Here is a 457729-nt window from a genome sequence, read left to right as displayed (position 1 = left end):
GATCTCTGCGCCCGCTACGATATTCCGACCGGCGCCTATGGCCGCTTCACCGATGCCGAGACCGCAAAGGCCTATGTGCGCGAACAGGGTGCGCCGATCGTCATCAAGGCCGACGGCCTGGCTGCCGGCAAGGGCGTGACCGTCGCGATGACGCTGGACGAGGCTCTCGCCGCCGTCGACGATTGTTTTGCCGGCGCCTTCGGCGCGGCCGGCGCCGAAGTGGTGGTGGAAGCCTATCTCGATGGCGAGGAAGCGAGCTTCTTCTGCCTCTGCGACGGCAAGACCGCGCTGGCGCTTGCCTCCGCCCAGGACCACAAGCGCGTCGGCGACGGCGATACCGGACCGAACACCGGCGGCATGGGCGCCTACTCGCCCGCCCCGGTCATGACCGCGGAAATGATCGAACGGACGATGAAGGAAATCATCGAGCCGACGATGCGCGGCATGGCGGAAAGCGGCCATCCCTTCTCCGGCGTCTTCTTTGCCGGGCTGATGATCACCGCCAAGGGACCGGAGCTCATCGAATACAACGTGCGTTTCGGTGACCCGGAATGCCAGGTATTGATGATGCGGATGAAGAGCGATCTGCTGCCGCTGCTCTATGCCGCGGCAACCGGCACGCTCGCCGGCATGAGCGCGGAATGGCGCGACGAGACGGCGCTGACCGTCGTCATGGCCTCCAAGGGCTATCCCGGAAGCTACGCCAAGAACACGCCGATCGACGCCCTTCCTGCGGCTTCCGACACCACCAAGGTGTTCCATGCCGGCACAGCCATGAAGGACGGCGCCCTGGTCGCAACCGGCGGGCGCGTGCTCAACATCACCGCAACGGGTGAAAATGCCGGTATGGCCAAGGATAGAGCCTATGCAGCGGTTGCGGCCGTTTCCTGGGAGAACGGCTTCTACCGTCGCGATATCGGCTGGCGCGCGGTTGCACGCGAGAAAGCGTGAACTGGGGCGGAACTACTGCATGTTTCCTTTAATCGTAGCCGATTAAAGGATAAAAACATGCAGCACTTCAAAGTGCTACAGCGACTTAGCGCGTCCGATGGGACGCGCGGCGCTGTAGTTTCCAGATCATTCTATTTTTACCAATTCTCCTGACGGGAAAGTAAGGGAGAGCGCATATTCTCGCCGCTAACAATTGCGGGAGAAGCCTATGCGCCTGTTGCTGATCACCACCGTTCTCGGGCTTGCCGCCGGCAACGCGGCGGCGTCGTCGATCGAGTCGGTCGCTTCCGGCACGACCGACAACGCCAGTGTCGCCACGGTCTCTTGCGCCGCGTGCCCGCCGCTGCAATCGAAGAAGAAGATGACCTATGTCGTGCCGACGATTGCGGCGGGCGATGAGACGGTCGAACTCAAGAAAATCAACGGCGAGATGAAGATGGTGCGCACCGAGGCCTGGCTCGGTGGCTCGCCGGTCGTCTTCGTCAGCAAGCCTTCGCAGGAGTTCATCAAGGCGGCTGCCGTCGAAGGCGATGCCTCCCCGACGGTCATCGTCTCGACGAACGCGAACGACCAGAATCCGGTGGCGGATGACGCGAAGATGATCGCGATCGACCAGACCGCGAAGACCGCCGCGGTCACGCCTGTCGGAGCCTCCATGGGCGGCACGGCTACAAAGGCGGCGGCAGACGGCTCACAGGAATTTGATCCGTCCACCCTCGAACTTCGGCTAGACTGATCTCCTATCGGGAAAGTTCCCTGCCCCGCTCAGCTGTCCCCTGCATGCAAGGCTGACGGGCGTTTCGCTGCAAAAGCGAGAGATTGCGCCCCTGAGAGAAGCAGGGGCGCAATCTTTTATTCTGGGCTTTCCAGTGCCTTGATGCGCGCGACCAGCGCCTCGATCTGCCTGTCCGAATAGACTTCGATGCCATTGCCGGTGAGCAAGGCTGCCGTGACACCCTCCCCGGCGTGGCGCATGCCGGTAAAGCTTCCGTCATAGACGAAGCCGGAGCCACAGGACGGACTGCCATCGATCAGCAGCGCGAAGCGACAGCCCGTTTCCCGCGCCAGCGACAGCGCATTTTCGGCGGCTCGCACGAAACCTTCGGTGACGTCGCGGCCGTTGATCTCCAGCACTTTTGCATGGCCGATCAGCACGTCCTTGCCGACGGCGCCGGCGGCGATCTCGGCCGGCGGACGCGGCACCGGCATGCCGGCAGACATTTCCGGACAGATGGTCACGAGACGGCCCTCGGCCCGCCAGCGATCGATCGCCGGATGAATGAGCGGCTTCGACTGGCCGTCGTAGCGGACGGCATGGCCCATGAGGCAGGCGCTGACCAGGATCTTTTCGGGCATGTCTTCCTCTACTCCGACGCCATGCCGATCAGCAAGCGCCTTCATGCCGTGCCGATCCCAAGCATCAGATCCAGCGGTCGTTTTCCGCCGTGCGTTCGCCGCCCTCGTGGCCGGTGTTGAGGGTGCCGCGCGGCTCGATCAGCAGCATCTTCACCTCGCGCTCCGCAAAGGGCTTGTGCTCCACGCCCTTCGGCACGACGTACATCTCTCCGGGGCCGAGCGTCACCGACCCGTCGCGGAAATAGATGCGCAGCATGCCTTCGAGCACGATGAAGGCTTCATCGGTATCCTTGTGATCGTGCCAGATGAAGTCGCCCTCGATGCGCACGATCTTGAACTGGTAGTCATTGAGTTCGGCAATGACGCGGGGCTGCCACTGATCGCTGAACAGCGAGAGCTTTTCGGCGAAATTGATCGGCTTGTGGGTCTTCGTCGCGTTTTCCATCGGCTGTCTCCATCGGTTTTGATGGAGACAGGATATAGGTCGCCCGGCGGCAGCCGGCTTGAACGTTTGTGCGAAGGCAATGGCTACTGCATGTCTCCTTCAATCGACCTCGATTTAAGGACAAAGACATGCAGTAAATCAAAGTGCTACAGCGACCTTTGCGCGTCTCATAAGACGCGCGGCGCTGTAGTGCCGCCGGGGAACCGGCGGCCGACCGTCTCGTCTTAGCCTGCGATCTTTGAGAAATCCGCAACGGTGCCGGTTGCCGAGCGGATCAGGCCGAGCAGCGCCAGGCGGTTGGCACGGATCGCGGCATCGTCGTCATTGACCAGCACGTCGTTGAAGAACTGGTCGACCGGCTCTCGCAGCCTTGCCAGCGCTTCCATCGCCGAGCGGAAGTCTTCCTTGGCGATCGCATCGCGCGCTTCGCCCGAACCAACTTCGACCGCCTGGTGCAACGCCTTTTCGGCATCGAGACGGAAGAGGTCGGCATCGACGGCATCGGCGACGGTCGTTCCCTTCTTCTCTTCTGCCGCCAGGATCTGCGTCGCACGCTTGGTGCCGGCCAAGAGGTTCCGGCCTTCCTCGTCGGTGATGAAGGCCGTCAGCGCCTCGACGCGGCGGGCGATCATCAGCAGGTCGTCCGCATCCGGCGTCAGCACGGCGTCGATCAGATCATGGCGGGCGCCGAGATCGCGCAGGTAGACCTTGAGGCGGTCATGGAAGAAGGAAAGCAGATCGGTGGAAACGTCATCCGCGAGTGCCGGCTTTTGTGCCCGGAGAGCGACGAGCGCGGCTTCGAAGGCCGGCAGCAGTGCCAGGCGCGCCTTGCCTTCCAGGATCAGACGGATGACGCCGAGCGCCGCGCGGCGAAGCGCATAGGGATCCTTGGAGCCGGTCGGCTTTTCGTCGATCGCCCAGAAACCGACGAGCGTGTCGAGCTTGTCGGCAAGCGCCACCGTCACCGCCACCGGATCGGTCGGCACGCGGTCGGACGGGCCTTGCGGCTTGTAATGATCCTCGAGCGCATCGGCGACCGACCGCTCTTCGCCCTGCAGCAGCGCGTATTTGTGGCCCATGATGCCCTGAAGTTCGGGGAACTCACCGACCGCTTCTGTGCGCAGGTCCGCCTTGGCGAGCACCGCGGCACGGTCGACGAGTTTTGGGTCCGCGCCGGTCACCTTGGCGAGTTCGCCGGCCAGTGCCCGGATGCGGGCAACGCGTTCGCCCTGCGTGCCGAGCTTGGCATGGAAGGTGACGTTCAGCGCATCGAGCTTGGCCATGCGCTGGTCGAGCGGCTTATCGAGATCGAGAGCGAATTTCTTCGCGGAGGCCTCGAGCGTTTCGAGATCCGGCAGGTTGCCCTGGTCGCGGTGCCAGAAATGGGCCGCGTCCGAAAGGCGGGCGCGCACGACCTTGCCGTTGCCGTGCTCGATCTCCTTGCCGCCATCCTTGGCCTCGATGTTCGAAACGAGGATGAACTTGTTGGAGAGCGTCTCGGCGCCGGGAGCGCGGGTGACGAAGCACTTCTGGTTGGTCTTGATGGTCAGGCGGATGATTTCCGAGGGGATTTCGAGATAGGCGTCCTCGAAGCTCCCCATCAGCACCTGCGGCCATTCGACGAGGCCCGAAACCTCTTCCAACAGACCTTCGTCCTCGACCAGCTCAAGACCGTTGGCGAAGGCGATGTTGCGCGCGTCGGCGACGATCATCTCCTTGCGGCGCTCGCCATCGAGAACGACCTTCGCCTTTTCGAGCTTTTCGGCATAGTCGGCGAAGCGGCGAACCGTGATCGCCTCCGGCGCGTGGAACCGGTGGCCATAGGTGACGTTCGAGGCGACGATGCCGTCGACTTCAAACGGGATCACGTGTGTTTCCTCGGTCTCCGAGCCGAAGGTGCAGACGATCGACTGCAGTGGGCGGACCCAGCGAAGCGCGCCGGGCTTTGCCGATGCCACGCCGGACCGCATCGGCTTCGGCCAGGGGAAATTGCGGATGATACCCGGCATCGCCTCGGAGATGATCTCTTCGGCGGGACGGCCCGGCTTGACGATATGGGCGACATAGAAATCGCCCTTCTTCGGATCGCTATGGACATGCGCCTCGCTGATCGAGGAGAGGCCGGCGCCGCGCAGGAAGCCTTCGATCGCCTTTTCGTTGGCGTCGGTGCGCGGGCCCTTGCGCTCTTCGCGGATATCGGCGGAGCGGGCGTTGAGGCCACGGATGTCGAGCGTCAGCCGGCGCGGCGTCCAGTATTCGCGCGCACCCTCATAGGTCAGGCCCGCCTCGACCAGTGCATCGGTCAGCAGCTTCTTGAGGTCGCCGGCCGCCTTGCGCTGCAGGCGGGCAGGAATTTCCTCGGAGCGGAGTTCGATAAGAAGATCGGGCATGGGAGTAACTTTTTCTGTTCCTGACGGTTGCGGCGGACTTAGCAATCTCTGGCAAGAATGTCACCAAGCCCGTCGATGAATTTGGGTGCCATGCGCGGGCCCGCGGGCGGCTTCACCAGCCGCCGCCGCCACCTCCACCGCCACCGCCGCCGGAAAAGCCGCCGCCGGACGAAAAGCCTGATGATGACGATTTGGGCGGAGGCGGCAAGGATGACGTCATCGTCTCCGCCATCGAGCCGGCAAAGCCGCCAATGCGGTCGCCGAAGGTGCTGGAGCCGAAACTGTCGCCCTGATACCAGCTCGGCTGATAGGCCACTGCCGCAGCCGCTCCTGCCGCGGCTGCGAGCAACCAGCGATCGAAGGTCTCGGTCCAGGGCTTTTCGACGCCGAGCGCCACCGCATAGGGGAGCAGGGTTTCGAAATGCCGGGGCGACATTTCGGGCGCGCCCTGCATGTTCATCCTGTCCCTCTCCGCGAGCGTCATGTACTGCCTGAGCCCGTCGATGCCATCCATCATTCGCGTACCGAGCGGCGTCGGCGCGCCCATCAGGAAGAAGAACAGCACATTGACGAGAACGATCGCGCCGATGACGAACAGCAGGGGCAATTCGTCCGTCTCGGCCGCGGAATAGAAGGCGGCGGCGAGGATCGCCGAGAAGATCGTGAAGGCGACGAAGCCGATGAAGGCGATGACCACGATCGACATGATCCGGCTCATCAGGCTCTTCTCGCGGCGTAGCGACTTGCCGAAGGAGACGGCGAGGATCGAGACGAAGAAGGCGATGAAAACAGGAACGATCACCAGCGGCAGGCTGTCCTCGCTGAGGTCGCCGAAGAAGAACACGGCCGCGACGGCCAGCACCGACAGGATGACGCCGGCAACCACGTAGCCGGTGTTTTCCAGATAATATTTGCCGCGGTGCTCGCGCTCCATGGCACTGCGGAAGTCGGCTCCGGTCGCCTGTACCCGCGTGCCATGGGCGCGATCGATGGTGAGGTTGCCACCTGCGCCGTTGATCGCCTTCATCACAGCCGCTTCGCCGGTCGGCAGTTTTTCGTCGCTCTTCTTGCCGGTCGCGGTAATGACGATGGCATTCTTCAGGTCCTCGAGGACCACATGACCCTTGACCGCAAGGTTGAGCGCGGCCGCCGACAGCGCCGTCCAGCCCTCGCCCGAGAAACCCTTGTTGTCGATATAGTTGACCAGCGCCGGCGAGATGCCGTCCGGCGGATCCCAGCGCGGCACCATGACGCCGCGATCCGGGTCGCGCCCGACCCTCAGCCAGGTCTGGCCGTAATAAAGCAGCACGACGACGAGCCCGGCACCGGCGATGACCAGAGCGAGGTGATCGCGCAGCCACCAGGCGTTCTCCTGGCTCGAGGAAGGCCTGTCGATGCTGCCCTTCGGCATCTTGATCGCGATCGTCAGCCCTTCCCGCGGATCGAGACGGCGGGTGGTGGCGAAGAAGATCTCGCTGCCATCCCGCGATGCGCGGGCATTCTTTTCGGTCGCGCCATAACCACCGGTGAAAAAATCCAGCGCCTCGGCCCTGACGCCCTCCGGCAGGGTCACGGTCGCGCTTGCCTCGTCGATCGGGAAGTCCCACTCCGTACCGGTCACGTTCCAATAGAGTTCGTCATGATCGTCGAAGAAGCGGATCTGCCGGCCGGTCTCATAGGTGAACTGAAAGGTGTGCTCGCCCGGATCCAGAAACACCTCGGCCGAGCCGGTGTAGATACGGATGCCGCCGCTGATCGCTTCCGTGCGGTAGGGCTCGTCCTCGCCGTCGCGCTCGACCGAGAGCAGCTTGAAGTCCACCTTGCTGCGCTTGCCCTTCGCATCGGTGAAGGTCAAAGGCAGGTCGCGATAGATGCCGCGGCGGATCTTGTTGCCCTCGACGGTCGCCGTGATCGTCTCGGTGACGGTCATCGTGCCATCCTTGGCGACATCGATGACGGACCGATAGGCGGAGAAAACCTCCTCCGCCCGACCGATGCCCGCCGTTGCCAGCAAAAACACCAGAAAGGCAAAGGCGGCAGCAAGACGGGCCATGCGGATCAAGCTTTCTTCCGGTTGAGGTTCAAGGCGCGCGGTCGATCTGATTGGTTAGCGCGGGATGCGGGCGGAAAACCGCATACACTTTTCCTCATCCCGCTCATGGCCGATCGCCGGTGAATTCGACGCCGAGGGAGGCAAGCGCATCCCAATAGGCCGGATAGGTCTTGGCAACGCAGCCTGGATCCTGGATGGTGATGCCGTGGATCTTCAGGCCGGCAAGCGCGAAGCTCATGGCGATGCGGTGATCGGCGAAGGTGTCGATCGAGGCCGGCAAGGTCTGGCCGGCAAGCGCTGGGTCGGAAGAGACGATCAGATCGTCGCCTTCCTCGTGAGCCAGGCCCGGCCGGATAGCGGTGAGCCCCAGCGAAAGCGCTCGCACCCGATCGCACTCCTTGACGCGCAGGTTTGCGAGACCGACGAAGCGCACCGGCGTGTTGTTGAAGGCGGCGAGCACGGCGATCGTCGGGATCGCGTCCTGCATCTGCGAGCCATCGATGACAGCAGGCAAGTTCGGGAAACTTGCGATCACCGCATGGGCGCGGGCATCAGGCTGCGAGAAGGCGGTGGCCGGCACGCCGAGATCGATGGCACCACCAGTCAGGACTTCCGCCGCCCAGAGATAGGTGGCAGCCGAAGCGTCCGGCTCGATGACGTAGTCGGCGGCCCGGTAGCCTGTCGGCGCCACCTTCCAGACGGACGGACTCGCCTGCTCGACTTCGGCACCGAAGGCCCGCATGGCAGCAACGGTCAGGTCGATATAGCCGCGCGCGCCGATCTCGTCGCCGGCAAGCTCGATGCTGACCGGGCCCTTGGCGCCCGGCGCTGCCATCAGCAAGGCCGAGACATATTGGCTGGAAAGACCGGCATCGATGACGACGCGGCCGGCGGGGAATCCTCCCGTTCCCTTGACGATAACCGGCGGGCAGCCGGTATCGGAGGTGACCTCGACGCCGAGGGTGCCAAGCGCCTCGACCAGCGGCTTGATCGGCCGCTTGCGCATGTGCTGGTCGCCGTCGACGACGACGGTGCCGTCGACGAGCGCCGCGGCCGCCGTCAGGAAGCGGGTCGCCGTTCCCGCATTGCCGAGGAACAGCGGGGCGGTCGGCGGAAGTAGCTTTCCGGTACTGGTCACAACGAAGGTGGTTCCATCCGGCTCGTCGACCTCGACACCCATCGCCCTCAGCGCATCCGCCATGTAGCGGGTGTCGTCGCTCTTCAAGACACCCGTCAACCGGCTCGTGCCTTTCGCAAGGCCTGCGAGCAGCAGCGCACGATTGGTGATCGACTTCGAGCCCGGGGGGCGCACATGGCCGCGGAGCGGATGGTCGGTCGGCAGGATGGTCAGCTTCTTCATGGTATCGGTGGTCATCGAATGAGGTCTCTTGATGCAGATTGAGCCGCGGCGGGAGCCCGCGGCCGGAGTGTTCGTGACGATCGAAACCGCGCCTGGGAAATGGTCAGAACTTGACCTGCGGCACGGCGCGATCGGCCTCGTTGGTGATCTCGAAATAGCCCGCCTTGACGAAGCGGAAGGCATTGGCGATGAGGTTCGACGGGAAGCTCTCGACCTTGACGTTGAGATCGCGGGCCGCACCGTTGTAATAGCGGCGCGACATCTGGATCTCGCCTTCGATCGTCTCCAGCGAGCGCTGCAGCTCGGCGAAATTCTCGTTGGCCTTCAGGTCCGGATAGGCTTCCGCGAGCGCAAACAGCTTGCCGAGCGCCTGGGACAACGCGCCTTCGGCCTGGGCCCGCCCTTCGATGTCACCGGCCGGCACCGCCTGCGCCCGGTTGCGCATGGCGATCACCTCTTCGAGCGTCGATTTCTCGTGCGCTGCGTAACCCTTCACCGTTTCGATCAGGTTGGGAATGAGATCGGCACGACGCTTCAACTGCACATCGATACCGGACCAGGCCTCTTCGGCGATCTGCCGCGCCTTGACGAGACCGTTATAGACGAAAACCAGATACAGGATCACGACGACGGCGATTGCCAGACCGATCATAGGGCACCCTCCAAAGAATTCGCGCAGAGATTAGCATCCGCGTCTCAGCTTCATAGCGCTTTCTGCAGCATTCGGGGCGAGAAACACACTCCTCCCCAATTGCCATCCGCAGCGTGAACGCACTGTTCACCGCAGCAACGCGCCCCCACGCCAAAACACCTCGATTCCTGTTCCAACGGTAACGGCGACCGGGCGGGCGATCGGCGATAGTCGCCCCATCGAACAACCCGAAACCGAAGTGAAGACCATGAAAACGCTCGCAACCTTCATCAACGTGATCGCCTTTACGGCGCTCTTCGTTGCCTATGCGAGCGTTGGTTCCGCCGAACGGCCGACCGGTGTTCGCCGCGCCCTGCAGACCTATTCCGGCCAGGTCTACACTGGCGCCTACCCCACACTGAAGCCGTTCTGCAAGAACGACATCAGCGCCACGCAGATCATCTGACCGCCGATGGATCAGCGATCTGCGCCGCGCGCAAACAGTGCTTCGGCCGGATTGATCAGCGTATGGTTGTCGGCGACCTGCGCACCCAGCCTTTCGGCCAAATGGCGCGCAATCGTCAGTTTGCCGGTTTCGGCCAGCTGTTGATGTGAACGACGAGCCCAGACGTTTGCGCGGTCAAGCGGCGTCCCGATTGAAGTTCGCGCCGCCGGCGTCGGTCAAGAGGAAGGCTTCGCCGCAGGCCTTGGCCAGCGTGCGGACGCGCAGGATGTAGCTCTGGCGCTCCGTGACCGAGATGACGCCACGAGCATCGAGCAGATTGAACACGTGGCTCGCCTTGATGCACTGGTCATAGGCGGGGAAGACGCACTTGTGCAGGTGATTGTTGCTGTGATCGCCCGGTGCGCCGGCGGCCAGCAACGCCTGGCATTCCGCTTCGGCATCGATGAAGTGCTGATGCAGCATCGCGGTATTGGCGTATTCGAAATTGTAGCGCGAATATTCCTGCTCCGCCTGCAGGAAGACGTCGCCATAGCTGATCTTCTCTGCGCCTTCGCGGCCGTTGAAGTTCAGGTCGTAGACGTTGTCGACGCCCTGAACATACATGGCGAGACGCTCAAGACCGTAGGTCAGTTCGCCGGAAACCGGCGAGCATTCAATGCCGCAGACCTGCTGGAAATAGGTGAACTGCGACACTTCCATGCCGTCGCACCAGCACTCCCAGCCAAGGCCCCAAGCGCCGAGCGTCGGGCTTTCCCAATCGTCCTCGACGAAGCGGATATCGTGGAGCAGCGGGTCGAGGCCGATGGCCTCCAGCGAGCCGAGATAAAGTTCCTGCAGGTTGGACGGGTTCGGCTTCAGAAGCACCTGATACTGGTAGTAGTGCTGCAAGCGGTTGGGGTTTTCGCCGTAGCGACCATCGGTCGGGCGGCGCGATGGCTGCACATAGGCGGCACGCCACGGACGAGGCCCGAGCGCACGCAAGGTCGTTGCCGGATGGAAGGTACCGGCGCCCACTTCCATGTCGTAGGGCTGCAGGACGGCGCAACCCTTGTCGGCCCAATAATTGTGCAAAGTCAGGATCAGGGCCTGAAACGAGCGCTTCGGGTTCATATGATCGGGCAGAGTGGTCATGGATCGCGTCCGGATTTCTTCTAAAAAATGAGCCGGACTGGTGCCACGCCTGATGACAGGGGTCAAGCAACTACAGCGCCGGCCCGCCAATTAGACGCGCGCCCTGCCATCTCATCTATTCGTCGTCGCGTTTCAGCCTGTACTCACCGGTCTCGGGATCCTGGACCAGCGTGCCTTGCGCCCCGGTCCGCTCCTCGCGTCGGGTCTGTTCACGATGGCGCGTCAATTTCTGTGCATCGGCCACGAACTTGCGATAGCCGAGCCAGAAGATGAAACCTGCGATCAAGAGCAGGATGAGTTGCGGCATTTTTCCTCCAAGGGCAACGCGCGCGGGCTAAAGCCCGAACCGCGCCCACAATGCCCTTTCCTCGATTGCTTCGGCAAGACCCGCTGCTGCCGACGCCGCCAGGGGCTCGACAATGGCGCCGGCAACGGCCGCGCCGGTCTGCCGGCGGCCGAAAAAGCTGCGCACCGGCTGGATAAGCTCGAGCCGCGCCTTTTCGCCGTAGCGCTTCTTCACCTCGCCGCGCAGGTCACCGAGACCATCGATGAGCCCCAGTTCCAGCCCGCGTCGGCCGGTCCAGAAGAGCCCGGAAAAGATATCCGGATCATCGGCGAGCATCTGCCCGCGACGGGCCTTGACCATCTGGATGAAGGTATCATGGATATCGAGCTGGAGGTGCTTCAGAAACGCGATGTCGTGTTCCTTTTCCGGCTGGAACGGATCAAGCATCACCTTGTTTTCGCCGGCGGTATAGACGCGCCGCTCGACACCGATCTTCTTCAGCAGTTCCGGAAAACCGAAGCCACCGGAGACGACACCGATCGAGCCGACGATCGAGGTCGGATCGGCAATGATCTCGTCACCGGCGAGCGCGATCATGTATCCGCCCGAGGCGGCAACGTCCTCGACAAAGATCAGGACGCGCTTCTTCTTTTCCTGGGCGAGGTCCCGGATGCGCTGGTAGATCAGGCGTGACTGCACCGGGGAGCCGCCGGGCGAATTGACGGAGATCGCGACGGCCGGGGCGTCCTTCACCGCGAAGGCCTTTTCCAGGAGCGGTGCCGCCGTTGCCAGGTTGAGCACAGGCCGGAATTGCCCGCCGCCGGCCATGATTGCTCCGTGAAGCCGCACAACGGGGACCGTCACGCCTTCGCTGCGAAACCGCCTCGGCAACAACCGTCTCAGGAACGCCTTCATTTCAACTCCTGCCTGCTAGATCGCGATGATTTGGCCCGGATCGAGCCCAAAATCATAACCGTGACCGCTTCCCATAAGTTAGAGCGGGATGCGCGCGGAAACCGCAAACACTTTTCCTCATCGCACTCCGCCAGCCAAGTATTCTGGCCTGTCCATGTCATGTATGCGCTGGCGCGGCAAACGCAATCCGCATACGGTAAATCAGCGGCGGCGATAGGCCGCGCGGCCATTGTTGAGATCGTCGACATGATCGGCGAAGCGGTGCCCTTCTTCATGCATGACGAGTGGCGCGCGCAGCACCAGCCGCTTGCGGCTCTGCTTGATCGCCGTCACCAGGATCCGCACGGCGTTTTTGCCGACGCGCGGATGAAGCGCCGTGATCTCGATGCCGCCGAAACGGCGGCCGCAGGCGGCGATGATCTCCGCGATCGATTCCGGCCGGGCGATCAGCGACAACTGTCCGCCGGGCTTCATGATCGCACCGGCGGTCTTCACCCAGACCTCGAAGAGCCCGTCGCTCATCGCATGGGCCTCCGCCTTGAGACTATCCGGCGTCTTGCGGTCGGAAGCATCATTGAAGGGCGGGTTCATGATCACGTGATCGAAGCTGTCATCGGCGAGGCCCGCGGCGACACGCGCCCTGCCGGCAAGCGAGACATCGGCCTCCAGCACAGAGACCCGCGACGCAAAGCGGGCGTTTTCGGTGAGCTTCAGGCTGCGGCGGGCATAGTCGGCCATGATCGGCGAGCGCTCCACCAGGACCACCTCAGCGCCTTCGATCCGTGAGGCGACGGCCATGCCGGCAGCACCTGCACCGGCGCCGAGATCGGCGACGCGGCAGGGGCGGTCCGCGGAAACGAGCGACGCCAGCAGCATAGCATCCATGCCGGACCGATGCCCCTGGCCCAGCGGCTGGACGACATGGAACTTGCCGCGATGAAAGGCATCGACGGTTTCAGTCGCATCAGACGTCATTATTCTTGCACCTGCAGCATGGCCAGTTTGCATGGCATCCTCACGGCCGCAACTCCGCCTCGAGCCCGGCGTCGATCAGGATCCGCCGCGCGGCTTGCGCGTCTTCATCTGCAACCAGGAAACGGCGGGGCAGCAGGCCGAGCGAGCCTTCCAGAATACTCATCCCCTGATCGGCAATGAGGCTTGCGATGCCGGCATCCTTCATCAGGCTCTCGGCAAAGGAGAGCACGACGGCATCGTTGGTACGGATCAATTCCTTCATCCGGCGGTTTTTCCTGTCCTATTTCAGCAAGCGGGACAATTCGCCTCTTGCCGCACGTGGCACCCCTTCCTATTGTCGAAAGCGACAATGAAAACAGGAGTCCCGGTGTGGGCGTAGTGATACCGCTGGAAGACAGCAAAAACAAACAGGCGTCCGTTAAGCCGCTCGTCGACCTGACTGCGCCGGACATGGAACGCGTCAACCAGCTCATCCTGTCGAAGGCCGGCTCCGACGTTCAAATGATTCCCGAGGTCGCCAACCACCTGATTTCTTCCGGCGGCAAGCGGCTGCGCCCGATGCTGACGCTCGCCTCCGCCTCGATGTTCGGCTACGAGGGTGACGCCCACGTGAAGCTCGCCACCAGCGTCGAGTTCATGCACACGGCGACGCTGTTGCACGACGACGTCGTCGATGAAAGCGACCTTCGCCGCGGCAAGTCCACCGCACGCACGATCTGGGGCAACCAGGCAAGCGTTCTCGTCGGCGACTTCCTGCTCGGCCAGGCGTTCCGCATGATGGTCGATGTCGGCTCGCTCGACGCGCTCGACGTGTTGTCGACTGCAGCCTCCGTCATCGCCGAAGGCGAAGTCCTCCAGCTTTCCGTTGCCAAGAACATGGAAACGACCGAGGATGACTATCTGCAGGTCATCCGCGCAAAGACCGCGGCACTCTTTGCCGCTGCCGCCGAAGTCGGGCCGATCGTCGCCCAGACCAGCAAATCCGATCGTAACGCGCTCAAGTCCTACGGCATGAACCTCGGCCTCGCCTTCCAGCTCATCGATGACGTGCTCGACTACGGCGGCTCGTCGAGCGACCTCGGCAAGAATGTCGGTGACGATTTCCGCGAAGGAAAGATCACACTTCCGGTGATCCTGTCCTACCGTCGCGGGACGGCGGAAGACCGTGCGTTCTGGCGCGAGGCGATCGAAGCCGGCGACAGCAGCGATGCCAATCTCGACAAGGCGCTCGGCCTGATCAAGCGCTACGGGGGCTTGAGCGATACGATCGCGCGCGCCCAGCACTATGGCACTATCGCCCGCGATGCTTTGGCACCGCTGCCGGCTTCCCCGTGGAAATCGGCTCTCACGGAAGTGATCGACTTCTGCATCGATCGGGTAAGCTGACAGGGCCTCGACCGTAGCGGGACGAACGACAGGAATTTCTTGCCGCATTGCGCCAAAAAAGCCATTCTGTTCCTCAAGAGTTGTGCTGGGCTATATGTGGCTGACTCCGATAACAACCCTTAGTGGTGCGCAAGCCGAGCAATCGGCACGAAAGGTTTGACATGCGGCAAATGACGATCCTCCGCCTCCTCAGCGGCGCAGCACTGCTGGCTCTCGCCGCAGTCAGCGGCAGCCACCAGGCCTTCGCGGAAGACAAGGCCGTCGCCGTCGAGGAAAGCGAACCCTTTGACATCAAGTCGGTGAACACCTTCGCGGGCGCCTTCCTCGCTGCCCGTACGGCCGACACCGACCGCGACTTCGCGTCCGCCACCGAGCTCTACAAGATCGCGCTGCAGTTTGAACCCAATAACAACGACGTCAAGCAGCGTCTGATGATCACCCTGCTGATGGCTGGCCAGTTCGACGAAGGCGCGAAAATTGCCGATCAGCTCAAGTCCGACCCGGCCGTCGAGCGTATCACCACCGTGATCCGCGCGATCGAAGCGATCCGCAAGCGCGAGTATCGCAATGCGCAGAAGCTCCTGAACTACCAAGGCCCCAACGATCTCGACCGGCTGATGAACGGCCTGCTTTCCGCCTGGGCGAAATTCGGCCAGGGCAAGCCGAAGGAAGCGCTGGCACAGATCAACGGCCTCGAAGGTCCCGACTGGTTCCGCGTGTTCAAGAACTACCACGCGGGGGCGATCGCGGTTGCCGCGGGCGACAAGCAGACAGCCCGGACCAGGCTCAACGATGCCATTCTGGATCGCGAAGGCGGGAGCGCGGCACCTGACACCTTCATGCGGGCGGTCGAAGCGCTCGCCCGTTTCGAGGCGCGCGAAGGCAACAAGCAGAAGGCGCTCGACACCGTCGCCGTCGGCGAAAACATGGTCAACAACTACACGCCGCTGCAGGCGCTGAGGGCCGATATCGAGAACGGTGTTCCGCAGGAACAGCAGGTCAAGAACGCCAGCCAGGGTACGGCAGCGGTGCTCTTCTCCATCGGTGCTGCGCTCAACCGCGACGGCGCCGAGGACATCGTTTCGCTCTACCTGCAGACCGCCCGCCGGCTCGACCCCGACAGTGCCGACATTCTGGTGATGCTCGGCGGCATTGCCGAGAACCTGAAGAAGCCGAACGAGGCGATCGAGCTCTATAAGGCGATACCGGAAACTTCCCCGATGCGGCGGGTCTCGGAACTGCAGCTCGGCTTGAGCCTCGCCAGCATCGGCAAGGTCGACGAGGCGAAGAAGCACCTGAAAGCGTTGATCGACGTCGATCCGAAGAACATCCGCAACTACCTCGCCTATGGCAGCGTGCTCTCCGATGCCAAGGACTATAAGGAGATGGGCGAGCTCTACGACAAGGCCGTCGAACAGATCGGGCCCGTGCCGAAGCGCAGCGACTGGACCGTGTTCTTCCAACGCGGCATCGCCTACGAGCGCCAGAAGCTCTGGGACAAGGCCGAGCCGAACTTCCGCAAGGCGCTGGAACTCAACCCGGACCAGCCGCAGGTGCTGAACTATCTCGGCTATTCCTGGGTCGACATGAACATCAACCTCGACGAAGGCCTCGAGATGATCCGCAAGGCGGTCGAACTGAAGCCCGACGACGGCTACATCGTCGATTCGCTCGGCTGGGCCTATTTCCGCATGAACCGCTTCGACGACGCGGTGGTGGAACTGGAAAAGGCGGCTGAACTGATGGCCGGCGACCCGACGATCAACGACCACCTTGGTGATGCCTACTGGCGTGTCGGCCGCAAGCTCGAAGCGGTGTTCCAATGGACGCAGACGCTGGAATTGAAGCCCGAGGAAGCCGAAATCCCGAAGATCAAGGCGAAGATCGAAAACGGTCTGCCGCCGCTGAAGGAAGAGGTTCCGGCCTCGGCCGATGCCAAGGAAACCGCGCCGAAGAAGGCGATCCCGGAAGCGCCGGCGCCGGACAAGAAGTCCTGATCGATCCATGACCGAGGACCGCATTGCGGGCTTCACGCTGACGCGCGCGGCGCCCGCAAAGATCAATCTGGCGCTTCACGTCGTCGGCCAGCGGGCCGATGGCCACCATCTTCTCGAAAGTCTCGTCACCTTTGCCGATCGTGGCGACCGGATCGGGTTTGCATCGGCAGACGCCGATCTTTTTACCGTGTCGGGGCCCTTCGCGGCAGAACTGCCGATGGATGCCAGCGCTGAGGGCGGAAATCTGGTTCTAAAGGCGCGAGACCTCCTGCGAGAAGAGCTGCGATCCCGCAATCCCGGCGCTGCCGGCCCTGTCCATCTGCATCTCGAAAAGAACCTCCCCCTCGCTTCCGGCATCGGCGGCGGCTCCGCCGACGCGGCGGCAACGCTTCTTGGGCTGCTCGAACTTTGGGGCGCGACGATCGAACCCTCCCGCCTCGATGCAATGGCATTGACGCTCGGCGCCGACGTACCGATGTGCCTCGCCGGCAAACCTCTCGTGGCGAAGGGCATCGGCGAGGACATCACGCCGCTTGCCGACCTTCCATCGCTGCCCATCGTTCTGGTCAATCCGCTCGTCGGCGTTTCGACGCCCGTCGTCTTCCGGACGCTCGCGAACAAGACCAATCCGCCGCTCGTGCTGCCTCAGGACATGAAGACGATGGACGACTGGCTGTCGGCCATGGCAACAATGCGCAACGACCTGCAGCCACCGGCGCAGCAATTGCAGCCCGTGATCAGCGACGTCTGCCGAGCGCTCACGGAAGCCGGAGCGATCCTCGTGCGGATGTCAGGCTCGGGCGCCACCTGCTTTGGCATTTTCGACAACGATGAACACGCGGCTGCGACAGCGCGCACTCTTTTGGCGTCGCAGCCCGGCTGGTACGTTCTCGCCTGCAACACGACAGGGAGAGACAGGTAGAATGGCCGGCATCGACGAAAAACGCCCCTTCATTCCCGTCGGAATAGCCATCCTTACGGTGTCCGACACGCGCACGCTCGCCGACGACAAATCAGGCGATACGCTGGAATCGCGCGTGCGTGACGCAGGCCATCGCCTGGAAGCACGCGCGATCGTGCCAGACGATCAGGCGAGGATCTACGAGCAGGTGAAGGCCTGGACGCTGGAGCCAGCGATCGACGTGGTGATCACGACGGGCGGCACGGGATTTACCGGCCGGGACGTGACGCCGGAGGCGCTGGAGCCACTCTTCGAAAAACGCATGGACGGCTTCTCCGAGGTTTTTCATCGGATCTCCTACGAGAAGATCGGCACCTCGACCATCCAGTCGCGCGCGACCGGCGGCGTCGCCAACGCCACCTTCGTCTTCGTTCTACCGGGATCACCGGGCGCCTGCCGCGACGCGTGGGACGGCATCTTGAAGCAACAGCTCGACTACCGGCACATGCCCTGCAACTTCGTCGAGATCATGCCGCGGCTCGACGAACACCTGAAACGCGGCTGAGCCGGAGCCGCCGCGCTTCCTCGCTCTTCGAGCCCAGCTGTTACCTTTGTAACAGACAGCCATTTTTCCCGTCATTAGCGTCCGATGTCAGCCAGCGAGATCGGCCGCCGCACCTTTCTTCGGGCTGCAAAGACGCCTCCCCGCCGCTATTCCCGGGCGGGGAGAACAAGGGGATACGACGTGCAGCCAGAATGCTGCCCGGCAAGAAATTTACCAGACACGGTCATTTGAGAGCCACCTTGAGGTGCCGTCCCCCGGGGACTGGCACCTTTCTTATGCGGCCATCAGCGAGGCCCCTACGCCTGCCTGCTTTCGACGGCAACCCAGGCCGGAACGAGCTCCGTCGAGAGTTTGCGAACGGTCCGGACATTCGTCATGTCGCCAAGGCATCGGTTGCCCTCAGCCGCCGCCAGCGCATCGTGTTTGCTCATCAGGAAACCCGCTTCCAGCGGTTTCTTCCGCCGGACTAATCGTCTGAGGAACGGCTTGCGGTGCATTCTGGAATCGGAGAAGCGCGCGGGTGCCCTGTTGAGCGCGACATATTCGGCAAGCTCGTCGACCCACCGGCCGATCGGACGGGCACCGGGTTCCAGCAGCATCAGCCATTCGCCGCGTGCCGAACGCACGATTTCTCGGAGATTCCAGTCGACGCAAAAGCGGCAGCCGGCCGCTTCCGCGACGCGCGATGAGCCGTCCGTGGAGCCGTGATCGAGGATGATCACATCACTGACCAGGCCCTCCACGGCGCCGGCGACGAGCACCGACAGCGTCTGAACCAGTTCGGCTTCGTTGTCTCGCGTTTCCATGATGATCGTCAGCATAGTTCGTCCTACCGCATCACCATCACAATTGCTACATGCCCGACCGGCGTTGGTCGCAGACCGGGAAGCGTGGATCTCCGACCATGCCGCCCGCATTTTTTGTTCTTGAATTGTTCTCGTATTCGCGATAGGAAAATAATCAGAACAAAACGGGATCAAAGATCTGATTCCGGGGAGATTCCAATGAACGAGCTGTCTCAGATCAGGCAGGGTGCGCTTGCGCCCGCCAATACGGCGGATGTCGCCGAAGCGATGATGAGCGCAACGGGCTTGCGGATCGATATCGACCGCCGCCGCGGACGCGGCGCCGGGCTCAACATGTCCGGCCGCTTCGAGCCGCAGGCGCGGGAAAGCTTCGACGATGGCTGGGAAAGTCTGGAGGATCTGCCGCCCTTCAAGACCGAAGTCCAGGTCGAGAAGCCACGGACGGTGATCACCCGAAACGAATCCCCCGATATCTCGTTCGATCGTTCAATCAATCCCTATCGCGGCTGCGAGCACGGCTGCATCTATTGCTTCGCCCGGCCGACGCACGCCTTCATGGGCCTGTCGGCCGGCCTGGATTTCGAGGCGAAGCTCTTTGCCAAGCCGGATGCGGCGCGGCTGCTGGAGCGCGAATTGGCGCGACCGGACTACAAAGTCAGGCCAATCGCCATCGGCACCAACACGGACCCCTATCAGCCGATCGAAAAGGAATGGCGCATCATGCGCCAGATCCTCGAAGTGCTGAGGGACGCCAGCCACCCGGTCATGATCGTCACCAAGTCGGCGATGGTTACCCGCGACATCGACATTCTCGCGCCGATGGCCGAGAAGGGGCTGGTGCGGGTTGGTATTTCAGTCACGACGCTCGACCGCAAGCTGGCGCGAACGATGGAGCCGCGCGCCGCGACGCCGACCAAGCGGCTGGAGGCGATTCGCGCCATGGCCGAGGCCGGCATTCCCGCCGGCGTTCTCGTCTCGCCGATCATCCCGGCACTCAACGACCATGAGATCGAAAGGATTCTCGAAGCGGCGAGGACGGCGGGGGCGACGGAGGCGAGCTATGTACTCCTGCGGCTGCCGCTGGAGGTAAGCCCACTGTTTCGCGACTGGTTGCTGCGCAACTATCCGGATCGCTACCGGCACGTCATGTCGCTCGTCCGCTCCATGCGTGGCGGCAAGGACTATGACGCCGAATTCGGCAAGCGCATGAAAGGCGCCGGTCCCTATGCCTGGCAGATCGGCCGCCGCTTCGATCTCGCCACCAAGCGCCTCGGCTTCAACCCGACGCGCCGACAGCTTCGCGACGATCTGTTCGTGCCGCCGCTCGGAACGGGGGTGCAGCTCTCGCTTCTTTGAAAGTTTTCCGGAATGGACACGCGACGGCTGTTCCGGATTTGTGACCGACGATTCGCGCCGAGGATGCCCGGGAAACGGGCGAGATTTCGGTACCGCGTCCGCCTCCAGCAAGGAGGGGCGAACGTTGGAAGGTCACAAAGCGGTTCCGGTGCCCTGCCCCCGCCTGGGGCATCGGTTATCCCCCCGTCCGCCGCCGCACTCGGACCTGGGGGCTTGAAGAGAATCGGTCGATCATGCGAATTAGACTCATGTCTCGCAGGTCGTCCGATTCTCCCCTTTTTCCCGATATCATCGAAGCGCCCGATTTCAGTTTTGAACTCTCGGCAAAGGGCGACGGTTTCTGGCCGGTCGCCGGCGCCGATGAGGCCGGCCGCGGCCCGCTCGCAGGGCCGGTCGTGGCAGCCGCAGTCATCCTGAATCCGGACGCCATTCCCGAAGGCCTCGATGACAGCAAGAAGCTCAGCGCGCAGGCGCGCGAGAAGCTATTCGAGGAGATCCTCGCGACATCGCATGTATCGATCGCCTCAGCCTCTGCCGGCACGATCGACGCCACGGATATCCGCAAGGCAAGCCTGGAGGCGATGCGACGGGCCGTGGCCGGCCTTCCCTCCGCCGCGCGCTTCGTGCTCGTCGACGGCCGCGACGTGCCGCCTGGGCTCTCTTGTCACGCCAAGGCTGTCGTGAAGGGCGACGCGCGGTCACTGTCGATCGCCGCAGCTTCGATCGTCGCCAAGGTTACGCGTGATCGCATGATGGCCCGCGCCGATCTGGCCCACCCAGGCTATGGCTTCGCACTCCATGCCGGCTATGCGACCGTGACTCACCGTCGCGCCATAGAGACCCATGGCCCCTGCGCCCTGCACCGCATGAGCTTCCGTCCGCTGCGGCAGGACTGAAAGCCGCGGAGCGGCTCTCGATAGTGCAAGCCCGCCAGCGCCGACGGGCCAGAGCCCGCAGCCGATCCCGGCGCATGGCCCAAACAGAAAGCCCCGCACGGGGCGGGGCTCTCTTCAATCGGGAATGTGCTGAGACTTAGTTCAGGCGTGCCTTGACTTCGCCGAGCGCCTTCTTGAACAGGTCGTTCTGTGCGCCGGCGTCGGCCTTGGCGGCAACGACCTTCTCGGCAGCGGCGATTGCCAGATCGACGGCAGCGGAGCGAACGGCGTTGATCGCGTCGCTTTCGGCCTGCTTGATCTTCTGCTCCGAGAGAGCCGTACGGCGGGCAACGTATTCCTCGGTTTTCTGCTTGGCTTCCGCCGTCAGCATTTCGGCTTCGCGCTGAGCGGCAGCGACGATACCGGCAGCTTCCGCCTCGGCATCCTTACGCTTGCGCTGGTACTCGGCGACAAGGCTCTGTGCTTCTTCGCGCAGACGCTTCGCCTCGGTCAGCTCGTTGCCGATCTTTTCAGCGCGGGCGTCGAGCGCCTTGCCGACCATGCCCGGAACCTTGAGATAGGCGATCAGGGCGAAGAACAGGATCAGGCCAACGAAGGCATAGAAAGTTGCATCAAGATGCATAGCTCAGTGCTCCTCAGTTGCCAGCCGATGCCTTGACGGCAGCGGTGATCTCGGCCTTGGTGACGGTTCCACCGATCAGCTGCTTGACGACAGCGGTCGCGGTTTCCTCGGCGATGGCACCGACGTCAGCCAGGGCCTTTGCCTTGATGTCGGCGATGCGGTCTTCTGCAGCCGAGATCTTCTTGGCGAGATCGGCTTCGACGGCCGTGCGGTCTGCCGTGGCCTTGGCCTTTGCGGATTCGCGGGCGTCGTCAGCGATCTTGTGACCCTTGGACTTGGCCGCTGCCAAGTCCTGCTCGTAGGAGGCGATGGCCGCGTCGGCTTCGCCCTTGAGGCGGGACGCTTCATCGAGATCCTGAGCGATCCGATCGTGACGGGTTTCGAGAATTCCGCCGATGCGCGGGATGATGACCTTCGACATCAGAAGATAGAAGAGGCCGAACGTGATCGCGAGCCAGAGCAGCTGCGATGCGAAATGGGTCGAATCGAAGGGCGGGAACACGCCGGAGCCAGCCTCGCCTTCGTGGGCCACACCCGTTTCGGTGTGCACCTCACCGGCCGCAGCGGCATCGTGTGCTTCGGCGCCTTCAGTGGTGGTTGACTGCTGGGCATAGGCCGCGGTCACAAACATGCTCACCTCCAGGTGCACTCAAGAATATGCGCGGCCGCGGCCTTTTGACGGGCCGCGGCCGAAACTCCAGCCGGTATTAGACGGCGAAGAGGAGGAGCAGGGCTACGAGCAGCGAGAAGATGCCCAGAGCTTCCGTAACGGCGAAGCCGAATACGAGGCGGCCGAACTGGCCGTCAGCAGCCGACGGGTTACGCAGCGCGCCGGACAGGTAGCTGCCGAAGATGTTGCCGAGGCCGAGAGCCGTGCCGGCCATGCCAAGGCAAGCGAGACCTGCGCCGATGTACTTTGCTGCTTCCGCTTCCATGTTTGAACTCCTTCGAATGGTGTTGCGGCTTAGGATTGCGCTTCCGGCGGAGAACCGGCCGGAAGCAAGCGACTGTTATTCCTTAGTGGCTTCCGGGATGGACAGCGTCGTTGAGGTACATGCAGGTCAGTACCGCGAAGACATAGGCCTGGAGGAAGCAGACGAGGAATTCAAGACCGGTAATGGCGACGGTCATGATGAGCGGCAGGACGGCGCCACCGATGCCGAGCGCGCCAAGGGCGCTCAGCGAGGTGACGAAGCCTGCAAAGACCTTCAGCGTGATGTGGCCGGCCAGCATGTTTGCGAAGAGACGGACCGAGAGGCTGATGGGGCGGGAAAGGAACGAGATGATTTCGATCGCGACGACGAGCGGCAAGAGAACGCCGGGAACGCCATGCGGCACGAAGAGCTTCAAGAAGCCGAGACCGTGCTTGTAGAAACCATAGAGAATGACGGTGCCGATAACGAAGACGGCGAGTGCGAAGGTGACGATGATCTGGCTGGTGACCGTGAAGAAGTAGGGCATCATGCCGAGCAGGTTCGCCGTCAGGATGAACATGAACAGCGAGAACACCATCGGGAAGAACTTCATGCCGCCGCTGCCGGCGCCTTCGCGCAGCATCGAGGCGATGAATTCGTAGGACATTTCGGAGACCGACTGCATGCGGGTCGGGATCAGACCGCGCTGCGACGTCGTCAGATAAAGGAAGCCTGCGGCAGCACCCACGGTCGCGACCATGAACAGCGACGCATTGGTGAAGGAAAAGTCAATTCCGCCAATCTCGATCGGGACAATCTTGTTGACCAGGAACTGGTGGGTCGGATCGTTTGACACCGCGCTTCTCTTTCGTTCTGCCCGCCCAAGAGCGGAAACCGTTTTCTTCGGGACAACGCCTCAGTTGGCGTCTCCGTCCTTCTTGTCATTCCCAGAGCCATCTCTTCCGGCTTCCGGTGTCGCCACCATACCGGCCGAGCGCAGCACATTCAGCACGCCAGCGCAGAAGCCAAGAAGCAGGAAGACGATCATGCCCCACGGCCCTGTACCCGCAAAGTGGTCCAAAAGATAGCCCAGAAACGCCCCAACAACGATGCCGGCGATGAATTCGCTCGAGAGCTTCATCGCCGCCGCATAGCCTTTGCGGCTGTCGGCGGCACGGGCCTCCACTGCATCAGGCGCATGAGGCTTCTTGGCCTCAATCTTCTCGCCGAGCTGCTTCAGCCGCGCTTCCAGACTTTCTTCAGGTTTCTCCGCCACGTGGCCACTCCCTTGCCGTCCTAATCGGGTCTCAGACCGCGATTTCGGTCATACAATAGGCCATCGCTCAAGCCACGTTTCGGCCCCATTTGAAGTCGCGCGCAACATAGTTTTAGGCACCCGCATAGTCAAGGCATGCAGGCCGCTTGGGCGTGGACAATATTATCATGATAATTCAAATAGTTATAGGCAAAAAGCATGATCCGCGACAAGGTTGTCGCAGGATTCCTGCGCTCTGCCGGCCGGATTCTCCGCTGTACGGCCAGACAGAAAAAGACGGCGGAATCGCGTCCGACGCCGGTCAGCTCCAGCCGCCGCCATAGGTCCGGTAGAAGACGTGCATGCCGATCTTGCCGACCCGCTTCATCGTCCTTGCCCACGGCGGATTGACGTAGGTCGCATGGTAATGAGTAGCAGATCCCACTTCCGGGAGCCAGATCTTGCCGGCCGTGACCGCCATCGCGACTTCCTTGGCCATCTTCCAGTGCGAGCGGGAATAGATCAGGTCGCGGATCATGTCGCAGGCGAAGGAAAACTGGCAACGATTGCGCCAGGTCTTGTTCTGATAGACGACGCCGCAGATGGTCTTCGGATAGGTCGGATTGCGGACGCGGTTGAGAATCACCTGAGCGACGGCCGCCTGGCCCTTGAGCGACTCGCTGCGCGCTTCGAAATAGATGCCCTCGGCAAGGCAGGTCTGCTCTTCCTTGCTGAAAACCGTCGGCGGCAGCACGGTTGCTGCCCAGGCATGATCGTCGGGTGAGATTTCGGGAATGAAGCGACCCGCGTTCCTGTCTTCACGCAGGATCGAGTCGAAGGGCGATTCACGCGCATAGTCCGGCTCGGGCCGGACATAGGCAGTCGCAAGAATGTCGGGCTTGTCGTTGGTCACGAGCTTGGCCAGCATGGGCGAAACGCCGGGATCCGCCTTTGGTGGCTTCTTTCTGTAGAAGGCCGTGGCGATCTCGATCTCCTTGCCCTTGATGCGTGACTTGGCGAAGACCATTTTCTCGCCCTCCTCGAAGCGCGGCTCCGTCAGGGAACTCGTGCGCTGCAGGATGGAGCCGGCGGTGAAATCCTTCGGCGGCGTCACCGGCGTGACCGCGACGATGCGTCCCTTCTTGTCGCGGCGATTGACCCGTTCCTCGTCGGGCGTGCCGGAGTGCTTGGTCTCGGAAGTGAGTGCGACGCGGCTGCCATCGGGCATGTTGATGCCGGCGCCGCCATCGAGCGCGCCCGTCGTGATCGGATCGGCAAAGACCATCTCGACTTCGTGGATCGAGCCCGCCGGCGACGGCGTCATGTACATGCGCCAGCGTTCGCCGCCACGATTGATGCCGGACAGGAAGGTCGCGAGGTCCGCATAGGCGGCGACCGAGGGGAAGCCGAGAAAGAGCGCGAGGCCGATGATTGCAGGCGCCATCCACGTGGACACGTTCAGGCGAGACTTTTGACGCAGGTTCCGACTCTTACGCACCAACCGACTCCACGCAACGCTTGACTGACGGCACGGCTCCGCCCGCGCCGGCGCCGCTTCGTTCGAGCCTTGAAAATGAAGCATTAACCTTGCTACTTGTGCGCTTTGTACGCTTTAGCGCGGGGTTAACCCCTCAATCTCTAGGCTTATGACATTAACCATAAGAGCCTCATGGTTAATGCGCGTTTAATGGAAGATGCTGAAATGAAGTTTCCAGAAGGCACGATTGCCTACTCTTACATACGTATCAGTTCCAGCAAGCAGGCGTTGGGCGATGGCCCAGGTCGTCAGATCGCGTTGTCTGAAGCGTATGCTGCGCGCCACTCACTCATATTAGATGAGGCACTGGAGGATATCGGTCGATCCGGTTGGAGCGGTGCGAACATATATAAAGGTGCGCTCGGTCGATTCCTCGACATGATATCGGCTGGTCAGGTCGCACGCGGTTCGGTGCTGCTGGTCGAATCACTCGACCGTCTATCTCGTCAGCATCCAATCGATGCACAGGTTATATTGACGTCGATCCTGACGAGCGGGGTCAACGTCGTCACGCTCGACGATAATAATGTGTACTCGGCTGAAAGCCTGCGCGAGGACTGGACCGAACTGATTCGGATCATCTCGATTCAGGCTCGTGCTCACGGCGAGAGCCAACGTAAATCAAACCTGTCGAAATCAGCCATTCAAAAGCGCCGTGCCCTCGCCCTCGAAGGCAAAGCAAAGTTCACGACGAACATTCCTGCGTGGATCAGCCAATATAAAGACAAGGATGGCGTCACTCAGTACGAGTTGAACGACCACGCCGCCACGATCCGAAAAGTCTTCGATATGGCGAAAGACGGCTGCGGTCAGATGACCATCGCCAAGGAACTCAATCGCCTCAAGACGCCTACATATAGAATAAAGAGTACCGGCTGGCATCAAACAGCGATTGGTCGCATTCTCGATAACCACGCGGCCTACGGCACTTTTATACCGTTGCTGAAAGTTGGCGATGGCATGGAGCAGATTGCTGACCCTATCCCGAACTACTATCCGGCTGTCGTGACGGAAGAAGACTTCCACATCGCACAGCGCCATCGCGCTCGTCGGATCGTCAAAGGCCGCAAAGGCAACCGCTTTACGAACCTGTTCAACGGCATGTGCACCTGTATGCATTGCGGTGGAAACATGAGCATCAACTACGGCGGTGTTCCCGGTAAGCAGAAGCCGCATTTGCGCTGCTATAACAGTTGGCGAGGCAATGGCTGCCCTGTCGATGCGAAATACTTCGATTACGAGGGGCTTGAACGTGTCGTGCTGGATACAGTGCGAGAGTTCGGCATTTCCGACTTCGTAGGCCAGAAAAGCAAGAACTCGGAACTGAAGGCCGTAGAAGACACGATACGGACCTCCCAGACGGCGCTTGGGGAGATCGAGCGCAAAGAAGCGAACCTAGTTGAGCAGATGGTGATGGTATCCGCTGCAAGTGCAAGCGTTCTCCATAAGGCACTCGACAAGTTGCAGGTCGAAAAGGTCGACAACGAAAAGTCATTGAAAGAGGCAAAGCAGCAACGAGACGTGATGCTGGGTTCAATGTCGGATTTCAATGATATCGACCGGATCATTCAGGAGAACCGCAAGCAATGGCCGTCAATGGACGATGCAGAGGTTTTCCGTAGTCGTAGCCAAGTCAACGCCGCTCTGCGCTACCTGTTCTCGCATTTCCTGTTCGATGCCGAAAAGCATGTCGCATCACTCGTTTTCGAAAACGGCCTGTTCGCGTATCACTTCAAAGACGGAAAACTCGACAGCACGACAGACTTGATCGCGAGCGGCGTTGTCGGGCCAAAGCCGGGATCGATGACGCTCGATCACTTCACCACGCAAATTCCTGATCCGAAGGACGAGGCCGGTGAGCGCGAACTGGAAACCGCGCAGGACCGCATTAGAAAGTACGTGGTCGCCCGCAACAAGCGCATTGAGGGCAATAACCGCAAGATCGTGGCAAAGGCTATCAAACGATAGCCTGTGCTGCTTTCCAAATGGCGTCGATCTCTTCTGGCGTCTTGTTCGCGTATGTTGCGACCAACTGCACGAGTGGATCTAGGCGCTTGAACGACTGGGCGTCTTCCCAATCGATCTGGTAATCTTCCTGCACGTCCGCATCTTCGACCGTCGCGATCGCCGCTTCGATGACTGTTGTTGTCATTCCAGCGTCTTTGAACGCTTTGCGGAAGTCCACACGAGAAATCGCTGGCATGCTTCCACGAACCTGTTCGACGGTTGGAGCAACATATGGCGCAATCTCATATTGCCCTTCGTTGTCAACGAGCCACTTACGGATTGTAGGCGCAAGACCGAATTTGTCGTCCGGTGCACTTGCGTAATCGCAGCGATAACGCTCGCCTTCCATGTCGGTTAGATCAACGTCCAGAATGTACACGTCTGGCGTTTGCGTTGCAGTTACGGAATAGACTTTGTGCAAATCTGCTTTTGAATTTTGAATAGTCATTATGCTGTCCTTTGAAGCAAGCAAACGTGGTTGCTATCGATAAGAATTCGTCCACGTGCACGCCACGTGCCACCAAGCGTTGCTCCGACGCCCGACACATATGTCGAGTGAACGTACGCATACGTGTCGGCGGTATATAGCGTTGGCGTGATTGCAACGTTTCGAGACGGAACCAAACCGGTCGTGTAGCACATGATCAAATGACCAAGCGGGAAACTCGTTGTTGCATCGCTGGTCGTTGTCGAGACTTCCGCAGCCGTGAAGCCGAGCGCGTGGGTGTGACTGGTTGCCGATACGCTGTTAGTGGTGCTGTTCGTGATATCGCCGGGAGTACCCAACGTAACCGTGCGATCTGCTGTGAAGTTACCCCCACCTGTAAGACCGTTACCCGCAATCACCTGACGTGCGGCATTCGTAGCCGTATATCCGAGGAATCCATTGATATCCGCAGCAGTGAGGCTGATTTCGTGCGTGTGGCTAGTCGTACTTACGCTGTTAGTCGTCGCGTTCGTAATCGTACCTGGGGTGCCGAGTGTGATCGTGCGGGATGCAGCAATCGAACCACCGCCAGACAAGCCGTTACCGGCTGTGATCGTGTTCGCGCCGTTCGGTGGCGTGTAGCCATACAGGCCATTGATGTCAGCGGCGACGAGGTTTCCGCTATGCCACACTGTGGCAGTGGTAGCGCCGTAATTGAACCCGAGACCATCTGCGCCACCTGTGTTTCTCAGCGTGAGACGCGTAGCACCGCCAGTTGCAATGTCGTTTTGTAAAGCGAAACCGGCAGACGATGCTGTACCGTCGCTGTGCTGAAAGTAACCCTGTCTTGTCGTTGTCTTGTAGAACGACAAGTGAGGGTCGCTGGTCGTATCGGGTGACGCGATACGAATTGCTTCGCCGGTAGTCGTGACCGTGTGCAAGCCTGTCTGACCGAGTGTCGTAATGCCATCATAGGCGCCGCTGATACGAGCATTCGGCAATGTGCCGGTCGAATTGGCGAGGTCGCGGTAATATGTTCCGTGCTGGCCGTCGAGAAGGTCTGAGTCGTCACCTTTGCCTGAGCCGGTGTTAGCCGCCGTGTAAACTGAATTGTTGTTCCAGCGCAGTACGCTGGAGTAAATGTCGATATTGCCCGTACCATTCGAGGCAGAACCACCAGTCGCAAGGATTCGGCTGTCGTAATCGATGGCGTTGCCTGATGAGTGGAAGTCGATAACGCTCGATGTAGCGGCATCCGTACGACCCATCTCAATCTGCGAGTTGGTCGAGGGATTTGCGATAGTGACCGTGTTTGTAAACGTCTTGCTACCCATCGACGTTGGCAAGCGCGCGTCCGCAATTGTGCCTGCAATCAGGTTCGATGCGTTCTGGTAGAACGATCCGTGCTGACCATCGAGTAAGTCGGAATCGTCGCCCTTGCCTGCACCAGTGTTACCAGAGTGCCAAATCGTCTGTAGACCGCCATTCGCTTGAACCTTGAACACTGCAAGGTCTGTGCTGTTGTAGCCGCTAAAGATCAGGTCGCCCGAGCCGGATGCACCAGCACCGGGAGCACCTGCTTGAATGTACAGGTCGCCGCCAGACAGAACCATTCGTCCCTGTGTCGTCGTGTCTGTCTCTGCGAGGATGAGGCTCGGGCTCGTATCCGAAAGCGAAATGCTGCCGTTAAACGACGGGTTCGTTGTGATGTTCTGTAAGCGGAATGACGTGCCGTCGTAATAGACGATGACAACCGTACCGGCTGTGATCTGGCCGAGGGCCAATGTCGATCCGTTGTTGCCGATGATCGGCTTTGCACCCAACGCATTGATATTGAGTGTTGCTGCACCCGTGTTTGAGTGGTTCGCAAAGAACGCGTATTGGATGCCCTTATCGTATTTCGCTGGGGCACCTGCGTAGGTCAGCGTATAGGCGTTCGCAGAACCGCCGCTTGTATAAATGGCGTTGCTTTGCACGTAGAAACGCTTCAACGCGCCTCGTGTGCTTCTAAGGATCGGTGCGACTGTGCTTGGTGCGTAACCGCCCTGTACGCCGTCCGGTGCTGCGCCTGTATTAGACGCGTCCAGTTCGGTCCATTTTGAATCAATGATATCTACCATTGGTGATCACCACTTTCTTATTGTTTTTATTGGGTGGTCACGCGCTTTATGCGTCGTGTTATTCCATATTTACCGTTGGGTGCTGTTTTCCTCGTCATATCCAGCATCGCGCAGATAGCGATCAATCGCCGCTGCTGTCTGCGCTGGAACTGTTCGCTGGATTTGTCGGAGACCGATGATGTGCGAACGCAAACCATCTTTCTGAATCTGCGCTTGCGGAACCTTCACAAGCCAACGAACGAACTCTTTGTTCGTCAGCAGGCGATCCATGTAAGCGTCTGCAACGGCCTTCTTAACTGGACGAGCAACCGCACCTGCAATTGCTCCCATGAATCCGCCACCGGCAACGTCTGTCGCTGCACCTGCTACTGCACCACCTGTCGATAGTGCTGTGTCGATGAGCGCATTGCCGAGATTGCTTGTGGACTTCTTGCCGTTCAATCCTGCGCGATTAGCAGCGAGACGAGACAGTTGCTCTAGGTCGAGACGATAACCTTCAAGATCTGTGCCCTTGAACATAACATCTTTGACTTCATCTGGCATATTCGCGAAGTCGCTTACGTACTTACGCGGATTGAAGACCTCAACCCCGTCACCGTCGATCTTACGGCCCATGTTGTCGAGCATTGTGCCGACTGTCTGACGCCATTCCGGCTTACCACCAGCATTTTCGAGTTCACGACGCACACGAGCAAGACCGTGAGCATTGCCCTCTTTGATGCGCTTCGTGACTTCGCCGTAGACCTTGATCGGATCGGCTTCCTTCGCCAACGGCTTAATTGCACTGCGCGAGCCTGTTGGGGAACGGAAATCCTTGTACGCGCCTTCTGCGCTTTTCCATGTCTGCGTTGCGTCCGTGCCTGCCGAACCTGCTGCTTCCTCCATGTCCTTCGTGACAGCATCACGGATTTGACCGAACAGGCGCTTCTCGAAGGGGTCGCCGGTCTTGTCGAAGGCAATCTTATCGATGGCTGTACGCGTCTCTTTCAGGTCATCGAAGGAAATGCCTTTCTTCGCGTCCTCTGCTAGTGCCTTGGCCTGCTTGATAGCACGATCGATCGTCGGGCCTTTGTTCAACTTCGCGGACTGGCCGTACAGTTTCTTCTCCGCGTTGAACTTCACAAGAAGGTCTTGGACGTTCGTACCTGGGGAACGCACCGCGCCTACTAGATCCGTTGTCTTGTCGTAGAGTTCGCCGTAATTCGCGCGCATCTGGTCTTCCGCTGCTCGCGCCGCGCGCTGCAAGGATTCGCCAGCACCTTCGCGTGTAGTGACACCCAATGGGCCAGCAACGTCCGTCACCAACTGATTATAACGAGCGTCCAAGGCGTCATCGACGGCACCATAAGTGCGGCCTACGCGGCTCGTCGGGTTTGCAGCAAGAGCGGCTTCTCGATCCAGCGCCTTCTTTGTTTGCGTGACCATGCCAACGGTCGGTTCAAGTCCAGCAGCATCGAAATCACGAAAGCGACTTGCAGCCTGGGCCACGTCATCCACACCACCGACAAAACGAGATCGAGCAGCATTGGCGATTGCTTTACCGCCGTGGACAACTCCGCGGCCGATCCCCTCACCCGCTGCGCTCAATGCAAAGTCTGTGGCCTTATCGCGTGCATATTCGCCGGTCGTGCGCGTGTCCTCGTTGCCGAACAGCCAGTTCAGGCCGCGCTCTGTCAGGTCTTTGCCTGTTGCGCCACCTGCACCCGCACCAGCGATACCGCCTGTGACTGCGCCTGCGCCCGTACCCAATACCGGCACAGCAGAACCAACAAAACCACCGCCGACCGCGCCACCAGCAGCACCTACACCAGCGCCGACCATTTCACCGGCTTCCGGCAACAGGCTCATCCAGTCGCCCCAATCGAGACCTTCTGGGTTGTAGAGTCCTGTGTTGCCCGTTTCAGGGCTCGTATAGATGAAGTTATCTTCGCCGTATGGCTGCGCATCGGGATACGTCTTGCGAATTGCTGCTAGACGATCTTCCGGCTTATTGAGCGCGCCGACTTCTGCACGGAGCAACGACGGAACACGTAGGCTGCGATCTAGGTTCTCCTCAAGGGGTGCATCGTCATTGACGGGAATAGCATCTGCCATCCAATCATCGGACTGATCCTCAACAACGGGAATTGCATCGGCCATCCAGTCAGGTACTGCCCCTTCTGTCTTTTTCTTCTTCTGTGTACCGGGACCCATTACGCTCTCCATCCACCGAGGCCGCCGAGACCTCCGATTTGTTTCTGCTTCTTCAAAAGTTCCAAAAGTTCCTGAGGCGGCATCTGCGCGAGTGAACTAATTCCACCGGGGACGTTCTGCTGCGCGTTCGCGTTCGAACTCATCATCGCGAGTTCTACGGGCTGCGCCGAGCCGCGACGTGCTGCACCTGCTTGTGCTGCTGCCTGTATCTGCTTGTTTGCGGAGTTATCGGCCTCTGCAAAGGCTCCACTAAGTGCACCAAGCATATTGATGCCCTTCTTCGTGTTCACGCCCATGAACTCATCAGGGAGAACCTTAGGCAATACCGATGCTTTCGCCTGCTCTGGCGTTTCCGTTCCAAGGACACGATCAAACAGTTTCTCACCGAAGCCGCGCTTATCTGGTTCGGCCTTTGCTTCTGCTTGTGCGAGTAGAGTTGGCGTGCTTTCCGGCGATGCTGTTGCGATGACTTCTGCAACCGGATCGATTTTTTCGCTGCTTGCGCCATTATATGCGGACTTCAACCAAGCGGGGGCCGTGTCGCCTTTTCCGCCTGCGCCCCAAACACCGGGATTGCCGCCGCCGATGTGCATGGAGCCTGCCTGCATGTAGCCATCACCAGCACCGAAGCCGGTAATACCGGCCTGCTTTCCACGACTGACGATCTCCTGAAAGAGCGGCAAATCTTCCTTGTTTGCCCAATCAAGTTTGCGACCGTCCTTGTAGAAGAAAGCATCGGCTGCGCCGCCGTGGTCGTGGCGAACACTACCAACACGAGCGCCGCCCTCGTCCTTCCCGGGTTGACCACCGGAAAAGACTTCCATTGTAATTCCCATGTCCTGCAAGTATGCGAGACGCTTGATTAGATCGTCATCTAGAGGGCGATTACGTGTCGCCTTTTGGTTGCTATAGGTGATATAACCTGCCACTGCATTCCTCGTCCCTTTTCGGGCTTCTTATTGTGGTGAAAGCCGTAGTTACGGCTTTCTGTATTTCTGACCATTGCGATAGAAGACTGCGCCACTCGGCAATGCATTGTATTCCTCGCTGCTATTTACCGTAGGCAGTGCTTCCGGCTGCATCTTATCGGGTGTTGCTCCCAGCAGCGAAGGGCCTTCCGACTTTTCGACGGAACCTGTTGTTTCAGATGCTTGGTAATCTGGAACTGCTACCTTGAACAAAGCACGTTCACGCTCGAAGCCCTTGCCATCTGGATAGATCGTTTCGACTTTCGAATTGAAGCCGTTGACGATCTCAGTGTTCGCGCGTTCCATGATGTCGAGCAGTCGCGTGATGGACTTTTCATCCAACAGGATCGAACCACCTGCTGCCTTCTCCGCAAATTCACGGTCGCTATTCGAAATGTTCGCAGTACCAACCGTCATTTTTAGCATTGCTGAAACCTGCGGAGCAATCGCGCTGCGGAATGTTTCCGTGTTCGTGATCGCTTGGCTATCGGTTACGCCAAGCAACGCTCCGACCTTCTGCAAGCCCAAACGCATGTCAGCACCAGCACCAAGGATCGCGCCGCCGTCGATGGCCTTACGTGCTTCACGCATAGAGGTGAGACCGTTCGCGGCCTGCTTCGCGATCTTCGCTTCCTCGGCCATTGTGTCGAAGAACTGCTTATCGGAACCACCTCCATTGTTGATGGTCGTTGCGCTGGCCTTCTTGTCCTCAAGTTGCTGCTTTCGGAATTCAGGATCGATAAGACCGAACTCGTAATTCTTACGATCAGTCGTGTACTCGCCCGCATCTTCGGCGCGCTTTAATTCAGTAGCAGTATCAGCAACACCGCCAGCAAGTTCGTAACTGCCATCTGTACCCTGAATTGCACCTTTCTTGCGCTGCTCGTCATCCAAACGCTGGATGCGCTCCATAAGGGAGTTTGCAGCGGAGAACTCGCCGTTGTCCAAGTAGACCTTATACAACTGCTTCAACTGCGAAATTGACATCGGCGCTTCACCATTCGGATCGAAGCCGATCTGTGCGATAGCATCCTTATTCGCTTGCGCTTGCTGCAATTTGATCTGCGCATTGCGTACGGATGCTCCGTTCGTAGCAATGTCGGACGCATCCTTGCGAGCCTGCGCGTATCCCTGTGCACCAGCACCGACGCCCTGCCCCAAAACGCTGAGGAAGTTCGTCGGCGTCGCCGAAGGACCGCCAGCGGCCATCATCCCGGCGCCTGCATTCAGGAGTGCCATAGTGACAGCATCCTTCTTGTCGGGATCTTCCGGCAGGAAGTGCGCCAGCGGATTAAAACCCGACTTTTGCGCCGGCTCCTGCTGTGGCTGTTCCTCGGCCTGTGCTGTTCCGATAACGCCTGCGGGCGGCGTTTGACCGCCCTGCAAACGCTTGAGCAATTCCAATAGGTCCAACATTATGCGGCCTCCATGAATGTGTCAGTGATGATGTGTTTGATGCCGTTAATCTCGATGACCGCATCCGGCATGACCGCTTCGACTTCTTGCGCGAGCGGACCAATAAACACCTCGTCGGGGTTGTCCTTGTACGCAAAGCGGTACATCGGAATGCCGTTCGGGAATTTGCCAACGCATTCGAAAACGATCTTGGTGCGCTCGTCGCACATAGACAGCAGACCGAGCAGACCTGTAAGCGCGCCACCAATCTGGCCCGCCGTGTTCGAATACACAGGGGTTGTCGTGTTCGAGTAGTTGCCGCCGTTTGCCAGATTGATCATGTTGGCGATGTTCGCGAGCGGCTGGTTTTGCTCGAAATCGTGACGCTGAATCTTCGCGTTCAACTCGTCCTGAGAACGCTGATCCTTCTGCGCGCCGACCTGGCTCAAATACTGCGATGGCAGGTAGCCTAGACCGTACATGTCACCGGCCATGCCTGCGCCCTGCAACTGAGTGTTTGCCTGTGCGTTCTGGTTCGCGAACTGCGAGTTAGCAGCATTCAAACGCTGATCGTTGTTCTTGAACTGGTTTCCGATGCCCTGCTGATAGATATCGTTCTGCAAGCCCAATCCCTGCATTTGCAGGTTGCGGTCGAACTGGTACTGGCTGTTAGCGGAGTTAGCCGCATCGAGGCGTTGACCGTTCTGCGCAAGTGACTGGTTGCTCCACTGATTGTTCGCGCCGAGCATCAAGTTCGTCTGATCGTTGCGCAAACCCTGCTGCTGTGCGGACTGGTTGCCCAACTGATTAGCAGCGTTCAATCGCATGTTTGTCAGGTCGTTATTCATTCCCTGCTGTGCAAGCGACTGATTGCCCAATTGCGCAGCGCCGTTCAGACGCATGTTAATGGCGTCGTTACGCAGGTTCTCCTGAGCGTTGTTCAGGTCTCCATAGAGTTGCGTGCCCTGCATACGGTTCTGCTGCTGCGAATTGCTCGTGTTTGCGAGGTTCGCATTGACCTGCATCTGGTTCTGCTGATCGGTGTTGTAGAAGTTGCCGTACTGTCCAGCAGCCGACATCTGACGATCTTTGTCAGTGTTGTACTGGTTGCCGTACATGTCGGTAGCAACCTGCGACATTGCGGTTGCAGCCGTCGTATCCGCGTTGTTACGGGCGCTTGCGTACGAAGCCGATCCCATACGGCCAAGCGAAGCCGCCTGCGAATCAATGCCGGGATTAGTGACATTGCGCAGTTGGTCAGCAATCTTGTTCTGCTGATTGGCAACCATCTGATCGAGATACGGATTCTTGCCGATCTCGTTGCCGGAAGCAGTCGAGCGCAGGTAGTCCATCGCGGGATTGTTGCCGGAAGCAAGCGCGTTAGCCTGCTGCGTCTGCAAGCCGGATGCCGCATTCGTAAAGTTGCCGTAGTTCGCAGCCTGTGCCGTTGCCGGGTTTGTGTAATTGGTGTTGATGCTGTTCAGCGCGCCCTGCGTGGCTGCAACGCCGGGGTTCGTGTACGACGAGGCAATTCCCTTCGCTGCGTCCTGTGTCGCTGCAACACCCGGATTGCTGTAGTTGTTGGTGAGCGAGCCAGCGAGGCCAGCCGTGGCCTTCATTGCAGGATCAGTGTAGTTCATGCTCTGATTGAGCGTGTTCTGTCCCGGTGCTTTGCCGCTCTGCGATCCGTTCGCGATGCTGTTAGCCGTCGATTGCGCGGGGTTGTTTCCGAGCGCGATACCATTCTGCAACTGAGAAAGTGTCTGGTTCGGCTGTGCAGAGAAGTTCTTGCCCTGCGTGATCGCGTCAACGGTACCCTGTGCATTCTTAATGCCACCAAAGCCACCACGAGCAATTGCTTCCTGCTGCTTTAGCGCATCTGTCGTCGCCGATGACTGCCCTGCGATAGTATCGCCCTTGTAATATTCGGGCTTGCCTTCTGAATACAGTTTATCCGCTTGAGCCAGATACTTTGTGATGTATGGCTTCGCACCATCCCACGGTTCTGTTTTTGTTGTTGTTTCCTTTGGTGTGCTGGCCATTTCAAATTCCTTTGTAGAAAATGGTTCCTTCTGTTTGGAAGCCAAACGGCTTCAACACTTTTGCCCATTGCTCTCGACCAATCCCGAGAAGACCGACACGCGCATGATCGCGTGCATAATCTTCAACGACTGGCCGACCCTCCACGAGGATTTCCCTCATTGCTTTGCCTCTCGATCCTCCCACGAGAAACAGCACGCAAACGGGCTTCTCTTGCCACTCTGTAAGTGACGTGACGCACGCTGCGTTCTCTGAGGTCCAAAGCAAGTAATCTCGCTCAATTAGCCCGTTGAGCAGATCGCGTTCGCTTATGTTGTTTGTGGAGTATTTCAGGGCTTCCAATAGCCACTCACGGCAACGAGGATATTCGATATCGAACTGTTCAGCCGTATCGATCCTTTGAATTGCCATCACACTCCAAAAATCACGTAATCAAATGTTCTTGTTGTCGTTGCGCTTAGGTGCGTGATCGTAAATTGACCATTTGCCTTTGCGCTGACGTATGCCTGTGCCGCAAATGCTGCTGGTGACGTTTCTTGCAATATGACGACGCTGGAAGGAAGAACCTTAGGATTGCTAACAACTGTCGATGTCGTTGAGTTCGTCAACGACACCGAACCTGTATTGTCAAACTGACGAACGAGGTCATTGATGACCTGCGCCATCTGCCTAGTGTCACTGTGGTTGTAGATGCTTTGCATGGCTTCCTTTCCCTTATTGGATATTTACCGGAAGCCAGCAGAATTAGCGTCGATTTGAAGCGAGTAAGCCTTGTTCCAATCACCATTCAATTGCAGTCGGAAGCGATGAAAACGATCCTGCAAACGGAAGTAGGCAAAGCCGGTATCTGCGTGTGTCGTCTTGACCGGAGACCAAATAACGTTGCCGTTGCTCTGGCTTCTCGATCCCACTGACACCGCTGCTGTTGCGTTCTGCCCTTCAAAGAATGGACGCACGCCCATGACGTTAGTGCGATCGCCCATCGCGTTCGGATCGACTGCGCGCACCGCGTTAATCAAGTGCTGCTCTTGCGTCTCGATGAGTGCCGGAAGTGTTGTGCCGGTAAATGCGTAAACGGCTCCTGCGAGGCTCATCGCCCAAAGCATCGAGTTTCCACCTGCCCAAATCGGATCATCGAAACTCGCCGGTACGTTGTCGATGCTGCCGAACTCGTCGAGTTGATCGATGGTCCACGGCAGGCTTCGTGATGGGAAGATGAAAGCCGCTGTGGCTTCTGCTTCCGACCATTCCCCGGTTGTGTAGTTGTAGATGATGGTGCGGTCTGGCGTGCCGTCTTCTGCGTCTACGCTCACGTAATTCCAATAGATGAGCGTTTCGCGAGGATCAGCGACCGTCGTCATGTACTGGTACTGCGACGTGTCCGCGTTGCTCAGGAAATGCTTGTTGACCTTGCCAACGCCAATCGGTGTCAGATTACCCGACTGCAACATGTAGAAGCCATCTTCGGACAGGAAGAAGGTCTTGCCTTCGACGGTCACGACGCTCTCAGGGACGTTGCAGCCTTTGCCTTCAACACGAGTATCGACGCGGAAGACGTAAGGAGCGCCGATGTAGGTCATCTGCACGATAGCGCGCTGCATGAGCACCCAAACGCTATCATCGCAGACAATGCCCTGAATCGAGCCGTAACCGTGAATGTCTTGGAAGTCGGCCTGTGTCTGTGCGGAGTATGCCCAATCGCCGGGAAGTTCCTGACCACTCCAACGAATGCGGTTCGGCTTTGCCCCGTCGAGTGCATCCCATGTGTTGCCAAGGATCACGAAACCCTTGTGTGTGCCGATGTACTTGCCCTTCACCAACGATGTCAGGTTGGCGAACTGCAAATCGATGTTCATGTCCACATATTGGGGCTCGTCGGAGTAGTTCGTGAAAATCTCATACGAGCCGAACTCGACTGCGTTCCAGCGGTTAGAACCGGCTGTGACGTATCCACCGGCACGCGAGATATCAGTCCACTGGCGAGTTGCAGGCAGCAACTTGTAGAGTTTCGTCGCGCAGCCACCGTACACCTTAGCGTTTCCGAACTGGTCTTGACCGACTGCGGTTCCGATTGGACGACTTGCCATCGAGGTATTCGAGTAAAGCGCGGCGCGACGCAACGGGCCATATGTGACACTGCCCTGCAACGCGCCGATACCTGGAGTAACGTTGCGAGCGACAGTGACACCCGGATTGTTGAGGTCGGGAAGATCAGGGCGCCAAGGGCCGAATACACTATCGATGATCAAAACAGCGGCCCTCCGAAATCGATTTCGAACTGGTTGCCGCTGTTAACTGCGCGGTTGTGGTCTGCTGCCAGCGTTGCAAGCGCCTCTTCCAGGCTCTGCTTCTCCATCGCCTCCGCGTCTTTGTCCTTCATCCAGCGATAAGCGCGGACGAGCGAGGCATGGAACAGAACTGCCGGGAATGTCGTGAGAAGCCAGTTTGTCGGCGCAGCGTCAGACAAAGCAGCAACACGACCGTAATAGGTGATTTCTACCTCACGCGGCTCGTCCTGCTCCGGTAGGAACACATAGGAATTACCGCGCTGGTAATAGCCGATGTCATCCAAACGACGAGTTGTGTCGTAGATGCTTGTCAGGCGTGGAATGAGACCATCAACGACAATGCGACGAGCATCTTTGAAGTCTGCGGGCAGCGTCACGGCATTGCTTGTCGTCGTCAGTTCAACCGTCTGTTCCAGCATGTAATGCTTGATACGAGGTGCAACGTCGTTCTCAGCCAAAGCGATGAACGATGTAATCGGCGCATCACTGCGCATGATGTAATCGGCAATGGCTGTTTGCAGTTCGGAGTAATTTGAAAGTGCCATCGTTACACCTTCAAACTGTTTGTACGGAACTTGCTGAAATCCGAGTCGTTCAGACGACGCGCAAGGGCCTTGTCGTCATCCATAATGCCTTCGCTTGCCCACTCGTGGTAAACACCGAGCGGGATACTGGCGACACGTTCCATGTCACCGAGTTTCTGATTTTTGCTGAATTCTGCGGCAGCGCGAACATTTGCTTCTAGCACTGCTGAAAGGTTCTTCCACTCCGTTGTGACGTACATAAGATCGCCATCACGAGTGACGTAAACTGTCTTGTCGGCATCATCGACTAGTACGAATGTGCCATGCGTGACCAAGTCACCTGCGGTGAGTTCTGAATGAAACACTGTCGCCTCTTATTGTTTTTGTTATTCGGGCGCTTTTGCAAAATGGGGAGCATTTCGCTCCCCATCTCGTTAGTCTATTAGGACGCGGTTACGTCGCGGATTGCACCGTTACCGGCTTCGTTGAGGCATTCCAGCGTGAACTCTTCGATGAGTTCCATCTTCTCGCTGTCGCCGCCCTTGCCGATTTCGTACTTTGTTACGCCACGCAGAACAGCCTTGTTCCAAAGCGACTTATCGAGTAAGTACACGTTGGTTGTCGGCATATAGCGGTGTGGGACGATCTTGTGCGTACCGAAGTTGGAAACGTAGATATCTGCGTTTGCGTAGATTGTTTCCTTGTCAGTTGCGAGGAACTTGGTCGCGCCGCCGGTAAAGGTCGAAATGAGAGCCTTTAGATCGCCCGGAGCGAATACGAGAGTCGGATCGCCGCCCTCGCTCCAAACCTTCTGTGCCATGGCCTTGAACATGTCTTCTGTCAGGACACGGTTTGTGCCGTCAGTTGGAGCAGCAACGATACCGTTGTTGAAACCACCGACTGCACCAGTTGCGCCGAAATCAACGTTGGTTTCGAGCCATGCGCCGATACCGCCAAGTTTACGAACACCGGAAGCAACCGAAGCGTTGTCAGAGGTGATTGCAGCCTCTTCGTCGCGCTTCATTTCCAGACCAGCCTTAGCAATCTGGCGAGCCTTTTCGCTCTTCACGCCAGCCTTGTTAACGGCTTCAAGCGTACCGGCGACCGATACCTGCTTCGAGAAGATTTGTGTCCAGTTACCAACGCGGTCAGGACCGACGTTGTTTGCTTCTGGAGCGTCCGCACCTTCTGCACGAGCGTTGTCCTTGTTAGCAGCGGCCAGTTCGTCCTTGAGGGTTTCGTGATATGTGTTCTTCGCTGTGGTCTTGCCGATAGACGAGAGAACAGGTGTTTCCTTTGGCGAGATATCGCTGATGAAATCGCCGAGGTCTTCGCGAACGTTCTTGACGTCCGTAGTCTTCAATGTGGCCATTATTGGCTTCTCCTTATAGTAGTCTGCTGATTAGACTTGCAGCATCATCGAGACTGCCAGTCCGCTTTAGTCGTTGCCTATCCTGCTTGTACGCGGCATCCGCTGTTGTTGTTCGTGCGGTTGTTGTGCCGGGCATTGTCAGTGCAGGCTTAGCCTCAATCTTGCGGATCGCTGCCGGAACCTTCTTTGCTGCTTCCATTCCCATCATCGCGTAATACGCCATCGTAATGGTGCGTGCGTCGGTTACGTTCTTGATCTCTTGTTCGCCGTAGCCCTGTTCACTGAGGAACTTGGCAACTGCGATAAGATTGACATTGGCTTTTTGCGCATCGCCAAAAACATCAGGCAAATTGCGAGCAAGCGTTTCACGACTTTCAATGATTTCGTGTTCTCGCTTGTTGTTCGCGTACACCTCGTTCTGACGAGCAATTTCAATCTGAGAATCGTAAATCGCCTTTACGGCGGCTTCACGAGAGGCTTGCTTCTGCTGCCATGCTGCTTTGTCTTTGTCCCACTGGAAACGCTTCTTCTGCGCCTCAAATGGATTAACGTCCCATTCGGCTTCCCAGTCGGGCTCTGCGCCGAAATCGTCCATCTGGAAGACCTGTGCAACGTGAGCGGCAAGGTTGTTCAATACCTGCTCAGATTGAGCACGAACCTGATGAAACTCGACTTCCTGAACCATCCACTTTTTGCGGTGTTCTGCGAGTTCTTGCATCTTCTTCGTGTAGTTGGACTGACGCAAATAACCGCGTTCTGCTTCCTGTCGTGAAACTCCTTGGCCTTCGACTTCGAATAGAATTTCGTTAGGGTCGCGAACGGTAGGTTCTTCTACTTCGTCCGTTTCGCTTTCAGTTGCATCTCTATCAACATCATCGGAATCCGTTTCGGGTTGTTCCATGTCGATTTCGATTTCATCTTCCGGCGTGTTTGAAGTCTCAACGACTTCGCTATCAGCATCTACTGTTTCGGTTGTTCCGAAATCGGAGTCCAAAAGATTTTCGATGTGTGTGGCCGCTTCATCGACCGAGTAACCAGTTCCCTCAATGGGAGTATTGGCCGTTTCCATACATTACCTCAGTAATTGTTAGTGATACTGTATTTACTGAGGAACTAGAAAATTCTTGAGTTATGCGTCTGGTTGCTGTTTCGACAGCGCAATCTCTGATTCTGCCGTCTCCACGTACTTCTCCAAACGCGCAACGAACAAATCACACGCGTACATGACCTTGTGTAGGTCTTCGCGTTGATCCACGTCGCTAACATTGGTTTTGCGAAACTGGTCGAAGAGTTCCTTTCGAACCTCTTCGATTGTCGCTTTGAATTCTGCCATTTCGAGCACGCGCTTTGCGTTCTGCCCTAGTGCAATAATCTCCTGATTCATCGGTACTCCTTACTGCTGTTGAGGCATCATAGGAGCCTGCGGAGGCATCGCTGGCTGCTGTTGTGCTGTCTGCGCTTGCGCTGCTTGTTCCTGTGCTGCCTGCTGTGCCTGTGCCTCTGCTTGAGCGCGCTCCTTGTCGGCTTGCGCAAATGCCGCTTCCTGATCTCTCGCGGCCTGCTGCTGTGCGGCGACTTCTGCCTCGATGCGGGCAACATCGACCTGGGCCTGATACTTGAGTTCCAGTTCCCTCGCCTTGAGGCGGAAATCCTGCTCGTCACGCTCGCGCGCTCGACGGTCCTCAATTTCCGCCAGAGCAATCTTCAACTGGCGGTCTTTCTCGTTCTCCGCTGCCGCCGCTGCTGCTTTGACCTCTTCCGCTTCCACCAATGGATTAGGAGGCGGAGGTTGATCCGCTGGTGGCGGTGGCAACGTCGATGGGTCAACAAAGAACGCGCTGGCATTCTTGAAACCGGCGTTCTCTGCGATCTTTGTCGCGGTCGTGTAGATGGTCTGCGGGTTCGCCAATCCCATCTCTTGGAACTGCGTCTGTAGGCCGAGAACCGATTGCAGGTTCGCTGCATTGCCGATCTTATCGGTAACACCGAAGGCAACGTTCGCGGTCACGTCCATATCTGCGTCCCACTCGTCGATGCGGATCGGAGCGTAATTGCCGGTCAGACGACGGATGAAGATTTCCGCCTCTTCGGGGTTGTTCACGAACAGGTCAACGATGATGCGGAACAGGTAGCGGTAACCTGTGTCTGCGAACTCGCGGCAGATTTGCTCGACAAGCATTTGCTGACTGGAAGCACGCTGCGCATTCGCTGTCGCTGTCGTGTTCTGCAAGTCCGAAGCGTTGACCGAGGCGAGAGCGCCACCAACACCAGTTGTGTAATCGAGTTCCGTACGCAGGCTGTCGATGGCCGGTTGCAAGGCCATTGTCGTCAACGGCTGCTGGACGAAGTTGAGACCGCCGGTCGGGTCTTCACTGCGAATGACCTTGCCTGCGTGCAGGTTCAACAGGTCGTCAGGACGCGCCGTGTCCGGATTAACGACAACAATCGGATTGACGTGCTTATTCAGGTTGTTGTGCTGCTCGCGAATGTACTGAGTGACAATGCGCTGTGTCGGGCCGACGCGATCCACCATGCCCTGACCAAACAACGTGTTCGGGATCGGGAACGGAGCAAAGGCTGCATACGGGTAGAACTTGCTGACTTCCTCGCGGTGCAGCAGCACAGGCTTGCTCTCAAGATCGCCGGCAAGCACGAGGCGATAGTGACGGCGCTTGCTGTCCTCGATGGCGAGACGCGTGTAAATCTCGTACACGATTACGTCGTCTTCAACCTCGCCAACACCATCATCGAAATCGGTCTCTTTGGAACGCTGCAAAGCCATTCCTTCGGTTTCTTCGTCTGCCGATGGGATTGCAGCGACCTTCTTTGCGTCAAAGCCCATTTCGATCAATTCGGAGCGGGCAATAACGCGCTTGTGTCCCTGCAAACGAGCGCGAATGCCGCCTGTCTGCTGATCAAACTGCGCATCCTTCGAGACGATGAAATCTTCCGGTGGAAGGTTCAGGATATTCAGTTGGATGTTATCGCGAACACGACGAATCTTGATATCGCGCACCTTCGGCTGCATCTGCTGCGCCATTGCGGCCAGTTCGTCGGGAAGACCCGGAATTGGAGGTACTTGCGGAGCGTCGTAAGGCTCGCCACGTTCCTCAATGACGATCTTTCCGGCTTCTTCCTGTGCGACCAGATCAACCAACTGCTGATCGGCTACGCCTTTCAGGAGTTCCGGCTTCAGTTCCTCACGTTCCTTGCGGAACTCGACCATTGTAACGCCGAGACCGGTGAGGAAGCCGTTTTTGACCCACGGCGACAACATCGCAACGTGCGAGTTCTTCGAGCGCACCACGAAGTTGCAAACGTCCGTCATCTGATCGGCAACCGGCTGATCATTAGACTCGTTCGGGCAGAAACTAACGACTTGCTGCTGATTGTCGAACACGCGGATCAATTGCGCTGTTGCCCAATCCGTGCGCTCCTGCACGTCCGCACTAACGAACTTCGACTTGCCGTCGCCCTTCTTATCAGTCGGGAATAGTTCCCTCATGTAGAGTTTAAGGGCTTCTTCCTGCTTGTTTGCGATGTGAGTTACCGAGACGCCAACGGCTTCGCGCACTGCTTTGGCAATGGTACTGACTAGCGCGTCCTCATCAACTTTCTTTGTTTTGGTGATTTTCGCCATTGGGCCTTTCGCGGCGGTTTTATCCGCCGTTCTCATTCTTATTGTTCTTGTTGTATTTACTGCGAGAACGCGTTCCGAACGCGGTTACTCGTACTGGCTAAGGTCGGGACTACCCTTGCTATTGGGGTTCCAATCGTACCTGCTTGCGTATCTCGTCGGGCTAATCGCAAACGTCAGACACAACGCGTCCGCGTGGTCCGGTGATGCACCTTTGAGGCGCTTTCTAATCTCTGCTTTCTTCTCGACCTTGATCTTACCGCTTTCGCTCTCATACGAGGGCATGAGCAGTTCGCGAATGAGGTCTTCGTGGTTCGGGATGCAGACGTTCTCTGACAAGAACCAATCCCTGCACTCCCACCACAATTGATCGCGCAAGCGACTGTAGAAGTCGGGACGACGTGTCGGGCTGGCCGATACGATCACCTTCTTTGCAGGCAAGCCCATGTAGGCGAGGTTCGTATAGACGCCGTTGCCGATACCGATAGCGTCAACGCAGACCGCCATCGGACGCGCTGCCTTTGGTGTCGCCTGATAGAGATCGCGCACCTTTACGGCCAACTGCATCGTGTCCAGGCCGCGCCAAGTATGAATGCCGATGATCTTGTTATCGTGTCGGATCACCAACACCGATCGGTCGCCGCCCTCTGCGGGATCGAGGCCCCAGATGTACGGTAGCGCAGTGGACGGCTTTGCTTCTGCGTTCTCGATGGCTTGCTCTACGAGGTTCCGCGGAATGAGCCCGTCAACGTCGCTTAGTGGGAACTCGCCAAGCACGAGGATGCGATATTCACGAGAGAACTTCCCGCCGTACTCGATTTCAGCCGCTCGTAGATCTTCCTCGGTGACGTGCGGCGCGTCGGTCATGCGTCCGTGAACCTTCGTCCACATCTCCGCAATCTTGCCGTTCCATGTCTCCCAGAAATAACCGCTCGTGGTCGATGGGTTGCTGATCAGGCAGAGTTTGCCGTTGGGGTCTCGAAGAACGTTTACGAGGGCTTCTGTGTAAATCTCATCGGGAACACCAGTTGCTTCGTCCACGAATACGAAGTTGTTGATCTGGTGAATACCGCGTGCTGCCGATACGTTGTCTTTGTTGGCTAGACGGAACTCCGCAAAGCAATCTGCACCGTTTCTAACGCGGCTAATGCGGGTTGCTGTTACGTCCCATAGGTCTTTCCATAGCGGACGCATCTTTCCATGAAGGATTTGCAGTTCCTTCCAGATTCCCGACTTAATCTGACCTTCGTTGGGTCCGAAGATCGTCACTTGCACCTGATTGTGAGTGAATAGCGCCCACCAGACGAGCACTGCGAGTGCTCTAGTCTTTCCGAAGCCGACACCACCCTTGAACGTGATGCGCTTATTGTTTTGGAAGGCGGTGCAGAACTCTAACTGCTTAGGTCGGAGCGCGTTTTCGACCCCGAACATGGTGATTGCGAAGAATTTTATGTCTGCGTGAAATTGATTGAGGAGGCTTTCAAATTGAGCCTGTTCCTCCTTATTGAGATTCATGAAGTATCTACCGGCTGTTTACGACCGGATATTTACTTTTGAACCTCCATTCTGACGCTCAAACGCAAAATGGCCCGCAAAATGCGAGCCATTTCTTAGAAACGATGAGAACAGTTAGAAACTGTTACTTGCGACGACCGCCGGAAGCAGCCTCAGCCTTGCCCTTGGCGAGTTTCTCCTTGAGATCGTCAGAAGCGGCAGTGATCTTGCCTTGGAAAGCCTTATCGCTCTCAGCAAGTTCGATACCCAAGTCGAGAATCTCGTTCACACCCTCAAGCGAATCCGCGAGGAAGTGCGTGGTGCCGTTCGGAGTGGAAACACGGAACTTGCCGAAGTGGACGCGATAACCGCCACGAACCTTCTTGAACCAATCGCTGCGCGGATTGAACTCGCCGGGTACTTTACCGTCCTTGAGAGCCTTGATCGCTGCATCAATGGTCTTCTTCTGGTCCTGCGCAGCCTTGATGAAGTTCTCAACCGGATCGCCAGCGCCGCCCTTAGACGGTGCATCCGTCTTCAGTGCTTCGAGTTTCGCGTAGATGTCCTTCGTGCTTGCCATTGGTCCAGTCCCTTCGTTGGCGTCTGTATGAAGCGGGTTCTAGGCGGTTACGCTTAAATAGATGGTAAACAAGAGGATGGGCCAAGAGAGTAGGTTAATCAAATGCAAATTCTATATGAAATCGCAGAAGGCCATAAGCGCGGCGAGAACGGCCTTAACGAGTACATCAAGAGCAATCCCGGTATCGCTCGGGAAATAGCAATACAACAGTGGGTGCAAATGCGTTTCGGCTCATGGATCACCGACAATATCAGCAAGGACTACTATTTCGTTTCGACTAGCGACAAACAGTTCGTCATCGACTTCACATATGGCGACGACGGCAACCTGTTCATCAAGAAACTCGGTGGTCACGAACTGGAGGCATAATGGCGAAAAAAGAAAAAGACGAACTCAAAGTCGATGCCGATACGCACGAGCGTTTGAAGAAGCAGGGCTTTCAGAAAGGCAAAAGCGGCAATCCGAAAGGCCGTCCAGCAATCCCGCAAGAGGTAAAAGACGCACTAGCGGAGTATTCGCTAGAAGCAGTAGCGATTAAGCGAGACCTAATGCGCAATAGCCCGAATGAAATGGTACGCTTGAAAGCCGCCGACAGTTTCATTGACCCCTTCGTTAGCAAGGCCGCGCAGAAGGTCGATGTTGATGTGCAGGTTACTACACATATGGCGGACATTCTGGCGGACGCGGCACGAGCGCGCGTTGCCCTGCGGGGGCCGGTCATCGAAGCGAAGGCGATTGAAGTCCAGCCGGAACAACTAGAACGCAAGTAAACGCCTCTTTAGTGTTTTCCCTTTTAGGTCTCGGTCATCTGGCCGGGGCCTTTTTCTTTTGGCCTGGCACTCCCCAGCGCATGACGCGCGATCCCCCTGCATTGAGGTAAACGATGTTCGATAAACCGCGTGATTATTCCGCTGTGGTCGCGGATTTCCGTGAGATTTTGCGTGGTGACGCGCAGTCTTTCAAAATCCGGTATTGGGACGGAACTATCGACGTTATTACGACGGGTAAAGACTCCCCTAATCCGGTTAGCGCGCTCGGCGTGCGAATGATCCTCGACCAGTTGCCTAAGCGGCATCCCCATTTCTTCATCTATGACGCTCCGCCAGTCCCTAAGGACCGGCTGGACGCGGGTGTGATGAACGACCTGTACTTTGATCTTCAATACGAGGATTGGGGTCGGATCGAGTACCGAGACCAAGACGACGAAAATCACCGCTTGTTCTGGATTGCCATGAATGACGAAACCGCTGCCGAGTTCACGGCAACGTATCACGGCAAGAACAAAAAGCCTGAGAAACGCTAAGAGGACCGACGAACATGGATTTTACTGCACTTGCAAACCCCTTAATCGGCCTTATTGCAATCGGTAGCACGTTATGTGCTGCGACGTTCGGAAGTGAAATTCTCGATCACCAGAAGCGGATGCAAGACGTTACGGCTGTATACGGCAGGGTTATCGAATCCGAACTCATAAACGATTATATGGATAAGAAGTTGAACGCTCTTATCGTAGACGTTGAGAAAGCACCTGACGTTAGAACGGCTGGTGGCCTCCTTCGCGCTCATAAAAAGGCGTACCGTGACGAACTAGTCGAAAAATACAGCGTTGCATCGGTTAAGAGCAGTCTCGATAAAGCGGTTACTGGCGCTTACCAGCCCCATTATCTCGTCCGCATTGGTGAAGGTGTAGGCTTGCTAATGGTCGCTGTTGGCTTTGGATTGTGGCTCAGGGAACGATATACGGCCCCTCCTGTTAGCCCTTGATACCGACTAGAAAGACGGCACGGAATGTTTAAAGTACCAGTAGCAGAAGCCGATTTCACTAAGTGGCTCGATGAATTCGAAGCGGATGCGATTAAAAGCAAACGGCTGATATCTCGGCTTGAACATTGGGATAATGGAAACAATTATCGGCGCGACGATAATACGAACCTTAGCGGCAAAGCCAAAGATATAGGACCAATCGAGTTCTATGCGTTCATTGCGATCCGCAAATTTGTGGAACGCTATGACCACCGGCTGTTTTATCGAATAACCGACAAACGCACGGAAGATAGCCTTAAAAGTCTTCTCATGTACTATCCGGAGACAAAAGCCACATATTCAGCAATTCAATATCGACTAGAATTGCCGAGAGATTCACAGCAAATGTGTGTGTTTGGTTTCGAAACCAAACAGCAGATGTCGGCGTTCACGCTGCATGTGCATGGGAAGACGCTTGAAGAAGCAATCAAACACGTACTCGCCTACCACGCCGAGAACCATGCAGGGAAATGACCATGGCACTAGCCAATTATAAGCAGTACGTGGATAACATCGCAGCGTTCGCGCTCAAGGCGATTGATAATCCGAGCGGCTTTTACAACATTGAGATGAGTGTGAAGTTCCGTATCAATGATGTGATAACCTCATGTAAGTTGGAATGGAATCCCGACAAGGCCATCTATGGCTTCGAGGAAACTCGTAATGCGGGAACATTGATGATCTTCGCGGAGGACTTCAAGCCTGCATTCGAGCAGTTCGTGAAGGATCACGACTGGTTCATTGCCTTGAATATCAAGGATTTGCTGGACGCCCCCAAAACGAACGGCCTATCGGCGGATTTCCTGTACGTGGACGTTTGGTATCGGATCCATAAAGGCTCTCCCAAGGTCAGCCAGACAATGCATTTCATCCCGAAGCGCACGAAAGCAGATGCTTTTGCGTGGGCACTGACGGTGAATGCCGAGCAAACTGACTTTCTTGCAGTTGAAGGTAAAAAGGTCGATGGCTACTTGAGAGAGTGGTAAGGAACATACCTGGGCTGAGGGGCGAGATGTCGAAATCGTGGGTGGACAATTGGATCAAGCCAGTCGTTGCACTGGCTTGGGTCGGGTGCATGGGCCTTTTCGTCTACTTCCTGTTCAACGATGGAAGCAGCGAAAACAAATGGATGACCTTCATGGGGTCGTTCCTGTTGCTGATCTGCACGCGCCTCGCCGATCTGCTCAAGGTCAACTTGGGCAAAGATGGTTTCACGGCGGAAATGCAAGCCGCAATCGATGAGGCCAAGGCAACAGTCACACAATTGCACGCGCTGGCGGAACTGTTCGCTAAGGTCAGCGTGGAGCAGGTCGTAAGTGGCGGTCGCTGGGGCGGCACTAGTCGTCGTGAGAAGCGATTGATGATCGAGAGCATCACTGACGGGCTGAAATCGATTGGCTTGACCGAGGCTAAAATCGCAGAGGTTCGTGCTGTACAGGAGCCATGGGACAGCCTCGACTACTTTTCGTATGTGTCACAGCAGATCAACACGAACAATGATCCGGGCGTGAGCCAACTTTGGAATACGTTCTACCTCCCTTACAGCGGCACGATGAACAGGCCCTCGTTGGAAGACTTGGAGCGTTGGATCAACGCCAACCATTTGATGACTGACGAACTCCGAGAGCGGCTTACCGACTGGCGCCACTATCGGCAGCACAAGACGCATCGTCGTCGTGATGTCTGGGAAGGCGGCCACCAATGGTGATGAAGCGGTTCTACGGACGTATCAAAATTGGTTGGTAGGCAATACAGTTTTGCGCAGGCTCATAGGGGGTGGTGGACCTGTGGTTCCCTGATATCCGAACCAGAACCACGTAATGCAGTCGTAGAGTCCTTAGGAGGCTCGTCCGCTGCGATCTAACAGCGTAAGCAAGCACAGCAGCAGTTTTCCGTCCTGCGCGTCCTTGAGCCTCTGTGGTGTTTTCCCGGCGTTTTGCGATATACTTTAGCACATGCTTGCGCAAAACAGCCATAGAGGCTCACACAGCGCGATTCGCTGTCTCCTAGTGCTCGATGCATAAAAACGCACGAACGCGCTGTACGGGCTTCTGTGCGTCTTTGTGCACACATCCTGCTGCAGAGTGTGCTTGTTGCGCAAAACTAATACCCTGCGCTTTGCGTAACCCAAATTGATTACGCAACTAACCCATCGAAACCATTGCGGTCGGTTAACGTTTTTGAAACCATGCTCGCGTGGCTGCACACCATGGTTGTGGTGTATTGCGTGCCGTCACCAAATTAAAACTGTCTATTGCGCTTAATGGTTTGACGACCTTCCAGTTGGAGCCCCGTTGTCCCCGGCGGGGCTCCATTTCGTTGTGCCAGGCCAAAGGCTAAAAAGCCCTAGCCGTTTCCGACTAGGGCCTCGATTGCTTGCGCAAACAATCGATTCAGCGATTACTTCTTCTTCGACTTTGCGCGTCCAGCCTTAAGCCGTTCGCTGCGCTCTGCGCTGTGCTTGGCAATCGTCTCCTGCAGTTTCTGGTCCTGCCCGATCGCTGCCTTTGCAGCCGTCAGCAGTTCGACCACCCCGTCCAGATCAGCAGCGCGGAACAACTTGCTGCCAGCAACCTCGAACGCATTGCGACCGATCCGCACAACATAGCCAGCACCGTCCTTGCGGAACCACAGTGACCGGCTGTTCAGTGCTTTGCCGTCCTTGACCTGCTTTGCGTACTCGATCTGTGTATCGAGTTTCATGTAGAAGATTTCCAGCGGATTACGGCCACCAACAAAGCCGGTCGTTGCAGCGGACTTGAGCAGTTCAATTGCATTCGTCATTTTCGATCTACCTTTGCACCAACAGCACCATTGCTGCTGTGCTTTTCTATCAATAGCCATCGATTATTCAGGGCAACCTAAGACTTCCTATTCGTGTAAATCTTTTTCCTGAATACGACGGAGCAAACGCACTACCTGTCCGGGTCCCCATTCCGCACCACGTGGCGTTCGTATGCTGGCTTCGTTCAAAGCACGCGCAATTGCTGCTGGACTATTTGTACCGCTGTCTATGAGCGTCTGTATGTGGCGTTGAATGCTATCTGCAAATGCTCCTGCCTCCTCTACACGTGCTTCATTAGTTCCCCAATCGGAACCACGTGCACGCTTTGCAGCAATTGCTACCTTCGTGCGATGGCTAATCATCTCACGTTCCTTTTCCGCTACTGCTGCCATTATGTGGAATTGGAAGTTATCTGCGTGCGGCATATCACATGCCTTGATCGGCACGTTGCGCTTCAACAATCCCGATATGAAATGCACATCGCGTGACAAGCGGTCGAGTTTGGCGATGACCAGCACTGCATTGTGCTGCTTTGCTAGATCCAGTGCCTTCTCTAGTTCGGGCCTGTCATCGCGCTTGCCAGATTCTACCTCTGTAAACTCGGCGATGATCTCCTGTCCGTGTGTGAATTGGAGAACTGCTGCGCGCTGCGCTTCAAGACCTAAGCCCGACTTCCCCTGCATCTGTGTGGAAACACGATAGTAAGCAACGTATTGCATTGGCGACCTCTGACATTGAACGTGCGTTCTTTGTCTGTTGCCAAAAAGAATGAAGGGCGAGCGCAAAGATAGGTTGCCCTTTGATGCAAAAGGCACAAAATACGCCGCCCTACGGATTTCCTGAGAGTTTTACGGCGCTTGCTGTAGTCGCGTAATGGTTATGTGAAGTCTACAAACGTTGTTATCGTGAAGTCTGCAATGGTCCGTACGGATACGTTGATAACTCGTTGATCCCCTAATCATCCCCTCGCTCGTACAACATTACCCTTTGCGCTCGTTTCTCCGCGTGATTTTCAACAAAGTAACTCCGCGAGAATGACGACAGGTTCATGCTGTGAGTTCTAAACAATTCGCTACACGATTGCCCGAACTCTATCTTAACGGTCTGTTTGATGCCCTCATGAGCCGCCTCATCGGGCCAAAGCAAATGCAATATCCGCCGCTTCAACGTTGTTTCTACCTGCTTCGCTATTCCATATCCGCTTGAATAGATCGGCCTTGACTCCAATTGGCCATGTTCTGATTGCTCACTTGGGATGCGCAGCAAATCAAGGTTCTGGTTATTGAAACCGAAACCAAGAAACACGAGCACATTGTTATGCGCGATAGCCGAGTGAATATCCTCGATCATTTTAGGTTCGTGCTGTCGTTCCGTATACGTCTTAATATGCTTTGCGATCTTCTCTAACCGGAACGTGTGATCGTTTGATGCCCCGAATACAAGGACATCATCACCATGCTCGTTTCGAATCAAAGGTAAGCCGCCAAGTGTTCCGTACGGATGAATTATTTTGATACGTCGAACGATCTCGTCGGCTTCCGCGACATCAATGTGATAAGCCGCTGCAATCTGACTACGCAGATACAATTCGATGCAACGGTCGTAATTGAAGCAGATAATCGTGATGTTGTTGCCAATCTTCTGAGGGTCATCAACGCCGTCACACAGGATACGGAAGAACTGGCCGAGCCACGTATCGTCGGGATTAACGAGTTTCTTATCGTAGGCATTGGTTGCTGAATATCTGCTATCAGCCATGAACTGGGGCCAATACCTCAGCGACAGGCTACTTTGAGCCTCTGCCTTCGAAATCTCCAAAGCGATCAACATTTTGCCGATCAGGTCAACGAGAGGATATTTGCGACCTAACCTGTCTATGAATGCGTCGATGCTGACGGCCGTATGGACGCCCTCATTGATCATTAAAGCGGCCTTTAAAGCGGCTTCGTGATCTGGATGATCGTTGGGCCATAGTCGTCGGAAAGCATAATAGAAAGCGTCGTCGCCAACCGATGGCGTCTTTGAGCCGGGGTGCTTTATCAATGCGCTCTTTCGGATCAATTGTGCGAGTTCGGTGCCAACTGGCATTCCAAACTCCGCACTTGCCCCAGCCCCGATTACGAACGTCGTCCCGTACCTGAACATGCCTGCTCCGCTAACACTTCTGCGAGTTGGAAACCTTGTAGAATCCTACAATTTCGAACTCGCCGTGCCGCAACTATAACTAGCGCATTGATTCAGGAAAGGGTTCTCGAAATGGAAATCACACTATGGGCATATCAGGTCTCGCCGGGGTCGGACCATAACCTGTACTTTACAGAACATGAGGCCGATTGCCGCCGTGCTGCGCTTGAGCAACGCGCCGAACTCAAAGAGGAGGAACCCTATGATCAAGAGGAGTTGGGCGCGATGGCCCTGTACCTGTTTGTGTTCCGCTCGATCACGCCCACGGAACTCGTCGCGGTCCTGAATGGCGAGGCCTCGCTTATCGAGACATGCGCTGTGGACCGGAAACTTGTGGGGCTGATCGCGGACTAAGCCGCGCATTTGATTTTGAATCGCTAAAGCACGTTGACATGACCATTTGGGCCGATTTACCGATAGCCGATACCACTTAGAATTGGGGGATATGTTGTCTGCACTTCGGTACACCTTCGCACTTGCAATCATCGTTGCGACCAACACACAAGTGGTCAGTGTGACGGAAGTTCACGCACAAACCGCGACAGCGGTAGAGGCCACAGACGTCAATACATATTCGGAAAGCCTTCGCGTCGAAGTACGAAGCATCCTTGGGGGCAACTTCAAGGCATTGACCTCCGAACAGGTAAAGAAACTGACGCGATTGTGGTTCGTAGCAACACAGAAGTCCGAAGCAATACCGGCCTACAAGACAAACGACGATCTCCAATACGTTATCAATCAGATCGGCAATCTAATTTCCTCCGATAAGGCACTCCAGCGCAGCGCACTCGGCGAAGCCGAATTCGTGGAGTTTTCTCGCGACAAAAGCAATGATGGCCTCCCCCCTGAGGCAATAGCCCTTAAGCAAGCCCTTGAGCAGCGAATGTCGGGGCCGCTAATGGAACAGTTCACATATGCGACCGCGCTAATTGCTTATGCCAACTACTGCAACAGTTACGATAATTCGTTCGCAGATATCGACCTCTCCAGTGTTGCTGAGCGCCGCGAAGTCGCATGGCAAGCGATGGAAATCCCTGCAGAGGTCGGGGAACAGGTTCGCAATAAGATCGAGTCGAACGTGAAGGCGACATTATCCAACACGCGGCCCAAAGAGTGCCCCAAAAACCGGCAAACAGCAGAGACTATGCTGCAGATTATATTTGCGGACTAGGCCGCCGTCTGCAATTTGAACAGCATGGCCTCTTTCGCGTCTTCGAACATGTAGAAATGATGGTCCGTGCATGGGAGCGTCCACGCCTTCACAGCGCCCTTAGCGTTGGCGTCGATCCAGTCGATTGCCTCGTATGCGGCCAATCTCGGATAGACCACGTATGTGTGGAACCCGATCCCGCCCGCCAATGATAGCGTTGAGTTTGCGCTTGCTTGTGCTCGGTGCTCGGGGTGTCTGCGGGCTAGTTCGTAGTCGGCGGCGCTATCATCGCGCACGAAAGTCCACGTAAAACCATTCCCGATGAAGGGTGCCAGGTATTCCGGCTCGATGACTTTGCCGATGGTCGCGAACAGTTCGGCTTCGCTATCCGCGAGGATAGTATGCGAGTTGATCTGGCAATTATAGATCGACCCCGCTTGGTGCAACGGGACATGGCCTTTGACAGTTACGCTGCTCATTGGGCACCGCCATTCGCCAACTTGAACAGCATGGCTTTGTCCTTGTCGGCTTCATCGAAGAACACCGTAAGAAGCATGCCGCCTCTAGTCTGGACTGGACCTACACCGCTCAACATTTCCGTGAACAGAAAACGCTCTACCGCACCGACTAAACGGGCTTGATGGTAGATTTCGAGCGAGTCTGACAAATTACGGATTGGGATTTGAATCTCGATTGGATTGCTCATTGCTACATTCCTTTGGTTTGCTGTCCTCTTCCTTAGTTATCAATTCGATCAAATCCTTTGGCGATGTGTTCTTTGGGAGTTTCGGGTTTGCTGCCCACTTCTGCGCCAACTTAACCGCGCCTTCTGCAATCGACATACCGATTAGACCAATACCGAATGCAAGACCGTTCGTCGCTGCGATCCCGAAATACATCACGACAACAGGCGTCAGGTACGTTGCACAGAGCGCCCCAACCAACACATAGGAGATCAAATCCCATGTGAGTTTCTTGCCCTGAATTACGGCGCGGACGATAGCACCGGCAATGCCTGCGATGAGGTGCGCCGGATTGATACCAATGCTTGTTAGGAATGCTGCGAGTGCCTTAAAGAAAGCGATGACTGATTCAATCATGATGGGTTCTGCCTGTGTTTGGAACCCATCGGTATGAGAGTTCTGCTATCCGTATTTAAGCGGATAACGTCATAACGGCGCTCGTTGTCCGCCATCTCGTGTCTGTGTGCGCCTACTATGGCTTCTTGTAGAGAGCCATTTCAGCAGCACGGCGATTGACTAGACCTTGCAGCCGTTTGCCACCTGCGTTTACCCACTGCATCCAACTTTGCGCGATCAGGGCCCTAGAGGCTCCGGTATTGATACGCTTGAGCAGCGTGGACTTTGCAAGGTTCCCTTCCCCCAGGTTGAACGCGAAGGAGACGAGCGCCGCGTACTGGTTATCGGTGAGTCGGATCGTGACGAGTTTTTCGACCGCCTTCTCAAAGCGCACGAGGTCCGCACGCAAGAGGGTTTCGGCTTCTGCTGCTGTGATCGTCTTCCGGCCTACATCTGCGCGGGTGAGCCCCTGTGTGCTGCCGTAGCCGATTGTCGGGACGTTTGCGGGACAGAGGTAAGCGGTGGTTCGAAGGCCCTCGTATTGCTTGATGAGGTCGAGGCCGGATTTGTTGATAGTGCGTGTCGTCATCCGGTATTTACCAGATGGCGGCTTGACTCCGTTAGGAGTATGTTCCTATTTCGTTCTCATTCCGCGAATGGAGAGTGAAATGAAACATAAGCGCGGCATCGACCTGACAGCGCCGTTCCGACCAGCCCATTACGTCGAGCATAATCCGAGCCAGTACCACACGATCAGGGGAATGAATCAGTGGGAGGTCTTGGGTGCGAAGTGCGCGGCTTGCGGTCATATCGCATGGCTCGACAAGGACGCGATCCTGCGCCAATGGGGCGATATGTACCTGATGAACCTGCGTAACCGGCTGCGCTGCGAATGCGGGAGTAAAGCCGGTAATAGCGTGCTGATCGGCAACCTGCCGAGATAGCAAGAAAGTTTGAGTCTTCTAGATGCCGGTCCTGAGTGTTGAGGCTATGTAAGGGTACGTCCTAGATCTGGGATAAGGGACAACAGTAGGAAGCCTGTACCCCTTCATTAGAGGACAACAGCCGTCGCGCTCGCGTCCGTTATCCGACAAATCGAAACACTTGAAAGGAGACTCCCATGGAGACTGCTATGGTCGCCGTATGCCTTTGGCTTTTGAAGAAGATTGCAGAGGACATCTACAACTGGCTGAAACCGCTCGTGCTTGCGAAGTTCAAGCGCCCGAAGCGGTATCAGATAATGTTCATCTAGGACTGCAAATGAAAAACCCCGCATTGTGCGGGGTTTCTCGAACGGAGTGAGTGGAGCGAACGGAGCTTCACTCCACTCAGACTTGCAACTTCATCATCATGGCAAGGTGCTTCAATTCCTTGTCGATCACTGCGGGAGTAGCCGTGATCTTGCTTTCATCGGTCAGGCCGAAATGATCCGGCTTGAACTTCGCTTGCATGGTGCGCGGTGTGCGCCCGACGAACTTGCCGCGTCGAGCGGTGCAGACGATGGTTCCAACGTTGATATGTGAGAGTTCGATGCGTGATTCCGGCGGGTTGCCCTCGTACCACTTCGACCCCTTCGTGTACTTGATCTTGATCTTCCAGCCCTCGAAGCGTCCATAGGCCAAGTGCAGGCTTGCCGACGTACTTTTGTCGAAAGCAGTTCTAGGAAACCAAATGCCGATATTCATTGGCTCTCCATACCGCTCCACATAATCAGGGTAGTTACTCTCAGGTATAGCCTTCAAAGCCATTGCCTTAATCCAGACCATTACACTGTCTTCTATAGCCGCCTTTTCTGATTTGTTCATTTCTACTCCAATGCGATAAACTTCTACTGCCATACAGCCGTTGATTGCCCGGTTCAATCTAAGATTTGGCCTGTAAGCGAACCTACAGGCCAAAGGGTTAATTCATGTCAAAGCGTGTTCCCGGCATCGATGTCGTAGAACTCAATGGCTCCACAACCTGACAAGCGACGGCCCTTGCTAAGTGCTGCGATGAGGTTCGGCAGGTGCTTCAACTGGCCTTCCGAAAAGTCAGTGCGACCAACAACCTTGTCGTCGTAGAGTTCAACGACGAACTCTTCCCATGTCTGCGTTCTGCCAGTTCCACGCTTTGCAGTGGACGCGCTGAGCATGATGCTCGCATCCGCCTGGAATACCTTGTGGATGGTGGTCAACTCGCGAAGCAGCAGATCGAGCCAGTTGCGGTCGCGCTTGGTGAATTCCATGAATGCGCTTGTGCTGTTGCGCTTTACCTTGCGCTTGTAGCCGATGCGTACCAATTGCTTTGCCAGTAGATCGGCAAGCGGATCGAGACTGCGAACGCTTGGTGCTACTTTTGCCTGCTCGAATAGGTTTTCAAAAATGCTTTCGTTTACGATGTCCATTTGTATTACTCCCTGATAGTCTTTTTATTGTTTGTCGAATTGGCTGTTGTATCGGCTACCGAAACGTTTTCTCGTGCAGTAATCACATGAGCAGCAAAGCATATTCGCTTGCGCTTCTGCCTGTGGGTTTTCCGGGAATGCTGATATATGCTGAGGATTACCCTCACGTTCGGCTGCGATACGGCGTAGCGTATTCATGGCCTTTGCTAATGCGTTCTCTGCGTCTTTAATGGCTTCGATTAGTTTGGTGTTGTTGCTCATTTGCTGAGTTCTCCTTTTCTTGTATGTATTCTATTTATGCCTTTGGCCCAGACCCGCGCACCCTGTTCTCGTGGTATCTGCGTAATCCGGCTGAAATCTTTTTCCCATCCTCTGGATTACGCTTTTTCCCCATCTTGCCTGCGCTAATTGCGGCTTTGGCTTCTTCTGTGCGTGGTACTCCACGCTTTGCTGCTGCAATCTTCTCTCGGACTTCTGGTGGCTTCGTTGTCCCGATTAGTCCGTGTGGTTTCTTTGGTTTTTCCATTGTGATCTCCTTGCTTTGGTATTTATCCAGAGCAACAAAAAGCCCGCTCGATGGCGGGCTTTTTTCTGCGATCGTTTGGGAAGTCACTGCATTTGCAGTTTCAGAAGCATCGCAACATCGGGATCATCGACCATCAAATATGAATGCGTAATCATCGTCTTTTCGGCATTCCATTGCTTGTCGATGCGATATGAGAACAGGTCTAGGGTATCCTCGTCGTCAATTTTCTCGCCATCTACGATTACGAAGCCTTTAGTCTTGAGAGTCGCGAGAATGGCTGCGTCGATCATCTCAAGGTATTTGTCGAGCAAGTGCATTTCTGTGTCGTAGTCGTGAATGCTCGTAAAATCGTAATGGTCCTCGTCCATCGGGATATCGAGATCACAGGCAAACTCGATCAGTTTATCAACCTTCTGTTCGGAAATCTGATTAACTGCTGCTGCGTCGTAGTCAATGCGCAGTTTGTATACCTTATTACGCATTTGCGGCCTCCTTTGCTGCACGACGCGCAGCATGGTAGGCTTTCATCTTCTCACGCTGCTTTGCTTTCGTTTCCTCGGAATGCTTCGTGCCTGTACGAGCCTCTGCAATTGCCTTCTTAGTGGCCTTTGTACGGATTTGGCCTTTGTTACCCTTGCTGATCTTTTCCTTTGTGGCGTCGTCGTGCGTCTTACCAGTCCGCTTTTCACTCATCATCTTTTTGGAATAATCCGAATGAGTGTCGCCCTTATGGAAACGATGATTGCGCAGGCTGCGATTGCGGTTGACGAACTCGACGCTATCAACGTCGTAGACCTTCGCGAGGTAGTGAGCGCGGGTCTTCGTCGTGAGGACATAGCCGTTATTGCTGTTCATGAAATCGCGGAGCGTACCCGCTTTTAGTTCGTCTTCCATGCGACGCATACGACGTTCTGTGATGAGACTAAGATATTCATCAAACGAAAGGTTCCATGTTGTTCCCTTGGCCTCTTGAAGACGCTTTGAAGAATCGAACATGAGTTTGAGGATCGTCATCAAACGCTTCGACGGCTTTTTATTTTTGTTCTCGCCGTATGGATCTACACTTGCACGGAACGCTTCGATAACTTGATTGGGTGTTGGCTTATCCATTATTACTCCTTACTGACGGCTTCCTCTGCCGTTCTTTTATTTATCTAACTATGCTTGAATTGGCGCTTCTTACGTCAATTTGTTTGTCAAACGACGGCGTTCTGGTAAGTTCAGGGAAGTCTCGAAACCGGGAATCGGAAAATTTCGGGAACGGGCGGGTAGTTAGAACTTTACCCCTATAATATTAAACAGGCATTACACTAAAGTAGTTAGAATATTAACTCCATTTGTCCCTTCGGGACAAATAGGACTTCATACCCCAATTACCTCAGTGCAAAGCACTGGCGACGGCGTCTCGCTTCGCGTTCTTTCGTTGGCACTCAAGACCCGCTCACTCGAATTGTCGCGGTCGCTTTCGCTCCTTCCCGTTTGGGAACTCCCAAATCGGGATAGATGGCATAGCCATTGGGTTCAGAGGTCTCCGACAGGCTTGGTCGCTCCGCTCCTGATTCCTTGGGTCTGCCGACGGGTGGAGTCGTACTCCTTGATTTCCCGTTTTGGGTTCTTGGGGAATCGTGGTTGGGCCATTGGGGGATCGAGAAAGAAGGGCGCGACGACGAACGCAGCAAGCAAGGCAAACAGAACGCACGGAAACACGTCATAGAGCGTCTTCCGCTGCGATGGAGCGTTTCCGCGCAGTAATGTGCGTTTTGGCCTGACTGCGCTGTATGAGCGTCTGTGGGCTTGTATGACGCAAGCACAAAAGCGCGCTTACCCGAAAAGCAGCAGCGCAAGCCCGATTACCTATCAACGTCACCAGAACGCGTCAGAAACAGCCAGAGAGCGTCACTGGCTGCGATACTCGGTTTCCGTGTTGCAGCGTGCGCAAAACAGTCCTGGCGCTCTATGAGCCTCGTAGGGCTTTCCTTTGAGCGCAAGCGCGCCAAATATCAGTGATGGCTAAACGAGTAGATCAGATCCACAAAGGCGATACCGTCGTCATCCGGGCGAACGTCGCAAAGGTATGGGACAACGGCCTAGTGACGTTGCATCTTCCGCACTACGAGCATCCAGTGACGATCCCCGCCGATTACCTCGATGAGGTCATACACAATCGGGTGCGAGAGGAGCCGATGTTGAAGCCACGACGCAAGCCGGTCTTCGATAATCCCAATCGTGGCGATTAGGAAACTCTTGAGCGAGAGCCACTTGTAGTAGTAAAACCTGCGCAGTAACGGAAGAAGGTTGCAGGCATGTATTCTGGCGAAATCAATTACGCTCCCACCAGCCATTATTTCGAGGTCACATTTACGAACCGAACCGACGTTCAGAACGGACCCAAGCGATATTTCGAGCATGTTCAGGCTGCGATGAACTATGCGGCCTTTCTGGTGAGAGAGGGCAAGCACGTCTGTATCTTCGAGCGCGAGAAGCATGACGGCCACGGAGACAAGTGGAAGGCGTTCTGGTGGTCCTCTGCGCTACAGGAAGAGTACGAAGTCAAACCGAAAGGCAGAGGCTGGGGTCTCCTTCCCTACGGCGAAGGCCACGATGACGACAACACGCTTTACCCTTACCGACCGCTCGATCCCAAGTACGAGCGAGATCAGTCAGCGGCGTAAATAGAGATGGACACAACGGAGCGTGTCTGACTGCTCAGCCCGGAGGACAATTTGGTCCTCCGGGCTTTTCTTTATCGACGGACTGACATCGGCGGCTGCACAATCCGACTATGGAAAAAGAAATCACCGACAAGATCAAAAAGAAGTTCCTCGAATACCGGAACTACCGCCGCAACCGTCTCGCAGAGCCGTGGGAACTGTCACAAGACGATTGGGTTGAATTCTTCACAGTCTCCGATGAACGCGCTGTAATTGTCATAAAGCCGCGAGGTGTTAGCCGCCTGTATCGTCTTGATGAGGCTTTGCCGTGGTCACTCGACAACTTGGGAATTGCCGAAAAGGAAATTCGTAAAGACTCGAAACACCAGTTTGGTATCGTTCGTGAAGCAGACGGAACCCTCACAAAGGCATTTGATCGCTTCGACGTGTCCGATGTGAAGACAGACGCACGAACGCTAACGCGCAAGCAGTGGATAGCAGAACTGCTCGAAACCGCGTCAGACAAGTAAATAGAAATGTGAGAGCAATCCTTCCTCCAACTAGCCGCTCTCACCCGCATCCATTGGACGTTACTCCCTCCAGTGGTTGGTTCACAGGCCCGCTTGGTTCGCTCATTGCCAAGCGGGCTTTTCCGTCAATAGCGTTAAGCAACGTGAGCACAAGCAAATTGCCCTTAGCAGCGCACGGCACTACACGTTAGCGTTGCATAGTGCAAAAGGAGGTATTGCAATGTCGATACTTGAAATAATCGCTGCTGTAGCCGTCGCAATGATCTTTGTGCGACCATTAGCGGAACCAATCGGACACGCAATTGGTGCGTTCCTGTACTGGATCACCGATTGGGGATATTGAAATGTTTGGAGTGATTGCGCCTGAGACGGCGCTGCTGATACTCGTAACGCTCGTTGCTGTGCTGATAATGGTTATGTCGGACGTATTAGGCCGTCTCAATGCTCAAGCAGGTGCTATCAAGGCGATGGCGGAGCGGATCGATACGCTACACGGCGAAGTTAGCAGCCTCAAAGACATCGAACACCATTGATACAGAAAGCCCCGGACGAACCGGGGCTTTACCATGAGCAATCGGATTAGAGCGTGTCTACGATGCGTCCAGCCGCTCTTGCAGCAGCGTTGTAAACGGACAGGGGCGCAGTTGCAGTCCAGTGCAGATCGCGTTCCACGGCTAATCCCAAGCGACTACGAACGCTTTGAATCTCTTCAAGACTTGCGTAGCCGAGTTCAGGTTCACCCAATCCCAGGTCACACAGGCCGAATAGACGATCATCGTCTTCGAGTTCCGTGAACAGCCACGTCGCGCCTGTACCCGGCAGGAAGAACTTGACCACAGGGAAGTGATCAAATCCGCGATTGGTGCCCGTATTGTTGAGAACCAACTGTTTGCGCAGTTCGGGAGTAAGCAGTTCCATATCAGTTCACCGACTTCATGCCATAAACTTCGATGTCGTATCGAGTTTCATTAAGACGACGCCATGCACGCCATGCTGCAACACTTGGAAACTCGCGATCAAAACGCTCACCAGCGAACACGCCCCATACACGAAACGGGGTGTTTTGGTCGTTTGCTTGCATCTGGATAACTCCTGTAAGTTGTTGTCTACAACTCAGAGTTATTGCCAGTTGGATCAAAGGGCGAGCGTTATATTCAAAACACCTGAAATATCCAAAAGCACGCTAAGCATTTGCAACACTTGCGTTTTTTCAGTGCAAAGGGTGTGAAAATAGGTTGCGTACATAACGCACATCATGCTTGATGTTTGGTTAATGCGGCCTCGCCGAAGGACATGGGCTCAGACAGCGAGCGGAGCCGCCCCGGCCGGGAACGGCTCCGCTTCGTCTCGCTGTGTACGCCCTACCCCCCTGCCCGGCACGCCAGGTCAGGGGCAAAGGATCAGATGATGACGTGTGAACCGAGTTCGACGACGCGGTTGGTCGGCAGGCGGAAATAATCGGACGGGTCGATCGCCGCGTTGGCAAGCGCGATGAACAGCCGGTCCTGCCAATGCGGCATGCCGGATTCGGCATCGGGCACGAGCTTGCGGCGACCGAGATAGAAGGAGGTCGACATGATGTCGAACTTCAGCCCCGATTTGCGGAAAAGACCAAGCGCCTGCGAGACGTTCTGCGTTTCCATGAAGCCGAAGCGCATCTCGAGCAGCGTGAAGCGATCCGAAAGCGGCTGCATGCTCACCCGCTCGGATTTCGGCACTTTCGGCGTGTTGGCGGTGCGGATCGTCAGAATGAAGTTCTGATTGTGCAGCACATGATTGTGCTTGATGTTGTGGAGCAGCGCGGCCGGGGTCGATTCCGGATCGCTCGTCAGGAACACGGCCGTGCCGGGGACGGCCACCGGCGCATGCTCGCTCTTGCGCTCGATCGATTTGATGAAGCTCGCCAATGGAATATCGATGTGGCGCGTCTTGGCGTGCAGGATCTCGGTACCGCGCCGCCAGGTCCACATGATGATGATGAAGGTGGCCGCGATCGTGATCGGCACGTAGCCGCCATCGTGGACCTTCAGCATGTTGGCGCCGAGGAAGATGAACTCCAGCGCAAACAGCGGCAGCAGCACGGCAGCCGCCCAGACCGCCGACCAGTTCCAGCGCGTGCGCAGGAACTCGAAGGAAAGCACCGTCGTCACCACCATCGCGCCGGTGACTGAGATGCCGTAGGCGGTGGCAAGCGATTCCGACGAACCGAAGACAAAGACGAGCGCCATGACGCCGAACATCAGCAGCGTGTTGACGTTCGGCAAATAAATCTGGCCGGTATGCGTCTCCGACGTGTGGAAGATCGCCATGCGCGGCAGGAAGCCGAGGTGGATCGCCTGACGCGTCAGCGAAAAGGCGCCGGTTATCACCGCCTGACTGGCGATGATGGTGGCGGCGGTCGCAAGGATCACCGCCGGCAGCAGCGCCCATTTCGGGAACATCAGGAAGAACGGGTCGGACATGCCTTCGGGGTTCTTGAGTACGAAGGCGCCCTGGCCAAGGTAGTTGAGCGTCAGCGCGGGGAAGACGATGACGAACCACGCCCACTGGATCGGGCGGCGACCGAAATGCCCGAGGTCGGCGTAGAGCGCCTCGGCTCCTGTCACCGTCAGGAAGACGGCGCCGAGCACGATGATGCCGACATAGCCCTCGGCGAGCATGAAGCTCACGGCATAGTAGGGATTGAACGCCTTGAAGATCGACATGTCATCGGCGATGTGGAGCAGTCCGACAGCCCCCATGACCAGGAACCAGACGAGGGTAATCGGCCCGAAGAAGTTGGAGACCGCCGCGGTCCCTTTGGACTGCACCGCGAAGAGCAGCAGCAGGATGACCACCGCGATCGGAACCACGTATTCCGATAGTGCCGGCGTCACCAGCTTCAGACCTTCGACGGCCGAAAGAACCGACAGGGCCGGCGTGATCATCGCATCGCCGATGAAGAGCGCTGCACCGGCAATCCCCATGAAGAAGAGGATCGACGCGTGGCCGTTGGCAGACTTCATCAGAAGGGCGAGCAGCGACAGCGTGCCGCCCTCGCCCTGGTTGTCGGCGCGCAGCAGGAACAGCACGTATTTGATCGTGACGATGATCGTCAGCGTCCAGATCATCAGCGAGATCAGGCCGATGATCTCCACGTCGGTCACGCCGTCGTGGGAAACCGGGCGCAGCGCTTCGCGAAAGGCATAGAGCGGGCTGGTGCCGATATCGCCATAGACGACACCGATCGAGCCAAGCCCGAGGATCAGCAACCGGCGCAGATCCTTCGGCTCGTGGGAGGGGGCATGCGGTTGGGTCATGCAAACCTACTGGCCATCAAAGCCAGCCTTTCCAGCGGAAAAAGAAGAAGGGGATCACAGCCGATATTACCATCGCTGCAAGCGCCCAGGGATAGCCGAGCTGCCACTCCAGTTCGGGCATGACACGGAAGTTCATGCCGTAGACCGAGGCGACAAGGGTCGGCGGCAGGAGGACGACCGACGCGATCGAGAAAATCTTGATGATGGCGTTCTGCTCGACGTTGATCAGGCCCAGCGACGCGTCGAGCAGGAAGGTGATATTGCCGGAAATGAAACTTGCGTGTTCGGAAAGCGACTGGATATCGCGTGATATCGAACGGCAGAGTTCGCGCGTGTCCTTGTCTTCCTGAACGACCGGAACGGTGTAGACGAAGGTCAGCAAGCGCGAGAGCGAGGCAAGGCTGTCGCGAGTCTTGGCGACAAGGCGATGATGGCCGGCGACATCACGCAAGCGCGCTTCGAGATACTGCGGCGGCCGGCGCTTGCCTGCCGCCTTGTCGCTGAAGACGTCGATCGACAGATCGTCGATCTTTGTGACCGCTTGCTCGAGAATCTCGGCGGTCCGGTCGGCGATCGTTTCCAGAAGCCGGGTCAAGACGACCGCACCGTCGCGGTAACCGCCCGGGAAGCGATGCATCGACGTCTTGAACAAGGTGAAGGACCGGGGCTCGGCGTAGCGGATGGTCACAAGCCGGCCACCGGACAGGATAAAGCCGACATCCGTCAGGCCAGGCACGTCCGTATCCGAACGGAACACCAGCGACGCCGTCATGAACACGGCATTGTCTTCGACATAGAGGCGGCTCGAAGGTTCGATATCCTTCAAATCGTCGCGCGTCGGAATGGAAATGCCGAGCAGCTTCTCCATCATCAGGTCTTCTGCCTTGCTGGGCTCGAACAGATCCAGCCAGATGATATCGGGACGCAATTTCTCGGGTGGTTCGGCCGACGTCAGAACGACGGCAGTCCCATCGGCGCAATAGCCGGTGATCATGCAACCATCCTCGTCATGCGAACCTGACAGCGCTGCCCGTCTGCCAACATGCTCAAACGTGGCCGTAGCACAGTGGGCGGCTGCATAATTTCATCCTTAAATCCATTCCGATTCGAGGATTCATGCAGTGTGCCGATCCGCGAAGGCGAAAGGTCGTGCGCCACAAAATACCCACAATAGAGATCCATCGGATGGAGCGTTCCGCCAGTCAGGACAAAGTCTTCAACTCAGTCATCGCGCGAGGCCAAAATCTGCGGCGAGAGGGCGTCAAGTTGGGCACCTTCGCAAGTGCGGCAAGGCATATGGCGCAACGCAAACGCAAAATCAATGCCCCCTTGCAATCCGGCACACGGGCGTGTGCCGCCATGTCGGCTCCACCCTACCGCATGTTTGCTTAAATCAAAATCGAATCAAGGGCAAAACGATTCGGCGCCCGGCGTGGCGTCATGGCTGACATGCAAAGTCGCGGTAGCACCTTGAATTGGCGCCGGGCCCGAGAGTGCCGCGGCGCGGAAAGGCCAGCCGACCTCCTCGTAATCCGTCACTCGAAGACGATGGTCGGCGCTGCGCGGCTCTTGTCCTGCTGCGTGGCGGATATCTGGTCCCAGACCTTGGTCGCGATATCGCGGTAGACGCGAGCGACTTCGCCGGTCGGGTCGGACGCGACGAGCGGTGTTCCGGCATCCGATGTTTCGCGAATTCCCATGGTCAGCGGTACTTCGCCGAGGAACGGGACGCCGATGCGCTCGGCTTCCTTGCGGGCACCGCCATGGCCGAAGATATCGTAGCGTTTGCCGGTGTCGGGCGCGATGAAATAGCTCATGTTCTCGACGATGCCGAGAACCGGAACCTCCACCTTGCGGAACATGGTTAGGCCCTTGCGGGCATCGACCAGCGCCAGGTCCTGCGGCGTCGAGACGATGACGGCGCCGGCGAGCGGCACCTGCTGCGCCATCGTCAGCTGGGCGTCACCCGTGCCGGGCGGCATGTCGACGACCAGCACATCGAGATCGCCCCAGGCGACTTCGCGCAGCATCTGCAGAAGGGCCGACTGTATCATCGGCCCGCGCCAGATCATCGCCACTTCCTCGTCGACGAGGAAGCCCATCGACATGACCTTGAGGCCATAGTTCTCCATCGGGCGGATGAGGCGTCCTTCGATCTGTTGCGGCCTTCCGGAAATCTTCAGGAGTCGCGGCATCGAGGGGCCGTAGATGTCGGCGTCGAGCAGACCGACCTTGAGGCCGTTCGCCTTCAGCGCCAGCGCCAGATTGACCGAGGTGGTCGACTTGCCGACGCCGCCCTTGCCGGAAGCAACCGCGATGATGGCGCCGACACCCGGGATGCCGGCCTTGGCAGGCGGGCCACCGGCGGGACGCGGCGCATGGGAATGGCCGGCATGAGGCGCTGCCGAGGGCTGCGGACGTTGCACCGGTGCACCGGCGGGCGCCGCCTTGCGGTCGGCGGTCAACGCCACCATTGCCGCCGTGATCCCGGGGATGTCGCGCACGACACGCTCGGCTGCGGCCCGCATCGGCTCCAATTCCTTGGCGCGGTCGGCCGGCACGGTGATCGAGAAATAGGCCTTGCCATCGGAGATGAAGACATCAGACACGAGCCCGAGATCGACGATGTTGCCTTCCATGTCCGGGCCACGCACCGTGCGCAGCTTCTCAAGGACCACTTCTTTCGTGACTTCCGGCATCGCGCCCTCTCATTCTTTTGTTATCCCTTAGATAGTCGAGGCCGGGCGCTTCGCCAATGCGACATAACGGAAAAAGGAAGGGCCACCACCCGCCCCGGTGTCCGTACATCCGGGATCACCTTGAGGCGGGCAGTGGCCCTTTCGGTCGCGACCTTCGTGGGCGCTGTCTTCTTTTTAGTCCCCTCTGGACACGCCAATAATAAAGCAGGATGCGTGCCAGATTCACAACAGACGAAAACAGCTATAAATTTCAAATAGATGAGCGAATTTCCGACGAAAGACGCAGCCAGGGCATCTGCCCAGAATCTGAGCAACCGTCTGCCGATCGTCCAAGGATGAAGCATGTCGGCCGGCGATCGCAGAAAGGTTACGGCGCATCACGCTCTTTCCGATTCGCTCCCTGCGCTTCAAGCTTTTGATTTTTTTCGTGCCGTTATCGCAAATCGGCTGCGCACTTCTACGCGACAGGCTGCAGAACTCCGGCGCCTACGATGCTCGATCCCCTTCGTGGACGCAGGACAGCGAGCCGCCCGAGAAAAGGCAGCGGCCTTCGGCACCGTGAGGGTTAGCTGATATAGCCCTTCTTCATCGCCTTCACGACCGCCTGCGTGCGGTTCACGGCATCGAGCTTCTTCGTCACATGATTGAGATAGTGATTGACCGTGTGTTCGGAGAGCCCAAGGATTCCGGCGATCTCAGCGCTGGTCTTTCCGGCGGCCGTCCAACTCAGGCACTGGATCTCGCGCTCCGACAGTGTCGCGCCACTGCTCTTCCACACAGAGCCGATCTCGGCCAGGCGATTGTAGACATGGATCGCAATCATCTGCAGTTCCATGGTCACGGTCATCGGCAAATCGACCAGCGGTCCCATCAAGATGACCGCGCCGCGGCCGCCCTCGGCGTCATGAACTGGGAAATAGCTTGCCTGGAAGATGCCGTTCTCGCGCAGCATCGTGATGTATTCGGACGCGGTTTCCGGTTTTCCGCCCTCGCCTTCCCAGGCTTCGAGCGTCACCTGGAACGGAGTCGTCGTCTCGCGCAGGCGACGCACGCCGGTGCTGAAGCGCAGCATCGACAGGCTGTCATATTTGTTCAGCAGTTCCGCCGGCATGTTGGAGATGACGGTGCTCGCGGCCAGACGCTCCACGTCGATCGAGGGGATCGAGCAGATCAGAAAGGTCTTGAAGCCGAAGACCTGCGTAATCCGCCGCATATAGCGGATGATATCGAACTGGGTCTCAAGCGTTGCGATCTCGGACGCGAAATCGCCGCCCCGGGGCAGATCTGCGTCAGTCATCCCGGCCGTCATCGTATCCTGCATTCGCGCGTTCCATGGCATTCATCAATTATCAAATAGACCGAGCGGCCTGCCAATGCCAACAGATGATCGAGAATCCCTGCCTCCCCGGCCGAAAAGTCTGTGTATTTCCTTCGCGAAGCGCAGAGGGGCCGTCCGCTTCAGGTGCGGCCGGCACCGATCGTCAATTGATGAGACCGGCGCGCACGGCCTTCGCGACGGTCTGGACGCGGTTGACCGAGTCCAGCTTGCGCGTCGCGCGGTTGAGGTAGTGGTTGACCGTATACTCGGACAGCGCCAGGATTTTCGCCATCTCGCTGGTGGTCTTGCCGGCAGCCGCCCAACGCAGGCATTCCACCTCGCGGCGCGATAGGCTGCCCGCCCCGCGCCGACCGCGCTCACGAACCTCCATGTACTTGCTGTAGAGCACGCCCGCCCACAGGTTGAGCTCCTGCAACTCGTCGTTGGAGACGACGGGGCGATCGCCGCCGAAGGCGATGGCCGCGCGATGCCCGTTCGCGTCATGCACCGGCAGATAGAGGCCGCGCGGCATGTTCGCCTGCTCGAAAACGCAAATGGCCGCATCTCCCTTGCCGTCGGAGCGGCGACGCGCCAGTTGATGCGCGTCATAGGTGAAGGGAATGGTGCTGCGGCGCAGGCGCTGGATCACCGGACTGCCATTGATCAGGCCGGCGCTGTCATAGCCTTGCAGAAACGCAGTCGGATAATTGGTCATAAGTGCGTTGGCCGACAGGCTGCTGGAGCCCGTGTCGGGGACGGCAAGCACCAGAAAGCCGCGGAAACCATAGGCATCCGCGACCTGGGCGATCACTCGCCGAAAGTCTTCTTCACAACATATCGGCCCCCTGATGCTCCGCCCATCAGGAAGCGTCAACGACGACAAATTCGCGCTGAAATCGATCATCTTCCGCCCTTCTCCACATCCGGCGCCAAAAGGGGCCGGCCGCTGACGCCGCTTGAAGATCACGTCAAAAATTCTACAAATACCAAAACCAAACCAGACTAAGACCATCCACGAACCCGAGTCTGATATATTAAAGTTATCGAGCTTGACGCGCCGCGTCCAGTCGATGTTTCTAATTTACCGTAAAGTGAATTCAAGGTCCACCACGCCCGGGTCCGAGCCGGATTGCCGCCTCCTCGGCGATCGCCCGAGCCGCCTCGCGCACCGGGGTTGCCCAGGCCACCAGTTGCTCCATGCTGACCCGGTAGGCCGGCCCCGTCACCGAAATTCCGGCGGCAAGCTCGCTACCGGGAATAGCGATCGGGGCAGCCACGCAACGGATCTCCGCCTCATGCTCTTCGCGATCGAAGGCATGGCCGTCGCGCCGGATTTCCTCGACTTCCGCGAGCAGTGTCGCCGCCGAACGATGCGTATGCGAGGTGAACGGGTGAAACTCGGTCCTCGCCAGCACATGCTCAAGCTCCGGCTGTTTCAGCAAGGACAACGCCGCCTTGCCGATGCCGGTACAATAGGCCGGTGAGGCCTTGCCGATCTGCGAGTTCATGCGCACCGTCTGCCGGCTCTCGACCTTGTCGACATAGACGATCTCCGTTTCGCGCAGGATGCCGAGATGTACGGTCTCGCCGGTCAATTCGTGCAGACGCTGCAGATGCGGTTCGGCGACGTCGCGAAAGCGGTTGGCAGACCAGGAACGATAGGCAAGCGTCAGCAGCCGAAGGCCGGGCTCGTAGGACAGATCGCGGCGCTGAACCAGCAGCCCTTCTTCGACGAGGTGGCTGAGCAGCCGATGCAACGTGCCACGCGGCTGGCCGGACCGGGCAAGAATATCGGTAAAGCGCTGCGGGCCCTCTGCAGTGACCACGGCTTCCAGCACCGCGATCGCCTTACCGAGCGTGCCCGTGCCGGCCTCCCCGCGCGCCTCAGGCGCTGCCATCATCTCGTTTGTCATCGTCATCCGCTTGTCTCAACTGGCTGTCGCCGTCGCGCGCCTGATCTTGACAAGATAGACGCTTCGGCACGATAATTCCACATACTAAAATCAAGTTCCGAATAATGGAACCAGCTGAAATCTTAAGCGGCCTTCACGGGGGAATGCGGGACATGCCGGCGCCCAATGTACAGTTTCACGACTTGCGTGACCGCTGCGTGCTGGTAACCGGTGGCGGCTCGGGTATCGGCGCCGCCCTGGTCGAGGGCTTCGTGCGCCAGGGCGCGCGGGTCGCCTTCGTCGATATCGACGAGCGGGCAGGCGCCGATCTCTGCGAACGTCTCGACGACCAAACCGGCTACAAGCCGCATTTCATTCCCGGTGACCTGCGCGATATCGAAGCGGTGCGTCACACGGCGGAAGCGGCTGCAGAATCGCTCGGTGCAATCCATGTGCTCGTCAACAATGCGGCGCGCGATGATCGCCAGGCATTGGAAGCCGTGACCGAAGAGAGCTGGGACGAAAGCCAGGCGGTCAATCTCCGGCACCTCTTCTTCATGAGCCAGGCGGTCGCGCCGCACATGCGGCAAGCCGGCGGCGGCTCGATCATCAATTTCTCGTCGATCGCCTTTCTGCTCAACATGGGCGAAATTCCAGCCTATGCGACGGCGAAAGCCGGCATCGTCGGCCTCACCAAATCGCTCGCCGGCAGGCTCGGGCCGGACAATATCCGCGTCAACGCAATCCTGCCCGGCATGATCGTCACCGAGCGACAGAAGCGGCTGTGGCTCAGCGACGTGGCAATCGCCAAGATGCAGGAAAGGCAGTGCCTGAAACGCAGCCTGACCGCCGACGATCTCGTCGGGCCCTGCCTTTACCTCGCGTCGGACTGCTCCGCGGGCATGACCGCACAAACAATGATCATCGATGGAGGCGCACTTTGATGACGGCAGCCTATTATGCCGCAGTCGACTGGGGAACCACGAGTTTCCGGCTGTGGATCATCGGCGAGGATGGCTCGGTGCTTGCCGAACGCCGCAGCGGCGAAGGCATGACGACCGCCAGCAAGAGCGGCTTCCATGCGATCCTGGAAAGGCACCTGGCGTCCGTCGACGCGCCGGGTCATCTGCCCGCGATCATCTGCGGCATGGCCGGCGCCAAACAGGGCTGGGTCGAGGCCGGCTATCTCGATACCCCGGCGGCCCTTACCGACATCGCCGCCCATGCGGTGGCGGTACCGGATCTCGATCGGGACATCCGCATCCTGCCGGGTCTCGCGCAACGCGACAGGCGACACCCGGACGTCATGCGCGGCGAGGAAACGCAATTGCTCGGCGCCGCCAGCGAACTCGGCCGCGGCCGGCACCTCGTCTGCATGCCGGGAACGCACAGCAAATGGGTTCGCCTCGAAGACGGCGCAGTCAGCGGCTTTTCCACCTTCATGACCGGCGAATTGTTCGACGTGATCTCGAAACATTCGATCCTCAGCCACTCGATCGCGGACGCGCATGCCTTTTCCGGCGACCATCCCGCTTTTGCGGCGGCAGTCGCGGAGGCCAGTACCAATCCGACGCTTGCGACCAGCCTGATCTTCGGCGCGCGTGCCGGGCAATTGCTGCACGGCACCAGTGCGACCGACGCCAAGGCGTTGCTGTCGGGCACCTTGATCGGCCTCGAGATCGCCGGCGCGCTGGCCTCAGCCGAGACGATCGACGGCATCTGCCTCGTCGCCTCCGGTTCACTCGGTACACTTTATCAAGCCGCGCTCGAAAGCCTCGACCGCCCGCTCAGGGTCGTCGATGCCGACACGGCGGTCCGCGCCGGCCTCTCGACCGCCGCCCAGGCGATCTGGCCCCTCTGAACGAAAGACAAGCTCATGAACCGCATTCCCTTTCCGCCGATGAAATATCCGCTGATCGCAATCTTGCGTGGCCTCAAGCCCGAGGAGACCGAAGGCGTCGTCGGCGCGCTGATCGAAACCGGCTTCACCGCCATCGAGATCCCGCTGAACTCCCCCGATCCGTTCCGCTCGATCGAAACCGCGGTGAAAATGGCGCCGCAGAATTGCCTGATCGGCGCCGGCACGGTGCTGACGACGGCGCAGGTGGAGCAGCTTGCCGATGTCGGCGGGCGGCTGATGGTGAGCCCGAACGTCGAGCCTGCGGTCATTTCCCTTGCGGGACAAAAGGGCATGGTGACCATGCCCGGCGTGCTCACCCCGACCGAAGCGCTTTCGGCCGCGGCAGCCGGCGCGACCGGCCTCAAGTTCTTCCCGGCAAGCGTGCTCGGGCCATCGGGCATCACCGCGATCCGCGCGATCCTGCCGCCCGACCTCGAGATTGCCGCCGTCGGCGGCGTTTCCGACGCGAATTTCGGCGATTACGCCAAGGCCGGCATCCGCAGCTTCGGCCTCGGCTCCAGCCTTTACAAGCCGGGCATGAGCGCCAACGAAGTCCGCGAGCGCGCCGTCGCAACGATCAAGGCCTATGACGCCGTCTACGGAGCACGCTAATGAGCGATACCATTCCTTTTTCCGGCAGCATCCTTTGCGAGGCGACCTCGATCCTTGGCGAAGGCCCGACCTACGACCCGGCCACCGGTACCGCCTGGTGGTTCAACATCAAGGGCCAGGAACTGCACGAACTGCATCTTGAGACCGGCCGCAAGGCCGTGCACAACCTGCCATTCCTCGGCAGCGTGCTCGCCGTCATCGATCCGTCGCGGCAACTGATCGCCTCCGACCAGGGGCTGTTCCTCAGGGACACGCAGACGGGTGCCTTCAGCCTCGTGACCGCGCTCGAAGACAAGCCCGGCAATCGCTCGAACGACGGCCGCGTCCATGCCTCCGGTTCGCTGTGGATCGGCACCATGGGCCGCAGCGCCGAGAAGGGCGCCGGCGCGATCTATCACGTGGCCGGTACGACGGTGACGAAGCTCTACGACCGGATCACCATTCCGAACAGCATCTGCTTTTCGCCAGACGGAACCGTCGCCTATTTCGTCGACACCGACGTCAACCACCTGATGCGCGTCGATATCGACGCGGAGACCGGACTACCGAAGGGGGAACCCAGCCTGCTTGTCGACAGCAGTGGCGAAGCCGGTGGCATTGACGGCTCCGTATGCGATGCCGACGGCCTGATATGGAACGCCCGCTGGGGCAGCGGCACGGTCGACGTCTACCGGCCCGACGGTGCGCGGATCGCGCGTTATGCAGTGCCGACGGCGCAGCCGAGCTGCACGGCCTTCATCGGGCCGAAGGCCGACCGCATGCTGGTGACGTCCGCCTGGCAGGACATGGACGGCGCCACGCGCGCCACCGACCCCCATGCCGGCAAGACCTTCGATCTCGGCATTAGCGTCAACGGCCGGTTTGAACCGTCCTTCCGGTTCTGAACGGAACCTCTTGGCGAAGCGCCAATAAAAAGTCATACAATTCAGCCACGCGTTTCATCGCATGGTGAGGAGGAGCTCGCATGAGCGACAAGAAGAAAGAACTGCGCAGCCGCCACTGGTACGGCGGCACCCACAAGGATGGCTTCATCCATCGTTCCTGGATGAAGAACCAGGGATTTCCGGACCATGTTTTCGACGGTCGGCCGATCATCGGCATCTGCAATACCTGGTCGGAACTGACGCCCTGCAACAGCCACCTGCGGATTCTGGCAGAAGGTGTGAAACGCGGCGTCTGGGAGGCCGGCGGTTTTCCGGTCGAGTTCCCGGTGTCCTCGCTCGGCGAGACGCAGATGCGGCCGACGGCGATGCTCTTCCGCAACCTGCTCGCCATGGACGTCGAAGAAGCGATCCGCGCCTACGGCATCGACGGCGTAGTGCTGCTCGGCGGCTGCGACAAGACCACGCCCGGCCAGTTGATGGGGGCTGCCTCGGTCGACCTGCCGACGATCGTCGTCTCCTCCGGCCCGATGCTGAACGGCAAGTGGAAGGGCAAGGACATCGGCTCCGGCACCGATGTCTGGAAATTCTCCGAAGCCGTGCGCGCCGGTGAAATGAGCATGCAGGAATTCATGGCGGCCGAAAGCGGCATGTCGCGCTCGCCGGGCGTCTGCATGACCATGGGCACGGCCACCACCATGGCCTCGGTCGTAGAGGCGATGGGCCTGTCGTTGCCGACCAATGCGGCCCTGCCCGCCGTCGACGCCCGCCGGATGGCGCTGTCGCACATGACGGGAAAACGCATCGTCGAGATGGTGCATGAGGATTTGCGCCTGTCGAAGGTGCTGACCAAGAAGAATTTCGAGAACGGCATCATCGCCAACGCCGCTGTCGGCGGATCGACCAATGCCGTCGTTCACATGCTGGCGATTGCCGGCCGTGCCGGCGTCGATCTCTGTCTCGAGGACTTCGACCGTGTCGGAAGCCAGGTGCCGTGCATCGTTAATTGCATGCCGTCGGGCAAGTATCTGATCGAGGATCTCGCCTATGCCGGTGGCCTGCCGGCGGTCATGAACCGCATCCAGCATCTGCTGCATGCCGATGCGCCGACGGTCTTCGGCGTGCCGATCAGCAAGTATTGGGAAGATGCCGAGGTCTACAACGACGACGTCATCCGCCCGCTCGACAATCCGCTCAGGGCTGCCGCCGGCATCCGCGTGCTCAAGGGTAACCTCGCGCCGAACGGCGCCGTCATCAAGCCGTCGGCTGCGAGCGAGCATCTGCTCGTACACGAGGGCCCGGCCTATGTCTTCGAGACCATTGAGGACCTGAAGGCAAAGATCGACGATCCGGATCTGCCGGTGACCGAGGACACAATCCTCGTGCTCAAGGGCTGCGGACCGAAAGGCTACCCGGGCATGGCCGAGGTCGGCAACATGCCAATCCCGCGGCGACTGGTGGAAAAGGGTGTGCGCGACATGGTGCGCGTTTCGGACGCCCGGATGTCCGGTACCGCCTTCGGCACCGTCGTCCTGCACGTCAGCCCGGAATCGAACGCCGGCGGCCCGCTCGCCATCGTCAAGACCGGCGACCGCATTCGCCTCGACGCGATGAAGGGCGAGCTCAACCTGATGATCAGCGACGAGGAGTTTGCGACGCGCATGGCCGTCTGGCAGGCGCCGCCGCAGAAATGGACGCGCGGCTACTACAAGCTTTACCAGGACACGGTGCTGCAGGCCGACAAGGGTGCGGATCTCGACTTCCTCGTCGGCGGCAGCGGCAGCGAGGTCCTGCGCGAAAGCCACTGATCGCAATGTGTCAAAAGAACAATCGTTCAGGTACCCCGCCGGACCGGCGGGGTATTTTTATCCGGCAACCGGTCGGGAGTTGAAGAAGCGCCCTGCAGAAGATGCCGTCACCGGCGAACGAAGACGCGCCCAGGTCTGAAAGCCGTAAATCGCAAGACCAAGGGCAATGAAGAATTCCTTGTATTCCGTCGGGCCCCAGAGCCGCACGAGCTGCGAAGCCTGCAGGACAAACAGCTCCTGAAGGGCAACGATCAGAATGGAGACCGAAAGAAAGCGCCGCGGCAGTAACATGGTGAGTGTCGTCCAGGATCCCAGGACGAAGCAGCCACGCTCCCTATCCTGTCTTTCCCGAAGTATCCGCAAGAACAATCAAGAATCAATGAACGAATAGAAGATCATTATGAACTTCTAAAATACATATTTGCTGAGTATAAGATCACCCTTCCTGCAAAAATATCCGGTTTTCTCCCGTCAAATTTCAAGGGATGTGGAAGATTGATCGCAATTTTGGCCTTACCCATTGGGACTTGGACTGTCTTCCGGAACCGTTTGGGCGCTTAAGCGTTGACGTCGTATCACCGGTGCGGTGGAACTGGCGGCAGCGGCCAGGCCCGTGCCTTGATCGGAAACGTCAAGGAAAGGCAGTTTGACATGACTAAGAAACTCGTAACAACCGTCGCGGCTGGCGCGCTCTTCGCGGGTCTTGCTGTCGCCCCGGTAGCTTACACCCAGGATACGACACAGCCTCAGCCCGACCAGACGCAGACCATGAAGCCTAAACAGCCGGCACCGACCACGGAAGCTCCGGCTAACGAGGCTCAGACGACGACGCCTCCGGCAGCAGGTGAAAAACCTGCCGACGTCGCGAAGTCCGATACCACCTACCTGACAGAGCAGGCGAGCGACCAGATCGCAGCCAGCACCTATATCGGTCAGAGCGTTTACAACGCCGCTGACGAAAGCATCGGCGAGATCAACGACCTGATCATCAAGAAGGATGGTGGCGTTGAGGCAGCCGTCATCGGTGTCGGCGGCTTCCTGGGCCTCGGTGAGAAGGACGTAGCGGTTCCCTTCGATCGCATTGCGATTGCGGAACAGCCGAATACGGACGCCCTGAAGCTGACGACAACGGAAACCGCAGATACGTTGAAGGCGGCCCCGGAGTTCAAGAGCAAGGCGCAGAAGATCGCCGAGCAGAACGCCAACCAGCCGGTTGACACCTCGACGACCTCTTCGACGGGCACGACACCGGCTCAGCCGCAGCAGTAAAGAGTATCAGGCTGTTCGATGCGCCTATAATAGGGGGCGGCGGTTAGCGCCGCCGCTCTTTCTGCAGTCAGACGAGCACCCCATAGCGAAGGGCGTCATAGATGCCCGCGTGAATGTTGCGACTGGAAACGGCGTCGCCGATCCGGAACACGTCGAAGCCGGCTCGCGGATTTCGCAGCGGGATCCGGTGCTCGCCGCGAAGCAATGCCTTGCAGTCAACCGCGCCCAGATTGCGCAAGAGCGGCTTCAGGTCGCGATCCATCGGCACCGTGCCGTGCTCGGCCACGACTTGGGCTTCGCTCCTTTCGACGGCGGTTCTTCCCGAGAAAACAGCGGGTCTTCGACGATTCCTGCTCGTTGAAGGGTGTCAGAACATGCCGGATTCATCAATACCAGGCATCGGCCATGCTCTCCTTGCGGCGCGTCACATAATCGATCAGCGCCTCGTCGAGCGCCACATCCAGCGGCGGCGCTTGGTATTCGGCGAGCGTCTTCTTCCAGGCGCGGTTGGCGCGCGTGGCCATATCGGTCTCGCCTTGCTCGACCCATTTCTCGAACGGCTCGTTGTCGGAGAGGGCCGAATCCCAGAAGGCGGTCTGGTAGTTGCGCATGGTGTGGTCGCAGCCGAGGAAGTGGCTGCCGGGACCGACCTGCAGGAAAGCGTCCATCGCCAGCGTGTTATCGTCGACGACCACGCCGGCGAGATAGGAATGCAGTGCGCCGCAGAAGTCCGTGTCCATGACGAACTTCTCGTAGGACATCGCCAGCAAGCCATCGACGAAGCCAGCCGAATGCAGGATGAAGTTCGCGCCGCAATGCACCGCCGACAGCATCGACATCGCGCCTTCCTGCATCGCCTGGGCATCGGGCAGCTTCGAATTGGAGAAGTTGCCGGCGCAGCGCAGCGGCAGGCCGAGCCGGCGTGCGAGTTGACCAACGACCATGCTGCCGATCGCCGGCTCCGGCGTGCCGAAAGTCGGTGACCCCGAGCGCAGCGACATCGACGACAGGAAATTGCCGAAGATGACCGGCGCGCCCTTGCGTTCGAGCTGGGTCAGCGCGCAGCCGGCGAGCGTCTCGGCATAGGACTGGGCAATGGCGCCGGCATTGGTGACCGGTCCCATGGCGCCGCCGAGAATGAAGGGCACGATGACCGCAGCCTGGTTTGCCCGCGCATAGGCCCGCAGCGACTTCGTCATCGTCCCGTCCCAGACCAGCGGCGAGTTGACGTTGACGTTGCCGAGGATGACGCAGTTCCGGTCGACGAAATCACGGCCGAAGAGAATGCGCGCCATTTCGATCGAATCCCCGGCCCGCTCTTCCGCGGTGATCGAACCCATGAAGGCGCGGTCGGAATATTTGATGTGGCTGTAGACCATGTCGAGATGGCGCTTGTTGACGGGCACGTCGACCGGCTCGCAGATCGTGCCGCCGGAATGGTGCAGCCAGGGGCTCGACTGCGCCAGCTTGATCAGGTTGCGGAAGTCCTCGATCGTGCCATAGCGCCGGCCCTTGTCGAGATCCATGACGAAAGGCGACCCATAGGCCGGCGAGAAGACGACGTTGTTGCCGCCGATCTCGACGTTGCGGGCGGGATTGCGGGCATGCTGGGTGAACTGCCTCGGTGCGGAGGCGACGATCTCCTTGAGCATGCCCGGCTCGAAGGTGACCCGCACGCCGTCAACAGTCGCACCAGCCCGCTTCCAATGGACGAGTGCTTCGGGATCGTCGCGGAACTCGATGCCGACCTCGGCGAGGATACGATCGGCGATCGCCTCGATCCTGACGAGACTCTCTTCACCAAGGATATCGTAGGTCGGAATGTTCCGGACGATATAGGGAACGCCGAGGCTCTGGCCTGCGCCTTCGCGTCGTTGCGGCCTTGATCCCCGCGTCCGTCTTGGTGCCGCCTCGCCTGCTGCCGGTGCCGTATCCATTTTGCATCCTCCCATCACTTGAGATGATGCTATTGGCGAAAAATTCCATTGTAACGCTGGAAAAATTCGAGCCATGCGATAAGCATGATTTATGGAAAACCTGCGCCGCCTGCTACCTTCCGCCGCCAGCCTCATCGTTTTCGAGGCGGCCGGCCGCCATCAGAACTTCACCCGTGCCGCAAACGAACTCGGCATGACCCAGGCCGCGGTGTCCTATGCCATTCGCGGCCTCGAGGAGCAGTTGGGCGTGCCGCTCTTCCATCGCGTGCATCGGGCCGTAGAACTGACCGAAGCCGGCGAGAAGTTTCACGCCGATGTGTCCGTCGGCCTGTCGCGCATCCAGAAATCGGCCGAGGACATCCGCGCCAAGGGCCGCGAAACCAACGTGACGCTTGCGGCATCTACCGCCTTTGCCTCGATGTGGATGCTGCCGCGCCTCAACCGCCTGCGCGAGGACCTGCCGGAGATCGACCTCAGGATCCAGACCAGCGTGCGCGATCTCGATCTCGAGGAAGAGCCGATCCCGCTCGGTATCCGCGGCGGCGACCCCAGTCACTGGCCGCGCTATCATGTCGCCCAGCTTGCCGAAGAGGTGGTCAACGCTGTCGCAACGCCCGCCTATATCGAAGAGCACGGGCTGCCGAAGACCGCAGCCGACCTGCAGCGGCATAACCTCATTCATCTCGAGGAGCCGGTGCGGCGCGCCTGCGACTGGACCGAATGGTTCGCGAGCGCCGGCCTCACCTATCCCAAGCAGGCACGCCGCCTGACAATCAACGACTATGTCCTGGTCATTCAGGCAGTGCTCGCCGGCGAAGGCGTGGCGCTCGGCTGGGAACACCTGATCAACCCGCAGATCCGCTCCGGCGCGCTGATGCCGGTCGCCGGACACGTGCTCAAGACCGGCCTCGCCTTCTATGTCGTCTGGCCACGGTCGCGCGAGCTCAACGCCCAGGCGAAACGGGTCCGCGACTGGCTATTGGAAGAAGGGCGGCGGGACCGCGTGGCGTTATCGGGAGCCGGTGAATGAATAGACCGGTTCAGGCCTGGGCCGAGACGTCGCGATAACGATCGGAAAGGTACCGCATCGTCGCCACAGCATCGGCCGGTTTTCCGTAGAAGTAGCCCTGCCCGAGCCCACAACCGAGCGCCTTCAGCTTCAGTGCCTCGGAAAAGTCCTCGATGCCTTCGGCGACGACTTCCAGTTCCAGGCCCTCACACATCGCGACGATCGCCTTGATGATGTGCTCCGAGGCGCGGTCGGCGGAAATGCGCGAGACGAAGGCGCGATCGATCTTGACCTTGTCGAAGGAAAAATCGCGCAAGCGGCCCAGGCTCGATTGCCCGGTGCCGAAGTCGTCGAGCGAGACGCGCACGCCGGTGGCACGCAGTTCCGCAACGATCTTCTGGGCGATGTCGGCATCGGCCATGACAGCCGTCTCCGTGATCTCCAATTCAAGCCGCCGCGGGTCGAGGCCGATCTGATGGATGATCGAAAGCAATCGGTGACTGGTCGCCGGGTCCATGAGTTGCGCCGAGGAGAGATTGAAGGAGAGGAAGAGCTCCTTTGGCCAGGAGAGGGCCGCATGCGCCGCCTTGCGCAACAGCACTTCCGCCAGAGATTCGATAAAGCCGCGCTCCTCGGCCAACGGCACGAACACCGCCGGAGAAACATAGCCAAGGTCGGCATCGCACCAGCGCGCCAGCGCTTCGAACCCAACGACCGCGTCGTTGCGCAGATCGACGATCGGCTGGAAATGCACGTCGACCTCATTGGCGATGATGGCATTGCGCAGCGCCTGCTCGAGCTGCGTCGCGCGTTTCATCTCCTGGGCGATTTCCTGCGAATAGACGGTGATCTGGCCGCGGCCGCGACGCTTCGAACGATAGAGCGCGGTATCGGCGCTCTTCAACAGATCCTCGAACACTTCCCCGGCAAAGGGGTAGACCGCAAAGCCGAAGGACGCGGAAAGACGCACGTGGCGGTCGCCGAGATCGAAAGGCGCCGACAGCACCTCCTTCAACATCTGCCCGACCTTCTCCGCCCCCTTGCGCTCGAAGACGAGCGGCAGGACAAAGGCGAATTCGTCGCTTTCCGAACGGGTGATCGTCGCCCCCTCGGGCGCGCAGGCTTTCAGCCGATAGGCCACCTGGCAGAGGATCTCGTCACCGGCCGCCGGTCCGAACAGATCGTTGATCGGCTTGAAGCCATCAATGTTGGCAAGACCAATGGTGAAGGGCGCGGGGTCGCTGGCGCGCTCTCTGGCGAGATCAAGTACGGTCTGGCGCAGGCACCGGGCATTGCCGAGCCCCGTCAACAGATCGACGGTGCCCGTCGCGGCAGCCATCTCGATACCGATGCGGTGATAGGGTGTCTCGACGGCCGTCATGACCGCGTCTCCGCAGCTCGATCAGCGGACTGCAACCGACGCTTCGCGACCGGCGAAAACCCACGCCACAGCGCGAACCGGCAATGTCGTTCCGATACGGTCCGGACATGAGCAACGGGATGGGCGCAATGCATTCGGGCGAGGCTCTACACTTTAACGGCAATTCGGCGCAGACGATCGCAATCGGCGGTTAACAATCCGATATCGCCCTGTTCCTAGATCTGCCATTAGCCTCCCCAATTCTAGCGAATTGACACATCTTTCTTTCAACCTGCCGTTCGCATTGCCTTTGCCGGCATGAATTTTCTAAGCACCGCCTCGATCATGTCCGGGCTCACGGGCTTCATGATGTGGTCGTCCATGCCCGATGCCTTGCATTGTTGCAGGTCGATATCGAGCGCCTGCGCAGTGACCCCGATGATCGGCGTTTTCTGCCCCCTGGCACTCTCGGCCGACCTTATCGCGACCGTGGCGTCGAAGCCGTTCATGACCGGCATCGAGACATCCATCAGCACCAAAGCGGGCTGCAGTTCGTGCCAAAGTTCGACGGCTTCGCGGCCGTTGGCGGCGATCCGATGCGAGACACCGAGCCCCTCCAGGATCTGCGTGAACACGAACTGGTTGATCTGGTTGTCTTCGGCAACAAGCACGTCGACTTGCGGTGCCGGCGGAGGCGCGGCGATCCCCTCACCTTCAAACGACAGCGACCAATCCGGCTGCGGCGTCGGAGAAACCGCCGTCCGCTCGGAGCAGACGCGGAAGACTTCCACCAGCACCGCGGCGCCGTCCTGCTCAGCCGAAAGCGGGAGGATCGGGCAGTGACGCCAGGCCGAAGCGATTTGCGGTTTCTCGGAAAATGCCAGGTCGAGCAGCAGGACATCGAGCTTGATGCCGGCGTCCTCGGCCGCACGGGCGAAGGCGCGAAGCTCTTCGGCATCGCGAACGGCGCAGGCGTCGAGCCCCGAGCCGCGCAGGCGCGCGACGAGCCGGTCTTCCATTGCCCGATCGGCCGTGGCGACCAGAACACGAAGGCCGCGGGCGGGCAAGGTCTCGATCATCGACCCTGCTTCCACAAGCTGCTGGACGTTCAGCGCCCGGAAGGGATCATAGAAATTCTGTGCCGCGGCGAAGATGCTGTAGTCGCGGATCTGCAGGCCGACCTCGGCCCGGGGCTCATCGCTGCTCTGATGCAGGACGGCGATATCGGTCACGTCGTTCATGCAGGTGACGACGAAGTGGCGGCCGGGCATGCCGACACGGTACTTGCGCGTCAACACCCAGAGATCACTGCCATCGGCGCGCACGACGTGCTCGGCCTGCGAGTAAGGCTTGCCGGTTTCGAGCACCATGCGGTCCGACTGTTCGAAACGTTCGGCAAGCTCGCTTTCGACCAGATCCCAGGCGGAACGGCCGAGGATGGCATCCTGCTGCAGATCATGGATCAGGCAGAAGGCCCTGTTGACGGCTATATAGTTGAGATTGCGGTCCTTGACGCAGATCGGATTGGGCTGGGCGTCGAGAATCTGCTCGGTCAACTCGACGCGCTCCAAATCCGTCTGAAGCTGTTCGTCGCGCTTCTTCTGGTCGGAGATATCGCTGATCGACAGGATGCCCATGCCGCTCGACAGCCGGCGCTTGCGCATCGAAACCCAGCGGGTGCGACCGGCGCGCTCGACGCTCTCGTAGCGCTCGCGCCAGTGCAGGGCCATATGCTCGGCGATCCAGTCCTCGCGATTGGTGCGCCGGCGGCTGCTTTCCGGAACGGTTCCGGGTCGGACACCGGTATCGTAGACGGCGCCAAGAAAATCTCGAAGGCGCGTGCCGGGCATCAGGATTTCCGCCGGCACCGGGAAATACTGCAGCATCGTGCGGCTGGCAAAGAGAATGGTGTCGTCCCGGCTGCAGACAAGCACGGCGATGCCGAGCGCGTCGCAACTCGACTCCAGAATGACCCTGTTGATGTCCGCGCCGTTCGACGCCCCATCGCTCATTGCACTGTCCTCACTCGCCCACTGCACGCTTCAATCGCCTTCGGTCTGAGGAAGCTGCAGCCATTCACAATGCTACAGCGACCTCGGCGCGCCCAAGGGGACGCGTGGCGCTGCGGCGGCGGTTTCATTTCGGGACATGCTGGGAGGCCTTGGCAGGCGTCTCTTCGCGCGGCGGGAGTACGGCGTCCAGCTACGCCGCAATGCTCGAAAGACAAAACCCGTGATCATTCAGGTTGTTGTGGAAAATCGCAGCAGAGTGTTAAGGGGCGATTAAACCCTCGCTCATTTTTCCGGAGCGACGACTGCGTGTGTTCGAGGCCGGGGACGAGGTGCCATTCCCCCTTCCGTTTCCCAAGCGAATCCGGGAAAATGGGACATGGCCATCAAGCAGCTTTCAGAAACTCTCATCAACCAGATCGCAGCCGGCGAAGTGATCGAACGCCCCGCCAGCGCCGCCAAGGAGCTGATCGAGAACGCGCTCGACGCGGGCGCCACGCGTATCGAAATCGCGACCGCCGGCGGCGGCAAGACGCTGCTGCGCGTGACCGACAATGGCTCGGGCATGACGCCGAACGACCTCGAACTTGCGGTCCGCCGGCACTGCACGTCGAAGCTCGACGACAGCCTGTTCGACATCCGCACGCTCGGCTTCCGCGGCGAGGCGCTGCCTTCGATCGGCTCGGTTGCCCGTCTGTCGATCACGACACGCACGGCCGGCGCCAGCGAAGGCGCGGTCATCGCCGTCACCGGCGGCAAGACCGAGCCGGTTCGCCCTTCGCCCGCCAACACCGGCACGGTCGTGGAGGTCCGCGATCTCTTCTTCGCGACGCCGGCGCGGCTGAAGTTCATGAAATCCGAGAAGGCGGAAGCGGCCGCGATCTCCGAGATCGTACGCCGCATGGCAATCGCCTTCCCGGCGGTCCGCTTCGTGCTCTCGGGCAGCGACCGCTCGACGCTGGAATTCCCGGCGACCGGCGACGATCGGCTGGCGCGCATGGCCCAGGTGCTCGGCAAGGATTTCCGCGACAACGCGATCGAAATCGATGCCGAGCGCGAAGACGTGGGGCTCACCGGTTTTGCCGGCGTGCCGACCTACAATCGCGGCAACTCGCTGCAGCAATATGTCTTCGTCAATGGCCGCCCGGTGCAGGACAAGCTGTTGCTGTCGGCGATCCGCGCCGCCTATTCCGAGACGATCCCGAGCGGCCGCTACCCGGTCGCGGTGCTGTCCATCACGCTCGATCCCGCCCTGGTCGACGTCAACGTGCATCCGGCGAAATCCGATGTGCGCTTCCGCGACCCCGGTCTCATCCGCGGGCTGATCATCGGCGCGATCCGCGAGGCACTGACACGCGAAGGCGACCGGGCGGCAACCACCGGGACACGCGGCATGATGCAGGCCTTCCGCGCCGGGGCCTATCGCCCGCAACCCTGGACCCCGGAGACGTCTCCGTCCCGACCGGCCCAATTCGATGCGATGCTGCGTGGCCTCGGCGAAGCACCGCAGGCGAGCTTCGCCGCCTTTGCGGCACCCTCGGCACGAACGGCCGCCCCGATCGAGCGCGAGGCACCGACATCGCAACCAGAGGCACCGGCACCGCAATCCTTCCCGCTCGGCGCGGTACGGGCGCAGCTCCACGAAAATTACATCGTCGCCCAGACGAATGACGGCCTCGTGATCGTCGACCAGCATGCTGCCCATGAGCGGCTGGTGTTCGAGGCGATGCGCACGGCGCTGCATTCGCGACCCGTCGCGGCGCAGGCGCTGCTGATCCCGGAAATCGTCGATCTCGCCGAAGACGATTGCGACCGGCTGATGGCGCATGCGGCGGAGTTCGCCCGCCTTGGCCTTGCCATCGAGCGCTTCGGCCCGGGTGCGATCGCCGTGCGCGAGACGCCGGCGATGCTCGGCGAAATGGACGCCGTCGGCCTGGTACGCCAGCTTGCCGACGAGCTTGCCGAATGGGACACCGCCAACGGCCTCACAAGCCGGCTTGAATATCTTGCGGCCACGATGGCCTGCCACGGATCGGTCCGCTCCGGCCGACGCATGCGCACCGAGGAAATGAACGCTTTGCTGCGGCAGATGGAGGCGACGCCTGGCTCCGGTCAATGCAACCACGGGCGGCCGACCTATATCGAGCTCAAGCTTTCCGATATTGAACGGCTGTTCGGCCGAAGCTGATCGTGCGCGGTCGCGAAATGCGGCTGGCATTTTGCCTGATGGCGAGCTAGACCAGAGAACAGACCACAAGGACGTTACAGGCAACGAACATGATGAACCGGTTTGAAGGCAGCACGTCGCGCGAGGCGAAGATCCGTTATCTCGACGGCGACTTTCAGATCGTCCTCGCCGGCTCGCATGTGATCTGCGCGATGACCGGCAGAACGATTCCCGTCGATGAGTTGCGCTACTGGAGCGTCGCCCGGCAGGAAGCCTATGTCGATGCGGAAGCCTCGGTCGAGGCTGAAAAACGCGCCGGCGCATTGCCGAACCAGCGCCGCTAAGGCGCCGTCCTCAGGTCCTCTCCACGGACGAAACGCCGTTACTTGCCTGCGCCTTCGCGCAGCTTGCGCGCGCGCGCGGCGGCAAGCGCCGTCTCGATGATTTTTGACGGCGCCATGGGATCGTCGAAACGCACGTCGATCTCGATCACCCGGCTCACCGCGGCCAGCTCGGCGGCGCGGCCGTGGCCGGGCTCGAGCCGAACCATGTCCTTGGCGGTGGTGACCAGCGTGCAGCCCAAAGCCGCCGCCCGATCGAGCAGATCGGCGATCTCGTCGTCGGAAAAATGATGGTGATCCGGAAAGCTGCGGGTTTCCTCGATGACGGCCCCGGTCTCACGCACCGTGCGATAGAATTTCTCCGGATCGGCGATACCGGCCCAGGCGAGGACCTTGACGCCCTTCAGCGACCCGTCGTCGAGCCTCACCACGTCGGCCTCGTAGATCTGCTTGCCGGCGCGGGCTGCACGGCGAATCAGGGCATCGGCCTCCGTGCCGTCGCCGATCTTCAGGAGTGCTGTCGCATGGCGTAACTGGGTGGGAAGCGGCGCCCGTACAGGGCCGGCCGGCACCAGATAGCCGTTGCCAATGCCGCGGCGCGAGTCGATCACCAGAAGTGCAAAGTCGAAGGCGAGGCGCGCGCTCTGAAAACCGTCGTCCATGATGATGATATCGGCACCTTCCTTCACCAGGCGGCGGGCGCCATCGACACGGCGGCGGCAGACGACGGTCAACGCCTCGCGCGCCAGAAGCAAAGGCTCGTCGCCGACGTCGCGGGCGCGGTGGTGCTCAATGTCGACGATCGTGGTCACGTCGAGAGAGCCACCGTAGCCGCGGCTCAAGAAGCCCGGCTTCAGCCCTTTCTGACGGATGACGCGGGCAAGAGCGATCGCCGTCGGCGTCTTGCCGGCGCCGCCGACGGTGAAGTTGCCGATGCAGATGATCGGCACGGGAACCGATGCACGGTGGGCGCGGTCCATGCGCATGCCGGCAATCCGCCCGTAAAGCCATGAAAACGGCCACAAGGCGCGGGCACGCCAATCCGCCTTGGTCCACCAGAATGGCGGCGCTTCCGATACCATCGTCCTTCCGTGGCCCCCAGCCGGTGTCGTCCATCCGCTTTGGGAGGACGCAGGTCTTCTTGCCGTCGCAAGCCGACGGATTGCCCAAAAAACGTCAGAATGTGAAAAAACGCAAGCTATGGATAGGATGCAGCCGGGTTCAACCGGCCCGCCTCATGCGCATTTCGGCTAGAGAACGGCCTCGAGCTCGGTGATGTCGGCGAGGCAATGGTCCGAGGCTGCAGCGAGCGATTGGCGTGAACCGGTTCCGGTCAGCACCGCGACCGTCATGCCGGCGCCGGCACTGCGACCCATATGCATGTCGTGATTGTTGTCGCCGACGACAACGACCTGATGCGGCTCGAGGCCCGTTGCGGCGCAAAAGCCGAGCACCATGCCGGGCTCCGGCTTGACGCCGTAGCCGCTGTCATAACCAGCCACATAATGCAGGTAACCATCAAAGCCGAAGCGCCTCGCGGTCTCGCGGATCGATTTTTCGTTGTCGCTGGAGGCGACGCCAAGACGATAGCCCTTGGCATGCAGGCCGGCGAAGAAGGTGCCAAGATCGGTGACCGGGACGGCATATTCCGCCGAGCGCGCGAACAGGCTGTCAAACAGGGTGGTGAGATCCTCCACCGTGAAGGGCGCGCCCGCGCCCACGAAACCGGTCGCGATCTCGACCGTGTTGCCGGCCGCGAGCAGGCTGTCGGGCAGCACATGGCCGGTATCGGCATCCATGCCGCCCGCTTTCAGCAAGGTGCGGGCCAGCGCCTCGTCACCCTTGGCCGCAATCCGCGCCAGCTCATAGTTCACCGGCACCCAGCTCTTGGCGTAGTCGAGCAGCGTTCCATCCTTGTCGAACAGGATACCGGCGATGGCTTTGGATGCGGTCATGATGAGAGGTCGCCTCCTGCTTGTGTCAGCTTTCGGTCGGGGGATTGAGCCGCGCCTTGACGATGAGCGGGTTGATGTAGGGCTCTAGCCCCTTCATCGTCGCCGACAGGGCACCACGCATCTCTTGCACGGTTTCGAGGCCGGCGTCGATCATCGAGCGACGCATGTCGTCGTTGGCGAGCAGATAGTTGACGCCCTTCGCCAGCATCTCGACGTCGCGCACGATCTTGGCGCTGCCGTTCTTCGCCAGCGTCTGATAGGTCTCGCGAAAATTCTGGACATTGCCGCCGGATAGGATCGCACAGCCGAGCATCGCCGGCTCCAACGGGTTCTGGCCGCCTTCGGCAAAGAGCGAACGGCCGACAAAGGCGACTTCGGTCAGGCGGAGATAGAGGCCCATTTCGCCGATGGTGTCACCGAGGAAGATATCGACATCCGGCGTCAGCGGATCGCGCCGCGTGCGGCGCGCGACCTTCAGGCCCTTGGCCGTCAGCGCCGCCTCGATCGCATCGCTACGCTCGGGATGGCGCGGCACGACGATCGTCAGCAGGCCGGTCCGTTCCTTCAGCGCGCGATGCACGACGCCGGCAGCGTTCTCCTCGCCGTCGAAGGTCGAGATCGCGGCCCAGGTCTTGCGCGTGCCGATCTGCTGCTCGTATTCCCGGAGCGCCTGCGGATCATGCGGCGGCGCGTCGGTATCGACCTTCAGGTTGCCGGAGACCATGACCGGCAGGGCGCCGAGCGTGCGGAAGCGCTCCGCATCGACATCGGACTGGGCGATGACCAGCGCCAGGTTTTCAAACAGCGCGTCGGCCAGCCCCGGCCGTCGCTTCCAGCGGGCGAAGGTGCGATCGGACAGGCGGCCGTTCACCAGAACCTGCGGAATATGGCGCCGGCCGAGCTCCAGGATGGTCATCGGCCAGATTTCGGACTCGGCGATGATTGCGAGATCCGGCTCCCAATAGTTCAGGAAACGGCTGACCGCCGGCTTGAAATCGAGCGGCACATACTGGTGGATGACGCTCGTTCCCAGGCGCTGGGCGACGACCCGTGCCGAGGTCATCGTTCCCGTCGTCAGCACGACGTTGATGCCGCGCCGACGGATTTCCTTGATCAGCGGGATGACCGCATTGGTCTCGCCGACACTGGCGGCGTGAAACCAGACCAGCGGGCCCTGCGGTCGTGGCGCGCTGGCATGGCCGTAGCGCTCGCGACGGCGCGCCGGGTCCTCCTTGCCCTTCGCGGCGCGAATGGCAAGGTAGGACCACACGAGGGGGTAGATGGCCGAGCCGATCCAGCGGTAGCTGGAGAGCGCCAGGCGCGCGCGAAAGCTGCTCATGACGAGACACCTTCCCCAGCCGACTCGGCCGGGAGAAACTCAGGGGCGACTGGCATGCGGGTTTGCGCCGCGCATCCCCACCTCATCGGCATCAGCCGTTTTCCGGGTCGAGCAGACGATGCATGTGGACGATGAAATAACGCATGTGAGCGTTGTCGACGGTCATCTGCGCCTTGGATTTCCAGGCGGCAAGCGCGCTTTCATAGTCCGGATAGATGCCGACGATATCGAGCTTGTCCAGGTCGCGGAAGTGGACGTCCGTCAGCGTGGTGAGTTCACCGCCAAAGACGAGGTGCAGACGTTGTTTCTTCTCGGATTCGTGAGCCATCGGAATTCCATTTTTTCTTTTTGGGTGTGGGCGTTGATTTGAGGCATTCGGCCTCAAAGGTCAATGGGGCTCCATCGACCGCGATGCGGCGATCAAGCCCGGCAAGAGCGGCTTTGCCGCCGCGCAAAGCACCCCGTGAACGACGGTGGAACGATTGTAGGACAAGGGCCGATCGTCGAGATCGACGAGCGCGCCACCGGCCCGGGCAAGGATGAGGTCGGCCGCAGCCAGATCCCAATCATGGGAATTCTTCTTCACCAGCGTACCGTCGATCCGCCCGTCGGCAACCATGGCCAGCCGATAGGCAAGCGACGGCACGTGCGGCACGCGCGCGACGGTGCTGCGATAGAGGGGCGGAAGCTTGCCGACCGTGTCTTCGGCTGCCGCCAGATGCAGCGTTTCCCCGGGCTTTGCCTCACGCACCGAGATCGCAATGCCGTTCTTCAGCGCGCTGCCGCCGGCGACAGCCTCGAAGAGTTCGTCAAGCGCCGGGGCATAGAGGACGCCGGCGACGGGCAGTCCCCGATGGACGACGGCGACACTGACGCACCAAAGCTCCTTGCCGGCGATGAAGGCACGGGTGCCATCGATCGGGTCGATGACGAAAACCGTTTCGCGGGTCAGGCGGCTGGAATCATCGTCGGTCTCTTCCGACAGCCAGCCATAGCCGGGCCTCGCCGCAAGCAGCCGCGTCTTCAGTACGTCGTTGGCCGCGAGATCCGCTTCGCTGACGGGCGAACGGCCCTCGTTCTTCCAGCGGACATCGGGAGCTTTGCGAAAATAACCAAGCGCCGTTTCGCCGGCGACGACCGCGGCGGCGCGGATCAACTCGAGATCCGGCTTCCAATCCGCGCTCGATGGTGCTGTGTCAGACATTCAATACCCCGTCAGCCCGCCTCTCCATACCATGAGGCGGGATCGGTGCGGAGCACCCGCACCGTTTTTCCTCGGCTTCCAGATCAGTTCAGTGAGTCAATGTGCTGATCCAGCCATTTGAAATGACGCAACCGCACGGCGCTCTAGAGACCCGCGAGCGTCATGCCCTCGATGGCAAGCGTCGGCGCCGCAACACCGAATTTGCGATCGATGTCGTCTGCGGGCGTTAACGCCATGAACATGTCCTTGAGATTGGACGCGATCGTGACCTCGGAGACGGCATACGAGAGTTCACCGTTCTCGATCCAGAAGCCGGACGCGCCACGGCTGTATTCGCCGGTGACCATGTTCACGCCCTGGCCGATCAGTTCGGTGACGTAGAAGCCGGTGCCGACATCGCGGATCAGATCCTCACGCGAGATCGAACCCGGCTCAAGCGCCAGGTTGGTCGAGGCCGGATTGACCGTCGGGCCGCCGCGCACACCGCGGCCGTTGGTCCTGAGCCCGAGTTCGGCGGCGGCCGATGTCGACAGGAACCAGTGCTTCAGCACGCCATCCTCGACCATCGCAAGCTTCGCACCGCTGACGCCCTCTCCATCGAAGGGGCGGGAGGAGGCGCCGCGCACGATCAGCGGATCGTCGGTGACGGAAAGCCCCGCCTTCATGATCTGCTTGTTCATCCGGTCACGCAGGAAGCTCGTCTTGCGGGCGACCGACGCGCCGTTGATGGCACCTGCCAGATGGCCGACGAAGCCGCGCGCCATGCGCGGATCGAATACGACGGTGACATTCTTGGCCGTCGGCACCTGGCGCGGATTGAGGCGTGCCACAGCGCGCTCGCCGGCAAGGCGGCCGATCTCCTCGGCCGGCCGCAGATCGCCGACATAGAGGCGGCTGTCGAAATCGTAGTCGCGCTCCATCTTCGTGCCTTCGCCGGCAATCGCGCTGACCGAGCAACCGAAACGCGTCGCCATGTAGGAACCGGAGAAACCATGCGAGGTGACGAGCACGAGACCGCCCATGCCGGCCGAAGCGCCGGCGCCGCTTGAATTGGTGACGCCGGAGACCGCAAGTGCCGCCTCTTCGGCGGTCAATGCCGCCTCCGTCAATGATTCCGTGGAAACAGCGGTCGGGTCGAAGAGATCGAGGTCCGGATAGGACTTTGCCAGTTGGTCCGCATCGGCGAGCGAGGCAAAGGGATCCTCCGGCGAGGCCTTGGCCATGGCGACGGCGCGCTCGGCGAGCAGCTTCAGATCGAAGCCCGGATTGGCCGAGACGCTGGCGACGCGCCGCCCGACGAAAACGCGAAGAGAGAAATCATCGCTTTCGGAGGCTTCCGTCGCTTCGACCTTGCCGAGGCGTACGGAGACGGAGCGGGAGCGCCCGCGCACCACCACCGCATCCGCCGCATCCGCGCCGGCCTTGCGGGCGAGGTCCACGAGTTCCGAGGCGCGTTTTTCGAGGTCGGCAGAATCGATCGTGTCTGACATGATGTAGCCTTTCATTCCTGCCCCATTTATTGTGCAGTGACGCAGGCATCAAGGGCATCGGCCTGATTCCCGCCCATACACCGCAAATGACCGCTCTCGAAAGCTCCCTCATCGGGGGCCGGGTGCCCCAATAGTGAAAGCCGCAGGCATGGCAACGACACCGATCATCTATTCTCAAGCGCTGATGCTACTTGGCGGCGCAGTGGTGGCCGCACCAATCTTCAAGCGGCTCGGCCTCGGCACCATCCTCGGCTATCTCTGCGCCGGCGTGCTCATCGGTCCGGTCGCCCAGAGCATCACCGAGGGCGAGCAGATCCTGCATGTCTCGGAACTCGGCGTCGTGTTCCTCCTGTTCATCATCGGCCTCGAACTGAAACCGTCGCGTCTCTGGCAGATGCGGCGCGATATCTTCGGCCTCGGCACAGCGCAGGTGGTGCTGACCGGCATCGTGCTCTCGTCCATCATCTATGCCTTCGGGCTCCTCGGCCAGGGCGGCAGCATCATTGCCGGCTTCGGCCTGGCCCTGTCGTCGACCGCGTTTGCCATGCAGATCCTCGACGAAGGCAACGACCGCAACACGCGCTACGGGCAGCGATCGTTCTCCATCCTTCTTTTGCAGGATCTGGCGATCGTGCCGCTGCTGGCGCTGATCCCGCTTCTGGCGGCGCAGGCGCCCGAGGATACGACGCCGCCGCTCGAGGATTTCGCGATCGCCACCACCGCGATCGTCGTTCTCTTCGCTGCCGGCCGCTACCTCGTAAATCCCCTGTTCCAGATCATCGGCCGCACGGGCGCCCGCGACGTCATGATCGCGGCCGCCCTGCTCGTCGTCATGGGCGCGGCGACCATGATGCAGCTCGCCGGACTTTCAATGGCGATGGGTGCCTTCCTCGCGGGCGTGCTCTTGGCGGAGTCCTCCTATCGCCATGAACTCGAAGCGGATATCGAACCGTTTCGCGGTATCCTGCAGGCGCTCTTCTTCATGGCCGTCGGCCTGTCGCTGGAGCTCGGCGTCATCGTCGAGCGCTACCAGTTGATCATTGTTGCCGTGCCGCTGTTGATGGCGTTGAAGAGCCTGGTGCTCTACTGGCTCTGCCGGCTCACCGGGACGCACCACAACGATGCGGTGCGCATCAGCCTGCTCCTGCCGCAGGGTGGCGAATTCGGCTTCGTGCTGTTCACGGCAGCAGCCAGCGCCGGTGTCTTCTCGGATGGCGACGCCTCGCTGCTCGTCGCGATCGTCACGCTGTCGATGGCGCTGACGCCGCTCGCTTCGATGCTGGCGCCGAAGCTGATGCGCGAGCAGGACGAGCTGGACGAGGAGATCGACGAAGACTTCGAGGGCGCGGGCGCCGACGTGCTGATGATCGGCTTCTCCCGCTTCGGCCAGATCGCCGCGCAGATCCTGCTCGCCGGCGGCCGCGACGTGACGATCATCGACCATTCCGGCGCCCGCGTGCGCCAGGCCGCGACCTTCGGCTTCCGCATTTACTTCGGCGACGGCAACCGGCTCGACGTGCTGCGCGCCGCCGGCATCGAGCGGGCAAAGATCGTCGCCGTCTGCACGCAGAAGAAGGAAACGACCGACCACATCATCGACCTCGTGCAATCGGAATATCCGAACGCCCGCATTTTCGCCCGCTCGTACGACCGTCTGCATACGCTGGAGCTGCGCGCCAAGGGCGTCGACTACGAACTGCGCGAGACCTTCGAGTCCGGCCTGCTGTTCGGCCGCAAGTCGCTGGAGGCGCTTGGGGTTGGTGACGATGAGGCGATCGCGATCATGGACGATATCCGCAAGCGCGACGAGGCACGTCTCGTGCTGCAGGAGGCCGAAGGCATCACCGCCGGTCGCGACATGCTGCATTCGCGTCCGGTCAGGCCGGAACCGCTGGTCAAGCCGAAGCGCGAGGTCGATCACTCCCAAGAGACGGGCGAACGGATCCTGCCTGGGCTTCCTGCGGACGAGCGCGAGAGCGCGTAGCCTCGCCTGCAGCGACCGTGCGGGCCGTCAATCGTCGGCGCTCACTCGAGCTTCGGCGCCCGCATCCGTTCGTCGAGCGCTCGTTTCAACTGGTCCTTGATCGCGACGGTTCCGTTCAGCACGTCCCTAGCCCGCAGGAAATCCATCACCCGGTAGCGGCCGACATCGGGGCGCAGCAGGATATCCGGTGCGCCTTCCTTGAGCTTCATCGCGATGATCGACTGCATCATCAGTTGGCTCGCGCCGAACAGGCTGTCGATGCGGCTCGGGATCGTCTTGCCATCGCCATCCGGACCACCGACGACATCGACGGCGATGACGATATCGGCCAGGCCGCGCAGATGATCGAAGGGGATAGGGTTGTAGATACCACCGTCGATCATCACGCGCCCGCCGATCTTCACCGGGATGAAGATCGCAGGCAGGGCAGCGGAGGCAGCCAGCGCCTGCCACAGATCACCCTTTTCGCAGATATGCTCGGTCTGGCCGTAATAGTCGGTGGCGACCACCTTGAGCGGGATGCCGAGATCCGAGAACTTCGGCGGAATGGCCTCCGGCAGAAAGGCCCTGAGAACGCGCTCGACATTGAATTGCCCGAAGCGAAATCCGTTCGCCATCGCCTCGGAAAGGCTCGACGGCCGCATCTGCCAGAGCCGATTGACGACCTCGCGGCGATGCCCGACCGTCGCAAGCGTGTGTTCCCTGATCTCTTCACCGCGCATGCCAGCGGCCATGCCGGCGCCCATGATCGCACCGATGGAGGAGCCGGCGATCGCTACTGGGCGAATGCCCAGCTCATCCAGCGTTTCGATGACGTGAATATGCGCGAGCCCCCGTGCGCCACCGCCACCCAGCGCCAGCGCGACGGTCGGTTGGCTGGACGCCTGCGCCGCCTCCTTCGTCATCGAAAGATCCTGCTTCATCGGCATGTCCTCCGCTTCTGCATCTTTCCCTAAGTCGAAATCGATTTGAGGGCAAAATTATGCAGCAGACCGAAACGTTACAGCCACCATGGGCGTCTCAGAAGATGCGCGGCGCTATAAGCGGGATAAGGAAACTCGCATGGTCGGCGACAGCCTATCTTCGCAAGGAAATCGAAAATATGACGGTCAGGCGCCGCGGAAGCGGTAGAAATGCATGCGGGTATCGCCGAAGACTCTGACGTCGAGGCGCTCGAAGACGGCCGCTGGCGCCGGCTGGACGTCCGCCCGCTCTTCGAGGATCACCAGGGCATCGGGGACGAGCCAGTTGCCGGCGGCGGCCGATCCCAGCGCCTTCTCGCCGAGGCCCTTCGCATAGGGCGGATCGGCGAAGACGAGATGGAAAGGCTCCATCGTGCCGACGGCGCCGAGGTTCGTCGCGTCACGCCGGAACACCTTTGCCCGTCCTTGCAGGCCGAGCGTCTCGATGTTCGTCTGCAACAATCCCCTGCCCTCGACGCCCTGCTCGACGAAGAGTGCCTGACGGCACCCCCGTGAGAGGGCCTCGAAGCCAACGGCACCGGTGCCCGCGAAAAGGTCGAGCACACGGGTGCCGTCGAGCGCCTCCGGATAGGAATGGCTCAGGATGTTGAACAGGCTTTCGCGCGTCCGGTCCGTGGTCGGGCGGATATCGTTGGACTTGGGCGTGGCCAGGCTGCGGCCACGAAACTCTCCACCGACGATACGCACGACCCGTTAGTTCCCCTTGCCGCGCGGCTTGCCCCCGCCCGGACGGGCGCCACCAGGTCGACCGCCGGGCTTGCCCCCAGGCTTGCCGCCGCGGGGTGCGCCAGGCCGTGCGCCGAAGGACTTGCCACCAGCCGGCTTGCCACCGGAGGGTTTTCCACCAAACGGCTTTCCACGCGGCTTGTCGCCGAAGGGACGATCGCCCTCGGCGCGCGGTGCGCGCGGCCGGTCGGAACGAACGCGTTCACCGCCTTCTGCCCGAGCCGGACGGTCGCCACGCGGCCGGTCTGCGCCTTCACGACGCGGCCGATCACCCTCGGCGCGCGGGGAACGCGGCTTGTCGAAGCGGCTGCGCTCACCACCTTCGGCTCTGGCCGGACGGTCGCCGCGCGGCCGATCACCACCCTCGCGGCGCGGCGGACGATCGCCGTGATCGCGGGAATTGCGTTCGCCACCTTCGAAAGCCCGGCGGCGACCGAAGCCGCCATCCCTGCCTTCGTCGCGACGGCGCACCGGCTCGGCGGCGCTGATCCACTCGCCGTCCTCGTCGCGGCTCTTGACGAACGGGCGAGCCGGCTTGTCGGCGCGTGCAAAATCCCTGGCGCCGCCCTTGCGGTCGGGATCGAATTTGCTCGTCGTCTTCGTTGCCAGTCCGTCCTTGTTGCGGCCATAGCGCTTGGTCTTCGGCGCGCCTTCCGGACGCTCGCGACGGACGGGCTTCTCGGTGGCGTCGCCGTCAACTGATTTCGGCTTCTTCTCGGCCAGCGGACGGGCGCCAGGCGCCATCCAGACATTGGCCGTGCGGGTACGCGTAGCCGGCGCACGCTTCGGCCGATCTTCGAACTTGCTGTCACGCTCGTCACGATCACGGCCGCCGCGCTTGCCGTCACGGCGATCGTCGCGGCGCGTGTCGAGCCGCGCCAGAGCACGCTCGCGCTTGTCCTCGGGCTTTTCCCAGCGGCTGCTCTTGCGCTGCTCGGGTTCGTCCTCTTCGTGCTGGTCCCGCGCGGTCGTGGCCGACTGGTCGTTGTAGAGCGGCGCGTCGAAATTCGCCTTGGCATCCTCGATCAGGCGCGGTCCAAGCTGGTCACGCAACGTGCGGCCACGGATTTCCTGGACATGTCCCTCCGGCAATTCGCCGAGCTGGAAAGGTCCATAGGAAATGCGGATGAGACGGTTGACGTCGAGACCGAGTGCGCCAAGCACGTTCTTGATTTCGCGGTTCTTGCCTTCGCGCAGACCCATGGTGATCCAGACGTTCGAACCCTGGACCCGGTCCAGCGTCGCCTCGATCGCACCATAGAGCACACCGTCGACGGCGATGCCGTCCTTCAGCCGGTCAAGCGCTTCCTGGTCGATCTCGCCGTGGGCGCGTACGCGATAGCGGCGCAGCCATCCCGTCGAGGGTAGCTCGAGCACGCGGGCAAGACCACCGTCGTTGGTCAGCAGCAACAGGCCCTCGGTGTTGATGTCGAGGCGGCCGATCGACAGGACGCGCGGCAACTCGTCGGGCAGGTTGTCGAATACGGTCGGGCGTCCTTCCGGATCGGCATTGGTGGTCACCAGGCCAGCCGGCTTGTGATAGAGCCAGAGGCGGGTGCGCTCGATGCCGCGGATCGGCTGGCCATCGACTTCGATCGCATCGGCAAGCGTCGCGTTGACGACCGGCGTGTCGAGAATGACGCCGTTGAGCTTGATGCGACCTTCCATGATCATGCGCTCGACATCGCGGCGCGAGGCGACACCGGCGCGTGCCAGGATCTTGGAGATGCGCTGCGGTTCGTCGACACCCGGAGCAGCCGCGTTCGGGCGCTCCCTGGCCGGACGCGAGGCGCCAGACTTGGGGCCGGAAGCCTTGGGTCCGGAGGGCTTGGCGCCAAAACTCTTCGAGCCGGCAACCTTTTTCGGTGCTCCAGCCTTCTTGTCGGCGAAATGCGGTTTCTTGTCCCGGCCGGCGGACTTGCCGCCAGGCCGCGTGGGCTTATCTTTGGATGTCATTTGTGTTGCCTGCCTTTTGCGGCTGTCCTATCAGGTCGCGGCCCGTGGGTTAAGAGAAATTATTGTTTGAGCGATGACTGATACGACACGCTTCATGGATGCGGCCCTTGAGGAGGCCAGGAAGGCGGCAGAGCGCGGCGAAGTACCGATCGGCGCCGTGGTCGTTTTCGATGGTCAGATCATCTCCCGCGCCGGCAATCGCACCCGCGAACTCAACGACGTGACCGCACATGCCGAGATCGTCGCCATCCGTGAGGCTGCAGCCGTCCTCAAGGACGAACGGCTGACGGGCGCCGATCTCTACGTCACGCTCGAACCCTGCGCCATGTGCGCCGCGGCGATTTCGTTCGCCCGCATCCGCCGTCTCTACTACGGCGCGGACGACCCGAAGGGCGGTGCCGTCGACAGCGGCGTGCGCTTCTTCGGTTCGCCCACCTGCCATCATGTGCCAGACGTCTATTCGGGCCTCGCCGAGCGCGAGGCCGCCGAGATCCTCAGGGACTTCTTCGCCGGGAAGCGGTGAAGCCAGTCCGGGCTCTCACGAGATCCCGCTTCAGTTCTTGTTGAAATCGCCTCAGTCGGCCGCGAAGTTTTCGAGGGCCGCGCCGGCCAGCCGGTAGCGCGTCCATTCGGACATCGGCTCGGCGCCAACCGATTCGTAGACCCGGATCGCCGGCTCGTTCCAGTCAAGCACGCTCCATTCGAAGCGGCCGCAGCCTTCCTCGACGGCAATTTTCGCGAGGTGCTTCAGCAGCATCTTGCCGGCACCCGAGCCGCGGCAATCCGGCGTGACGTAGAGGTCCTCAAGGTAGAGGCCCTTGCGCGCCTGCCAGGTCGAGTAGTTGTAGAACCACATGGCGAAGCCTGCGGGCTTGCCGTCCTTCTCACAGATCACGGCACGGGTAATGGCACCCGGGCCGAAGAGCGAGGCCTGCAGCATCTCGGCTGTCGCCTCGACTGCGTCGGGCGCCTTCTCATAGATGGCAAGTTCGGTGATGAAGCCCAGAATGGTTTCCGCATCTTCCGGGCGTGCGTCGCGAATGCTGATGGTCATGACTCAGGCGCTGCTCAAAGCAATTCCAGGAAAGCGAGAAACTATTTTCCGTCCGGAATTGGGTAAATTCAAGGAGTTAGATCATTTCGCCGTTTCAATGAAACATTGAAATGATCTTAGAAGGGCCAATACCACTTGGTGCCGGTGTTCTTGATCTGCGCCTCCTTCTTGCGGCGGCGCTCCTTGTCCTTCTCCGGCTCGCCGAGATCGGTCTCGGTGCCCTCCGGCAGGCGGCGATATTCGAGCGGCGGATCGCTCAGGAAGCGGCGCTTGTCGGAATAGGCGCCCATCTCGATCTTGCGCGCTTCACGATAGGCTTCCTGCTGCTCCTTGGCCGAGAGCCGGCGGCCGTTGGCGCTGGCCTTGGCGAGGGGGGAAACGTAGTTCGGGTTGTTCTTGTTCGCGTCGGCCTCTTCGCGCAGACGATTGCGAACCTCCTCCGGAGACTCGACCCATTCCGGGTTCGCCTCACGGCTGGCGAGCGACTTCTGCGGCTCGACAAGCGAGGCCTGCTGCGCCGACGGCGGCAGAACGAGACCTGGGCGCGGCTGATACTTGACCGGATCACGCTTCGGCGGGCCGAAGCTGGCGACGCTGCCGAGGTCGTCCATGAGTTGTTCGCCGGCGGTCTTGTCGGTGCCATAAGTCGGGCCGCCGATGCAGCCCGAAAGCACAAGGCCGCTCGTCAAAATGGCGGCCACGCTGGCAAACACTCGCAACTCTCGCGTCATTTCCATGAGATTCCTTCCAGCCGGCCACCGGTCAGCGCGGCCACTCAAGCGCCCATGGCGGAGAAATCCGCCAAATTTCGGGCAGGTTTTACCGGATGAACGCAACGAGTGCAATTCATCCGGTAACAATGCGTTAAGCCTTGAAACCAAGTTCACGCAGGGCCGCGGCATCACGGGCCGACACGTCCGGGTAGAGCGGGTCGGAACCGACATCGGTCGTGATCCGCCAGGAACGGGCGCATTTCTGACCTTCGGCGAGCTTCGGCACGACGCTCACCTTGGCGACATCCGCCAGGCGGAATGCATCCGCAGGGCCTTCGGTGGCTTCGATCACGATGGCCGAGGTGATGCAGATCTCGGCGAAGTCCTGCCCTTCCAGCGCCTTCAAAAGCTCCGGATCGGCGACGTGGACGACCGGTGCTGCTTCCAGCGACGAACCGATGCGCTTGTCCTTGCGCTCGATCTCGAGCGCGCCGGTGACGACGGTGCGGACCGCACGGATCTTGTCCCACTTGGCTTCGAGCGCATCGTTCTTCCATTCCGACGGGATTGCCGGGAACTGTTCGAGATGCACCGAAACCGCATCGGGCTTGCGCGACAGCCAGGCTTCTTCCGTGGTGAAGGGCAGCATCGGCGCCAGCCACAGAACCAGGCAATCGAAGAGCTTGCGGATGACCGCGAGTGCCGACCGACGGCGCAGGCTCGACGGCGCGTCGCAATAGAGCGCGTCCTTGCGGACGTCGAAGTAGAAGGCCGAGAGTTCGACGTTCGAGAAATCGATCAGCGCACGGGCGATCTTCTTGAAGTCGAAGGCATCGTAGCCTTCGCGCACGAGTTGATCGAGCTCCGCCAGACGATGCAGCATCAACTTTTCGAGTTCCGGCATGTCGGCATAGGCGATCTCCTCGCCCTTGTCGTGGGCGAGCGTGCCGAGCATCCAGCGGATCGTGTTGCGCAGCTTGCGATAGGCATCGATGTTGGTCTGGATGATCGTCTTGCCGAGACGCTGATCTTCCCAATAGTCCGTCGTCATCACCCACAGGCGCAGAATGTCGGCGCCGGCATCCTTCATCACCTCCTGCGGCGTGACGGTGTTGCCCTTGGACTTCGACATCTTCTCGCCCTTCTCATCCATGGTGAAACCATGGGTGACAACGGCGTTGTAGGGCGCGCGGCCGCGCGTCGCACAGGCCTCGAGCAGCGAGGAATGGAACCAGCCGCGATGCTGGTCCGACCCTTCGAGATAGACATCGGCCGGCCACTTCAGGTCCGGGCGGTCTTCGAGCGTGAAGGTGTGGGTCGAACCGGAATCGAACCACACGTCGAGGATATCCATGACTTGGTGCCACTTGGCGTGGTCGTGATCCTTGCCGAGGAAACGGTCCTTGGCGCCTTCGGCAAACCAGGCATCGGCGCCTTCCTTTTCGAAGGCTTCGAGGATGCGGGCGTTGACGGCCTCGTCGATCAGGATCTCGCCCTGGTCGTCTGCGAAGATCGCGATCGGCACGCCCCAGGCGCGCTGGCGCGAGAGAACCCAGTCCGGGCGTCCCTCGATCATCGCGCGCAGGCGGTTCTGGCCGGCGCCGGGAACGAAACGGGTATCGTCGATCGCCGAGAGCGCGCGCGAGCGCAGCGTCGTGCCATCGCCGAACGCCTTGTCCATATAGACGAACCATTGCGGCGTGTTGCGGAAGATAACCGGCTTCTTCGAACGCCAGGAGTGCGGATAGGAGTGCTTCAGACGACCGCGCGCAAAGAGCGCGTGACGGGCGATCAGCGCCTTGATGACGCGATCGTTGGCGTCGCCCTTCTTGCCCTTGTCGTCGATGACGCGGCCGGCGCCGCCTTCGGCATCTGGGCCGAAGCCATGGGCGTCCGCGGTGAAGTAGCCGGCGTCGTCGACCGTGAACGGGATCGCCGAGGAGATCCCGCGGGCTTCGAGCGCACGGGCGCTGTCCATCCAGGCGTCAAAGTCCTCGCGGCCGTGGCCCGGGGCCGTGTGCACGAAACCGGTGCCGGCATCGTCGGTGACGTGGTCGCCGTCGAGCAGCGGCACCTTGAAGGCATAGCCGCCGCCGAGACCATGCAGCGGATGGGCGCAGGTCACGGACGACAGTTCGTCGGCTTCGAGGTCGCGAACGAAATTGAAGGTGAGCTTGGCCTTGGCCGCGGATTCGTCCGCAAGGCGCTTGGCGAAGATTAGCTTCTCGCCCGGCTGCGGGCCGAAGTCGTTCTCCGCGGTCGCGACTTCATAGAGGCCGTAGGCGTAGCGCGAGGAATAGGCGATGGCGCGGTTGCCCGGGATGGTCCAAGGCGTGGTCGTCCAGATCACGACGAAGGCGCCGGAAAGTGCGTCCGGACCTTCGGTAACCGGGAACTTCACCCAGATCATGTCGCTTTCGACATCGGCATATTCGACTTCGGCTTCGGCAAGCGCGGTGCGCTCGACGACCGACCACATGACCGGCTTCGAGCCGCGATAGAGCTGGCCGAGCTTGGCAATCTTCATCAGTTCGCCGGCAATGCGCGCTTCGGCGTGGAAGTTCATCGTCGTGTAGGGATTGTCGAAGTCGCCCTCGATGCCGAGGCGCTTGAACTCCTCGGCCTGGACCTGGATCCAGCCGGAGGCGAAGTCACGGCATTCCTTGCGGAATTCGTTGACCGGGACCTCGTCCTTGTTCTGGCCCTTCTCGCGGTACTTCTCTTCGATCTTCCACTCGATCGGCAGACCGTGGCAGTCCCAGCCGGGCACGTAGTTGGCGTCGAAGCCGCGCATCTGGAACGAGCGGTTGATGACGTCCTTGAGGATCTTGTTCAGCGCGTGGCCGATATGGATGTTGCCGTTGGCATAGGGAGGGCCGTCATGCAGCACGAACTTGTCGCGGCCGGCGGCCGAGGCGCGCAGCTTCTTGTAGAGGCCCATCTTCTGCCAGCGGGCCACCGTTTCCGGCTCCTTCTGCGGCAGGCCAGCGCGCATCGGGAATTCCGTCTGCGGCAGGTAGAGGGTCGATGAGTAGTCGATCTTTTCAGCGGTGTCGGTCATGGTCTTTGCAATCGCTTCTTCGCGCGAAGGGTCGCGCATACGCAATGGGCTCGGTATCGAGAGATGACTGGGGCGTCGGAAACGCCGAAATCCCGGACCTTCCGGCTGACTAAAGCGCGCGGAAGGCCGGGCCAATAATTCGCTGATCGATGATCAATCGACGGTGCCGGGTCATAGTGGCCGGTTGTTTAAGGCGTTTTCGGCCTTTTGAAAAGGTCCGCCACCACACCTATGCCGAAATCTTTTATCGGGCGAAGTTGAGCTTACGGTCGATGTCGCCGAGCGGCTGCACACCGGAGAGCAGCGCGCGCGCCTCGGCTTCGTCCTGACGGATCTGCGCCACCAGCGGATCGAGCCCGTCGAACTTCAGCTCGTCGCGCAGGTGACCGAAGAAGGTGACCGTACAGATCTCGCCGTAGAGATCGCCCGAAAAGTCGAAGACGAAGGTTTCGAGCAAGGGCTCGCCGTCGCTGTCGACCGTCGGGCGGCGCCCGAAGCTTGCGACACCGTCATAGAGCGAACCGTCGGCCCGGCGGAAACGCACGGCGTAGATGCCCGGCCTCAGCTCCACCTCAGGCGCAAGCCGCATATTGGCGGTGGGAAAGCCGAGCTCGCGGCCGAGCTTCTTGCCGCCGATCACCTTCGCCTCGACGAGGTAGCGATAGCCGAGCATGCCGGCAGCTTGCGAGACATCGCCTTCGCCGAGCAGCGAGCGGATATAGCTCGACGAGATGACCGATGCGTTTTCGTCGCGGAAGGCATCGACCAGCGTCACGCCAAAACCGTTGTCGCCGCCGGCGGCCATCAGGAAGGCGGGGCCACCCTCGCGGCCCTTGCCGAAGTGGAAATCGAAGCCGGTGACGACATGCGAGGCGTGCAGCCATTCGAGCAGGATGCGATGGATGAAATCCGATGCGGAAAGCTGCGAGAAGGTGCGGTCGAACGGATATTCAATGACGGCGCCGAAACCCATGCCTTCGAGGATACGGGCCTTCAATGGCGCCGGCGTCAGCCGGAAGACCGGGGTTTCCGGACGGAACACGGTTCTCGGATGCGGCTCGAAGGTCAGGACCAGCGCCGGCACACCGCGCGCTTTCGCCTCTTCCAGCGCCCGATTGAGTACCGACTGGTGACCGCGGTGCACGCCGTCGAAGTTACCGATCGCGACGACGCCGCCGCGCAGATGCTCCGGAAGCGGATCACGGGTCTCGTTGCGATGAAAAACCGTCATCTCCGTCTTCCCGTCAGGCGAGCCGCGGCATCCAATACTTCGGCGAGGCGCCCTCCTTCTTCAGGAAGGCGGCGAGCTTCGCCTCGTCGGTCCGACTTTCATTCATGTACTCCTGGGCGTGGATGCCGGCGCTGATGTAGAGCAGATCGAAGCCAGCATCCTGGGCACCCTTGACGTCCGTCGGCATGCCATCGCCAACGGCGATCACGCGCGACAGGTCAAGCGCGCCGCGCACGGCCTTCGCCTCGGTCAGCGCCGCGCGGTAGATGGCGATATAGGGCTTGCCGGCGATCCGTGCCTCGCCGCCCAACTCCTCATAGAGCTTGGCGATCGCGCCGGCGCAAGGGATCAGCCTGTGGCCGCGCTCGACAACGAGATCGGGATTGGCACAGATGAACGGGAGCTTGCGCTTGGCGAGGCCCGTCAGCGTCGCGCGGTAATGCTCCGGCGTTTCGGTCTCGTCGTCATAGAAGCCGGCGCAGACGACCGTCTCAGCGTCTTCCGACGACACGATCTGCGTTCCGAGACCTTCGAGCAGCGGCAGGTCCCGCTCGGCGCCGATGAAGAAAATCTTCTTGTCGGCGGCAGCGATCAGCGCCCGCGTCACGTCACCCGAGGTCACGATCCGGTCATAGGCTTCGTCGGGAACGCCGAGACCGCGGATCTGGATCTTCACACCCGGATGCGGACGGGGCGAATTGGTGATCAGCACCACCGTCAGGCCGGCGGCGCGCGCCTCGGCCAACGCCTCGCAGGCGGAAGCAAAGGCCTGCACGCCATTGTGAAGAACACCCCAGACATCGCACAGTACGACGTCGTAGCGTCCGGCGATTTCCCGAAAACTGTTGATCCTTGCGGCCATCCTGGCTTCCTGCAAACACGGTTTCCGGCTTGCATGGCAAGGAAGGCACAAGAATACAAGTGTCGCCGTTGGAAAAAGGGAACCCTTCCCGGGCAAAAAATCTAAGGGCCAATCCTTGACTCGTTCCGGAGCGAGCCTTATCTCGGCGTCGCTGGCACTCGACAAAAGAGAGTGCTAACACCCATCCGTCGGATCGGTCAGCGATCCGTAATGTCATTTGATCGAGGGATTAGACTAATGGCAAGCACCAATTTCCGCCCGCTGCACGACCGCGTCGTCGTTCGTCGCGTCGAGTCTGAAGAGAAGACCAAGGGCGGCATCATCATTCCGGACACCGCCAAGGAAAAGCCCCAGGAAGGCGAAATCGTGGCAGTCGGCTCGGGTGCTCGTGACGAAAGCGGCAAGGTTGTTCCGCTCGACGTCAAGGCTGGCGACCGTGTCCTGTTCGGCAAGTGGTCGGGCACCGAAGTCAAGATCAACGGCGAAGACCTTCTGATCATGAAGGAAGCCGACATCATGGGCATCATCGGCTGATCGGCCGGTAACCCCCTTCCCAATTCTTCCCCCGTTTGAAACCGGGCCTCGCCCGGAATTTCGACAACAGGAGCTTTCAAAATGGCAGCTAAAGAAGTCAAGTTCGGCCGCACCGCGCGTGAAAAGATGCTGCGCGGCGTCGACATCCTCGCCGACGCAGTGAAGGTAACGCTCGGCCCGAAGGGTCGTAACGTCGTTATCGACAAGTCCTTCGGCGCACCGCGCATCACCAAGGACGGCGTTTCGGTCGCCAAGGAAATCGAACTCGAAGACAAGTTCGAGAACATGGGCGCCCAGATGGTGCGCGAAGTCGCTTCGAAGACCAACGACATCGCAGGCGACGGCACCACCACCGCTACCGTTCTCGCCCAGGCAATCGTTCGTGAAGGCGCCAAGGCTGTTGCCGCCGGCATGAACCCGATGGACCTGAAGCGCGGCATCGACCTCGCCGTTGCAGAAGTCGTCAAGGACCTGCTCGCCAAGGCCAAGAAGATCAACACCTCGGAAGAAGTTGCCCAGGTCGGCACGATCTCCGCAAACGGTGAAAAGCAGATCGGTCTCGACATTGCCGAAGCAATGCAGAAGGTCGGCAACGAAGGCGTCATCACGGTTGAAGAAGCCAAGACCGCCGAAACCGAACTCGAAGTCGTCGAAGGCATGCAGTTCGACCGCGGCTACCTGTCGCCCTACTTCGTCACCAACCCGGAAAAGATGGTCGCCGACCTCGAAGACGCCTTCATTCTCCTCCACGAGAAGAAGCTCTCGAACCTCCAGGCCATGCTCCCGGTTCTCGAAGCCGTCGTTCAGACCGGCAAGCCGCTCCTCATCATCGCTGAAGACGTCGAAGGCGAAGCTCTTGCAACGCTCGTCGTCAACAAGCTGCGCGGCGGCCTGAAGATCGCTGCTGTCAAGGCTCCGGGCTTCGGCGATCGCCGCAAGGCCATGCTCGAAGACATCGCCATCCTGACGGGCGGCACGGTCATCTCCGAAGACCTCGGCATCAAGCTCGAAAACGTCACGCTCGACATGCTCGGCCGTGCGAAGAAGGTTTCGATCTCCAAGGAAAACACGACGATCGTCGACGGCGCCGGCCAGAAGGCCGACATCGAAGGCCGCGTCGCCCAGATCAAGGCCCAGATCGAAGAAACCTCCTCTGACTACGACCGCGAAAAGCTGCAGGAACGCCTTGCCAAGCTCGCTGGCGGCGTTGCCGTCATCCGCGTCGGCGGTGCAACGGAAATCGAAGTCAAGGAAAAGAAGGACCGCATCGACGACGCCCTCAACGCGACGCGCGCTGCCGTTCAGGAAGGCATCGTACCGGGCGGCGGCACCGCGCTGCTGCGTTCGGCTGCAAAGCTGACCGTCAAGGGCGAAAACGACGACCAGGAAGCTGGTGTCAACATCGTTCGCCGCGCTCTGCAGGCTCCGGCCCGCCAGATCGCTGAAAACGCTGGTGACGAAGCTTCGATCGTTGTCGGCAAGATCCTGGAAAAGAACGAAGACAACTTCGGCTACAACGCTCAGACCGGCGTCTTCGGCGACATGATCACCATGGGCATCATCGACCCGGTCAAGGTCGTTCGCACGGCTCTGCAGGACGCAGCTTCGGTTGCTTCGCTGCTGATCACCACCGAAGCCATGATCGCTGAACTGCCGAAGAAGGATGCCCCTGCTGGCATGCCGGGCGGCATGGGCGGCATGGGCGGCATGGACATGATGTGATAAGGCGTAAGCCTTTCACAGCATCGTCCATAAAGCTTCGCCCATGCGCTTAAAGCGGTTCAGCGCGTCAAGCGCGCTGAACGGCGGCATGGACATGATGTGATAAAGGCGTAAGCCTTTCACAGCATCGATCCATCTGGATCGGAAAGGCGGCCCTCGGGTCGCCTTTCTTGTTTTTTATCAATACCATTGTTCGGCAGAGCACCCTGCAGCCTAGCCGCGGGCGCAAAAATTCCACCGGTTGTAGTCGGGCTTCAAAAAACCGTTGAAGTCGAAAAAAAACGAACTATAACAGCGCCCCAAGTGAACGGAGATTCACAGGAGACTGGATAGCGGATCAAGGCGGGCGGCCAATCGCTTAAGCTTTTTCGTATTAACCGTGTATCCGGAATCTCTTCGAGAAAATCACGATAAGCATATAAGTATTTAATCGCAAATTTAGCCGCCCTCTCCAGCGAAATCACTTCGTCAGAGAGCTTCAATACTATCTCGCGACCTTTCGAGTGGTGAAACGCCCACGGTCAGTGGCGTGCGCTTCCATATTGGTCGATGGTAGGCGTGATTTGCACAATGGGACGTGTTTTCTTGAGGCGCCGATGAGGACGCCCAGGAATGCTGCTGGGGTAGACCGTGTTCAAGATCACGAGAGCAAATTCCGTTCCCCTCGGCTTTCCGGGCCAGCCGCATCTCGATCTGCCGCACCATGAGTTCCTGCAACAGTTCTGCGCGTCGGAGGGATGGTCGGGCGACTTGTCCACCGGACTGTTCCGGCTTGGTGAAAAGGCTGCCGCCATCCACGGCCTTCGCGACGGCGAATGCGGCCTGCTCAACTTCGTGCGCTGCTACGACCCGGCCGATCGCAACCATGTGCTCGAACTTTTCGAGCAGGCGGCGACAAGCTGCTCGTCCTTCTGCTTTTCGACGACGATCGCGCTCGAAGAACACGGCCAGAAACAGCCGCTGTTCTGCATCGGCGAATCCTCGGGCCTCGAACAGCGCTATTCCGGCACGATCACAGGCGTCTTCTTCTTCCCGCGCTTCCTGGTGGAAGGTGCCGGTCGGACATTGCTGCGGCAATAGCGCAAGCCTTGACCCTGCCGACGGTTGGCGTCGACAAGGCGTGAAATCCCCGCAAGAAATGGTGCGCGATCGGTGAACGCAGCAGACGCGACCCTTGACGATGCGCCGCCCGATCAGGCGGCCGCCGCCTCGTCGTCGCCGCTGAACAGAAGCGTTATCGGGGCCGGGCGTCCGAGCAGGTAGCCCTGTGCCTCGTCGCAGCCTTCCGCCTGCAGGATATCGAGCTGCTTCTGCGTCTCGACGCCCTCGGCAAGAACCGGCACGGACAGGCTCTGACCGAGCGCCAGGATGGCGCGAACGATCGCCTTGGCCTGCGGACTGCCCTCCACCTCCCACATGAAGCTCTTGTCGAGCTTGATCTTGTCGAAGGGGAACGACCGCAACGTTTCGAGCGAGGAGTATCCCGTGCCGAAATCGTCGATCGCGATCGTCACGCCGAGCTCCTTGATCTGTCGCAGCGTCAGCAGCGCGCGCTCCTTGTCGTCGATGATCGTCGATTCCGTGATCTCGAGCTCCAGCCGGTTCGGGTCGAGCCCGGTTTCGGCAAGCACGCCCTGCACCAGGCTGACGATATCGCCGTTGGCGAGTTGGACCGGCGACAGGTTGACGGCAATCTTGTGGTTGCTCGCCCAGCCTGCGGCCTCGCGGCAGGCTTCGCGCAGCACCCATTCGCCGATCGGCAGGATTGCCCCGCACTCCTCTGCGAGCGGGATGAACTCGTTCGGCGGTACCATTCCGCGTTCGGGATGATGCCAGCGCAGCAGCACCTCGTAGCCGATGACGGTGCCGGTCATCACCGACTTCTGCACCTGGTAGTGCAAGGCAAGCTGCCTCTTGTCGACGGCATCCCAGAGATCGTTTGCGAGCGCACGGCGCTGGCGCGCCGCTTCGTCCATCGAGACCTCGTAGAAGCAGACCGTCTGGTTGAGCGCGGCCTTCGCCCGGTACATCGCAAGGTCGGCATTGTTGATCAGCGTATCGGCCGTCTCCGCATCCTGAGGATAGATGGCGACGCCCATGCTGCCGCCGGACTTCAGCTCGAAATCGCCGAAACGCATTTCCTCGTGCAGGCTCTTTTCGATACGGCGCAGGAAGTCGTTGAGCTCGGCCAGTTCCTCGAAACGCTTCACCGCAGCGAACTCGTCACCGCCGAGGCGCGCTACGAATTCGCCCTCCTGCAGCAGCCCCTTCACACGCTGGGCAATCGTCACCAGAACGAAATCGCCGGCGGCATGGCCATGCAGGTCGTTGACTTCCTTGAACTTGTTGAGGTCGATGCCGATGACGGCAACCTTGCGGTTGAACCAGGCTGCCGCATCCAGTTCCTCTTCGAGGTAGCTGTTGAACTGGAGCCGGTTCGGCAAGCCGGTCAGGCTGTCGTGACGGGCGAGGAAGGTAATCTGCTCCTCGGTGTCCAGCCGCTCGGTGATGTCTTCATAGGTGCTGACCCAGCCGCCGTCGGGAAGCGTGCGATGCTTGGTCAGGATCGAACGGCCATTCGCCAGCTTTTCGACGATGTCGCCCCCGCCCTTGCCGACCATTTCGATCCGGTGTTTCTGGTAGAGTTCCTCGGCCTTGGCCCGCGCAATTTCGGGCTCGGCGTAAATGCGGGAGAAGACGATATCGAGAATCTCGCGGAAGGTGAGCCCTTTGCCGGCGAGCGTCTCGGAAAAGCCGAAGATCTCGCGGCAGCGCCGGTTCGACAGCAGCAGCCGGTCATCGCTGTCGAACAGGCAGATACCCTGCGACATGTTCTCGAGCGCGACATCGAGGTTGTTGCTGACCTCGGCGATGCGATCGGCATCGGCCTTCGCCTTGGTGACGTCCTTGACGATCTTGATGAAGCCGGCGTGCTTGCCGTCCTCGTCAAGGAACGGATCGATCACCACATGCGCCCAGAAACGCGAGCCGTCGCTTCGATAGCGCCAACCCTCGCTCTCAAACTTGCCCTCGGCCACGGCAGCCTCGAGTGCGCGGCGCGGCAGGCCGTTGCGCTGATCGTCTTCGGAATAGAAGCAGGCGAAGTTCTTGCCGATGATGTCCTCGGCCGCATAGCCCTTGTTGGCCTCGGCACCGGCATTCCAGCTCGCCACGCGGCCATCGACGTCGAGCATATAGATGGCGTAGTCCTTCACGCTGCGGACGAAGCGCGTGAATTCGCGTTCGGCGGCGGCGGCGGAGAGCTCAGCATGATGGGCAAAGCCGGCCGCAACCAGCACCAGGGACAGAAGGAAGAAGGCGGTTCCGGCAATGACGAAGGCGAGGAGATGCGGCTGGATCATGCCTTCAAGGGGCGGAGTGACAAGACCGACTTCGATCGTCACGGCGCCCATGGCGGTGAAATGCAGCGCGACGATCCCGAGCGTCATCAGGAGCGTCGCGATGATCTTCGCCTGCTGCGGCTTGCGGACACACGCAATCGTCCGCAGCGCACCGATGTCGAACAGCGAGCCGAGCACGATCGACGCGACAACGAGCGTGGCGTCCCAGCGCAGGTTGCCGGGCACGTCGAGGGCGGCCATGCCGAGGAAATGCATGCAGGCAACGCCGGCGCCGAGCACCAGGCCGCCGACAATCCAGGCCAGCCGATCCTGCAGACGGGTCGCGATGAGCAGCGCTGTCGTCGTCAGCACGATCGCAATGGCCAACGATAGGGCGGTCAGGTCCATCTGGTAGCCGAGGACGACACCAGGATCGTAGGCAAGCATGGCGATGAAATGCGTGGCCCAGATACCGAAGCCGCTGGCAATGCCTGCCGCTACCGCCCAGATCGTCCGCGCCTTACCGGACGATCCACGGGCGCGCTGCAACAGCGTCACCGCGCCGTAGCTGGACAGGAAGCAAATGAGCGCCGCCAACGCGACCAGCTTCGGATTATGCTCCACAACGAGGCATGTAAGGACCTTGAACATCGCAATCGCCTAAATCAAAAACCGCTGGGGAAACGAGACCTCCCGCCTCCCGTTAAGCGACCTCTGTTGGCGCCTGGTGACTTAAGGAAATGATAAATCGCAGTTCGGCCCGGCAGATTGCGAGGGAAAACAGTCGTTTCGTCGTTAACGAAAATTGAATCGGACCGCCCCCAGGTTGCACTGGATACGCAGCGCCGCCAGGCGTGGCCCTATGCCTGAGACAGCAGCGCCTTGAGGTCCGTTTGCGGGTCGGCGATGACGGCCCGATCAGGATTGATGCCGGTTTCAAGCAGCTTCTTGCCGGTCACATAGGCCTTGGCGTCATTGATCGCGTCGACCGCGATCAAGCGTCCCTGCTTGAAATACCAGACGGACACGCTGCCCTCGCGCTGACCGGGTCTGACGATCGTTTCGTCATGGCCGAGACCGAGACCGGCGATCTGCAGCTTGACGTCGTACTGATCGGACCAGAACCACGGCTTGGGCTCATAGGGGTGTATGCTGCCAGCAAGGATCGCGGCGACGGCCTCGGCCTGATCGACGGCGTTCTGCACCGATTCCAAACGGATGCGCATGCCTTCCCAGGGAAGCACGGCACAATCGCCCATTGCGAAAATGGCGGGGTCGGCGGTTCGCCCGAAGGCATCAACGACGATGCCGCCGACGGTTTCGAGGCCGGCATCGTGCGCCAGGCGGTCGTTGGCGGTCACGCCGATCCCGACGATGACGACGTCGACGGGCAAGGTCGAGCCGTCCGACAGCTCCGCTGCGGTCACCCGGCCGTTTGCGCCGACGAGACGATTGAGGCCGGTACCCTCGCGGATATCGACGCCGCGGGCCCGGTGGATGTCCCGCACGAGGCCGGATGTCGCCGACGAGGCGACGCGCTGCAGGATGCGGTCGGCCATTTCGATGACCGTGACTTCGAGCCCGCAGGTCCGGGCGACGGCCGCCGCTTCAAGACCGATGTAACCGCCGCCGACGACGAGGGCGCGCCGGCCGGGCTTCATCTCCTCGGCAAGGCGATCCGCATCCCTGAAGTCGCGCACGACGAACACGCCCTCGAGGTCGCCGCCGACGGAAGCCGGCAGCCGGCGCGGCGTCGCGCCAGTGGCAAAGGCCAGCACCTCGTATTCGAGCAAGGACCCGTCGCTGAGCGTCACGCGCTTGGCTGCGCGGTCGAGGCCGGTCACAGTCGTCTCGAGGCGGATGTCGACATTGTGCTCGCCGTACCAGACTTCAGGCCTGTAGAGCAGCCGGTCGAGGCTCAATTCGCGCAGCAGATATTTCTTGGAAAGCGGCGGACGTTGATAGGGCAGGCTCGCTTCGGCGGCGACGATGGTGATCGGCCGCTCATCCTTCAGGGCACGGAGCTTCGCAACCAGGGCAAAGGCGGCCTGACCGCCACCGACAACAACAAGCCTTCCCGACACGCTTTTCACCTGCTTCTTATTCAAATGTACGGCAAGGCGTAGCCTTGCGCCCGAGCTTCGTCAACTCGGGCACATGGCCACGATTGTTGCTATTCCTTGCGCGGCACTTCCATGCCCTTTAGAGCCGCAGGGCGCGACAGGCCGCGCTCGACCCAGGCCATCACGTTCGGAAAGTTCTAGTAATCGAGCACCTCGGCACCGCCATAGAACCTGCGTGCGCCTTCGACCCAGGGGAAGGTGGCGATGTCGGCGATGGTGTAATCGTCACCCATCAGCCATTGCCGTCCCTCAAGGCGCGCTTCGAGCACGCCGAGGAGACGCTTCGATTCGTCGCGGTAGCGCTCGACGGGATAGGAGTTGTTGGCGACCTTGTCGGCGGCAAACTTGAAGAAATGGCCGAACTGGCCGAGCATCGGGCCGATGCCACCCATCTGGAACATCACCCAGCAGATGGTCTCGTAGCGGCCGGCCGCATCAGCCGGCAACAGTTTGCCGGTCTTTTCCGCCAGATAGATAAGGATCGCGCCGGACTCGAAGAGGCCGATCGGCTTTCCGTCCGGACCGTTGGGATCGATGATCGCAGGGATGCGTCCATTCGGGTTGAGCGAGAGGAACTCCGGCGATTTCTGCTCGTTGGCATCGAAGGCGATCCGGTGGGGCTCATAGGTGAGACCCAGCTCTTCGAGCGCGATCGAGACCTTCACGCCATTCGGCGTCGGCAGCGAATAAAGTTGGATGATATCTGGGTTTTTCGCCGGCCAGCGCTTGGTGATCGGGAAGGCGGAAAGATCGGCCATGAAGGTCTCCTGGAACGGAATGGCGGGGAACGGCAGAGATGCCGTCGGCGCGACTTACATAGGACCGGAGGGCGCGCTTTTTGAGGGCCCTACTTTAATTATTGCAGGTCCTCGCGGCCACCGGGATTGCCGTAGGTCCCGCCCTGTCCCGTTCGCAGCTTCAAAGCACGCCGCGAACCGCCGCGATAATTCGCGCCACGACCGGGTTTCCGTCATGGCCCACCTTGCGCGCCCGCACCAGGCAAGCCTCGGAACGCAGGATCACGCCATCCGTCAGGATCTTCAGATGGTTCGCCTTCAGCGTCGAGCCCGTCGAGGTGATATCGACGATGATGTCGGCCGAGCCTGACGCCGGCGCGCCTTCGGTGGCACCGAGGCTTTCGACGATGCGATAGAGCTGGATGCCGTGGCTTCCCGAGAAATGGTTCTGCGTCAGCCGCCAGTATTTGGTGGCGATCGCCAGGCGGCGGCCATGGCGGGCACGAAAATCCGCAGCAACGTCGCCGAGGTCGGCCATGGTGTCGACGTCATACCAGATCTCCGGCACTGCGACGACGACATCGGCATGACCGAAGCCGAGGCGGGCACAGAACTCGACGCGGGCGTCGGCATTGGCGAGCCCCTCGCGTACAAGGTCCTCGCCGGTGACGCCGAAATCGATCGAGCCGCTACCGAGTTCGCGGGAAATCTCCGAGGCCGAGAGGAACGCGATCTCCACATCGTCCACGCCTTCGACCCGGCCGCGATAGGAGCGATCATTGCCGACGGCGACGATCTTCATGCCGGCCCGTTCGAAGATTGCCGAGGCGTCATCCTTCATCCGCCCCTTGGACGGCAGGGCGATGGTGATGGTCATTGAGCGCCTCCTTCAGAGGCAATCGCCTTTTCGATGCGGTCGAGCCAGAGCGAGAAACCGACGGCCGGAATGTGTTCACGGGCGCCGAGCAGTGTCAGCAGCCGGTCGAAGCGGCCTCCGCCGGCCAGCACCGCCTGGATACCATCGACTTCCACCTCGAAGACGAGACCGGTGTAATAGTCGAGCGGGCGACCGAAGGCGGCGCGATAGCGGATCGCGCCGATGTCGGCACCGATCTTGGAAAGCGCGGCGACACGGGCATCGAAGCGGACGAGCGCGTCATCGAGCTTGAGGCCGGATTTCTTGGCGAAGGCGAAGAGCGCGGCCGGAGCATCGGCGAGCGGGACGTCGAGCGCCAGGAACGCGCCAACCTGATCCAGCGTCTTGCGATCGAGCCGCGTATTCGCCAGTTCCATCTTCTCCTTCAGCCGCCGGGCGATGTCCTCAGGCGAGCGGCTGGCATTGGTGGAGTAGCCGGTCGCCTCCATCGTCTCGCCGATATGGGCGACGAGGCGGGCTTCATCTTCAAGCAGTCCGTCCATCGACAGACGTACCACTTCAGGACCAAAGACACCGACGGTGCGCGGATGGGCGAGCTCCGTGAGCAGCTTCTGCAGATGCTTCTGGTCGCCGAAGGCATGGATCAGCCGCTTCTGCCAGCCGGCCGGCAGGCCGCAGGCGCCGACGACGGCTTCGAACACCGCCTGGTCGCCCAGCGTCACGTTGAGGCGCCGTCCCGGCAAGCGGTTGGTAACGACACGCATCGCATCACCGACAGCGCGCGCATCGGCGGCAGCGGTATCGGTGTCGCCGAGATCCTCGATGCCGGCCTGGTAGAATTCGTTGCCGCCCTCGCGGCGCTGGCGGAAGACCTCACCGAGATAGGCGTAGCGCTTCGGCGTGCCGGTCACCGCCTCGATGTGGCGCAGGCAGACGGGAATGGTGAATTCCGGGCGCAGGCAGAGGCTTTCGCCTGTCTCGCTCTCGGTCATGAAGATGCGGCGGCGCAGATCCTCGCCAGCCATGGCGAGGAAGGGTTCGGCTGGCTGGATCACCGGTGTGTCGACGCGCAGCGTGCCGAGGCTCTCGAACTCGGCAAGCAGCTCGTCGGCGAAGGCGGGCAGATTGATCAGGGCCATGACCGTCAGCCCCTTGCCCGATCCTCGGCCTGCGCCGCCAGCATCTCGCGCACCTTTCCGACCAGTTCGGCGGTCGGAACGGAAACCTGGGCCACACGCGCTTCGCGCCAGGCCGCATTGTCCTCGATCTCACCCGACAGGCGCTTGCCTTCGATCAGATCCTTGATCTGGACCAGACCGGCGGCGCGCTCGTCGCCCCCCTGGATGATCGCCAGCGGCGAGCCGCGGCGATCGGCATATTTCAGCTGATCGCCAAAATTCTTCTTGTTGCCCTGGTACATTTCAGCGCGGATGCCGGCATGGCGAAGCTGCTGCACGAAGCGCTGGTAGTGGCCCATGCTCTCGATGTCGCGGTCCATGACGCAGACAACGACCGGGGCGATCACTTCGGAGGCGCCGAGCTTGCCAAGGTTCTTGAGCGCCGTCATCAGCCGGGAAACGCCGATCGAGAAGCCAGTTGCCGGAACGGGCTGGCCCATGAAGCGCGAGACGAGACCATCATAGCGACCACCGCCGCCAACCGAACCGAAGACGACCTTCTCGCCCTTCTCGTTGGTGACTGCAAACTGCAGCTCGGCCTCGAAGACCGGGCCGGTGTAATATTCGAGACCGCGCACGACCGAGGGATCGATCTTGATGCGGTCGGCCTCGTAGCCGGCGCTTAGGACCAGGCTGCGGATCGTGTTCAGCTCCTCGACGCCTTCGCCGCCCTTTGACGTACCCGCAACAAGAGCGGCGAGTTCGGCAGCGCTTTCGGCATAGTCCTTGATGCCGACGAAGAAGAGCACCTTGTCGATCTGTGCGGCATTGAGGCCGGCGCCCTTGGTGAAGTCGCCGCTTTCGTCCTTGCGGCCTTCGCCGAGCAGGAGTCGCACGCCTTCCGTCCCGAACTTGTCGAGCTTGTCGATGGCGCGCAGCACCGTCAGGCGGGCATTGGCCTTGTCGTCGCCGCCAAGACCAATCGCCTCCATGACGCCATCGAGCACCTTGCGATTGTTGACGCGGATCACGTAGTCGCCGCGCGCGATGCCGAGCGCTTCCATGGTGTCGGCCATCATCATGCACATTTCGGCATCCGCCTGGACGCCGGCGGCACCGACCGTATCGGCATCGAACTGCATGAACTGACGGAAGCGGCCCGGGCCCGGCTTCTCGTTGCGGAAGACGTAGCCGGCACGGTAGGTGCGGAACGGCAGCTGGATCTCGTTGAAATTTTCGGCAACGTGGCGGGCGAGCGGCGCCGTCAGGTCGTAGCGCAGCGACATCCATTGGTCGTCGTCGTCCGTCAGCGAGAAGACGCCTTCGTTCGGACGGTCGCTGTCGGGCAGGAACTTGCCGAGCGCGTCGGTGTATTCGAACAGCGGCGTTTCGACCGGATCGAAACCATAATGCTCGTAGACCGCACGGATCTTGCCGATCATTTCGTCGGTCGCGCGGATATCGGCGGCGGAGCGATCGACGAAGCCGCGCGGCAGGCGCGCCTTGAGCTTCTGCGGTTTCTTCTGTTTCTCGGTCATGGGAGCATTCCGGACTGTCAGTGTGTTGGCTGCTTTCCCTATCGGATCAAGGCAGGGGCGGCAAGGGTTTGGACCGCGCAAAGCGCGCGCCGTTCCGGTCGCAGCAGGCTATGCGGAGCACATGGTGCGAGGCGAAGCTGGAGTCGGTGATCCTGGCCTCTATCGGTCGGAACAGGCTTTCCTCAACCATAAGGCGCATTATTCCGGCAACAATCACTAAAAGTTTATCGCCAGATCGATCGCCGACGTTTCGATCATGGAGGTGATCGGTTATCCTCCGGATCCCGGAGCGTTTACCGGCGAATGACGCCGGATGCAATGAGAGCATCGCACCCAAGCACTCCAACCGCAAATGGAACGGCGAACCATTTCACTGGGAATGGCGATTTCTGCGGAGACGTGGCGCGGGCGGAGCGAAGAGAGGAAATGGGTATCATGTTGAGATTCATGACACCTGGTTGCGGGGCTATCCGGCCCGGACATCTGGGCGCACATGACAATTGGATACGGCACCTCGACGAGGGGAGCTACCTCAAGGAAGCATGGCGCTGCGATCTCGCGACCAGCATTTTCCAGCTTGGGCAACACACCGCCGCCTTACTCGGCACCTCCGCTCCTTCCTGCGGCGTCATCGATCTGGTGCGCGCCTATGACCAAAAGGATCGCCTAACCGTGCTCAACATCCTCGAACAGGCGACCGCCTCGTCATCCTCGTTCTGCTTTACCGCCATGGTGCGTGCGCCGACGTCGCAAGCGGCGCAACTCTTCTGTGTGGGCCGGTCCGTGCTCGACACGCCAGGGGGCGAGGATCTGCTGCAGGGCGTCTTCGCCTTTCCGCGCGAGCGCGTGATGCTCTGCGCTTGAGCGCAGAGCCTGAAAGCGCTGACACCCCTTCCCTACGGCGCCGCGCGTCCTATCAGACGCAAAGGTCGCTGTAGGACTTTGATTTGCTGCACGTCTTCGTCCTCAAATCGAGGTCGACCTAAGGAGACATGCAGTAGGTTGAAACGGCTCCATGGATTACGCCTCGGCGGCGCTCCTAAAGGGCCGAACGATTGCAGAAGAAAGGAAACACCGTGTCGCTGAAACCGTTGACGACGGCACTCGCGCTCACCGCCTGCCTCGCCTTTCCGGCGGCGGCTGAAGACACGAGCCATGGCAGCATGCATCACGGCTCGGCGGAGGCTCAGAGCCCGGCGGCCGATGTCTCGCCTTCGAGCAAGGCCTTTGCCGAAGCCAATGCCCGCATGCACAAGGACATGGACATCGCCTATACCGGCAAGACGGATATCGACTTCGTGCGCGGCATGATCGCCCACCACCAGGGCGCGATCGACATGGCCAAGGTCGAGCGCGAATACGGCAAGGATGAAACGATCCGCAAACTGGCGGAAGAGATCATCAAGGCGCAGGAAGGCGAGATCAAGTTGATGAAGGAATGGCTTGCGAAGAACGACGGCTGAACGACAACGCCCATCAGCCGGGTTTGAACACCAGTCAGCCGGGTTCGGGTCGCCCCCCCTGTCAGGCCACCCGGCCCAGAGGCCTGACAAGCTTGGCTCGCATCTCCTCCACGACCGCGCGGCAATGGCAGCCCTCGATGTGATCGTTGACGAGGCCCATGGCCTGCATGAAGGCGTAGATCGTCGTCGGGCCGACGAAGGTCCAGCCGCGCTTCTTCAGGTCCTTCGAGATCCGGATAGAGGTCGGCGTCGTCGGATTGGCGACGATCGCCTCATAGGTGACCTTTGCCGGGCGCTCGGCTGCCGGTGGTTCATGTGACCAGAAATAGCCTGCGAGCGAACCGAATTCCTGCCTGAGCTCCTGGGCGCGACGGGCATTGTTGATGGTCGAAACGATCTTGCCGCGATGGCGCACGATACCGGTATCGGCGAGGCAGCGTTCGATATCCGTCTCATCGAATGTCGCGACCTTGTCGAAATCGAAGCCGGCAAAGGCCGCGCGGAATGCCGCGCGCTTGCGCAGGATCGTCAGCCATGACAAGCCGGACTGGAAGCCTTCGAGGCAGACCTTCTCGAACAGGCGACGGTCATCGGTCACCGGGCGTCCCCATTCGTCGTCGTGGTAGCGACGATAGTCGTCGAGATTGCCCTGCCAGGCGCAGCGCTGAAGTCCGTCCTCACCGATCACTATGCCCTTGGCCGTCATGCTCGCTCCATCCTGTTCATTTTTCTGCCTTTTACCATTTGCAAACCAGATTCCTAAAGTGACGGATAACCCTACCCAAAGCTTTATCGGCACCTTCGCCTTTTAATGAAGCGCCGTTTACCATTCGGTGGCTCCCCGGTGACACGATCGCGCCATTGCCAAGGCGCATACCCCGCTCGAGCGTCCGGTTCTTCGGCTGTCTGCGCCCTTTGATGAATTTCGGCGAAAGGTAGCGAGTCCGTCCGATGTTGAAAAAGCCCCTTCTTATAGCCGCCTCCGTTCTGAGCCTTTTTGCCGGCTCGGCCGTAGCCCAGGACCGGTACCAGAACCGGCCTCCGGTCGTCGTCAGCCCCGATCTCACCGCCCCCTGGGTGATGCAGCTCGGCGGGCAACAGGCCCGCACGCGGCAGGTCATCTACCGGCAGCAGATTCCGGCGGCCACCCGAAAACAGTATTATCAGGGGCAGGTCGCGCAGCCGCAGGCCAAGCGCCGCGTCGTCAACCCGCTGATCCAGCCGGCCAATGCCATGCGCGCGCAGCGCCCGGTGAAGTCGAAATTCGACCCGCAATTCCTGCCGCAGACGGTCTCCTATGAGACCAAGGAAAAGCCGGGCACGATCGTCATCGATACCAACAATCGTTTTCTCTATCTGGTGACCGGCAACGGCGAGGCTCGACGCTATGGCGTCGGCGTCGGCAAGCCGGGCTTCGAATGGGCAGGCGCTCACAAGGTCACCCGCAAGGCGGAATGGCCGAGCTGGACGCCGCCGCAGGAGATGATCACCCGTGAAGCAGCCAAGGGCCACTACCTGCCGGCGCGCATGGACGGCGGCCCGGAAAACCCGCTTGGCGCGCGCGCCATGTATCTCGGCTCGACGCTCTACCGGATCCACGGCACCAATGCGCCCTGGACGATCGGCTATGCCGTTTCCTCCGGCTGCATCCGCATGCGCAACGAAGACGTCGTCGACCTTTACGAGCGCGTGAAGGTGGGCACGAAGGTTATCGTCATATAATTGGAGCATAGCATAGAATATTTCCCGACCCTCGCACGTGTTGCCTGCTGCCTGCTGCATGTTTCCTTAAATCGTCTCCGATTTGAGGACAAAAACATGCAGCAACTTAAAGTGCTGCAGCGACCTTTGCGCGTCTAATACGACGCGCGGCGCTGCACGCGTGATTTTCAGGCAACAGCAGCATGAACAGATATAAGTCCGGCGGTCCGCCGGCTGTATCGCAGGCTTGAACTTCGCCGCATTTTGCATAGCCTGCCTGCAACGAGGGTTCAGAGGGAATCGTATATGAAGCGTCTTGCCAGCAAAGCGGTCGCGATCGCCATCGCGACCAGCACTATTCTTGCCGCCACCAGCGCCTCGGCTTTCACGCCGACGGCAGCCACAGGTCCCAAGGTCAAGTCATCCGACGTTGTACTCGTGGCCATGCCGAAAAGGCCGGCAAAGCAATACTGGCGCACCAAGGTTCGCTTCCGCACCGACGAAGCCCCCGGCACGATCATCGTCGATACCAACAACAAGTACCTTTACTACATCGACGGCCCGAACCGCGCGACGCGCTATGGCATCGGCGTCGGCCGCGACGGCTTCGGCTGGTCGGGTGTCGTGAAGGTCGGCCGCAAGGCCGAATGGCCGACCTGGACGCCGCCGGCCGAAATGCGTCGTCGCGAAGCCGCCAAGGGTCGTATCCTGCCGATCACCCAGGAAGGCGGCATCGACAACCCGCTCGGCGCCCGCGCCATGTATCTCTACAAGGGCGGCCGCGACACGATCTTCCGCATCCACGGCACCAACCAGCCCTGGACGATCGGCCAGAACATGTCGTCGGGCTGCATCCGCATGATGAACGAGGACGTGGAGCACCTCTACGACCGTGCCGATATCGGCACCAAGGTCATCGTCATCGGTCCCGGTAGCAAGCCGGGCGACACCTATTTCGACGATCGCGGCGTCGATATCTTCCGCCAGATCTTCGGCGGCTGATAGCCATCCGGGCACCCATCAAAAGGCCGGTTCCTCGCGGAGCCGGCTTTTTCTTTTGCCTCAGAGCCCTTGTGGCTTCGCCCCGCCATAGGCCCAGTCGAGCAATTCGACCGTGTGCAGGATGGGGATCGCGGTCCCGCTGGCGATCTGGGTGATGCAGCCGATATTGCCGGTGGCAATCGCATCCGGCTTCGTCGCCTCGATGTTCTTGACCTTGCGGGCCTTCAGCTTCGCCGAGATTTCCGGCTGCAGGATGTTGTAGGTGCCGGCCGAACCGCAGCAGAGATGCCCTTCGGCCGGATCGCGGACGACGAAGCCGGCGCGCTTCAGAAGCTGCTTCGGCGCAAAAGTGATCTTCTGGCCGTGCTGCATCGAGCAGGCGGAATGATAGGCAAGCGTCATGCCCCGCGCATCCAGTTCCGGCAGGTCGAGGGTAGACAGATACTCGGTGATGTCCTTGGCCAGCGCCGAGACCCGGGCCGCCTTTTCCGCATAATCAGGATCGAGCCGCAGCATGTGGCCGTAGTCCTTGATCGTCGTTCCGCAGCCCGAAGCGGTAATGACGATGGCATCGAGCCCGCCCTCGTCGGCGACCTTCAGCCAGGCGTCGACGTTGCGGCGCGCCGCCGCGAGCGCCCGGTTCTCGCGGCCCATGTGGTGCACCAGAGCGCCACAACAGCCTTCGCCCGCCGAGACAACCACTTCGACTCCAAAGCGCGTCAGCAGCCTGATCGTCGCCTCGTTGATCTCCGGCTTCAGCACCGGCTGGGCGCAGCCGGACAACAGCGCGACTCGACCGATACGCTTGCCCTTCGGCGCGTGGGTGCCGGGCACGGCCGAAGCGGAAGGCTCAGGCACGGCCCCCGGCGCCAGATCCAACATGACGCCAAAGGTTTTCAGCAAGGGCATGCGCTTCATGAAAGCCGCGAAGGGCCGGGCAAGGCCGGCCGCCTTCAGCGACAGGCGGAAGCGCTGGGGGTAAGGCAGGACCGTCGCGAGCACGGAACGCGCCAGCCTATCCCTGAACGGGCGGCGATAGGTGTTCTCGATGTGGACGCGCGCGTGGTCGACGAGATGCATGTAGTCGACGCCGGAGGGACAGGTGGTCGTGCAGGCGAGACAGGAGAGACAGCGGTCGATATGGGTGACCGTTTCCTTGTCGGCCGCCCGGCCGTTCTCCAGCATGTCCTTGATGAGGTATATACGCCCGCGCGGGCTATCGAGTTCGTCGCCCAGCGTCACATAGGTCGGACAGGTGGCGGTGCAGAAGCCGCAATGCACGCATTTGCGCAGGATGGCTTCGGATTCGGCCACATGCGGGTCGGCAAGCTGTGCGGGTGTAAAATTGGTCTGCAAACGCGAACTCCACTCTGCGGTTCTGCGGGACCGCACTCTTGATGCGTGCTTCGGCCACCGCAGCATTCTGATTTCAGCATCCTGCGACCGGATCCGGACTCAGGGGTTGCACCGTGGCCTACACCATCCAGCTTTCGGGGTTGGTGATCGGCTCCTGGCGCGCTGCCCGTTGCAGGCCGACGACGCAGCGCACGACGATCCAGACGGCGGTGGCGATGAAGCCGAGAATACCGACCAACAGCGCCGTCAGCAGCAACGAGATCAACCCGAACAAGAGAGCGATCCAGAAGGTTCGGATCGCCCATTCATAATGCGTCTGGACCCACGGCGTGCCCTTGCCGCGATTGAGATAAGCCATCACCACGCCGATGATCGGAGTGATCCCGACCGCAAAACCCACGAGATAAAGGACGTATATCACCTGGACGTTGATCTTGCCCGGCTCCAGCCAGCGATCGGTTTCCCGGGAAAACGGTGTCTGCGGACCATTGTCGCTCATCATTTCCTCCCATGTTCCATCACCGCCGTCTCAGGACACCGCAGCCATGCGGCCGGGATTGAAAATCCGGTGCGGGTCGAAGCTCGCGCGGACGCGCTCGCTCAATTGTGCCACGGCTAGGGGTTGTGGTTCAAACGCCGGGATGGCGGCACGGTAGCCATCCTCGGCCCTGACGAGCGTTGCATGGCCGCCACCAAGAACCTTGATGTAACGGCGCACCAGTTCCGCTTCGGGGTCGGCCTCCATGCGCAGCCAGACGAGACCGCCCTGCCAGTCATAGAAAGCATCGACGCCAGTCTGCAGCCTGAGCGCCGCCACAAGCTGATGGCCGAGCGATGGGGCGACGGACACGCGCCAGAGCGGCTTCTTCGTGCCGTCGGCATAGGGTTTGACGTCGCGGATCTCCGCCCAGAGCTTCGATGTCTGCGGCCCGTCGAGCCGCGTCACCGCGCCGAAGCACCCGACGGCGCTCGTCAGCTTTTCGGCCCTGAGCGCGACCGATGCCTCCAGTCCTTCGAGCCTGAGCACCGTCGCGGCACCGTCCGGAAGACCACCTTCGAGGAACCGCCCGCGCACGCTCTCCGGCAGATGCGCGGCACCGGAAACCTCGACCGTTTGCGCCATCGCCTCGGCCATGACCGCAGCGGCTTCGGCATCGTTGAGACCGGAAACCACGATGGTCTCGGACGCCGGCGGCTGCGGCAGGACGCGAAAGGTCACTTCGGTCAGGATGCCGAGCGTGCCATGCGAGCCGGCTTGCAGCTTGACCAGATCCAGGCCGGTGACGTTCTTCATCACCCGGCCGCCGGCCTTGATCGCCTCGCCGCGGCCGTTGACGAAGCGAACGCCGAGCAGGCTGTCGCGGGCGGCACCGGCGACATAGCGCCTGGGACCCGACACATTGGCGGCAAAGACCCCGCCGATCGTCGGCTCTCCCGACGAAGCGAAGATCGGCCGATGGTCCATCGGTTCGAAGGCAAGCATCTGCCGGTTTTCCGCCAGCGCCGCTTCGATGTCGCGCATCGGCGTTCCCGCAAGCGCGGTGATCGTCATCTCAGCCGGATTGTAGCTGACGATGCCGGACAAGCGGCGCGTCGACAGCACCCGGTCGGCACGCACGGGATTGCCGAGACCCGAGCGCGTGTTGCCGCCGATCACCGCGAGCGAGGCCTTGTCGGCCGCCATCGCGCGGACGACGGTCGCAATCCCCTCTTCGCTTGCCGGTTCGAAATGCACGATCATGCGGCGGGACGCCCTTCGAGCGGGAAGACCTTGGACGGGTTCAGGATCCATTGCGGATCGAAGGCGGCCCGCGCCGCCATCTGCTGGTCGAGGTCGGCCTGGTTGTACTGGTGCAGCATGAGGTCCCGTTTTTCGATGCCGACGCCGTGTTCGCCCGTCAGGCAGCCACCGGCGTCAACGCAGAGCTTGAGGATATCGTTGCCGGCGGCTTCGGCACGTGCCGCATCCTCCGGGTCGTTGATATTGTAGAGGATCAGCGGATGCATGTTGCCGTCGCCGGCATGGAAGACATTGGCGACGCGCAGGCCATAGCGCGCGACGATCTCGCCGGTGCGGGCGAGCACATGCGAGAGCTGGCTGAGCGGCACGGTGCCGTCCATGCAGATATAGTCGGCGATGCGGCCGGTGGCGCCGAAGGCGGATTTCCGCCCCTTCCAGATCGCTGCCGCTTCCATTGCCGACTGGCACTCCTTGATCGTCGCGACGCCGTGACGGCGTGCGACCGCGACGATGCTGGCGAGCATCGCATCCATTTCCGGCTCGGAACCTTCGACCTCGATGATCAGCAGCGCTTCGACGTCGAGCGGGTAGCCGGCATGGGCGAAGGCTTCGCAGATCTCGATCGCCGGCTTATCCATGAACTCGATCGCGACCGGGATGATGCCGGAGCCGATGACGTCGGCGACGCAGGCGCCGGCCGCTTCCGACGACGCGAAACCGAAGAGCACGGGACGGGCACCCTCCGGCTTGGCGATCAGCCGCACCGTCGCCTCGGTGACGATGCCGAGCTGCCCCTCCGAGCCGCAGACGAGGCCGAGCAGATCATAGCCGGCCGCATCCAGCGCCTTGCCGCCGAGTTCGACGACGGTGCCATCGAACAGCACCATCTTCACGCCGAGCAGATTGTTGGTGGTGACACCGTATTTCAGGCAATGGGCGCCGCCGGAATTCATGCCGATATTGCCGCCGATCGTGCAGGCAAGCTGCGAACTCGGGTCGGGCGCATAGAAGAAGCCGTCGGCGGAAACGGCCTCGGAAATATTGAGATTGGTAACGCCCGCCTGAATGGTGGCGGTGCGATTGAAGAGATCGACATCGAGAATGCGCGACATCTTGGAAAGACCGATGACGACCGCATCCTCCTGCGGGATGGCGCCGCCCGAAAGCGAGGTGCCGGCGCCGCGCGGCACGACCGGAATGCCGTAACGGCTGCAATATTTGAGAAGGGCTGCGACCTGCTCGGTCGTCTCCGGCAGCGCGACGGCGAGCGGCATGCGACGATAGGCGATGAAGGCATCGGTCTCGAAGGGCTTCAGCCCGCGCTCGTCACTGATCAGGCAGCCCTCGGGCAAGAGATCGGCGAGGTCGGCGACGATCTCGCGGCGCCGGGTGATAACAGCCTGTTTCGGTTGCAGAAAACCGATCGTCTCCGCCATCAGCGCCTCCGGCCGCATATCAATTGGTTCATTTTCTTTACCACTAGGAGAGAACCCTCGCAAATGCTATGAGCTTTTCCGTTTTGGAAACAATGGCAACGATTGATGACGAATTTAGGCGATCTTGAGATTTTTGCACGGGTCGTTTCCACAGGCAGCATGTCGGCTGCCGGGAGGGTGCTGGGCTTTTCTCCAGCCGTCATCTCGAAGCGCATCAAGAGGCTCGAGGATCGGCTCGGCACACGGCTTTTGCAGCGCACGACACGCCAGATCTCGCTGACGGAAGCAGGCCAGGGTTTCTACGACCGGGTGCTCGGCATTCTCTCGGGCATCGAGGAGGCCGAGGCTTATGCCTCCGGGCGATCGTCCCATGCGCTCGGCGTGCTCCGGATATCGGCGCCGACCTCCTTCGGCCGCATGCACATCGCGCCGCATCTGACGAAGTTCATGAAAGACCATCCGGACCTGAAGCTGCACATCGTGCTGACGGACGAATTCACGGATATCGTCGCCGAAGGCTTCGACATGGCGGTCAGGATCGGCGAACTGGTGGATTCATCCCTGGTGGCAAGAAAGCTTGCGCCGGTGCGGCGGCTGCTCTGCGCCTCGCCGGAATATATCGCCCGCAACGGCGCGCCGAAGGAGATCGGCGATCTCGCCAACCACCTCTGCCTGCCGGCACACAACAACGACAACTGGAAGCTCGAAGGGCCGGAAGGGGCGTTGGTCTGGCACCCGGAGGGGCCGCTCGTGACCAACTCGTCGGAAATCGTGCGCGCCGCCGTCATCGCCGGCGCCGGCATTGCACTCCGCTCCACCTGGGATATCGGCCCGGAATTGCGCAGTGGCCAATTGGTGCAGGTGCTGCCGCAATGGGAAGGCTCGAAGCACCTGACGCTCTCGGCCGTCTATCCGAGCCGCCAGTTCCTGCCGGCCAAGGTGCGGCTCTTCATCGACTACCTCGCCGGGCTCTACGGGCCGATCCCCTACTGGGAGCAGTAAGTTCCTGCGCTGGTTATTTGCTTCTCGCAACTCCGGACGCAAAACCACGGCACACTTTTGCTGGAATTGCTTTTTTCTCGCAATTCCGAACGCAAAACCGCGGCACACTTTTGCTGGAATTGCTTGTTTCTCGCAATTCCGGACGCAAAACCGCTACACACTTTTGCTGGAATTGCTTACTTGTGCTCGCTGTCCTCGTGATGGCGGCGGATGCGGCGCACGATCAGCCAGACACCGCCAACGGCGAAGGGAACGGCAAGGCCGGTGAGCAAGCCCGGATCGATCGGCAGCTCATGGCTGACGGCCTTTGCGAGATAACCGAACAGCCCGACGACGTAGTAGGAAATGGCGGCGACCGACAGCCCTTCGACCGTCTGCTGCAGACGCAGCTGCAGCTTGGCGCGCCGGTCCATCGAATTCAGCAGCGCGCTGTTCTGCCGTTCGAGTTCGACATCGACCCAGCTTCTGAGGAGAGCCGTGGCGCGGGCGAGCTTGCGCGACAGGTTGGCCTGGCGCTCCTCGACCGATTGACAGGTGCGCATCGCCGGCGCCAGGCGCCGTTCGAGGAAGGTGCCAATCGTCTCGTAGCCCGGCACCGGGGTCTCGGCGAGCGTGCGAATGCGCTCCTGCACGATGCCGTAATAGGCGCGGCTGGCGCCGAAGCGATAGAGGCTGAGTGCCGCACCCGCCTCGAGATCGGCGGCAAGCCGGGTGATCTCGGCCAGCATGTCGTCGGCCTCCTCGCGCACATTTTCCTTCATGCGCTGGGTGACCCCGGTCAAGCCGTCCTCGGTCCGGCGGATCTCCGGCGATAGCGACTGGGCGAGCGGCAGGCCCATCATCGCCAGAGTTCGGTAGGTCTCGATGTCGAGCAGGCGCTGGACGAGCGCGCCGGTGCCCGCCTCCGTCATGCCGCGGTCGATGACCAGGATCTGGGTCAGGCCGTCGCCGTTCTGGCGGAAGTCGGTGACGATCACCGCCTGGCCGTTCTTGGTTTCGCTGTAACAAAGGCTCGTCGGATCGAAGAGCCCGATCGCCTCGCGGGTCTCCGGCGTATCCGGCCGGATTTCCAGCCGGATGCCCGAGATCAGCGAGCCAGGCGGCGAAAATCCGTCGCCAAACGGGTGGATCGGCACCTCGCCGCCAAACTTTTCCGGCGGCGGGGCATCCCAGAAATAGGTGGAGAATTCCGTGTGCCGCTCCCAGCGCAGCGTGCCCTGCCCCCAGGACATCGCATGGTGGTTCGCGTCCCGCCCCGGCGGCGCAATCCCGCGCGCCCGCGACAGCTCCGAGAGCACGGCGTGATCGACGATCGAGCCGCCATCCGTCAGGAAGGCGAGTTGGAAGATCACCCGCGGCGTGGTCACCAGCGCATAGGGGCGCGAATGAACCTCGCCCAAGGCCAAGGCGCGCATCGGCGCCACCGGAAATGCAAAACTACCCTTTGCCATGAAGCGCTCTTGTCCCCCTCACGCGTTCATCACGACTTTCTTATCAATCGAACGAGCAAAAGAAAAAGGACGCATTGCCGCAGTTTGACTTTTGTCAGTCGCACAAAGTGGACAAGCAAATTGACCACTTGGTGCCGGCTGCCTAGATTGCGGGCACAGTGCAGGGTGAGGAACCCGGGTACGGTTTTCCGTCCCTTCCCGCTCTAACCTATGAGAATCGCGATGAATTTTTGGCCAAAGAGACCGAACTTCACCGGGATCCGGGAGACCAAGACGTGACCGACGATCAGATCGACCTCTTCGCCCGCATCAGCCACAGCCGCACGGCCGACGAAGTCGTGCAGCAGATCGAGCTGCTGATTCTCGAAGGCGTGCTGCGCGACGGCGACCGGCTGCCGGGCGAAAGGGAGCTTTCCAAGCGCTTCGACGTGTCCAGGCCGATCCTGCGCGAGGCGCTCAAGGAGCTCGAAGGACGTGGGCTCGTCGAGAGCCGCCACGGCGGCGGCACTTTCGTCGCCGACGTCGTCGGGCAGATTTTCTCCAAGCCGCTGATCGACCTCATCGCCCGCCACCACAAGGCGACGCAGGACTATCTCGAATATCGGCGCGAGCTCGAAGGGCTGACGGCGGAACTGGCCGCCACCCGGGCCACGGATTTCGACCGCGACATTCTGACGAGGATCATCGAGCGCATGCGCACGGCGCACGCCGCCGGCGACTTCGACGCGGAACTCGAGGCCGATATCGAGCTCCACCAGGCAATTGGCGAAAGCGCCCACAACATCATCCTGATGCACACGCTGCGCGCCTGCTATCGGCTGCTGCAGCAAGGCATTTTCTTCCACCGCAACTCGGTGTTCGATGCGCCGGGCGCCCGCGCCCGGCTGCTCGCCCAGCACGAGGCGATCTACGACGCGATCATGGCGCGGGATTCGGCAAAGGCGAAGGCCGCGTCGCAGAACCATATCGACTTCGTTGCCGCCGCGACCCGCGAGGCGGAACGCACCGGCGAATGGAACCGTATCGCCCGCCTGCGCCTGCAGCAACGCGACCGCGCGAGCTGACGCAGCAGGCCCACGCCCAGTTGCCGGCGCTTGGTAAACCGCCGCGGAAACACCATATTCTGTCGTATCTGGACCACAGTCCAGCGGAAAGCTGGCCGCATATCCGACTGCCCGTTGGCCGTGACATTTACACGCAACAGGACGCTGCCATACTGGCTTTGACAGAAAACAAAAAACTGATTCGCAGAGAGGAGCGCAGACGACCTTGAACTTCTTGAACAGACTCGCATCCGATGTCCAGTTGATGTTGCGCCGCCCGGCGCGCATGCAATATGCCGCGCTCTGCTATCGGATCCGCAAGAAGACCAAGGTCCTCGAAATCCTCATGATCACCAGCCGCGACACCGGTCGCTGGGTCATTCCCAAGGGATGGCCGATGCAAGGCAAACGCGCCCACGAGGTGGCGGAGCGCGAGGCCTACGAGGAGGCCGGCGTCAAAGGGCATGTGCAGAAGTCGACGATCGGATTCTATCTCTACCAGAAGCGCATGGACCATGGCCTGAAGATCTCGGTCAAGGTGCAGGTTCACGCCCTCGAAGTCGACGACCTCTGCAAGCACTTCCCCGAGGAAGGCCGCAGGCAGCTCGAATGGGTCGACTACAAGGAAGCCGCTTCGCGAGTGGCCGAGCCGTCGCTGAAAGACCTCATTCTCGCCTTTGGCGAACGCATGATGGCGGCATCTGCGCCGATGCCGAAGGCTGCGAACGGCTGATCTTCTACGTAACCGCAAGGACATCCAACGCCCCTCAACGCGGGTCCCGGACGCGCGGGCGCCAATGTCCATCAAATCCACTTGAATGCGTGTTGCAGTGGCCTTAGTGGCCATGGTGACAATGGAGTTCCAGGCAGTGGCACAGCCGCGCATACGCCTCGCAAAACAGACGATCGACAAAGATCTCGACAAGCTCAGCCTTGCCGAAGAGGCATCGCAGCATGTCCGCCGCAGCCTGGCGGCGCCGGCGCTCGCCGGTCTCTTTCTGCTCTTGAGCATGGCCTTTGCCGCGAGCTTCGTGACGCATTCCGCGACCGCGCCAATCATCATCGCCGCGGCCGCCATCGCCGGCTACATGGCCATGAACATCGGCGCGAACGACGTGACCAACAACGTCGGCGCTGCCGTCGGCGCCAAGGCGATGTCGATGGCGACCGCACTTGCCATCGCCGCCGTCTTCGAAATTGCCGGCGCAATGCTTGCCGGGCGGGAGGTGGCGCTAACGATCGAAGCCGGTATCGTCTATGGCGAAGACGTGCTCGGCCCACAGACGATCGTCTGGATCATGATGGCGGCGCTGGCCTCTTCGGCGGCCTGGATCAACATCGCCACCTATTCCGGCGCGCCGGTTTCGACCACGCACTCGATCATCGGCGGCATCGTCGGAGCGGGCATCGCGGCGGCCGGCTTTTCCAGCGTGCAATGGTGGTCGCTCGCCGGCATCACGCTCAGTTGGTCGGTCTCGCCGCTGCTGGGGGGCACGATCGCCGCCGCCTTCCTCGCCTTCCTCAAGGAATTCATCATCTATCGCGAGGACAAGATCGCCGCGGCGAGGCGGTGGATGCCGGTCATTCTCGGTGTCACCGCGGGCTCCTTCACCGCATATCTCGCGGAGATCGCCCTGGTCCAGGTGGCCTCAATTTCTTTGCCAACGGGGCTCGGTTTGGGCGCCGTCATCGGCACCGCCATCTATTTTCTGACCAAGCCGTGGATCTACAGACAGTCCGAGGGGCTGGACAACCGCAACCAGTCGCTTCGCAAGCTGTTCCGTGCGCCGCTCATTCTGGCCGCGGCGCTGCTCTCCTTCGCCCACGGCGCCAACGACGTCTCCAACGCCATCGGCCCCTTGTCCGCGATCGTTTCGGCTCTGGATGGGGTCATTGCGACGGAGAAATCGCCGGCTCCCCTGTGGGAACTGGCGATCGGGGCGCTCGGCATCTCGATCGGTCTGCTGCTCTATGGACCGAAGCTCATTCGCGTCGTCGGTGAGGAGATCACCAAGCTCAATCCGATGCGCGCCTTCTGCGTCGCGCTCGCCACCGCCGTCACGGTGCTGCTGGCATCGGCGCTCGGACTGCCGATCAGTTCGACGCACACGGCGGTCGGCGCCGTCTTCGGCGTCGGTTTCTTCCGCGAATGGTACATCCGCAATTCCAAACGCCGCATGCAGTTTGTCCGGGAGCGGACAGGCCAGACCGACTTCATGGAAACGGCGGAAACCAACTTCGCCGAAGTCCGGCGCCGGCGGCTCGTACGCCGCTCTCACTTCCTGACGATCGTCGGCGCCTGGGTCATCACCGTTCCCGCCTCGGCAGCGCTATCGGCTGTCCTCTACTTCATTCTCTCCGGCATTTTCATGTGAAGGCACTCCCTATGCGCGCCAATTTTCGCATGCAGCGACTGTTCGTCGAACATCCCCTTGGCGCGGGCTCCGCCCACGAGACGACCAAGGAGCAGTTCAACTACCTGGTGAATGTGCTGCGCTATGAAGAGGGTTCTTCGATCCTCGTCTTCAACGGACGTGACGGCGAGTGGCGGGCGGAACTCTCTTTCGCCAGCAGGAAGAAGCTGGTGCTGACCGCCGTCGAGCAGACGCGGCCGCAGCCGGAACCCTGTGATCTCGTCTATCTTTTCGCGCCGCTGAAGGTCGGCAGGCTCGACTATCTCGTGCAGAAGGCCGTCGAAATGGGCGCAGGTGTGCTGCAGCCTGTCATGACGCAGCATGTGCAAGGCAAGCTCGGCAACATCGAGCGCGTGCGCGCCAATGTCATCGAGGCGGCCGAACAATGCGGCGTGCTCGGCATTCCCGATGTCGAGGAGCCGCGCCGACTGGAGGACGTGTTGGCCACCTGGCCCAGCGACCGACGCATCATTTTCTGCGACGAAGGCAGCGATAGCCAGAACCCGCTGCCGATCCTCTCGGCCGTCAAGGAAAAGAAACTCGCTCTGCTGATCGGTCCCGAAGGCGGTTTTTCGGAAGGTGAGCGGACGCTGCTACGCAGCCTCGACTTTGTCAGCAGCATCCCGCTTGGACCGCGAATCCTCAGGGCCGATACCGCCGCAGTCGCGGCCATGGCGGTCATCCAGGCGACTGTCGGCGACTGGCGATAGCCGGTCGTTCCGGAGCAGACCGGGTACCGCTCGTTGTCCTAAAAGAAGAGGGATCTCTCAAGACAAGGTAGGGTTGGATCGAGGATACCTCGTTCCACGGAGCTTGCTCCAGCGCAAGCAATCGTCCTACTTTTTTTGATGAGATCTTGAAAGAAATTGACTTGCACCGCACCTGATTACGGTTCAAGCAGCCTTCATCAATTCCCGCTATCCAGCGAGAGCCGCCCAAACAAAAGAAGACGCTCATGGCCCGAGATACCACCGACCAGACGCCGGTAACCTCTATCGCTGACCTGACCGCCTACCTGGCAGCAGGTTCGAAACCGGTGGAGCGGTTCCGGATCGGCACGGAGCACGAAAAGTTCGCCTTCTTTAAGGCGGACAACAGCCCAGTCCCCTATTTCGGCGAGGCCAGCATCCAGGCGCTCCTGAACGGCATGGCCGCCAAGAGCGGCTGGGAACCGATCGTCGACGAAGGCAACATCATCGGTCTCGCCGAACAATCGGGCAATGGCGCGATTTCGCTGGAGCCCGGCGGCCAGTTCGAGCTTTCCGGCGCACCGCTCGAAAATCTGCACCAGACCTGCAAGGAGTCGAACCAGCACCTCGCCGTGCTGCGCGAAATCGCCGAGCCGCTCGGCATCCGTTTTCTCGGCATCGGCGGCAGCCCGAAGTGGACCTTCGCCCAGACGCCGCGCATGCCGAAATCACGTTATGGCATCATGAGCCGCTATATGCCGAAGGTCGGCACCAAGGGCCTCGACATGATGTATCGCACCTGCACGATCCAGGTGAACCTCGACTTCTCCTCGGAAGAGGACATGCGCCGCAAGATGCAGGTGTCACTGAAGCTGCAGCCGCTGGCGACCGCGCTCTTCGCAAGCTCACCGTTTACCGACGGCAAGCCGAACGGGCTCTTATCCTGGCGCGGCGACATCTGGCGCGACACCGATAATCAACGTGCCGGCCTGCTGCCATCCGCCTTCGGCCCGGATTTCGGCTTTGCCGACTATGTCGAATGGGCGCTCGACGTGCCGATGTACTTCGTCGTACGCGACGGCCACTACCACGACTGTACCCACGTCACCTTCCGCCAGTTCATGGCAGGTGCGCTCAAGGGCGAAATTGCCGAGTGGCAGCCGAACATGGGTGACTGGACGAACCATCTCTCGACGCTGTTCCCCGACGTTCGGCTCAAGCGCTTCCTCGAAATGCGCGGCGCCGATGGCGGTCCGTGGCGGCGGATCTGCGCGCTGCCGGCCTTCTGGGTAGGCCTGCTCTACGACCGCGAAGCGCTTGCTGCCGCGGAGACCCTGACGCGCGACTGGACTTTCGAGGAGGTAAGCGCGATGCGCGACGCGGTGCCGGTGCAGGCGCTCGCGACCAGGTTCCGCACGGGCAGCCTCTACGACATTGCCCGCGAGGTCATCGCCATTTCGCGCGGCGGCCTGAAGCGTCGCAACCGGCTGAACGGCGAAGGCATCGACGAAAGCCAGTTCCTGGCGCCGCTTGACGAGGTGCTCGCCAAGAAGGCGACGCTCGCCGAAGACCTGTTGGCACTCTACAACGGTCGCTGGAACGGCTCGGTCGAACCGGTTTTCGCCGAATACCAATATTGAGGCACCCGCCGGGCGCTCTCAAAAAGCGGTTTCCAGCCCCCGATTTCCCGTTATAGTGCAAGGATATGCGTCGCTTAGAGCGCCGCGCGTCCATAAAGGGGAACTGGGATGGCACCGCTTTTCGACATGTTCGCACAGGCGCAGAACGGCAAGGCCATCGAACTGATGGCTCAACAATTCGGCCTCGCCCAGGAGCAGATGACGAAGGCGACGGCGGCGTTGCTGCCGGCATTTTCGGCCGCCTTCAAGCGCAACACGGCCAACCCTTATGATTTCGGCGCGCTGCTCACGGCGCTCGGCAGCGGCAACTATGCCAAATACTTCGAAGACATGAGCCAGGCCTTCACGCCACAGGGCATGGTCGACGGCAACGGTGTCCTCGGACAGTTGTTCGGGTCGAAGGAAATGTCGCGCGCGATCGCCGCGCAGGCCGCCCAGGTCACCGGCATCAGCCAGGAGATCTACAAGCAGATGCTGCCGGTCATGGCCGATACGCTGATGGGCGGGCTGTTCAAGCAGACGACCGGGCAATTCGCCGCCGCAAGTGACGCCTTCGCCAACAACCCGATGGCAGCGGCGATGCGCCAGTGGATGGAAGCGGCCGGCTTTGCCAAGAAGCCGGAGCCGCAACCGAACCCATTCGACAACCCCTTCACGCAGGCGATGCAGGGCTTCTTCGGCATGGCCAAGAAGGAAGAGAAGCCCAAGACACCGGACGTCTTTGCCGACAACCCCTTCGTCAAGGCGTTTCAGGATATGATGCAGGCGGGCGCCACCGGCGCGCAGAAGCCGGCACCGGACAACCCGGCGCTTGCCCAGTTCTCCCAGGTAATGAACAGCATGTTCGACACCGGGCTGGAAATGCAGAAGGAATACCAGAAGAACGTCGAGGCCCTGTTCGACGCCTACAAGGCCGGGCCTGGCACAAAGAGCTAAAACGCCCCTTCCCTGTCCATGCCCCGTCGGCCGGCGCAGCCTGCTGCGCCTGAGCGCGCGCACCCCAGTGCAAAAGAAAAAGGCCCAGTACATGTCTTGGTCATGTACCGGGCCAAGCGGCAGGGTCTATTGGCTCTACCCTGCGGGGAACGTTTGGGCGCGCGACCTCTGGCGATCAGCAGCACCGAACTTGGAAATTCGCAGCATGATCCGCGGCGGCGGCAGGCTTTCGCGGATCATGCTCGACTGGCACACCCTAAGCGGCGGGATGCGCCGTGAAGCGGGCCGAGGGTGCGCTCCCGCGTCCACCCCGCTCCAACTCGTCAATGGTCAGTCGTGACGGATCCCCTTGTAGAAGAGGCTCGCCCGGTTTCGCGATGCGCGGGTCAGATAGCTCGCCGGATTGTCGAAGAAGGGCGAGGTGATCGCCTCGCGCACATCTTCTCGCTTCAGCCCCATATCGAGGAGCTGGCGGTCATCCAGGTCATTCAGACGGCCGATCGCATATCGGTTTCGCAGTTGGCGCCATACGGACGTCAGCATCCCTGCAACGCCGACGGCGCGGGAGGCATGGGACTGCTTTCCTGCAACGAGGTCGAGATCGAGGACGTGAGTCGTGCGCATGACGGTACTCCTTTTCTTTCAGGCACGAAGAGGCCCATCCCCTGCGGGGAGGTCAAACGCAGGGGCGGGCCAAAAAGTTTGGGAATCGCCGGCGAAATTGCCGGCCGGGGATCGATGAATTTGCCCCTAATAGATCGCAAATCCTTATTGATCAGTCCAACGAATGTTTTTAATGATATTCATCAAACAATCTTATGGATGCATCACGGCCATGTCCGCACCGCTCGATATCGACCAGCTCCAGACCTTTGTCGCGATCGCCGACACGGGTAGCTTCACCAAGGCGGCCGACCGGGTCTTCAAGACCCAATCCGCCGTGTCGATGCAGATGCGCCGCCTGGAAGAGCGCATCGGCAAGCCGCTTTTCATGAAGGACGGGCGCGGCAACCGGCTGACCGTCGAGGGCGACCGGCTGCTCAATTTCGCACGCCGCATGATCCGCCTCAACAACGAAGCGATCGCCTCCTTCGACGACAATCGCCTCGAAGGCACGCTGCGCATCGGCACGCCCGACGATTACGCCGACCGCTACATGCCCGAAATCATCATGCGCTTCGCCAAGACGCATCCGAATGTGGAGCTCAATATCGTCTGCGAACCCTCCGTGGATCTCGCCGAAAAGATGGCCAAGGGCGACCTCGACATTGCACTGGTCACGCACAATCCGCGCGCCCGCGCTTCCGACGTCGTCCGCACGGAGCCGCTCTGCTGGGTCAGCTCGATCAACCATCCGCTGCCGGAGAACGCACCGATCCCGCTCGCCGTCGGCCGACGTGACTGTCTCTGGCGGCAGGCCGCCTGCGCGGCGCTCGATGCGACCGGGCGGGAATACCAGATCCTGTTCACGAGCTGGTCTTCGACGGTGGTCGCTGCCGCAGTGCTGGCCGGCATGGCAGTGTCGGTCCTGCCGGAATCGGCGCTCCGTCCTGGTATGAAGGTGCTGACGCTCGCAGACGGCTTCCCGGCGCTGGCGCCGGTGCAGATCGGCATCATGAAGCGTCCGGGTCTCTCGCCCTCGCTCTCGAATGCGATCAGCAACCACATCACCGCCTGCCTCGACAACATCACGCCGATCAGCACCAATGACGATATCGATGCCGATATCAAGGGCTTCCCACGCTATCCGCGCCTCAGGCAGAGCCATATGCTGCCGGGCTGGTAAAAGCGGCGAAAACAAAAAAGGAAGGCCACGCGATCGGAGGAGCGAGTGGCCTTTTTTCTTTGCAGCTGTCCACGGCAGCGCGCCCTCCGGCCTGTTCCTTGGCGGTGCCGACCGCATCCGCGTCGCGGGTCCGGAGTGCCGCCCAGCCACCTCGGCGAGCCTGATTTTCATCGCCGACGATAATCTCCGATTGCATTTGAACTCAAATTTGATAGGGCGTTCCTATCATGCTCACACTCCGACAGATGCGCTACTTCGAGGCCCTTGCCTCCGTTCGCCACTTCGGCAAGGCCGCCGAACTCGTTCACGTCAGCCAGCCGGCGCTCTCCGCCCAGATCATGGAAATGGAAAACCATCTGGGCGTGAAACTGGTGGAGCGCAGCCGCAGCGGCGTTTTTCTCACCCGCAAGGGCGAAGAGGTGCTGGCCCGCACCCGCTCCATCCTCGCCGAGGTGGACCTGCTCGAGCAGAGCGCGCGCGCCAGCGCCGGGACGCTCGAGGGACGGATCCGCATCGGCGTTATTCCGACGCTCGCGCCCTACCTCGTGCCGCGTCTGGTGCCGCATCTGCGCAGCGTCTATCCGGCAATCGAGATCGAGTTGAGGGAATCGGTAACATCGCGGCTGGTTGGCGATCTCGGCGAGGGTCTGCTCGACGCGGTCGTTGCGGCGCTGCCGATCGACATGGAAGGACTTGCGACGAAGCCGCTCTTCTCCGACCGGTTCTACATGGCGATGGCCGACGATGAGCGCAACATCCTGATGTCGCCGCTGACCGAAGACCAGGTCGATGTCGAACAGCTCCTCCTGCTGGAAGAAGGGCACTGCCTGCGCGACCAAGCGCTGGCCGTCTGCAGCACGGCCGGTAAGCGGCGCCTTGTCAGCTTCGGCGCCACGTCGATGACGACGCTCCTGCAGATGGTCGCCAACGGCATGGGCATGACGCTGATCCCCGAGATTGCCATTGCGACCGAGGCCGCGCGCAACTCGATCCGCATCGTACCGTTCGCAGCCCCCGAACCGGCCCGCGAGATCGGCCTCGTCTGGCGCCGCAGCAGCCCGCGCGAGCGCGACATGGAGGCGCTCGCGGCGGCCATCAGCGGCTGCGCCGACGATATCATCCGGGCGGCGGCGGCTTAAGCGAAACCAAAGCTCAGGCGAGCTTTGCCTTCAGGAACTCCACGGTCCGGCTCCAGGCGAGATCGGCGGCAGCCTTGTCATAGCGCGCCGCGGAAGTGTCGTTGTTGAAGGCGTGGTTGACGCCGTCATAGATGTAGATCGTCGCATCCTTGCCGTTGTCCTTGAGCGCCTTCCGATACGCGTCGATGCCGGCATTGATACGCTCGTCGAGCCCGGCATAGTGCAGCAGCAGGGCGGCTTTGATCTTCGGTACTTCCTCCCCCTTGGGCTGAGCGCCATAATAGGCAACGCCGGCCTTGAGATCGGGCGAGCCGACGGCGAGCCGATTGACGAGACCGCCTCCCCAGCAGAAGCCGATGGCGCCGACCTTCGCCGTCGATTGTTGGTGCCCTTGCAGGAAGGCCACGGTCGCCACGGCATTCGCCGTCGTTGCTGCCGCATCCAGCGCGCCGATCATCTCGCGCGCCTTGTCCTCGTCCGTCGGCGTCCCGCCCGACGGCGACAGGAAGTCGGGTGCAAGCGTGAGGAAGCCTTCGAGCGCCATGCGGCGCGTAACGTCGCGGATATGCGGATTGAGCCCGCGGTTTTCATGAATGACGATCACCGCCGGCAGCTTGCCGCTCATCTGTGCCGGGCGAACGAGATAGCCTTTCATGTCGCCCGCCGCACCGGGATAGGTAATGTCCTCGCCGGCGACCCGTGTGTCGGTCGCAGCAATGATCTCCGCCTTGGCGCCGTTGGCAGCAAGCAACGGCGCGATCGCCGCTGCCGCGGCGGCAGAGCCGGCCAGCCCGGTCAGCTTTTCCATGAAGCGGCGGCGATCGAGGGTCAGGTGCGTGTATTCGTCATAGGCGTCGATCATCGCCTGCGTAATTTTCAGTTCCTGCATGTCGGCCTCCTTCGGTTTCGTTCTCCCGTGGCGGCAGACAGAACCGCCCGCGACAGAATAGGTGCGCGGACGGAGTGGAACAGACAAACTTGCGTTACCAATCGTGAACGGCGTCAGCCGTTGAGGTCGAGCACGATCCGGCCGTCGATCTTGCCTTCTTCCATGCGCTGAAAGATGGCGTTGATGTTCTCGATCTTGTCCCAGCTGAAATGCGAGGCGACCTTGCCTTCGCCAGCGAACTCCAGCGACTCCTCGAGGTCCTGGCGTGTGCCGACGATGGAACCGCGGATGGTGATGCGCTTCAGTACCGTATCGAAGATCGGCAGGCACATCTGGCCCGGCGGCAGGCCGACCAGTGCCATGGTTCCCTTGGAGCGCAGCATATTGAACGCCTGCTCCATCGCCTTGGGCGCCACCGCCGTCACCAGCGCTCCGTGCACGCCGCCGGTCGCCCTTTGGACCTGATCGACTGCATCCCTGTCGCGCGCGTCGACGACGAGGTCGGCACCAAGCTTTCTCGCCAGCGCCAGCTTGTCCGGAAAGATATCGACGGCGGCGACATGCATGCCCATCGCCTTGGCGTATTGCACCGCCATGTGGCCGAGCCCGCCGATGCCGGAGATCAACGCCCATTCGCCGGGACGAACCTCGGTCTCCTTCAGGCCCTTGTAGACGGTGACGCCGGCGCAGAGGATCGGCGCGGCCGGTCCGAATTCAAGCTTTGCCGGCAGGCGCCCGACGAAATCCGGATCGGCAAGACCGTACTGGGCAAAGGTACCGTTGACGGAGTAGCCGGTGTTCTGCTGGCTGCCGCAAAGCGTCTCCCAGCCGGTGCGGCAGGGCGTGCAGCCGCCGCAGGCCGTGTGCAGCCACGGCACGCCGACGCGGTCGCCTTCCTTCAGGCGCGCGACGCCGCTGCCGAGCTTGGCGACATAACCGACGCCTTCGTGTCCGGGGATGAAGGGCGGCTTCGGCTTGACCGGCCAATCGCCGTTGGCGGCATGCAGGTCCGTATGGCAGACGCCGGTCGCCTCGTATTTGATCAGCACCTGGCCGGGGCCCGGCTCCGGTATCGGCACTTCCTCGATTACCAGCGGCTTGCCGAATTCGCGCACCACGGCGGCTTTCATCGTTGTGGTCATCTCGTCCTCCGATGACGTTGTCGTCCAACGTCAGCAGACTACCCGCAAGGGCAGCACCGGGTACTTGATGCGTATCAAGGCGCGAAGATCACTTTGGCAAACTGTCTCAGATCTGAGCCAGTCGCGACCTAAGTCGGGATCAGCTCATCGCCATCCAGACGGCAAGCCACACCCACATAGCGAAAAGCGTCGCGACGCCCGCCATGAACAGCGGCCGGCGATAACGGATGCGGTTGCTGGTGACATGCACCAAGGCATGCACATAGCGCAGCACGACGAAAAGCCAGGCGAGAGCGAGGGAAACGATGTTGTCGGCCTCGGTGATGTAGAGCAGCACGCAGCAGACGTAGAAGAGAACCGGCAGCTCGAACTGGTTGGCGATGCTGTTCTTCACCACCAGGCTTTCGCCCGGCTCATCGCGGTTCTCGCGAAACTGGGCCGCATGCACCTTGCCGGCGCGGACAAGCGTCATCCGGCGGAAGGAGAGGAGAGCGTAGAGGCTGAAGACGAGAAAGACATGGACCACGATTGGCCAGAAAATCTCGAAACCCGTCATGCACTGCTCCCTGAAACACGTTTACTCTGAAAAAATATCTTATCTGAAAAGGTGAAGGGCGCCGCGGGATGACACGGCGCCCTTCGGATGCAATCGCGATCAGTGTGCGCCCGGATAATTCGGGCTCTCGCGGGTGATTGTCACGTCATGGGCGTGGCTTTCGCGAAGCCCGGCGCCGGAGATACGCACGAACTGGGCGCGCTCCTGGTATTCCTTGATGGTCGGGCCGCCGACGTAGCCCATGGACGCCTTGAGGCCGCCGGCGAGCTGGTGCAGCACGCCTGCAACCGGGCCCTTGTAGGGAACCTGGCCTTCGATGCCTTCCGGAACCAGCTTCAGCGTATCGCGCACTTCCGCCTGGAAGTAGCGGTCCGCCGAGCCGCGGGCCATGGCGCCGACGGAACCCATGCCGCGATAGGCCTTGAAGGAACGGCCCTGATAGAGGAACACTTCGCCCGGGCTTTCATCGGTGCCGGCAAGCAGCGAGCCGATCATGACGGCCGAAGCGCCGGCGGCGATCGCCTTGGCGAGGTCGCCGGAGAACTTGATGCCGCCGTCGGCGATGACGGGAATGCCGGCGGCCTGGGCAGCCTCGACGGCGCTCATGATCGCGGCCAGCTGCGGAACACCGACACCGGCAACGATGCGGGTGGTGCAGATCGAGCCCGGGCCGATACCGACCTTGACCGCATCCGCACCGGCATCGATCAACGCCTTGGTGCCGGCGGCAGTGGCGACGTTGCCGGCCATGATGCGAACCGAGTTCGAGAGCTTCTTGACGCGACCAACGGCGTCGAGCACGCGCTGCGAATGGCCGTGGGCGGTGTCGACGACGATCAGGTCGACGCCGGCATCGATCAGCCGCTCGGCGCGCTCAAAGCCGTCATCACCGACCGAAATGGCGGCGGCGGCGCGAAGGCGGCCTTGCGCGTCCTTTGAGGCGTTCGGATTGAGCTGCGCCTTCTCGATGTCCTTGACGGTGATCAGACCGACGCAGCGCCCGCCGGCATCGACGACCAGCAGCTTCTCGATGCGGTGCTTGTGAAGGAGCCGCTTGGCTTCCTGCTGGTCGACGCTTTCCTTGACCGTGACCAGATTCTCATGGGTCATCAACTCATGGATCTTCTGGTTCGGATCCGAAGCGAAGCGAACGTCGCGGTTGGTGAGGATGCCGACGAGACGGCCCTGCTTCTGGCCACCGGCGCCACCGTTCTCGACGACCGGGATGCCGGAAATTCCGTGCTGCTTCATCAGGCCCAGCGCATCGGCGAGCGTGGCATCGGGGCCGATCGTCACGGGATTGACGACCATGCCACTTTCGAACTTCTTGACCTGACGGACCTCTTCGGCCTGCTCGGCCGGCGTCAAGTTGCGGTGGATAACGCCGATGCCGCCGGCCTGCGCCATGGCGATCGCGAGGCGCCCCTCGGTCACCGTATCCATCGCCGATGACAGGATCGGCAGATTGAGGTCGATGTCCTGCGCAATGGTGGTCGCGATGTTTGTCTGACCCGGCATGACTTCGGAATGTCCGGGCAGGAGCAGAACGTCGTCGAAGGTCAAAGCCTCCAGACCAGTTGCCGTTTCGATGATGCGCGCCATGGCCAATTCCCTTCAATAAACGAAAACCCCCGGGGACGGGCTGCGATTTGTCCACCGGGTGACTTCAAAGCGTGTCTTGGAAGTTGGCGAGGGCTCGTAACACGGATATGTCAGGATGAAAATAGCCAAAGCCGGGAAATGTCCCGCCTTCGGCCGATATTTGTTGCAGGGCAACAATTTCGCAAGACACCGCCCGGGAGTCGATCAGATATCGAGCTGACAGCTGACGGGCACGAAGCGATAGCCCTCGCCCTGTTTCTCGACGAAGCCGACGGCCGGGAGCGGCATGTGGTCGCCGGTGAAGGGCAACCGCTCGCTGGCGATCATGTCGAAAACCCTGCGTCTCTGCCGCCTCAATCGGGCCAGAAGTAGCGTCTTGACAGCAAAGGCCAGCCGGGATCACAGGCTTTTGATCCGCAATCACCGGTTTCGCCCGACAAAAGCCATCACCAGCGTTAGCTTCATCGCTGACTGTCTCCGAAGCACCATTCCATGAATCGTATCGTCCCGATGATCCTCGCCGTCGCTCTCTTCATGGAGCAGATGGATTCCACCGTAATTTCCACGTCGCTGCCGGCCATCGCCCGCGACATCGGCGTCGGGCCGATCACCCTCAAGCTGGCGCTGACGGCTTATATGGTGGCGCTGGCGATCTTCATTCCCTTAAGCGGCTGGATGGCCGACCGCTTCGGCGCCAAGAAGATTTTTCGCGCGGCGATCCTCGTCTTCATCGCCGGCTCTGTTCTCTGCGCCATCTCCAACAGCCTCGTCGCCTTCGTCTTTTCGCGCTTCCTGCAGGGCATGGGCGGCGCGATGATGACGCCGGTCGCCCGCCTGGTGCTGGTGCGCGGCACGCCCCGCAGCGAACTCGTCTCGGCCATGGCGCTCCTCACGATCCCGGCGCTTGTCGGGCCGCTCGCCGGGCCGCCGCTCGGCGGCTTCATCACCACGTATTTCTCCTGGCACTGGATCTTCCTGATCAACGTGCCTGTTGGCATCGCCGGCTATATCCTCTCCGGCATCTATCTGCCGACCATGGAGCCGCGGGATCCGCCACCGGTCGATGTGCTCGGTTTCGTGCTCGGCGGAATTGCCGCGTCCGGCATCGTCTTCGGTCTCTCCGTGATCAGCCTGCCGGCTCTGCCGCCTTCCGGCGGTATCGCTTCGGTGGCGGTCGGCACACTTTCAGCGCTGCTCTATATCCGCCATGCGCGGCGCCATCCGGCGCCGGTTCTCGATCTCAACCTCTTCAAAGACAGCGCCTTTCGCGCCGCCTCGATCGGCGGCACGATCTTTCGCATCTCGGTCGGTGCGGTGCCCTTCCTGATGCCCTTGATGCTGCAGGTCGGCTTCGGGCTCAATCCGTTCCAGTCCGGCCTCATCACCTTCATCGGCGCGGTCGGCGCCATCACCACCAAGTTCTACGCGCGGCGCGTGCTCGCCTTCGCCGGTTTCCGCACGACCCTGATCCTGGCCGCAATCCTCGCCGCGATCACCACTTTCGCCAACGGCTTCTTCACGCCGGCAACGCCCTACCTGCTGATGATCACCATCTTGCTGATTGCAGGCTTTGCCCGTTCCTTCTTCTTCACCAGCGTCAATGCGCTCTCCTTCGCAGACGTCGACGATGCGGATGCCAGCAAGGCGACCTCGATGAGCGCGGTGCTGCAGCAGATCAGCCTGGCGCTCGGCGTCGCCGTTGCCGGCGCGATCCTCGAAATCGAGACCAAGCTCAGCGGCGGCCCGCTGCAACTCGACGATTTCCACACCGCCTTCATGATCATCGCCGGCGCCAACCTGATCGCGGCGATCCCGTTCCTCACCATGGCGAAGAACGCCGGCGCCTCGGTTTCCGGGCACCGGCTGCCGGTGCGCGAAGTCGAGTCGGCCGCGGGCAAGTAGGAAATTTCAGGACTTCACGTGGCGACCTGCGTGCAAAGGAAGGCGCCCGTCCGTTGCGAGAGCTATTCCGGGCGCTCGCAGACGGCAGCGATCTTGTTGCCGTCGAGATCGCGCACCCAGGTGCCGTAAAAATTGGCATGGAACGGACGCAGCCCCGGCGCGCCCTCGTCCGTGCCGCCATTGGCAAGGGCTGCCGCGTGGAAGGCATCGACGGCCGAGCGCGTCTCAGCCGTGAGTGCGATGCTCACACCATTGCCATAGGTGGCGGGCTCGCGGTTGAAGGGCGTGACCACCCAGAAACGGATGCGGTCGCCATCGGAGCCATAGCCGATCTCGGTCTCATCCTGCCGCTGGCGGCGGTAGCCGAGCGCCGGCAGCACCGCATCATAGAACGTGCCGGCGCGTTCGAGATCGTTGGTGCCGACGGTCACGTAGAGCAGCATGCTATTCAGCCGCCTCGTCTTCGGTTTCCGTCTCGCTGCCGGCCTTCTGGCGTCCCTTGAAACCCTTGGCGAGCAGGAACATTTCGACCGATTCGGCACGCGACGACGCCGGTTTCACATGGATGACCTGGCGGAAATTCTGCTTGAGCATGTTGAGCAGGTCGCGCTCCGTTCCGCCCTGGAAGGTCTTCGCCAGGAAATGCCCGCCCTCGGCGAGCACGTCGACCGCGAAATAGGCGGCAACCTCGCAGAGATGCATGGTGCGTAGGTGGTCGGTCTGGCGATGGCCTGTCGTCGGCGCCGCCATGTCGGAGATGACCAGGTCCGGCGTGCCGCCGATCGCTTCCTTGAGTTTGCCCGGCGCCTCCGGGTCAAGGAAGTCCATCTGCAGGATGCGCACACCCGGGATCGGGTCCACTTCGAGGAAATCGATCGCGGCGACGCGCGGATCGGCATCGGTCGAATTGGTGACCTTGGCGGCGATCTGCGACCAGCTTCCGGGGGCAGCGCCAAGGTCGATGATGCGGCGGGCGCCGTTCAGGATCTTGTGCTTCTCGTCGATCTCCAGGAGCTTGAAGGCCGCGCGGGCGCGATAGCCTTCGAGCTGGGCGCGCTGCACATAGGGGTCGTTGATGTGGCGCTCCAGCCAGCGGCGAGAGGATGCCTTGAGCTTGCCCTTCTTGACCTTCTGGCCAAGCTTGCGGCCGCTGCGGTTGCCGCCAACAGGGGGTTTTGTCATGCCTTGTTTCCTTCCTGGCTGCCGGCATTGGCGCCGCGCTGGTGACGGCGCGGCCGCGAGCGGCGCCAGGCTCCGTCGTCCGCCATCATATCGGTCAGCAGCCCCTCGCGCAGGCCTCGGTCCGCAACACGCATGCGCGTCGACGGCCAGCGGCGGCGGATAGCCTCGAGAATCGCGCAGCCGGCAAGCACCAGGTCGGCGCGATCCGGACCGATGCAGGGATTGGCGGCGCGCGCATTGAAGTCCCAGGAGAGCAGGCGTGCCTGCATGGCCGAGACTTCGTCGTCGGTGAGCCACAGGCCATCGACGCGGCGGCGATCGTAGCGCGGCAGGTCGAGATGCACGCCGGCAAGCGTGGTGACCGTGCCCGACGTGCCGATCAGGTGGAAACCACTACCCGACGCGCCGTTTGCCAGCGCCTCGACCGGGGGGCTTTCGAAGCGGGCGAGCATGCCCTCAACCTCATTCACCATCGCCTCGAAACTTGCCGGCGTCACATGCTGGCCGCCATGGCGCTCCGAGAGCGTGACGACGCCAACCGGCAGCGAGGTCCAATGGGTGATGTGGTTGGCAAGCCGGTTCGAGCGCGAATCACCGATTCGAATGACGGCAATCTCCGACGAGCCGCCGCCGATATCGAAGAGCACCACCGAACGCGTCTCGCGATCGACGAGCGACGAGCAGCCGGAGACGGCAAGCCGCGCCTCGGTTTCGCGGTTGATGATCTCCAGTTCCAGCCCGGTTTCGCGCGCCACCCGCTCGAGGAAGCTCTCGCCGTTTTCGGCGGCGCGCGCGGCTTCGGTCGCGATCAAGCGGCTGCGGCGAATCGTGCGGGCACCGAGCTTCGAGGCGCAGATCTTCAACGCCTCGACCGCGCGCTCCATCGCCTCGTCCGACAACCGGCCGCTGGCACCGAGCCCCTCCCCCAGGCGAACGATGCGCGAAAAGGCATCGACCACCCGGAATTGGCCCGGGCGCGTCGGCTGCGCGATCAGCAGGCGGCAATTGTTGGTGCCGAGGTCGAGCGCAGCATAAAGCGGTGCCGGCGGGTCGCTGGCGGCAACATAGGGCGTGCGCGGCTGATCGGCGCGCTGGCCCGGCCGCGGCTGTGACGCCGTCTGTCCATTGGAAGCGGAGGTCCCGGACCGCACATTGCCGCCATCGGCAGCCCTTTGCTGTACCGGCTGGCGCTCGCCGCTCGTCAGCGGACGACCCTGGAGGCCACGACGATGCCGCGCCTTCTTGCTGCGCTTGTGGCCCTTGCGCTCACCGAGCGACGGCTCGACGAGTTGCGCACTGCCGCCCTGTTGCGCGGACGCGCCTGTGGCCTGCTGTTTTGCGGATTTCGAACGACGCCGCCGTTTGCGCTTGCGCGCCGGTTGCGCATCGTTCTGTCCTGCGGGACGCCCTGCCATGCCGGCGGTGCCGGACTGGCTGGCAATTGCAGACGGCGAAGCAGACGACTTGCGTCGTTTCCGCTTGCCCTTGCCGTTGCGCGGACCGAGCTTCGATCCATCACTGCGGCCTGCTGCCGACGCCCCGGATTCGGACGGCTTTTCGCCGTGATCGGGGTCTTTCACTTGTCTCAACCATGGCGCCGCGCAAGCCCATGGGCTGCTCAAAGCGCTCTCTCGATTTTTCGTTGACGCGACTGTACCAGCGCAATCCCCATTCGCCAAACTGTTTTTGACTGCGGCGCCAAGGGCTAAGCCCGGACGCGGCCAATTCTGCGGATACCGTAACGCTCAGCACCTCGGCCTCCGCCGCTGCCGCTCGGCCACCAATGCGCGGTACCACCGCGCGCCTTCGGCACCGCAAATCGGTGCAAAAATCCTGCCGCCACATCGAGATCGCATTTTTTTGCCAAAAGGTATTTGCATTGGCCGCCGTTTTGTTTATAAGCCCGCCACACCGACGCGACGGGCAGCGCCCGACAGCGCACCTTGGGGAATAGGTTAACGGTAGACCAGCGGACTCTGACTCCGTTAGTCCTGGTTCGAATCCAGGTTCCCCAGCCAATATCTTTTTATTCAATAAAATCAGCCACTTAGCAAATATTAGCGAAAACTAAGTGTTACAGCCTTGCGGATGATCCACATGGGCTATCGCGGGTGCCGAGGCGTCTTGAGCCAAAGGTAAACACTCATAACCGCGAATCCGGCGAATGACGCGATAGCCGCGACCGCCCATAGTTCATATCGCTTCCCGAAAATTGGGATCTTAATTGTTCCGAACTCTGGGATGAAAACGCCCCAGAAAAACGTGAGCCAGCACGCCACCCAGATGAGCGCGAATCCAGTTTCGAACGGTTGCTCCGCAAGGCGGCGGCACCTTCGTTTGTGTGAAGGCAAACGCGAAGAATGCGATGGGCGGTTATACCGGACGCAAGGGATGGCTCATCCCGTTCAATAAGGCCGGGCGGATTATGAATGCTTTCGAGGGGCATCCGTTCTGCAATTACACTGAGATTAAGTATCAGCCATTCCCTGATGTTTACGCTTTGCGCAATCTCTGAAATGTCGAAAAACTCAAGCACCGTGAAACGGAACGGCATCGGCTGCTTACCGATCGCTCTCGTTATTATTGCCATACTATATTTTGTCGGGATGTAGTGATAGATATGACTATATAGATCAACAAGCATATGATGCTTTGAGAGTTAAGGGATACTCTAACACGGATGTACGAAATGCAGCCGACGCAGTCCGTCGTCTATGTGAAGCAAGCGGCGGCAATGATTGCTGACGGGACGCGGCGCGCGAAGCCAGAGGCCCGCCGCGTCAACCGGCGTGGCTCTGGCTTCAGGTCGGGTCGCCAACGTGACCCACTATGTTTTCCCGATGTAGGGAGGCTTTCGGGTTGAAAGAGTTTGGCAATGAGAGATGGGAGGCGTATAATACTTTTTGCCGGTAGCGTCTGGCCCGCGTCAAGCGACGACAAAGCTTGATGCGCCCTAATGGGTTTTAAAAGGCTCATCGGAGAAACCACCCGCTACCGGTTGTTGGAAGGTCGGGTTCAGCCCGGCCTTTTTTGTTGCCTGTGGCTCACCATCTATTTGTGATGGAAGATCTCGAGGCCGCTCGTCGGCGTAACAACGAGCTCTATCCGGATCGACCGATCAAGCGTATCGGAGACACGGTGGAGCCGTATTACCATCTGGTGATCATGAGCGGCGCCTGACTCAACGCTACGCCGCTTTCTGATCAGGAGATTGCCGCAGTCGAGGCGATAACACCGCCAGGGGTGTTTCTCCTGAGCTTGCCCCACCTGCTGGTCTTCCCTCATGCCGCGATCTTCCGCGACTGGTAGTGACCTGCAATCAGATCTTCCGGGCATTACGTCGTATGGCGTAGCTCACGTGAGCGACTGGCACTGAATTTCAGTGGCTGCTATTTTAACTCTGAAGATCAAACCCAGCTTAGGCGGGGCTTTCCAGGAGGCTGGAATGCACAGGGACGATCCTCGGATCAAACAAAAGCTGGCGCAGATCGACAATCATCGCCGCCATGCGAAATTCGCGGAAGACCAAGCCTATATGCTGTTGGAGGATGCGCAGTATTCGTATGAGCACATTGCGCGTCTGAAGCGCGAGATTTTCGAAATCGAGAGCAGCCAATCCCAAAGCAGTTTCTTGCTGTCCCAGTAGATCGTCATGGATGCGCCGCACTACAGGCCGATCCGATGGGGCGGCATGTTCTCCTGATGGCTACTTGTAGGCTCTTCTCCACCCAGCTTCGCGAGCCGGATGAAGAAACGAGAGGCTCGATGACGTCAGCACGATGGCCAAGCGCAACGGCCGCGGTGGCGATGTCGTCGAGATGGAGCTCGATCTCGAGGTTGGCTGGGCCTGTCAGCTCCTCGCAAAGTTCGGGCCCCGGTCGGAGCTTAGCCTCGAAGGCGATTGCCCTGGTCTCACCTATCTCCTGAAGAACGGCGTCCCCGCCTCGCATGTCGATGCCATCCGGACGAACTATCGAGGCGAGCTGAGCACGGCTCGTAGCCCTGGATTTGAGGATGGCGGCAGAGCGAAGAAGTCCGTGGTCGAGGAGAAGCCCCAGACGTTCTCGCCGGAGAACGGTTGGTTCGCTCCACCTTGGTCGCCGGCGCGGCTTCAGCGATCGGGCGGTTGTCCACTCGCTCTCGGCGCGTCGCGGTCGCACTGTGATAATACGGGCGCGGATTAGGTGTAACAGCCACCGAGCCATTCAAGCCAGGGTCATGCCGCCGTCGGCATGAAGTTCGATCCCGTTGACGAAGCTGCTCGCGTCGGAGGCGAGGAAGAGCGCGGCGCGTGCCAGCTCGTCCGGCCGTCCCATGCGGCCTGCCGGGATGAGTGATGCCATGTGATCCTCGAATGCCGGGCGCTCAACCTCCGATACGCCGAGCTTGCCGAGGATTTCGGTTTCAACCGGTCCTGGGCTGAGGATGTTGACGCGGATGCGGCGAGGCTTGAGCTCGATTGCCCAGTTCCTTGCAAAAGCGGCAACGGCGGCCTTCGAGCCGGCGTAGACCGCGTGGTCCGGCAACACCTTTGTCGCCGCCAGCGAGCTCGTGACGATGATGCTGCCGCCATCGCGGATCAGCGGTGCGATCATCTGTACGCCGAAGAACACGCCGCGCGTATTGATGGTGAAGTGACGATCATAGTCTTCCGGTGTCACATTGTGAGAAGCAGTGAGATTGATGACACCAGCATTGGCCATATAGATATCGAGGCCGCCAAAATGGTTCTCCACCATGTCCACCACGTGGCGGTGATGGTCGAGGTCGGCGACGTCGCCGACGATGCCAATGGCATGATGTCCGATGTCGCGCACCGCTTGGTCGACGACATCCTGCCGCCGGCCGGTAATGATAACCCGCGCGCCTTCCTCGGCGAAAAGCTTGGCGGTCGCCCTGCCGATGCCGCTATTGCCACCGGTGATAACGGCGACCTTGTCTTTGAGATGTTGCATTGTTTATCTCCTTTCAACTGAGCTTGAGATAAACGCCGGCACTCTCAGCCATTAGATCAGGGGCGGGCACATGATCTGTGCCGCGGAGTTGCAAATGCCGAACCTGCTGAACGAGACTTCTGGATTGATGGCCTTTGTGCGAACGGTGGAGGCCGGTTCCTTTAGCGCCGCGGCACGCAATCTCGATACTACGCCATCTGCGGTGTCGAAGAGCGTGGCGAGGCTTGAAAAGAAGATCGGTGCGCGTCTCTTCCTGCGCTCCACCCGGGCCCTGACGTTGACACAGGACGGCCAGATTTTCTTCGAGCGCGTCGCACCGCTCCTGCGGGATCTGGATTCGAGCGACGAGGTGATCGGTTCCCATGCCGCACTCTCCGGCCGCCTACGCGTCAGCATGCCAGGCGAGCTGGCGCCCCTGATGCTGCCGCGGCTGTTTGCAGGCTTTGCGGCCGACAATCCGAACTTACATCTTGATATCGGCCTTACCGACCGATTTGTCGATCTCATCCGGGAGGACTACGATGTAGTGTTGCGCGCTGGCAATCCGACAGAAGGCGATTTGATTGTTCGCCATCTGGCCGACCTGCCGATGGTGATCGTTGCATCTCCGGCTTTTCTTGGAACCTGGGGCAATCCGCTGTCTGTCGACGGTCTGGCAGCCGTGCCTTTTGCCCGCTACGCGCTCGGGGGCTTGATCCAGCCTGTACGCCTGGCAGACGGTAAGAGCTTTATTCCTACCGGCCGCGTCGATTGCGATTCAGGCACCGCGCTTATCCAGGCGGCGCTCGCTGGATTGGGCGCTGCCTATCTGCTGCGGTCTCTGGTAACGAAGGAGTTGCAAGCCGGTGCGCTCGTAGCTCTCGCATCGGAGATCGCGCTTCCAAGCCTGCCGTTCAATGCGTTGCATGCCTTCGGCCGCACTGTGCCATTGCGCATCAAACTGTTCTGCGACTTCATCGCGCGCGAGGCGAAGGCCATCGAGGTGATGTGAGCACAACGCACTCCCGGGCCGGATCGATCCCGTCAGAGCGAGGCACCACCGGCCTCGCGCATTGTGGCGGGCAGCGTTTCCCAGGCCCTGATCAACTCGCCGATAGAGCCGGCCTCCATTTTGCGCATGACATTGGCGCGGTGCAGCTTGACCGTAACCGCGCTTATCCCGAGGTCGAAGGCGATCTGTTTGTTGAGCCGGCCGCGTGCTACCTCGCGCAGGATTTCGCGTTCGCGGTGCGTCAGTGTTACCAGGCGCTCGATATTCCGCCTGACGACCAGAGCGTTGGCCCGTCGCGCCGCGTCGAGCGCAATGCCGGCGATCACGGCGTCGAGCAGCGTCTGGTCGCGTACCGGTTTGGTGAGGAAATCGACAGCGCCTGCTTTCATCGCCTGCACGGTCATCGGAATGTCGCCGTGCCCCGTTAGAAAGATGATTGGCTTGGCATTGCCGCTTTCCAGCAGATGGTGCTGCAGGTGAAGGCCGCTCGCCCCCGGCATGCGCACGTCAAGGATCAGGCAGCCGGGGCTGTCCAGTATATCGGCGTCAAGCACTTCGTGGGTCGAGGCGAAGCTCATCGGCTGCAGGCCCGCCGAGAGGATCAGCTCCGACAACGCCTCGCGAACAGCCGCATCGTCATCGACGATGATGACGATAGGCTCACTTGCGTTATTCTTGTGCTGTCGCGACGGCGGTGCCGATCTCCGGAGCGGCTGGTCAATTCTCATGTCACCCTCCATTTTTCGATTTCTGCAAAGCGTTCCCTATCGCGACGAGTAAGGCAGGCGCGTCGAATGGCTTTCGAAAAAAGCCGTCGACGCCCTTGGCGCGGCCCTGGTCGGCGATCTCGTGCCGGCCGGTGACCAGAAATACCGGCAGTTCCGGACGCGTCTTGTTGACGATGTCACGAAGCTCAAAGCCGTTGGTGCCCGGCATGCCAATGTCAGTGATCAACAAATCTATGTTCGACAGGCCGCGGGCCAGCAGATGCTCAGCCGACCGAAAGCAGCAAGCCGCAAAGCCGGCGGATTCCAGCAGTTCCTCCAGCGATTCGAGTAGCCGCGGATCGTCATCTACTACCGCGACGATCGGTCTTGTCGTCTCCATGCTCAATTTCCTCCAGCCCGGCGCGAATGGGTGATCGGTATTCCCAATCGCTCCGCTATGCGCACGAGGTCGGCGAGCGATGCCGCCGCCATTTTCTGCATCACGTTCCTCCGATGGATTTGCAGCGTCACTTCGCTGATTCCGAGTTCCGATGCGGCCTGCTTATTGAGCAGGCCGCTGACCACGAGCGGCAGGACATCGCGTTCGCGTGGCGTCAGTTCGAGATAACGCTGCCTTAACAGGCTCAGTTCGGCCCGTTCCGATCGCTTTCGCCGATCCTCGGAAATTGCTGTTTGAACCGCGGCCATGAGGTCCGCGTCGCTGAACGGTTTGGTGAGGAAGTCCACTGCGCCATGCTTGATCGCCTGCACCGAGGAGGGGATGTCACCATGGCCGGTAATGAAGACGATCGGCGGATGATCGCCCACGGCGATCTGCCGCTGCAGTTCGAGGCCGTTGATATCGGGCAATTCAACGTCGAGTATCAGACAGGCAGGCAGATCCGGCTTCTCGGCACCGACATAGTCGCCCGCCGAACCGAACGCGACAGCACGCATGCCATGGGTCTCCAGGAGCTCGCCGAGCGCCTCCCTGATGCGTTCGTCGTCGTCGACGATGAAAACTATATGGTCATCCGTTGTCATGGCGCCGCTTTCCCGGCGATTGGTAAGGTGAAAATGAACCGCGCGCCATGCGGTTCATTTTTCTCGGCCCATAAACGCCCGCCATGCGCCTCGACGATCGAACGGCAGATGGCGAGACCCATGCCCATTCCGTTCTCTTTCGTGGTGAAGAAGGGTTCGAAGATCTGATCCGGGAACTCAATGCCGTTTCCGCGGTCGGCTATTTCGGTCTGCACCTCGCCGCCCATGCGATGAGCGCGCACGTCGATAGCTTTTTCCCCTGCGACAGCCTCCATTGCCTCCATGCCGTTGCGGATGAGATTGACCAGGACCTGCTGGATCTGGATGCGGTCGATCGCGATAGGCGGAAGCTTGGCTTCCGCGTCGATGTCGATCCGGATGCGGCGACGCAAAGCCTCGCCTGCCACGAGGTTACACGCCTCAGTGATGACGCCGGAGAGCGACAGGCTGATCCTATTCTCCACGGATTGCTTGAACAGCGCCCGGATACGCCCGACTACTTCCGCCGCCGAGTTGGCGTCGCGGATGACCCGTTCGATCGTAATCTTGGCGCGCGCGACATTGATGGACTCAGCTGATAGCCAGCGGTAGCACGCGTGCGAATTGGCGACGATTGCCGCCAAGGGCTGATTCACCTCATGGGCGATGGAGGCTGACAGCTCCGCAAGGCTCGCGGCTTGGCCGGCGCGTGCCAGCCGCTCCTGCGCCAGGCGTAGCTCTTCCTGCATGCGCACTTCGCTGTCGACATCCAGGCAGATGACGTTCCATTGCACGATGGTGCCGTCGTCCTTCCGCATCGGCGCGGCGCGCGTTTCGACCCAGATATATTCGCCGTCGAAGCGTCGCAGACGGTGCTTTTTGAGATAGGGCTCGCCGGTTGCCAGGCAATGGGCATATTGCTCTTTGACGCCCGCGACATCGTCGGGATGGACCCCGGCATCGAGCGTGCCGTTCAGGCGCGATTTGGATTTCCCATCCAGTTCCTCCAACTCATAGCCAAGGAACTCGCGCAGTTGCTGGCTGCGATAGACTGGTTCGCCGTTCGGCGCAGCACAATCGATCATCGCCGGCAGTGTTTCCACCAGTTGCCAAAGGAAGCGTTCTCTCTCGCGCAATGCCTCCTGCGCGTGCATCTCGTCCTCGATGTCGATCGAAGCAATGTACCATTGCACAATCGTGCCATCTGCGTTGTGCAGAGGCTGCGCGCGCGCCTCTATCCAGCGATAGACGCCCTGCTTGTTGCGCCGGCGAAACCGGTTCACGAAAGGCTGACCGGTCGCAAGGCCATCCGATGCCCTCTGAAACATTGTTGGAAAGTCGTCGGGGTGAGCCACCTCTCGGGCCAACGCATCGAAATTTTTGATGTCCGCCGTCGGCGAACCAACGTCGTCGAGATATCGCTTGCTGGTGTAGGTCATCTCACCCGAAGCGGTAAAGCTCAGGATATTGAAGGGCATGGCGTCAATCATTTGCTCCAATTGCCGCTTGCTGCTCTTCAGTGCCTCTTCGGCCTGCACCTGATCGTCGACCTCGATGGACACCTGATACCAGTGAACGATCGCCCCATTTTCATCGCGTAGAGGCTGTGCGCGCGCCTCTATCCAGCGATAGTTGCCATCTTTCCAACGCCGGCGATACCGCATCATGAAGGGCTCGCCGGTTTTGAGGCAGTTGGCCGACGTTCGCAGCACCTCGGGGGCATCTTCGGGATGGACCAGTTTTTGCGCCACTCGGACGGTATCTTCGAAGTTCGCCTTGGAAAGGCCGAGATCCTCCAAAGATCGCTTATTGACGTAGGCCAGCTCGCCAGCAGGCGTCCAGCTCCAGATGTGAACTGGCAAGGCGTCCACAAGCTGCGAGAGCTCCCGCTCCCGGTTGCGCAAGGCCTCCTGCGCGATCAGGAGATCGTCGATGTCGAGGCAGACTCCGTACCACTGCACGATCCGACCGTCCTCGTCGCGCAGCGGCTCTGCACGCCCCTCTGTCCAGCGATAGGTTCCGTCTGATCGGTGTTGCCGATACTTCATTGTAAATGGATCGCCCGTCTCGAATGAATGCGTCAGTGCACGCTCGACAGCCGCGCGATCTTCCGGGTGGATGTCGGCCAATGAGCGGGATGCATTCGGAGCAATCAGTTCCGACAGGGTCACGCCGACATAGTCGGCAAGCCGCTTGTTGACATAGGAGGGTTTTCCCTCGGCTGTCGTACACCATATTAAGGCGGGCACTGTATCGATCAGTTGCTGGAGCTTTTGCTCGCTCCGCCGCAGCGCTTCCTGCGCACGTACCTCGTCATCGATGTCGATTGAAATTGCTAACCATTGCACGATCTTCCCGTCTTCGTCTCGCAATGGTTCCCCCCGGCCATCCACCCAGCGATGGACGCCGTCCGCGCGGCGCATGCGATATTTCATCGAGTATGGTTCGCCTGTGGCGACCGCATGGCGCACCGCCTGCAGCAAACTGGGCGCGTCATCTGGATGGACGAGAGTCTCGATGTTTGCCGCCAACTGACTTGCGCCCGGCCTGTGCAATTGTTGCAGATCGAACCCCAAAAAATCCACTAGGCGCTTGTTGAAGAAGGTCGGCTCGCCTTCGGGCGTCAGCCGTCTGATGTGGACTGGGACCATGTTCACGATCTGCGAGAGTTCTCGTTCTCGGTCGCGCAAGGTCTCCACACTTTGACGCAATGTCAGCAAGGCGAGCTGGTGCTGCCGGGATATGGCGGCCACGACCAGGGCCGAAAATGCCGAGATCGTCAGGAAGAGTTGCAGCATGATCTGGTTGTGGCGCTGATCTTCGGCATTTCCGGCAAATTGGCTGGCGCCGGAGATCGTGAAGATCGCGGTTATTAGCGCGAGAAGGGCAAGGGTAACGGCAGCCCCCTTGAATTCGAAGCGCACAGCAGCCCAGAGCAGTGGCGGCATGATGATATAGGCGAAAGGCAGGTAACCGCCCAGCGAAAGGGCCGCGACGCCGAGAAGGATAAGTCCCACAACACACGCTTCTATCCATCGCGCGGCCGTTAGCTCGGCCTTGCCGTTCCAGTTCTGGATCACGACCAGCGCGAGCGGCGCGACGATCAGGACCCCAGTGGCATCCCCGATCCACCAGAGAGGCCAGGCCCCCAGGAAGGTTTGCGAAAGTATGCCGAACCAGGCCAGCGTCGCACTTCCGACCGTCGCGCTGATCACCGGGGCAAAGCCAGCGCCCAATGCGACGAATACAAGAACTTCCCGCAAGGTTTCCAGCCGAGCCGGCCGACCCAAAGCCCGGTTTACGAGCCACGCGCCGACCGCAGCTTCGAGCGCGTTGCCGGCATAAATCAGGACGGCGGCGGGGAACGGGCTATGGAACCACAAGACATTGCCGAATAGCTCACCGAGGCAGCCGACCAGCACCCACCACGGCCAGCTCTGCTTGGGTGCGAGGATAAGAGTTGCAATGAAAAGCCCACTCGGAGGCCATATGGAAATGCCTGTTCCGGGTACGATTGCAAGTGCCTGCGCGAAACCACAACCCAGAACATAAGCCGCAAAAAACAGGCCCAGGTGCAGGAGTTGAGGGCGGTAAGACCAGATGCGCGTCATCGGCGGCTCCTGCAGGGAAAATAAAGCCTGGGCGGTGCCATATCGAGTGGGCGGTCTCGATATTAGCGTCAGCGATCCCGTCTCGCACCCTATTCGCGCCACTGCACGGCCGCAACTTATGGAAATCCATGTATTGGCGGGAATGCCGTCGCTTGGTTGCTGTCTCAGTCCAAAAGCCGCAAGGGCGAGGCATCCTCGTCGAAGTCCGTCGACCGGCTAACTTCATTCCACTGGAGCGCGGCCGTCGATCGGATCACATCATTCTGGGCAACTCGTGCCAGCGCGTCGCTTCCGAGGACGAGCTATTCCGGCAGATCGTCCCGGCGGGAAAGAGCGAAGATGACGGCGGCCACCTTGTCGGGGTCGCCGGGCTCGGTGCCGGCATAGCCTTCCGTCATCCTCATGATCGCGCCGATGGTTGGTTCATATTCCGGCAGCAGCGGCGGGACATGACCGCGGGCGACCCGTGTCCAGTTCGTGCGGATGCTGCCTGGCTCGACGGCGATGGCCTTGACGCCGAACGGCTTGACCTCCTTGGCGAGCGAAGCGGTGAAACCGCTCACCGCCCATTTGGCGGCGCTATAGGCGGCGGAGCCGGGACTGCCGAAGCGCGCCGAACTGGACGAGATATTGATAATATGTCCTGATTTCTGCTGGCGCATCACGGGGAGTGCTGCGCGCGTCAGGTTGACCACGCCGTAGAAATTGGTGTCGATCTCCGCCTTGAAATCATCTTCAGAGACCTGTTCGAAAGGGCTGAGATGCGCATAGCCGGCATTGTTCAGCAGCACGTCGAGGCGTCCGAACCGTTCTGTCGCGGTTTCGACTGCGCCGCGCGATGCCGACATGTCGGTCACGTCGAGTTCAATGAGGACAACCTGTTTGTCGTAGCGGCGCGCAAAGTCGAGGAGGCGGTTGACGTCTCGGGCTGTCGCGACAAGGTTGTCGCCGCGTGCGAGCACGAGTTCGGCCGTGCTGCGGCCGATCCCGCTGGCGCTGCCGGTTATAAGCCAAGTCTTTGGCATGTCGGATGACCTCTGAAAGGGCGATGATAGAAAAGGATCGAGGAACTGGCGCGGCAAGGCCGCGCCAGTTCAGGACGGCTCGCGCAGCACGGCGGCCTGCTCCGCGAGCCGTGGCCAGCTCAAGCTTTGAGGAAGGCGAGCAGGTCGGCGTTCACCTGGTCCTGATGGGTTGCGGTGATGCCGTGCGGCGCGCCCGGATAGTAGATCTCATTGGCACCCTTGATCAGCCGCGCGGATTTGACGGCGGAATCCTTGATCGGAACGATCTGGTCGTCTTCGCCATGCAGGACGAGCGTCGGCACGTCGAACTTCCGCAGGTCTTCCGTGAAGTCGGTTTCCGAGAATGCCTTGACGCATTCATAGGCGTTGAGCAGGCCGGCCTGCATGCTCAAGCGCCAGAACTGGTCGAGTGTGCCTTGGGAGACACTCGAGCCCGCTCGATTGGCGCCGTAGAATGGCAGGGCGAAGTCTCGGTAGAACTGTGAACGATCCTTGGCGAGACCGGCGCGGATCGCATCGAAGGCCTCTATCGGCAGGCCTTCCGGATTGGTCGCCGATTTGACCATGACCGGCGGCACGGCGCCGATCAGTACGGCCTTGGCGACACGCTTCGTGCCATGCCGGCCGATATAGCGGGCGACCTCGCCGCCGCCGGTGGAGTGGCCGACCAGCGTAGCGTCCCTGAGGTCCAGCGCCTCGATAACGGCGGCGAGGTCGTCGGCGTAGCCGTCCATATCGTTCCCCGATGTCGGCTGGCTGGAACGTCCGTGGCCGCGGCGATCGTGCGCCACGACGCGAAAACCGTGCTGGGCGAGGAACAGCATCTGGCCGTCCCAAGCGTCGGAGTTCAGCGGCCAGCCGTGCGAGAAGGTGACGACCGGGCCGGTGCCCCAGTCCTTGTAATAGATTTCTGTGCCGTCCTTGGTGACGATCGTGCTCATTGCTTGCTTTCCGTGATTGGTGGTGGCGGGAACGGGCTGCTTTGTGGTCTTAGCGTCGGCACTCGCGGGCAAGCCCGCTGCGATACCGGCGGTGAGGCTACCGAGCAGAGCGGCGCGGCGTGAGACGCCGACAGTCGATGGGTTTGAAATGTCCTGCATGTTTTATCCTTCACGATGATTGAAATACGAACGAGGATGGCAACCGGCGGCCCGCAAAACTATTGGCCGCAAGCATCTGCGGAACTGTGCGAAAGTTTAGAGACGAAACTTCTTCGGACCGACAATGCGGCCCTTCACCGGGCGGATGCCGCTTCTTCGATGAGAGCGGTGACTTCGCCGGGATGCGAGACCATGAGCGCGTGCGAGGCCCCGTCGACAACGACAGTCTTCGCGGCGTGGGCCCGCTCGGCCATGAACTGCATGGCCGCTGGCGGGATGTTGCGGTCGGCGGACCCGTAGATCATGTAGGAAGGCAGCAGCTTCCACGACGCGGCGCCGGAGGGTTCGGCGAGCGCAGCCTGGGCGACCGGACGTTGCGCCGAGGCCATCAGCGCCGCCTTGTCATCCGAAACGTCGGCGGCGAACTGGTGATGAAATTTGGACGGCTGGATGTAGAGATCCTGCGTGCCGTCGGGCAGCGTCACGGGTGCGAGCGCGCTGGCAAGCGTACTGCCCGGGAATTTGCCCGACAGGATGAGGCTGGATTCGCCGGTATCCGGCATGAAACCCGCGACATAGACCAGAGCCCTCACGTTCGGATTGCCGTTTGCGGCTTCGGTGATGACCGGTCCGCCGTAGGAGTGACCGACCAGGACCACCGGTCCGTGGATGGCGCGCACGACCGCCGCGACGGATGCTGCATCCGACGCGACGCTGCGAAGCGGGTTGGCTGCCGCGATCGCCACATAGCCATCCTTGGTCAGTCGGGTGATCACAGCGTCCCAGCTCGACGATTCGGCAAAGGCGCCATGAACGAGAACGATTGTCGGCTTGAGATTATGATCTTGGGATTGTGCGCCGGCGACAGTCAGCGCGGCGATCGCGGCACCAAGCGCCAAGGCCTTGATAATTTTGAGCATCTGCTTTCTCCTAACGCTGTGGTTGCGTATGCCGGGAGAATGCGTGGGTTTGCGGTCGCAAACCATTCTACGTGGGACAGGCCCCTGCACTGCCGAAGTATAGAAAGAGATGGCCCAAACGGCGGTGAAACCTGGTCGATCGGTAAGGCTCAGCTCCATCAGATGCTAAGCGGGAGCGCCTTCCGGCCAGATGGATGATCCGCGATGCCGTGGATAGTTGGTCATCGGGCGGCCCGCGTGGCTTCGACCCGATCGCAACCAATCCACGGAGAGCAGGATGACCAGACGTTTGAACATATTGGCCAGGAAGAATGACGGCATCGATGGCCTCGTCGCCGTCGAGGCCTGGATTGCCAAGAGCTTCGATCCCAAACTCATGGAGCTCGTCAAGGTGCGCGTGTCGCAGATCAACGGCTGCGTCCATTGCCTACACATGCATCGCCACGACGCGCTGAAACAGGGCGAGACCGAAGAGCGGATGCTTCTTCTGAGCGCCTGGCGTGAATCGCAGCTCTACAGCGACCGGGAGCGCGCCGCCCTCGCCTGGGCCGAGTCGCTGACCAACGTCGCCGAGAGCCGTGCACCGGATGCGGATTATGAAGTTGCCTCGAGCGTCTTTTCGGAAGACGAACTCCTGGTGCTGTCTATCGGCATAGCCATGATCAATGCCTGGAACCGGCTGGCGATCGGCTTTCGGCTGCAGCATCCGGCAGATCACAAGCGCGCCGCCTAATCGCTTAGCAGACGCGAACGCGCCGGGCGGATCCATCCGCCCGGCAAGGTGCAATGCAAGGCGTCCGCTCCTCCGTGCCAGCCACTTCGCTGTCAAATCTCCGCTGCGGCCGCGCTGAGAGCATAGGCTACCCTATCCTCAGGTATGGCCCTTCCTCTTCTTCCGCCGGATCGACCGCCAAACGTGCCTCAACATAAAATCCGCGCCGTGGCTTGTAACCGACACGTTTCGATCACGCAAAACAGGAGTGCATCATGTCGCAGACAGAAACAAAGCCCCGTACGATTGCTCATGAGGAGACCGACATGAGCTTGGACAACAACTCACGCCTCGGGAGAACAGGCGCCGACGAACTGGTCCCGTCGCGCTACGCGGTGCAGATCGGTGATATTGAGGTGCTGGTGATCAGTGACGGCGTGCTGCCGCTGCCGACCAAGATGCTGGGATACAATGCCGATCCGGCCGAGCGCGCGGCCTGGCTGAACGACATGTTCCTGCCGCCGGACGCTTTCGACTGGGCGCTGAACGTGGTCGTGGTGCGCAGCGGCAAGCAGACGATCCTCATCGACGCCGGCCTGGGGCTGGACCCGGAATTGAACCTGCCTCGGGCTGGGCAATTGATCAAGCGACTGGAAGCCGCCGGCATCGACCTCGGATCCGTTACCGACGTGGTGCTGACCCATATGCATATGGACCACGTTGGCGGGCTGCTCGTTGACGGGGTAAAGGCGCGGCTGCGTTCAGACCTCAGGATCCACGTCGCTGCGGCAGAAGTCAAATTCTGGGAGGCGCCCGATTTCTCGCATGTATCCATGCCGCCCGGCTTCCCGGATGCGCTTCGGGCTGCCGCCAAGCAGTTCAGGAAGGAATACGACAGCCACCTCAGACTGTTCGATGATGAGTACGAGGTGGCGCCGGGTGTAGTCGTCTCCCGAACCGGTGGCCACACGCCCGGGCACAGCGTGGTCCGCGTCGCCTCCGGTAAAGACCGGCTGATGTTTGCCGGCGACGCGGTGTTCGCGGTCGGCTTCGATCACCCCGACTGGTTCAATGGCTTCGAACATGATCCGGAAGAAGCTGCCCGCGTCCGCGTTCGTCTTCTGCGCGAGCTGGCGGAGAGCGGCGAGCTCCTAGTGGCCACTCATATGCCGTTCCCCTCGGTCGGCCATGTGGCTGCCGACGGCGATCACTTCCGTTGGGTACCGGTCTTCTGGGACTACTGACCGCCTGGTGCACTAGAGCCGAGCCGGCGCACGCCTCTAAGGCCATCCCCGGCTCGGCCGAGTGGATCAGCGGAACCGGTAGGACCGGCCCGATCCTCGACCAATCATTCAGAAGCGATTGAACAATGCGGTGCGCGAAGCGGCCGAAAATGGAGAAGCTCATGAAAATAGTCATCATCGGCGGAACCGGCCTGATCGGTTCGAAGACGGCCGACCGCCTTCGTAAGCAAGGCCATGAAGTTGTTGCCGCCGCTCCGAACACCGGCGTCAACACGATCACGGGTGAAGGTCTCGCTGACGCGCTCGCCAGAGCCTCCGTCGTCATCGACCTCGCAAACTCTCCGTCCTTCGAGGACAAAGCCGTTCTCGAATTCTTCGAAACGTCAGGCCGCAATCTGGCGGCGGCAGAAAAGGCCGCCGGTGTAAAGCACCACATCGCGCTTTCCATCATAGGCACCGACCGCCTGCCTGAGAGCGGCTACATGCGAGCCAAGGTTGCCCAGGAAAATATCGTCAGAGGCGACGGCATTCCCTATACGATCATCCACTCGACGCAGTTCATGGAATTCCTCGGTGGCATCGCCCAGGCAGGCACCGTTGGCGACACGACCCGCCTGTCGACCGGCTTTTTGCAGCCGATTGCCTCCGATGACGTGGCAGATTTCGTGACGGATGCGGCCCTTGCGGCGCCTGTGAACGGCGTCATTGAGATTTCCGGCCCCGAGCGCGCCCGGCTTTGCGATTTCGTCGCCCGTTACCTGAAGGCGATGGGCGACACCCGCAAGGTCGTGGCTGATCCCGAAGCCCTCTATTTCGGCACCAGGCTCGAGGACGGCTCGCTCGTCTCCGACAACAATCCCCGCATCGGCCGCATTACCTTCGAGCAGTGGTTTGAAACCTCGGCGCGGAAATGACCGACCACCGAGCGTCGCATCTGTCGGCGCACCTTCCGAGCTCACGAAAGGAGTTTCGCTATGATCAAGTTAATCCTCACTGCCTTTACCATGACAGCTCTCTTGTCCGCTGCCGCCGCTGCTGGTGATGCCGGTAGCAAGAATGCTCAGGTCACGCTGGTTTACGAGCACGAATTGCCGAATGTTACGGGCAAGAGCATGAAAGGCGTTCTGGTCGAATACGGTCCCGGCGGCTTCTCCTCGGCCCACACGCATCCCAACTCGGCCTTCATTTATGCGACGGTGCTGGAAGGCGCGATTCGCAGCCAGGTCAACGACGGTCCGGTCAAGGTCTACAAGGCGGGCGAAAGCTTCTCCGAGATGCCGGGCGATCGCCATGGTGTCAGCGAAAATGCCAGCAAGACCAAGCCCGCCAAGCTGCTGGCTGTTTTCGTCGTCGACAGCAGCCAGAAGGAACTGACCTTCCCGATCAAGAAGTAGGCGAGAGGGCCGGTGGCCGTCTGCGGCATTTGGCCCCTTTCCCAATCGTTAAAAATCACCGCTGGTGAGCGCCATGTTCGGCGAAGATCATTTCCTGCCGCTCGTCCTGATCAATATTCTGGGGTTTGCCGGTATTCTCGTATGGCACATTCAAGGGCGCAGCCGTCCGACCGGGCGCCTGATCGTGCAAATTCTGTTCTTCGCCACGATGAGCCTCGTGCTCGGCCTAGGCGGAATTTCACCTTACAGGCTCGACCAGGCCGAGCTCCAGGGCGCCGGCCTCTTGATTGCCAAGTCCGCGAGGATCCTCTGGTGGACCCATCTTGCGTGGACGATCATCGGCTTCGTGCATATCTATATCAGCCTCAACCATAGGCCGCGGGAGGCACATCTCCTGCAGGATCTGATCGTCGCCGTCGTTTATCTCGGCGTCGCACTGTCGATCATCGGCTTCGTCTTCGGCGCGCCAATAGGTCCTTTGGTTGCCACCTCGGGCGTGGTTGCCGTCATCATCGGCCTGGCATTGCAGAATACGCTTGCCGACGTCTTTTCGGGGATCGCACTTACGCTGGGGCGGGCTTATGTCGTCGGCGACTGGATCCGGCTCAGCGACGGAACGGAAGGGCGCGTCGCCGAAACCAACTGGCGTTCGACGAATCTGCTGACCGGCGCGCACAATGTGGTGGTGGTACCCAACAGCGTCCTGGCGAAGCAAGGGGTGACCAATCTCAGCCGTCCTGACGAAACGCACTGGATTGCGTTTGTCGTCCACATTGCCGCCACCCACGCGCCGTCCGTCGTTGAAGAGGTCATGCTGGGTGTTCTGCAGGGCTGCGAGCAAATCGTTAAAATTCCGCCGCCGGCCATCGCGCTCAAGGCGATCGACGCGACGGCGATCGAGGTCGAGCTGCAGTTCTGCGTGGCGAGCCCGGCGAGCCGGCTGCCGGCCAAAAACGAGGTCATTGATCTTGTCTATCGCGGTTGCAAGGCGAACGGCCTTTCTCTGGCAATGCCGCCCGAGAGCCTGCTCTGGGGGCGAGCCGTTACGGGCGGTGAGGCCGCAGCTATCGTCAGGTCGCTCTCATCCAGCGCGGTTTAGCATGGACATCGAGCTGAGGCGCAGGATTGGCGAGCTTGAGCAGCAACTGCGCAACGCAGCGGCCGAGAGTGCCAACCTGCGTTCGGAGCTTGCGATTGCGCTGGAACGCCAGACCATCACCGCGCAAATTCTCAACGTCATCTCCATGTCGCGAACCGACGTGCAACCGGTTTTCGACGTCATTTCTGAGAGCTCGCGGCGGCTGCTCGGCGGTCAAACGGCGCTTGTGACGCGCGTCGTGGGGGACATGCTTCATCTGGCGGCGTGCACGGCGGGAAGCCGAGCCAGCCACGAGGAGATCCGGGCCTCATTTCCTGCTCCGCTGACATCCTCAGGGATCCACAGCCGAGCCGCAATGAACTCGGCCATGGCGTTCCGCTCCGATATCGAAACCGAACCCGGCGTCCCTCAAGCAGTCAAGGAGATGGCGCGGGTCAGGGGATACCGAAGCATCATCGTGGTGCCCATGCTTTGCGAGGGCATCGCTATCGGCACGATCGGTGTTTCGCGCGCCGAGCCGGGGACCTTCAGCGATAGCCAGATCAACCTTCTCAACACGTTCGCCGATCAGGCCGTAATCGCGATCGAGAACGCCCGACTGTTCGAAGAAGTCCAGGCGCGGACCGCGCTGCTCGCCAAGTCACTCGACGATCTGCGCGCCGCACAGGACCGTCTGGTGCAGACCGAAAAACTGGCCTCGCTCGGTCAGCTCACTGCCGGCATCGCGCACGAGATCAAGAACCCGCTCAACTTCGTCAACAATTTCGCGGCGCTTTCAGTCGAATTGACGGATGAGTTGAATGATGCGCTCGCGCCGGTAGCGCTCCCGGACGATATTCGCGACGAACTCAACGAAGTACGCGGTCTGTTGAAGGACAATCTGCAAAAGATCGTGCAACACGGCAAGCGAGCCGATTCCATCGTCAAGAACATGCTCTTGCATTCGCGCGGAGGCGGCGGCGAACACCGGCCAACGGACGTGAATACGCTGGTTGAAGAGAGCCTCAATCTCGCTTTCCATGGCGTGCGCGCCGAGCAGCCGCAGTTCAACGTGACCCTCAGACGGGAATTCGATCCAGACGCCGGCGTCGCCGACGTGTTCCCGCAGGAGATCACACGCGTGCTGCTGAACCTGATCTCCAATGGCTTCTATGCCGTAGCCAAGCGAAGCGGCGATAACAGCCTCGGCTTTGAAGCCGAACTCAGCGCCGGCACACGCAACCGTGGTGAACATGTCGAAATCCGCATCCGCGACAACGGCGTCGGCATTCCGTCAGAGGTCAAGGAAAAGATATTCAATCCATTCTTCACGACAAAGCGGCCTGGCGAAGGCACTGGCCTCGGTCTCTCCATGAGCCACGACATCATCGTGAAGCAACACGGCGGCAGGATCGATGTCGAGACCGAGCCCGGTGTGTTTACCGAGTTCATCATCCTGCTGCCGCGAAAGCAATTCTTCGCACAATAGGAGAGGAGCCGTGACTCTATTGGTTCTGGTGGTGGATGACGAAGCGGACGTCGAGGTCTTGTTCCGCCAGCAATTCCGCCGCGATCTTCGCGCCCGGCGTTTCGTGATGGATTTTGCCGCCTCGGCCGCGCAGGCTCTGACCCGCGTTGTCGACACTGGCGAGCAAACGCTGATTTTGATTTTCTCCGACATTAACATGCCTGGGATGAATGGTCTCGACATGCTGCCGGAAATGCGCGCACGAAGGCCAGATGTTCCAGTCATCATGATCACCGCCTATGGAGACCCCGAGACGTGCAGGACTGCGCTGGATCGAGGCGCGGAGGGCTTGCTGACCAAACCGATCGACTTCGTCCAGCTACGTCAGGTTATCGAGACGAGACTGGGACCGGCCACATGACTACAACTGTTCTCGTGGTCGATGACGAGCCAGACATGGAGACGCTTGTTCTGCGGAAATTCCGAAGGCAAGTTCGCGACGGACGCATGAGTTTTGTGTTCGCACATGACGGTGTTGATGCACTCCACGCGATCGAACAGCATCCCCATGTCGATCTTGTGGTCATGGACATCAACATGCCGCGCATGGATGGCCTCTCACTGCTGGCGAAATTGCAGGAGCGAGAGGACAAGAAGTCGGCCATCATCGTCTCGGCCTACGGTGATATGAGCAACATACGGACCGCGATGAATCGCGGTGCGTTCGACTTCCTGACCAAACCGATCGATTTCGCCGATCTGGAGGCGACGATCCTGAAGACCATCGGTCACATCGAGGTCTTGCGCGAGACACGACGCCGCCAGGCGGAAGCGGAGCGTGCGCATGCGTCGCTGTCGCGCTATTTTTCGCCCGAACTTGCCAGGCGCCTCGCCGCCGACGGTGATGACGATGACATGCAGGTACGCTGGCGCAACATCGCCGTGATCTTCACCGACATCACGGGCTTCACCTCGCTTGTCGAGATAGCCGTTCCCGAGGTGCTGGCGGAGTTGCTCAACGAATATGTCGGCGGCCTGACGGATGTCGTCTTCGCGCATGAAGGAACGGTGGCCAAAGTGATCGGCGATGCCATTCAGGTGCTGTTCAATGCACCTGGCGACCAGGCCGACTATGCGACCCGCGCAATCGCCTGCGCACAAGCGCTCGACCAATGGGCAGAAGCGTTTCGCGCGCGCTGGAAACGGAAAGGCGTTGACTTCGGGGCCACACGTGTCGGCGTTCACGCGGGCCTCGCACTGGTCGGCAACTTTGGTGGCGATCGCTTCTTCGATTTCACCGCCTACGGCGACACAATCAACATCGCCGCGAGGCTGGAAGCTGCGAACAAGACGCTGGGTACGCGGATTTGCGTCAGCGACAGTGTCGCAAGCGAGGCAAAGGAATTCAGAGGGCGACCGGTCGGCGATCTTGTCCTGCGCGGACGCAGCGAGCCCCTACGCGCCCACGAGCCCTTGTCGGTAGCGCAGTTCGATGCGCCGGTCACGGCGCAGTATATGACGGCCTTTACCAAGCTTGAGCAGAATTGCGCCGCCGCCATGCCTGCTTTCGCCGCCCTGGTTGGCATGCACTCCGATGATCCGCTCGCCAGCTATCATTTGAGACGGCTGCTCAACGGCGCCACGGGCATTCGGATTCAGGTCGGATGATCGAGCACGAGCTTAACGAGTCTGCCGCAAGCGGCGATCCGGCGGCCGAATGTCGCTCCTTCTGATTGCATGAAGATGATCTGCGTGGCGCGCCGCGACTTTGCCGCCATCCATCGGAATCGCGGAAGTATTCCAATGCGGACGACGAGACGGCGATGGCGCGCTCCGGGTCCAGAAGCGGAAATTATTATCGCTTAGGCGCCGGTTGACTGAAGCCCAAAGCCAGGGCACAAAGGTGGCATCCACGGTCGCTCGCGGCGGGAAAATATAGGGAATTCAAAGGCTATTTCGCTAAGTCTTTGAAATCATGTGAGAATCCAGGTTCCCCAGCCAATTTCTTCCGCAATAGAACCAATTTTGCCGTGCACCCGGCACCGTCGCAGCTTGTCGCGCGATGTCCCAACGGCTGGCCGCCAACCCTAAAACGCCAACGCGCAGCCGTCCTTGCGCGGGTCCGAGCCGGCCTGCAAGACGCCGTTGATCGAATCGATCAGGATCGCCTGGCCGCCGCCATGCGGCATCTCGGCGACCATGACCTCATGGCCGAGCGCCGCGAGCCCTTTCAGCACGTCCTGGCGGATGCCGCGCTCGGCCTCGAAGCGGCCCATCTGGTGGAAGCCGCGGCCGCAATCGATCGCCTCCTGCACATTCATGCCGAAGTCGACGATGTTGGTCAGCACATGGCTCTGCCCGACCGGCTGGAAGCCGCCGCCCATCACCCCGAAAGACAGCCACGGCCGGCCATCCTTCATCGCCATCGCCGGGATGATGGTGTGCAGCGGGCGTTTGCGCGGCCCCACGCAATTGGGGTGCGCAGGATCGACGCGGAAACCGATGCCGCGGTTATGCAGCAATACGCCGGTCTTCGGGCTGCTGATGCCGGTGCCGTACGACCAGAACAGCGAATTGATGAAGGAACAGGCATTGCCCTTTTCGTCGACCACGCTGATGTAGATGGTGTCGCGATAGGTGGTGGCACCCGCAGGACCGACAACCGGCATGGCCTTCTTCAGGTCGATCAGACTGCGCAGCTCGTCCGCAAAGCCCGCGGAAAGCAGCCTTTCTACCGGCACATCGGCAAAGTCGGGATCGGCGACATATTTATCACGCACCTGGAAAGCCAGCCTCGTGGCCTCGGCTTCAATGTGGAAACGCTCGACGCCAACCGGATCGTATTTCCCCAGATCGAAGCCGCTCAGGATATTGAGCATCAGCAAAGTGGTGATGCCGACGCCGCTTGGCGGGATTTCCAGAAGTTCTATTCCGCGATAGGTCGTGGAAATCGGATCGATCCAGAAGGCCTCCTGCGCGGCGAAGTCGTCGAGCGCGTGCGTGCCGCCGAGGCTGCTGAGGTAGCCCACCACGTCCTCGGCGACCCAGCCTGAATAGAAACCGTCACGCCCTTTGGCGGCGATCTCACGCAGAACCTTCGCGTGCTCGGGCTGGCGGAACAGTTCACCCGCCCTCGGGGCGCGACCATCCTTCAGCCACATGCGCGCACTGTTGGCGTCCGCTTTCAGCTTCTCTTCGTTGCGGCTCCAATCGACGGCAACCCGTTCGGTGACCGCAAATCCCTCCTCCGCATGGCGAATGGCGGGTTGCAACAGCTCGCCCAGCGGCATGGAGCCGAAACGCCGGTTCAGCTTGCTCCAAGCATCGACCGCGCCGGGAATGGTGATCGCATGCACCGAGGTGAGCGGGATCTCCTTCAGTCCCTGCTTCAGCAGATGTTCGGCCGTGAGCCCCTGGGGCGCACGGCCCGATCCGTTGAGGCCGAAGACCCGCTTGCCATTGGCGACATCGGTGCCGACGGGAGCGAAGAGAACGAAATTGTCGCCGCCGATGCCGGTCGAACCGGGCTCCACCACGCATTGCACGGCGCAGGCGGCAATCGCGGCATCGGCGGCATTGCCGCCGCGGCGCAGGATCTCGATGGCCGTGAGCGTGGAAAGGGCGTGCGAGGTGGCAGCGGCGCCATGCCGACCCATGACGACGGAGCGGCCAGGCAGGTGCAGGTCACGCATGGGGCAGGAACTCCAAAAAGACGAGAACAATTCAGGCGCACGAGCCTAAGCGCCTGCCGAGCGGATGGAAAGGCCGCAGTTGATGCGCCATTCGCCGCAACCAGTCGCCTGGCGCACGGCGCAGAAGCGATTGGCGGACAGCACTTCCGGACTGCCCAAGGTCCCGCAAGAGGCGCATAATCTCGTCCCTTCCAAGCGATCAGGCGGAGGACGGCCGATGTTCGATGCTGGCAGAAAGACGGACGCTGAATATGCGATCGAGTACATCCAGGAAAATCCGGAAGCCGGTCTTTGTTGCGAGGATCAGCGCTGGTGGATTACGCCGAACGCGAACGAGACCGATCAGCAGATCCTGTTTCTCGACGCCGTCGAGGCGGAGCGCCTGAAGGACGATGCACGCCTTCAAGCGGTGCCTGACATCGCCCACCCCGGCCGAGCTCTCTGGATCATGCGGAAGATGACTTAAGGGCGCCGAACGGACTGCGACCGACGGAGGAAGCTGACCTGCGCTAGAGCAGCCCCCGTCCCGCAAGGTTGCGCATCAGCGCCGCCGCGCCGAAGCTCCAAGGCGCACATTCCGTCGAAAGCCGGACGGTGTTGGTGAGCCGGCCGAGCTCCGCGTTGGCGATCGTCACGACGTCGCCCAGCTTGTGGGTGAAGCCCTGGCCGGGTTCGTCGCGGTCTTCGACGGGAGCGAAGAGCGTGCCCATGAACAGCATCAGGCCATCGGGATATTGGTGGTGCGGACCGATGGTCTGGGCGACGAGATCGAGCGGGTCACGGCTGATCTCCGCCATCGAGCTTCGGCCGGTGAGCCGGTAGCCGTCCTCCCCTTCGACGAACAGGGTGAGTTCGGCCTTGCGGACATCGTCGATCGTGTAGGTTTCGTCGAACAGGCGAATGAAGGGGCCGATGGCACAGGAGGCGTTGTTGTCCTTGGCCTTGCCGAGAAGCAGCGCGGAGCGGCCCTCGATGTCGCGCAGGTTGACATCGTTGCCGAGCGTTGCGCCCTTCACCTGGCCGCCGGAGGAGACCGCGAGCACGATCTCCGGCTCCGGATTGTTCCAGTGCGAGGCGGGGTGCAGGCCGACATCGGCGCCGGGACCGACCGCCGAAAGCACCTGGGCCTTGGTGAAGACCTCGGCATCCGGGCCGATGCCCACTTCCAGATATTGCGACCAGACGCCCTCCTCCTGGAGTGCTGCCTTGACGCGGGCGGCTTCCGGCGAGCCGGGCTTCAGGTTGCGCAGGCTGTCGCCGATGACGGCCGTGACGCGGCTGCGGATCGCCTCGGCACGGGACGCATCGCCCGCCGCCCGCTCCTCGATGACGCGCTCGATCATCGAGCGCGCGAAGGTGACGCCACAGGCCTTCACCGCCTGCAGGTCCGAGGGGGCAATCAGATGAAGGGTCGATGCATCCGCCTTCCGCGCGAGGCAGTCCTCAAGCGAGGCAAATCGGTCACCGGAAATGGAGCGCACATGCGCGACCGGATCCGGAAGCTCGAGCAGGTCGCGCATGGTCGGCGTCGTTTTCGAGGTGATATCGTATAGAGCGCCGTCGCGGATCATGACAAGCGACGGCCCGCCGAGATCGGGCCGCCAGACGCGGCCGATAAATGTGCCCTTGCTAAACGCTGTATCGGTCATGCTGCCTCTTCCTCCATGAGCGCTCTATTTCTTGCAGCCGAGAAGGGGGCTGTAAAGTCGACGGCGGGCGTGAACATCCCTTGGGTTGCAATATCCGGAACATTGCAAATTTTCACGCGTTTACGGTTATGCCACGCGCCCACCGGGCGCCCTTGTCGCTTCGCGACGGCGCGAAATCCGTTGCCCACGACTGCCGGGGAAGGTTCAGGAGCAGTCGCCTGCGGCCAGGAGGACGCCAAGAAGAGGATGAACGCAATGAACCAGCAGGAAGAGTTCAAGGACAAGCCGGTAATCGATCCGGTGACCGGGCAGCCTATGCCGCAAACGCAGATGAGCGATGTGCCTCCGGCCCGCTCGGGGCGCAGCAACTGGCCGATCGTCATCATCCTGCTCGCCGGTCTGGTATTGGCGCTGATCGCCTGGCTGCCGGCTGAACTGACCCGCGATACGGCCGACACGGCAGCACCGCCGCCGACAACGGACCAGCCGGCTACCGGCCAGGCAACCCCTAATACGACGGCACCGGGCACGGGCACGACGGGCCAAGCTACGCCGCCGGCTGCCACCGGCACGGCACCCTCCAGCGGAACGGCGACGCAGCCGGCACCCGAAGCGACGCCGCAGCAGGGTACCCAGACGCCCGAGACGCAGGGTTCGACCCCGAACTCTACCCCGGGCACCACGCCCAACATGACGCAGCCCGCGCAGTAACGGCTGACCGATACCCGTGGCCGGAGGATCCTCCCTTCGGCCCATTCGCCGTCACGACGGCAAGGATCGCGCGGCGGATCGAGCGAACGCTCAATCCGGCTTGATCGATGCCGCGATCATCGCGTCCCAGCCCGCGGCGGCGCAGTCGGCGATCGCCAGCAGGGTTTCGCGTGTCGCCCCGTCGCGGGCTTCGATCGACATTCCGTGCTGGAGCGAAGCGACATAGGCCGCGATTGCCGCGCATGGGGTGCCTTCCGGCAAGTCGCCTTCGGCGACGCCGCGCTCAAACCGACGCTCCATCGCAACCTGCTTCTCAAGCCGACGCATCTTCAACGCGTCACAGACCTCCGCATCCCCACCTTCCATCTGCGGCGCCGAGAGCACGACCATGCAGCCGCGCGGTTCTCCGCCGCGGGTGAAGTTGTCGGCGGTCCGTCTCAGAAGATCGTGTACCGCCGCCTTGGCCGTTGGGGCCGTCTCCAGATTATCCCAGATGCCGGCGCCATCCGTCCGGCCATAGAGATCGACCGCTTCGATGAAGAGCCGTGCCTTGCTGCCGAAGGCGGCGTAAAGGCTTGGCGGCTTCAGCCCCATTGCATGGGTCAGATCCGCAAGCGACGTGTTGTCGTAGCCCTTATCCCAGAACAGCTGCATGGCACGCGCCAGCGCCTCCTCTCGGGAAAAGTTGCGTGGACGGCCGCGGCTCGGCATGAGAGCAATTCCTTTCTGTATCGATCAATACATAAATCGCTTGACAGCGCCTGGCAAGTCGCCTCTCCATATGTGTATCGATCACTACAAATATGGAGAGACACGGTGACGAATCTGAAAGACAAGGTGGCACTGGTGACGGGCGGCAGCCGTGGCATCGGCGCGGCGATCGCAAAACGGCTGGCGGCGGAAGGCGCGACCGTGGCGGTGACCTATAGTCAATCCAAGGCGAAGGCCGAGGCGCTCGTGACGGAGATCACGCGGGACGGCGGCAGCGCATTGGCAATCAAGGCGGACAATCGCGAGCCGGGCGCCGTCGAGGCCGCGGTCCAGACAGTCGCCGAAAAACACGGCCGCATCGATATCCTCGTCAACAATGCCGGTGTATTCGATGCCGGAACGGTGACGGAAGTGACCACCGAGGACTTCGACCGGACAATCGATGTCAATGTGAAGGCCGTGTTTCTTGCGACGCGCGCCGCGGCTGCGCACATGCCCGAGGGCGGGCGCGTCATCTCGATCGGCAGCAACCTCGCCGCCCGCGTTCCCTGGCCCGGCATGAGCCTCTATGTGCTGAGCAAGAGCGCACTTGTGGGATTCACCAAGGCGGTGGCGCGCGACCTCGGGTCGAGGGGGATTACCGTCAACGTCGTCCATCCCGGCTCGACGGATACGGACATGAACCCTGCCGATGGCGAACACGCCGGTCCGCAGCGCGGGCTGATGGCGATCCCGCGCTTCAACGAAGCAAGCGATGTGGCAGGTGTCGTCGCCTGGCTTGCAGGCCCTGACGGCCGCAGTGTCACCGGCGCCGAATTCACCATCGACGGCGGCACCAACGCCTGAAGCGGCTTGCAACAAACGAACAAGACCGGAAGCATTGCCCCGGTCTTGTTCAAACATTGCGCGCAGCCTGCCCGCACGATGATTGAAACGACGTGTTTCCGGACGGAAAACCTCCCGATCCTTCTTGCGAGATTGCTTCAGGCCAGGAATCGTTCCGGGCGATAGGGCGCGATATCGATCACCGTCTTTTCGCCGGTCATGGCCTCCGCCAGCGCCCGGCCGGTCACGGGCCCGAGCGTCATGCCATGATGCGCATGGCCGAAGGCGAACCACAGGCCCTCGTGGCGCGGCGCCTTGCCGATAATGGGCATCATGTCGGGCGTGCAGGGCCGCGCGCCCATCCACGGCTCCTCGTCGCGGCGTTCGGCGAGCGGGAAGAACTCGCGCGCCACCCGCTCGGCGCGCGCCAATTGCACTGGCGTCTTCGGCGCGTCGCGCCAGGCAAATTCTGCGCCGGTCGTCAGGCGCACACCGCGCAGCATCGGCGCCAGGAAGTAACCTCTCTCGGCGTCGAGCACCCAGTTGTTGAGCTGCGCGCCCTCCTGCATGCCGTAGTGCATATGGTAGCCGCGCTTGACCGCGAGCGGGAAGTGATAGCCGAGCTTGCGAGTAACCGTGTCGGCCCATGGGCCGAGTGCCACGACGACTTCGCGGGCCTCGAGCGGGCCCTCCGGTGTCGCAACGCGCCAGCCCGGACCTTCGAGGATATGCTCCACCGTCGCGGCGTCGCCGGAAACCAGGCGCCCGCCCAAAGACTGGAAATAGGCGAGATAGGCCTTGTTGAGGCTGTGCGGGTCACGGATCGACCAGGGATCGCTCCAGCGCAGACCGCCAACGAGATCGGCCCTGATCGACGGTTCAATCGTCTTCAGCTCGCTGGTCGAAAGTTTCTGGTGATTGACGCCGAAACCGGCCGAAAGCTTTTCCGCCTCCTTGTAGGCGGCATCCCGCTGCTTCTCGGTGCGGAATACCTTCATCCAGCCTTCTTTACGAATGAGTTCGCCCGCCCCGGATGCTTCGATCAGGTCCTGATGTTCGCTGATCGAATGCTCGATCAGCGGCGCGTAGAGATGGGCGATGCGCTGGTGCTGGGTAAAGCCCGAATGCCACCAATAGCGGGCCAGGAACGGCACCAGCCCCGGCAAGGCCCGGAAATGATAGGACGCGTCGATCGTATTGTTCAACGCGTAGCGGAAGAGCGCGCCGAAGTCGTGCGGGAAACCGTAGGGGAAGACGCCTTCGCGCTGGATCAGGCCGGCATTGCCGTAGGAGGTTTCCTCGCCGGCACCACGACGGTCGAGCAGCACCACCGATTTGCCGCGCCGCGCCAGATGGATGGCGGAGGAGATGCCGACGATACCGGCGCCGAGAACCACTACATCAGTCTTCATTTGTGGCTGCCCCATTATCCGATCAAGTCAAGCCGCGGCTTCGCTAAAGCCACGGCGCCAACGTCATTCCTCCTTCAGCGCGCCAAGCGGCATGGCAGAGACGACGAAGGCAGGATGCGTGATCGTCGCCCCACGTCCGATGTTCGCTCGAATATTGCTGCGGGCTCAGGAAGATCCGCAGCAGATGGCTCGAGGAGGTTGCCACGATCGAAGAGGCGACCTTGATCTTCAGCCAAGTTCCAGCGATTTCATGATGCTCCGTACCCTCAAGGAAAAAGCTGCGGTTTCGGCATCAATAGCCAAGCGGGCCCGTAAGGGCAAGCAGACCAAGCCGAGGGTCAGATACAGGAGGGGCGACGTTGCCGCCGCCCGTTTCGAACCCGCTCAAATTTGCGACCGCTCAGCCTCGACGCACCAGGCCCGCAACCAGCGAAATCACCAGGAAGACGAGGAAAAGGAAGAAAAGGACCTGCGCGATACCCGCGGAGGCACCCGCGATGCCGCTGAAACCAAGTACACCCGCTATGATTGCCACAACGAGAAAGACAAGTGCATAGTATAACATAGCAATTCTCCTTGCCAGGATTACTGCAGAGCAAACGCCACAACTATCACTTTGTTCCGATGGCATATGAAATGCGATCTACGAGAACCTTCATCTCCACAGAGCATTAACCGACCATTTACCGCGATAGACAAAAGAGTCCCGAATCGAGACTGTTTGTACAGGAAACGCCCGGAACCTTCGCGATACTCTGACGTTCCTCCTCCATGGAATATGCAGGGTCGAAATGAAAATGCCGGCAGCACATATCTGGAAAACGGCGGTTGAAGCGGGTCGGGAGAGAAGGGATATCCGGGACCGGAATCTCCACATCGGCAAGACGATGCGCGAACTATACGTCAATAGCAGCGAAGACCAGAGCGCAAAACTCGAACAACTTCTCAAAGAACTTCACCGGCGCGAACGGATAAAAAAGAAGAAATAGCCAAAATGCCGCAGATGAATAAGAAGCGTCCGCAGCCAACATCGGGCGTCTTGTCTTATTATATTTTCCTTTTACGTTCGCAGTTGAGCATCACTGGGAAATAATTCCCCTTGAAGTGACGCGATATACAGAACTTCCCTGTAGCCCGTCGCGATCCTTCAGATTCGCGCCTTGCGCTTCAAGTTTGGACATTCGTATCGCAAAATCGCTGCGAACTTTCGCGCGGTATGTCTCAGCGCCGAGACATCCATTCGTCGATCTGTCGTTCCGCTTCGTCGCGCGCCACCCCGTAACGGGCTTGAATGCGCCCCGCAAGCTCCTCCCGGCGACCGTCGATGACATCGAGGTCGTCGTTGGTGAGTTCGCCCCAATGCGCCTGGACCTTGCCTTTCAGTTCATGCCATTTGCCTTCAACGATATCCCAATTCATTGCTTCGCCTTTCGGTTGACAACGCCGCGGCGCGGCGCCCGGTGAATAATTCAATTGCGGCCGGTCGCATTGCTGTCGTGGCGCGCAGCGACGGCGTAGCTGCCATCGTCCACTTGCACCTTGACCTGCAGGCGACCCGAAGCGGTTACGTGCCACTCGATCGTCGCATCCTCTACAAACAAGGCCGGATCGACCTCGGCACAGGCGCCATAGGCATGATTGAAGCTCCCGGCGGTCGCCTCGATCGCGGGCGAAAGCAGTTCCCGGCATTCGTCTACGGTTTCGAAGGCTTCGATCGGCGCCGGCACCTCGCGGCAGGCATCCGTGGCCTGCATGCAACCGACCAAGACCATGATGGCAGCGATATGTTCCATGGGCATGTTCCCAACGTCAAACTTGAGAACGGCAAACGGCGATGCATGCCCTCCCGTTCCGCCGGCCGAGATCAAATTTTTGTTGGAACCTTTGCCAGCGCAATGCGTTCGCCGCGCCCGTGCCTCGCGCTTTCGATTCAGAGGAACACCACGCCGGCAGCGGTCACTGCCGCCGACAAGGAGGGCTGCGCGATACAACTGCCGCCGCAAGATGCGATGCCCGAGCGGAGGCTATGGAACAAAACGCCGCAGTCGTCGTTTTCGCAACGATAACAAGTGCTGCGACTGCGGCCGAGCGATGGAGGAGAGGCTGGGAGGCAAAGACACACCACACGGAACTCGCTCTTTGCGAGCAAGCCAAAGCTGGCCAATGACGCGGCACGGGGTGCGACAGATGCCTCATTGTCGTCATTCTGTTCGTCATCAGTCCCGGCAAATCAATTTCGAGCAACTGATTCTATGTTCAACAGAGCAACCTTCGGATAGGAACGCGTCATGAAAAAGATACTGATCGTAGCAAGCCTCATTCTCCCACTAGCCGCCTGCACGCAGACCGAGAAGGGTGCGGCAATCGGCGCAACCGGTGGCGCCATCATCGGTGGCGCAGCAACAGGCAATGTCAGAGGTGCAGCCGTCGGCGCAGCGATTGGTGGTGTCGCCGGTGCGCTCATCGGACATGCCAACGAGCCGGGCCGCTGCATCTATCGCGACCGCTACGGCCGCCGCTATGAGGCCGCCTGCTGATCGGCACGACAATGGAGAGACGGGCCAAGGCCCGTTTCTCCGCAAAGCGGGTTAGGACGCGTGTTCAGCCGCCGCCGCTTCCGCTTTTTCCAGCTTCTCAAGTAGATCGATGAAGAGGTCGGGAACCGGCTCCTGTTCCAAGGCCTGGTATAGCGCCTTCAATCGGGCGCCGATCGATCCATGGGCATCCGGCCCTTCTGCGGCCACGTCCAATTCTCTGCCCGACCCATCCCGTCTTTCGATCCCGTCATCCATGCTCTGCACCTACCGCCGCTTATCGTCTTTCCGTGTTTTCCATCCACCCGCACGGAAGACCGCTTCGGGAGCTTGCCGGATTTGCTCTAGGCTGAAAAACGTGTTCAAAACCATTCACGTATTCCGTCGGATCTCCCCTATCCTCAGAAAACAAACGAATCGTTTTGCACCTAAGGAAGTCGTTGATGTCACTTTCGACCCGGATCGCGCCACATCTGCCCTTTCTGCGCCGCTATGCCCGCGCCGTCACCGGTTCGCAGGCCGCAGGTGACGGTTATGTAGCCGCCGTTCTCGAGGCACTCATCGAAGACATCAGCCTCTTTCCGGACACGTCGAACGATCGAATCAGCCTCTACAAGCTATTCTGCTCGCAGTTCGAGAAGATTTCGATCGATCGGACGGAAAACGCCTCGCCGTTTGCCTGGGAGCAACAGGCGGCCGCCAACCTCTCGCTGATCGCGCCTGCCCCGCGCCAGGCCTTCCTGCTCGTCTCGGTCGAAGGCTTCTCGATCGCCGATGCCGCCGAGATCATGGGGCTGAGCCAAGGCGAGTTTTCAAAGCTCTTGACGGCCGCCTCGGAAGACATCTCGCGGCAGGTCGCCACCGACGTGCTGATCATCGAAGACGAGCCGCTGATCGCGCTCGACATCGAAGACATGGTAACCAGCCTCGGTCACAAGGTCACCGGCATCGCCCGCACCCATACGGAGGCGATGGATCTCTATCGCAAGACGTCTCCGAAGATGGTGCTCGCCGACATCCAGCTTGCCGATGGCAGCTCGGGTATCGATGCCGTCAACGAAATCCTCACGCAGGCGGCGGTGCCGGTGATCTTCATCACCGCCTTCCCGGAACGGCTGCTCACCGGCAAACGACCGGAACCGGCCTTCCTCGTCACAAAGCCGTTCAATCCGGACATGGTCAAGGCGCTGATCAGCCAGGCCCTGTTCTTCGATGAGCATGCGCGCTCGGCCCGGCGCTGACATCAACTAACCGGGAAGCTGTCGCTCCGACGGCTGCTCGCGCATTTCCTCTACAATCGCCATGGCGATCAGCGAAAGCGGAAGCGCCAGCATGGCGCCGACGGCGCCCCACATCCATGTCCAGAAGATGATCGCCAGGAAGACGAGGAACGGGTTGACCTCGAGGCGGTGTCCCAGGATCGCCGGCATCACCAGATTTTCCATGGCAAGATGGACGACGAAGAAGGCGGCGGCCGGAGCGACGACCAGCAGAACCGTCTCGTGGGTCATCAGGCCGCCCACCAGCAATCCTGCGGTCATGGCGGTGACGCCGAGATAGGGAATGAAACTGGAGACGAAGGCGAACAACCCCCAAAGCAGCGGCACGGCAAGCCCACCGACGAGCGCGATCAACATCGTGACGACACCGAGCGCCAGATAGACCAGGCTGGCAATCGAGAAATAGCGCGCCAATGCCTCCTCGATCGCGTTCATGATGCGAATGGTGTTCAGGCGGCTTTCCCGGCTGGTAAACGCAAGGATCAGGGCCCGGCGCAATTGCAGCCGTCCAAGCAGGAAGAAGCCGAGCGCGGCGAGGAAGATCAGGGTCTGAACCAGCGCCGGCGTCAATCCGGCGACGACGAGGCCGAGCATCGGCCCGGCATTCTTGATAACCGTGTCGGCCACCGCATCTTCGCCCGCCCCTCGGGCGAGCGCCAGCCGGCCCCATTCGAACCGCTCGATGAACGGCAGCAGGCGCTCCATGACGCTCTCCGCGAGGCGAGGCGCCTGCTGAGCGAGGTCGCTCAACGGGCCGAGCAACGTGTTGACGATCGCCGACAGGCCAAGGGCGAAGAACGCCGCCAGAAGCAGGCCCCCCATGATGGGCGGCAAGCCGAACCGCGCCAGGCTATCGGCAGCGCGCCCCAGCACGATGCCGATGACGATCGCCAGCGCAACCGGCATCAGGATCGTTTCCATGGTGTAGACCGCGGCCGAACAGGCAATCACGAAGAGACCAACAATACTCCAGGCCACGAGGATTTCGATTGCATCGCGCTTCGGCGCGGCTGAAGGCGCTGCTGTTACGACCGCGATTTCCTCGTCGATGAGGTGCTTCGACCTGTGCCGGGACGCGACCTGCCGCAACATTTCCACCATCATGCCTCGCTTTCTCTCATCCACCCGGATAGCGCCTCCCTGTGACGCGCGACGCGCAACCGCCTGCCAGGGCCCGAGGCCCTGGCGGTCCAGCACTCATCGCAGAGAAGGACAGTCGTCGCTCGGCGCTCGATCAATGATGCTCCGGCGGGAAGACGTGCAGGGTCAGCGACAGCAGGCCGAGACCCAGAATGATTATGAGCAAGGTATGGGCGACGCCTGCTGCGGTGTACGGAACGAGACCAAACCCGATCAGGATGCCTGCGATGAGAAGGACACAGACCCGTGGCAGCCAATAGAGCATAGACAGTCCTCCCAATTGAGTTGGCCTGGTTTTTGGCCGGTTTCTTGGATCGGACAGTTAACGTGCGGGCGTGTCGATTGGTTCCGCTGGCGCGCTCGTGCAACGCAACGAAAAACGCCGCCGGACCCGAGGCCCGGCGGCGCGGAAGAATGCAACGGTCGTACCGTGGGCCTTAGGCCGCGGCAGCGACGACGATAACTTCGACGAGATATTCCGGGGTCGCGAGCTTGGCTTCGCCGGTGGCGCGCGCCGGGGTATGGCCCTGCGGAGCCCAGGCGTCCCAGACCGAGTTCATCTTCGGGAAGTCGGCCATGTCGGCGAGCCAGATGGTGGCCGACAGGATACGGGTCTTGTCGGTGCCGGCGAGCGCCAGAAGACGGTCGACTTCGGCAAGCGCCTGCTTCGTCTGCGTCACGACATCGTCACCGGCATTGCCGACTTGGCCGGCGAGGTAAACGGTGTTGTTGTAGACCACGGCCTGGCTCATACGGGGGCCGGTTTCGAAACGCTTGATTTCCATGATCGTGTTCCTGAGGTTGGGCCGAACGGGTCCGTCCGGCCGAAAAACGGCTGCCCGCCGCCGAAAGGCGAGAAGTGAAGGCGGCGCGACACCTCTACACGATCGCGCCCCCGAGTCAAAGAAGCCGGACAGTGGCTGCCCGGCCTCCTTGTTTCATTTCATCGGCGAAAGTTCAGGCGGCCCGTTTCTTGGCAAGCCGGGCCTTGATGCTCGCCACATCCGCACGCGGCGTCGCGGCGAACAGGGTCTTGGTGTAGCTGTGCTTCGGATCCGCAAAGACCTCGTCGCGGCTGCCATATTCCACGGCCTCGCCGAAATACATCACCATGACGTCGTCGGCGATGTAGCGCACGACCGAAAGGTCATGGCTGATGAAGACGTAGGTCAGCTTGAACTCGTCCTGCAGGTCGGCGAGCAGGTTCAAGACCTGTGCCTGAACCGAAAGGTCGAGCGCCGACACCGGTTCGTCCAGCACCAGCAGCTTCGGGTTCAGCATCAGCGCGCGCGCAATGGCGATGCGCTGGCGCTGACCGCCCGAGAACATGTGCGGGTAGCGGTTGAAGTGCAGTTCGGTGAGGCCGACCTTCTTCAGCATCGTCATCGCCCGATCCCGACGCTCGTCGGCGGGCGTATCGGTGTTGATGACCAGCGGCTCCATCAGGATGTCACCGATCTTCTGGCGCGGATTGAGCGAGCCATAGGGGTTCTGGAAGACGATCTGCACCTTGCGGCGCATCTCGGCCGTCATGTCGCCCTTGGCGATGTCGATCTTCTTGCCCTCGATCAGCAGTTCGCCCGAGGTTGCCGGGTCGATCAGGGTGAGGATGCGGCCAAGCGTCGACTTGCCGCAACCGCTCTCGCCGACGATCGCCAGGGTCTTGCCCTGTTCGACGCTGAAGCTCACGCCCTTGAGCGCGTGAACGGTCTTCGCCTTCTTCAAGAGACCGCCGGGGATATGGTAGTCGCGCACCAGGTTGCGCGCTTCGAGAATCACGCTCATTGGGCAGCTCCCTCATCGACGAAGAGTTCGGAAATCGTCGGCAGACGATCGCCGGTTGCGTTGTCGGGCAGAGCCGCCAAGAGTGCGCGCGTGTAGTTGCTCTTCGGGTTCTCGAAGAGCGTCAGCACATCGGCTTCCTCCATCTTCCGGCCCTTGTACTGGACGACCACCCGGTCGGCGGTTTCCGCAACCACGCCCATGTTGTGCGTGATCATGATCAGGCCCATCTTGTGCTCGGCCTGCAGCTTCATCAGGAGGTCGAGGATCTGCTTCTGGATCGTCACGTCGAGCGCGGTGGTCGGCTCGTCAGCGATCAGAAGCTTCGGGTTGCAGGCGATCGCGATCGCGATCATCACGCGCTGGCACTGGCCACCCGACATCTGGTGCGGGAAGTGGTTGAGCCGCTCGGCCGGATCGGGGATGCCGACCGCCTCGAACAGTTCGATCGCCCGCTTGCGCCGGGCGGCCTTGTCGAGACCCATATGGACGCGGAGCACTTCCTCGATCTGGAAGCCGACCGTGAAGCACGGGTTGAGGCTGGCGATCGGCTCCTGGAAGATCATGGCAATGTCCTTGCCGATGATCTTGCGCCGCTCATTGGCCGACATGCCGAGCAGGTCGCGCCCGTTGAAGGCCAACTTGTCGGCCGTGACCTTCGCCGTCCACGGCAGAAGTCCCATGGCCGCCAGCATCGACACGGACTTGCCCGAGCCGGATTCGCCCACGATCGCCAGAACTTCGCCTTCGTGGACCTTCATCGACACGCCGTTGACGGCGCGGAAGGGGCCGGATGCCGTCTGGAATTCGACGACCAGGTTTTCGATTTCGAGAAGCGCCATGATCAGGACCTCTTCAGCTTGGGATCGAGCGCATCGCGCAGGCCGTCACCCATCAGGTTGATCGCCAGCACCGTGACCAGGATCGCGATGCCCGGCAGCGTGACCACCCACCAGTGGCTGCTGATGAACTCGCGTGCTTCGGCGAGCATCGTGCCCCATTCCGGTGTCGGCGGCTGGGCGCCCATGCCGAGGAAACCGAGGGCGGCAGCATCGAGGATGGCGCTCGAGAAGGAGAGCGTCGCCTGGACGATCAGCGGTGCCATGCAGTTCGGCAGGATCGTCTTGAACATCAGGCGACCATGGCCGGCACCTGCAACCTTGGCGGCAACGACATAGTCACGGGTCTTTTCGCTCATGACGGCAGCGCGCGTCAGGCGCACGAAGTGCGGCTGGAAGACGAGTGCGATGGCGATCATGGCATTGACGAGGCCCGGGCCGAGCACCGCGACGAGCACCAGGGCCAGCAGCAGCGACGGGAAGGCAAGGATGATGTCCATCACGCGCATGATGACGGTATCGACCCAGCCACGGAAGTAGCCGGCGATGACGCCGAGCGCGATGCCGCCGACGAGCGACAGCGTCGTCACGATGACGCCGACGAACAGCGAGAAGCGGGTGCCGTAGATCAGGCGGGACAGCATGTCGCGACCGACGGCGTCGGTGCCGAGCAGGTAGTCGGCGCGGCCGGCCTCCTGCCAGACGGGCGGGACCAGCACCGCATCGCGGTATTGTGCCACCGGATCATGCGGGGCGATCCACGGCGCGAAGACGGCGAGCAGAACGAGGAACAGGAAGAACACGAGGCCGATGACGGCGCCACGGTTCTCGGAGAAATAATACCAGAACTCGGCCAGTCGCGCCCGGCGGGACGGATCGGTCGAAACGGCGCTTGTTGCAGCAGCTTGAGACATGACGCCCTCCTTAGTGCCGGATACGCGGATTAATGAGACCGTAGAGCAGGTCGACGATGAGGTTGACCAGCATGATCACCGCGGCGATGACCAGGAGGCCGCCCTGGATGACGGCGTAGTCACGACGCGACACCGAATCCACCATCCACTTGCCGATGCCCGGCCAGGAGAAGATCGTTTCGGTCAGGATCGCGCCGGCGAGCATGACGCCCACCTGCAGACCGATGGTGGTAACCACCGGGATCATCGCATTGCGCAGCGCATGAACGCCGACGACACGGAAGGTCGAAAGGCCCTTGGCGCGCGCCGTGCGCACGTAATCTTCAGAGAGCACCTCGAGCATCGCCGAGCGCGTCTGACGCGCGATGACCGCAAGCGGAATGGTGCCGAGCACGATCGTCGGCAGGATCAGATGGCTGACCGCCGACTTGAAGGCACCGGCCTGACCGGACAGCAGCGAGTCGACCAGCATGAAACCCGTGACCGGCGGGAAGAAGTACATCAGCGAGATGCGGCCCGAGACCGGCGTCCACTGCAGCATGCCGGAGACCAGCATGATGAGCAGCAGGCCCCACCAGAAGATCGGCATGGAGAAACCGACGAGCGCGGTGCCCATCATCGCCTGATCGACGGCCGAACCGCGCTTGATCGCGGCAACCACGCCGGCGGGAATGCCGAGGATGACTGCAAACAGGATCGCGCAGAGCGAAAGCTCGACGGTCGCCGGGAACAGTTCGAAGAACTGGTCGATGACCGGCTTCTTGGTCACGATCGAGGTGCCGAAGTCCCCCTGGAGCACGCCCCAGAGATAATCGAGGTACTGGACCACGATCGGCCGGTCGAAACCGAGTTGATGAGAAATTTCCGCATGTCGCTCCGGCGACATGACGCGCTCGCCCGAAAGCAGCGCTACGGGATCGCCCGGAAGCAGGCGAATGAAGGAGAAGGCGATGATGGAGACCCCGATGAATGTCGGAATCAGGACAGCCAATCGCCCCATGAGAAATCGGAACATGTTAAACCCCGCGCCACGTTGCCGCGGCATTGTTTCCCGCCGCTGGCACCACTGCATGCTTCCTTAAACCCTATCGGACCCAAGCGCAAAAACATGCAGCAACACAAATGTCACAGCGCCCCTGACGCGTCGGGTGACGCGTGGCGCCGTGGTAGATGCAAAGAGGGGCGCTTGCCCTATGGCAAGCGCCCCCTCAAGGATCTGTTAACTAAATTACTCGGTGATGTCCACGCCGTCGAAGGCAAAATCGCCGAGCGGGCTCTGAACGAAGCCTTCGACATTCTTGCGCATCGGAACGACGGAGAGCGAGTGGTCGATCGTCGCCCACGGCGCTTCGCGCTTGAAGACGGCCTGCGCCTCTTCATAGAGCTTGGTGCGCTCGGCGATGTCGGAGGTTTCCTTCGCCTTCTTCACGAGCTTGTCGAATTCCTCGTTGCACCACTGCGCACGGTTGTTGCCGCCGACAGCGTTGCAGCCGAGAAGCGTGTCGAGGAAGTTGTCCGGATCGCCGTTGTCGCCGGTCCAGCCGAGGATGACGGCACCGTCACGATCCTTGGCCTTGGACTTGTCGAGATATTCGGCCCATTCGTAGGAGACGATCTCGACCTTGACGCCGACCTTGGCGAAGTCCGACTGCATCAGTTCGGCTGCACGGCGGGCGTTCAGCATGTACGGACGCGAAACCGGCATGGCCCAGAGCTTCATGGACAGGTCCTTGACGCCTGCGTCCTCGAGCATCTTCTTGGCTTTTTCCGGCTCGTAGGTGTCGTCTTCGAGCTTGTCGTTGTAGGACCACATCGTCGGCGGGATCGGGTTGACGGCCGGCTGGGCAGCACCCTGGAAGACGGCGTCGACGATCGCCTGCTTGTTGATCGCCTTGTTCAGCGCCTTGCGGACTTCAACCTTGTCGAACGGAGCCTGGGTCGTGTTGTAGGCGAGGTAGGCGACGTTGAGGCCGGCCTGTTCCATGACCTTCAGGTTCGGGTCTGCCTTCATCTTTTCAACGTCGGCGGCGTTCGGATACGGCATCAGGTGGCATTCGCCGGCCTGGAGCTTCTGGAAGCGAACCGAAGCGTCGGTGGTGATCGCAAAGACGAGGTCGTCGATCTTCTGCTTGCCACCCCAGTAATCCGGGTTCGCCTTGTAGCGGATGACGGCGTCCTGCTGGTAGGCGACGAAGGCGAACGGACCGGTGCCGAGCGGCATCTGGTTCATCTGCTCCATCTTGCCGTCAGCCTGCAGCTTGTCGGCATATTCCTTCGACAGGATCGAAGCGAAGGGCATCGCGATGTTGGCGAGGAACGGCGCTTCCTTGCGCGTCAGGGTGAACTTGACGGTCAGGTCGTCGACCTTTTCGACCGACTTGATGACTTCCGGGAAGCCCATGCCGGCTGCGTATTCCCACGAAGCGCCAGCGATGTACTTGTTCCACGGGTTGTCGGCCTTGAGCTGACGCTCATAGGAGAAGACGACGTCGTCTGCATTGAGGTCGCGGGTCGGCGTGAAGAATTCGGTCGTCTGGAACTTGACGCCCGGACGCAGCTTGAAGGTGTACTCGAGACCGTCGTCGGAGATCTTCCAGCTCTCGGCGAGGCCCGGCTCAACTTCGGTCGTGCCCTTCTTGAACTCGAGCAGGCGGTTGTAGACCGTGTGCGCAGCCGCGTCGAAGGTCGTGCCGGCGGTGTACAGGCCCGGGTCAAAACCCTCAGGCGAACCTTCCGAGCAATAGACGAACGTCTTCGACCAGGCAGAGCCGGCCATCAGCGTGGCAAGCGCCGTCGCTGCAAAGAGAGTAGTGAGCTTTTTCATGAGCTTTGCTTCCCAGATTTGTTTTTGTTCTCGTGTTTTCCTGACGCGGAACGCCGTTGCCCCCCGGTCAAGGCCGGATGGAACGACATTTGGCGTCGCATTGCAATAAGTCGCCGCATAAATTTGTCTATGCGAAAAATTCGTCCGCAGGTAGAGCCGGGATATCTGTCCACTGTTTTAGAATCGGCTGACGAATCGGTGCAGCGCGACCCTTTCGAGCCAAGGCTTCCCGCCTGCTTCCGCAGGGTTTGTCACACGCCTCGTCCGTCCCTCCACCGGGGCTACCTCACCCCGGATGCCCGCCCGTATTCTACCGCGAACGGCGGACTGGCGAAATACGTGATCATTCGTCGCACGAGGGCTCGATTCGGCCCCTACAGCTTTCCGTCAATCCCAAGATACTATGGTAGAAATCACCGACAGGATTGTGCAATAAAATGTATACAAACTCGGGGGAGACAATCGACGTGCCCAGACGTCCTTGGGAGGGACCGGCAGCCGCCTTTTACAGATCGCCGTCTTTCGGCAGGATTGCCGAGGAACGGGCATGACGCTTGCTGCCAGCAACGCCGCAGCCGATCTTAGCCGGTTGATTGCGCCGGTGCGCCGGATAGACTGCCGCGCGACGACAAGGGGATAGCCATTCCGTGGCGGCTTTGCTGGAAAATCACAGGCGGTATGACCTTCGCGACGACCTCGATAAAGCGCTGAACCGCGTCGACTTCTTCCGCATCTTCCGCACCATGGCACTCCGGTTCGGCTTCAGCCATTTCGGCATTCTCCAACTCGGCAACGAGAACGACGCGTGCATGCTGTCCAGCCGCCTGGTGCTGCATGATCTGCCGTCCGGTCTCGCCGAGGAATACGACAAGCGCCACCGCTTCGGTGACTCTCTTTTCTACAAGACGCTGCACCGGTCGGCGATTTCCTCCGTCTGGCGGACGGACGACCCTCATTGCGACGCCGGCCAGAATTTGCTCGTGCAACTCGGCTTCGAGCTGCTCCTCAGCGTGCCCGTGCATGCGGCAGCGACCGGCGCCCGCTACGCGGTGCTCTTTCTCGGCGATGGCGACGATATCGGCCGCGCCGAACATTTCGAGCTTGCCTATGACGCGGTCTCAGCCTTCGACTACTTCTATCGCGTCGCTCTCGCCAACAAGACCGGCATGGGCCTGACGCCGCGGGAAACCGAAATTCTCAAGTGGATCTCGCACGGCAAGACGGCAAGCGAGATCGCCCTCATTGTTTCCGTGTCGGAGCACACCGTGAATTCCCACACCGCAACGATCCTGAAGAAGCTCGACGTCGTCAACCGCACCCAGATGGTGGCGAAGGCGATCCGAGAACAGATCATCCAGTGACAGCCGATGCGTGGTCTTGCATGAGGCCACGCCCCACGAACAGGACGCCCGCAAATCAGCAAGGCTATGGGTCATGACGCGAAAAGCTCACATCCTGCTCGTTGACGACGATCCGACGGAAAACCTGATCCTGCGTGCGCTGATCCGCAAGGTAAGCAACATCGCGATCGAACTGCATTATTGCCAGACGATGGAAGACGCGCTGGAGTTCTTGCGCTCGGGCAAAGCGGTGTCGATGATCCTGCTGGACAACAGGCTTCACCCGCAGCTCGATTTCCGCGAGACTGTGCCGGCGCTCCGGCACCAGGGTTACATCGGGCCGATCGGAGTGATCTCGGCGTCGCTCGCCGATCCGTATTTTCAGAATCTGGAGGAGTACGGCGCGGACTTCCGCATCGACAAGGCGGAAATCGACCCGACTGCGATCGATTTCATATTGCGGGAGTATCTACCGCAGACGTGAGAGCCGGCGAACCTGCGCTACAGCGGCGCGTGCCTTATCAGACACGCAACGGTCACCGTAGCACTTTGATTTGCTGCATGTGGATCTGGGATTGTCAGGCGGCCGTCGTCTGCGGACGCTTCGTCTCTTCGAGGCCGAGCAGGAAGTTGATCTGCGGACGCGCCTTGACGAGGTCGTCGATCGTATAGCCTTGCAGCACCTCGAAGAAGGCGTTGAGCGCCTTGCGCAGTGCCGCGTTCAGGCCGCAGCTATCGACGAGCGGACAGTCGATCTCGCCCGCCTCGAAACATTCCGCCATCGCGAAGCTGTCTTCCGTCACCTTGACGACATCGAACAGGGTAATGGCCGATGCGGGCTTCGGCAGACGCACGCCACCATTGCGGCCACGAACGGTCTCGACCAAGCCGGCCTTGGTCAACGGCTGCAGAATCTTGAAGAGAAACAACTCGGAAACGCCATAGGCCCTGGCGATTTCGGGAATGCGGCTGAGCTTTTCTCCGTTCGCAGCGCAGTACATCAACATGCGAACCGCGTAGTTCGTTTGTTTCGTCAGACGCATCATTCACTCCGGCATTCGAGAGGTTCACGAGTTCATCATATAGGACGGATCGTAGTTTGGAACAATTCCAAAAACCTTGAAAAATCACTTCTTCTTGAGTGTCAGCGGTTTCCCGATTGACTGTTTGCGGCGTCGACGTCAGAAAGATGAGCGATTTTGTTAACTTAGCTCAAACAAGAAAATGGAGGAAGCGATGTCCGTTTCAAGAGCAGCGATGGGCGTTTTGTCCCTGACGGCAACCCTGCTTACGACGAGCGCCGCCTGGGCCGACGGTGAGGTCAATATCTACTCCTACCGCCAGCCCGATCTGATCAAGCCGCTGCTTGATACCTTCACCAAGGAAACCGGCATCACCACCAATGTGCTCTTCCTCGACAAGGGCCTCGTCGAGCGCATCCAGGCCGAAGGCGCCAACTCGCCGGCCGACGTGATCCTGACCGTCGACATCAGCCGCCTGACGGAAGCCAAGGACGCAGGCGTCACGCAGCCGGTCGTCAACGAGACGATCAACAAGGACATCCCGGCACATTTCCGCGATCCTGACGGCAACTGGTTCGGGCTCACTACGCGCGGCCGCGTCGTCTACGCCTCCAAGGATCGCGTCGCCCAGAACGACATCACCTATGAGGAGCTTGCCGATCCGAAGTGGAAGGGCAAGATCTGCACCCGCGACGGCCAGCACTCCTACAATATCGGCCTGTTCGCCTCGATGATCGCCCACCACGGCGAGGCCGAGACCGAGAAGTGGCTGACCGGCCTCAAGAACAATCTCGCCAAGAAGCCCGACGGCGGCGACCGCGACCAGGCCAAGGCGATCCTCGCCGGCGAATGCGACCTGGCGCTCGGCAACACCTATTACGTCGGCCTGATGATGACCAACGAACGGGAGCCGGAACAGAAGGAGTGGGCGGCCGCCATCAAGGTGCTCTTCCCGAACGCCAAGGACCGCGGCACGCACGTCAACATCTCGGGCATGGCGCTCGCCAAGAATTCTCCGAACAAGGAAAACGCGCTGAAGCTGATGGAATTCCTCTCGGAAGGCGAAGCCCAGAAGATCTACGCCGAGCAGGTGTTCGAATATCCGGTTCTGCCGGGCGCCGAACCGTCTGACGTCGTGAAGTCCTTCGGCACGATCAAGCCGGACGAACTGCCGCTCGCCGACATCGCCGCCAACCGCAAGAAGGCCTCGGAACTGGTCGACAAGGTTGGCTACAACGACGGTCCGCAGGACTGATCGCGAGTTAAGTTCGGGTTTTCAAGTTACGGACAGCGGGCCTCGGCCCGCTGTTTTCGTTTGGAGCCCCACGCCGGTAGTCCGACAGCCAGCAGCATATTTGCCACGCACCGGGATCCAACAAAAAGGGCCTCCCGAAGGAGGCCCTGAGGCGGGAGGATACGTGTCCCGTTACTTCATCGTCGGTATGACGAATTCGGCACCACCCTTGATGCCCGAGGGCCAGCGCTCGGTGACCGTCTTCGTCCTGGTCCAGAACTTGATCGAGTCCGTACCATGCTGGTTCAGGTCGCCGAAGGACGAGGACTTCCAGCCGCCGAAGGAGTGGTAGGCGAGCGGAACCGGGATCGGCACGTTGACGCCGACCATGCCGATGTTGATGCGCGAGGCGAAGTCGCGGGCAGCGTCGCCGTCACGGGTGTAGATCGCGACGCCGTTGCCGTATTCATGCTTCATCGGCAGATCGAGCGCCTCCTCGTAGTTCTTGGCGCGAACGACCGAGAGAACCGGTCCGAAGATTTCCGTCTTGTAGATGTCCATGTCGGGCGTGACATGATCGAACAGGCAGCCGCCGATGAAGTGGCCATTTTCATAACCCTGCAGCTTGAAGTCGCGGCCGTCGACCACGAGCTTCGCGCCCTGCTCGACACCGCTGTCGATCAGGTTTCTGATGCGCTGCTCGGCTTCCTTGGTGACGACCGGGCCCATGTCGGCCTTCTCGTCGGTGTAGGGGCCGATACGCAGGCTTTCGACCATCGGCGTCAGCTTCTCGATCAGGCGGTTGGCGGTTTCCTCGCCGACCGGAACGGCAACCGAGATTGCCATGCAGCGCTCGCCGGCCGAACCGTAGCCAGCGCCCATCAGGGCGTTGGCGGCCTGGTCCATGTCGGCGTCGGGCATGATGATCATGTGGTTCTTGGCGCCGCCGAAGCACTGGGCGCGCTTGCCGTTCATCGCTGCCGTGCCATAGACGTAGCGGGCGATCGGCGTCGAGCCGACGAAGGAGACGGCAGCGATATCCGGATGGGTGAGGATCGCGTCGACCGCGCCCTTGTCGCCGTTGACGACATTCAGGATGCCTGCCGGCAAGCCCGCTTCGATCATCAGTTCAGCGAGGCGGATCGGAACGGACGGGTCACGCTCGGACGGCTTCAGGATGAAGGCGTTGCCGCAGGCGATCGCCGGGGCGAACATCCACATCGGGATCATCGCCGGGAAGTTGAACGGCGTGATGCCGGCGCCAATGCCGACGGCCTGGCGGATCGAGTACATGTCGATGCCGGGGCCTGCGCCTTCGGTGAATTCGCTCTTCTGCAGGTGCGGAATGCCGATGACGAATTCACAGACTTCAAGGCCGCGGACGAGGTCGCCCTTGGCGTCCTCGATCGTCTTGCCGTGTTCGCGCGAAAGGATTTCGGCAAGCTCGTTCATATGCGCGTTCAGAAGCTCGACGAACTTCATGAAGACGCGGGCGCGGCGCTGCGGGTTGGTGGCCGCCCACTTCGGCTGCGCCGCCTTGGCGCTCTCGACCGCTGCCGCCAGTTCCGCGTCGCTGGCGAGCGCTACCGTGCCCTGCACTTCGCCGGTTGCCGGATTGAAGATGTTGCTGACGCGGCCGCTCTTGCCGGCAACGCGCTTGCCATCGATGAAATGACCGATTTCGTACATGGTGGTTCCTCCAGACCTTGATTGTGGCGGCATGATCGCACTACGATTTCAACAAATCAATTTCCTATATTCAGCAACCGTTGTGCGAAAATTAAAGTCCACGGCTGCGCACCGAGGTCTCGACACTATGAACTGGGACGATGTCAGAATGTTTCTAGCCGTCGCGCGCACCGGACAGATCCTGGCGGCGTCGAAACGGCTCGGCGTCAACCACGCCACACTCAGCCGCCGGGTGACGGCGCTCGAGGAAACGCTGAAGACGCGGCTTCTGGTGCGCCGGCCGAACGGCTGCGAACTGACGGCCGAGGGAGAGATCTTCCTGACGGCAGCCGAGCGGATGGAAACCGAGATGCTGGCGGCGCAGTCGCAGATCGGCCGGATCGATACGGCAATCGCCGGCACCGTTCGCATCGGCGCGCCCGACGGTTTCGGCGTGTCTTTCCTGGCGCCGCGCCTCGGCCGGCTGACGGCCCGCTATCCGGAACTGAAACTGCAGCTCGTGCCGGTGCCGCGTTCCTTCTCGCTGTCGCAGCGCGAGGCCGACATCGCAATCACCATCGAGCGGCCGGAACAGGGGCGTCTCGTCTCCTCGAAGCTCACCGACTACACGCTCGGCCTCTATGCTTCATCGGCCTATCTCGAAAAGCACGGTACGCCGCGCACGATCGACGACCTCAGGGAGCATCGCCGCATCGGCTATGTCGAGGACCTGATCTTCACGCCATCGCTGAACTTTTCTGCCGAGATCATGCGAAGCTGGGATGCTTCTTTCGAGATCTCCAGCGCCACCGGCCAGACGGAGGCGGTGCGCTCCAGCGCCGGCATCGGCATCCTGCACAATTACATCGCCCGCCACACGCCGGAGCTCAAACGCGTCCTGCCGGAGACGACCATCCGCCGCGCCTACTGGACCACCTATCACGAGAGCGCCCGCGACCTCGTGCGCGTCCGCACGGTGGTCGCCTTCCTGCAGGAACTGGTGACGGCGGAGCACCAGATCTTCGTCTGATACGCCTCAACGGAGACATCCGCTGACCAATCGCGCGCTACAGCGCCGCGCGTCTTCGGACGCGCAAAGGCCGCTGTAACACTTTGAAGTGCTGCATGTTTTTGTCCTTAAAGCGGATAGGATTTAAGGAAACATGCAGTAGCAACCTGGCGGCCTCGTCGAGCGAATTGTCGCTATCAATGTGCGACTTGCAAAGCGGCCGCCATCAACTCCTCGGGATTGAGCGCCTGGCACATGTTTTGACCCTGGTCCTCAACTTCCGTAAAGCTCCAGCGCACCACACCTTCACGATCGAGCAGAAAATGGCCGACAAGCTGCATATGGCCGGGTGTCCTCACCTGCTGATCGGCGTCTGTGATTTCGTACCTGTCCTTTTCGCTCAGGAGGTCGCCGGCCGTCGCCGGATCCATCGGTTCGGGCAATTCCCCCGGCAGATCGACCCGCATCGTCTTGACGAGATCCATCCCGACCCTGTGTGGCCAGTCGGTCTCATCCTCCGTGAACTCGAGGAGGGGTAAGCCGAAGGCGCGGTGTGACGTCCGCTCCGGGTCGGATGCAGCAAGAAGGCCGGGTATCGGATGATAGCGAAAATAGAGCCGCGCGCGTTCGACCGGGGTGTTCACCACCGCCAGAGAATCCACGCCTTTTTCGCGCAGGGCCGGGTTGAACTGCGCCATCGCCGCGACATGGCGCCGGCAGAAGGGACACAGCAGCCCCCGATACAACCCGACCAACAACGGACGACGGCCGCGAAAATCATCGAGCGCGATCTTGCCCTCGCGTGAGATCGCATCCAGCACAAAGTTCGGAGCCTGGTCGCCCAATCGTAACGGATGGTCCAGATATTGTGGAGACATGGTCAACCTCCTCGCCCGAAGGACCAATAAAAAGAGGCAGCACGGCAAGCGCTTCGATGTTGAGCTCGGCGCAAACGCCGTGCTCCAGCGCAAAATGCACTCGGCCCCCGTCATGGTGCGGGGGTCGAGATCAAGCGTCGCACGGTCCGACCTCTCGTCTTAGCGCATAGCCATGATCAACCTGAGAATGGCCCCACATTGGCTCGCGAGCAAGCAGCAAAAGGGCGGATCATGATCCGTGCACGGGACGCTGCGCCAGCGAGGCGCATCGCCTTCCCTGCACGCGTCTTCCTCTCTAGAAGCGATGGACCAGAGCGTCTCAGAATGCAGGTTGTCCCCGCGTCGCATCTAAAGGGAAATTCCGGCTTCCCGTAGTCCATCCACCAGCCGGCCCAGAACGCCCGGATCCTTGTAGGGCATGGCACGCTTGAAGTGATCTATCGAGAAATTCGGATTGACCTCGAACACCTCATGCCAATAACGCCGCGCCTCCTCGTGGCGCCCGGTGCGGCCATAGAGACAGGCGAGATAGAAACGCGTCATGTCCGAGCGTGGAGCCAGCGCCAGCCGACGCTTGAAGGCGATCTCGGCCTCGTCGAAACGGCCGAGATTGAGCAGGGTCCGCCCGAGGAAGTGCAGCGAAAGGTCGAATTGCGGATCGAGCCGGTGGGCCCGCGTGTAATAGGGCAGCGCGTCCTCGAACCGGCTCTGGAAATCCCGGATCGAGCCGAGAGCCGTGTGACCGCTGGCGGAATTGGGGTCGAGCTTGAGCATGCGCTGCGCCGCGACTTCCGCCTCGTCGTAACGCCGTGCCCAGCAGAGCGCGAGCGACAGGGCATGATGGCCATGCGCCTCGTTCTCGTCGATGTCGACAGCCTTCTCGGCGAGCTCGAGGGCGCGCGAAACATTGTCGAACGTCCCGCCATTCCACCGGTTGATGTAGTCGGTCAAGGCGACGATCGAGAGCGACGCATAGGCAGCCGCAACGCCGGGATCGATGGCGATGGCGCGTTCGAGCATGCTGCGCGCCTCGGCGGAAGATTGTACGTCGAACCGCAGGATGGCCTGGCGGGATCGGACGAGCAGGTCATAGGCTTCCGGATCGACCTTGTTGCGACTCTCGCGCCGCTCCTCTTCACCGGCCGTCAGCTTCACCTTGAGCGCGGTGACGATGGTGCGGGTCACTTCGTCCTGAACCTCGAAGATGTCTTCAATTCCACGGTCGTAGCGTTCGGCCCAGAGATGACCGCCTGTCGTTCCGTCGATCATCTGGGCGTTGATCCGGATCCGATTGGCGGCACGGCGAACGCTGCCTTCAAGCACGTAGCGAACGCCGAGATCGCGGCTGACCTGGCGGATATCCGGCGACTTGCCCTTATAGGCGAAGGAGGAATTGCGGGCGATGACGAAGAGGCCTGAAACCTTGGAAAGGTCGGTGATGATGTCCTCGGTGATGCCGTCGGCGAAATAGCCCTGTTCCGGGTCGCCGGACATGTTGTCGAACGGCAGCACGGCGATCGATGGCCGGCTCGGGAGCTGCGGCGGCGCTTCGGGTACAACCTTCACCGGCGCGTCATATTCGTCCGGCGACCAGCTCCAGATGTGCACGGGGCGTTCGATGTTCTTGACCTCGTGGGGGCCGCTGTCGACGAAATCGAGGTCGATGCGGCCATACACATATTCGTGCACCCCGTCCGAGATCGCCACGCCGCCCGGTTTGGCGAGCGCTTCTATCCGGGCCGCCACGTTGACGCCATCGCCATAGAGATCGCTGTCGGCGACCATGATATCGCCCATGTTGACTCCGACGCGCAGCACAATTGCCTGATCCGCCGGTACGTCCCGGTTTGCCGCCGTCATCGCCCGCTGAAGTGCTGCGGCGCATTCGACGGCATTGACGGCGCTGGAGAATTCGACGAGCACACCATCGCCCGTCGTCTTGAAGACTCGACCCTGATGGGTGGCGACAAGCGGCTCCAGAACCTCTTTCCAGCGCGCCATGAGCTGCGTGTAGGTGTTTTTCTCGTCGCGCTCCATCAGCCGGCTGTAACCGACGACGTCAGCAGCCAGGATCGCAGCGAGTCTGCGCGTGATGGATTCGTTGGCCATGGATTGCAGCGCCTTCCGAGAATCCGTTGTCGAAATTTTACCGACGGATGGCGCCAATGTCTATTCGGACGGAAGGCGTCCGCGGCCGCTTATTTCAGCCAGAAGAGGACCGTCGCCCTTCGCCCCGTAGGCGACAGGCATTCGCGCAACCGGAACAGCTTCATCTCCGCCTGACTGCGGTAGCGTCACCGATCAACCCGTTTTGGGTATCGCGTCGCAGGAACAGAGCGCCGTCTCCCAGCGTTTCTGCTCAATGGGAGACTCCCATGCGATGGTTCAGGGCGATCGCCCACGAACCAACGGGATCGCGCGGAAGCGATTCGTACGTGGAGTTGAGCAAGGAGGATGGAACGATGCTTGTCGCTGTTACGGGCAGGCCAATCCTGCCGGGTGAATTCATCAAGATCGACGACGTCTTCAACGATGCGATACGGGAAAGAAATCTCCCGCGCCGCTCACCCGAGGCCATTGCACTGGCCGCCCGGCTGATCGAGCTCTATCAGAATGGCGTTGATGACGTGACGGCGTTGAGAGCGATGGCCAAGCTGTTCTGAGAGCGCGAGATGTTTGCGCCGGCGGCTCGACAAAATGCTTCAAAATCAGTGAGATAAGGAAGAAATGGTACGGTTGAGTGGGGTCGAACCACTGACCTCAGGTGCCACAAACCTGCGCTCTAACCAACTGAGCTACAACCGCACGGCTGGCGACGTCGTGTCGCTTGGCGGCTCACATACGGAGACTTCCGTCGATTTGCAAGCCTTAACTTGAGATTATCCTGCAAAAAGACCGGATGGCAACCCATCCGGTCTTTTTGAATTTCGGCGCACCCGCAGATCCAGGGCAACAGCGGCCTGTCGCCACCGGTGAGACCGCGCAATCGGTCGGCTTAGGCCTTCTTGAAGGAGGACATTGCCTTTTCGGCAGCTTCCTTGCCCGGCTTTGCGACGTTCTCGGCAACCTTCTTGGTCGCTTCCTGCATGGTCTTCGCCTGCTCGACGGCGAGTTCGGCCTGCTTGCGGATGAAGCTCGTCTGCAGTTCGACGAGTTCGGAGAGCGACTTCACGCCGAGCAGCGCTTCCATGTGCGAAAGCGAGTTTTCGGCATTGGTGCGCAGCGCATCGATCGCCTTGAGGCCGAGTTCGACGGTGCCGGTCTGAGCGCTTTCAAGCGTGGCTTCGACGGTCTTCGTCGCCTCTTCGGCGGCCGTCTTCATCTTGGCATAGGCTTCCTTCGACTGGGCGGCACCCTTTTCCGCGAAATCGCGGAAGCTGTCGGTGAACTTCGCCGGGTCGAACGAGGAAAGGGAAAATACGTCGTCGGTCTTCTTGGTAGCCATGAAAGCGCTCCTTGGTGTCAGGCCCTCTTTTGAGGCGCCGTTGCTTGATGCGCACTATATAATCGATCTCCTTGTGCATTGCAATAAAATTGTGCAGCGCACAAAATCCGAGGCATTAACCTTTCGCGGTGAAAGCCGGGACGAAGCTCCGGGCTTCGCTGGACCCTCGCGGGCGGGCCGGGTATTAATAGAGTGTTAACCCGTAAGCGATCCGTCAATAGGCCAGTCCATGCCCGCGAGACAGTATCCTTTCATCGACATCGCCGTGCATGCGCGGGTGCGAGAGCATTTCGCCCGCGGCGATGCGGCGATCCTGTTTTCGCGGGATTTCGAACGCATCCTCTGGGCAAACGACCAGGGCGCCGCGTTCTTCGGCGCCGGATCGATCTATGACTTCATCGATGCGGGGCCGGACCAGAACGATCTTTCGCTGCGCCAGCTGCGCGCCGCGGCCGCGCAGCTCGTGCGCGTCGGTGATCGCCGCCAGCTTTCGATCCGGAAGTTCTCGGGCTTCCGCGGTACGCCGCTCAATGTCGCCGTCGAGATGATCCGCGTCCGTCCGGACGAGGATGCCGTGCTCTTTACCGCGCCGCATGCGGGCGCGCCGCTTTCGATCGAGGATCGGGCCGCCCGAATGATCGCCGGCCTGGACGGCCCCGATACCCACATGGCGGTGCTTGATGGTGAGGGCGCCATTGTCGCGCACTCCCCGGGTTTTCCCGGCCTCGGCATGTCGGACGAGACGCGCAGGCAACTCGTCGTCGCCGTTTCGCGCGATCACGACTGGCTGATCAAACGCCCGGTCGCCACCCGGAAGGGGCATTTGCCGGCAGCCGTCGGCAAGATTGCCGATGATCCATCGCTGCATCTGCTCTTTGCCGTCGAGACCATCCTCGGCACCCTCGACCCCGAGGACATTTCGCCCGCAGCCGAGCAGGCGCCCGTGCTACCCCTAGTCCAGGATCAGGATCCAGGCGCAAGCGAGATTGCATCCGACGTCGAACCCGCAACCGAAGAAATGGGCGACGAACCGGCTGCAAGCCTGGCGCCTGTCGAGCCGTTGGAACCGGCCTACGAACCCGGGATATCCGACGTTGACCCGCAGGCCGACAACGGTGCCGAGGTCACGGACGAAGCGGGCACATTAGCGGACGAGGTCATCGAACCGGAGCCGTCCAGCACCGCCGACGAAGCTGAAGCTGCACAGCCTGGGGACGAAGGCGACGCTGAGGAACGCAGCGTCGAGACCCTCGAAATCGCTGCCGACGGAGCTGAGGAACGCCGCGCCGAAAACGAAACGGGCGAAATCGGCGAGGCGGAAATCGCTTCTGCGGAGCAGGCGGACTTCGTCTTCACGCCTGGCGGCCGTGCGGTGCGTTTCGTCTGGAAAATCGATGCCGAGGGCCGCTTCAGCGAAATTTCCGAGGAATTCGCGACCGCGGTCGGACCGCGCGCGGCCGATGTGATCGGCACGAGCTTCACCGACGTTGCGGCACGCTACGATCTCGATCGCGACCACAAGATCAGCACGCTGCTGCAGCGCCGCGACACCTGGTCCGGCAAGACGATCTTCTGGCCCGTTCAGGGCACGAGCCTCAAGGTTCCGGTCGATCTGGCCGCTTTGCCCACCTATTCCCGCTCGCGCGAATTCGACGGCTTCCGCGGTTTCGGTATCGTACGCCTTGCCGATGCCGTCGAGGACGAGAACGCCAACGGCCTGGCGCTCGGCCCCGAGGCAAAGGTGGACGAGCCCCTGGCCCCATCTCTGCCGGAAGAGACCGGGAGCGAAGGTCCAACCGGCGAGATCGAGGCCGAAAGCCAGCTTGCGGCAGAGCCTGCCACGGATGAAGGCGGCGCTGCCGAACCCTCAGACCTGCCGCTTTTTTCGGTCGCGCCGGAAGCAGAGGATCTTCCGCCTGAAGAAGAAAGCCTCATTGACGAGCCTGCGTCTCCCCCGGGTCATTCTCAAAGCGGGCGTCCGGCGTTGCGTGTCGTGGAGACACCGGCCCCCCGGACCTCCGACAAGATCGTCGAACTCGAGCCGCACCGTGCGGCGAACGGGCTGACGCGCGGCGAACAGGCGGCCTTTCGCGAGATCGCCCGCCAATTGGGCGAGAATTTCGGCAAGCCGGCCGAAGAGGCAGAAGCGGCGCCGGAAAACGGCGAAACAGTCAGCGCGACAACGGCTGAGCCCCTGCCCCGGAGCGAGGACGACAGCACGGCTTCAAAGCAGCCATCAGGCGAGCCGGAGATCGAAGACGCTGCACCCGTCGAGGCAGACGGAAGCGAAACTGCGCTCGACACGGAGACACGCGACGACGCAGCCGGCGAAATCGAAGTCCAGCAGCAGGCGGCCGATATCGGTCTCAGCGGCGAGATCCTCGACAGTCTGCCGATCGGCATGCTTGTCCATCGCGGCGACCAATTGCTGCATGCCAATCCGGAGTTCCTGCGGCTCACCGCCTATGACGACCTCGACGCGTTCGCGCAGGAAGGCGGCATAGACGCACTCTTCGCCAATGGCGAAGAGGCAATCGACGGCGAGCCCGACGGCACCTTGACGCTGATCCGCAAGGACGGCCAATTGCGGCCGGTCACCGCCCGCCTGCACTCGATCCGCTGGGACGGCAAAGGCGCCCTGATGCTGGCACTGACACCGGCGAGCGTGCCAAGCGCCGAACCGGCCAAGCTTGAAGAGGCAATCGCAGGCGGCGAACAGATCGAGAGCCTGAAGACGGAAATCGACGAGCTCAAGTCCATTCTGGAAACAGCCACCGATGGCGTGGTCGTTCTCGGCCATGACGGCGATATCCGCTCTGTGAACCGTTCGGCCAGCGCCCTCTTCAACTATGACGAAGGCGAGATCCGCGGCAAACCCTTCGCGGCGCTTTTCGCCCATGAGAGCCAGAAGGCGGTCATCGACTATCTGCACGGTCTCTCCGGCCATGGCGTGGCGAGCGTGCTGAACGACGGTCGCGAGGTGATCGGGCGGGAGGCCAATGGCGGCTTCATCCCGCTGTTCATGACCATCGGGAGGCTTTCGGCTTCCAATGGCTTCTGCGCCGTGATCCGCGACATCACGCAATGGAAGCGGACGGAAGAAGAGCTCCGGAACGCCAAGCGCGCGGCGGAAACGGCAAACGCGCACAAGACCGAGTTCCTTGCCCGCGTCAGCCACGAGATCCGCACGCCGCTCAACGCGATCATCGGCTTCTCCGACATGATGGCGAGTGAGCATTTCGGCCCGGTCGGCCACCCGCGCTATATCGAATATGCCGGCGATATCGGCCGGTCGGGCCGCCACGTGCTCGATATCGTCAACGATCTGCTGGATATCTCGAAGATCGAAGCCGGAGAGATGGAACTCGACTTCGGCGCCGTCGAGATCAACGAGGCGGTTTCCGAGGCGGTGTCTCTCGTCCAGCCCCAGGCCAACAGCCAGCGCGTCATCATCCGCACCTCGCTTTCGGCGGCCGTGCCGAACGTCGTCGCCGACGGCCGCTCGATCAAGCAGATCGCGCTCAACATCCTGGCGAATGCCATCCGCTTCACGCCCTCGGGCGGTCAGATCGTCGTATCGACCTCCTACGAGGCGAATGGCAGCGTCATCCTCAGGATCCGCGATACCGGCGTCGGCATGACGCGCAGCGAGCTGGACCAGGCGATGAAGCCTTTCCGGCAGGTGACGACGGGCGGACGCAAGCGCGGCGACGGCACCGGGCTCGGCCTGCCGCTGACGAAGGCCATGGCGGAAGCGAACCGGGCGCACTTCTCGATCACCTCCGCGCCGAACGAAGGCACGCTGGTGGAAATCTCCTTCCCGTCACAACGCGTCTTGGCGAACTGAGACCGGATGTTATAAGGAAATGTTGACTTGCGGCGGCCAGTTTGCTGGGCGCCGGTTAGCTATTCCTGCCGTCTCGCTTCGGAATCGATCGATTGCAGTCCACCTCTCAGAGCACAAAGCGGCGTCTTGCACGTGCAGGAACCGGTCTTTCCCATCCTCTCCTGGCGACCTGGGCCGGCCTGACGTCGATGATCGTGCTGATGCCGATCATCGCGATCGCGTGGCTCGCCGTATCGGGCGGCGGCGGCAACTGGCCGCACCTCATGGAAAACGTCATTCCGCGCGCGACCGGGCGAACGCTCCTCCTCGTTTCGCTGACGGGTGCCAGCACTGCGGTCATCGGCATCCTCACCGCCTGGCTGGTGGCAAGCTGCGAGTTTCCGCTCCGCCGGTTTCTCTCCGCAGCCCTCGTGCTGCCGCTCGCCATCCCCGCCTATCTCGCAGCCTATGCTTTCGGTGAACTCCTTACCTTCACCGGGCCAGTGCAAAGCCTGGTCCGCTTCATCTTCGGCTTCAAGACGAGCCGCGACTATTGGTTCCCGGATATCCGCTCGCTCGGCGGCGCGGTGCTGGTGTTGAGCTCGGTACTCTATCCATACATCTATCTCGCCTGCCGCTCGATGTTCCTGATGCAGGGACGGGCGGCTGCGGACGTCGCGCGCACCCTCGGCGCAGGTCCGCTCAAGGTGTTCTTCCGCATCCAGATCCCGATGGCCCGCCCGGCGATCATGATCGGCCTGACGCTGGTGGCGATGGAGACCCTGAACGATATCGGTGCCGTCGAATTCCTCGGGGTGCAGACGCTGACCTTCTCGATCTTCGATACCTGGCTGAACCGCGGCAGCCTTGCGGGCGCAGCGCAGATCGCCTGCATCATGCTGGTCTTCGTCATCGGATTGATGATGATCGAACGGGCCGCACGGCGCCGCCAGCGCTTCTCCAGCCAGAAGACAACCTCGGCCGTCCACGATGCCGTCCGGCTGTCTTTGACCGGCTGGAAGAAATGGGCGGCGATGTTCGCCTGCCTGCTGCCCGTCCTCTCCGGTTTCGCCGTGCCGTTCTTCATCCTCGGCAACTTTGCCCTGAAGCGGATCGACCAATTCGTGGAACCTCGTCTCCTGAACGCGCTCTTCCACAGCATCCTGGTTTCGGGCGCGACGGCGATCGCCACGGTGCTGCTCGGCTTCGTGCTGGCCTATGCGGCACGCACCGGGCACTCCCGGGTCTCCGACACGGCCGGGCGGCTTGCCTCCTTCGGCTACGGCGTGCCCGGCACGGTGCTGGCGATCGGCGTGCTCTTCCCGCTCGCCGCTCTCGACAACGCGATCGACGCCGGCATGCGGGAAACCTTCGGCATCTCGACCGGTCTGATGATGACCGGCACCGGCTTTGCCATCATCTATGCCTGCAGCGTGCGCTTTCTGACCATGGCGGAAGGCACACTCGAAGCCGGCTTCCACAAGCTCTCTCCGCATCTCGACATGGCCGCGCGCGCGCTCGGGCGCACGGGCGGACAGACCCTGCGCACCGTGCTGCTGCCGATGATGCGTCCTGCCGTTCTGACTGCGGCCCTGCTCGTCTTCATCGAAACGATGAAGGAGCTTTCGGCCACGATCATGCTGCGGCCCTTCAACTTCAACACGCTCGCCACCCTCGTCTACGAGGATGCCTCACGGGCAAAGGTCGAGGATGCCTCGGTCGCCGCCATGATCATCGTCGTCGCCGGCATGATCCCGGTCATCGCGGTGTCGCGGTCGCTCGAAGGTCGATCCTGATCGGCCTCAGGAGCACTAGCTCCACTCGTTTCTGATGGTCGAAACGGCATAAAAAAAAGGTGGCTGGGAGGCCACCTCGATAGTCGAATGCTAAACCAACAAGTGCTCGAGAAGGGATGACATCATGTCTGCGGCGGCATCGCTGCCGAACGCCGACCTACATCGACCGGCCCCAAGTTGACATGACAATGCGCCCCGAATTCTTAACAAGACCTTACCAGGCGACTCCGCAATTTTAGTGATTTTTCAGCAAGTCTGAAGGCTTGGTTAATTCAGGGAGCGCCGACAAGTTAACGCGCCCTCAATTCTTAAGGGCCTCGAGACCGGCAAAAAGGTCGAGCGCCTCGGGGTTGGCGAGCGCCTCCTTGTTCTTCACCGGACGGCCATGCACGACATCCCGAACGGCAAGCTCGACGATCTTGCCCGACTTGGTGCGGGGGATGTCGGTGACCGCGATCACCTTCGCCGGCACGTGGCGCGGCGACGCGCCGACGCGGATGCGGTTCTTGATCGCCTTGGTCAGATCGTCGGTGAGCGTGACCCCGGATGCGAGGCGGACGAACAGAACGACGCGGACGTCGTCTTCCCAATCCTGCCCGATGCACAGCGCCTCGACGACCTCCTCCATCTGCTCGACCTGATTGTAGATCTCCGCGGTGCCGATGCGCACACCGCCCGGGTTCAACGTCGCGTCGGAGCGGCCGTGAATGATGATGCCGCCGTGTTCGGTCCATTCGGCAAAGTCGCCATGGCACCAAACGTTGTCGAAGCGCTCGAAATAGGCGGCGCGATACTTGGCGCCTTCCGGGTCGTTCCAGAACATCACCGGCATCGACGGGAACGCCTTGGTGCAGACGAGCTCACCCTTTTCGCCGCGCACGGATTGGCCCTCATCGTTCCAGACATCGACGGCCAGTCCGAGGCCCGGCCCCTGGATCTCGCCGCGCCAGACCGGCTTCAGGGGATTGCCGAGCACGAAGCAGGAGACGATATCGGTGCCGCCGGATATCGAAGCGAGCTGGACGTCCGACTTGATCCCTTCGTAGACGAAGGAGAAGCCTTCCGGCGACAAGGGCGAACCGGTGGAGGTGAGCAGCCTCAGGGTCGAGAGGTCATGGGTCTTGGCCGGCACGAAGCCGCCTTTGCGGACCGCATCGATGTACTTGGCCGAAGTGCCGAACACCGCGAATTTCTCGGCCGCGGCATAGTCGAAGAGCACGTTGCCGTCGGGATAGAAGGGCGAGCCGTCGAAGAGACAAAGCGTGGCGCCGACCGCCAAGCCCGAGGCCAGCCAGTTCCACATCATCCAGCCGCAGGTGGTGAAGTAGAAGAGCTTTTCGCCGCGGCGAAGGCCGCAGTGGAAACGGTGTTCCTTCAGGTGCTGCAGCAAGGTGCCGCCGGCCGAATGCACGATGCACTTCGGAACACCCGTCGTGCCCGACGAAAACAGCACGTAGAGCGGATGGCTGAAGGGAAGCCGCTCGAACGTCAGAGCCTTCGCCTCGAAGGGCGCGATGAAATCTCCGAGCGACGCAGCGCCCGCGATCGAGGCGGCAAGCGCCGCGCTGTCGCCGGCATAGGGTACGATCAATGCCGGTACGGCAAGGCTTGCCGAGACCGCGCGCACCTTGGCGTCGACGTCCTGGCGCTTGCCGTTGTACCAGTAGCCATCGCAGGCGATGAACAGCTTCGGCGCGATCTGGCCGAATCGATCGAGAACGCCCTGCTCGCCGAAATCGGGAGAGCAGGAGGACCAGATCGCCCCGATCGAGGCGGTCGCCAGCATCAGCGCAATGGTTTCCGGCATGTTCGGCATCATCGCCGCGACGCGATCGCCTGGGCCAATCCCTTGCGCTTTCAGCGCCTGCTGCAGTCGCGACACCAAGGCCCGCAGCTCGTTCCACGACAGGCGGTAGTCGACCTTGTCCTCACCGCGGAACACAAGCGCATCGCCATCGCCGGTTTCGCGAAGCAGGTTCTCGGCGAAGTTCAGCTTCGCTTCAGGGAAGAAACGGGCATCGAGCATCCGGTCGCCATTGACGAGGGCGGTCGCGCCACGCTCGCCGATGACGTTGCAATGCTCCCAGACTGCGGTCCAGAAATCACCACGCTCGGCCACCGACCATGCATGGAACGCGTCATAATCCGCAAAGGTCCTGCCGAAGCGTTCGCTACACCAGGCGATGAATTCGGCCATGGGGCTATGCGCACGGATCTCGGGACTGGGAACCCACAACGGCTGCTCTGCTTGCATGCTTTTCCTCCACTCCTGCTCCATGCTCTCTATACCATGCTGCATCGCAAAATAAACAGTACCCGCAGTCGCCTCGGCATCGCGCCGGCGACATTTACCTGTCTGTTTCCTGTCCGCCGCATTTGATTTCTGAAGGCCGAAGGCCTATCCAACATGCGTGACCCAAGCGACGGCGACCAGGCGGACATGACACGGAAATTCCTGCATATGATGCGCGACGCACGCCTGCGGTCGCGGCTCCGTCGTCGCCACTTCCTGTGGGCCGCAGCGATCGGAGTGGGACTTGCTGCCGCCTACAACGCCGCGCTGCCTCTGCTGATTTCCACCGCCGACGTTCGCCCAAGGGTGGAACACATGCTCGACGCCTGGTCAGGCGGGAAGAGCCGGATAACAGGCAATCCCGAGATCAGCTTCTGGCCGGAACCGACCCTCACGCTCCGCTCCGCGACGATCGAGACGGCAGATGGCACATCGCGCAAGCTCGCAAATATCGGCAGCATAACCGCTTCCTTCAGCCTGCTTTCGGCCATCGACGGCGATCCGGAACTCGAGGACATCCGCTTGATCGAGCCGGTCGTCACGCTGGAAAGACGGACGGATGGCACGCTCAACTGGCAACGCCCACACTGGTTGACTGCGCCGGAAAGGCCGATCTCCAGCGACGATACGCCCTTCGGCGACGTCACGGTCGAAAACGGACGCCTGCAGGTCATCGACCTCATCACCAACCAGACCCGAGAATTTTCCGGCATCGCCGGAACGGTCAAGTGGCCCTCCTTCACCGAGCCTCTGGGCGCCGAGTTCTCGGGCAGCCTTGGCGGACAGCTGGTGACCTGGACGCTCGACTGCAACGAGCCGCTGGCCCTGCTCGCCGGCCGTAACACGACGCTCAGGACATCGCTGAGCTCAACTCCATTGAACCTCTCTTTCGAAGGCATCGGCAGTCTCTCGCAGACACCGATCAGTTCGGGGCGGCTCCAGATTTCGACGGCATCTCTGCAAACGCTGGCAGCCTGGTATCAGGGCAAGGCTGGCCGCGCCCTGCCCGACAGCAGCCTCAACCTCAGCGCCAATGTCACGACCGGCGATCGCTCCCTGAAGTTCGACGATCTGCAGCTTGCTCTGGGCGGCGCCAGTGCGACCGGCGTTCTCGACGTCTCCATACCAGCCAGCGATACGCCCCGCATAGAGGGTACGCTCGCCTTCGACCGTATCGGCCTCAACGGCCTGCAGCCACTCATCGATCAATTGCCGGTCGAGCCTGACGACGTCACCAAGCAGCTCCGTGACGCTTTCGCGCGGACCTGGCGCGCCGACCTTCGCCTATCGGCGCAGGAGGCATCGATCGGCCCTCTGCGGCTGACGGATGTGGCCGCCGGCGTCATCATCGATCATGGGCGCGCTTCCATCGACATCGCCGACAGCACCTATGCCAATGGTCGGCTCAGCGGCCGGTTCGCCGTCTCGGAAGCGGGGTTGGCGAAGGGCGGTAAACTTGAACTGGTCCTGAAGAATGCCGACCTCGCGATAGCGCTTGCGGACTTCGGGTTTACAGGCCCGATCCCGACCGGCCGAGGCAATGTCAACTTCGACCTGGTGAGCGAGCATCCGTTCTGGACCGAGCAGGCGGCCGAGGCCTCGGGCCGCATCAGGCTCTCGCTCGCCAACGGCAGCCTCTCGGGCTTCGACGCAAACGCCTTCGCGGACCTGGTCAGGGCAGGCGAGTTCTTCTCGCTGGCTCAGGCGAGTGACGGCGGCTTCGCCTTCCAGACCGCCGACATTGAAGCCAGTTTCGGCCAGGGGTCGGCGCGGCTGAACCAGGCGCTTTTCACCGGCCAAACCGGCAGTCTCTCGGTCAATGGCGTCATTCCCTATCGCACCGGCAGCCTGGCACTCGCCGGCACCTTCATCGACGCGCTCAACGCCGGACAAAGGCTGCGCTTCTTCGTCGGCGGTTCCTGGCCAAATGCAGTGATCTCGCCCCTGTCGATCCTTGGCGAACCCAATTGAAACGGCCCCAATTAAAAACGGCGAGCGTCAGGGACACCGGCCGTTGGCGTGCCGTTCACAGCGACAAAAGCCGCTCACGCTAAGCGCGGGGCTGCTCCCGTTCAGGATTGGGCAAAGGCGGCCCGCTCGTCTCGTTCGCGCTGCGCTTCACGCTGCTTGGTCACAATGGAAGCAACGACGACCCCGATCGCCACGACGCCGATGAGGATGGTGCAGATCGCGTTGATTTCCGGCGTCACGCCGAGGCGCACCTGGCTGTAGATCTTCATCGGCAGCGTCGTGGCACCCGGTCCCGTGGTAAAGCTCGAAATCACGAGATCATCCAGGGACAGCGTGAAGGCCAGCACCCAGCCGGAAAACACCGCCGGCGCGATAACCGGCAAGGTGATCGCAAAGAAGGTCCGGACTGGAGTAGCGCCGAGATCGAGTGCCGCCTCTTCGATCGACTGGTCGAAGCTGAGCAAGCGCGACTGCACGACCACGGCGACGAAGCACATGGTGAAGGTGATATGCGCCAGCGTGATCGTCCAGAAGCCGCGGTCGAGGCCGATGGCGACGAAGAGCAGCAGCAGCGACAGGCCGGTAATCACCTCGGGCATGACGAGCGGCGCATAGACCATGCCGGAGAACAGCATGCGGCCGCGAAAACGCGTGTAACGGACGAGCGCCAGTGCCGCGAGCGTTCCAAGCACGGTTGCACAGGTCGCAGAGAGCAACGCGACACGGATCGTCACCCAGGCGGCATCGAGCAGCGCCTGATTGTGCCAGAGCTGCGCATACCATTTGGTCGAAAAGCCGGCCCACACCGTGACGAGTTTCGACTCGTTGAAGGAGAAGATCACCAGAAGCACGATCGGCAGGTACAGGAACCCGAAGCCAAGCACGATCGAGGCGATGTTGAAGCGTGACCAGGTGCCCATGTCCTACCTCCCCTCGCTGTCGGCTTTCGCCTGCGCGTTCTGGAAGTAGACGATCGGCAGCACCAGGATCAGAAGCAGGATCGTCGCCACGGCGGAGGATACCGGCCAGTCGCGATTGGCGTTGAACTCGTTCCAGAGCGTCTTGCCGATCATCAGCGTTTCCGAGCCGCCAAGCAGATCGGGGATGACGAATTCGCCAACCGCCGGAATGAAGACGAGCAGGCAGCCGGCAACCACACCCGCCAGCGACAGCGGGAAAGTCACGCGCCAGAAAGCGGTGAACGGCGTGCAGCCGAGGTCGAGCGCGGCCTCCGTCAGCGTGTGGTCCATCTTCTCCAGCGAGGAATAGATCGGCAGCACCATGAAGGGCAGATAGGAATAGACGATGCCGATGTAGATCGCCCAGTTGGTGTTGAGGATGATCAGGGGCTGGTCGATCACGCCGGTCGCCAGAAGGAACTGGTTGAGCAGGCCCTCGGGCTTCAGGATCGCGATCCACGCATAAACGCGGATCAGGAAGCTCGTCCAGAACGGCAGGATCACCAGCATCAAGAGCGTCGGGCGGACGGTCTTCGGCGCCTTCGCCATGCCGTAGGCGATCGGATAGGCGATCAGCAGCGTCAGGACCGTCGAAACGGCCGCGATGATGACGCTCGACACATAGGCGTTGAAGTAGAGAACGTCTTCGGTGAGCCAAACGTAATTGTCGAAACTGAACTCCCGCGCCTTCTCGACAATGCCCGAGAGGCCGCCGAAGAGGTCGAAAACCGGCGTATAGGGCGGCATCGCCACTGCCGTCTGCGACAGCGAGATGCGGAAGACGATGAAGAAGGGGATGAGGAAGAAGAAGAGCAGCCAGGCATAGGGGATGATGATGACGAGGCGGCTGAAGAGAGCGGATGCGACGCGTGTCATGGTCTCAATCCTTCAGAACGACGCCGGCGTCTTCGCCGAAGGAAACCCAGACTTCCTGATCGTAGCCGAGCGGGTCCTCGACTGCACGCACTGCGTTCAGCGACGATGCCTTGATCACCCGTCCGTCCTTCAGTCGCACATGAAAGACGGTCATGTCGCCAAGATAGCCGATATCCCAGATCTCACCCTGGACGGCGTTGACGGGCGCATTTGCCGGCGGCTGCCGGCTGACGCGGATCTTTTCCGGACGGACGGCGACCGCGGACCTGGCGCCGGCAGACGGTCTTTCGGGAGACGCCATGCGGATGGGGAAGCCATTGGCGCCTTCGAGCCGCACATAGCCGCCCTCGGCTCCAGAAACCGCTCCCTCGAAAATGTTGACGTCGCCGATGAAGTCCGCAACGAAACGGGAATTCGGCGCCTCGTAAATCTCGGCCGGGGTCGCGACCTGGATGACCTTGCCGTGGCTCATGACCGCGATGCGGTCAGCCATGGTCATCGCCTCCTCCTGGTCGTGCGTCACGACGACGAAGGTGAGGCCGAGTTCCTGCTGCAGGTCCATCAGTTCGAACTGGGTTTCCTCGCGCAGCTTCTTGTCGAGCGCGCCGAGCGGCTCGTCGAGCAGCAGCACCTTCGGCCGCTTGGCGAGCGAGCGGGCGAGCGCGACGCGCTGACGCTGACCGCCGGAAAGCTGATGTGGTTTGCGCTGGGAGAACTTTTCGAGCTTCACCAGCTTCAGCATCTGCGCGACGCGCGCGGCGATATCCGCTTTCGGCATGCCGTCCTGCTTCAGGCCGAAAGCGATGTTGTTCTCGACCGTCATGTGCGGAAAGAGCGCATAGGACTGGAACATCATGTTGACAGGACGCCGATAGGGCGGAATGCCGGCGAGGCTTTGCCCGTCGAGAATGATCTCGCCTGAGGTCGGCTGTTCGAAACCGGCGAGCATGCGCAAGAGCGTCGACTTTCCGCAGCCGGAAGCGCCGAGGAGCGCAAAGAATTCGCGTGTGTAGATGTCCAGCGAGAGGTCGTCGACGGCGGTGAAGTCGCCGAACCGCTTTGTCACGTTCTTGACGGAAATGAATGGCTTGGAAGCGGGATCCGCCCAGGGGGCAAAGGACCGCCGGATACTGCCGAGAGACTTCATCATCAATCCCCGAATGATACAGCCGATCGGGCGCTCTCGTTTCTCCCCGGCGCCCATTAAGAAAATTGCCCGGATCTTGAGGTCCGGGCAATTCGTTTTCCGCTCTTACTGGCCGGTTACGACCTTTGTCCAGAGTCGGGTCAATACCCTCTGTTCTTTCGCCTCGAAGGGCGTCACCGTGAACAGTTTCTGCATCACCTCATCCGACGGATAGATGGCGGTATCTTCCAAAACGGCCTTGTCGAGGAACTGCTGCGAGGCCTTGTTGCCGTTGGCGTAGAAGACATAATTCGATGCCTTGGCGACCACTTCCGGCTTCATCATGTAGTTGAGGAAGGCGTGGGCTTCCTCGACGTGCTGTGCATCGGCGGGGATCGCGAACATGTCGAACCACATCTGCGCGCCCTGCGACGGGATCGCGTAGTCGACGGTCACACCGGCTTTCGCTTCCGCCGCACGGTCACGGGCCTGGAAGACGTCACCGGAGAAGCCAACTGCGAGGCAGATGTCGCCGTTGGCGAGCGCGTTGATGTATTCCGAGGAATGGAACTTGCGCACATAGGGGCGGATGCTTGCCAGGAGATCGGCCGCCTTTTCCAGATCGGCGGCCTCATGGCTGTCCGGATTGAGGCCGAGATAGGCGAGTGCCGAAGGCATGACGTCGGTCGGGGAATCGAGGATGTGGATGCCGCAATCCTTGAACTTCGCTGCCAGTTCCGGATTGAAGATGACGTCCCAATTGGGCTTTGCGTCGGTGCCCAGGATCGCCTTCATCTTGTCGACATTGTAGCCGATGCCGGTCGTGCCCCACATGTAGTCGACAGCGTATTCGTTGCCTGGATCGTACTTCGCCGTACGCTCCATGATCACGTCCCACATGTTGGAAAGGTTCGGCAGCTTCGACTTGTCGAGCTTCTGGAACACGCCGGCGGCGATCTGCCGCTGCAGGAAGGTTGCCGTCGGCACGACGACATCGTAGCCCGAGCCGCCGGCGAGCAGCTTCGTCTCCAGGATCTCGTTGGAATCAAAGACGTCATAGACGACTTTGATGCCCGTCTCCTTGGTGAAGTCTTCCAGAATGCTGCTGTCGATGTAATCCGACCAGTTGTAGACGTTGACCACGCGCTCCTGCGCCGAGGCCAGCATGGTCGAGCCGGCCAGTACGGCTGCCGCCAGGGTTGTGACGATGAGCTTGGACATACAACTCCCCTCTTGGTTTTTCATTTCGGTGCCCCGGCATGCCGAGGCACCGTCCAATCCGTTTCGCTCAGGCCGGGAGGTTAGGCATGTTTCTCGATAACCTCAAGCGCTTTCGTGGCGATAAAAGACCGCGCCGCGCCAGTCCGTGTTTTTCACAAGTCGAGGAAAATCGGGCACTTATGACGAACCACCGTGCCACCGCTCAAACCTGCCGATGCCACCTGCCACAGTTAACCATGTCGGATGCTCGACATGCACGAACCGACGTTTACAATTGATTAACCATGAGCGCCGTGCGAATTTTCCGCCGGTTGTGCATCAAGGGTTGGGTATTGCGATGGGCGAGAAGATCATTGGCGAGAGCGCCCCGGGCGGGCGGAGCCGCAGGATCGATCCCAGGGAGTTGAAACGCCTGTCGGTGCTCGAGCCGCGGAAGGCGCTGGGCGCGATCGCTTTCGATTGGGCGATGATCGCGGCAGCGATCGCCGTCAGCGAATATGCCGGCAATCCCCTCGTCTATCTGATCGCCGTGGTGCTGATCGCGGGACGCATGCATGCGCTCGGCTGCATGATCCACGAGGCGGCGCATTACCGCATCATCCGCAACCGAAGCCTCAGCGACGGAATGAGCGACCTGCTGCTCGCCTGGCCGGTGCTTGCCACCGTCGACGGCTATCGCCAGAACCATCTCGCCCACCACCAGCACGCCAATACCGACGAGGATCCGGACTGGACCGCGAAGCTTGGCATGCCTCAATTCACCTTCCCGCAGAAGCTTGCCCGCGGCATCGCCCAGTTGCTCGGCTACCTCATCGCGGTCAATTCGCTGCGCGACATGCTGCATATGGCCAAGCGCATGGGAAAGAACGATCGCTCGACGCTCCAATACAAGCTGCTGCGCATCGGCTTCTATGTGTCCGCCGCGGTAGTCTTCACGCTGCTCGGCATCTGGCGGGAAGTGGCACTCTATTGGGTCGTGCCGTTCCTCACCTTCTTCTGCCTGTTCCTCTACATACGCAGCGTCGCCGAGCATTTCGGCAGCATGGACTATGGCGACGAGTTGACGAGTTCACGAACCGTCTACCCGCATGCCTGGGAGAAGCTGTTCTTCGCCCCCCACAACATCAACTATCACCTCGAGCACCATCTCTATCCGGGCGTGCCCTTCTACAATCTGCCGGAACTGCACGCGATCCTGATGCGCAACAGGACCTATGCGGACAAGGCGCACATTACCCGCGGCTACACCACAGGACTGCCGGCGGAATGTTTCGCGCCGAACGCACCGCTGCTGCCGAACCGGCATCCCGTCAGCTACTGAAAATCGAAGACGCTGAGGCCTGTCGCCATCTCATCGAGCCCAAGTGGGCGCGTGACCGGCGGTTCGGCACGTGCGAGACAGCCCTGCCGCTCGCAGAGCCGGCAGGCGGCGCCGATTGCGACCGCCGGCGGCAGCGCCGAAGCGTAGACGACCTCGTCGGCGAAGGACGCCTCGCAACCGAGAAGCAGAGCCGTGCGCCGGACACGCTCCTGGAACGCCGCCTGCGGGCCATCCAGCGTGCGCGCCACCGTCAGAAACGCAGCGCCATCCGGCATTTCGACACGATCGACCAGAACCTGCCCCGGCACCGAGAAGGCGGCGTGGATATTGAGCTTCGGACAGCCGCCGCCGAACTTCGCCTGCGGGAAGCCTGCTGCGCCGGCCCGCCGCAAGCGGTGGCCAGCATTGTCAATCTCCATCAGGAAGAACGGCACGCCTTGCGCTCCGGGTCGCTGTAGCATGGTCAGCCGATTGGCAGCCTGCTCGAAGGAGACCTGGAAGCGGGCACGCAACATATCGACATCATATTTCGCGCGCTGGGCGGCGGCGAAGAAGGCGGCATAGGGCATCATCAGCGCATGCGCGCCGTAGCGCGCAAGCTCGAAACGGGCGATGCGACGCGCCTCCGCGGTCGAGAAACGCAAAGGTTCCAGTTCGGCAATGATCGCTTCGTGGCAGGCGATCGACACCGCCTCCATGGCGATCTCGCGGAGCTGGTCATAGGGTGACAGCCGCTCGGAGATGAAGAGGCGCATGGAATGCCGATCGAAACGGCGGCGCAGATTGGGCATAGCATGCACCGGCAAACTGCGAACGACCAGGCCATGTTCCTTCTTCAGCCAGTTCTTGAGCGCGCCCATGAGATCATCGCCGGGCGACAGCGCCTCGTGAAAAGTTTCCGCCGCCGCCTCGATCGCAGCGAAATGATTGGGCCTGGCCTCGAAGGTTTCCCGCACCTCGTCCATCGGCAGCCGCGTGCCCGAAAGCGCCTCCATATGCCCCTGCCCCGCCAGCAGATCGGCAAGATCCTTGAGGCGCGCCGCCTGCTCGCGATAGGCGCGATAGAGCTTGACGACACCGCCCGCGGCATTGGGAGCGGCCTCCGCCACCTCGATCAGTTCCTGCTCTCCCGGCAACTCGGCTGACAGCAGCGGATCGGCAAAAACCTCGCGCAACTGTGCGAGACTGCCGCCGGTTTCTCCCTGCAGTTCGTCGAGATCGACCTTGTAGACCGAGGCGAGTTTCAGAAGCAGCTGCACTGTCAGCGGCCGCTGATTGCGCTCGATCAGATTGAGGTAGGACGGCGAGATGCCGAGCGCCTCGGCCATGGCCGTCTGCGTCAGCGACAGGCCATTGCGAATACGCCTGACCCGCGGACCGGCGAAGATCTTGTTCTCGGCCATTTGTAACTACCTTTACAACTCGCGAAGCACATAATGTTTTACATCTTTTACAGATTTACTTCGCGCCCCTGTCAAAGGCAAGACAAGATAACCCTTTTAGTCGCGCTATTTCCTCGTTTCCAATAGCCTATTGCCGCAGCGCAATGTAAAAACTGTCACATGAACTCGAAACATGAAGCACCGTACGACGAAAGTCGAATGGATGAGAGATTTTGACAGGAGGATGTAATGACTGATTTTTACAAGCTCGTTCCGAGCGCACCGCAAGGCCGCTTCGATGGCGTCGACCGCCCCTATAGCGCAGAGACCGTGAAGCGGCTGCGCGGGTCGGTCGAGATCCGCTATTCGCTGGCCGAAATGGGCGCGAACCGCTTGTGGAAACTCATTCACGAGGAAGACTTCGTCAATGCGCTTGGGGCGCTGTCCGGCAACCAGGCCATGCAGATGGTCCGTGCCGGCCTGAAGGCGATCTACCTCTCCGGCTGGCAGGTCGCGGCCGACGCCAACACCGCCTCCGCCATGTATCCCGACCAGTCGCTCTATCCGGCCAATGCGGCGCCAGAACTCGCCAAGCGCATCAACCGCACGCTGCAGCGCGCCGACCAGATCGAGACCTCCGAAGGCAAGGGCCTTTCGGTCGATACCTGGTTCGCGCCGATCGTCGCTGACGCCGAAGCGGGCTTCGGCGGCCCGCTCAATGCCTTCGAGATCATGAAGGCCTTCATCGAAGCCGGTGCTGCCGGCGTCCACTACGAGGATCAGCTCGCTTCGGAGAAGAAGTGCGGTCACTTGGGCGGCAAGGTGCTGATCCCGACGGCGGCCCATATCCGCAACCTCAACGCCGCGCGGCTTGCCGCCGACGTCATGGGTACGCCGACACTGGTCATCGCCCGTACCGATGCGGAAGCGGCAAAGCTGCTCACCTCCGATATCGACGAGCGCGACCGTCCTTTCGTCGACTATGACGCCGGCCGCACGGTCGAGGGCTTCTACCAGGTGAAGAACGGGCTTGAGCCCTGCATCGCCCGCGCGGTCGCCTATGCGCCGCATTGCGACCTGATCTGGTGCGAAACCTCGAAGCCGGATCTGGAGCAGGCCCGCAAATTTGCCGAGGGCGTGCACAAGGCGCATCCGGGCAAGCTGCTCGCCTACAATTGCTCGCCGTCGTTCAATTGGAAGAAGAACCTGGACGACGCGACGATCGCCAAGTTCCAGCGCGAGCTCGGCGCGATGGGCTACAAGTTCCAGTTCATCACGCTCGCCGGCTTCCATCAGCTGAACTTCGGCATGTTCGAGCTGGCGCGCGGCTACAAGGCGAGGCAGATGGCCGCCTATTCCGAGCTGCAGGAAGCGGAATTCGCAGCAGAAGCGAATGGCTACACCGCGACGAAGCACCAGCGCGAGGTGGGCACCGGCTATTTCGATGCCGTCTCGATGGCAATCACCGGCGGCCAGTCCTCGACAACCGCCATGAAGGAATCGACCGAGCACGACCAGTTCCGCCCGGCCGCAGAGTGAAAGACCGGCGGGAGCGTGGCAATCCCTGCCCGCCGCGCTCCTGCCGCCAGAACCACAGCCTCGAACCTCAAGGAGAAGTCCAATGACAGTCCAGACACGCGTCAAGGAACGGGCCGAGGAACAGTCTTCGGCAATGACCCCGGACCAGCAGGCAGCGATCCGCATGGTCGCCAACGACCTGCATCGCCTCAACCAGTCCGTCATGAAGGCCGTCGATGCCGGCGTATCGGTCGAGCTCGTTCGCTCGGCCCGCCACCACGGCGGTGAAGGCAACTGGGGCGATCTGCTGATCCCCGTCATCGTAACCCAGGGCAAGCCATGACACTCATTGCGGTGACGCTTGCGATGGCCCTGCTTTCGTCGGCTTCATTTCAGCCGGCGGCGGCAGTCAGAGCGGTGAAAGCAATCTCAGATTGAAAATCGCACATATCATGGCGAAGATGCGACGTTACCAGAGATCGGAATGGCCGGCCGGAATGCCGGCCATTCGGCGTTGCGGCACTGAAACGGGTTCCAACATCTTCTTCGATATGCCATTTCAAGTTGATCGCGCGGCTCGCAGCCGCTTATATTAGCCCAGCCTATCTTAGGTTGGGGCAAGCATGTATCGATCGACGAAAGCTGCCGATACGGCCGAATTGACGGAGCTCATCTACGGCGCCGCCTTTGGTGACTGTGGCTGGCAGGACTTTCTTGACCGCCTGACGACGACAATGCCGGACGGGCACTCGGCGCTCCATTACCACGATCTCACGTCGCCAATGGCATGCGTGCCCTATGTCTCCGGCTTTACGCCGGATGCCATCGCTCAATTCAACAACCACTTCGCCGCGATCAATCCCTGGATACCGAAGTCGGTACTGGTGCCGGTCGGGCGCGGTCTCGCCGGCGAACACATCGTCTCGCGCGCGGACCTGGTGAAATCGGAATTCTACAATGACTGGCTGAAGGGCCAGACCGGCTGCGAAAGCACCGTGGGCGTGACCATCGTGCGCAGTCCGACGCGCACATTGCTCGTATCGACCTGCACCTCATCGACGGACGAAGAGCTCAACCGGCGCGCGGCCGATCAATACACCCTTCTTGCTCCCCATCTGAAGCGTGCCTTCGACTTCCTGCGCCGGCGCGACCTGATGATGGCCGAACAGCATGAGGGCCGGACACTGCTCGATACGATCGGCGTCGGCGTCATCTATGTCGGCGACAATCTCCGCATCCGATCGATGAACGACAACGCCGAACAGATGGCGGCGAAGGGCTCTCCGTTTCGCGTCACGATCAACGGGCGCCTGGTCATGGACGAACCGGAAACCAACGCCGCACTCGAGCTTCTGGCCTCGCCGCTCGGCACTCCGGCTCAGCCGCAGGTTCGCCTTGTCAGGACCGCGGAGGACGGCGCCTTTCGGATCACGCTGGTCCGGCGGAGCGCCAGCATCTTCACCGAACTCCTCGACGGCCCCACGGTCGCCGTGCTGATCGAGCCGGCGACCTCGCTCGTTTGCGACCAGCGCCTCAACCACCTGAGAGACAGCTACAGCCTTACGCCGGCCGAACTCCGCATCGCGTCCGGCGTCGCCGCCGGTCTGACGCTGAAGGAGATGTCGCAGGCCAACGGCGTCAGCTACGAGACGATCCGCACACAGCTCAAGAGCATCTATGCCAAGACCCGGGTCAATTCGCAGGCCGCCCTCGTCAAGCTCCTGATGCGCTGACCAAAGGCGCCGTCATCCAATTTGGCATTCCTGCAGCACCGGTAAGACACAAGCCGGCCGCTCGCGCGCTCAGCCGCGGCGCGGCCTTTTTCCGGCAAAGACGTCGGCATGGCTGCGCAACAGCTTCGTCATGCGGTCGACCACCGTGCGGATTTCCTTTCGGTGCCGGTCCTCGTTGTTCATCACGATCCATTGGCGGTGCCTCAGTGCGGGGATCTCCTCGCCTGCCCGCTCCAGCATGGGATCGAGATCGCCGACGAAGCAGGGAAGCACAGCGCAACCGGCACCTGCCCGCGCGAGATCCAAGAGCGATCGCGGCCGTGTGATGGTCGCGACGATCCTCCCTTCCGCCTGCTGGTGGGGCCAACGAAGATAGGTCGAGATTGCCTCCTCCTCACCCACTGCCACCCACCGGGCGTTGGCAGCCGCCGGTGCGTTCTTCTGGCGATAGGCGGCATAGGCGACGTCACCGACCGGGCTCGCCGCCAGATAGGTTTCCTCGGGCTCGAAAGCGCGGATGCCGATGTCGGTCTCGCGATAGGCGAGGCTGGCGCGCGTCTCGCCGACGGTCATCGCCAGGCTGAAACCATCCCTCTCAGTGCAAAGCGCCGGGAAATTCTCCGCGAGCAGCCAGGCAATCCAGGTGCCGACGGTGATGCGGACGGTCGCGCCTTCACCCTCGCGCCGCCAGCTCTCGACCCGACGCGCCGCCGCCTCCATCTCCTGAAGCTGCTCGAAAAGGAGCTCGCCGTCGCCGGTGAGCTGGTAACCGGTCTGGCTGCGCAGGAACAGGGAGCGGCCCGTCCGCTCCTCGAGTTCCAGCATCCGCCGCCCGACCGTGGCAGGGCTCGAACCGAGCGCCTGTGCGGCGCCGGTAAGGCCACCGGTGCGCGCCACGCTCATGAAACAGCGGTAGATATCCCAATCCAGGTTTTTCATTTCTGGAAAACATAGGCCGATTTCCGCTGTATGTAAAACTGCTTTGGATGCATAAAAGGAGTGATGCCCATCAAACGAGGAGCATCACCATGGAAATGATGGCAATGGTTTATATCGCCGACATGGCCCTGAAGAACCGGCGTTGGGACGAAGACTTCGATCCGAAGCCGCCGGGACTTCTTCGGCGCATATTTGACGCCTTGGCCGCCAAGATCGCCGAGCGGCGCAGGAGACGTCTCGGCGCCCAAAAAAAGAGCACCGCGGAGCCTTGCGGCCACGCGGTGCAATGTTAGCCCCTGCCCTTGTTATGTCGCACGGCGATACCGATTTCCGTGCGTCCGTCCGAAGGCGGACGTCCGCCTTCGGCGAATTCGATTGCCGGCCGCCTCAGGCGGCCCGGTAGCCGTAGTCGTCCGCCTCCGGCTCTAGCCGGAACTGCTCGACGAGCATCATCAATGTGTCCGCCTGGTGCGCGAGCGACCGGCTCGTTGCCGTCGCCTCCTCGACCATGGAAGCGTTCTGCTGCGTCATCTGGTCCATCTGGTTGACCGAGCCGTTGACCTCGTTGAGCGCCACGGCCTGATCACGGCTTGCGGTCGCGATCATCTCGACATGCTGGCTGACGGTGACGATCTGCGCGCTGATCGACGCCAACACTTCGCCCGTTTCCTTGACCAGGTGCGAACCGGCATTGACCTCGTTGGTCGACTTGTTGATGAGCCCCTTGATCTCGCGCGCGGCTTCCGCCGAGCGCTGCGCCAGCTCACGCACTTCCTGGGCAACGACGGCAAAGCCCTTGCCCGCTTCACCCGCACGCGCCGCCTCGATACCGGCGTTCAGCGCCAGGAGATTGGTCTGGAAGGCGATGTCGTCGATCACCTCGATGATCTGTTCGATCTGGCGCGAGGCCTCTTCGATGCGTCCCATGGCTGCAATCGCATTGGTGACGACGGTCGCCGAGCTGTCGGCGCTGCGCTTCGTCTGGATCACGGCGTGGTTGGCCTCCCCGGCACGCTCGGCAGACGAGCGAACGGTCACGGTGATCTGGTCGACAGCAGCCGCCGTTTCTTCGAGCGATGCAGCCTGGGCTTCCGTCCGCTTCGACAGCGAGTCCGCGGCATGGTGCATGCTGGAGCCGCTTTCCTGGATCGCCTGCGCATTGGCGCGGATCTGCGACAGCGTATCCTGCAGGCGGATCAGCGAGCCGTTGAAGTCTTCGCGCAACTGTTCGAGGCGACCATGGAAGGGAACCTCGATCTGGCGCGAAAGATCTCCCTGCGCCAGGCGGCCGAGACCGGCGGCAAGCTCGCTGACGGCCAGATCGATCTGGCGATCGAGTTCGCGCTTTTCCTGATCGTTACGGCTGCGCTCGATTTCGGCGCGGGTCCGCTGCTCCTCGCTCTCGGCCTCGATGCGGACCTTGGAAAGCGCGTTCTCCTTGAACACGCCAAGTGCCCGCGCCATGTCGCCGATTTCGTCGCGGCGCGCATCGCCGTCGATCGCTGTGTCGAGACGGCCGTCGGCAAGGCGACGCATGGCAGCAGTGATCTGGCCGATCGGCTTCTTCAGCGTCAGCGTCAGCGCAATGCCGGCCAGCAGCGCGATGACGACGCCGGCGACGGTTGCCGCCACCGAGATCTGGTTTGCTTCCTGGCGTTCCGTCCCGGCGGCGACCTTCTGCCGTTCGGCAAAGCTGGTGAGATCGCCCCAGATCTGGTCGATCGACTGGCCGGCGGCGTCGAAATCGGCGGTCCGCTTGACGGTGATTTCGACGAGTGCCGCGGCGTCCTTCTTCATCGCGGTCAGAATCGGCATCAGCGTATCGGCGATCTTGTCGAAGGAAGCGCCGTCGCTGGCAACGCCACGCAGCGTTGCCATGTTCTGCTGAACGGCAAGCGACTTGTCGAGCAGCTTCTGGCGGTTCTCTTCGTTGGTCTGGCCCATGAAGGTGGCAGCGGAAATCTGGATGTCCGTGATCGACCCGGCGAGCCGGCGGGTCGCGGTCAGCACCGATTCCGTCGTGACGATCTGCTCGTCGAGTTCGGCGAAGATCCGCGTCGCGTCACGCATCTTGCCGACCGATGCCGCCTCCAGGCGGAAGCTCGCGGTGCGGAATCGGTCGACATATTTGGAGATGCCGGCGAGCGTCTCCGGGCCGGCTGGCGCCTTCAGCAGCGCGCCGATCTCGCTCGAGGCGGAGGTGATCGTTTCCGTCAGCGACTTCTCGTCTTTCGGCAGCAGACGGAATATGTCGCGCTCCGTGCGGCCGATCATCGGGAAGCGCTCCTTGACCGCCTTCAGCTTGTCCTCGACGGAGATCGCCTTGCTGACCTCCGTCCCGAATTCGTTGAAGAAGCGGCTGGCGCGCATCAGCTTCTCGGCTTCGCGCAGCATGGTCTTGGCGGCGTTTTCGCTTTTCCGCACGGCATATTGCAGCCGGTTCGACTCCTCGTTGATCTTGGAGCGCTCGATCAGCAGCGCATCGAGGTTCGCCGCCATCGCCGTGCGCAGTTCCTGCTCACCGACATGCAGCTTCCAGAGGCCGTCGATGCGCGCCTCGATATCGTTTGTCGCGGCGATCGCGGCCGTCAGTTCGTCCTGGCCGCTCTGACCGGCAACCTGGGCGGCCGTCGCCGCAAGCACGTCCTTCTGGGCCGAAATCTTCGACTGGACGGCTTCCCTGGTTTCCTCGGTCGTTGAATGCAGAAAGGCGTTCATGCCGGCATAGACATCCTTGAAGCCGCTCAATGTCTGCAGCACGCTGTTCGAAATCTCCATGCGCCCCTGAAGCAGGCCGGACGCATAAAGGCCGGTGATACCGACGGCACAGATGCTGACGACGAAGGGCAGGATGAAAAGGAGCACCTTCGTCTGGATCTTGAAACGGGCAAGAATTCTATCAATGAACATGGAAAACACCTTGGCTCGCAGCTCGCATTCGCCTCCCCCGGCAGCTCGAGACGTCTTCGCATTCAACGACTGGGCGTGAAGGCGCGGACGATCGAGAGCCACCCGATGCGCAAAACAGGCTGATGTTTTTCGGAAAATCATACGGCGCACGCCGTCAGTCCGTCGGCAATCATTGCGGATCCACATCGCCGCTCCGAGGCAATGCGAACCTGACGAAACTCACTTCGTCGCACTATTTAATTTGAACGATTAAAATTTGTATAAGCGCGATCGCCTGCGGCAGAAAATCCGAAGGAGCGCGGCGGCGCCTCAACTGCGCCCGAGGAACCGGCCGTCTAAAGCCGGTCGCCTGAGATCAGAACCAAAGGGCCGGAAGAGCGGCGAGGGCGGCAACGGCGAAAAAAGCGATCAGTGCGAGGCGCGTGATTGCGGCCTTCTGCTGACGACTTTCATCGGTGCGGGCGATCGCTATGGCGCGGGGACGGCGGCGTGGTTGGTTCATGGCATCCTATCCTTGTCACATCGACCGGCAACCATCGACCCGGATGAACCGGCTTGCCAGTCACACATATATTGCAGCCATGCCGTGGTGGAGGAAAGTCAAAAAATAGGAAACAGTGTTATTTCCGTTTATGTGACAATCCGATCTCACCAACCGCCGGCTGTGCCGACAAAAACAAAGGTTCGGTCTGACCCGTTAACAATCGCTGAAGCACAACGCGCCAAAAGCGGGGAGATCACACGTCCTGCCCGGCGGCAAAGCCCGATGCCCAGGCCCATTGGAAATTGTAGCCGCCGAGCCAGCCGGTCACATCGACGCATTCGCCGATGAGGTAGAGTCCCGGTACCGCCTTCGCCTGCATCGTCTTGGAATCGAGCCCATTGGTATCGACGCCGCCGAGCGTGACTTCGGCGGTACGATAGCCTTCCGAACCGGCGGGCTTGATCGTCCAGGCCTGGATCGAGGACGAAAGCTGGTTGATCGTCTTGTCCGAGAGGTCGGCCAACTGGCGCCCAGTCAGCTTCGCGCCTTCGACGAAAAACTGTGCAAGCCGGCGCGGCAGGATATCACCGAGCGCCGTCTGCACCGCCTGCCTGCCGTGGGTGCGCCGGATTTCCTTGAGGATTGAAGCGATATCGATGTCAGGCATCAGGCGCAGCACGATCTCCAGTCCTTCGCGCCAGAAGGACGAGATCTGCAGGATCGCCGGGCCGCTCAGGCCGCGGTGGGTGATCAGCACCGCCTCGCGAAAGGCTGCCTTGCCGCACCGGGCTTCGGCGTCGGCAGCGACGCCCGACAGTTCGCCGATCGTTTCGAGCTGCGCCGGATCGAGGGTCAGGGGCACGAGGCCCGGCCGCGTTTCGACGATGCCAAGCCCGAACTGCTCGGCGATCCGGTAGGCGAACCCGGTCGCTCCCATCTTCGGGATCGACTTGCCGCCGCTGGCAATGACGAGCGACTGCGCGTCGATGGGCCCCTCATCCGTCATGACGCGGAAGCCCGCGCCATGGCGTTCGACGCTTTCGATCGTTGTCTCCAGCCGCAACTCGGTGTGCACGTCGCGCATCTCGGAAAGTAGCATCCTGATGATGTCCTTGGCCGAATGGTCACAGAAGAGCTGGCCAAGCGTCTTTTCGTGCCAGGCAATGCCGTGCTTTTCGACCAGTACAAGGAAATCACGCGGCGTGTATCGCGCCAGTGCCGACTTAGAGAAATGGGGATTTGCCGAAAGGAAGTTCTTCGGCCCCGCATGGATGTTGGTAAAATTGCAGCGACCGCCGCCGGAGATGCGGATCTTCTCGCCGGGCGCCTTGGCATGGTCGAGCACGAGCACGCGGCGCCCGCGCTTGCCCGCCTCGATGGCGCACATCATGCCCGCGGCACCGGCGCCGATGATGACCACATCCTTCTTTTCAGCCACGAAACACCCCAGCTCTTTTGTCCTTCCTTCCCGGTGGCGGGGACGAAAGTCAATGACGAAGCCCATCTAGCCAATTGCCAATCTACGGTTATGATGCGCTATCCGAAGCCAAAACCGGTGATTTATGCCCTCCGAGAGAAGTGCTGCCCAACAAACAACGAAAATCAGCAAGACCTCGAAAATCCCCCCCGCACTGCACTCCCTCCGCGGCGTGAAGACGTGGAAGGAAGCCACGGACTGGCTTAAGATCCGCGGCATCGAAGACATCGAATGCATCACGCCCGACCTCGCCGGCGTGCCGCGCGGCAAGATGATGCCGACCTCGAAATTCACTTCCAACACCTCGCTGGCACTGCCCTCGGCAATCTACCGCCACACGATTTCGGGTGAGTATCCTGATGAAACCGGGCAGTTCCGCTACGATTCCCGCGACAGCGACATCAAGCTCGTCCCCGACCTCTCGACCCTTTCGGTCGTGCCCTGGGAAACCGACCCGACGGCGCAGGTGATCTGCGACATCGTCGGCTCGCAGGGCGAACAGATCAGCTACACACCGCGCAACGTGCTGAAGCGCGTGGTCGATCTCTACAAGCAGAAGGGTTGGAAGCCGGTGGTGGCACCGGAAATCGAGTTCTATCTCGTCGCCCAGAACGACGACCCGGACTATCCGCTGCATCCGCCGAAAGGCCGTTCGGGCCGCTCCATCCTTGGCGGCCAGGGCTATTCGATCGCAGGGATCAACGAGTTCGACGAACTGATCGACGACATCTACCACTTCTCCGAGAAGCAGGGCCTCGAGATCGACACGCTGATCCACGAGGAGGGGCCGGCCCAGCTTGAGATCAACCTTCGTCACGGTGACCCGATCGAGCTTGCCGACCAGGTGTTCCTGTTCAAGCGCACGATCCGCGAGGCGGCGCTGAAGCACGGGATCTATGCGACCTTCATGGCGAAGCCGATGCAGGGCCAGCCGGGTTCGGCGATGCACATCCACCAGTCGGTGGTCGAGATCAACACCGGCCGGAACCTGTTCTCGAACCCGGACGGTTCGGCATCGAAGGAGTTCTTCCACTTCATCGGCGGCATGCAGCACTACGTGCCGCGCACGCTGGTCATGATGGCGCCCTATGTGAACTCCTACCGCCGGTTGACGCCCGACATGTCGGCGCCGGTCAACACCGCCTGGGGCTACGACAACCGCACAACGGCTTTCCGCATTCCGGTGTCGGAACCGATTGCCCGGCGCATCGAGAACCGGCTGCCGAGCTCGGATGCCAACCCCTACCTGGCGCTCGCCGCCTCGCTCGCCTGCGGTTATCTCGGCATCATCGAACAGCGCGAGCCGACGGCACCGACCGAGGACACGGCGAACGAGGGTGAAATCCTCCTGCCCCGCGGCCTGCTCGAAGCGGTCGCTCTGCTGGAATCGGCACCATCGCTTGCGGAGGTGCTGAGCCCCGAGTTCATCGCCATCTACGCCGGCGTCAAACGCGGCGAGTTCGAGACCTTCATGCAGGTCATCAGCCCCTGGGAACGCGAATTCCTGCTTCTCAACGTCTGACCTCAGAGGTTCTCCATGCCCTGGCAAAGCCCGATCTCGCCCGGTTATTCCTGGTATGAGGCAACCGTTCCGGATCGACCAGAGTATCCCGCGATGCCGGGATCGCGAAAAGCCGACGTCGCGATCATCGGCGGCGGCTATACCGGGTTGCAGGCGGCTTACAACCTGGCGCGCCAAGGCGTCGATGTGACCTTGATCGACGCCTGCCGCTTCGGCGACGGTGCCTCTGGCCGCAATGGCGGCCAGTTCGGCACCGGGCAGCGCGCCTGGGCGGACGAGACCGAGGAAAGCCTTGGTCATGAGCGGGCACAGGCACTCTTCGACATGGCCGAGAATGCCAAGCGCTATGTGCTCGACTTCGCAAGCGCGCACGAGATCGACATCGAATTCGTGCCCGGCCAGCTCTCAGTGGGTCACAAGAAGAGTCTCGAAAAAGACTACCGCGACCATGCGGAAGCCATGGCAACGCGCTTCGGCTATCCGCATCTGTCCTTCATGGGCCGCGAGGAAACCGCAAGCCGGCTCGGATCGAGCCATTATCACTTCGGCATCCGCGACGCCGGCACCGGCCACATCCATCCGATGAAGCTGCTGGTCGGTCTCGCGAAACAGGCAGCGCTTGCCGGCGCCAATCTCTTCGAGCAGACGAAAGCCCTAAGGATCGATCGCAGCCGCGGTGCGATCGTCATCACCACGGACCGCGGCACAATCACCGCCGATCGCGTGCTTGTCGCCTGCAATGCCTACATCGACAACCTGGAGCCGGTGAGCGCCAGCCACGTCATGCCGATCCGCTCCTTCATCGGCGCAACCACGGTGCTTTCCGACCACCCGAACGTTATTCCCGGTGGTGAATCGGTCGATGATTCGCGCTTCGTCGTGCGCTATTTCCGCAAGTCACGGGACGGGCGGCTGCTTTTCGGCGGCCGCGAGGCCTACACCGCCGACAACCCGCGCGACATCTCGACCCACATCCGCCGACAGATCAGCGAGATCTATCCGGAACTCGCCAATATCGAGATCACCCATGCCTGGGGCGGCTCCGTCGGTATCACCATGCCGCGCACGCCCTTCTGCCGCGAGGTCATGCCCGGCGTCACCTCGATCGGCGGCTATTCCGGCCATGGCGTGATGCTTTCCAATTATTGCGGCAAGCTCTATGCGGATCTCGCGCTCGGCAAGGACACCGAGCTCGAGCTGCTGAAAGCCCTGAAAATCCCCGCTTTTCCGGGTGGTACTCGGTTCCGCTCCGCCCTTCTCTTCCTCGCGTTAAGCTGGTACGCATTACGCGACAGGTTCTGAGAAGCGTTTCCGCGGCATTTTATTGCACCGCACTCTAGCGCTTTTAAATCGATTAGATTATATGTGCCCGTGACCTGAACAGATCGAGATATCCCATGAGCAGCCAGATCATTCCCGTCGAACCATTTGATTATGTGGTGTTCGGGGGCACCGGCGATCTTGCGGAGCGCAAGCTGTTGCCGGCGCTCTATCACCGCCAGTTGGAAGGCCAGATCACCGAGCCGACCCGTATCATCGGCGCGTCGCGCGCGGCGCTCAGCCATGAGGACTATCGCAAGTTTGCCGTCGATGCGCTGAAGGAACACCTGAAGGCGGACGAGTACAAGGAAGAGGAAGTCGCGAAGTTCGCTGCGCGCGTGTTCTACGTTTCGGTGGACGCCAAGTCGGATCAGGGCTGGGATGCGCTGAAGAAGATCCTCGAAGAGGGCAAAGACCGTATCCGTGCCTTCTATCTCGCAGTCGGCCCGGCGATCTTCGGCGATATTTCCGAACGCATTCGCGATCACAAGCTGATCACCAAGAACACCCGCATCGTCGTCGAAAAGCCGATCGGCCGCGACCTCGCCTCGGCGACCGAACTCAACGACACGATCGGCAAGGTCTTCCGCGAAGAGCAGATCTTCCGCATCGACCACTATCTCGGCAAGGAGACGGTGCAGAACCTGATGGCGCTGCGCTTCGCCAATGCGCTCTACGAGCCGCTGTGGAACTCCGCCCATATCGACCATGTGCAGATCACCGTGTCGGAAGCCGTGGGCCTTGAAAACCGCGCCGGCTACTACGACAAGGCCGGCGCGCTGCGCGACATGGTGCAGAACCACATCCTGCAACTCGTCTGCTTCGTCGCCATGGAAGCGCCGACCTCGATGGACGCGGAAGCGGTCCGCGACGAAAAGCTCAAGGTTCTCCGCGCGCTGAAGCCGATCACCTCGGCGAATGTCGAGCAGGTGACGGTGCGCGGTCAGTACCGCGCCGGTGCTTCGGCCGGCGGCCCGGTCAAGGGCTACCTCGAAGAGCTCGAAGGCGGCATCTCGAACACCGAGACCTTCGTGGCGATCAAGGCCGAGGTCAGCAACTGGCGCTGGGCCGGCGTGCCCTTCTACATCCGCACCGGCAAGCGTCTCGCCGGCCGCATGTCGGAGATCGTCATCACCTTCAAACAGATCCCGCACTCGATCTTCGACAACAATGCCGGCCGCATCTCGGCCAACCAGTTGGTCATCCGCCTGCAGCCGAACGAAGGCGTGAAGCAGTCGTTGATGATCAAGGACCCAGGCCCGGGCGGCATGCGCCTGCGCAACGTTTCGCTCGACATGAGCTTCGCCGAGGCGTTTGCCGTGCGCAATGCTGACGCCTACGAGCGGCTGCTCTTCGACGTCGTCCGCAACAACCAGACGCTGTTCGTACGCCGCGACGAAGTCGAGGCTGCATGGAAGTGGGTCGACCCGATCCTGAAGGCCTGGGAGGAAACCGGGCAGCAGGTCCAGGGCTACACCGCAGGCACCTGGGGTCCGAGCCAGTCGATCGCGCTGATCGAGCGTGACGGCCGCACCTGGAACGATGCGATATAGGTGCCCGATGACGACGCAGCTTCATACCTTCGAAAACGGTGCGGCATTGGCGGAAGGCCTGGCTGAAGCCGTAAGCAGTGCACTTTCTGCCGGCATCGCTGCGCGCGGCGCCGCGAGCATCGCGGTTTCCGGCGGCTCAACGCCCAAGGCTTTCTTCCAGGCGCTGTCCAAGAAGGACATCGCCTGGGACAAGGTGACGGTGACGCTCGTCGACGAACGTTTCGTGCCGCCGGAAAGTGACCGTTCGAACCACGGCCTGGTTGCCACCAACCTGCTTCAGGGCAAGGCGGAAACCGCAAAGTTCCTGCCGCTTTACCACGCCGCCCCGACGGCAGAAGCTGCTGCCGAACTTGCAAGCCGGGAAACGGCCGCAATCGGCGCACCGTTCGACGTGGCCATCCTCGGCATGGGAACGGACGGGCATACGGCGTCGTTCTTCCCCGGTGGATCGCAGCTCGCGCGTGCCATCGACCCGGCAACGCCGCGCGGGGTGATCGCGATGGAAGCGGACGGCGCCGGCGAACCTCGCCTGACCTTCACCTTCGCCAGCCTTCAGGATGCGCGACTGCTGGTGCTGCACATCGAGGGCGAAGGCAAAAAAACCGTTCTCGCCAAGGCGGAAGAGGCCGGCGACGAGAAGGATATGCCGATCCGCGCTATGCTGCGCCGTGCCGCATCGCCGGTGCAGATTTACTGGGCGCCGTAGATCGAATGCTGTTGGGTCGAATAGGCCCAATATCAAGGTGGAGACACGTTCAGCCTGTGGTGCGCCCCACCGGAACGGACACGTGTTTCCGAGAACATGCCGGGACGCGACGTGCGCTCTCCCAAGCTCGCCGCGCTCCGGACCGATGACTGGATGAAGATGAGGAGTCCCAAGGCTCCGGAACAGGATTTGCCATGTCCGCCGATTCCCGCATTGCCTCGATCACCGCTCGCATCGTCGAGCGTTCGAAACCGCACCGCGAACCCTATCTCGACCGCATCCGCCTTGCAGCGTCGAGCGGCCCGCACCGCAGCGTGCTCGGCTGCGGTAACCTTGCGCACGGATTTGCCGTCTGTTCCCCCGCCGAGAAGGTAGCGCTTGCGGGCGACCGCGTGCCCAATCTCGGCATCATCACCTCCTATAATGACATGCTCTCGGCGCACCAACCGTTCGAGACCTATCCGGCGCTGATCCGCGAAGCGGCGCGCGAGGCGGGTGGCGTCGCGCAGGTTGCCGGCGGCGTGCCGGCCATGTGCGACGGCGTCACACAGGGGCAGCCGGGCATGGAGCTGTCGCTCTTCTCGCGCGATCTGATCGCCATGGCCGCTGGTGTCGGCCTGTCGCACAACATGTTCGATTCCACCGTCTATCTCGGCGTCTGCGACAAGATCGTACCGGGCCTCGTCATCGCGGCTCTCACCTTCGGCCATCTGCCGGCCGTCTTCGTGCCTGCCGGTCCGATGACCTCGGGTCTGCCGAACGACGAGAAGGCGCGCGTGCGCCAGCTCTTTGCCGAAGGCAAGGTCGGCCGTGACGAGCTTCTCGAAGCGGAGTCCAAGTCCTATCACGGACCGGGCACCTGCACCTTCTACGGCACGGCCAATTCCAACCAGATGCTGATGGAGATCATGGGCTTCCATCTGCCGGGCGCCTCCTTCATCAATCCCGGCACACCGCTGCGTGACGCGCTGACGAAGGAAGCGGCCAAGCGGGCGCTGGCGATCACCGCCATGGGCAACGAGTTCACGCCCGCCGGCGAGATGATCGACGAGCGCTCGATCGTCAACGGCGTCGTCGGCCTGCATGCGACCGGCGGCTCGACCAATCACACCATGCATCTCGTCGCCATGGCGCGTGCCGCCGGCATCGTGCTCACCTGGCAGGATATCTCCGAGCTCTCCGACATCGTGCCGCTTCTGGCCCGCGTCTATCCGAACGGGCTTGCCGACGTGAACCACTTCCGTGCCGCCGGCGGCATGGGCTTCCTGATCAGCCAGTTGCTTAGCGCCGGCCTGCTGCACGACGACGTACGCACCGTTTTCGGCCAGGGGCTCGACGCCTACAAGATCGACGTCCAGCTCGGCCCCAATGGTGGCGTCCTGCGCGTGCCGACACCGAAGGAAAGTGCCGATCCGAAGGTGCTGGCGACCATCGACCAGCCGTTCCAGCACACGGGTGGCCTGAAGATGCTGACCGGCAATCTCGGCAAGGCGGTCATCAAGATTTCGGCGGTCAAGCCGGATCGCCATGTCATCGAGGCTCCGGCGAAGATCTTCCACGATCAGGCAGAACTCAACGCCGCCTTCAAGGCCGGCAAGCTCGAAGGCGATTTCGTCGCTGTCGTGCGCTTCCAGGGTCCGAAGGCCAATGGCATGCCGGAACTGCACAAGCTGACGACCGTGCTCGGCATCCTGCAGGATCGCGGCCAGCGCGTCGCCATCCTCACCGACGGGCGCATGTCCGGCGCCTCCGGCAAGGTGCCTGCGGCACTCCACGTGACACCGGAAGCCAAGGATGGCGGCCCGATCGCCCGCATCCAGGAAGGCGATATCGTCCGCATCGACGCCGTTGCCGGAACGATCGAGGTGCTGGTCGAGGACATCGCGCTGAAGACGCGCGTGCCCGCGCATGTCGATCTCTCGGATAACGAGTTCGGCATGGGTCGCGAGCTTTTCGCGCCGTTCCGCGCGATTGCAGGTGCTGCCGACCAGGGCGCCAGCGTTCTCTTTCACTGAGACGTAAAGAGCGCCGCCTCTTGATCCGAGGCGGTGCTTTTTCTATAGCCCAACTTTTCTTCGAGGCAGCAGCGAGTTGTGCGTCCACACGATCCGTTTACGGCAGCGGACCGGGGAACATGTCATTGCGCCCATCGTAGCGCTCGATCTCCAGCGCAAAGACATCAACGCCTTCGATGCAGCGGGCATTGATGGAGATCCTGTCGTCCGGGTAGCCGCTGCGCATGATCGGCGTCGAGCAGGTCGGGCAGAAATGATGCCCCTCGTTGAGGCCGCGCCAGATATAGCTCGACAGGCGACGCTTCTCGGTAAGCAGCTTCACTTTGGCTGCATCCACCTTCCAATGCAGGAAACCGGAGCGCCGGCAGGTCGAGCAATTGCACTCGATGAGGCCGGTTAGCTCCTCATCGACCTCGACTGCGATGTCGCCGCAATGGCAGGAAAGCCGATAGGGTCGCTGCATGGCCATGGTCCGATCCGTTGACGAGGACCACAACCATCCATTGAGTCCTGCGGGACGGTCAAGCTCGAGGTCACTGATTAACGGTAGATGTCGAGCGTCCGGTTGCGATGGTTCGGATGGGTGCTGTAGACGAAGATGCGATTGAGATCGCGGTCGGTGAGCAGGCGGAGAAACCGTGCTTCGATGACGTTGTTGGCGTGCACGCGCTTCAGCAGGCAGCCGACCATTTGGATGCGGGCACTCGGGATATCGAGATAAAAGTTCTGCGGCAGCTGATACTGCGTCAGAATGCTGAGGACGGCACCGCTTTTCGACAGCTTGATGATTTCGCAGCGCCGCGAGCTTAGCTGCGTCATACCCTTCTCGGTATACTCGATGCGCGCCTCGTTCCGTGTGTCCTCCAGCGGAAAGTTCACTTCCCGATCGTACATGAAGGACTCTTCCTTGTTCAGGAAGTGCCGCTGCATTACAGGCGCCGCGCCTCTCATCGATATGCCTTTCCTATCCCCTTTTGAAACAGAGTAGCGGCAGAGATTTAACAGAGGGTTTGATCTGCAGGTTGCATTGAAAAAACCCGTCCGATTTCTCGGGCGGGTCGAAAAGCGCGACATCGGTATCGTCACTCAGGCGCGATAGCTGCGCCCATCGGCGTCAAAGAGGTGCAGCTTGGCCTTGTCGGCGGTGAAGCGCACCTTGTCGCCGCGATGAACCGGCAAGATGCCGGGGATCTTGGCGATGATCGGCTCCTTGTCGACGAGCCCTTCGATGTAGAGCAGCGTCACTTCGCCCAGCGCCTCGACGATGGAGACTGTGCCTTCAAACAGGAAGTCCTCGCCAGTCGTGACCTGCAGGTCTTCCGGTCGCGCGCCAAAGCTCGCCGTCTTGCCGTTTTGCGATGAGTCCGTCGGAATATCCAGCGTCACGCTCTTGCCGCCGGTCAGCTTCACCGTCGTCTGCGCGCCGGTCGCGGTAACGGTCGAAGGGATGATGTTCATCGCCGGCGAGCCGATGAACCGAGCAACGAAGAGATTGGCCGGACGCTCGTAGAGCTCCAGCGGCGCGCCCACCTGCTCGATGTGGCCCTGTGACAGCACGACGATGCGATCGGCGAGCGTCATCGCCTCGACCTGGTCGTGGGTGACGTAGATCATCGTCGTATCCGACATCTGCTCGCTGAGCTTGGCGATCTCGATGCGGGTGGCGACGCGAAGCGCCGCATCCAGGTTCGAAAGCGGCTCGTCGAACAGGAAGACCTTGGGATTGCGGCAGATCGCGCGGCCGATGGCGACCCGCTGGCGCTGGCCGCCGGACAGCGCCTTCGGCAGCCGGTCGAGATATTTGGTGAGCTGCAGGATTTCGGCAGCGTTGCGCACGCGGCGGTCGATCTCCTCCTTCGTCTCCTTGGCGATCCGCATGCCGAAGGCCATGTTGTCGTAGACCGTCATGTGCGGATAGAGCGCATAGGACTGGAACACCATGGCGATGCCGCGCTTCGACGGCGGCACGCTGTTGACCCGTTCGCCGTCGATGAACATGTCACCACCAGTGATCTCTTCGAGACCAGCGATCATGCGCAGCAGCGTCGACTTTCCACAGCCGGAGGGGCCGACGAAGACGATGAACTCGCCCTGCTTGATGTCGAGATTGATGCCATGAATGACATCGACCGCGCCGTAGGACTTGCGGATATCTTTAAGCAGCAGACCTGTCATCACACCCTCCCCTTCGATTCTTCCCGTCTATCCTTGCTGTCATAATTCGGTCCTCAGACCAGCCGCGCGAAAAACGCGCCCCAGGCCGGCAAGTTCACCGTTCTGTCCTTCACCTCTGCGATGAAGCCGTGTCCTTCCAACGCGGCAACCGGCTCGTTCGGCAGGTTGGCTGTCGCCGGTGCGCCGCTCATGTTGAACAGGCAGAAGAGCTTCTCGTTGCCGTAACTGCGCACGAAGGCGAGGACCTCTCCATCCGTATTCAGGAACTCGATCTCGCCCTTGGTGAAGGCCGGATGGGCTTTCCTGAACTGCAGGAACCGGCGGTAATGTTCGAGAACGGACGCCTGGTCTCCCTGCTGCGCCGATACGGCACGGGCCAGGTGTTCCGCCGGCACCGGCAGCCAGGGTTTCGCGCTGCCGAAGCCGCCGTTGACCTTCGCACCGTCCCAGACCATCGGCGTGCGGCAGCCGTCGCGGCCCTTGAAATCGGGCCAGAACTGGATGCCATAGGGATCCTTCAGATCCTCATAGGCAAGTTCGGCTTCCGTCAGCGCCAGTTCCTCGCCCTGATAGATGCAGACCGATCCCCGGAGCGACATCAGCAAGCTCGCGAGCAGCTTCGCATGGGCGTCGCGATCGGCGACACCATCGCCCCAGCGGCTGACATGGCGCACGACATCGTGGTTGGAGAAGGCCCAGCAGGCCCAGCCCTCTGGTGCTGCCTTCTCGAAATTGCGCAGAACCTCGGCGACGGTGGCCGGCGTCAGCGGATCCGGCGCCAGGAACTCGAAGGCGTAGCACATATGCATCTTGTCGCCACCGGAGGTGTATTCTCCGGCAATCTCGAGGCCGCGCTGGCTGTCGCCGACTTCGCCGACCGCCGCGATCGCCGGAAACTCGTCCATGACCGCGCGGAAGCGCTTCAGGAACTCCAGGTTCTCCGGCTGGTTCTTGTCATAGAGGTGTTCCTGATAGTTATAGGGGTTCACGGCCGGGGCAGTCTGGGCATTGCGGCGCTCGGGCGCCAGCGCCGGATTGTCGCGCAGCTTCTTGTCGTGGAAGTAGAAGTTGATGGTGTCGAGACGGAAACCGTCGACGCCGCGCTCCAGCCAAAAGCGTTCGACGCCGAGCAGCGCCTCCTGAACTTCCGGATTGTGCAGATTGAGGTCCGGCTGCGAGGTCAGGAAGTTGTGCAGGTAATATTGCAGGCGGGTCGGATCCCAGGCCCAGGCCGAGCCGCCGAAGATCGACAGCCAGTTGTTGGGCGGCGTGCCATCCGGCTTCGAGTCCGCCCAGACGTACCAGTCGGCCTTGGCGTTCGTCCGGCTCGACCGGCTTTCGACGAACCAGGGATGCTGGTCGGAGGTGTGCGACAGCACGAGGTCGATCATCACCCGGATGCCGAGGCGATGCGCCTCCGATATCACGGCGTCGAAATCGGCAAGGCTGCCGAAGATCGGATCGATGTCCGTATAGTTGGAGACGTCGTAACCGAAGTCCTTCATCGGCGAGGTGAAGAACGGAGAAATCCAGATGGCATCGGCACCAAGTGCTGCGATGTGCGGCAGCCGGGCAACGATACCCTTGAGGTCGCCGATGCCGTCGCCGTTCGAGTCCTGGTAGGAGCGCGGATAGATCTGGTAGATCACCGCGCCGCGCCACCAGTCCCGGTCAGGCTGCAAAGTGGATTGGCTCATTTCGGTCATGCTCATTTTGGTCGAAAGTCCCTTTTGTCAGCCGCCCTTGACCGATCCCGCCAGCAGACCGCGCACGAGATAGCGCTGCAGGCTGAAGAAGACGATCAGCGGAACGACGATGGTGATGAAGGCGGAAGCCGTCAGGATTTCCCAATTGCCGCCGCGTGAACCGAGCAAGTTGACGAGCCGGCCGGTCAGAACCAGTTCGTCAGGGCCTGCGCCCAGGAACACGATCGCGACCAAGAGGTCGTTCCAGGTCCACAGGAACTGGAAGATCGCAAAGGAGGCGAGCGCCGGGAAGGACAGCGGCAGGATGATCTTGACGAAGATATCGAAATCGCTGGCGCCGTCGACGCGGGCGGATTCCATGATTTCGCGCGGCAGGCCGGCCATGTAGTTGCGAAGCAGATAGATCGCAAGCGGCAGGCCGAAGCCGGTATGCGCGAGCCAGATGCCGATATAGGTCTTGGCCGGCACACCGAAGAAGGCGCCCACGCCGTTATAGAGCTTCAGCAGCGGGATCAGCGACATCTGCAGCGGCACGACCAGAAGGCCGACCACGACGGCGATCAGTATGGCCCTGCCCGGAAACGGCATCCAGGCGAGTGCATAGGCTGCGAAGGCGGCGATCATGATCGGGATGATCGTCGCGGGAACAGCAACCGTCAGCGAGTTGATGAAGGACCGGCCGATGTTTTCGGCGCCCAGCACCTCGGCATAATTGTCGAAGGTGAAACGAGGCGGTGACGACGCCGTCACGAAGATACGCTGGCCGCGCGAACCCTCCATCTTCTTGTCGGAGACGATCTCGAAACTGCCATCCGCCTGAACGGTCAGCTTTTCGCCGTCGTTGAGTTCGGCGGTCTCGCCGGCCGTGAAGGCGGTCGGCTCGCGGCTCGAAAAGCCGAAAGCGGAGATCTGACCGGTCTGTCCGTCGAGCAGGTTGCCGGAAATCACGAACTTGCCGTCGCGCTCCACCTGTGTGTCCGGCCCCGGCGCCCGGACGACGATGTTCTGCGACGATGTCGAAAGCGCCGTCCACCAGCCGGAAACGGCAAGCTGATCCTTGTCGCGCAGCGACGAGATCAACAGGCCAGCGGTCGGCAGGGTCCAGAGCGCAACGATCAGCAGCACCGAGAGGTGGACGACCCACATGAGGGGGGAGCGTGTCGCTGGATTCATCTCAATGCCCCTTCATTTCCTTGGCCGCATTGCGGATGTTCCAGACCATGATCGGAATGACGAGGATCATGATGACGACGGCGATCGCCGCGCCGCGACCGAAGTCACCGCCCCCGCGGAACATCCAGTCGAACATGAGGTTGGCGAGCACCTGGCTCTGCCATTGGCCGTTGGTCATCGCGAGAACGATATCGAAGACCTTCAAAACCAGGATGGTGATGGTCGTCCAGACGACGGCGATCGTGCCCCAGATCTGCGGCACCATGATCTTGAAGAAGATCTGCCAGCCATTGGCGCCGTCGATGACGGCCGCTTCGATCGTTTCCTCGGGAATGCCGCGCAGCGCCGCGGACAGGATGACCATCGCAAAACCCGTCTGGATCCAGACGAGGATCGCCATCAGGAAGAAGTTGTTCCAGAAGGGCAACGTGATCCAGGCTTGCGGGGCACCGCCGAAAGCGACGACGATGGCGTTCAGAAGACCGATCTGCTCGGCGCCCTCGGGGCGAAAATCGTAGATGAACTTCCAGATGACCGCGGCGCCAACGAAGGAGATCGCCATCGGCATGAAGATCAGCGTCTTGGCGATATTGCCCCACCAGATACGATCGGTCAGCGCAGCGATGATAAGACCGAAAAAGGTTGCGAGTGCGGGGACAACCAGCAGCCAGAGGAAGTTATTGTAGATCGACTGGCGGAACTCGCCATCATTGATCATCCAGGCATAGTTGCTGGCGCCGACGAAGTTCTGTCCCGCGCGATCATGAACGCTGTACCAGAGCGACATGAAGACGGGATAGATAAGGTACACCGTCAGCGCAAGGAGCGCCGGCCCCAGGAACAGCCACGGGCGGATGGCGTTGGTGATGCGCAGGTTCCTTGAGGCGACGGCACCGGACTTCCCTTTCGACGGGAAGATCAGGTCGAGAATGAAACTGGTTCCCCAGAAATAGGCGGCACAGCCGATGACCCCGCCCAGCATGAACCCTGCAGCCTTCACAAGCTGAAACAACATGACATGTCCCTCCCCCTCGGTGCACGATCACGTGCAGGGCTGGCGATTGTCGCCGTTCTCATTGGGGCCCGCCACTTCTCATGGTTAAGAGCGGGAGGCGAACGGAAAACCGCATACAATTTTCCTCGTCCCGCTCTGGCGCGCCCGGGTCGGCAACGGGCGGCATTTCTGCCGCCCGTCTTCGGTTGTGTTACTTGATGGCGTCCCAGGCCTTCTGGACGCCGTCGGCGACGTCGGCCGACGACTTGCCGCCGACGAAATCGACCATGCCGGTCCAGAATGCGCCTGCGCCGATCTTGCCCGGCATCAGGTCGGAACCGTCGAAGCGGAAGGTGGTGGCGTTCAAGAGGATCTCGCCCTGCTTCTTCAGCGGCGGGTTGCCGTAGGTCTCGACGTTGACGCTCTTGTACGGCGTCAGGAAGCTCGTCTGTGCCATCCAGACTTCATGCGCGATCGGCGTCTTCAGGAAGTCGATGAAGGCGCGCGCGGCCGGCGAATCCTTGGTGATCATCGCCAGCGTGCCGGCGCCGAGCACCGGATTGCCGAGGTCCTTCTTGCTCTCGTATGGCGGCATGTAGAAGAAGTCGGCGTCTTCGCCGATCACCGTTCCCTCCGGGAAGAAGGACGGGATGAACGATGCCTGGTGGTGCAGGTAGCACTTCGGCGGCGAGGCGAAGAGGCCCTTCGGGCTGTCGCGGAAGTCGGTGGAGGCAACGGCTGCGGCACCACCATCGACGAACTTGTCGTTCTTGGCGAACCAGCCGAATTCGTCGAGCGCACCGACGACGGCAGGATCGGTGAACGGGATCTCGTTCTTGACCCACTTGTCATAGACGTCAGCCGGCTGCGTGCGCAGCATCAGGTCTTCCACCCAGTCGGTCGCCGGCCAGCCGGTCGCGCCGCCGGAACCGAGGCCGATGCACCAGGGCTTGCCGCCGTCGGCGGCAATCTTCTCCGTCAGCGCCTTCAGCTCTTCCATGGTCTTCGGCACTTCGTAGCCGGCGTCCTCGAAGTTTTCCGGTACGTACCAGACGAGCGACTTCACGTCGATCTTGTAGGGGAAGGCATAAAGCGCGGCGTTGCCGTCCTTGCCCTTGTAGGTCGAAAGATCGACCCAGGACTGGCCGGCGGCGTAGTTGTCGAGCAGCCACTTCTGGGTGTCGTCGCCGAGCGGCGTCAGGTAGCCCTTGGAGGCGAGATCGGCGATCAGACCCGGCTGCGGGAGGATCGAGATTTCGGAGGGGCTGCCGGCCTGGGTGTCGATGACGATCTGTTGCTCATAGTTTTCCGAGGACGAATACTTGATTTCCGCGCCGGTCGCCTCGGTGAAATAGGCATAGACGCTCTTGAACAGCGCCTCGTCCTCGCCGCGCCACGGACCGAAGATGGTCAGCGTCTGCCCCTTGAGGTCGTGGCCCTTCTTGAATTCCTCGAAGCTTGCCCAGTTGAACTTCTTGTCTTCACCCGGCTTGAACTTGAGGTCCGCGGCGCCGGCGGCCCCTGCGAACAGGGCAAACGCCGCCACGCCCAACAGCAATGATCTCTTCACGTCCTTCTCCTCCCAAGATGAACCCGGATCCCGCCGGGCAGACGACAATGCGCAAAAATTCAAAGCGCTTTGAGTTCGCTAACAAACCATTGCGACACTCCAGGAGTCAAGAGATTTCCCATCTCTGTCCTCGATGCGACGATTTTGTGCTTTGCGGTAACATTTTGCACCGCGCAATGGTTGAATTCCGCTTTGTTGCTCGAAAAACGGATGCTACACAAACCCTTGGCGCTGGGACCAAACACCAAAAATCATACGGATATCCAAAGCGCTTTGGGAGGAATCCTGGCCATGGCGGTCAATCTCAAGCAACTTGCGGAACTGCTCGGCCTGTCGCAGACGACGGTCAGCCGGGCGCTGAACGGCTATCCGGAGGTCAATGCCGAGACCCGCCGGCGCGTGCTGCAGGCCGTGCGCGAGACCGGCTACAGGCCCAACCGCGCCGCCCAGCGGCTGGCCACAGGCAGGGCCTATTCCATCGGCATGGTCATGCCGATCGCACCCGGCATCGATTCCGACGTGCATTTCGGCGAATTCCTGGCGGGCCTTGCGGAAGAAGCGGTCAAGCACGACTTCCACTTCGTGCTCAATCCGAGCGCGCCGGAAGACGAGGAAGTGACGTTCCGGCGGCTGGCGGCGAGCGGCAATGTCGATGCCCTGTTCCTTGCTTATATGCGCGCCAACGACCCGCGGATCGCCATGCTGAAATCGCTGTCGATCCCCTTTCTTGTCCACGGCCGCTCGATCGGCGAAAGCCGGGACTATCCCTTCCTCGACATCGACAATACGGCCGCCTTCTACGACGCGGCGCGGCTGCTCATCCAGCTCGGGCATCAGCGGATCGCGCTGATCAACGGCCCGGAATATCTGACCTTCTCCATCCGCCGTCAGAAGGGGATGCTCAGGGCACTCTCCGAACACGGCCTCACGCTCGACGAAGCGCTGGTCCAGCATTCCTTGATGACGGACGAACACGGCTACCGCAGCATGCAGCGCTTTCTGCAGCATTCGCAACCGCCAACGGCGGTGCTGTGTTCAAGTACGGTATTGGCCCTCGGCGCCGTCCGAGCGATCAATCAGGCGGGATTGAAGATCGGCGAGGACATTTCGCTGATCGCCCATGACGACGTGTTGCCGATGCTGAAGCCAGAGAATTTCAGCGTTCCGCTGACGACGACGCGCTCGTCGCTCCGGGCCGCCGGAGCCCGGATCGCCACACGGCTGATTGGCGGCATCCTGAAACGTGGCGACTATCCGGAACAGGAACTCTGGCGCGCCGAGCTCATCGTGCGCGCGTCAACCGGGCCGGCGCCGCAAAAATGAAAACGCACCGCAATCGCGACGCGTCTCGTCATTCCATGTGAATTGGGGTCAGAAGCGCGGCGGCTTGCGGCCAGCCTTGCGATAGGCGGCAATCACCGTGTTCGCCATCAGCATCGCAATCGTCATCGGGCCGACACCGCCCGGGACCGGCGTGATCACGCTCGCCACCTCGGCAGCCTCGGCGAAGGCCACGTCGCCAACCAGCTTCGATTTGCCCTCACCCTTTTCCGGCGCGGGCACCCGGTTGATACCGACATCGATGACCGTCGCGCCGGGCTTCACCCAGTCGGCTTTCACCATTTCGGGACGACCAACGGCGGCAACGAGGATATCGGCATTGCGGCAGACGGCTGCCAGATCCTTGGTGCGCGAATGGGCCGTCGTCACGGTCGCATTGGCAGCAAGCAGCAGGGCCGACATCGGCTTGCCGAAGAGGTTCGAGCGGCCGATGACGACAGCGTTCAGCCCGGAGAGGTCCTCGCCGTGTGTCTGGCGCACGAAGACCATGGCACCGGCCGGCGTGCAGGAGACGAGACCACCTTCGAGATCGCCGGTCGCGAGCTTGCCGGCGTTGACGATGTGCAGGCCGTCGACGTCCTTTTCCGGCAGGATCGACTGGATGATCGGCTCGGACTTCAGGTGCTTCGGCAGCGGCAACTGCACGAGAATGCCGTGAATGGAGGGATCCGCATTGAGCTCCGCAACCAGGGCGGCGAGCTCTTCCTGTGTGGTTGCCTCCGGCAGGGTGTGCTGGATCGACAGGAATCCGCACTCCTTGGCCATCTTGCTCTTCGACGAAACATAGGCGTGGCTTGCCGGATCGTCGCCGACGATCACGACGGCGAGACCCGTGCGAACACCGGCATCCGTCTCGAGCGCCTTGGTCGCAGCTTTCACAGTCTCGATGACCGAAGCGGCGACTTTCTTGCCATCAATCACGGTCGTCACAGCATGTTCCTCCTGGCTTCCTGTTCACGGGGCACACTCTAGTTCGCCCGGGAAAAGGCGATGGCCTCAAAGCGCCCTATGCTGTCCCAAACGCATAAATGCAAGAGGCGATGGAGCGCTTGGCGTTCGTTTCGCTCCGCCTAGCGGCATTTCCTTTCACAGGTGAGAGGCGAGCCTGGCTTCGCTCAAAGGCATGAGCGCGATCTCTGCACGATTGCGAAGTGAATGAGCCCACGCTCGGGGACGGCTTAGCCACGCGCCAGTTTCTGCCGGGAGTAATGCTCGACGCGGGACCTCAACGCGCGAAGGTCTTCCTGCACCTTGGCAATATCGCTCTCGGCTTCTGCATACGACAGTGGGCGCAGCGTGGAGCTTCCCGCTTCGCCACGACGGGCGGCGACATAAGCGGCCGTCAGCGATTGAGCATGATGCGCCGCAGGGCTGAACGGCGGCGGAAGATCGGACTTGGCGGACGCCGGCTCGGACCGCGGCTGCGTGCGCGGCGAGGGTTCGGGATCACCCTCCGGCTCCGGTGGTTCCGGATCCTGATCGCGCTGCTGCCGTGCACCAGTGGCGGCAAACAAACCGCGCATGCTGCGGTAGATGCCGAGCAGCACGCCTAGGCCGAAGCCGGCGAAGAAGCCGGCCATCGTGGCGGCAATCACGATGATCTTGCGGGACGGACCTTTTGCCTGCAACGCCGGCTCGGCCTTGGAGATCACCCGGATGTTCTTCGCCGTCAGCTTTTCTTCTTCGCGCGTTTCGCCGGCGCGCTTCAGGAAGGATTCGTAAATTTCGCGGGTTGCCGCGGCTTTCCGCTGCAGCTCACGCAGTTCGACGAATTCCGCGGAAGAATCGATCTGCCGCGCCTTCTGCACGGCAAGCTGCCGCACCAGGTCCTGTTCGGTGCGTTGGGCGCGATCGAGTTCGGTTCCGGCCGCGGCCGCAATGCGGTGCAATTCATTGGCGATTTCGGAGCGCGAGGCTTCGAGCGCCTGCTGGGCTGCGATCCGTTGCGGGTGGCGTGGCCCGAGGCTGGCGTCAAGCGCGCTCAGTTGCGCCCTGGTCGCGGCATATTGCTTGCGCAGTTCGGACAGCGCCAGCGAGCTGATTTCCTCCGGATAGGCGCCGGTCAGAACGTCGTTCAACTGCACCTTGCCGGAGGCTTCCGCTTTCGCTTTTGCTTCGGCGATGCGGTTGCGGGCGGCGGCCACCTGGTCACTGAGGCTCAGCAGCTGCTTGTCGGCGATCAACTCGCCGCCGGCGCCGACGATGTCGTTGGTCGCCTTATAGTCCTCGACCGCCTTCTCGGCCGCATCGAGCTCGGCCTTCAATTCCTTGATGCGGGCGTCCAGCGCCACCGTCGTCTTCTGGAAGAAGCCGGATTGCGCTGCGGTTTCCTCGCCAAGGAAGGTTTCGACCAGCCGGTTGGTGATCCGCGCCGACTTCTCGGGATCACGCGTCTGTGCCTCGACCGTGACGATGAAGGTCTTCGGGTCGCGCCAGACCTGGATCGCTTCGCTCAGCTTCTTCAGCATACGAGCGGATGCGTCGCCGCCGCTCTTGCCTGCAAATTCCGCATCCTTCTCGAGGTCGAGGCCGGCTGCAACCTTCTCCATGACGGTGCGTGAGCGCAGCACTTCGAGCTGGCTGTCGACGAGCGCGAGAATGCCTTCGGTCGCCAATGATTGTTTCGACAGATCGGAATCGGTGAGCCGCACCTCGCGCGGATCGATATAGAGCTTGCTTTCGGAGACGTAGACGCTGGGCGTCGAAAGCGCAAGCAGTATGCCGCCCACGGCACCGAGCGCAGTCGTTGCAAGAATGATCTTGCGAAGCTGCCAGACGGAGCGCAGGACCGTCTCGATGTCGACGAGAGGGCGGTCACCCGGTGCGTCAGCGGCGGGCGCGACCGCCGCCTGGGCATCGCCCGATCGGCTGTCGGCCAGCCATCGTACCAGCCTGTCCCCCATGCCGCTCAAGGCGCGGCGATGCTTGATCGATCCCTTGCTTCCCTTCAGAGCTTTCCCGCCGCTTGTCGGCTGCGCCGCGGAACGGTTCGTGTCCCGCGCGCGGGACCGGCCGCTCGGGCCATCGGCTGAGGGCAGGCGACTGCGCAGAGGAGAATTGGCCGCGGATGCGCCGGCCGCACGGGGCTTTTGCACGCGCGGGGAACCGCGCGTGTCCTCGGCTAGGAAGTCGAGCAACGATGCACGCGGAACCGGGCGTTTCTCGTCGTCGATGTCGAACATGACTGATCCCGCGGCTGCCGAGACGGCGAATTCCGAATAGTGAAGCCAAGCTAAGCAAACATGGAAAACAAATGGTTAATTTCGATAGATCGGCGGGTGCAAACGGGCCGATCTCACGCCTTATTAAGCTTTCCCGGCTATGACCGTAGACGGAGAGCCGTTCCAGTAGAAGGCACTGCAGGCCCTGCATCGGAACTGCGTAAAAACAAAGAGATAGAGCGCGTCCATCGCCCCCGAAGGAAAATGCGCTATTGGAACGTCGGCCGTGCCTCATCGCGTCAAAGCGCATTACTTCCGCCACCGGGCGCTAATCCACGCCTACCTCTCCATGACCGGAGGTTCGGCCGGGCGGCTCGTGCTGTCGCTCGTCTACTTCATCGCCGTCGCGAACACGCTTGCCATCGCTGATTTCGGTCTCTTTGCCACCGCATCGGCAGCCGGCATCATGATCTCACGCGTGCTGGCCTTCGGCTTTATGTCACCGCTCTATCGCGTCGCCACCGTAAAGCCCCTGCTGGTCGGAACCTACAGCGCCGGCTTCCTCGTCGGCGCGGTGATCTCGCTGCCGCTGATTGCCGTCATTTGTGCCGCCACCTTTATCGCCCTGTTTTCCCGGGACATGACGCCGAGCGCCTTTTCTGCCTTCATGCTGGCCGAGATCATCTGCTGGCGCGGATTGGAAACCGCGGTCATCGTGCTGAACGGCCTCGGTCGCTTCGGTCGTGGGGCGTTGCTCGTGGTGATCGGCACGGCGATCCGCACCGGGGCCGCATTGCTCTTCGCTCTCCTGTCCTGGAAGACGCTTGAGGCGTGGTCCTATTTCTACCTGGCTGCGAATGCGCTTGGCCTCGCCTTGGCGCTCTTGTGGTTCTACCCTCGCGTCCGGCTGCGCTGGAAGCCCAGGCTCTATTTCCGGCGCTGGGCGGATTCCGTCTCCGTCGCCGGTGCCGAAGTGCTGTTCTACATCCAGTCGGAATTCGACAAGATCGCCGTGCTTGCCATCGGCGGTCCGGCGGTCTCCGGTCTTTATGCCATCCTGATGCGGCTTGCGGACCTGACGGCGCTGCCGGTCAGGTCGTTCAATACCCTGCTCGTCCAGCGCATCATGCGGACGCCCGAGGCGATCGCGCGCTGGCGGACCAGATTGTCGATCGAGCTTCTGGTGGCGCTGGCTTCGCTCGCGGCAATCGCTGTGATGGCTCTCTATCTCTGGATCTTCCCGAACGGCCTCGGGCACAACGTCTCTGCCGCCGCGCCGATCGTCGCGATGGTCCTTCTCGTTCCCTCGTTCCGCAACCTCATCGAATATCACTCCGAACTGCTCTATGCGACGGGGCGGACGGTGCGGCGCATGCTCAACCTGCTGATCGCCGGTGTGGTCAAGGTGGCTCTGCTGGTGCTGTTGCTGCGGACGACGACGGACGTTGCCGCATGGGCGCCGGCGCTCAACGCGATCTTCCTGGCGCTCTACGCCCTGTCTTTCGCGCTGACCTACACGGCACTCAGGAAGCCGGCCGAACGCGTCATCTGACCCCGGCCGAACCTTCAGGCGGCGAGTTCGACGACCGCGCGGCGGATGTCGTCGAGAGCGTGCCCGACGAAGGATTGAACGCCGATGCCGATCTGGTGCGGCGCCATGTCCTTCAGAAAGTCCCTGAGGCCGGAAAGGTCCTGCCGGTAACTGTCTTCAAACCAGAGCACGTGGCAGAGCGCGGTATCGGAGGGCACATGTCCCTCCCCGGCGAGCACCTCGTCGACGAAGCGGCCATAGATCGTGCATTCGGAGAAGGCACGCGTGCGCGTCATCGCCCGCACCCAGTTCCGCTCGTGCCGGGCCTCGATATGGTCCAGCAGTTTCCGGCACGTGTCCGTGCGCCAGCCGATCAGCGTGTTGATGTAGTCATTGGCCGGCAGCCGATAGGGACCAATGCCGAGAAGGCGGTCGGAATGGACGAGCCACTCGAGATGATTGGAACGCATATGTGCGTCGATCGCGCCATCCTTGCGATAGAGCGTCAACCGATCCGCGTGCCAGAGGCTGGCGGGATCGAAGGGACGCAGGAAGACGACGTCGGAGTCGACCGCAAACATCGCCGCCTCGTCGATATGGCGCGCGAGCGCCAGGCGACGAAGCTGTTGTGCGTGCCAGCCGCGCAGCGGCAGGCCGAAAGGACTAAGCCACACTTTCCTGCGGCAGGCGGACAAGGGATCCGTAACCGGATGCAACCACCAGGGCAGAAGATCGCGCTCGCTGACGACCACCCGTCGCGCCCCTTCCAGTTGCCGGAAGAGCGCGACGTCGAAGTCGGCGACCAGTAGGTAGTGCTTCCAGTCGCCCTGAAGCTTGCGGTCCATGCTTTCGCACATGAGCCGGCAACGCTCGAAATCGTTCGCATAGGACGCTGTGACAACCGCAGTGCGCATGGTCTGACCGTTCACGATGTTCCCGTTCGAAGGCTGGTGTCGGCGATCGTATCGCGCGACCGTCCCGATAATTTGTGCCAGAGGACATGGCACAGGAAAAGCGGGTTTCCGAGAACGTAGCGGCGCCACATGCGCCGCGGTTCCATCGCCAGGCGAAAGAACCATTCCAGCCGCAGCCGACGCAGGAATTTCGGCGCCCGTGGAAACTCCTGCGCGACGAAATCAAAAAGCGCACCGACGGTGATGACGAGCCGGGCATCCTGCGGGCCGACATGGGCATCGACCCATTTCTCCTGACCCGGACTGCCCATCGCGACCAACAGGATATCGGCCTTCGACGCGCGGATTTCGGCGAGGATCTCGCGCGACCGTTCCCGGTCGAAGAAGCCATCCGAAACCGGCAGGAACTCGTGCCACGGCGCATGCGCGCGAAAGTTCTCCGCGGCACGCGCGAGTACCTTCGGCCGCGCACCGATCATCGCGATGCGCAGCGGCCTTTCGACATAGGTCAGCAATGCCGGCACGAAGTCCGTGCCATTCAGATTGGCAGGAAACATGCGGCCGTAAAAAAGATAGGACGCGATATCGACACCGTGCCCGTCCGGAAAGACGACCTGGCGCGCCAGCGCCGCGCGGTACTCCGCGTCACGCATCATCAGGTTGGCATTGTTCGCATTGAGGAAGGCAAGGACCGTTTGCCCGCTCGGCCGTGAAAGCGCTTCGGTGGCGAAGGCAAAAGCCTTCGCCCAGCCGAGATCGACGACCGGCATTCCGAGGATCAGACGCCGCGACAGAGAAACGTTGTTTGCGCCAACGGTCTTCGTCACGACCGCCCCCCTTCATGAACCGTCAAGTCCGGCGGCAGCGACGGCCCCTCCGCAGCGCTCGCAGGCGCAAAACCCATCAGCACATTGCGCATCACCCGCATCAGTCTCACTTTCTGGGCACGGTGGAAGGCCGAGCCGTCGAGACGTTGACGGTCGCCGGCACGCGCCTTTGCAACCTTGTCGACCAGAAGGCGCGCGAATTCCGAGGGATCGTCGGCCGCGGAGCAATTGTCGGGAACCGCGTCGATGCCACGCAACGACGCCTGCGTTGCCACGCAGGGCATGCCGAGTTCAAAGGTCTCGAGGCTTTTCAGTTGCACGCCGGTGCCGCCGCGGCTGATCAGCGGGATGACCGCGCTTTCGGCAATGAAGGCACGCGCGTCCGGCACCCGCCCGACGAAACGGACGCCCGGGTGAGAGACCGAAGGCACGCCATCCAACTGACCGGCGATCGCGATCGACATGTCCTCCGGCAGATGCGGTACAACCTCGGCGAGGAACCAATCGAGGCCCAGCCTGTTCGGCCGCCAGCTCCACGTGCCGATCAGGCCGAGATCGTGATGGGGGTGTTGATCCGGTTCGCCAGCCGGGGCCGTCGGCGTGCCCCAGCCCGTTACCAGCGGCAGAACGAAGGTCCGCTCACTGACGGCGCGGCCGAAGCCGAAACGATCCGCCTCGGCAAAAGTCCAGACGGCGACCGCATTGTGCGCCAGGTGCTGCTCGTAGTGTTCGAGATATTGCGCTTCGCGCCGGAAGAGAAAACGCTCGATGGTTCCCTTTGCACGCTCGGCGTTCTCGAAAGCGGAATCCGCCTCCACATTATGCGCGACATAGATCGACGGATAGGGTCGGAAGACCTGCGCGAAGGCAGCCGGCAATTGCACCGAATTGAGCACCAGCCCATCGAACGGGGCGAGGCTGTCGAGGATCGACTGAATCCGGTTTGCCGATACCGTGAGCATCTTGCCCGATGAAACCGACGTGCGGTTGAGGAAGGCGGTCGCGAGCCAGCGCAGCTTCTGAAGCTTGCCGACCCTGGCGTTGGTGACCTCGAGCTCGCCGAGGAGATGCATCTCGCAATCGTGCGCGGCTTTGCGCCCTGGCTGGAGAAAGCCGATGACGCTGACCCGGTGACCGAGTGCACGCAGACCGTCAAGTACGGCCCGGTTGGCGATGTCGAAACCGGACGCCGGATTGGCGACGGGAACGAGCGAGGAAACCAGGACAAGATGCATTTTGCCACACGTCATGAATGGAGCTGGGCACTTCTTTAGCAGCATGAGGTGAAGGAGCACTTAAAGCCCCCTTTCAAAATCCGCCGTACAGGTTCAGCATCTGTTTAGGAAGATTTGTTGTATTGCCCGTCAGTTTTGCTTGCACAGGTTTCGCCATGACGTCGACCGGCCAGGACATTTCCGTCTATTTCCGGACAGAATTGGAGGATGCCGGCGACATCGAAATCGTCGTCGTGCTGCCGACGTTCCGCCGGCCCGAACACGTCGTCAAGACGCTGAAAACCATTGTTTCCCAGAGGCCTGACGTCTCCTTTGCCACCGTCGTGGTGGAGAACGACGATGAAGGATTGGCCGGCGCTCAGGCCGCCAAGGACTTTTTCCTGGGCCATCCATCCGAATCGATCGTCATCGTCGCGCACCAGCGCGGCAACTGCCATGCCTACAATGCCGGCTGGTCGATGGCGCTCGAGACCTATCCGAATCTCAAGGCGATCGCGATCATCGATGACGACGAGATCGCGGCGCCCGAGTGGCTCGATTGCCTCATCACGGTACAGGAAACGACGGGTGCGGACATGGTCGGGGGGCCGCAACTCCCGGTTTTCGAGGGTGACGGCGGGCAGAAATGGAAGCGCCACCCGGTTTTCACGCCCCACTACGATACGACCGGGCCGGTGCCGATCCTCTATTCCTCCGGCAACGTGCTCGTTACCCGGCCCGTGCTCGACACCATGCCGCGACCGTTCCTGGACCCGGCATTCAACTTCATCGGCGGCGGCGATGCGGATTTCTACAGCCGCAGCAAGGAACAGGGATTCTGCTTCGCCTGGGCTGCCGATGCCTGGGTCGCGGAGACCGTGCCGGCACGCCGAACCAGCGCATCCTGGATTCGCGCGCGCAGCCTCCGCAACGGCGCGATCTCGACAATGCTTGAACATCGACGCGACCCAAGCTTCCGCGGACGCATGAGGACCTTCGGCAAATCCTTGGCACTGCTCGGTGCATCGGTCCCGCGCGGCATCGAGCTCTGGAGCAAGAGCGGCCTGGCAGGCGCCGGGCTCTACCACTTCTACGTGGCGCTCGGCCGGTTGATGGCAGAGTTCGGTTTCGTCAACGAACAGTACCGCAACCCCGAGAAAAACTGACGGAAGCAGGGTTCGAAAGAGCGTTTCCAGGAAAGTCCGGAAACGGCTTTCCGTCCGGAATATTGTAACGTCAAAATGAAATGATCGAGAGCGGACAAGCGCCCGCTTTCTCCGGTCAATGCGTGCTGCTTGCCTTGACGGCGCCTTCCGGCAGCTTGTCGCTGGCGACATTACCGTTCTTGTCGACGATCGGAACCGGCTTCTGCCGCGGCACGTTCTGGCTGTTGGCGACGCGCTTGACGTCATCCTTGGTGAGGTATTCGAGCTGCTCGACGAGCACCTCGGTAATCACCTCTTCGCCGAGCTTCTTGTTCAGGCCATCCTTCACCGTGGTCTTGAAGGTCGGCAGCTCGAAGGTGCCGGTATCGGCGACGTCGATGAACTTCGAGCCGACGAGCAGATCATAAAGCTCGTCGGTGACCATCTGCCGGAGCGGGGCACGAAGATTGTTGATTCCCTCCTTGGTCGCGGAGAAGGAAAGCTTGGTGAGGAAGTAACCCTGGACGGAGCCTTCCCTGATCACCGGAATGGTGATCATCTCACCGGGAACATATTGCTCCGATGCGCGGCGGGCGGCCTCGCCGTCCGGGACGGCGGGCGCCGAGGCGCTTTGCATCGAGAAATAAACCGATCCGAGCGTGACCGCGCAGACCCAGACCCCGGTGAGAATGAGCTTCAGCATCAGAAATCGCTATAGCGGAACTGCGCTTCGGAATAGATGCCGTCCGCATCGGCATCCTGTGCGGCCGCCTTCAGGAGATCGACGACGGAACGCACCGCTTCGAGATGCGCCTCCACCTTCTGCGAGTTTACCGCCAGCTTGTCGCGAAGATGGCGAGCATGCGAGGCGAAAGTCGACGACGTCTCGCCCGGCCGCATGTCGCGATGCAACATCGTCAGTTCGTAGAGGCAACGGCTCTTGTGTGCGTTCGACGTCTTGATGTCGAATTCCGGGTCGATGCCGATGCGGCTGTTCTCGTTGTCGAGGATCATTTCCAGTCGTCCGAGCACGTTCTGGATCCGGACGTCATTGGATGCCACAGCTTCCATCAATCAACTCCCAATTGGATCACGACGGTTTGGGTCGGATCGGCCCAAATCATAAACATGATCGATTCCTATGAATTAGAGCGGGACGCGGGCGGAAAACCGCATACACTTTTCCTCATTCCGCTCTAGGCCTGCTTGTTCTTGTCGTCGGTCGTAAAGCCGGTCAGCGTCTTGCGCTCGTATTCCTGCACGAGGCTTGCGGCGAGGTTCCGGCTGTTGCCGTCGAGCGAGGCTTGGACCCGGTCTGTCGCGCTGCCGCTCGCCAGTTGATCGGCGATGCCGATCCCGCCGCTCTTCGACAGCACGTCGCCGATCTGTTCGGCCATCATGCTTTTCCAGATGTCGCCGGCCGTCCCCTTGCCGAAGACGTTTTCGCTGTCCGCCGGCAACATCGATTTCACGAAGTTCTGCAGCACCATGGCCTCGAACTTGCGATAGGTTTCGGGGATCTTCTTCTGCTCGACGCGATTGTTGATGTCACCGAGCCCGGTCGATCCTTCGGAAGAATTGAGGATATTGACGGCGGCGGCGAATCCGTTGCCATTCTCCGCAAGGCTCGTCGCCTTGAACGCGGCGCGATTGGCCTTCAGCCGCGCCTGCGCTTCCTGCACTTCGGTCGGGTCGGCGGCGCGCACGACATCCATCACCAGGTCGCTGGGCGGAGAGATGGCCATGACGAATCCTCTCAAAATCGAGCCGGCATCGACCGAGGGCGATGCACAAAGGCAATAGTCGGACCGGCATTGCTCCAGCGTCGGAGCATCCCCGGATGGCGTACTATCGCCCGTCAACCTTACCGGAAGCTGGCGCCTGTCCGGTAACGTGTTGATCGATCAGGTCATAGATGGAGTTGTCGGCCTCTTCGCGCTCTTCGGCCTGCCGCGCATCCTTCATGTTTTCCTCAAGTCGGTCGGCCTTTGCGCGCTCCCTCAGCATCCGCGCTTCGTGCGTCTGCTGGATGCCGAGCAGCATCTGGTCCTTTTGCACGAGGCGCCCGAGCTGCGAGGAATAGTGCCCGGAAAACATTCTGTGCATCGGGTGGGCCGAGCCCATGGCGTCGACGACCACGTCGGTCGTCTCGGCCAGCACTTCGCGCTGCCGCACCATCTCGACATAATCGGCCTCGGCCATCTGTTCGAGATGGCGCTGCACGGCGACTAGGCGCTTGAGCTTCTGCGAGCGTGTCTTCATCTGGCTATCCTCCCTGCATGACCGGCGCGAAACCGTCGCCGAACAGGCGCAGCATCGCGGCGATGCCGAGATAGAGCAGGAACAGGCCGCCCATGATCAGATAGGGCTGCGAGATGAAATAGATCGGGATCTGCGGTGCGAGCTTGTTGACCATGCCGATCGCCACGTTGAAGAGCAGGCCGTAGATGACGAAGGGGCTCGCGAGCCTCAGCATGATCATGAAGGTTTGCGCCAGCGAATCCGTGAGCGTGATCAGCACGCCCTGCGGATCGAAGGCAGTACCGATCGGCATGGCGCGATAGGATTGCACGATCGCCTCGATCATCACGTGATGGAAATCGAGCATGAAGAGCACCATCAAGCCGGCGAAACTGATGAGGCTGGTCAACTGGTTCTCGGGCGTGTCTTCGATCACGTCCGACGAGGGCGGCGAACTGAACCCCATCAACATGGTGATCGCCGTGCCGGCGAACTGCAGCCCGAGCACATAGTAGCGCGCGACGAGACCCATGACGACGCCGACGGCCGTCTCGGCGGCGATCAGGTAGATATAGGTATGTCCCTTGCCGGTCACCTGCGGATAGATGTCCGTCCACATGACCGGCAGGATCGCCATGGACACCGCAACCGCGATGAACAGCCGGACCTGCATCGGTACGCGGGCAGAAGAAAACCCGGGCATGATCATGATGCAGCCGCCGATCCGGCAGAAGGCCGCGAACAGCGCCAGCACCGTGCCCTCCGGGTCGGTGATCATGAAATCGAGCCGATGATCTTGATCTCGAGGCCCTTGGCAAGCTCGACATGCGAGAGCACGGGCAAAGTGGCAAAGAGACGCTCGATGATCATGCGAACATAAGAGCGGGATTCGGGCGAACTTACCAGTACGAAGGGCATGCCGCGATCAAGATGTTCACGGATAACTTTGGTCGCCTGTTCGCTGAACTCTTCCAGATGGCGCGGGTCGATGTCGAACTCGACGACTTCGCCCTTGGCGTCGCGCTTCAGTGCCTGGTGGAAGACCATGTCCCACTTGTTGCCGAGCCTGAGCACGCGCAGAACGCCGTTGTCGGCAAGGTCGCCGCAGAGCTGCTGCGACATGCGCACGCGCACATGCTCGACGATCTGCTCGGTCTTGCGCACATGCGGCGCAAGCTCGGCGACCGCTTCGAGGATCAGATGCAGGTTGCGGATCGAGACGCGCTCGGCAAGCAGCAGCTTCAATACGGCCTGAAGACCGGAATAGGACATATGCGAGGTGCAGATCTCGTCGGCGAGCTTGCGGTATTCCGGATCGAGACGCTCGATCAGCACCTTCACGTCCTTGTAGGAAAGCAGGTGCGGCAGGTTGTTGCGGATGACCTCGCTCAAGTGAGTCAGCACCACCGAGACGTTGTCGATCGGGTGGAAGCCCTCGCGCTTCAGGTCTTCGGTGAAGGTTTCGAGGATCGAGACCGCCGGCATGCCGAAGGCGGGTTCGCGAATCTCGTCACCCGGCACGCTCGGCCGGCGGCCGCCGCCGGTCACGACCAGAACTTCGCCGACACGCACCGTGTTCGACGCGATCGTCGTGCCATGGATGCGGATATGGTAGGCCTTGTCTGGAATGCCGATGTCGTCGGAAACCTTGATCTCCGGAATGACGAGGCCGTATTGCCCGGCGAACTTGCGGCGCATCTTGCCGACGCGGAAGGCCAGCTCCTGGTGGGCGCCGAGCAGGCGGGTCGAAACCTGCTTGCCAAGAAGAAGCTCGATCTCGGCAGTCTTCAGCACCGACTTGACGGAATCCGCCTCGCCTTCCTTGGTCTGCTGGACCTTGGCCGCTTCCTCGGCGCGGCGCGCAGCATTGGCGGCCTCGATCTGGCGCGGCACCAGCCAGCTCAGGAACGCCATGCCACCGCCGAGCACGGCGAAAGGCAGGAACGGTAGCCCGGGAACGACGGACAGGAGAATGATGAGGCCGGAGGCGACCATCAGCGCGCGCGGATAACCGCCGAGTTGGCCGACGACTGCCTGATCGGTCGAGCCGGCCGTGCCGCCGCGCGAAACGAGCAGGCCCGCGGCGAGCGAAACGATCAGGGCGGGGATCTGCGAGACGAGACCGTCACCGACCGACAGCTTGACGAAGACGTCGGCCGCTTCGCCGATCGGCATGCCGTGGCGCAGATAACCGATGATGATGCCGCCGAAGATGTTAATCGCGGTGATGATGAGGCCGGCGATCGCGTCGCCGCGTACGAATTTCGAGGCACCGTCCATCGCGCCGTAGAAGGAGCTTTCCTCTTCCAGCTCGCGACGGCGGCGCTGCGCTTCCTTCTCGTCGATCAGCCCCGCCGAGAGGTCGGCGTCGATCGACATCTGCTTGCCGGGGATCGCATCGAGGGTGAAGCGCGCGCCGACTTCGGCGATACGCGTCGCGCCCTTGGTGATGACGATGAAGTTCACGGTGATGAGGATCAGGAAGACAATCAGACCGATGACGAAATCGCCGGACATGACGAGGCTGGCAAAGCCGGAAATGACGCCGCCGGCGGCGCCGTGCCCTTCATGACCATGCGAGAGGATGACGCGGGTCGTGGCGATGTTCAGCGCCAGACGCACCATGGTCGAGATCAGCAGGATCGTCGGGAAGGACGAGAATTCGAGCGGGCGCTGGATCCACAGCGCCACCATCAGGATCAGAACGGAAAAGGCGATCGAGAAGGCCAGGCCCAGGTCGATCATGAAGGTCGGGATCGGCAGGAAGAGGATAGACAGGATCGCCACGATCCCGAGCGCGAAGCCGACGTCCCGGCCCTTCGGTGCCACCTTCGGGATGATCAGCGCTGCTTGTTGTGCCATGTCTCTTCCGTCTCATCATGAGAACAAGGCAGCATTCACACGCGCTGCCCCACTATGGGAACGGAGATAACGGCCCAAGCTTGCGCGAGGGTTTCACGGGGCAAGACGTCCGGATCGCCTCGCGCTGTGCGCGGTCAGAAGCCGGACTGGATGCGGGAGAAGATGATGTCGGTGAAGATGGAGATCTGGGCGCCGATGAAGGGCGCGGACACCGCAACGGTAATCATGACCGCAAGGATCTTCGGGACGAAGGTAAGGGTCATTTCCTGCACCTGGGTCAGCGCCTGAATGAAGGCGATGACGACGCCGACGATCATGGCGGCGAGAACGGCGGGGCCCGAGGCCACGATCACGGTCCAGATCGCGGCCTGTACGATATCGAGGGCATCCGCCTCATTCATGGATGTGTCACTTCACCTTGACGCCCGGGCCGATAATGAGCTCCTTGCCACTATCGAGCACCGCAATGATTCCGTCGGAGTATAGTTTCACTTCCTTAACCACGCCAGTGGTCTTGCCGTCCTCGCTGGTGACGGTACGGCCGATGACGGCATCCGCTTCGCTGAGCGAGGTGCGCTGCAGAAGACTTTCGAGGTTCTTGTTCGTCTTGATCGTCTGCTCAACCTGCGAGAAGGTCGCAAGCTGGGCGATCTGCTGCGTCGCATCCATCGGCTGCGTCGGATCCTGATTCTTCATCTGGGCGACGAGCAGCTTCAGGAAGCTCTCGTAATTGAGCGATGCCTTGGCGGCGTCGCCGCCCGAATCCTGGCCGGAAACGATCGGCGTGTAGCTGTTGTTGTTGACGCCGCTTACCGCCATGGTGCGATTTCCTTGCGAATCTGCTCGACCGTCGCCGGCGTGATCTCCTGCGTGTTGAGGATGCGGTCCTCGATCGGGTAGAGGCCGCGGATCGCCTTCAGCGCCTCGAAGGCGCGGCCGTTGGTGACGAGACCGTCGACACGCTTCAGCTCGGCCAGGACCTCTTCGTTCTTGAAGCAGTTGAGCAGCATGACGATCGACTTGCGGAACATGGCGGTCGACTGTTCCGCACCTTCCGGATTGATGAGGATCATCTGCGCGATGAAATAGAGCTGCTTCAGCGGCGTGGTTGCGTCTTCCGGCTGCAGCACGTGGTTTTCGAGCAGGAAGGTGACATCATTCAGGAATTCGACCGCAACCTTGCGATCTACGCGAAGCACCGCGCCGTTAACAAAGATCCGTTCGCCCGACTTCAGCGAAATACGCAGTGTGCTCTTCATTTCAGTCCATCCCTGATGATGGTGGTAATGTCAATTATGCCCTGGAAGTTGGAGGATTCGCGTTTGCGGATCTTCTCCGTCTCATTGAGTATCCAGATGGCGATCGAAATCAGATTGGCGCGCAGCTCTTCGTTGAGCTGGTTTTCCGGAGCGCGCAGATCCTCGATGAAACGGATCCACAGGCGCCGGGTGAAGTAGATGGCCTCGATGGCCTCTCTCGAATACCCTTTCTGCTGTTTCGCTGCTTCCATGAGCGCGATCGAGCGATCGAGTACCTGCCGCTCTCGATTTTTGGAGTCGGCGACGCCGTCCTCCATGATCTCGGCATAGGAAAACTGGTACATTCAGACATCCTTCATGTTTGTCCGGTTCCCCATACTAGAGGAAATTAAGCAAGCTCATCTGCTGCAGTCGCGACGTTAGTGTATAGGACGTTTCCAACTGCACTTTCAGCGTGTTGATCCGGGTCGATGTCTCGATCGGATCGACGCCCTCAATGTCGGCGACATGCGTGTTGACGAGTTTGAGCTGCGCTTCGATGGAGGTGTTCGCCTTCTTGACGCGCGCCTCGGAGATACCGAGCGAGCTACGCTCGGCGTTCAGGCCGGCGATGCCCTGCTCCGCATAGTCGAGCGCGGCGACGCCAATGGCCGCGCGCACCTCGGGCGTCACGTTCTGGTCCATCAGTTCGGCGGAGATCACGCTTGCCAGCGCGAACATCCGGAAGCCGCTGGTATTGGCGTTGGTCGAGCTTTCGATGACTTCGCTGGCGCTGATCCGGCTTGTCATGTTCTGGTTCGAAGCGTCGGACCAATTGGCATCCCAGCCCGGTCCGGTAAACATCGGTTCGACCGTGTTCTTGATGAAGTCCTGCATCTGCGTGACGGAGAACTGGTCCATGCCGGTCAGCGGCGGAACCTGCGCGGCCATGAAGGTCGAGAGTGCATTGTCGAAAGCCGTCTTGGCGGCCGACGGCGGTGTCGTGCTGTAGTCGGCAACCGGCTTGGCATCGGTGTTGATGCCCGAGAACAGGAATTCGCCGTTGAAGGACGTATTGGCGGCAGCGGTGAAGGTCTCAAGCGCGCCCATGATCTCGGTCTTCTGGATCTTCAACTGGCTGGCAGCATCGTTGCCCTTGTAGGTGACGAGCGTGTCGCGCACCTTTTCCGCAGCCTTCGCCATCGTATCGAGTGCACCCTGCGAACCGGAGAGACGCTGGGTCACCACCGAGTTCGTGGTCTTCATCGAGTTAAGCCGGTCCAGTTCGCGCTGCAGGTTGAGCGAACGCGACGCCGTCGCACCGAGCGCCAGGCCAACGTCATAATGCCGTCCGGTCGTCTGCTCCTGGGTGAGTTTAAGCAGCTCCGACTGATTCTGCTGGATCGTCAGGCGCATAGCGCTCTGGATCGCCAGATTAGAAACGTAGGACGTCTTCATGATTACCTCACGGCTTCCATAAGGGCTGCCATCATGGCATCCACTGTGCTGACCAGCTTGGCCGATGCTTTGTATGACTGTTCGAGATCGAGCAGCAGCGACAGTTCTTCGTCGATGCTCACGCCCGTCTGCTTGCTGAGTGCTTCCTGGGTGCGGGCCAGCATTGCCTGCTTGTTGTCGTCCGCGGTCGAGGCCGTCTTGCGCGTCTGCTCGAGCCAGCCGACCGAACCGGTCGCGAAGTTCAAAAGGCTGCTGTTGCTGTCGAGACCCGTCGACGGGTCGAACGACATGTTCTCGCCCATCTTGTTGATGAAGCCGTCGAGCAGGTCGGTATAGCCAGGGCTCGGGTTTGCGGCGCCGCCCGGGTTAGAGACCACACCGTTGAAGCCACCGTCACGCAGCAGCAGCGGGTTCGCCTTGGCCATGGCGTTGACGGTGATCTTCGATGCAAGTCCGGGGACGACGGTGCCCGCGGCCGGAATGCCGGCGCTTCCCCAGGTGAACAAGCCGGGCTGATAGGCTATTGCCGGCGGATTGCCTTCCTTGAAGAGCTCGACCAGGCCGCGCGCGATTTCGTCCAGCTGCGACTGGAACTTCGGCGCGATGTCGTCGCGCAACTGCACCAAACTTGCGAGCTTGCCCTTGGCCGTGGTGTCCGCACCTGTTCCGGCTGCAATCGGCACGCCATCAACAAAGATCTTGTTGCCGGTGACGGTCGCGTCAAAGGTCGTGGTCGGGGCAAAGGTGACCTGACGCGGAATATTCTCGAAAAGCACCGTGCCGTCGGTGGTAAAAATCACCGTGTCGTTGTTGCCGCGGGTGACGGTGGAGATGCCGATGATCTCAGACACCTGCTTCAGGATCTTGTCGCGCTGATCGAGCGCGTCGCTGGCGTCACCGCCTTGGGCCGTCGCCGATTTGACGGCGTTGTTGGCCTTCTCGAAATCCGCCAGCAAGCTGTTCAGCTTGTCGACTTCGATCGCGATCTCCTTGTCGGCATCCTTGCGCAGATCCTGCACCGTGGTGGAGGTCTTGTTGAGCGAGTCAGCGAGATCCTGCGCATCGGAGACCGCCGTGGCGGCGATCGTCTTGTTCCCCGGCGTCGCGGCAAAGGTCTGCAGGCTGTTGCGGAAGTCGGAGAGCAGCTTCGACGGCGCCGTCTCATAGTCGTTGCCGCCGAGCGCCGACTTCAGCAGTTCCAGGCCATCGCGAAGCCGGGCCTGGCCCGAGGCTTCGCCAATGCTGGCGATGCTCTGTTTGAGCAGCGCCTCGTTCTGGGCCCGGTAAATGGATACGACCTGCGCCCCGTTCGGCGTGCTGCCCAAGAGCGCGAGCCGACGCGAGTAATCCGCATTGCCCGCATTCGCGATGTTCTTCGACACGATCGCGGTCTGCTGCGCCGTGTTGCTGAAGGCCTGCTGTGCGATGGATATTGCGGAGGACAGCGACATGACGCGGACCGTATCTCTTTCAATTACCGTTTCAGGTTCACCAGCACGTCAAGCAGGTCCGAGGCGGTCTGGAATACCTTGGAGTTTGCCGTGTAGTTGCGCTGCGCCTCGATCATCGAGGTCAGTTCGTTGGCGATGTCGACATTGGAGTTTTCGAGCGCCTTGGACTGGATGCTGCCGAAGGCGCCGGAGCCGGCAAAACCGGTGACGATGACGCCGGAATCGGTGCCCTGCGAGTAGACGTTGCCCGACTCCGGCAGGAGTTTGTCCGGGCTCTGCACGGTCGCAAGCGCGATACGGAACTTCGGAATGAGGTTGCCGTCGCCGTACTTGACGTAGACGATGCCGTCCTTGTCGATCTCGAAGCCCGACATCTTGCTCGGCTTGCTGCCGTCGATGCCGCCGCCGCTGCTGGTGAAGTCGCCGCCGAGCTGGGTCGTCTTCGTCGTGTCGATCGTCAGGGCATTCAGGTCGGCGCCGGTGCCAGGAAGACCCGTGATAGCCGTCGTCGTCAGCGTCGCAGGCGTTGCCGAAATGCGCTTGCCGGCCGCATCGAAGGTCATGGTCTGCGTGCCGAGTACACCGGCCACCGGAGGACCTGCCGAGTAGGTGTCGCGGTCACGGACTTCGAGCGACCAGGCGTTCACACCGGTCTTCTTGTAGACGAAATCGAGGATGCGGGTGTTGCCCTGACTGTCATAAACGACGAGCGACGTTTTCGATTCATCGCCGACTGCCGCGCCCGACGGAAGGTTTGCTTCCATCGCGCCCTTGGTCGACCCGGAGGCGACCAGGCCTTCGTCCTTGAGCTTGACTTCGGTCAAGCCATCGAAGCCGTTGACGACCACCGTCGGGTCGGCGCCGGCCTTGTATTCGTAACCCATCAGCTTGTAGCCGGCGGTGTTGACGAGGTTGCCGTCCTTGTCCGGCACGAAGGAGCCGGCACGCGTCAGGAAATTCTGGCCGCCATTGCCCTGGACGATGAAGAAGCCGCCGCCATTGATGGCGAGGTCACTTGCCGAGGTCGTGTAGCTGGTGCCGCCCTGCTGCGAGATGCTGTAGCGTACCTGCGTCTCGACGCCGCCGGAATTGTAGTTGCCGCCGCCCGAAGGCAGGATCATCGACGAAAACTCGGTGGAGGCGCGCTTGTAGCCCGTCGTGTTCGCATTGGCGATGTTTTCGGCAACGGTGCCCAGACGGTTGGACTGGGCGTTCATACCGGACACGCCCGTTCTCATGCTGCCATAGAGACTCATATCGGATCCTCATTTCCTCGTTGCGGCGACACTAGGAAGCGGGCCTTGCGTGAACCTGTCTTGGTTCGGCGCCCGCCCTCCGGCACGGCGCTCAATTCCAGTCGATGCAGTAGCCAAGGAAACGCTTGGAATCGATCGGGTCGAAACCGAGCTTCTTGCGCAGTTTCTTGCGCAGCTTGCTGATGTGGCTCTCGACGACGTTCTCTTCCACGTCCTCGTCGAAGATCCCGTAGATCGCGTTGAAGATCTGCGACTTGGATACGCGGCGGCCGCGGTTTGCGACCAAATATTCGAGGATGCGCCGTTCGCGGCGGGGCAAAGCGAAGACTTCGCCGTTGATCTCCGGATCACGGCCGTCGGCAAAGACACGGATCGGTCCGATGTCGGTGTAGTTGGTGATCGCCTTCAGGCGCCGGCGGATCGCAGCGACGCGCGCAAGAATTTCGCGGGGATGAACCGGCTTGCGCACGACGTCATCGACGCCGCAATCGAAGAGCGCAAGCGTGTTTTCGAGAGAGGGGGTGTCGCTGACGGCGATGACCGGAGCCATGGAGCGATCGCGGATGGCGCGCGGCAAGGTGAAGGTGGCGTCGCCCTGACCGATCAGGAAGGCCTCGACGGCATCGATATCCGAATCAGCCGCCGCATTTACCCACTCGCCAAACTCCCGGGGGTCGAAGCCCGTCGAGGGAATTCCTTCACGCCCGAAGAGCGACGTATAGCCGTCCTTAACGAGCTCTCTTTCATCAACCACTACGATCATTCGTCCGCCTCCGAATCAGTATGGCACCGCACTGATCGAGAGGTACGAATCGAGGGATTCATGAACAACTAGAGGAAGTTACTGGGGGGAATTAATAATTGATTAACCATGTTTCGCCGATTTGATCTATATCTAGTAGCACCCCGTTAACGTCGGCACTAAAATAATGTGGAAAAGTTAACGGGCCACGACAAATCCACTTGCCGTCACATTGTCCACGCATTGTCGCCACAATGCGGCACTGGCATCAAAATTACAATTAAAGGTTGCTTATTGACAGAACTGCGTGGCGTTCGGCGTCCACTTTCCGTAGCCCGTCGCGACGAGATTCGCGATCACCCGACAGACGTATTTCTTCTGCGCCGGATCATTGTTCGGACCCGCATGATAGCGGGCGACAGCCATGGTCCAAGTCTCATGCTTGGCGTGCAGGTTGGCCAGGAAACGCGCGGCATATTCGACATTCTTGTGCGGGTCAAGCATCTCCTGCGGCGAGCTGAAATGCTCGCCATGGAAGTAGTAGTTGATCTGCATGCAGCCAAGATCGATGAGCTTGGCGCCCTGCGCACGGGCATTGCCGAACTGCGTGAGAACGTCCTGTTCGCTGGTGCCGAAATAGGCCTTGCCTTCGATGTTCATCGCATAGGGCTGCAGGGAGCCCTTGCGGCCGGTTTCGGTCAACCCGACGGAATAGAGTATTCCGGCAGGGATGCCGTACTTCGCCGCCGCGCTGACGATCTCGCGTTCACAGATGCCGGCGTTGGCGAAGGCACTACATGTAGACGTGACCAGTGCGAGAGCGCTCAGTGCCGGCAGCCGCATCGTCCGTCCCGCCATTGCCAACCCACCTTTCCGCCATCGAAGCCTGGCCATCTTCCTGTCGCTGCTGGCGCCCCTGACCGTTCCCGTCCGCCCGCTCGCGTCCCTGCTGCCCGGGTTGGGCCTGAGCCTGGGTCTGCGAGCCGCCGCCCGAGGACGTGTCGCCGCCCGAATTGAACACGATATTGACCTGGTCGACCGAGAAGCCCTGGGCGCGCAGGGCCTTCACCATCTCGCTCTGGTCGTCACGCAACTGCCTGAACGCTTCGCCGGTCTCGACCTTCAGCTCGACCTGCAATTCGTCGTCCTTGAGCCTTAGCGTGGCGGTGACGAGACCAAGTTCGATCGGATGGAGCTGGATCTTCAACGTGTTCAGCGTCTTGCCCGCCTGGGTCCATGCGCCTGGCTGGCCGAGTGCCGCGCTCGGCTGCAGCGGGCTGGCGCCGGCTTCGCCGGCGATCGCGTCCGCGACGGCGCTCGTATTCGGATTCATCGCGATGCCCAGATAGCGCCGAGCCTCGAGCACCGTGACGTTCTCAACCTTGGCAGCCTGCGAACGGGTGCCGTCGAACGCCGCCTCTCCATCCTTCGCAAGGCTCATGGTTACGGCCTGTCCCTTGCCGTCGGCCCGGGCGAAACGGAAGAGTCGATCCGGCTCGCCCTCGCCTGCCGCAGCTTCGGGCTTCGCGCCGTGCTCGCCAGTTCCGGCGACATGCATGCCTGCACCTTCGCCCTGTCCAGCCACTGGCTGACGGCCAGTCCTGCTCGTTTCGCCAAGCGCCTGCCCGATTGCCTGGCCGCCGCCGAGCAGAGTCAACAGGTCGTCCATATCCGTCTTCGATGCCGACAGGGTTTCCCCGGCCTCGCCATTGGCGGCATCCGCGTCGGCCCCAGCCGTCGCCTCGCCGTTTGCCTGCGCCTTTGCCAGCCGCTCCGCAAGGGCCGCGATACGCTCTGTGAGTTCGTCCGGGACTGTCGCGTTGTTCATGCCAGTCGGATCAGCATTCGCCTTGGCCGGATCGGTCTTGCCCGCCGCGCGCCTTGCGCTGACGTCACGTTCAGCCGTTGGAAAACGACCATGGGGCGTGTGTTCGCCAAGTGCCTGCTCGTCGCGGCCAATGGCAATGCTGCGCGTGGCCGCGCCGTGCCCGCCGGCGGTCCTGGCAATGTTGTCCTTGTCGATCACGCCCCCGGCCTCCGCGTCATCGCCGGCAGCGGTGTCGCCGAAGCCGTTGCCCGCCCCGGCCTGATCATTCGCCTTCTGTCGTCCAGCGTTCGCCACGGCATCCTCGAAGGCCCCACCCAAGGCGCCCCCCGCCTGCTCCTTGCCGCCGGCGCGCCCATTGCCCTTGCCGGCAGGGGCCGGGGGCATACCGCGCAGGCTATCGTCCAGAGCCCTCATTTCCCTTCTCCCTTCAGAAGGGCATCGATCTCTTCGATCTTTGACCTCCCCTTCGCCACGAACCCGTCGTGTTCGGGATCGCCGGCCGCACCGGCATCGATTTCCGCCGCGCCTTCGGTTGCCGCCACCGGGATCGGCGCATTGCCGAAGGGGCTTAGGCCGCTGCCGGTCTCCTCACCCGTTTGCGAGCTATCGGCTTCGATCGGTCTATCGGGTTTAGATGCAAACGCTTGCGTGAGGCTTTCAGCATCCGGTGGCCGGACCACGGCATCCGCAATCGCCTTTGCAGCCTCACGCAGGGCGCGGTCGCGTGGCGAAAGCTCCGCGTCCGGTATTGCCGCTATGCTCGCCGTTGCGGCAAACACATCATTCGAAGGAACGGACGCCAGACCGGCATAAAAACCGGCAAGCACTTTCGGTTGCGCTGCCCCGTCCGCGCCGAGCGCTTCGGCCCGCTCGGAAGCCAGCTTCGCCAGGGCCTGCTTACCGGCGATCGCCGCGCGACGGGCGACACGCAGATAGACCTCGCGCTGGCGCGGTGCGTCCATGAAGTCGAGGATCTCGGAAATCCTTCCCTGCGCCTCTCCGTCGAAATGGGCGACGGCAAGCTCGACGAAGATGTCGGCGAACTGGCTGGCATAGGGGGACGTCAGGTAGCGGCGCGCATAGGTCAGCGCGTAGTGGAAGCCCTTGTCCGGCGCGTTGGCCTGCACCGCAAGGAACACGGAGCGGCGCAGGGCCGCCTCCTCGATGATCGTGCCCGGAGCCGTCAAGCGCGCCCAGTCGTAATATTTCATCGCCGCAATCGGATCCTGCTGCGACGTCGCATTGCCAAGAATGAGATAGAGATACGGGCCGATGCGGGCGGTTCGGTATTCGGGAGCGGCCTTCGACAGGTTCTCGACGATCAGCCCGCCTTTGCCGTTCAGATATTGCCGCAGTGCATCGGTGACGCGGGAATCGAAATTGCCGGCCACGTCGTGATCCGAAAGGTATTTCAGCGTCTCGGGATTGCCGCCGCTCATCGCATAGACGAGGGCCGCATCGACGTTGCGCGGATCACGAAATACCGACGGGTCGGCGGCGCGGAGCCGCTTGTCGATCGCACCGAGCATGAAACGCTGCATCTCGATCGCGGAGTGGTCGCCGAGCACCACGGAGTCCTGCACATATTGCAGCGACCGGATCATCTTGAAGGGCGCGAGTTCCTCGATATCGTCCGCGCTTGCGGTCCCGGTTGCAAACGGGGTCGCCAGCACGCAGCAGGTCATCAGGATCGATCGCAGGCGTCTCAGCATCGTGTTTAACCCGGAGCCGATTGCAGCAGGATCTCGATGCGCCGGTTGCCCGGGGCATAAGGATCACCGGGGATCTGCAGCCGCCGGTCGGCAAAGCCGCTGATCTGGCTGACGCGATCTTCCTTCAGGCCGCCGCGAACGAGCATGTAATAGGCACTTTGGGCGCGCGCGGCGGAGAGCCGCCAGTTGTCATAGGTGCCGTCCTTGAACGGACGCCCGTCGGTGTGGCCGCGGATCGCGACGGCACCCGGACGCGCGGCGAGCAGACGGCCGATCTTTTCCATCGCCAGCACCAGTTCCTTCTGCGGCACGGCCGAACCGATGGCGAACATCTGCGCATCCGTGCGCTCGCTGATCGTAACCATGAGGCCGCCCTCGGCCGGGGTTACGACCAGGCCTTCCGCCAGTTGCCCGGCCCCGCCGGCAAGCTCTTTCTTGAGCTCTGCCTGGAGTTCTTCGGCCTGCTTCTCAGCGTTCGCCTCGGCCGTCTCGGTCTTCGGCTTGTCGCCGGCATCGCTCTCGGCCGTTTTGCCGGTGCCGTCGGCCCCCGCCTGCTCAGCCTGCTTTTCATCCTCGGTCTTGTCGACCGCCGGCGCGCCACCCGCCTGCATCGCCGACGCCGCGGCGAGTTCGACGTCGCTCTTGGTCGTATTGCCCGCGTCCGACAGCTCGACCTGCTTGGTCCAGAAGTCCGGATCGAACGGATCGCGATAGGCTTCGCCGCCGTCGGCCCCGGTTGCCGGCCCGGATTGCGCCGCGCCGCCCTCGCCCTTGACGCTGATATTGGCCTGCTGGCCGACTTCGCGGGCGATTTCAGAGAGCACCGAATAGGGGTTCTCGAAGAAGTCGGCGTCGGAATACTTGGTCTCTTCGCCCGAGGTCGCCGTCAACTGGTCGCCGGTCTTGGCCGATCCGCCGGACTTTTCCTGCTCGCCATCGACCTTGGAGCGCTGCTGCGTCTCCTCGCCCTGCGCGTCCTTCGCCGGGTCCTTCAAGCCGCGCTCGGCGGGCTTCTGGTCGGTCAACTGCACCGGATTGAAATAGGAGGCGATCGCCGCCTTCGTTTCCTCATTGGCCGCATTGATCAGCCACATGACGAGGAAAAAGGCCATCATTGCCGTCATGAAGTCTGCATAGGCAATCTTCCACGAGCCGCCGTGATGCCCGTCATGGCCGCCGTTGTGGCGCTTGACGATGATGATCTCATGCTTGCCGTTGTGATGGTTTTCGTCGCTCATGCGAGAACTTTCCGGACAGTATCGGCCCAGGCGGCCATGCGCGTCACCAGGATCGTACCGTCCATTTCGACAGCGAGATCGATGTCATCGGTTTCGACGTGGCGGAACAACGGCATATCCTCCCCGAGCTGGCGCTTCAGCGCCTCGAAGAGTGGGGTCGGGCCCTTGACGACGAGGGAGCAACCTTCGCCGGCCACCAGGCCTTGCTTCATCATCTGCGCCATGTCGGCGACGGCGCGCTGCAGGAGGGCATCCTCCATGACCGGCGCCAGGACCCGGGCGGTCTGATCTCCGAGCGCCATGACCAGACTGTCGGCCATGTCGGCAAAACGCTCGGCGAGGCGACTGGCCGTTTCCGCTTCGAGGCGCTGGGTCAACGCCGCGAGTTCCGCCGCATGGGCCGCCTGCAGGTCGGCAATCTGGCGCTCGTGTTCGAAGACAAGTTCGGCCGTCGCCTCGGCGCGGCCTTCTGCGAAGGCCCGTCGGCGCTCCGCGTCAATGTCGATCTCTGGCATGGCTGGCCTCGCGCCGGGGCGATCGCCATCGGCATAGTCGCTATCCAGGTCGGGGAAATACTTTTGAGGCATCAGCGACAGCTCGACCTTCGGCGCGCTGAAATCCTTGAGGTAGCGGGAGAGCATCGCACTCATGACCGATCACTCGCGGCAGCACAGCGATGCGACAATACCCGTCTGATCGCGAGGCGGCACCTACTGGCGCGGACTTCCATTGCTGCTGGCACTGCTGACATGTCTCCCTCGGGTCCGGCCACGGATACGGAGAACCCAACATTCTTGACGTACATCGGCGCGTTCCGGACAGGTGGTCCCCGGAGCGATCCGATGCAGGCGGCGGCGCAAGATTCATTTTGGCCGGCAGTCATCCGACAGGACTGCGAGAGAAGGCTATTCGGTCAAACTTGTGCGAAAATGAATGTGTTGGACCGCGCCAGGGCAATTAGCGCGGTCCAACCGTTTCCACCGGGTGCCGTGACCGACGACGTGGCAGAACTCAACTTATGCCGCCTCCCGTCTTGGAAAGCGGAAGCGTCTTGGCGGATCCCGTGGACGCAGCCGGCCACTTTCCGCCGATGCGCCTTACTGCTGGAACAGGCGCAGGATGTTTTCGGAGTTCGTGTTGGCGATCGACAGCGCCTGGATGCCGAGCTGCTGCTGCGTCTGCAGGGCCTTCAACCGCGTCGATTCCTCGTTCATGTCCGCGTCGACCAGACGGCCGACACCCTTGTCGATCGTATCCATGAGGTTGGCGATGAAGCTTTCCTGCATGTCGATGCGCTTGGTGATGGCGCCGAGCGTGGAGCCGGCATCCGTCAACTGGCCGAGGATGTGGTCGACGACGCGGATCATGTCGTCCATCTCGGCATCGGTGGTCGACGACGTCAGCTTGATTTCATCCGACGTTGCCGTGGTCGAACCAATCAGGTGGAAGATTCTGACGCCCGTTGTTCCGGTCGGCGAGGTCAGCAGGGCAGCATCATAGCTTCTGGTCAGGAGGCCACGGCTGGCATTGGCCGTGTCGATCAGCATGGATTGTGCGGTGTCGAAGTCGAGGGTCGTGACGGACACGTTGCCGTTCGCATCGCGGTTGAACGACGCAACGATCGACTTGGTACCGACGGAGGCGGCATTGGCGTTGTAGAGCCAGTTTTCGCTCGAGAAGGATGCGGACTGAGCGGCAGCCAGGAGTTGGTTCTTGAGCTCAGTGATTTCCTTGTCGATCTTCAGCTTGTCAACGCCCGGCTCACGCGCGGCAACCAGCTTGCGTTTGATCTCGCTGACGACGTCGATCGACGAATTCATCGCCGCGTAGGCCGTATCGATCTTGGCTGCACCGAGGCCGAGTGCGTCTTCGACGGTCGACAGTGCCGCGTTGTCGGACCGCATGGTGGTGGCGATCGACCAGTAGGCGGCATTGTCCGCGGCGGTCTGCACGCGGTAGCCGGAGGAAATCCGGTCCTGGACCTCGGCCATGTCGGTATTGATGGAACGCAAGGTCTGAAGCGCCGCCATGGCGGCGGTATTGGTCATGATGCTGGTCATTGGTCACCTGCCCGGAATGAATTTCTGAAGACATTCCGGAGTGCAGAACCGGCAGCGATGGGACTGGCATCATGCGATTCGCCCCTGTTTTGCCCTGGAGGCGACCCTTCGCTCTTAACCGATATGTAACGATTGCATGGTTAACAAATGGTTAACGCCGTTAGTGACTTAGTAACGAAGGTGAACGAAAATAAGGAAATATGGATGAAAAGTTAAAGCGGATCGCACCATCCGCAAACGCGCCTGGAAGGCGGGAACGCGAAACGAAAAAGCCGCACAGCCCCGATGGGTGTGCGGCCTTTTGCGCTGTGTGCGAGGAGACGGGCGAAAGTCGCCCGACTTTCCCTGGTGTTCGCTTAGCGGAACAGCGACAGGATGTTCTGCGAGTTGGTGTTGGCGATCGTGAGCGCCTGGATGCCGAGCTGCTGCTGCGTCTGCAGCGCCTTCAGCCGGGTCGACTCTTCGTTCATATCGGCGTCGACGAGGCGGCCAACGCCCTTCTCGATCGAGTCCGAGAGGTCCTGAACGAAGTTCTGCTGCAGTTCGACGCGGCTGTTGAGCGCACCGAGGTCGGCGGCAGCGTCGGTCATCTGCAAGAGCGTTGCGTCAACGCCGGAGATGGCTTCGGCGAGAGCGCCCATGGTCATGTTGGTGATGTCCATGGTCAGGACGCTGTAGGCAGCCGTCACCGTCGAGCCGGTTGCGTCCTTGTACTCCATGTTGCTGGACAGCAGACCCGTGCCGTTCGTGACGTAGGAGCCGGAAGCATTGACTTCGATCAGCGAGCTCTTGTTCGTGTCGAACTGGAGCGTCGTCAGGCTGACGTTACCCTGGGCGTCGCGATTGAACGAACCGACGATCGACTTGGTGGCAGCGGTGTTGTTGGCGTCGTTGTAGACCCAGTTTTCGCCGGAGAACGAAGCCGACTTGGCAACGCTCACGAGCTGGTTCTGCAACTCCTTGATTTCCTTCTGGATCTTGCTCTTGTCGACGCCCGGCTCGCTGGCGGCAACCAGCTTCTTCTTGATCTCGTCGACGACGTCCTTGGAGTTTTCCATGGCCGTGTAGGCAACGTCGGTCTTGGCAGCGCCGAGGCCGAGAGCGTCTTCAACGGTCGAGAGAGCCTTGTTGTCCGAACGCATGGTGGTTGCGATCGACCAGTAAGCGGCGTTGTCAGCAGCGGTACCGACGCGCAGGCCCGACGAAATGCGGTCCTGGGTGGTTTCCATCTGCGAGTTGATCGAACGCAGAGTCTGAAGCGCGCCCATTGCGGCGGTGTTCGTCATGATGCTGGTCATTGGCTGAGTGCCCCTTGTTGGCTGATTTGGAATGGAAGGGACATTCCGGAATTACCGGGAAGCGGCGGTCAGCCTCATGCCTGTTAACGTTCATTAACCCGCTGCTTCGTTGGCCACAGAAAACACCATCGTGGTTAACAAAAACTGAAGCGGAGCCGATATTTCGATAGAAGCCGCTGGATTCGACCAAAAAGAAACCGCGCCTCTTGCGAAGCGCGGTTTCGATTTTCTGCAGTCGGGCGCGGGCCGAAACCCTCGCCGCCTAGCGTTCGCTTAGCGGAACAGCGACAGGATGTTCTGCGAGTTCGAGTTGGCGATCGTGAGCGCCTGGATGCCGAGCTGCTGTTGCGTCTGCAGCGCCTTCAGCCGGGTCGACTCTTCGTTCATGTCGGCGTCGACGAGCTTGCCGATGCCCTTCTCGATCGAGTCCGAGAGGTCCTCAACGAAGTTCTTCTGCAGTTCGACGCGGCTGTTGAGCGCACCGAGGTCGGCGGCAGCGTCGGTCATCTGCAGCAGCGTTGCGTCAACGCCCGAGATGGCTCCGGCCAGATCACCGGTCGTCATGTTGGTGATGTCCATGGTCAGGACGCTGTAGGCAGCCGTCACCGTCGAGCCGGTTGCGTCCTTGTACTCCATGTTGCTGGACAGCAGACCCGTGCCGTTCGTGACGTAGGAGCCGGAAGCATTGACTTCGATCAGCGAGCTCTTGTTCGTGTCGAACTGCAGCGTCGTCAGGCTGACGTTGCCCTGGGCGTCGCGGTTGAACGAACCGACGATCGACTTGGTGGCAGCCGTGTTGTTGGCGTCGTTGTAGACCCAGTTTTCGCCGGAGAAGGAAGCCGACTTGGAAATGCTGATGAGCTGGTTCTGCAGCTCCTTGATTTCCTTCTGGATCTTGCTCTTGTCGACGCCCGGCTCGCTGGCGGCAACCAGCTTCTTCTTGATCTCGTCGACGACGTCCTTGGAGTTTTCCATGGCCGTGTAGGCAACATCGGTCTTGGCAGCGCCGAGGCCGAGGGCGTCCTGGACCGTGCCGAGAGCCTTGTTGTCCGAACGCATGGTGGTTGCGATCGACCAGTAAGCGGCGTTGTCGGCAGCGCTGCCGACGCGCAGGCCCGACGAAATGCGGTCCTGGGTGGTTTCCATCTGCGAGTTGATCGAACGCAGAGTGGAGAGAGCCGCCATTGCGGCGGTGTTCGTCATGATGCTGGTCATTGGCTGAGTGCCCCTTGTTGGCAATACTCGTGAAAAAGGGACATTCCGGGAGCTACCGGGAAGCAGCGGTCAGCTTCATGCCTGTTAACCGGTTAATATCGTTGGTTAACCCGCTGCTTCGATGGACACAGCAAACACCATTGTGGTTAACGCCGGCCTAAGACGCCGCGATTATTTTCCCAACGTTCCAGCATCCGATAGAGCACGACAAAAAACCGCGCCTCCTGCGAAGCGCGGTTTCGATTTTCTGCAGTCGGGCGCGGGCCGAAACCCGCGCCGTCTGGCCTTGATTAACGGAACAGCGACAGGATGTTCTGCGAGTTCGAGTTGGCGATCGACAGTGCCTGGATGCCGAGCTGCTGCTGCGTCTGCAGCGCCTTCAGGCGGGTCGACTCTTCGTTCATGTCGGCGTCGACGAGCTTGCCGATGCCCTTCTCGATCGAGTCCGAGAGGTCCTGAACGAAGTTCTTCTGCAGTTCGACACGGCTGTTGAGCGCACCGAGGTCGGAAGCGGCGTCGGTCATCTGCAGCAGCGTTGCGTCAACGCCCGAGATGGCTCCGGCCAGATCACCGGTCGTCATGTTGGTGATGTCCATGGTCAGGACGCTGTAGGCAGCCGTAACCGTCGAGCCGGTTGCGTCCTTGTACTCCATGTTGCTGGACAGCAGACCCGTGCCGTTCGTGACGTAGGAGCCGGAAGCGTTGACTTCGATCAGCGAGCTCTTGTTCGTGTCGAACTGGAGCTGTGTGAGGCTGACGTTGCCCTGGTTGTCGCGGTTGAACGAACCGACGATCGACTTGGTGGCAGCGGTGTTGTTGGCGTCGTTATAGACCCAGTTTTCGCCGGAGAACGAAGCCGACTTGGCAACGCTCACGAGCTGGTTCTGCAGCTCCTTGATTTCCTTCTGGATCTTGCTCTTGTCGACGCCCGGCTCGCTGGCGGCAACCAGCTTCTTCTTGATCTCGTCGACGACGTCCTTGGAGTTTTCCATGGCCGTGTAGGCAACGTCGGTCTTGGCAGCGCCGAGGCCGAGGGCGTCCTGAACGGTCGAGAGCGCCTTGTTGTCCGAACGCATGGTGGTTGCGATCGACCAGTAAGCGGCGTTGTCCGCAGCGCTACCGACGCGCAGGCCCGACGAAATGCGGTCCTGGGTGGTTTCCATCTGCGAGTTGATCGAACGCAGGGTAGCAAGAGCGCCCATTGCGGCGGAATTGGTCATGATGCTCGTCATTAGAGTGTCCCTTTATTACTTAAGACGATTGGGGGACATACCGGACTGTTTACACTACCGGTGATGGCGGATCGGCTTCATGCCTCTCGGTTCCAACGACTGTCTCGGAAGAAACCAAACCCGTCATGTGAGGCCGAATATCGAGTCCAATGCTTGCGAATTCCTTAAATGCCCGAGCCGGGTCGACGAGAGATAGTTTATACTTAACAACGCTTTAAGTCGGCTTTCCGAGCTGAGGCCAGGACCTGTTCGATGGCTCTCCTCGAGACAGAAACGACGGCTTCCCATGGGCCGGCGGCCTCATGCCTGAGGCAAGGTTTCGCCTCTACGATGCCCGTAAGACCTGCTTTGCGACATCGGGGTGTCTCGCCCCGAGCCGGCCATTGCACATTCGACGGAGCTCTTAGTGAACGCCCAAGCCATTTTCTCGACCGCTTCCCGGCAATACCAGAAAGGCCAGTACACGGACGCGCTCGACCAGCTCAACATCCTGATGAACATCAATCGGGATACGAAGACCTATGTGCTGCTTGCCAAGGTGCTTCTGAAACTCGGCTTCAAGCCCGAGGCCGCGCGCGCCTACCAGCTCGCCGGAGAGGCCGGCGGTTCGCGGTCGCAGGACTATCTGACCGAGGCAATGAAGCTCTATTTCGTCAACGGGCACGAGGACGAAGCACTGGCCATCGGTCTTCCGCTGCTGGAGAAAGCCAAGACGGATCCGGAGATCGCATTCATCATTGCTTCGATCTTCCTCAAGCGCGACCAGAAGGAAATACTCGGCCTGTTCAAGGCGCCGCTGTCGACCAGCAGCAACCGTCATCATCAGGCGCTGGCCTTCAAGCTCCTGACCGCCGACGTCGGCGACCTGCAGGACCGCGAGGCAGTCGCCAATCTCTTCAAGACGCATCCCAAGAACGCGACGCTGCGTTCCGCCTACCTCGTCTATGCCCGCGAAGCCAATGACTACGCGGAAGTCGAAAGGCATGATCGCGATATCCAGCGGTCGCTCAAACTCGGCCAGTACGACATTCTCGCCGCAGAAGCGCCCTACTATCACGTCACCTGGTGCGGCGACGAAAAGCTCAATTACATCGCCGGAGCCATGCAGCGCGCCCTTCCGGAGGAACTGGCGAAGGCGCGGCGGAGCCGGCCGCACAGCTGGGGCGAGCGCATCCGTATCGGCTATATCTCGTCCGACTTCTGGCACGACCACGCGACCATGAAGCTCCTAGCAGCCGTGCTGATGGCACATGATCGCTCGCGTTTCGATATCACTCTCTTCTGCCACACATCGCCCGACAACGTCGTGCGCGACAACGGGTCCCGCGAAAAGTGGGGCAAGATCATTTCCATCAACGAGCTTAGCGACGACCAGGCGGCGGAGGTCATCCGAGCCGAGAACATCGACATTCTCGTCGACCTGAAGGGACATACGCTCGAAAGTCGGGTGAACATCTTCAACCGGCAGACGGCTCCCGTCCAGGTGAGCTGGCTCGGCTTTCCCGGGACGACGGTCAACGTCGACCTCGACTATATCATCGGCGACCCACACGTGCTGCCGGACGGCAGCGAACCGCATTACTACGAGAAATACTGCAGGCTCCCTGACACTTACCAGCCGAACGATCCGATCAACCGCCCGCTTCCGCAGCCGATGTCGCGTCGCCAGCTCGGCCTTCCCGAAGAAGCGTTCGTCTTCGCCTCGTTCAACGCCAACCGCAAGATCTCGTTGCAGACGATCAACCTTTGGATCGAGATCCTTCGACAGACACCGGACAGCGTGCTGTGGCTGATGTGCAGCCGCCCGGACGCGCGCGCGAACATCATCGCAAAGTTCAAGAGCGCCGGCATCGACCCCAAGCGCATCATCGTATGCCCCAAGGTCGGCTATCAGGACCATATCAGCCGCATCCCTGTCGCTGACATCGGCCTTGACACTTATCCCTACAACGGCCACACGACGACGTCAGAGCAGCTCTGGGCCGGCCTTCCGGTCTTGACCTTCAAAGGCACAAACTTCGCCTCGCGCGTGAGCGAGAGCCTGCTCAACGCCATCGGCGTGCCGGAACTCGTCGCCGCGGGACCGGAAGACTATGTTCGCGAGGCGGTCGCGCTCTACAACAACCGCGGCAAGATCGCCGACTACCGCAAGACACTCGAGAAAAACCGGTTCCGCATGCCGCTGTTCGATGCCGAACGCTTCTGCCGCCACCTGGAACAGGGCTACGAAATGATGGCCGACCGGGCAAGGAAAGGTCTGGCGCCCGCTCATATCGATGTTCCGGCACTGCCGGCGCGGACTGGTTCGTTCGAGCGCTGAGCAGTCCGACACTCAATCCGGACGAGAAGGCAGTGCCAAGGCGCTGCCTTTTTGTTTGCGCCTTTTCGAGGCGCGGCGAACGGTCGATGACGGGTGCGTTACCTAGCTGAAGGAGCGCACCAGGCTGCCGACGAGCAGGTTCCATCCGTCGATCAGCACGAAGAACAGGATCTTGAAGGGCAAAGAAATCGCCGTTGGCGGCAGCATCATCATGCCCATGGCCATGGTGATGGTGGCAACGATCAGGTCGATCACCAGGAACGGCAGCATGATCAGGAAGCCGATTTCGAAGCCGCGACGGATTTCCGAGATCATGAAGGCCGGCACGACCGCCCTGAGGTCGACCTTGTCGTCGACGACGACCGTCTGGCCCTTTTCCTTGGCGATATCGATGAAGAGTTGCAGGTCCTTGTCGCGGGTGTTGGCCAGCATGAACTCGCGGAAGGGTTCGGTGATCCGGGGGATCGCCTCGGTCTCGGTGATCTGGTTCTTCATCAGCGGGTCGATGCCGTCGCGCCATGCGCGATCGAAGGTCGGACCCATGACATAGAAGGTCATGAACAGTGCCAGCGAAACCATGATCATGTTGGACGGCGTGCTCGCGAGACCCATGCCGGTGCGCAGGATTGCGAACGCGATCACGAAGCGCGGAAAGCTGGTGACCATGATCAGGATGCCCGGGGCCACCGACAGAACGGTCAGAAGACCGAAGGTGCGGATGATCCACGAGGCGGCCGACCCGTCGATCGGCGTATTCAGGATATCAGAGGGAAAACTCTGGGCGCCGGCAATACCGGACATCGCCGTCATGGCGACTATGAAGGCGACAAGCCGGACCATTTACCGAATCATTGGATGACGAAGGTTCTGAACATCACACTGGTTACGCGCCCATCGGAGCGCAGGTCAACCCGCTCCTGGATGTCATCCCTGAGATATTGAAAGCCGCGCGGCCCCTGGATCTGCTGCAGGGAAACCGTCTTCAGATAGGCGGCGATATCCTGGTGGATCTGCTCCGCCAGCTTGGGATCGGGCACGCCGTCGAACTGCAGCGCCACCTCGAGCCGTACCCAGTTTTCCGAGGGATAGGCAAGGTTGGTGGTGATCGGTTCGAGTTGGACGACGCCGTTCGCTTCGGTCGCAACTTTCGGCAGCCCCTCTTCGCCGGTGGCGTTGGCGACCGGTTCCCTGGTCGCCTCGACCTCTGCCTTCGACGGAGGCGGTGCGAGCAGGCCGCCGACCAGCCAACCGCCGCCGCCGGCGACGAGCGTCAGCACGGCAACGATTGCGATGGTCATCACCTTCGACGACGGCTTCGGAGCGCTGGCGGAATCGAATTCTTCCATCTTGCCGTTCCCTGCCGATCAGATCGGCGAAAATAGATCCATGAACTGCTGGCCGTAGGGCGGCTGCTGCACCTCGGTCAGGCGACCGCGGCCACCATAGGAGATGCGCGCCTCGGCGATGCGGTCGTAGGAAATGACGTTGTCGGCATCGACATCCCGCGGCCGGACGATACCGGCGACGTTGAGGATACGCAGTTCGTGGTTGACGCGGACCTCCTGCGAACCGCTGATCAAGAGGTTGCCGTTTTCGAGAACCCCGGTAACGACTGCTGCGACGAGCACCCTCAGCTTTTCCGAACGCTCGGTCGTGCCGTCGCCCTCGGTCTTCGTATTCGAGCCATACTTCAGCTCGCCCTCCCAGCCAAAATCGCTGGCCTCCGACTTGCCGTTTGCACCGACGTTAAAGCCGCTGCTGTTCTTGCGGCTGCGGTCGGTCTTGTTGTCGAAGGTGGCCCCTTCGTTGATCTTGATATCGACCGTGAGGATGTCGCCGACATTGATGGCGCGCGCGTCCTTGAACAGGGCCGCCTGCTGGTCGTTCCACAGCGAGTAGCCGTTCACCACCTGGCGCGGCTGCTTCGGATACATGGCGAGCTGCGGGGTCTGTGAGTATTGCAGGCCGCTGCCGATCGGGCTCATCGAAGGCGCCCGACCGATCTCGTTGAGCGCCTGGTTCTGACACCCGGCAAGGAGACCCGCCGTCAGCACGGCCGTTAGACGCATTTTCATGATGGTTCCTTCGAGGTGTTCGGATCGCTGGCGCTCGAGATGATGTTGGTAAGGGTTGCCGCCTTTTCGTCCGTCATTTCGCTGAGGATCAGCGACGACTGCCGTGCCGGCAGTTGCATGACGATCGCCGCGGCAATCTCCGGATTGACCATTTCCAGCTTGCCGGCAGCCGCATCCGGCTTCATCGTCTTGTAGATGTCGACAAGGCCGAGCTGGGCCTGTTTCAGGAAATCATTGCGGCGTTTCAGCCAGTCCTCGTATTCGTCGCGCCGCTTCTCCAGCGTCGCGATGCGTTCGTCGATGCTTGCCTGCAGGGTTTCGAGATCCTTGCGCTGCAGAACGTAGCGCTGGTCGCGGGCGGCATCGGCAATGTTGGTGCAGAACTGCTGAATCTCATTCTGCGTCGCGTCCGCCGGCGGAGGCGCCGTGACGTCCTGGGCGAAGGCGCCGGGCATCGTCAGCATCGAGGCTGCGGCTGCGCCGGCGAGCAACAGGTTGCGGACCTTGCCGAGGGTTGGGTTCATGTTTGCCGTCATTGCAGCACTAGCTCCGCCTGAAGGGCCCCGGCCGTTTTGATGCTTTGCAGGATGGCGATGATGCCGTCCGGCTTGACACCGATGTTGTTGAGACCGGCGACGAGGGAGCGGAGGCTCGATCCGTTGAGGATCGCCACCGTGCCGCCGTCGGACTGCGCGTTGATGGTGGTGTTCGGCTCCACCTCCGTCCGTCCGCGCGAGAATGGCAGCGGCTGAACCACGGTCGGCGTCTCGCTGACCTCGACGGTCAGGGTGCCGTAGCTCACCGCCACCTCATTGATGCGAACGTCCTGGCCGATCACGATCGTGCCGGTGCGTTCGTTGATGACGACCCGGGCCGGGACGTCCGTCTCGATCACGATGTTTTCGATATCGGCCATCAGCCGGGCGAGGTCCGCCATCTTCGGCTTTTCGACGAGCACGGCCTGGGAATCACGCGCCTCGGCAATGCGGCCGCCATATCGCTGGGCGGCATATTTGTTGATCGCCGCCGCCATGCCGACAGCCGTCGAGAAGTCCGGATTGCGCAGTTGCAGGACGAGGTTGAACCCGTCCTTGAATTTGGACGGCAGCTCGCGCTCGATGATCGCGCCGTTGGGCACGCGCCCGGCCGTCGTCACACCCTGGTTGAGGGTTGCCGCATCACCCTGCGCGGAGAAGCCCGTTACGACGACGGAGCCTTGTGCGACCGCGTAAATCTGACCGTCCGCGCCGGACAGCGAGGTCATCACCAGGGTACCGCCGCGAAGCGAGGTGGAATCGCCGAGCGAGCCCACCGTCACGTCGACGCGGCTGCCGGGGCTGGCGAAGGGCGGCAGCGTCGCCGTCACCAGAACCGCGGCAACGTTGCGCGTGCGGGAATCGCCGCCCTGGGTGGAGATGCCGAGGTTCTGCAGCATCGCGCGGATCGACTGGTCGGTGAACGGCGAGGCTCGCAGGGTGTCACCGGTCCCCTGGAGGCCGACGACAAGACCGTAGCCGATGAGCTGGTTGTCGCGCCCGGCCTGGAGCGAGGCGACGTCCTTGATCCTGGACGCGCCGAAAGCCGGCGTCAGCGCCGTCGAGATCGCGACGGCCAGCGTCAGGAACCATTTGCAGGCAAGCATTTTCATTTCGCCACCACATGGACAGTGCCGTCGGCCATCACCGTTCCGGAAACGATGACGCCGGTATCGATGTTGCGCGCCCGGATCAGTTCGCCGACGGCGGCATCCTGGAGCGGCGATCCGGCAGCACTGATCGTCAGGCCGCCATTGCTGAAGACGAGGCGCACAGTGGAACCACGTTCGACGGCATATTGTTCACGCAGCGCGTTTGCGAGGATCACCCGGCCCGGCAGGAGCGTGCGCTTGGTGACCTTGCCCTCGATTTCGCTGAGGGTCCTGATGTAGCCGTCCGCGAGATCGGGGTTGGTCACGTCGACAACTTCGACACGGCTGCGGTCGAGCGTTTCGCCCGGATAGATGGTCCGCGTCGGGATCACTGCAGTCAGCCGTTCGGCGAGGCTCACCGAAGGCAACAGGAAAGCGGCGGCAAGCAAGGCGCCAGCCGCCAGACGAAGCGCCATCGATGCGCTGCCGTCTTTCGAAACCTTGATGTCTGCGGATCGGCGAAACATCATGTTTGCCCCCTCTTTCGTTACCTGAGGTTCTTGCTCACCGTGGCCGCCATTTCATCGGCCGCCTGAATGATCTTGGAGTTCATCTCGTAGGCGCGCTGCGCCGAGATCAGGTCGGTAATTTCCTTCACCGGATCGACGTTGGACGCTTCGAGGTATTTCTGCTTGATCTGGGCGAAGCCCGGGTCGGCCGGCGTGCCGACGATCGCGTCGCCGGAAGCCGGGGTCTCCTTGAAGAGGTTGTCGCCCTGCGGCTCGAGGCCGGCCTCGTTGACGAAGTTGGCGATCGTCAGCTGACCGATTTCCTGCATTGCGGGATCGTTGCCGATACGCACCATCACCTGGCCGGAGCTGGTGAAGGCGATTTCCGTCGCGTCCTGCGGAACCGTGATGCCGGGAACGACCGTGTAGCCGTCGATGGTCACGAGTTGGCCCTGGGCATTCTTGTTGAACGCGCCCGAGCGCGTGTAAACCGTTTCGCCATCCGGCGTCTCGACCTGGAACCAGCCGCGACCCATCAGCGCCAGGTCATAATCGTTGCCGGTATTCACCAGGCTGCCCTGGATATGCAGGTTGCGAACGGCCGCCGTCTGGACGCCGAGACCGATGATCGCGCCTTCCGGAACGATTGCCTGGTTGGAGCGGTTCGGCACGCCCTGGGCGCGCTCGGTCTGATAAAGCAGATCGGAGAATTCGGCGCGCGCACGCTTGTAACCGGTCGTGTTGATGTTCGCGATGTTGTTCGCGATTACCTCGAGGTTCAGCTGCTGGGCGTTCATGCCGGTGGCGGCAATGGAAAGGGCCTTCATGTCTCGTTCCTTCAGATCTGCATGCGCGCGATTTCGAGGTAGGCGGTGACCACCTTGTCGCGGATGGCGATTGCTGTCTGGAGCGACTGCTCGGCATTCATGACAGCATCGACAACGTCACGGGTGTTTGCCTGACCGCGAATGCCGTCGAGCGATGCGCCCTCGGCCTTTTTCATCGCGTTGATGGTATCGGTCGCCATGTCCCCGAGGACCGAGGCGAAGCTTTGCCCCTGCGGCACGCCCGGCGTGGCCGTCGGCATGCTGAAGATCGACGAAGAGGAAGATGTGGAACGGGTGCCGTCGGTCTCTTTGGTAACCGAGAACGCGCCGAGGGATTTGACTGCATCGATCATTATTGCGAGGCTCTCAACAGGTCGATTGTCTGTGAAATCAGATCACGGGACTGCTTGATGGTCTGGAGGTTGGCCTCATAGGCGCGGTTGGCTTCGCGCATGTCGGCCATCTCGACCAGGATGTTCACGTTCGGCATCTTGACCATGCCCTTGTCGTCGGCGGCCGGATTGCCCGGATCGAACTCGATGTTGAAATCCGAATCATCCGTGCCCTGCCGTTCGATCTCGACCAGCGAGGCGCCGCTTGCGCGATCCACTTCGGCAGCGAAGCTGATGGTCTTGCGACGGTAGGGTTCCGAACCCGGCGTGTCGCCGGTCGAGCGGGCATTGGCGATGTTTTCGGAGACGATACGCAGACGGGTCGATTCCGCCTGGAGGCCGGAGGCCGATACCTTGAGGGCCGAGGTCAATGGATCCATGGTTCTTATTTCCGTACCGTCATCAGCATCATGCGGTGAAACGCCTTCACAAGCCCGGCGCTGAGCTCGTAGTCGCGCTTGATCTCGCCGGTCTTCATCATTTCCTGCTCGATCGCGACGCTGTTGCCGGATTGCTGGATCTGCACACCGTCGACCATGCCGACTTCGGCCACCTGCGAGGCTTCGAGGCCTTCGGTGAAATGCGCCTTGTGGGTCGCGGCCATCTGCATGCCGGTATCCTGCAGCACGCTTTCGAACGGCTTGACGTCCTTCGCCTTGTAGTGCGGCGTGTTCGCATTGGCGATGTTGCCGGCCACCACGTTCTGGCGAACGGTCAGCCATTGGGCCTGCCGGGACGCGAGTTCGAAAAGCTGAATTTGCATCAGAAGCTCCATGCTTGGTGATGCGAACCTAGGCCGGTAATCTTGCGTGGGACTTTCGTCGGAAGCGGCTGCGATCGGGACGTTTGCATCCCACGGTCGAACGGCAGCAAGCCGCGCATCCGAAAAGATACGCGACCATCATCTTAGGCGATGTGCTGCTAGATCAGTCGGCCTGGTAGACTTCGCCTGACGAGGTGATCATCACCCAATGGCCGTCACGCTGCTCGAGCGTGGCAAGCCGCGTGTTGTCGGGCAGGACCGAGCCGATGCGCACGATGTACATGCCGCTCGCGTCCTCGATCAGTGCCCGGCCATTGGCGACATGCATCAGCTTGAAACCCGACTTGCCGGGAAAGGGCTGCGCCAGCCCCTCTTCCGCCGCGGTCCCCTCGGGACCCAGACCAGCGCCGATGCCAGGCACCGTCGCCGTCGTCAGCTGGTCGATCGCGGCAAGCGTCTCGCCGTCGGCATCGGGCATCGCCAGCGGCGAGACCGAGACGACATTGCGGGCGGCGCGCTCCGGCAGATCGCGGGTGGAACCCTGCCAGAGCGGCGGCATGGTGAACTTGTCCTGGTGGAAGAAGGCGTACCAGGGAAAGAAGGTCGCAAAAGCGGCAAGCGCGACGCCGGTCGCGGCCAGGAACTTGTCGGTCATCGGCATGCGGCTGCTTCGCTTGCGCTGATGCACCTTTTCATCCGCATCGTAATCGGTCAAAGCCATCACCTCGCCCTCGCGCCCGGTTGATTGCCCATCGCCGCCGCCTTCAATGCATTCGCAAGATCGGCAAAGGCGTCCTGCGCCGGGCGCTCACCGGCGGTCTGCGTCAGCACCTCATAGATGACCGGCACCTGCTTGATCGCCATGTCGAGGTCGGGATCGCCACCGGGGCGGTAACCGCCGATCAGGCGAAGATCGCGGGTTTCCTCGAAGCGGTGGATCAGCGCCTTCAGACGCGCCACCAGCTTTTCCTGATCCGGCGTCCAGGCCTTGCGCGCCAGACGCGAGATCGAGGCGAGCGGATTGATCGGCGGATAACGCCCCTCTTCCGCAAGGCTGCGTTCGAGAACGATGTGACCGTCGAGAATGCCACGCGTCGAGTCGGCGACCGGGTCGTTGTGGTTGTCGCCGTCGACGAGGATGGAGATGATCGCCGTGATCGTGCCCGTGCCTTCGGTACCGGGGCCGGCACGCTCCAGCAGGCGCGGCAGTTCGGTGAAGACGGAGGCCGGGTAGCCGCGGGCGATCGGGGGCTCGCCGGAAGCCGTCGCCACTTCGCGGATCGCATGTGCGAAACGCGTCACGCTGTCGACGATCAGCAGCACGTTGTCGCCATTGTCGCGGTAATGCTCGGCGATTGTGACGGCGGTCAGCGGCGCCATCTTGCGCAGCATCGGGCTTTCGTCGCTGGTCGCCACCACCGCAACCGACTTTGCGAGATTGTCGCCGAGCGTGTCCTCGATGAATTCGCGCACTTCGCGGCCGCGCTCGCCGACCAGCGCGATTACCACCTTGTCGAAGGCGTCTGCGCGCGCCAGCATGGAGAGCAGCGTCGACTTGCCGACGCCGGAACCGGCGAAGATGCCGAGACGCTGGCCGAGGCAGAGGGGCGAAAAGATATCGATTGCCCTGACGCCGGTGAGAAAGCCCTTTTCGACCCGCTTGCGGCTCATCGACGGCGGTGCGGTGTTGGAGATCGAACGGCGCACGTCGCCTTGCATCAACGGCCCGAGACCGTCGATCGGCTCGCCGAGCGCATTGATGGTGCGGCCGCACCATTGATCGGTCGGCGCGACGCGGAAAGCCCCCTTGCGGATCACGGTGTCGTGGATGCCGATGGGATCACCCGGCTCGATCGGGCAGACGACCACCCGCTCGGGCTCGACCCGCACCACTTCGCCGAGATGGGTTCCGGTTACGCTCTTGTGGGCGACAAAATCACCGAGCCGCACATGCCGCGACAGGCCGGTCACCGTGTAATGCCCGGGCGAGATCGTCTGCACGTGACCGCCGGGAGCGATCGAGAATTCGGGCTTTGCATAGCGCTCGACGAGGCCGGCAAGTGCTGCCAGAGAGGTCGATCCCGCGCTTGTCTTCAGGCGTTCGCGTTGCATGCCGATACCCGTCAGAATTTAGCGACTGCCGCCGAGCGTCTTGACCGCTTCCTCGAGCGATCCTTCGCTGTCACGCAACAGGGCGGTGATGTTGTCGAAGGCGCGCGTGACCATGATCAGCTGCGACATTTCCTGGACGGCATTGACGTTGGACTCCTCGACGAAGCCCTGCATCACGCCGACATCGAAGCGGTCGACCACCGGCTCCGGCTGCATCGTCGGCTGTACGGCGCTGTTGTCGAGACGCACGAAGCCTTTGCTGAAATCGGCCTGGTAGAGGCCGAGCGAGGCGACCGCGACGCCGTTCTGGTGAAGCGCACCATCGGCACCGACCGTGATTTCCCCGCTATTGCCGTTGAGCTGGATCGGCGCGCCGCCGGCATCGAGCACCGGATAGCCGCGGATCGTCACGAGTTCACCGGCGTCGGTCAGCGTGAAGCGCCCGTCGCGCGTGAGTGCCGGGCCGGCCGGCGTCTCGATCTGAAACCAGGCGTCGCCCTTGACGGCGAAGTCGAGGGCCGAGCCGGTCCGCGTCAGCGAGCCGTTGCTGGTGTTCAGGAATTCCTCGCCCTTGCTGACATAGGCAACCTTGGTCGGCTTCGTATCACCGAGCATCTGGTTGAACTTCACCTCGGTACCACGGAAGCCGACGGTGCTGGCATTCGCGATGTTGTCGGCGAGCGTGTTGAGGCGCTTTTCGAGCGCCATCTGCGACGAAATCGCGACGTAAAGACCGGTCTGCACGTTCAGCGTCCCCCGAGTTTCAGGCTGTTGATGGACAGGAGAAGATCGGAAGAGATGCCGTAGCCGCTCGACGAACCGAAGACTGCGAGCGGATCATAACCGTCCGTTGAATTTTTGGTTTCCCAGAGCGCCGTGAACCGGTCGAGAAACTCGGTCACCTTGCCCGGGTTCTGGAAATCCTTGAAATCGATCGCCTCCTCATAGGCCTCGGCCTGCCGATCGACATCGGTCGCGGCGAATTCGTCGGGCAATTGCAGGGCGGTGCGCACCACCTGGGCCAGCGCCTCGTCGGCGATGATGGCATAACCACTGCTGATCGTCGGCGCCATGCGCGCAAAATAGAGGGCGAGCCGTACGCCGGCATTCTCCTCGCCGGCATTCTGCTCCAGCGTCTGGCGGGCATATTTGTCGGCGACGCCCTTCTGCGCGCGGTCGAAGGATGTGGCGGCGGCACCATGGGCGGCAAAGTTCAGCGACTCGACGAGCTGCTTGTAGCGGTTGTCCGTCAGCTTGTTGGCGAAGGCGTCGTCATTGTCGATGCCTTCGGTCAGCACCTTGCGCATGAAAGCTTTGGCATAGGCCATGTCTTCGAGACCGTGGGCCTTCATGGCGTAGTTGTAGAGCCTGGTATCGGCAAAGAAATCGTCGATCGTTTTCACGTCACCGATCTTCGACAGGTAGTATTCCGTCTCGCGCGCCACATCCGGCTGCTCGGCAACGCGGGCCAGCGACTTCGTCAAGTCGGCCGTTATCAGCTTGTAGCTCGTATAGGTCGTGGTCACGATCGGTTCGCCCCTGCCGGAATGACTGAGACAGAGCATGCGCCCTGCCTTGGCAAATCCTGACCGGATAGCCTTGCGCGAACCTGTTCCAGTCAAAGGCTCCGCCACCCGTACCGGCCAGCCTCACGCAAGGATGAAACCGTATCCCGTTAGCGGAAAATAAGATCGCGACAGGTATCGAAAATGAACATCATCATCGGGCTTCTTGTGACGTTCGGCTGTATTCTCGGCGGCTATCTGGCCATGGGCGGCCACATGGAGGTCCTCAACCAGCCCTTCGAACTGCTGATCATCGGCGGGGCCGGCGTCGGCGGCTTCATCATGGCCAATTCGATGAAGGTGGTGAAGGATACCGGCAAGGCGCTCGGCGAAGCCTTTCGCCACAGAGTGCCGAAGGAGCGCGAATACCTCGACACGCTCGGCGTTCTCTATTCGCTGATGCGGGACCTGCGCACCAAGTCGCGCAACGAGATCGAAAGCCACATCGACAACCCGGAAGAATCCTCGATCTTCCAGTCGGCGCCGACGGTTCTGAAGAACAAGGAACTGACGGCCTTCATCTGCGATTATGTGCGCCTGATCATCATCGGCAACGCCCGTTCGCACGAGATCGAAGCGCTGATGGACGAGGAAATCCAGACCATCACCCACGACAAGATGAAGTGCTACCACGCGCTGACGACGATGGGCGATGCCTTCCCGGCCATCGGCATCGTCGCGGCGGTTCTCGGCGTCATCAAGGCCATGGGCGCGATCAGCGAGGCGCCGGAAGTTCTCGGCGCCAAGATCGCAGCCGCACTCGTCGGCACGCTGCTCGGCGTGTTCCTGTCCTATTCGATCGTCGCTCCGCTCGTCGCCAACATCAAATCGGTGCGCGAGAAGCAGAACCGGCTCTATGTCATCGTCAAGCAGACGCTGCTTGCCTATATGAATGGCTCGGTACCGCAGGTCGCTCTCGAATACGGCCGCAAGACCATCTCGGCCTATGAGCGTCCGTCGATCGACGCGGTCGAGCAGGAAATGATGAACCCCGGCGGTGGCAGCGAAAGCAAGGCGGCCTGATCTCATGAGTTCCAACGTTCACGCATTCGACCGGAAACTCCTGGCGCGCATGACCGGCGCGCTCGGCGACGACCGGGTGATCGGCCGGCTGGCGCTCGAACTCGGCCAGGTCTTCGGCGAATTCCTGCCCGACATCTGCCGGGCGGAAACGGGGCTCGACATCACGATCGGCTATGCCGGTTTCCGAACGGGGTTCCGGCAGGAGTTGATCGCCGGCCTCGGCACCGGCGTGGTGATCAGTGACGTCTCCTTGCGCAACTGGTGCGCGGATTTCCAGATCGGCTGCGACAGCCCGATCATCATCACCCTCGTCGAGGCGCTGCTCGGCGCCGAGCCGGCCGGGATCGAGGAGCCGCAGCCGCGTGCGCTCTCGCAGATCGAGATCGATGTCGCCGTGCCGCTCTTCGAAAAGATCGCCGACGTGCTGCGCACCGCCGTCAATGCGCCTGGTGGTTTCGAACCGATCGTCGAACGCCCGCTCAACAGCGCTTCGCGTCCCAAGCCCGATCCGATGATCGAGGACATCCATGCGGGCGCCATCGACATGACGATCGGCTTCGGCCCGGTCATGTCCACCTTCTTCGTCATTGTCCCGCAGAGCGTGCTGCTGAAGACCACCATCGTCTTCCCGAAGGGCAGTGGCCAGCAGCGCAAGGCAAAGGCCGAATGGACAGAGCAGCTCGAGGAACAGGTGCGCCGCTCCGCCGTCTCGATCGAGGCGCGGATCCGGCTCGAAAGCCTGACGCTCGAAACGATCAGCCGGCTGCAGGCGGGCGACGTCATTCCCTTCCACGACACCCAGGACGTTCGCGTCGACGTCAACGCCAACGGCCGTGACCTCTATGTCTGCGAATTCGGACGGTCGGGATCGAAATACACGGTCAGGGTCAAGGATACCCACGGCTCGGAACAGGACATCCTTCGCCACATCATGAGTTAAATCGGCCTGCCGCGCGCTCGCAGCATGCCTGAGGCAAGCTTCAACTGGAATAGTTCTCACATGGCACCCAAGAAAGCACCCATCAACGAGGCAGACGTCGCGGTCGGAGACATGGAACTCGACCAGGCGATCAATGACCTGCGCGGTGTCCTCAAGCAGGATTCGGATGCGCCGGCGGCCTTCGGCTCGGATTTCGGCAGCGAACCCGCTGGCGCGGCAAGCGACTTCGGCAGCGAATTCGGTGCACCGGCCGGCGGTCTCGACGCCTTCGGCGGCGACTTCGACTCCAGCGACTTCGGCGCCGATCTCGGCGGCGGTTCCGTCTCGGGCGACTTCGGCGGCACGGATTTCGGCACGACGTCCTTCGATGGCGCTGAAGCGGCGATCGACACGCCGCCCGGCAGCGGCATGACGGCCAATCTCGACCTGATCATGGATATCCCTATCGATGTTCAGATCGTGCTCGGCACGAGCCGCATGCAGGTTTCCGGTCTCATGGGCTTGAGCGAAGGTGCAACGATCGCGCTGGATCGCCGGATTGGCGAGCCAGTCGAGATCATGGTCAACGGCCGGGTGATCGGCCGCGGTGAAATTACCGTTCTCGAAGGCGACGATACGCGCTTCGGCGTCAAGCTCATCGAGATCAAGGGCAGCAAGAAGTCATAGAGCCAAGAGCGGGATGAGGAAAAGTGTTTACGGTTTTCCGCCCGCATCCCGCTCTAACTTATGAGAATCGATCACGTTTATGATTTTGGGTCGATCCGACCCAAAATCATCGTGATCTAGTGACCGGGCGAAGGATGAATCCATGATGGATTTCGAAAGTTTCGAGGCACAGGCGCTATCAAGGCCGCTGAGCCAGACGGACAAGGCGGCGGCCGTCCTGCTTGCCATGGGCAAAGGCGTCGCAAGCAAGCTCTTGAAGTTCTTCACCCAGAGCGAGTTGCAATCGATCATCGCCGCGGCGCAGTCGCTGCGCGCCATCCCGCCGCATGAGCTCGAAGCGCTCGTCAACGAGTTCGAAGACCTCTTCACCGAGGGCGCCGGGCTGATGGACAATGCCAAGGCGATCGAAAGCATCCTCGAAGAAGGCCTGACTCCGGACGAGGTCGACGGCCTGCTCGGCCGCCGCGCCACGTTCCAGTCCTACGAGGCCAGTATCTGGGATCGCCTGCAGGAATGCGATCCGGTCGCCGTCTCGGTACAGCTTGCCAAGGAACATCCGCAGACGATCGCCTACGTTCTGTCGATGATGCCGTCGGGCTTCGGCGCCAAGGTGCTGCTGCAGCTTTCCGAAGAACAGCGTCCGGATATCCTGAAGCGCGCCGTCAACATGAAGGACGTCAACCAGAAGGCAGCCGCAATCATCGAGAAGCGGGTCATGGAAATGATCGGCGAGATGGAAGCGGAACGCAATTCGGCCGGCCCGGCCAAGATCGCCGAGGTGATGAACGAACTCGACAAGCCGCAGGTGGACACCCTGCTCGCGTCGCTCGAATCGCTCAGCACCGCTTCCGCCAACAAGGTGCGCCCGAAGATCTTCCTGTTCGACGACGTGCTCTACATGCCGCAGCGCAGCCGCGTACAGCTCTTCAACGACGTGTCGACCGACATCATCACGATGGCGCTGCGCGGTTCGACGGCCGAACTGCGCGAATCGGTACTCGCCTCGATCGGCGCACGCCAGCGCCGCATGATCGAATCCGATCTCGCCATGGGCGATGCCGGCATCAACCCGCGCGACATCGCGATCGCACGGCGTTCGATCACCCAGGAAGCCATCCGCCTGGCAGCCAGCGGCCAGCTCGAGCTCAAGGAAAAGGACGCGCAAGCGGCCTGATCGCACGCCCCGCAGACGGCCTGACGCCCCCTCCCCACGGTATTTCCTGTTGAGCCCCGGCATATGCCGGGGCTCAACGCTTGTCTGCCCTGCCTTTCGGGTTCACTACTGCCCGACTCCCGAGATCGGAATCGATTGAGGGCATAATGATGCGGCAGCTCAACGTGTTGCAGCGGGCTTCTTGCGTCTGAACAGGCGCACGGCGCTGATGGAAAACGCGAACGAGGCTGCGCTGGTGTAACCGGAGCCTTCCTGCTTCATGTCTGATGATCAGGATAAAGACAGCAAAACAGAGGCCCCGTCCGAGAAGAAGATCTCCGACGCCGCCGAGAAGGGTAATGTGCCTTTCTCTCGCGAGGCGACAATGTTCGCCTCGACGCTGGCGTTCTACATCTTCTTCGTCTTCTTCCTCGCCGACGGTGTCAGCACCATGGCCGAGGCCCTCAAGGACATCTTCGAGCAGCCCGAAGCCTGGCGGCTGGAAAATTCGACCGACGTGGTGGCGCTCATCAGCCATCTCGCATGGAAATCGACCGCGCTGCTCGTACCCGCCTTCGTGCTGCTCATCATCTTCGGCGTCGGTTCCTCGATCTTCCAGAACCTGCCGCGGCCGGTCCTGGACCGCATCCAGCCGAAGCTCAATCGCATTTCACCGATGGCCGGGTTCAAGCGCATCTTCGGCGTGCAGGGACTGGTCGAGTTCGGCAAGTCCCTGTTCAAGATCATCATCGTCTCCGTCGTCGTCGTGCTGGTGCTGTGGAACGACTACTTCGCGACGCTCGACCTGATGTTCTCCGATCCGGTCACGATGTTTTCGACGATGACGAGCGATCTCAACGAGATCATGATCGTCATCCTGTTTGCGACCGCAGTTCTGGCGATCGCCGACCTCTTCTGGTCGCGCCACCATTGGTACACCGAACTGATGATGACCAAGCAGGAAGTGAAGGAGGAAATGAAGCAGGCCCAGGGCGATCCGATCGTCAAATCGCGCCTGCGCTCGATGCAGCGTGACCGGGCGCGCAAGCGGATGATCTCGTCCGTACCGCGGGCAACGCTGGTCATCGCCAACCCGACCCACTACGCCGTCGCCTTGCGCTATGTCCGCGAGGAAAACGACGCGCCGGTCGTCGTGGCGATGGGCCAGGATCTGGTTGCCCTGAAAATCCGTGAAATTGCAGAGAAAAATGGCGTGCCCGTCTTCGAGGACCCGCCGCTCGCACGCTCCATGTTTGCACAAGTCTCGGTCGATAGTGTGATTCCACCCGTGTTTTACAAGGCTGTTGCCGGACTCATTCACAGGGTGCATGCGTCGCAACCAAAACGGATGACATAACTCCGATGAAAAAGTGCGAATTCTCCGAGAAACGGGAACAGATCGTCGCTGAAGCAATCCGCCCCGTGGCGACCGAACTGCGGCTCATCGACGCCGCCGATTTCATCGCACTCTTGCGGTTCGAATCCTACGCAAGCCTCGCCGATCTCGTCGAATCGGCGGCGGAACTTTACTTTCTGCCCGGCACGGTCAACTTCGGCCTTGGCGGCAACTACAATCTGGATTGGGATTGCGAGCCGGAAATCGTCCTCGACCTGGAGCTCAAACCCCGCGGCGTCACCATCTATGTGCGCCTGTCGCTCGGCAACGAGACGGCCGGTATCGAGATCAGCCATATCAGCTTCCAGAACCCGTCGGCCGACCCGGACGAGAACACGGCCTTCCTGGCGCGGAGCCTGGCAGACGCGAAATTCATCAAGTCCTACGAATTGCCGCTCGCAAGCTGAGAGAACCGCACCAGAGCCCTGAACTCTGCAGAGGGCACCATCAGCGCACAATGCTTCCGCGGAACGCCCAGGCGCCCGATCCCGCCGAGCGCTCTTAGCTGATGTAGCCGAGGCGAATTGCCTTGGCGATCGCCTGGATGCGGTTGACCGAGTCGAGCTTGGTGGTCGCTGCCCCCAGATAGGCGTTGACCGTATGGACGGAGAGGCCCATGCGCTCGGCGATCTCTTCGCTGATATGGCCGTCGCCTGCCATCTGCAAGCAGGCGATCTCGCGGTCGCTCAGGGTTTCGGCCGGTGCCATTCGCTTTTCGTCGGCGGCCAGCAGGTCGGTCATGATCATGCAACTGCGGCCGTGCAGGTCCACCACCTGTTCCGTCGAGGCATCGACGTAGCTGCCGGCGAAGATCACGTAGCCGTTGCCCTGGGCGCCGAGCCTGACGGGAAAGGCAATACCCGAATAGGGGAGCTTGCGTGCTTTCAAGCGATACGCAAAGGGCGCGAGTTCCGAGACCTCGGCCGCCTGGTGTTCCCCTGCCCCGTTCCAGAGCACCGGCAGCAGCGACTGATCGAGATGGGTAACCAGTTCCTCGCCATAGGCGGTGATGAGATCATGCGCGTTCGCTTCGGCCGAAATGCCCCAGTTGTCGAGCACGCAGGTCAGCTTTCGGGCCGTGCCCTTGCCGTTGAGGCGCAGCACGGCGAAGTGCTTGGCATTGATCTGCCGCTGCATGGCTTGAAGACGCGTGACCAGGGTTGCGGCGCGAGCGGCGCGGTTGCCCTGTCTGGCGAGCTTGTGGTCGTCGTCAATCCGCCCACCACCGAGAAAATGCGTCATCGCGCCCGTTCCTTACACAAGATTGTTGCGCACCGCGTAGGCGATCGCTTCCGATCGCGTCCTGGTCGCGGTTTTGCGCATGACGCTGGTGATGTAGTTGTTGATGGTGTTGCGCGAAATTCCGAGGATCACCGCGATCTCTTCGCTGGTCTTGCCCTCGGCGATCCAGAAGAGGCATTCGAGCTCGCGCTCGGTCAACTCGAAGTCCCGGTCGTGCCGGACCTCGGCGCGCGCGGTGAAGCTTGCGAGGTAGCCTGCAAGCAGCGTGACGTCGCGCAGGCTTTCCTGCGACAGGATCACGTCTTCCGGCACGAGCAGCATCAGCGAGAAGCGCAGGCGTCCGACATTGAAGGTGATCGCGCAGTATTCGCGGCTGATGCCGCGCGGCAGGTCGATATCATCGGGCAATGCGTAGAAGCAAGGCTGCAGCACCGCCAGACATTTCTCCAGCTCGGTCGTCTTGGCGTGGAGCGACGTGACGACGCCGGAGAGGCGTCGGACGACATCAAAGGGCCAATCGGAGCAGACCACGAAATCGAGCCCGTTGTCCTGCGAGATGTCGTAACGCGCCAGGAGATAGTGGCTCGCGCCGACATACTCCGTCAGCGCCGAGAGACCGCTGCCAAGACCGCCCCGCCCGGCGACTTCCCCCAGCCTTCGCAAAAGCTGCTCGCGCGAGAACCCGCCGCCGCGCGCACGTGTCGGTGCCGTCGGCAAAGGCCAGACAGCGATGTCTGCTTGCGAAATGTCCATGAATTCAGCCCCCGTACCGGATTCACATCCCGGAACTGCACTTGCACTGTCGCCGCCAACAGCCGGCCGAAGCCGATTATTACCACCAGTCGCAGATCAGGACGCGAATCAACTGTTAAAAATGTACATGGCCGCGAGAAAAATACCACCGCCCCATCCTGGCTATTTACTTCACGTCCGACGCTCGGGCCGAGCACGCCTCGCACGTTCCGGTCGGCCACGTTCATTGCCGGCGCCAAAGCGCAACGCATTGACAGAAAACGCATTTCCGCTCGAAATCTTGGCTTTTCCCGGCGATTGCCGCAATTCCGGACAGCACTACCGGCGTCATTGTGCCCGGAAAACAGGCGTTTGTTGCCGGTGTCCGAAAATTAGAACCTCGAGAAATTATACTTTGTTTTCACGGCTGTTGCTGAAATGCACCAGGAGTTCTTCCGGTTCTTCTCATTTTACCGATATATAAATTGTGATTCCCTCAGAATAAAATCCTGATGTTTAGAAAGTTATATTTCAATTTGACTATGTATAGCCGGAATCCGGCATAGTACATGACCGCAGTCGATGCACGCCCTGGGCGCGCGCCGAATCTATAAATTAAGATATCGTTAAAATATTACCATTCGCGGCATCCGGCGGGACTCAGCGGCCCCGCTTCGAAACTTGAAGCAAATTTTGCGACGATGACGACGGACGCGCCCGGACTCTCGTAATATTTGGCCCGAACATGAAGGGCGCCACGAAGCATGCCGTGGTGGCGCCCACAAACACAAATCCCGCCACAGGGGCGGGATGTGCGTTTGCTTGCGGCAATGGCCACGGCGGGATCAGGCGGCCTTGTCGAGTGCCCATTTGCGCAGGATTTTCGCCGCGCGTTCTTCGCTGATCTCGACCATCCGGGCCAGGCGCCTTTCCGGACCTTCCTTGACGCGGCGGTTGAAGCCACCGTCCTCGCCCATGTTGAGCAGGTCGTCGGTGCTGTCGAAGCCGAAGTCCGACCCGAAGCCTTCCATGAGCGCCCCGCCGGCACCGGCATTGGCCGGAGAGAAGTCGGGCAATTCGAGGCCGGCGGCTTCGCCTTCGAGCTGGCCGGCAGTGCTGCCGAACCCGAGCTGGCGGGCGAGCGGCCGCATGCCCCAGACAACCAGAGCGGCCACGACGATAAAGGCGAGGGCATTGATGATGCCGCCGAGATTGCGGGTCAGCGTTTCCATCACACCGGGGCCGGCGACGGCCTGGTCGAGCAACTGTGTTTCGACGAAGTCCATGGCCGTCAGGGTCACGACGTCGCCGCGGCTCGTATCGAGGCCGGCGGCGGACGCGACGATCTTCTGCATGTCCTGCAGATAGGCGTCGATCTTCGCCTGATCGGCCGGCTCGCCAACCATCGCGGCCAGGCGGCCGCGGTTGACGACGACCGCAACGGAGAGACGTTCGATCGTGTAGCTGTTCTTGACGGTGGCGATCGTCTTGCTGTTGATCTCGTAGTTGGTCTGCTCTTCCTTCTTCTCGGCCTCGTCGCTGGACTTCGGGCCGGCGCCGCCGCTCGGGGCAGCCTGCGGAATGTTCTGCTGGACGGTCGCGGCATTGTCCGGCTGTTGCTGGCTGGACTTCTGTTCTTCCTTGGTCACGCGCGTGGAGCGCTCAACCCGCGATTCCGGATCGAAGACCGTTTCCTGGATCTGCTGCGTATCCGTGTTCAGCCGCGCAGTGACGCTCGAACGGAAATTGTCCATTCCGAGGAAGGGCGCCAGCGCATTGTCGATCTTCTTCTCAAGTTCGGTCTGGACGTTCTGGACAACGCCGAGCGACTGGTTGAGAGCGCTGTTGGCCGGGTCGTCACCGGAGGCAAGCAACTGTCCCGTCGAATCGAGCACCGTCACGTCATCGACGTCGAGCCCCGGTACGGAAGAGGCGACGAGATGGCGGATCGAGGCGGCGGCGCTGCGGCCGACGGTGGCGCTGGCACGAATCATGACCGAGGCCGTGGGGTTCTGGTCAGCCTTGCGGAAACTGCCGCGCTCCGGCATCACGATGTGGACGCGGGCGGCGGCGATGCCCGAGATCTGCTGGATCGTGCGGCCGATTTCGCCTTCGAGGGCACGCACCCGCGTCACTTCCTGCATGAAGGAGGTGAGGCCGAGCGAGCCGACATTGTCGAAGAGTTCGTAGCCGGCATTGGCACTGCTCGGCAGTCCGCGCTCGGCGAGCAGCAGGCGCGCCTTGCTCGTCATGCCGACGGGAACCTGGAGGCTGGCGCCATCGGCGCCGACATTGAAGTCGATATTGGCCTCGGCCAGCGCGATGCTGATCTGGGTGACATCGCTGCGTTCGAGCCCGACATAGAGCGTTTCGAACGAGGGTCTGTTGACGTAAATGCCCGCCCCGAGCACCAGGCCGACCGCGACAACGCCGGCTGCCGCCAGCGCCATCAGCCTGCCCTGCCCGAGATTGCTCAGGTTCTTCGTAACCGTCGAGACTTGATCCAACAGACTCATTCTGTTTCCGCACCCAGTATCGCAGGACATTCGCGCCGATCATCGGCCGAGCGCCCTGCGCAGTTCCAACATTCGGGTTTGCTGGGTATCGACATGCTTCGTATCGACTTCCAATGCGCGCGAATCTACCAGCCCCGGTCGGGACCGTAGGAAACGAAACTTGCGCGAACTTGGCTTGATCCGGCCTGATGGCCGATCGATTGGCGGCGCCGGCAGAGTTGTCCACCGGCCTGAAAAGAGCCCACGGCGACGGATATCCGGGACAGCCAGCCTTGCCGGAGCATCGGCTCTGTCACCGCTAAATACTGATTTTGAAGTATTATTTCCCAGACTCAGCGTCGGAAGGGCTCCCGGCGAGCGTCAGAAAGCCTCGAAATCGCCGGCTGCCTTGGTCAGCGGCTGGGAGTGGCCGTGGCGCAACATGCCGTTGCCAAGTGCCTTCTTCATATCGGCAAGCTTGACGAGGCTGACCGCGGTGGTCACGTCGACCAGCCAGTGGTCGGGGATCGACGCCGTTATGGTGTCGATGAATTCCGCGAGGCCGCGCGTCTTCTGCACGGCGAGGTCGATGCCCTGGAGCACCATCACCTTGTCCGGGTTGGCGAGCGCATCAACGCCCTCGTCACCCAGAAGCTGCGGTTCGATCCGTTCGATCAGATAGGCGACGTCATGCAGTTCGGTGACGATTCGCATCAGCACCTCGGGCAGTGCTTCTTCCACGTGCGGCATGTGGCCCTGGTAGTCAGTCTGCATTGGTATGTCTCACGTGGCTCGGGGCTTCGGTAGAAGGTCGTATTTGCGGCCTGCGAGGCGCCTGCCTCACGGGATCAGAAGAATTCGATCGAGCTTTCGGCCGGCTTCGGCGCGATGATCGGGCGCTCCTCCATCTGTACGGTGCGCTGCGTCTCGACGCCGGTCAGGGCATATTGCCGGGCCCGGCCGCTGGACGGCCAATATTCGAGCTTGCGGCCGTGCTCGCCGCCGGTGCTCTCGCCAACGATGCGGATGCCTTCGTCGAGCAGGAACTGCCGTGCGAAAGCGGCATTCTGTTCGCCGACATTGGAGAAACGCGCGATGGTCTTGGCGCCGCCAAAGATCTTGGCTTCGAGACGATCTCGACGCGCGCCCTGCTTCAGCAGTCCGTTGATCAGGAGTTCCATGAGATGGACCCCGTAGCGCGTGGCGTCGCCGCCGGAAGCGGGCGACGTCGCGGAACCAGGCAGCAGGAAATGGTTCATGCCGCCGACGCCGACTACGGGATCGCGCATGCATGCAGCCACGCAGGAGCCGAGAATGGTCGACAGTACGATATTCGGATCGTTGAAGACCTTGTACTCGCCCTGGATGACATGCACGCGCTTGCCGGCGGCTTCCATGTTCATTTGAGCGCCCCGAATACCGCCTCGATCGCAGCCTTCATCTTTTCGATGGTGAAGGGCTTGGCGAGCACGTTGTTGGCACCGAGGGCAGCCGCCTTCTGGACCAGCGCGCGGTCGCCCTGGGCCGTCAGGATGATGAAGGCCGCCTTCTTGGTCGTCGGGTTGGAACGGACCGCCTGCAAGAGGCCAAGACCGTCCATCTTCGGCATGTTGAAGTCGGAGATCACCAGATGATGCGGGTTCTGGGCCATGATCTTCATGCCCTGTTCCCCGTCACCGGCAGCGGTGATCTGCTTGAAACCGAGCTGCTGCAGGGCATCACCCAAGAGCAGGCGGCTCGTCACCTGATCGTCGACGATCAGAACTTTGATTTTTTCGGCGATGGACATTATTCGCTTCCTTCCTTGCGGAGCGCCGCTGCTTTCAGGACCTCCTCCCCGATGGAACCGAGGGGAAGCTGGGTTTCAACGGCGCCCAATTCATAGGCGACTCTCGGCATGCCGTAGACGACGCATGTCTTTTCGTTTTGTCCGAAGGTCTTTGCTCCGGCATGCCGCATTTTCAGAAGACCGGAGGCGCCATCGCGCCCCATGCCGGTCAGAATGACGCCGATCGCGTTGCGGCCGGCGAGTTCAGCAACGGAATCGAACAGCACATCCACCGACGGGCGATGGCCGTTGACCGGTTCGCGATCGACCAGGCGGCAGCAAGGTGCCGTCGCGTTCGCGACCTGCAGATGGCGCTCGCCGCCGGGTGCCAGGTAAACCTTGCCGATTTCGAGCCGCGCGCCATCCGTCGCCTCCTGCACGGTCGGCGCGCACAGGCGGTTCAGCCGCTCGGCAAAGCTCTTGGTGAAGGTGTGCGGCATGTGCTGCGTGATGACGGTCGGCGGGCAATTGGCCGGGAACTTCTGCAACACCGTGATCAGGGCCTCCACGCCGCCGGTCGAAGCACCGATGGCGATGACCTTGCGACCGGCCCGGTATTCCGAAGCCGTGTTCGCATTGGCGGCAGCGGGCGAGCCTGCGATCTTGTTGCCGGTGATGATGAACTTGCGCTGCGAACGGGCGGCCGCCTTCACCTTGTCGACGAGGCCCGCGAAGGGATGCGGGTCGCCCGGATGCGGCTTGCCGACGCAGTCGAAGGCGCCGATTTCGAGCGCGGCGATCGTCGCTTCCGCGCCCTTGTGCGTCAGCGTCGAGACCATGATGACCGGCATTGGCCGGAGCCGCATGATCTTGTCGAGGAATTCGAGGCCGTTCATGTTCGGCATTTCGATGTCGAGCGTGACGACGTCGGGGTCGAGCTGTTTGATCGCCTGGCGCGCTTCCATGGCATCGGCCGCCTGGCCGACGACGGTCACGTCGGGGTCGGCGTTCAGGACAGCGGTGATCAGGCCACGCATGGTGGCCGAGTCGTCGACGACGAGAACACGAGCGGGAGCGGTCATGCCCGTCCTCCATGAAACTTGCCGGTATGGCGGTAGGTGGTGATGCCGATGTTGTCGAAGTGCGACTTGGCGTCACCCGACACGCGCTCGGAATGGCCAATATAAAGATGCCCGTCGGTGTTCAGCATGCCGGCGAAGCGCGACCAGATCTTCATCTGCGTCGGCTCGTCGAAATAGATGACGACGTTGCGGCAGAAGATGACGTCGAACGGACCCTTGAACGGCCACTGGGCCATCAGGTTCAACTCGTTGAAAGTGATCAGCCGCTTGACGCGGTCATCGATCTGCCACTTGAGGCGGCCGCCGACATTGACCTCCGAAAACCATTGCTTGCGCATCGCCGGGTTGACCGTTTCGAGCGCCGTCGCGTCGTAGGCACCGGCGCGGGCGAGCGCCAGGATCTTCGGATCGATATCGGTCGCGAGGATGCGGAAATCGTAGTCGGCCGCGTTCGGCAGCATCGACAGAACCGTCAGCGCGATCGAATAGGGCTCCTGCCCGTCCGAGCAGGCGGCCGACCAGATGCGCACGCGACCGCCGGCCTTGGCGCGTGCGATCAGTTCCGGCAGCACCTCGGTCTTCAGGTGCTCGAAGTGATGGTTCTCGCGGAAGAACCGCGTGAAGTTGGTGGTCAGATGCGAAAGCATGTCACGGCGCGCAGCGGCGCCGGCGGGCGAAGCCACCAGCTGGCAATAATCACGGAAGCCCTTGAGCCCGAGATTGCGGATATGCTTCGACAGCCGCGAATAGACCAGCGACGCCTTGCTCTCGTTGAGATAGATACCGGCATCCGCATAGATCATCGCGGCGATCTCGTTGAGGTCACGACGGGTCAACGGGTACTCGCCGCTGGCCAGGCACTCGTCCGGCGACAGCTTCTGTTCGAATGCGACCTGGTTCCTCATGCCGCTTCCCTTTCTTCCTGTGGGAAGATGGCTTCCAGCTCGATGAGGCAGATCATCCGGCCTTCGACCGCGAGCACGCCGCGGGCGAAGCTTTTTTCGAACTCCGAGGACACGACATCCGGCGTCGGCTGGATCTTGTCGTCGGTGATCGTCAGGATGTCGGAGACGGCGTCCACCAGAAGGCCGACGACCTGGCTCTTCACCTGCGCGACGATGATGACGTGACGCACGGTCGGTTCAGCCGGCGTCATGCCGAGACGGGCCGAAAGATCGACGATCGGCAGCACGGCGCCACGCAGGTTGATCACGCCGAGCACGTAGGGCGGCGCATGCGGCATCGGCGTCGCGGGCGTCCAGCCACGGATCTCGCGCACCGACATGATGTTCACGCAGAATTCCTGAGCGCCGACGCGGAAAGCGATCAGCTCCCGTCCGTCCGTCGTCAGATTTTTTGCGGCATAGGTCATTGTCATTATCCGACTGCAGCAAGTGACATTTCAGGCTTCAGCGACTGCCCGCGCGAGGCGGCGACGATCGCATCGACATCGAGGATGAGCGCCACGCGGCCGTCGCCGAGAATGGTCGCGGCGGCGATGCCCGGCACGTGGGTGTAGTTGGCCTCGAGGCTCTTGATCACCACCTGGCGCTGACCCTGGATCGCATCGACCATCAGGGCACGCTGGCCGCCGCCTTCTGATTCCACCAGAAGTGCTACGCCCTCGACCGGGTTCGCCTGGATGGCGCGGAAGTTGAGGATGCGGCCGACGTCGACGAGGGGGCAGAAGGAGTTGCGGATCGAGATCAGCCGCTGGTTGGCGCCGAAGGAGTGGATCGCCGACGCTTCCGGCTGCAGGGTCTCGACGATCGCGGTCAGCGGCACGACGAGCGTCTGGTTGGCGACGGTGACCACCATGCCGTCGAGCACGGCGAGAGTTAGCGGCAGGCTCATGGTGAAGACCGAACCATGGCCCGGCTTCGAGGAGATGTTGATGCGGCCGCCGAGCGCCTGGATCGAGCGCTTGACCACGTCCATGCCAACGCCGCGGCCGGAGATGTCGGAAATCTTGTCCGCCGTCGAGAAGCCGGCGTGGAAGATCAGGTTGTCGATCTCTTCGTCCGAAAGGTTGGCGTCAGCGGCGATCAGATCGTTGTCGATCGCCTTCTGGCGCACCTTCTCACGGTTGATGCCGGCACCGTCGTCGGCAAGCTCGATGACGATACGGCCGGAACGGTGCTTGGCCGTCAAGCGCACGGTGCCTTCGGCGCTCTTGCCGGCGGCAAGGCGCTTTTCCGGCGTTTCGAGGCCGTGGTCGACCGCGTTGCGGATCATGTGGGTCAGCGGCTCGGCAAGCTTGTCGATGACCGTCTTGTCGACTTCGGTGTTTTCACCCTCGGTGATCAGGCGGACCGACTTGCCGGTCATGTCGGCGATTTCGCGGACGATTCGCGACATGCGCTGGAACACCGGCTTCACCGGCTGCGCGCGGATCGCCATCACCGAGTCCTGGATCTCGCGGGTGAGCTGCTGCAGCTCTTCGAGGCCCATGTTGATCGAGGACGTGCCGTTGGTGTCGTTTTCGACGACGCTCTGCGACAGCATCGCCTGGTTGATGACGAGCTCGCCGACGAGGTTGATCAGACGATCGACACGGTCGAGATCGACGCGGATCGTCGGCGTGGCGGCCGAGGCGGCTGCCTGTTGAGCGGCAGCAGCCGTGGCATTGGCGGCGGGCGCCGCCTTCTCGGCCGGGGTGCGGGTTGCGGATTGCGCCATCTGGACCACGTTGCTGGCAGTCCCCGCAGCCGAAACCGCGGCGTTGCTGAGTTGCTGGGACGCGAGCTGTTCTTCCTCCTCGACGACACCGACCGATACCGCCGGCTCGTCATCGAGGATCGACAGGTCGAAGGGCACTGGCTGCATCGGCAGCTCTTCGTCGGACGACCCGGACTCGTTCGAAACGAGGGAAATCTCCAGGTCGCAATCCCACTCGGCGAATTCGAAGACGGCACGGATCGCGTCCTCGCCCTTGTCGGTCGCGAGCTGGATCTTCCAGAAGAAATAGGCGCTTTCCGGGCTCAGCCGATCGAGCGTCGGCAGCGCTTCCATGTCGCAATGGATGCTCATGTCGCCAAGGCGGGAGAGGTCGCGCAGAAGCAGCGTTGCCTCATTGCCCTTGGCATAGAGATCGGACTTCGGCCTGAAGACGATCTCGTAGGTGGGCGTTTCCATCAGCGGCGGTTCTTCGGCCGCTTCGAAGTCGTCAAAGGAGAAGGCGACCGGCTGGAAACCTTCCTCGTTGACCGGCGGCGGGACCACGGCGGCAACGGATTTGGCAACCACGTCGACCGGCGCTGCGGACGCTTGCGGCACTTCGCCATTCGCCAAAGCTTCGAGCTCCTTGATGAGCTGTCGGCTGCGCGCCTCGTCGACGCTGCCGCCGTCGCGAGCGGCATTGGTGAGGTCGGCCAGCACGTCGGCCGACTTCAGCATCACTTTCAGAACTTCCGGCCCGGGATCCAGCCGGTTGGAACGAACGCAATCAAGGGTCGTCTCGAACACATGCGCGAAGGAGACGAGGTCGTCGAGCCCAAAGGCACCGGCACCACCCTTGATCGAGTGCACCGCGCGAAACACCGCGTTGACCGTTTCCGGGTCGCGGTCGCCGTCATTGAGCTTCAGCAGACCCGATTCCAGCTCGGCGAGTTGCTCCTCGCATTCCTGGAAGAAGATCTCTTTGATTTCGTTCATATCCATTGGAGGCTATCCCCGGACTTCAGGCCGTTACGCGCTCGATTGCATCGATGAGTTTCGTCGGGTCGAACGGCTTGACGATCCAGCCGGTTGCGCCCGCCTGACGCGCACGGTTCTTCTTCTCCGCGTCGCTTTCGGTGGTCAGCACCAGGATTGGAATGGCGCGGTAGCGGTCGTTCTTGCGCACGCCTTCGATGAAGCCGAAGCCATCCAGGCGCGGCATGTTGATGTCGGTGACGATCACATCGGGATTGGCTTCCTCGAGAACCTCGAGGCCCTCGACGCCGTCCTCAGCCTGGATCGTTTCGAACCCGGCATTGTTCAGCGTGACCAGCAGCATGTTTCGGATCGTCCGGGAGTCGTCGACCGTCAGAACTCGCTTCTTCATTTCTCAAATCTCCTTTGCCACCAGATGGTCGATCTCGACCCCGATGAGCTGTGTCGTTTTCTCGAAAGCGTCCGACACCTTGCTGAAGGTGAAAGACAAATGATCCTCTTCCCAGGTCTTGGCGCCGGCCATCAGCACCTGGACACAAAGCGTCCCGACCCGCTCGACCGCCGACGCGTCGATCACGATGTCGCTGCCCTTGAGAGCGACCAGCTTCTCGTGCAACGCCGTCGCTTCGTTCAGGTCCAATACCGGAGCGAGGCTGAGCGTCTTTTGAGCGGTCTTGTTGCTGGCCATTCCTGTCTTCCCTCGACTGCTAACTCTGTGCTGCTCTCGAAATCAGCGCTGCCATCCGGCGAGCTGCCGCTGCGGCCCGTCGTCGAACAGTGCGACCATCGGCTCCTCGGCAATCACGCCCGGAGCCGGCCTATGCTGCTCGCGACCGGTGGCTGACGAAACGGGATGACGCCGCTCCAGGCGGAACCGGCGGATCGTTTCGCCAAGCTCGACAATGACGGTGTGGAGATCGTCCGACGAACGGGCGGTTTCGCCGGCCAATGCGGCGCTTGCCTGCACGCGCTCGGAGATCGTGCCGATCTCGGCAGCGACGCCCCTGAGATCACCGACCTGCTGCTCCGCTTCGCGGGCGATGCCGGAAACCGCCGAATTGATCGACGTGACCTGCTCGACGATGCTGCTGATCGCGTCCTGGGTGCGGCCGACGATCTCGACGCCGGTCTCGACCTGCGCCTTGGTGCCGGAGACGAGCTGCTTGATTTCACGGGCCGCCTCACCGGAGCGCTGCGCCAGGGCGCGCACTTCCTGGGCGACGACGGCAAAGCCGCGACCGCTGTCGCCGGCCCGCGCCGCTTCGATGCCGGCATTGAGCGCCAGCAGATTGGTCTGGAAGGCGATCTCGTCGATGACGCCGATGATCTGACCGATCTTTTCGGCGGACGCTTCGATATCGGCCATGGCGGAGATCGCCTGACCGGCGATCTCACCGCTGCGCTCGACGGCGATACGGGTTTCGTTGGCCTTCGTTTCCGTCGCGCTGATGCGGCCGGAGCCGGATGCCATGCGGCCGGCCATGTCCGAGAGCGCTGCAAGTTGCCCGGACAGCGCATCGGCTTCGGCGCTCGCCTTGTCCGAGAAAGCGGCTGCGCTTCCACGCATGCGATCGACGAGGGCCTCGGCAGAAAGGTTGTGGCGATCCGATACCTGCAGGCTCTGCTGAATCTGTTCGAGTGCCGCATTGAGGCTGGCCACGATCGGCTGGTAGGCCTCCGCGGCCGCTTCCGGTAGCCGCGCGCCGAGATCGCCCTGGCTCAAGCCCTCGGCAAAGTCGCCGAAGAGCGCCTTGACTTCCTGTTCGTCGGCGCTGCGCTGCTCGGTCAGTTGCCGCTGGTGCTGCTGGCGAAGGGCATTGAAACGGAGCGAAACGCCGATCTCAGTGTCGACGAAGACGGTACGCACGAGTGCTGCGACGAGGTCGCAGAGCTCGCGACGACGCGCCTTGCCCATCGGCAGGAAGGATCTCGGCCAAGCCTCTTCGATGAGACCAACGAGGAGATGTTCGAGCACGACCGCATGGCTTGCCATCTGCCAGCGCGGATCGAGACCCATGCGGCTGGCCGTATCGGCGAGCACCTTGACGCGCTCGGCATAGAGACCGTCGAAACGCGCGTCGGTCAGCACGTTCCAGTGCGACGATTGCAGGTCCTGAAGGCGATCGATCTGGCGATCGCTGTCGAAATGGCGGGCGGCATCGGGATAGGTCTGCAGGCGCTGGAAAAGGTCACGGAGCGCCTGGTCGATGCGGGGAGAAAGCTTCTGTCTGTGGTCCCGGACGCGGTTGCAGCTGTCGTCGTCGAGCCCGGCAAAACGCAGGCGCTCCAGCAGGCTGCCTGCCTGGCCCTTCCTTGCCTGTTCTGACGACGCTTCCTGCCTCAACGCTGATCCCCGGGTCTTGCGCGTTCGGAATTTGCCTGGGGAGGATCAAGGGGAGCTACGGTCCACCGGACGTGCACGCCACATTGATGAGATCAGCCCCCGCCGGCGGCGTCTGCTATCGTTCATCCCGCAAGTAAATTCGGTGAAGATTGTATACCGGACCGGAACCGGTACGGCGGGGCGGCATCATGCCTTGAGGAGACTTGTGAATTATCCCATTCCGACGTGTGGGACCATGTTTATGGTTAATTCCTTGCTTGAAGGTTAACGGTCCCTCGCCTCTAATCGGATTCACTAAAGTTCGCAGGGCGTTTTCGCGAGTGTTTTTCGCACCGCAACAAAACTGTAATAAAGACCCCTGAAACCAACAGGTTCTCAATCACAAGAGTTTAGAATTGTACTTCGACTTGCGCTCGCGTATCGAAGCGAAAGTGAAGTGGGCGCCGAATGCGCGAAGAAACCTTCGCGAGAACGGGATGAGGAAAAGTGTGTGCGGTTTTCCTCCCGCATCCTGCTCTAACTTATGAGAAATCGATCACGTTTATGATTGGGTCGGTGCGATCCAAATCATCGTGATCCAGGCAAAGCGACATCATGACGATGCGCTTACAGGAAACGAACAATGATTGTTCTTGGAATTGGCGCCGCACTCACCGCAATCCTGACAATGACGGCAGTATCGATCGTGCTCAACATCGAGCACAACCGGTCGGTAAAGCGCAGTTCTGTGTTTTGATCGAGCTCAGGCCCGCCCCTTACTGACACAACCAAGCATCTTACGGCCGTGAGCGGAGTTCTACGGCCGCTTTTCTTTATCCGCATGCTCGAGTGCCATCTCGCGCCATGCGCGCGCATAGGTGATGAGGCTCTCGGGAACCTCGCCCGCAACCGGCTGGACCCCGGTCCTGACCCGGGATCCCCTGACGAGGCAGGCTGCCCCGAGGCTCGTACCCGTAACGTTGTGGGGATCGGCGAATATCGGCCGGCCTGTCGCGGCTGCGAGCATACGCAGATAGGCCGCATTGACTGCAAACGGTCCCTCGACGACGACCTCCCCGCGCGCTCCGACCAGATCGAGGCAGGTGGCCGTCATCAGAGCCAAGTGAAACGACACGACGGCAAAACGCTCGGCGGGGCCAAGCGCTTTCTCGTCGGTCGTCCAGATCGCCTTCGAAGTCGGAAAGGGACCGGAGCCCTCGGGTATCGACGGCAACAGCATGTGGCCGGCCTTGGCGACGGCCACCTCCACGTCCGGCGTTGCGGGAACCGCCCCTTCCCCCAATAGAAGCTGGAACGCCCGGCCGCCCATGAAGCGGGCCGAGGGCACGGGATCGCCAAGCGCATTGACGTTGATGAGCGTGTCGCGATGTTCGTCGAGCGGCTTCGGCTCCGCGCCGACCGCCAGCATGACGACCCAGGTGCCGGTGGAGACCACCGTGAAGGGCGAGGCACGCGTCAGCAGATGCGGGAGCAGCGAGGCGTTGGAGTCATGGATTCCGCAATAGACTGATGTCTCGGCCGCAATCCCGGTCGCGGCGCAGAGTTCCGGCCGCAAGGCGCCAGCGATATCGCTCGCCTTCAGCACCGGCGCGAAAAGCGGCCGCCAGCCCTGGCGCTCGACCAGGGACGAGAAGGTCCCGGCTCGCGGGTTCCAGAGATCGGTGTGGCAGCCGAGCGAGGTCAGTTCGTTGCAAAGCACACCCGTCAGGCGGTAGGTCCAGTATTGCGCATAGGTGAGGATCGAGGCGACCCGCGCAAAATCATCCGGAAAGGTCTTCTGCTGCCAATAGAGTTGTGCGCCGACATTGAGGCCCATCGGCAGGCGCGCCGAGCCTGTCTCGGAAAACGGCGGCCGCGCCGCATCATATTCGGCGGCAAGGCTGTCTGGGCCGGCATATTCGTAGTCCAGCACCGGCAGTGCCAGCTTGCCGGCCGCATCAAGCACGACCGTCGTCGCGCCATGGGTGGTGATCGAGATTGCTTCGAAGGCGTGTTCGGAATTGAGCTCCGCGAGGCTCTCGAGCACGAAGGCCCAGAGATGCTCGATATCGAAATGCGGATAGGGGCCGTCGGTGAGCACCGCATTCGCGGTCTTGCGAACGGCGATCTCCTCGAACCGGTCGAGATCAACAGCCGCCACCTTGGCATTGGTCTTGCCGATATCGATAACGCCAACGACCCGCATCACGTCAGTCCATATGAAAAACGGTCTTGAGCGGCACGGCCACCGGCTCGTTGTCGGCTTTGGTTTCCATGATATCGGCCATGTAGGCCCACCATTTCTGCATGACCGGATGGGACGGCAGGTCGGCCATGCGGTGATCGTCGCTACGCCAGAGCACGCCGAAGAGCAGGTTGGTCTCCTCGTCCAGATGAATGGAATAATCGGAGACGCCAGCCTCCTTCAAGAGCGCCGCCAGCTCCGGCCAGATGGCGTCGTGCCGCGCCTTGTATTCGGCAGCCATGCCCGGGTTCAGCCGCATGCGGAACGCATATTTTTCCATGGCAGCCTCAATGCGCAAGACGGTGGCGGGCGCGCCGCCAGAGGATGGGAAGCGCGATCACCGAGATCAGCAGCAGGCCGATGAAGATCGACATGACAATGCCAGGCACGTTGAGCAGCCCGAAGCCGAAGGTCACCATGCCCATGATCAGCGCCGCGAGCACGACGCCGGGAATGGTTCCGGAGCCGCCGAGAATGTTGACGCCGCCGAGCACGACCATCGTCACCACTTCGAGCTCCCATCCGAGCGCAATCGAAGGGCGGGTGGAACCGAGGCGCGAAGTCAGGCAGATCGAGGCGAGCCCGGCCATCAGCCCGGTCAACAGGAACAGGATGAACTTGATGCGCGCGACCCGGATGCCGGAGAAGAGCGCCGCCGTCTGGTTGTTGCCGATGGCATAGACCGCACGGCCGAAATTGGTCTTATGCAGCACGACGCCGTAGGCGGCCGCAAGGACGACGAAGAGCGTGAACTCGAAGGAGAACACCCACCAGACATATCCCTGGCCGAACCAGGAGAAGCTGTCGGGATAGCCGGTAAAAGCCTGATCTCCCAGGATGATGAAGGAGAGGCCGCGGAAAAGGCTCATGGTGCCGATGGTCACCACGATGGACGGAAGCCCGAGACCGGTGATCAAAAGCCCATTGATGGCGCCGCAAATGAGGCCGACGGAGAGGCCGATCGCCACCAGCGCCGGCGTATCGAAACCGAGCTGGACGGCATAGCCCATCGCCGTCGAGGCGAGCGCAATGACCGAGGCCACCGAGAGATCGATCTCGCCCGCGATGATCACCAACGCCATGGCGAAGGCGATCATCGCCTTTTCGGTGAAGTTGAAGGTGGCGTCCGAAAGGTTCCAGGGATCGAGGAAGTAGGGCGATGCCAGCGAGTTGCCGAGGAATATCAGGCAGGCGACGACGAACAGCAGGCTTTCCCAGCTCTTCAACAGACGCGCGCCGCGGCCTTCCAGCCGATCGGGAATGTTGCGGGGGGTAAGGTGGGTCTCGGCCATCAGACAGCCTCCGCCTTTCTCAAGATGACGCGTCCCTTGCGCCGTTCGGCGCGAGCGTTGACGGCAACGGCAATGATGATGACCATGCCCGAAATCGCCATCTGGGCGAAGGGCGAGATGTTGATAACCGGCAGGGCATTCTTGATAACGCCAAGAAACAGCGCGCCGAGCACGGCGCCCGCGACAGTACCGATACCGCCGGCGATCGATATGCCACCAATGACGCAGGCCGCAATGATGTCGAGTTCGAAGCCGGCAGCGATGTCGACATAGGCGACGGCGTAGCGCGACACCCACAGGTAACCGGAAAGTCCGGCGAGCGCACCCGAAAGGCAATAGGCCGAGAAGCGGGTTCGGCCGACGTCGATGCCGGTATAGACGGCCGCATGCGGATTGCCGCCGACGGCATAGAAGGCGCGCCCGAGCGCCGTCCGGCCCATCAGCAGGAAGACGAGCCCGATCATCACCAGCGACAGCCAGGAGAGAACCGGAAATCCGACAAGCTCGTCACGCGGCAGCGCCTTGAACGCGTCGCTCATCTGATGGGCATTGATCCACTTGCCGCCGCTCAAGAGGAAGATCAGGCCGCGATAGATGGTGAGGGTGCCAAGCGTGACGACGATCGGCGGAATATCGAGCTTCCAGACGAGCGCCCCGTTGATCATGCCGAGCGCGGTGCCGAGCGCGACCGCTGCAAGGATGATCAGCGGGATCGGCAGGCCCGGAAAGGCGGCGTTCAGCATCGCTGCCACCATGCCCGAAAGCGCCAGGTTGGCGGCCATCGAAAGGTCGATGCATCGCGTCAGGATCACGGCCATCTGGCCAAGCGCCAGAATGATCAGGATCGACGTGTCGTTGTAGACGCGCGCGAGATTGGCGGGCGCCACGAAGGGGGGGAAGCGCAAGGTGATCAGCGCAAGCAGCACGGCGATCGCGCCGACAAGCAGAAGCTCACGGTTCTTGAGAAACTTCGCCATCATGCGGCCTCCTGAATGCCGGCGGCAGCGCGCACCAGCTTTTCCGCCGTCAGTTCGGCGCGCTCGAACCGCCCGGCGATCCGGCCCTCACGCATGACGATGACGCGGTCGGACATGCCCATGATTTCGGGGATTTCCGACGAGACCATGATGACGCTCAGGCCTTCGGCCGCCAGTTCGCTCATGAAGGCATGGACCGCCGCCTTGGAGCCGATATCGATGCCCTTGGTCGGCTCGTCGAGAATGATCACCTTCGGTCTCGTCGCCAGCCACTTGGCGATGACGACCTTCTGCTGGTTGCCGCCCGAAAGCGTGCCGACATCCTGGTCGAGCGAAGCGGCGCGCAGATCGAGACGCGAGGTGTAGTCGCGGGCAAGCGCGAACTCGTTGGCAAGCTTCAGGAAACCCGAGCGCGAGGTGCGCGACAGCGACGGCAAGGTGACGTTCTGGAAGATCGGCAATCCGATGATTGCGCCCTGCCGGCCGCGCTCTTCGGGCACATAGACGATGCCGCTGCGGATCGCCTCGGATGGGCTGCGGATCACCAGCACCTCGCCGTCGAGCCGAACGGCACCGGCGGAGGGCCGGGTGACGCCGATCAGCGACTGCATGAACTCCGAACGGCCGGCGCCGACGAGGCCGTAAAATCCGAGGATCTCGCCACGGCGAAGCTCGAAGTTGATGTCTTCGAATTCGGTCGGATGGCGGTAGCCCGAGACGGTCAGGACCGGCTCGCCGATCGCCACTTCCTTCTTCGGGTAGACCGAGCCGACGGCGCGGCCGACCATGAGGCGCACCAGCTTATCCTGGCTGACATCGGCGATCAGTCCCTCGTCCACCATGGTTCCGTCGCGGAAGACGGTATAGCGATCGGCAATGCGGAAGATCTCGTCGAACTTGTGGCTGATGAAGAGGATCGCCTTGCCGTCGGCCTTCAGCCGCTCGACGAGAGCATAGAGCTCATGGATTTCCTTGTGCGACAGCGCCGCCGTCGGCTCGTCCATGATGACCACCTGGGCGTCGACGGAAAGGGCGCGGGCGATCGCGACGAGGTGTTTCCTGGCAATGCCGAGATCACGGAGCCGGATCGTCGGATCGAAATCGGCACCGGCTCGCGCGAGAAGCGCGCGCGCATCGGCATTGAGCTTCTTCCAGTCGATCAGCCCGAAACGGTTGCGCGGGGCGTGGCCGAGGAAGATGTTCTCGGCAACCGAAAGCTCATCGAAGAGCACGGTCTCCTGGTGGATCGCGGTGACGCCGGCGCGGGCCGCGGCAAGTGCCGTCGGGAAATGCACCTCCTGATCGCCGACGGAGATCGTGCCCTGGTCCGGCTGATAGATACCGGTCAGGATCTTCACCAGCGTCGATTTGCCGGCGCCGTTTTCGCCGATCAGCGCGGTCACCGATCCCGGATAGAGCGACAGCGAAACGTCGGAGAGCGCCTTGACGCCAGGGAAGGACTTCGAGATCCCCTTGAGCGCGATGGCGGGCTTTATCCGCGATGTGAGCGTATCCTGGAGCAAGTTCCGTTCCATCAAGTTTGTGTGCCTCACATCGAAGGCACCTCAGCCTACAAATGCCCCGCACCCTAACCCTCTCCCCGCCTGCGGGGAGAGGGGACCCGTTCACCCCATTTGTTCGGGCGAGGGAACGGAAGAGTGCGCCGCTTGTCCCTTCTCCCCGCGAGCGGGGAGAAGGTGCCGGCAGGCGGATGAGGGGCAGCCCTCACCGTGCGGATGAGGGGCAGCCCTCACCGCGCGGATGAGGGGCACGCATCCAATCGCCGGATCAGAAGATCTTGGCGAATTCCTCGACGTTCTTGGCGTCGTAGACGAACGGATCGGCCATGGCGCCTTCATTGTTGTCGTCGAGCTTGACCGTGCCCATGCGGCCCATCTTCAACTCGGCACCGGGCTTGGCCTCCGCACCGTTGATCAGGTCGTAGGAAAGCATCGTCGCGGAATAGCCGAGGTCGATCGGGTTCCAGATCGCGAAGGACTTGGAGGCGCCCGACTTCACGTGGCCGGCCATTTCCGAGGGAAGGCCGAGGCCGGTGACGTTGATCTGGCCGATCTTGCCGGCGTCGGTGACGGCCTGCGCCGCCGCAACGATGCCGACGGAGGTCGGCGCGATGATCGCCTTCAGGTTCGGATAGGACTGGATAAGCCCTTGCGTCTCGCGATAGGACTTGTCGGCAAGGTCGTCGCCATAGACGGTGGCAACGACGTTGATGCCCTTGTAGTTGCCCTGGACCTTCTTCATCTCCGCGATCCAGGTGTTCTGGTTGGTCGCGGTCGCCGAAGCGGACAGCACGGCCACGTCGCCGCCCTCTGGCAGGTTGTCGGCGGCAAGCTTGATGATCATGTTGCCGATCAGCGCATTCGAGGACGGGTTGAGGTGCATCATCCGGCCTTCCTTGGCGACGCCGGAATCCCAGGAGATCACCTTGATGCCGCGGTCCATCGCCTTCTTCAGCGCCGGCACCAGGGCGTCGGTGTCGTTGGCGGAGACGGCGATCGCGTCGACCTTCTGGGCGATCAGCGAATTGATCACTTCGATCTGGCCCTCCGCCGTCGTCGAGGTCGGGCCGGTATAGATCACCTCGACATCGCCCAATTCCTTGGCCGCCTCCTGGGCGCCCTTGTTGGCAGCCTCGAAGAAGCCGATGCCCAGCGCCTTGACGACGAGGGCGATCTTCTTGTTTTCCGCATGTGCGGCATTGGCCATCAGCGCCAGCGAAACGGCGGCCGTGACCATCAGTGATTTCAGGATCTTCATGCTCATTTCCTCCCATTGACCGGTGCGCGATACACGCATCCGGCGCGACTTCCTCCGTTCGGCAACGACCCGGCCCCTTATTGACCGTGACCGCCACCTTCCCCTCACCTCGCCCGCCTCAGGCGGACGAGGACATGTTCTCCGCATCCATGCCGGCCCTGCTGCTGGCAACGACCAGCCTCACCCCGGCATTTTCGAGCATCGCGGCATGCCTGTCCTCGATGCCCGAATCCGTGATCACCGTGGCGATCCGCTTCAGCCCGCAGAGGATGAGGCTGGAGCGCTTGTGAAATTTCGACGAGTCGACCAGCACGACGAGTTCGTCGGCCTGGTCGATGAGCTTCTGTTCCGCCTGTATCAGAAGCGGATCGGCCTCCATCAGGCCGAGCGGGCCCAGGCCTTGAGCGCCCATGAACATGCGGCGCGCATAGAAGTTGCGCGTCACGTCGTTGTCGAAGGGGCTGAGGATGATGTTCTGCTCGCGGTAGATCGTGCCGCCCGACAGCATCACCGTGTTCTTCGAGTGCTTCAGCAGGTGCTCGGCGATCGGGAAGGAATTGGTGAACACCTGCATGCGGCGATTGCTGAGGAAATGCACCATCTGGAAGGTGGTGGTGCCGCCATTGATAATGATCGGCTCGCCATCCTCGCAGAGTGCCACGGCCTCCTTGGCAATCGCCTGCTTCTCGCGGGCATGCAGCCCCTCGTTGACCTTGAACGGACGGCCGGCAAGCCCGACGAATTGCGGCGGGTTGATCGCCTCGGCGCCACCGCGCACGCGGCGCAGCTTCTTCTGCACGTGAAGCGCTGCGATGTCGCGCCGGATCGTCGCCTCGGAACTGTCAGTCAGATCGACCAGTTCCTGGACGGTGACGACGGGTTTTTCCTGAACCGCCGACAGAATGATCCGGTGTCTTTCTTTCTCGTGCATGCGCTCCTCCGATACCATCAATGCTTCCATCACGATCGACCATTGTCAATCACAATCAATCATATTTTTTCATTGTGCAGCGCAATATGCGCGAACTTGATCGTTTTTGATTGACTTTAATGCTCAAGTCCTATGATCTGATGCCAACCACATCTCTGCGCGGCCGCCAAGCCGCGCGACATCAGACCGGGAGGAATTCGAGATGCTCGACAAGCAGCAGGGCGCACGACTTGCAAACCTTTGGGACGAGGCAAAGGCTGCCGGCATGAGCGAATCCGAGCGTTTGCTCTACCGCTCCAACCTGCTCGGTTCCGACAAGCGCATCACCAATTACGGCGGTGGCAACACCTCGGCCAAGGTGATGGAAAAGGACCCGCTCGGCGGCGGCACGGTCGAGGTTCTCTGGGTCAAGGGTTCGGGCGGCGACGTCGGCACGATCAAGCTCGACGGCTTCGCGACGCTCTACATGGACAAGCTCAACGCGCTGAAGTCGATCTATCGCGGCGTCGCGTTCGAAGACGAGATGGTCGGCTACCTGCCCCACTGCACCTTCAACCTCAATCCGCGCGCCGCCTCCATCGACACTCCGCTGCACGCCTATGTGCCGAAGAAGCATGTCGACCACATGCACCCCGACGCGATCATCGCGATCGCCGCATCGCAGAACAGCCGCGAACTGACGGCGAAGATCTTCGGCGACGACATCGGCTGGCTGCCCTGGAAGCGACCGGGTTACGAGCTCGGCCTGTGGCTGGAGAAGTTTTGCCTGGAAAACCCCGGGGCACGCGGCGTGGTGCTCGAAAGCCACGGCCTCTTCACCTGGGGCGACACGGCCAAGGAAGCCTATGAGACGACGATCGAGATCATCAACAAGGCGATCGCCTGGTTCGAAGCCGAAAACACCAAGCCCGCCTTCGGCGGCGCGGTGAAGCCGGTACTCGACGCCGCCGCCCGCGCCGATGTCGCCCGCAAGCTGCTGCCTGTCATCCGCGGGCTGATCAGCGCCGACGAACGCAAGGTTGGTCATTTCGACGACAGCCAGGCGGTGCTCGACTTCGTCACCGCGCGCGACCTGGAGCCGCTCGCAGCGCTCGGCACGAGCTGCCCCGACCATTTCCTGCGCACCAAGATCCGGCCGCTGGTGATCGATTTCGACCCGGCCAATCCGGATGTCGACAAGACGCTTGCCGCGCTGCCTGAGGCGATCGCCGCCTATCGCGCCGACTATGCGGCCTATTACGAGCGCTGCAAGCATGCCGACAGCCCTGACATGCGCGACCCGAATGCGGTCGTCTATCTCGTGCCCGGCGTCGGCATGATTACCTTTGCCAAGGACAAGGCAACCGCCCGCATCTCCGGCGAGTTCTATGTCAATGCCATCAACGTCATGCGTGGCGCCTCCGGTGTCTCCACCTATGTCGGCCTGCCGGAACAGGAGGCCTTCGACATCGAATACTGGCTGCTCGAAGAAGCCAAGCTCCAGCGCATGCCGAAGCCGAAGAGCCTGGCCGGCCGCATCGCGCTCGTCACCGGCGGCGCCGGCGGCATCGGCAAGGCGACCGCCAACCGGCTGATGCAGGAAGGCGCCTGCGTGGCGCTGGCCGATATCGACGAGGCTGCGCTCGCCGCCGCTACGAGTGAGCTTTCCGCACGCTACGGCAAGGACTTCGTGCGCTCCGTCAGCATGAACGTCACCAGCGAAGAGGCCGTCGAGAACGGCTTCCGCGACACGCTGCTCGCCTTCGGCGGTCTCGACATCCTCGTTTCCAATGCCGGCCTCGCTTCCTCCGCCGCGGTCGAGGACACGACACTGGCGCTCTGGAACAAGAACATCGAGATCCTGACGACCGGCTACTTCCTCGTCTCGCGCGAGGCCTTCCGCATCTTCCGCCAGCAGAAGGCCGGCGGCAACGTCGTCTTCGTCGCCTCCAAGAACGGCCTTGCTGCCTCGCCCGGAGCCTCGGCCTATTGCACCGCCAAGGCGGCCGAGATCCATCTCGCCCGCTGCCTGGCGCTCGAAGGTGCCGCGGCACAGATCCGCGTCAATGTCGTCAATCCGGATGCGGTGCTGCGCGGTTCGAAGATCTGGACGGGCGAGTGGAAGGAGCAGCGCGCCGCCGCCTACAAGATGGATGTCGACGACCTGGAAGCGCATTATCGCGAGCGTTCGATGCTGAAGCTCAGCGTCTTCCCGGAGGACATCGCCGAGGCGATCTATTTCCTCGCCTCCGACATGTCGGCAAAATCGACCGGCAACATCATCAACGTCGACGCGGGCAACGCCCAGTCGTTCACGCGCTGATCGAGGAGAACGCCATGACGACCACCATGATCAGCCAGGCAACGGTCGAGGCGGAAAACGACAGCCGTCTTGCGGCACTTCGCCGGGACTATGAGAGCCTCGGCGAGCGGCTCGACCGCCGCGGTGTTGCGATCGACGAGATCAAGCGCAAGGTCGCCGCCTATGGCGTCGCCGTCCCTTCCTGGGGTGTCGGTACCGGCGGCACGCGCTTTGCCCGCTTCCCCGGCAAGGGCGAGCCGCGCAACATCTTCGACAAGCTCGAGGATTGCGCGGTCATCCAGCAACTGACCAGGGCGACGCCGACCGTCTCGCTGCATATCCCCTGGGACAAGGTCGGCGACATCTCGGAACTGAGGCAGAAAGGTACGTCGCTCGGCCTCGGCTTCGACGCGATGAATTCCAATACCTTCTCCGACGCCCCTGGCCAGGCGCATTCCTACAAATTCGGCTCGCTGTCACACGTCGACGCCGCCACGCGCCGCCAGGCGGTGGAACACAATCTCGAATGCATCGAGATTGGCCGGCAGCTCGGCTCGAAGGCACTGACCGTGTGGGTCGGCGACGGCTCGAACTTTCCCGGCCAGAGCAATTTCACCCGCGCCTTCGAGCGTTATCTCGATGCGATGAAGTCGGTCTATGCGGCGTTGCCTGATGACTGGCGCGTCTTTACCGAGCACAAGATGTTCGAGCCGGCCTTCTATTCGACCGTCGTCCAGGACTGGGGCACCAATTACCTGATCGCCCAGGAACTCGGCCCCAAGGCCTTCTGCCTCGTCGACCTCGGCCACCATGCGCCCAACGTCAATATCGAAATGATCGTCGCCCGCCTCATCCAGTTCGGCAAGCTCGGCGGCTTCCATTTCAACGATTCGAAGTACGGCGACGACGATCTCGACACCGGCGTGATCGACCCCTATCGCCTGTTCCTCGTCTTCAACGAGCTGGTGGATGCGGAAACACGCGGCGCCAAGGGGTTCAGGCCCGCGCATATGCTCGACCAGAGCCACAATGTCACCGATCCGATCGAAAGCCTGATGACGAGCGCGACCGAGGTCTGCCGCGCCTATGCGCAGGCGCTGATCGTCGACCGCAAAGCGCTCGAAGGCTGCCAGGAAGACAACGACGCGCTGATGGCGAGCGAAACGCTGAAGGCCGCCTTCCGCACCGACGTCGAGCCGATCCTTGCCATGGCGCGACTTGAGAATGGCGGGGCGGTGGCGCCCGTCGCGGCCTATCGCAACAGCGGCTACCGCGCGAAAGTCGCGGCTGAGCGCCCGGCCGTTGCCGGCGGCGGAGGCGGCATCGTCTGATACCATCGAGCGGCGCCGTGCCCGCGGGGGCCGGCGCTGCCGCTTGCGCCCGACCGCTCAAAAAATCGCCGTACGATGAAATTGCCCCCTATCTGATTTCGATTCCTGATCTATCTTTCCAGTCGAGATCCAATGGAAAGGGGACAATTCATGGGCATTGAAAGCATTCTCGTCTTCCTGATCGTCGGCGCCGTGGCCGGCTGGCTCGCCGGCCTCATCGTCAAGGGCGGCGGGTTCGGCCTCATCGGCAATATGGTCGTCGGCATCATCGGCGCCTTCATCGCCGGCTTCCTCTTTCCGGCGATCGGCATCAGCCTCGGCAGCGGCATTCTCTCCGCAATTCTGCACGCGACGATCGGCGCGATCATTCTCCTGGTGCTGATCCGCATCGTCAAACAGGCCTGATCCAGACCGGCGCGGTCACCCTTTGTGCCTGCGTTCCATCTGGACGCGCGGAGGGGGCTGTAGCACTGTAATCTGCTGGACGGGTCACCGGACGGAAACCGCATATTGCCAGAGGGAGGCAAGCATGAACGCGCTTTACACCGACAAGATCGAAACGGCGCTCAAGTCTTTCATCGCGAATCATCCAGGCATGCAGACGCGAGACCAGGCGATCATCGCAATCCTCGAGAACTGGTTCACCAGCCACGGCTACCTTCCGCCGCGGCAGGAAGGTCTTCGCCCGGAAGACCTTGACGCCTCCAACGACGATTGAGAGATTTGCGCACCCGGCGCAGAAGACGACCTTTGCCCCGCGGCTGATCGCCCTAGCTTTTTCGATAACGTGAACCGTTCGCCATGAGCCTTGCCTCCGTCAAAGACTTCTTTTCCCAGCATGCCCCCGACATCGACGTTATCGAGCTGCAACAGAGCACCGCCACCGTTGCGCTTGCGGCCGAGGGCCACGGTGTCGAGCCGGCGCAGATCGCCAAGACGCTGGCGCTGCGTGTCGGCGACGACGTGATCCTGATCGTTACGCGCGGCGACGCCCGCCTCGACAACAAGAAGTACAAGGCCCGTTTCGGCACCAAGGCGCGCATGCTCGGCTTCGACGAGGTGGAAGCGGAGACCGGGCATCCGGTCGGCGGCGTCTGCCCCTTCGGCCTGGCCAAGCCGCACAGCATCTATTGCGATGAGTCCCTGAAGGCCTACGACATCGTCGTGCCGGCGGCCGGCGCCACCAATGCGGCCGTGCATATCAGCCCCGCCCGGATCGTCGAACTGACCGGCGCCGAGTGGATCGACGTTTCCGAAGCGTGATCCCCGCGCCTTGGAATGGCCACAATGCTTAACTGAAACCGCAGGCGCGTCCCCGGAGTAATTTGCCGGGTCCGGTTCTTTTTCATGGCAGGAATTCGTCGAGCATGAAGACAATCGCGTACTCGCTCATCTTCGCCGCCACATTCTCCCCGGCATCGGCGATGGACCAGTCCCTGGTACGCCAGTTCGAAAAGCTCGACCCTCAGACCCGCCTGGAACAGCGATGCGACACCGAGGCGATGGAGCGCATCAACGCCGACAAATCGACCTTCAGACCGGACAAGGTCATCGCCTACACCTTCGCCGAGCCCATCATGAAGGAAGACAAGATGAAGGCACCGGGCGCGGTCTTCCGCAGCAAGGGGGAGTGGTACAAGCTGAAGTTCAAGTGTCGTACCGACGCGGAGCACCTGGATGTCCTGTCCTTCGAATACAAGATCGGCGAGCTTGTACCGCACGAGAGCTGGGACCAGTTCTACCTCTACCCCTGACGGGCGCGCCGCCCGAACTCCTGGCCGTTGTTAGAGAACGGCCATCAGAAACAGCAGCGAGCCGAGCGACAGCGCGGCCATGATGCTCATCAGCATCTTCATCATATGAGCTGCCATTTCGTACATCCTTGTCTCTGCTCCCTTAGGAATGAACGAATGCGTCTGCTTTGGGGCGGGCCGCTCGATGAACACGGGGTTCGAGCATTCTTGTGCAGCCATCGAGACTGCCTCAGCATGGTTAACAAATCGCTAACAAGGGTTCTGCTCACCCTCTGCAACGTGGCCCGCTGCCCGACCTTCATTCAAGATAAGGCTCACGCAAGATCGAAGCGGAATAAGGGAACGTCGGATGGACGCTGCGCGCATTGCCCCTTGCGCCTGGAGGTGTCCGGCCCCTGCCGATGCATCGCCAGCCACTGCTGTTTTCGCGCCGGCGGTGCAAGCAAAAGCGACGCGAGCAGTCTGCCGAGGGCTCGACGTCGCATGTGACTGACAATGGAGAGGCGAGTGAGCCAGGTTAAGCTGAGCATCTGCATTCCCACCTATAACCGCGCGCCCTTCCTCGAAAAGGCGCTCAACTACTTCGTCGAACTCTACCAATTCTCCTTCAAGTACGAGATCGTCATCTCCGACAATGCCTCGACCGACAGCACCCGGGAGATCGTCGATCGCTTTATCGCCAAGGGGCTGCCGATCCGCTATTTCCGCCAGTCGGAGAATTTCGGCGCGATTTCGAACGTCATCAGCGCCATCAGCCGCGCAGTCGGTGAGTACACGCTCTACCTGGCTGACGACGACGTGCTCATCAACGATGGCTTGCGCGAGGCGATCCGCTATCTGGATCTCAATCCCGAAGTGACCGCCTGCTTTGCGCCCTGGTACACGCATGACGAGATCGACGGATGTGACGGTGCGCCGTTCTACTCGGTCGACAAGGATATGAAGTTCAAGAAACGGGAATTCGAGCCGGTTTTCGATTTTCTCATCGACCGACACGTCTTCCCCGAGATCGGTATTTACCGGACCTCGGCTCTGCGCTCCGCTTGGGCACCGCGGCACATCGCCTATTGGGCCTTCGCCTATCTCGCGCATTTTCTGGAACTGGGCGCCGTCGCCTTCCTGAAGAAGCCGTTCTATCGTCAGGTGATACGGTCCAAGATCGTCCGTGATCGGCCGCAGGCTGGCCACGCTGAAACACTGACCGGCTGGGACACGTATCGCGGCGGCCTTGAATACTTCCTCTATAGCGGCGCCAAACGCGGCGCTGTCAAGCTGACTGCCGATCGCCGCGCCTACCTCGACGCGCAGATCAAGGACTTCACCATGGTCCGCATGAGCGTCGCCTTACGCATGTGGATGATGAAGAAGGACTACGTTCGCGCCTATGAACTCTACACGCGGCTGATGCTGGGCGGTTTCGAGCACCATCCCGAGGTGCAGCAGGTACGAGGGGCGCTGCCCCTCCTGGTCGCTCTTCAGACCGTCACGTGGCGCACGAATTCGATCGCAGAAATCGATCGGCTCGTCCTTCACGGCGTGGACGACCATGGCGCGATCGAGGCACTGTTGCGCGAGCTTGGCCTGCGCTCCGAAATCGCCGTCGTTCCGCCAACGCCACAAATGACAGTGGACGAGATTGCCCGAACCGCCGTGTTCATTACCGCCGATAGCGACCGCAAGCACTATCTGCGCAATGGTCATCCGCCGAACCTGGTGGTCAGCGAAGGCGATATTCTCAGTCATGTTCTGATCTGAAACGAAAGGGCGCGACGGCGCCCTTTCCTGTTTTCACGGATGTCACCGCCTGAGAGACAGACCGGCGGTCGATAGCCAACGGCATTTCGGCCCATCGGCTTCCTCTCACCTGCCCTTCTACTTGCGCATGATGCCCTTGTAGTAGGAACCGTTTCTCGGCGGCGGGCGGTTTACGGTCTTTCCGGGCGGATTGTACTTCTCGCTCTGGTGGCCTTCATTGACCGGCGTCGGTGACACACCCTTGTAGTAGCTGCCTCCAGCGAGAGCGGGAACGGACGCACCGGTGGCAATCGTTGCTGCGACGAGCGTTGCTATAGAGAGCCTGGCAAATTTACGCATTTCTAATCCTCGGTTGACCCTGCCACGACCCTGTTTTTATTGCGTTTTCGTGACATCGATTACGCGGCGAAGACATTCGCCGCTCAGGTCCTCCCGGGCGTGAGAATAGGCAGAAGCTGCGACGGACGTGTAACGCAGGTAACAGCCGCCCATTTTCGTCCGCCGTAAAAAGGAGGATCAATGCCAGGTCAGCGAACGGCCGGAACCATTTCGCAAGCCTGCTCAACGTCCGGCAGGCATGCCCTCGTCATCGCGCCCGCTTCGCGCAGACGCGACCTCTCAACGGAATAGCTGCAGGATGCTTCGACGCCACTTCGATGGTGACCATCAGCGTCTGAGCGAAAGTCGATTGCTGCGAAGATTCGCTTTCAAGCCGGTTTGGGAAACGGGGCGACAACGAAGGCGTTCCAGCGCTCGCGGTCATCTCTTGTCCTGAAGCAATCTCTGGCTTCCTTGAAAATCTCCTGGACGCACCGCATCATTGACGCTTCAAGCGTCCATGGAAACCAGATCTTCGAGGAGAAAAATGGTGCCCGGAGGCGGATTTGAACCACCGACACGCGGATTTTCAATCGCCTTAACTTCCATTCTCGGAGCCTTGTTTTGCAGGCTTTTGCACCTTCTGTAGAGCCTTTGGTTGCTATTTGGTTGCATTCATTCTTCAAGGGCCATTCGTGCTGCTCTGCCCTTGCGTCGTTCGTTGGCCTCCTCGTCGCTGAACAGATCGCCGTAAATGTCGAGTGTCACCATAGCGGACGAATGGCCCAACTCGGCTTGGACTTCCTTCACGTTCTCACCGCCAGCAATCAACCGGCTGGCGTGATAGTGACGGAGTAAATGGAAGTTATAGCGCGGCTTCATTACGGGCTTGCCATCCTTGGCGCGAACCACGTCGCCATTCTTGTCCGCAACAGGATCGCAGACGCCACAAGCCAGCAGGAGCGGCTTCCATGCTCTCGAATAGATGTTAGCAAGCGACATCGGTTTTTCCGCCTCTGTGCCGAACACGAGACCCTTACCACCGCTCTCCAACTTCCATTCCTTGAGCATCTGCACCGTTGCTGGCGGAATGTAGATCGACCGCCTACCGGCTGTGCTTTTCGTTATCTCGGCAATTTTGCCGTTCTCATCAGCCCTCTGATGTACATCGATGCGGCTGTCATCCAAATGAACGTGCTTCCAAGGCAAGCCTCGAATTTCCGACGCTCGCATTCCTGTACGAATGGCCGTGACGATCAGCACCCGATATCGCCGCCATGCCTTCGCGCGCTGCTTGTTCGGTTGCGCCGCAAGCTTGTCCAGCTTTGCCAAGATTGCCTTGATGTCGGCGATGGCTGGCACCTTCGCCTTGCCCTTGGCACCTTTCTTGTTGCCGACTCCCATACCGGCCACGACGTTCACCGGTAGCTGCCCGACGCCTACCGCATAGTTGAGAAGCCCTTTCAGGCTGACGAGGACCTTATGGGCTGTTGGCCGAGAATGGCCTTCCAGAAGCACCGTCTTGAATTGCTCGGCAGCACCCTTCGTCAGATCGCAGAGTTTCAGATCGTCGCCAAAATGGGCAAGGATTTTACGCGCATGGCCCTCATACATTCGGATTGTGGAGGCTTCGGCTGGCCCTTTGTTACCCTTCGTGTCCACCTTCCGTGCTGCGATCCAGTTTTCAGATGCCTCTTTGATCGTCAGGCTTTCGGTTTTGGGGACGTGTTTCATTGCTAGAATGTCGGCATCGATCTTCTTTTGGCGAGCTTCTGCGTCCTTGAAGGTGGCGAACGTTTCCGCGAAGCGTTTTCCTCGGAGTGTGTAATCGACTAGCCATGAGTGCGACGGCTGAATCTGAGCGCCCTTCTTTGGGACTGGCCCATGCTTCTTTTCTTCCGTGTTCTCGGCCAATAGCCGCTCCAAGGCTGGTGATGCTATGCCCCGTTCGCCTTTGGCGAATGTCTGCCAGTCTTCAAAACCGCTCTCCTGTGCGATCTGGCGCGCCATTGCTTCGATTTGCGCTGCCGAGAAGCGGCACCTGCTGCGGATTGCCATCGTCGTGCCTCCTGAATTTGGTTGCTTGGTTGCATGCTTGTCCGCTTATACAGAGTAGCACTTTTTCCAACTCAGTCGAACTCTTTTGATCCGTGTGGCAGCAGGTGTCGTGTTTTAATATTCAGTGAAACTAATTGAGGAGTTTTTCAGGAAATGACACAGCCTGCGGATTTTACCCGATGATGTCGTTTGGGGCCTCAAGGCAATTGCTGCCGTCATCAAGCGTAACGAGAGCCAGACGTATTACATGCTCAAGACCGGGCAGCTACCGGCCCGCCAGATCGGCCATAAATGGGTCGCGTCCCGTAGCGAACTGAGGCGCGCCTTGTTTGGGGATGCTGCGGCCTGAAAAAGGTTTATCAGGTTTATCAAGTGGCTTTCGTGCCCGTCTTAAAATCGCGATGGGCCTTTATGTCGTCTCGAAACTGGCGTTTGGGCACCTATACGTGTAAGGGGCCTCGGTCCATCCCGAGCACGCTGTTTCTAAGCAGCGAATCAAGTTTTTAGTAGCAAAATCAACACACTACCGCTTGCTTGGAAGGTTTCGGAAGGCTTCGCCGCCAGTTGGGTCTACGCAACCACCATGCAACCAAGCTAAAAACATCTTTATCTTACAAGTAGATAGCTGCGGTAAAGCGGATATCTAGTCCGCTTATAAGGGCTCAAACCTTATCCGCTCGTCGGGACCTTAGCACGCTGCTTGCAACCGGAGGGTATAGCTTTCCCCTTTTAGGTACTTGAGTTTCGGTCATGCTCGCCGAGGAGTCCCAAAGATTTACGGGAGTCCCAAACAAAGCACACCAAAAACTAGAAAACACCAGAAAACTAAGCACAATCTTAAGTAGAAACCCATATGTCGCAGGGTGTTGCGAGTGGGGTTTTGCACTCGGTTTCAGCGAGCCGATGGCTCGCCCCTCGAAGAATTTGCTCTGGCTGACCTTCCAGCACACCTTCCAGCTTAAGTTTGGCCCCTCTGTTTAAGCCTCGCGATGCTCGGCCAAGTTCCTGCCTATCTCACTATGACGCTGCCACCGTCAGCCGTGAGCCAATCCAGCATCTTTTTCCGTTCTTTGGTATGGACGGCTTGAAACCATGCGTTTTCGTTGGGCCATGTCGTGCCGCCGTCATCAACAACGCAACCGTCTGGTTTGACTTGTGCGTGTGCCAGTATCGAAACGCCTTCGTCAGGCGTCTTGTCGGGCTTTTGGCTGGTGACATGCCAGCCGTTCACTTCGTCCAGAACGGCCCAAATCTCTCTACTCACGCACTTTGCCCTTTCTTTGCGGGTGTAGACGATCATGGTCGTCCGGCCCGGATTGTGCCACGACGGAAAATCTGTCTCGACTTTCCAGTTCAAACCGTTCTCCTGAGCCCATTTCTTCACTTGCTCTTGTACGTAGGGCTGACCCCAGTCATAGAGATGGCTGACGATGGCTGCCGGTCGAAAGTAGGTATCCCGGTAAAAGTACAGGTGATCTAGCGCTGTATGCCCCTCGATACTTTGCTCCAAGACATCCCGGAATCGTTTGCGACCGGTCGCCAGCATCTCGGGTGTGAAGAAATCGCCGTTACCCGCCAGCTTCCAGCCTTTAGACCGTCCGTACTCAATAGCGGCACGTATGGCGTCCCGTTCTCTAGGGTTCATGGCGCGCCACTTGGCGACTAGTTCGCCGCTAGTTTCGATCTTTATCTTCAAATTCCTATTCCTTTCCATCTTCGACCCTTTTCACGCTACGCTCTCGTTTCTAAGAAACGCGAGAGAGCGTAGTGTAGAGCGTAATGGGGTTTGGTACGCTCGTTTTACACTCGTTTCACGCTCTTCAGAGCGTAGACCAAAGGCCAGTTTCTTCATTCTTATCAACACGTTGCGCTTCTTTTAGCGCCTTCAGGTCTTTACTAAGTGTCGCTTGCGGAATTCCAGTTCTTGAGTGCAGTTCGCCATAAGTCAGCCCGACCGATTCAGAGCGTAACTTTTCGAGAATCAGAGCGTGCCGTCTCTTTTGGCTGGCAGTTGCCCTTGTCGCTGCTTTCCTGTCGTCGCTGTCGGCCTTGCCGCTATCCGGCTCGACCGTCACGCTGCCCGTATCGCCGACCATCGCCGTCAACCGGAACGGAATGTTGGCCCCAGCATCGGCGTCACGCTGCTTCTCGATTACGATCCGGCCTTGCTTCGCGGCCTTGTCCTTGGCGACCTCGAACACGCCGTCGAGAGCGTCGGAGATCGACGTTGCGCCCTTCGCGCCACGGCGCTTGTCCTTACCCGCGTGATGAACCGTGATCGTTGCGCAGCCGAAGGCTTCCCGCAGCTTGCGAGTGCCCTCATGGTAGAGCGCCATGTCGGCGTCCTTGTTCACATCGATGCCGCCGCCATTTCGGGCCAGCGTGTCGATGATGATGAGACCCGGGCGCACACCCGCCTTGCGCAGCTTGGCGATGAAGGCCGAGACTTCAGTGGGCTTCGACAGCCGCAGGGGCCGGACACGAAACCAGATGCCCTCTTCGACGCTGCGTTTGTGGTGCTCCTCCCATGCGGCCTTCCGGTTCTTCAGCCGCCCCCATCCTTCGGTGTAGATGTAGACGACCTCACATTGCCGGGTTTCCCTGCCGAACCAAGGCTGGCCGCTGGCGACCGACAACGCGATGTCGAGGCAGATCAGCGACTTGCCGCTGCCATCACGCCCATAAAACAGGCTGTCGGTGCCGGTCTCGATCAACCCGCTGATCAGATAGACCGGCTCGGGCAGCTTCGCCAAATCGCCGGGCGTCATCAGGTCAAAGTCCGGCTCGCACGGCAGACGGCGGAATCGGGTGGTCGCGTCAATATAGCTGCCGTCGTCTAAGATTAACGAGACGCTGTCAGGGTCGCGTGTAAAGACGAGATACGGGGGTGTGACAATATGCGCAGCATCATCGGGGTTTTTGTCTTGAAATTTCGGGGAATTATCCATACATTCGATCCGTTCTTACTCGAACTCTTTGTTATCTGAAGCCCGGTTTTCTTTCTCAGCCGGGCTTTTTCTTTGCGCTTAAACATTCTCGGGCTGTCGGTTCTCAAACGCGATCAAATCGGACAAGCGCCATTGCGGCTTGCGACCAGCACCGATAGGTGGCGGCAAACGGCCATCCCGTCGCCATAGCCAGACCGTCGCGCGGCACACGTCGTATCGTTTTTGGATTTCGCTGATCGTCAGAAATTTATCGGTATTGCCGGACATCGGTCGTCTCCATTCTTGGCAACGACCATTATGGACTTGTGGCAACGGAGTTACGTTTAAAAACGTCTAGTAACTCGATCACGATCTTGTTGCGCATTACTTGCGGCCCTGTGCGTTTAAACGCTCAGACTTCTCTTGACCGCCGACGAGCCTCTTTCTGGTCGCGGGCCTTGTCGAGCTTGGCCATTTCTTCACGCGCAGCCGTTTTGAAGGCTTCCCGCTGCTCAGGCGTCAAACTTGCAAGCCATTCTTCGCGTTCGGCAAAGCTGCGCTCGAAATCCTCATTCTCATGGAAGCGCTTCTCGGCTTCAAAAGCGGCCTTCCGGTGATCTTCACCGGCCATGCGCTGGCGGTCGGATTCGGCCTTCGTCGCTACGAGCTGCCGCTCAAGATCGGCAATCTGCGCTTCGAGTTCGCGGTGCCGGTTTTCGGCGGCCTCGGCTTCGGCGATATGCTTGCGAGCATCTTCAGATCGGGGATTGTCAGCTAGTTCGTACATTTCATGGTTTCCTTGGTTAGTGAAAAAGTTCGCTGGGGCTGTCGGTCATAATGTTGATGGCGCGCAGCTTGGTCTCTGCAAGCTCCTGCTGAAGCTCAAGGTTGACCCGCTCCAATGCTCGGCAGTAGGCCCGAAGGCCATCCGGGTCGAGATGGTCGATAAGACTTGAGAAGGGGTTTGGTTTGCTGTCGGTCATCCGTACCACCTCGCTCCTTCGCTCAGCTTGCGGCTGTTCATCTTCAAATCGTAGGGTTTCAGCTTCTCGGCCCAAACTTTCTTCTTCGCCATCCATTCGGGATCGTCCGGCTTGCGATCTGGCAATTCCTTGATCGCCGTCGATGTTGGCTTGACCATCGGCTCGTCGCACTTGCGGCCACCCTTCGCCATAGATGCACAATCCAAACAGCGGGTGGCCGATGGGTGCCGACCTTCAAGACTTGCGCCACAGTCTATGCAGGCCGTGATTTTCGACCGGCACTTCACGCACAAGTCGCCGACGCCAGCGAAGCCTTCGGCAGCTCCACATTTGCGGCAAACACGCTTAACCGGCTCAGGGAGGCTCACATGCGCGTTTTCCAACGGCCCCTTTGCTGAGTGTTCACAGGAGGCTGATTGCGCTGGAGAGGCTTCTGTGAGCTGCCGTCTAGTCGCTTTCATCGATCGGCCCTCGGCTCGATAAAGATTTCGGTGACATGGCCGTGACGGTCGAAGCGAATGAGGTCGCTCAGCTTTTCGTAATGACGCGCTCTCTCAGGATAGCGATCCAGCAGCCATGCAAGACCAGCGATCACAGGAATACGGACTCTGTTCTGACCGCCGACCCGAATTGTCTGTCTTGGCGGGCCTTCGCCACGAACCCATAAAGTATTTATCCATGTCCGGCTAAATCCGGCCAAGGTCAAAAACTCGTTTACACTGAAAAAGTCTCCAGACTGCATTATCGCCGCCTTTTAGTTACAATTTCTGTAAATTAGTTTACACTAATCTTACTGTGCGATAAAGTGTCGCATGATAAAACCAATGGAAATCGACAATGAGTCAAAGAACAGAACGGCAGAAGCAGGAGCTTCGACTTCGCTTGGCGCAGCGTGAAGAAGATCAGCGTCAGCAAATTATTCGTGACATTGAATCTATTCGCCGGGATCAGCTTCCCATTGATCGCGATCCGAACAGCCTCAGCGACCAGATCATTGAATGGCAAGAAAAGGCTGGGCTTCGGCAACCATCTCAGCGTGAAGGGCTGAGCATTGGCCTGAAAAAGACTTTGTTCGACAGGGCTATGGAGCATGCAAATCCGCCGAAGTACGGGCCGAATGCTTGGCAGGGCGAAGACGGAAATTTCTATGAGTCTGGCCTCTTCGGAACTGTGGTCCCGGCTAAGCAGCTCATTCCAGACATGGACGACTTCGAGCGCAGCGAACGTGAAGACCGGGCCTTCAAGCGTGAAGCGGACGCCTTCTGGAACCGATATCGCATCATGTTCCCGGATGATGATCCGCAAGCGATTGCCGCCGCCATGCAGGGCAGCGGTTTCAGCCGCAAACAGCTTCTGGACATCGCCTCAGACGAAAACACCCGGTTCGTTGCGGCTCAGCGATTGCATGCAGCCATCGAAGCCATGCAGGCCCAGGATCAGCAGGTTGATGATGGTGGCGACGAGGAAGGCCGGAGCGATGGTCTCGGATCAGGGGTCGCCAGTACGGGCCATGTCTACACGCAGCAGCAGCCAGAGAAGACGAGCGCAAACAGTTACGGGCCGATGGGCAAGGCCATGATTGAGATGCAAAAGAAGATGGGAGTCCGGAAATGGTGAGTAGGACAATTCTCTACATTCGAGCCATTGCAACTTCGACAGCCGGAGGGCGCGAATTCCAGCAGGCCGAACAGATCAGAGCGTGCACGCAAGCGGCAATCAGCGCCGGTTGCCCGGTCAGGCGTGACAGTGATGGCGAACCAAAGCTATTGAGCGCCGCCGTCATGCAGGAGCCCTTGAGCGGAAGTGATAAAATCCTCAAGGACATCCTTCGTGATCTTCAGCCCGTCGATACTGTGGTGATCAGCACGTTGCAGGTTTTGGGTGAAACCCCATCGCAGCTCGTCGCAAATCTCGCAAAGCTCATTGCCTCTGGCTGCCGGTTGATCGTGGCCGACATGGGCCATGTTGACTTCCCATTGATCCGGCAAATCGCCCTTGGATTCTCGCATTTGGAAGAGCGCTGCCAGCGGCTGCAAGGCGAGATTGACTCGTACTATCTGGCGAGAGCTGAGGAACGCCGCGAATATCAACGTGAAATCCGGCATCAGGTGCTCGATACGCTGATCCGGCAGGGCATCGACGTGGTTGATATGCTGCCGAAGCCGGAAGGTCGCCAGTTGGCGAAGGAAACCGATCCCGTCCACGGCAAGCATCTGAAAGAGATGAGGCTCGGACTTGAGCTTAGCCAAGATGAAGCTGGCAAGCTGTTGGCGCTGATCGGCGAAAACATCATGCCGAAGGCTGAAATCAGCGGTTATGAGACCAAAGGCATCGGCTTGCGGATCGAAGAGTACGAGACGGCTCTCAGGGCAGAGATTGCGCGTCGGAAGCTGGCAGCACGACAGGACAAGGCCATCGCTAAGGCTTCGAATGGCAGCGCTGGACCGCCGTTAACCGCAGTTGAGGCCAAGCTCTTCCCCGAGGTGAACCATGGCTAAGTCCCAAAACACGCATCCGACGCCAAGCACTTATTTGCATGACGCGCAATACCGCAATGGCAGACCGATTTTCATTGCGAGACCCGGACCATGTGCCACCTGCGGCAAATCCCAATCCGACAAGAGGACCATCAAATGACCCGTAAACTCGAAATGCGTTCGACCGCCGACAACATCCACCCGAACGATCTTGGCATGTCGTGGAAGGGCAGCCGCTTGGCCCCTGAAGTCGGCCTGATCGGGATGCTGAAAGGCGATCCCGGCCATTGGTACGACGGCCAAGGCAATCCCGTTTCCGAAGCTGTGGCAAGGCTCGTCGGATGGGATGTTGAGCATTGGTCTCGGATCAGGTTCTTGGCCGAAAAACGAGCCGAGTTCGAGCGTGATCTTCAGGAAGAGATGCGCAAGGCAACCGCTCATGAAGCGGTGATCGTTGAGGAAAGAGGCGGATTCGCTGTTCAGGAACTCGGCAGCGGTCGGCACAATGTTGTCGATATCGACGGCTCAGCCATCAATGTCCGGCCCTTAACTTTGAGCGAAGCCCTTCAGCTTCTCGCCAAGCTTGCCCCGATCAGCATGGAGGGTCAGAGCGATGTCGATTGAAAAACGCTTGGACCGGATGATTGAGCGATCTGAAGACGCTGAGGAGCTGAGCGAAGCCCTTCAGGATTTCATCGCCGACATGCCGGAAAGCGATGTCGAAGACTTGTTTTTGGAACTCGCCAGACGGCTGATGGGCGATGAAAAAGGCGATGAAATCGAGTAAAATTTGATAGTGCGCAATTGAGGTTTTGAAGGCTATGGCTCGTGATCGTGGCAGTTTCTACAGCGGTGTTGACCCGAATGCCGGTCTCGGCAGGACAATGCCTGCGGCTCTGAATGCTAGGCCAGCAGCGGCGCAAAATCCGTTCCTGAGCGCTCCAGCGGCTTCGCAGGGAGGTCAGACCTATAATCCGCTCTTGGACCCGACAGGCGGTTTTGCCAGATCGACCAAAATCGGTGGTCTTATCTCTGGCCTCTTCGGCAATGGAATGACGCGACAGGAGTTCCAGCAGCAGCAGGCCAACAGCCTGACGGCGCAGGCAATGCAGGCCATCATCCCGATTGCGCAGCAGGTTGGCGCTCAACCGGCCATCCTGAAGCTGATCGAGTCCGATATTGGTCAGCAGATGATGACTCAAGGAGCTGATTTTGATGCGATTGCTTCGGTCGCCAACTTGGCCGCTTCAGGCAAGGTCAGGGAGGCCCGTGCAAGGGCGTTCGGGCAAGCTCAGGCACCACAGATCACAGCTCAGCCAGCGGCTGTTGAAGGCGATCAGTGGGCCGGGATGCGAGCTGCTGGAGAGGCCCTTCCGTCTGGACCGGCTATCCCCGGCCTGAAGACTCCCGGTGGTCATCCGGTCACTCCGGCTGTTGTGCAAGAGGTACGAAAACAGACGCCGGATTGGTATGCTGAGACCGCTCACATGTTGCTCGCTGCGGGTGATACGGAAGGGGCCGATCAGGCTCTCAAAATGGCCGATCTGGCGCTGAAGATCGAAGCTGAGCGCAAACCTCCCACAACCGATGATCTGAAAGAATACAACTTCTATGTCCAGCAGCGGGAAGCCGCTGGTGCCGAGGCGATGTCATTCTTCGCTTATCAGCTTGCGCAGAAGAAGGCCGGATCGCCGAGCCAGAACATCAACACGTATTTCAATCAGCCGCCTGTCGAAACCGAGCTGATGAAATCGCTTGGAAAGGGCACTGGCGAACAGCTGGTGGCGATCCAGACACAGGGTAGGAAGGCTGCCGAGCTGAGATCGGACCTTGATGCTTTGGACTTTCTGATCGAGATCGCGCCACAGAAGCCCGGCGTAGCGTTCACCTTCTCCATCCCGCAAACTGGCGCTCGGTTCCCCGGTCTCGGAGCGTTCACCGAAGCCGGTCAAGCGTTCAACTCCATCGTTAAGCGCATCACGCCGACACTGAGGGTTGAAGGCTCTGGAGCGACAAGCGATCTCGAAATTCGGATGTTCGAGGACAGCCTGCCGAGTTTGGGCAACCACTTAGACGCGAACAGATATATATTAGCCGTATTGCGCGCAAAGGCTGCGATCGATCTTGAGCGCGCTGGTATCGCCAACATGATCGCGACTGGCGAGATCAAGCCGTTTGAGGGGCTCAAGCGGCTGAACGCTGTAAACGCAAAATCCATCATGGCCGATCCGGCTGTGCAGGATGCGTTGCTCAAGCTCGATAGCTATCAGCCGAAGTTCCCGGCGACAACAGGGCAGCAGATTGAGGTGCGTCCGGCACCTGAAAACCCGTTCTATCCGCTGAGGTGAGACGACGGTTACTGAAGCGGCGATGGTTGCGTGATGGTTGCATACATCAACTGCAACCCATTCCGGCTCATTGAAATCATTTACGAATTTTGCAACCCATTGAGCCTCTTTAAGCAACCAAAATGGGGCCGATCTTGACCCCACAGAGGCATTAAAAGTGAGGGATTTCAGGGCTTTAGGAATGGTGCCCGGAGGCGGATTTGAACCACCGACACGCGGATTTTCAATCCGCTGCTCTACCAACTGAGCTATCCGGGCATCCTGCCGTTTCGGGCAGCGGTCCCTTGCGGAACCATCGGGGCGCTTGTGTTTGCCCCGGAAGCGAGCGGGGTTATAGCATCTTGTTCGGCGGTGTCCAGCGCCAAATGAAAGTTTTTTGACCGAAATCCTGTGGACAGTTGAAAAAACGAAAAAGACAAAGAGATTCAGAGAGATCGTGTTCGCTCCCCTCGTGCGCTCCGCGAGAAATGGCGGCCGCATTCACCTGCCGGCGCGCAGGAGCTTCCGGGCGTCGTTCACGGCAGAAATGTGCAAAGGGGAAGGACGGGCTACGCCCCGGCCGCAGCGGTATGCCCTAGCGATCGTCGCCGTCGTCGGCCTTCGACTCGTCGTCGGCAACCGGAATGGCATAGGAGCCCGAGAGCCAGCGATTGAGGTCGACGTTGCGGCAGCGGTCGGAGCAGAAGGGATAGTGCTCCCGATGCGACGGCCGGCCGCATTCCGGGCAGGGTCGAGGCGCCCGCAGGGGCGCGACGTTCGAACCGCTTTTCTTCGTTTCCTCGGTCACCGGTTTCAGCCTTCCAGCCAACGATTGTGCACATCGTAGCCTTCGCCGACAAGCAGGCCGACGGTTTCGTAGAGCGGCAGGCCGACGACGTTGCTGTAGGAACCGACGAGTTTTACCACGAAGCTGCCGGCAATGCCCTGGATGCCGTAGCCACCCGCCTTGCCGCGCCATTGGCCCGAGGCGAGATAGCTTTCAATATCGAAACCGGACAGGCGCTTGAAGCGCACCTTGGTGTCGACCACCTTCTGCCTGAGCGTCTTGTCCGGGGTGATCAGGCACACGCCGGTATAGACGCGATGGCTGCGGCCGGAGAGAAGGTGCAATGCGCTGGAGGCTTCGCTGACGAGCTCGGGCTTCGGCAGGATACGCCGGCCGACGCAGACGACCGTATCGGCCGCCAGGATATAGCTTCCGTCCCAGCCGGGCTCGCCCTTGATCGCCGCAAGTGCTGCCCGCGCCTTCTCAGCCGACAGGCGCCTTGCGAGCGAACGCGGGTGTTCGGCACGCTTCGGCGTCTCGTCGAGATCCATCGGCATCAGGCGCGCGGGCTCGATGCCCGCCTGCGCCAGAATTTCGACGCGACGCGGCGAGCCGGACGCCAGTATCAGTTTCTTGGCCACTGTCATCGGAACGATGCCGTCACTCCAGAGCAATTCCAGCAAAAATGCGTTAGGCGGTTTTGCGTCTGGAATTGCAATCCAAACCGAAGGTTAGAGCGTTTTCGCGATTCGAAGAAGAAGCGGAAATGCTCCAGGAATTGCGTAGAGCCGGAGCGGCTTACTTGAAGCGGTACGTGATACGGCCCTTGGTGAGGTCGTACGGGGTCATTTCAACGAGAACCTTGTCGCCGGCCAGCACGCGGATACGGTTCTTGCGCATGCGGCCGGCCGTGTGCGCAATGATCTCGTGCTCGTTTTCGAGCTTCACACGGAAGGTCGCATTGGGAAGCAATTCCGTGACCACGCCCGGAAATTCAAGGACTTCTTCTTTCGCCATGTAGGACTGTTCTTTCCATCTTTGTTTAGGGATACGTCAGGCATCCCGAAAAATTCGCCGGAAACTACACAATCGACGAGGATTTGTGAACCGTCTAACACCGGCTTTTGCGCTTTTGTGACGGCTACGGCGCCGCGCGTCCTATCAGAGGCGCAGAGGTCGCTATAGCACTTTGAACTGCCGCATGTCTTTAGCCTCAAATCGGTTGGGATCTAAGAAGACATGTAAAAAGGGCCGTCGTCGGAAACCAGTCACGGATTTCGATGAAGCTCCTAAGTTTTCCCTCGTCTGTGCGAGCCGACCAACCGATGCTGGATCAGCGTCGAAAGGTGATCGCGTACGGCGCGGTATGCATCGACGATCTGCTCGCGGGTGCCGACCGCCACCGTCGGGTCCGGCGTCGGCCAGTAGACCACGTCGACGGCCATCGAGCGAGTCAATTCGAGCGCCTTGTGGTGCGCCTCGGGCGCCAAGGTGACGATGAGGTCGAAGTAATCGTCTTCGAGCTCGTCCAGCGTGTGGGGCTGATGACGGCCAAGGCTCAGGCCGACCTCGGCCATGACCACGTCGACAAAGGGATCGCGTTCGCCGTGCCGGACACCGGCGGAGGCAACGTAGGTGCCCGCCGGCAGCGCCGCCTTGGCAAGCGCCTCGGCCATCGGGGAGCGGATAGCGTTCATGCCGCACATGAAGAGGACCGAGCGGTGCGTTTTCAACTGCGGTGCCTCGGTTCCCGTCATGCCGGTCCCCGCCTCTACCCGCGCCAATAGAGCACGCAGACGAGCGTGAACAGGCGGCGGGCGGTATCGAAGTCCAGCCGGATCTTGCCGGACAGGCGATCCATCAGGGTCTGCGAACCCTCGTTGTGAATGCCGCGGCGCCCCATGTCGATCGCCTCGATCTGACTTGGCGTCGCCGAACGGATCGCCTCATAATAACTCTCGCAGATCATGAAGTAGTCCTTCACGATCCGGCGGAACGGCGTCAGCGAGAGGATGTGGGTGGCGACGTCGCCACCTCTTTCAGTCGAGATCGCGAAGACCAGCTTCGCATCGACAAGCGAGAGATTGAGCCTGTAAGGTCCGCCGGGGTGGCCAACGGGTTCGAACAGGTTCTCTTCGAGCAAGTCGAAGATCGCAACTGCGCGCTCGTGCTCCACGTCAGGCGTCGAGCGGCCGATGGTTTCGTCCAGAACGACATCGCAGAGGCGCAGGTTGCGGTCCGCCTTCATCCAGCATCCCCGAGATTGAGGCGGATGGCGACGGAGCGCGCATGGGCCTCAAGGCCCTCGGACTTGGCAAGCACGATCGCCGCCGGCCCCAGGATCCGCAACTGTTCGGGATCAAGCCGCAGGATCGACGTGCGCTTCATGTAGTCGAGCACGCCGAGGCCGGAGGAAAAGCGCGCCGAGCGCGCCGTCGGCAACACGTGATTGGAGCCGCCGACATAATCGCCGATGACCTCCGGCGTGTGACGGCCGACGAAGATCGCGCCGGCATTGCGGATCTTGGCGACCATAGGCTCGGGATCGGCGAGCGCCAGTTCGAGATGTTCCGCGGCAATGCGGTTGGCCAGCGGCACGGCCTTTTCGAGATCGGGGACGAGGATGACGGCACCGAAGTCGCGCCAGCTTGCCGATGCGGTATCGGCGCGCGGCAGCGTCTTCAACTGCCGTTCCACCGCATCCTCGACCGCCTGGCCGAAGGCCGGATCGTCGGTGATCAGGATCGACTGGGCGCCGACATCGTGCTCGGCCTGGGCGAGGAGGTCGGCGGCGATCCAGTCCGGGTCGTTGTTGCCGTCGGCAATCACCAGCACTTCGGATGGGCCGGCGATCATGTCGATGCCGACGGTGCCGAAGACCTGGCGCTTGGCGGCGGCCACATAGGCATTGCCCGGGCCGACGATCTTGGCAACCGGCGCGATCGTCTCGGTGCCATAGGCAAGGGCGGCAACGGCCTGCGCGCCGCCGATGCGGTAGATTTCCTCAACGCCGGCAAGCCTTGCTGCGGCAAGCACCGCCGGGTTGATCTGGCCGCCGGTTGCCGGCACCACCATGACGATGCGGGGAACGCCCGCCACCTTCGCCGGCAGCGCATTCATCAGCACCGAGCTCGGATAGCTCGCCGTGCCGCCGGGCACATAGAGGCCGACGGCATCGACCGCCGTCCAGCGCGAACCGAGGCCGACGCCCATGGCGTCCTCGTAGATATCATCCTTCGGGCGCTGGCGGGCGTGGTGCGCCTCGATGCGCGTGGCTGCGACCTTGAGCGCGCCCAGCACCTCCGGCTCAACCGCCTGGATCGCCGCATCGATCTCGGCCGCGCTGACGGCCATCGGCGTCGAGGCGAAATCGACGCCATCGAAACGCTTGGAGTATTCGGCGAGCGCCGCGTTACCGCGCACACGCACGTCGTCGATGATCGCCTTGACCACCGCATTGACGTCCTCGGACACCTCACGCTTGGTCGTCAGGAATGACGCGAACTTTTGTTCGAAGTCACCATCGAGAAAATTGAGCCTGATTGCCAAAGCGGACGTCCTTGTATGCCAGTGTCGTTCGGGTCTACAGCGCCGCGCGTCTTCGTAAGACGCCCTAAGGTCGCTGTAACACTTTAAAGCTGCTGCATATTTTTGCCCTTAAATCGATGCCGATTTGAGGAATTATGCAGTAGCGGGCTCAAGCACCTTCGGGATGCTTGGGCTTGAAAGCGGTTTCCCACGCCCCGCCGGTATCCGCAAGCTGCGTTTCGATGCATTCGACGTCAAGCGCGATCGATGCGTCGCCGGCAAGAACCAGTTCGAGCGTGCCTTCCGGCCCCTCGCCGCTGACTGAGAACTTGAGCGCCAGCAGGTCGAGCACCGTTTCACCGTCGCGCCGGTCGAAGCCGACCGAGCGGACCGCATTCACCCGCTTGAACAGGAGCAGCGCGCGCCGACGCTCGAAAGAGCGCCGCTTGCCGTCGGCCGTCTCCCAGACGAAGCGGTTGACGACGAGTGAGAACTGCTTACGGCGGGCGTCGTATTCGAGACCCGATACCTTGAACACGGCGTCCTGGACGTGGGCGGAGACGACAGCGAGATCTTCCTCGTCGAGCGCCAGCAGCTTCAGACCATTCATGCCGTCCATTCCTTTCGTTTCGCCGCACATTTTCCGTGCCACAATTGAAATGGACATAGGATGTTGCGCCTGAAACCGCAACGGTATCAGGCGCAACCGATCAAATCAGTCGCTGACGCGCTCCACATGCGCGCCGCAACGGGTGAGCTTCTCCTCGAGTCGCTCAAAGCCGCGATCGAGATGATAGACACGCGAGACCATGGTTTCGCCTTCGGCCGCAAGACCGGCGATGACGAGCGAGACCGATGCACGAAGGTCCGTCGCCATGACCGGCGCGCCCTTCAGCCGGCTGACGCCCTCGATCTTGGCCGTCTGGCCGGAGAGCGAGATCTTGGCGCCGAGGCGAGCGAGCTCCTGCACATGCATGAAGCGGTTTTCGAAGATCGTCTCGGTGATATGCGAGGTGCCGTTCGCCTTGGTCATCAGGCCCATGAACTGCGCCTGCAGGTCGGTCGGGAAGCCCGGGAAGGGATCGGTGACGATATCGACCGGTTTGATGCCGGCGCCGTTGCGCACGACGCGGATGCCGCTGTTGGTCTCGGTGATCTCGGCACCCGAGCGGCGGATCGCTTCCAACGCAGTGTCGAGCAACGCCATATTGGTGTCTTCGAGGATGACGTCGCCGCCGGTCATGGCAACGGCCATGGCATAGGTGCCGGTCTCGATCCGGTCCGGCAGCACGCGGTGGCGGGCGCCGGAGAGCGAACGGACGCCTTCGATGGTGATCGTCGGGGTGCCCTGGCCAGTGATCTTGGCGCCCATGGCGTTCAGGCAGTTGGCGAGGTCGACGACTTCGGGCTCGCGCGCGGCGTTGCCGAGCACCGTCGTGCCGTTTGCAAGCGTCGCCGCCATCATCAGCACGTGAGTGGCACCGACGGACACCTTCGGGAAGGTGTAGCGCGCGCCGATCAGACCGCCTTCCGGCGCCGTCGCGTTGACGTAGCCGCCGTCGATCTCGATGTTGGCGCTGAGCGCCGTCAGGCCCTCGATGAAGAGATCGACCGGGCGCGTGCCGATAGCGCAGCCGCCCGGCAGCGAAACGCGTGCCTTGCCTTCACGGGCGAGCAGCGGCCCAATCACCCAGAAGCTTGCGCGCATCTTCGAGACCAACTCGTAAGGGGCGGTCGTATCGACGATGTTGCGGCAGGTGAAATGGATGGTGCGGGCGTAGCTTTCGCCCTGGCGCTCGCGGCGGCCGTTGACGGAGATGTCAACGCCATGGTTGCCGAGGATGCGGATCAGTTGCTCGACGTCGGCGAGATGCGGCACGTTTTCGAGCGTGAGCGTGTCGTCGGTCAGAAGCGACGCGATCATCAGCGGCAGGGCCGCATTCTTGGCGCCGGAAATCGGGATGACGCCGTTAAGCTGGTTGCCGCCTACAATCCTGATGCGATCCATGAGGCCTCTCGAACGGGCTTGGCCCGCCTTTCCAAAAATTTTTCCGTGTTGTCTGAAGGCGCCTCTTTAGTGGAGACGCCGCGAAATTAGAAGTGCCTTGAACGCCGCGCGTCCGTTCGGACACGCGGCCGCCATAACAGTGAAGTCGCTGCCCTCGGTCGACCGACCGCGGGCATTTATGCAATTGGACGCCAGACGGCTGAGCCGCCCGCAAACGGGAAGGAGCCGGCGAACGCCGCTCCTCCTCCGTACTAATCTTGGGATTCGTCCGTTTTTGCGGCAGGAAGGCCGCTTAGCTCATCGGCGGCGCCGGAACGGCGTGCCCGCATCTGCTGCTTGCGGCGCTGGAGATTGTCGCGCAGGTTCCTGGCAAGACGCGCCTTTTTCAGGTCCGCCTCGGTCGTATCCTTTTTCTTCTTCTGGCGCGTCTTGCCTTCGGCCTGCAACGCATCGGGCGCCGGCCGGCTTTTTTCGCCATCTTTGTCGTCTATCTGCATGGTCATGCATTAGCGCAAAACCAGGGTCTTCGGAAGCGGCAGGGACTTTTCTCACAGGTCTTCACGAAAAACTTTGAAAACCGGCTTGCACTCCCCGCTAAGCTATGGCAATAGCCCCCTCGCTTGATGCGGCTGACACACGAACCGGCCGCCAGATGCTGCTATAGCTCAGGGGTAGAGCACTCCCTTGGTAAGGGAGAGGCCGAGAGTTCAAATCTCTCTAGCAGCACCAGTTTTCTCTCAAAACTTTCAAGCGCTTACCTCTTACATGTCCGCTGCAAAAGCCTGGCCGGTCTTCACCATTGAATCGGCTGCTCAACGTCAAGCGTAAGGACGGACTGCGAAGACTGCCCGCATCGAGAGGTTACCGATGAAACTGTGCGAGCAAGGGAGAGGCCCGGTTCCAAACCGTGAACTGAAGCGGCACCCCGCCCGGCTGACACCGGGAACGTATCTCCCGGTGTCGCGTTACCGCTTCAAAGGCAGTTACGCGGAGGCTTATAAATGAAGGGCATCATTCTCTGGCTCATGGGCGTGCCGCTCATCGTCATCATTCTTCTCTACATGTTCGTGTTCTAGAGAGATGAAACGCAACGGCAGGTTGGCGCCTTAACGCAACCTTAAGATTCCACTGCCAGATTTGACATTGCGATGATGGACAGTCGCAACATCTTTGATCCCCTTTTGAAACCGGCACTTGCCGGTTTCTTTTTTGAGCGGAAAGCCGGAAAGCTGCTCACACGGAAGCGCTTCGCGGCTAGACCTTGACGGCCTGTTCGACGAAATCTTCCGAGCCGAAGAACTTGAGGTAGCGCTTAACTTCGGCCGGGTCGCCGGTGGCCTTGCGCGGATTGTCGGAGAGTTTCACCGCCGGGCGACCGTTGGCTTCGCTGACCTTGCAGACGATCGAGATCGGGTTGAGGCCGCTGATTTCCGTCGGAGCGCAGCCGGCGAAATCGTTGGTGAGGTTGGTGCCCCAGCCGAAGCTCATGCGCACGCGCCCCTCGAAATGGCGATAGGTCTCGATGATCGTGTCGACGTCCAGGCCATCGGAGAAGATCAGAAGCTTCTCCCGTGGGTCCCTGCCCATTTTCTCCCACCAGGCGAGAATCTTCTCACCACCCTCGATCGGCGGCGCGCTGTCCGGGCGGAAGCCGGTCCAATCCGCAACCCATTTGGGCGCATTGCGCAGGAACGCCGCCGTTCCGAAAGAGTCGGGCAGCACGATCAGGAGGTTGCCGCCATAAAGCTGATTCCAGTCCTGCAGCACCTTGTAAGGTGCAGCCGCAAGTTCCTTGTCGTTGCGGGCAAGCGCGGCCGCCACCATCGGCAGTTCATGCGCGTTGGTACCGAGTGCTTCCAGATCCGTGTCCATGGCAAGCAGGACGTTGCTGGAACCCGAAAAGGAGCTTCCGATCCCTTCCTTCAGCGCCTCGACGCACCATCGTTGCCAAAGAAAGCTGTGCCGGCGCCGGGTGCCGAAATCGGAAATGCGCAAGTTCGGATATTGCCGGAGGCGCTCGACCTTGGACCACATCTTGGCCTTGGCGCGGGCATAGAGCACGTCGAGCGTGAAGGGCCCGAGCCCCTTCATCGCCGAGCGTGAGCGCAGCTCGTTGATGATCGCCAGCGCCGGGATCTCCCACATCGTGGTCTCGGCCCAACGGCCACTGAACGTCAGCTCGAACTGGCCGTCGCGCCGCTTCAGCTCGTATTCCGGCAGGCGAAACTTCCCGAGCCAGGCAAGAAACTCCGGCGAGAAGATCTGCTTGCGACCGTAGAACGTGTTACCGGCGAGCCAGATCATCTCCTTCTTGGAGAAGCGCAGTTCACGCGCATGATCAAGCTGGTCGCGCAGTTCCTGCTCGTCGATCTCGTCGGCAAGCCGCACCGTCTTCGTGCGATTGATCAGCGAGAAGGTCGCATCGACATCGGGATAAAGCTGCCAGATCATCTGCAGCATCAAGAGCTTGTAGAAATCCGTGTCCAGCAGGCTGCGCACGATCGGGTCGAGCTTCCAGGCATGATTATAGACACGCCTGGCGATGTCGGTCTTCGTCATTGATGAAATCGCTCCTTCCTCAAGGCGAGGCTCGACACTAGTTCAGCTCGACACCGGCATCGCGCATGCGCGTGACCATTGCCTGAAGCGAACCGTTGAGGTCGATGCCTCGACAGGCTTCGAGAATGACGGATGTCGAGAAACCCTGTGCTACCGCATCGAGCGCAGAAAAGGCCACACAGAAATCGGTCGCCAGCCCGCACAGCGTCACCTTCTTGATGCCGCGATCCCTGAGATAGCCCGCAAGACCCGTCGGTGTCCGGCGGTCGTTTTCGAAGAAAGCGGAATAGCTGTCGATCTGAGGCCGGAAGCCCTTGCGGATCAGGAGTTCGGCCCGCGTCCATTCGAGCATCGGGTGGAAATCGGCACCGGCGCTTCCCTGGACGCAGTGATCCGGCCAGAGCGTCTGGGCTCCGTAGGGCATGGCGATCATCTCGAAGGGTGCCTTGCCGGGATGGCTGGAGGCAAAACTCGAATGGCCGGCGGGATGCCAGTCCTGTGTCAGCACCACATGCTCGAAACGGCCAATCAGGCCATTGACCATAGGCACGATCTCGTCGCCGCCCGCGACGGGAAGCGCTCCGCCCGGGCAGAAATCGTTCTGCACGTCCACGACGATCAACGCGTTATGCGCCATAATTCATCCCTGCCTGCTAATGGCCATCGATCACCAAAATCGATTTAAGTCCAAGATCAATCACAGAATTTGAGCGACGACAAGTCGCTTCCGCAGGCTTTGGAAATTAGGGGCAATAGATAAGCAAAGGGCGCCGACCTTGCGGCCGACGCCCTGAGTAAAACCATTGATCGGGATCAATTACCGTTGAGGTTGTCGGCGATCGCGAAACCGGAATTGGCAATGCCGACCGGCTGCGCGATGAAGTTGAGGAACTTCGAGAAGTCAACCGACGGATGGCGCGACGCATAGATGACGTCGCGATTCTTGACCGGGAAGGTCTGGCCGACGATCAGGCTATCGGGCTTGCTCATGTCAAAGCGGTAGACGATCGGATAGCGGCCCACGCTGTCGGTCTTCATGCCCTTGCGCAGCATCTCATTGAAGCGTTGCTGACCGAGCAGGCTCATGACGACATCAGGCTCTTCGTAACGGAAGATGAAGTAGCCCTTCATATCGAGCGTATAGTCCGCGCCGCCGCCCGCAAGACCCATCGCCTCGAGCAGGTTCAGGTCGTTGGCGCCGAATTCCACGCGCTGGTTGGCCTTGACCGCACCGAGGATCGTGAAGCGACGCGGATCACGCGTCACGAAGATCTGGTCGCCCGGCTTGACGTGGATGTTTTCCGAGGGGTGTTCGATGATGGACTTCAGAAGGACCGTACCGGTCTTCTTGCCGCGCACCAGCGTGACATAGGTCTCATAGGGTTGCGCGACAGGACCGCCCGCCTTGGCGATGACCTCGTTGATCGTTTCGTCGACGAGGCTGAGCGGCACAACCGACGATTTGCCGACAGCGCCGGAAACCGTGACGTTGCGCGATGCGGTGCTCATGCTGGTGACGATGACGTCAGGCTCGACCGCCTTCTGCTTCAACGCCTCCAGGATCTCCTGGCGCGCCTGCTCGAGCGTCAGGCCGGCGAAGTTGACCGGACCGACATAGGGGATTGCGGCCTTGCCGTCCGGCTGGACGACGAGATCGATGCTTGTCTGCTTGGACTCAGACGTTGAGAAGAGCCCGTCGCTGCCGGCTTCGAAGATCGAGACCCTGAGCTGGTCGCCAACGCCGATCACGACTCGGCCGACGCCGCCGCCAATGCCGAAGCGGCGGTTGAGCGTCGAAGAAACATAGTCGGAAACGAGGCGCGCGGAGCGGCCGTCCACATCGACGATATCAAAGACGGTCGCATTCTGGCGGCCGATCTCGGCGCCCGAATGGCCGGCATCCTTGACGATCGCTCCGGCCAGCGGCCCTTCACCCGGAACAGCCTGGCATCCCACGAGGGCGGTACAAAGCAGAAGGGCACTGACTCGTTTCAACTACGACACTCCAAATTCGACACAGCCATGATTTTACTCACAGTTCCGCGCCGCATCATCTCCCGACCGGGAATTTGCCGGTCTCTGAAAAGCACAATCGCCGTCCCACAACAAGTCACCCGAAGACCAAGACGGCCAAAATATTTGGGGCCGCGTCTTTCTGGTCATACCTTCTCTACCTTGAGCGTGGTTTATCGCCCTATCCGCCTTGGACTGGCGTTGACAGCGTGTATATCTTCAGTCTTTAGGGTTGAAAGCTAGGGACTTTAAGTTAAAAGCTGACTAATGAGGCGGAACGAATATAGCTGGGGGAAAGCCCCGCAGCATGACGATTGGCGATTGCATTTCGTCCCTCGACACGCAATCGCAGATGCAACTTTAACGGCAGTTTAGAGCGTTCGATCATATATGGCTGTTGAGATTATTGGGCGTGCATGCCTCGCCCCTGGAGCAGAATCGCCTTCGGCGTTGTTCAAACTTCTTCGTCAGGGCAAGTGCACCGTCACCAGCATTCCGTCGGATCGCTGGGACGTTGCGCGATTCTGGCATCCGGTCATGGGCACGCAGGGCAAGACCTATTCCTTCGCCGCCGGCGTCCTGGACCAGCTCTATGATTTCGACCCTGCCGTGTTCGGCATGTCGCAGCGCGAAGCCATGTACATGGATCCGCAGCAGCGCGTATTGCTCCAACTCGCCTGGCGCGCGCTCGAAGATGCCAATATCTCCGCCACCTCGCTGCAAGGTGAGAATGTCGGCGTCTATATCGGCGCATCGAGCCTCGACCACGCCAACCTGACGGTCGAAGATCCGGCGGCAGCCGGCCCTTACTTCATGACCGGCAACACGCTGTCGATCGTATCGAACCGCATCTCGCACATCTTCGGGCTCAGCGGCCCGAGCATGACGGTCGATACCGCCTGCTCCTCGTCGCTGGTCGCGCTGGACCAGGCGATGCGGGCGCTGACGGCGGGTGAGATCGACACCGCGATCGTCGGTGGTGTCAATATTCTCGCCCATCCCCTGCCCTTCGTCGGCTTCGCCCAGGCGCGCATGCTTTCACCGGAAGGGCTCTGCCGCGCCTACGACAACGACGGCGCCGGTTATGTGCGCGCCGAAGGCGGCGTTGTCTTCATCCTGCGCCGCTCGGACCGGGCCCGCCGCGAGAAAGACCGCAGCTATGCGCGGATCGTCGCGACCGGGGTGAATTCGGCCGGACGCACCAACGGCATTTCGCTCCCCTCCCGCGAAGCGCAGGCCAATCTGCTCAGGGCAATCTACGAAGGCAACGGCATCGACGCCAACCAGGTCGCCTTTGTCGAGGGCCACGGCACCGGCACCAAGGTCGGCGACCCGGCCGAAGTCTGGTCAATCGGAACGGTCATCGGCGCCAAACGCCGCGCACCGGTGCCGATCGGTTCGATCAAGTCGAACATCGGCCACACCGAACCCGCATCCGGCCTCTTCGGCATGCTGAAGGCCGTGATGGCGCTCGAAAACAACTATCTGCCGGCCTCGCTGCACTTCGACACGCCGAACGAGCATATCGACTTCGACGGTCTCAACGTCCGCGTCACGGCGAACCCGATCGAACTCCTGCGCGGCAAGCGCGCCCGGCTCGCCGGCATCAATTCCTTCGGCTTCGGCGGTGCCAACGCACATGTCGTCATCAGCGATCCGGAACCGGCCGCCGACGAAAGGACGTCGACCCCATCGTCTTCCGGCCATGTCTTCCTGGCAAGCGCCCACACGGCATCGAGCCTGGAAGCGCTTCTCAGCGACTACAAGGCGGCTTTCGCACATGCTTCCAAGGGTGAGGCGCGCGCGATGATCGCGGCATCCGGTGCAAACCGCACCCATATGCGCCACCGCTTCGCCGCCCGCAGCGACCAGCCCGAAGATATCGTCCGCGCGATCGCCAGCCATCTGGAAAAGCCGGGCTCCGGCATCGGCGAGGTCGGCGAAGCCGTCGTCCGCGACGCGAAGGTCGCCTTCGTCTTCTCCGGCAACGGCTCGCAATGGGCCGGCATGGGCGTCGAGGCCTTCCGTGAAAACCTGCATTTCCGCCAGTGTTTCACGTCCGTCAGCGCGCTGTTCAAGTTCCACTCCGACATCGCATTGACCGATCTTCTCACCGACCCCGATCTCGACAAGAAGCTTGCCGACACGAAGATCGCCCAGCCGCTGCTCTTCGCGGTCCAGGCTGCCCTCTCCGATTCGCTTGTCGCCATGGGCATCAAGCCGGTCGCGGTCTTCGGTCACTCCGTCGGTGAAATCGCAGCCGCCTACGCCGCCGGCGCGCTGTCGCTCGTCGACGCCGTTTCGATCGTGGCGAAGCGATCGCTGCATCAGGACCTGCTTGCCGGGAGCGGCACCATGGCCGCCGTGATGCTCGGCGAGGAAGCCGCTCGCGCCTTTGCCGAGGCGCGCGGTCTCGATGACCTCTGCGTCGCCGCGGTGAATGCCCATAACTCCGTGACGATATCGGGACCGGCAGACCAGATCTCGACCTTCCGCGACGCTGCACGCAAGGCGAAGATTCCGGTCCAGATCCTCGACATCAACTATCCCTTCCACCACCCGATCATCGATCGGGCGAAGGACGCCTTCCTCTCAGACATTCCGGACATCGCACCGCGCCGCACGGAACTCGCCTATCTGTCGACGGTCACGGGCGCCGCCCTCGAGGGCACGCAGCTCGACCCGGACTACTGGTGGAAGAACGTGCGCGAGCCGGTCCGCTTCCAGGCGGCGGCCGAGGCCGCAATCGAGATGGGTTGCCGCCTGTTCATCGAAATTTCGCCGCGTCCGATCCTCTCGTCCTATGTGAAGGAGACGATCAAGCAGGCCGCAGCCCCGGGCATGGTCGTGCCGACCCTCTTGCGGGATGTCGGTGAAACCGGCCAGGATCCGATCTCGGCGGCGATGGCGCGTGCCGTCGCGCACGGCGCGGTCGTCGACACGACCCGTGTCTTCGGCAAGCGCAACGCATCGATCGCGCTACCCAGCCTGCCGTTCGAGCCCGTCGAACTGCGCCCCGCAGCCACGACCGATGCCACCGACCTCTTCGGCAGGACCGCCAGGCCCTACCGCCTGACCGGTTGGCGCAGCGACCCGAACAGCGGCAGCTGGAAAAACCACGTCGACGCCCATCTCTTCCCCGACCTCGCCGAACACGTGGTGGACGGCAAGGCGATCCTGCCAGGCAGCGGCTTCATCGAAATCGCCGTCGCTGCTGCGCAGCAGTTCTACGGCAGCGACGAGGTCGAGATCACCAATCTGGAGATCGTTCGTCCGCTGGAACTCAGCGAGACGAAGATCATGGAACTGTCGACGGTGCTTTCGCCGGAGACCGGCGACATCGAGATTCGCTCGCGCGAACGTCTTTCGGAAGACGATTGGGCCGTGCATGCGGTTGCCCGCTGCCGCAAGCCATTGCCGGCCGAGGAACGCTCCTATCCGTCGCTCGCCGGCTTGGCGAAGACCGCAACGGTTGCGCCTGCGCGCGCCTATGAGACGGCAAAACAATTCGGCCTCGACTACGGCCCGCGCTTCCAGTTGCTGGCCAAGGCCGTCGCCTATGGCGACCGGTTGGTCGACGTCGAACTGAAGACGCCTGATGCGGCCGGCCACCCGCTCGTGGCCTACGCCTTGAACCCGATCTCTGTCGATGCGACCTTCCACGGGCTCGTCGCCCTCTTCGATCGTTTCACCGGCGACAAGAGCGGCGCCCCCTATATCCCCGTTCGCTTCGGTTCGGTACGGGTCGTCAACGGCAGTCAGCCGATTGCGCGCGCGATGATCGAGATCGAGCGCGTCAGCGCCAATTCGATCAAGGCGAAATTCCATTTCTTCGACAAGTCGGGCGCACCGATCGCGCATTTCGAGGATTGCCGCTTCCGCCGGACCTATCTGCGCAAGCACAAGACGCTCGATGCGCTGTCCTTCCACTACGAAGCGGTGCAATCCGAAGCGGCGCTGCCGGGCCTGCAGACCAAGTCACCGGCGCCGATCAAGATCGCCATGCCTGCTGCCCGCGAAGCCGGCGTCGACAACACGACGTTGCTCTTCAACGCGGCTATCTACCGCGCCTGCCAGGAGATTGCGCTCAAGCTCGGCAAGGGTCGATCGACCATCCAAGGCAACAGCCTTCCTGGCGATTTTGCGTTCCAGTGTTTCCTGACGAGCTGCCTCTACGTGCTGGAAGACGCCGGTCTGTGCGAGCACAAGGACGGCGTCTGGACTGTTGCTCAAGACTTCAATTTGCCAGGCGTCCCGGAGATCCTGCGCGAACTCTACGGTGAGCGGTCCGACCGTGCCGTCGAGGCGGTATTGATCAACAATGCCTATGCGGAGGCCCTTGCGCGTCTCGATGCTCTCCAGGCCGGCGACGAAGCGGCTCTTGGCGCCAACTTCATCAGCGATGCCACGCTCGATCATCAGGCCGTCCACTCGGAGGCGAGCCGGGAACGAATGGCGTTCGTTCTCGAAGCGCTCGAAAAAGCTCTCACCGCACAACCTGCCGGCGCTCGCCTTCGCATCGTCGAACTCGGCAGCGTCTCGTCCGCCTTCACCCGCCGTCTGGCGACGCTCGCCGAAAAGCACGGCGCAAGCCTCACTGTCTTCGAAGCGCGGGACAACGCCCAGCGTGGCCTCGAGCTCGCCTTCGAGAACGATGCCCATGTGCGCATTCTCAAAAAGGGTGAGCTTGCGACGCTCACCTCCTTCGACCTCGTCGTCAGCGCTTCCGAGGGGCTCTACAGCCTGATCGAGGACGACGTGGCAGTGCGTACCGCACTTCGCTCGGCACTGCGCGACACCGGCGGACTGATAGCCGCCGTCAGCGCCCCGTCGCTGTTCAACGATTTCGCCCTCGGACTTTCCGAAGGATGGTTCGCCCGCAGCCAGACTGCGGAATTCCCGATCGGCAATCTTGCGGCCGTGCCGCACTGGCAGAAGTGTCTTGGGGATCTCGATCTGCGCGACGTCAATATCGCCGACCGCGAATGCGCGAGCGGCAATGTCATCCTGCTCGAAGCGCACGGCGCCGCCGCGACTTCCGTGACTGCCGAAGCACCGGTGACCGGCCCCTATCTGCTGCTGCAGATCGCGGGCGACAAGGGCAACGCGCCTTCGGCACCGGCTGTTCCGGTCGATCTCAGCGGCGATATCGCAGCCGACAAGGCGGCGCTTCTCAGCGGCTTCGAGGCCCTTGGCGAACAGCCGCTCCGGGCCATCTTCCTTGCGTCGCCGGCAGCTCAATCCCGAGCAGATGATTCCGCTTCGCTGCAGACGCAGATCCTTGCTCTCGGCGCCTTCGCCGAAGCCTTGCGCCAGCATCTCGGCGGAGCCGAACCAGCCGGCGACAGTCGCCCGCGGCTCGTGCTCGTCGCGCCGGGCGGAGCGCCGATCGCGAGCCGGGCAACGGGCGCAACGGTTGCAAGCGACGGCGTCAATGCTGGTCTCTGGGCGTTCGCCCGCGTGCTTCAGAACGAATACGAGTTCCTTGATGTGCACGCGCTCGATATCGACGGTTCTCCGACCACGATCGAGCAGATCGCGGCAGCCTCTCCGCTGCTCGGCAGCGCCAGCGCCAACCGCGAGTGGCTGATCGAGGGAGAAGATGCGGCGCTTTCCGAAATCCGCGCCGTGCCGGGTCCGGTCGACAATGCGCATGCGGCGATCGATAGCTTCAAGGCTGCAACGATCCGCCAGCGCGTCAGCTCGCAGGTGGGCAGCATTGTCTGGGAGGAAAGCGACATTCCCGCCGCAGGTCCGGGTGAAGTCGTCGTCGCGGTTGCGGCGACTGGCCTCAACTTCCGCGATGTGATGTGGGCGATGGGTTTGCTGCCCGAAGAGGCGCTCGAAGACGGTTTCGCAGGGGCGACGATCGGCATGGAACTCTCCGGCCACGTGGTTGCCGTCGGCGCAGGCGTCGATGATCTTGCCGTCGGCGACGCCGTCATGGCGATCGCATCCTCAGCCTTCTCGACCCATGCCGTCGTCTCGCGCGCCGGCGTCGCCAGGCTGCCGCAGTCGGTCAGCCCGGTGGCCGCAGCAACGGTCCCCGTCGCGTTCCTCACTGCCTACTACGCCATGGTCGAACTCGGCCGCATCCAGCCGGATGAGACGATCCTCATCCACGGTGCTGCCGGCGGCGTCGGCCTTGCCGCACTGCAGGTGGCCAAGCTCAAGGGCGCCAAGGTCATCGCCACGGCTGGCACGCGCGAGAAGCGCCGCTTCCTGTCGATGCTCGGCGCCGATCATGTCTTCGATTCCCGCTCGCTCGGCTTCGTCAACGACGTTCGCGCGGTCACGAACGGAGAGGGCGTCGACCTCGTCCTGAACTCGCTCTTTGCCGAAGCCATGGAACAGAGCCTGGCGCTGGTGAAGCCCTTCGGCCGCTTCCTCGAACTCGGCAAGCGCGACTACTATGCCGACAGCAAGATCGGTCTTAGGCCTTTCCGCCGCAATGTCAGCTATTTCGGCATCGACGCCGACCAGTTGCTGGTCAACCAGCCGAAGCTCACCAAGCGGATCTTCACCGAGATCGGTGCGCTGTTCGAAGAGGGCAAGCTGACACCGCTTCCCTACCGTGCCTTCGACTTCGACGAAATCGGCAACGCCTTCCGGCTGATGCAGAATGCCGGCCATATCGGCAAGATCGTCGTGCTGCCTCCGGTTGTCGGCAAGCATCGCGTCGCCAAGCGCCCGCATGGCGGCATGAAGGTCGATCCGAACGGCATGCATCTCGTCATCGGCGGCATCGGTGGCTTTGGTCTCGCTGCTGCCAACTGGCTCGTCGAAAAGGGAGCGACGAAGATTGCGCTCTGCTCGCGCCGCGGGCAGGCAGATGCCGAAACGACGGCGATGATCGAGGTCTGGGCGAAGGCCGGCGTCTCGGCCACCGTACACGCTTGCGACGTCACCGATCCGGCGGCGACAGAGCGTCTCCTGAAACAGTTGCGCGCGATTGCACCGCTCCGCTCGATCGTCCACGCCGCGATGGTGCTCGACGACGCGCTGATCAGCAATCTCAACCGCGAGCGCAACCGCCCAGTCATCGATACGAAGGCCAAGGGTGCCGCCGTTCTCGATCGGCTGACCAACGACGACAGGCTCGACAACTTCATCCTGTTCTCGTCGGCGACGACGCTCGTCGGCAACCCCGGTCAGGCGAACTACGTCGCCGCCAACGGCTACCTCGAAGGTCTCGCCCGCGCCCGTCGCGCCCGCGGTCTTGCGGGCCTCGCCGTCGGCTTCGGCGCGATCGCCGACAAGGGTTACCTGGTCCAGAACACGGATGTGAACGATCTGCTCGCCAAGCGCATCGGCAAGACGGCGCTGAAGGCACAGACGGCGCTCGACATGGTCGAGAGCCACCTGGCCTTCGATCCGGGCACTGTCGATGCGGCGGTGGTGATGATCTCGGAGATCGACTGGTCGGCCGCGCGCAACCTGCCGGTTGCCCGCAACGCCCTCTTCGAAGTCATTCTGCGCAGCGCCGACCAGCACGCCACCGGCGGCGAAGGCGCCCAGATGGACCTCGTGGCGATGATCGAAGGCAAGTCGCCGCAGGAAGCCGAGGACATTCTCTTCGACCTCGTCGCCGGCGAGATCGCCGGGATCCTGCGCGTGTCCAAGGATACGGTCACGCGAGCCAAGGTGCTAAAGGAAATCGGCCTCGACAGCCTGATGGCGGTGGAACTCGGCATGAGCTTCCAGCAGAACACCGGCTTCGACATGCCACTCAGCGGCGTCGCGGACAACACGACAGTTGGCGATGTCGCCCGCAAGCTCTATGAAAAGGTGAGCAAGCGCGACCAGAGCGACGATGCCGAGCCCGCCGACGACAAGATCGTCAGCGAACTCGCGCAGCGCCATGTCGGAACGGCGAAGGAAAAAGCACAGAGCCAATGAGCACGAACGGAAACGGCCCAGGCGCATCCAAGATGACCAGCAGCCTCAAGGAGAACCTGCTGGACCGGATGAGAAACACGCATCAATCCTCCGAGCGCAACCGCATGGCGCGCTCGGAGCGGGAGATGCCGCCGCCGGCGCGCCGGCAACAGGCCCGTTTCGAAGACCTGCCGGAATACAAGCAGGTGATGACCCAGAAGTTCGCGAGCGAACAGCTCGGCATCGCCAATCCGTTCTATCGCGCGCACCAGACCGCGGCCGGGGCGACCACCGTCATCGACGGCCGCAAGCTGATCAACTTCGCCTCCTACGACTATCTCGGCCTCAACCGCCATGCGGAAGTTTTGTCAAAGGCAAAGGACACGATCGGCACCTTTGGCATTTCCGCCTCGGCGAGCCGTCTCGTCGCCGGCGAGCGGCCCGTGCATGTGGCGCTCGAAGAGAAGATCGCGAGCTTCTACGGCGTCGATGCCGCCGTCTGTTTCGTCAGCGGCTACCTGACCAACGTCGCCGCCATCAGTTGCCTGATGGGCCCGAAGGATCTCGTCGTCCATGACGAATTCATCCACAACAGCGCGCTTGCCGGCATCAAGCTTTCCGGCGCGACCCGGCGGCTGTTCAAGCATAATGATGTCGCCGATCTCGAGCACGTGCTGCGCACGGTTGCCGGCGACTATCGCCGCATCATGGTCATCGTCGAGGGCATCTACTCGATGGACGGCGACGTCGCCGACCTGCCGGCTCTTCTGAAGCTGCGGGCCGAATACGGCTTCTGGCTGATGGTCGACGAGGCGCACTCGCTCGGCGTCCTCGGCAAGACCGGCCGGGGGCTTGCCGAGCATTTCGGCGTCGATCCGCACGAAATCGACATCTGGATGGGCACGCTTTCAAAGACCACGTCGAGCTGCGGCGGCTACATCGCCGGCAGCGAGGCGCTGGTCGAGGTGCTGAAGGCATCTGCCGGCGGCTTCGTCTACAGCGTCGGGCTTGCGCCCGTGCTGGCGGCAGCCGCGACCGCGAGCCTGGACGTGCTGGAGCGCGAACCGGCGCGGACGGCGGCACTGCGCCGCAATGGCGCTCTCTTCCTGAAGCTTGCCAAGGAAGCGGGCCTCGACACCGGCCTCTCCAGCGGCTTCTCCGTCGTGCCGGTTATCGTCGGCGATTCCCTGCGGGCCGTTCAGCTTTCGAACGACCTGCTTGCCGAAGGGGTCAATGCACTGCCGATCATCCACCCGGCGGTGCCCGAAGGGCTTGCGCGCCTGCGCTTCTTCATCACCAGCGACCATACGGAAGAGCAGATCCGCCGGACCGTAACGCTGACGGCCGAACGGCTGACGGACCTCACCGAGCGCAATTTCGGACTGGGCGGCATCGACATCGATCAGATGATGAAGGCACTCTCGGCGCGCTGACCCGAGATCAGCATTGCCACCGCATTGTTTTCGCGCAATTCCGAGCGCAAAAGCGCTTCGGACGTTCCTGGAATTGCTCTTGGCGGGATATCAGCATGACGCATGTGATCATCACCGGTGGCTCGAGCGGGATCGGATTTGCAGTTGCATCGATCTACGCGGCTCGGGGTGCCCGCGTCTCGCTGATCGCGCGCTCGCGCGACCTTTTGGACCGGGCGCACGCGGATCTCGCCCAATTGAGCGGGAGCGGCGCCGACTATATCGGGATCGAGCCTGCGGATGTCGCCTCGGAAGACGAGCTCACAGCTGCGGTCCGGCGATGTGAAGCCGCCTTCGGACCGTGCGACATCCTCATAACATCGGCCGGCATCGTCGAGCCCGGACGCTTCGAGGAGCTCGACAGCGGTTCATTCCGGCGCCAGATCGAAACCAATTTCTCCGGCACTGTACATGCGGTCCGTGCGGTCTATGACGGCATGAAGCGACGTGGCCATGGCCGGATCATGATGATCTCGTCCGGCGCGGGCCTCATCGGCATCTATGGCTATTCCGCCTATTGCGCCTCGAAGTTCGCGCTCCACGGCTTCGCTCAGGCGCTGCGCTCGGAAGCCCGTGCCCACGGCATCGGCGTCTCCGTGTGTTTTCCGCCGGATACGGAGACACCGCAGTTTCAGCGCGAGCTCGCAAGCCGGCCTGCGGAAGCGGCCAAAATCATGGGCACGGTCCGTCCCTGGCCGGCGGACGCCGTGGCGAAGACGATTGCCAAGGGGATCGATCGGGGGCGGTTCGAAGTCTATTTCGGCACCACGCTCTTCCTGCTCGGTCGCTTCGCGCCCGCCGTCCGCCCCTTGCTCAACTGGTGGTTCGACAGGGCGATCGCGCGTGGCGGCAACACTGCGACGCATAATGGTGGAGTGTCGGAGCGACGGACCTGACAGCGCTTGTACGACCAAGCGATAGGATTTAAGTGTCGGGCGGATGCTGTGCCGCATGAAGCGGCGTCGGCCGGCATGAAGACATGAAGGTTTCCGCTTGGCGTTGCTTCCCTTTCAACTGCACGACTACCCCATAACACTGACGCTTAGTTGTTATCTGCTGTCCTGTGCAGTGATCTTCTTCACCGACCGATTTGCGCTTCCGAAGCGGGAGCGGCGCGCTCATCCCTCGCCCTTCGGGCGAACGCAGGACGTGGTCGACGCACTTGCGCGCCTGCCGGTCATCGCGCTGGTCTTTGCCGGTTTCTTCGCCGGCTCGTGGCGACCGCTTTATGCCGCCGCCGGCACGATGAGTTTCTTCATCATCTTCACCGGCATTTCCCGCGCCAAGTTCAAGTTTATCCGCGAACCGCTGATCTTCTCGGATATCGCGCTCGTCGTCGACGTGTTCAAGTACAAGACGATATTCTACGCGAGCTCTTTGAACGTCGTCTTCTGGACCGTCGCCTTCCTCTATGTCTTCGGCGTGTCCGGCCTCTACATGTATTTCGAGCCGGCCATCCTCCCGGACCGGGGCAAACTGTTCTGGATCCTGCTGATGCTCGGGATCGCCTACGGTCCATGGCTCCTATTGTTCTACGGCCCGGTCAACCGGCCCACGGCAGCGCTGGTGCAAAGGCTGCTGAAGGTGCTCGACGTCAAGATGAACACGGTGCGTTTCGGCACCTTCGGCTCGGTCGTCTTCCGCTTCATCGTCTGGCTTGGCGTCCGGCGGGAGAAGATCGTCGCCGAGCTTTCGGAGATCGTCAGAGCCGCCGTGCACGACCTTATTGGCGATGACGGCTCACCGCTGATCGTCGTCTGGCAGTCCGAATCCTTCATCGACATGCGGCATTTCGGCGTCGAGACCTTGAAGATGCCGACGCTGGACCGGCTGCGGCGCGAGGCGGTGCAATGGGGCCGGCTGAGCAGCGTGTTCGAAGGCGGCTATACGCTGCGCACGGAGTTCGCGGTCATCAGCGGCCTCGTGCCTGACGACATCCACGTCGATGCCAGCTACCCCTATCTCAGGGCCTCGCATTATGCCGACGTGGTCTGGCCCGGAAAGATGAAGCGTGCCGGTTGGAACACGCATTTCATCCATCCCTATGACCGCACCTTCTTTCTCCGGCACAAGGCGATGCCGCAACTCGGCTTTTCAAAGCTGACAATGCTCGACGGTTTCGACCATCGGCCTGACAGAGACGGGCCATACGTCTCCGACGAGAAACTCGCGGCCAAAGTGATCGACGCATGCGACAAGCTGCCAGAGGACGAAAGCGGCTTCGTCTTCGTCGCATCCATGGCCAATCACGGCCCATGGGAGCCGGGTCGCGTCGGTGATCTTACCAAGCCCGTCGATATCTATCTGGCCATTCTGGAACAATCCGACGCGGCCCTGAACACGCTGAGCGAGCACCTCGACAAGCTGGATCGCCCGGTCTGGCTGGTCTTCTACGGCGACCATGCGCCGCTACTCAAATCCTTTGCCGACCCCTTCCCCGACCCGCGCACCGACTACCTGATCGTGCCGCTTGCCAAGGCAAAGTCGTCCTCCCACAAGCCGGTGGAGCCGAGCAACGTCGAAGCCTGGAATCTCATCGAGGCCCTGCTCAACCACGCCAACCTCAGAAAGGATACGCTGCGGTAGCGGCGGTGGTGGACGGATGGAAAACGCTTCGATGACATCGGCTGGAGCGGTCGATCGGCCAAAGCGACGGGTGTTCCTGTTCCTGCAGGGCCCGTCCTCGCCGATCTTCCGCAAGATCGCCGATCGGCTCGAAGCACGCGGGCACACGTGCCTGAGGATCAACCTCAATGTCGGCGACCAGATCATCTGGGGCCGCAAGGGTGCCTCCAACTATCGCGGCACGGCAGCCGACTGGCCGACCTATATCGAGGCTTTCATCGCGCGCCATGGCGTCACCGATATGCTGCTGCTCGGCGAGGAACGCGCCTACCACCAGGCGGCAACCAAGGTCGCGCGCCGCAGAGGTGTCGCAGTCGCCATCGTCGAAATGGGGTACCTACGGCCGGACTGGCTGACGCTCGAGCGCGACGGCATGTCCTCGAATTCGCATTTTCCTTCCGACCCAGCGCGGATTCTCGCGGCGGCGGCGGGCGTTCCGGAGCCGGACTGGCGCAAGCATTACAGCCAGACGTTCCTGGCGGATGCGAGCTACGACCTGCTCTACAATCTGCCGAACGTCTTTCTCTGGTTCCTGTTTCCGCACTATCGGCGCCACGCGATCTTCCATCCGCTCGCAGAATATGCGGGCTGGATCCGCCGGCTCCTGTCCGAAAAGAAACGCAACGCCGAAGCCGAGGCGACCGTTGCCAGACTGCTTTCGGAGGACGCCCCCTATTTCGTCTATCCGCTGCAGCTCGAAACCGATTTCCAGCTCAGGGCACATTCGCCGTATCTCAGCCAGAAAGACGCGATTGCCGAGGTCCTCAGTTCCTTCGCAGCCTTCGCTGCCAGCGACGCGCGCCTGGTCTTCAAGGTGCACCCGCTCGACAATGATCTGATCCCCTGGCGCAGGATCGTCGAAGAACGAGCGGCCACCCTCGGCCTGAACGGCCGCGTCTTCTATCTCGACGGCGGCAATCTCGATACGCTTGGAGAGGCAAGCGCAGGCATGGTCACGGTCAATTCGACTGCGGGCCTGCACGCGCTGAAACAGGGGCGGCCGGTGAAGGTGCTCGGCACAGCTGTGTTCGATATCGCAGGGCTGACCGACCAGCAACCGCTCGATGATTTCTGGCGCGCGCCGCAGCCGCCGCAAGCGGAACTGGCAAACGCGATGTTCCGTCTGCTCGCAGCCTCGATCCAGGTGCGCGGCAACCTCTATTCGCGCGCGGGGACCGATGCCGGCGCCGAGGCGATCGCCAAGCGGCTGCACGAAAACAGCCTCAATCAGCCAGGCGCATTCGTCGACCCGCCACCGCGCCGAAAGCCGGAAAAGCGGCCGAGGATCACCCCTTCCGTGTGAAGAAAACGGGCATGACGGCGGACCTATCAGCCTAGCGCCGCGCGGTGGCGACGGCGAAAGCGGCCAACAGCATCAAGCAGGCGGCGACCAAGGGCAGCACGAGGAAAGCTGCCCGGGCATAGGCCGCACCGAAGCCTATCGTGCCGACAAAGAGGGCGAGATAGGTGACCCCGCTGTTCAGCCCCATGATCGCGCCGCGTCTGGCTGGATCGAGCCCGGTGAGCCGCATGATGAGCACGTTCAATCCGAAATGATTGGCAAGCCCCCAAAGGAAGACGACGGCCAGCATGCCGGAGTAGGAACCGCTCGCGATCGCCATCGCAACATAAACGCCCGCCACTGCCAGAAAGATCAACGGCAACAACCGAGCCGCGCCAAAGCGATCGATCAGGCGGTCGAGGAAAGCGGCGGCGCCGAACCCGAAGCCGTAGGAAACGGCGATGAGACCGTTGGCGGTGACAGGCAAGCCGAGTGCGGCATGCAGATGCTCGCCGATATAGGCGTAGACGCCGTAGAAGGCGGCCATGAAGGCGGCGCAGGCGACCAGAAGCGGCGCGACGCCGCGAACACTTAGCGCTGCCAGCGGCGATGTCACTCTGCCGGTGGCGCCTTCCTGCACGGCCGCGAACTTGACGACGGCGCAAGCGATCATCGTCGCGGCGGCGACAATGACATAAACAGCGCGCCAACCGGCAAGATCGGCGATCGCTGCCGATAGCGGCACGCCTGCCACCATGCTGAGCGTCCAGCCGGTCAGCACCAGGCCGATCGTCTCGCTCTCACGCCCGGCCGGCGCAATGACCGAGGCCAGCGTATAGATCGAAGGCAGCGCAATGCCTGCGGCGAGACCGACGACGAGCTGTGCGGCGACAAGGAACGCAAGCGACGGCGCCAGCGCACTGCCGCCGAGCCCCGTAACCAAAAGCAGGAGGGCCGCAGCCAACATGCGGCGCGGGCCGTAACGGTCGATGAAGCGGCCAAGAAAGACGGCACTGACGGCCGTGCCAAGGCCAAAAGCGGCGGAGGCCGTCATGACGCCGGGGACGTCGGCGCCGAGGCTTCGCGCCACTTCCGGCGCGATCGGCCCGAGCGCGAGCGAGTTGCAACCGATGACGCCGATGCAGATGGTGAGCACATAGGCAAAGGGCGGGATACGCACCCTGTCCACGGATCGATCAGAAATGGATTGATTGATGTTCGTCATTACCTCATGTTTGCAGAATGAAATTCAGCCGCAAGAGGAAACATCGGAATGGATCAAAATACAGATGACGTTCGGCGGAAGCGTCCGCCGGAGCGCGACCTCGACGCGATGGACCGAAAGCTATTAGGCGTTCTGGTCGAGGACGCGACGACGAGCTACGTCGAGCTTGGCGAACGGGTCGGACTTTCGCCGCCGGCGGCGCATGAACGCGTGAAGCGCCTCAGGCGTTCGGGAGCGATCCGCCGCGTCTCGGCGCTGATCGATCCCGAGGCCGTCGGCAAGACGTTACTCGCCTTCGTCCATGTCGACACGACCGGTTGGGGGAAGACGCAAGCACTGCTTGCCATCGAGGAATACCCCGAGGTGGAAGAGATCCACTCGGTTGCTGGCGATACCTGCATGCTGCTCAAGGTCCGCACCGAAAACACGCACGCGCTCGAAGGGCTGCTGGCGCGCCTCTACGACACGCCAGGCGTCAAGGCGACGCGCAGCTATGTGGTGCTTTCAACCTATCTGGAGCGACCGGTGCAGCCGGGCACGACGAGCGACTGGCCCGCCGTGGTCAAGGACTAGGGCAGCTTCCGCGAGGCGCACGGCGGTCGGAGGAGCCTTGCGACCGCAAGCGCTCAGACGACGCCGGCGCGCAGCAGGTCGTGAATGTGGAGGATGCTGACGGGCGCTCCGCCATCGTCGACGACGAACAGCACCGTCACCTTGTGCTGCTGCATGAACTCCATGGCGCCGCTCGCAAGCACGTCACCGCGGATCACGCGCGGATTGCGCGACATCACCGCTTCGACCGGCTGCAAGAGCAGATCGCCCGACATGTGGCGGCGCAGGTCGCCGTCGGTGATCACGCCGATCAGCTTGCCGCTGTCCTCGACGATGCCGACGACGCCAAAACCCTTCGACGACATCTCGATCAGCGCTTCGCTCATCGGCCGGCCGGTCTCAAGGAGCGGCATCTGCGCGCCCTCGTGCGCCAGTTCGCGGACCAGCCGCAATTGCGCACCGAGCTTGCCGCCGGGATGGAACGTCTTGAAGTCTTCCGCCGAAAAACCACGACGTTCCAGAAGCGCGATCGCCAGCGCATCACCAACGGCGAGCTGCAGCATGGCGGACGTCGTCGGCGCGAGGCCGTGCGGGCAGGCTTCCTGCACCTTGGGCAGCACGATCGGCACTTCGGAGTTCCGCGCGAGCACGCTCTCGCGGTTCGCACAGATCGAGACGATCGGTACGTTGAAGCGCTTGGCGTAGGTGAGCATGTTGGCGAGCTCGGCCGTCTCTCCCGACCAGGAGAGCAGGATCAGCACATCCTGGGAGGTGACCATGCCGAGGTCGCCGTGGCTCGCTTCCGTCGGATGCACGAAATAGGCAGAGGTACCGGTCGATGCCAGGGTCGCGGCGATCTTGCGGCCGATATGGCCGCTCTTGCCGACGCCGGAAACGACCACGCGTCCCTGGCTCTCGCCGATCAACTCGACGGCATCGACGACGCTGCGGGCAAAGACTTCGTCGGTGCCGAACTGTTCCGCCAGCGCCTTGATGCCGGTCATCGCGGTCGTCAGTGTCCGGCCGATCGACTCCAAAGCCGCAACCGCGGTGCGCTCCCGCGCCGATGCTTGTCTCAAACCCATGATGACCCCGATTCTGCGAAGACCTAAGCGGCAGGCTGCAGCGCTGCCCGCCAGACCATTGACGGCAGATAAGCGCTTTTTCTTGGCAAACCAAGCCTTGGAAGCAGACTTCGGGGGAAAACTGGCGTAATCGGCGGCGTTTTCGTCAGCCGGCCCGCTTTTCTTCCAGCGTTTCGAGCGGCATCGACTTGTCTGCCGCAAATTCCTCGAGCGTCATCGAGTCGAGGATCGCCGCGACGGCGTCACGCACCGTCGTCATCGACACCCGCACCTGACAGGTCTCGGGATCGTTGCAGTCCTCGCAGACCTCATAGGCCGTACGGCTGGCACAGCGGATCGGCGCGAGCGGCCCATCCAGCGTGCGGATCACGTGACCGATACGAATCTCGGCGGCCGGCCGCGACAGCGAATAGCCGCCGCCCGGCCCCTTCTTCGATCGCAACATGCCGGCATTGCGCAGTTCGAGCAGGATCGTATCCAGGAACTTCTTCGGAATGTTGTTGCGCTGTGCGATTTCGGTGATGAAGGCGGTCTCCCCCGGCTCCAGCCGAGCAAGATCGACCAAGGCCTTCAGTCCGTATTTTCCCTTCTTCGTCAGCATTCCGGCACGCTTTCCCTGCGGCTCCCACGAACGGGAATCATCCGCGCAAATGCAAATATATCTTGGCATAGCACAAGAAACGTACTGCCAACATATAATTATAGTGGGGAATTGGCCGAAGTCGCGGTTGCCGAGATCTCTCGCCGAGACTGGTACGATGCGGAATGCTTCAGGAAAAACGTTCGCCCCCGGAGAGGGATGCGGGAGGAAAGCCGAAAACGGCTTTCCTCACCCGTGTCAGGCGGCTGCGCTGTGACCGCGCCGTTCCGCCGATACGGCCTGGTGGGCCAGCAACTGGCGGATGGCGGCGCGCGCCTCGTCAGCCGAGCGGAAGCGCTTCGCGTCCAGATCCCAGACGTGATACTTCACCGCCAGGAACTTGAACCGGTCCGCATCGGGGACGACGACTCCGACGGCTTCGCCGCCATATTCGATAACCTGCTTGCTCATACAAATAACGCTCCTTCCACGCCTGAGGCGCGGAGACTTCAATTTCGGCAAAGATGAATCGAGGGCTGGACGATCACATTCGGCAAAGATTGCGAATGAGACGTTTTTTCTCTGTTGCGCGACAAAGGGGACGCGTGCCGCAGAAGGCGGCGGTCGAGACGTTTCCGAACATGTCACTCTCCTTTGGCTGGCCCGGCATCAGCATGCCGGTGCGTTTGATGAACAACCGTGAGGCGGGCTCACCGCCTCACGTATTGGCAGACTAGAATAATCTACCAATTCCGTCAATTAAAAAGATGAAGAAGTGAAAAATAATTCTCACCCTTCAAATTTCATGGGTTCCGGACGCAAAATCCGTCTCCCAACCCCGAAACCGGAGACCTCTGCTATGTAGTAGCGAAGAATCAGTCTGCAAGGCACGGTGGGATAAAGACAGCACATTCGGACAAAAAAGGGGCGACCCGCCGGGCCGCCCCTTCACGTTTTATATCTGCGGCTCGGGATCAGGCGGCTTGCGCCCGCATCCCAATCCGGCCTTGCAGGCCGCTCACGCCGCCGGCGTGCCCGCCTGCGGCGTGCTCGTGCCGGTACGGGACCCTTCGCGGTCCTTCCACCAGCGATTGAGGAAGAGCAGGATCGGGCCGCCGATATAGATCGACGACGTCGTCGCAACGATAACACCGAAAATCATCGGCCAGGCGAAGCTCTTGACCGCGTCGCCGCCCCAGATTGCCATCGGCACCAGCGAGAAGGCCGTCGCCATCGAGGTGAAGATGCATCGTGCGATCACCTGGTTGATGCTCATGTCGATCAGCTCCGAGAACGGCATCGACTTGTACTTGCGAAGGTTCTCGCGCATGCGGTCATAGACCACGACCTTGTCGTTGACCGAGTAACCGATCATCGTCAGCAAGGCGGCAATTGCCGTCAGGTTGAAGTCGATGCCGGTGAGCGCGAAGAAGCCGATCGTCTTGGTGATGTCGAGCAGCAGGACCGCGATCGCGCCAACAGCAAAGTGCCACTCGAAGCGGAACCAGATGTAGAGCAGGATCGCCACCATGGCGAGACCGACGGCAAGGAAGCCCGAGCGGGCAAGCTCGGTGCTGACGGTCGGACCGACGACCTCGGTACGCTCGAAGGTCGCGTCCGGAATCGTCTGGGCGACGGTATCCTTGATGCGGTTCAGCGCCGCCGTCTGCTCCTGCTCACCGCCCGGCTGGCGCTGAACGCGGATCAGGACCGACTTGTCCTGGCCGAATTCCTGCAGCGCCACTTCGCCGATGTTGAGCGCCTCGAGATTGTGGCGCAGCGCCGGAAGATCGAGCGTGTTCTTCGAGGTGGTCTCGACCTGAATGCCGCCGACGAAGTCGATGCCGTAGTTGAGGCCCGGCGTGAAGAACAGCACCACCGAGCTTATCGACAGGAACGCCGACATGCCGATGGCGACGAAGCGGCCCTTCATGAAGGAGAAGGATGGAAGCTTCGGCACCCGGCCGAACAGCGACGGGATCTCGAGCTTCTTCATCTTCCGGCGAACGACGACCTCGCGCATCATCAGGCGCACGACGGTGATCGACGTGAACATCGAGATGATGATGCCGAGCATCATGGTGACGGCGAAGCCCTTTACCGGGCCGGAGCCGAAGGCAAACAGGAGCACCGTGCCGGAAAGCGTCGTGACGTTGGAGTCGATGATGGTCGCGTAAGCCTTGTTGAAGCCGACATCGAGCGCCTTCATCGCGCCCGCGCCGCCTTCCGTCTCTTCGCGGATACGCGCGTTGATCAGGATGTTGGCGTCCACCGCCATGCCGATGCCGAGAATGATACCGGCGATACCAGGCAGCGTCAGCGTCGAGCCAAGCATCGCCAGCAGAGCGATCGTCAGGATCGTGTGCAGCACCAGGCCGATATTGGCGATCATGCCCCAGGCGCCATAGAGCACGACCATCAGGGTAACGACGAGTGCGAAGCCGGCAAGGCCGGTATAGATGCCCATGCGGATGGAATCGCTGCCGAGATTCGGGCCGACGGAGCGCTCTTCGATGACGGTCAGTGGAGCAGGCAGCGCGCCCGAGCGCAGGAGCGCCGAGAGAACGGTCGCTTCCTGGGCGGTGAAGTTGCCGCTGATCTGACCGTTGCCGCCAATGATCGGCTCGCGGATGACCGGCGCCGTCAGGACCTTGCCGTCGAGCACGATCGCGAAGGGCCGACCGACATTGGCCTGGGTGATTTCCGCGAATTGGCGCGCGCCGAGCGAATCAAAGGTGAAGGATACGATCGGCTCGTTGGTGCGCTGGTCGAAACCGGCCTTGGCGTCTGCCAGGCGCTCGCCCGAAATCGCAACACGGCTTTCGACGGCGTATTTGTTGGTGTCGTGCGCACCCGGCAGGATGTCGACGCCGCGGGGCGCCGGCTGGTTGGGATCCACGGTCTGATCGACCATATGGAAGCTCATCTGCGCCGTCGAGCCGAGAAGCTGGCGCAGCGCCGTCGGATCTTCGAGACCCGGGAGCTGGACGAGGATGCGGTTGGAGCCGACGCGCTGGATCAGCGGTTCGGCAACACCGACGGTGTCGACGCGCTGGCGGATGATTTCCAGGCTCTGCTCGACCGCCTTGGTGGTGCGGTCGGCGAGGCCGGCCTCGGTCATCGCGACCGTGATGGTATCACCATCTTCAGTCACCTCGATATCGGAAGCCGAGCCGCCGAAACCGAGCGTTCCGACGGGGGCAGCCAGTTCCTTGAGCTTCGGCAGAACCTTCTCGCGGTCGGCCGGGTCTTCGATCTTCACCGTCACTGTATCGCCGGCGATGCGGGCCGACGAAGCCGGAACGCGCTCGGCGCGAAGCGCCCTGCGCGTATCGTCGAGCAGGGTTTCCAGGCGAGCCTTGCGCAGGCCAGCGGAATCGACTTCGAGGACGAGATGCGAGCCGCCCTTGAGGTCGAGGCCGAGCGTCACCGGCTTGACCGGCAGCCAAGCGGCGAACTGTTCACGTTGTGCCGGCGTCAGCACGTTGGGAAGCGCCGCGATACATCCGAAGATGATCACGACGACATAGACGAGAATCGCCCATTTCGATGTACGCATGTTGTGGTTCCAGAAGAGCCTGCACGGGCACAGGGCGCGTCGTCAGGACTTTGTTTCATCAAAGGCGGTGCTGCGGTCAAACCGCCAGCCAGCCGGAATAGCTTGATGGATCAGGCGCGCGGGGGCGCGCGAATATGGAGGCCATGGCCCGGCGCACTGCCGACGGAGAGCGCGACGCGACGCAGGAACCGGCCGCCCGAAAGCTCCGGAAACGCAAGCTCGGCGGACGCCGGCAGCAGCGCCGGCAGGCCATCATCAGCCGCGGACTTGGCGTCCTTGCGGTCGGCCGTAAAGCGAAGGTCGGAAAGCGGTGTCGCCCGCGAGATCTGCCGGGCCGCGGGGCGATCGGTCGAGCCGGTATCAGTGACATTGCCGGCCTGGGCGCCGGACGACGAGCGGGACGGGATGCTCTGTCCGACCGAGATGACCTGCATCGCGAAGGAAGCACAGAACAGCCACAGCACGGCGAGAAGCCGGCCGGCCTGCATGTTCTTGCTGCCACCACCCGTGCGGTCCATCGAGGACGCGGTCCCTTTCCTTGGCTACTGAACGCCAGCGAGACGAAATTCAGCCCGAACGTCCGACCTTAACGAAAGAACGTGGCCGGAATCGAACATGGGCGCCCTTAACACCATTGCGGGCCGGAAAAGTCAAATCCGGCCCGTTAGGCGGCACGGCGCCGTCAGGCGGACAGGCCGGTCGTTCGCCGTTCGTGGATCTCGATGAGCGACGGTCGCTTGCGCTTCGCCGCATCCGCGAGAGCCTGTGAAAGGTCGGCAATGGAGGCAAGCCGCTGTCCTTCGACACCATAGGCCTTGGCCGCCATCAGGAAGTCTGGAGCCGAAGGCTTGACGCCCTCCGGCGTAACGCCGGCATCGACCATGTAGGACTCGATCTCCTGGTAGCCGTCATTGTTCCAGACGAGGAAGATCACCTTCGCCTCTGCATCCACCGCCGATCCGATCTCGGCCAGCGAGAACTGGAAGCCGCCGTCGCCGACAAGGCACACCACCGGCCGCGAGGGATCGGCGACCGCAGCGCCCACCGCCGCCGGCGGGGCGTAGCCGAGCGAGCCGTAGCCGGTCGCGGAATTGAACCAGCTTCGCTGGCGCGGCGCTTCGCAATAGAGGTTGCCCGCATAGACGGCCTGGGTCGAGTCACCGACAATGGTGCAATCGGGCAGCGCGCTATAGACCGCGTCGATGACGGCGATCCCGGCCCGCATCTTCGGCGACAGTTCCTTCAGCGCCGCCCGTCGCGCAGTTTCGGCGCGCGCCATGCCATCCTTCGCGGTGTGGCCAGGCAGGAAGGCGAGGATGCCCGCCGTGGCCGCCTTGGCGCCGGAGAGGATGGAGAGGGCTGCATGCGGCCCGCGTGCAAGCTGCGCCGCGTCGATGTCGGTGCGGATCAGATTGCGCAAGGCCGGGAAACCGCCGTCAGCATACATGTCGTAGTCCGTCTGGCCCATTTCGGTGCCGAGCGCCAGAACGAGGTCAGCCTCCTTGAGCAGTGCCCGCACCGCCTTCAGGCTAGGGCTGGCGGGAACGCGCAAGGGGTTTGCGGCCAGCATGCCGCGGGCGTTGACCGTTGTGACGACGGGCGCCCCGATCTTCTCTGCAAGTTCCTTGACTTCGGCCTCCGCCGTCAACGCACCGCCGCCGCAGATGATCACCGGCCGCGAAGCGTCGGCGCAGAGGATGGCGGCGCGTTGCAGCGTCTCGCTGTCGGAGCGCGGGCGCGTCGCCGTTGCAGGTCGCACAGCCTGCGGCGCGATCTTCGCCGCCATCACGTCGGTCGGGATTTCGATATGCACCGGCCCCGGCCGGCCGGAGACCAGCACCGAGAAGGCACGGTCGACGACGAAGGGCAGGTCTTGCGGATTGAGCAGCGTGTGCGAATAAAGCGCCAGCGTCTTCATCATGCCGTGCTGGTCGGGCAGTTCGTGCAACAGCCCGCGACCGTGGCCGAGCGAATCGCGGCGATTGACGCCGGAGATCACCAGCATCGGGATCGAGTCCTGGCGGGCCTGCGCCATCGCCGTGATCGTGTTCGTGAGCCCCGGTCCGGTGATCACGAGGGCAACGCCCGGCTTGCCGCTGACGCGGGCATAGCCGTCGGCCATGAAGCCCGCGCCCTGCTCATGGCGCGGGGTCACGTGGCGGATCTTCGATGCCGTCAGTCCACGATAGAGCTCGACCGTGTGCACGCCGGGAATGCCGAAAACCACCTCGACGCCATTGGCCTCGAGCAGATCGACCAGGACTTCGCCAACCGTCTTTTCCATGATCACGCACGGCGCTCCTTGCGCAGGCTGCAGCGCTCGGCGAGCGCGGTGATGCGCCGGCAAGCCTCGTCGACAGCGCCATCGGGCACAGTCAGGCTAACGCGCAGATAGTTCTGCGCCTGATCGCCAAAGGATGATCCGGGCATGACGGCAACCCCCTCTTCTTCGAGCAGCGCCCAGGCAAACGCATCGCCGTCGAGGCCGGTTCCGGACACGTCGATCAAAATGAACATGCCGGCCTCCGGCGCAAAGACCTCGATGCCGGGCGCCGCGGCGAGGCCGGCCACGATCCGTGCGGCACGGGATTTATAGGACTCGCGCATCCGGCGGGCGGTATCGATGTCATGCGTCAGCGCATAGGCCGTCATATCGGCGATGAAGGGCTGGGTGCCGAAGAGCATCGTTTCCGACACCGGCAGCAGCCGATTGGCAAACTCGACCGGACCGACCGCCCAACCGCTGCGGAAACCGGGGGCGGCATGGGACTTGGAGATCGACGAGACGACGATGGTACGTTCGGCGAGATCCGGATTGTCGAAGGGCGAGGCGAACACCGCGTCGAACACCAGTTCCTCATAGACCTCGTCGCAGACGATCCAGAGATCGTGGCAGCGCGCGACTTCGCCGATCGCGGCAATCTCAGCGGCCGTCAACACGGCACCGGTCGGATTGTGCGGCGTGTTGAGCAAGAGCACCCGGCTTTCCGGCGTGATCGCCATTTCAAGGTCGGCCGCCTGCATGTGGAAGCCGAATTCCGGCTTCAGCGGCACCAGCACTGGATGGGCGCCCGTCGAGCGGATCACGCCTTCGTAGGTCGCATAGAGCGGGTCGCCGACGAGCACGGCATCGCCAGCTTCCGCCAGACCCAGCATGACGGCGAAGAGCGCCGTCTGGGTGCCGGGGAAGCACAGCACGTTCTCGGTCGTAACATCAGCGCGGCGACGGCGGTACTTTTCGGCAAGCGCCGCCACGACGGCGGACTCGCCGCGGCCGTTGGAATAGCGATAGCGACCGGCATTCATCGACCGCTGGCATTCATCGAGCAGGGCACGGTCCGGCGGAAGATCCGGCTCGCCGATCGTCAGTTCGATGATGTCGGCACCACTCGCCCTCAACTGGCGGGCACGAATATGCAGCGACCATTTTCCCGAACCAAGATCGGCAAGACGTTCGGTGATGGACGCGTAGCGCATGGTGCTTTCTCCCGTTTTCATGGTTTTGCAGTTCCGATCGACGTGCCGAGCAAGGCCTCGACCGAGGACATGGCGATGGCGACCAGTTCGCCCTCGCGAAAAAGATCGCCGGCAAGGCACCCCTCGACCCAGAGACCGTCGACCAGCCCGTTGATGGCGATGGCGAGCGCCCGGCAGGTTTCTGCATCCGCCGGTTTGCCTTTCGCAGCCAGGAAGTCGGCGAGCAGTTCCTGCAGCGTATTGCGGAAGGCGAGATAGCCTTCGCGATGGATCTCGGCGAGTACCGGATCGACGCGCACCTGGCTGATGAAGGCGGCCCACAGCGAAATGCTGCGGCTGTCGGCCACCGGCTCGGTCAGGTTGATGGCGATGAAATCCCGGAGCCTCGTTTCCGGATCGCCCTCGACCTTGCTCGCCTTGTCGGTCAGCGAGGCAATCACGGCGCGATAGGCCTCGGCGACCATCTGATCCTTCGATTCGAAATAGTGGCGCACCAGCCCGGCGGTTACGCCGGCGCGGATCGCGATCTGCCGTACCGTCGCGCCCTTGAGGCCGAACTCGGAGATGCAATCGAGTGTCGCCTCGATCAGTTCCTGGCGGCGCTCGCCCTCCGGTGCGCGGTGAAAGCTGCGCCTGTTCATGCCGCGATCCGCTTGAAAACGTGCCCTGGCGCGGACGGCAATGGCATCGGCCGGAACGGGGGCATGGGCGGCTCCTTCGGGAATTCGAGACTCATGGCGGGCGTCAAAAAATCGACGACGCTTGTTATTATACGCTTGAACAATAGCGGCACAAGTGCAACCATGCCGGCCAACAAAGACCCGCGACAGGCCGAAGATGCCGCGCGGAAAACGACAGGGGAACTGTTCTCATGCTGACAGAAAAAGCTCGCAGAGCCGTTGGAGCGGCGTGCCGATGACGGATGCGGCCCAGGCAATCGCGGTCACTGACCTGCACAAGCGTTTCGGGCCATTGGAAGTGCTGAAGGGTGTTTCGCTCACGGCGAAACAGGGCGACGTGATCGCCATTATCGGCGGCAGCGGCTCCGGCAAATCCACCTTCCTGCGCTGTATCAACCTCCTGGAACTCCCGACCGCCGGCAGCGTCAGCGTGCATGGCGAAAAGATCCGGATGAAGTCCGACGGGCGCGGCGGCCTGATGCCGGAGGACCGCCGCCAAGTCCAGCGCATCCGCAGCCAGCTCGGCATGGTCTTCCAAAGCTTCAATCTCTGGCAGCACATGACCATCCTCGAAAACGTCATCGAGGCACCGATCCATGTGCTCGGCACGCCGAAGGCCGAAGCGGTCGCCACCGCCGAAACGCTGCTCAAGCGCGTCGGCCTCTACGAGAAGCGCGACGCCTATCCCGCCTTTCTCTCCGGCGGCCAGCAGCAGCGCGCGGCGATCGCCCGGGCGCTCGCGATCCAGCCGCTGGTGATGCTCTTCGACGAACCCACCTCGGCGCTCGATCCCGAACTCGTCGGCGAAGTGCTTTCGGTCATCGGCGACCTCGCGCGCGAGAAGCGCACGATGATCCTGGTGACCCACGAGATGAAGTTCGCGCGCGACGTCGCCAACCACATCGTCTTCCTCCACAACGGCGTGATCGAGGAACAGGGCCCGCCAGAGGCCATCTTCGGTTCACCGAGATCGGAAAGGCTCAAGAAGTTCATCAGTTCCATTCACTGAATTCCGGAATGCTAAACAACCAAAAAGGGGAACAGCATGAAGAAGGCATTGAAAGTCCTGGCCGTGACGGCGGCAATCGCCGTCAGCGGCGGCGTCGCCGCTTCCGCCGAAGCGCTTAAGGTCGGCGTCGCCGCCGAGCCCTATCCGCCGTTCACGGCACCCGACGCCAGCGGCAAGTGGGAAGGCTGGGAAGTCGAGTTCATGAATGCGATGTGCGCCGAAGCGCAGCTCGAATGCGTGCTGACGCCGGTCGCCTGGGACGGCATCATCCCGGCGCTGACCTCGAAGAAGATCGACATGATCATCAGCTCGATGTCGATCACCGACGAGCGCCTGAAAACGATCGATTTCTCCGACAAATATTACAACACGCCGACCGGCATCATCGGCACCAAAGGCGAAGACATCAAGCCGACACCGGAAGGCCTGAACGGCAAAACGCTCGGCGTCCAGGTCTCGACGGTCCACCAGGCCTATGCCGCCAAGCACTTCGCGCCGGCAGGCGTCGAGGTCAAGGAGTACCAGACGCAGGACGAGGCCAACAACGACCTCGCCGCCGGCCGTCTCGACGCCGTCCAGGCGGACGCCATCGCGCTCAAGGCGTTTCTCGCGACAGACCAGGGCAAGGAATGCTGCGACTACAAGGGCGACGTCGCCGAAGACGTTGCCGTGATCGGCCCGGGTGTCGGCGTCGGCCTGCGCAAGGGCGAAACCGAGCTCAAGGACAAGGTCAACACCGCCATCAAGGCGATCCGCGACAACGGCACCTACGACACGTTCTCGAAGAAGTATTTCGACTTCGACATCTACGGCAAGTAAGGCGCGATCGGCCGGCGATTGCTGCGGCGTTGGGTGCCTGGAGGGTATGCACGCTGTAGCGACCGCCGGCCGGTGCCATCGGAGCTCGACGTATGGCTGTGGATTCCCTCGTCAATTGGGGCCTGCTCTCGCTTTCAGCACCCGGCTGGGGCGGCGTGCTGCTGCAAGGCTTCTTCAATTCCATCCAGATCGCCGTTGGCGGTTTCACCCTCGGCCTGGCGCTCGGCGTCGGCGGCGCCTTCGGTAAGCTCTATGGCGGCCCGGCCTTACGCGACCTGCTCGAATGCTACACCACGGTGGTGCGCGCGGTGCCGGAACTGGTGCTGATCCTGTTGCTCTATTATGCCGGCACCGACCTTCTCAATCAGGTGCTTGCGCTCTTTGCAATTGGCCCGGTCGACATCAGCGGCCTTATGGCCGGCATCTTCGTTATCGGCGTCGTTCAGGGCGCCTATTCGACCGAGGTGCTGCGCGGCGCGATCAAGGCGGTGCCTGCCGGGCAGATCGAGGCGGCGCGCGCCTATGGCATGTCGCCGACCAAGGTGTTGCGCCGCATCACGCTGCCCGCGATGCTGCCCTATGCCATTCCCGGCCTTTCCAATCTCTGGCTGATCGCCACCAAGGACACTGCCCTTCTCGCCGTCGTCGGCTTCAGTGAACTGACGCTGGTCACGCGCCAGGCGGCCGGCACGACCAAGGCCTATCTCCTGTTCTTCCTTGCCGCCGGCGCGCTCTATCTGGCGCTGACGCTCATTTCCAACGTCTTTATCGGCATGATCGAACGCCATGCCCGACGCGGTTTTGCGGAGAGCCGATGACCGACGAAACCACCCACGCCGTTGCCTTCACGCCCGAAGACCTGCCGACCGCCAAGAGCTTCTTCCTGCCGCATCGCATCGTCATGATGCTGGTCTTCGCCGCCTTTGCCGTCGCCGTTGCCGTCTTCATGCGCTGGGACTGGCTGCCGCGATACCTGCCGCGGCTCGGCTGGGGCATTCTCGTCAGCCTGGTAATGCTGTTCAGCACCTCGATTCTCGGCTTCCTGCTGGCGGTGCCGATCGGCCTCGTCCAGGTAACCGGCCCCTGGTTCCTGAAATTGCCGGCCAAGGTCTTCTGCACCATGATCCGCGGCACGCCGCTGCTGCTGCAGCTCTGGCTGCTCTACTACGGGCTCGGCTCGCTGTTCCCGCAGTTTCCCGCGATCCGGCACTCCTTCCTCTGGCCCTATCTGCGCGAGGCCTGGCCCTATGGCGTAGCGGCGCTGACGATCTCGTTCGCCGCCTATGAGGGTGAGGTCATGCGCGGCGCCTTTGCCGGCGTTCCGCATGGCGAACTGGAGGCGGCCAAGGCCTATGGCATGGGCCGCTGGACGATGTTCCGCCGCATCTGGCTGCCGCGCGCCATCCATCGAGCGCTGCCGACGCTGAATGGCGAAACCGTGCTGCAGCTCAAATCGACGCCGCTCGTCGCCACCGTGACCGTCGTCGACGTCTATGCCGTCATCTCCAAGGTCAGGCAGGAAACCTTCCTCACCTACGAGCCCCTGCTTCTTCTCGCGCTCATCTACATGTGCCTCACCGGCATTCTGGTGGTGGCCTTCCGCACGTTTGAAAATCGCATCCCAACCCGCGGTGCCTGACATGAAGCTTTCCTCCTCGATCACCAATGCCATGCCGGAACTGGTCACCATCCGCCACGACCTGCATGCCCATCCGGAGCTCGGACTGGAGGAGAAACGCACCTCGGCCTTCATCGCCAGACATCTGGAAAACCTCGGCTACGAGGTGACGACGGGTCTCGCGCAAACCGGCGTCGTCGGCACGCTCCGCAACGGGACGGGCACACGCTCGATCGGCATCCGCGCCGATATCGACGCGCTGCCGATCCTGGAAGAAACCGGGCTCGATTATGCCAGCAGAACCTCAGGCCTGATGCACGCCTGCGGCCACGACGGCCACACGACGATGCTGCTCGGCGCTGCCCGTGCGCTTGCGGAACGGCGCAATTTCCACGGCACGATCCATCTGATCTTCCAGCCGGCCGAGGAGAATTTCGGCGGCGCCAAGATCATGATGGACGAGGGCCTGTTCGAGAAATTCCCCTGCGACGCTGTGTTCGCGCTTCACAACGAGCCGGGCCTGCCCTTCGGCCAGTTTGCCCTCCGGGAAGGCCCGATCATGGCGGCGGTCGACGAGGCCCGCATCACCGTGCACGGCCGCGGCGGCCATGGCGCGGAACCGCAGGAAACCGCCGATCCCATCGTCTGCGGCGCCTCGATCGTCATGGCGCTGCAGTCGATCGTCTCGCGCAACATCCACCCGATGGATCCTTCCGTCGTCACCGTCGGCGCCTTCCATGCGGGCTCGGCCAGCAACATCATTCCGGAGCGCGCGGAGATTGTCGTCGGCATCCGCTCCTTCGATCCCACTGTCCGCGACAAGCTTGAACGGCGCGTCCGCATGATCGCCGAAGCGCAGGCCACCAGCTTCGGCATGCGCGCGACGGTCGACTACCAGCGCAGCTACGACGCGACGATCAACCACAAGGCCGAGACCGACTTCGTGCGCGATCTCGCGATCCGTTTCGCGGGCGCCGACAAGGTGATCGACCTCGCCCGTCCCTTCATGGGCAGCGAGGATTTCGCCTATATGCTGCAGGAGCGGCCGGGGAGCTATTTCTTCCTCGGCTCGAAGGTCAGCGACGACGACAAGCCACTGCACCACCCGGGCTACAACTTCAACGACGACCTGTTGCCGATCGGTGCCGCCTTCTGGACCGAACTCGCGGAAGCCTATCTCCCGATCGGCTGAGATGCACCCGTTCTCCGCCAATATGCCGCAGCGCAACATTGCCGCAGTGTGACAACGTGGCGAGCGCGCTGTCATTGACGTTTGGCAAATTTGGCTCAGATTCAATCATATGCTGAAGAGCCGGTGCAACCCAAGGATTTGCCTCGGCCATAGGCCAGGAAAAGCCCTCTGATCGGAGCCCGATCGAGGACGATCATGCAGCAGCCAGAGCGCTACGGCCTCGCGTTACGAGTAACGGGCGTTGCCGTATGTCTGAAAGGATTGCGCCCGTGTTTGAAAGTTTCGATGCGACCTTGCTCGCTCGTTTTCAGTTCGCCTTCACCGTTTCCTTCCACATCATCTTCCCTGCTTTTTCCATCGGGCTTGCGAGCTACCTCGCGGTATTGGAAGGGTTGTGGCTGCTGAAGAAGGATGAGGTCTATCTCGAGCTCTTCCATTTCTGGAAGACGATCTTTGCCGTCGCCTTCGGCATGGGTGTCGTCTCCGGCATCGTCATGTCCTATCAGTTCGGCACCAATTGGAGCGTCTTTTCCGACAAGGCCGGGCCGATCATAGGGCCACTGATGGGCTATGAGGTGCTGACGGCGTTCTTCCTAGAGGCGGGCTTCCTCGGTGTCATGCTCTTCGGGCTCAACCGCGTCGGACCGAAGCTGCATTTCTTCGCGACGGTCATGGTCGCCACTGGCACACTGATTTCGGCCACCTGGATCCTTTCGGCGAATTCCTGGATGCAGACGCCGGCCGGTTTCGCCGTGAACAATGCGGGCCAGTTCATCCCGATCGACTGGTGGAAAGTCGTCTTCAACCCTTCCTTCCCCTACCGCCTCGTGCATATGGTGCTCGCCGCTTACCTCACGACCGCCTTCGTCGTCGGCGCCTGTGGCGCCTGGCACCTCATCCGCAGGACGGCGCCGCGCCGCGCACGAAAAATGTTCTCGATGGCGATGTGGATGGCGGCGATCGTCGCACCCATTCAGATCTTCGCCGGCGACATGCACGGCCTCAACACGCTGGAGCACCAGCCGGCCAAGGTGATGGCGATGGAAGGCCACTACCAGAGCCATCCGGATGGCGCACCGCTGATCCTCTTCGGCATTCCGAATTCGACGGAGAAACGCGTCGACTATGCAATCGAGGTTCCAAAGCTCTCCAGCCTGATCCTGAAGCACGATCTCGACGCGCCGCTCGCCGGTCTCGATACGATCCCGGAAGAGCTTCATCCGCCGGTCAGCGTCATCTTCTGGTCCTTCCGGGTGATGGTCGGCCTTGGCTTCGCCATGCTCGGCATCGGTCTCTGGTCGGTCTGGTGTCGCTACCGCGGCACGCTCGACAGCAATGTCTGGCTGCATCGTGCTGCGATCGTCATGGGGCCGGCCGGTTTCGTCGCCGTGCTTGCCGGCTGGGTCACGACCGAGGTCGGGCGGCAACCCTATACGGTCTATGGTCACCTGCTGACGGCGAAATCGGTGGCGCCGATCGCGGCACCTGCCGTCGCCGCCTCGCTGATCGCCTTCATCGCCGTTTATTTCTTCGTTTTCGGCGCCGGCACTTTCTACATCCTGAGACTGATGGCGCGCCTGCCGCGTGATCCGATGCCGGATCTCGACGAAGGGCCGTTGCGCAGTTCCGGCATCATGCCCGGCCTCGCTGCCCACGGCACCACGCACGCCAACATTCAGGGAGGTCGTCATGGCGTTTGATCTGCCGTTCATCTGGGCCGCCATCATCGCCTTTGCGGTGCTTGCCTATGTCATTCTCGACGGCTTCGACCTCGGCGTCGGCATCCTCTTCCCGTTCTTCCCGGAGAAGCACGACCGCGACGTGATGATGAATTCCGTCGCCCCGGTGTGGGACGGCAACGAAACCTGGCTGGTGCTCGGTGGCGGCGGGCTGATGGCGGTGTTTCCGCTGGCCTATGCGACAATCCTGCCGGCACTTTACGCCCCGATCATAGCCATGGTCATCGGCCTCATCTTCCGCGGCGTCGCTTTCGAATATCGCTGGCGCACCAGGCGCGCCGAATATCTCTGGAACTGGGCTTTCTCGGGCGGCTCGATGCTTGCCGCCTTCGCGCAGGGGATCACGCTCGGCGCGCTCGTCCAGGGCATCCCCGTCGAGAACCGCGCCTATGTCGGCGGCTGGTGGGACTGGCTGACGCCGTTCTCGATCATGACCGGCGTCGCCGTCGTCGTCGGCTATGCGCTTCTCGGCGCCACCTGGCTGGTCATGAAGACCCATGGCGACCTCGCCGATCGCGCTCGCGACCTCGCGCTCAAATGCTCGTTCGGCACCGTCGCCGCGATGGGAATCGTCAGCCTGTGGACACCGTTCCTGGAACCGCAATATCTGGAGCGCTGGTTCGGCTTCCCGACGGCGATCTTTAGCGTCATCGTGCCGGCACTCGTTCTCGGCTGCCTCTATGCGCTGATCACGGGCATCCGCAACCGGCGCGACAGCCGACCGTTCATCGCAGCACTCGGTCTCTTCGTGCTCGGCTATGCCGGCATCGGCATCAGCTTCTACCCCTATATGGTGCCGCCATCGCTGACGATCTGGGATGCAGCCGCACCGGAGGAAAGCCTCTCCTTCCTGCTCGCCGGCGCGCTCATCCTGGTACCCGTCATCCTCGCCTATACCGGCTATTCCTATTGGGTGTTCCGCGGCAAGGTCGATCCGGAGGAGGGTTACCATTGACTGATGAAACCGGAACCGGCCGCAAGCTTCTCTGGTTCGTCGGCCTCTGGTGTGCGGGGGTGGCGGCTGTCGCCGTCGTCGGCCTCGCGATCAAGCTGATGATCGGTCCGTGATCGATTCCAATGCGGGCGGAAAACGGCACACGCTTTTCCTCATCTCGCTCTAAAAAGCCTCGCTCAAGCTTGGCCGGCTAACTTCTCTCAACACGTCAGCAGGCGATCGCCGCAGACGGAGACAGGACCGCACCCTCCTCCCCTGCTAAGCGATCGCCTGCTGAGGTGACCACAGGACACGCGCCTGCTGCGACCCTGTTGCCCCTTCTCATTAAGCTCGCCGTTTGTTAGCAGTGCGCCGCAAGAGCGCCCCGCTTGCTGAGAGCCGAGGGACGCTCGAACACCTGGATCTGCGCTCGGCCGAAACGGCCACGCTCCAGGCAATCGGACGAGACAGATGCAAAAGACCCCCGCGCAATGCACCACCATGGCCGACGTGCGTGCCGAGATCGACCGGCTCGACCAGGCACTGATGACGCTGTTTGCCGAACGCTGGGGCTATATCGACCGGGCGGCCGAGATCAAACGGCCGCTGAAGCTGAAGGCCGATATTCCGGCGCGGGTGATGGAAGTGCGCGAGAACGCCCGCAAGAACGCCGCGCGTTTCAATCTCGACCCTGACTTCTACGAGGATATCTGGGCGCGGCTGATCGGCCATGCGATTGCCCATGAGCAGAAGCTGCTGGGCGAGACGGACGACGAATAATTGCCGCGCCTCTTCGGCCATGCATCCCGGCGTCAGCCGCCAAGAATATAACGCTGCAGGCGGTCCGCCGCTTCCTTCACCTGGGCCGGATCGCGCAGGAAACAGGCGCGCATGAACAGCGAGCCGCCATCGCCGAAAGCGGTGCCAGGCGCGAGACCGACGCCGGTCTTGTCGACGATATCGATCGCAGCGGCGCGTGAATCCGTGACGCCGTCGATCTTCAGGAACGCATAGAGCGCCCCATCCGGCTTCAGCGTTTCCACCCGGTTGGTGGCGATCAGCGCGTCGCAGAAGACGTCACGGTTGCTGGTCGCCTTGGCGACATTCGCGTCCAGGAAGGCATCGCCCTCGTCGAGCGCCACGACGGCGCCGCGCTGCATGAACTGCGCGACGCCCGACGTCGAATACTGCACCAGGTTCTCAAGCACCTGCCCCATCTCCGGCGGGGCAACGATCCAGCCCACCCGCCAGCCGGTCATCGACCAGTTCTTCGAGAAGGAGTTGACGAAGAGGATACGGTCGCCCTCCTCCATGACGTCGAGGAAGGACGGCGCGCGGGCGCCGGCATAGTAATAGAGCGCGTAGATCTCGTCGGCGATGATCCAGAGGCCGTGTTTGCGCGCCAATGCCAGGATCGCCGCCAACTCTTCCTTGCTCGCGGTCCAGCCCGTCGGGTTGGACGGCGTGTTGATGAACAGCGCCCTGGTCTTCGGCCCGATCGCCGCCTGCAGCCGATCGAGATCGAGCTGCCACTTTCCGTGTTCAAAGCGCAGTTCGACGGAGATCGGACGGACGCCGGAGAGATCGGCGGCCGCGGCAAAGTTCGGCCAGGCCGGCGTCAAGAGCACCATCTCGTCTCCCGGCGAAGCGATCGCCTCGATCGAGAGCTTGATCGCCTGCATGCCGGAGCCGACGACGTAGAAATGCTCCGGCGACAGCGCTTTGTGGAAGCGCCGCTGATAGTAGCGCGAGAGCGCTTCGCGCAGCGGCGGGATGCCGCGCTGCCAGGTGTAGAAGGTTTCGCCGGCGGAAAGCGCCTCGCGGGCCGCATCACTGATGAAGGCTGGCGTCGGCAGATCGCCTTCGCCGACCCAAAGCGGGATCAGGCCTTCGCGCCCACGGGCGTAGTTCACCACCTCGACGATGCCGCTTTCGGGCGCCGCAAGTGCGCGAGGGCTGATGGTGCTGAGGATGGTCATCGGCGAGCTCCGGACAAACGACAGTCCCGCGCCGGATCGCCCGAGATCATCGTGAAAGATTCCAATGGATTAGAGCGGAAACCGGCCGCTCCAGGCTGTCCATTGCTTCTAGCCGCTTTCGCTTCTGCGATCACGCGACTTTATCTGACCGGTTTATCGATTTCTGTGATGTTTCGCGGCCTCGGCAAACCGAGGCCGCGACAAATGGCTCAGGCGCGCTGTTTCAACAGGTCGCGGATTTCCGAGAGGAGCTGGATATCTTGCGGCGGCGGCGCGGCCGGGGCCTCGTCCTTCTTCTTCTCGACAGAGGCGCGCAGCCGGTTCACGGCCTTGATCATCAGGAAGATGATCCAGGCGAGGATCAGGAAGTTGATGAGGACGGTGATGAAGCTGCCATAGGCGAAGACCGCGCCCTGCTGGCGGGCGGCGGCAAGCGACGTGGCCGTGACATTGGCCGAGAGGGGCAGGAAGTAGTTGGAGAAGTCGAAGCCGCCGCCCGTCAGCACGCCGACAATAGGCATCACCAAGTCATCGACGACCGACGTTACGATCTTGTTGAAGGCGGCGCCAATGATGACAGCGACTGCGAGATCCATCACGTTGCCGCGGGCAATAAACTCCTTGAACTCATTCAGCATGCGTCTCTCCGTATTATCCCCGTTGAAAGCGACCGCCGGCGCTGTCCCGCGCTGCAACCGTTTACGGAAACTAAACCAAAGCGAGCAGCGAGAAAACCTTTCTTTGCCTTTGGTCAAGCCGCGCCTGCGAAAAGAAGGACCAAATTCCCTTCTGCATCCGGCAGACCATTTTCTCTTGCAGCGTCTTGGACTTAAGACTCATGCACCGGGCAATTCTCAACCTGACAGACTTGTCCTATGCTTCCAGCCGGAGGAGTGAGGCATGCTTTCGGGTTCGGTCATCTTTGCCTCGGCCTTCGCCTATCTGCTGCTGCTGTTTGCAGTCGCGAGCTATGGCGACCGGCGGGCCAGGAGGAAAAGCGCTGCGCTGAAAGGCAGGCCGCTCGTCTATGCGCTCAGCCTTGCGATCTATTGCACGTCCTGGACCTATTTCGGCGGCATCGGGCTTGCGGCCGAGCGCGGGCTTGAATTCACCGGCATCTACATCGGGCCGATCCTGATGTTCACGCTGGGCATGCCGCTGATCCGCAAGATCGTCCGCCTTGCCAAGACCGAGAAGCTGACCTCCGTCGCCGACTTCCTCGCCGCGCGCTACGGCAAGAACCCGGCGGTGGCGGCAATCGTTGCGCTGATCTCGCTGGTCGGCGCCATCCCCTATATCGCTTTGCAGCTCAAGGCGATTTCAAGCTCCGTCGCAGCGATGATCAACACCAGCGACTATGGCATCGGCGCGGGGCAAAGTTTCATCGACCTGCCCCTGCTCGTGACCCTGTTCCTCGCCTGCTTCGCCATCGTCTTCGGCACGCGCCATACGGACGCTACCGAACATCAGGACGGGCTGATCCTGGCGATCGCGATGGAATCGCTTGTCAAACTCGTCGCGCTCGTCACTGCCGGCTTCTACATCGTTTTCGTCATCTTCAACGGTCCGGCGCATCTCTGGTCACTGGCCACCGAGAGCCCGGCCGTGCAGTCGGCGCTTTCCTATGAGACCCCGACCGCCCGATGGATCCTGCTGATCGTTACTTCCGCCTTTGCGATCATCATGCTGCCGCGGCAATTCCATGTGACCGTCGTCGAAAACCGGACCGACGGGGAACTGCGTACCGCCGGCATCCTCTTTCCGCTCTATCTGATCGGCATCAATCTCTTCGTGCTGCCGATCGCGATTGCCGGCATCCTTACCTTTTCGGGCTCCGGCGACGCGGATCTTTACCTGCTCACCCTGCCGCTCGCCAACGGCCTGCCGCTTCTGACGCTCATCACCTTCATCGGCGGCTTCTCGGCAGCGACGGCCATGGTCATCGTCGCCTCCGTGGCGCTGTCGATCATGATCTCCAACGATATCGTCATGCCGGTGTTCCTGCGCCGCAACCTCGGCCAGCGTGGCGGCCTGCAGGAAGATCTCGCCGGGACGCTGCTCAACATCCGCCGTTCGGCGATCTTCGTCGTGCTGCTGCTTGGCTATGGCTACTATCGCTCCGCCGACATCAGCGCCGGGCTTGCGTCGCTCGGGCTCTTGTCCTTCGTCGCCATCTCCCAGATGGCGCCGGCCATGCTCGGCGGCCTCATCTGGCGCCAGGCGAATGCGCGCGGCGCGATCACCGGCATGGTCTCCGGCTTCTTCGTCTGGGCCTATCTCTTGTTCCTGCCGAGCCTCGGCGGACCAGATAACTCGCAAGTCGCGGCAACGGTCTTAAGCTTCCTGCTGCCATTTACCGACCTGTTCTCGGGCCCCGGCGCCGATCCGCTGGTGAATGCCACGATGCTGAGCTTCCTCGTCAACTGCAGCGCCTATGTGCTGGCCTCGCTGACCCGGACGCCGAAGCCGATCGAGCGTTTTCAGGCCGGCGTCTTCATCACCCGGCGGTCGCGCACCGAAGGCACCTTCCGCGGCCGCAAGACCAAAGTCACGGTGCGCGATCTCAAGGCGACGATCGGCCGCTACATGGGCACCGAGCGCATGCAGCGCTCCTTCCACACCTACGAACGCCAATCCGGCCGCTGGCTGGACGACAACGCGCCGGCGGACATGGCGGTCGTGCATTTCTCCGAGCAGTTGCTCGGCAGCGCCATCGGCTCGTCCTCGGCGCGGCTGGTGCTCTCACTCGTCCTGCAGCGCGGCGACGATACGTCGTCGGACACGGCCTGGCTGCTCGACCAGGCAAGCGAGGCACTGCAATACAATCAGGACATGCTGCAGACCGCGCTCTCGCAGATGGACCAGGGCATTGCCGTCTTCGACAATGCCAACAACCTGATCATCTGGAACCGGCGCTTCCGCCAGTTGCTCGACCTGCCGGAAGCCGCCGGCCAGGTGGGCTTTCCGCTTGCCGATATCGTTTCGATCCTCACCAGGCGCGGCGATATCCGCAAGGACCAGGAAAAAGGATTGATCGCCAACTTCCTGACGCTCGACAAGCCCTTCCTGCTCGAACTTGGCAATGGCGAACGCATCATCGAAGTGCGCACCAATGCCATGCCCGACAAGGGCATCGTCACCACCTACACCGACATCACCCAGCGCGTAGCCGCCGACATGGCGCTGAAGCAGGCGAACGAGACGCTGGAACTGCGTGTGGCCGAGCGCACCGGCGAACTCACCCGCGTGAACCGGGAACTCGCCGAAGCCCGGGCAGCGGCGGAAGAGGCCAATATCGGCAAGACTCGGTTCTTCGCTGCCGCCGGCCACGACATCCTCCAGCCGCTCAACGCCGCCCGCCTCTACTCGTCCTCGCTGGTCGAGCGACTGGGTGATTCCGACGACAGCACGCTCGTCGAAAACATCGATTCCTCGCTCGAATCGGTCGAGGCCATTCTCGGTGCCGTGCTCGACATTTCTCGCCTCGACACCGGCGCGATGAAGCCGCGGCTACAATCCGTACCGCTCAACGACCTGCTCCGCCGTATCGAGACCGACTTCGCCCCGATCGCGCGCGCCAAGGATCTCGAACTGGTGGTCATGCCGACCTCGCTCACCGTGCGCAGCGATCCGAACCTGCTTCGCCGCGTGGTGCAGAACCTCGTTTCCAATGCGATCAAGTACACGCTCACCGGCAAGGTGCTGGTCGGAGTGCGCAGGCATGGCGCGATGGCGACGATCGAGGTGCTCGATTCCGGCATCGGCATCCCATCCTCCAAGTTCCGGACCGTCTTCAAGGAATTCGCCCGGCTCGACGAAGGCGCGCGCACCGCTTCCGGTCTCGGCCTCGGCCTATCGATCGTCGACCGCATCTCGCGCGTGCTCAATCATCCGGTCAGCCTGCAATCGACGCCCGGTAAGGGCACCGGTTTCAAGGTGACCTTGCCGCTCGACGCAAGCGCCGGCGAACGGGTCCCGGTCCGCCCGACCGTTCCCAACAAGGCGAGCGAGGCCCTCCACGGCCTGCGCGTGCTCTGCATCGACAACGAACCGCGCATCCTCGAGGGCATGAAAGTGCTGCTTTCGGGCTGGGGCTGCGTCGTCACTACGGCGGAATCGGTGGCCGCCTGCGCCGAGATGACGGGACAGCCGACAGAAATGCCGCACGCGATCATCGCCGACTATCATCTCGACGACGGCACCGGTATCGAGGCGATTGCAAAGATCCGGCTTTCCGCCGGCGAGGCGATCCCGGCCTTGCTGGTGACGGCCGACCGTTCGCCGGAAGTGCGCGCCGCAGCCGAGCGCGACGGCGTTTCGATCCAAAACAAGCCGGTGCGGCCGGCAGCGATGCGGGCGTGGCTGACGCAGCTTTCAACGGCGGCGCGAGCGGCCGCGGAATGAGCTACTGCATGTTTCCTTGGGGGAGATTGGCCAGCAGCACGCACCCCGCATCCCGAAAGCACGAAGCAGGCCGTAACCAAGACAATCGCGATCCAATCCGTTGGGTTATCGATGCAACGAGATATCGCCACGTGGCGATCTCCCCCCTTGTGGGGGAGATGCCCGGCAGGGCAGAGGGGGGTATCCATCCCGCTCAGCATCACTGGCGTGTACTCTGGCGTCTTAAAGGACGCGCGGCGCTGTAGGCTCGGCGTCGTGCCTCAGGCGGCAGCGACCGTGCCGATCTTCGAAAGCTGGATCACCGCCTGGGTGCGGCTGTCGACATTGAGCTTCAGCAGGATTGCCGAGACATGGGCCTTGATGGTCGCCTCGGAGACGCCGAGCTCATAGGCGATCTGCTTGTTGAGCAGGCCCTCGCCCAGCATGCTGAGGACCCGCGACTGCTGCGGTGTCAGCGTCTGCAGCCGCTGGAGCAGATCGGCGACTTCCGGTTCGTATTCCTGGGCCTGATCGTAACCGGCCGGCACGAAGACCTCACCGGCCATCACCTTCTCGATGCCCTCGCGGATCTCCTCGATCCCGGCCGACTTCGACAGGAAGCCGGACGCGCCGAGGTCCAGCGCGCGGTGGATCGTCGCCGGGTCATCGTGGGCGGAAACCACCATGACCGGCAGGCTCGGAAACTCGGCGCGAAGCGCAATCAGGCCGGAAAGACCGCTGACGCCGGGCATGGTCAGGTCCAGCAGCAGGAGATCGGCATCCGGACAATCGGCTGCGGCCTTGCGCGCGGCCGCGAAATCGCCCGCCTCGACGATGGAGGGGGCACCCTCCATGCCGCTGAGCGCCTGGCGCATGGCGCCCCGAAACAGCGGATGATCGTCCGCGATGATGATGGTCATGTCCGGCGTCATGTCGCTCCCTCCCAAGAGCCCGGTCTGCGACCTGCACGCCTCCACGCGCCGATCCGCATCCCGCATGGCCGATCCGGTGTCTCAGGTCTTCTGCGGCTCCGTCGCGGGGTCGCTGCCTTCGAGATCCTTCACGATATCCATGAACTTACGCATCATTCTTTCCATGATGCCCATTGTCCGGTCAATCTCTTCGTCGGTCGGAAGGTTCGGTTTCGCGATGCTTTCACCGGATTTGACGGCCTTTTCCAAGGTCTCCACCCGTTTGGTCAAAAGGTCGATCTCCAGTTCCAGCGCCGAGCGTTCGTCCGCTGCCATGCGGCAGACGAGTTCGCCATTCCGTTCCTGGCAGAGCGACACTTCGCCGGTTTGCGTATCGAGCCGGGCAATCCCGGTCTCGGATTTCTGCATGCTGTAGCGGCCGGGGGCCGGATCCTGCGCCGCGGCGATGCCGGCGGATGCCAGGCCGGCGCCGATCAGAAGTGCGACAGTAGCTTTTCTCATGACGTCCTCTCCGTTGCGGTCCTTGCCAGATAACGTCCGGCACATGAACGGGAAGAGCGAAATCGATCTTCACCACCGATTATGCGCGAATCGACGCCCTTCTGCGATGGACAATCGCCGATATTTGCGGCAAGGCCACGACAGAAGATTACGGGGGGCAGACGGGCACAATGGGTTCCATCATCTACAAGATCGTTCCGGCCTCGCTGTGGCAGGAAGCCAAGCGCAGCGGACGCTTCGACGGCGCACCCGTCGACCTCGCTGACGGCTTCATCCATTTCTCCACCGCCGAACAGGCCGTGGAAACGGCAGCGCGGCATTTCGAAGGACAGGAAGGCCTGCTTCTGGTCGCTGTCGACGGCGACGCGCTGGGCGAGGAACTGGTCTACGAACCCTCGCGCGGCGGCGCTCTCTTCCCGCATCTCTACGCACCCCTCTTCCTCTCCGCCGTGGTCTGGGAAAAACCCCTGCCGCTTGGCGCCGATGGCCTGCACATCTTCCCGGAACTTGACGCATGAATCCGCTTACCAATCTCGCCCGCCGCGGCCTCTTCCTGTTCGATCCCGAGACCGCGCACGGCCTGTCGATCAAGGCGCTGAGGTCCGGGGTTGTACCAAGCTGTCCGGCCAAGGCCGACAAACGACTTTCCCAGACGGTCGCCGGCATCGACTTCCCGAACCCGATCGGCATGGCGGCCGGCTATGACAAGAACGCCGAGGTGCCGGAAGCGCTCCTGAAGATCGGCTTCGGCTTCACCGAGATCGGCACCGTCACGCCGAAGCCGCAAGCTGGCAACGACAAGCCGCGCATCTTCCGACTGGTCGAGGACGAAGCCGTCATCAACCGCCTCGGCTTCAACAACGAGGGCCACGGCGCGGCGTTGGCACGGCTCAAGGCCTGCTCGCGCGCGGCGCTGATCGGTGTCAATATCGGCGCCAACAAGGATAGCGCCGACCGCGTTGCCGACTATGTGAACGGTATTCACACATTCTATTCCGTCGCCCGCTACTTCACCGCCAACATCTCGTCGCCGAACACGCCGGGCCTGCGCGACCTTCAGGCGCGCGAGAGCCTCGCCGCTTTGCTGTCCGCCGTGCTCGCCGCCCGCGACGAGGAAGCCCGCAGCAGCAACCGATATGTTCCGGTGTTCCTGAAGATCGCGCCCGACCTGACCGAGGAGGGCATGGACGACATCGCGGCCGAAGTTCTCGCCCACAATCTTGACGGCCTGATCGTCTCCAACACGACGCTGTCGCGTGAGGGCCTGAAGGACCAGCGTCAGGCGAAAGAAGCCGGCGGCCTCTCGGGCAAGCCTCTCTTCGAGAAATCGACGGCGGTCCTTGCCCGGATGCGCAAGCGCGTCGGGCCAAATCTGCCGATCATCGGCGTCGGCGGCGTAAGTTCGGCCGAGACCGCGGCGGAAAAGATCCGCGCCGGCGCCGACCTGGTCCAGCTCTATTCCTGCATGGTCTATGAAGGCCCGGCGCTGCCGGGCCGCATCGTGCGCGGCCTTTCCGATCTCTGCGACCGCGAGCGGCTCAGCTCGATCCGCGACATCCGCGACAGCCGTCTCGACTACTGGGCCGGCCGGAAAGTCTGACGCGCCTTCGCCGGAATTCTCGATAGCAGGAACAAGCCGCGCATCAGCAGGAAGAGGTTGAGGCCGGCCCAGAGGCCGTGATTGCCGAAAGCGGGCACCAACACGGCCAGCGCCGCGACGTAACCGACGAAGGCGGCGACCATCATGTTGCGCATCTCACGCGACCAGGTAGCACCGATGAAGACGCCGTCCATCAGGAAGGCGAGCGCGCCCGTCATCGCCGTCACCGACGCCCAGGGCAGATATTCGTAGGCGACGGCGCGAACGTCGGCCGCCGTCGTCAGGAGATCGATCAGCCGGTTACCGAACAGCAGGAAGGCGGCCGTCGTCAGGAGGGCGAGCCCCAGCGACCAGGCCGCCGTCAGCCGCAGCGCGCGGTCGAAGGCGGGGCGGTAGCGGGCGCCGATCGAGCGACCAATCAACTGTTCGGCAGCATTGGCGAGGCCATCGAGGTAATAGCCGGCGACCAGGAAGATCGTCATCAGCACCGCGTTTGCCGCAAGCGTCACCGGCCCGAAGGCAGTGCCGATGCGCGTCATCAGCGTGAAGGCGGCGAGCAGCACGAAGGAACGGATCATGATGTCGCGATTGAGGCCGAAGAGCGGCTTCAAGCGTTCGCGATCGAAGATCAGCGCCCAGCTCGGTGCGTCCTTACGATCGAAGCGACCATAGACGATGGCAAAGCCGGCGAGCGCGCCGATCACTTCGCCGGTGACGGTTGCGAGCGCCACGCCCATCACGCCCCAGCCGAGAATGAGACCGAGCAGGATCGACAGGACGATGTTGATCCCGTTGATCAACGTCTGCAGCATCAGACCAATCGTACCTTCGCCACGACCGAGGACAAAGCCGAGAATGGCGTAGTTCGCAAGGGCGGCCGGACCGGAGATGATGCGGTAGAGAAAGTAGGTGCTGGTTACTTCAGCCACTTCCGGCTCCGGCCCCATCAGCCAGAGGCCGCCCGAAAGCAGCAGCGGCGAAACGAGAACGATCGCGAGACCGCAAACAAGCGCGATGACCAGCGATCGCCAGAACACGGCCTGCTGCTCGCGCCGGTCGCCACGGCCATAGGCCTGAGCGACGAGACCGGTGGTCGCCGCGCGCAGGAAATTGAAGGTGGTGAAGATCAGGTCGAACATCACGGCGCCAACCGCGAGCCCCGCCAATAGCGTCGCCTGCCCCATACGGCCAACGACAGCCGTATCGACAAGACCGAGCAGCGGTGTCGTCAGGAAGCCGAGCGTCATCGGCAGCGCAATCGCCAGGATCAGCCGGTGGGTGACGTGAAACGGGCCGGCAGTGTCGCACGGCGAGGCGGAGGAAGCGGTCATCGAACGGTCCGGCGTGATGGGAAGGTGGTGACCGTTGTAGGGAATGAGCATGGGCGGATGCAAGGTGCCATGTGTTGTTGATCCGCGAGGAGTGTCGGCGCCTGCGAAAGCCCCTCGGGGAGAGGGGACATGGCAAACGCAACATTATGCCCCCGGTGGCTATCGGCGGAGCTGTCCAGTCAACAGTTGCTATGGATTAGAAAGGGCGCGGCAAGTCCCCTTCTCCCCGTCATAACGGGGAGAAGGTCCCGGCAGGCGGATGAGGGGCGGCCCGGGATGCAAACGGTCGTGAACGCAGGTCAGCCCGACAGCACCATCGCCCAAAAGGGGCGGTTGTCGGAGGCGGCGCTCTGGGCGACGGCAACGCCGAGGCCGCGATAGTTGCCGAGCATGTTTTCGAGATGCTTCGGCGACTTGTACCAGGCGTCATAGGCGCGTTCGGCGTCGTCCTGGCCCATGGCGATGTTTTCGGCCGCCGGCAGGGTTACGCCCTGGCCCTTCATGCGATCGTAGAAACTGTCGTTCCAGCCGATGAGATGCTGCATCTTGCCGACCTTGGCCATGCGTACCGCCTGGTTCATCGCTGCGAGCGAGGCCGCGTGGTCCGCCACCAGATCGGTCAACCCCTTGCCCTTGCGCAGCTTGTTGACATAACCGAGGCTCGCCTCGGTCTGGTCGCTGCTGGTGCCGCTTTCAGGCGTCAGCACCTTGGACGTCGTGCAGCCGGCCAGAGCGCCGAGCGAAAGAATGGCGCTTGCGCGCAGCAGGCCGCGGCGTTCGATCAGAAGAAACCGGTCGTGCATCATCAGCGCCGGTAGCTCAGAATACGCAGGATCACGAAGGCCGGCACGACGATCGCGGCACCCAGCAGCAGATAGTCGCCCACCCGGCCGAGCGCGGCAAAACCGGTGTACCAGAGGTCGAGCAGGAAGTTGCGGACCGCGAAATAGATATCGGTCGGATACCAGCCGAAGACGGTCATGACGAAGCCGACGAGGATCGACACCACGACGAGCTTGACCAGCACGCGCAGCGGCGTATCACCCAAGATTCTGTTCATTCCGTCCGACATCCGCGAACTTCTCCTGTTTGCCTTCACATAAGCCGCGATCGGCAGCGTCGCAAGTCATTGGATCCGGCAGACCCGGCCCAAGCTTCCGTTTGCGCCAAATTCCGCTTGTGTTTTACGGCATCCGGCGTCAGAAGCGCTGATCGCAACCAATATCTCACATCGATGACGCTCAACCAGCTCTCCTCCGGCGACCTGATCGCCGACCGCCGCGCCGACTACGCAAAAATGCTTGCCGAAGGCGGCGAGCCCGGAAGCGCGGCCGAACTCATGGCACAGGCGCTCGAACGGGCGCCGGACTGGGCAGCCGGCTGGTTTCGGCTGGCGGACTATGAGGAAAAATCGGGCCGGAAAGAGGCGGCAATCGACGCACTCAGAAAAACCCTGGAGCTCAGCCCCGAGGACATCTTTGGTGCCGGCCTCAAGCTGGCGCTTCTCGGCGCCGCCGCGATGCCGGAACAGCCGCCGAGCCTCTATGTCGAGCGCCTCTTCGACGACTATGCCGACCGCTTCGACAAGGCCCTGGTGGAGAAGCTCGGCTATACCGTGCCGCAGAAGCTCGCGACCCTGATCCAAAGCCACACTGGAGGCCTCATCTTCGAGCATGTGACGGATCTCGGCTGCGGCACCGGCCTCTTCGGCGAACGCATCCGGGATCAGGCGCAATTTCTCGAAGGTTTCGACATCTCCATCAACATGCTCGCCAAGGCCGAGGCGAAATCCACCTATGATCGGCTGGCACGCGCCGATCTTTCACTCCCGCCGGAGACCTCCGGCATCTTCGGCAACTTCGCTCCCGCCCGAGCCGATCTCGTCAGCGCCGCCGACGTTCTCATGTATCTCGGCAATCTCGACAGCGTCTTCGACATTACCCTCCGACTGCTTGCCGCCGACGGCTACTTCGGCTTTTCCGTCGAGGATGCGGGCGATGGCGTGGATTTCCTGCTGCGGCCGTCGCTGCGCTATGCCCATAGCGAAGCCTATATCCGCGGCCTCTGCGCGGCGCATGGGCTGGAGCTCAAGGCCATCGAGCGCACCGTCATCCGCATGGATGCCGGCGAACCGGTTTTCGGTATCCTGTTTCTGGCGCGCAAGCCTGCGTAAAACGCAAGGCAGAGTCGCAAAAATAAGTCAGCATTACTGACATATTTTTCTTGATTGTTGTTGTGCATTGCAGCATTGCTGTGGTCATCGCAATCGAGGTTTTGCCATGGCTCAGATCAGCAGCGTTTTCGGCCTCTGGAACACCAGCCCGACCCGGCACACGCCGGTCGAGGACCTGCAGGGCATCTTCACCGGCAGCCTGATCGCCGCCCTCGGCCTCTACTTCCTCGCAAGCGCCGGCCTCTTGACCGGCAGCACGGCGGGCGTCGCCTTCCTGCTGCACTATGCGTTCGGCATCAATTTTGGTCTTGCCTTCTTCCTGCTCAACCTGCCGTTCTTCTACCTGTCACTGAAGCGGCTCGGGCCAGCCTTTACAGTCAAGACCTTCATTGCAATCGGCCTCACCTCGTTCCTCACCGACGTCCAGTCGCGTCTCTTCCAGATCGGCACGATCCAGCCCGCCTGGGCGGCATTGCTCGGCGGCCTGCTGCTCGGTTACGGATTGTTGGCGCTCTATCGCCACCGCGCCAGCCTCGGCGGCGTCGGCATTCTCGGTATTTACCTGCAGGAGCGTTTCGGCATTCGCGCCGGTCTCGTGCAGCTTGCGATCGACATGGTCGTGCTCGTCGCCGCCTTCGGCGTGACGTCGCCCACCGTCGTCGCCTGGTCGGTGCTCGGCGCGGTCGTCCTCAACCTGTTCGTGGCCATCAACCACCGCGCCGATCGCTACATCGCGCTTTAAGAACGTCGCGAGAACTAAGCAGCCTTTGCCGGCGCGTCGACCGGATGCTGCGAACGGAAGCCGACGGCGCTGCAGGCTTCTCTTTTGGCGGATTTGATCTACCTTTGTTCTCCGTGAACAGGATCGATTCCCCAGAGCTGCAGGGCGACGCCCTGACCCTGCCTGCCCCCTTTCTACGCTGGTTCGGCGAAAAGGGCTGGCGGCCGCGCGCCCACCAGCTCGAGCTCTTGGCACGGGCCGAGGCCGGCGAAAGCACGCTGCTGATCGCGCCGACGGGCGCCGGCAAGACGCTGGCCGGCTTCCTGCCGTCGCTCGTCGAACTCACCCGCCGCGGCAGGATCCCGCCGGGCTCCGCCTTCGTCGGCATTCACACGCTCTATATCTCGCCACTGAAGGCACTTGCCGTCGACATCGAGCGCAACCTGATGAAGCCGGTCGGCGAAATGGGGCTTCCGGTGCGTGTCGAAAACCGCACGGGCGACACGCCGACCGCCAAGCGGCAGCGGCAGAAACTCAATCCGCCGGACATCTTGCTGACGACGCCGGAACAGCTGGCGCTGTTGCTCGCCAACGGCGAGGCAACGCGCTTCTTTAAAGACCTGCGCTATGTCGTCTTCGACGAATTGCATTCGCTCGTCACCTCGAAGCGTGGCCATCTTCTGTCCCTCGGCCTCGCGCGGCTTCGCCGGCTGGCGCCGCGGCTGCAGACGATCGGGCTTTCGGCGACGGTCTCCGATCCCATGGATCTGCAGCGCTGGCTGGCACCACAGACGCCGGATAACAACGACCATGCCGGGCTCGTGCTCGTGGACGGCGGCGCCAAGCCGCAGATCTCCATCCTCAAGACGGAGGAGCACGTGCCCTGGTCGGGACACTCGGCGCGCTACGCCATCGCCGATGTCTATGCCGCGATCAAGGAGCACGGCACCACCCTGCTCTTCGTCAACACCCGCAGCCAGGCGGAGCTTCTCTTCCAGGAGCTCTGGACGATCAACGACGACAATCTGCCGATCGCGCTGCATCACGGCTCGCTCGATGTCGCCCAGCGCCGCAAGGTCGAGGCGGCGATGGCGGAGAACCGGCTGCGCGCCGTGGTCGCCACGTCGACGCTCGACCTCGGCATCGACTGGGGCGACGTCGATCTCGTCGTACATGTCGGCGCACCGAAGGGCGCAAGCCGCCTTGCCCAGCGCATCGGCCGCGCCAACCACCGCATGGACGAACCGTCGAAGGCGATCCTGGTACCGGCCAACCGCTTCGAGGTGATGGAATGCCAGGCGGCGCTCGACGCCAACTATATCGGTGCGCAGGATACGCCGCCGGTCGGCAAGGGCGCGCTCGACGTGCTCGCCCAGCACGTGCTCGGCATGGCCTGCGCCGCACCTTTCGACCCGCTGTCGCTTTACGACGAGATCACCACCGCCTCGCCCTACACGACGCTTGCCTGGGAGACCTTCGAACGGGTGATCGACTTCGTCGCGACCGGCGGCTACGCGCTGAAAACCTATGAGCGCTATGCCCGCATCCGCAAGACCAAGGAGGGACTCTACCGTGTCTCCAATCCGCTGGTGGCGCAGCAATACCGGCTGAACGTCGGCACCATCGTCGAGTCGCCGATGCTGAACGTGCGCATGGTCAAGCGCAACCAGCGCGGCTCGCTCGGCCGCGGCGGCATGTCGCTCGGCAAGGTCGAAGAATATTTCCTCGAAATGCTGTCCCAGGGCGACACCTTCATGTTCTCCGGCAAGGTGCTGCGCTTCGAGGGTATCCGCGAGAACGAATGCCTCGTCAGCCAGGCCTTCACCTTTGACCCGAAGGTGCCAAGCTATGCTGGCGGAAAATTTCCGCTCTCGACCTATTTGGCGCAGCAAGTGCGCAAGATGCTCGCCGATCCGGCACGCCGGGCAGCGCTGCCGGAACAGGTGCGCGACTGGCTGTCCCTGCAGAAGGACGTCTCGATGCTGCCGCGTGAGGACGAACTGCTGATCGAAACATTCCCGCGTGGCAGCCGCCACTACATGGTCGCCTACGCCTTCGAAGGACGACTGGCGCACCAGACGCTCGGCATGCTGCTCACCCGCCGCCTCGACCGCGCCGGGCTGAAGCCGCTCGGCTTCGTCGCGACGGATTACTCTCTAGCAGTCTGGGCGCTCGACGACCTCGGCGCCACCTTCGAGCTTCGCCGCGGCGCGCTTGCCGAGCTCTTCGACGAGGACATGCTCGGCGACGACCTCGAGGCCTGGCTGAACGAATCCTTCCTCCTTAAACGCACCTTCCGCAACTGCGCCGTCATCGCCGGTCTGATCGACCAGCGCCATCCCGGCAAGGAAAAGACCGGCCGGCAGGTGACTGTCTCGGCCGACCTCATTTACGACGTATTGCACGCGCACGAGCCGGACCACCTGCTGCTCGAGGCGACCCGCAACGATGCGGCAACGGGGCTTTTGGACATCGCCCGGCTGGGGGATATGCTGAAGCGAATCAAGGGCCACATCACCCATCGACGGCTTGACCGGATTTCGCCGCTGGCGGTGCCCGTGATGCTGGAGATCGGCAAGGAAATGGTCCAGGGCGAGGCGCAGGACTTCCTGCTTTCGGAGGCCGCCGACGACCTGATCAACGAGGCGATGGGCTACGATGCGGACCGATAGGCAAGTCGTTTTGAGAAAGAGCAGTCTGTCGCGTTGGGCGGGCTACCCCCCTCTGGACGCTCTGTCGCGTCCGGCGGCTTACCCCCCTCTGGCCTGCCGGCCATCTCCCCCACAAGGGGGGAGATTGGTTCGTGGCTGGCCGCTCGTTCCAAGGGGAAGGTTCGTGCAACTGGCGAGACTCCAGACTGGCATGCGGAGCGTGCTGCACGTAATCTCCCCCCTTGTGGGGGAGATGGCCGGCAGGCCAGAGGGGGGTGTCACCCCGAGCAATTCTTACATCACTATGGTGGCATGACCATGCACCGCCTCGCTCACACTCTATCGGCTCCGACGACAGCCCCCCTCCTCCAGGCGCAGACGATCATCAACGGCGTCGCGGCGATTTGCGATCCGCTCGGCGGCCTTTATCTGCCGGAGACGGGCACGCTCGTCGTCTCCGACCTTCACCTGGAAAAAGGCTCCGCCTTCGCCCGCCGCGGCATGCTTTTGCCGCCCTACGATACGCTTGCGACCCTGCGCGTACTGGAAGCCGCGATCGCCCGCCACGACCCGAAGCTCGTCATCAGCCTCGGTGACAATTTTCACGATCGCGTCGGCTCGGCGGTGATGCCGGATACCTTCCGGCACATGATCGCATCGATGGCACATGGACGCGAATGGGTCTGGATCAACGGCAATCACGACCCGGACGGCGCCTTTGGGCTCCCGGGCGCTTCGATGGACGAGCTCAGCCATGCCGGCCTCGTCTTCCGGCATGAGCCGAGGCGCGGCGAAGCCGTCGGCGAAATTGCCGGCCATCTGCACCCCGCAGCAACGGTGGTGAGACGCGACAGAGCCGTGCGCCGCGCCTGCTTTGCGACGGATGGCACGCGCATGCTGATGCCCGCCTTCGGCGTCACGACCGGCGGGCTCGACCTCCGGCATCGGGCGATGACCGGCCTTTTCGACCGCAGCAAGCTTGTCGCCCATATGCTCGGGCGCGACCGGATCTATTCGGTCCGCTTCGCCAATCTCATTGCCTGACGTTTGGGGAAAGCGTGCAGTCCGTCCGCACGCCGCCACGGCCCTGGTCAGAACGCGTTGAAGGTCAGCGTCGTCAGCGATCGCGAGATGCCCGGCACCGTGGCAATGTTGTCGTTGATGAACTTGCCGATGTCCTGGCCTTCTTCGATGTAGATCTTGATGATCAGGTCGTAGTCGCCGCTCGTCGAATACATTTCCGAAACGATTTCCTTGCGGTAGATCTCGTCAGCAACCTCGTAGGTCTTGCCGGGAGCGCACTGCAACTGGACAAAAATCGGTTTCATCGGGCTTCCTCTGTCTGTGTCGCGTCGCTTGCCGCCACAAGTGCAAGCGTCGCTTTCTCGAACCCTGCGCCCTTCGGCGCGGCGCGTTCAGATCAACATCTTAGGGATGTCCCGGTACTCTATCCCTGAAACATCCTGCCGCCCCTTCTTTAAACGCGCACCGGGAAAAAGGAAACGCAAGGCCAGCTCCTGCCCCAAACTATTCCTTGCGGAAGATGAGGCTCGCACCCCAGCCGGTAACGACCGCGAGCAGCACGGCAACGAGGCCGTAGAAAAGCGGCTGCTGATGCGCAGCCTGGGTAATGAACTGTTCCAGGCCAGTCTTGACGACACGCAGGGGCAGCGCCTTGGCGGCAACGAAGACGCCATCGCGAAAGAGATAGGCACGCACCACATGGACACCATTCGGGACGTTGGCCGGCAGGCGTACCGAAGCCTTGAACAGGCTGGCACTGATGAATTGCACGCCGCCCGGATCGCGTTCATAGACGCCGCTCGTCTCACGGATGCGGCGGAAAGCGTTGCGGAACTCGCCGAGATTGCTGCCGTCGCCGACGAAGCCGAGCGGCACCAGCCGCATGTGATCGACGCCGATGCCCATATTGCCCATCTCGCCGGGCGGCGCGATCGTCTCGATATCGCGCGTCGAAGACAGCGAATAGGATTCCGGCACCAGCTCGAAGGTCATGGAGCTGGTGTTCACCCAGATGCCGAAGACGCGCTCCTTCTTGCGCACCGTCGCATTGTCCTTCGGGCCTTCGAGGGTCACGATGATGTTGTACCTGCCCTGGGCCAGTAGCCCCTGGTCGAAGCCGTCGACAGCGCCGAAGATCGTCAGATCCGCGCCGCGAAAATCCGAGGTGATGGCGATCTCGTCGCTGGAGATGCCGATTTCCAGCTTTTCCGTGAGGTCGGCGTTTTCATCCTGAAGCGCGGCATCGGCCGGCGCCGCCAGGGCCAAGGCGAAAAGAACGAGGGCTGTGCGAGCGAAGCGGATCATCAGAAACCGAACCCCGCTGATACGACCGAATAGATGTCCTTCGGCGGGATGACGAGTTCGATCGCCAGACGAATGCCGACGGCAAGAACGAGGAGCGCCAGCAGCGCACGCAATTGTTCGCCGCGCAGCTTCTGGCCGACGCGCACGCCATATTGCGCGCCGATGACGCCGGCGATCATCAGGACGAAGGCGAGCACGATATCGACGGTATAGTTGGTCGATGCCTGGACGATCACCGTATAGGCGGAGACGAAGATGATCTGGAACAGCGAGGTGCCGACCACGACGTTGGTCGGGATGCGCAGCAGATAGATCATCGCCGGCACCATGATGAAGCCGCCGCCGACACCCATGACCGAGGTCAGGATACCGATGCAGAAGCCGAGGCCGACGACGGGAATGACGCTCAGATAGATCTTCGACTTCTTGAAGCGCATCTTCAGCGGCAGGCCATGCACCCAGTTGTGCTGTCCGGGGCGGCGCAAGGTCGTCGCCTGGTTCTTGGCGGCCTTGCGCATGGCGGTGATGCTCTCCCAGAGCATCAGGCCGCCGACGGTACCGAGCAGCACGACATAGAGCAGAGAGATCACCAGATCGAGCTGGCCGAGGCGGCGCAGCAGCGAAAACAGCCAGACGCCGACCGTCGCGCCTGCAAGACCGCCGCATAGGAGCACCGTGCCGAGCTTGATGTCGATGGTGCCGCGGCGGAAATGGGTGATCGCGCCCGAGATCGACGAGGCCACCACCTGGTTGGCGCCGGTCGCCACCGCCACGACAGGCGGAATATTATAGAAGATCAGGAGCGGCGTGATCAGGAAGCCGCCGCCGACGCCGAACATGCCGGATAGAAAGCCGACGGCTGCGCCCATACCGAGAATGATGAGTATGTTCACCGACAACTCTGCGATGGGCAGATAGATCGTCACGCCGGGTCCTCGATATGCCAATGGCCCGCAATGCGGGCAAACCGGTTAGTGTGGCAAGCAATTCACCACGAATGAGGGATTATTCGAAAGGCCGGCACCTCTCCCGAGGGCGAGGCGGCCTCCGTCATGCACTCCTGCAGCGTTGCGCTTCCACCAGGACGTGCCAAGGTCACGGTCGGACCTTGATTGCTGCATCAATTCTTCCCTAGCCTGATTCCGATTAAGGAATTATGCAGCAGGCCTGACATTTCAACCTTTTCAGCCACATGGCAGACAGCTTCGCCACCCGCAATCCGTGTCGCCCGGTTCTGCGGCTTTATTACGGCGCAAGCCCAAAGCTCAGGAATTGCGCTTCAGCAATTCCTTGACCAGCTGTTCGGTGATTTCGCCCGTCGGCTCCTGGCCGATCGACTTCTGGAAGGCCTTGATGGCGGCCACGGTCTTCTTGCCCATCTGGCCGTCCGGCTTGCCGGCATCGAAACCGTTGTTGTTCAGGATCGCCTGGATGTTGCGGACCGCCTTGGTCATGTCGACGCTGGCAGTCTTGTTGGCAGGGCCGACCCAGGCATCCGGCACATCGACCGTGTTCGCCTTGGCGTCGACCGGCTGCGCCTTCCAGGCATCGGCCTTTGCCTTGGCACTTTCGAGCTGCTCAGGCTTCATCGCCTTGGCAACTTCGTCACGCTTGGCGGCGGCATCCATATCGCCTTCGCGGGCGGCGGCCGAGAACCACTTGTAGGATTCGGTCAAATCCTGCGGCACGCCGTTGCCTCGCGCATAGAGGACGGCGAGGTTGAACTGGCTATCGCGAATACCGAGTTCGGCAGCCTTTGCGAACCACTTCGTTGCCTCGGCAAAGTCAGGCGAACCATTGCGGCCGCTCGCCAGCATCACCGCAAGGTTGTGCATGGCGCTGGCGTTGCCCTGGCCGGCGGCGGAAAGATAGAGTGCCTTGGCCTTGGCGGCGTCACGCGTTACGCCCATGCCTTTTTCATACATGCTCGCGAGACGATACTGCGCAGGAACGACGCCGGCGTCTGCGGCGCGCTGATACCATTTGGCGGCTTCCGCCATGTTTTCAGGGACACTACGGCCCTCGCTGAAGCGGGCGCCGATTTCGAAGAAGGCAAGCGGGTCGCCACCCTTGGCGGCCGTCACCAGAGCGGCCGGGCCGAAACCCTCCGGCAGCACGATCTCGCTCGGTGCAGCGACCGATGCCAGCGCGGTCGCCGCCGCGCCATCGGCCGGCGAACTGACAACAGCGGCGCCATCGGCGGGTGCGTTGCCGACCGGCGTCGGCTGGAACTCGGAGGCCGGCGAAGCAGTTTTCGTTTCTGCGGCCGGCGCAAACATCGGTACTTCTTCTTCGGCCGGCGTCGCAATGGTGGTCGTCGGCACGGCCGTTGCCGGTACCGAGATCGACGTTTCGGATAGCTTCGCTGGTGCTTCGACGGAATCGAGAGGTGCTGCGACAGGGGTCTCGGAGGCCGTGATGGGGGTCGCAGCCGGGGCCACGGCCGCCGTCTGCGGCAAGAGGTCGTCTGCGATCTTGTTCTCGCGCGATTCCGGCACCGCCCGCTGCTCGATGATCGCCGCCGGCTCCACCGGTGCGGTCTCGTGCTTCTTCAGCATGTTGCTGACCAGCGGATAGGACATGATCGCCAGCAGCACCGCACCGACGGCCATCAGGATCGGCCGGCGGTGGCGAGCGAAAGCGCCGCCGATGCCGGAGGTCTTGCCGCCTTGCCCCACCTTGTTCAGGGTGTCGGCTTCCTCGACCGCGAGCTGGGCGGCACGACGGGCGGCAGCGATGAAATCCGACTTGTCGCCATCGGCAGGCTGAACGCCCGCCTTGCTCATCTGGCCGGCACGCACGCGTTCCAGGATCTTCTTGACGTCGGGAACGCCGGAACCCGGCTCCAGGAGCTGATTGGCTTCCTCGGGCGCAAGCATTTCGGAGGGATCGATCGACGGCGTCGGCTCGACGATCTGCCGGGCCTGTTCCGGTGCCTGCTCGGAGCGTTTGCCGGAGAAACGCCGGGTGAGGCCGGCAAGCAGGCCGGTACGGCTTGCCGCGGCCGGTTCGCGAACGTCTTCGACTTCAACGGTCGAGACCTGTTGTTCATCGGCAAAAGCCGTTGCCGCCTCGCCGGTCTGCGCGGCCACAGTCTGATCTTCGGCCTGCAAGGCGCGGACATTGCGCTGCAGGTCCTGGTAACGGTCGTCGAGATCGTTGCCGCCGAAGGGATCGTCGAATTCCGACTGTGCGGCCTTGGGCATCTGCGCGGGTTCGCGCAGGACAGGCGCTTCAGCCCGCGCGGGCATTGCCGGCTCGCGATTTTCGATGCGCTCCAGCTTGTCGGCGATATGCACGAGGGTCTCGTGCAGAGCCTCGAAGGTGCGCGCCGTGCGCTCTTCGCTGGAGCGGCTCAGGTCTTCCAGCGTGCGGAGATCCTCGGCAAGCGCCGAGATGGCAGCCAGATCTCCGCCGGCGCCTCGGGGAGAGCCGTTCTTGGCATAGGCTTCCATTACCGCTTCGGCCGCCTGGCGGGCGGCCTCGACGATGTATTCGTCGCTGGTCGAGAGGTAATCCTCGAGCGCACTCATGCGGTTTTCAAAATCAGCGGGCATTGCGCTTGCAGCCACGTCGGCGCGCGGCTGGCTGACCAGCGTCGACAGATTGGCGATCTGCGCTTCGAGGTTCTGCAGGGCGGCGCGATCGTCGAACGGAGCAGCGTGGGTCTCTTCCAGACGCTGCGCGATGCCGACCAGCCGATCTTCCAGGCGATCGAAGCGCGGGTCGGATGCCGGTTGACCGCCATGGGAGTCAAGTTCGTCGATCCGGCGTGCCAGATAGTCGAGCCGTTCGGCCAGCGCGTCGTTGACGCTGCCCTGATCCAGGGCCTCGATCTTGCGGGAAATATCCGACAGGTAATCGCCGAGATCCGCCTGCGCGCTCCTGTTGCTGCGCTCCATCAGCAGCGAAAGCTGGTCGAGACGTTCCTCCAGCCGGGCGGCAGCCTTTTCGCTGGCGAGGTCCTCGACCCGGGCCGTCAAAGCCTCCAGGCGTGCGCCGAGCCCGGAATCGTTGGGGCGTGACAGGTTGTCGATCTGGCGGGAAAGGTCGCCGAGTCGGCTCTCCAGCCGATTGACGAAGCCGCCGTCGAGACCGGTCGTCGTGCGGCTGTTGGCAGCGATGGCGCGGCTGATTTCGTCGAGCCGGCTGTCGAGATCGGCAAACTGCGAGACGAGGCGGCGGTCGTCGGGCTGGATCTGGCGGCCCAGCATTTCGATCGCCTGGGCAACGGCGATCAGCTTGTCTTCCAGCGCATCGACGGCGGAGCTGTTCTTCAGCGAGCCGATCTGCGACTTGATTTCGTCCAGCCGATAAGCAAGCGCCACCAGTTCGTCGTCACGGTTCTGATCAAAGGCGATCAACCGGTCCTCGACGCCGTTCCAGCGGCTCTCCATGCGGCGCATGCTGTCTTCACGCGCCAGACCGTCGATCATGGCGCGCAGTTCGTCGAAGTCGCCGCGCAGCGCATCGGCCTGGGCCGGGGAGGCCTGGCGGCCGAGCTGCTGGATGCTGTCGGCGAGGCGCTGCATGTCGCCGCGCACGTCTTCGGCGAAGCTGTGATCCTGCGCCTGGGCCTTGATGCCGCGAATTTCGGATCGCAGCGAATTCATCTCGCGCGTCAGCCCGTCGGTGATGTCGCGCTTGAGATCCTGGCGCAGACCGACCAGCGCTTCGGCAATATCGTTGACGGCCGACGACGGACGCTGCGGCTGGCTGTGAAGCGGTTGTCGGCTCGGCTCGTCGACGAAGCGGTCGGAGACGGGGCGCTCAGAGACGAGGCGTTCGGGGGTATAACGTTCCGGCTCGCGCTGCGGCAGCCGGTCGCGAAGGGAGGGGCGCTCGCGCGAAGCGCTGAGGCTGCGCTGGCGCTGCATGATTTCGGCGACGGCGTCGCGCGGAGATGCCGGTTCTCGGGCGGGTTCGCGGGCCGGCAGGCGCTCGCGCTCAGGCGGCCTTGGCGCCACGTCGCGCGCAGCGCCGCTCATCAGGCCTTCGATCCGCGCCTCAAGTCCCTCGATGGTGCGGTTCAAGGCGTCGAGCGATGGCCGCTCGCCATAGGACTGGCTGCCTGCGCGCTGAGGATTTGATCGCGATCCATTCATGGTGTTCTTCGCCCCTGTCGTCGGCCATCTCGAAAGTCGTCACGGAAGAAAACAGCTTTCTTCACCCCTGTGGCGCTTCCGACGTGGGCAAAGCTACAACGACACGACGCCAGGACTGGTTGCAGCTTCGACCATCTCAACACGCACCTTTCATGAAACGTGGTAAACAAGCCGTTAACCTGCCCATGATTTTTAACGATTTGGCAGGATCGGCGGCGAGCGCGGGGTCTCCGGCGCCCCTCTCCGCTCCCCCTGGTGTCCGCAACGAAACTTCGCGGCCCGCAATTTTTGACGTTTACGCAAACGTCAAAATTTTGTAGCATCCTGTCAACGATGCGAGACCGCCTAGAGCATCCGGCTTTCACGTGGCATCACTGGAAGCGGAAAGATGCTCTAGAATCAAAGTGCTAGGGCCGTCCCTTCCACGTTCGTCCGAACGCACGGCGCCCTAGAGGAGGGCGGCGCATCCGGCATCCTGCAACCGGGCGTCGACGACGAGACGCCCGAAGCACCAAAGGCGAGGAAAGAATGCCCATCTACAAGGCTCCAGTCGACGACACCCTTTTCATCCTGAACGACGTGCTCGGCATCGAACGCTACAACAATCTTCCGGGCTTCGCCGACGCGACGCCCGACATGATCGAAGCGATCGTCGGCGAAGCCGCCAAGCTCGCCGAAGAGGTTCTGTTCCCGATCAATCTCTCCGGCGATCAGGAAGGCTGCAAGCGCCACGACGACGCATCGGTCAGCGTGCCGAAAGGGTTCAAGGAAGCCTTCGATCTCTACCGTGAAGGCGGCTGGCTCGGCCTTGCCGTTCCAGAGGAATTCGGCGGCCAGGGTCTGCCCTATACGCTGCACACCGCCGTCGGCGAATACATGTCCTCGGCCAACATGGCACTGACCATGTATCCGGGCCTCACCCAGGGCGCGATCGCCGCGATCCTCGTTCACGGTTCGGACGAACAGAAGCAGGCCTATCTGCCGAAGATGGTGGCCGGCACCTGGACCGGCACCATGAACCTGACCGAACCGCATTGCGGCACCGACCTCGGCCTGCTGCGCACCAAGGCAGTGCCCGCCGGCAACGGCGCCTACAAGATTTCCGGCCAGAAGATCTTCATCTCCGCCGGCGAACACGACATGTCGGACAACATCATCCACCTGGTGCTTGCCCGCATCGAGGGCGCCCCGGAAGGCGTGAAGGGCATCTCGCTGTTCATCGTGCCGAAGTTCAAGCTGAATGCCGACGGCGAGCCGGGCGAACGCAACGGCGTTTCCTGCGGCGCGATCGAACACAAGATGGGCATCCACGGCAACGCCACCTGCGTCATGAACTATGACGAGGCCGAGGGCTACCTGATCGGCGCCGAGAACAAGGGCCTCAACGCCATGTTCGTGATGATGAACGAGGCCCGCCTCGGCGTCGGCATGCAGGGCCTCTCGATCGCTGAAGTCGCCTACCAGAACGCCGCCAACTATGCCCGCGACCGCATCCAGGGTCGCTCGCTTTCCGGCCCGAAAGCGCCGGACAAGAAGGCCGACCCGATCATCGTGCATCCGGACGTCCGCCGCACGCTGATGACGATCAAGGCCTTCAACGAAGCCGGTCGCGCCTTCACGCTGTGGACCGCGCTGAAATCCGACATCGCCCACCGCTCCGACAATGAAACCGATCGCCAGACGGCCGATGACATCCTCGGCCTGATGACGCCGATCCTGAAGGGGGTGCTGACCGACAAGGGCTTCGACCACGCCGTCATGGCGCAACAGATGTTCGGCGGCCACGGCTACATCGAAGAACACGGCATGAGCCAGTATGTCCGTGATGCCCGTATCGCCATGATCTACGAAGGCGCCAACGGCATCCAGGCGCTCGACCTCGTCGGCCGCAAGCTGGGCTTGAACGGCGGCCGTGCCGTCATGGCGCTGTTCAAGGAGATCGGCGACTTCTGCGAGGAAAACCGCAGCAACGAGAAGCTCGCCGCCTATACCAAGGCGCTGAAGAAGGGCCTCAACGACCTGCAGGCCGCCACCATGTGGTTCATGCAGAACGCCATGGCCAAGCCCGACAATGCCGGCGCCGGCTCGACCGACTACATGCACCTCTTCGGCCTCGTCGTGCTTGGCTACATGTGGGCGAAGATCGCCAAGACCGCCGAGGAAAAACTTGCCTCTGGCGAAACGGCGCGCGCAGACTATCTGAAGAACAAGCTGATCACCGCGACCTTCTTCATGGAAAGGATCCTGCCGGAAACGGCGCTGCGCAAAGCCCGCATCGAAACCGGTGCCGACACGCTGATGGCGCTCGACGCGGCCGCTTTCTAATCTCGCCGCGGACTCGATCTAAAATGTTTGACTGGCGGCACCTTCCGGTGCTGCCGAAAGGGAGATGAGACATGACGAAAGTCTTCGTTTACGACCACGTGCGCACGCCGCGCGGCCGTGGCAAGAAGGACGGATCGCTGCACGAAGTGCCCTCCGTACGCCTCGCCGCCAAGATGCTGGAAGCGGTGCGTGACCGCAACGACCTCGATACGTCGACCGTCGACGACATCATCATGGGCTGCGTCGATCCGGTGATGGATGCCGGTTCGGTGATCCCGAAGGCTGCCGCCTTCGAAGCCGGTTATTCCACCCGCGCACCGGGCATGCAAATCTCGCGTTTCTGCGCCTCCGGCCTCGACGCCATCAACTTCGGTGCGGCGAAGATCGCCCAGGGCGCCGACGACATCGTGATTGCCGGTGGCGTCGAGAGCATGTCGCGCGTCGGCCTCGGCATGTCCGGCGGTTCCTGGTTCATGGATCCCTCGGTCAACCTGCCGGCGTTCTTCATGCCGCAGGGCGTTTCCGCCGATCTGATCGCCACGAAGTACGGCTTCAGCCGTGACGACGTCGATGCCTATGCGGTGGAAAGCCAGAAGCGCGCGGCGCATTCCTGGGAGAAGGGCTACTTCAAGAAGTCCGTCGTTCCGGTCAAGGACCAGAACGGCCTGACGATCCTCGACCGTGACGAACATATGCGTCCCGGCACCGACATGCAGGCGCTGGCCGCGCTCAACCCGTCGTTCCAGTTACCAGGCGAGATGGGCGGCTTCGAAGCCGTCGGCATCCAGGCGCATCCGGAAATCGAGAAGATCAACTACGTGCACCATGCCGGCAACTCCTCCGGCATCGTCGACGGCGCCGCAGCCGTGCTGCTCGGCTCCAAGGCCGGCGGCGAGAGCATGGGCCTGAAGCCTCGCGCCCGCATCCGCGCCTTCGCCAATATCGGCTCCGACCCGGCGTTGATGCTGACCGGCCCGGTCGACGTCACCGAAAAGCTTCTGAAGCGCGCCGACATGAAACTGTCCGACATCGATCTCTTCGAGCTCAACGAAGCCTTCGCCGCAGTCGTGCTGCGCTACATGCAGGCCTTCGACATCCCGCACGACAAGATCAACGTCAACGGCGGCGCGATCGCCATGGGCCATCCGCTCGGCGCCACCGGCGCGATGATCCTCGGCACCGTGCTCGACGAACTGGAACGCCGCGATCTCAACACCGCGCTCGTGACACTATGCATCGGCGCCGGCATGGGTACGGCCACGGTCATCGAAAGGGTCTGACGATGGACGTGATGCGCCGCACGCTTCTCGGACTGATAAGCCTGGGGCTGCTTGCAGCCGCCGGCTGCGTCTCCGACGAGGAAGAGGGCGGCGACAGCTTCACGCTCACCGGTGCGATCACCAATGTCGCCAGCGGTCCGGTTCCGGCCGGCGCCGTCACCATAAGGCTCGAGGACCAGGGCGTGGCGGACGCCGCCGCCAAGCTGATTGCCGAGACATCGGTCGTCAGCGACGGCAAGGCTACCCGCGTGCCCTTCGTGCTGCAGGTGCCGAAGCCTGCGGTCGACAAGGCCGCCGATGCGGGCTTCACCATCCGCGTCGAGCGCGACGGACGGCTGATCGCCACCAACACCAGCAAACAACGTTTAAGCGGCAGATCGAACGTCTCGCTGCAGATCGAACCCATTCTCTACTGAGGGGGAGAACCATGACGCAATACACCAATTTCAAGATCGAGACCGACGCCGACGGCATCGCGCTCGTCACCTGGGACATGCCTGAGAAGTCGATGAACGTCTTCACCCAGGAGGTAATGGAAGAGCTCGACGCCATCGTCGATGAGACGACCGCTGATGCAGCGGTCAAGGGCGTCGTCTTTACCTCCGGCAAATCGAGCTTCTCCGGCGGCGCCGACCTGTCGATGATCAAGTCGATGTTCACCTTCCAGCAGGAGGAGAAGAAGAAGGATCCGGATAACGCCGCCCAGAAGCTCTTCGACCTGGTCGGCCGCATGACCGGGCTCTTCCGCAAGCTCGAAACCTCGGGCAAGCCCTGGGTCTCGGCGATCAACGGCACCTGCATGGGCGGTGCCTTCGAGCTTTCGCTGGCCTGCCACGGCCGCGTCGCCTCCAATTCAAAATCGGTGAAGATCGCACTGCCAGAAGTCAAGGTCGGCATCTTCCCGGGCGCCGGCGGCACCCAGCGCGTGCCGCGTCTCACCAACGCGCAGGACGCCCTGCAGATGATGACGACGGGCTCGTCGCTGACGGCAGCGCGTGCCAAGGCGCTCGGTCTCGTGCACGAAGTCGTCGACGCCGACAAGCTGGTCGACGCCGCCAAGGCGATGATCAAGAACGGCCTGAAGCCGGTGCAGCCGTGGGACGAGAAGGGCTACAAGGTTCCCGGCGGCGGCATCTGGACGCCGGCCTCGGCCCAGCTCTGGCCGGCCGCCTCCGGCATCTTGCGCCGCGAGACCTACGGCAACTATCCGGGCGCCATTGCCATCCTGAAATGCGTCTATGAAGGCCTGCAGGTGCCGTTCGATACGGCCTTGAAGATCGAGCAGCGCTACTTCACCGAGATCCTTCAGACGACCGAAGCCTTCTCGATGATCCGCTCGCTGTTCGTCTCGATGCAGGAGCTCGGCAAGGGCGCTCGCCGGCCGGCCGGCGTGCCGAAGTCGGAGTTCAAGCATGTGGGCGTGGTCGGCGCCGGCTTCATGGGCGCCTCGATCGCCTATGTGACGGCCGCGGCCGGCATCCCCGTGACGCTGATCGACCGCGACATGGAAGCCGCCGAAAAGGGCAAGGCCCACTCGGAAGGCCTGGTCAAGGATTCGATCGGCAAGGGCCGCCTGACCAAGGAAGAAGGCGAAGCGCTGCTTGCCCGCATCACGCCGTCGGCCGACTACAACGACCTCAAGAGCGCCGGTCTCGTCGTCGAGGCGGTGTTCGAGGATCGCCAGGTCAAGAAGGACGTGATCGAGAAGGTGGAAGCGGTGATCGCCGAAGACGCGATCTTTGCCTCCAATACCTCGACGCTACCGATCACCGGCCTTGCCAAGAACTCCAAGCGCCCCGGCCAGTTCATCGGCATCCACTTCTTCTCGCCGGTCGAGAAGATGATGCTGACGGAAGTGATCCTCGGCAAGGAGAGCGGCGACAAGGCGCTCGCCACGGCACTCGACTATGTCGCCGCGATCAAGAAGACGCCGATCGTCGTCAACGACACCCGCGGCTTCTACGTCAACCGTTGCGTCTTCCGCTACATCCACGAAGCCTATGACATGCTGATCGAAGGCGTGCCGTCGGCGATGATCGAGAATGCCGCCAAGATGGCCGGCATGCCGGTTGGTCCGCTGTCGCTCAACGACGAGGTGGCGATCGACCTCAGCCAGAAGATCTTGAAGGCCACCGTCGCCGACCTTGGCGAAAAGGCCGTCGATCCCAAGCACATGGCGCTGATCAACAAGATGGTCGACGAGCTCGACCGTCGCGGCCGCAAGAACGGCAAGGGCTTCTACGAGTACCCGGCAAAGCCCGCCAAGAAGTACCTGTGGCCGGAGCTGAAGACGCTCTATCCGCAGAAGGACGCCGACAAGATCGATGTCGAGGTGCTGAAGCAGCGCTTCCTGGCGACGATCGCGCTCGAAGCCGCCCGCACCATGGAAGAGGGCATCGTCACCGACCCGCGCGAAGCGGATGTCGGCTCGATCCTCGGCTTCGGCTTCGCGCCCTACACCGGCGGTACGCTCTCCTACATCGACGGCATGGGCGTAAAGGCCTTCGTCAAGATGTGCGAGAAGCTTGCCAAGGACTATGGCGACCATTTCAAGCCGACGGCGCTCCTGAAGGAGATGGCCGAACGCGGCGAGACCTTCTACGGCCGCTTCGACCCCTATGGCGAGAAGAAGCAGGCGGCGTAAGCCAAGTTCGTCGAAGGAAGCAGGCCCCTCGCGGGGCCTGTTTTCATTTCGGGCCCCGGCTTTCCGGCGACGCCTGACATGCGTCGTTACTTACATCCGCCCGCGCGAAGGTCTCCGCATCGACGAGGAACGGTGGAGCGCCGCTACATGACCTCTGAGGCCGTCCGGTCCACGGGAAGCCCGTCCAGGCTTAGGCAACAGCATCGGCGCGACGATGCGCCAGGCGTTCGCCGACAATGATCAGCAGACCGGCCGCGAAGATCAGGCCGGCGCCGGCAAAGACGTTGACGGCCGGGACGTCACCCCAGATCAGGAAGCCGAGGCCGAAGGCCCAGACGAGCGAGGTGTATTCGAAGGGCGCGATCACCGAGATCGGCGCCCGGCGCATGCCCTCGAACAGCGCGTACTGGGCGATGCCGGCGATCACGCCGGTTCCCGCCATCAGGGCGACGTCGAAGAGCGCCGGCGGCGTCCAGAAGAAGCCGACGGCAAGCCCGGTCATCGCGATGAAGAAGACGTTGGAGATGGTCATCTGCACCAAGGTCGTTTCCTGGAGCGCGGTCTTGCGCAGCATGACGGTGCCGATCGCCCAGAAAACCGCCGCGCTGAGCGCCAGGAACACCGGCAGCGACAGCTTCATGCCGGTGCCGAGCGGATCACAGGCGATGAGCACGCCGACGAAGCCGACGAAAACGGCGAACCAGCGGATCGGCGGCACGTCTTCCTTCAGGATCGGCACGGCAAGCAGCGTCACGATGATCGGCGCGGCATAGTAGAGCGTCGTCATCTCCGCGAGGCCGAGGTCGCGCGCAGCGTTGAAATAGGAGAGCCAGGCGGCGAGCAGCAGCAGATTGCGTATGAACAGCGGCTTGATCACCGGGGACGCGACGGCGCTGCGCACCAGCTTGCCGCGGCCGATGACGAGGCAAAGCACGAGAATGGTGATGCTGCGGGTAAACAGGATCTGCCAGACCGAATAGCCGACAACGAGCCATTTGACCGACGCATCCTGCAGAGAGAACAGGAAATAGGAAAACGTCGTCATGACGATGCCTGACAGTACGGTCTTGTTCATGGAAGCCTCGATCGCGCCGGCAGGAAAAAGAGCGGCGGCGACGGTCTGATAGCGCGACCGTGATACACGCGGAAGGGGTGTTTCGCGGGCGGTTGTGGCGATTTCTTGGGATGGTTTCCTGGAAGGATTGGAGAGCGCGCTTGATGGAGATCAAGACCGGGCGCTTGCGCGGTTGCTAGAAGACGGCGATAACGGCCACGAAACCAGGTCCAACGAGATGCAGCCGCTCGCCTTCGCCCTTGCCGCCCTGATCCTGCTCGCAACGCCGGGGCCGACAAACACACTGCTCTGGCTCTCCGGCGCCTCAGGCGGGCTCCGCCGTTCGCTGCCGCTGCTGATCGGCGAACTCGCCGGCTATCTCGCCGTCATCATCCCGGCCACAGCGCTTCTGGCGCCATTCCTCGCCGCCCATCCGCAGCTCGGCCTTGCGCTCAGGCTCGTCGCCGCCTGCTGGGTTCTCTACCTCGCCTATGCGCTCTGGACCACCGATGCCGAGCGCAGCGAAGGTGTCTTCATCTCCATCCGTCAGGTCTTCATCACGACGCTGCTCAATCCGAAGGCGCTGATCGTCGCCCTGGTGCTGCTGCCGCAGACCGGGCTGGCAGCCGTCTGGCCCTGGATCGCGGGCTTCTCACTGCTGGTCGTCGCGGTCGGCGCGAGCTGGATCGGCGCCGGCGCCATGCTGGTACAGATGTCGAAAGGTCTGTCGACATCCCATCTGCCGCGCCGGATCGCCGCCGTCTGCCTCACGCTCTTTTCCATGGGAATTGCCGGCAGCGCGATCGCGGCCATGCATTGAAGCATTCACGGACACCGGATCGCTCTTCAGGAATGCGTCAGTTTCCCTGCGAAAACCGATAGCCGTCGAGCCGCCGCAACCGTTTCGCCGACTTCCTTGGCCAGCGCGTCGATCAACCGTTCCCAGCCCTCACGTCGGTATTCGAGCTTGTCGAGCCCATCAAGGAAGGCGGCCTGCTCGGTAAAGACAAGGCGCGATCCACGACCCTCAGGCCGGATATCGACCGTGGCGATGGAGGCGGAAATTCTCCTGTCGTTCTGGGTCATCGTATAGGCGAAGATGATTCGGCGATTCTCGACGATGTCGAGATAAACAGTGTCGTCATAGTAGATCGTCTCGCCGTCCTGGCTGAAGCGACCGCTTTCGCGGCCGCCGACACGGAAGTCGTGGCTGAATTCGGCCACTGGCCAGCCGTCAGCAGTGACGAACCAACGTTCCTTTGCAGCCGGCTCGGAGAACGCCCTGAACACCTGTTCCGGCGTCGCCTTGAAGCTGCGCTCGATGGTAAAGTTCGAATGTTCAACGGATCGGTCGGTCATGTTCCTCGTCTCCTCTGAGCCGGTAACCGGTGGCCTTGCCTAACTGATTTCATATTAAAACTGATATAAAAATGAAAGCAGTTGCACGATAACTCCACTGATGCGATAATGCAAGCGGTTTTGAAGAGGTGCCAATGAAGGACGACATTCGCTCGGGTTGCCCGATCAATCTTTCGCTCGAAGTGTTCGGCGACAAATGGAGCCTGCTGATCATTCGTGACATGATTTTCGGCGGTAAGCGGCACTTCCGGGAATTGCTGCGATCCCAGGAGGGCATCTCGTCGAACATCCTTGCGGACCGGCTGAAGATGCTGGTCGAGCAGGGCATGCTGACCAAGGCCGACGACCCCAGCCACAAGCAGAAAGCCATTTACAGCCTGACGGAGATGACGATCGCGCTGGTGCCGATCATGGCCCAGCTCGGCGCCTGGGGACGGCGCTACCTGCCGGTCAGCGAAGAGCTCAGCATCCGCGCCGAACTGATGGAGACTGGCGGCCCCGAGCTTTGGGATCGCTTCATGGACGAGCTTCGGCACGACCATCTCGGTGCGCCGCTTGATGGCCCGCCGCGGGTGCGCGCCACGCTGCAGGCCGCCTATGAAGAGGTGGTGGCAAGGAAGGCGCGAGAAAAGGCCACGGCGTGACCGATGCGAAGGCAACCTTCACCGGTCAAAGCCCGATCGCCGAGAGCATGACGAAGGTTCATCAAGATCGCCGACAGCGTCAGGATCATCGTGCCATAGGGATCGCCGACCTTGGACGCCAGCACTTCGGCATGGTGCGAAACGCGCAGCGACGCCAGCACGATCGCGATCACGAGACCGGCGGCACCGATCAGCGTTGCCAGGCGCCCCATCTCAAGAAGCTGATGCTCCAGCGCCATCCCGACGATCGCGGCGGCCAGGGCAACGAACAACAGACGCTCGGGTCTCATGCGCGCCAACAAAGCGTTCCCTCCGATGAAAGCCTGTCCCGTCCGTCGAGCAAACTATAGGGCCCGTCGCCCCCAAAGCAAATGACGGAGAAAGGACTATTTTCCTTCGGATTCTTTACCGGACCCCGGGGTTTCGGTAGTGTGGTGCAGAACAAACCAGCAAGCGGCCGCCCCGTCCGGCCCGGATCCTTCGCATGTTGTCTCACGGCACGATCTGGCACGCCATCGATGCATTGGCCGAGCGCAATCAGCTCTCGCCTTCGGGTCTTGCCCGCCGCGCCGGGCTCGACCCCACCTCCTTCAACAAGTCCAAGCGCCACTCCGCCGACGGGCGGGAACGCTGGCCTTCGACGGAATCGATCGCCAAGGTGCTCGAGGCGACGGGCGCGACGATGGTCCAGTTCACCAGCCTGTTGAGCCCGGATGGCACGCAGGCCCCCGCCCCGGCGACTGCGAGTGCGGCGATCCCGCTGATCGGCTTTGCCCAGGCGGGCGCGGGCGGCTTCTTCGACGACGGCGGTTTCCCGGCCGGCCAGGGTTGGGACGTGATCGATTTCCCGACGGTCGCCGAACGCCGGATCGGCATCTACGCACTCGAAGTCCAGGGCGACAGCATGCTGCCGCTCTACCGCGACGGCGATACCCTGATCGTCGATCCGGGCGCGCAGGTGCGGCGCGGTGACCGCGTGGTGGTCAAGACGCGCGAAGGCGAGGTCATGGCGAAGGTCCTGACGCGCCAGACGCCGCGCGCGATCGAGCTCCTTTCCCTCAACCCGGAGCACCCGAACCGGAGCTTCGAGATCAGCCAGATCGAATGGATCGCCCGGATCATCTGGGCCAGCCAATAGGACGTTCTTCCTGATGCGGCAGCATTTATACACCCTTGCCGGCGGCATCGCCGCGATCGCGCTTTTCACCGGCATCCTCTATGCGGGCGCAGCCGCCATCCGCGACCGCGAGAGCGCCGCCACGCCCGACCTCGTTCTCGAAACGCCCGACATGACGGAAATCGAGCCGGTCCCGGACCAGGCCGAAAAGGGCGAAGACGTGCCACTCGATCCCGGTACGTCCTCTGGCGGCGCTTCCGTGCCAGACGGCACTGCGACCGGCGGGCAACCGCAGACGCCGACGACGGAAAAAACCGCGCGCGCCATCGAGCCGCAGCAGTTCGGCCTGCCCGACACGGTCACCAGCGCACCGCTGGAACGGGCGGAGCCGCGCGCGCCCTTAGCGGAACCGGAGAAGCAAGCGAAGGCCGCCGCCGGGCCGACCATCCTCTATCGCCCCGTGGCGATCGCCGCCGGCGTGATCCAGTTCGACAAGCTGACGGTGCAGATCGATGGCATCGAGCCCGAGCAGGCGGAGAGAACCTGCGAAACCGGGGGGAAGAGCTGGCCCTGCGGCATCGTCGCACGGACGGCGTTCCGGAACTTTCTGCGCGCCCGTGCGGTGAGCTGCGACATGCCTGAGGGACGCGCCGGCCCATCGGCCACCGCTTCCTGCTCGCTCGGCGGGCAGGATCTCGCGGCCTGGCTGGTCGACAATGGCTGGGCAACGCCTGTACCCGGCTCTCCGCTCGAGAAACGAGCCGACGCCGCACGCCAGGCAAAACTCGGTTTCTTTGGCGAAGATCCGCGCGACCTCAGCCAAACGCCGATGACATCAGATGATCCAACCCTCGGCACCGAGATGGAGGAGCCGCAACCGGACTTGTAAACGGCCGCGGCAATTCCCAGCTCTCAACCGTCCGGATCGTCTCGCTTTTCATTGTGATGATCCGACTCTTTGAAACTCCGCAATTCCGGATGGAAAACCGCTTCACGCTTTTCCTGGAATTGTTCTACCGTCGGAAAGCCCCATGCTGCCAAGCCTCAGTCACCACGAAGCCCTCGTCTATGTCATGGTGATGATGTCGGCGGTCGATCGCGAGATGAGCGACGACGAATTCGCCCGCATCGGCCGGCTCGTGCAGTTCCTGCCCGTATTCGACGGATTCGACGAGGACCAGCTCGTCCATATCGGCCACGAATGCTCCGCCCAGCTCGCAGCACCCGAAGGCCTGGACATCGTCCTGGAGATCGTGCGTGAGGCGCTTCCGGAAAAATTCCACGAGACCGCCTATGCACTTGCCGTCGAGATCGCCGCAGCGGACCAGCGCATTCGCAACGAAGAGATCCGGCTGCTGCAATTGCTGCGCGATCGCCTGGGTCTCGACAAGCTCACATGCGCGGCAATCGAGCGCGGGGCGCTTGCCCGCTTCCGCCGGTAGTGCCTTCAATCGCTGGCGGTCACGCCAAGCCCCCTGGCACTCAGTAGATGCCGTTCGGGAAGTAGCGCAGGTAGATTTCCTCGAGCCGGCCGCTACGCGACAGCGACAGCAGCGCGTGGTCGATAGCCTGGGTCAGGGCCGGTTCGGATTTTCGGTTCATGATCGTCAGGCCTTCGCCGAGAAAGCGCTGCGAGAAATAGGCGCCATCGACGAGCGCGCAGCAGTCGCCGGCAGTCGCGCCTGAGACCCAGAAGGAAAGCTGCAAGCCGTCGGAAAAGACCGCCGGCACCTCACCCTTCTGCAGCGCGGTCAGCATGGCGTCGCGATCCGGGAAGACCTTGGCCTCGATCTTCGGGAAGAACGCCTTGAACATGGCCTCATGCGTCGTGCCCGCCACGACACCAACGGATTTTTTCCTGAGGTCCTGCGGACCCGCCACGGCGCCGGCCGCCTTGGAATTGATGGCGAAGCGCGCCGGAAGCCGCATGAAGGCACGCGAGAAACCGAAGCGCTGGCGCAGTTCCGGGCCGACGGCGATGCCGGCGGCAACAGCTTCGCCCTGCCCCTCTTCCAGCGCCGGCAGAAGTTCCGCATAGGTCACGGCCTGGATCTGGCATTTGGCTTCGATATCGAGTTCGCGGCAGATCTCGCGCACGAGATCGACGTGAAAACCGGAGAGCTTGCCGGACTGGTCGATGAAGTTGAACGGCGGAAAGTCCACGGTCGTCAGGAAGCGCAAGCGGGCAAGGCCCGTAAGATCGGGCTTGGCGATACGTTCGCGCGCATCGAACAGAATGGGCAGGTCCTTGGGCTGTGCCGCGAGCGGCGTTGCGATCAAGGACGCGCAAAGGGCAATCAGGGAAAGAAATCTCATGGGCAGCGGGCCGGCACGTCTCATGTGGCAGGGGCGGCCCTTAGAACCGCTTGATGATTCATCGCGGACCAAGTTATCCGTCGCGATCGCAACTGGCCATAGCCTCTAGAAGTATGAGGTAACACCACGATCAGCGAGAATTGGAGCGGGTGATCGGGATCGAACCGACGACATCAAGCTTGGGAAGCTGGCGTTCTACCACTGAACTACACCCGCGAGACTTGCGAAATTTCCCGAACCGGGACGATCTGTCAAGGACCCTTGCGCGGTATCGCATGAGGGTCCCGTGCCAAATCCCCTACTCGGCGCGGAAATGCTTCGAAAGCTTCAGGCCCTGCGCCTGGTAGTTGGAGCCGACGCCGAGGCCGTAGAGGCCGTCGGGCCGTTCCAACATGTGTTCATAGATCAGCCGGCCGACGATCTGCCCATGCTCGAGAATGAACGGCACCTCGTGGCTGCGGACTTCCAGAACGGCGCGGCTGCCGCTGCCGCCGGCCGACGCATGGCCGAAGCCCGGATCGAAAAAGCCGGCGTAGTGCACGCGGAATTCACCCACCAGCGGATCGAACGGCGTCATCTCGGCCGCATAAAGCGGCGGCACATGCACCGCTTCGCGCGAGACGAGGATGTAGAACTCGTCCGGATCGAGGATTAGCTCGTCGCGGCCGCGGCTGTAGAGCGGCTCCCAGAAATCGAAGATCGCGTGCTGCGCCTTCTTGTCGACGTCAATGACCGCCGTGTGGTGCTTGCCGCGGTAGCCGATCAGGCCATCCGGGCCGGTGCCCTTGAGATCGATCGAGAGCGCAATCCCGCCACCGCTGACATTCGGGCGCTCGCTCGCCACGAGAACGTCGCTCTCGTGCAGCGCCAGCAACTCCTGCTCCGACAGCAGCGACTGGCCCATGCGGAAGCGGATCTGCGACAGGCGCGAACCGCGGCGCACGACGATCGGGAAGGTGCGCGGGCTGATTTCGAGATAGAGCGGACCGCTGTAGCCGGCCGGGATCTTGTCGAATTCCTGGGCGCGATCGGTGATGACGCGGGTGAAGATGTCGAGACGGCCGGTCGAGCTTTTCGGATTGGCCGAGGCCGACATGCCCGCAGGTAGTGCCAGACTCTCCATCAGCGGCACGATGTAAACGCAGCCGGTTTCCAGCACTGCGCCGTCGGTCAAATCGACCACGTGCAGCTTCAGCCGGTCAAGCTTGTCGGCGACGAGGTGCGACGGGCCGGGCATGAAGCTCGCGCGGACGCGGAATGCCTTGGCGCCAAGGCGCAGGTCGAGGCTTGCCGGTTGGATCTGATCGGCATCCAGCGGCCTCTCGCTCTTCAGGCGTCCCGTTTCGAACAGCGCGGCGATCGCGCGGTCGGCCAAAATCCCAGTGTCGCGGCCCATTGCAGTCCTCTTTCCAGTTGCGAGACAAAACCAAACTCCGGGAATTGACGCAAGCGCACCCAAGCAGTATTGGAGCTTTATCCCGTGGTGATTTGGCCGGTCGGCTTGCAGCCACGTTAAACAAGTAGCTAAAAAGGCCGGGTGTCAAACCGGCCCTTCACGCGGCCGGTTTTTTTGTTTTTGAAAGTGATCGTCACATGAGCAAAAACTGGCGCCCGGCAACGCAACTGGTCCACGGCGGAACCACCCGCTCGCAGCACGGCGAAACCTCCGAAGCGATCTTCCTGACCCAGGGCTTCGTCTACGAAACGTCGGAAGCGGCCGAAGCCCGCTTCAAGGGCGAGACCGAGGGCTTCATCTATGCCCGCTATGGCAGCCCGACCAACGACATGTTCGAAAAGCGCATGTGCATGCTGGAAGGCGCCGAAGACGCGCGCGCCACGGCCTCGGGCATGGCTGCCGTTTCCGCGGCGATCCTCTGCCAGTTGAAGGCCGGGGACCACATCGTTGCCGCCCGCGCGCTCTTCGGCTCCTGCCGCTGGGTCGTCGAGACGCTGGCGCCGAAATACGGCATCGAATGCACGCTGGTCGACGGCCGCGATCTCGCAAACTGGGAAAAGGCGATCCAGAAGAACACCAAGGTCTTCTTCCTCGAAAGCCCGACCAACCCGACGTTGGAAGTCATCGACATCGCCGGTGTCGCCAGGCTCGCCAACCAGATTGGCGCGAAGGTCGTCGTCGACAACGTGTTCGCGACCCCGCTCTTCCAGAAACCGCTGGAACTCGGCGCCCATATCGTCGTCTACTCCGCAACGAAGCACATCGACGGCCAGGGTCGTTGCCTTGGCGGCGTCGTGCTTTCCGACAAGGAATGGATCAACGAGAACCTGCACGACTACTTCCGCCACACCGGCCCGGCCATGTCGCCGTTCAATGCATGGACGCTGCTGAAGGGCATCGAGACCCTGCCGCTGCGCGTGCGCCAGCAGACGGAAACCGCACGCCGCGTCGCCGACTTCCTGGCGGAGCAGCCGCAGGTGGCCAAGATCATCTATCCCGGCCGCAAGGATCACCCGCAGGCCGACATCATTGCCAAGCAGATGACCGGCGGCTCCACCCTCGTCGCCTTTGAACTGAAGGGCGGCAAGGACGCAGCCTTCGCGCTGCAGAATGCGCTCGAGATCGTTCGCATCTCCAACAACCTCGGCGACAGCAAGAGCCTGATCACCCATCCGGCAACGACGACGCACAAGAACCTCACCGACGAGGCCCGCGAAGAACTCGGCATTTCCGCCGGCACCGTGCGCTTCTCCGCCGGCATCGAAGACAGCGAGGACGTTGTCGAGGATTTCGCCCGCGCACTTAGGGCCGTCAAGGCCTGACGCCACCGAAACATACGGCCGCCGCAGCAAGCGGCGGCCGTCGATCCCTCGCGGCAGCCCTCCGTGTTAGGCCGCGGCAGCAGCGGGAACGAGAGGGCTCAAACACCCGATCATGATGCCGCAAACCATTGCCCCAGAATGGGTATGCACAATCTTGCCGTTATTCTTGACGAAACCATCTTGCTGTAGAATACCCTGAAAGACCTGAAGCAAGGTGTTGCCCATGTATCGCGCTTTGACCCGCGACATAGAAGTTACGGTGGAGCCGTACTATCTCGAAGAGCAGTCGGATCCTGATGACGGCCGCTATGTCTGGGGCTATCGCATCGTCATTTCCAACCATTCCGACGCAGCCGTGCGGCTGATGACCCGCTACTGGCATATCACGGACGAGAACGGGCAGGTCGACGAGGTCAGCGGCCCCGGTGTGATCGGCGAGCAGCCGCTGCTCAATCCCGGCGATACCTACGAATATTCGTCCGGCTGCCCGCTGGATACGCCATCGGGCGTGATGTTCGGCCACTACAGCATGGAATCGGAAGGCGGAGAGACCTTCAACGTGGCCATCCCCGCCTTCTCGCTCGATTCACCCGGGCTCGTGCGCACCCTGAACTAAAGCATGTCGCGCAAAACTGTGCAGCGGTTTTGCGATAACGACATGCGAAATATCAAGGGCTTAAAGCGCAAGCAGCGAATCTGAAAGATCGCGAAGCGCTTTAGCTTGTCCGGACCGACGCCCGCTCCTGCGGCTGCACTTCGCTTGCTTCGAAACGGTAGGTCGTCGAGCAGAATTCGCAGGTGACCTTCACGACGCCATCTTCGATGGTGCTTTCGAGATCATCCGCTTCCAGATTGGCGAGCACCGAACGGAGCTTCTCGCGCGAGCAACTGCAACGGTCATAGACCGCCTGCGGCTCATAGACGCGCACGCCACGCTCGTGAAACAGCCGGTAGAGCAAGCGTTCGGTTCCGACCGTCGGGTCCGTCAACTCGTCGGTGTCGATCGTCTCGACCATCAGCTTGGCTTCCGCCCAGTGATCGTCGTCCTCGACGACGCTTTCGCCGTTGTCGCCATCGCCGCCGGAGAGATCAGGCTGGCGCATGCGCTCGGGCGCTTCCGGCAGGAACTGCGCGACCATGCCGCCGGCGCGCCAGCGATGGCGCGGCTTGCCGTTCTCATCGCGATCGAGCAGCTCGGCGACGCCGAGCCTGACCTTGGTCGGGATCTGCTCCGATTGGCGGAAGTAGACGCCGGCGATTTCTTCCAGCGTGGCGCCGTCAAGGGCGACGATGCCCTGGTAGCGCTGGGTATGGGCGCCCTGATCGATGGTAAAGGCGAGCACGCCCTTGCCGAGCAATTCATGCGAAAGGGTGCGGCCATCCTTTTCGGCGGCGGCCAGCGCATCCGCATCGTAGCGGGCATAGGCGCGCACGCGGTCCGGCGTCGAGAAGTCGGCGACGACGAGATCGACCGGACCGTCCCCCTTCGTCTGGACGATCAGCTTGCCTTCGAACTTCAGCGAGGTGCCGAGAAGCACCGTCAACACAATGGTTTCGGCAACGAGCCGCGCGACCGGAAGCGGATAATTGTGGCGCTCCAGAATTGCGTCCAGCATCGGGCCGAGCTGCACGGCGCGGCCGCGCACATCGAGGCCTTCCACCTGGAAAGGCACGACGTGATCGTCACCGGCAAAGTCGAATTCACCAAGCCCTGGTGTCATGTCAGTCATGTCTTGCTCCTTGCATCAGCCAACTGCGTTACGCCCGGGACATTCCTATCCCCCCGGCGCAACGTGCCCGCTGTCTCAATTGATCCCGCCATGAACGGATAGTCCATCGGGCATGTGCCGTTCGCCAACGCGCCGCGCACAACCCGTTGCAGTCGGCGCTTCACCGTTGTCAGGAGCGCCCCACATGCCGCCTAGATCGTGTCGCGCGGCGGCGATGTCAATAGCCCGCCCTCGCGCAGCAGCTACCGAAGCGCTGCGCCAGCGTGCGCTACGCGGCACTCGTGCCGGCAATGGGCTTAGACGAGGCCCATGCACCAGGCGATGATCGACTTCTGCGCATGCAGGCGGTTTTCGGCCTCGTCGAAGACGACCGACTGCGGGCCGTCGATCACCTCGTCGGTCACCTCCTCGCCGCGATGCGCCGGCAGGCAATGCATGAACAGCGCATCGGAGGCCGCGTGCTTCATCAGCGCCTCATTGACCTGAAACGGCTGGAAGACGTTGTGGCCGCGAGCACGATGCTCCTGGTTCATCGACACCCAGGTGTCGGTGACGACGCAATTGGCGTTGGCGACGGCCTGCTCGGCTTCATGACACAGCAGGATCTCGCCGCCGTTGTTGCGGGCCCAATTCAGGATCTTGTCCTGCGGCTCGGAGCCCAGCGGCACAGCCATGTTCATGCGATAGCCGAAGCGGGCGGAACCTTCGATCAGCGAGTGCAGGACGTTGTTGCCGTCGCCGGTCCAGGCGATCGTCTTGCCCTTCACCGGTCCGCGGTGCTCTTCAAAGGTCATGATGTCGGCCATGATCTGGCAGGGATGGGTATCGTCGGTCAGACCGTTGATGACGGGCACCGTCGCATGCTCCGCCAATTCCAGCAGGCGCCGATGGTCGGTGGTGCGGATCATGATCGCGTCGACATAGCGCGACAGGACCTTGGCGGTATCGCCGATGGTTTCGGCGCGGCCGAGCTGCATCTCCGTGCCCGACAGGAACAGGGTTTCGCCGCCGAGCTGACGCATGCCGACATCGAAGGACACGCGTGTGCGGGTGGACGGCTTTTCGAAGATCATCGCCAGCATCTTGCCGGCGAGCGGCTTCTCGGCGGTTCCGGCCTTGGTCGCCGCCTTTCGGACGCGGGCGTCGTCGATGATCGTCCGGAGATCGGCGGCCGTCACGGCCGAAAGATCGAGAAAATGTCTGGTGCCTGCCATCGTACTCGGTTCCTGTCTGAAAAATCGATCCCTGGTGCGCCCGCATTCCGCGTGAACGCACGAAGGTCATTCTAACACCCTGTGTCGGCGTCGGTCCTATCCGTTAAGCTGCGGCGTTGCCGCCGGCCTTCCGCACTGCTTCGGCAGCGCGCTCGATGCGTGCGAGGCCCTCGCGTGCTTCCTCCGCCGTCACCGTCAGCGGCGGCAGCAAACGCAGCACATTGTCGCCGGCCGGCACGGCCAGGAGCTTCTCGGCGCGGATTTCCTTCAAGAGATCGGCCGAAGGGCCCTTTACCTTGATGCCCAGCATCAGGCCGTCGCCGCGGATGTCCTCGATGACATCCGGGTAGCGGTCTTTCAGCGAGGCAAGTCCCTGGCGGAAGACGAGCGCGACATCGCGCACATGGGCGAGGAAGCCGTCGGCGAGGATGACGTCGAGCACGGCGTTGCCGACGGCCATCGCCAGCGGGTTGCCGCCATAGGTGGAGCCATGCGTACCCGCCACCATGCCGGCCGCCGCCTCTTCCGTCGCCAGGCAAGCGCCGAGCGGAAAGCCGCCGCCGATGCCCTTGGCAACAGCCATGATATCCGGGCGGATGCCCGCCCATTCATGGGCGAAGAGCTTGCCGGTACGGCCGACGCCAGTCTGGACCTCGTCGAGGATCAGGAGCAGGCCGAACTCGTCGCAGAGCGCGCGCAGTTCCTGCATGAATTCCTTCGTCGCCGGACGAATGCCGCCCTCGCCCTGGATCGGCTCGATCAGGATCGCGGCGGTCTCTTCGGTGATCGCATTCTTGACGGCCGCGAGGTCGCCGAACGGAACCTGGTAGAAGCCCGGGGCCTTTGGCCCGAAACCTTCGATGTACTTCTGCTGGCCACCGGCGGCGATCGTCGCGATCGTACGGCCGTGGAAGGCGCCCTCGAAGGTGATGACGTGAAACTTCTCCGGCTGGCCCTTGGCGAAGTGGTAGCGCCGCGCCGTCTTGATCGCGCATTCCAGCGCCTCCGCACCGGAATTGGTGAAGAAGACCCGATCGGCGAAAGTGACGGCAGCCAGCCTGCGTCCAAGGCTTTCCTGCCCCGGAACCTCGTAAAGGTTGGAAAGGTGCCAGACCTTCTCGGCCTGCGCCTTCAGCGCCTCGACCAGATGCGGATGCGCGTGGCCGAGCGAGTTCACGGCAACGCCGGCGGCGAAATCGAGGTAGCGCGAGCCGTCTTCGGCGATCAACCAGACGCCCTCTCCTCGCTCGAAACGCAACGGCGCGCGCATGTAGGTATCGTAAAGCGGCGTGGTTGCAGTCATGCGAGGCTCTCCTTCACTCCAATCGGCATCGGTCCCGCAGCTTCATGCGGCCCGATAAAAATCAAAAATGCCGCCTTTCGGCGGCGCAGGCACTATTCCCATTTCGCACCGCAATGTCAACAAAACCAAGCCTTGCAGCGCGATGGCGAGACCCGTTTCCCTGCGACGAAAAAATCGGCCGGAAGGGCTTGCAAAAATGCAACGCCGATCGAGCAAGTTGGGGAAAACTACGAAATCGATTCGGCGCGATTCCCCGGACTCTTGCCACGGAGTCCGGCGGTCAGTACGTTAACATTCAATTACTAGACGCATGCGGCGGACCTAGTCACCAAAAGAGTTATCGCGTTTGCAACCTCGGGGTTCAGCCGGGGTGCGGTGAGGGATTCTGCCATCCCCAACGCTGAGAACGGAGAGTGCAGAGATGAACTGGACTGACGAGCGGGTGGAGAAACTGAAGAAGCTTTGGTCCGAGGGCCTGAGCGCAAGCCAGATCGCGGCGCAGCTCGGCGGCGTCAGCCGTAACGCCGTCATCGGCAAGGTTCATCGCCTGAGCCTTCCCGGACGCGCCAAGGCTGGCGGCGGCACCACTGCGGCGGCCCGCCCGAAGCGGCCGACCTCGGCGCCACGCGCTCCGAACTACGCCTCGCGCGTTTCGACCCGCACCGTTGCCCGTCCGTCCGGCGCCACCGTCCTCAAGGAAGAGATCGAAGTCGATCTCGTGGCCGAGCAGGACTTCAGCATCAGCACCGACGTGGTCGTGCCGATGTCGCGCCGCCTCGAGCTGACCCAGCTCACCGAACGCACCTGCAAGTGGCCGATCGGCGATCCGCTGAAGGAAGAATTCCACTTCTGCGGCAACGACTCGCCGGAGTCCTCGCCCTATTGCAACTTCCATGCACGGCTTGCCTATCAGCCGTCGGCCGAGCGTCGGCGGATGCGCTGAGGCTCCACACGGGACAAAAGAAAAAGGGGCTGATCGGCCCCTTTTTTATTGCCTGTTGTAGGCCGCTCTCAGCTTTCGAGCGAGTAGCCGGCGCCGCGGACCGTGCGGATGACGTCCGGCATGGTCGAAAAATTCAACGCCTTGCGCAGGCGGCCGACATGCACGTCGACAGTCCGTTCGTCGACATAGATGTCGTGGCCCCAGACGCCGTCCAGCAATTGCGAACGCGAGAAGACCCGGCCCGGAGAGGACATCAGGAACTCGAGCAGGCGGAACTCCGTCGGTCCCAGGCGAACCTCGCGGCTGCGGCGATGGACGCGATGGGTTTCCCGGTCGAGCTCGATGTCGCCGCAGCGCAGCAGCGTCGAGAGCACTTCGGGTTTCGCCCGGCGAAGCATCGCCTTGACGCGCGCCATCAGTTCCGGCGTCGAGAAGGGCTTGACCACATAGTCGTCGGCACCGGTCGCGAGACCACGGACGCGCTCGCTTTCCTCGCCTCGCGCCGTCAGCATGATGATCGGCAGCCGCTCCGTCTCCGGACGCTGGCGCAGCCGACGGCAAAGCTCGATGCCGGAGACGCCGGGCAACATCCAGTCGAGGATGAGAAGGTCGGGCAGGCGCTCCTGCAGCCGGATCTCCGCCTCGTCACCCCTGAGGATCGTATCGACGTCGAAGCCTTCCGCTTCCAGATTGTAACGCAGCAGGACGCTCAGCGCCTCTTCGTCTTCGACCACGGCGATTTTTGGCAACATCAGGTAACGTCTCCTTACCGCGAGCGCCGCGCGGCTCCAATGGCCGGGCCGGTGCTCAGACACTCTAAATCTGGAGCGTTTCCGCCATTTTCAAAGGCGGTGCGAAGGCCGCGTGCTTCAGATACGGGCATTCGGGGCCGCGACCGGAGCCGCGACCGGATGGTATTCACGGGGCATGCATTGCGAACGGCGCGTCTAACGCTCAGTCGTTGACCGAGCCCAACGTCGACGTATTGTCATCCTTCGGACGCTCGCCTTCCGGCTGGGCACCCGTCGCCATGTAATAGATCGTCTCGGCGATATTGGTCGCGTGGTCGCCGATGCGCTCGATGTTCTTGGCGCAGAACAGAAGATGCGTGCAGGGCGTGATGTTGCGCGGATCTTCCATCATGTAGGTCAGCAGCTCGCGGAACAGCGATGTGTAGATCGCATCGATCTCCTCGTCCCGCTCGCGAATGCTGTTGGCCTTTTCCGGCGAACGCGAGGCATAGACGTCGAGCACTTCCTTGAGCTGCACCAGGGCGAGCTCGGCGAGGTGCTCGAGACCGCGGGCGAGCTTGCGCGGGATGCCGGAACCGGCGACCGCGATCACGCGCTTGGCGGTGTTCTTGCCGAGATCGCCGACACGCTCCAGGTCGGAGGCGATGCGGATCGACCCCATGATCTCGCGAAGGTCGGCGGCGACCGGCTGGCGCTTGGCGATCGTGACGATCGCCTTCTCGCCGATTTGGCGCTCGGCATCGTCGAGAATGGTGTCGTCCGAGATCACCTTCTGCGCCAGAGCCAGGTCGGAATTGACCAGGGCGCGAACGGATTCGGCGACCATCTGCTCGGCGAGACCGCCCATTTCCGAGATGCGGCGCGTCAGGTACTTCAGTTCTTCGTCATAGGCGGACATGATATGCATGGACATGATCTCGATCCTTGCGGGCGCTTCCAGTTACTGTTGCAGCCGTAATCGGCCTTAGATCACGATGATTTTGGGTCGGCTCGACCCAAAATCATAAACGTGATCGATCCTAATAAGTTAGAGCGGGATGCGGGCGGAAAACCGCAAGCACTTTTCCTCATCCCGCTCTAGCCGAAGCGGCCCATGATGTAATCCTGGGTGCGCTGGTCATCCGGATTGGTGAACATCTTGTCGGTGTCGTTCTCCTCGACGAGATTGCCGAGGTGGAACATGGCGGTGCGCTGCGAAACGCGGGCGGCCTGCTGCATCGAGTGGGTCACGATGACGATCGTGAAGTTCGTGCGCAGTTCGTGGATGAGCTCCTCGACCTTGGCGGTCGCGATCGGGTCGAGTGCCGAACAGGGTTCGTCCATCAGGATGACTTCCGGGCTGACGGCAACGGCGCGCGCGATGCAAAGGCGCTGCTGCTGGCCACCGGAGAGGCCGGTACCCGGTTCGTGCAGGCGATCCTTCACCTCGTTGAACAGGCCGGCCTTCTGCAGGCTGGTTTCGACGATCTCGTCGAAATCCGCCTTGGTGCGGGCAAGCCCGTGGATGCGCGGACCGTAGGCGACGTTGTCGTAGATCGACTTCGGGAACGGGTTCGGCTTCTGGAAGACCATGCCGACGCGAGCGCGCAGCTCGACCACATCGATGGTCGGATCGTAGATGTCGTCCTCATCGAGCGTGATCTTGCCGGTGACGCGGCAGTTCTCGATGGTGTCGTTCATACGGTTCAGCGTGCGCAGGAAGGTCGACTTGCCGCAACCGGACGGGCCGATCAGAGCCGTTACCGTATTCTCGCGGATGTTGAGGTTGACGTCGAAAAGCGCCCGCTTCTCGCCGTAGTAGACCGACACATCCTTACCGATCATCTTGTAGGGCACAGTGTTCATTTTCTGATCCAAGGCCTTCTCGACTGCTGCTTCTGACATGATGTTCATAGTAATTACCTCACTACCAACGGCGCTCAAAGCGACGTCGCAACAGAATGGCGCCAAGGTTCATGACGACGAGGAAGATGAGAAGAATGATGATCGCGCCGGAGGTGCGCTCGACGAAGGCGCGTTCCGCCTCGTTGGCCCACATGTAGATCTGCACCGGCAGCGCCGTCGACGGCTCCATCGGCGAACCGGGATAGTCGACGACGAAGGCGACCATGCCGATCAACAGCAGCGGCGCGGTTTCGCCAAGCGCGTGAGCAAGACCGATGATCGTACCGGTCAGAATGCCCGGCATCGCCAGCGGCAGAACGTGATGGAAGATGGTCTGCATCTTCGAGGCACCGAGACCGAGTGCCGCCGAGCGGATGGACGGCGGCACCGCCTTCAGGGCCGCGCGGGTGGCGATGATGATCGTCGGCAGCGTCATCAGCGTCAGCACGAAGCCGCCGACGACGGCCGCCGAGCGCGGCATGCCGGCAAAGTTGATGAAGACGGCGAGGCCCAACAGACCGTAGACGATCGACGGAACGGCCGCGAGGTTGTTGATGTTGACCTCGATCAGGTCGGTGAGCCGGTTCTTCGGCGCGAACTCTTCGAGATAGATCGAGGCGGCAACGCCGATCGGCAGCGACAGCACGAGCACGATCAGCATCATGTAGAACGAGCCGAGGGCGGCAACGCCGACGCCCGCCGCTTCAGGACGGCTGGAGGCGCCAAACGTGAAGATGCCGGTGTTGAAGCTCTTTTTCAGGATACCGGCCTCGGCAAGCTGGTTCATCCAGGTGACCTGCTGGTCCTTGACCTTGCGCTTGCTCTCTTCGACCTTGAGGTCGATCTGCCCCTTGTAGGCGGAGTCGATGTTGGCTTCCGCCAGCAGGGTGACCGGAACGGTCTTGCCGATGATGGACGGATCCGCCACGACCATGTCGCGCAGCAGCGTACGGGAGCTCGCAGAGACCATGTCGGTCGCCTGCTTGACCAGCGGTCGCTTGGTCGCATCGATGCCGAGCTGCTTGACGAGCGCCTCGCGCACCAGCAGCGGATAGTTGGCGGTCATCAGCACCTTGCTGTCAGTCGTGCGTTCGCCTTTAGGGTCGATGACCTTTTCGGTGAATTCGATCGGCAGCGTGATCGTCGTCTGCTGGAACGCGGTGTAGCCGTTGGAAATGACGGTCCACAGCAGCAGCGCCAGGAAGAACAGACCGATGCTGATGGCGGCAATGCCGTAGGCGCGGAACCGGCGCTCGGCGGCATAACGGCGCTTGATGCCGATATCACGCTTTGCGGATGCGGGACGGGTGGAAATCCGGACGGTCGGGGAAACGATGTCGGTCATTCGTACTGTTCCCGGTATTTGCGCACGATGTAGAGCGCGTAAATGTTGAGGCCGAGCGTGATGACGAAGAGCGTGATGCCCAGTGCGAAGGCGACCAGCGTCTGCGGCGAGGTGAACTCGAGGTCGCCCGTCAACTGGTTGACGATCTTCACGGTCACCGTCGTCATCGGCTCGAAGGGGTTGAGCTGCATGCGGGCCGCGACGCCGGCTGCCAGCACCACGATCATCGTTTCGCCGACGGCGCGGGACGCGGTCAGAAGCAGCGCGCCGACAATGCCCGGAAGGGCTGCCGGAAGGATGACCTTCTTCACCGTTTCCGAGCGGGTGGCGCCGAGGCCCAGCGACCCGTCACGCAGCGCGCGCGGCACCTGGGTGATGATGTCGTCGGAGAGCGACGACACGAACGGGATCAGCATGATGCCCATGACGATGCCGGCGGTGACCACGCTCTGCGCCTGGATGAAGTTCTGGTAGTTGCCGGTGGCAAGACCGTTCAGCTGCGCCGAGATATCACGCAGGAACGGGCCGACGGTCACCAGTGCGAAGAAACCGTAGACGATGGTCGGGATGCCGGCGAGCACTTCGAGCAGCGGCTTTGCGGTCGAACGCAAGCGCGGGCTTGCATACTCGGCCATATAGATCGCTGCGAAGAGACCGATCGGCACCGCGAACAGCATGGCGACGAAGGCGATGTAGAGCGTGCCTGCGAGAAGCGGGAGAAGGCCGAACTGGCCGGAGGCGCCACCGCTGCCGGCAGCAGCGAAGCGCGGATCCCAAACCGTGCCGAAGAAGAACTCGAACGGCGAGACCATGGTGAAGAAGCGACCGGCTTCCGACAGCATCGAGGCGACGATCCCGACCGTCGTGAGGATGGCGATCGAAGACGCGACGATCAGCGAGCCGAGAATGACCCGTTCGACCTGGTTGCGCGCGCGGAAGCGGGTGGCAATGTTGCGGATGGCGTAGATGCCGCCGGCGATCGCGACCAGCAGAACGGCGGCCGTCATGAACCAGCGATTGGCAACGGTCATCGCGTTGAAATGCTGGGCGACGGTGACCATGTAGGGCTCGCCTTCGCCGGCAAGGGCAACGCCCTTGGATGCGAGCGTCGAGCGAAGATTGGCGCTACCGCTTTCGAGCGCCGAAAGCTGCTCGCCGCTCAAGCGCAGCAGGCCGCCGGCAACGGACTTGACCTGACCGAGCGCGAGCTGAACCGCGGCCGCACCCTGGCTCTGGACAGAGTCCGGCAGGGCGGCGCGCGTGCTTCCGTCGATATAGATGGGTGCCGCAATCAGCCAGGTGGCGAGAACGAGCGCGGCCGGCAGCATCGCCCAGATGGCGACGTAGCTACCGTGATAGCCCGGCAAGGAATGGAGGTTGGAGAGCTTGCCGCCAGACTGCGCCAGCGATCGTGCGCGACCGGCAAAATAGGCAATGAAACCAATAACAACAATTAGCAAAAGAAGGAGCGAAGTACTCATCGGCACGTCTCCCCGGCATCGCCCAACATGAGCCGCCGGCAAATCGAATGAAGGCATGCCCCGGCGCGAAGAAGGTCGCGCCGGGGCTTGTCGTTATCAGAGCATGTTGCCGGCTTCGAAGCCCTTGCGAATTTCTTCGCGCTCGGCGTCCGGAGCAGCAACCAGGCCGTACTCGGCGAGCGGGCTGTCCGGGCCGATCATCTGGTCGTCGATGAAGAACTCAACATATTCCTTGAGGCCCGGGATAACGCCGAGATGTGCCTTCTTGACGTAGAAGAACAACGGACGGGAAACCGGGTACTCGCCGGAAGCGATCGTTTCGGTCGACGGTGCGACGCCGTTGACGGTCGCGACCTTCAGCTTGTCGGCGTTGTTTTCATAGAAGGACAGGCCGAAGACGCCGATGCCGTTCTTGTTGGCGGCGATACGGGCGAGCGTTTCGGTGTAGTCGCCGTCGATGTCGACAGCCATGCCGTCCTTACGGACTGCGACGCACTTGCTGTGCTGCTGCTTTTCATCGGCAACGGCAGCCTTGATGACGTCAACGGCGCCAGCTTCCTTGCAGCCTGCAGCGAGGATCTTCTCTTCGAAGACTTCGCGGGTGCCGTGCTTTTCGCCCGGGATGAAGGCAGCGATATCAACGTCCGGAAGCGCGGAGTTGACTTCCGACCACTTCTTGTAGGGGTTGGCAACGATCTTGCCGTCGACGACGACTTCAGCGGCGAGCGCCTTGTAGAGATCGACCGGCTTCAGGGCGAGGTCGGCATTGCCGGCGTCGGTTGCGAAGACGATGCCGTCATAACCGATCTTGACCTCCTGGATTTCGGTCACGCCAGCGGCCTTGCAGGCCTCGACTTCCTTGTCCTTGATCTTGCGCGAGGAGTTGGCAATGTCGATGGTGTCCGGGCCGACGCCCTTGCAGAACTCCTTCAGGCCGGCGGAGGAGCCGCCGGATTCAACGACCGGGGTCTTGAAGTCGGGGAAGGTCTCGCCGAACGTCTCGGCGACGATCTTGGCGTAAGGAAGAACGGTCGAGGAACCAGCGACCTGAACCTGGTCACGGGCGGCGGCCGCGCCGGCAAATGCGGCAGACGCTACCAGCGCCGCGACAGTGAGTTTAAGAGCTTTCATAAAAGTTCTCCCGGAATGGGCTTGTGTTGGTGTGCGCCAAGCGTTGCAGCGCTCTTCGCCGTCTTATCGGCTGCCCCTAGTTAGCCGCCGATAGCCACACCTTTTATGTCAGTTTGACGAAACATTTATGACAGCTCATGTCATTGAAAATACTAAGAGAAAATGAACGGCCCCGAGTTTCCCCGCGTCAATATGTCAGAAGCGGACCGTAAAAGTCGTACCTTTGCCGATCTCTGAATGGATCAGCAGCCGAGCACGGTGGCGAGTGAGGATGTGCTTGACGATGGCGAGGCCCAATCCGGTGCCCTTTTTCGACCGGCTCGCCTCGACATTGACCCGGTAAAACCGCTCGGTAATGCGCGGTACATGCTCGGCGGGAATGCCGGGCCCGTAGTCCTTCACGATCACTTCCGCCTGGGCGCTTTCTTCGCCGCCTTGCAGGGTTATGTCGACCTTCTTGCCCTCCTGGCCATATTTGCAGGCATTCTCGATCAGGTTCTCGAAGACCTCGATGAGTTCGTCGCGGTCGCCCTGCACGACGACGGGCTTGTCCGGCACCACGAGAGAGACCGTGACATCGAGGTCCTTCGCCAACGGCAGCAGGCTGTCGCGGACATGGCCGAGCAAGGGCGCGAGATCCACCGGATCGTCGGGCGCGATATGCGAGCGCAGTTCCAGTCGCGAAAGTGACAGGAGATCATCGACGAGGCGGCTCATGCGCGTGACCTGCTCGTGCATGATGCCGAAAAATTTCTCCTGCGCCTTCAGGTCGTTGCGCGCCGGGCCCTGCAGGGTCTCGATGAAGCCGCGCAGCGATGCCAGCGGCGTGCGCAACTCATGGCTGGCATTGGCGACGAAGTCCGAACGCATGCGGTCGATGCGGCGTGCCTGCGAGATATCGCGGTAGGTCAACAGGAATATCCGCCTGCCCGCCCCATCGCCGGGAACCTCGGCCGGTGCAACGCGGACGATGTAGACGGCATCCGATTGCAAGCGTTCGGTATGTTCGATCTGGTTGGCCTTGCCGGTCGCCATCGTCTCGCGGACCATGTCGAGAATGCCCGGCGAGCGCACCCGTGCGGCCAGATAGGTGTTTGGCGGTATGGTGCCAAAGGCCTTTTCCGCGGCGATGTTCTGGAAGACCACCGTCTCGTCGGCGGCCACGACCAGCACCGGCATGTCGAGCGCATTCAGCGCCGGCGCCAGCGGATCGCTGGTTGGGCCGGCCGCAACCACAGCCTTGGCGGGGCTCAAGATCACCGAAGCCGGCGCGCTGCGGTTCAGCAAAGCTGCAACCAGAACGATCCAAAAAGGCAAAACGATGAGAAAGTGGATGCCGGCGATGGTCGCAAGGATTGCCAGCAGCAGAGTAAGGCTCAGCAGCCAGCGCTCTGCCTTCAGCCGCGGAACCAGGTCCCGCCAGAACGCTTTCGAACCGTCCACCGCGACATCCTCATGAATCACTTTCTCTTCCTCCCGGACCAAAATGACCGAGGAATAGCGATCCTTCATGACATGATTTTCACGACCGGCTTGAATCCGCAATGCAATTGTGGCCTCCTCCAAGGAAATCGAGCCCTGGGCACCGCGTCTTTTCCGCACTGCCCGGAGCTCCGAGAGTTTGAAAACGCGCATGATCCCGCCGATGATCGAAGCCGGTTTTCGGAGCCGTGCGCCAGGCCGGAGGGGCGAGCAGATGGCGTTAGCGGAGACGACGGAAAAGGCGGAAAGCCGCGCGGTGGAGCTGCAGATCGGTGGCAAGAGCCGCATCTTCGACATCGACAATCCCGAGTTGCCGAAATGGATCGACGACGAAGCCTTCTCCTCCGACGACTATCCCTACAAGAAGAAGCTCGACGAGGAAGAATATCTGGCGACGCTGGAGAAACTCCAGATCGAACTCGTCAAGGTTCAGCTCTGGCAGCAGAAGACCGGAAAACGCATCATGGCGCTGTTCGAGGGCCGCGATGCTGCCGGCAAGGGCGGCGCGATCCATGCGACGATGGGCAACTTGAACCCACGCTGGGCCCGTATCGTCGCGCTGACGAAGCCGACAGAGACCGAACACGGGCAATGGTATTTCCAGCGCTATGTCGCGACCATGCCGACGGCAGGCGAATTCGTGCTGTTCGACCGTTCCTGGTACAACCGCGCCGGCGTCGAGCCGGTCATGGGCTTCTGCACGCCCGAGCAGCACAAGCAGTTCCTGAAGCAGGTGCCGCGCTTCGAGAAGATGATCGTGCATGAGGATATCCAGTTCTTCAAATTCTGGATCAACATCGGCCGCGAGATGCAGCTCAAGCGCTTCCACGATCGCCGCCACGATCCGCTGAAGATCTGGAAGCTCTCACCGATGGACATCGCCGCCCTCAACAAATGGGACGACTACACGGCAAAGCGTGACGAGATGCTGAAGGCAACGCACACCGACCACGCACCCTGGACCGTGGTGCGCGGCAACGACAAGCGGCGCGCGCGCCTCAATCTCATCCGCCATATCCTTTGTGCGCTCGACTATGACAGCAAGGACAAGGGCGCGATCGGCGAGGTCGACGACAAGATCGTCGGATCCGGCCCGGGCTTTCTGAAGTAGCGCTCAAACATCAGTGACCGGACGCTACGCCCGGACGGGCAGCCAGCGCGGTCGCCGACCGGCGCCCCAGCGGTTCGAAGGCCTTGGGCCTTCGAACCGGGAAGCTTACTGGCCCGGAAGTACGCGAATGGCGTAAAGGTTGAGGCTCTTGCCTTCGCCGCTGATATCGCTGTTTATGACGATCCGGCCGGCGGAATTCGGCGCAAGGCTGCGATCGAAGGTGATCTTGAACAGCATGTCGAGCCGCTCGTCATGCACCGTGAAGCGATGACGGCCGCATTCGCCGAGCGAGGAGAAATTGCACTCGACGGCAAATTCGGTCGTCTTGCCCGGCTCAGCCTGCACTGTCAGCGCCATGGTCGAGGTTTTACCGGAAAGCTGCGCCAGGACTGCCGCCGGGATCTCGATGGTGATGTCGCCTTCCGTTTCGGCAGAAGAAGAGGTGAGTTGGATGCGCTTGCCGCCATCGTCATCCACAGGCTCTGCCTTGGCGCGTGAGCCAGGTGTGACTGCGCCGGCGCTTGTCGGCGCGAAGACCTCCACCCAATCGCCGGTGAAGCCCTGCTGAGCGCCGAGCGTTTGCAGACCCGCCGCCCCGTCGAAATTTTCCGATGCCACCGACGCCGGCGGATTGGCGACATTGGTGTCGCGTTCGGCCGCGGATTTCAGGAGGTCATTGGTCTGCACCCACCAGATTGCGGCGCCCGCGGCGGCGGCGAGGGTGACGACGACCATGGTGAAGGACAGGAAGCGGCTGCGCTTGCGGCGCCGCTTTCGATCGGTATCGCCGCGAACCTCAGGCGCGGCTGCGGTCGCCTCGGTGCCCTTTGCCATTGTATCTGCAGCCGTACGCGTCGAGACGACCGGGCCGTCGCGCTCGGCGCGAAGTCCACCGAGACCAACATCTGCCGCCGTGGAACGGGGCGCATCGGCAGCAAAGCCCGGCTCGCGGCGATCCGCCTGAGGAGACTGTGGTTGGGTTTGAGACCGGGATTGCGGCTCGGCACGCGCCTGCTCCGGTCCGCGTGCGCGGACATTTTCGTCGGCGCTGACGGAGGGAGGCATGGCTGCGGGAGGAGTGGCAGCGGGAGGCACCGGCGGCCGCGCCCGCAAGGCCGCCCGCTCCTCCGTTTCGATCGCATGGATCACCGCCTCCAGCCGATGGCGCTGCTGGGTGATGACGTTGACGTCGTCAATTCCCTGCTTCTGCAATCCGGCTTCCAGCGCCTGACGGGCCGACTGGTAGATGCGGGCACGTGTTTCCGCGCTGGCGCGGTCGGAGCGCTCCAGCGCGTTTCTGATTGCAGTCTCAAGTCCGCTCACATCAAATCCTCTGTGTAGGCAGGGCTTTGGGCCTGCCGGCGCACTCTCGCCGATCGGCCCTCGAACTGTCCCCAAGGGCCCAACGGTTAAATCTGGAGGCACGCCGTTGGTTTTGTTAACAATTGCGTAACCGCTGCTTTCGGAATCCGCAAGTCCGGCGGCCAAGTCGACCGGCCAAGCCCGGGGAAAACGCGACAACTTCGCGGGCGCTCTCAAGGATAGGCCCGCGTCGCCAGCGCGAAAACCACCTCTTTGCAAGTGACGAACTTGCTGCTATCTATTTTGACGTTTACGCAAACGTCAAAATTTTGATGCGCCAATCGAGGGATGGAGAAACCGATGCCGCTTCCGCCAATTCTTTCCGGAACGACAAGACTGCCTGTCGTTGGCGCCCCTCTGTTCATCATCTCGAATCCGCAGTTGACGATAGCGCAATGCAGGGCCGGCGTGATCGGGGCCTTCCCGGCACTCAACGCGCGCCCGCAATCGCAACTCGACGAATGGCTCGCCGAGATCACCGAGACGCTCGCCGATCACGACGCCAGGAACCCGACGCGGCGCGCAGCACCCTTCGCCGTCAACCAGATCGTACACAAGTCCAACGCGCGGCTCGAGCAGGACCTGATGCTCTGCATCAAATACAAGGTTCCCGTCGTGATCTCCTCGCTCGGCGCCGTGCCCGAGGTCAACGCCGCCATCCATTCCTATGGCGGCATCGTGCTGCATGACGTCATCAACAACCGCCACGCCAATTCGGCGATCCGCAAGGGCGCCGACGGCCTGATCGCGGTTGCCGCCGGTGCCGGCGGTCATGCCGGCACGCTTTCGCCGTTTGCGCTCGTCCAGGAAATCCGCTCCTGGTTCGACGGGCCGCTGCTCCTCTCGGGCGCGATCGCCACCGGCGGCGCCATCCTGGCGGCGCAGGCGATGGGCGCCGACATGGCCTATATCGGCTCGCCGTTCATCGCGACGGAAGAGGCGCGCGCCACCGACGCCTACAAGCAGATGATCGTCGACAGCAACGCCGCCGACATCGTGTATTCCAATTATTTCACCGGCATTCACGGCAACTACCTGAAGCCGTCGATCGCCGCTGCCGGCATGGATCCGGACAATCTGCCGGAGGCGGACCCGTCGAAGATGGACTTCGGCGCCGCGACCGAAGGGGCCAAGGCCTGGAAGGACATCTGGGGCTGCGGCCAGGGCATCGGCGCAATCAAGGAAGTGACCTCCGTCACCCGTCTCGTCGATCGGCTCGAGCGCGAATACGATGCGGCACGCACGCGCCTTGGCGTGAACGCCATGCCCGTCGCGGCCACCAACAAGGAATTTTCAAGTTCTCGAAACTGATGGCTTGAAATCTTGGCGCTTTGCGTTTATCAGCGCCTCACATTCGTTCCGCGGTCTGCCGCGGAACCGCCTCCGGGCCGCTTTAGCTCAGTCGGTAGAGCACATCATTCGTAATGATGGGGTCACGTGTTCGAGTCACGTAAGCGGCACCATTCTTCTCAAGTGCTTAGCCCCATGTCCCGGAAGTCCGTGTCTCGAGGCCGGTGGGTACACAGCCCTCACCAACTCGCGTTAGATCGGCGGCGACGTTCATCAGGGCACATCACCGCCTGGAAGAACGCATAGCGCCCCATAGCGGCCTTGTGAGCGTCTATGAGAGTCTGGAGGGGCGATAGGTCGTCCATCGCCCATTCCCCCCTATGCCTTGTGCAACGCGGCGTATTCGTCGTCCTTGCCGATCCTGATCGCGGCATAGCCGAGGCTCCGATCTGAGTAAATTTCAATCACGCCTACATTGTTGATATACGGTCCCTCTCGCCTGCTGACCACGGATGTACTGGCAGCGGCGGGAGGAGATCACGAAAGGTCGGGTTCAGCCCGGCTTTTTTGTTGCCTTATTTTACCATTGACTAAAACGTGCGCTATGCGACCCTAAGGCCTCACGGTTGTGGGGGGAATCGATGAAGGTTTATAGGATGCGGTACACGCCGATGGGGGCTTTTGGTGCGTGGGCCTTCGCTCTGCCCCCAGTTGCGGCACACTTCCTTTTCGAGGCTGATATGGAGAAGATTGTAAGCCAAATGAGTTTTGGCCGTATGCATCAACTCTCCACTCTGCCGTATACGTTGCTGATGCTCGTCTCGATGCTGGGATTGTGCATGATGCTAGTCGGTCGCGAGACATTCGATGTCGACGATGAAGACCGCTAAGATTGTTTGCGGATTGCTCGCTCCGACGTCGCTGCCTGGTTGCAGCTTCTTTGATTCAGAAATCGTGACGGTTTGTGAAGAGAATTGGCCGCAACCGTCGCATTCTTTACCTCTTGCGTGAGAGGGAGGATCGAATGCATTCGAAATGGTTGCGTCGCATGGCAGTATTCGCGGCCGGCATTGGCATCGCGTTCGGCTATGGTTTTGTCTGGCCCAGCGTGACTGAGGCCATGTTCTGGGCCAAGCCGCATTCGATTACCGAAACCGTCAAGTGGTTCATGGATCGCGAGGGAATACCCGGCGCGGTCGTCGCATTCGGTAAAGCAGGAGAGAATCCGCGGCTGCTTAGCTTTGGCGTAGCTGATCGTGCGACCGGGCGTCCAATGCAAAACAACATGACGTTTCAAATAGCCAGCATCTCAAAACTCATCACTGCAGAAGCAGCACTGACGTTGATAGATGACGGCCAACTGAGACTTGACGATACGCTCCAAAGCATCTTCCCAATCGTCGCCAAGGCCGAAGATCCTCGGTTCAGCAACATCACGGTTCGCCACCTGCTGCAACATACTTCCGGCTTAGGGTGGAGCCAGCATATCGACCTGGTCACGGGCGGCGACAAGGAAACATTCGCGCCGGCCGAGGCCTGTTTACCGGTTGTTCTTGAGCGTCTAAATCGCCCCTTGGATAGCGACCCCGGCGAGCGAGCGGAATATACCGACTTCGGCCCCTGCTGGCTTGGCCTGATCGTCGCCAAGATCAGTGGGATGACTTACGAACGGTTTGTCCAAACGCGCGTCCTGACACGCCTGGGCCTCAAGAGAACGGGCCTCATTAGCGAAGCACCCGCGGAGGTCCGTCATCACGTTGTCGGCATGGACGCGGCCAGGACGCATTTCAACCCATCTGCCGGCTGGACGTCGACAGCCGAAGACCTCTACCGTTTCGCGTCGCGCACCATCCGTGATACCGAGATTGCCACTCCTGTACCAGGCGAGTTTGCTGAACAGTCCTTCGGCCTCGGATGGTGGATATGGCAGCGCGGAACCGAGACCGATATTGCCCATACAGGAGCGCTAAACGGAACACGGGCAGTGGTCGCTCGGTCATCAGACGGAATCGTGATTGTCGCACTCTTCAACGGACGCGAAAGAGCCCGCGATTTGAGCCGTTTCGTTCGCATCCAGCACAGTCTCATCGACGCAGCCCGACGCGCCTATGAGCGCGCCTACAAAAGAGGCAAATCCGGCTGGGCGCCTCGCAAGCTTATAACATCAGTCGACTACGGCGACGTGCGAATGCACAGCGCTGCAATCGCTCGGTTCATGCTGGCACTCGTCTGAATATCCACTGTACCTGCGGAAGTAGCCGCCAGATGTCCGGCGATCATGGGATGCGAGGTAAATCATCGATCCGATAGACCGCCATACCGTGTCGATCGCGACCACTCGCCCAAGAGACTGCTCCGCTGGTGCCGGTCGGCACCTCAGCGAGCCGAGCTTCGGCGCAGCGGAAGCCGCCCGATTGAGCGACGAGAGTGACGCAGCCGTTCTCCTTTAGCCGCGGCTTGAGCTCGCCTTCGAGGAAGCTTCGCAGCGTCCTCGGCCTCCCTCGCCTTCTGCTTCGATGGCGGACAAGGCCGTTTCGGATCGCAACTGCGCTATGCCGCGCAAACCTTCCAACCATGGCTGCGATCCGACAGGATTCCGGGTGCCTCCACGCCGTCCAATGCGACTTCCAATCCTCGAGCGCTCGGCAATTGACGTTTCTCCGGAAACCATGGCCGGCTTGGATCAACGGCGATAAGCAGACCCTCGTCGCTACCGATAGCGGCGAAACCGGAAGTGGCCGGTCCGAGCGTTCCGACCCCGAAGGTGCGAGCGGCTTCGACCACAGTGCTCGCGACATCGTCGGTTGGAAGGCCGATCTCGCTGAGGCAACTTAGCTCAGACCCGCCAAATGGCCGCTTCCCGGCAGGATCGACCAGCCTGCGGCGGCCGATCAATTCGAGCACGGACCTGTCGGGACCATCGAAATAGACGGATCTTGATTGCCAATGCCCCTCCAGCACGTGGCACTCGCGGCCATCCGGCTCTTTTTGCAGAGCCATGCGCCCTTTCAACCATGCGATTGCCGCATCAAACCGGTCATAGGGCACATTGAACGCCAAATGCACGCCGCGGGGCGCCTCTTCAACGGCGGGGATCAGCCGGATTTCGCTCCATCCCACCTCAATGACGTTCCCGTTTGTCGACAGTTCCAGCATGTCGCGAAAGAAGGCTGCGCTCGCCGAGACATCCGATGCCGGCAGTGTGAGTTTCCTTATGCGCATGAAATCCGATCCCGCCAATTAGCTCTATCCGGTGCCTTGTTACGACCTCGACATAGGTTGAAGTCAAGAAGTTCGCGAAGCCAGCCCGACGCTGTTCCTGTTTCCGCACCGATTGAATCTGAGCGAAAGTTGAATTAGTCGGGGTTCATCCATCCTCAACGGAGAGGCGACGAACCGACATGAACTTTGTTGAGCAGCTCGCTCGGAACTTCCTGCGCAAGCGGGGCTACTCCGTCTCGCATGGTGGTGGCGAGGACTATCGCGGCGACTACCGCCTGATGCAGTATTCAAGCTACGAGCAGTATGTCTCGGTTCAAACCGAGGGAAACAAGCGCAAGATCGACCAGGTCTGGGCCGACGAGGCGACGATCGACGTGATCTGTGACTATGTTCGCATGGCCATCCCAAATGCGAAGCGGGGCCTCTGCCACGGCTCCAGGAATGGCGCCGAGGTCAAATGGTTCTCGGATCGCCTCGGCATCGACGTCATGGGTACGGATATCTCGGATACGGCGTCCCGGTTCGGGCTCACCCAGTGGGATTTCCATGACGAAAATCCGGATTGGAAGAAAGCCTTCGACTTCGTCTACACGAATTCCCACGATCACGCCCATGACCCACAAAAGGCTTTCACGACCTGGGTGGGCCAACTGGCGGATGGAGGGAAGCTCTTCATCGAGCATACGCTCGGACACGCCCCGGCAAGCGTCAGCACGCTGGATCCCTTCGGCATCGATCCCAAGGTTCTCCCTTACGCCGTCCTGGAGTTCGGTGAGGGCAAATATGCCGTGACGAAGGTGATCAAGCCGGCCCATCAAAAGGGCGGCGGCCCGATCTGGGTGTTCGTGATCGAGGCGATCCCGCTCGGCTGATCGCCGCGATCCGATGTCGCCGGTTCAGGACGAGCTTCGTCGCCAGGCAACCGGCAGCCGGCCGGTCGCCCGAACGCGCAGGCGCCAGTCCAAAAGCGTTACTTCAGATTGCCGTCGCCGCTTCGGTCCGCCGTCTTGAAGTCCGCCATCACCCGGTCCAGAAATTCGTTGCGGGTGATCTTGCCGTCGCCGCTTGCATCGGTGGCGGCAAACTGCTGGGCATTCAGCGCCTGCTTCGTCTCGTCAGAGGTGAGGCTACCGTCCTTGTTCTTGTCCAGATTGACGAAGGCCGTCGTCATGAAGGCCTCGTATTCGGACCGGTCGACCGCACCGTCCTTGTTGCGATCGAGCACATCCATCTGCCCCTGGCTCATTGTTGCGGCTTGCTGCGCGACAGCGAGTCCAGCCGGACAGACCACAAGCACACCTATAAGAACGAGTTTTCTCATCCCTCACCCTTCCGCGATCAATAGTAGCGGCACGTCAGAGCATTGCCGGCCGCAGCGCCCAAGGTAGCACCGCCGCCAACAGCCCAGAGCTGGCCAGTACCTGAACCGATCGTCGAGCCGATCAGGCCGCCGACGATTGCGCCGCCGACTGTTCCGGCAATGCAGCCGAATTCGTTGCCAGTCGGACCGCTCTTCGACACGTAGGCAGATTGGCACCCCGACAAGGCCAGAGCGCCGGCAAGAATGATAGTTACGGTCTGCTTGCTCATTTTATCCTCCAATATGGCCGTCTGTCTGGAATAGAGATCGGGCGGAGGCGCCATTGAGTGGCGTCGGATGTAAATAGCTTCCGAGTATGCTCTCCGGATGGGAGAGACTCTTCTGTTCAATCAGAAGCAGCTCACGAATAAAACACGCGGTCCGGAGACGAAGACCTCAAAACCGCGGGCGAATACTACCCTGAGCGGCCAGCAATGACAATGTTGCCCGTGGTATTAGCTTTGTGTCGCAATAACCCCTGACGCGATCAGGTACTGCACACACTAGAGGAATGACCCCCAGCCCTAGGTTTATTTATATCTCCTGCGAGATATCGTCGTTTGTCGCGTGGCGATGAGCAGTCTAGGTCTGGCTTGCCCCTGGCTGAGGTTCCTTGCTTTCACCGGTACATCTCCGGACGAGCCAATGGATTTTCGCCCGACGGACCTGGGCCGGGCCAAACATGGGCATCCCCGCCTCGCAAGAAAGAGTACACGCAATGGATAGAATGACGACAATCAAATTAGGGCTTACTACTACAATCCTCTTTTCGTTCGCCGCGGCCGCCTTCGCCGGGAATGGCGAGCAGGCCCGGATTGCCGCCGCCGTGGACAAGGCGATCCGACCGATCATGCGCGAATACAATGTACCGGGCATGGCGATTGCAGTGACCGTTGACGGCCGGCACACCTTCGTCAACTACGGCGTCGCTTCCAAGGAAACGAAGGCGCCGATTACGGAGAACACGCTGTTCGAGCTCGGCTCGATCAGCAAGACCTTTGCCGGCACGCTCGCCTCCTATGCGCAGGCGCTCGGCAAGCTGTCCTTCGAAGACCATCCCGGCAAATACATGCCCGAGCTCCGTGGCAGCGCCATCGACAAGGCGACCCTCCTCAATCTCGCCACCTATACCGCCGGCGGCCTGCCCTTGCAGTTCCCCGATCAGGTCAAGAGCGACGGCGACATGCTGACTTACTTCAGCAACTGGAAACCCAGCGCCGAGCCAGGGAAGAAGCGTCGCTATTCCAACCCGAGCATCGGCCTCTTCGGCCATGCCGCCGGTCTGGCGATGGGCAGCAGCTTCGCCAACGCTTTGGAGACAGAGTTGTTTCCGAAACTCGACCTCAAGCACAGCTATGTCACAGTGCCCGCAAGCGCGATGGGCAGCTACGCCTGGGGCTACGGCAAGGCCGACAAGCCGATCCGGGTCGGCCCGGGCATGTTCGACGCCGAAGCCTACGGCGTGAAATCGTCCGCGGCAGACATGATCCGGTTCGTCGACGCCAATATCCGGCCGGAGCAATTCGACGGACCCGTTCGCAAGGCCATAGAGGGCACGCATGTCGGCTACTTCGATACCGGCAAGATGATTCAGGGCCTCGGCTGGGAGCAATATCCCTACCCGGTTTCACTCGAGCGGCTGCTCGACGGCAACTCCCGGACCATGGCCATGGATACCAAGCCGGCCACGACATTGGTTCCTCCGAAGCGCCCCGATGGCGCGACGCTTTACAACAAGACCGGGTCCACCAACGGCTTCGGCGGCTATGTCGCCTTCGTGCCGGAAAAGAAGATCGGCGTGGTCATGCTGGCGAACCGGAACTTCCCGAATCCGGAGCGCATCAGGGCGGTGCATGCGATTCTGAAGACGCTGGCCACTCTGGCGGAATAGGCGGCGAAGCATCCATCAAAGGCAGTCCCCTGTTGCGGCAACCCGCGATAAGGGGAATCTGCATTCATCAACAACCCAGCGGCGAAACTTCAATCGCACCCGCTTGCATATTAGCGCCGAGTGTTGTCATCTTCGTTTCGCAAAAGCGCGATCAGATGCAGCGAAGTTCAGGCGTATTGGGGATGCCGATGTTCGAGTGGGTGGGGTTTCAAGGTTCGCTGCAGCACGGAGGCGCACGAGGAGGACGGGCGATCTTCGTCGTGGCGGCCCTGGCATTGCTTGCCGGTTGCGGCGGTCATGCCAAAGGCGTGATGGCACCGGTGGCGCTTACCGCGCCGGTACCGGGAACCTCGACCGTCGACATGCTCGTCGCGACCACGCGTCGGCCCTCCGGCGATCCGGCGACGTTGTTTTCCGGCGAGCGTGACGCCAACACCTTCCTGACCGACGTTGCGGTGTCGATCCCGCCGGACACGGCGCGCAAGGCCGGCACGGTGCAATGGCCACGCAAGCTGCCGCCGGATCCCAAGAAGGATTTCACCGTCACCCGCGTGCGCGAACTCACGTCGCTTGATGAAGCCAAGTCCTGGTTCTTGCAGCACGACGTCGGCGGACAGGCCTTCGTCTTCGTGCACGGTTTCAACAACCGCTACGAGGATTCCGTCTACCGGCTTGCCCAGATCATCCACGACTCCGACGTCCAGGCGACGCCGGTACTGTTTACCTGGCCGTCGCGGGCCAATGTGTTTGACTATAATTACGACAAGGAGAGCACGAACTATTCGCGCACTGCCCTTGAAGACATCCTGAAGAAGCTCGCCGACGCGCCCAAGGTCAAGGGCATCACCATCCTCGCGCATTCGATGGGTACCTGGCTGACCATGGAAACGCTCCGGCAAATGGGCATCCGCGACGGCAACGTCCCCTCCAAGATCGAAAACGTCATCCTCGCCTCGCCTGACATCGACCTCGACGTCTTCGCCAAGCAGTTCGTCGAGATGGGCCACAAGCGACCGAAGTTCACGATCTTCGTTTCGCAGGATGATCGCGCGCTCGCGCTCTCCAGCTTCATTTCCGGCGACGTTTCCCGCCTCGGCGCGATCGACCCGTCTGCCGAACCCTATCGCACCCAGCTGGAACGGGCCGGCATCACTGCGATCGACCTGACCAAGGTCAAGACCGAGGACGGCCTGCACCACGGGAAGTTCGCGGAAAGCCCGCAGATCGTTCAACTCATCGGCACCCGGCTGGCAACCGGACAGACACTCACCGATTCCGATATTTCCATCGGAACCGGCATTGCAGCGGTTGTTGCCGGCACGGCCAGAAACGTCGGCAATGTCGCTGCAGCCACCGTATCGGCCCCGGTATCGATCCTCGAGAATCCGCAGCCGGCGCCCAAGAAGAAGCAAGTCATCAGCGAAACGCTGGCGACAGATATGCCGCAGCCGGTAAAGATCAAGTGATGGTCGGCTGCCGCCCTTGGCGGCAGCTCGCGGTCAACCGTCGTCGCCGATGAAGCGATAGCCGACACCCGGCTCGGTGCGGATGATCTTCGGGTCGGCTGGGTCGCGCTCGATCTTGCCGCGCAACTGGCCGATGAAGACGCGCAGATAGTGCAGGTCCTCGCCATGTGCGACGCCCCAGACCGACGTTAGAAGCGTCCTGTGGGTGACGACGCGACCGGCGTGGTGCGCCAACATGACCAGCAGGTCATATTCCTTCGGCGTCAGACGCACCGACTCGCCATCCTTCGTCACCACGCGCTTGATCGTGTCGATCGACACGCCGTCGGCGGAGAGTTGTGTCTGACCGCCATCCATTTGCACCCTATGGCGAAGAGCTGCGCGGATGCGGGCGGTCAATTCGCCGATGCCGAAGGGCTTTTCGATATAGTCGTCGGCGCCGAGATCGAGCGCGGCGATCTTCTCGCTCTCCCGGTCGCGTGCGGAGAGGATGATGATCGGCACCTGCGACCAGCCGCGCAAGTTCGCGATGACCTCCTTGCCATCCATATCCGGCAGGCCGAGATCGAGGATGACGACATCGGGTGCATTCGTTGCCGCCGCCTTCAGCGCCTCGGCGCCAGTCATTGCTTCCAGTATGTCATAGCCGGCGGCGCTCAATGCGGGTTTCAGGAAACGCTGGATCTGGGGTTCGTCGTCGACGACGAGGATACGCTCCACGCTCATGCACGGTCCTTTTCGGAGATTTCAGGCTTGGCGGCGGGGAAACGCATGGAAATGCGCGTGCCGCGGCGGCGCAGCGCCGGGCTTTCCGCCTTGATCTGGCCGCCCATGGCCTCGACGAAGCCCTTGGCGATCGAAAGCCCTAGCCCCGTCCCCGGCGTGCGGCCATCCACCTTGCCGCGGCGGAAGAATTTTTCGAAGACCTGCTCGAGATCCTTCGGCGCAATGCCCTTGCCGAGATCCGTCACTGACAGCACGATTTCGTCGCCATCCGGGCGGGCATAGATGCTGACCGGCTCGTCGCCACCATATTTGTTGGCATTGTCGAGGAGATTGAACAGCACCTGCCCGAGAAGCACGCTGTCGCCGCGCATCAAGGGAAGATCCGGTGCGATGCTGGTCTCGATCTCGCGCTCGGGGAAATACTTGCGGGCACGATCGACGGAAGCGCGGACCGCGTCGGCGACATCGACCCAATCGCGCTTGGCGTTGACCGTGCCGGCCTCGATGCGGGTCATGTCGAGCAGGTTGGCGACGAAACGCGTCAGACGGCCGCCCTCCTCCTCGATCGATTTCAGCAAATCGTCACGGCTTTCCGGCGACATGCGATCGCCGAGTTGCCGAAGGCTGGTGACGGCCCCGGTGATGGTGGCAAGCGGCGTCCTGAGGTCATGCGAAATGGACGACAGGAGGGCCGCACGAAAGCGTTCGCCTTCGAGCTTCGCCGCCTGGTCTAGGCTTTCGCGCGACAGGCGTGCCCGGTCGACGGCGATCGCCGTCTGGTCGAGGATTGCCGCCAGCGCTCGCTCCTCGTTGATCTCCAGCGGCTTGTCCGCCTGGACGAAACCGCAGACGCCGACAACGCCGTGCGGGCTCGTCAGCGGGCGGAAGTGAAACGGGCTGTTCGGCAGTGTTCCGGTACCGTTGCCGGCCGGCTCCTGCTTATCCATCGCCCAGCGCGCGGCCATGATATCGGTGACGTCGAGCTCGGTGTCCGGTGGCCAGGCGGCCTTCAGCTGCAGGTCCCCCTCCTCTGGCAACAGAAGCGCAGCGCTGCGCCGCAACGTCGTCTGCATCTGCGTCACCGCCGCCCAAAGCACATCGTCCACCTTGGCCGTGCCCGAAAGCTTGCGAGAGAAATCGTAAAGCGCCTGGGTCGCGGCGGCGCGCCGGCGCGCGGCCTTTGCCTGTTCGCGCACCCGAGAGGCGAGGCTCCCGGCAAGGGCGGCCGCCACAAGGAAGATGAACAGCGCGAAGACCTCGTGCGGCTCGGCAATGGTGAAGGTACCGACCGGTTCGATGAAGAAGAAGTTGTAGGTCAGAACCGAAAACAGCGCCGCGGCGATCGCCGAGATGTGGCCGGCATAGGTCGCCGACGCCAGCACGGCGAGCAGATAGAGCAACGAGATGTTCGGCAGGATGATGAAGCGCTCGATCAAGAGGCCGAGGGCCGTCGCAGCCCCCACTGCGCCGGCGGCAATGGCGATGGCGCGCCCGGTCCCGGGCGGCAGAGACTTCTTCGCGGCCGGCCGCGGCTTCGGTGCCGCCGGCTCGCGGTCGGTCACGAGGTGGATGCCGATGCCCGATACCCGCTCTGCCAAGGCGTCGGGGAGCGACTGGCGGAAGTACCGCATCGGAAAGGATTGGCGACGCGCGCCGATGACGATCTGCGTCGCATGTTCACGACGTGCGAGTTTCAGGATTTCCTCGACGAAGTCGTTGCCGACGATGCAGCGCGTCTCGGCGCCGAGTTGTTCGGCAAGACGGAAGGTCTCGTCAAGCCGGCGCACGTCCTCGCCGTCGCCGCTTTCGCGGTCGGCGCGTTCGATGAAGACGACGATCCAGGGGGCGTTCAATCCCTCGGCGAGCCGGCTGGCGGTGCGGACCACTTTTTCCGACAGGGGATCGGGACCGATGCAGACAAGCAGACGCTCGCCGCTCGCCCACACACCTTCGATCGCATTCTGCTTGAGGTAGTCGACCATCTGGTCGTCGACCCTATCGGCCGTGCGCCGGAGCGCCAGTTCACGCAACGCCGTCAGATTGCCGAGGCGGAAAAAGCGATCGACCGCGCGTTTGGCGCTATCGGGCAGATAGACCTTGCCCTCTTTCAGCCGCTCGATCAGTTCGGCGGGCGGCAGATCGACCAGCAGCACCTCGTCGGCGCGCTTCAGCACGGTATCCGGCACCCGTTCGCGCACCGGCACGCCGGCGATCTGCGCGACGACGTCAGAGAGACTTTCGAGATGCTGGATGTTCAACGCGGTCCAGACATCGATGCCCGCGGCTATCAGCTCCTCAATATCCTGATAGCGCTTCGGATGACGGCTCTCAGCCGGGTTGCTGTGGGCGAGTTCGTCGACGACGATGATCTTGGGACGTCGGGCAAGGGCCGCGTCCAGATCGAATTCGGAAAGCATTCGGCCGCGATGGTTCACATCGCGGCGCGGCAGGATTTCCAGTCCCTCGACCAGTGCGGCGGTCTCGCCGCGCCCGTGGGTTTCAACCAGTCCAATGACGATATCGACGCCGTCTTCCTTGAGACGTCTGGCCCGGGTCAGCATGGCATAGGTCTTGCCGACGCCGGGCGCGGCGCCAAGGAAAACGGTCAGTTTTCCCCGGCGATCCTGCGCGGCAAGGGCCAGAAGTGCGTCTGGGTCTGGGCGACTTTTGGCGTCACGTTCACTGTCGGGCATTCGTCATCTCGGGCATGCGTTCTCAAGCCTTGGCCTCATGTTCGAGGCCCATCGAGGGCCAGGTTCAGTTCTAGCACATTGACGCGCGGCTCGCCTACGATCCCGAACAGACGGCCTTCCGTCGCCCTGTCGACCAACGCGCTGGCATCCGCCTCCCTCAGACCGCGCGCCTTGGCGACACGAGCGATCTGCGCCCGGGCAAAGGCCGGCGTGACATGCGGGTCGAGGCCGGAACCCGATGTCGTCACCGCTTCTGCGGGGATCTCGCCGGCAAAGCCGGCGGCCTTCAGCCGCTCGACGTCTGTAGCCACGCGATCCCTCAGCTTGACCGAAGTCGTGCCGAGGTTGGAGCCGCTTGATGCGCCGGCATTATAGGCCTCCGGGCCGGTCGCAGACGGACGCGGCCAGAAATACCTGTCGGAGGTGAAGTTCTGGCCGATCAGCTCGGAACCGATCAGGGTTCCGTCCTTCTCGATGAGGCTACCGTTTGCCTGTACCGGCATCAGCACCTGCGCGACGCCGGTGATGGCGAAGGGGTAGGCAAGCCCGGTGATGGCGGTGAGCAGCACGATCATCACGATGGCGGGACGAATTTGGTTCAGCATGGTTACACCAGATTGAGTGCGTTGACGGCGAGATCGACGAGCTTGATGCCTGCGAAGGGTAGAAGGATGCCGCCGAGACCGTAGACGAGCAGGTTGCGACGCAAGAGCGCTGCGGCACCGACCGGTCGATACGTGACGCCTTTCAGCGCCAGCGGAATCAGCGCGACAATGATCAGCGCGTTGAAGATGACCGCCGATAGGATCGCCGATTGCGGCGAGCCGAGGCCCATGACGTTGAGCGCGGCGAGCGCCGGATAGGTGGTGATGAACAGCGCCGGGATGATGGCGAAATACTTCGCCACGTCGTTGGCGATGGAGAAGGTCGTCAGCGAACCGCGGGTCATCAGGAGCTGCTTGCCGATCTCGACGATCTCGATGAGCTTGGTCGGGCTCGAATCGAGGTCCACCATGTTGGCGGCCTCGCGCGCGGCCTGCGTGCCGGTCTGCATGGCGACGCCGACATCGGCCTGGGCAAGCGCCGGCGCGTCGTTGGTGCCGTCTCCGCACATGGCGATCAGGCGGCCGCCCTGCTGCTCCTTGCGGATATAGGCGAGTTTGTCCTCGGGCGTCGCTTCGGCGAGGAAATCGTCAACGCCGGCTTCGGAGGCAATGGCGGCAGCCGTCACCGGGTTGTCGCCGGTCACCATCACGGTGCGGATGCCCATGGCGCGCAGGTCTGCGAAGCGTTCCTTGATGCCGGGCTTCACAACGTCCTTCAGATGAATGACGCCGAGCAGGCGCGGACCGTCGGCAACGGCGAGCGGCGTACCGCCGGTGCGCGCCACCTGGTCGACCGCGCGACGGAATTCGCTCGGCACATTCTCGTCGCGGATGCCGGTGAACTTCAGGATCGAATCGACGGCACCCTTGCGCAGCCGGCGGCCGGCGAAGTCGACGCCCGAAAGCCTCGTTTCCGCGGCAAAGGGGATGACCGCGTCGATCCGGGTTGCGCCCGCCTGGCTTGCGCCACCGCCGACGGCAAGCGCCACGACTTCACCCTTGCCTGCATCGGGCAGCGAAACGGCTGGTGCCTGGCGGCCGAACTCACCGGTCGCAAGTGCTGCGATCGAGCGGCCCTCCGGCGTTTCGTCGGCAAGGCTTGCGAGCAGAGCGGCGTCGGCAAGCTCCCCCTCGCTGACGCCGGGAACCGGCATGAAGTCGGCGGCCATGCGGTTGCCGAAGGTGATCGTGCCCGTCTTGTCGAGCAGCAGCGTATCAACGTCGCCGGCAGCCTCGACCGCACGGCCGGAGGTGGCGATGACGTTGAAGCGGACCAGTCGGTCCATGCCGGCAATGCCAATCGCCGAAAGCAGGCCGCCGATGGTGGTCGGGATCAGCGTCACGAGCAGCGCGGCCAACACGGTGACCGAGAGCACGGTGCCGGAATAGCCGGCAAGGCCCCAGAGGGTGACGACGGCGACGAGGAAGATCAACGTCAGGCCCGAAAGCAGGATCGACAGCGCGATCTCGTTCGGGGTCTTCTGGCGCTGCGCGCCTTCGATCAGCGCGATCATGCGGTCGACGAAAGTGTTGCCGGGCGGGACGCCGATGCGGACCTTGATCCAGTCGGACAGAACCTGCGTGCCACCGGTGACGGCCGAACGGTCGCCGCCCGATTCGCGGATGACGGGCGCGGATTCACCGGTAATGGCGCTTTCATTGACGGAGGCGACGCCTTCGACGACCTCGCCATCGCCGGGGATCAGTTCGCCGGCCTCGACCAGCACGAGGTCGCCGACCTTCAGCGAGGTCGCCGGGATCGTCTGGGTTTCGCGGCCCTCGGCCGATACGAGCTTGCGCGCCGTCAGCTCAGACTTGGTGCGCCGCAGACTGTCGGCCTGGGCCTTGCCGCGGCCTTCGGCGACGGCTTCGGCAAAGGTGGCGAAGAGAACCGTGAACCACAGCCAGGCGGCGATCTGCCCGGAGAAGAGCGGGCTGCCGGTGTCGGTCATAAGATCGCGGACAAAGAGGCCGGTGACCACGGCGGCAACCACCTCGGTGACGAAGATCACCGGATTGCGCACGAGCTGGCGCGGGTCGAGCTTGACGAAGGCCGCCTTGACCGCCGGCAGAAGGATCGCCGGATCCAGAAGACTAGGAGCGACTGGTTTGGAAGACATGTGTCGAATTCCTTTAGAAGGTCTGGCCGGCGAGCATCGAGAAATGCTCGACGATGGGACCGAGAGCGAGCGCCGGGAAGAACTGCAGCCCCCCGAGAATGAGGATGATGCCGACGAGCAGGCCGACGAAAAGCGGCGTGTCGGTCGGGAAGGTGCCCTTGGAGGCCGGCACGCGCGTCTTGACGGCGATCGAGCCGGCAATCGCCATGACGGGCACCGCATAGGCGAAGCGGCCGAGCAACATCGCGAGCCCAAGTGTCGTGTTGTACCAGGGCGTGTTGCCGGTGAGCCCGCCGAAGGCCGAGCCGTTGTTACCGGCTGCCGAGGTGAAGCCATAGAGGATTTCCGACAGGCCGTGCGGACCGGCGGTGCCGATGCTTGCGACCGCAAAGGGCAGCATTGCCGATACGGCCGCAAAACCGAGGATCGTCACCGGCAGGATGAGGACCGCGAACATCGCGTACTTCATCTCGCGGGACTCGATCTTCTTGCCGAGCAGCTCCGGCGTACGGCCGACCATCAGGCCGGCAACGAAGACGGCGAGGATCGCAAAGACGACCATACCGTAGAGACCGGAGCCGACGCCGCCGGGCAGGACTTCGCCGAGCTGCATCAGGAACATCGGAACGAGACCACCGAGACCTGTCAGCGAACCGTGCATGCCGTTGACGCCGCCATCCGACAGGCCCGTCGTGACGGCCGCATAAAGCGCGGTCATCGCCTGGCCGAAGCGGACTTCCTTGCCTTCCATGTTGCCTTGCGTGGCATCGAGACCGAGCGCCGTCAGGATCGGGTTGCCCTGGGCCTCCGCCCAGTAGACCACCGCGACGCCTGATATCAGCAGGACTGCGGTAACGGCGATGAAGGCCCAGCCCTGACGACGGTTCCCGACCATCTGGCCGAAGGTGTAGACGAGCGCCGCGGAGATCGACAACATCGAGAAGATGTTGAGATAGTTGGAGAAGGCGGTCGGATTCTCGAACGGATGCGCGGCATTGACGTTGAAGAAGCCGCCGCCGTTGGTGCCGAGTTGCTTGATCGCTTCCTGGCTTGCGACCGGCCCAAGCGAGATCGTCTGCTTGGCGCCCTCGAGCGTCGTTGCGGTAAGATCGGCGTGGAAGGTCTGCGGCAGACCGGTCCAGACCATGGCAAGGGCCATGACCACGGCGATCGGCAGCAGCACGTAGAGGGTCGAGCGGGTGAGGTCGACCCAGAAATTGCCGACGGTTGCAGCATTCGAACGGGCAAAGGCGCGAGTGACGGCGAGCGCCATGGCGATGCCGGTCGCGGCGGAAACGAAGTTATGCACCGTGAGCCCGGCCATCTGGCTGAAGTGGCTGAGCGTGGTTTCGCCGCCGTAGTTCTGCCAGTTGGTGTTGGTGACGAAGCTGACCGCCGTGTTGAAGGCGAGGTCGGACGGCATGCCGGCGAAACCCTGTGGGTTCATCGGCAGGTAGGCTTGCAGCCTGAGGATCGCGAAAAGCGATGCGAAGCCTGCGAGGCTGAAGGCGAGCATCGACATCGTATAGGCGAGCCAGCCCTGTTCCTTGTTCGGATCGACGCCGGCAGCGAGATAAAGACCGCGCTCGACAGGACCGAGGATGGGCGAAAAGACGTTGCGTTCACCGGAGAAGACCCGCGCCATGTAAAGCCCCAGCGGCTTGATGACGATCAGGACGGCGATGAAGAGGAGGCTGATCTGCAGCCACCCGATGATAGACATGAGATTTCTCCGCTCAGGAAAATGTGCGGTGCGAAGGGCGATCCGGGCCCGGAAGTGTTGACCCGACCAAAACCTTCGACCGGAGTCAGAACCGTTCCGGGCGAACGAGGGTGACGACGAGGTAGGCCGCAAGCGCGACGGCGACGGCAAGACCGATCAGGGCTTCGAACATCGTGACCCCCTCCCTAAAGGCGGCTGAGCGCGCGCGCATAAAGCGCAAACGCGACAAAGCCGCCGATGCCGGCGGCAAGGAAAAGAACATCGGACATGCAAATTCTCCGGACTGTTGAGGTCCGGATCTTGCATCCGCTGTAGGTCAATTATCGATTGCGATGGTCGGAAGGGCGCATAAGGAAAAGATAAAGACTCCCGCTGACGCCTGCCAGGAACCGTGTGAGGCGGCCTTCCGTCCACGACCGCGCTTTCGCGGGAGATCGGATCATCTCTCCCGCATCAATGGAACGACGGATCACTCGAGACGGCTGCGCTTGGCGGCCTCTGGCTCGTCCTTGAGGCCCTTAGCCCTTGACGATGTGATTTACGGTCGCTTCGGGCGACGTCGTGACCTCGCGCATCCACTCGCGCCAGATCGCGACCAGCAGCGCCATCAGCACCGGGCCGACGAAGAGGCCGAGGAAGCCCATGGTCTTCACGCCGCCGACCAGGCCGAAGAAGGTCGGCAGGAAGGGAAGCTTGATCGGGCCGCCGACGAGGCGCGGGCGCAGCGTCTTGTCGACGATGAAGAGCTCGGTCGTGCCCCAGGCAAGCAGCGCAATGCCGTGAACCGGCGAGCCGCTGGCGACGAGGTAGACCGAAACCAGCGTGAAGCAGAGCGGCGCGCCGCCGGGGATCAGGGCCATCAGGCCGGTGATGATGCCAAGCGTGACCGGCGACGGAACGCCGGCCAGCCAGTAGGCGACGCCGAGCACGATGCCCTCGCCGATCGCAATGATGCCCATGCCTGTGACCGTCGAGCTGATCGTCAGCGGCACGACGCGCGACAGCCGTTCCCAGCGCATCGGGAAGATGCGCTCGCCAAGGCGGTCGAGCTGGCCGGAGAAGGACTGTCCGTCGCGGTAGACGAAGAACAGCGTAATCAGCATGAAGAGCAGCGTCAGGAAGGCGTGAAACGTCGAGGCACCGACGACCAGAACGCCCCGGTAGATGTTGCCGATATTGGAGCCGCTGACGAGCTGAACGAGCTCGCCGAGGGCGCCCGGATGGCCGATATGCTTCACCCATTGTTCGCCGAGCCAGGCGCCGGCAATCGGAATGCTGGTCAGCCAGGCGGGCACCAGCGCACCATTGGCATTGGTCTCGACCGCCCAGACGACCCAGTCGCGCACTTCATCGACCGCATAGACGGCGGCGATCGAGATCGGCACCACGATGAAGGAAATGACGGAGACGATGGCGATGGTTGCGGCCAGCGTGCGGTTACCGTTCACGGCAGCGAGCAGCCGGCGATAGATCGGCCAGCTGGCAAAGCCGATGACGACAGCCGCCAGCACCGGCACCACGAAACCGTGGAAGAAATAGACGCCGGCCAGAAGAACGAAGACCAGCATCCAGCGGGCAGCGGTCATGGGGCCGACAAGGGCATGGCGCGAAATGGCAGTGTGCCCGAGAAGCCGTGGCTCCACCGCAAAATTTTCTCGTTCGCGATTACCCAATTGCACCAATGATCCTCCGTCTTCCGACGAGCTTACAACAAACCCACGGCCTTGACAGCCTACCTACAGCGCCGCGCGTCTTATGAAGACGCGCAAAGGTCGCTGTAGCACTTTGAAGGCTGCATGTTTTTCCCTTTAATCGGCTACGATTAAAGGAAACATGCAGTAGCGCCGCGCGCCGCCCCTTTGCCCCTGCTTTACGGTAGTTTCAGGGCCATATGCGACGCTAGCGGCGGGACATGACAGAAAAATTTAGGAGGGAGCAAGTTTCCCCGGCCGTCTTTCGCCAAAGCCGGTCATTCCGCCGCAGGTTTTGCAGCCAGATGGGCAGGTCGGACGCGATCGACGAAGACGGATGCGAGGAAGATGCCGAAGCCGGCAACGCCGAGAACTGCGCCGACGAGACCGGTGGACGTCCAGCCGTAGCCGGCGGCAATCGAAGCACCGCCGAGCCAGGCGCCAAGCGCATTGGCGAGATTGAAGGCGGAATGGCTGAGGGCAGCCGCCAGCGTCTGTGCCTCGCCGGCGACATCCATCAGCCGCGTCTGCACCCCGGGCACGACGGCGAAGCCGCCGCCGATGAAGAGCACGTTGACGATCGCGATCCACGGATTGCCCATGGTGAAATAGAAAAGCACATAGGCGAAGATGTTGAAGACGATGGCGATGCCGATCGCCGGCAGCAGCGCCCAATCGGCAAGCCGCGCGCCGACGATGTTGCCGAGGATCATGCCGGCTCCGAAGACCGAAAGCATGACCGGCACATTGGCAAGAGAAACGCCAGCGACTTCGGTCAGCGCCGGCGTGATGTAGCTGAAAACGGCGAACATGCCGCCGCAGCCGATGGCACAGATGCCGAGCATCAGCCAGACCTGCAGCTTGCCGAGCGCACCCAGTTCGCGAAGCGGAGTCGCCTTCGGGTTGCCTTGGTCCCGCGGCACATGGACGAAGGTCAGCCCCACGGTCAGAAGGCTGATGCCGCCGACGATTGCGAAAGCGGACCGCCAGCCGAGCGCCTGGCCGAACCACGCGACAAGCGGCGTGCCGAAGAGGGTGGCGATCGTCAGCCCCATCATCACCCGGCCAACGGCGCGCGCCCGCTGGTTCGGCGCCGCGAGACCGGCAGCCACCAGGGCGGCAACGCCGAAATAAGCACCGTGCGGAAGACCGGCGAAGAAGCGCGCCGCAATCAGCGTGTAGAAATCCGGAGCGATCGCGCTGGCAAAATTGCCGATTGCGAAAATCAGCATCAGCGCCAGCAGCACGCGGAAGCGCGAGAAGCGGGCGGCAAGCACCGCGATCAGCGGTGCACCGACGACGACGCCGAGCGCATAGGCGCTGATCACCGCCCCCGCCCGCGGCACCGACACGGCGACATCCTCGGCGACCTGCGGCAAGAGACCCATGATTGCGAATTCGCCGGTGCCGATGCCGAAACCGCCGACGGCGAGCGCCACTTCGGCGGCAGAAATGCCCGCGCGGCGCGGTTCGACGGCGGAAGAATAAGCTTCGTCACACATGAGCAATGGCCTGCGTCGTCCGGCCCAGAGCGGACCGGAGAAAAATCTGGGGGATATGTCGGCGGGCGTTGGATCGGACCAACAGGGATATGCTGCAATGCAATACAGAATTTTGCCTTGGCAGGCAAAGCTTTTGCGGCTCTCGTCATACTTTTTCGAGAGCGCCCGCAGCGCCTGTTAACCGTAAGCCAAGTTGACGTTTACGTCAAAGTCATATAATCCCGAATCTCAGCTTGAAGCGGTGTCTCAAAAGCATCATCTTCATCGGCATGAGAAGGTCGGGAGGGATTTTCTCAGGCCGCGAGCAGGCCAGCCTGTGGCGACCAGAGGGAGAGAGGTCATGGCGGAAGTCAGCGCACAACAAACGGGGACCAGCCCAGGCAAGATCTGGCTGAAGTCCTATCCACCCGGCATTGCCGCCGAAATCGGCCCCCTGCCCTATAATTCGATCGGCGAGTTCTTCGACCACGCGGTCGCCCGCTATTCGACCCGCCCCGCCTTCACCTGCATGGGCAAGACACTGAGTTTTGCCGACCTCAACGCAGAATCTGCCAAGGTCGGCGCCTGGCTGCAGTCGCTCGGCCTCGCCAAGGGCGACCGCGTCGCGGTGATGATGCCGAACATCCTGCAGAACCCGGTCATCGTCTACGGCATACTTAGAGCGGGCTTTACCGTCGTGAACGTCAACCCGCTCTATACGCCGCGCGAACTGCAGCACCAGCTCGCCGATTCCGGCGCCAAGGCAATCTTCGTTCTGGAGAACTTTGCGCACACCGTGCAGCAGGTCGCCGACAAGACCTCCGTCAAGCACGTCGTCGTCGCCGCGATGGGCGACATGCTGGGTCTCAAGGGCGCGATCGTCAATCTCGTGGTCCGCCGCGTCAAGAAGCTGGTTCCTGCCTGGTCGATCCCCGGCCACCTCTCGTTCAGGACGGTGCTTGCCAAGGGCGGCCGCGCCACGATGAAAAAGCCGAACGTCGCTCCCGGTGACGTCGCCTTCCTGCAATATACCGGCGGCACGACCGGGGTCTCGAAGGGCGCGACACTCACCCATTCGAACCTGTTGTCGAACATGGCGCAGATGGAAATCTGGTTCCAGACGGCGTTCCGCTCGCGGGCACGACCAGACAATCTCGTCTTCATGTGCGCGCTGCCGCTCTACCACATCTTCGCGCTGACGGTGAATTCGCTGATGGGCCTTGCCACCGGCGGCAACAACATCCTGATCCCCAATCCGCGCGACATCCCGGGCTTCGTCAAGGAACTCGGCAAATACAAGACCAATATCTTCCCGGGCCTCAACACGCTGTTCAACGCGCTGATGAACAATGCGGAGTTCCAGAAGCTCGATTTCTCGTCGCTGATGCTGACATTCGGCGGCGGCATGGCGATCCAGCGCCCGGTGGCGGAACGCTGGAAGCAGATGACCGGTTGCTCGATCGCCGAAGGTTACGGCCTGTCGGAGACTTCGCCGGTGGCAACGGCCAATATCCTTGACGCAACCGAGTTCACCGGCACGATCGGCATGCCGATCCCCTCCACCGACGTCGAGATCCGCGACGACCAGGGCAACACATTGCCGATCGGTGAAGTCGGCGAAATCTGCATCCGCGGCCCGCAGGTGATGGCGGGCTATTGGCAGCGCCCGGACGAGACCGCCAAGGCGATCTCGCCGGATGGTTTCTTCCGCTCGGGCGACATCGGCTTCATGAATGCAGCCGGCCTCGTGAAGATCGTCGACCGCAAGAAGGACATGATCCTCGTCTCCGGTTTCAACGTCTTCCCGAACGAGATCGAGGAAGTGGCGATGACCCATCCGGGCGTTCTCGAATGCGCGGCGATCGGCGTTCCGGACGAGCATTCCGGCGAGGCCGTCAAGCTCTTCGTGGTCAAGAAGGATCCGGCGCTGACCGAGGACGACGTCAAGCGTCACTGCGCCGCCAACCTCACCAACTACAAGCGCCCGCGCTACGTCGAATTTCGCACCGAACTGCCGAAAACCAATGTCGGCAAGATCCTGCGAAAAGACCTGCGCGGCTGAGTTAGTCCAAAATTCAAACGATTTAAAAAATCCTGAAAACCGCCACTTCGGCGGTTTTGCGGGCTTGATTTGAAGGGCTTAAAGCGAATAGCTACGCAGGCGATTGTCCGACACCCCTGTCCGACCAAGGAGCCCTGCGATGAAAGCGCTTGTCGATCAACTCAAAGCAACCGCCTCTGAGACCAACGCAACCGATATCCGCGCCGCCTTCGCCAGCGACGCCGAACGCTTCCAGCGTTTCAGCACCACGCTCGGCGACCTGCTGTTCGATTATTCGAAATGCGCCGTCAACGACAGAGTGCTTGAGGGCCTCGAGGCGCTCGCCAAGGCCGCCAAGGTCGAGGAGAGGCGGGACGCCATGTTCCGCGGCGACATCATCAACATCACCGAGGAGCGCGCCGTGCTGCACACGGCGCTGCGCAACCGCGGCAACCGCCCGATCCTCGTCGACGGCAAGGACGTGATGCCCGACGTCAACGGCGTGCTCGATGCCATGGGCGCCTTTGCCGACGGGATCCGCTCGGGCGCGCTCAAGGGCGCGACCGGCAAGAAGATCACCGACGTCATCAATATCGGCATCGGCGGTTCCGACCTCGGGCCGGTCATGGCGACGCTGGCGCTCGCGCCATTCCACGACGGCCCCCGCCTTCACTTCGTCTCCAACATCGACGGCGCCCATATCGCCGATACGCTGAAGCTGATCGATCCGGAAACCTCGCTCTTCATCGTCGCCTCGAAGACCTTCACGACGATCGAGACGATGACCAATGCCGCGACGGCCCGTGCCTTCATCGCCGGCAAGCTCGGCGAAGCGGCCGTCGGCCACCACTTCGCAGCCGTCTCGACGGCACTCGACAAGGTCGCCGCCTTCGGCATCGACCAGGCCCGCGTCTTCGGCTTCTGGGACTGGGTCGGCGGGCGCTATTCCATCTGGTCGGCGATCGGCCTGCCGCTGATGATCGCCATCGGCAAGGAGAATTTCGGCCGCTTCCTCGATGGTGGCCATGCGATCGACGAGCATTTCCGCTCCGCGCCGATCCGTGAGAACATTCCGGTTCTGCTCGGCCTTCTCGGCTTCTACCATCGCAATGTACTCGGCTACCCGTCGCGGGCGATCCTGCCCTATGACCAGCGCCTGTCGCGCTTCCCGGCCTATCTGCAGCAGCTCGACATGGAATCGAACGGCAAGGCGGTGACGCTCGACAGCACCCCGGTCGAATATTCGACCGGCCCCGTCGTCTGGGGCGAGCCCGGCACCAATGGCCAGCACGCCTTCTATCAGCTCATCCATCAGGGCACGGACATCATTCCGGCGGAATTCATGATCGCCGCCAACGGCCATGAGAAGAACCTGCGCCATCAGCACGAGCTCCTGATCGCCAACTGCCTGGCGCAGTCCGAGGCGCTGATGAAGGGTCGCACGCTCGCCGAGGCCAAGGCGCAGCTCACCGTCAAGGGCATGGCCGACGCCAAGGCCGACAGGATTGCCCCGCACCGCGTCTTCACCGGCAACCGCCCGTCGCTGACGATCGTCTACGACCAGCTCGATCCCTTCGCGCTCGGCCGCCTGATCGCGCTCTACGAGCACCGCGTCTTCGTCGAAGGCGCGCTGTTCAACATCAATTCCTTCGACCAATGGGGCGTCGAGCTCGGCAAGGAGCTGGCAACCGGCCTGCTGCCGGTCGTCGAAGGCAAGGAAAGTGCGGCCGGCCATGATTCTTCGACCGCGGGTCTGGTGGCAGCCCTGCTGAAGGCCGCTCGCTAAGGCGCAGTTCCAAGCGGTTCCACCCGGAACCGCACCGCTTCAACGATGAGGCCCGAGGCGCAGATCACGCCTCGGGCCTCATTATTTGGCGCAGGCCGGCACCAGCTTTTTTTCGCGTAATCGAACAGATACGGCACGACACCAAACTCACAATTGACGAGAATTACTTATTGTCTTACGACAAAAATACAAGCAAAACGATAAAGGAATTTTCATGACGGACTCCGCCGAGAGGCTGCGCAGGCTCAGCCGCTTCATGAAGCTCATGATCCTATTGGGTGGCGCGGTGTTTTGTTCGGCCGTCGTCTATATGCACTGGCAGATCTTTTTCGACCGGCAGGGCTTCGAGCAGGGCATTCGCGATATCGTCTTCCCCCGCGTGGGGGCGATTACCCTTTCCTACCGCGCCATCGCCACAGTCATCTTCCTGACTGCCATCAACAACGCACTCGTCATTGCCGGCCTCGCCTTCGCCTGGCAGCTCTTCGACAGTTTCCAGCGCGGCGAGATCCTCTCCGGCCGCAATGGCGTGCTGTTGCGGCGGGTGGGGCTGACTGCGCTTGCGGGAGCGCTGTGCCTGACGGTCAGCAACGGGATCGGTATCCTGGCCGTCACCTACGACAACCCGGGCGCCACGGGACATGCGGTGATCTTCGACATCAATGGCGGCACGATGATCGTTCTGCTGATGGCCGGCCTGGTCGTCGGGCTTGGCCACGTCGTCGTCATCGCATCGGGGGTCGAAGCGGAGAACAGGAGCTTCGTCTAACGCATGCCGATCGTCGTCAATCTCGATGTCATGCTGGCGAAACGGAAGGTCCGCTCACGCGACCTCGCCGAGCAGGTGGGGATCACCGAGCAGAACATCTCGCTGCTGAAATCGGGCAAGGTGAAAGGCGTGCGCTTCGATACGCTGGAAAAGATCTGCGCCGCGCTCGACTGCCAGCCGGGCGATATCCTGGAATATCGCCCGGACCCGGAAGAATAAGAAAGCTCAGAGGCCGATTTCGTGCTTCCACGGCGGGTTTGCGCCGGCGCGCGAGACGGTGACCGCGGCCGCCTTGGCGCCGAGCGCCAGCGCATTGCGGACCGCGGTTTCGCTAAGATCGGCAACGTCGGCCTTGGTCAGGAGACCGCTGAGCTTCAGGGAAGCAAGCACGCCGGCATCGAAGGTATCGCCGGCACCGACCGTATCGACCACCGTCACCTTTTCGCCGGCGACCTCGACCTTGTGGCGGGCCGTGTAGCCGACGGCGCCGTCGGCGCCCTTGGTGATCAGCACCAGCTTCGGTCCGCGCTTCAGCCATTCGGCAGCAAGCTCGTCGTGGCTCCCTTCCATGCCGAACCAGGCGAGATCCTCGTCGGAGAACTTGATGATATCGGACATCGCCGCCATGCGGTTCATCCGCGCCAGATGGGCGTCCCTGTCCTTGATGAACCCGGGACGGATGTTCGGGTCGAAGGAGATCACCCGCTTCTCGTGCTCGCGCGTCATCAGCGCCTCGTAGGTCGAGCCGCAGGGCTCGGGGATCAGGCTGATCGCGCCGAAATGCAGCGCCTCGCAGAAATCACCCAGCGCCGGCAGGTGTTCGCGCGTGATCATCCGGCCGGCGGTGTTCTCGTCGAAGAAGGCGTAGCTGGCGTGGCCGTTGACCAGCTTGACGAAGGCGAGCGTCGTGTGCAGCGAGAGCGTCGCACAGGGGCCGAAATCGACATTCGCCGCCTTCAACGTCTCGCGCAGGATATCGCCGAACATGTCGTCGGAAAGGCCGGTGAAGAAACCGGTCGGAATGCCGAGGCGACCGAGCGCGATGGCCGTATTGAAGATCGCGCCGCCGGCATAGGGCGCAAAGGCGCTCTCGCCCGCGGTCGTGTCCCGCGGCAACATGTCGATCAGCGCTTCACCGCAACATACGATCATCGGCTTTTCCTCCTCAATGGCACTTCAATCGATTTAAAAAGAGTAGCTCAGGCGTTGCGGGGCCCCGGCGGCGCCGGGGGCCCGTCGAACTTTATGCCAGCGCGCTCACGCCGCCGTTGCGGCCCGACCAGGCGAGCGGCGCATTGAGGAAGGCCTCGACTTCACCAAGCGTCTTCTCGTCGAAGAGCGCCTGTTCGCGGGCAACCGCAAGGACGTTCCGCCAGGTGGCGATCCAATGCAGGTCGACGCCCTTGTCCTTCATCTCTCCGACCGCCTCCGGGAATATGTCGTAGTAGAAGAGCGCAATGCCGTGGTCGACGATGCCACCGGCCGCGCGAATGGCGTCGATGAACTTGAACATCGACCCGCCGGCCGTCGTCAGATCCTCAATCACGAGCACGCGCGCGCCTTCCGGCATATGGCCTTCGATCTGGGCGTTGCGGCCGTGGCCCTTCGGTGCCTTGCGGACGTAGATCATCGGCAGGCCGAGACGCTCGGCAAGCATGGCGGCAAAAGGAATGCCGGCGGTCTCGCCGCCGGCAACCACGTCGAACTTCTCGAAACCGGCCTCGCGCAGGATCGTTGCCGCGGCAAAATCCATCACCGCCGAACGGATGCGCGGATAGGAGATCAGCTTGCGGCAGTCGATATAGACGGGGCTCGCCATGCCGGACGAGAGCTTGTAGGGCTCATCGGCGCGGAAGTGTACGGCCTTGATCTCCCAGAGCATCTTGGCGACCAGCTCGGCCATCACGGCCTTGTCGGTGAACGCGTTGGAAAACATCAAACTCTCCTTCAAAACTAAAGCGATCAGACGACGGCCCAATGGAGCGGAAACATCGGATCGAACACGGTAACCAGACCGGCGCCGGTCTCGATCTTCTTCGGATAGGTGACGGCTTCAGCCTGCTTGCGCAGCGTGATCGTCTCGTCGTTGACCGGCAGGCCATACCAGGCAGGACCGTTCAGCGAGGCAAAGGCTTCGAGCTTGTCGAGCGCGCCCTCCTCCTCGAACACATGCGCCAGGCAGCTCATGGTATTGATCGAGGTGTAGATGCCGGCGCAGCCGCAGGCGCATTCCTTCAGCGGATCGACATGCGGTGCCGAGTCGGTGCCGAGGAAGAAGCGCTTGTCACCGGAAACCGCGGCGGCGCGCAGTGCCAGGCGGTGGTTTTCGCGCTTGGCGACCGGCAGGCAGTAGTAGTGCGGCTTGATCCCGCCGACGAGGATGGCGTTGCGGTTGATGATCAGGTGATGGGTGGTAATCGAACCGGCAAGGTTCGCCTTTGAGGCCTTGATGTAATCGATGCCGTCCTTGGTGGTGACGTGTTCCATCGTCACTTTCAGCTCCGGCAGGCGCTTGCGCAAGGGATCGAGCACGGTCTCGATGAACACGGCCTCGCGGTCGAAGATGTCGACATCGGACGTCGTGACCTCGCCGTGCACGCAGAGCGGCAGGCCGATCTTCGCCATGCGCTCCAGCACTGGCATCGCCTTGTCGATGTTGCGAACACCGCTGTGCGAGTTCGTCGTGGCGCCGGCGGGGTAGAGCTTGACCGCCTTGACGAGGCCGCTCTTGTGGCCGACCTCGACGTCGTCGGGATCCGTGCCTTCGGTGAGATAGAGCGTCATCAGCGGCTCGAACCGGTCGCCCGCGGGAAGCGCGGCGAGGATGCGCTCGCGATAGGCCGCGGCATCCGCGGCCGTGACGACAGGCGGCACCAGGTTGGGCATGATGATCGCGCGGGCGAAATGGCGGCTGGTATCGGCGATGACGCCCTTCAGCATGTCGCCGTCTCGCAGGTGAAGGTGCCAATCATCCGGGCGGCGGATAACGAGGTCTTGCATGGTCAGCGTTCTCCTAGGTCAGAGCAGGCGCAGGCGGAAAACCGCCGCCCCAGGCTCGCGCCCGATCCACGCGCGCAGCTTTGCAGCCGGCAGGTGCTGGTCGCGGGCGGTTACTCATGTGGTGGAACCGCGTCTCGATATCACCAATGCGCCCGGAAACACAATCCGCAATCCGACCATCGCTCAGAAATCCGTCAGCACCAGATCGGCAGGCCGCTGACGGTCGACCACGCGACGCGCGTTCGGGATGTCGTTGCCTAGGGCTTTGCGCTTCGCTGCCCCCTCGTCATAGCCGTGATCGTACCAACGCTTCAAAAGCCGCCGCTCCAGCTCCTCTATGCCGGGATTGATGAAGATCGAGAAATCGAAGGCATTTTCGAGCCGATTCCAGGGCGCCTCGTCGAGCAGCAGATAGTTGCCCTCCACCAGGATGATGCGCGTCTCCGGCGCAACGATCCGGGCGGAAGCGATCGCGATCTCGCGCGAGCGGTCGAAGACCGGAACCAGCACTTCGCCGTCATTGGCGCGCACCGCGGCAATCGTCGACAGAAAGGCCCTGACATCGAAGGTTTCCGGCGCGCCCTTGCGGGGAAGCAGGTCCTTTTCCTCCAGGACCGCATTGTCCATGTGGAAGCCGTCCATCGGCAGCACGGCCGCCTTCTCGCCGCCGGCGATCAGGGTCTCGGCGAGCGCGTCCGAAAGCGTCGACTTACCGGCCCCGGGCGGGCCGGCAATGGCGACGACGAAACGGGCGGCGCCGGCCGCCCGTTTCAGGATCTCGTTTGCGACCGGCTGGACGTTCATGCCGCCAGCGCCTCGCGCGGCGGCTCCTTCGCCCCGGTCATGAAGGCGACCGCATCCGACATCGTATGCTCCTTCGGATTGATGACGCAGAGCCGCTTGCCGAGGCGGTGGACATGGATGCGGTCGGCCACTTCGAACACATGCGGCATGTTGTGCGAAATCAGCACGATCGGCAGGCCGCGGGCGCGCACGTCAAGGATCAGCTCCAGCACCCGCCGGCTTTCCTTGACGCCGAGCGCTGCAGTCGGCTCGTCCATGATCACCACCTTGGATCCGAAGGCGGCGGCGCGGGCAACGGCAACGCCCTGGCGCTGGCCACCGGACAGCGTTTCCACCGCCTGGTTGATGTTCTGGATGGTCATCAGGCCGAGCTCGGAGAGCTTTGCCCGCGCCATCTTTTCCATCGCCGAGCGGTCGAGCGTGCGAAACAGCTTGCCCATGATGCCAGGTTTGCGGATCTCGCGGCCGAGGAACATGTTGTCGGCGATCGACAGCGCCGGCGACAGCGCCAGGTTCTGGTAGACGGTCTCGATGCCGGCGGCGCGCGCATCCATCGGCGAGCGGAAGTGCACCGTCTGCCCCTCGAGCTTGATTTCGCCTTCATCGGGCGTGATCGCGCCAGAGATGGCCTTGATCATCGAGGACTTGCCGGCGCCGTTGTCGCCGATCACGGCGAGAATTTCGCCGGGGTAGAGATCGAAGTCGGCTTGGTCGAGAGCGGTCACGCGACCGTAACGCTTGACGAGACCGCGAGCGGTGAGAATGGGTTCCTGTGTCATCAGGCAGCTACCTTTCTGATCCACTGGTCGATGGCGACGGCGGAGATGATGAGCACGCCGGTGAGGAAGACCTTCCATTGCGGGTCCGCGCCCATCATGTTGAGGCCCATGGAGACGACGCCGACGATCATCGCGCCGATCAGCGTGCCGAGGATCGAGCCGCGGCCGCCGAAGAGCGAGATGCCGCCGATCACCGCCGCGGTGATGGCCTGGAGGTTGTAGTCGGTGACTGCGGCGGACGGCGAAATCGAGCCGTTGCGGCCGATCGAAACCCAGGCCGCGAGTGCGGCGATCAGGCCCGCCAGCGTATAGGCGCTGAGCAGCACGCGGCTGGTGCGGATACCGGAGAGTTTCGCTGCTTCCGGATCGTCGCCGACGGCGTAGAGATGGCGGCCCCAGGCGGTATGGTTCAAGGCGTACCAGAGGCCGAAGACGAGGGCGACCATGGTGATGACGCCAAGCGTCAGTACCGCGGAGCCAACCTTGAAGCTGACCCCGAAGACATGCAGCATCTGGGTGACGGCGGCGACGTCGGCCTCGCGGATCGTCTCGTTCGCCGAATAGATGAAGTTCGTCGACATGATCACGTACCAGGTGCCGAGCGTGACGATGAAGGGCGGCAGCTTGAGACGCGAGACGAGGAAGCCGTTCAGGAAGCCACAGGCGCTGCCGACGCCGAGGCCGATCAGGATCGCGAGCGGTGCCGGAAGCCCGTAGGTCACCGCACAATTGCCCATGATGACGGCCGAAAGCACCATGATCACGCCGATCGAAAGGTCGATGCCGGCCGTCAGGATCACTAGAGTCTGCGCCGCGCCGAGGATGCCGACGATGGCGATCTGCTGGAGGATGAGGGTCAGCGTGTAGGACGAGAAGAACTTCCCGCCGATCGCAATGCCGAAGATCAGGATCGCAGCGACCAGCACGATGAACGGCACGGCGGCCGGGGTCGAATGCAGGAAATGCTGGATCTTCTGGATCGCGGTCTTGTCATGCGTGTCGAATGACGCGACCTGCGTCGAACTGTTGACCAGGACTTTTTCGAATTCCTGGGATGGCTGTGCGGCTGTGTTGGGCTCGCCCATGGACCTTCCTCCCGTGAACCCCGCTCCCAAGGGGTTGAGATCAAAGTATTACAGCGACTTTTCACGCGTCCGAACCGGCGCGTGGCGCTGTAGCGCGTGGCCCGCCCATCAACGTCGCGGGCATTTGCACGCTCGCAAGAAGCTGCGCGGTTTTCATCGCCTTGTCAAAGACATCGGCGCTTACGCGAAGGGCGGCCGGGGCCGCCCTTCCGTTGCTGGCTCATGCATCCGAAGAGCGGAGGCGATCAGCCCCAGCACTTCTCCGTGCCGACCTTGGTGTCGATCGATTCGACGCCGGCAGCCGGCTTGTCGGTAACGAGCGAAACGCCGGTGTCGAAGAAATCCTTGCCTTCGGTCGGCTTCGGCTTCTCGCCGGTATCGGCAAACTTCTTGATCGCCTCGATGCCGAGTGCGGCCATCATCAGCGGGTACTGCTGCGAGGTGGCACCGATGACGCCTTCGGCGACCGACTTGACGCCCGGGCAACCGCCGTCGACCGAGACGATCAGCACGTCCTTTTCCTTGCCGACGGCCTTCAGAGCCTGGTAGGCGCCAACGGCGGCCGGCTCGTTGATCGTGTGGATCACGTTGATGTCGGGATCCTTCTGCAGAAGGTTTTCCATCGCCTTGCGGCCACCTTCTTCATTGCCGTTGGTGACGTCATGGCCGACGATGCGCGCATCATCTTCGTCGCCGATCTTGTTCGGATCCTTCGGGTCGATGCCGAAGCCCATCATGAAGCCCTGGTCGCGCAGAACGTCGACGGTCGGCTGCGAGGGCGTCAGGTCGAGGAAGCCCACCTTGGCGGACTTCGCACCGTCACCCATGGTGGCGGCGGCCCACTGGCCGATCAGCTTGCCGGCGAGCAGGTTGTCGGTGGCAAAGGTGGCGTCGGCGGCAGTCGCCGGATCCAAGGGCGTGTCGAGCGCGATCACCAGAAGACCGGCGTCCTGCGCCTTCTTCACCTGGTCGACGATCGCCTTGGTGTCGGAAGCAGCAATCAGGATGCCCTTGGCGCCATCGGCGATGCAGGATTCGATCGCAGCCACCTGGCTGTCATGGTCGCCGTCGATCTTGCCGGCATAGGCCTTCAGCGACACGCCAAGTTCCTTGGCCTTGGCGGTCGCGCCTTCCTTCATCTTGACGAAGAACGGGTTGGTATCGGTCTTGGTGATCAGGCAGGCGCCGACGTCGGCAGCCTCGGCCGGCACGGCGAAGACGACACCGAGCGACAGTGCGCCGAAGGCAGCAGAAAGAACAGTCTTCTTCATGAAATCCTCCCAAGGATTGAAAAATCGTGCCGGCGGACCGGCCCAGGCCACGCCGACGCAGCATTCTCCTCCGCTGCAATTGGCGCTTCCGAGACAAAAACAAACACTAAATTTCCGGGGTGTCAATAAATAAATCAAATTGAATTATTATTTCGATGTGGCATTCTTGCGGTGACGACACGCCACCCCGGGATCGGAGCGTCAGGCAAATTGACAGGGGCGTGACAAGCGGAAACAACAGACCTGCGCCAAGCGGGCACCAGAGCGGGATGCGGAAAAGTGTTTACGGTTTTCCGCTCGCACCTCGCTCTAACATATGAAAATCGATGCCAACGGGAGGAGACGGTGGCATGTCACTGACAGACGGTCCCGATCGGGGACCGACGCAACCTGAAGTCATCGACCCGAGCGGCGGTGCTAACCAGACGCGCGTTCGCGCTTACAACGAGCGCCTGGTCATGTCGCTGGTCAGGCGTCACGGCGGCCTCTCCAAAGCCGACATCGCCCGGCGTTCCGGACTTTCGGCGCAGACCGTTTCAGTGATCATGCGCGCCCTTGAAAGCGATGGCCTGCTGATCAAGGGCGACCCCGTGCGCGGCAAGGTCGGACAACCCTCGACGCCGATGCGTCTCAATCCTGACGCGGTATTTTCCTTCGGCGTAAAGATCGGTCGGCGCAGCGCCGATCTCGTGCTGATGGATTTCGTCGGCACCATCCGGCTGCAGCTGCACCATGTGCACGCCTATCCGTTGCCGGGCGATCTCGTCGACTTCATCATTTCAGGCATGGCGAAGCTTGAACTGCAGCTCAACCCCGACCAGCGCAAGCGCATCGCCGGCATTGGAATTGCGACACCCTTCGAGCTCTGGAACTGGGCAGAGGAAGTTGGGGCGCCGCGCGAAGAAATGAACAAGTGGCGCGATGTCGATTTGCAGGCAGCGGTCGGGGCGCGTACGACTTATCCGGTCTTCCTGCAGAACGACGGCACCAGCGCCTGTGGCGCCGAACTCGCCTTCGGCGTCGGCGCCAGCTATCCGGATTTCGTCTATTTCTACGTCGGCTCGTTCATCGGTGGCGGCGTCGTCCTCAACTCCGCGCTCTTTTCCGGACGCACCGGCACCGCCGGCGCCGTAGGCCCGCTACCGGTCTCGGGCAAGGACGGCAAGACCATTCAGCTCCTCAAGATCGCCTCGGTCTTCGTGCTCGAGAACCTGTTGCGCGAACGCGGCATCGATCCGCGACCGCTCTGGTACTCGGCCGACGACTGGATCGACTTCGGCGAGCCGCTCGACATCTGGATCGACGACTGCGGGGCGGCGCTTGCCCAGGCGGTCGTCTCCGCCGTCTCGATCGTCGACTTTTCAGCCGTCGTCATCGACGGCGGTTTCCCGCCTTGGGTCCGGGCCCGGTTGCTCGCCGCCACGCGCAAGGCACTCTACGAACTCGACCTCCAGGGCGTGACCATTCCGGAACTGGTGGAAGGCCTGGTTGGCAGCCACGCACGCGCCATCGGTGGCGCGAGCCTGCCGCTTTTCTCCCGTTACCTGCTCGACACCAATGTCCTCTTCAAGGAGCTCGGCTGATGCTGAAAGGACTAAACCCGATCCTCAGTCCCGAACTGCTCGCGACACTCCGGGCCATGGGGCACGGCGATGAAATCGCGCTGGTCGACGGCAACTATCCGGGCCAGGAACATGCGCGCCGGCTGGTCCGCCTCGACGGCCACCCGCTGATCTCGGTGCTCGACGCCATCCTCAGCGTGCTGCCGATCGACGATTTCGTGCCGGAGGCAATCTTCCGCGCCACGGTCAAGCAGGACAAGGATGCGCTCGACCCGGTGCACCGCGAGATCATCGAATGCTGCGGCCGACACGAGCCGGACCGCCAGGTCGTTCCCCTGCTCGGCGCGGATTTTTATCCGCGGGTCAGGACGGCGCATACGGTGGTCCAGACCAGCGAGCCCCGGCTTTACGGCAACGTCATCCTGCGCAAGGGCGTGATCTACCCCTGAAACGCGAAAAGCCCGCCGGCGACCGACGGGCTTTCTGTGATTGCGGTGATGCTCGCTATCAGGCGCCGCGCTTGTCGATCGACAGAGCGCCGGGGCCGAAGGCGGCGAGCACGAGGAAACCGCCGGCGATCGCGATGTTCTTCATCATCATCAGGCCGTTGAAGACGGTCAGCAGGCCATTGGCTTCCGGCGGGAAGTTCGGGATGTTGATCGCGCCGCTGTGGAAGGCGAAAGCCGTGACCAGGCTGAACGCTGCCAGGAGATAGGCAGCAATCTTCGTCTGGAAGCCGACGAGCACGGCAAGACCGGAGACCAGTTCGAAGAGGCCGGCAAGGTAGGCGAGCGCGGTCGGTGCCGGCCAGCCGGCGCCGGTGATCATCTGGGCCGTGCCCGACGGATCCATCAGCTTGCTGAAACCGGACATGATGAACATGATAGAGAGCAGGACGCGTCCGACGAGGACGACAACATTCTGAGGCATGCGAGGCTCCTGTGAGAAACGGGTGTTGGCAACAGAAGTATCAGCATTTTCAAATTCATCTAGCCGCTCCGCGGGCGACAGATCGTTCACGAAAATGAAACGACCAGCCGGCATCGTCAACCTTCGAGCTCGACGTTCTCTCAATTCTCCGCGGACGAACATGGAACTACATAGTCGGCGTATCGTTCTTTTCTATTGCAAGGACGAAGCGGCTGGGCGAAGAATTTCGGCGCGGCAGGGGACGCCGCCCGCGGGGTCAAGTCATGAACGAAATCAACCGGAGCCCGACATTCTGGCGCTCGTTTCCGATCTTTGAAGAGTTCGACAAGAATACCATAGCCGAGCTCGCCGACATCGCGACCTACAGGAAGTGGCCGGCCGGCACGGTCATCTTCCAGCGGGGCGACGAAGGCAACTACATGATCGTCGTCATCTCTGGACGCATCAAGCTTTCGCTGATCACGCCGCAGGGCCGCGAGCTGATGCTGCGCCAGCACGAAGCCGGTGCGATCTTCGGCGAGATGGCGGTGCTTGATGGTCAGACACGTTCCGCCGATGCCACGGCGATGACCGCCTCCGAGGGCTACGTGATCGGCAAGAAGGCCTTCCTCGATATCGTCACCAATCGGCCGGAG

At 61.7% G+C, this 457729-nt stretch carries 437 protein-coding genes, 6 tRNA genes, 2 pseudogenes and 1 riboswitch (2 of these 446 running past the window's edge); of the genes and pseudogenes, 162 read left to right on the top strand and 283 right to left on the bottom strand.

What is annotated here, in order from left to right:
* Positions 1-951, top strand: partial view of a phosphoribosylamine--glycine ligase gene (gene purD / locus QM996_RS02745; RefSeq protein WP_500269193.1) — the 3' portion only. Its footprint begins 321 nt before the window's first position; 951 of the gene's 1272 nt are visible here — the last part of the coding sequence; its start codon lies beyond the left edge, outside the window; the stop codon is at positions 949-951.
* A gap of 208 nt (positions 952-1159) precedes the next feature.
* Positions 1160-1687, top strand: coding sequence for a plant virulence effector HPE1-like domain-containing protein (locus QM996_RS02740; RefSeq protein ID WP_500269192.1), 528 nt, complete (start codon positions 1160-1162; stop codon positions 1685-1687).
* 116 nt (positions 1688-1803) lie between these two features.
* On the opposite strand, the gene QM996_RS02735 is transcribed toward QM996_RS02740, so the two are convergent.
* The 6 genes from QM996_RS02735 to QM996_RS02710 all read right to left on the bottom strand — a co-directional run bounded on the left by QM996_RS02735 (position 1804) and on the right by QM996_RS02710 (position 9207).
* On the bottom strand, positions 1804-2307 hold the full coding sequence (locus QM996_RS02735) for a 2-thiouracil desulfurase family protein (protein ID WP_500270377.1): 504 nt from the start codon (positions 2305-2307) through the stop codon (positions 1804-1806).
* Between the two features lie 64 nt (positions 2308-2371).
* The gene (locus QM996_RS02730) at positions 2372-2752 is read right to left on the bottom strand and encodes a cupin domain-containing protein (protein ID WP_500269191.1); all 381 of its coding nucleotides are present in this window, start codon (positions 2750-2752) and stop codon (positions 2372-2374) included.
* Positions 2753-2976: 224 nt separating this feature from the next.
* Positions 2977-5142, bottom strand: coding sequence for a glycine--tRNA ligase subunit beta (gene glyS / locus QM996_RS02725; protein WP_500269190.1), 2166 nt, complete (start codon positions 5140-5142; stop codon positions 2977-2979).
* Positions 5143-5254: 112 nt separating this feature from the next.
* A complete protein-coding gene (locus QM996_RS02720) occupies positions 5255-7195 on the bottom strand; it encodes a DUF2207 domain-containing protein (protein ID WP_500270376.1) in 1941 nt (646 codons plus the stop codon).
* A 103-nt stretch (positions 7196-7298) separates the two neighbouring features.
* Complete coding sequence (gene aroA / locus QM996_RS02715) at positions 7299-8570, bottom strand: 3-phosphoshikimate 1-carboxyvinyltransferase (RefSeq protein ID WP_500269189.1); 1272 nt, start codon at positions 8568-8570, stop codon at positions 7299-7301.
* An 88-nt stretch (positions 8571-8658) separates the two neighbouring features.
* Positions 8659-9207, bottom strand: coding sequence for a LemA family protein (locus QM996_RS02710; protein WP_429812123.1), 549 nt, complete (start codon positions 9205-9207; stop codon positions 8659-8661).
* A gap of 247 nt (positions 9208-9454) precedes the next feature.
* On the opposite strand from QM996_RS02710, the gene QM996_RS02705 reads away from it, so the two are divergent.
* Entirely contained in the window at positions 9455-9652 is a 198-nt protein-coding gene (locus tag QM996_RS02705; RefSeq protein WP_500269188.1) for a hypothetical protein, read from the top strand.
* A 174-nt stretch (positions 9653-9826) separates the two neighbouring features.
* Here QM996_RS02705 and QM996_RS02700 read toward each other — a convergent pair whose 3' ends face one another.
* The 5 genes from QM996_RS02700 to QM996_RS02680 all read right to left on the bottom strand — a co-directional run bounded on the left by QM996_RS02700 (position 9827) and on the right by QM996_RS02680 (position 13221).
* Positions 9827-10783: a glycine--tRNA ligase subunit alpha gene (locus QM996_RS02700; RefSeq protein ID WP_113538037.1), complete on the bottom strand. Its 957-nt coding sequence runs from the start codon at positions 10781-10783 to the stop codon at positions 9827-9829.
* Between the two features lie 115 nt (positions 10784-10898).
* On the bottom strand, positions 10899-11090 hold the full coding sequence (locus tag QM996_RS02695) for a hypothetical protein (protein ID WP_429812132.1): 192 nt from the start codon (positions 11088-11090) through the stop codon (positions 10899-10901).
* Between the two features lie 27 nt (positions 11091-11117).
* Positions 11118-11984, bottom strand: a complete 867-nt coding sequence (locus tag QM996_RS02690; protein ID WP_500269187.1) for a S49 family peptidase — start codon at positions 11982-11984, stop codon at positions 11118-11120.
* Positions 11985-12185: 201 nt separating this feature from the next.
* Positions 12186-12959 carry a tRNA1(Val) (adenine(37)-N6)-methyltransferase gene (locus QM996_RS02685; protein ID WP_500269186.1) on the bottom strand — a complete coding sequence of 258 codons (774 nt, stop codon included), beginning with the start codon at positions 12957-12959 and terminating at the stop codon, positions 12186-12188.
* A gap of 40 nt (positions 12960-12999) precedes the next feature.
* Positions 13000-13221: a putative signal transducing protein gene (locus tag QM996_RS02680; protein ID WP_429812139.1), complete on the bottom strand. Its 222-nt coding sequence runs from the start codon at positions 13219-13221 to the stop codon at positions 13000-13002.
* Between the two features lie 107 nt (positions 13222-13328).
* Here QM996_RS02680 and QM996_RS02675 point away from each other — a divergent pair, with 107 nt between their 5' ends.
* From QM996_RS02675 to moaB, 4 genes are all read left to right on the top strand, one after another.
* Complete coding sequence (locus QM996_RS02675; protein ID WP_500269185.1) at positions 13329-14345, top strand: polyprenyl synthetase family protein; 1017 nt, start codon at positions 13329-13331, stop codon at positions 14343-14345.
* Positions 14346-14506: 161 nt separating this feature from the next.
* Positions 14507-16342, top strand: a complete 1836-nt coding sequence (locus tag QM996_RS02670) for a tetratricopeptide repeat protein (RefSeq protein ID WP_500269184.1) — start codon at positions 14507-14509, stop codon at positions 16340-16342.
* A gap of 7 nt (positions 16343-16349) precedes the next feature.
* The gene (locus QM996_RS02665; RefSeq protein WP_500269183.1) at positions 16350-17264 is read left to right on the top strand and encodes a 4-(cytidine 5'-diphospho)-2-C-methyl-D-erythritol kinase; all 915 of its coding nucleotides are present in this window, start codon (positions 16350-16352) and stop codon (positions 17262-17264) included.
* A gap of 1 nt (position 17265) precedes the next feature.
* A complete protein-coding gene (moaB, locus tag QM996_RS02660; RefSeq protein ID WP_500269182.1) occupies positions 17266-17808 on the top strand; it encodes a molybdenum cofactor biosynthesis protein B in 543 nt (180 codons plus the stop codon).
* A gap of 296 nt (positions 17809-18104) precedes the next feature.
* On the opposite strand, the gene QM996_RS02655 is transcribed toward moaB, so the two are convergent.
* Entirely contained in the window at positions 18105-18629 is a 525-nt protein-coding gene (locus QM996_RS02655; RefSeq protein WP_500269181.1) for a glycosyltransferase family protein, read from the bottom strand.
* A 183-nt stretch (positions 18630-18812) separates the two neighbouring features.
* Here QM996_RS02655 and QM996_RS02650 point away from each other — a divergent pair, with 183 nt between their 5' ends.
* A complete protein-coding gene (locus tag QM996_RS02650) occupies positions 18813-19970 on the top strand; it encodes a radical SAM family protein (RefSeq protein WP_500269180.1) in 1158 nt (385 codons plus the stop codon).
* 248 nt (positions 19971-20218) lie between these two features.
* The gene (gene rnhB, locus QM996_RS02645; protein WP_429812152.1) at positions 20219-20866 is read left to right on the top strand and encodes a ribonuclease HII; all 648 of its coding nucleotides are present in this window, start codon (positions 20219-20221) and stop codon (positions 20864-20866) included.
* A 136-nt stretch (positions 20867-21002) separates the two neighbouring features.
* Here rnhB and QM996_RS02640 read toward each other — a convergent pair whose 3' ends face one another.
* The 6 genes from QM996_RS02640 to QM996_RS02615 form a co-directional block, all read right to left on the bottom strand.
* Positions 21003-21488, bottom strand: a complete 486-nt coding sequence (locus tag QM996_RS02640) for a F0F1 ATP synthase subunit B (RefSeq protein WP_173515766.1) — start codon at positions 21486-21488, stop codon at positions 21003-21005.
* 13 nt (positions 21489-21501) lie between these two features.
* Complete coding sequence (locus tag QM996_RS02635; protein ID WP_173515765.1) at positions 21502-22119, bottom strand: F0F1 ATP synthase subunit B; 618 nt, start codon at positions 22117-22119, stop codon at positions 21502-21504.
* 76 nt (positions 22120-22195) lie between these two features.
* Entirely contained in the window at positions 22196-22423 is a 228-nt protein-coding gene (locus tag QM996_RS02630; protein ID WP_025426100.1) for a F0F1 ATP synthase subunit C, read from the bottom strand.
* A gap of 82 nt (positions 22424-22505) precedes the next feature.
* Entirely contained in the window at positions 22506-23258 is a 753-nt protein-coding gene (locus tag QM996_RS02625) for a F0F1 ATP synthase subunit A (protein ID WP_429812160.1), read from the bottom strand.
* Between the two features lie 60 nt (positions 23259-23318).
* Positions 23319-23678 (bottom strand): AtpZ/AtpI family protein, encoded by a 360-nt coding sequence (locus tag QM996_RS02620; protein WP_500269179.1) that lies wholly within the window; start codon positions 23676-23678, stop codon positions 23319-23321.
* A gap of 301 nt (positions 23679-23979) precedes the next feature.
* On the bottom strand, positions 23980-25101 hold the full coding sequence (locus QM996_RS02615; RefSeq protein WP_500269178.1) for a cell wall hydrolase: 1122 nt from the start codon (positions 25099-25101) through the stop codon (positions 23980-23982).
* Between the two features lie 225 nt (positions 25102-25326).
* Between QM996_RS02615 and QM996_RS02610 the strand changes: the two genes are divergently transcribed.
* The gene (locus tag QM996_RS02610; RefSeq protein WP_500269177.1) at positions 25327-27162 is read left to right on the top strand and encodes a recombinase family protein; all 1836 of its coding nucleotides are present in this window, start codon (positions 25327-25329) and stop codon (positions 27160-27162) included.
* Here the strand turns inward: QM996_RS02610 and QM996_RS02605 are convergent.
* The 17 genes from QM996_RS02605 to QM996_RS02525 all read right to left on the bottom strand — a co-directional run bounded on the left by QM996_RS02605 (position 27152) and on the right by QM996_RS02525 (position 46239).
* Positions 27152-27649 carry a hypothetical protein gene (locus tag QM996_RS02605; RefSeq protein WP_500269176.1) on the bottom strand — a complete coding sequence of 166 codons (498 nt, stop codon included), beginning with the start codon at positions 27647-27649 and terminating at the stop codon, positions 27152-27154. The genes QM996_RS02610 and QM996_RS02605 overlap by 11 nt on opposite strands.
* A complete protein-coding gene (locus QM996_RS02600) occupies positions 27649-29748 on the bottom strand; it encodes a beta strand repeat-containing protein (RefSeq protein WP_500269175.1) in 2100 nt (699 codons plus the stop codon). Before QM996_RS02600 ends, QM996_RS02605 begins: the two co-directional genes overlap by 1 nt.
* A gap of 69 nt (positions 29749-29817) precedes the next feature.
* The gene (locus tag QM996_RS02595) at positions 29818-31941 is read right to left on the bottom strand and encodes a hypothetical protein (RefSeq protein WP_500269174.1); all 2124 of its coding nucleotides are present in this window, start codon (positions 31939-31941) and stop codon (positions 29818-29820) included.
* Complete coding sequence (locus tag QM996_RS02590) at positions 31941-32870, bottom strand: hypothetical protein (protein WP_500269173.1); 930 nt, start codon at positions 32868-32870, stop codon at positions 31941-31943. Before QM996_RS02590 ends, QM996_RS02595 begins: the two co-directional genes overlap by 1 nt.
* A 48-nt stretch (positions 32871-32918) precedes the next feature.
* Entirely contained in the window at positions 32919-34325 is a 1407-nt protein-coding gene (locus QM996_RS02585) for a hypothetical protein (RefSeq protein WP_500269172.1), read from the bottom strand.
* Positions 34325-36346, bottom strand: coding sequence for a tail fiber domain-containing protein (locus QM996_RS02580; protein ID WP_500269171.1), 2022 nt, complete (start codon positions 36344-36346; stop codon positions 34325-34327). Before QM996_RS02580 ends, QM996_RS02585 begins: the two co-directional genes overlap by 1 nt.
* A gap of 1 nt (position 36347) precedes the next feature.
* The gene (locus QM996_RS02575) at positions 36348-36755 is read right to left on the bottom strand and encodes a hypothetical protein (RefSeq protein WP_500269170.1); all 408 of its coding nucleotides are present in this window, start codon (positions 36753-36755) and stop codon (positions 36348-36350) included.
* A complete protein-coding gene (locus tag QM996_RS02570) occupies positions 36755-37045 on the bottom strand; it encodes a hypothetical protein (RefSeq protein WP_500269169.1) in 291 nt (96 codons plus the stop codon). The genes QM996_RS02575 and QM996_RS02570 overlap by 1 nt, the downstream gene beginning before the upstream one ends.
* A 24-nt stretch (positions 37046-37069) precedes the next feature.
* On the bottom strand, positions 37070-38593 hold the full coding sequence (locus QM996_RS02565) for a hypothetical protein (RefSeq protein ID WP_500269168.1): 1524 nt from the start codon (positions 38591-38593) through the stop codon (positions 37070-37072).
* A complete protein-coding gene (locus QM996_RS02560) occupies positions 38590-39177 on the bottom strand; it encodes a phage adaptor protein (protein ID WP_500269167.1) in 588 nt (195 codons plus the stop codon). The genes QM996_RS02565 and QM996_RS02560 overlap by 4 nt, the downstream gene beginning before the upstream one ends.
* A gap of 2 nt (positions 39178-39179) precedes the next feature.
* A complete protein-coding gene (locus QM996_RS02555; protein ID WP_500269166.1) occupies positions 39180-39521 on the bottom strand; it encodes a hypothetical protein in 342 nt (113 codons plus the stop codon).
* A 77-nt stretch (positions 39522-39598) separates the two neighbouring features.
* Positions 39599-40528, bottom strand: coding sequence for a DUF5309 domain-containing protein (locus QM996_RS02550; protein ID WP_500269165.1), 930 nt, complete (start codon positions 40526-40528; stop codon positions 39599-39601).
* Positions 40529-40541: 13 nt separating this feature from the next.
* Positions 40542-41597 (bottom strand): hypothetical protein, encoded by a 1056-nt coding sequence (locus tag QM996_RS02545; protein ID WP_500269164.1) that lies wholly within the window; start codon positions 41595-41597, stop codon positions 40542-40544.
* A gap of 60 nt (positions 41598-41657) precedes the next feature.
* Positions 41658-41912 carry a hypothetical protein gene (locus tag QM996_RS02540; protein ID WP_500269163.1) on the bottom strand — a complete coding sequence of 85 codons (255 nt, stop codon included), beginning with the start codon at positions 41910-41912 and terminating at the stop codon, positions 41658-41660.
* A gap of 9 nt (positions 41913-41921) precedes the next feature.
* On the bottom strand, positions 41922-44168 hold the full coding sequence (locus QM996_RS02535; RefSeq protein WP_500269162.1) for a portal protein: 2247 nt from the start codon (positions 44166-44168) through the stop codon (positions 41922-41924).
* 84 nt (positions 44169-44252) lie between these two features.
* On the bottom strand, positions 44253-45680 hold the full coding sequence (locus tag QM996_RS02530; protein WP_500269161.1) for a terminase large subunit domain-containing protein: 1428 nt from the start codon (positions 45678-45680) through the stop codon (positions 44253-44255).
* 124 nt (positions 45681-45804) lie between these two features.
* Positions 45805-46239: a hypothetical protein gene (locus tag QM996_RS02525; RefSeq protein ID WP_500269160.1), complete on the bottom strand. Its 435-nt coding sequence runs from the start codon at positions 46237-46239 to the stop codon at positions 45805-45807.
* Between the two features lie 102 nt (positions 46240-46341).
* Here QM996_RS02525 and QM996_RS02520 point away from each other — a divergent pair, with 102 nt between their 5' ends.
* The 7 genes from QM996_RS02520 (at position 46342) to QM996_RS02490 (ending at position 49750) form a co-directional block, all read left to right on the top strand.
* Entirely contained in the window at positions 46342-46608 is a 267-nt protein-coding gene (locus tag QM996_RS02520; RefSeq protein ID WP_500269159.1) for a hypothetical protein, read from the top strand.
* Positions 46608-47009 carry a DUF5681 domain-containing protein gene (locus QM996_RS02515; protein WP_500269158.1) on the top strand — a complete coding sequence of 134 codons (402 nt, stop codon included), beginning with the start codon at positions 46608-46610 and terminating at the stop codon, positions 47007-47009. The genes QM996_RS02520 and QM996_RS02515 overlap by 1 nt, the downstream gene beginning before the upstream one ends.
* Positions 47010-47122: 113 nt before the next feature.
* Entirely contained in the window at positions 47123-47542 is a 420-nt protein-coding gene (locus QM996_RS02510) for a P-loop NTPase family protein (protein WP_500269157.1), read from the top strand.
* A 14-nt stretch (positions 47543-47556) separates the two neighbouring features.
* A complete protein-coding gene (locus QM996_RS02505; protein ID WP_500269156.1) occupies positions 47557-48003 on the top strand; it encodes a hypothetical protein in 447 nt (148 codons plus the stop codon).
* A 24-nt stretch (positions 48004-48027) separates the two neighbouring features.
* Entirely contained in the window at positions 48028-48516 is a 489-nt protein-coding gene (locus tag QM996_RS02500; RefSeq protein ID WP_500269155.1) for a hypothetical protein, read from the top strand.
* Between the two features lie 2 nt (positions 48517-48518).
* Positions 48519-49028, top strand: coding sequence for a hypothetical protein (locus QM996_RS02495; protein ID WP_500269154.1), 510 nt, complete (start codon positions 48519-48521; stop codon positions 49026-49028).
* An 89-nt stretch (positions 49029-49117) separates the two neighbouring features.
* Entirely contained in the window at positions 49118-49750 is a 633-nt protein-coding gene (locus QM996_RS02490; protein WP_500269153.1) for a hypothetical protein, read from the top strand.
* 692 nt (positions 49751-50442) lie between these two features.
* On the opposite strand, the gene QM996_RS02485 is transcribed toward QM996_RS02490, so the two are convergent.
* The 3 genes from QM996_RS02485 to QM996_RS02475 all read right to left on the bottom strand — a co-directional run bounded on the left by QM996_RS02485 (position 50443) and on the right by QM996_RS02475 (position 52915).
* The gene (locus tag QM996_RS02485) at positions 50443-50826 is read right to left on the bottom strand and encodes a hypothetical protein (RefSeq protein WP_500269152.1); all 384 of its coding nucleotides are present in this window, start codon (positions 50824-50826) and stop codon (positions 50443-50445) included.
* Positions 50827-50913: 87 nt separating this feature from the next.
* Positions 50914-51546: a recombinase family protein gene (locus QM996_RS02480; RefSeq protein WP_500269151.1), complete on the bottom strand. Its 633-nt coding sequence runs from the start codon at positions 51544-51546 to the stop codon at positions 50914-50916.
* A gap of 235 nt (positions 51547-51781) precedes the next feature.
* A complete protein-coding gene (locus tag QM996_RS02475; RefSeq protein WP_500269150.1) occupies positions 51782-52915 on the bottom strand; it encodes an SIR2 family protein in 1134 nt (377 codons plus the stop codon).
* Between the two features lie 168 nt (positions 52916-53083).
* On the opposite strand from QM996_RS02475, the gene QM996_RS02470 reads away from it, so the two are divergent.
* Entirely contained in the window at positions 53084-53365 is a 282-nt protein-coding gene (locus QM996_RS02470; protein ID WP_500269149.1) for a hypothetical protein, read from the top strand.
* Positions 53366-53456: 91 nt separating this feature from the next.
* Positions 53457-54182 carry a hypothetical protein gene (locus tag QM996_RS02465; protein ID WP_500269148.1) on the top strand — a complete coding sequence of 242 codons (726 nt, stop codon included), beginning with the start codon at positions 53457-53459 and terminating at the stop codon, positions 54180-54182.
* Here QM996_RS02465 and QM996_RS02460 read toward each other — a convergent pair.
* The 4 genes from QM996_RS02460 to QM996_RS02445 all read right to left on the bottom strand — a co-directional run bounded on the left by QM996_RS02460 (position 54179) and on the right by QM996_RS02445 (position 55829).
* Positions 54179-54640, bottom strand: a complete 462-nt coding sequence (locus tag QM996_RS02460; RefSeq protein ID WP_500269147.1) for a hypothetical protein — start codon at positions 54638-54640, stop codon at positions 54179-54181. The genes QM996_RS02465 and QM996_RS02460 overlap by 4 nt on opposite strands.
* Entirely contained in the window at positions 54637-54867 is a 231-nt protein-coding gene (locus QM996_RS02455) for a hypothetical protein (protein ID WP_500269146.1), read from the bottom strand. The genes QM996_RS02460 and QM996_RS02455 overlap by 4 nt, the downstream gene beginning before the upstream one ends.
* A complete protein-coding gene (locus tag QM996_RS02450) occupies positions 54830-55261 on the bottom strand; it encodes a hypothetical protein (protein WP_500269145.1) in 432 nt (143 codons plus the stop codon). Before QM996_RS02450 ends, QM996_RS02455 begins: the two co-directional genes overlap by 38 nt.
* A 115-nt stretch (positions 55262-55376) precedes the next feature.
* Positions 55377-55829, bottom strand: a complete 453-nt coding sequence (locus QM996_RS02445) for a lysozyme (protein ID WP_500269144.1) — start codon at positions 55827-55829, stop codon at positions 55377-55379.
* Between the two features lie 79 nt (positions 55830-55908).
* Between QM996_RS02445 and QM996_RS02440 the strand changes: the two genes are divergently transcribed.
* Together QM996_RS02440 and QM996_RS02435 are read left to right on the top strand one after the other, a co-directional pair.
* Positions 55909-56184, top strand: a complete 276-nt coding sequence (locus tag QM996_RS02440; protein WP_500269143.1) for a hypothetical protein — start codon at positions 55909-55911, stop codon at positions 56182-56184.
* A gap of 176 nt (positions 56185-56360) precedes the next feature.
* On the top strand, positions 56361-56492 hold the full coding sequence (locus QM996_RS02435) for a hypothetical protein (RefSeq protein ID WP_500269142.1): 132 nt from the start codon (positions 56361-56363) through the stop codon (positions 56490-56492).
* A gap of 76 nt (positions 56493-56568) precedes the next feature.
* Here QM996_RS02435 and QM996_RS02430 read toward each other — a convergent pair whose 3' ends face one another.
* The 6 genes from QM996_RS02430 to QM996_RS02405 form a co-directional block, all read right to left on the bottom strand.
* Positions 56569-57045 carry a hypothetical protein gene (locus tag QM996_RS02430; protein ID WP_500269141.1) on the bottom strand — a complete coding sequence of 159 codons (477 nt, stop codon included), beginning with the start codon at positions 57043-57045 and terminating at the stop codon, positions 56569-56571.
* Between the two features lie 107 nt (positions 57046-57152).
* Positions 57153-57626 (bottom strand): hypothetical protein, encoded by a 474-nt coding sequence (locus QM996_RS02425; RefSeq protein WP_500269140.1) that lies wholly within the window; start codon positions 57624-57626, stop codon positions 57153-57155.
* A gap of 24 nt (positions 57627-57650) precedes the next feature.
* Positions 57651-57887 carry a hypothetical protein gene (locus tag QM996_RS02420; RefSeq protein WP_500269139.1) on the bottom strand — a complete coding sequence of 79 codons (237 nt, stop codon included), beginning with the start codon at positions 57885-57887 and terminating at the stop codon, positions 57651-57653.
* A gap of 34 nt (positions 57888-57921) precedes the next feature.
* Positions 57922-58152, bottom strand: coding sequence for a hypothetical protein (locus tag QM996_RS02415; RefSeq protein ID WP_500269138.1), 231 nt, complete (start codon positions 58150-58152; stop codon positions 57922-57924).
* 83 nt (positions 58153-58235) lie between these two features.
* Positions 58236-58634: a hypothetical protein gene (locus tag QM996_RS02410; RefSeq protein ID WP_500269137.1), complete on the bottom strand. Its 399-nt coding sequence runs from the start codon at positions 58632-58634 to the stop codon at positions 58236-58238.
* Positions 58627-59262, bottom strand: coding sequence for an NUMOD3 domain-containing DNA-binding protein (locus tag QM996_RS02405; RefSeq protein ID WP_500269136.1), 636 nt, complete (start codon positions 59260-59262; stop codon positions 58627-58629). The genes QM996_RS02410 and QM996_RS02405 overlap by 8 nt, the downstream gene beginning before the upstream one ends.
* A gap of 896 nt (positions 59263-60158) precedes the next feature.
* Between QM996_RS02405 and QM996_RS02400 the strand changes: the two genes are divergently transcribed.
* The 4 genes from QM996_RS02400 (at position 60159) to QM996_RS02385 (ending at position 61866) form a co-directional block, all read left to right on the top strand.
* Complete coding sequence (locus QM996_RS02400; protein ID WP_500269135.1) at positions 60159-60389, top strand: hypothetical protein; 231 nt, start codon at positions 60159-60161, stop codon at positions 60387-60389.
* A 66-nt stretch (positions 60390-60455) separates the two neighbouring features.
* Positions 60456-60824 (top strand): hypothetical protein, encoded by a 369-nt coding sequence (locus QM996_RS02395; RefSeq protein WP_500269134.1) that lies wholly within the window; start codon positions 60456-60458, stop codon positions 60822-60824.
* A 110-nt stretch (positions 60825-60934) separates the two neighbouring features.
* Positions 60935-61333, top strand: coding sequence for a hypothetical protein (locus QM996_RS02390; protein ID WP_500269133.1), 399 nt, complete (start codon positions 60935-60937; stop codon positions 61331-61333).
* A 344-nt stretch (positions 61334-61677) separates the two neighbouring features.
* Positions 61678-61866 (top strand): hypothetical protein, encoded by a 189-nt coding sequence (locus tag QM996_RS02385; protein ID WP_500269132.1) that lies wholly within the window; start codon positions 61678-61680, stop codon positions 61864-61866.
* Positions 61867-61912: 46 nt separating this feature from the next.
* Here the strand turns inward: QM996_RS02385 and QM996_RS02380 are convergent, their stop codons facing one another.
* The 8 genes from QM996_RS02380 to QM996_RS02345 form a co-directional block, all read right to left on the bottom strand.
* Positions 61913-62251, bottom strand: a complete 339-nt coding sequence (locus QM996_RS02380; protein WP_500269131.1) for a DUF2958 domain-containing protein — start codon at positions 62249-62251, stop codon at positions 61913-61915.
* 1 nt (position 62252) lies between these two features.
* Positions 62253-62414: a hypothetical protein gene (locus QM996_RS02375; protein ID WP_500269130.1), complete on the bottom strand. Its 162-nt coding sequence runs from the start codon at positions 62412-62414 to the stop codon at positions 62253-62255.
* A 319-nt stretch (positions 62415-62733) separates the two neighbouring features.
* Positions 62734-64632 (bottom strand): potassium transporter Kup, encoded by a 1899-nt coding sequence (locus tag QM996_RS02370; protein WP_500269129.1) that lies wholly within the window; start codon positions 64630-64632, stop codon positions 62734-62736.
* A gap of 16 nt (positions 64633-64648) precedes the next feature.
* On the bottom strand, positions 64649-65626 hold the full coding sequence (locus QM996_RS02365) for a magnesium transporter CorA family protein (protein ID WP_500269128.1): 978 nt from the start codon (positions 65624-65626) through the stop codon (positions 64649-64651).
* 541 nt (positions 65627-66167) lie between these two features.
* On the bottom strand, positions 66168-67331 hold the full coding sequence (locus QM996_RS02360; protein WP_500269127.1) for an Mrp/NBP35 family ATP-binding protein: 1164 nt from the start codon (positions 67329-67331) through the stop codon (positions 66168-66170).
* A 565-nt stretch (positions 67332-67896) separates the two neighbouring features.
* On the bottom strand, positions 67897-68670 hold the full coding sequence (locus QM996_RS02355) for a LuxR family transcriptional regulator (RefSeq protein WP_500269126.1): 774 nt from the start codon (positions 68668-68670) through the stop codon (positions 67897-67899).
* A 142-nt stretch (positions 68671-68812) separates the two neighbouring features.
* Positions 68813-69553: a LuxR family transcriptional regulator gene (locus QM996_RS02350; RefSeq protein ID WP_429812177.1), complete on the bottom strand. Its 741-nt coding sequence runs from the start codon at positions 69551-69553 to the stop codon at positions 68813-68815.
* Positions 69554-69746: 193 nt separating this feature from the next.
* Complete coding sequence (locus QM996_RS02345) at positions 69747-70562, bottom strand: IclR family transcriptional regulator (protein WP_500270375.1); 816 nt, start codon at positions 70560-70562, stop codon at positions 69747-69749.
* A 152-nt stretch (positions 70563-70714) separates the two neighbouring features.
* On the opposite strand from QM996_RS02345, the gene QM996_RS02340 reads away from it, so the two are divergent.
* The 5 genes from QM996_RS02340 to QM996_RS02320 all read left to right on the top strand — a co-directional run bounded on the left by QM996_RS02340 (position 70715) and on the right by QM996_RS02320 (position 75742).
* The gene (locus QM996_RS02340) at positions 70715-71485 is read left to right on the top strand and encodes an SDR family NAD(P)-dependent oxidoreductase (RefSeq protein ID WP_500269125.1); all 771 of its coding nucleotides are present in this window, start codon (positions 70715-70717) and stop codon (positions 71483-71485) included.
* Complete coding sequence (locus QM996_RS02335) at positions 71482-72402, top strand: 2-dehydro-3-deoxygalactonokinase (protein WP_500269124.1); 921 nt, start codon at positions 71482-71484, stop codon at positions 72400-72402. Before QM996_RS02340 ends, QM996_RS02335 begins: the two co-directional genes overlap by 4 nt.
* 15 nt (positions 72403-72417) lie before the next feature.
* Entirely contained in the window at positions 72418-73053 is a 636-nt protein-coding gene (locus tag QM996_RS02330; protein ID WP_500269123.1) for a 2-dehydro-3-deoxy-6-phosphogalactonate aldolase, read from the top strand.
* Positions 73053-73937 (top strand): SMP-30/gluconolactonase/LRE family protein, encoded by an 885-nt coding sequence (locus QM996_RS02325; RefSeq protein ID WP_500269122.1) that lies wholly within the window; start codon positions 73053-73055, stop codon positions 73935-73937. The genes QM996_RS02330 and QM996_RS02325 overlap by 1 nt, the downstream gene beginning before the upstream one ends.
* Before the next feature lie 80 nt (positions 73938-74017).
* Entirely contained in the window at positions 74018-75742 is a 1725-nt protein-coding gene (locus tag QM996_RS02320) for an IlvD/Edd family dehydratase (protein ID WP_500269121.1), read from the top strand.
* 57 nt (positions 75743-75799) lie between these two features.
* Here the strand turns inward: QM996_RS02320 and QM996_RS02315 are convergent, their stop codons facing one another.
* The gene (locus QM996_RS02315) at positions 75800-76033 is read right to left on the bottom strand and encodes a hypothetical protein (RefSeq protein ID WP_500269120.1); all 234 of its coding nucleotides are present in this window, start codon (positions 76031-76033) and stop codon (positions 75800-75802) included.
* 360 nt (positions 76034-76393) lie between these two features.
* On the opposite strand from QM996_RS02315, the gene QM996_RS02310 reads away from it, so the two are divergent.
* Entirely contained in the window at positions 76394-77011 is a 618-nt protein-coding gene (locus QM996_RS02310; RefSeq protein ID WP_500269119.1) for a PRC-barrel domain-containing protein, read from the top strand.
* 67 nt (positions 77012-77078) lie between these two features.
* Here QM996_RS02310 and QM996_RS02305 read toward each other — a convergent pair whose 3' ends face one another.
* Together QM996_RS02305 and QM996_RS02300 are read right to left on the bottom strand one after the other, a co-directional pair.
* Complete coding sequence (locus QM996_RS02305) at positions 77079-77297, bottom strand: hypothetical protein (protein ID WP_500269118.1); 219 nt, start codon at positions 77295-77297, stop codon at positions 77079-77081.
* Positions 77298-77397: 100 nt separating this feature from the next.
* Positions 77398-78948, bottom strand: a complete 1551-nt coding sequence (locus QM996_RS02300; protein ID WP_500269117.1) for a trimethylamine methyltransferase family protein — start codon at positions 78946-78948, stop codon at positions 77398-77400.
* 91 nt (positions 78949-79039) lie between these two features.
* Between QM996_RS02300 and QM996_RS02295 the strand changes: the two genes are divergently transcribed.
* A complete protein-coding gene (locus QM996_RS02295; RefSeq protein ID WP_500269116.1) occupies positions 79040-79978 on the top strand; it encodes a LysR family transcriptional regulator in 939 nt (312 codons plus the stop codon).
* A gap of 10 nt (positions 79979-79988) precedes the next feature.
* Here QM996_RS02295 and QM996_RS02290 read toward each other — a convergent pair whose 3' ends face one another.
* Positions 79989-81296, bottom strand: coding sequence for a putative bifunctional diguanylate cyclase/phosphodiesterase (locus QM996_RS02290; RefSeq protein ID WP_500270374.1), 1308 nt, complete (start codon positions 81294-81296; stop codon positions 79989-79991).
* A 308-nt stretch (positions 81297-81604) separates the two neighbouring features.
* Positions 81605-83329, bottom strand: a complete 1725-nt coding sequence (locus QM996_RS02285; protein WP_500269115.1) for a response regulator — start codon at positions 83327-83329, stop codon at positions 81605-81607.
* A 376-nt stretch (positions 83330-83705) separates the two neighbouring features.
* Between QM996_RS02285 and mutL the strand changes: the two genes are divergently transcribed.
* Together mutL and QM996_RS02275 are read left to right on the top strand one after the other, a co-directional pair.
* Entirely contained in the window at positions 83706-85514 is a 1809-nt protein-coding gene (gene mutL / locus QM996_RS02280) for a DNA mismatch repair endonuclease MutL (RefSeq protein WP_500269114.1), read from the top strand.
* 89 nt (positions 85515-85603) lie between these two features.
* Positions 85604-85837: a DUF2093 domain-containing protein gene (locus QM996_RS02275; protein ID WP_173515743.1), complete on the top strand. Its 234-nt coding sequence runs from the start codon at positions 85604-85606 to the stop codon at positions 85835-85837.
* A gap of 38 nt (positions 85838-85875) precedes the next feature.
* Here the strand turns inward: QM996_RS02275 and lpxK are convergent, their stop codons facing one another.
* From lpxK to QM996_RS02245, 6 genes are all read right to left on the bottom strand, one after another.
* Positions 85876-86916 carry a tetraacyldisaccharide 4'-kinase gene (gene lpxK / locus QM996_RS02270; RefSeq protein ID WP_500269113.1) on the bottom strand — a complete coding sequence of 347 codons (1041 nt, stop codon included), beginning with the start codon at positions 86914-86916 and terminating at the stop codon, positions 85876-85878.
* Between the two features lie 168 nt (positions 86917-87084).
* A complete protein-coding gene (locus tag QM996_RS02265; RefSeq protein WP_500269112.1) occupies positions 87085-87789 on the bottom strand; it encodes an HAD family hydrolase in 705 nt (234 codons plus the stop codon).
* Between the two features lie 25 nt (positions 87790-87814).
* Positions 87815-89128 (bottom strand): 3-deoxy-D-manno-octulosonic acid transferase, encoded by a 1314-nt coding sequence (gene waaA / locus QM996_RS02260; protein ID WP_500269111.1) that lies wholly within the window; start codon positions 89126-89128, stop codon positions 87815-87817.
* Positions 89129-89219: 91 nt separating this feature from the next.
* Positions 89220-89456, bottom strand: coding sequence for a DUF4170 domain-containing protein (locus tag QM996_RS02255; protein ID WP_173515739.1), 237 nt, complete (start codon positions 89454-89456; stop codon positions 89220-89222).
* 60 nt (positions 89457-89516) lie between these two features.
* Positions 89517-90332 (bottom strand): 3'(2'),5'-bisphosphate nucleotidase CysQ, encoded by an 816-nt coding sequence (locus QM996_RS02250; RefSeq protein WP_500269110.1) that lies wholly within the window; start codon positions 90330-90332, stop codon positions 89517-89519.
* A gap of 143 nt (positions 90333-90475) precedes the next feature.
* Entirely contained in the window at positions 90476-91822 is a 1347-nt protein-coding gene (locus QM996_RS02245) for a TldD/PmbA family protein (protein ID WP_500269109.1), read from the bottom strand.
* A 148-nt stretch (positions 91823-91970) separates the two neighbouring features.
* Between QM996_RS02245 and QM996_RS02240 the strand changes: the two genes are divergently transcribed.
* Positions 91971-93806 carry a monovalent cation:proton antiporter-2 (CPA2) family protein gene (locus QM996_RS02240; RefSeq protein WP_500269108.1) on the top strand — a complete coding sequence of 612 codons (1836 nt, stop codon included), beginning with the start codon at positions 91971-91973 and terminating at the stop codon, positions 93804-93806.
* A gap of 41 nt (positions 93807-93847) precedes the next feature.
* Here the strand turns inward: QM996_RS02240 and QM996_RS02235 are convergent, their stop codons facing one another.
* The 3 genes from QM996_RS02235 to QM996_RS02225 form a co-directional block, all read right to left on the bottom strand.
* Positions 93848-94729, bottom strand: coding sequence for a patatin-like phospholipase family protein (locus QM996_RS02235; RefSeq protein WP_500269107.1), 882 nt, complete (start codon positions 94727-94729; stop codon positions 93848-93850).
* A 186-nt stretch (positions 94730-94915) separates the two neighbouring features.
* Complete coding sequence (gene rsmD, locus QM996_RS02230; protein ID WP_500269106.1) at positions 94916-95476, bottom strand: RsmD family RNA methyltransferase; 561 nt, start codon at positions 95474-95476, stop codon at positions 94916-94918.
* Positions 95477-95482: 6 nt separating this feature from the next.
* Positions 95483-97471, bottom strand: a complete 1989-nt coding sequence (locus QM996_RS02225; protein WP_500269105.1) for a pseudouridine synthase — start codon at positions 97469-97471, stop codon at positions 95483-95485.
* 73 nt (positions 97472-97544) lie between these two features.
* On the opposite strand from QM996_RS02225, the gene QM996_RS02220 reads away from it, so the two are divergent.
* Positions 97545-97994, top strand: a complete 450-nt coding sequence (locus QM996_RS02220) for a nucleoside deaminase (protein WP_500269104.1) — start codon at positions 97545-97547, stop codon at positions 97992-97994.
* A 51-nt stretch (positions 97995-98045) separates the two neighbouring features.
* Here the strand turns inward: QM996_RS02220 and QM996_RS02215 are convergent, their stop codons facing one another.
* From QM996_RS02215 to QM996_RS02195, 5 genes are all read right to left on the bottom strand, one after another.
* Entirely contained in the window at positions 98046-98525 is a 480-nt protein-coding gene (locus QM996_RS02215; RefSeq protein ID WP_500269103.1) for a GNAT family N-acetyltransferase, read from the bottom strand.
* Between the two features lie 116 nt (positions 98526-98641).
* A complete protein-coding gene (locus tag QM996_RS02210) occupies positions 98642-99262 on the bottom strand; it encodes a hypothetical protein (RefSeq protein ID WP_500269102.1) in 621 nt (206 codons plus the stop codon).
* 127 nt (positions 99263-99389) lie between these two features.
* The gene (ileS, locus tag QM996_RS02205) at positions 99390-102299 is read right to left on the bottom strand and encodes an isoleucine--tRNA ligase (protein WP_500269101.1); all 2910 of its coding nucleotides are present in this window, start codon (positions 102297-102299) and stop codon (positions 99390-99392) included.
* Between the two features lie 244 nt (positions 102300-102543).
* Positions 102544-103530 (bottom strand): bifunctional riboflavin kinase/FMN adenylyltransferase, encoded by a 987-nt coding sequence (locus QM996_RS02200; RefSeq protein ID WP_500269100.1) that lies wholly within the window; start codon positions 103528-103530, stop codon positions 102544-102546.
* A gap of 13 nt (positions 103531-103543) precedes the next feature.
* Positions 103544-104392: an HAD family hydrolase gene (locus tag QM996_RS02195; protein ID WP_500269099.1), complete on the bottom strand. Its 849-nt coding sequence runs from the start codon at positions 104390-104392 to the stop codon at positions 103544-103546.
* Positions 104393-104629: 237 nt separating this feature from the next.
* Between QM996_RS02195 and groES the strand changes: the two genes are divergently transcribed.
* From groES to QM996_RS02180, 3 genes are all read left to right on the top strand, one after another.
* Entirely contained in the window at positions 104630-104926 is a 297-nt protein-coding gene (groES, locus tag QM996_RS02190; protein ID WP_012706990.1) for a co-chaperone GroES, read from the top strand.
* 81 nt (positions 104927-105007) lie between these two features.
* The gene (gene groL, locus QM996_RS02185) at positions 105008-106648 is read left to right on the top strand and encodes a chaperonin GroEL (protein WP_429812245.1); all 1641 of its coding nucleotides are present in this window, start codon (positions 105008-105010) and stop codon (positions 106646-106648) included.
* Positions 106649-107278: 630 nt separating this feature from the next.
* Positions 107279-107728 carry a hypothetical protein gene (locus QM996_RS02180; protein ID WP_500269098.1) on the top strand — a complete coding sequence of 150 codons (450 nt, stop codon included), beginning with the start codon at positions 107279-107281 and terminating at the stop codon, positions 107726-107728.
* 113 nt (positions 107729-107841) lie between these two features.
* Here QM996_RS02180 and QM996_RS02175 read toward each other — a convergent pair whose 3' ends face one another.
* The 6 genes and pseudogenes from QM996_RS02175 to hisS form a co-directional block, all read right to left on the bottom strand.
* On the bottom strand, positions 107842-110640 hold the full coding sequence (locus QM996_RS02175) for a bifunctional diguanylate cyclase/phosphodiesterase (RefSeq protein ID WP_500269097.1): 2799 nt from the start codon (positions 110638-110640) through the stop codon (positions 107842-107844).
* Positions 110641-110849: 209 nt separating this feature from the next.
* Positions 110850-112073 carry an NAD(P)/FAD-dependent oxidoreductase gene (locus tag QM996_RS02170; protein WP_500269096.1) on the bottom strand — a complete coding sequence of 408 codons (1224 nt, stop codon included), beginning with the start codon at positions 112071-112073 and terminating at the stop codon, positions 110850-110852.
* A gap of 89 nt (positions 112074-112162) precedes the next feature.
* A pseudogene (locus QM996_RS02165) lies at positions 112163-112870 on the bottom strand (glutathione binding-like protein).
* A 160-nt stretch (positions 112871-113030) separates the two neighbouring features.
* Positions 113031-113726 (bottom strand): ATP phosphoribosyltransferase, encoded by a 696-nt coding sequence (hisG, locus tag QM996_RS02160; RefSeq protein WP_500269095.1) that lies wholly within the window; start codon positions 113724-113726, stop codon positions 113031-113033.
* Entirely contained in the window at positions 113723-114865 is a 1143-nt protein-coding gene (locus QM996_RS02155) for an ATP phosphoribosyltransferase regulatory subunit (RefSeq protein WP_500269094.1), read from the bottom strand. Before QM996_RS02155 ends, hisG begins: the two co-directional genes overlap by 4 nt.
* 5 nt (positions 114866-114870) lie before the next feature.
* Positions 114871-116382 (bottom strand): histidine--tRNA ligase, encoded by a 1512-nt coding sequence (gene hisS / locus QM996_RS02150; RefSeq protein WP_500269093.1) that lies wholly within the window; start codon positions 116380-116382, stop codon positions 114871-114873.
* A gap of 435 nt (positions 116383-116817) precedes the next feature.
* On the opposite strand from hisS, the gene QM996_RS02145 reads away from it, so the two are divergent.
* Positions 116818-117246 (top strand): hypothetical protein, encoded by a 429-nt coding sequence (locus tag QM996_RS02145; RefSeq protein WP_500270373.1) that lies wholly within the window; start codon positions 116818-116820, stop codon positions 117244-117246.
* A 212-nt stretch (positions 117247-117458) separates the two neighbouring features.
* Positions 117459-117845, top strand: a complete 387-nt coding sequence (gene copM / locus QM996_RS02140) for a DUF305 domain-containing protein (RefSeq protein ID WP_500269091.1) — start codon at positions 117459-117461, stop codon at positions 117843-117845.
* Between the two features lie 61 nt (positions 117846-117906).
* Here copM and QM996_RS02135 read toward each other — a convergent pair whose 3' ends face one another.
* Entirely contained in the window at positions 117907-118551 is a 645-nt protein-coding gene (locus QM996_RS02135) for a DNA-3-methyladenine glycosylase I (protein WP_500269090.1), read from the bottom strand.
* Between the two features lie 245 nt (positions 118552-118796).
* Here QM996_RS02135 and QM996_RS02130 point away from each other — a divergent pair, with 245 nt between their 5' ends.
* Together QM996_RS02130 and QM996_RS02125 are read left to right on the top strand one after the other, a co-directional pair.
* Entirely contained in the window at positions 118797-119567 is a 771-nt protein-coding gene (locus tag QM996_RS02130) for a L,D-transpeptidase (RefSeq protein WP_500269089.1), read from the top strand.
* Positions 119568-119852: 285 nt separating this feature from the next.
* On the top strand, positions 119853-120548 hold the full coding sequence (locus QM996_RS02125; protein WP_500269088.1) for a L,D-transpeptidase: 696 nt from the start codon (positions 119853-119855) through the stop codon (positions 120546-120548).
* 60 nt (positions 120549-120608) lie between these two features.
* Here QM996_RS02125 and glcF read toward each other — a convergent pair whose 3' ends face one another.
* From glcF to QM996_RS02105, 4 genes are all read right to left on the bottom strand, one after another.
* Entirely contained in the window at positions 120609-121904 is a 1296-nt protein-coding gene (glcF, locus tag QM996_RS02120) for a (Fe-S)-binding protein (protein ID WP_500269087.1), read from the bottom strand.
* 118 nt (positions 121905-122022) lie between these two features.
* Positions 122023-122403: a DUF4870 family protein gene (locus QM996_RS02115; protein ID WP_500270372.1), complete on the bottom strand. Its 381-nt coding sequence runs from the start codon at positions 122401-122403 to the stop codon at positions 122023-122025.
* Positions 122404-122433: 30 nt separating this feature from the next.
* A complete protein-coding gene (gene glcE, locus QM996_RS02110; RefSeq protein ID WP_500269086.1) occupies positions 122434-123645 on the bottom strand; it encodes a glycolate oxidase subunit GlcE family protein in 1212 nt (403 codons plus the stop codon).
* Positions 123642-125081: an FAD-binding oxidoreductase gene (locus QM996_RS02105; protein ID WP_500269085.1), complete on the bottom strand. Its 1440-nt coding sequence runs from the start codon at positions 125079-125081 to the stop codon at positions 123642-123644. The genes glcE and QM996_RS02105 overlap by 4 nt, the downstream gene beginning before the upstream one ends.
* Before the next feature lie 105 nt (positions 125082-125186).
* On the opposite strand from QM996_RS02105, the gene QM996_RS02100 reads away from it, so the two are divergent.
* Positions 125187-126083 carry a LysR family transcriptional regulator gene (locus QM996_RS02100; RefSeq protein WP_173515710.1) on the top strand — a complete coding sequence of 299 codons (897 nt, stop codon included), beginning with the start codon at positions 125187-125189 and terminating at the stop codon, positions 126081-126083.
* A 176-nt stretch (positions 126084-126259) separates the two neighbouring features.
* On the opposite strand, the gene QM996_RS02095 is transcribed toward QM996_RS02100, so the two are convergent.
* Entirely contained in the window at positions 126260-127534 is a 1275-nt protein-coding gene (locus tag QM996_RS02095; protein WP_500269084.1) for a DUF3422 family protein, read from the bottom strand.
* 275 nt (positions 127535-127809) lie between these two features.
* Between QM996_RS02095 and QM996_RS02090 the strand changes: the two genes are divergently transcribed.
* The 6 genes from QM996_RS02090 (at position 127810) to QM996_RS02065 (ending at position 134256) form a co-directional block, all read left to right on the top strand.
* Positions 127810-128598, top strand: coding sequence for a FadR/GntR family transcriptional regulator (locus QM996_RS02090; protein ID WP_500269083.1), 789 nt, complete (start codon positions 127810-127812; stop codon positions 128596-128598).
* 205 nt (positions 128599-128803) lie between these two features.
* On the top strand, positions 128804-129310 hold the full coding sequence (locus tag QM996_RS02085; RefSeq protein WP_500269082.1) for an NUDIX hydrolase: 507 nt from the start codon (positions 128804-128806) through the stop codon (positions 129308-129310).
* Positions 129311-129446: 136 nt separating this feature from the next.
* On the top strand, positions 129447-130952 hold the full coding sequence (locus QM996_RS02080) for an inorganic phosphate transporter (protein ID WP_500269081.1): 1506 nt from the start codon (positions 129447-129449) through the stop codon (positions 130950-130952).
* An 11-nt stretch (positions 130953-130963) separates the two neighbouring features.
* Positions 130964-131701 (top strand): RsmE family RNA methyltransferase, encoded by a 738-nt coding sequence (locus tag QM996_RS02075; RefSeq protein ID WP_500269080.1) that lies wholly within the window; start codon positions 130964-130966, stop codon positions 131699-131701.
* Positions 131702-131946: 245 nt separating this feature from the next.
* Complete coding sequence (locus QM996_RS02070; RefSeq protein ID WP_500269079.1) at positions 131947-133320, top strand: glutamate--cysteine ligase; 1374 nt, start codon at positions 131947-131949, stop codon at positions 133318-133320.
* Between the two features lie 108 nt (positions 133321-133428).
* Positions 133429-134256: a DUF937 domain-containing protein gene (locus QM996_RS02065; protein ID WP_500269078.1), complete on the top strand. Its 828-nt coding sequence runs from the start codon at positions 133429-133431 to the stop codon at positions 134254-134256.
* A gap of 330 nt (positions 134257-134586) precedes the next feature.
* Here the strand turns inward: QM996_RS02065 and QM996_RS02060 are convergent, their stop codons facing one another.
* The gene (locus QM996_RS02060) at positions 134587-134880 is read right to left on the bottom strand and encodes a DUF1127 domain-containing protein (protein WP_500269077.1); all 294 of its coding nucleotides are present in this window, start codon (positions 134878-134880) and stop codon (positions 134587-134589) included.
* A 211-nt stretch (positions 134881-135091) separates the two neighbouring features.
* Here QM996_RS02060 and QM996_RS02055 point away from each other — a divergent pair, with 211 nt between their 5' ends.
* Entirely contained in the window at positions 135092-136042 is a 951-nt protein-coding gene (locus QM996_RS02055; RefSeq protein WP_500269076.1) for a LysR family transcription regulator, read from the top strand.
* 227 nt (positions 136043-136269) lie between these two features.
* Positions 136270-137181, top strand: coding sequence for a hydrogen peroxide-inducible genes activator (locus QM996_RS02050; protein ID WP_500269075.1), 912 nt, complete (start codon positions 136270-136272; stop codon positions 137179-137181).
* A gap of 13 nt (positions 137182-137194) precedes the next feature.
* Here QM996_RS02050 and QM996_RS02045 read toward each other — a convergent pair whose 3' ends face one another.
* The 5 genes and pseudogenes from QM996_RS02045 to QM996_RS02025 all read right to left on the bottom strand — a co-directional run.
* Positions 137195-138070 (bottom strand): dienelactone hydrolase family protein, encoded by an 876-nt coding sequence (locus tag QM996_RS02045; RefSeq protein ID WP_500269074.1) that lies wholly within the window; start codon positions 138068-138070, stop codon positions 137195-137197.
* 113 nt (positions 138071-138183) lie between these two features.
* Positions 138184-139212, bottom strand: coding sequence for a zinc-dependent alcohol dehydrogenase (gene adhP, locus QM996_RS02040; RefSeq protein ID WP_500269073.1), 1029 nt, complete (start codon positions 139210-139212; stop codon positions 138184-138186).
* 139 nt (positions 139213-139351) lie between these two features.
* On the bottom strand, positions 139352-139768 hold the full coding sequence (locus QM996_RS02035; RefSeq protein ID WP_500269072.1) for an MAPEG family protein: 417 nt from the start codon (positions 139766-139768) through the stop codon (positions 139352-139354).
* Positions 139769-139867: 99 nt separating this feature from the next.
* Positions 139868-141370 (bottom strand): IMP dehydrogenase, encoded by a 1503-nt coding sequence (guaB, locus tag QM996_RS02030; RefSeq protein ID WP_500269071.1) that lies wholly within the window; start codon positions 141368-141370, stop codon positions 139868-139870.
* A gap of 204 nt (positions 141371-141574) precedes the next feature.
* Positions 141575-141715, bottom strand: a pseudogene (locus QM996_RS02025) (MBL fold metallo-hydrolase); the annotation flags it as partial.
* A gap of 147 nt (positions 141716-141862) precedes the next feature.
* Here QM996_RS02025 and QM996_RS02020 point away from each other — a divergent pair.
* Entirely contained in the window at positions 141863-143272 is a 1410-nt protein-coding gene (locus tag QM996_RS02020; RefSeq protein ID WP_500269070.1) for an MFS transporter, read from the top strand.
* A 62-nt stretch (positions 143273-143334) separates the two neighbouring features.
* Here QM996_RS02020 and QM996_RS02015 read toward each other — a convergent pair whose 3' ends face one another.
* Genes QM996_RS02015 through QM996_RS02005 form a run of 3 tightly spaced genes read right to left on the bottom strand, consistent with a single transcriptional unit; the run spans position 143335 to position 146034 of the window.
* Positions 143335-143715 carry a VOC family protein gene (locus QM996_RS02015; RefSeq protein WP_500269069.1) on the bottom strand — a complete coding sequence of 127 codons (381 nt, stop codon included), beginning with the start codon at positions 143713-143715 and terminating at the stop codon, positions 143335-143337.
* A 1-nt stretch (position 143716) separates the two neighbouring features.
* A complete protein-coding gene (locus QM996_RS02010) occupies positions 143717-144454 on the bottom strand; it encodes an RlmE family RNA methyltransferase (RefSeq protein WP_429812327.1) in 738 nt (245 codons plus the stop codon).
* On the bottom strand, positions 144451-146034 hold the full coding sequence (locus QM996_RS02005) for a Ppx/GppA phosphatase family protein (protein WP_500269068.1): 1584 nt from the start codon (positions 146032-146034) through the stop codon (positions 144451-144453). The genes QM996_RS02010 and QM996_RS02005 overlap by 4 nt, the downstream gene beginning before the upstream one ends.
* 364 nt (positions 146035-146398) lie before the next feature.
* Between QM996_RS02005 and QM996_RS02000 the strand changes: the two genes are divergently transcribed.
* The 4 genes from QM996_RS02000 (at position 146399) to QM996_RS01985 (ending at position 148638) form a co-directional block, all read left to right on the top strand.
* Positions 146399-146472: transfer RNA gene (locus tag QM996_RS02000), tRNA-Gln, on the top strand.
* A gap of 347 nt (positions 146473-146819) precedes the next feature.
* Positions 146820-146969 (top strand): hypothetical protein, encoded by a 150-nt coding sequence (locus QM996_RS01995; RefSeq protein WP_500269067.1) that lies wholly within the window; start codon positions 146820-146822, stop codon positions 146967-146969.
* Positions 146970-147899: 930 nt separating this feature from the next.
* The gene (locus QM996_RS01990) at positions 147900-148100 is read left to right on the top strand and encodes a hypothetical protein (RefSeq protein WP_500269066.1); all 201 of its coding nucleotides are present in this window, start codon (positions 147900-147902) and stop codon (positions 148098-148100) included.
* 133 nt (positions 148101-148233) lie between these two features.
* Positions 148234-148638 (top strand): hypothetical protein, encoded by a 405-nt coding sequence (locus tag QM996_RS01985; RefSeq protein WP_500269065.1) that lies wholly within the window; start codon positions 148234-148236, stop codon positions 148636-148638.
* Positions 148639-148659: 21 nt separating this feature from the next.
* Here the strand turns inward: QM996_RS01985 and QM996_RS01980 are convergent, their stop codons facing one another.
* The gene (locus QM996_RS01980) at positions 148660-149409 is read right to left on the bottom strand and encodes an SDR family NAD(P)-dependent oxidoreductase (protein WP_500269064.1); all 750 of its coding nucleotides are present in this window, start codon (positions 149407-149409) and stop codon (positions 148660-148662) included.
* Positions 149410-149503: 94 nt separating this feature from the next.
* Here QM996_RS01980 and QM996_RS01975 point away from each other — a divergent pair, with 94 nt between their 5' ends.
* Positions 149504-150400, top strand: coding sequence for a LysR family transcriptional regulator (locus tag QM996_RS01975; RefSeq protein WP_500269063.1), 897 nt, complete (start codon positions 149504-149506; stop codon positions 150398-150400).
* A 32-nt stretch (positions 150401-150432) separates the two neighbouring features.
* Here QM996_RS01975 and QM996_RS01970 read toward each other — a convergent pair whose 3' ends face one another.
* The 7 genes from QM996_RS01970 to QM996_RS01940 all read right to left on the bottom strand — a co-directional run bounded on the left by QM996_RS01970 (position 150433) and on the right by QM996_RS01940 (position 158786).
* A complete protein-coding gene (locus tag QM996_RS01970) occupies positions 150433-151128 on the bottom strand; it encodes a response regulator transcription factor (protein ID WP_500269062.1) in 696 nt (231 codons plus the stop codon).
* A gap of 1 nt (position 151129) precedes the next feature.
* Positions 151130-151507: a DNA-binding transcriptional response regulator gene (locus tag QM996_RS01965; protein ID WP_500269061.1), complete on the bottom strand. Its 378-nt coding sequence runs from the start codon at positions 151505-151507 to the stop codon at positions 151130-151132.
* Positions 151508-151509: 2 nt separating this feature from the next.
* Positions 151510-152151, bottom strand: a complete 642-nt coding sequence (locus QM996_RS01960) for a response regulator transcription factor (protein WP_500269060.1) — start codon at positions 152149-152151, stop codon at positions 151510-151512.
* Positions 152148-155741, bottom strand: coding sequence for a PAS domain-containing protein (locus QM996_RS01955; RefSeq protein WP_500269059.1), 3594 nt, complete (start codon positions 155739-155741; stop codon positions 152148-152150). The genes QM996_RS01960 and QM996_RS01955 overlap by 4 nt, the downstream gene beginning before the upstream one ends.
* 302 nt (positions 155742-156043) lie before the next feature.
* Positions 156044-156766, bottom strand: coding sequence for an SDR family oxidoreductase (locus QM996_RS01950; protein WP_500269058.1), 723 nt, complete (start codon positions 156764-156766; stop codon positions 156044-156046).
* A gap of 119 nt (positions 156767-156885) precedes the next feature.
* Positions 156886-157866: an alpha/beta fold hydrolase gene (locus QM996_RS01945; RefSeq protein ID WP_500269057.1), complete on the bottom strand. Its 981-nt coding sequence runs from the start codon at positions 157864-157866 to the stop codon at positions 156886-156888.
* A 134-nt stretch (positions 157867-158000) separates the two neighbouring features.
* Entirely contained in the window at positions 158001-158786 is a 786-nt protein-coding gene (locus tag QM996_RS01940) for an alpha/beta fold hydrolase (protein WP_500269056.1), read from the bottom strand.
* Positions 158787-159063: 277 nt separating this feature from the next.
* Here QM996_RS01940 and QM996_RS01935 point away from each other — a divergent pair, with 277 nt between their 5' ends.
* From QM996_RS01935 to QM996_RS01900, 8 genes are all read left to right on the top strand, one after another.
* On the top strand, positions 159064-159519 hold the full coding sequence (locus QM996_RS01935; RefSeq protein WP_500269055.1) for a carboxymuconolactone decarboxylase family protein: 456 nt from the start codon (positions 159064-159066) through the stop codon (positions 159517-159519).
* A 254-nt stretch (positions 159520-159773) separates the two neighbouring features.
* Positions 159774-160742 (top strand): MBL fold metallo-hydrolase, encoded by a 969-nt coding sequence (locus QM996_RS01930; protein WP_500269054.1) that lies wholly within the window; start codon positions 159774-159776, stop codon positions 160740-160742.
* A 161-nt stretch (positions 160743-160903) separates the two neighbouring features.
* Positions 160904-161656, top strand: coding sequence for an SDR family oxidoreductase (locus tag QM996_RS01925; RefSeq protein ID WP_500269053.1), 753 nt, complete (start codon positions 160904-160906; stop codon positions 161654-161656).
* 60 nt (positions 161657-161716) lie between these two features.
* The gene (locus QM996_RS01920) at positions 161717-162136 is read left to right on the top strand and encodes a cupin domain-containing protein (protein ID WP_500269052.1); all 420 of its coding nucleotides are present in this window, start codon (positions 161717-161719) and stop codon (positions 162134-162136) included.
* Positions 162137-162209: 73 nt separating this feature from the next.
* A complete protein-coding gene (locus QM996_RS01915; protein ID WP_500269051.1) occupies positions 162210-163235 on the top strand; it encodes a mechanosensitive ion channel family protein in 1026 nt (341 codons plus the stop codon).
* A gap of 1 nt (position 163236) precedes the next feature.
* Positions 163237-164703: an ATP-binding protein gene (locus tag QM996_RS01910; RefSeq protein WP_500269050.1), complete on the top strand. Its 1467-nt coding sequence runs from the start codon at positions 163237-163239 to the stop codon at positions 164701-164703.
* Positions 164704-164713: 10 nt separating this feature from the next.
* On the top strand, positions 164714-165103 hold the full coding sequence (locus QM996_RS01905; RefSeq protein WP_500269049.1) for a DNA-binding transcriptional response regulator: 390 nt from the start codon (positions 164714-164716) through the stop codon (positions 165101-165103).
* Complete coding sequence (locus QM996_RS01900) at positions 165100-166350, top strand: adenylate/guanylate cyclase domain-containing protein (protein WP_500270371.1); 1251 nt, start codon at positions 165100-165102, stop codon at positions 166348-166350. The genes QM996_RS01905 and QM996_RS01900 overlap by 4 nt, the downstream gene beginning before the upstream one ends.
* A 419-nt stretch (positions 166351-166769) precedes the next feature.
* On the opposite strand, the gene ggt is transcribed toward QM996_RS01900, so the two are convergent.
* Entirely contained in the window at positions 166770-168374 is a 1605-nt protein-coding gene (ggt, locus tag QM996_RS01895) for a gamma-glutamyltransferase family protein (protein ID WP_500269048.1), read from the bottom strand.
* Positions 168375-168591: 217 nt separating this feature from the next.
* Here ggt and QM996_RS01890 point away from each other — a divergent pair, with 217 nt between their 5' ends.
* On the top strand, positions 168592-168840 hold the full coding sequence (locus QM996_RS01890) for a hypothetical protein (RefSeq protein ID WP_247958065.1): 249 nt from the start codon (positions 168592-168594) through the stop codon (positions 168838-168840).
* Between the two features lie 43 nt (positions 168841-168883).
* On the opposite strand, the gene QM996_RS01885 is transcribed toward QM996_RS01890, so the two are convergent.
* Positions 168884-170023 carry a fumarylacetoacetate hydrolase family protein gene (locus tag QM996_RS01885; RefSeq protein WP_500269047.1) on the bottom strand — a complete coding sequence of 380 codons (1140 nt, stop codon included), beginning with the start codon at positions 170021-170023 and terminating at the stop codon, positions 168884-168886.
* Between the two features lie 255 nt (positions 170024-170278).
* Here QM996_RS01885 and QM996_RS01880 point away from each other — a divergent pair, with 255 nt between their 5' ends.
* The gene (locus QM996_RS01880) at positions 170279-170734 is read left to right on the top strand and encodes a hypothetical protein (RefSeq protein ID WP_500269046.1); all 456 of its coding nucleotides are present in this window, start codon (positions 170279-170281) and stop codon (positions 170732-170734) included.
* 90 nt (positions 170735-170824) lie between these two features.
* Here the strand turns inward: QM996_RS01880 and QM996_RS01875 are convergent, their stop codons facing one another.
* Entirely contained in the window at positions 170825-171445 is a 621-nt protein-coding gene (locus tag QM996_RS01875) for a TetR/AcrR family transcriptional regulator (RefSeq protein WP_500269045.1), read from the bottom strand.
* A gap of 105 nt (positions 171446-171550) precedes the next feature.
* Between QM996_RS01875 and QM996_RS01870 the strand changes: the two genes are divergently transcribed.
* Entirely contained in the window at positions 171551-172291 is a 741-nt protein-coding gene (locus QM996_RS01870) for an SDR family NAD(P)-dependent oxidoreductase (RefSeq protein WP_500269044.1), read from the top strand.
* 137 nt (positions 172292-172428) lie between these two features.
* Here the strand turns inward: QM996_RS01870 and QM996_RS01865 are convergent, their stop codons facing one another.
* Both QM996_RS01865 and QM996_RS01860 read right to left on the bottom strand, forming a co-directional pair.
* A complete protein-coding gene (locus QM996_RS01865) occupies positions 172429-173682 on the bottom strand; it encodes an NAD(P)/FAD-dependent oxidoreductase (protein WP_500269043.1) in 1254 nt (417 codons plus the stop codon).
* A gap of 400 nt (positions 173683-174082) precedes the next feature.
* On the bottom strand, positions 174083-174247 hold the full coding sequence (locus QM996_RS01860; protein ID WP_173515678.1) for a DUF1328 domain-containing protein: 165 nt from the start codon (positions 174245-174247) through the stop codon (positions 174083-174085).
* A gap of 226 nt (positions 174248-174473) precedes the next feature.
* Between QM996_RS01860 and QM996_RS01855 the strand changes: the two genes are divergently transcribed.
* On the top strand, positions 174474-174671 hold the full coding sequence (locus QM996_RS01855) for a hypothetical protein (RefSeq protein WP_500269042.1): 198 nt from the start codon (positions 174474-174476) through the stop codon (positions 174669-174671).
* 232 nt (positions 174672-174903) lie between these two features.
* Here the strand turns inward: QM996_RS01855 and QM996_RS01850 are convergent, their stop codons facing one another.
* Complete coding sequence (locus QM996_RS01850; protein ID WP_500269041.1) at positions 174904-175101, bottom strand: CsbD family protein; 198 nt, start codon at positions 175099-175101, stop codon at positions 174904-174906.
* Positions 175102-175151: 50 nt separating this feature from the next.
* Positions 175152-175475 (bottom strand): hypothetical protein, encoded by a 324-nt coding sequence (locus QM996_RS01845; RefSeq protein ID WP_500269040.1) that lies wholly within the window; start codon positions 175473-175475, stop codon positions 175152-175154.
* A gap of 495 nt (positions 175476-175970) precedes the next feature.
* Here QM996_RS01845 and QM996_RS01840 point away from each other — a divergent pair, with 495 nt between their 5' ends.
* Positions 175971-176219: a YMGG-like glycine zipper-containing protein gene (locus QM996_RS01840; RefSeq protein ID WP_113536355.1), complete on the top strand. Its 249-nt coding sequence runs from the start codon at positions 175971-175973 to the stop codon at positions 176217-176219.
* A gap of 51 nt (positions 176220-176270) precedes the next feature.
* Here QM996_RS01840 and QM996_RS01835 read toward each other — a convergent pair whose 3' ends face one another.
* Positions 176271-176474 (bottom strand): NepR family anti-sigma factor, encoded by a 204-nt coding sequence (locus QM996_RS01835; protein WP_500269039.1) that lies wholly within the window; start codon positions 176472-176474, stop codon positions 176271-176273.
* A 185-nt stretch (positions 176475-176659) separates the two neighbouring features.
* On the opposite strand from QM996_RS01835, the gene QM996_RS01830 reads away from it, so the two are divergent.
* Positions 176660-177457, top strand: a complete 798-nt coding sequence (locus QM996_RS01830) for a response regulator (RefSeq protein ID WP_500269038.1) — start codon at positions 176660-176662, stop codon at positions 177455-177457.
* A 6-nt stretch (positions 177458-177463) separates the two neighbouring features.
* On the opposite strand, the gene QM996_RS01825 is transcribed toward QM996_RS01830, so the two are convergent.
* From QM996_RS01825 to QM996_RS01790, 8 genes are all read right to left on the bottom strand, one after another.
* Positions 177464-178594: an AI-2E family transporter gene (locus QM996_RS01825; RefSeq protein WP_500270370.1), complete on the bottom strand. Its 1131-nt coding sequence runs from the start codon at positions 178592-178594 to the stop codon at positions 177464-177466.
* Positions 178595-178730: 136 nt separating this feature from the next.
* Positions 178731-178901 (bottom strand): hypothetical protein, encoded by a 171-nt coding sequence (locus tag QM996_RS01820; protein ID WP_500269037.1) that lies wholly within the window; start codon positions 178899-178901, stop codon positions 178731-178733.
* A 172-nt stretch (positions 178902-179073) separates the two neighbouring features.
* Complete coding sequence (locus QM996_RS01815) at positions 179074-179421, bottom strand: RidA family protein (protein ID WP_060516475.1); 348 nt, start codon at positions 179419-179421, stop codon at positions 179074-179076.
* 172 nt (positions 179422-179593) lie between these two features.
* A complete protein-coding gene (locus QM996_RS01810) occupies positions 179594-180421 on the bottom strand; it encodes an ABC transporter ATP-binding protein (protein WP_429812369.1) in 828 nt (275 codons plus the stop codon).
* The gene (locus QM996_RS01805) at positions 180418-181260 is read right to left on the bottom strand and encodes an ABC transporter ATP-binding protein (protein WP_500269036.1); all 843 of its coding nucleotides are present in this window, start codon (positions 181258-181260) and stop codon (positions 180418-180420) included. Before QM996_RS01805 ends, QM996_RS01810 begins: the two co-directional genes overlap by 4 nt.
* A gap of 2 nt (positions 181261-181262) precedes the next feature.
* Positions 181263-182171 carry an ABC transporter permease family protein gene (locus QM996_RS01800; protein ID WP_500269035.1) on the bottom strand — a complete coding sequence of 303 codons (909 nt, stop codon included), beginning with the start codon at positions 182169-182171 and terminating at the stop codon, positions 181263-181265.
* Positions 182172-182181: 10 nt separating this feature from the next.
* Positions 182182-183186, bottom strand: coding sequence for an ABC transporter permease subunit (locus tag QM996_RS01795; protein WP_483501422.1), 1005 nt, complete (start codon positions 183184-183186; stop codon positions 182182-182184).
* Between the two features lie 213 nt (positions 183187-183399).
* Positions 183400-184995, bottom strand: a complete 1596-nt coding sequence (locus tag QM996_RS01790) for an ABC transporter substrate-binding protein (RefSeq protein ID WP_500269034.1) — start codon at positions 184993-184995, stop codon at positions 183400-183402.
* 647 nt (positions 184996-185642) lie between these two features.
* Between QM996_RS01790 and QM996_RS01785 the strand changes: the two genes are divergently transcribed.
* Both QM996_RS01785 and QM996_RS01780 read left to right on the top strand, forming a co-directional pair.
* Positions 185643-186356, top strand: a complete 714-nt coding sequence (locus QM996_RS01785) for a helix-turn-helix transcriptional regulator (protein WP_500269033.1) — start codon at positions 185643-185645, stop codon at positions 186354-186356.
* Between the two features lie 73 nt (positions 186357-186429).
* A complete protein-coding gene (locus tag QM996_RS01780; RefSeq protein WP_500269032.1) occupies positions 186430-186819 on the top strand; it encodes a response regulator in 390 nt (129 codons plus the stop codon).
* Between the two features lie 94 nt (positions 186820-186913).
* On the opposite strand, the gene rirA is transcribed toward QM996_RS01780, so the two are convergent.
* Positions 186914-187378: an iron-responsive transcriptional regulator RirA gene (gene rirA, locus QM996_RS01775; protein ID WP_173515664.1), complete on the bottom strand. Its 465-nt coding sequence runs from the start codon at positions 187376-187378 to the stop codon at positions 186914-186916.
* A 214-nt stretch (positions 187379-187592) separates the two neighbouring features.
* On the opposite strand from rirA, the gene QM996_RS01770 reads away from it, so the two are divergent.
* Entirely contained in the window at positions 187593-188612 is a 1020-nt protein-coding gene (locus QM996_RS01770; protein ID WP_500270369.1) for a Fe(3+) ABC transporter substrate-binding protein, read from the top strand.
* A gap of 171 nt (positions 188613-188783) precedes the next feature.
* Here the strand turns inward: QM996_RS01770 and QM996_RS01765 are convergent, their stop codons facing one another.
* Positions 188784-190280 (bottom strand): CoA-acylating methylmalonate-semialdehyde dehydrogenase, encoded by a 1497-nt coding sequence (locus QM996_RS01765; RefSeq protein ID WP_500269031.1) that lies wholly within the window; start codon positions 190278-190280, stop codon positions 188784-188786.
* Positions 190281-190407: 127 nt separating this feature from the next.
* On the opposite strand from QM996_RS01765, the gene QM996_RS01760 reads away from it, so the two are divergent.
* Positions 190408-191289, top strand: a complete 882-nt coding sequence (locus QM996_RS01760; protein ID WP_500269030.1) for a LysR family transcriptional regulator — start codon at positions 190408-190410, stop codon at positions 191287-191289.
* Between the two features lie 176 nt (positions 191290-191465).
* On the opposite strand, the gene QM996_RS01755 is transcribed toward QM996_RS01760, so the two are convergent.
* The gene (locus tag QM996_RS01755; RefSeq protein WP_500269029.1) at positions 191466-192146 is read right to left on the bottom strand and encodes a thioredoxin domain-containing protein; all 681 of its coding nucleotides are present in this window, start codon (positions 192144-192146) and stop codon (positions 191466-191468) included.
* A gap of 348 nt (positions 192147-192494) precedes the next feature.
* Positions 192495-194255, bottom strand: a complete 1761-nt coding sequence (locus QM996_RS01750; RefSeq protein ID WP_500269028.1) for an adenylate/guanylate cyclase domain-containing protein — start codon at positions 194253-194255, stop codon at positions 192495-192497.
* A 353-nt stretch (positions 194256-194608) separates the two neighbouring features.
* Between QM996_RS01750 and QM996_RS01745 the strand changes: the two genes are divergently transcribed.
* Complete coding sequence (locus QM996_RS01745; protein WP_500269027.1) at positions 194609-194809, top strand: hypothetical protein; 201 nt, start codon at positions 194609-194611, stop codon at positions 194807-194809.
* A 65-nt stretch (positions 194810-194874) separates the two neighbouring features.
* Here the strand turns inward: QM996_RS01745 and QM996_RS01740 are convergent.
* Both QM996_RS01740 and QM996_RS01735 read right to left on the bottom strand, forming a co-directional pair.
* Positions 194875-194951, bottom strand: a tRNA-His gene (locus tag QM996_RS01740).
* 190 nt (positions 194952-195141) lie between these two features.
* Positions 195142-195591 carry a phasin gene (locus QM996_RS01735; protein ID WP_173515659.1) on the bottom strand — a complete coding sequence of 150 codons (450 nt, stop codon included), beginning with the start codon at positions 195589-195591 and terminating at the stop codon, positions 195142-195144.
* A 229-nt stretch (positions 195592-195820) separates the two neighbouring features.
* Between QM996_RS01735 and QM996_RS01730 the strand changes: the two genes are divergently transcribed.
* Together QM996_RS01730 and QM996_RS01725 are read left to right on the top strand one after the other, a co-directional pair.
* Positions 195821-199438, top strand: a complete 3618-nt coding sequence (locus tag QM996_RS01730; protein ID WP_500269026.1) for a PAS domain S-box protein — start codon at positions 195821-195823, stop codon at positions 199436-199438.
* Between the two features lie 92 nt (positions 199439-199530).
* Complete coding sequence (locus QM996_RS01725) at positions 199531-201213, top strand: ABC transporter permease (protein ID WP_500269025.1); 1683 nt, start codon at positions 199531-199533, stop codon at positions 201211-201213.
* A gap of 301 nt (positions 201214-201514) precedes the next feature.
* Here QM996_RS01725 and QM996_RS01720 read toward each other — a convergent pair whose 3' ends face one another.
* Positions 201515-203467 carry an acetoacetate--CoA ligase gene (locus QM996_RS01720; protein ID WP_500269024.1) on the bottom strand — a complete coding sequence of 651 codons (1953 nt, stop codon included), beginning with the start codon at positions 203465-203467 and terminating at the stop codon, positions 201515-201517.
* 186 nt (positions 203468-203653) lie between these two features.
* Between QM996_RS01720 and QM996_RS01715 the strand changes: the two genes are divergently transcribed.
* A complete protein-coding gene (locus QM996_RS01715; protein ID WP_500270368.1) occupies positions 203654-205477 on the top strand; it encodes an AsmA family protein in 1824 nt (607 codons plus the stop codon).
* Positions 205478-205578: 101 nt separating this feature from the next.
* Here QM996_RS01715 and QM996_RS01710 read toward each other — a convergent pair whose 3' ends face one another.
* The 4 genes from QM996_RS01710 to QM996_RS01695 form a co-directional block, all read right to left on the bottom strand.
* The gene (locus QM996_RS01710; RefSeq protein WP_500269023.1) at positions 205579-206397 is read right to left on the bottom strand and encodes an ABC transporter permease; all 819 of its coding nucleotides are present in this window, start codon (positions 206395-206397) and stop codon (positions 205579-205581) included.
* Between the two features lie 3 nt (positions 206398-206400).
* A complete protein-coding gene (locus tag QM996_RS01705) occupies positions 206401-207312 on the bottom strand; it encodes an ABC transporter permease (protein WP_500269022.1) in 912 nt (303 codons plus the stop codon).
* 4 nt (positions 207313-207316) lie between these two features.
* The gene (locus QM996_RS01700; protein ID WP_500270367.1) at positions 207317-208459 is read right to left on the bottom strand and encodes an ABC transporter ATP-binding protein; all 1143 of its coding nucleotides are present in this window, start codon (positions 208457-208459) and stop codon (positions 207317-207319) included.
* A gap of 105 nt (positions 208460-208564) precedes the next feature.
* Entirely contained in the window at positions 208565-209659 is a 1095-nt protein-coding gene (locus QM996_RS01695; RefSeq protein WP_500269021.1) for a polyamine ABC transporter substrate-binding protein, read from the bottom strand.
* Positions 209660-209996: 337 nt separating this feature from the next.
* Between QM996_RS01695 and QM996_RS01690 the strand changes: the two genes are divergently transcribed.
* A complete protein-coding gene (locus QM996_RS01690; RefSeq protein WP_500269020.1) occupies positions 209997-210980 on the top strand; it encodes a fatty acid desaturase family protein in 984 nt (327 codons plus the stop codon).
* Here QM996_RS01690 and QM996_RS01685 read toward each other — a convergent pair.
* Positions 210974-212383: a helix-turn-helix domain-containing protein gene (locus QM996_RS01685; RefSeq protein WP_500269019.1), complete on the bottom strand. Its 1410-nt coding sequence runs from the start codon at positions 212381-212383 to the stop codon at positions 210974-210976. The genes QM996_RS01690 and QM996_RS01685 overlap by 7 nt on opposite strands.
* A gap of 228 nt (positions 212384-212611) precedes the next feature.
* On the opposite strand from QM996_RS01685, the gene aceA reads away from it, so the two are divergent.
* The 3 genes from aceA to QM996_RS01670 all read left to right on the top strand — a co-directional run bounded on the left by aceA (position 212612) and on the right by QM996_RS01670 (position 215613).
* Complete coding sequence (gene aceA, locus QM996_RS01680) at positions 212612-213901, top strand: isocitrate lyase (protein WP_429812422.1); 1290 nt, start codon at positions 212612-212614, stop codon at positions 213899-213901.
* An 82-nt stretch (positions 213902-213983) separates the two neighbouring features.
* The gene (locus QM996_RS01675) at positions 213984-214223 is read left to right on the top strand and encodes an SMc00767 family acetate metabolism repressor (RefSeq protein WP_173515648.1); all 240 of its coding nucleotides are present in this window, start codon (positions 213984-213986) and stop codon (positions 214221-214223) included.
* Positions 214224-214503: 280 nt separating this feature from the next.
* Positions 214504-215613, top strand: coding sequence for a helix-turn-helix transcriptional regulator (locus QM996_RS01670; protein ID WP_500269018.1), 1110 nt, complete (start codon positions 214504-214506; stop codon positions 215611-215613).
* Between the two features lie 69 nt (positions 215614-215682).
* Here QM996_RS01670 and QM996_RS01665 read toward each other — a convergent pair whose 3' ends face one another.
* The gene (locus tag QM996_RS01665; RefSeq protein WP_500269017.1) at positions 215683-216552 is read right to left on the bottom strand and encodes a LysR family transcriptional regulator; all 870 of its coding nucleotides are present in this window, start codon (positions 216550-216552) and stop codon (positions 215683-215685) included.
* 89 nt (positions 216553-216641) lie between these two features.
* On the opposite strand from QM996_RS01665, the gene QM996_RS01660 reads away from it, so the two are divergent.
* Positions 216642-216845 carry a hypothetical protein gene (locus QM996_RS01660; RefSeq protein WP_500269016.1) on the top strand — a complete coding sequence of 68 codons (204 nt, stop codon included), beginning with the start codon at positions 216642-216644 and terminating at the stop codon, positions 216843-216845.
* Positions 216846-216939: 94 nt separating this feature from the next.
* Here the strand turns inward: QM996_RS01660 and QM996_RS01655 are convergent, their stop codons facing one another.
* From QM996_RS01655 to QM996_RS01645, 3 genes are all read right to left on the bottom strand, one after another.
* Positions 216940-219462, bottom strand: coding sequence for a methyl-accepting chemotaxis protein (locus QM996_RS01655; RefSeq protein ID WP_500269015.1), 2523 nt, complete (start codon positions 219460-219462; stop codon positions 216940-216942).
* 355 nt (positions 219463-219817) lie between these two features.
* Positions 219818-219964, bottom strand: coding sequence for a hypothetical protein (locus tag QM996_RS01650; protein ID WP_429812434.1), 147 nt, complete (start codon positions 219962-219964; stop codon positions 219818-219820).
* Positions 219965-220199: 235 nt separating this feature from the next.
* Positions 220200-221384 (bottom strand): BaiN/RdsA family NAD(P)/FAD-dependent oxidoreductase, encoded by a 1185-nt coding sequence (locus tag QM996_RS01645; protein WP_500269014.1) that lies wholly within the window; start codon positions 221382-221384, stop codon positions 220200-220202.
* A gap of 124 nt (positions 221385-221508) precedes the next feature.
* Between QM996_RS01645 and QM996_RS01640 the strand changes: the two genes are divergently transcribed.
* The 5 genes from QM996_RS01640 (at position 221509) to edd (ending at position 228539) form a co-directional block, all read left to right on the top strand.
* On the top strand, positions 221509-222945 hold the full coding sequence (locus QM996_RS01640) for a glutamine synthetase family protein (RefSeq protein WP_500269013.1): 1437 nt from the start codon (positions 221509-221511) through the stop codon (positions 222943-222945).
* Between the two features lie 15 nt (positions 222946-222960).
* Positions 222961-224247 carry an NAD(P)/FAD-dependent oxidoreductase gene (locus QM996_RS01635; protein WP_500269012.1) on the top strand — a complete coding sequence of 429 codons (1287 nt, stop codon included), beginning with the start codon at positions 222961-222963 and terminating at the stop codon, positions 224245-224247.
* Positions 224248-224342: 95 nt separating this feature from the next.
* Positions 224343-225818 carry a glucose-6-phosphate dehydrogenase gene (zwf, locus tag QM996_RS01630; protein ID WP_500269011.1) on the top strand — a complete coding sequence of 492 codons (1476 nt, stop codon included), beginning with the start codon at positions 224343-224345 and terminating at the stop codon, positions 225816-225818.
* A gap of 7 nt (positions 225819-225825) precedes the next feature.
* Positions 225826-226524, top strand: a complete 699-nt coding sequence (gene pgl / locus QM996_RS01625) for a 6-phosphogluconolactonase (RefSeq protein WP_500269010.1) — start codon at positions 225826-225828, stop codon at positions 226522-226524.
* 194 nt (positions 226525-226718) lie between these two features.
* Positions 226719-228539 (top strand): IlvD/Edd family dehydratase, encoded by a 1821-nt coding sequence (gene edd, locus QM996_RS01620; protein ID WP_500269009.1) that lies wholly within the window; start codon positions 226719-226721, stop codon positions 228537-228539.
* 97 nt (positions 228540-228636) lie between these two features.
* Here edd and QM996_RS01615 read toward each other — a convergent pair whose 3' ends face one another.
* The 7 genes from QM996_RS01615 to QM996_RS01585 form a co-directional block, all read right to left on the bottom strand.
* Positions 228637-229008, bottom strand: a complete 372-nt coding sequence (locus tag QM996_RS01615; protein WP_500269008.1) for a GFA family protein — start codon at positions 229006-229008, stop codon at positions 228637-228639.
* Positions 229009-229079: 71 nt separating this feature from the next.
* Complete coding sequence (locus QM996_RS01610) at positions 229080-229490, bottom strand: hypothetical protein (RefSeq protein WP_500269007.1); 411 nt, start codon at positions 229488-229490, stop codon at positions 229080-229082.
* Between the two features lie 135 nt (positions 229491-229625).
* Positions 229626-230714 carry an ABC transporter ATP-binding protein gene (locus tag QM996_RS01605; protein WP_500269006.1) on the bottom strand — a complete coding sequence of 363 codons (1089 nt, stop codon included), beginning with the start codon at positions 230712-230714 and terminating at the stop codon, positions 229626-229628.
* Between the two features lie 53 nt (positions 230715-230767).
* Entirely contained in the window at positions 230768-232420 is a 1653-nt protein-coding gene (bglA, locus tag QM996_RS01600) for a beta-galactosidase BglA (RefSeq protein ID WP_500270366.1), read from the bottom strand.
* Between the two features lie 27 nt (positions 232421-232447).
* Positions 232448-233593, bottom strand: coding sequence for a carbohydrate ABC transporter permease (locus tag QM996_RS01595; RefSeq protein WP_500269005.1), 1146 nt, complete (start codon positions 233591-233593; stop codon positions 232448-232450).
* A gap of 1 nt (position 233594) precedes the next feature.
* Positions 233595-234608 carry a carbohydrate ABC transporter permease gene (locus QM996_RS01590; protein ID WP_500269004.1) on the bottom strand — a complete coding sequence of 338 codons (1014 nt, stop codon included), beginning with the start codon at positions 234606-234608 and terminating at the stop codon, positions 233595-233597.
* A gap of 190 nt (positions 234609-234798) precedes the next feature.
* Positions 234799-236157, bottom strand: a complete 1359-nt coding sequence (locus QM996_RS01585; protein ID WP_500269003.1) for an ABC transporter substrate-binding protein — start codon at positions 236155-236157, stop codon at positions 234799-234801.
* 291 nt (positions 236158-236448) lie between these two features.
* On the opposite strand from QM996_RS01585, the gene QM996_RS01580 reads away from it, so the two are divergent.
* Positions 236449-237480 carry a helix-turn-helix transcriptional regulator gene (locus QM996_RS01580; RefSeq protein ID WP_500269002.1) on the top strand — a complete coding sequence of 344 codons (1032 nt, stop codon included), beginning with the start codon at positions 236449-236451 and terminating at the stop codon, positions 237478-237480.
* Positions 237481-237528: 48 nt separating this feature from the next.
* Here QM996_RS01580 and folD read toward each other — a convergent pair whose 3' ends face one another.
* Positions 237529-238428: a bifunctional methylenetetrahydrofolate dehydrogenase/methenyltetrahydrofolate cyclohydrolase gene (gene folD, locus QM996_RS01575; RefSeq protein WP_500269001.1), complete on the bottom strand. Its 900-nt coding sequence runs from the start codon at positions 238426-238428 to the stop codon at positions 237529-237531.
* 248 nt (positions 238429-238676) lie between these two features.
* Positions 238677-240680: a GumC family protein gene (locus QM996_RS01570; protein ID WP_500269000.1), complete on the bottom strand. Its 2004-nt coding sequence runs from the start codon at positions 240678-240680 to the stop codon at positions 238677-238679.
* 265 nt (positions 240681-240945) lie between these two features.
* Between QM996_RS01570 and QM996_RS01565 the strand changes: the two genes are divergently transcribed.
* Positions 240946-242211 (top strand): lipopolysaccharide biosynthesis protein, encoded by a 1266-nt coding sequence (locus QM996_RS01565; RefSeq protein ID WP_500268999.1) that lies wholly within the window; start codon positions 240946-240948, stop codon positions 242209-242211.
* Positions 242212-242225: 14 nt separating this feature from the next.
* Here the strand turns inward: QM996_RS01565 and QM996_RS01560 are convergent, their stop codons facing one another.
* Genes QM996_RS01560 through QM996_RS01550 form a run of 3 tightly spaced genes read right to left on the bottom strand, consistent with a single transcriptional unit; the run spans position 242226 to position 245166 of the window.
* Positions 242226-243104 carry a DUF6492 family protein gene (locus tag QM996_RS01560; RefSeq protein ID WP_500268998.1) on the bottom strand — a complete coding sequence of 293 codons (879 nt, stop codon included), beginning with the start codon at positions 243102-243104 and terminating at the stop codon, positions 242226-242228.
* An 11-nt stretch (positions 243105-243115) separates the two neighbouring features.
* Positions 243116-243931, bottom strand: a complete 816-nt coding sequence (locus QM996_RS01555) for a WecB/TagA/CpsF family glycosyltransferase (protein ID WP_500268997.1) — start codon at positions 243929-243931, stop codon at positions 243116-243118.
* On the bottom strand, positions 243928-245166 hold the full coding sequence (locus QM996_RS01550; protein WP_500268996.1) for a glycosyltransferase family 4 protein: 1239 nt from the start codon (positions 245164-245166) through the stop codon (positions 243928-243930). The genes QM996_RS01555 and QM996_RS01550 overlap by 4 nt, the downstream gene beginning before the upstream one ends.
* A gap of 155 nt (positions 245167-245321) precedes the next feature.
* Between QM996_RS01550 and QM996_RS01545 the strand changes: the two genes are divergently transcribed.
* Positions 245322-246311 (top strand): glycosyltransferase family 2 protein, encoded by a 990-nt coding sequence (locus QM996_RS01545; protein WP_500268995.1) that lies wholly within the window; start codon positions 245322-245324, stop codon positions 246309-246311.
* Positions 246312-246426: 115 nt separating this feature from the next.
* Here QM996_RS01545 and QM996_RS01540 read toward each other — a convergent pair whose 3' ends face one another.
* The 23 genes from QM996_RS01540 to QM996_RS01430 all read right to left on the bottom strand — a co-directional run bounded on the left by QM996_RS01540 (position 246427) and on the right by QM996_RS01430 (position 268121).
* Entirely contained in the window at positions 246427-246993 is a 567-nt protein-coding gene (locus QM996_RS01540) for a hypothetical protein (protein WP_500268994.1), read from the bottom strand.
* On the bottom strand, positions 246993-247361 hold the full coding sequence (locus QM996_RS01535; RefSeq protein WP_500268993.1) for a hypothetical protein: 369 nt from the start codon (positions 247359-247361) through the stop codon (positions 246993-246995). The genes QM996_RS01540 and QM996_RS01535 overlap by 1 nt, the downstream gene beginning before the upstream one ends.
* A gap of 125 nt (positions 247362-247486) precedes the next feature.
* Positions 247487-248035, bottom strand: a complete 549-nt coding sequence (locus QM996_RS01530) for a rod-binding protein (protein WP_500268992.1) — start codon at positions 248033-248035, stop codon at positions 247487-247489.
* A gap of 103 nt (positions 248036-248138) precedes the next feature.
* A complete protein-coding gene (locus QM996_RS01525) occupies positions 248139-248552 on the bottom strand; it encodes a hypothetical protein (protein ID WP_500268991.1) in 414 nt (137 codons plus the stop codon).
* Between the two features lie 4 nt (positions 248553-248556).
* The gene (gene fliR / locus QM996_RS01520; RefSeq protein ID WP_500268990.1) at positions 248557-249309 is read right to left on the bottom strand and encodes a flagellar biosynthetic protein FliR; all 753 of its coding nucleotides are present in this window, start codon (positions 249307-249309) and stop codon (positions 248557-248559) included.
* Positions 249306-251393 carry an EscV/YscV/HrcV family type III secretion system export apparatus protein gene (flhA, locus tag QM996_RS01515; RefSeq protein ID WP_500268989.1) on the bottom strand — a complete coding sequence of 696 codons (2088 nt, stop codon included), beginning with the start codon at positions 251391-251393 and terminating at the stop codon, positions 249306-249308. The genes fliR and flhA overlap by 4 nt, the downstream gene beginning before the upstream one ends.
* 134 nt (positions 251394-251527) lie before the next feature.
* Positions 251528-251794, bottom strand: a complete 267-nt coding sequence (gene fliQ / locus QM996_RS01510; protein WP_043624946.1) for a flagellar biosynthesis protein FliQ — start codon at positions 251792-251794, stop codon at positions 251528-251530.
* 7 nt (positions 251795-251801) lie between these two features.
* A complete protein-coding gene (gene flgD, locus QM996_RS01505) occupies positions 251802-252212 on the bottom strand; it encodes a flagellar hook assembly protein FlgD (protein ID WP_173515619.1) in 411 nt (136 codons plus the stop codon).
* Positions 252203-252652 carry a flagellar biosynthesis repressor FlbT gene (gene flbT, locus QM996_RS01500; RefSeq protein WP_173515618.1) on the bottom strand — a complete coding sequence of 150 codons (450 nt, stop codon included), beginning with the start codon at positions 252650-252652 and terminating at the stop codon, positions 252203-252205. Before flbT ends, flgD begins: the two co-directional genes overlap by 10 nt.
* Positions 252649-252996: a flagellar biosynthesis regulator FlaF gene (flaF, locus tag QM996_RS01495; RefSeq protein WP_034800744.1), complete on the bottom strand. Its 348-nt coding sequence runs from the start codon at positions 252994-252996 to the stop codon at positions 252649-252651. Before flaF ends, flbT begins: the two co-directional genes overlap by 4 nt.
* Positions 252997-253030: 34 nt before the next feature.
* Positions 253031-254089, bottom strand: a complete 1059-nt coding sequence (locus tag QM996_RS01490) for a flagellar hook-associated family protein (protein WP_500268988.1) — start codon at positions 254087-254089, stop codon at positions 253031-253033.
* A 2-nt stretch (positions 254090-254091) separates the two neighbouring features.
* Positions 254092-255540 (bottom strand): flagellar hook-associated protein FlgK, encoded by a 1449-nt coding sequence (gene flgK, locus QM996_RS01485; RefSeq protein ID WP_500268987.1) that lies wholly within the window; start codon positions 255538-255540, stop codon positions 254092-254094.
* Between the two features lie 23 nt (positions 255541-255563).
* Positions 255564-256796, bottom strand: coding sequence for a flagellar hook protein FlgE (locus tag QM996_RS01480; RefSeq protein ID WP_500268986.1), 1233 nt, complete (start codon positions 256794-256796; stop codon positions 255564-255566).
* A 91-nt stretch (positions 256797-256887) separates the two neighbouring features.
* The gene (gene rem, locus QM996_RS01475; RefSeq protein ID WP_173515614.1) at positions 256888-257559 is read right to left on the bottom strand and encodes a transcriptional activator Rem; all 672 of its coding nucleotides are present in this window, start codon (positions 257557-257559) and stop codon (positions 256888-256890) included.
* Positions 257560-257829: 270 nt separating this feature from the next.
* Positions 257830-258381 (bottom strand): transglycosylase SLT domain-containing protein, encoded by a 552-nt coding sequence (locus QM996_RS01470; RefSeq protein ID WP_173518078.1) that lies wholly within the window; start codon positions 258379-258381, stop codon positions 257830-257832.
* Positions 258332-259780: a flagellar hook-length control protein FliK gene (fliK, locus tag QM996_RS01465; RefSeq protein WP_500268985.1), complete on the bottom strand. Its 1449-nt coding sequence runs from the start codon at positions 259778-259780 to the stop codon at positions 258332-258334. Before fliK ends, QM996_RS01470 begins: the two co-directional genes overlap by 50 nt.
* Positions 259777-261078, bottom strand: a complete 1302-nt coding sequence (gene motC / locus QM996_RS01460) for a chemotaxis protein (protein WP_500268984.1) — start codon at positions 261076-261078, stop codon at positions 259777-259779. The genes fliK and motC overlap by 4 nt, the downstream gene beginning before the upstream one ends.
* 5 nt (positions 261079-261083) lie before the next feature.
* Positions 261084-262316 carry a flagellar motor protein MotB gene (locus QM996_RS01455; RefSeq protein WP_500268983.1) on the bottom strand — a complete coding sequence of 411 codons (1233 nt, stop codon included), beginning with the start codon at positions 262314-262316 and terminating at the stop codon, positions 261084-261086.
* Positions 262313-262966, bottom strand: coding sequence for a hypothetical protein (locus tag QM996_RS01450; protein ID WP_500268982.1), 654 nt, complete (start codon positions 262964-262966; stop codon positions 262313-262315). Before QM996_RS01450 ends, QM996_RS01455 begins: the two co-directional genes overlap by 4 nt.
* Positions 262967-263413: 447 nt before the next feature.
* Complete coding sequence (locus tag QM996_RS01445; RefSeq protein ID WP_500268981.1) at positions 263414-264376, bottom strand: flagellin family protein; 963 nt, start codon at positions 264374-264376, stop codon at positions 263414-263416.
* 356 nt (positions 264377-264732) lie between these two features.
* Positions 264733-265674, bottom strand: coding sequence for a flagellin family protein (locus tag QM996_RS01440; RefSeq protein WP_500268980.1), 942 nt, complete (start codon positions 265672-265674; stop codon positions 264733-264735).
* Positions 265675-265947: 273 nt separating this feature from the next.
* Positions 265948-266889 carry a flagellin family protein gene (locus tag QM996_RS01435; protein WP_500268979.1) on the bottom strand — a complete coding sequence of 314 codons (942 nt, stop codon included), beginning with the start codon at positions 266887-266889 and terminating at the stop codon, positions 265948-265950.
* 290 nt (positions 266890-267179) lie between these two features.
* Positions 267180-268121: a flagellin family protein gene (locus QM996_RS01430; RefSeq protein ID WP_500268978.1), complete on the bottom strand. Its 942-nt coding sequence runs from the start codon at positions 268119-268121 to the stop codon at positions 267180-267182.
* Positions 268122-268527: 406 nt separating this feature from the next.
* On the opposite strand from QM996_RS01430, the gene QM996_RS01425 reads away from it, so the two are divergent.
* Positions 268528-270441 (top strand): O-linked N-acetylglucosamine transferase, SPINDLY family protein, encoded by a 1914-nt coding sequence (locus QM996_RS01425; protein WP_500268977.1) that lies wholly within the window; start codon positions 268528-268530, stop codon positions 270439-270441.
* Positions 270442-270543: 102 nt separating this feature from the next.
* On the opposite strand, the gene fliP is transcribed toward QM996_RS01425, so the two are convergent.
* The 14 genes from fliP to QM996_RS01355 all read right to left on the bottom strand — a co-directional run bounded on the left by fliP (position 270544) and on the right by QM996_RS01355 (position 280272).
* Positions 270544-271281, bottom strand: a complete 738-nt coding sequence (fliP, locus tag QM996_RS01420; protein ID WP_500268976.1) for a flagellar type III secretion system pore protein FliP — start codon at positions 271279-271281, stop codon at positions 270544-270546.
* An 8-nt stretch (positions 271282-271289) separates the two neighbouring features.
* A complete protein-coding gene (locus QM996_RS01415) occupies positions 271290-271787 on the bottom strand; it encodes a flagellar basal body-associated FliL family protein (RefSeq protein ID WP_500268975.1) in 498 nt (165 codons plus the stop codon).
* Between the two features lie 18 nt (positions 271788-271805).
* A complete protein-coding gene (flgH, locus tag QM996_RS01410; RefSeq protein WP_173515602.1) occupies positions 271806-272516 on the bottom strand; it encodes a flagellar basal body L-ring protein FlgH in 711 nt (236 codons plus the stop codon).
* Complete coding sequence (locus QM996_RS01405) at positions 272513-273040, bottom strand: MotE family protein (RefSeq protein WP_429812540.1); 528 nt, start codon at positions 273038-273040, stop codon at positions 272513-272515. Before QM996_RS01405 ends, flgH begins: the two co-directional genes overlap by 4 nt.
* A gap of 8 nt (positions 273041-273048) precedes the next feature.
* The gene (locus QM996_RS01400) at positions 273049-274164 is read right to left on the bottom strand and encodes a flagellar basal body P-ring protein FlgI (RefSeq protein WP_500268974.1); all 1116 of its coding nucleotides are present in this window, start codon (positions 274162-274164) and stop codon (positions 273049-273051) included.
* Positions 274161-274673: a flagella basal body P-ring formation protein FlgA gene (gene flgA / locus QM996_RS01395; protein WP_500268973.1), complete on the bottom strand. Its 513-nt coding sequence runs from the start codon at positions 274671-274673 to the stop codon at positions 274161-274163. The genes QM996_RS01400 and flgA overlap by 4 nt, the downstream gene beginning before the upstream one ends.
* A gap of 17 nt (positions 274674-274690) precedes the next feature.
* The gene (gene flgG, locus QM996_RS01390) at positions 274691-275479 is read right to left on the bottom strand and encodes a flagellar basal-body rod protein FlgG (protein ID WP_173515598.1); all 789 of its coding nucleotides are present in this window, start codon (positions 275477-275479) and stop codon (positions 274691-274693) included.
* An 11-nt stretch (positions 275480-275490) separates the two neighbouring features.
* Positions 275491-275832, bottom strand: a complete 342-nt coding sequence (gene fliE, locus QM996_RS01385) for a flagellar hook-basal body complex protein FliE (RefSeq protein WP_500268972.1) — start codon at positions 275830-275832, stop codon at positions 275491-275493.
* Entirely contained in the window at positions 275832-276251 is a 420-nt protein-coding gene (gene flgC, locus QM996_RS01380) for a flagellar basal body rod protein FlgC (protein WP_173515596.1), read from the bottom strand. Before flgC ends, fliE begins: the two co-directional genes overlap by 1 nt.
* A gap of 5 nt (positions 276252-276256) precedes the next feature.
* A complete protein-coding gene (gene flgB, locus QM996_RS01375; protein ID WP_429812898.1) occupies positions 276257-276637 on the bottom strand; it encodes a flagellar basal body rod protein FlgB in 381 nt (126 codons plus the stop codon).
* 160 nt (positions 276638-276797) lie between these two features.
* On the bottom strand, positions 276798-277355 hold the full coding sequence (locus tag QM996_RS01370) for a flagellar protein (RefSeq protein ID WP_500268971.1): 558 nt from the start codon (positions 277353-277355) through the stop codon (positions 276798-276800).
* On the bottom strand, positions 277355-278746 hold the full coding sequence (gene fliI, locus QM996_RS01365; protein WP_500268970.1) for a flagellar protein export ATPase FliI: 1392 nt from the start codon (positions 278744-278746) through the stop codon (positions 277355-277357). Before fliI ends, QM996_RS01370 begins: the two co-directional genes overlap by 1 nt.
* Before the next feature lie 18 nt (positions 278747-278764).
* Positions 278765-279490: a flagellar basal body rod protein FlgF gene (gene flgF, locus QM996_RS01360; RefSeq protein WP_500268969.1), complete on the bottom strand. Its 726-nt coding sequence runs from the start codon at positions 279488-279490 to the stop codon at positions 278765-278767.
* Between the two features lie 2 nt (positions 279491-279492).
* A complete protein-coding gene (locus tag QM996_RS01355; RefSeq protein ID WP_500268968.1) occupies positions 279493-280272 on the bottom strand; it encodes a DUF1217 domain-containing protein in 780 nt (259 codons plus the stop codon).
* A gap of 183 nt (positions 280273-280455) precedes the next feature.
* Between QM996_RS01355 and motA the strand changes: the two genes are divergently transcribed.
* The 6 genes from motA (at position 280456) to QM996_RS01325 (ending at position 285896) form a co-directional block, all read left to right on the top strand.
* Positions 280456-281334, top strand: a complete 879-nt coding sequence (motA, locus tag QM996_RS01350) for a flagellar motor stator protein MotA (RefSeq protein ID WP_429812562.1) — start codon at positions 280456-280458, stop codon at positions 281332-281334.
* 4 nt (positions 281335-281338) lie between these two features.
* Complete coding sequence (locus QM996_RS01345; protein ID WP_500268967.1) at positions 281339-282274, top strand: flagellar motor switch protein FliM; 936 nt, start codon at positions 281339-281341, stop codon at positions 282272-282274.
* A 60-nt stretch (positions 282275-282334) separates the two neighbouring features.
* The gene (gene fliN / locus QM996_RS01340; protein ID WP_500268966.1) at positions 282335-282940 is read left to right on the top strand and encodes a flagellar motor switch protein FliN; all 606 of its coding nucleotides are present in this window, start codon (positions 282335-282337) and stop codon (positions 282938-282940) included.
* A gap of 142 nt (positions 282941-283082) precedes the next feature.
* The gene (gene fliG / locus QM996_RS01335) at positions 283083-284114 is read left to right on the top strand and encodes a flagellar motor switch protein FliG (RefSeq protein WP_500268965.1); all 1032 of its coding nucleotides are present in this window, start codon (positions 283083-283085) and stop codon (positions 284112-284114) included.
* 259 nt (positions 284115-284373) lie between these two features.
* Positions 284374-285450 (top strand): flagellar type III secretion system protein FlhB, encoded by a 1077-nt coding sequence (gene flhB, locus QM996_RS01330; protein WP_500268964.1) that lies wholly within the window; start codon positions 284374-284376, stop codon positions 285448-285450.
* Between the two features lie 5 nt (positions 285451-285455).
* Entirely contained in the window at positions 285456-285896 is a 441-nt protein-coding gene (locus QM996_RS01325; protein WP_065372397.1) for a BspJ family T4SS effector nucleomodulin, read from the top strand.
* A gap of 94 nt (positions 285897-285990) precedes the next feature.
* Here QM996_RS01325 and visR read toward each other — a convergent pair whose 3' ends face one another.
* The 20 genes from visR to QM996_RS01225 form a co-directional block, all read right to left on the bottom strand.
* Positions 285991-286731, bottom strand: coding sequence for a helix-turn-helix transcriptional regulator (gene visR / locus QM996_RS01320; RefSeq protein WP_500268963.1), 741 nt, complete (start codon positions 286729-286731; stop codon positions 285991-285993).
* Between the two features lie 12 nt (positions 286732-286743).
* Positions 286744-287484, bottom strand: a complete 741-nt coding sequence (gene visN / locus QM996_RS01315; protein ID WP_500268962.1) for a helix-turn-helix transcriptional regulator — start codon at positions 287482-287484, stop codon at positions 286744-286746.
* Positions 287485-288308: 824 nt separating this feature from the next.
* Complete coding sequence (gene fliF / locus QM996_RS01310) at positions 288309-289979, bottom strand: flagellar M-ring protein FliF (protein WP_500268961.1); 1671 nt, start codon at positions 289977-289979, stop codon at positions 288309-288311.
* Between the two features lie 360 nt (positions 289980-290339).
* Positions 290340-290732, bottom strand: a complete 393-nt coding sequence (gene cheT, locus QM996_RS01305; protein WP_500268960.1) for a chemotaxis protein CheT — start codon at positions 290730-290732, stop codon at positions 290340-290342.
* A gap of 74 nt (positions 290733-290806) precedes the next feature.
* The gene (cheD, locus tag QM996_RS01300) at positions 290807-291361 is read right to left on the bottom strand and encodes a chemoreceptor glutamine deamidase CheD (RefSeq protein WP_113536446.1); all 555 of its coding nucleotides are present in this window, start codon (positions 291359-291361) and stop codon (positions 290807-290809) included.
* Entirely contained in the window at positions 291358-291747 is a 390-nt protein-coding gene (locus tag QM996_RS01295; RefSeq protein WP_034851752.1) for a response regulator, read from the bottom strand. The genes cheD and QM996_RS01295 overlap by 4 nt, the downstream gene beginning before the upstream one ends.
* Entirely contained in the window at positions 291747-292808 is a 1062-nt protein-coding gene (locus QM996_RS01290; protein WP_500268959.1) for a protein-glutamate methylesterase/protein-glutamine glutaminase, read from the bottom strand. The genes QM996_RS01295 and QM996_RS01290 overlap by 1 nt, the downstream gene beginning before the upstream one ends.
* The gene (cheR, locus tag QM996_RS01285; RefSeq protein WP_500268958.1) at positions 292805-293713 is read right to left on the bottom strand and encodes a protein-glutamate O-methyltransferase; all 909 of its coding nucleotides are present in this window, start codon (positions 293711-293713) and stop codon (positions 292805-292807) included. The genes QM996_RS01290 and cheR overlap by 4 nt, the downstream gene beginning before the upstream one ends.
* Positions 293710-294180 (bottom strand): chemotaxis protein CheW, encoded by a 471-nt coding sequence (locus tag QM996_RS01280; protein WP_500268957.1) that lies wholly within the window; start codon positions 294178-294180, stop codon positions 293710-293712. Before QM996_RS01280 ends, cheR begins: the two co-directional genes overlap by 4 nt.
* 5 nt (positions 294181-294185) lie before the next feature.
* Positions 294186-296468: a chemotaxis protein CheA gene (locus QM996_RS01275; protein ID WP_500268956.1), complete on the bottom strand. Its 2283-nt coding sequence runs from the start codon at positions 296466-296468 to the stop codon at positions 294186-294188.
* Between the two features lie 19 nt (positions 296469-296487).
* A complete protein-coding gene (locus QM996_RS01270; RefSeq protein WP_025425897.1) occupies positions 296488-296853 on the bottom strand; it encodes a response regulator in 366 nt (121 codons plus the stop codon).
* Positions 296854-296856: 3 nt separating this feature from the next.
* Positions 296857-297150, bottom strand: coding sequence for an STAS domain-containing protein (locus QM996_RS01265; protein WP_500268955.1), 294 nt, complete (start codon positions 297148-297150; stop codon positions 296857-296859).
* 42 nt (positions 297151-297192) lie between these two features.
* Positions 297193-298806, bottom strand: a complete 1614-nt coding sequence (locus tag QM996_RS01260) for a globin-coupled sensor protein (RefSeq protein WP_500268954.1) — start codon at positions 298804-298806, stop codon at positions 297193-297195.
* A gap of 796 nt (positions 298807-299602) precedes the next feature.
* Positions 299603-300991, bottom strand: a complete 1389-nt coding sequence (locus tag QM996_RS01255; RefSeq protein WP_500268953.1) for an FGGY-family carbohydrate kinase — start codon at positions 300989-300991, stop codon at positions 299603-299605.
* A gap of 4 nt (positions 300992-300995) precedes the next feature.
* The gene (rhaM, locus tag QM996_RS01250) at positions 300996-301310 is read right to left on the bottom strand and encodes an L-rhamnose mutarotase (protein WP_500268952.1); all 315 of its coding nucleotides are present in this window, start codon (positions 301308-301310) and stop codon (positions 300996-300998) included.
* Positions 301311-301317: 7 nt separating this feature from the next.
* On the bottom strand, positions 301318-302322 hold the full coding sequence (locus QM996_RS01245) for an ABC transporter permease (RefSeq protein ID WP_500268951.1): 1005 nt from the start codon (positions 302320-302322) through the stop codon (positions 301318-301320).
* Positions 302322-303302, bottom strand: coding sequence for an ABC transporter permease (locus QM996_RS01240; protein ID WP_500268950.1), 981 nt, complete (start codon positions 303300-303302; stop codon positions 302322-302324). Before QM996_RS01240 ends, QM996_RS01245 begins: the two co-directional genes overlap by 1 nt.
* Complete coding sequence (locus QM996_RS01235) at positions 303299-304795, bottom strand: sugar ABC transporter ATP-binding protein (RefSeq protein WP_500270365.1); 1497 nt, start codon at positions 304793-304795, stop codon at positions 303299-303301. The genes QM996_RS01240 and QM996_RS01235 overlap by 4 nt, the downstream gene beginning before the upstream one ends.
* A gap of 292 nt (positions 304796-305087) precedes the next feature.
* Positions 305088-306077, bottom strand: a complete 990-nt coding sequence (rhaS, locus tag QM996_RS01230; protein ID WP_173515571.1) for a rhamnose ABC transporter substrate-binding protein — start codon at positions 306075-306077, stop codon at positions 305088-305090.
* Positions 306078-306195: 118 nt separating this feature from the next.
* Complete coding sequence (locus tag QM996_RS01225) at positions 306196-307008, bottom strand: DeoR/GlpR family DNA-binding transcription regulator (protein ID WP_429812613.1); 813 nt, start codon at positions 307006-307008, stop codon at positions 306196-306198.
* 202 nt (positions 307009-307210) lie between these two features.
* Between QM996_RS01225 and QM996_RS01220 the strand changes: the two genes are divergently transcribed.
* From QM996_RS01220 to QM996_RS01190, 7 genes are all read left to right on the top strand, one after another.
* Positions 307211-309310, top strand: a complete 2100-nt coding sequence (locus tag QM996_RS01220; protein WP_500268949.1) for a bifunctional aldolase/short-chain dehydrogenase — start codon at positions 307211-307213, stop codon at positions 309308-309310.
* A 14-nt stretch (positions 309311-309324) separates the two neighbouring features.
* On the top strand, positions 309325-310620 hold the full coding sequence (gene rhaI / locus QM996_RS01215) for an apurinic/apyrimidinic endonuclease family protein (RefSeq protein WP_500268948.1): 1296 nt from the start codon (positions 309325-309327) through the stop codon (positions 310618-310620).
* A gap of 150 nt (positions 310621-310770) precedes the next feature.
* Positions 310771-311025, top strand: coding sequence for a GlsB/YeaQ/YmgE family stress response membrane protein (locus QM996_RS01210; protein ID WP_173515567.1), 255 nt, complete (start codon positions 310771-310773; stop codon positions 311023-311025).
* A 124-nt stretch (positions 311026-311149) separates the two neighbouring features.
* Positions 311150-311338, top strand: a complete 189-nt coding sequence (locus QM996_RS01205) for a hypothetical protein (RefSeq protein WP_500268947.1) — start codon at positions 311150-311152, stop codon at positions 311336-311338.
* 83 nt (positions 311339-311421) lie between these two features.
* Positions 311422-311883: a YbaK/EbsC family protein gene (locus QM996_RS01200; RefSeq protein WP_247958125.1), complete on the top strand. Its 462-nt coding sequence runs from the start codon at positions 311422-311424 to the stop codon at positions 311881-311883.
* Between the two features lie 104 nt (positions 311884-311987).
* A complete protein-coding gene (locus tag QM996_RS01195) occupies positions 311988-312374 on the top strand; it encodes a DUF930 domain-containing protein (RefSeq protein WP_500268946.1) in 387 nt (128 codons plus the stop codon).
* 507 nt (positions 312375-312881) lie between these two features.
* Positions 312882-314129 carry a glycosyltransferase family 2 protein gene (locus QM996_RS01190; RefSeq protein ID WP_500268945.1) on the top strand — a complete coding sequence of 416 codons (1248 nt, stop codon included), beginning with the start codon at positions 312882-312884 and terminating at the stop codon, positions 314127-314129.
* A 117-nt stretch (positions 314130-314246) separates the two neighbouring features.
* Here the strand turns inward: QM996_RS01190 and QM996_RS01185 are convergent, their stop codons facing one another.
* The 6 genes from QM996_RS01185 to QM996_RS01160 form a co-directional block, all read right to left on the bottom strand.
* Positions 314247-314468 carry a hypothetical protein gene (locus tag QM996_RS01185; RefSeq protein WP_500268944.1) on the bottom strand — a complete coding sequence of 74 codons (222 nt, stop codon included), beginning with the start codon at positions 314466-314468 and terminating at the stop codon, positions 314247-314249.
* A gap of 654 nt (positions 314469-315122) precedes the next feature.
* Positions 315123-316505: a tyrosine-type recombinase/integrase gene (locus QM996_RS01180; RefSeq protein WP_500268943.1), complete on the bottom strand. Its 1383-nt coding sequence runs from the start codon at positions 316503-316505 to the stop codon at positions 315123-315125.
* 1009 nt (positions 316506-317514) lie between these two features.
* Complete coding sequence (locus tag QM996_RS01175; RefSeq protein ID WP_500268942.1) at positions 317515-318201, bottom strand: hypothetical protein; 687 nt, start codon at positions 318199-318201, stop codon at positions 317515-317517.
* 124 nt (positions 318202-318325) lie between these two features.
* Positions 318326-319453, bottom strand: coding sequence for an AAA family ATPase (locus tag QM996_RS01170; protein ID WP_500268941.1), 1128 nt, complete (start codon positions 319451-319453; stop codon positions 318326-318328).
* A gap of 78 nt (positions 319454-319531) precedes the next feature.
* Complete coding sequence (locus QM996_RS01165) at positions 319532-319720, bottom strand: helix-turn-helix transcriptional regulator (RefSeq protein ID WP_500268940.1); 189 nt, start codon at positions 319718-319720, stop codon at positions 319532-319534.
* 124 nt (positions 319721-319844) lie between these two features.
* A complete protein-coding gene (locus QM996_RS01160) occupies positions 319845-320063 on the bottom strand; it encodes a hypothetical protein (protein ID WP_500268939.1) in 219 nt (72 codons plus the stop codon).
* On the opposite strand from QM996_RS01160, the gene QM996_RS01155 reads away from it, so the two are divergent.
* Positions 320046-320210 (top strand): hypothetical protein, encoded by a 165-nt coding sequence (locus QM996_RS01155; RefSeq protein WP_500268938.1) that lies wholly within the window; start codon positions 320046-320048, stop codon positions 320208-320210. The genes QM996_RS01160 and QM996_RS01155 overlap by 18 nt on opposite strands.
* Positions 320211-320235: 25 nt before the next feature.
* Here QM996_RS01155 and QM996_RS01150 read toward each other — a convergent pair whose 3' ends face one another.
* From QM996_RS01150 to QM996_RS01140, 3 genes are all read right to left on the bottom strand, one after another.
* Positions 320236-320415, bottom strand: coding sequence for a hypothetical protein (locus QM996_RS01150; RefSeq protein ID WP_500268937.1), 180 nt, complete (start codon positions 320413-320415; stop codon positions 320236-320238).
* Positions 320412-320606 (bottom strand): hypothetical protein, encoded by a 195-nt coding sequence (locus QM996_RS01145; RefSeq protein ID WP_500268936.1) that lies wholly within the window; start codon positions 320604-320606, stop codon positions 320412-320414. The genes QM996_RS01150 and QM996_RS01145 overlap by 4 nt, the downstream gene beginning before the upstream one ends.
* Positions 320607-320872: 266 nt before the next feature.
* Positions 320873-321157, bottom strand: a complete 285-nt coding sequence (locus tag QM996_RS01140) for a hypothetical protein (protein ID WP_500268935.1) — start codon at positions 321155-321157, stop codon at positions 320873-320875.
* 95 nt (positions 321158-321252) lie between these two features.
* Between QM996_RS01140 and QM996_RS01135 the strand changes: the two genes are divergently transcribed.
* The 5 genes from QM996_RS01135 to QM996_RS01115 all read left to right on the top strand — a co-directional run bounded on the left by QM996_RS01135 (position 321253) and on the right by QM996_RS01115 (position 325240).
* Positions 321253-322032: a hypothetical protein gene (locus QM996_RS01135; protein WP_500268934.1), complete on the top strand. Its 780-nt coding sequence runs from the start codon at positions 321253-321255 to the stop codon at positions 322030-322032.
* The gene (locus tag QM996_RS01130) at positions 322026-322913 is read left to right on the top strand and encodes a serine integrase family protein (RefSeq protein WP_500268933.1); all 888 of its coding nucleotides are present in this window, start codon (positions 322026-322028) and stop codon (positions 322911-322913) included. Before QM996_RS01135 ends, QM996_RS01130 begins: the two co-directional genes overlap by 7 nt.
* A gap of 90 nt (positions 322914-323003) precedes the next feature.
* Positions 323004-323516 carry a hypothetical protein gene (locus tag QM996_RS01125; protein WP_500268932.1) on the top strand — a complete coding sequence of 171 codons (513 nt, stop codon included), beginning with the start codon at positions 323004-323006 and terminating at the stop codon, positions 323514-323516.
* On the top strand, positions 323506-323679 hold the full coding sequence (locus tag QM996_RS01120; protein ID WP_500268931.1) for a hypothetical protein: 174 nt from the start codon (positions 323506-323508) through the stop codon (positions 323677-323679). Before QM996_RS01125 ends, QM996_RS01120 begins: the two co-directional genes overlap by 11 nt.
* Positions 323680-323713: 34 nt before the next feature.
* Entirely contained in the window at positions 323714-325240 is a 1527-nt protein-coding gene (locus tag QM996_RS01115; RefSeq protein WP_500268930.1) for a hypothetical protein, read from the top strand.
* 182 nt (positions 325241-325422) lie between these two features.
* Here the strand turns inward: QM996_RS01115 and QM996_RS01110 are convergent.
* The 10 genes from QM996_RS01110 to QM996_RS01065 form a co-directional block, all read right to left on the bottom strand.
* Positions 325423-325498, bottom strand: a tRNA-Phe gene (locus QM996_RS01110).
* 316 nt (positions 325499-325814) lie between these two features.
* A complete protein-coding gene (yacG, locus tag QM996_RS01105; RefSeq protein WP_429812633.1) occupies positions 325815-326027 on the bottom strand; it encodes a DNA gyrase inhibitor YacG in 213 nt (70 codons plus the stop codon).
* A 5-nt stretch (positions 326028-326032) separates the two neighbouring features.
* On the bottom strand, positions 326033-326653 hold the full coding sequence (locus QM996_RS01100) for a Maf-like protein (RefSeq protein ID WP_429812636.1): 621 nt from the start codon (positions 326651-326653) through the stop codon (positions 326033-326035).
* A 151-nt stretch (positions 326654-326804) separates the two neighbouring features.
* Positions 326805-327023, bottom strand: a complete 219-nt coding sequence (infA, locus tag QM996_RS01095) for a translation initiation factor IF-1 (RefSeq protein WP_004435948.1) — start codon at positions 327021-327023, stop codon at positions 326805-326807.
* A 272-nt stretch (positions 327024-327295) separates the two neighbouring features.
* A complete protein-coding gene (locus QM996_RS01090) occupies positions 327296-327763 on the bottom strand; it encodes an arsenate-mycothiol transferase ArsC (protein WP_500268929.1) in 468 nt (155 codons plus the stop codon).
* A 14-nt stretch (positions 327764-327777) separates the two neighbouring features.
* Complete coding sequence (locus QM996_RS01085; protein ID WP_500268928.1) at positions 327778-328254, bottom strand: UPF0262 family protein; 477 nt, start codon at positions 328252-328254, stop codon at positions 327778-327780.
* The gene (gene hisD, locus QM996_RS01080) at positions 328251-329555 is read right to left on the bottom strand and encodes a histidinol dehydrogenase (RefSeq protein ID WP_500268927.1); all 1305 of its coding nucleotides are present in this window, start codon (positions 329553-329555) and stop codon (positions 328251-328253) included. Before hisD ends, QM996_RS01085 begins: the two co-directional genes overlap by 4 nt.
* Before the next feature lie 148 nt (positions 329556-329703).
* Positions 329704-330144, bottom strand: a complete 441-nt coding sequence (locus QM996_RS01075; protein WP_500268926.1) for a DUF2948 family protein — start codon at positions 330142-330144, stop codon at positions 329704-329706.
* A gap of 105 nt (positions 330145-330249) precedes the next feature.
* Positions 330250-331542, bottom strand: a complete 1293-nt coding sequence (murA, locus tag QM996_RS01070) for a UDP-N-acetylglucosamine 1-carboxyvinyltransferase (protein WP_500268925.1) — start codon at positions 331540-331542, stop codon at positions 330250-330252.
* A 251-nt stretch (positions 331543-331793) separates the two neighbouring features.
* Positions 331794-332045 (bottom strand): hypothetical protein, encoded by a 252-nt coding sequence (locus tag QM996_RS01065; protein WP_500268924.1) that lies wholly within the window; start codon positions 332043-332045, stop codon positions 331794-331796.
* 151 nt (positions 332046-332196) lie between these two features.
* Here QM996_RS01065 and QM996_RS01060 point away from each other — a divergent pair.
* Positions 332197-332271: transfer RNA gene (locus QM996_RS01060), tRNA-Thr, on the top strand.
* A 525-nt stretch (positions 332272-332796) separates the two neighbouring features.
* Here QM996_RS01060 and pncB read toward each other — a convergent pair.
* The 3 genes from pncB to QM996_RS01045 all read right to left on the bottom strand — a co-directional run bounded on the left by pncB (position 332797) and on the right by QM996_RS01045 (position 336096).
* Positions 332797-334101 (bottom strand): nicotinate phosphoribosyltransferase, encoded by a 1305-nt coding sequence (pncB, locus tag QM996_RS01055; RefSeq protein ID WP_500268923.1) that lies wholly within the window; start codon positions 334099-334101, stop codon positions 332797-332799.
* A 37-nt stretch (positions 334102-334138) separates the two neighbouring features.
* A complete protein-coding gene (gene pncA / locus QM996_RS01050; protein ID WP_500268922.1) occupies positions 334139-334738 on the bottom strand; it encodes a nicotinamidase in 600 nt (199 codons plus the stop codon).
* A gap of 176 nt (positions 334739-334914) precedes the next feature.
* Positions 334915-336096, bottom strand: a complete 1182-nt coding sequence (locus tag QM996_RS01045) for a polysaccharide biosynthesis/export family protein (RefSeq protein ID WP_500268921.1) — start codon at positions 336094-336096, stop codon at positions 334915-334917.
* 408 nt (positions 336097-336504) lie between these two features.
* On the opposite strand from QM996_RS01045, the gene QM996_RS01040 reads away from it, so the two are divergent.
* The 5 genes from QM996_RS01040 (at position 336505) to QM996_RS01020 (ending at position 349392) form a co-directional block, all read left to right on the top strand.
* Positions 336505-344013, top strand: coding sequence for a type I polyketide synthase (locus QM996_RS01040; protein WP_500268920.1), 7509 nt, complete (start codon positions 336505-336507; stop codon positions 344011-344013).
* Positions 344010-345425 (top strand): aminotransferase class I/II-fold pyridoxal phosphate-dependent enzyme, encoded by a 1416-nt coding sequence (locus QM996_RS01035; RefSeq protein ID WP_500268919.1) that lies wholly within the window; start codon positions 344010-344012, stop codon positions 345423-345425. The genes QM996_RS01040 and QM996_RS01035 overlap by 4 nt, the downstream gene beginning before the upstream one ends.
* 95 nt (positions 345426-345520) lie before the next feature.
* Positions 345521-346360: an SDR family oxidoreductase gene (locus tag QM996_RS01030; RefSeq protein ID WP_500268918.1), complete on the top strand. Its 840-nt coding sequence runs from the start codon at positions 345521-345523 to the stop codon at positions 346358-346360.
* Between the two features lie 97 nt (positions 346361-346457).
* A complete protein-coding gene (locus QM996_RS01025; protein WP_500268917.1) occupies positions 346458-348050 on the top strand; it encodes an LTA synthase family protein in 1593 nt (530 codons plus the stop codon).
* A gap of 31 nt (positions 348051-348081) precedes the next feature.
* Positions 348082-349392: a capsule polysaccharide biogenesis protein gene (locus QM996_RS01020; protein WP_500268916.1), complete on the top strand. Its 1311-nt coding sequence runs from the start codon at positions 348082-348084 to the stop codon at positions 349390-349392.
* A 31-nt stretch (positions 349393-349423) separates the two neighbouring features.
* On the opposite strand, the gene QM996_RS01015 is transcribed toward QM996_RS01020, so the two are convergent.
* Positions 349424-350596, bottom strand: coding sequence for an MFS transporter (locus tag QM996_RS01015; protein WP_500268915.1), 1173 nt, complete (start codon positions 350594-350596; stop codon positions 349424-349426).
* Between the two features lie 48 nt (positions 350597-350644).
* Here QM996_RS01015 and QM996_RS01010 point away from each other — a divergent pair, with 48 nt between their 5' ends.
* Positions 350645-351169 carry an Lrp/AsnC family transcriptional regulator gene (locus QM996_RS01010; protein ID WP_500268914.1) on the top strand — a complete coding sequence of 175 codons (525 nt, stop codon included), beginning with the start codon at positions 350645-350647 and terminating at the stop codon, positions 351167-351169.
* 53 nt (positions 351170-351222) lie between these two features.
* On the opposite strand, the gene QM996_RS01005 is transcribed toward QM996_RS01010, so the two are convergent.
* From QM996_RS01005 to QM996_RS00970, 8 genes are all read right to left on the bottom strand, one after another.
* Complete coding sequence (locus QM996_RS01005; RefSeq protein WP_500268913.1) at positions 351223-352233, bottom strand: KpsF/GutQ family sugar-phosphate isomerase; 1011 nt, start codon at positions 352231-352233, stop codon at positions 351223-351225.
* A 145-nt stretch (positions 352234-352378) separates the two neighbouring features.
* A complete protein-coding gene (locus QM996_RS01000; protein ID WP_113536486.1) occupies positions 352379-352834 on the bottom strand; it encodes an RrF2 family transcriptional regulator in 456 nt (151 codons plus the stop codon).
* Between the two features lie 237 nt (positions 352835-353071).
* A complete protein-coding gene (locus QM996_RS00995) occupies positions 353072-353284 on the bottom strand; it encodes a hypothetical protein (protein WP_173515543.1) in 213 nt (70 codons plus the stop codon).
* Positions 353285-353831: 547 nt separating this feature from the next.
* Positions 353832-356372, bottom strand: a complete 2541-nt coding sequence (secD, locus tag QM996_RS00990) for a protein translocase subunit SecD/SecF (RefSeq protein ID WP_500268912.1) — start codon at positions 356370-356372, stop codon at positions 353832-353834.
* A gap of 110 nt (positions 356373-356482) precedes the next feature.
* Entirely contained in the window at positions 356483-356890 is a 408-nt protein-coding gene (locus tag QM996_RS00985; protein WP_500268911.1) for a hypothetical protein, read from the bottom strand.
* Between the two features lie 164 nt (positions 356891-357054).
* The gene (locus QM996_RS00980) at positions 357055-358656 is read right to left on the bottom strand and encodes a 5-guanidino-2-oxopentanoate decarboxylase (RefSeq protein WP_500270364.1); all 1602 of its coding nucleotides are present in this window, start codon (positions 358654-358656) and stop codon (positions 357055-357057) included.
* 2 nt (positions 358657-358658) lie between these two features.
* Positions 358659-359849: a pyridoxal phosphate-dependent aminotransferase gene (locus QM996_RS00975; RefSeq protein WP_500268910.1), complete on the bottom strand. Its 1191-nt coding sequence runs from the start codon at positions 359847-359849 to the stop codon at positions 358659-358661.
* Positions 359850-359866: 17 nt separating this feature from the next.
* On the bottom strand, positions 359867-360490 hold the full coding sequence (locus tag QM996_RS00970; protein WP_429812691.1) for a TetR/AcrR family transcriptional regulator: 624 nt from the start codon (positions 360488-360490) through the stop codon (positions 359867-359869).
* Positions 360491-360764: 274 nt separating this feature from the next.
* Between QM996_RS00970 and QM996_RS00965 the strand changes: the two genes are divergently transcribed.
* The 8 genes from QM996_RS00965 to QM996_RS00930 all read left to right on the top strand — a co-directional run bounded on the left by QM996_RS00965 (position 360765) and on the right by QM996_RS00930 (position 368620).
* The gene (locus QM996_RS00965; protein ID WP_500268909.1) at positions 360765-361538 is read left to right on the top strand and encodes an ABC transporter ATP-binding protein; all 774 of its coding nucleotides are present in this window, start codon (positions 360765-360767) and stop codon (positions 361536-361538) included.
* A gap of 36 nt (positions 361539-361574) precedes the next feature.
* Entirely contained in the window at positions 361575-362357 is a 783-nt protein-coding gene (locus tag QM996_RS00960; RefSeq protein ID WP_500268908.1) for a type 2 periplasmic-binding domain-containing protein, read from the top strand.
* A 92-nt stretch (positions 362358-362449) separates the two neighbouring features.
* Positions 362450-363175 (top strand): ABC transporter permease, encoded by a 726-nt coding sequence (locus QM996_RS00955; protein WP_500268907.1) that lies wholly within the window; start codon positions 362450-362452, stop codon positions 363173-363175.
* Positions 363172-363996 carry an ABC transporter permease gene (locus tag QM996_RS00950; protein WP_500268906.1) on the top strand — a complete coding sequence of 275 codons (825 nt, stop codon included), beginning with the start codon at positions 363172-363174 and terminating at the stop codon, positions 363994-363996. Before QM996_RS00955 ends, QM996_RS00950 begins: the two co-directional genes overlap by 4 nt.
* Position 363997: 1 nt before the next feature.
* Positions 363998-365167, top strand: a complete 1170-nt coding sequence (locus tag QM996_RS00945; protein WP_500268905.1) for a M20 aminoacylase family protein — start codon at positions 363998-364000, stop codon at positions 365165-365167.
* A gap of 269 nt (positions 365168-365436) precedes the next feature.
* Positions 365437-366867 (top strand): cytochrome ubiquinol oxidase subunit I, encoded by a 1431-nt coding sequence (locus tag QM996_RS00940; RefSeq protein ID WP_500268904.1) that lies wholly within the window; start codon positions 365437-365439, stop codon positions 366865-366867.
* On the top strand, positions 366857-367861 hold the full coding sequence (gene cydB, locus QM996_RS00935) for a cytochrome d ubiquinol oxidase subunit II (RefSeq protein ID WP_500268903.1): 1005 nt from the start codon (positions 366857-366859) through the stop codon (positions 367859-367861). The genes QM996_RS00940 and cydB overlap by 11 nt, the downstream gene beginning before the upstream one ends.
* A gap of 450 nt (positions 367862-368311) precedes the next feature.
* Positions 368312-368620: a chorismate mutase family protein gene (locus QM996_RS00930; protein ID WP_500268902.1), complete on the top strand. Its 309-nt coding sequence runs from the start codon at positions 368312-368314 to the stop codon at positions 368618-368620.
* 32 nt (positions 368621-368652) lie between these two features.
* Here QM996_RS00930 and QM996_RS00925 read toward each other — a convergent pair whose 3' ends face one another.
* Entirely contained in the window at positions 368653-369819 is a 1167-nt protein-coding gene (locus QM996_RS00925) for a pyridoxal phosphate-dependent aminotransferase (protein ID WP_500268901.1), read from the bottom strand.
* Positions 369820-370028: 209 nt separating this feature from the next.
* On the bottom strand, positions 370029-370457 hold the full coding sequence (mscL, locus tag QM996_RS00920) for a large-conductance mechanosensitive channel protein MscL (RefSeq protein ID WP_500268900.1): 429 nt from the start codon (positions 370455-370457) through the stop codon (positions 370029-370031).
* Positions 370458-370719: 262 nt separating this feature from the next.
* On the opposite strand from mscL, the gene QM996_RS00915 reads away from it, so the two are divergent.
* On the top strand, positions 370720-374223 hold the full coding sequence (locus QM996_RS00915; protein ID WP_500268899.1) for a PAS domain-containing hybrid sensor histidine kinase/response regulator: 3504 nt from the start codon (positions 370720-370722) through the stop codon (positions 374221-374223).
* Positions 374224-374483: 260 nt separating this feature from the next.
* Here QM996_RS00915 and QM996_RS00910 read toward each other — a convergent pair whose 3' ends face one another.
* Both QM996_RS00910 and QM996_RS00905 read right to left on the bottom strand, forming a co-directional pair.
* The gene (locus QM996_RS00910; RefSeq protein WP_483501271.1) at positions 374484-375134 is read right to left on the bottom strand and encodes a response regulator; all 651 of its coding nucleotides are present in this window, start codon (positions 375132-375134) and stop codon (positions 374484-374486) included.
* 81 nt (positions 375135-375215) lie between these two features.
* On the bottom strand, positions 375216-375635 hold the full coding sequence (locus QM996_RS00905) for a hypothetical protein (protein ID WP_500268898.1): 420 nt from the start codon (positions 375633-375635) through the stop codon (positions 375216-375218).
* Positions 375636-375805: 170 nt separating this feature from the next.
* Here QM996_RS00905 and QM996_RS00900 point away from each other — a divergent pair, with 170 nt between their 5' ends.
* Positions 375806-376153, top strand: coding sequence for a DUF952 domain-containing protein (locus QM996_RS00900; protein WP_173515525.1), 348 nt, complete (start codon positions 375806-375808; stop codon positions 376151-376153).
* On the top strand, positions 376150-377235 hold the full coding sequence (locus tag QM996_RS00895; protein WP_500268897.1) for a dihydroorotate dehydrogenase: 1086 nt from the start codon (positions 376150-376152) through the stop codon (positions 377233-377235). Before QM996_RS00900 ends, QM996_RS00895 begins: the two co-directional genes overlap by 4 nt.
* On the opposite strand, the gene QM996_RS00890 is transcribed toward QM996_RS00895, so the two are convergent.
* The 3 genes from QM996_RS00890 to QM996_RS00880 all read right to left on the bottom strand — a co-directional run bounded on the left by QM996_RS00890 (position 377211) and on the right by QM996_RS00880 (position 379638).
* On the bottom strand, positions 377211-378566 hold the full coding sequence (locus tag QM996_RS00890; RefSeq protein ID WP_500268896.1) for an MATE family efflux transporter: 1356 nt from the start codon (positions 378564-378566) through the stop codon (positions 377211-377213). The genes QM996_RS00895 and QM996_RS00890 overlap by 25 nt on opposite strands.
* A gap of 299 nt (positions 378567-378865) precedes the next feature.
* Entirely contained in the window at positions 378866-379369 is a 504-nt protein-coding gene (locus tag QM996_RS00885; RefSeq protein WP_500270363.1) for a CAP domain-containing protein, read from the bottom strand.
* Between the two features lie 2 nt (positions 379370-379371).
* Entirely contained in the window at positions 379372-379638 is a 267-nt protein-coding gene (locus QM996_RS00880) for a DUF6460 domain-containing protein (protein WP_500268895.1), read from the bottom strand.
* A gap of 162 nt (positions 379639-379800) precedes the next feature.
* Here QM996_RS00880 and QM996_RS00875 point away from each other — a divergent pair, with 162 nt between their 5' ends.
* From QM996_RS00875 to pdeM, 4 genes are all read left to right on the top strand, one after another.
* The gene (locus QM996_RS00875; RefSeq protein WP_500268894.1) at positions 379801-380739 is read left to right on the top strand and encodes a class I SAM-dependent methyltransferase; all 939 of its coding nucleotides are present in this window, start codon (positions 379801-379803) and stop codon (positions 380737-380739) included.
* A gap of 106 nt (positions 380740-380845) precedes the next feature.
* Entirely contained in the window at positions 380846-381481 is a 636-nt protein-coding gene (locus QM996_RS00870) for a YitT family protein (protein ID WP_500268893.1), read from the top strand.
* Between the two features lie 104 nt (positions 381482-381585).
* Positions 381586-384132, top strand: a complete 2547-nt coding sequence (locus QM996_RS00865) for a ligase-associated DNA damage response DEXH box helicase (RefSeq protein ID WP_500270362.1) — start codon at positions 381586-381588, stop codon at positions 384130-384132.
* 291 nt (positions 384133-384423) lie between these two features.
* A complete protein-coding gene (gene pdeM, locus QM996_RS00860) occupies positions 384424-385155 on the top strand; it encodes a metallophosphoesterase (protein WP_500268892.1) in 732 nt (243 codons plus the stop codon).
* Positions 385156-385202: 47 nt separating this feature from the next.
* Here the strand turns inward: pdeM and QM996_RS00855 are convergent, their stop codons facing one another.
* The 4 genes from QM996_RS00855 to QM996_RS00840 all read right to left on the bottom strand — a co-directional run bounded on the left by QM996_RS00855 (position 385203) and on the right by QM996_RS00840 (position 391544).
* Positions 385203-385439: an Lrp/AsnC ligand binding domain-containing protein gene (locus QM996_RS00855; RefSeq protein WP_065774359.1), complete on the bottom strand. Its 237-nt coding sequence runs from the start codon at positions 385437-385439 to the stop codon at positions 385203-385205.
* Positions 385440-385638: 199 nt separating this feature from the next.
* Entirely contained in the window at positions 385639-386439 is an 801-nt protein-coding gene (locus QM996_RS00850) for a TIGR02186 family protein (protein ID WP_500268891.1), read from the bottom strand.
* Positions 386439-387365 (bottom strand): sulfite exporter TauE/SafE family protein, encoded by a 927-nt coding sequence (locus QM996_RS00845; protein WP_500268890.1) that lies wholly within the window; start codon positions 387363-387365, stop codon positions 386439-386441. Before QM996_RS00845 ends, QM996_RS00850 begins: the two co-directional genes overlap by 1 nt.
* A 339-nt stretch (positions 387366-387704) precedes the next feature.
* A complete protein-coding gene (locus QM996_RS00840; protein ID WP_500268889.1) occupies positions 387705-391544 on the bottom strand; it encodes a peptidoglycan-binding protein in 3840 nt (1279 codons plus the stop codon).
* 528 nt (positions 391545-392072) lie between these two features.
* Between QM996_RS00840 and QM996_RS00835 the strand changes: the two genes are divergently transcribed.
* From QM996_RS00835 to QM996_RS00820, 4 genes are all read left to right on the top strand, one after another.
* The gene (locus tag QM996_RS00835; protein ID WP_500268888.1) at positions 392073-393869 is read left to right on the top strand and encodes an acyl-CoA dehydrogenase family protein; all 1797 of its coding nucleotides are present in this window, start codon (positions 392073-392075) and stop codon (positions 393867-393869) included.
* 71 nt (positions 393870-393940) lie between these two features.
* Positions 393941-395149 (top strand): acetyl-CoA acetyltransferase, encoded by a 1209-nt coding sequence (locus QM996_RS00830; protein ID WP_500268887.1) that lies wholly within the window; start codon positions 393941-393943, stop codon positions 395147-395149.
* Between the two features lie 2 nt (positions 395150-395151).
* The gene (locus QM996_RS00825) at positions 395152-395565 is read left to right on the top strand and encodes a YbaY family lipoprotein (RefSeq protein ID WP_500268886.1); all 414 of its coding nucleotides are present in this window, start codon (positions 395152-395154) and stop codon (positions 395563-395565) included.
* 11 nt (positions 395566-395576) lie between these two features.
* Positions 395577-397793: a fatty acid beta-oxidation multifunctional protein gene (locus tag QM996_RS00820; RefSeq protein ID WP_500268885.1), complete on the top strand. Its 2217-nt coding sequence runs from the start codon at positions 395577-395579 to the stop codon at positions 397791-397793.
* 190 nt (positions 397794-397983) lie between these two features.
* On the opposite strand, the gene QM996_RS00815 is transcribed toward QM996_RS00820, so the two are convergent.
* The gene (locus QM996_RS00815) at positions 397984-398868 is read right to left on the bottom strand and encodes a DMT family transporter (RefSeq protein ID WP_500268884.1); all 885 of its coding nucleotides are present in this window, start codon (positions 398866-398868) and stop codon (positions 397984-397986) included.
* 217 nt (positions 398869-399085) lie between these two features.
* Here QM996_RS00815 and QM996_RS00810 point away from each other — a divergent pair, with 217 nt between their 5' ends.
* A complete protein-coding gene (locus QM996_RS00810) occupies positions 399086-399667 on the top strand; it encodes a LysE family translocator (protein WP_500268883.1) in 582 nt (193 codons plus the stop codon).
* Between the two features lie 26 nt (positions 399668-399693).
* Here QM996_RS00810 and QM996_RS00805 read toward each other — a convergent pair whose 3' ends face one another.
* On the bottom strand, positions 399694-400206 hold the full coding sequence (locus QM996_RS00805; RefSeq protein ID WP_500268882.1) for an SRPBCC family protein: 513 nt from the start codon (positions 400204-400206) through the stop codon (positions 399694-399696).
* Positions 400207-400340: 134 nt separating this feature from the next.
* Between QM996_RS00805 and QM996_RS00800 the strand changes: the two genes are divergently transcribed.
* Positions 400341-400850, top strand: coding sequence for a winged helix-turn-helix transcriptional regulator (locus QM996_RS00800; protein WP_500268881.1), 510 nt, complete (start codon positions 400341-400343; stop codon positions 400848-400850).
* On the opposite strand, the gene QM996_RS00795 is transcribed toward QM996_RS00800, so the two are convergent.
* Complete coding sequence (locus QM996_RS00795; protein WP_500268880.1) at positions 400802-401149, bottom strand: hypothetical protein; 348 nt, start codon at positions 401147-401149, stop codon at positions 400802-400804. The genes QM996_RS00800 and QM996_RS00795 overlap by 49 nt on opposite strands.
* A gap of 185 nt (positions 401150-401334) precedes the next feature.
* Between QM996_RS00795 and QM996_RS00790 the strand changes: the two genes are divergently transcribed.
* The 3 genes from QM996_RS00790 (at position 401335) to QM996_RS00780 (ending at position 403409) form a co-directional block, all read left to right on the top strand.
* Positions 401335-401988, top strand: coding sequence for a S24 family peptidase (locus QM996_RS00790; RefSeq protein ID WP_500268879.1), 654 nt, complete (start codon positions 401335-401337; stop codon positions 401986-401988).
* A 13-nt stretch (positions 401989-402001) separates the two neighbouring features.
* On the top strand, positions 402002-402856 hold the full coding sequence (locus QM996_RS00785) for a thermonuclease family protein (protein ID WP_500268878.1): 855 nt from the start codon (positions 402002-402004) through the stop codon (positions 402854-402856).
* Between the two features lie 142 nt (positions 402857-402998).
* On the top strand, positions 402999-403409 hold the full coding sequence (locus tag QM996_RS00780) for a tellurite resistance TerB family protein (protein WP_500268877.1): 411 nt from the start codon (positions 402999-403001) through the stop codon (positions 403407-403409).
* A gap of 40 nt (positions 403410-403449) precedes the next feature.
* On the opposite strand, the gene QM996_RS00775 is transcribed toward QM996_RS00780, so the two are convergent.
* From QM996_RS00775 to QM996_RS00765, 3 genes are all read right to left on the bottom strand, one after another.
* Complete coding sequence (locus QM996_RS00775) at positions 403450-404283, bottom strand: type 2 periplasmic-binding domain-containing protein (protein ID WP_500268876.1); 834 nt, start codon at positions 404281-404283, stop codon at positions 403450-403452.
* Between the two features lie 141 nt (positions 404284-404424).
* Positions 404425-404499 (bottom strand) — tRNA-Gly (locus tag QM996_RS00770).
* Between the two features lie 82 nt (positions 404500-404581).
* Positions 404582-405679 carry a 2'-deoxycytidine 5'-triphosphate deaminase gene (locus tag QM996_RS00765; protein ID WP_173515501.1) on the bottom strand — a complete coding sequence of 366 codons (1098 nt, stop codon included), beginning with the start codon at positions 405677-405679 and terminating at the stop codon, positions 404582-404584.
* A gap of 74 nt (positions 405680-405753) precedes the next feature.
* Positions 405754-405832: riboswitch (SAM riboswitch) on the top strand.
* Between the two features lie 44 nt (positions 405833-405876).
* On the opposite strand from QM996_RS00765, the gene QM996_RS00760 reads away from it, so the two are divergent.
* The gene (locus QM996_RS00760; protein ID WP_500268875.1) at positions 405877-407061 is read left to right on the top strand and encodes an O-succinylhomoserine sulfhydrylase; all 1185 of its coding nucleotides are present in this window, start codon (positions 405877-405879) and stop codon (positions 407059-407061) included.
* 223 nt (positions 407062-407284) lie between these two features.
* Positions 407285-407677, top strand: coding sequence for a Co2+/Mg2+ efflux facilitator ApaG/CorD (apaG, locus tag QM996_RS00755; protein ID WP_065773477.1), 393 nt, complete (start codon positions 407285-407287; stop codon positions 407675-407677).
* A gap of 100 nt (positions 407678-407777) precedes the next feature.
* Here the strand turns inward: apaG and QM996_RS00750 are convergent, their stop codons facing one another.
* From QM996_RS00750 to QM996_RS00740, 3 genes are all read right to left on the bottom strand, one after another.
* The gene (locus tag QM996_RS00750) at positions 407778-408791 is read right to left on the bottom strand and encodes an Hsp33 family molecular chaperone HslO (RefSeq protein WP_500268874.1); all 1014 of its coding nucleotides are present in this window, start codon (positions 408789-408791) and stop codon (positions 407778-407780) included.
* Positions 408792-409087: 296 nt separating this feature from the next.
* On the bottom strand, positions 409088-410005 hold the full coding sequence (argF, locus tag QM996_RS00745) for an ornithine carbamoyltransferase (protein ID WP_429812804.1): 918 nt from the start codon (positions 410003-410005) through the stop codon (positions 409088-409090).
* Between the two features lie 103 nt (positions 410006-410108).
* The gene (locus QM996_RS00740; protein ID WP_500268873.1) at positions 410109-411308 is read right to left on the bottom strand and encodes an aspartate aminotransferase family protein; all 1200 of its coding nucleotides are present in this window, start codon (positions 411306-411308) and stop codon (positions 410109-410111) included.
* Positions 411309-411729: 421 nt separating this feature from the next.
* On the opposite strand from QM996_RS00740, the gene QM996_RS00735 reads away from it, so the two are divergent.
* The gene (locus QM996_RS00735) at positions 411730-412251 is read left to right on the top strand and encodes a GcrA family cell cycle regulator (protein ID WP_500268872.1); all 522 of its coding nucleotides are present in this window, start codon (positions 411730-411732) and stop codon (positions 412249-412251) included.
* A gap of 68 nt (positions 412252-412319) precedes the next feature.
* Here QM996_RS00735 and phoB read toward each other — a convergent pair whose 3' ends face one another.
* The 7 genes from phoB to phoR form a co-directional block, all read right to left on the bottom strand.
* Positions 412320-413003 (bottom strand): phosphate regulon transcriptional regulator PhoB, encoded by a 684-nt coding sequence (phoB, locus tag QM996_RS00730; RefSeq protein ID WP_057248102.1) that lies wholly within the window; start codon positions 413001-413003, stop codon positions 412320-412322.
* A gap of 202 nt (positions 413004-413205) precedes the next feature.
* Positions 413206-413919 (bottom strand): phosphate signaling complex protein PhoU, encoded by a 714-nt coding sequence (phoU, locus tag QM996_RS00725; RefSeq protein ID WP_223727869.1) that lies wholly within the window; start codon positions 413917-413919, stop codon positions 413206-413208.
* A gap of 161 nt (positions 413920-414080) precedes the next feature.
* Positions 414081-414896, bottom strand: a complete 816-nt coding sequence (pstB, locus tag QM996_RS00720) for a phosphate ABC transporter ATP-binding protein PstB (protein ID WP_104662739.1) — start codon at positions 414894-414896, stop codon at positions 414081-414083.
* A gap of 13 nt (positions 414897-414909) precedes the next feature.
* Positions 414910-416232, bottom strand: a complete 1323-nt coding sequence (pstA, locus tag QM996_RS00715; RefSeq protein ID WP_500268871.1) for a PstA family ABC transporter permease — start codon at positions 416230-416232, stop codon at positions 414910-414912.
* Positions 416229-417713, bottom strand: coding sequence for a PstC family ABC transporter permease (gene pstC, locus QM996_RS00710; RefSeq protein WP_500268870.1), 1485 nt, complete (start codon positions 417711-417713; stop codon positions 416229-416231). The genes pstA and pstC overlap by 4 nt, the downstream gene beginning before the upstream one ends.
* 96 nt (positions 417714-417809) lie before the next feature.
* On the bottom strand, positions 417810-418844 hold the full coding sequence (locus tag QM996_RS00705; protein ID WP_500268869.1) for a type 2 periplasmic-binding domain-containing protein: 1035 nt from the start codon (positions 418842-418844) through the stop codon (positions 417810-417812).
* Between the two features lie 195 nt (positions 418845-419039).
* Positions 419040-420356, bottom strand: a complete 1317-nt coding sequence (phoR, locus tag QM996_RS00700; RefSeq protein ID WP_500268868.1) for a phosphate regulon sensor histidine kinase PhoR — start codon at positions 420354-420356, stop codon at positions 419040-419042.
* Positions 420357-420540: 184 nt separating this feature from the next.
* Here phoR and ppk2 point away from each other — a divergent pair, with 184 nt between their 5' ends.
* Entirely contained in the window at positions 420541-421437 is an 897-nt protein-coding gene (gene ppk2 / locus QM996_RS00695; protein WP_500268867.1) for a polyphosphate kinase 2 family protein, read from the top strand.
* A 105-nt stretch (positions 421438-421542) separates the two neighbouring features.
* Here the strand turns inward: ppk2 and QM996_RS00690 are convergent, their stop codons facing one another.
* Positions 421543-422760: a biotin transporter BioY gene (locus QM996_RS00690; RefSeq protein ID WP_500268866.1), complete on the bottom strand. Its 1218-nt coding sequence runs from the start codon at positions 422758-422760 to the stop codon at positions 421543-421545.
* Between the two features lie 339 nt (positions 422761-423099).
* Between QM996_RS00690 and QM996_RS00685 the strand changes: the two genes are divergently transcribed.
* The 4 genes from QM996_RS00685 to QM996_RS00670 all read left to right on the top strand — a co-directional run bounded on the left by QM996_RS00685 (position 423100) and on the right by QM996_RS00670 (position 426322).
* The gene (locus QM996_RS00685; RefSeq protein ID WP_500268865.1) at positions 423100-424110 is read left to right on the top strand and encodes an NAD(P)H-dependent flavin oxidoreductase; all 1011 of its coding nucleotides are present in this window, start codon (positions 423100-423102) and stop codon (positions 424108-424110) included.
* Positions 424111-424186: 76 nt separating this feature from the next.
* Positions 424187-424262: transfer RNA gene (locus QM996_RS00680), tRNA-Thr, on the top strand.
* A gap of 468 nt (positions 424263-424730) precedes the next feature.
* Positions 424731-424979, top strand: coding sequence for a hypothetical protein (locus tag QM996_RS00675; RefSeq protein WP_500268864.1), 249 nt, complete (start codon positions 424731-424733; stop codon positions 424977-424979).
* Positions 424980-425113: 134 nt separating this feature from the next.
* Positions 425114-426322 (top strand): serine hydrolase domain-containing protein, encoded by a 1209-nt coding sequence (locus QM996_RS00670; protein ID WP_500268863.1) that lies wholly within the window; start codon positions 425114-425116, stop codon positions 426320-426322.
* A 317-nt stretch (positions 426323-426639) separates the two neighbouring features.
* Here QM996_RS00670 and QM996_RS00665 read toward each other — a convergent pair whose 3' ends face one another.
* Positions 426640-427329: a VOC family protein gene (locus QM996_RS00665; protein ID WP_500268862.1), complete on the bottom strand. Its 690-nt coding sequence runs from the start codon at positions 427327-427329 to the stop codon at positions 426640-426642.
* 161 nt (positions 427330-427490) lie between these two features.
* On the opposite strand from QM996_RS00665, the gene QM996_RS00660 reads away from it, so the two are divergent.
* The gene (locus QM996_RS00660; protein WP_500268861.1) at positions 427491-428183 is read left to right on the top strand and encodes a class I SAM-dependent methyltransferase; all 693 of its coding nucleotides are present in this window, start codon (positions 427491-427493) and stop codon (positions 428181-428183) included.
* A 98-nt stretch (positions 428184-428281) separates the two neighbouring features.
* On the opposite strand, the gene QM996_RS00655 is transcribed toward QM996_RS00660, so the two are convergent.
* Positions 428282-428632, bottom strand: coding sequence for an EF-hand domain-containing protein (locus QM996_RS00655; protein WP_500268860.1), 351 nt, complete (start codon positions 428630-428632; stop codon positions 428282-428284).
* 17 nt (positions 428633-428649) lie between these two features.
* Positions 428650-428901: a YMGG-like glycine zipper-containing protein gene (locus QM996_RS00650; RefSeq protein WP_057248089.1), complete on the bottom strand. Its 252-nt coding sequence runs from the start codon at positions 428899-428901 to the stop codon at positions 428650-428652.
* A 488-nt stretch (positions 428902-429389) separates the two neighbouring features.
* Between QM996_RS00650 and ampC the strand changes: the two genes are divergently transcribed.
* Positions 429390-430562 (top strand): class C beta-lactamase, encoded by a 1173-nt coding sequence (gene ampC, locus QM996_RS00645; protein WP_500268859.1) that lies wholly within the window; start codon positions 429390-429392, stop codon positions 430560-430562.
* A 188-nt stretch (positions 430563-430750) separates the two neighbouring features.
* Positions 430751-432028, top strand: coding sequence for an alpha/beta hydrolase (locus tag QM996_RS00640; protein WP_500268858.1), 1278 nt, complete (start codon positions 430751-430753; stop codon positions 432026-432028).
* 33 nt (positions 432029-432061) lie between these two features.
* Here the strand turns inward: QM996_RS00640 and QM996_RS00635 are convergent, their stop codons facing one another.
* The 8 genes from QM996_RS00635 to QM996_RS00600 form a co-directional block, all read right to left on the bottom strand.
* Positions 432062-432754, bottom strand: a complete 693-nt coding sequence (locus tag QM996_RS00635; protein ID WP_500268857.1) for a response regulator transcription factor KdpE — start codon at positions 432752-432754, stop codon at positions 432062-432064.
* Complete coding sequence (locus tag QM996_RS00630; RefSeq protein WP_500268856.1) at positions 432751-435447, bottom strand: KdpD family sensor histidine kinase; 2697 nt, start codon at positions 435445-435447, stop codon at positions 432751-432753. The genes QM996_RS00635 and QM996_RS00630 overlap by 4 nt, the downstream gene beginning before the upstream one ends.
* A gap of 35 nt (positions 435448-435482) precedes the next feature.
* Entirely contained in the window at positions 435483-436052 is a 570-nt protein-coding gene (gene kdpC / locus QM996_RS00625; RefSeq protein WP_500268855.1) for a potassium-transporting ATPase subunit C, read from the bottom strand.
* A 2-nt stretch (positions 436053-436054) separates the two neighbouring features.
* Positions 436055-438172: a potassium-transporting ATPase subunit KdpB gene (gene kdpB / locus QM996_RS00620; RefSeq protein WP_500268854.1), complete on the bottom strand. Its 2118-nt coding sequence runs from the start codon at positions 438170-438172 to the stop codon at positions 436055-436057.
* 13 nt (positions 438173-438185) lie between these two features.
* A complete protein-coding gene (gene kdpA, locus QM996_RS00615; protein ID WP_500268853.1) occupies positions 438186-439895 on the bottom strand; it encodes a potassium-transporting ATPase subunit KdpA in 1710 nt (569 codons plus the stop codon).
* An 85-nt stretch (positions 439896-439980) separates the two neighbouring features.
* Positions 439981-440157 (bottom strand): K(+)-transporting ATPase subunit F, encoded by a 177-nt coding sequence (kdpF, locus tag QM996_RS00610; RefSeq protein ID WP_500268852.1) that lies wholly within the window; start codon positions 440155-440157, stop codon positions 439981-439983.
* Positions 440158-440413: 256 nt separating this feature from the next.
* Positions 440414-441574: an AI-2E family transporter gene (locus QM996_RS00605; RefSeq protein ID WP_500268851.1), complete on the bottom strand. Its 1161-nt coding sequence runs from the start codon at positions 441572-441574 to the stop codon at positions 440414-440416.
* A 290-nt stretch (positions 441575-441864) separates the two neighbouring features.
* The gene (locus QM996_RS00600; RefSeq protein WP_500268850.1) at positions 441865-443088 is read right to left on the bottom strand and encodes an MFS transporter; all 1224 of its coding nucleotides are present in this window, start codon (positions 443086-443088) and stop codon (positions 441865-441867) included.
* Between the two features lie 340 nt (positions 443089-443428).
* Here QM996_RS00600 and QM996_RS00595 point away from each other — a divergent pair, with 340 nt between their 5' ends.
* The 4 genes from QM996_RS00595 to QM996_RS00580 all read left to right on the top strand — a co-directional run bounded on the left by QM996_RS00595 (position 443429) and on the right by QM996_RS00580 (position 447882).
* Complete coding sequence (locus QM996_RS00595; RefSeq protein WP_500268849.1) at positions 443429-445129, top strand: long-chain fatty acid--CoA ligase; 1701 nt, start codon at positions 443429-443431, stop codon at positions 445127-445129.
* 139 nt (positions 445130-445268) lie between these two features.
* The gene (pgi, locus tag QM996_RS00590) at positions 445269-446894 is read left to right on the top strand and encodes a glucose-6-phosphate isomerase (RefSeq protein WP_500268848.1); all 1626 of its coding nucleotides are present in this window, start codon (positions 445269-445271) and stop codon (positions 446892-446894) included.
* A 214-nt stretch (positions 446895-447108) separates the two neighbouring features.
* Complete coding sequence (locus tag QM996_RS00585) at positions 447109-447663, top strand: hypothetical protein (RefSeq protein ID WP_500268847.1); 555 nt, start codon at positions 447109-447111, stop codon at positions 447661-447663.
* Positions 447664-447666: 3 nt separating this feature from the next.
* Complete coding sequence (locus tag QM996_RS00580; protein ID WP_500268846.1) at positions 447667-447882, top strand: helix-turn-helix domain-containing protein; 216 nt, start codon at positions 447667-447669, stop codon at positions 447880-447882.
* Positions 447883-447888: 6 nt separating this feature from the next.
* Here QM996_RS00580 and QM996_RS00575 read toward each other — a convergent pair whose 3' ends face one another.
* The 7 genes from QM996_RS00575 to QM996_RS00545 all read right to left on the bottom strand — a co-directional run bounded on the left by QM996_RS00575 (position 447889) and on the right by QM996_RS00545 (position 454602).
* Entirely contained in the window at positions 447889-448815 is a 927-nt protein-coding gene (locus QM996_RS00575) for a carbohydrate kinase family protein (RefSeq protein ID WP_500268845.1), read from the bottom strand.
* Between the two features lie 91 nt (positions 448816-448906).
* Positions 448907-449599 (bottom strand): orotate phosphoribosyltransferase, encoded by a 693-nt coding sequence (locus QM996_RS00570; RefSeq protein WP_500268844.1) that lies wholly within the window; start codon positions 449597-449599, stop codon positions 448907-448909.
* Between the two features lie 26 nt (positions 449600-449625).
* The gene (pyrC, locus tag QM996_RS00565; RefSeq protein WP_500268843.1) at positions 449626-450663 is read right to left on the bottom strand and encodes a dihydroorotase; all 1038 of its coding nucleotides are present in this window, start codon (positions 450661-450663) and stop codon (positions 449626-449628) included.
* Positions 450664-450846: 183 nt separating this feature from the next.
* A complete protein-coding gene (locus tag QM996_RS00560; RefSeq protein WP_500268842.1) occupies positions 450847-451467 on the bottom strand; it encodes a nucleoside triphosphate hydrolase in 621 nt (206 codons plus the stop codon).
* Positions 451464-452246 carry a sugar ABC transporter ATP-binding protein gene (locus tag QM996_RS00555; protein ID WP_500268841.1) on the bottom strand — a complete coding sequence of 261 codons (783 nt, stop codon included), beginning with the start codon at positions 452244-452246 and terminating at the stop codon, positions 451464-451466. The genes QM996_RS00560 and QM996_RS00555 overlap by 4 nt, the downstream gene beginning before the upstream one ends.
* Positions 452246-453331 (bottom strand): ABC transporter permease, encoded by a 1086-nt coding sequence (locus QM996_RS00550; protein ID WP_500268840.1) that lies wholly within the window; start codon positions 453329-453331, stop codon positions 452246-452248. The genes QM996_RS00555 and QM996_RS00550 overlap by 1 nt, the downstream gene beginning before the upstream one ends.
* A 245-nt stretch (positions 453332-453576) precedes the next feature.
* Positions 453577-454602, bottom strand: a complete 1026-nt coding sequence (locus QM996_RS00545) for a sugar ABC transporter substrate-binding protein (protein WP_500268839.1) — start codon at positions 454600-454602, stop codon at positions 453577-453579.
* Positions 454603-454952: 350 nt separating this feature from the next.
* Here QM996_RS00545 and QM996_RS00540 point away from each other — a divergent pair, with 350 nt between their 5' ends.
* Both QM996_RS00540 and QM996_RS00535 read left to right on the top strand, forming a co-directional pair.
* Complete coding sequence (locus QM996_RS00540; RefSeq protein WP_500268838.1) at positions 454953-456185, top strand: ROK family transcriptional regulator; 1233 nt, start codon at positions 454953-454955, stop codon at positions 456183-456185.
* Positions 456185-456613, top strand: a complete 429-nt coding sequence (locus tag QM996_RS00535; protein ID WP_500268837.1) for an RbsD/FucU family protein — start codon at positions 456185-456187, stop codon at positions 456611-456613. Before QM996_RS00540 ends, QM996_RS00535 begins: the two co-directional genes overlap by 1 nt.
* A 58-nt stretch (positions 456614-456671) precedes the next feature.
* On the opposite strand, the gene QM996_RS00530 is transcribed toward QM996_RS00535, so the two are convergent.
* The gene (locus QM996_RS00530) at positions 456672-457094 is read right to left on the bottom strand and encodes a DoxX family protein (RefSeq protein ID WP_500268836.1); all 423 of its coding nucleotides are present in this window, start codon (positions 457092-457094) and stop codon (positions 456672-456674) included.
* 263 nt (positions 457095-457357) lie between these two features.
* Here QM996_RS00530 and QM996_RS00525 point away from each other — a divergent pair, with 263 nt between their 5' ends.
* On the top strand, positions 457358-457729 hold the 5' portion of the coding sequence (locus QM996_RS00525; RefSeq protein WP_429811120.1) for a Crp/Fnr family transcriptional regulator. Its footprint extends 333 nt past the window's final position; only the first 372 of its 705 coding nucleotides appear in the window; its start codon is at positions 457358-457360; the stop codon falls past the right edge of the window.

Origin of the sequence: Sinorhizobium chiapasense, assembly GCF_045277575.1 — a bacterium.
Lineage (GTDB): Bacteria > Pseudomonadota > Alphaproteobacteria > Rhizobiales > Rhizobiaceae > Ensifer > Ensifer chiapasense_A.
Note: the sequence above shows the minus strand (reverse complement) of the source record. Positions and strands in the feature narration are given on the sequence as shown.

Coding starts and splice junctions, on each gene's coding strand:
- QM996_RS00630 (WP_500268856.1), bottom strand. CDS start 435,447: ATGCCCGACAGTGAACGTGACGCCAAAAGTCGCCCAGACCCAGACGCA.
- mscL (WP_500268900.1), bottom strand. CDS start 370,457: ATGCTGAATGAGTTCAAGGAGTTTATTGCCCGCGGCAACGTGATGGAT.
- QM996_RS02705 (WP_500269188.1), top strand. CDS start 9,455: ATGAAAACGCTCGCAACCTTCATCAACGTGATCGCCTTTACGGCGCTC.
- QM996_RS01470 (WP_173518078.1), bottom strand. CDS start 258,381: ATGCGGCTGCCGGCACTGAGCGCTCTCGCACTGGTCACGTCTACATGT.
- argF (WP_429812804.1), bottom strand. CDS start 410,005: ATGGCAGGCACCAGACATTTTCTCGATCTTTCGGCCGTGACGGCCGCC.
- fliG (WP_500268965.1), top strand. CDS start 283,083: ATGATGGATTTCGAAAGTTTCGAGGCACAGGCGCTATCAAGGCCGCTG.
- QM996_RS02470 (WP_500269149.1), top strand. CDS start 53,084: ATGGAAATCACACTATGGGCATATCAGGTCTCGCCGGGGTCGGACCAT.
- QM996_RS01525 (WP_500268991.1), bottom strand. CDS start 248,552: ATGAAGACACGCTCGCAGAAGCTCAAGCGCCTAGTCGCCGTGCAGCGC.
- QM996_RS00855 (WP_065774359.1), bottom strand. CDS start 385,439: ATGAAACCGATTTTTGTCCAGTTGCAGTGCGCTCCCGGCAAGACCTAC.
- QM996_RS01255 (WP_500268953.1), bottom strand. CDS start 300,991: ATGCGGGTCGTTGGCGTTATCGATATCGGCAAGACCAATGCCAAGGTG.
- adhP (WP_500269073.1), bottom strand. CDS start 139,212: ATGACCACAACGATGAAAGCCGCCGTGGTGCGCGAATTCGGCAAGCCG.
- QM996_RS02155 (WP_500269094.1), bottom strand. CDS start 114,865: ATGGCCCTGATCAATCTGCCCGCCTTCGCCGACGAGCTGCTTGCCGAG.
- fliR (WP_500268990.1), bottom strand. CDS start 249,309: ATGATCACCGACCCGGAGGGCACGGTGCTGGCGCTGTTCGCGGCCTTC.
- QM996_RS02685 (WP_500269186.1), bottom strand. CDS start 12,959: ATGACGTCTGATGCGACTGAAACCGTCGATGCCTTTCATCGCGGCAAG.
- QM996_RS01325 (WP_065372397.1), top strand. CDS start 285,456: ATGAAAAAGTGCGAATTCTCCGAGAAACGGGAACAGATCGTCGCTGAA.
- QM996_RS01225 (WP_429812613.1), bottom strand. CDS start 307,008: ATGCACGAGAAAGAAAGACACCGGATCATTCTGTCGGCGGTTCAGGAA.
- QM996_RS00675 (WP_500268864.1), top strand. CDS start 424,731: ATGAAGGTTTATAGGATGCGGTACACGCCGATGGGGGCTTTTGGTGCG.
- QM996_RS00800 (WP_500268881.1), top strand. CDS start 400,341: ATGAAGGACGACATTCGCTCGGGTTGCCCGATCAATCTTTCGCTCGAA.
- cheD (WP_113536446.1), bottom strand. CDS start 291,361: ATGAACATGGAAGCCGCCGGCAAGCGCGTGCATGTCATCCAGGGCGAG.
- QM996_RS02010 (WP_429812327.1), bottom strand. CDS start 144,454: ATGACAAAACCCCCTGTTGGCGGCAACCGCAGCGGCCGCAAGCTTGGC.
- QM996_RS01220 (WP_500268949.1), top strand. CDS start 307,211: ATGCTCGACAAGCAGCAGGGCGCACGACTTGCAAACCTTTGGGACGAG.
- groES (WP_012706990.1), top strand. CDS start 104,630: ATGGCAAGCACCAATTTCCGCCCGCTGCACGACCGCGTCGTCGTTCGT.
- QM996_RS00575 (WP_500268845.1), bottom strand. CDS start 448,815: ATGATCGTATGTTGCGGTGAAGCGCTGATCGACATGTTGCCGCGGGAC.
- QM996_RS02235 (WP_500269107.1), bottom strand. CDS start 94,729: ATGAAGCAGGATCTTTCGATGACGAAGGAGGCGGCGCAGGCGTCCAGC.
- QM996_RS01855 (WP_500269042.1), top strand. CDS start 174,474: ATGAAAATGCCGGCAGCACATATCTGGAAAACGGCGGTTGAAGCGGGT.
- QM996_RS01890 (WP_247958065.1), top strand. CDS start 168,592: ATGTTCGATGCTGGCAGAAAGACGGACGCTGAATATGCGATCGAGTAC.
- QM996_RS01030 (WP_500268918.1), top strand. CDS start 345,521: ATGACGCATGTGATCATCACCGGTGGCTCGAGCGGGATCGGATTTGCA.
- QM996_RS01370 (WP_500268971.1), bottom strand. CDS start 277,355: ATGGCTTTGACCGATTACGATGCGGATGAAAAGGTGCATCAGCGCAAG.
- QM996_RS02670 (WP_500269184.1), top strand. CDS start 14,507: ATGCGGCAAATGACGATCCTCCGCCTCCTCAGCGGCGCAGCACTGCTG.
- fliN (WP_500268966.1), top strand. CDS start 282,335: ATGGCACCCAAGAAAGCACCCATCAACGAGGCAGACGTCGCGGTCGGA.
- QM996_RS01270 (WP_025425897.1), bottom strand. CDS start 296,853: ATGAAGAAGCGAGTTCTGACGGTCGACGACTCCCGGACGATCCGAAAC.
- QM996_RS01120 (WP_500268931.1), top strand. CDS start 323,506: ATGTCGATTGAAAAACGCTTGGACCGGATGATTGAGCGATCTGAAGAC.
- rhaS (WP_173515571.1), bottom strand. CDS start 306,077: ATGAAGATCCTGAAATCACTGATGGTCACGGCCGCCGTTTCGCTGGCG.
- bglA (WP_500270366.1), bottom strand. CDS start 232,420: ATGACCGAAATGAGCCAATCCACTTTGCAGCCTGACCGGGACTGGTGG.
- ppk2 (WP_500268867.1), top strand. CDS start 420,541: ATGGCGTTAGCGGAGACGACGGAAAAGGCGGAAAGCCGCGCGGTGGAG.
- QM996_RS01935 (WP_500269055.1), top strand. CDS start 159,064: ATGACCAGACGTTTGAACATATTGGCCAGGAAGAATGACGGCATCGAT.
- QM996_RS02520 (WP_500269159.1), top strand. CDS start 46,342: ATGCAAATTCTATATGAAATCGCAGAAGGCCATAAGCGCGGCGAGAAC.
- edd (WP_500269009.1), top strand. CDS start 226,719: ATGTCCGCCGATTCCCGCATTGCCTCGATCACCGCTCGCATCGTCGAG.
- QM996_RS02420 (WP_500269139.1), bottom strand. CDS start 57,887: ATGAGCAACAACACCAAACTAATCGAAGCCATTAAAGACGCAGAGAAC.
- QM996_RS01690 (WP_500269020.1), top strand. CDS start 209,997: ATGGGCGAGAAGATCATTGGCGAGAGCGCCCCGGGCGGGCGGAGCCGC.
- QM996_RS01490 (WP_500268988.1), bottom strand. CDS start 254,089: ATGAAGACGTCCTACGTTTCTAATCTGGCGATCCAGAGCGCTATGCGC.
- QM996_RS00555 (WP_500268841.1), bottom strand. CDS start 452,246: ATGACACAGGAACCCATTCTCACCGCTCGCGGTCTCGTCAAGCGTTAC.
- visN (WP_500268962.1), bottom strand. CDS start 287,484: ATGGACATTTCGCAAGCAGACATCGCTGTCTGGCCTTTGCCGACGGCA.
- pstB (WP_104662739.1), bottom strand. CDS start 414,896: ATGAACATCATGTCAGAAGCAGCAGTCGAGAAGGCCTTGGATCAGAAA.
- guaB (WP_500269071.1), bottom strand. CDS start 141,370: ATGGCGCGCATCATCGAAACGGCAACTGGTCTGGAGGCTTTGACCTTC.
- QM996_RS01780 (WP_500269032.1), top strand. CDS start 186,430: ATGACGCGAAAAGCTCACATCCTGCTCGTTGACGACGATCCGACGGAA.
- QM996_RS00640 (WP_500268858.1), top strand. CDS start 430,751: ATGTTCGAGTGGGTGGGGTTTCAAGGTTCGCTGCAGCACGGAGGCGCA.
- fliK (WP_500268985.1), bottom strand. CDS start 259,780: ATGAGGGCTCTGGACGATAGCCTGCGCGGTATGCCCCCGGCCCCTGCC.
- QM996_RS00765 (WP_173515501.1), bottom strand. CDS start 405,679: ATGGGCCGCGACACTGGGATTTTGGCCGACCGCGCGATCGCCGCGCTG.
- flaF (WP_034800744.1), bottom strand. CDS start 252,996: ATGTACCAGTTTTCCTATGCCGAGATCATGGAGGACGGCGTCGCCGAC.
- QM996_RS02530 (WP_500269161.1), bottom strand. CDS start 45,680: ATGAATCTCAATAAGGAGGAACAGGCTCAATTTGAAAGCCTCCTCAAT.
- flgA (WP_500268973.1), bottom strand. CDS start 274,673: ATGATGTTTCGCCGATCCGCAGACATCAAGGTTTCGAAAGACGGCAGC.
- visR (WP_500268963.1), bottom strand. CDS start 286,731: ATGACGCATTTTCTCGGTGGTGGGCGGATTGACGACGACCACAAGCTC.
- QM996_RS01975 (WP_500269063.1), top strand. CDS start 149,504: ATGCCGAACCTGCTGAACGAGACTTCTGGATTGATGGCCTTTGTGCGA.
- QM996_RS01640 (WP_500269013.1), top strand. CDS start 221,509: ATGCCCTCCGAGAGAAGTGCTGCCCAACAAACAACGAAAATCAGCAAG.
- groL (WP_429812245.1), top strand. CDS start 105,008: ATGGCAGCTAAAGAAGTCAAGTTCGGCCGCACCGCGCGTGAAAAGATG.
- QM996_RS02575 (WP_500269170.1), bottom strand. CDS start 36,755: ATGGCAATTCAAAGGATCGATACGGCTGAACAGTTCGATATCGAATAT.
- QM996_RS01295 (WP_034851752.1), bottom strand. CDS start 291,747: ATGTCCATCGCCGAAAAAATCAAAGTTCTGATCGTCGACGATCAGGTG.
- QM996_RS02595 (WP_500269174.1), bottom strand. CDS start 31,941: ATGGGTCCCGGTACACAGAAGAAGAAAAAGACAGAAGGGGCAGTACCT.
- QM996_RS02195 (WP_500269099.1), bottom strand. CDS start 104,392: ATGGCCGCAAGGATCAACAGTTTTCGGGAAATCGCCGGACGCTACGAC.
- QM996_RS00915 (WP_500268899.1), top strand. CDS start 370,720: ATGCTTTCGGGTTCGGTCATCTTTGCCTCGGCCTTCGCCTATCTGCTG.
- QM996_RS00760 (WP_500268875.1), top strand. CDS start 405,877: ATGAGCAAAAACTGGCGCCCGGCAACGCAACTGGTCCACGGCGGAACC.
- QM996_RS01005 (WP_500268913.1), bottom strand. CDS start 352,233: ATGGGTTTGAGACAAGCATCGGCGCGGGAGCGCACCGCGGTTGCGGCT.
- QM996_RS02300 (WP_500269117.1), bottom strand. CDS start 78,948: ATGGATACGGCACCGGCAGCAGGCGAGGCGGCACCAAGACGGACGCGG.
- fliE (WP_500268972.1), bottom strand. CDS start 275,832: ATGATCGATGCAGTCAAATCCCTCGGCGCGTTCTCGGTTACCAAAGAG.
- QM996_RS01545 (WP_500268995.1), top strand. CDS start 245,322: ATGACGTCGACCGGCCAGGACATTTCCGTCTATTTCCGGACAGAATTG.
- QM996_RS01610 (WP_500269007.1), bottom strand. CDS start 229,490: ATGAGAGGCGCGGCGCCTGTAATGCAGCGGCACTTCCTGAACAAGGAA.
- QM996_RS01940 (WP_500269056.1), bottom strand. CDS start 158,786: ATGCTCAAAATTATCAAGGCCTTGGCGCTTGGTGCCGCGATCGCCGCG.
- QM996_RS01405 (WP_429812540.1), bottom strand. CDS start 273,040: ATGAACCCAACCCTCGGCAAGGTCCGCAACCTGTTGCTCGCCGGCGCA.
- QM996_RS01185 (WP_500268944.1), bottom strand. CDS start 314,468: ATGCGTAAATTTGCCAGGCTCTCTATAGCAACGCTCGTCGCAGCAACG.
- QM996_RS01700 (WP_500270367.1), bottom strand. CDS start 208,459: ATGAAGTCTCTCGGCAGTATCCGGCGGTCCTTTGCCCCCTGGGCGGAT.
- fliP (WP_500268976.1), bottom strand. CDS start 271,281: ATGGTCCGGCTTGTCGCCTTCATAGTCGCCATGACGGCGATGTCCGGT.
- QM996_RS00785 (WP_500268878.1), top strand. CDS start 402,002: ATGCGGCAGCATTTATACACCCTTGCCGGCGGCATCGCCGCGATCGCG.
- QM996_RS02065 (WP_500269078.1), top strand. CDS start 133,429: ATGGCACCGCTTTTCGACATGTTCGCACAGGCGCAGAACGGCAAGGCC.
- QM996_RS01660 (WP_500269016.1), top strand. CDS start 216,642: ATGGAAATGATGGCAATGGTTTATATCGCCGACATGGCCCTGAAGAAC.
- QM996_RS01265 (WP_500268955.1), bottom strand. CDS start 297,150: ATGGCCAGCAACAAGACCGCTCAAAAGACGCTCAGCCTCGCTCCGGTA.
- QM996_RS01665 (WP_500269017.1), bottom strand. CDS start 216,552: ATGAAAAACCTGGATTGGGATATCTACCGCTGTTTCATGAGCGTGGCG.
- QM996_RS01535 (WP_500268993.1), bottom strand. CDS start 247,361: ATGGAAGCTGTGGCATCCAATGACGTCCGGATCCAGAACGTGCTCGGA.
- QM996_RS02210 (WP_500269102.1), bottom strand. CDS start 99,262: ATGGAAATGACGCGAGAGTTGCGAGTGTTTGCCAGCGTGGCCGCCATT.
- cheT (WP_500268960.1), bottom strand. CDS start 290,732: ATGCAGACTGACTACCAGGGCCACATGCCGCACGTGGAAGAAGCACTG.
- rirA (WP_173515664.1), bottom strand. CDS start 187,378: ATGCGTCTGACGAAACAAACGAACTACGCGGTTCGCATGTTGATGTAC.
- QM996_RS01655 (WP_500269015.1), bottom strand. CDS start 219,462: ATGTTCATTGATAGAATTCTTGCCCGTTTCAAGATCCAGACGAAGGTG.
- QM996_RS01010 (WP_500268914.1), top strand. CDS start 350,645: ATGGATCAAAATACAGATGACGTTCGGCGGAAGCGTCCGCCGGAGCGC.
- QM996_RS02225 (WP_500269105.1), bottom strand. CDS start 97,471: ATGACATCCAAAGATAAGCCCACGCGGCCTGGCGGCAAGTCCGCCGGC.
- QM996_RS00595 (WP_500268849.1), top strand. CDS start 443,429: ATGGCGGAAGTCAGCGCACAACAAACGGGGACCAGCCCAGGCAAGATC.
- QM996_RS02490 (WP_500269153.1), top strand. CDS start 49,118: ATGGGCCTTTTCGTCTACTTCCTGTTCAACGATGGAAGCAGCGAAAAC.
- QM996_RS00985 (WP_500268911.1), bottom strand. CDS start 356,890: ATGGACCGCACGGGTGGTGGCAGCAAGAACATGCAGGCCGGCCGGCTT.
- QM996_RS00750 (WP_500268874.1), bottom strand. CDS start 408,791: ATGACTGACATGACACCAGGGCTTGGTGAATTCGACTTTGCCGGTGAC.
- QM996_RS02650 (WP_500269180.1), top strand. CDS start 18,813: ATGAACGAGCTGTCTCAGATCAGGCAGGGTGCGCTTGCGCCCGCCAAT.
- QM996_RS01735 (WP_173515659.1), bottom strand. CDS start 195,591: ATGGCTACCAAGAAGACCGACGACGTATTTTCCCTTTCCTCGTTCGAC.
- QM996_RS01840 (WP_113536355.1), top strand. CDS start 175,971: ATGAAAAAGATACTGATCGTAGCAAGCCTCATTCTCCCACTAGCCGCC.
- QM996_RS00685 (WP_500268865.1), top strand. CDS start 423,100: ATGCCGCTTCCGCCAATTCTTTCCGGAACGACAAGACTGCCTGTCGTT.
- fliF (WP_500268961.1), bottom strand. CDS start 289,979: ATGAGTCTGTTGGATCAAGTCTCGACGGTTACGAAGAACCTGAGCAAT.
- QM996_RS02720 (WP_500270376.1), bottom strand. CDS start 7,195: ATGGCCCGTCTTGCTGCCGCCTTTGCCTTTCTGGTGTTTTTGCTGGCA.
- QM996_RS02105 (WP_500269085.1), bottom strand. CDS start 125,081: ATGGCGGAGACGATCGGTTTTCTGCAACCGAAACAGGCTGTTATCACC.
- QM996_RS02495 (WP_500269154.1), top strand. CDS start 48,519: ATGGCACTAGCCAATTATAAGCAGTACGTGGATAACATCGCAGCGTTC.
- lpxK (WP_500269113.1), bottom strand. CDS start 86,916: ATGGTATCGGAAGCGCCGCCATTCTGGTGGACCAAGGCGGATTGGCGT.
- QM996_RS01805 (WP_500269036.1), bottom strand. CDS start 181,260: ATGGCGCTTCTCGAAATCGAAAACCTGGTCGTCGAATTCCAGACGGCA.
- QM996_RS02075 (WP_500269080.1), top strand. CDS start 130,964: ATGCGCGCCAATTTTCGCATGCAGCGACTGTTCGTCGAACATCCCCTT.
- QM996_RS01040 (WP_500268920.1), top strand. CDS start 336,505: ATGGCTGTTGAGATTATTGGGCGTGCATGCCTCGCCCCTGGAGCAGAA.
- QM996_RS02540 (WP_500269163.1), bottom strand. CDS start 41,912: ATGAATCAGGAGATTATTGCACTAGGGCAGAACGCAAAGCGCGTGCTC.
- QM996_RS02440 (WP_500269143.1), top strand. CDS start 55,909: ATGAAACATAAGCGCGGCATCGACCTGACAGCGCCGTTCCGACCAGCC.
- QM996_RS01635 (WP_500269012.1), top strand. CDS start 222,961: ATGCCCTGGCAAAGCCCGATCTCGCCCGGTTATTCCTGGTATGAGGCA.
- QM996_RS02485 (WP_500269152.1), bottom strand. CDS start 50,826: ATGACGAATGCAATTGAACTGCTCAAGTCCGCTGCAACGACCGGCTTT.
- motA (WP_429812562.1), top strand. CDS start 280,456: ATGAACATCATCATCGGGCTTCTTGTGACGTTCGGCTGTATTCTCGGC.
- QM996_RS02310 (WP_500269119.1), top strand. CDS start 76,394: ATGACTAAGAAACTCGTAACAACCGTCGCGGCTGGCGCGCTCTTCGCG.
- QM996_RS02545 (WP_500269164.1), bottom strand. CDS start 41,597: ATGGAAACGGCCAATACTCCCATTGAGGGAACTGGTTACTCGGTCGAT.
- QM996_RS01450 (WP_500268982.1), bottom strand. CDS start 262,966: ATGAGTGCGATGCTCTCCCGCTACCTCAAGGATTTCAGCGCGCCGAAG.
- QM996_RS02735 (WP_500270377.1), bottom strand. CDS start 2,307: ATGCCCGAAAAGATCCTGGTCAGCGCCTGCCTCATGGGCCATGCCGTC.
- QM996_RS02145 (WP_500270373.1), top strand. CDS start 116,818: ATGTTGAGATTCATGACACCTGGTTGCGGGGCTATCCGGCCCGGACAT.
- QM996_RS01900 (WP_500270371.1), top strand. CDS start 165,100: ATGACTACAACTGTTCTCGTGGTCGATGACGAGCCAGACATGGAGACG.
- kdpA (WP_500268853.1), bottom strand. CDS start 439,895: ATGTCTATCATCGGGTGGCTGCAGATCAGCCTCCTCTTCATCGCCGTC.
- QM996_RS01980 (WP_500269064.1), bottom strand. CDS start 149,409: ATGCAACATCTCAAAGACAAGGTCGCCGTTATCACCGGTGGCAATAGC.
- zwf (WP_500269011.1), top strand. CDS start 224,343: ATGAGCAGCCAGATCATTCCCGTCGAACCATTTGATTATGTGGTGTTC.
- QM996_RS01865 (WP_500269043.1), bottom strand. CDS start 173,682: ATGAAGACTGATGTAGTGGTTCTCGGCGCCGGTATCGTCGGCATCTCC.
- QM996_RS00930 (WP_500268902.1), top strand. CDS start 368,312: ATGCAAAAGACCCCCGCGCAATGCACCACCATGGCCGACGTGCGTGCC.
- QM996_RS00560 (WP_500268842.1), bottom strand. CDS start 451,467: ATGAACGTCCAGCCGGTCGCAAACGAGATCCTGAAACGGGCGGCCGGC.
- QM996_RS02550 (WP_500269165.1), bottom strand. CDS start 40,528: ATGGCCACATTGAAGACTACGGACGTCAAGAACGTTCGCGAAGACCTC.
- QM996_RS01860 (WP_173515678.1), bottom strand. CDS start 174,247: ATGTTATACTATGCACTTGTCTTTCTCGTTGTGGCAATCATAGCGGGT.
- QM996_RS01445 (WP_500268981.1), bottom strand. CDS start 264,376: ATGACCAGCATCATGACCAATACCGCCGCCATGGCGGCGCTTCAGACC.
- QM996_RS01990 (WP_500269066.1), top strand. CDS start 147,900: ATGCACAGGGACGATCCTCGGATCAAACAAAAGCTGGCGCAGATCGAC.
- QM996_RS01845 (WP_500269040.1), bottom strand. CDS start 175,475: ATGGAACATATCGCTGCCATCATGGTCTTGGTCGGTTGCATGCAGGCC.
- QM996_RS01400 (WP_500268974.1), bottom strand. CDS start 274,164: ATGAAAATGCTTGCCTGCAAATGGTTCCTGACGCTGGCCGTCGCGATC.
- QM996_RS00805 (WP_500268882.1), bottom strand. CDS start 400,206: ATGACCGACCGATCCGTTGAACATTCGAACTTTACCATCGAGCGCAGC.
- QM996_RS01790 (WP_500269034.1), bottom strand. CDS start 184,995: ATGAAAAAGCTCACTACTCTCTTTGCAGCGACGGCGCTTGCCACGCTG.
- flgD (WP_173515619.1), bottom strand. CDS start 252,212: ATGGCGGTAAGCGGCGTCAACAACAACAGCTACACGCCGATCGTTTCC.
- pncA (WP_500268922.1), bottom strand. CDS start 334,738: ATGGCGCATAACGCGTTGATCGTCGTGGACGTGCAGAACGATTTCTGC.
- QM996_RS02460 (WP_500269147.1), bottom strand. CDS start 54,640: ATGAGCAGCGTAACTGTCAAAGGCCATGTCCCGTTGCACCAAGCGGGG.
- QM996_RS02200 (WP_500269100.1), bottom strand. CDS start 103,530: ATGACGGTTTTTCATCGCAACGAGACCCGTGATCCGCTTCCGGAGCAT.
- QM996_RS01000 (WP_113536486.1), bottom strand. CDS start 352,834: ATGCTGACGAAGAAGGGAAAATACGGACTGAAGGCCTTGGTCGATCTT.
- waaA (WP_500269111.1), bottom strand. CDS start 89,128: ATGAGCAGCTTTCGCGCGCGCCTGGCGCTCTCCAGCTACCGCTGGATC.
- QM996_RS02055 (WP_500269076.1), top strand. CDS start 135,092: ATGTCCGCACCGCTCGATATCGACCAGCTCCAGACCTTTGTCGCGATC.
- QM996_RS01135 (WP_500268934.1), top strand. CDS start 321,253: ATGAGTCAAAGAACAGAACGGCAGAAGCAGGAGCTTCGACTTCGCTTG.
- QM996_RS02435 (WP_500269142.1), top strand. CDS start 56,361: ATGGAGACTGCTATGGTCGCCGTATGCCTTTGGCTTTTGAAGAAGATT.
- QM996_RS01455 (WP_500268983.1), bottom strand. CDS start 262,316: ATGAGCGACGAAAACCATCACAACGGCAAGCATGAGATCATCATCGTC.
- QM996_RS01035 (WP_500268919.1), top strand. CDS start 344,010: ATGAGCACGAACGGAAACGGCCCAGGCGCATCCAAGATGACCAGCAGC.
- QM996_RS02475 (WP_500269150.1), bottom strand. CDS start 52,915: ATGCCAGTTGGCACCGAACTCGCACAATTGATCCGAAAGAGCGCATTG.
- QM996_RS00775 (WP_500268876.1), bottom strand. CDS start 404,283: ATGAGATTTCTTTCCCTGATTGCCCTTTGCGCGTCCTTGATCGCAACG.
- QM996_RS01715 (WP_500270368.1), top strand. CDS start 203,654: ATGACACGGAAATTCCTGCATATGATGCGCGACGCACGCCTGCGGTCG.
- QM996_RS02240 (WP_500269108.1), top strand. CDS start 91,971: ATGGCAACGACACCGATCATCTATTCTCAAGCGCTGATGCTACTTGGC.
- QM996_RS02535 (WP_500269162.1), bottom strand. CDS start 44,168: ATGGCGAAAATCACCAAAACAAAGAAAGTTGATGAGGACGCGCTAGTC.
- QM996_RS01015 (WP_500268915.1), bottom strand. CDS start 350,596: ATGACGAACATCAATCAATCCATTTCTGATCGATCCGTGGACAGGGTG.
- QM996_RS01020 (WP_500268916.1), top strand. CDS start 348,082: ATGACATCGGCTGGAGCGGTCGATCGGCCAAAGCGACGGGTGTTCCTG.
- phoB (WP_057248102.1), bottom strand. CDS start 413,003: ATGTTGCCAAAAATCGCCGTGGTCGAAGACGAAGAGGCGCTGAGCGTC.
- kdpC (WP_500268855.1), bottom strand. CDS start 436,052: ATGCTGAACCAAATTCGTCCCGCCATCGTGATGATCGTGCTGCTCACC.
- QM996_RS00965 (WP_500268909.1), top strand. CDS start 360,765: ATGACGGATGCGGCCCAGGCAATCGCGGTCACTGACCTGCACAAGCGT.
- QM996_RS00870 (WP_500268893.1), top strand. CDS start 380,846: ATGGCTCAGATCAGCAGCGTTTTCGGCCTCTGGAACACCAGCCCGACC.
- QM996_RS01915 (WP_500269051.1), top strand. CDS start 162,210: ATGTTCGGCGAAGATCATTTCCTGCCGCTCGTCCTGATCAATATTCTG.
- QM996_RS01820 (WP_500269037.1), bottom strand. CDS start 178,901: ATGCTCTATTGGCTGCCACGGGTCTGTGTCCTTCTCATCGCAGGCATC.
- hisS (WP_500269093.1), bottom strand. CDS start 116,382: ATGACCGAGAAACAGAAGAAACCGCAGAAGCTCAAGGCGCGCCTGCCG.
- QM996_RS00780 (WP_500268877.1), top strand. CDS start 402,999: ATGCTGCCAAGCCTCAGTCACCACGAAGCCCTCGTCTATGTCATGGTG.
- QM996_RS01290 (WP_500268959.1), bottom strand. CDS start 292,808: ATGACCGCTCCCGCTCGTGTTCTCGTCGTCGACGACTCGGCCACCATG.
- QM996_RS01930 (WP_500269054.1), top strand. CDS start 159,774: ATGTCGCAGACAGAAACAAAGCCCCGTACGATTGCTCATGAGGAGACC.
- flhA (WP_500268989.1), bottom strand. CDS start 251,393: ATGGCACAACAAGCAGCGCTGATCATCCCGAAGGTGGCACCGAAGGGC.
- QM996_RS00910 (WP_483501271.1), bottom strand. CDS start 375,134: ATGACGCCGGACATGACCATCATCATCGCGGACGATCATCCGCTGTTT.
- QM996_RS01765 (WP_500269031.1), bottom strand. CDS start 190,280: ATGTACGAAATCGGTCATTTCATCGATGGCAAGCGCGTTGCCGGCAAG.
- QM996_RS02350 (WP_429812177.1), bottom strand. CDS start 69,553: ATGATCGATTTCAGCGCGAATTTGTCGTCGTTGACGCTTCCTGATGGG.
- cheR (WP_500268958.1), bottom strand. CDS start 293,713: ATGAGGAACCAGGTCGCATTCGAACAGAAGCTGTCGCCGGACGAGTGC.
- QM996_RS02395 (WP_500269134.1), top strand. CDS start 60,456: ATGTATTCTGGCGAAATCAATTACGCTCCCACCAGCCATTATTTCGAG.
- QM996_RS01165 (WP_500268940.1), bottom strand. CDS start 319,720: ATGTCCGGCAATACCGATAAATTTCTGACGATCAGCGAAATCCAAAAA.
- QM996_RS00740 (WP_500268873.1), bottom strand. CDS start 411,308: ATGACTGCAACCACGCCGCTTTACGATACCTACATGCGCGCGCCGTTG.
- QM996_RS01945 (WP_500269057.1), bottom strand. CDS start 157,866: ATGCAGGACATTTCAAACCCATCGACTGTCGGCGTCTCACGCCGCGCC.
- QM996_RS01615 (WP_500269008.1), bottom strand. CDS start 229,008: ATGGCCATGCAGCGACCCTATCGGCTTTCCTGCCATTGCGGCGACATC.
- aroA (WP_500269189.1), bottom strand. CDS start 8,570: ATGACCACCGATACCATGAAGAAGCTGACCATCCTGCCGACCGACCAT.
- QM996_RS02615 (WP_500269178.1), bottom strand. CDS start 25,101: ATGGCGCCTGCAATCATCGGCCTCGCGCTCTTTCTCGGCTTCCCCTCG.
- QM996_RS01100 (WP_429812636.1), bottom strand. CDS start 326,653: ATGACAGTGGCCAAGAAACTGATACTGGCGTCCGGCTCGCCGCGTCGC.
- QM996_RS02525 (WP_500269160.1), bottom strand. CDS start 46,239: ATGGCAAGCACGAAGGACATCTACGCGAAACTCGAAGCACTGAAGACG.
- QM996_RS02600 (WP_500269175.1), bottom strand. CDS start 29,748: ATGGTAGATATCATTGATTCAAAATGGACCGAACTGGACGCGTCTAAT.
- QM996_RS01730 (WP_500269026.1), top strand. CDS start 195,821: ATGCCCGCGAGACAGTATCCTTTCATCGACATCGCCGTGCATGCGCGG.
- QM996_RS02285 (WP_500269115.1), bottom strand. CDS start 83,329: ATGAGCGATGGGGCGTCGAACGGCGCGGACATCAACAGGGTCATTCTG.
- QM996_RS00825 (WP_500268886.1), top strand. CDS start 395,152: ATGGACGTGATGCGCCGCACGCTTCTCGGACTGATAAGCCTGGGGCTG.
- QM996_RS01760 (WP_500269030.1), top strand. CDS start 190,408: ATGAACTGGGACGATGTCAGAATGTTTCTAGCCGTCGCGCGCACCGGA.
- QM996_RS01415 (WP_500268975.1), bottom strand. CDS start 271,787: ATGGAAGAATTCGATTCCGCCAGCGCTCCGAAGCCGTCGTCGAAGGTG.
- QM996_RS00535 (WP_500268837.1), top strand. CDS start 456,185: ATGCTGAAAGGACTAAACCCGATCCTCAGTCCCGAACTGCTCGCGACA.
- glyS (WP_500269190.1), bottom strand. CDS start 5,142: ATGCCCGATCTTCTTATCGAACTCCGCTCCGAGGAAATTCCTGCCCGC.
- QM996_RS02505 (WP_500269156.1), top strand. CDS start 47,557: ATGGATTTTACTGCACTTGCAAACCCCTTAATCGGCCTTATTGCAATC.
- QM996_RS02710 (WP_429812123.1), bottom strand. CDS start 9,207: ATGATCGGTCTGGCAATCGCCGTCGTCGTGATCCTGTATCTGGTTTTC.
- QM996_RS01090 (WP_500268929.1), bottom strand. CDS start 327,763: ATGACGGGAACCGAGGCACCGCAGTTGAAAACGCACCGCTCGGTCCTC.
- QM996_RS01995 (WP_500269067.1), top strand. CDS start 146,820: ATGGGCGGTTATACCGGACGCAAGGGATGGCTCATCCCGTTCAATAAG.
- QM996_RS00945 (WP_500268905.1), top strand. CDS start 363,998: ATGAAGCTTTCCTCCTCGATCACCAATGCCATGCCGGAACTGGTCACC.
- QM996_RS00585 (WP_500268847.1), top strand. CDS start 447,109: ATGACGGACTCCGCCGAGAGGCTGCGCAGGCTCAGCCGCTTCATGAAG.
- QM996_RS02560 (WP_500269167.1), bottom strand. CDS start 39,177: ATGGCACTTTCAAATTACTCCGAACTGCAAACAGCCATTGCCGATTAC.
- QM996_RS01955 (WP_500269059.1), bottom strand. CDS start 155,741: ATGACGCGCATCTGGTCTTACCGCCCTCAACTCCTGCACCTGGGCCTG.
- QM996_RS02215 (WP_500269103.1), bottom strand. CDS start 98,525: ATGACCATCAGCATTCGCGACGCACGCCCGGAAGATGCGGAAACCATT.
- QM996_RS00905 (WP_500268898.1), bottom strand. CDS start 375,635: ATGAGAAAAGCTACTGTCGCACTTCTGATCGGCGCCGGCCTGGCATCC.
- QM996_RS01440 (WP_500268980.1), bottom strand. CDS start 265,674: ATGACCAGCATCATGACGAACACCGCCGCAATGGGCGCGCTTCAGACT.
- QM996_RS02605 (WP_500269176.1), bottom strand. CDS start 27,649: ATGACTATTCAAAATTCAAAAGCAGATTTGCACAAAGTCTATTCCGTA.
- QM996_RS01075 (WP_500268926.1), bottom strand. CDS start 330,144: ATGAATGGTCTGAAGCTGCTGGCGCTCGACGAGGAAGATCTCGCTGTC.
- flgK (WP_500268987.1), bottom strand. CDS start 255,540: ATGTCGCTGTCCTCCGCAATATCCATCGCACAGCAGGCCTTCAGCAAC.
- QM996_RS02385 (WP_500269132.1), top strand. CDS start 61,678: ATGTTTGGAGTGATTGCGCCTGAGACGGCGCTGCTGATACTCGTAACG.
- QM996_RS00580 (WP_500268846.1), top strand. CDS start 447,667: ATGCCGATCGTCGTCAATCTCGATGTCATGCTGGCGAAACGGAAGGTC.
- QM996_RS01115 (WP_500268930.1), top strand. CDS start 323,714: ATGGCTCGTGATCGTGGCAGTTTCTACAGCGGTGTTGACCCGAATGCC.
- QM996_RS01850 (WP_500269041.1), bottom strand. CDS start 175,101: ATGAATTGGGATATCGTTGAAGGCAAATGGCATGAACTGAAAGGCAAG.
- QM996_RS02690 (WP_500269187.1), bottom strand. CDS start 11,984: ATGAAGGCGTTCCTGAGACGGTTGTTGCCGAGGCGGTTTCGCAGCGAA.
- QM996_RS00570 (WP_500268844.1), bottom strand. CDS start 449,599: ATGTTTTCCAACGCGTTCACCGACAAGGCCGTGATGGCCGAGCTGGTC.
- QM996_RS01605 (WP_500269006.1), bottom strand. CDS start 230,714: ATGACAGGTCTGCTGCTTAAAGATATCCGCAAGTCCTACGGCGCGGTC.
- QM996_RS00835 (WP_500268888.1), top strand. CDS start 392,073: ATGCCCATCTACAAGGCTCCAGTCGACGACACCCTTTTCATCCTGAAC.
- motC (WP_500268984.1), bottom strand. CDS start 261,078: ATGCTGAGACGCCTGCGATCGATCCTGATGACCTGCTGCGTGCTGGCG.
- QM996_RS01150 (WP_500268937.1), bottom strand. CDS start 320,415: ATGACCGACAGCAAACCAAACCCCTTCTCAAGTCTTATCGACCATCTC.
- QM996_RS01540 (WP_500268994.1), bottom strand. CDS start 246,993: ATGCTGAAGCTCATTCTCACCGGGGTCTGGGTCTGCGCGGTCACGCTC.
- QM996_RS01675 (WP_173515648.1), top strand. CDS start 213,984: ATGACAGTCCAGACACGCGTCAAGGAACGGGCCGAGGAACAGTCTTCG.
- QM996_RS00895 (WP_500268897.1), top strand. CDS start 376,150: ATGAATCCGCTTACCAATCTCGCCCGCCGCGGCCTCTTCCTGTTCGAT.
- QM996_RS02375 (WP_500269130.1), bottom strand. CDS start 62,414: ATGCAAGCAAACGACCAAAACACCCCGTTTCGTGTATGGGGCGTGTTC.
- QM996_RS02275 (WP_173515743.1), top strand. CDS start 85,604: ATGATGAACCGGTTTGAAGGCAGCACGTCGCGCGAGGCGAAGATCCGT.
- QM996_RS02265 (WP_500269112.1), bottom strand. CDS start 87,789: ATGACCGCATCCAAAGCCATCGCCGGTATCCTGTTCGACAAGGATGGA.
- QM996_RS02450 (WP_500269145.1), bottom strand. CDS start 55,261: ATGATTGAATCAGTCATCGCTTTCTTTAAGGCACTCGCAGCATTCCTA.
- flhB (WP_500268964.1), top strand. CDS start 284,374: ATGTCTGATGATCAGGATAAAGACAGCAAAACAGAGGCCCCGTCCGAG.
- QM996_RS02290 (WP_500270374.1), bottom strand. CDS start 81,296: ATGGCTGCCGCGACGGGCACCGTCGATCTGTTGACGGGGCTCGGCAAT.
- QM996_RS02425 (WP_500269140.1), bottom strand. CDS start 57,626: ATGGACATCGTAAACGAAAGCATTTTTGAAAACCTATTCGAGCAGGCA.
- QM996_RS02390 (WP_500269133.1), top strand. CDS start 60,935: ATGGAAAAAGAAATCACCGACAAGATCAAAAAGAAGTTCCTCGAATAC.
- QM996_RS02135 (WP_500269090.1), bottom strand. CDS start 118,551: ATGACGGCCAAGGGCATAGTGATCGGTGAGGACGGACTTCAGCGCTGC.
- QM996_RS01240 (WP_500268950.1), bottom strand. CDS start 303,302: ATGATGGCGAAGTTTCTCAAGAACCGTGAGCTTCTGCTTGTCGGCGCG.
- QM996_RS02480 (WP_500269151.1), bottom strand. CDS start 51,546: ATGCAATACGTTGCTTACTATCGTGTTTCCACACAGATGCAGGGGAAG.
- QM996_RS00530 (WP_500268836.1), bottom strand. CDS start 457,094: ATGCCTCAGAATGTTGTCGTCCTCGTCGGACGCGTCCTGCTCTCTATC.
- QM996_RS01245 (WP_500268951.1), bottom strand. CDS start 302,322: ATGGCCGAGACCCACCTTACCCCCCGCAACATTCCCGATCGGCTGGAA.
- QM996_RS02220 (WP_500269104.1), top strand. CDS start 97,545: ATGACTGATACGACACGCTTCATGGATGCGGCCCTTGAGGAGGCCAGG.
- QM996_RS00950 (WP_500268906.1), top strand. CDS start 363,172: ATGACCGACGAAACCACCCACGCCGTTGCCTTCACGCCCGAAGACCTG.
- QM996_RS02445 (WP_500269144.1), bottom strand. CDS start 55,829: ATGACGACACGCACTATCAACAAATCCGGCCTCGACCTCATCAAGCAA.
- QM996_RS01745 (WP_500269027.1), top strand. CDS start 194,609: ATGCTTGTCGCTGTTACGGGCAGGCCAATCCTGCCGGGTGAATTCATC.
- QM996_RS01755 (WP_500269029.1), bottom strand. CDS start 192,146: ATGTCTCCACAATATCTGGACCATCCGTTACGATTGGGCGACCAGGCT.
- cydB (WP_500268903.1), top strand. CDS start 366,857: ATGGCGTTTGATCTGCCGTTCATCTGGGCCGCCATCATCGCCTTTGCG.
- aceA (WP_429812422.1), top strand. CDS start 212,612: ATGACTGATTTTTACAAGCTCGTTCCGAGCGCACCGCAAGGCCGCTTC.
- QM996_RS01205 (WP_500268947.1), top strand. CDS start 311,150: ATGAACGCGCTTTACACCGACAAGATCGAAACGGCGCTCAAGTCTTTC.
- QM996_RS02455 (WP_500269146.1), bottom strand. CDS start 54,867: ATGAGCAATCCAATCGAGATTCAAATCCCAATCCGTAATTTGTCAGAC.
- QM996_RS00600 (WP_500268850.1), bottom strand. CDS start 443,088: ATGTGTGACGAAGCTTATTCTTCCGCCGTCGAACCGCGCCGCGCGGGC.
- QM996_RS02700 (WP_113538037.1), bottom strand. CDS start 10,783: ATGACCACTCTGCCCGATCATATGAACCCGAAGCGCTCGTTTCAGGCC.
- QM996_RS01830 (WP_500269038.1), top strand. CDS start 176,660: ATGTCACTTTCGACCCGGATCGCGCCACATCTGCCCTTTCTGCGCCGC.
- phoR (WP_500268868.1), bottom strand. CDS start 420,356: ATGAAGGATCGCTATTCCTCGGTCATTTTGGTCCGGGAGGAAGAGAAA.
- QM996_RS00820 (WP_500268885.1), top strand. CDS start 395,577: ATGACGCAATACACCAATTTCAAGATCGAGACCGACGCCGACGGCATC.
- QM996_RS02515 (WP_500269158.1), top strand. CDS start 46,608: ATGGCGAAAAAAGAAAAAGACGAACTCAAAGTCGATGCCGATACGCAC.
- QM996_RS02415 (WP_500269138.1), bottom strand. CDS start 58,152: ATGGAAAAACCAAAGAAACCACACGGACTAATCGGGACAACGAAGCCA.
- QM996_RS01480 (WP_500268986.1), bottom strand. CDS start 256,796: ATGAGTCTCTATGGCAGCATGAGAACGGGCGTGTCCGGTATGAACGCC.
- QM996_RS02740 (WP_500269192.1), top strand. CDS start 1,160: ATGCGCCTGTTGCTGATCACCACCGTTCTCGGGCTTGCCGCCGGCAAC.
- QM996_RS02400 (WP_500269135.1), top strand. CDS start 60,159: ATGGCTAAACGAGTAGATCAGATCCACAAAGGCGATACCGTCGTCATC.
- QM996_RS00790 (WP_500268879.1), top strand. CDS start 401,335: ATGTTGTCTCACGGCACGATCTGGCACGCCATCGATGCATTGGCCGAG.
- QM996_RS02345 (WP_500270375.1), bottom strand. CDS start 70,562: ATGACAAACGAGATGATGGCAGCGCCTGAGGCGCGCGGGGAGGCCGGC.
- QM996_RS02015 (WP_500269069.1), bottom strand. CDS start 143,715: ATGCTGCTCTACGTGACCGTCGGCACCAACGATCTCGAACGCGCCGGC.
- QM996_RS00830 (WP_500268887.1), top strand. CDS start 393,941: ATGACGAAAGTCTTCGTTTACGACCACGTGCGCACGCCGCGCGGCCGT.
- QM996_RS01950 (WP_500269058.1), bottom strand. CDS start 156,766: ATGCCAAAGACTTGGCTTATAACCGGCAGCGCCAGCGGGATCGGCCGC.
- QM996_RS01280 (WP_500268957.1), bottom strand. CDS start 294,180: ATGACCTATGCCGCAAAAAATCTGACGACGGACGGACGGGAGCTGATC.
- QM996_RS02035 (WP_500269072.1), bottom strand. CDS start 139,768: ATGACGGGTTTCGAGATTTTCTGGCCAATCGTGGTCCATGTCTTTCTC.
- QM996_RS02095 (WP_500269084.1), bottom strand. CDS start 127,534: ATGGCAAAGGGTAGTTTTGCATTTCCGGTGGCGCCGATGCGCGCCTTG.
- QM996_RS02640 (WP_173515766.1), bottom strand. CDS start 21,488: ATGCATCTTGATGCAACTTTCTATGCCTTCGTTGGCCTGATCCTGTTC.
- QM996_RS02430 (WP_500269141.1), bottom strand. CDS start 57,045: ATGAACAAATCAGAAAAGGCGGCTATAGAAGACAGTGTAATGGTCTGG.
- QM996_RS02580 (WP_500269171.1), bottom strand. CDS start 36,346: ATGGCCAGCACACCAAAGGAAACAACAACAAAAACAGAACCGTGGGAT.
- QM996_RS02250 (WP_500269110.1), bottom strand. CDS start 90,332: ATGTCTGACACAGCACCATCGAGCGCGGATTGGAAGCCGGATCTCGAG.
- QM996_RS01560 (WP_500268998.1), bottom strand. CDS start 243,104: ATGCGCACTGCGGTTGTCACAGCGTCCTATGCGAACGATTTCGAGCGT.
- QM996_RS01815 (WP_060516475.1), bottom strand. CDS start 179,421: ATGGAAATCAAGCGTTTCGAAACCGGCCCCCGTATGAGCCAGGCCGTG.
- QM996_RS02380 (WP_500269131.1), bottom strand. CDS start 62,251: ATGGAACTGCTTACTCCCGAACTGCGCAAACAGTTGGTTCTCAACAAT.
- rhaM (WP_500268952.1), bottom strand. CDS start 301,310: ATGGAAAAATATGCGTTCCGCATGCGGCTGAACCCGGGCATGGCTGCC.
- QM996_RS01195 (WP_500268946.1), top strand. CDS start 311,988: ATGAAGACAATCGCGTACTCGCTCATCTTCGCCGCCACATTCTCCCCG.
- QM996_RS00540 (WP_500268838.1), top strand. CDS start 454,953: ATGTCACTGACAGACGGTCCCGATCGGGGACCGACGCAACCTGAAGTC.
- QM996_RS02130 (WP_500269089.1), top strand. CDS start 118,797: ATGTTGAAAAAGCCCCTTCTTATAGCCGCCTCCGTTCTGAGCCTTTTT.
- flgH (WP_173515602.1), bottom strand. CDS start 272,516: ATGAAAATGCGTCTAACGGCCGTGCTGACGGCGGGTCTCCTTGCCGGG.
- moaB (WP_500269182.1), top strand. CDS start 17,266: ATGGCCGGCATCGACGAAAAACGCCCCTTCATTCCCGTCGGAATAGCC.
- secD (WP_500268912.1), bottom strand. CDS start 356,372: ATGCGTACATCGAAATGGGCGATTCTCGTCTATGTCGTCGTGATCATC.
- QM996_RS00655 (WP_500268860.1), bottom strand. CDS start 428,632: ATGAGAAAACTCGTTCTTATAGGTGTGCTTGTGGTCTGTCCGGCTGGA.
- QM996_RS02295 (WP_500269116.1), top strand. CDS start 79,040: ATGGAAAACCTGCGCCGCCTGCTACCTTCCGCCGCCAGCCTCATCGTT.
- flbT (WP_173515618.1), bottom strand. CDS start 252,652: ATGAAGAGCACACTGCGTATTTCGCTGAAGTCGGGCGAACGGATCTTT.
- QM996_RS00885 (WP_500270363.1), bottom strand. CDS start 379,369: ATGCACGACCGGTTTCTTCTGATCGAACGCCGCGGCCTGCTGCGCGCA.
- QM996_RS00840 (WP_500268889.1), bottom strand. CDS start 391,544: ATGAATGGATCGCGATCAAATCCTCAGCGCGCAGGCAGCCAGTCCTAT.
- QM996_RS02635 (WP_173515765.1), bottom strand. CDS start 22,119: ATGTTTGTGACCGCGGCCTATGCCCAGCAGTCAACCACCACTGAAGGC.
- pgl (WP_500269010.1), top strand. CDS start 225,826: ATGACGACGCAGCTTCATACCTTCGAAAACGGTGCGGCATTGGCGGAA.
- apaG (WP_065773477.1), top strand. CDS start 407,285: ATGTATCGCGCTTTGACCCGCGACATAGAAGTTACGGTGGAGCCGTAC.
- QM996_RS02510 (WP_500269157.1), top strand. CDS start 47,123: ATGTTCGATAAACCGCGTGATTATTCCGCTGTGGTCGCGGATTTCCGT.
- QM996_RS01685 (WP_500269019.1), bottom strand. CDS start 212,383: ATGGCCGAGAACAAGATCTTCGCCGGTCCGCGGGTCAGGCGTATTCGC.
- QM996_RS02245 (WP_500269109.1), bottom strand. CDS start 91,822: ATGTCAGACACGATCGATTCTGCCGACCTCGAAAAACGCGCCTCGGAA.
- QM996_RS00545 (WP_500268839.1), bottom strand. CDS start 454,602: ATGAAGAAGACTGTTCTTTCTGCTGCCTTCGGCGCACTGTCGCTCGGT.
- QM996_RS01595 (WP_500269005.1), bottom strand. CDS start 233,593: ATGAATCCAGCGACACGCTCCCCCCTCATGTGGGTCGTCCACCTCTCG.
- QM996_RS00980 (WP_500270364.1), bottom strand. CDS start 358,656: ATGGAAAAGACGGTTGGCGAAGTCCTGGTCGATCTGCTCGAGGCCAAT.
- QM996_RS01275 (WP_500268956.1), bottom strand. CDS start 296,468: ATGGATATGAACGAAATCAAAGAGATCTTCTTCCAGGAATGCGAGGAG.
- QM996_RS02050 (WP_500269075.1), top strand. CDS start 136,270: ATGCTCACACTCCGACAGATGCGCTACTTCGAGGCCCTTGCCTCCGTT.
- QM996_RS00635 (WP_500268857.1), bottom strand. CDS start 432,754: ATGAGCGTGGAGCGTATCCTCGTCGTCGACGACGAACCCCAGATCCAG.
- QM996_RS02365 (WP_500269128.1), bottom strand. CDS start 65,626: ATGATCACCGGCTATTGCGCCGATGGGACTGCCGTCGTTCTGACGTCG.
- rhaI (WP_500268948.1), top strand. CDS start 309,325: ATGACGACCACCATGATCAGCCAGGCAACGGTCGAGGCGGAAAACGAC.
- mutL (WP_500269114.1), top strand. CDS start 83,706: ATGGCCATCAAGCAGCTTTCAGAAACTCTCATCAACCAGATCGCAGCC.
- QM996_RS00955 (WP_500268907.1), top strand. CDS start 362,450: ATGGCTGTGGATTCCCTCGTCAATTGGGGCCTGCTCTCGCTTTCAGCA.
- QM996_RS02370 (WP_500269129.1), bottom strand. CDS start 64,632: ATGACCCAACCGCATGCCCCCTCCCACGAGCCGAAGGATCTGCGCCGG.
- QM996_RS02070 (WP_500269079.1), top strand. CDS start 131,947: ATGGCCCGAGATACCACCGACCAGACGCCGGTAACCTCTATCGCTGAC.
- ileS (WP_500269101.1), bottom strand. CDS start 102,299: ATGACCGACACCGCTGAAAAGATCGACTACTCATCGACCCTCTACCTG.
- QM996_RS01580 (WP_500269002.1), top strand. CDS start 236,449: ATGGCGGTCAATCTCAAGCAACTTGCGGAACTGCTCGGCCTGTCGCAG.
- QM996_RS02570 (WP_500269169.1), bottom strand. CDS start 37,045: ATGCAAAGCATCTACAACCACAGTGACACTAGGCAGATGGCGCAGGTC.
- QM996_RS00960 (WP_500268908.1), top strand. CDS start 361,575: ATGAAGAAGGCATTGAAAGTCCTGGCCGTGACGGCGGCAATCGCCGTC.
- QM996_RS02340 (WP_500269125.1), top strand. CDS start 70,715: ATGCCGGCGCCCAATGTACAGTTTCACGACTTGCGTGACCGCTGCGTG.
- QM996_RS02665 (WP_500269183.1), top strand. CDS start 16,350: ATGACCGAGGACCGCATTGCGGGCTTCACGCTGACGCGCGCGGCGCCC.
- pstA (WP_500268871.1), bottom strand. CDS start 416,232: ATGACCGACATCGTTTCCCCGACCGTCCGGATTTCCACCCGTCCCGCA.
- QM996_RS01590 (WP_500269004.1), bottom strand. CDS start 234,608: ATGTTGTTTCAGCTTGTGAAGGCTGCAGGGTTCATGCTGGGCGGGGTC.
- QM996_RS01570 (WP_500269000.1), bottom strand. CDS start 240,680: ATGTTCGACATCGACGACGAGAAACGCCCGGTTCCGCGTGCATCGTTG.
- QM996_RS01910 (WP_500269050.1), top strand. CDS start 163,237: ATGGACATCGAGCTGAGGCGCAGGATTGGCGAGCTTGAGCAGCAACTG.
- QM996_RS02125 (WP_500269088.1), top strand. CDS start 119,853: ATGAAGCGTCTTGCCAGCAAAGCGGTCGCGATCGCCATCGCGACCAGC.
- QM996_RS02355 (WP_500269126.1), bottom strand. CDS start 68,670: ATGCCATGGAACGCGCGAATGCAGGATACGATGACGGCCGGGATGACT.
- QM996_RS01835 (WP_500269039.1), bottom strand. CDS start 176,474: ATGGATGACGGGATCGAAAGACGGGATGGGTCGGGCAGAGAATTGGAC.
- QM996_RS00925 (WP_500268901.1), bottom strand. CDS start 369,819: ATGACCATCCTCAGCACCATCAGCCCTCGCGCACTTGCGGCGCCCGAA.
- QM996_RS01695 (WP_500269021.1), bottom strand. CDS start 209,659: ATGTCCAAGCTCATCGTCACAACCCTGGCGGCAGCCGTACTGGCCGGC.
- QM996_RS02330 (WP_500269123.1), top strand. CDS start 72,418: ATGAACCGCATTCCCTTTCCGCCGATGAAATATCCGCTGATCGCAATC.
- QM996_RS02255 (WP_173515739.1), bottom strand. CDS start 89,456: ATGGCTCACGAATCCGAGAAGAAACAACGTCTGCACCTCGTCTTTGGC.
- QM996_RS00900 (WP_173515525.1), top strand. CDS start 375,806: ATGGGTTCCATCATCTACAAGATCGTTCCGGCCTCGCTGTGGCAGGAA.
- flgG (WP_173515598.1), bottom strand. CDS start 275,479: ATGAAGGCCCTTTCCATTGCCGCCACCGGCATGAACGCCCAGCAGCTG.
- QM996_RS01965 (WP_500269061.1), bottom strand. CDS start 151,507: ATGGAGACGACAAGACCGATCGTCGCGGTAGTAGATGACGATCCGCGG.
- QM996_RS01750 (WP_500269028.1), bottom strand. CDS start 194,255: ATGGCCAACGAATCCATCACGCGCAGACTCGCTGCGATCCTGGCTGCT.
- glcE (WP_500269086.1), bottom strand. CDS start 123,645: ATGATCGTGCATTTCGAACCGGCAAGCGAAGAGGGGATTGCGACCGTC.
- kdpF (WP_500268852.1), bottom strand. CDS start 440,157: ATGTTCTTTTCCTTGCCGCCGGCATCGGCGGCTTTGTCGCGTTTGCGC.
- QM996_RS01430 (WP_500268978.1), bottom strand. CDS start 268,121: ATGACGAGCATCATGACCAATTCCGCCGCAATGGGCGCTCTTGCTACC.
- fliI (WP_500268970.1), bottom strand. CDS start 278,746: ATGCAACGCGAACGCCTGAAGACAAGCGCGGGATCGACCTCTCTGGCA.
- ampC (WP_500268859.1), top strand. CDS start 429,390: ATGGATAGAATGACGACAATCAAATTAGGGCTTACTACTACAATCCTC.
- pstC (WP_500268870.1), bottom strand. CDS start 417,713: ATGAGTACTTCGCTCCTTCTTTTGCTAATTGTTGTTATTGGTTTCATT.
- QM996_RS00850 (WP_500268891.1), bottom strand. CDS start 386,439: ATGATCCGCTTCGCTCGCACAGCCCTCGTTCTTTTCGCCTTGGCCCTG.
- QM996_RS01795 (WP_483501422.1), bottom strand. CDS start 183,186: ATGTTCCGATTTCTCATGGGGCGATTGGCTGTCCTGATTCCGACATTC.
- QM996_RS01970 (WP_500269062.1), bottom strand. CDS start 151,128: ATGAGAATTGACCAGCCGCTCCGGAGATCGGCACCGCCGTCGCGACAG.
- QM996_RS02465 (WP_500269148.1), top strand. CDS start 53,457: ATGTTGTCTGCACTTCGGTACACCTTCGCACTTGCAATCATCGTTGCG.
- QM996_RS00815 (WP_500268884.1), bottom strand. CDS start 398,868: ATGAACAAGACCGTACTGTCAGGCATCGTCATGACGACGTTTTCCTAT.
- QM996_RS01920 (WP_500269052.1), top strand. CDS start 161,717: ATGATCAAGTTAATCCTCACTGCCTTTACCATGACAGCTCTCTTGTCC.
- QM996_RS02680 (WP_429812139.1), bottom strand. CDS start 13,221: ATGAAGGAATTGATCCGTACCAACGATGCCGTCGTGCTCTCCTTTGCC.
- QM996_RS02045 (WP_500269074.1), bottom strand. CDS start 138,070: ATGCAGGAACTGAAAATTACGCAGGCGATGATCGACGCCTATGACGAA.
- QM996_RS02325 (WP_500269122.1), top strand. CDS start 73,053: ATGAGCGATACCATTCCTTTTTCCGGCAGCATCCTTTGCGAGGCGACC.
- QM996_RS02320 (WP_500269121.1), top strand. CDS start 74,018: ATGAGCGACAAGAAGAAAGAACTGCGCAGCCGCCACTGGTACGGCGGC.
- QM996_RS01530 (WP_500268992.1), bottom strand. CDS start 248,035: ATGGCCATCTCTCCGCCCAGCGACCTGGTGATGGATGTCGTGCGCGCC.
- QM996_RS01085 (WP_500268928.1), bottom strand. CDS start 328,254: ATGAAGGCGGACCGCAACCTGCGCCTCTGCGATGTCGTTCTGGACGAA.
- QM996_RS00650 (WP_057248089.1), bottom strand. CDS start 428,901: ATGAGCAAGCAGACCGTAACTATCATTCTTGCCGGCGCTCTGGCCTTG.
- QM996_RS01800 (WP_500269035.1), bottom strand. CDS start 182,171: ATGTCTCAAGCTGCTGCAACAAGCGCCGTTTCGACCGATCCGTCCCGC.
- QM996_RS00550 (WP_500268840.1), bottom strand. CDS start 453,331: ATGGGCGAGCCCAACACAGCCGCACAGCCATCCCAGGAATTCGAAAAA.
- QM996_RS00970 (WP_429812691.1), bottom strand. CDS start 360,490: ATGAACAGGCGCAGCTTTCACCGCGCACCGGAGGGCGAGCGCCGCCAG.
- QM996_RS01705 (WP_500269022.1), bottom strand. CDS start 207,312: ATGACACGCGTCGCATCCGCTCTCTTCAGCCGCCTCGTCATCATCATC.
- QM996_RS01960 (WP_500269060.1), bottom strand. CDS start 152,151: ATGACAACGGATGACCATATAGTTTTCATCGTCGACGACGACGAACGC.
- pgi (WP_500268848.1), top strand. CDS start 445,269: ATGAAAGCGCTTGTCGATCAACTCAAAGCAACCGCCTCTGAGACCAAC.
- QM996_RS02655 (WP_500269181.1), bottom strand. CDS start 18,629: ATGCTGACGATCATCATGGAAACGCGAGACAACGAAGCCGAACTGGTT.
- QM996_RS01170 (WP_500268941.1), bottom strand. CDS start 319,453: ATGGATAATTCCCCGAAATTTCAAGACAAAAACCCCGATGATGCTGCG.
- QM996_RS00660 (WP_500268861.1), top strand. CDS start 427,491: ATGAACTTTGTTGAGCAGCTCGCTCGGAACTTCCTGCGCAAGCGGGGC.
- QM996_RS01140 (WP_500268935.1), bottom strand. CDS start 321,157: ATGCAGTCTGGAGACTTTTTCAGTGTAAACGAGTTTTTGACCTTGGCC.
- QM996_RS01130 (WP_500268933.1), top strand. CDS start 322,026: ATGGTGAGTAGGACAATTCTCTACATTCGAGCCATTGCAACTTCGACA.
- kdpB (WP_500268854.1), bottom strand. CDS start 438,172: ATGTCTTCCAAACCAGTCGCTCCTAGTCTTCTGGATCCGGCGATCCTT.
- QM996_RS00735 (WP_500268872.1), top strand. CDS start 411,730: ATGAACTGGACTGACGAGCGGGTGGAGAAACTGAAGAAGCTTTGGTCC.
- fliQ (WP_043624946.1), bottom strand. CDS start 251,794: ATGAATGAGGCGGATGCCCTCGATATCGTACAGGCCGCGATCTGGACC.
- QM996_RS02115 (WP_500270372.1), bottom strand. CDS start 122,403: ATGAGCGACAATGGTCCGCAGACACCGTTTTCCCGGGAAACCGATCGC.
- QM996_RS01720 (WP_500269024.1), bottom strand. CDS start 203,467: ATGCAAGCAGAGCAGCCGTTGTGGGTTCCCAGTCCCGAGATCCGTGCG.
- QM996_RS00975 (WP_500268910.1), bottom strand. CDS start 359,849: ATGCGCTACGCGTCCATCACCGAACGTCTTGCCGATCTTGGTTCGGGA.
- rem (WP_173515614.1), bottom strand. CDS start 257,559: ATGATCGTAGTGGTTGATGAAAGAGAGCTCGTTAAGGACGGCTATACG.
- QM996_RS01650 (WP_429812434.1), bottom strand. CDS start 219,964: ATGAACCAACCACGCCGCCGTCCCCGCGCCATAGCGATCGCCCGCACC.
- QM996_RS01065 (WP_500268924.1), bottom strand. CDS start 332,045: ATGACCATGCAGATAGACGACAAAGATGGCGAAAAAAGCCGGCCGGCG.
- QM996_RS01925 (WP_500269053.1), top strand. CDS start 160,904: ATGAAAATAGTCATCATCGGCGGAACCGGCCTGATCGGTTCGAAGACG.
- QM996_RS01985 (WP_500269065.1), top strand. CDS start 148,234: ATGGCCAAGCGCAACGGCCGCGGTGGCGATGTCGTCGAGATGGAGCTC.
- QM996_RS02360 (WP_500269127.1), bottom strand. CDS start 67,331: ATGCCGGAAGTCACGAAAGAAGTGGTCCTTGAGAAGCTGCGCACGGTG.
- QM996_RS01550 (WP_500268996.1), bottom strand. CDS start 245,166: ATGCATCTTGTCCTGGTTTCCTCGCTCGTTCCCGTCGCCAATCCGGCG.
- QM996_RS01710 (WP_500269023.1), bottom strand. CDS start 206,397: ATGGGCACCTGGTCACGCTTCAACATCGCCTCGATCGTGCTTGGCTTC.
- QM996_RS01880 (WP_500269046.1), top strand. CDS start 170,279: ATGAACCAGCAGGAAGAGTTCAAGGACAAGCCGGTAATCGATCCGGTG.
- QM996_RS00670 (WP_500268863.1), top strand. CDS start 425,114: ATGCATTCGAAATGGTTGCGTCGCATGGCAGTATTCGCGGCCGGCATT.
- QM996_RS02610 (WP_500269177.1), top strand. CDS start 25,327: ATGGTTAATGCGCGTTTAATGGAAGATGCTGAAATGAAGTTTCCAGAA.
- infA (WP_004435948.1), bottom strand. CDS start 327,023: ATGGCGAAAGAAGAAGTCCTTGAATTTCCGGGCGTGGTCACGGAATTG.
- pyrC (WP_500268843.1), bottom strand. CDS start 450,663: ATGCAAGACCTCGTTATCCGCCGCCCGGATGATTGGCACCTTCACCTG.
- QM996_RS00810 (WP_500268883.1), top strand. CDS start 399,086: ATGCAGCCGCTCGCCTTCGCCCTTGCCGCCCTGATCCTGCTCGCAACG.
- QM996_RS01670 (WP_500269018.1), top strand. CDS start 214,504: ATGTATCGATCGACGAAAGCTGCCGATACGGCCGAATTGACGGAGCTC.
- QM996_RS02315 (WP_500269120.1), bottom strand. CDS start 76,033: ATGTTACTGCCGCGGCGCTTTCTTTCGGTCTCCATTCTGATCGTTGCC.
- QM996_RS01345 (WP_500268967.1), top strand. CDS start 281,339: ATGAGTTCCAACGTTCACGCATTCGACCGGAAACTCCTGGCGCGCATG.
- pncB (WP_500268923.1), bottom strand. CDS start 334,101: ATGACGAAGACCGACATCGCCAGGCGTGTCTATAATCATGCCTGGAAG.
- QM996_RS01875 (WP_500269045.1), bottom strand. CDS start 171,445: ATGCCGAGCCGCGGCCGTCCACGCAACTTTTCCCGAGAGGAGGCGCTG.
- QM996_RS02020 (WP_500269070.1), top strand. CDS start 141,863: ATGAATCGTATCGTCCCGATGATCCTCGCCGTCGCTCTCTTCATGGAG.
- QM996_RS01770 (WP_500270369.1), top strand. CDS start 187,593: ATGGGCGTTTTGTCCCTGACGGCAACCCTGCTTACGACGAGCGCCGCC.
- QM996_RS00880 (WP_500268895.1), bottom strand. CDS start 379,638: ATGTCGGACGGAATGAACAGAATCTTGGGTGATACGCCGCTGCGCGTG.
- QM996_RS02630 (WP_025426100.1), bottom strand. CDS start 22,423: ATGGAAGCGGAAGCAGCAAAGTACATCGGCGCAGGTCTCGCTTGCCTT.
- QM996_RS00995 (WP_173515543.1), bottom strand. CDS start 353,284: ATGAGCAAGCAGGTTATCGAATATGGCGGCGAAGCCGTCGGAGTCGTC.
- QM996_RS02730 (WP_500269191.1), bottom strand. CDS start 2,752: ATGGAAAACGCGACGAAGACCCACAAGCCGATCAATTTCGCCGAAAAG.
- QM996_RS01160 (WP_500268939.1), bottom strand. CDS start 320,063: ATGGCCGGTGAAGATCACCGGAAGGCCGCTTTTGAAGCCGAGAAGCGC.
- QM996_RS02585 (WP_500269172.1), bottom strand. CDS start 34,325: ATGTTGGACCTATTGGAATTGCTCAAGCGTTTGCAGGGCGGTCAAACG.
- QM996_RS01885 (WP_500269047.1), bottom strand. CDS start 170,023: ATGACCGATACAGCGTTTAGCAAGGGCACATTTATCGGCCGCGTCTGG.
- hisG (WP_500269095.1), bottom strand. CDS start 113,726: ATGACCATCACCATCGCCCTGCCGTCCAAGGGGCGGATGAAGGATGAC.
- QM996_RS01210 (WP_173515567.1), top strand. CDS start 310,771: ATGGGCATTGAAAGCATTCTCGTCTTCCTGATCGTCGGCGCCGTGGCC.
- flgC (WP_173515596.1), bottom strand. CDS start 276,251: ATGGATCCATTGACCTCGGCCCTCAAGGTATCGGCCTCCGGCCTCCAG.
- QM996_RS01125 (WP_500268932.1), top strand. CDS start 323,004: ATGTGCCACCTGCGGCAAATCCCAATCCGACAAGAGGACCATCAAATG.
- QM996_RS01200 (WP_247958125.1), top strand. CDS start 311,422: ATGAGCCTTGCCTCCGTCAAAGACTTCTTTTCCCAGCATGCCCCCGAC.
- QM996_RS01810 (WP_429812369.1), bottom strand. CDS start 180,421: ATGAGCGTGATTCTCGAAGCGCGCAACCTGGTGCGCGACTACCATATC.
- QM996_RS02175 (WP_500269097.1), bottom strand. CDS start 110,640: ATGTTCAAGGTCCTTACATGCCTCGTTGTGGAGCATAATCCGAAGCTG.
- QM996_RS02695 (WP_429812132.1), bottom strand. CDS start 11,090: ATGCCGCAACTCATCCTGCTCTTGATCGCAGGTTTCATCTTCTGGCTC.
- QM996_RS01145 (WP_500268936.1), bottom strand. CDS start 320,606: ATGGCGAAGGGTGGCCGCAAGTGCGACGAGCCGATGGTCAAGCCAACA.
- QM996_RS02410 (WP_500269137.1), bottom strand. CDS start 58,634: ATGCGTAATAAGGTATACAAACTGCGCATTGACTACGACGCAGCAGCA.
- QM996_RS00875 (WP_500268894.1), top strand. CDS start 379,801: ATGACGCTCAACCAGCTCTCCTCCGGCGACCTGATCGCCGACCGCCGC.
- QM996_RS01435 (WP_500268979.1), bottom strand. CDS start 266,889: ATGACCAGCATCATGACGAACACCGCCGCAATGGCGGCTCTCTCCACT.
- QM996_RS02100 (WP_173515710.1), top strand. CDS start 125,187: ATGACGAATTTAGGCGATCTTGAGATTTTTGCACGGGTCGTTTCCACA.
- pdeM (WP_500268892.1), top strand. CDS start 384,424: ATGACCATGCACCGCCTCGCTCACACTCTATCGGCTCCGACGACAGCC.
- QM996_RS01180 (WP_500268943.1), bottom strand. CDS start 316,505: ATGGCAATCCGCAGCAGGTGCCGCTTCTCGGCAGCGCAAATCGAAGCA.
- QM996_RS02405 (WP_500269136.1), bottom strand. CDS start 59,262: ATGGATAAGCCAACACCCAATCAAGTTATCGAAGCGTTCCGTGCAAGT.
- QM996_RS02060 (WP_500269077.1), bottom strand. CDS start 134,880: ATGCGCACGACTCACGTCCTCGATCTCGACCTCGTTGCAGGAAAGCAG.
- ggt (WP_500269048.1), bottom strand. CDS start 168,374: ATGCGTGACCTGCACCTGCCTGGCCGCTCCGTCGTCATGGGTCGGCAT.
- QM996_RS00890 (WP_500268896.1), bottom strand. CDS start 378,566: ATGACCGCTTCCTCCGCCTCGCCGTGCGACACTGCCGGCCCGTTTCAC.
- QM996_RS00705 (WP_500268869.1), bottom strand. CDS start 418,844: ATGAAAGCTCTTAAACTCACTGTCGCGGCGCTGGTAGCGTCTGCCGCA.
- rnhB (WP_429812152.1), top strand. CDS start 20,219: ATGTCTCGCAGGTCGTCCGATTCTCCCCTTTTTCCCGATATCATCGAA.
- QM996_RS02500 (WP_500269155.1), top strand. CDS start 48,028: ATGTTTAAAGTACCAGTAGCAGAAGCCGATTTCACTAAGTGGCTCGAT.
- murA (WP_500268925.1), bottom strand. CDS start 331,542: ATGGATCGCATCAGGATTGTAGGCGGCAACCAGCTTAACGGCGTCATC.